Source organism: Lutibacter oceani (assembly GCF_003384935.1).
Classification (GTDB): Bacteria; Bacteroidota; Bacteroidia; order Flavobacteriales; family Flavobacteriaceae; genus Lutibacter; species Lutibacter oceani.
On sequence record NZ_QTTQ01000011.1, the window covers coordinates 492,718 to 817,607 of the forward strand.

The window sequence follows — 324,890 nt, forward strand, 5'->3', positions numbered from 1 at the left end:
AAATTAAAGAAGAACACCCAGACAAAGCCAAAGATTTAGACTTAGGCTTTAAGGTATTTAAACTCGATAGTTCAAACATTAAGGCGTGGTCTCCAGAAGTAGAGAATTTAGAACAAAATCTATTAGATGCTGTAGAAAACATTAAAGAAGGACGAACAGAAAACGATTTGTTGTTTGAAATTCTAATTAAATACGGTCTAGACCTAACATTACCAATCACTGAGCATGAAGTTGCTGGTGCAAAGGTATTTAACGTTGGTGCTGGAGCATTACTTGTGTGTCTAGCAGATGATATTACAGTAGCTGTTGCAGAAGGTATTGCCGAACTAAAAAACAAACTTAATCCAGAAATATGTCGAGTTGTCTTTAAGGACAACGGATTTAAGGACAGTGCTCAAAAAACGAACGTGATGCAAAAACTAAAGCAACATAATATAGAAGAAGTAAGAAGTATTTAATTATGGCAAAAGAAATGAAACTAAAATTTGAAGGAAATCTGGAGTATCAACAAGAAGCTATCAAAGCCATAGTGGATATTTTTGAAGGTCAAGAAATATGCAGAACTAATTTTACAGTTGCGCCATTACAAAACAGTGACGGACAAGCTTCAATGTTTAATACAGATTTAGGTGTTGGTAATAAGCTTTCCTTAATAGATGAAGAGTTGTTAGAAAATGTGCGAAAAATTCAATTGCGCAATGGTTTAAAACAAACCAAAACACTTGCTTCAAAAGATTTTTCGATAGAAATGGAAACAGGAACTGGAAAGACTTATGTGTACCTTCGTTCAATTTTTGAGATGAATCAAAAATTTGGCTTTACAAAGTTTATTATAGTAGTGCCTTCTATTGCTATCAAAGAGGGAACAAATAAATCTTTAGATATTACTAAAGACCATTTTAAAGGTATTTATGATAATGTTAATTACGACTTCTTTACCTATGACTCTAGTAAATTAGAACAAGTAAGAAGCTTTGCTACTAATGATTATATTCAAATCATGGTGATTAACATTGATGCTTTTCGTAAAAGCTTTACCGATCCTAGTAAAGAGACAACAGCAAACATCATTCACCGTACCAATGATAAATTAAGTGGTTACAAACCTATTGATTATATAAATTCTACAAATCCTATTGTCATTATCGATGAGCCACAATCAGTAGATACGACACCAAAAGCAAAAGAAGCAATTAACTCATTAAATCCTCTTTGTACTTTTCGTTATTCTGCAACACATAAAGACAAACATAATTTAATGTACAAATTAGATTCTGTAGATGCTTACGAACAAAAATTAGTTAAACAAATAGAGGTAGCTTCTATTGAAGTTGAAAATGTTCATAATCAAGCGTACATTAAATTTTTAAAGGTTGATAATAAGAATGGATTACGAGCTTATGTTGAAGTAGATTCATTTAAAAATGGAAAATTAACTCGTGAAAAAAAATGGGTGAAACAAGGTGTAGATCTATATGAAGATGTTACTAGACGAGAAGTTTATGAAGGTTATATAGTGAAAGATATTAGCGCAGAACCAGGTAATGAATATATCGATTTTACAAGTAAAGCCGACTATCTTACATTAGGGCAAATTATTGGTTCTGTAGATGATGGCTTGATAAAACGCAAACAAATTAGTAAAACTATTGAAGAGCACTTGAATAAGGAGCTATTTCTAAATCCTAAAAATATTAAAGTTTTAAGCCTGTTCTTCTTGGATAAGGTTTCCAATTATCGTGTATATGATGGAGATGGAAATGCAACAAATGGTAAATATGCTCAAATGTTTGAAGAAGAGTATTTAAATCTTATTAAGCATCCAAAATACAAAACACTTTTTGAAGGTATTAAAGATATGGATAGTGATATTAGTGATATACACAATGGGTATTTTTCAATCGATAAGAAGAGCAAAAAGAGTAACAAAAAGGACAAATACGAGTATTTTAAAGATTCTAGCGGAACAACAAATGCGGATGATGATGCTTACAACCTCATCATGAAAGATAAAGAACGTTTATTAAGTTTTGACTCTAAACTTCGTTTTATCTTTTCGCACTCGGCATTAAAAGAAGGATGGGACAATCCAAACGTGTTTCAAATATGTACCCTAAATGAAACAAGCTCTGAGATGAAAAAACGACAAGAAATAGGTCGTGGGTTACGTTTAGCTGTTAATCAAGAAGGAGTTCGTGTTCGTGGATTTGAAGTGAATACACTTACAGTAATGGCTAATGAATCGTATGAGGACTTTGTATCTGAACTCCAGAAGGAAATTGAAAAGGATACTGGTATTAGATTCGGAATTTTAGAAGCTCATACATTCGCAAACTTGGTTACAGGTTTTGATGAGGAGGATAAAAAATACTTTGGAGAAGAGAACTCAGGGAAGCTTTTTGATTACATGTTGGAAAAAGGATATGTAGACCTTAAGGGGAAAGTTCAAGATAGTCTTAAAACAGACTTAAAAAATAATGATGTTGAAGTGCCAGAAACATATGAGTATTTAAAAAACCCTATAATTAAAACACTTAAGAAAATAGCAGGAAATCTTAATGTTAAAAATGCAGAAGAAAGAAAACATATTAAGATTAATAAACAAGTATTTTTAAGTGAAGATTTTAAATCACTTTGGGATAAGGTAAAATATAAAACTACTTATTCTGTTAAATTTGATACAGACAAGCTCATAGAAAAGTGTGCAGAATCTATTAGAGACAACTTAGTGGCTGGTCGAGGAAAATTTATCTTTAAAAAGGCAAGAACAGAAATTACTAAAGGGGGTATTGAAGCTAAAGAAAGCTCTATTTCAACATCATTGGTAGATTCTAAATATATAAATTTGCCGGATATTGTTAGTTATCTTCAAAATGAAACTAACTTAACTAGGAAAACGATTGTAGATATTTTAGTTAAAAGTGGTCGTTTAGATGCTTTTAAAAATAATCCTCAACGATTCATTGATGAATCAATCAGATTAATAAAAACTGAAATGCGCCACTTTATTGTAGATGGTATTTCATATCAAAAGATTGGTGAAGGGGATTACTATAAACAAGAATTATTTGAAGAAGATGAACTAGTTGGGTATTTGAAACAAAACTTAGAAGAATCTACAAAGAGTCCATTTGACCATGTTATTTATGATTCTGCTATTGAAAAAGATATTACAAAAGACTTTGAATTAAGTGAAGAAGTAAAAGTATATGCAAAATTACCTTCATGGTTCAAAATAGACACGCCTCTAGGAACATACAACCCTGACTGGGCTGTACTTTGGGATGATGGTATATCAAGTAAGTTATATTTTATAATTGAAACCAAAGGAACCTTGTCTTGGGAGTTTTTACGTCCAACTGAAAAAGGGAAAATAGAGTGTGGTAAAAAACATTTTGAAGCTCTTGGAGATAATATTAAGTTAGAAGTTGCAAACAGTTATGAAAGTTTTGTTGATATAGTAACTGGTAAATAAATTTCAAAAGCCCTTTTTAAACAATAGTATTTTTTGTTTAGATAATGATAAAATGATAAGAGAAAAAATTAGAATAGAAATTAAATGTAAAAATATTGCTCCATTAAAAAATTTGAATGGTGTATTAGATACCAATTCATTGAAGATTGGTGTTTTTGCTAGTAATGGAAGTGGTAAAACCTTTATAAGTAGAGCTTTTAGGCTTACTGAAAAAAATAAAGAGTTAGAGCTAGATGAAAAAGGAAATAGCCCGACAGATAAACTTATCTCTCTTGGAGAGAACAAAGCTGAATTTGATTTTAAAATAATAAATAAACAAGGAGAAGTTACTGAAGATTTTAATATTGAATTGAACAGAAAAAAAATACCAAATATTCCAGACACAAATTACTTGTTTCATGTCTTCAATGAAGATTATATAGAAGAAAATTTAAGAGAGAGTCATTATGATAAAGATGGAAATATAGAAGGCTATATTTTGGGAAAGTTGAATATTGATTTATCAGATGATGAAGCTGAATTAAAACGAACTGAAAAGCAAGGTTTTGAATTAAAAAAAACAATAGAAAATGATATTAACTCTTTTGTTTCAAAAAAAATTGACGGGATACAAAATATTAAAAGATTAAATGAGTATCAACTCTTAAATTTTGATAATATTTTAAATCAAGTTGATAAGAACTATGGAATTACAAAAACATATGATGAATTAATTTCAGATTATAATAAAGTAAAATCAATTCCTGAAAACCTCGAAGATATCGATGAAATAATATTTCCTGAACTAAAACTAGGTTTTTTAAAAGATATTCAAGAACAATGTATAGAAAAGTTTACACTGAATACAATTGCAGAATCATTAAAAACTAAAATTAAAAATAAACAGTCATTCGTTGAAACAGGAATTTCTCTTTTAAATAAAGAAGGTAGTAATTGTCCTTTTTGTGAGCAAAAACTCGAAGACGATGCTTTATTCCTAATTGATAAATACACAAAGTATTTTAATGATGTTGAGTCAAAAACACTTAAACTTCTAAGTGGTTATTCCAATTCAATTAATGAAATAATTAAGCAATTGCAAGGCTTGGAATTAAAAAACTTAAAAAGAATAAATTTGTTTAATAAATATAAAAACGAATACATTCCTTCATTGGCTTCGATTGAATTAGGAGAATTTAATATGACTGAAATTGTAGAATTCTTAAAAATTATAATTGAAAAAATTTCTGAGAAAGAAAAAAATATTGCCTTAAGAGTTGGTCTTTCAGACCAAATTCTAATTAAAATTTCAGATTTATTAAAAAAGGCAAAAGAGATAAATAATGAAAACAAAAAACTTGTAAGAACACTAAACATAAAGAAAAACAACATAAATGTAGAGAGTAAAAATATTAGAAAAGATTTATGTAGAAGAAGTGTAGATGATTTAGCAAAAAAAAATAAAGAATCAATTCATAAGTTGATTGCATTTAGGTTAGAATATAAGAGATTAACAGATAGCATATTAAAGAAAAAAGAAGGAGTAAAAATTAGTAAAAAGAAGAAAGTTGCTAAAACAGTTCAAATTGTATTAAATTCTTTTTTTTCCACTAAATACTCTCTTGACGAAGATACATTTAGACTTTCTTTTAAACAGAATTTATTGGAAGAAAAACAGGCCAAAGATATTTTGAGTGCTGGAGAGAAAAGTATTTTAGCCTTTGCATTTTATATTGGTGAAACATACTTAAAAGTAAAAAATCAAGAAGATTATGATAGACTATTTTTTATTATAGATGATCCTATTTCAAGCATGGACTTTTCGCATGTCTATACTGTTTGCGGAGTTGTTAGAAATTTAAAAACAGTTATTGATGATTTACAAACAGAGAGGTTTATGATCTTAACCCATAATAACGAATTTATGAGGATTTTAAGCTCAAACAACTTGATTGATTCAAAAAAAGTATTATCTAAAGGGTATTTGAAAAAGTATTCTAACACCCTTACAGTTCCTTATGTATTACACTTGCAAGATCTTTATGGAATAGCAAGGAAAAATGAATTACCAACTCACACAACGGCAAATTCAATAAGACATATAATAGAAACCTTAACTAAATTTGAGAAATTCAACATAGAGAAGCCTAATATTAAAGAGTATATAAAAGTAAATTTTGATGAATCAAATAAGACTTACACTTTGATTCAGGATTTATCTCATGGAGGTTGGAGAAGTGAACAATCACCAATAACTGATGAAAACTATACAGAAATATGTGAAGTAATTATTTCTCATATTGAAGAGAAGTATAAAGGGCAAATTGATTATTGTAAAAAAGCTTGTTAGATTAATCTTATGTACCAATTAACCAAAACCGACTATATTCAATATCTTAATTGCTCTAAATCATTATGGCTGTTAAAAAACAAACCTGAAGATTTTCCTAAAGGTGAATTTTCGTTGTTTTTAGAGAAATTGATTAAAGAAGGTTATGAAGTTGAAGAATATGCACAAGAACTTTTTCCTAATGCTATTAATCTGCCAGATTTTGGTTCTCCTGAACTCACTAAACAAGAAATAGAAAAAGGGAATACTAAATTTTTTCAAGCTACTTTTTTAACCGAAAAAGGTGTTTTTGCACGTATAGATATTTTAGAAAAAAAAGAGGACGATACTTGGCATATTTATGAAGTAAAATCATCAACCAGCATAAAAAAGGATAGAAAACATAATCACCTTAAAGATGCATGTTTTCAAAAGCACGCTATGTTAGAAAGTGGTTATAAGGTATCTCAAGTTTCTATTATTCATCTCAATAAAGAATACATAAGACAAGGAGAAATAAATCCTAATGAATTATTAGAAATTGAAGATGTAACTGAACAAATAAATGATATATATTCATGCGTTGTTAATCAGATCAACAGTGCTATTAATTACATTAATAGAAAATCTGTCAGTTTAAACACCTGTACTTGTAGAGAAATAACACGATCAAATCATTGTGACAGTTTTAAGGATCTTAATCCTGATATTCCTGAATATAGCATTTTTGAAATTGGTCGTATTTCAACCAAAAAATTGGTTGAATTAATTGACTTAGATGTATTAGCTATTACAGATATTCCAAGTGATTATAAACTTAACGAGAAGCAACAACTGCAAGTTGAATCTGTTAGACAAAACCAACCTGTAATTGACCACAAGGAAATTGAGAATAAGCTATCTGCTTTAAAATTCCCACTTCATTTTATCGATTATGAGACCTATGCAAGTGCAGTGCCAAGAATTAATGGTGTTAGACCACATCAACATATTCCATTTCAGGTATCTATTCACACGATGCAAAAAGATGACTCAATACAGCACTTTGAATTTTTAGCTAATAAACTAGAGTTACCAAATAAACTTAATGAGTTTATGGAATCTTCAACAGGGAAGACAGGCACCTTTATCTCTTGGCACGCTAGTTTTGAAATGAGCCGTAACAAGGATATGGTTGAAATACTTCCTAAGTACGAAGGATATTTATCTTATATGAACAACAATATGTTCGACCTTGAAGATATATTTAAAATCGACTATGTTGATTATAAATTTCACGGCTCCACATCAATTAAAAAAGTTCTACCAATTATAGTTCCAAAATTCTCATATAACGAACTTGAAGTAAAAAATGGAACAATGGCATTGGATACGTGGGGGAGAATGGTTTTAGATGAGAACTTTATAGAGAATAAAGAAATTGTTCGTAAAAACCTCTTAGATTATTGTGAATTAGATACTCTCGCTATGGTTGAAATATATAAAGCTTTAAAATCAATTTTATAATTGTAAAATAATATAATGTGTTTAAAATAAAGATATGTCACTATTTAAAATAAGTAAAAACTTAGAATATATAAAAGAAAAACCTTTTAGATTAGAAAGTGAAATTCAAAAATTAACTGAAGATAATTTAAAAATTATTTTTGATTTAGATTTTATAGAGTCTGAATTTTCTCTAAACAATTTTCGAATTGACACTCTTGCTTTCGACAGGGAAGCTAATGCGTTTGTAATAATCGAATATAAAAGAGATCGAAGTTTCAGTGTTATCGATCAAGGGTATGCGTACCTTTCTTTAATGTTAAATAATAAAGCGGATTTTATTTTAGAATATAATGAAAATAACAATACTTCTTTAAAGAGAAATGATGTTGATTGGTCTCAATCAAGAGTTGTATTCATTTCTCCATCTTTCACACATTATCAAAGAGAAGCAATAAATTTTAAAGATCTACCAATTGAGTTGTGGGAGGTAAAACGATATGAAAATGAATCTGTCTCATACAATCAAATTCAAAAATCAGGAGTTCAAGAAAGCATAAAAACTATTTCAAAATCAAGCCAAACATTAACAAAGGTTTCAAAAGAAATAAAAGTTTATACAGAAGAAGAACATCTAGAAAATGTTTCTCAAGAAATAAAAGAATTGTATTCAAAATTTAGAAACGCTATTTTAGATTTTGAAGGGATAGAAATTAAACCTAAAAAGAAGTACATAGCTTTTTCTTCAGGTAAGAATATTATCGATATTTATCCTCAAAGAAAAAATTTAAAAATTTGGTTAAATATGTCTATGGGTAAACTTGAAGATTCTAAAAAATTAATGCGCGATGTTTCAAAAATTGGGCATTGGGGAAATGGAGATTATGAATTACAAATAGATTCTGATGAAGATTTTGAATACATAATGAGCTTAGTAAAACAATCATATAGAGTAAATAAAAAATAAACCTTACTAATAGTTTATTTTTTATTTTAAAATACTATTTACAATTTCCTTCGCCTTTTTAATTAAAAAAAGGAACGTAACAATGTAGCTATGTGCGATTATTGTTACAACCCAATATGTTATTTTGCTAAATCAAACTTTAGAACTACACATACGTTATTTGGAATAAAATTAAGAGATAGACTTCATCACTTTTACATTCTTGGAAAAACTGGAACAGGAAAGACTAATCTTCTTAAAACAAAAATAGAACAGGATATTTCATTTGGAAATGGAATTTGTTTGATTGATGTTCATGGAGATTTAATTTTTTCCATTATTCAACAAATTCCAAATTACAGACAAAAAGATGTTATTTATTTGGATGCGACAAATCCAAGTCTTCAATTAGGATACAATCCTCTTCGTAAAGTTTCTTATGAAAAAAGAGCCTTAGTAGCCTCTAATATTTTAGAGGTTTTTCAACGTTTGTGGGGAAATCAAGGCTGGGGAGTGAAGCTTTCTCATATATTGAGAAACACACTTTTAACCTTGTTAGATCAGCCATCAACAAGTTTTTCAGATGTAATAAAAATTTTGCACGACCCAAGTTTCAGAAATGAATGTCTACCTAATATTGTAAACCCAGACATAAAAAACTTTTGGCTAAAAGAGTTTAAAAATTATGGGAAAACAGATTTAGTTCCTATATACAATAAGCTCGGTGGAATGTTAGCCTATCCTTCAGTTAAAAGAATTCTTATTGAGAATAAACAACAGATTTCTATTCGCTCTATTATGGATAAAAAACAAATACTTCTTGTAAATTTATCAAAGGGAAGTATTGGAGCTGATGCATCATACATTCTAGGTTCTCTCCTACTAACATCATTATCTTCATCTGCTTTCAGTAGAATTGATACTCCTGAAAATAAACGTGAATATTTTTTTGTGTATTTAGATGAATTTCAAAACTATACCAACCTTTCAATGATTGAAATGCTTTCAGAGCTTCGAAAATTTAAGATAGGAATTATAATGGCTCATCAATACATTTCTCAACTAGAAGTAAAAATCCGAGATGCTGTATTAGGAAATGTTGGAACTATTGTCTGCTTTAGATTAGGTCAATCCGATGCTCGTTTTATGGAAAAGGAATTTTCACCAATATTTGAATCTTCAGACTTTGTTAATTTATCCAACTACGATATCTATTTAAAATTAATGATTGATGGGAAACCATCTCCTGCTTTCTCTGGAACAACTGTGCTCCCACATCAAGCAAGAAAATAAAAACAATTTTCTTGCTCTTCCTCCATTTTTTTATAAGGCTCATACTAGCAATAGATGAACCTTAAATTTAATACTTATGAAAACACAAACACTTGATGTTCAACATTTCATTCCCTATGAAATTGAAATCCTATTTAAACGCCCTTTGTATAATTCCACAAAATTAATTTCGAATGCTGAAGATGCTCAAAAAATTATTAGAGATTTTTTAGATACTAATAAAATTGATTTAAAAGAATTTTTTCTTGTAGTGCTCTTAACAAATAGCAACCGTGTTTTAGGAATATCGGAAGTAGCGGTTGGAACCACTAAAGGAGTAATGATAAATATCAAAGAAATTTTTCAACTAATTCTTAAAACAAATGCAACTGCAATTATTCTTGCTCACAATCATCCTTCAGGAAAATTAACTATTTCTGAAAGTGATAAAAAGCAAACGCAACGATTATTAGAGATTGCAAAAATAATGGAAGTAACTGTTTTAGATCATATCATTATCACTTCCGAATCCTACACTTCTTTTGTAAATGAAGGAGAACTCTAATTTATCCATTCAATAACTCAAATTTTATTTATGCCTAAAACCCCTATCTCCTACTACGGAGGAAAACTTAATATGCTTCAACATATTCTACCGCTTATACCAAAACACAATATATATACTGAAGCCTTTTTTGGAGGGGGAGCCGTTTTCTTTGCTAAAGAAGCTGTGCAATCTGAAATCATAAATGACGCCAATGCAATGGTTGTTAACTTTTACGAAGTGGTTAAAACTGACTTTGATAATCTCAAAAATAAAATTGAAGCAACACCATTTTCTAGGTTAAGTTATACCGTTGCAAATACCATTTATAGAATTCCGCATTTGTTTAATAAACTTCAACAAGCGTGGGCATTCTATGTGGCAACTAATATGGGATTTTCGTGTCGGATTGGTTCTTGGGGGTATGATAAATATGGTAAACGAGTGAAGGCATTTCAGAATAAAAAAATCGCTTTTGATAAAGAAATTTTTGAACGATTAGAGAATGCTCAGATTGAACATAACGATGCTTGTAAGGTAATTCAAAGCCGAGACACGGAGGATGCTTTCCATTATGTTGACCCACCATATATTGAAATGAATCAAGGGCACTATGACGGATATACTCGTGAAGACTATATCAAGCTTTTGAAAACTCTAACTCAAATAAAAGGAAAATTTTTGCTCAGCTCTTACCCAACCGATCTATTGAATCTATATATAAAAGAATTTGGATGGTACACAAAAAGTTTTGAAAAACCACTAACTGCAAGAAAAGCAGAAAAAGGAACAAAGCGAATTAATAAAGTTGAAGTGCTCACTGCCAACTATCCTATTTAGAAAATTGAATTATTAATTTTAAAATTAAATATAGATGAAAAAAGTAATCAACAAAACGGTTAATCTCGACTTGGTTGGGGTTAATGGAAATGCCTTTGCTATTATGGGAGTCTTTAAAAGACAAGCTAAACGTGAAGGCTGGACACAAGAAGAAATCGACACCGTGCTTAAAGAAGCTAAGAGTGGAGATTATGACCATTTACTCGCAACGATAGTTAATCATTGTGAAGCATTAGAAGACGATAATATAAATACTGAAGATTATGAAAATTAAAGATTTAAAAATACATCTGTTCTTTCTGAAGTCATTTTTAGAAATTTTTAAAAAACAGAATATTAAAGAATTGAATCCTTTCTTTGAAAACTTTTTCTCACGAAATCAACTTATTGAAATTCTTGAATACCTCTATCTCGATGGATTGGAAGAATTTAAGATTGAAAACTTAAATGACAAGGAACTTTTAGATCTGATAGGAAATGATGTTTCATTACTTGAATATTATATTTTCAAATTAGAAGAAAGTATTACATCTACACCAACAATGAGTCAAGAAGAAGTTTCTAGTTTTTTCAAAGAAATACAAATGGAAAACTATTATTTAGCTGATAAGCCAGTTAATGAATGGGATGAATATGATAAAAGTAATTATTATTCACTCCTTTTAAAACGAGGAAAATCAAAACGAGTATTTGCCATTTTTACTTCTGATGTTAATGATGAAGATAAGTACGCAGTCACAACAAAACCAAGCTTCTTTTTTGATACCAAAGAAGATGCTGAATTAGAATTACAGAGAATATTAACGCGAGAAAATTTCAAAGAAGATGATTTAAAAATAATGTCTCTTTGGAAAATTCATTAAAACTTAAAATTATGGAAAATAATGAAAATTCATTAATGAAATACTTTTCAATGGTACTGCGGAAACGTGCCAACGGGGAAGTGAGAACAATTAAAGATTTTGGAAATGATTTGACCAAATATCTTAATCGAAAAGAATTGATCGAAATCATTTCAAAAAAATTCAACGGAAGCATTCCTAAAGAATTCAATTTGGTAGAAATGGAAAACGAAGAACTCTTAGAAGTTGTAGGTGATGAAATGTATATCATTTCCTATGTAACTGAAAAATGGAGTTTAACATCTCAGTCAAAAAAACAAGCTCTTCCTTCTATAAAAGAAGTGAGTAAAGCAACTAAGAAATAGTACTATGGAAAATTACATCAATATTTATGCAGATAAAGAGAAAGCCATTCACTGTGCAATTTGGCTAAATTTTAAACATCGAAGTGAAGGAAAAATCTACGGAGTCATTCACGGACCTGATGATGGTTGGGCGTGTGTCGAGAAAGAAATTTCTGAAGAAATGGAAATACCTTTTTTGGATATTCTTCCGATTGATTTATCAGACATTTCATTTGATGAAATAAAGAAAATTAAAACAGATGAAACAATATTTGCTCATTGGGAAATTATTTCAGGAATGCTTTCAATTACTGATGGTGAAGTGTTGAGATTTATACTGCATACAAAACTTCCTTTAGAAAAATTCATTCGTTATGAATTAGCATCAAGAGGGTTTGATGAATATCATAAATGGTGTGGTTTTGATAACGCTGAAAAGATTTGGTTGAAATAACTAAATACAAAAACGCACATCATTTAGATATGCGTTTTTATTCGCCCAATTCACAAAACAAAATGTACAATCAATCTCATACACAACTGAATAGTACAACAAAATCTTTGAAAGCTCTTTTTGATGAGTACCTTTTTGAATGTGAATATAGTAAACAACTAAGGTCTCAAACATTGAAAAGCTATAAAGAAGTATTTACTACTTTTCAAAAAATAATGAATGAGATTAGAGAAGTAGAAAATCTGTACCCTCAAATGATGGCTGATTTTAATAAAAGATTAAGTATTCGAAAACGCTTTGTAGGAACTAAATTCATCCATACTGGAGTTAAAATTTCAACGATTAAAACCTACCACAATAAATTAATGGCTTTCTTCAGGTGGCTGGAGAATAATAACTATTTACAGGAGGGTTCTCTTTCTTCAAAAATTCAAAAACCACCAAATCCAAAATATGAAGATGAGCGTGCTCTTAGTGATAATGATATATCTAAAATTATTGCAACAATATCACTACATACAATAGGAGATGTTTTTACCTACAAAAGAGATTTACTTATTATTAACCTTTTTATTTATACTGGAATTAGAAAAGGTGAATTACTGTCATTAAAAATTCAAGATATCAATTTTGAAGAGAGAAGTATTTTTATTAATGGTAAAACCTCAAAAAGTAAAAAGGGGAGATATATTCCACTACATCCCTTGCTTATTATTCAATTGAAAGCATATTTGAATGATCGTAAACTAAATCGTTCACATTGTAATGCATTGATTATATCTACAAAAAGATATACCCCATTAACCCATTATGGACTTAAACATTGGGTGCGGAGATATAGAGAGCTCTCAGGGGTTCAATTCCACGTTCACCAAATGAGACACACATTTGCCTGTTCACTTGCTAAGGTAAATGCTGATATATCTACAATAATGAAAACGCTCGGTCATTCAAGTATTTATATGACTCAACAATACTTACGCTCTATTAATTCTGAACACGCCCGTAACTATATTGAGCAATTATCCTTTTGATTTATTTATTAACTCATGATAAACTTTCTATGTCGATACATTAATAGAAATTAACTATACATTGTATCACTACTCAATAGAAAGTGCGCTCAAAAGATGAGACCCAATGAAAAATTGTGTTTTTAGGTAAAAACAGCTCTAAAACCCTTATAAAATAACGTTTTAGGGAGTAAACATTCGCTCACATACCTGATAATGACGAGGTCCTAGGTTCAAGTCCTAGCATGCGCACACATTAGCCTTATTTTAAAAGGCGATAGAGGAAACGCTTTTAAAAAATCGACACTTTAGGGGCACATCATTTTGAGATGAGCCCATATAGAATCCTTGAGTAGTGATAAATGTTTCAAATCAAATGAACATTGAATTATTACAAGAGGATTTTTGTCATTATGCAAAATACATTAGAGGGGTTTCAGATAACACGGTAAAGAGATATAGAGAGAACATCTCTAACTTCTCATCATCGGCTCAAATCTCGCATATAAGCGAAGTAAACGAGAAGAAAGTACTTTCGTTCTTCTTGGAAGGAAGAGTCGCTAAAAATTGGAAATCAACAACTTATAAAACCTACTTTATGTCATTGTTGGTGTTTTTTAGGTGGTGCGTTAAACATAATTATTTGGATAAAAATTATGTTGAAGGATTAGAATTACCTAAAGGATCAAAATCGCTTCCAAAAAAACTAACACGACAAGAAGCATTTAAATTATTGGAAATAACCTTTAATTACCCATATACCCAAAAATATTTAAGATATAGGAATCATGCATTATTCTCAATGTTTCTTTTTACTGGTTTACGTAAAAGTGAATTACTTAAATTAAAATTAACTGATGTTGATATACAAAATCAAAGTGTTTTTGTAAAAGGGAAAGGAGATAAGGATAGAATTATTCCTTTGAGTACAACCCTTATTCATAGTTTAGAAAACTATTTAAAAGAGAGGAAAAATCAACATAAAACCTGCCCAGAATTTTTCACTTCTTCTAATAGAAATCAAGGATTTACAGATTCAGGTTTAAAGCGACTTATTATTAAAATGAGGAAAGCTACTGGAATTACTTTTAAGACACACGAACTTCGTCATACCTTTGCAACACTAATGCTTGAAGGTGGTTGTGATATTTATAGCTTATCTAAAATGATGGGGCATAGTGATATTAAAACAACAACCATCTATTTATCTGCAACGGCAGAACATCTTCGTTTACAAGTTATTAAACATCCATTAAATAGTTTGATATAAATACAATATCCTTCCACTTCCAATTACCTCTATTATTCTAGTACGATGATTATATGATGTACTATTATAAAACTACTCAAACACCTAATAGTCTGTTTGATATTCATTTGAAAATATTATCAAAAAGTGAACTGAAAGTATTATTAACGGTAATTCGTAAAACGGTTGGTATTATTGATATAACTGTTAGGAATAAACGAATAGAAAGAGCTTGGATATCTCAACGATTATTTAGCTTGTGTACAGGACTCTCTAGAAGAGCAGTATCTACAGCTATTGATTCATTGGTTCTAAAAGATTTAATTATTGTTACTAATCAAGGTGGACACATTTTAAAAACAAAAAATGCTCGTAAGGGAGCATCTCGTCTGTATTTTTCAAGCAATTCATTGCTTGAAGGAAGTTATAAAAAAAAGGAAGTCAGTGAAATTATTTGTGATAATCCAGTGAAAAAAGTTCACACTATAAAACAAACATTGATAAAACAATCTTGTGAAAATATTTCACTGGGAATTAAAAAGCTCAGCGATAAGGAACGAATTTTACAAATCATTCATTCACAAAATACATCAACATAATAACGTAAGTAAAACACACATCTTTTCAACAAAATATTCACGTGACCGCAAAAAAAATTGTAGTATTTACAATTTCCTTGCCCTTCCTGTTGATATAAATTACATATTACAATGTGAAAAGACAATGTAAGCTTAGTAACCACATTGTCTTTTTACACATATGAATAAATTACCTAACCAACCCTTTGGTAGGTATCGCAAAAATCATAACCTGAAATTGAAAGATGTTGCATACCTTCTAAAAATGGATGAAGGAAACCTATCCCGCTTTGAAACTGGTAAATACCAAAATCCGAAAGCTTATTTAGGATATCACTTCCTTTTTAATCTCTCAATAGATTCGCCTATTAAAGATTTATTTTATCAAGATAATGATGAACTTATCCACCGCTGTTTTCAGTTGATTGAAATTTTAGAAACTAAATCTAAAACTAATAAAAATAGACTGCGCTTAAAAGGACTGAATTCAATAATTAGTAGACTAACAGAACAGCAAGAAAAGTATGAAGACAATCAATAAAACTATTCTTGCTTTATTTCCAAATAGATGGGGAGTTGGTTATGCTGTTTTTAACACTCCAAAAGATCTTGTGGATTATGGTATTGGATACGTACAACCAGTGAGTAATAAGAAATCAATTGAACGAATAAAAAAGTACATCGATTATTTCAAACCTGATATTGTTCTTATCCGAAATATTCCAAAGTCTTCAATGAGAAAATGTAAAAGAACTAAAAAACTTATTACTACTATTTCTAAAATAATTAAGTCTCAAAATTTAAAGATATATGAATATTCAAGAACACAAATTAAAGAAGTCTTTGAACAATTTGATGTTTCTTCAAAATTTGAAATAACCAAAAAACTCATTGAATGGTTTCCATTCTTAGAATCGCTGGGTTTTGCAAAACGAAAAAAGTGGATGACCGAAAATAATAATATGGGAATCTTTGATGCTATATCCCTAGGTATAACACATTTCTACTTACAAAATTTTTAACTACACAAAAGTAACAAACGCTACCATTTGTTACTTTTATTTTGTAATTTTAAGAATCTAAAATAGAGAATATGGCTCATAAGAATGTAGGGATTTGGATTAGGGTTTCAACGGAGGAACAGGCGAAAGGCGAATCACCTGAACACCATAAAGAACGTGCATATATGTATGCAAAACTAAAAGGATGGGAGGTTAAAGAAGTGTACAATCTTGCAGGGGTTTCAGGAAAATCAGTTATGGATCATCCTGAAGCACAGCGAATGATTGAAGACATAAAACTTGGCAAAATTTCAGGACTTATCTTTTCAAAAATTGCACGTTTAGCTCGAAATACGAGACAGCTTTTAGAATTTTCTGAAATCTTTAGAAACTACAACGCTGACCTTATCTCTATTTATGAAAACATAGATACTTCAAGTCCAGCTGGGAGACTTTTTTACACAATCATTTCTGCAATGGCAGAATGGGAAAGAGAAGAGATTGCTTCACGTGTTAAAGCTTCAATAGAAATAAGAGCAAAGCTTGGAAAGAAATTAGGAGGACAAGCTCAATTTGGTTTCAAATGGAAAGGGGATGAATTAGTACTTAACACTGAAGAAGCACCAATAAGGAAAAAAATGTATGAACTCTTTTTAGAGATTGGTAGAAATACAAGTGTCGCTACCAAGCTAAATGAAATGGGATATAGAACTCGAAGTGGGGCAAAATTTAGTCGAGGAGTTATTAAGAGATGGTTACGAGACCCAATATCAAAAGGGTTGCGTAGAGCAAATTATTCAGAACAAAACTCAATCACCAAAGCAACACAATTTAAACCAAGGGAAGAATGGATATTTCATGAATGTCCTAGAATTGTTTCAGATGACTTATGGCAAAAAGTGAATGATATATTGGATAAGCAAGATAGCAATAGGCAACCTATATTAAATAGAAAAGTACATTTATTCACAAACTATATTTTTTGTCATTGTGGTAATAGAATGAATGTGAGGTCTCGACTTACACATTATAAATGTACGAGTAATGACTGTAATCATAAAATCAGAAGAGAGGATTTGGAAGAAGCCTTCAAGAGTAGACTTATTGAATTTCTTAATAATAAAAGGGAACTTAAAAAATACTTTAAACAATCTGAAAACCAACTTAAATCAAAAAATATTGAATTAGAGATTCTTAAAAAGAAACAAAATGAAATTCAAAGTGAAATTAAATCAATACTTGATTTACATCTAAAAGGACAAATTCCTACTGAAGCTTTTGAGGAATATCACAAAAAACCATATGAGCAATCTCAACAATTAAAAGAGCATATCATTAAGCTAGAAAATGAAATTACTAACGATACTATACATAAAAAATCTACTGATTTTATAATTAAAAATTCTAAAAATATTTATGAAAAATGGAGTACGTATAAAAGAGATAAAAAACGTGAAATAATTGATGCTGTAATTGAAAACATTGTGATTGGAGAAAATGAAATTAATTTTAATCTTAAGCGAATTCTTCCAAAAAGGCAGTTTTCTGAATTAGGGGAAAATGGGGAACAAAACGATTACCTTCTATTTTACCACCAATGACTTTACAAGAAGCTTTAGAAACCACTAAAATACATTCAGTAGTTGGTAAAGTTAAAGAAAGTGGATTAATGTGTCAACGTCCATTTCGTTCACCACACCATACCATTTCTGATGTTGCACTGGTTGGAGGTGGTCAATATCCTCAACCTGGAGAAATTTCACTATCACATAATGGTGTATTATTTTTAGATGAACTACCAGAATTTAAACGCACGGTTTTAGAGGTTATGAGACAACCTTTAGAAGACAGAGAGGTAACCATATCAAGAGCGCGATTTACAGTTACTTACCCAAGTAGTTTTATGTTAGTTGCAAGTATGAATCCCAGCCCAAGCGGATATTTTAACGATCCTGATGCGCCTGTAACCTCATCACCTGCTGAAATGCAACGCTATTTAAGTAAAATTTCAGGTCCATTATTAGATCGTATTGATATTCATATTGAAGTTAATCCTGTTCCTTTTGAAAAACTTTCCGAAGAAAAATTGGCTGAACCAAGTAAAACAATTAGAGAACGTGTAACAAATGCAAGAGAAAAACAATCTGAACGGTTTTTAGAAATTGAAAATTTGCATTACAATGCTCAAATGAATGTAAAACAAATTAGAAAATTTTGTAAACTCAGCGATGAAAGTAAAACATTACTTAAAACAGCAATGGAGCGCTTAAATTTATCCGCCAGAGCATACGACAGGATTTTAAAAGTATCTAGAACTATTGCCGATTTAGAAGGTGTTACCAATATTTCCTCAAACCATATTTCAGAAGCCATTCAATATAGAAGTTTAGATAGGGAAGGTTGGCTAGGCTAAAAAAGGGGGTTTTTCCCCTTAAAATATTAGGCAATATACCCTCAATTATATTTTGTAATCATTTTATATTTACAGTACGAAAAAGGTATAATTAATTGATTAAAAAGGAAGATTGCAAAAAACAAAAAAACCGCTCAAATTTGAGCGGTTTTTTTAGTTTTATAAAATACTATTATTTAGTATCTGTAATATTCTGGCTTAAATGGTCCTTCAACTTTTACACCAATATATTCAGCTTGGTCTTCGCGTAAAGTTTCTAACTCTACTCCTATTTTAGCCAAGTGCAAACGTGCTACTTTTTCATCTAAATGTTTTGGTAACATATAAACTTCGTTTTTGTAAGCATCTCTATTGTTCCACAACTCTAATTGCGCCAATGTTTGGTTAGTGAATGAGTTACTCATTACAAAACTTGGGTGACCTGTTGCACAACCTAAATTTACTAAGCGACCTTCCGCTAATACAATTATTTCATTTGCACCAATTGTATATTTATCTACTTGAGGTTTAATTTCAACTTTAGAATTACCATAAGTTTTATTTAACCAAGCCATATCAATTTCATTATCAAAATGACCAATATTACAAACTATGGTTTTGTCTTTCATAGCTTCAAAATGACGTGCTTGTACAATATCTTTATTTCCTGTAGTAGTAATTACAATATCTGCATTTCCAACAACAGTATCTAATTTTTTTACTTCAAAACCATCCATTGCAGCTTGTAAAGCACAAATTGGATCAATTTCAGTAACCGTCACAATAGAACCTGCTCCTTTAAATGAAGCTGCTGTTCCTTTTCCAACATCACCATATCCACAAACAACAACACGTTTTCCAGCTAACATTATATCTGTAGCTCTTCTAATTGCATCAACAGCGCTTTCTCTACATCCGTATTTATTATCGAATTTAGATTTTGTAACAGAATCGTTTACGTTAATTGCCGGCATTGGCAATGTACCTGCCTTTACTCTATCGTATAAACGGTGAACACCCGTTGTAGTTTCTTCACTTAAACCATTAATTCCAGCTGCTAATTCAGGATATTTATCCAAAACCATATTGGTTAAATCACCACCATCATCTAAAATTAAATTTAATGGTTTTTTATCTTCACCAAAAAATAAAGTTTGCTCAATACACCAATCAAATTCTTCTTCAGTTAAACCTTTCCAAGCATATACTGAAACTCCAGCAGCAGCAATAGCAGCAGCAGCTTGATCTTGTGTTGAAAATATATTACAAGAACTCCAAGTAACTTCAGCTCCTAAATCTACCAAAGTTTCTATTAAAACTGCAGTTTGAATGGTCATATGCAAACAACCAGCAATTCTTGCTCCAGCCAAAGGTTTTTTCCCTTTATACTCTTCTCTTAAACTCATTAAACCAGGCATTTCTGCTTCCGCTAACTGAATTTCTTTTCGTCCCCAATCCGCAAGATTGATATCTTTTACTTTATATTTTACGTAAGTTGATGTTTCTGTACTCATATTATATTAAATTTGTTATTTATTTAAAACAATTAAAAATTAGTGTTTTAAGATTTTGCAAAAGTACAAAATCAAATTGAGAAACTAAATGCCTTTATACAAAACCATTAAACCAAATAACTTCACTTCAATTTATGTTTGGAAAATTGAAGAGTCTTTTAATGAATTGTCGAAAAATATTTCATTAACTAACAGAAGCGAAGAAAGATTACTTTCTATGAGATCTGAATTGCACCAACGTGGATTTTTAAGTGTAAGACATTTATTAAAAGCTGCCGGTTATACCGACTTCGATTTATTTTATAATGGAAATGGAAAACCACATTTAACTGATGGAAAACACATTTCAATTACACATTCCTTTACATTTTCGGCATTAATTGTGAGTGACGTTGAAGTTGGTATTGATATTGAAATGAACCGTGAAAAAATAAAAATTATTCAGCATAAATTTGTCAATTTTGAAAGAGGATTTATTCATAAAGACGACGATTATATTCAACAATTAACAGTTATCTGGGGAGCAAAAGAAAGCCTGTATAAAATTTATCCACATGGAGGATTAACTTTTAAAAATGATATTGATATTAATTCATTTCAAATTTCTGATAAAAAAACTACTGGCTATATTAAAGTTGAAGGTTGGGATAAAAATTATGATATTTACTTTGAACAATTAGAGGGTTTTACATTGGTTTACGCCTTAGACACTGCAAAAAAATGGTAGATTCAGTTTTAGCACACATAAAAAATGCTTCAAAAAAAGGTGAAAAATTATTGGCTATTTTATTGGATCCCGACAAGACAGCTTTGGATAAAATCCCTATTATTTCAAAAAAAATTGAAGCCTTAAAAACCCATTTTATTTTTGTTGGTGGAAGTTTTGTTGAAAAAGGAATTACAGCTGTTTTTGTTCAAAAATTAAAAGAAAATACTAAAATTCCAATCGTATTATTTCCAGGAGATTATTCGCAAGTAACAAATAATGCAGACGCTTTGTTATTTTTATCATTACTTTCAGGAAGAAATCCGGAATATTTAATTGAACAACAAATAAAAGCTGTTCCGTTTTTAAAAAATTCAACCTTAGAAATTATCCCTACTGGATATATTTTAATTGATGGCGGCACAAATTCATCCGTTTTAAAAATAAGTAAAACAAGTCCAATTAGTCAAAACAACACAAATTTAGCAGTTGCAACGGCGGTAGCCGGAATGTATAAAGGCAAACAATTAATTTACTTAGAAGCAGGTAGCGGTGCAAAATTCCCAGTAAATTCTGAATTAATTACTGAAGTAAAAAAAAATATTAATATTCCATTAATTGTAGGCGGTGGCATTAAAACAAAACAACAACTAAACACCGCTTATAAAAACGGAGCCGACCTAGTTGTTATTGGTTCTGCTTTTGAAAATAATATAGCGTTAGCATTTTAAAATTATGAACGAAATTTTCAATATCTTTTTTGGTCAATACAGCACCTACGAAACCTTAGATATATTTTTAGAAATAATTGCCGTTATTTTTGGCTTTTTATCGGTTTGGTATTCAAAAAACAATAAAATTTGGGTGTATCCAACAGGTATGATTAGCACCAGTATTTTTGTTTATTTATTATTAAAATGGAGTTTACTTGGTGATATGATGATAAATGGGTACTATTTTTTAATGAGTATTTACGGTTGGTATATTTGGACACGAAAAGTAGATGCAACTCACAACACACCAATAACTTCAACCACTAAAAAAGAACAACATATTTCAATACTTTTATTTATTTCAACACTTGTATTTGTATTTATTGTTTACAAAAGTTTTGACAAATGGACAAGTTGGGTTGCTTATGTAGATACTGTTACAACTGCAATATTTTTTGTTGGAATGTGGCTAATGGCTCGAAAAAAAATAGAAAACTGGATATATTGGATAATTGGCGATATTATTTCTGTTCCTTTGTATTTTTACAAAGGTTTTACTTTTACTAGCTTTCAATATCTTATATTTACCATAATTGCAATTTACGGCTATATAGAATGGAAAAAACTCTTAAACAAACCAATAGAAATATTGTAAAAATTGTATTATTTGGGCCTGAAAGTACTGGTAAAACTACACTTTCTAAACAATTAGCCCGGCACTATAATACTGTTTGGGTTCCAGAATATGCACGAGATTATTTACAAAATAAATGGAATAATGAACGTAAAACTTGCGAACATTCCGATTTATTACCCATTGCTTACGGACAAATACAATTAGAAAATACATTGGCTGAAAAAGCTGATAGAATTTTAATTTGCGATACAGATTTGTTGGAAACAAAAGTTTATTCTGAAGAGTTTTATGGTGGTTTTGTGGATGCTAAATTAGAAAAAGCAGCAAAACAGAATACTTATGATTTATATTTACTAACATACATTGATACGCCTTGGGAAGAAGATGATTTAAGAGACAAACCTAACGAGCGGTTAGAAATGTTTACCGCATTTGAAAATGCATTAAAAAAATACAATCGCCCATACATACTGTTAATAGGAAGTAAAAAAAATAGATTTGACTTTGCAGTTGAAGAAATTGACAAAATACTAAATTCTAAACCGAATTTACAAAGATACTTAGCTACAAAAAAATGAATACCGAAGCACTTATAAAAGAACTTACCTTTAAAGCTGTTAGAAGCAGTGGCGCTGGCGGACAACATGTAAATAAAGTTTCTTCAAAAGTAGAGTTGATTTTTGATCTTCAAAATTCTACAGAATTAGCTATTGAAGAAAAGGAATTATTATTTAAAAATATAAAATCTAAACTTACAAAAGATGGAGTTTTACTTTTGCAATGTGATGAAAGCAGAAGTCAACATAAAAACAAAGAGCTTGTTATAAAACGTTTTTTAGAACTCATTAAAAAAGGTTTAAAAGTTCCTAAAAAAAGAAAAGCAACAAAACCTACAAAATCAAGTATTCAAAAAAGGTTAGAAAAAAAGAAAAAAACAGCTTATAAAAAGGCTTTCCGAAGAAAGCCTGAATTGTAAATTTTTATTTAAGAAATCTCTAATTCTTTAAATAATTTTTCCGCTGATTCTGTAGCTTTTTATAATATTTATAAATTCGTTCTGTTTTTGCATCAAAAAATAAATTACAATTAATAAGTATAAGAGGTCTCCTAAAAAACACAAAAAAATAAAATATTTTTTTTAATGAATTGAAATAAGTAAATATTCATTAAATTTGCATCATCTCAAAAGGGGTGCCTAAAACGGCTGAGATCAAACCCATTGAACCTGAACAGGTAATGCTGTTAAGGGACGTTCATACAGATAAAATCTGTTAGGGCAAAAGTAATTTTATCAAAACATCGATTAATTACCTCTTTTTATATCGTTTTATTTTAAAAAAAATGAAACAATATTTAAAACAAAACTTTAAAAAAGTGAAGAACTTAGTAGCTTTTTTAATCATTGCATTTTCAATAAATGCGAACGCACAAGAATTATTTAAACTTTCAGGAAACGTAACCGATGGAAACAATCCACTTCCAGGAGCAAGTATTCTTTTAAAAGGAACCACAAAAGGAGTAACATCAGATTTTGAAGGTAATTTTTTATTCACATTAGAGAAAGGAAATTACACATTAATAGTTAGTGCAATTAGCCAACCTAAAGAAGTAGCAATTAATTTAACTAAGGACACTTTTATATCCATAAATATGGCTGATAGTTTTGTTAATCTTGAAGAAGTTTTAGTTTCTGCTGTTCGCGTAAAAGCCACATCTCCAGTAACCCACAGCAACGTAACCAAAGAAGATTTAGAAAAGCGTAACTTAGGACAAGATATACCAATGCTTTTAAACTATTTACCTTCGGTTGTTACTACTTCCGATGCCGGTGCCGGTGTTGGATATTCTGGAATTAGAGTTCGTGGTAGTGATGCTACAAGAGTAAATGTAACAATTAATGGAATTCCTTATAACGATGCTGAAAGCCAAGGAACTTATTGGGTAAATATGCCCGATTTTACTTCTTCAACAGAAAGTATGCAATTGCAGCGTGGTGTTGGTACGTCAACAAATGGGTCAGGTGCTTTTGGTGCAAGTTTAAATTTACTTACAGATGCGGTGTCAGAAAATGCTTTTGGTGAAATAAGTAACTCTTTTGGGTCGTATAACACTAGAAAACATACCGTTAAATTTAGTACTGGAAAATTAAACGACCATATTGAATTTTCAGGTCGTTTTTCTAAAATTGATTCAGATGGATATATTGATAATGCTTGGTCAGATTTAAAATCCTATTTTTTACAAGCTGCTTATGTTGATGATAATACATTAATTAAAGTATTAACTTTTGGAGGTCACGAAAAAACATATCAGGCTTGGTATGGTGTAACTAAAGATGAAATGGAAAATATAGGTCGCACTTTTAATCCATACACCTATGAAAATGAAATAGATAACTACAAACAAGATCATTATCAATTTCATTGGAATGAAAAAATTTCAGAAAACTGGTCTACCAATATTGGTTTAAATTACACTTATGGAAGAGGTTATTTTGAACAATATAAAGAAGGGGAAGATTTTGCTGATTATGATTTAACACCGATTACTTTAGGAGGAGAAACAATTGACCAAACCGATTTAATAAGAAGACGTTGGTTAGACAATGACTTTTACGTGTTAAATGCAAATGCAACTTATAAAAATAATGAGTTAGAATTTATTTTCGGAACATCACTAAGCAAATATAAAGGTGATCATTTTGGAGAAATTATTTGGGCTGAATATGCTAGTAATTCTGAAATAAGGGATCATTATTATGATGGAAACAGCACAAAAAATGACGCAAATATATTTGGGAAAATTACTTATAATTTAAGTGATACTTGGACATTATTTACAGATTTACAAACCCGTTTTGTAAAGTTTGAAACAAGTGGATTAACTTCTGACAGGTATCCTATAAATGTTGATGAAAAATATTCTTTTTTCAATCCAAAGGCTGGTTTAACCTATAAACTAAGTAATACTAATAGTTTTTATTTTTCTTATGCAAAAGCAAGTAAAGAACCTAATAGAAACGATTTTGAAAATGGAGTTAATACTTCAGAAAAATTAAATGATTTTGAATTAGGCTGGAGGTTAAACAACGAAAATATTAAGGTAAACACTAATATTTATTATATGTTATATAAAGATCAATTGGTTTTAACTGGCGCAATTGACGATGTTGGTGCACCAATTAGAGCAACTAGTGGAAAAAGCTACAGATTAGGTTTAGAAATTGATGCTGCTTTTAAACTTTCCAATAAATTAACTTTACAACCAAATATTGCAATAAGCAATAATAAAAATGTTGATTTTGTAACAACTTGGAATGGAGAATTGGTAGATTTAGGAAATACTGATATTGCTTTTTCACCTAATTTAATTGCTGCTAATGCACTAGTTTTTCAACCAACCAATAGTATTCAGTTTTCAATATTATCTAAGTTTGTTGGAGAACAATTTATGGGAAATATTGACAATGTAAATTCTAAATTAAACAGTTATTTTGTAAATGATTTTAATGCTTCTTATGAGATTAAACCTAACAAAATATTTAAATCCATTGTTTTTAATGCTTTAATAAATAACATTTTTAATACCGAATATATTTCAAATGGTTATTATTACACGTATGATGATACTTGGTCCGTTGATGGTGAAACCACAACATTAGATGGAGCAGGTTATTACCCACAAGCAACTAGAAACTTTTTAATAGGTGCAACAATTAAATTTTAAAAAAATGAGGTAGTTTGGAGAAACGGCGTCACCCTGAACTTGTTTCATGGTCTCATATTAGTCACTAATCAGAATAATGAGATGCTGAAACAAGTTCAGCATGACGCTTATAAAAACCTCCAAATAACTTTTTTACACTTCAATTCCTTTCATCATTTTATTCCAATATAAATAGGGAAGCATGTATTTTTTCAAAATCCATAATCGCCAGTGTTCTTTGGAAGAATCAGTAATCATTAATGGGAATTCTTTCAATTTTGGGTCTGGTTCAAAATTTTGATTATAATCAAATTCAGCCAAAACCATTTTGCCATATCCTGTAACTAACGGACAAGAAGTATATCCTTGATATTCTTTTCCAGAAAGCACATTAGATTCAATCAATTTTAAAATATTTTCAACCACAACTGGCGCTTGTTTTCTAATTGCTGCACCTGTTTTTGAAGTTGGTAAATTTGAAACATCACCCAAACTAAATATATTTGGATATTTTACATGTTGCATCGTTCCTTTGTTTACATCAACCCAACCTGTTTCAGATGCTAATGGCGAATTTATTATAAAATCTGGAGCACGCTGTGGTGGAGCTAAATGCATCATATCAAAATGAATTCCATATAAATCTCCTTCTCTTGTTACTTTAACATCTTTATAATTGTATTGGATATCTCTATCTAATGAAGCTTCATCACCATCAGCAATAGTAACACATCCTCCACCAGATAAATCTTTTACAATTTCATACCAAGCAATTTTTTTATTGGCATCAACTTTAACTAGTTTATGAAAAAACCGAACATTTATATCTTTTTTATCAACCACACTCATTAAAGTATCAGCAATAATTTTAACTCCAAATATAGATCCACTTGGTAAAGCAAATACAATATCTGTATTATCCCTAACACCTGTTTTTCTGAAATGCTCATCGGCTAAATACATAATTTTTTGAGGAGCTCCTCCACATTTAATTGGAGTAGCAGGTTGTGTAAATAATGCTGTACCGCCTTTAAAATTTTTAAGTATTTCCCAGGTATGTTTTGGATTCGTATAATTACTACAAACTACTCCTTTGTCCATTGCATCCTGAAGACCTTCAATCATAGCTGGATCAATTTTTAATCCGGGAGCAACCACTAAATAATCATAGGTAATTTCAAGTCCAGTTTTTGTAATTACTTTATTAGTTTCTGGCTCAAATTTATTTGCAGATTCTTTTATCCATTCAACACCTTTAGGAATTAAAGATGACATTGGTCTTGAGGTTTTTTCATAATTATAAGTATTAGCACCTACTAAGGTCCAAGCTGGTTGGTAATAATGAGTTTCAGCTGGTTCAATTATACCTATTTGTAGTGATGAATTTTTCCTTTTTAGCATTGAGGACACCATAATTCCAGCAGTACCTCCACCAATAACGAGCACTTGAAAATGTTTTGACATTGAAATATTTTTTTTGAAGATTAGTTATTTTTCAACTAAGAAAATTATATAAAAAAAATCTATTATGTGTGATTAAAATCACACATAATAGATTTTCGATAAAAATTAAATTTTCTACTTTTTTATCTCACAAGTATTTATCCCAAATAACTTATATAGAGGACAAATACTAAATGCTGTAGTTATAAATAAAATAGCAGAAATAATAAACAAAACAGTTCTAATCCAATTCTGATCTATGGATGCAGAATATGCAAAATAACTAATTGCAATACCCAAAACTACTCTAATAATTTTATCTGTACTTCCTATGTTTTTATTCATAATTACTCTGTTTCTGAAGTCATTCTGCCTGTTGCACAACTCACAAAAGATTTTGCTTTATGAATTATGGTGTTCGCATCACCAACTTCTGGATAACCCATTGTAGCCAATTTATTTTTAACATTGGTTAAAACGGAGTCATCTTTTGCATTTACAGTTACAACTGAAGTTTCCAAATCAACTGAAACTTCAGATACACCTTCAATAGATAATAATCCTTTTTTAATTGAATTGGCACATCCGCCACATTTTAAATTTAATATCTCTAATGTTGTTGTCATTTTACAAATTTTAATAATGTGAAATTACAAAAATAATTGTTATGAGTGACCTCCTACAACTATCTTCATTACTTTTAAATTTAATTTAAAAAAATTAAACAATTGAATTATAAAACAACTCCTCATAAACTTAACCATTCTTGTTGGTTCAGTGCCATAAGAAATATCACTGTATGGTATTGTTTTTTTTATATCTGTTTTCATATTTAAACTATTTTTATTCTGGAATTAGCCACCAAAATGGTTTTGCTTTTGCTTTATAAATAAACATGTAATGCATAAATAATTTCATCCAATGTCCTGCAGTTCCAACTACACCAACAGTATCTTTAATATTTCTTCCCCATTTCGGGTATTTCTCCCAATCAGGAACAATTGGATTAACTGTCATAACTGCTGCTTGCCCTTTTCTTAAACCATAACCTGCAGAAACAATACAAGCAGCACCCATTTTTGCCATAGATGCTTTATGAGGGTGTTCAATTTTACCAGTTTTTATAGCGTGAATAATATTTTGAGCAACAATTTTTCCAATTACACCCGATGGCATTCCGGTTCTTGGAGGTGTTGGAAATATTTTGGTTCCATTAGGACTTTGCATTGGTTTAGACATACCATGTGGTGGTGCAAAAGCAATACCTGCGGCATAAATATTATCATATTTTACACTTTGGTAAGTTGATGGCCAATCTTCTGCCTTCCATGCTTCATAAGGTTTTGGAGTATAATCTGCATCAACTTTCATCATTCCATTTGCAGCAAAAACTTCTAAACTTATATCTTCATTATTTTTATTATAAGCTTTCATTCCAGCTCCAGCAAAACCAGGTATTAACATGGCAAAATCAAAATTAATGGTATGGTGTTCACCTCTTAAATTTTCATAATATACAATTCCCTTTTCTACTTTTTGTACTCCAGCCCTTTTTATCCATTGAATACCATATTCTTTTAAAATTGATTCAGTAAAAATTTTAGTTGGAGTTATGTAGCCGTTTCTTTTAACATAGGCACCTCCCATTCCAAAATCACCCAATTCATATTCATTGGTAATCCACCATAATTCTGCCAAGTGCATTAATTTTCTTTTCTTAATTTCAAAAGCAATATTTAACACATATTCAAATGCTGCACCCTGACAAGTTGCCAATGCATGACCAGTTCCTATTAAAAATGTTTGCTTTTCTCCATTTTCCATTTTTTTTAAAGATTCCTGAAATTTTACCCAGGCGTGAGAAGCATGGTCATACGTACAAACAGATTCTGTAAATTTATTAGGACCTAAACCTTCTGTAGCTTCAAAATTAAGCTTTGGTCCTGTTGAATTTATTAAATAGTCGTAAGTAACTTTCTCTACCTTATCCTTTTCGTTTTCAGACACATACTTAATAGTAACAAAGCCTTTTTCATTTTCTGTATCTCCTTCAGGATGAATTGATACCGCCAACGCTTGTTTAAAATCTACACCTAGTTTTTTATAAACAGGGTCTAACTTAAATTTTACCTGATCTGGAGTCATTAAACCAACTCCAACCCAAATATTAGAAGGTATCCATTGAAAATTGCTATTTGGTGAAACCATAACAACTTCATGGTCTTTTTTAAGGTATTTACTTAAATAGGAAACTGCTGTATGTCCAGAAATTCCTGCTCCTAAAACAACTACTTTTGCCATAATTTATTTATTAAATGTGATACTCCATACACCTCTTAAATCTCCTTCGTTATAACCCGTTGCAATATCAAATGGATAAATTGATTTTATTATTGAATCCGTTTTTACAGACATTGTTTCATTAACTTTACCATGACAAACTAAACAATTGGTTTTTACAATTATTGGGGCATAAAAATGCTTTTTATTATCGGAATCTACTTCAACAATTGGTTGTATATCTTTTTTTTCAGAAATTAATTTTTTGTAGCCGTAAATAATTTCTAATTCTCTTTCTGTAGGTTCAATTTTACAACTTCTTAATAAATCTGAAGATCTTTTAATATTTGCATCGTATTTTGAAGAAAGCTGGGCTAAAATAGGAGCCGCCTGCTCTTTACAAAACGGAACGGCTTGTGCAGGCCCTCCAGCTTGCATTTGTGTCATTAACTGTGAACTTAGCTCATTAAATGATGCCTGTGCTATTTCTTTTCCCTTAATTGTATATTCTTGCTTTTCTTTTTCTGAAAAACCACTAGAACAAGAAATTAAACTAATAAATAACGATAAGATTGTAATTTTTTTTAACAGCATTATTTTATAATTTTATTTTTATCTCTCGCCCAACTTATAATACCACCTTGAAGATCATAAACTTCAGTAAATCCTAATTTTAAAAGTTTTTTTGAAGCAGAAGAAGTTCTATTTCCTGATCTACAGTAAATAAAAATTGGTTTACTTTTATCAAATTTTGACACTTGATCTAAAAATGAACTGTCAAAATAATTAATATTAACCGCTCCTTCAATATAACCTTGTTTATATTCTTGTGGAGTTCTAATATCTATAATTGTTTGATTTATTGATTTCTCTTTAAATTCAGCTGTAGATATTTGTATTATTTTTCCAAGTTGAGCATCTGATTTTGAAGATTGTTTATTATTACAATTTATATTTAAAATTGAAATAAATATTAATAAAGATAATTTTAGTGTAGCTTTCATTTGTTTTTGATTTTTTTTACAAATCTATAGTTTCAAATAATTGTTTGTAGTAACTAAAGTTACGAATTATAAATAAAAAAAGGGGGTTAAAAAACCCCCTAAATATTAAATTTAAAAAAGAACATTTATTTATAATAGTGTTGTTGGACAAACATATTCTGTAAGTTTAACACCTGTATCTTTAATATCTTTAAATCCACCTCTAACATCAGTTACATTTTTTACACCGTTTGCCATAAAAATAGACGCCGCTATTAAAGAACGATATCCACTTGCACAATGTAATACGTATTCCTTATCTGGTTTAATTTCAGCAAAATTGGAATGTATAAAATCTAGTGGAAAATTCTCAACACCAACAACGTGTTCTGATTGGTATTCAGATTCTTTTCTAACGTCCAAAGGAGCTTCAATTTTACCATCCTTAAGTCTGTTTGCAAATTCAACAGCAGAAATAGAACCAATTTTATCTACTTTATGACCAGCCGCTAACCAAGAATGAATTCCTCCACGTAAATATCCTAAAATATTATCGTATCCAACACGAGAAAAACGTGTAACTACTTCATGCTCTCTTCCTTCTTCAGCTATAAAAATTATTTTTTGATTAATATCTTTAATTAATGCGCCTACCCAAGGTGCAAAACCTCCTTCAACACCAATATACCAAGCTCCTGGTACTGTACCTTCTTCAGCATACAATTCTTTTGAACGCGTATCTACAACTAAAATATCATCTCGCTCGCTCATTTCTTTAAATGAATCAGCATCAATTGGAGTTGTACCTTTTTTCAAAATTTCATCAATACTGGTATTCACTCCTTTGTTCATTCTTACGTTATTTCCAAAGTATTGTGGTGCAGGTTTTAACCCTGTAGTAACTTCAGCAATAAACTCTTCTTTTGTCATATCCGCTCTTAAAGCATAGTTTGTTTTCTTTTGATTTCCAAGGGTATCGAACGTTTCAGAACTCATGTTTTTACCACAAGCTGAACCAGCTCCATGATTTGGATACACAATAATATCATCTGGTAATGTCATTATTTTATTACGAAGTGAATCAAATAAATGGCCCGCTAAATCTTCTTGTGTTAAATCGGATTTTACAGCCAAATCAGGTCTTCCAACATCACCAATAAATAAACAGTCTCCCGTAAACACATAAGGCATATTTCCTTTTTCATCAATTAATAAATAAGATGAAGATTCCATAGTATGCCCAGGAGTATGTAATAATTTTAATGTAAGATTACCTATTTTAAATTCCTCACCATCTTTACCTTGATGAATATCATAGTTTGGTTGTGCATTTGGACCAAAAACTATAGTTGCCCCAGTTTTTTTAGCTAAATCTACCTGACCTGAAACAAAATCTGCATGAAAGTGAGTTAAAAATACATATTTAATTTTAGCTCCATCAGCTTTTGCCATTTCTATATATGGTTCTGTTTCTCTTAAAGGGTCAATAATTGCTGCTTCTCCATTTGAATGGATATAGTAAGCCATTTCCGCCAAGCAGCCCGTAAATAATTGTTCTACTTTCATAATTATCTGATTTTAATTTGATTAAACTTGTTTGTAGTTTTCCAAATCTACAAGATTCACATCATCTATTTGTAACCGAGGTTACATAATTAAAAATTTTAAGAAATTTTTAATTATTTGTTTGCTTTATAAATTCAAAATACTTCACTTCAATTTCTTTATTCTTTTTACTTTCTTCATAAGCATCTATAGCTTCTTGAATACTCATGAAGCAATTGGTATAACTTATTTTTTTCATTATACCGCTTTTTTCTAAAACATCTCTTACAGGACCTTTCATACCACTAAAGGCAATTTCAATATTTAATTTTTTATACTTATTTATAAGATCTTTTAACATATAAATTCCAGAGCTATCAATACTATTTATACTTTCACCATCAATTATAATTAGTCTTAATTTTTTACCTTTATTAAAAACAAACTCTTCTAATTTATCTTTAAAAAATGAAATATTTGCAAAGTATAACTGAGCATCAAATCTAACAATTAATACATCTTCTGTTGTTTTTAAGAGCCCTTCAAACCTATTAACATTTCTGTAAAAGTGTGTATCTGGAACCTGACCTAAAACCGCAAAATGTGGTTTTGTACTTCTATAAATTAACATAGCTAAAGATAAAATTACACCTATTAGTATCCCCTCTTTTATACCTATTGTGGCTGTTACAATTAATGTAGTATTTAAAATTATTAGTTCTCTTTTTGAATAATTTAACAGTTGTTTTGGAACTGAAAAATCCAACAAACCAAAAACAGCTACTACAATTATTGCCCCAAGTACTGCTTTAGGTAAATAATAAAAAACAGGTGTTAAAAAAAGTAATGTAAAACCAACTATTAAACCTGAAATTATAGCGGCTAATGGTGTTTTAGCTCCTACCTGATTATTTACAGCTGTTCTTGACAAACCTCCAGTTGCGGGGTATGTTTGAAAAAATGAACCAACAATATTTCCTAATCCAATTGCTATTAATTCCTGATTTGGGTTTACTTTATAATTATCGTGTTTTAATTCAATGGCTTTTGCAACAGATATTGCTTCTAAGAATGCTATAAATGATAAGGTTAATGCTATTGGAAATAAATTAATAAGTGTACTTTTTTCAAACTTAGGAATGGTAAAATCAGGTAATCCCTTTGGAATTTCGCCCAGTATTTGAACCCCGGATTGATCTAAATGAAATACCCTAACAAATACAATTCCTAAAATTACTACTATTAATGCAGCTGGAATTTTATTTGTAATGCGCTTAAAAAATATTAATATCAGTATTGAAAATAAACCTATTGAAAATGTAATCCAGTTAATTTCTTTTACTTGTTGAAACGCCTCAAATATTAAAATATGTATTCTATTATCCCTTACAATTTGAACACCCAATAAATGTTTTAATTGATTTAAACCAATAATTAATGCTGCTGCTGAAGTAAAACCACTTATTACTGGCCTTGATAAAAAATTCACTAAAAAACCTAATTTAAAAAAACCAAATAATACTTGCAAAACGCCCATCATAAAAGCTAAAAGAATTGCAAATTCAATAAAATGTTCAGTTCCTATTTGCGCTAATGCTACAACTCCAGAAGCTACAATAAGTGAATCCATTGCAACAGGACCAACCGCTAGTTGACGAGATGTTCCGAAAATAGCATACACAATTTGCGGAATCAGAGCTGTATACAGTCCATAAATTGGAGGTAAACCCGCTATCATTGCATAGGCAATTCCTTGTGGTATTAACATAATTCCAACAGTTAAACCAGCTCCTAAATCTCCTTTAAACCATTCTTTTTTATAATTTGGAAGCCAATCTAAAATTGGTATGTATTTTTTTAAATTCATTTTAAAAAACCTTATTTACACTCATTAAATATTTTAACTTCACAATTGGTGCATATTGCTTGATCAAGTTTTTTATATATTGTTGTAATAGCAGTATTTTTATCTTTAAAAATGTTTTCAGCACCAATAGTTTTTACAAAACCACCTTTTTGAAGAATATCCTGGCTTATTATTTTTAATCCAACAAAATAAATTCCACCATCTCTTTTTTGCCATTTTAAAACCTCCTGTGATAGCCATTCTGCACCCGCTAAATCAATAAAATTTATTCCTCCTGAAATAATTAGTAAGTGCTTACTTTCATTTTTTTCGTATAAATCTGAAAAATAACTAGAAATTCCTTCAACAGCGCCAAAATATATTGAACCATCAATTCTTATTATTTTAACTTGAGGACATTCTTTAGCAGTTTCATCTCTTATAACATTTAAAAATTTTTCATCCTTATTTTTTCCAAAAACTGCAATATTAGGTTTTGAAGTTTTTTCTAAATAGAAAAATAAAGAAATAAGAATTCCTAAAAATAGTGCTGTTTCTAATTCTAAAAATAAAGTTCCCAATAAAGTAACCATTAACACAATAAATTCTCGTTTGCTACTTTTAATAATTTGTTTAATATGATGAAAATCAATTAAGTTATAACCAACCAATAAAATTATACCTCCCATTGCAGGTTTTGGTAAATAAGAAGCATATTTTGCAAAAAATAATACAACAATCATCAACCCAATTGCTGAAATAATTGCTGACAAAGGGGTTTTTGCACCAGCCTGATAATTAACACCTGAGCGTGTAAATGAACCTGAACTTGCATATGAAGAAAAAAAACTTGATATAATATTAGATAATCCTTGCCCAATAAATTCTCTATTATTATCTAGTTTTTGATGTGAATGTAATGCTACTGCCCTAGCAATTGAAACTGCCTCAACTAAACCTAACAATGCTAATGTTATAGCTCCTGTAGTTAATAAACGCATATCTTCAAAATTAAAATCAGGCACTTTAAAAGGAGGTAAATTTGAAGGAACATGTCCAACTGTTTCAATACCGTGTAAATTTCCGCCTAATAATATCGCTAATACACTTCCTAAAATCATAGCAATTAGCATATACAATCTAGAAATATATTTTATTTTTTTTATAAGAAAAGCTAATAAAAGTGTTCCTAAGGCAACCCCTAATACATATAAATTGGTTTCTTGAATATGAACAATAATATAATTGATAATTTCATAAAAAGAACTTCCCAATGGAACTTCAATTCCAAAAACATGCTTTAATTGTTTAAATGCAATTAAAATACCTGCTCCTGCAGCAAATCCAATTACAACGGAATGTGAAACAAAATTCACCAGTTTTCCCATTTTAGCTAAGCCCATTAATAGTTTTATTACACCAGCCATAAATGATAATACTATTGCAAGTGAAATAAATGCTTCTAATTCAGATTCCGGATTGGCAAATTTACTGATAACTGCAAAAACAACGATAGAACTTGTTGTTGTTGGCCCTGAAATTAAATGATAGGAAGACCCGAATAAAGCAGCAATAATTGGAGTAATCATAGCTGTATAAAAACCATAAACAGGAGGCAAACCAGCAATCATTGCAAATGCAACAGCTTGTGGGATTACAATAATTGTACCTGTAATTCCAGCAATTAAATCATCTTTCCAAGAATTTTTAACTAAAGGTAACCATGTTAAAAAAGGGAATATTTTTTTTAAACTCATATTCTTTAATTTAGAGTTTTCATTAATACAAAAGTAAGATGATATATTTTTAGTAATGTGACTTAAATCACATTTTTTTAAAACAATTCCCCTTGAGATGTTCCCTTAATTCTACCTAAATGCTGATATGCCAAATGCGTAACTTCTCTACCTCTAGGTGTTCGCATAATAAAACCTTCTTGTATTAAAAAAGGCTCATATACTTCTTCAATAGTTTCGGAATTTTCTCCTACTGCTGTAGCAAGTGTACTAATACCTACTGGTCCTCCTTTAAACTTATCAATTATAGTGGTTAAAATTTTATTATCCATTTCATCCAAACCATGAGCATCTACATTTAAAGCGTTTAATGCATATTTAGCAATTTCAATGGTAATAGTTCCATTCCCTTTAATTTGGGCAAAATCACGAACTCTTCTTAATAAAGCATTTGCAATTCTTGGAGTTCCCCTACTTCTACCTGCAATTTCAATAGCAGCTTCCATACCAATTGGCATTTTTAAAATAGCTGCGCTTCGTTGAACAATTGTAGTTAATAGTTCTGTATTGTAATATTGTAATCTACTACTTATGCCAAAACGAGCACGCATTGGTGCTGTTAACAAGCCTGACCGTGTAGTTGCTCCAATTAATGTAAAAGGTTCTAAATCAATTTGTACTGTTCGAGCATTTGGCCCAGACTCGATCATTATATCAATGCGATAATCTTCCATAGCCGAGTATAAATATTCCTCAACTATTGGACTCAACCTATGAATTTCATCAATAAATAGTACATCACGTTCACTTAAATTTGTAAGTAAACCTGCTAAATCACCTGGTTTATCCAACACAGGGCCTGACGTAATTTTTAAGCCAACATTTAATTCATTTGCAAGAATATGCGCCAATGTAGTTTTACCCAATCCTGGAGGCCCATGAAACAAGGTGTGATCTAAAGCTTCATCTCTTAAGTTAGCAGCTTCTACAAATATTTTTAAATTCTCCAAAACTTGTTCCTGACCTGTAAAGTCATCAAAAGAGAATGGTCTTAACTTTTTTTCAATAGCTAATTCTTCAGATGAAAAATGGTCTTTATCAGGATTCAGGTTTTCGTTCATAAAAACAAAGATAACTGAAATAAAAAAACCTTTCTAAAAATATAGAAAGGTTTTTTTATTATAAATTATTTATAACTTTATGATTCTTCTTCACCGTCCATTAAAGGGGTAGTTTGACAAACATAATCTTCTTCATGTCCTGGTTTGCTGTAATCATATGGCCAACGGTGAACTGCTGGAATTTCTCCAGGCCAGTTTCCATGTATATGCTCAATAGGTGTTGTCCACTCTAAGGTATTTGATTTCCAAGGATTTTGTGTTGCTTTTTTACCTTTATAAATACTTATAAAGAAATTTGCCAAGAAAATAATTTGAGCCGCCCCACCTAAAATTGCAAACATTGTAATTACAATATTTACATCTGCTACATCGTCAAATAGTGGAAATGCTGTATTTGAATAATATCTACGTGGTAAACCTGCCAAACCAATAAAATGCATTGGGAAGAAAACTCCGTATGCTGCAACCGCTGTAATCCAGAAATGCCAATAACCTAATGTTTTATTCATCATTCTACCATACATTTTAGGAAACCAATGATATACACCTGCAAACATACCGTAAATTGCAGATACACCCATTACTAAATGGAAGTGAGCTACCACAAAATATGTATCGTGAACATTTATATCTAAAGCACTATCTCCTAGCACTAATCCTGTTAGTCCACCAGAAATAAAAGTTGAAACCAATCCAATTGAAAACAGCATAGCAGGATTCATTTGAAGATTTCCTTTCCAAAGTGTAGTTATATAATTAAATGCTTTTACTGCTGAAGGAATAGCAATTAATAATGTTGTAAAAGTAAATACAGAACCTAAAAATGGATTCATACCAGAAACAAACATATGATGCCCCCAAACAATAGTAGATAAAAATGCTATAGCTATAATTGAACCAATCATTGCTCTATAACCAAAAATTGGTTTTCTCGAATTTGTTGAAATAATTTCAGAAGTAATACCCAATGCCGGTAACAAAACAATATATACTTCAGGATGCCCTAAGAACCAAAATAAATGTTCAAATAAAACTGGAGAACCTCCTTGATAGTGTAATACTTCTCCCTGGATAAAAATATCAGACAAATAGAAAGATGTGCCAAAACTTCTATCAAAAATCAGTAACAATGCTGCTGATAAAAGTACTGGGAATGAAACCACACCAATAATTGCAGTAATAAAAAAGGCCCAAATAGTTAATGGTAATCGTGTCATTTTCATACCAACAGTTCTTAAATTAAGTACCGTAACAATGTAATTTAATGCTCCTAATAAAGAAGAAGCAATAAATATAGCCATAGATACCAACCAAAGTGTCATTCCTAATCCTGAACCAGGAATAGCTTGTGGTAATGCACTTAATGGTGGATAAATTGTCCAACCTGCAGAAGCTGGACCAGCCTCAACAAATAAAGAAATTACCATGATAATACTGGATAAAAAGAATAACCAATAGGAAACCATATTTAAAAAACCAGATGCCATATCACGTGCACCAATTTGTAATGGAATTAAAAGATTACTAAAGGTACCACTTAAACCTGCTGTTAAAACAAAGAAAACCATAATAGTACCATGAATAGTAACTATTGCTAAATAGATGTCTGGGGACATAACGCCTCCATCTTGGTGATGCCCTAAAAAGGCTTCAATAATACTAAATGATTTTTCTGGCCAAGCAATTTGTAAACGGAATAACATTGACATGAATACTCCAATAACACCCATAAATATACCTGTAATTAGATATTGCTTAGAAATCATTTTATGGTCAGTACTAAAAATGTACTTGGTTACAAATGTTTCTTTATGATGATGATCTGACATATTATATTTTTTTAGTAAAGTAGTAGTTAGTTTTATTGAACAACCTGAGCCATAGTTTTTTGACTATTTAACCAAGAATTAAATTCGCTTTCTTCTTCAACAATAATTTTCATTTGCATGTTATAATGTGAAGCTCCACAAATTTTATTACATAAAAGTAAATAATCAAACTCATAAGGGTCTTCTCCTTTTTCAGCTCTTATTTTATTAATTCCTTCAACTTTAGTAATAGTTTTGTCATTTAATCTCATTTCTTCAGTTGTCATTGAAGGAGTAAATGCAAATTGAGTTACCATTCCAGGAACGCAATTCATTTGCGCTCTAAAGTGTGGCATATAAGCAGAGTGTAATACATCTTGCGAACGGAATTTAAATATTACTTTTCTTCCTTTAGGTAAATGCAATTCTCTTGTTGGAATATCATCTAATGCATTTTTATCAGTCATATCAACACCCATAGTGTTTATTCCTTTAATGTTTCGAACATTAGCTAAACCTAGCTCATTATCTTCACCTGCATAACGCGCCTCCCATTGAAACTGTTTTGCATATACTTCAACAATTAACGGATCTTCAGCATCTGAGGCATCCATTACATCAATCCAAACTGACAATCCATAAAGCACTAATCCTGCGAGTACTACAGCTGGAATAACAGTCCAAATTAATTCTAATTTATGGCTATCTGCATAAAATAAAGCTTTTCTGCCTTTTATACCTCTATATTTAAAAGCAAAATAAAACAATAAAAACTGAGTAATTGCTTGAACAATTAAGATTAATACCATTGTAACCATGTACAATGTATCATATCTATCTCCTTCAACTGAGGCTGAGTCAGGTAACAGAATCGATGAGTATTTTACAAAAGAAAATATCATTAACCCATAAAAGAAAATTCCAAAGGCTGCAAATAAAATCCCTTGTGTATTGTTGTCTTTTTCAGTTGCAATTACACTTTTTAAATTTAGAATACTTGCAATTTGCCATATGGCTACGGCAACAACAATTGCCAATAAAATATAAAGTAATGCTGTCATTTTTTTAAATTAGATTTTTTTAGTGGTGTCAAATATAAAAAAAATCCTGAATAATTTGAATTCAGGATTCCTTTCTATATGAATATTTTATGTTTTAGTAGTGAAAATGTTCACTTTCTTTAATAAATGGATTTCCTTTTGCCAATAATGGTGCTTTTGATAATGCTGTAAATACCACATAAATAAAAATTCCTGCTATTAATAATACGGAACTTATTTCTGGGATTCCAATAAACCATTGATCTCCAACAGTAGCTGGCATTATCATCACAAAAATATCAATATAATGTCCAAATAAAATAACTAAACCAGTACAAACTATAAACCAGTTTACACGTTTAAAATCGCTATTCATTAATACTAATAATGGAAATACAAAATTTAATACTAACATTCCTAAAAATGGAATTTTGTACTCATTAAATCTAGAAACAAAATAAGTAACTTCTTCTGGAATATCTGCGTACCATATTAACATGAATTGTGAAAACCATAAGTAAGTCCAGAATATACTGAATCCAAACATAAATTTAGCCAAATCGTGCATATGACTATTATTAACAAATTCTAGATATCCTTTTCCTTTTAAGTAAATTGATACTAGAGCTATCGTTGTAATAGCAGAAACAATCATACTTGCAAACACATACCATCCGAATAAAGTACTAAACCAATGTGGATCTAAAGACATAATCCAGTCCCAAGACATCATTGATTCTGATACCAAAAAGAATACTAAGAATGCAGCTGAACTTTTAAATAATTTAGTATAATTACTTAAATCAGTTGCATTATCTTGTGCTAAAGTTAATTTTCTTGCATATTGACGATAAGCAATCCAACCAGCCATATATATAGCCGCTCTAATTAAAAAGAAAGGAACATTTAAATAACCTGCTTTGTTTTGAATTAATTCATCGTGAGCTACAACATCTGCATCCATCCAAATAAATAAATGGTTAAAATGTAAAGATGATAATACAAAAAATACAAATAATAAAATTGCACCAACTGGTAAATATGCTGTTATTCCTTCCATTACTCTGAACAATACAACTGACCAACCTGCTTGTGCAGCGTGCTGAATTGCATAAAAAGCTAATGCTCCTAATGAAAGCATAAAAAAGAAAAACAATGCAACATATAATGCTGACCAAGGCTTGTTTTTTAAATAATGAAAAGCGTGTTCCGCATGCGTATCATCTGAATGTGCAGTTGTGTTAGATTCTTCAGCAACTACATGTGCTTCAGGCTCATGACTTACTGCCGCTTCATCATGACTAGCATGACTTTCTTCTAATAATACTTTAACATCTTCTACTGAATTTGGTGTAGACAAAAAACCGTAAGCAACACCTATAAGACCAACAATCATTAAGGCGTAAGAAAATGTTTTTAATTTACTTGAAAAGGTATACATATTAATAAATTCTATCTTAGTAAAAGTGTTATTTTAATAATTCAGTTCTTAGCTGTTGAACATACATTGTTACTTGCCAACGTTCATCAGCCGTTAATTGAGAAGCATGAGATCCCATCATATTTCTACCATGCATAATTACATAGTGAATACTTCCTTCTGTTATTTCTCTGTCTTTATAATTAGGCACTCCTAAAAACTTATCTCTTTGAACTAAAACTCCATCCCCTGCACCTGCTTTTCCATGACAAGAAATACAATAAATATCATACATTTTTTTTCCATTCGACAAATTAACTTCATTAACATCTAATGGATTCTTAGATTCCAACTTAGCAGTATCATATCCTTCATTAGTGTTTGGATAATCATATGGTACTTGCCCACGAGCAATTGTTCCGTCTACTGGTAGTTGCGAAGTCATACCATTAGCATAATTTGGATTTTGACCATAGGTATCATATCCAACAGACTTATACATATCCGGCATATATTGATAATTTGGCTTTGTTTTATCACCCCAACAAGATGATAAAGACATTAAGAAAGCCAATGCTATTGTTATTTTTAAAATGTTTTTCATTTTAATCATTACTTTTCAGTTACTTTAATTTCTACAGTTCCTGTGTTTTCTAAAAATGAAATTAACTCTTTTTCATTTCCATCAACAGCTACTTCCATTACAAACATATCATCTGTTGTTCTTGGATCTGGGTTTTCCGCTTCTTTAAATGGCCATAATCTACTTCTCATATAAAAAGTAATTACCATTAAATGCGCTGCAAAAAACACACTTAATTCAAACATAATTGGCACAAATGCAGGCATATTTTGAAAGAATGTAAAACTAGGTTTTCCTCCAATATCCTGAGGCCACTGCTCAATCATCATATAATTCATCATCCAAATTGCAAAAGAAAAACCAACACATCCGTACATAAACGCAGTTATTGCTATTCTTGTACCTTTTAATCCCATTGCTTTATCTAATCCATGAACTGGAAATGGTGTATAAACTTCTTCAATATGATGATGCGCTGCACGAACTTCTTTAACAGCATCCATTAGGATGTCATCATCATTATACATTGCTTGTATTACTTTTGAGCTCATAATTACTCGTTATTTTTTAAGTTTTTAGCTTGTCCTGCCCAATCATCGCGTTTTGCTCTTCCTTTAAATGAATCTAAAAGTGAGTCTAACAAATCATATTCCTTTTCGGTCATTTTACTAACCTGATCAAAACTATAAATACCTATATTATTTAAAGTTTCTTCTAATTTTGGACCTACTCCGCTAATTAATTTTAAATCGTCAGCGTTTTGAGTAGCTTTATCAAATATTCCTATATTTCCTAATAAAACATTTTTTTGATCAGAAACCTCTTCAATTACTTCAGAAGTAGTTTTTTTAGCTTTAATTACTTTAGATGGGGCTGGATTTTTACCACCTGCATCTCTATATAATTTATAATTTTCACCAGAAGATTTCAATATTGATTTAACTTCAGCCTGTGCAATTACAGGAAAAGTTCTTGCATATAATAAGAATAACACAAAGAAGAACCCTATTGTTCCTACATAAATTCCTATATCAACAAATGTTGGTGAAAACATAGTCCATGATGATGGTAAGTAATCTCTATGTAAAGAAGTTACAATAATTACAAAACGCTCAAACCACATTCCAATGTTTACTACAATTGAAATTATAAAAGAGAATGTAATACTTTGTCTTAATTTTTTAGACCACATAAATTGCGGAGAAAAAACGTTACAACTCATCATTAATAAATAAGCCCACCAATAAGGTCCTGTTGCTCTGTTTAAGAAAGCATATTGCTCATATTCAACACCTGAATACCAAGCAATAAATAACTCCGTAATATATGCACACCCAACAATAGAACCTGTAATCATAATTACAATATTCATTAATTCTATGTGTTGTTTTGTAATATAAGCTTCTAAGTTTGAAACTTTTCTCATTATAATAAGCAAGGTATTTACCATTGCAAATCCAGAGAATACAGCTCCTGCAACAAAGTAAGGAGGGAAAATTGTTGTATGCCAACCAGGAATTACCGATGTAGCAAAATCAAAAGATACAATGGTATGTACTGAAAGTACTAAAGGTGTTGCTAAACCTGCTAATACTAAAGATACTTCTTCAAAACGCTGCCAATCTTTAGCTCTACCTGTCCAACCGAAACTTAATAAACTATAAATTTTCTTTTGAAAAGGTCTAACAGCTCTATCACGTAACATTGCAAAATCAGGTAATAAACCAGTCCACCAAAAAACTAATGATACCGATAAATACGTAGAAATTGCAAAAACGTCCCATAATAATGGAGAGTTAAAGTTTGTCCAAAGTGTTCCAAATTGGTTAGGAATAGGTAATACAAAGTGTGCATTCCAAACACGTCCCATATGTATAACTGGGAATAAACCTGCTTGAACAACAGAGAAAATTGTCATTGCTTCAGCAGAACGGTTAATACCCATTCTCCATTTTTGACGGAACAATAACAATACAGCAGAAATAAGTGTACCTGCGTGACCGATACCTACCCACCAAACAAAGTTAGTGATATCCCAAGCCCAACCTACTGTTTTATTTAAACCCCAAACTCCAATTCCTGTTCCAATGGTGTATATAATTGATCCTATACCCCAAAGAAAGGCTAACAGCGCAATTGTAAATGCTGTCCACCATAATTTATTTGCTTTACCTTCAACTGGAGCTGCTACTTCAACAGTGATATCGTGATAGCTTTTATCTCCAATAATTAAAGGTCTTCTAATAGGTGCTTCGTAATGAGACGACATAATCTAATCTAATTATTATCTTTTATTAATATTTTTATCCTTCTTGAGTATTTCTAACTTTTACATGATAAACCACATTTGGCTTTGTACCAACGTGTTCAAGTAAATGATATGCTCTTTTATCTTCAACTAAACTTGTAACTGTATCTTCATTCTTATTTACATCACCAAATACCATTGCTCCAGTACTACAAGCATTAGAACAAGCTGTTTCAAACTCGTTAGTATTTACCGGCCTACCTTCTTTTTTAGCTTTTAAAATAGTTGCCTGTGTCATTTGAATACACATTGAACATTTTTCCATTACACCACGAGAACGAACAGTAACATCTGGGTTTAACACCATTTTACCTAAATCATCATTCATATTGTAATCAAACTCGCTATTATTAGGGTAGTTAAACCAGTTAAATCTACGTACTTTATATGGGCAGTTATTTGCGCAATAACGGGTACCTACACAACGGTTATATGCCATGTGGTTTTGACCTTGACGGCTATGTGAGGTAGCTGCAACTGGACAAACTGTTTCACAAGGTGCGTGATTACAATGTTGACACATCACTGGTTGAAAGGCTACTGAAGGATTTTCAGAAGGATCTTCTAATTCAGCCATTGTATTTTTATAACCACTAACTCCAGTTCCTGCTTCTTTCTTTTCATTATCACCAGCAAAATCTTCTTCATGTGAATAATATCTATCAATACGCAACCAGTGCATATCTCTCGATTTTCTGATTTCTGATTTTCCTACAACTGGCACATTATTTTCAGCGTGACAAGCTACAACACAAGCACCACAACCTGTACAGGCATTTAAATCTATAGATAAATTAAAATGATGTCCTATTGATCTATCAAAAGAATCCCATAAATCAACAGTTGTTGCTTCAACTTCATTATGATCTAAAGATACCATTGGTACTTTATTCCACTCCTTAGAATCTATATTATTATAATCTTCAATAGTGGTTTCTTTAATAATATCACCTCTACCCATTAAAGTATTATGTAACTGAACACATGCAAATTCGTGTTCACCTTCAACAATTTTTAATGAAACATCAGATTGGTGATTATTAAAATCTTTATAAAATTTGTAAGCATTCTTACCTGTTTGCATTTCTGCTTTTAAACCTTGTTTACGCCCGTAACCAAGTGCTAAACCTAAAGAACCTTTAGCTTGACCAGGTTGAATAAGAGCTGGTAATACTTCTGAAACACCATTAACAGATATTTCAACTAAACTACCGTTTAAAGCCCCATTAGCTACATTGTAATTCTCAACACCAATTGATTCTGCATCAGCTTTTGAAATAGTTAAATAATTATCCCAAGAAGTTCTTGTAATTGGATCAGGTAATTCTTGTAACCAAGGGTTATTAGCCATTTGACCATCACCTAAACCAGTTTTTGTATATAAAGTTAGTTCAAAATCACTTCCTTGAGTTTTAGCTAATTCTGAACCTGCTGCATCTATATCTACTTCATTTAAAACAACTTCTTCTTGTTCAGTAGTTTCTACAACAAAAACACCATCGTGTAAAGCTTGATTCCAAGATTTACCATTTAACACATCTGTATTCCAAGAATCTTTTAAGAAATTGTAATAGGAATCAGTACTTCCTGTCCAAGTTAATAAAACATCTTGAAACTGACGTGTATCAAATAAAGGTTTAATAGTTGGTTGCATTAAGCTATACTGTCCTTTTTTAATTACAGCATCTCCCCAAGACTCTAAATAATGAGGTGTAGCTAATGCATATTCAACTGCATTTGCAGTTTCATTATCTTGCATTGAGAACGCAACAGATAATTTAACTTTTTTCAATCCTTCAACAAATTCATCTGAATTTGGTAAGGTATAAACTGGATTCGAATTATTTACAATTACGGCTCCAATTTTGCCAGCATTCATATCAGTAATTAACTGAGCAACTGCTGTATCATTTCCTTTTCTTATGTTTTTTGTAGTTACAACATCAATAGCTTCACTACTAATAGCTTGGTTAATAGCCAATGCTAATAATTGTGCATTTTTATCTTGAATTCCTGTTAAAACAATAGCTTTACTTCCAGCTGCTTTAATCTGTGCTGCCGCTTTTTGAACAGCATCATTTAAAGGACTTGCTTCTTTTGTAGCAAGTCCTTTTACAACAGCTTGGTATAATTTTATAAGTGCTAAATTTTGTTCAGATGGTTTTACCATTAAACGTTTATCAGCATTTGCTCCTGTTAATGTCATATTAGATTCAAACTGAATATGACGAGACATTTTTCCATTTTTAGGGACACGTCCTTTTGCGTAACCAGCATCAAAACCTCCACCTTGCCAATCTCCTAAGAAATCTGCTCCAATAGAAACAATAACATCCGCTTTTTCTAAATTATAATCTGGCAAGGCTCTTGTTCCATACATCGCTTCAAAAGCATCTAAAGCTGCTGATTCAGAAACCGCATCGTAAACCACATGATTTACATTACCAAAAGTATCATTTAATTTACCTACCAATTTTTTAGTAGATGGACTTGCACATGTTCCAGTTAAAACAACAATTGGCAATCCAGCTTCTTTTACTTCATTTAATTTTGAAATAATTTGGCCATCAGCATCTGCCCACGAAATATCACTTCCATTTGATTTTGGACCTTTTAAACGAAGACTATCATATAATGATAAAACAGATGCTTGCACACGTGCATTGGTACTTCCGTTTGCTTCTTTATTAGGTTCTATTTTTATTGGACGTCCTTCTCTAACTTTTACTAAAATATTTGCAAAATCAAAACCATCAGCCATAGTTGTTGCATAATATTCAGCAACACCAGGAATAATATCATCTGGTTTTATAACATAAGGAATTGTTTTAACAACCGGACCTTCACAAGCCGCTAAAGATGCAGCAGCTGTTGTAAATCCTACATACTTTAAAAAGTCTCTACGTGTTGTTGATGAAGCTTCTAAATTTTCTTTATCACCTAAAAAATCATCAGTTGGAATTTCTTCAACAAACTCGTTTTGTTTTAACGTATCAACAATAGAGCTTTTTGTATTTAGCTCTTCAACACTTTTCCAGTATTTTTTGTTTGATGCCATTTTATATTTTATTATTTACTTCGTAATTACTATTAATAGTGACATTTTCCGCATTCTAAACCTCCCATTTGAGCTTCAGTCACTTTTTCTACTCCATACTTTTTCGCCAATTGATCGTGAATATTTTTATAATATCCATTTTCAGTCATATCAACTTCAGTAGTTCTATGACAGTCTATACACCACCCCATAGTTAATGGAGAGAATTGATACATATCATGCATTGTTTCAACAGGTCCATGACATTTTTGACAATCTAAACCTGCAACTGTTACGTGCTGAGAGTGATTATAATATGCAAAATCAGCTAAATTGTGAATTCTCACCCACTCAATTGGCTTTTGCTCATAACCTTCAATGTATTGTACATTTTCTTTATCCCAACCAACTGCATCATAAATTTTTTGAATTTCATTATCCAAATCTTCTTTTGAATAATCTCCAAATAATTCGCCGTTGTATTCTGAAATAGATTTATGACAGTTCATACATACATTCGCCGTTGGAACTCCAGAAGTTTTACTATGCTTTGCTGAAGAATGACAGTATTGACAATCTATTTTATTATCACCCGCATGTACTGCATGTGAAAAAGCAATAGGTTGAATTGGCTGATAACCTTCGTTAACATCAATTTGCAACAACCAACCAAACAATAACCAAGCTCCTAATAATAAAAAGAAAATTACAGCTAAGAAACGTAAGAAAGGGTTAAAAATTAATGATTTCAACATACTTTCAGTTACCTCCTCATCTTCAGCTACTTTTTTATTTGTAGTTGCCGCAACAATTAATGAAAGTAATAAAAATGCTAAAATTGTTAAACCAAGCGAAGGTAAAATACCAATTCCTGGTTTGTTAAAAATTTCTTCATCTTTAGCAGATGTTGTAGTTGCAGTAACTGGTTTTACATCGCCAACTGCCAAATATTTTAAAACATCATCAATGTCCTGATCTGACAATTGTGGAAAAGGAGTCATCGCTGCAGGATTACTATCCTGTACTTCCTTTGCCAACTTATCTCCAGAAGCAACTAAAGCATTATTATCTTTAATCCAAGCCTTTAACCAATCAGCATCACGCTTATCAGTTATTTTTAATAGTTCTGGGCCAATTAACTTCCCTTCTAATTTATGACAAGCAGCACAGTTTGCTTTAAAAATCTGTTTTCCACGCTCAACGCCTGGATCAACTTCTTGAGCAACAGCAACTGTTTCTTTTGCAGCTGGCTCACCTTTGGTATAGGCCAAAATATCAATAATATCCTGATCAGACAAATGTGGATTAGCTGTCATTGGCAATTTGTTGTTCTCTTCAAAAACTTGAATTGCTAATTTGTCTCCTGATTTAATCATCCCTGGACTATCTTTAATCCAAGAAATTAACCAATCTTGTTCTCTTCTTTCCGTAACCCCTTTTAAAGCAGGACCTACTAATTTTTTATCTAACTTATGGCAAGCAGCACATGTGCTTTTGAAGAGCTTCTCTCCATTAACAACATCGCCCTCTTGAGCCGATAAATTAAGTGAAAATAATAAAAGGAAAGCAAGACTATTAATGACTAATCTTGATAATGGACTGTGTTGTTTCACACTTTTCATACTTAAAAAAAATCTTTTCTTTCTTGTTTGGTACAATATTTTCATTAAAAAAATAATGACTTATGTCATTTTTTTAAAATGATTTGACAAAAGTACTATTTAAATGCAAAACTAAAAATGTAAAAATTGTGTTAAAGTTAATTTATATTCATTCTAAATAATGAATTTTTCTTTTACATTCATTTGAATATTCTAAATTTGAAAAAAATTATTAAATATGAAGCTAACATCTAAAAAAAGATATCTAAACTTTTTATTGATTTTTGTATTATTTGCGGGAACACTCTTTGCGCAAAGTGAAAATGAAAAAATTGACAATTTAATTACCCAAAAAAGAAGCTTTAATAAACATAACAAAAACACAATAGTTTATAAAATTCAACTTTATAACGGTTCTGAATCTCAAGCCTATAAAATTAAATCTAATTTTCAGAGTTCATTTCCTGAATATAAAACCAAAATTATTTACAAATCTCCTGAATGGAAAACACAAGTTGGCGATTTTGAAACTCGATTAGAAGCAGACAAAGTTTTATTAATTATTAAGGAGGAATTTTCTGGGGCAATTGTTCTAGAAGAAAATATTTAATTAAACAACTCTGTTTAACCTTTCAAACAATCGTTGTTTTAAACTTGTATAATTAACTACGGTTTCTAAAATTTGTTCACGTTCGCTTTCGTTTTCAACATTGGAAACTAAAGAACTAATTTTTTCTTCAATTAGCACGCGTCTTAAATTATAAATTGCATCTAATACCATTTTAGAAAGATCACTCTCTTTACTTTTTACAATAATATCCTTTCGCTCCCAATTACTTAGCACATGTTTTTCATCATCCATTAAAATATTTGTAACCAAATTAGAAACTTCCGGATTGGAATGGTTTACCAAAACATCTACAGAAATATTTTTATTTTGATTTAACTGATTAATAACATCATAATAAATATTCTTAAAGGTTTCATCAGTAAATTCAACTTCATCATCTTGTAAATTCAAATAAATTTCTTTTGAAACTACATTTTGAAAATGTTCCTTTTTTAATGTATGAAACTCTTTCCCTTCCACTTCACCTTCTTCAACATAATCAACAAAATCCACTTCATTGTTACCATAAAGCAACAATATTTTTATTATTTCACGCTCATACTTTTTAAGTTCATTTATTTTTTCAAATTGAGGTGTTTTTTGAAGTTGTAACATTTCAGGATATAGCACATCCATTGGTGGTTCATTTGGATCTGGATGTTTACCTCTATTATAAGTGCTACTTCGGCCGCTTTTTGAAGCTTCTCTTTTTAATTTATTATCAATTTGAGCTAATTCATTAAACAATACGTTTTCTGAAATATCCATTATTCTGGCACATTCCTGGATATAAACCTCACGTTGAATTCGGTCTGGAATTTTAGAAATGCTAATTACAATGTCACGAATTAAGCCTGCTTTTTTAACTGGATCATTTTTGGCTTCCTCCATTAAAAGGGAAACCTTAAAATTGATGAAATCTTGCGAATTATTTTCTAAGTAATTTTTTAGCTCATCTTTTGATACTTTTTTTGAATAACTATCTGGATCGTCACCATCGGGAAACATTAACACTCTCACGTTCATCCCTTGCTCAAGTATTAAATCTATTCCTCTAATTGAGGCTCTAATTCCAGCAGCATCTCCATCAAATAAAATAGTAATGTTTTTTGTAAGTCGGTTTACCAATCTAATTTGATTTCCAGTAAGTGCCGTTCCTGATGAAGAAACCACATTTTCAATACCCGATTGATATAATGAAATTACATCGGTATAACCTTCTACCAAATAACAATTATCTTCTTTTGCAATAGTTTGTTTTGCATAATGTATGCCATATAAAACATTACTTTTATGGTAAATATCACTTTCCGGTGAATTTAAATACTTAGCTGCCTTTTTATCATTGGTTAAAATTCTACCACCAAAACCAAGTACACGTCCACTCATACTATGAATTGGAAATAGTACGCGACCTTTAAATCTATCGAATGTTTTTGTCCCATTTTCAGCTAATAAATCTTGCTTAACAATGGTAAGTCCTGTAGATTCTAAATATTTTAAATTATATCCTTTATTTAATGCTTCGGTAGTAAATGCTTCCCACTCATTTAAAGCATAACCTAATTGAAATTTTTTAATAGTTTCTTCTGTATATCCTCTTTCTTTAAAGTAACTTAAACCAATCGCTTTTCCTTGTTCATCTTCAAGCAAGTTTTTATGAAAATAATCACGCGCAAATTCTGAAACCAAAAACATACTCTCTCTTTCGTCAGCTTGCTGTTTTTGCTCATCAGATTGCTCAATTTCATCAATTTCAATATTGTATTTTTTAGCTAAATATCTAATTGCTTCCGGGTACGAATAATGCTCTTGTTCCATTAAAAATGAAACTACATTACCTCCTTTACCAGTACTAAAATCTTTCCAAATTTGTTTTACAGGTGATACCATAAATGATGGTGTTCTCTCCTCTGAAAACGGACTTAATCCTTTATAGTTACTTCCAGCTTTTTTTAACTGAACAAATTCACCAATTACCTCCTCTACTCTGGCGGTTTCAAAAACTCTATCTATGGTACTTCTTGAAATCAATTTTAATTTATGCTTTTTAAAAGTTTTCTAAATTACAAATTTTAGATAAAAAAATCACCCTTTAAAAAATAAAGGGTGATTTAAATTAATTTGTGTCTATTTAATTTTAAGAAACCGCTTTCAATTTTTTTAAAGTCGATTTTTTAATTTTATTTTCGGCATACTTCTCTGTAATCTTAAGCTCCTTTTCTTCAGTTCCCGGAAGTTCAAACATAGCATCTGTTAAAATTGCTTCACATAATGACCTTAAACCACGAGCACCTAACTTATACTCAACTGCCTTATTAACAATGTATTGTAATGCTTTTTCATTTATCGAAAAATCTATACCATCCATTTTAAACAATTTTTGATATTGTTTAATAATTGAATTTTTAGGCTCGGTTAAAATCGCTCTTAAAGTATCAGTATCTAATGGATTCATATGTGTAAGTGCTGGTAAACGTCCAATTATTTCAGGGATTAACCCAAATGATTTTAAATCACTTGGAATAATATATTGCAATAAATTAGTTTCATCAACCTTATCCACTTTTATTGATGCACTATAGCCAACTGCCTGACGGTTTAAACGCTTTCCAATTAATTTATCTATTCCAGAAAAAGCTCCACCAGCAATAAAAAGTATATCCTTTGTATTTACTTCAATAAATTTTTGATCTGGGTGTTTTCTTCCTCCTTTTGGAGGTACATTTACTACAGCACCTTCTAATAATTTAAGTAATGCTTGTTGTACTCCTTCACCTGAAACATCACGGGTAATTGAAGGATTATCTCCTTTTCGTGCAATTTTATCTATTTCATCAATAAAAACAATACCTCTCTCTGCTTTAATAACGTCATAATCCGCAGCTTGCAAAAGTCGTGTTAAAATAGTTTCAACATCTTCACCTACATAACCAGCTTCAGTTAAAACTGTTGCGTCAACAATACAAAAAGGAACATTTAACATTCTTGCAATAGTACGTGCAATTAATGTTTTACCAGTTCCAGTTTCTCCAACTAAAATAATGTTACTTTTTTCAATTTCTACATCATCTTCATCTTTTGTATTTGGTTGTAACAACCTTTTATAATGATTGTAAACGGCAACAGACATTACACGTTTTGCCTGATCTTGCCCAATCATATATTGATCAATAAACTCTTTTATTTCTTTTGGTTTTTTTACAACCAATTCTGAAGTAAGTGAAGAAGAAGAATTTTCTGCTATTTCTTCCATCACAATACCATGCGCTTGTTCAATACATTTATCACAAATATGTGCATCTAAACCAGCTATCAACAAATCCGTTTCTGGTTTTTTTCTACCACAAAACGAACATTCTAAAACTTCATCTTTCGCCATTTCTTCAGTAAATTATTTACTTTCTAATTAAAATTTCATCAATCATTCCATAAGCTTTTGCTTCTTCAGCTTTCATCCAATAATCACGATCTGAATCTGCATGAACTTTCTCCATAGTTTGCCCAGAATGTTTTGAAATTATTTGGTATAACTCATCTTTTAATTTTAATATTTCACGAGCTGTAATTTCAATATCGCTTGCTTGCCCTTGAGCTCCACCTAATGGTTGGTGAATCATAATACGTGAATGAGGTAACGCAGAACGCTTACCTTTTTCACCGGCACACATTAACACAGCTCCCATAGATGCTGCCATTCCAGTACAAATTGTTGCTACGTCTGGTTTTATAAACTGCATAGTATCATACATTCCTAAACCTGCATAAACACTTCCTCCCGGAGAATTTATATAAATTGATATATCTTTTGAATTATCAACACTTTCTAAAAACAACAATTGTGCTTGAATAATATTAGCTACATAATCATCAATTGCAGTACCTAAAAATATAATACGATCCATCATTAAACGAGAAAACACATCCATTTGTGCTACATTTAATTGGCGTTCTTCAATAATATATGGTGTAACACTACTTACAATTTTATCGTAGTACATGCTACTGATTCCTTGTTGCTTAGTTGCAAACTTTTTAAACTCTTTTCCGTAATCCATTTTATAGTTTTTATAAAATTAAGGCTGTAAAGATAAGAAGTATTCATGAATTAAATAGCCTATAATAATAATGTATGTATTTAGAATGATTTTATATAACAATATTTTAACAAAATAATAATAATAATGTTATGCGCGCATAACATTATTGAGTACCTTTATATTGAAATTCAAAATATAAATAAAATATACCATGAAATCGAAATTATTATTAATACTAGTATTTATTTTTACAATTAGTATTTATGGACAGGAATATGAAAATGGAACAATTGTAACTAAACATTACGATACAATTTCCAATGTGAAAATTGAAAAACTAAGCGAAGCAAAAAGTTTATTACACATCAACTATATTGATGAAGCAGGAAACGAGCAAAGCCCCGATATAGAAACCATTAAATGTTACAACAGAGGAGTTGACATTTACTGCAGAATATATAATTCAGGAGAAATGATCCTTGCTAAAAAAGTTGTTAATGGCGAAAAATTAAATCTATACGAAAGAAATATCAACGGTAGCACAACTTACTACATTGAAAAAGTTTATGATGAATTAATTAAAGTTCCTTCTTCAAGTAATAAATTTAAAAAAGTTATAGGTTCATTTTTAAGTGATGCTCCTCAAATATCTTCAAAAATTGAATCGAAACAATTGGTTGATATTATGGAAATTGTTAACCTTTACAACAAAGGTTAATCTTTTAGTTTTAGTTGAAAAAGGTCTGAAGATATTTTATCTTCGGACCTTTTTTATTTACAATTAGTATTGATTTTAAGTATATTTGAAACCCTAATTATTTCAAAATGAAAATTATTTCAAAAATATTAATATTTTTTTTCGGATTTAACTCCATACTTTTTGCGCAAACCTATCAAAATAGGTTTAACACTTTAGATGTGCAACATTACAAATTACACCTTGAAGTAAATGATACTACTAATGTAATAAATGCCACAATGGAAGTTTCCATTAAGTTTAAAAAATCTGTTAATTCATTTGACTTAGATTTAGTTTCAAAAGATTCTACAGAAATGGGAATGCAAGTAGATTCTATTTACCAAAACAATATTTTAGTAAGTTTTACTCAAAAAAACAATAAATTAACCATAGAGCCTCAACACGTTTTCCCAAGGCTACCTTATACTTATAAAATTAAATATAGTGGAATCCCTAAAGACGGATTGGTAATTTCGAAAAATTTATATGGAGACCGAACCTACTTTGGAGATAATTGGCCAAACAGAGCACATAATTGGTTTCCATGTGTAGATCACCCTTCTGACAAAGCAACTATTGAATATATTATTAATGCACCAAACCATTACCAAGTAATTGCAAATGGTTTTCAGGTTGAAGAAACCAATTTAACTAACAACTTAAAACAATATCACTGGAAAACAGCTACTCCTTTGCCAACAAAAGTAATGGTTGTTGGAATTGCTAAATTCGCTGTTCAAAATATTGGTGAAACGCATAATATTCCTGTTTCCACCTGGGTATATCCACAAACAAAAGAGGATGGTTTTTATGACTTTTCCATAGCTAAAGAAATTTTAGATTTCTTTATAGAAAATGTTGGAGAATATCCATTTTTAAAACTTGCAAACGTGCAATCTAAAACACGTTTTGGCGGTATGGAAAATGCCGGAAATATTTTTTATTTTGAAAAATCTGTTACTGGAAAACAAGAACATAAAGATTTAATTGCACATGAAATTGCACACCAATGGTTCGGCAATTCTGCATCTGAAATAGACTGGCCACATTTATGGCTTAGTGAAGGTTTCGCCACTTATTTAACAGATTTATATATTTTAAAAAGTGATGGTGAAGCTGCGTTTAAACAACGGTTAAAAGAAGAGCGCAATAAGGTTTTAAATTTTTATAAAAAACAACAAACTCCTGTAATAGATACTAAAACTACAAATTATATGGGGTTATTAAATCCGAACTCTTATCAAAAAGGAGCTTGGGTATTACATATGTTAAAAAATAAAGTTGGAGTAGAAAATTTTTGGAAAGGCATTAAAACCTACTACGATTTTTACAAATTCAAAAATGCCTCAACAAACGATTTTAAAAATTTAATGGCACAGGTTTCAGGTAAAAATTTAGATATTTTCTTTTCACAATGGCTCCAAAAAACTGGACAGCCCAAAATAAATTCTTCTTGGATTCATGGAAGCGATAAATTAAGAATTATTGTTGAGCAAAAACAAAACACTATTTTTCAATTTCCCCTAGATTTAGAAATTACCTATTCCGACGGTACTTCTGAAATCAAAACCATTGAAATTACTTCAAAAAAAGAACCTTTTGTAATTACAACAAAATTAATGGATGTAAAAGAAATTAAATACGACCCTAATATTAATTTACTATTTGAAATTATCGAATAAATGAAATGTTCGCTTTGCAATTCCACAACTGCAGCATTCTTTAAATCAAATTTTAAAGAATATTTTCAATGTGAAAATTGTGAAGCTATACTATTAAATTCAAGTAATTATCCTACTCCAAACGAAGAAATTATAAGGTACCGAGAGCATAATAATAATGTTAATGATATTCGTTATCAAAACTTTGTAAGCCCCATTGTAAAAGCTGTTTTAAAAGATTTTAAAAATTCAAAAAACGGGTTAGATTTTGGATGTGGAACTGGACCGGTTATTACAAAATTATTAAGAGATAAAAACTACCCAATTACAACTTACGATCCTTTTTTTGACAATAATCAAAAGGTTTTAAAAACCAACTATGATTTTATAGTTTGCTGTGAGGTTATTGAACATTTTCACTATCCATTAAAAGAATTCAAGCTTTTGAAATCATTACTAAAACAAAACGGTAAATTATATTGCATGACCGATTTGTTTTCTAAAACTATTGATTTTAAAGAATGGTATTATAAAGATGATAACACACATGTTATTTTTTATCACAAAAACACTTTTAATTGGATTAAAGAAAATGTTAGTTTTTCAAAAGTTACAATTAATAATAGATTGATAACCTTTGAAGTATAATTTAAGGCTTATATTTGCAAAAACTAAAAAAATGACCTTTTCCGATTTAAATTTAAACCGCTTTTTATTAGATGCCTTAACTGAAATGGGGTTTGAAACACCAACACCTATACAAGAAAAAGCCTTTTCTGTTATTATGAGCAGTAAAGATATGGTAGGTATAGCGCAAACCGGAACAGGAAAAACATTTGCATATTTACTACCAATATTAAGACAACTAACCTATTCTGAACAGAAACAACCTCGTGTTTTAATTGTTGTTCCAACCAGAGAATTGGTGGTACAAGTAATTCAAGAAATTGAAAATTTAACACCTTATATTAATGTGCGGTTTGCTGGAGTTTATGGTGGAACCAACCTAAATAAACAAAAACAACTTGTTTATGAAGGTCAGGATATTTTAGTAGCAACTCCCGGAAGGTTATTAGATTTAGCTTTAGATGGCATTTTAAAATTGAAACAAATTCAGAAATTAGTTATTGATGAAGTTGATGAAATGATGAATCTTGGATTTAGATCACAATTAATTACATTACTTGATTTATTGCCTAAAAAACGTCAGAATATTTTATTTTCTGCAACCTTAACACAAGAAGTAAACGACTTATTACACGACTTTTTTAAATCTCCCATAAAAATTGAAGTTGCTGCAAGTGGAAGTCCGTTAAATACTATAAAACAATTAGCTTACCCAGTTCCTAATTTTTACACAAAAGTGAATTTTTTAGTTAACTTATTACAAGACAAAACTACTTTTAATAAGGTTTTGGTGTTTGTGAAAAACAAAAAACAAGCTAATATTTTATATGAAGAATTAGAAATTGCTTTACCAAATGATGCAGATGTAATACACTCTAACAAAACCCAAAATTACCGATTACGCTCTGTAAAAAACTTTGAAATGGGCTTTTTTAATATTTTAATTGCAACTGATATTATTGCACGTGGATTGGATTTAACAGATGTAAGTCACGTTATTAATTTTGATATCCCTAAAGAACCTGAAAATTATATTCATAGAATTGGTAGAACAGGTAGAGCAGAACAAGAAGGGATTGCAATTTCATTTTTTAATGAAGAAGAAGCGGAATATTTAGGTGAAATTGAAATATTAATGAATATGGAAATTGAAGTTTTAGATTTACCAGATAATATTGAAATTTCAACGCGTTTAATTGATGAGGAAATGCCTAAAGTTGAACCCGAAAGTAAGAATGCAAAACGCATAATTACCGAACCAAGCGGACCAGCATTTCATGAGAAAAAAGAAAAAAATCAAAAGAAAAACTTAGGTGGTTCTTACAGAAGAGAAATTGCTAAAAAGTATAAAAAGCCTAAAACAAGGGGGCAAAAAAGAAAGTAAACTAAGTCATACCGTGTTTGTGGAGTATTTACTTAATCAAACTTAAAACACTTATTTAAATTCTGAATCTAATTACGACTAAAAAAACATAAAAAAACTCCTTAATAAATATTATTAAGGAGTTTTTAATTTTTAAAAATATGATTTCTTATTTGTAAACTTCTTTTACAAAAGCTTCATAATTTAATTCTTTCACTTTAAAAGTGATTTTTTCTTTATAAAAATCAAGTAGTTTTTTACTTACCAGTTGTTCTTGTAAACGCTTAGCTTCCTCTTGGTTACTTAATACACGTTGTACAATATCATCCAATTCTTTTTCTTCAGGATTTAATTGTCCGTATTGAGCCATTTGCGCTTTTACAAAACCTTTTGTAAAGTCTTTTAACTCTTCAAAATTAATTTGAAGTTCGTTGTCTTTTAATACTTTTCCTTCAATTAATTGGTAACGTAATCCTTTTTCAGATTTTTCATATTCCTCAGCAGCTTGTTCAGCAGTCATTGGTTTTTCACCAGCTACAGCTAACCATTTTTTCAAAAATTCAGCAGGCAACTCAAATTTTGTATTTTCAACTAAATATTCAGTTACAGCATTTAATAATTGTTGATCTGCTTGCGTTTGAAATTGCTTTTCAGCATCTTCTTTTATTTTTTCTCTAAGTTCTTCTTCAGATTTTACAACATCTGGCCCAAATACTTTATCAAACAATTCTTGATTTACCTCTGCAAGTTCAGTAACATTAATTTCTTCAATGGTAAAAGTTAAAGGAATATCTAAATCGTGAATTTCATCATGTCCTACACCTAATGCTCCCATTAATTTGTGATCATCATCAAAAAGTCCTTTTGATTTTAATTCAATAACATCACCAACTTTAGCACCAATAAATTTCTTTTGATTTACTTTTCCTTTAATTGAACCTAACTCAATAGTAGATTTTTTATCAATTCCCTTTTCTTCGTTTACAAAAGTACCTGCAATGTTCACACCTTCTTCAACAACTTCTTTAGTAACTATTTTACCAAAACGCTTTTGAATATTTTCAACTTCTTTTCCTAACAATTCATCATCAGCTACAATATTATATTGTATAATTTTCTTTTTTGCATCTAAATTTACATCAAACTCAGGAGCCAAACCTAATTCAAATTCGAATGCATAATCTTCTGCATCCCAAGAAAAATCATCTTGCATTTTTGGTAATGGATTTCCTAAAATATCTAATTTCTCTTCAACCAAATAATTGTTTAATGAATCTTGTAATAATTTATTTACTTCATCAATCATTATAGATTTACCGTATTGTTTTTTCACCATTCCCATCGGCACTTGACCTTTTCTAAAACCTGGTATATCAGCTTTTTTACGGTAATCTTGTAAAATTTTCTCTACCTTATCTTGGTAATCTGCGGCTGAAATTTCAACCTTTACAACTGCATTTAATGCATCAACACTTTCTTTTGTAATATTCATTTTATGTTGTTTTTATCTTAAATCATTCAAAATTGGGTGCAAAAGTACTACTTTTTGTGTACTTGACAAATATTTAACACGTTCAAATTCAACTATTTTTCTTTATTTTCTTCCAAAAATGAGTACAAAATTGATTGAAATAGTGATAATAGTAAACTAAACAGCAAGGCTACCCAAAACCCAGACACTGTAAAGCCTGTTACAAAATAACCCGCCAACATTATTATAACTGCATTTATTACTAACAAAAACAAACCTAAAGTTACAATGGTTGCTGGTAAGGTAAAAAATATAAGTAGTGGCTTTACTGTAACACGAAGCAATCCTAAAACAATGGCTACAATTATTGCACTTTTATAACCCTCATCTAATGTTATTCCCGGTAAAAATTCTGAAATAACAACCACAGCTATTGCAGTAAGCAAAATTCTTAATATTAGTTTCATACTATTAAATTTATAATGAACTATAAATTTAACCATAATTATGCCAAATTATTAATTACCCTAAAAAGCTGACAACTTCCTTAAAAAACTGTGTTGGATTCTCGGCATGTAGCCAATGTCCTGCATTTTTGACAGTTACAATTTTTGAATTTGAAAAGTGTGCGGTAATTAGTGGATTATCTTCTGAAGTTATATAATCGGATTTTTCACCTTTTAAAAATAATGTTTCCCCATCAAAATGAGTAAATGATGGTAATGCTTCACCAACTTCACTATTATTCTCCGTTAAACTTTGAAGATTAAATCTAAAAGCAAATTGCTCTTTGGTTTTTCTATAAACATTTTTAAGTAAAAACTGAAGAATTCCAAGTTCACTAATGTAAATTTTTAATACATCTTCTATTTTTTCTCGCGTATTGTGAATTGAAAAATTAACAGCATTTAAAGCTGCCAAAATAGATTCATGATGTGGTTTATAATATTTTGGACCAATATCAGCAACTATTAATTTATCAACCAATTCTGGATAGGTAACTGCAAACAACATCACTACTTTCCCACCCATTGAGTGCCCTAATAAATAAACTTTCTCTAAATTATAATGAAGAATATAATTGTGTAAATCTTCTACCAGTAATTCATAGTCAAATTCATCTGAATGAAAACTTCGTCCGTGATTTCTTTGATCCAATAAATGAACTTCAAAATTTTCCGCAAATTTATTTCCTAGCGTTTTCCAATTATCACCCATTCCAAAATAACCGTGCAAAATAAGTAGTGGTTTACCTTCTCCTAAAATTCTTGAATGTAATATCATTTTAGTTTTTAATATTTAATTTTTAGTAATCTTATAACTGTTGAATTGTGTAATTATAAAATTCGAAAATTTAAAAACATTCTAACTTTTAACCTTCGTGACTTTCCAACTTCTAAAAATGAGATTGCAAGTAGTTTTTCGTTTTAATAAAAGTGGTTTCAACTCTGCTCAACCACCGCATAAAACTTTTAACTTTTCAACTTTAGACTTTTAAACTCAATTTATATTTATACATATTAATAACATTTTCCAATCCTAAATACAGAGATTCTGTTATTAAAGCATGCCCAATTGAAACTTCTAATAAATTTGGAATATTTTCTGCAAAAAACTGAATATTATCCAAACTTAAATCGTGACCTGCATTAATACCTAAACCGAGTTCAGAAGCTAAAACAGCACTTTTTGTATAGGGTATTATTGCGTCTTTATTTCCCAAAGCAAATTGTGTTGCAAAATCTTCGGTGTACAATTCAATTCTATCAGCACCCGTTGTTGCTGCAGCTTCAATTAATTTTAAATCCGGATCAATAAAAACAGAAGTTCTAATTCCTTTTAATTTAAATTCAGCAATAACTTCCTGTAAAAAAGATTGGTGCTTAATTGTATTCCATCCTGCATTTGATGTAACTGCATCAATTGAATCTGGAACCAGTGTAACTTGTGTTGGACAAATAGCTAACACCAAATCCATAAATTTTTGGATTGGATTCCCTTCAATATTAAATTCTGTAGTTACTATTTTTTTTAAATCATAAGCATCTTGATATCTAATATGACGCTCATCAGGCCTTGGGTGAATAGTAATTCCTTCAGCTCCAAAATCCTGAATATCTGAAGATACCTTAACTACATTAGGGAAATCACCCCCTCTTGAATTACGCAATGTTGCTATTTTGTTTACGTTTACACTTAACTTTGTCATTTCTAAAATCCTTTAAATTAAAAAGAGTGGCAAATTTACGAACTAAGAATATGTTTTTGGTTTTATTTTTGATTAATTTGTAGTATAATAGCAGACAATATGGAAACCACCCCATTTATATTAAAAGAATTTAAACCTTTTTCATTAAGTACTAAGGTTGCGCAAGTAAAATTGTTTTTTAAAGAAAATACATTTTCGCATTTTCCTATTGTAGAAAATAAAACTCTAATTGGTTTAATTTCTGAAATTGATATTGAAGGAATTGATGATAACGAAAAACAGCTTGACGATTTAAACTATTTATTTAATTTATTTTTTGCAGAAGAAACTGAAAATTTATTAGAATTAATTAAGGTATTTGCGGCAAATGAAGCAAACCTAATACCTGTTGTTAAAGAGAATAATAATTACATAGGGTATTTAGATTTAACAGACATTTTGCATGTTTATAATGAAACTCCTTTTTTAAAAAGTGAAGGAATTGTAGTACTTTTAGAAAAGGAAATTCAAGATTTTTCATTTAGTCAGGTTTGTCAAATTGTAGAATCTAATAATGGAAAAATATTAGGTCTTTTTATTACAGAAACAACTGGAGCAATTGTGAAAATTACCATTAAATTTAATTCACAAGATGTAAATGAAATTATACAAACATTCAGACGCTATAATTACAATGTACTATCTAAACACAAAGAAGATTTTTATTTGGAAGACCTAAAGGAAAGATCTGAATACTTACAAAAATACTTAAACATTTAAGCATGAAAGTTGCTGTTTACGGACAATATTTTAAAATTGAAGATACTGAATATGTTGAAAATTTATTTAATACCTTAAATAAATTTAATATTGATTTTGTAATCGAACATCGATATTATAAAAGTCTAAAAAAACATATTAAATTACAAAATCATAAAATTTTTTCATTACACAGCGAATTAAATAATTCATTCGATTTTATGTTTACTATAGGTGGTGATGGTACTATTTTAAGGGCTGTTACATTTATAAGAGCTTCAAATATTCCAATTGTAGGTATAAATACCGGTAGGCTTGGTTTTTTAGCAACCATACCTAAAGAAAATATTTCTAATGCAGTAGAATTATTATTAAAAAACCAATTCGTTATAAAAGAACGCACTTTATTAAGTGTTTCAACAACACCTAAAATTGAGAATTTATCTTCTCTGAATTTTGCCTTAAATGAAGTTTCAGTTAGCAGAAAAAACACTGCTTCTATGATTACCATTAAAACTTTTTTAGATAATGAATTTTTAAATTCTTATTGGGCTGATGGATTAATTATTGCAACACCAACCGGATCAACAGGTTATTCTTTAAGTTGTGGCGGTCCAATTATAACACCACAAGCAAAAAGTTTAGTTTTAACACCAATTGCACCGCATAATTTAAACGCCAGACCATTAGTAATACCTGACGATACTAAAATAACTTTCACTGTTAGTGGTAGAGAAGAAAATTTCTTTCTTTCTTTAGATTCAAGAATTACAACTATTAGTAACAATACAGAAATAGCTGTTGAAAAAGCCGATTTCAATTTAAAAATGGTACAATTTAACGAGCAAACATTTATAAAAACATTACGCGAAAAATTACTTTGGGGACAAGACACACGTAATTAACACTAAAAAATATACTCATAAAGTATCATTGTCATTAAAACAATATTTTCACTTATAAACAGTTTATCAAAAAAGACATTGTTAAACTTCTATAAGCAAATAGAATTATTTATATTTGCACGCTATTTTATATATGAAAAAAATATTTTTTTTTATTGCATTTATCTGTATCACAACAACTTCCAATGCTCAAATTAATGAAATTGGAATAATTGCTGGTGGTAGTAATTATATTGGAGATATAGGCTCTGAGTACTATATTAACCCAAATAGTTTTATGGGTGGTGTAATTTATAAATGGAATGTAAACCCCCGTGTTGCATTAAGAGGAACATTTACATTTACACAATTAACAGCAGACGATGCCAATGCTACAAACAATGAACGTAAATTAAGAGGCATCCATTTTAACAATAGCTTAAAAGAGTTGGCTGTTGGGTTAGAGTTTAACTATTTTGAATATAATTTAGATGACTTCAGAAAAACAAAAACACCCTATTTACTTATTGAAATAGCCGCATTTAATTATAAAACAATTACAAATCAGAACAGTGATTCTTCTTATGAATATGGCACAAACACTTCGTTTGCAATACCCTTTGGAATTGGTTACAAAACAAAACTTTTTGGCGATTTTGCATTAGCTCTAGAAATTAGAGCTCGTTATACTTTTGTAGATGATATTGATTATAACAATAACGAAATAACAGCATTAACATTTGGAAACCCAAATAGTAATGATTGGTATATGTTTAGTGGTTTCTCATTAGTATATTCTTTTGGAAGACCACCTTGTTACGCAACACCCTATTAATGAAGGCTTTAGAAACAAAAATACTTAAAAATAAGGTTCCAAACCATGTTGCAATAATTATGGATGGCAATGGTAGATGGGCAAAACTTAAAAACAAACCTAGAGTATTTGGCCATAAAAATGGTGTTAATTCTGTTCGTGAAACTATTGAAGGTTGCCGAGAGTTAGGAATTAAATATTTAACATTGTATGCCTTTTCAACAGAAAATTGGAATCGACCAAAATTAGAAGTTAAAACCCTAATGTCTTTATTAGTTTCTTCTCTTAAAAAAGAATTAAAATCTCTGCTAGAAAATAATATAAAATTAATTACCATTGGTAACTTAAACGATTTGCCAAAAAGTGCTAGAAAAGAGCTTACAGAAGTAATTGAAAAAACTAAAAATAACACTGCTTTAACCTTAACTTTAGCTTTAAGTTATGGATCTAGAGATGAAATTGTTAATGTTATCAAAAATATATCAAAAAAAGTTGTTAATAATGAACTTCAAATTGAAGAAATTAACGAAAATATTATAAATAATCATTTATATACGTTTTCTTTGCCTGATGTTGATTTTTTAATTCGCACAAGTGGTGAAAAAAGAATCAGCAATTTTTTATTGTGGCAAATAGCGTATGCCGAATTGTACTTTACAAACACACTTTGGCCAGATTTTAAGAAAGAAAATCTTTTTAATGCAATTTTAGAATATCAAAATAGAGAACGAAGGTTTGGAAAAACCAGTGAACAAATTGAAAAAATAAATGAATAATTTAAAAATAGCCCTTTTACTTTTTACTGTTATTTTAAGTTTTAACTCGCTTAGCGCCCAGGAAGAACAAACCACTAATAGTAAAGATGTTGAAATTAAAAATAGTGAAATTTCAAACGATACTATTAAAAATGATACTCTTAATATTAATATCCCAAAAATAGATTCCACTTTCGTGAAAGACAGTTCCTATGAACTTGGAGGAATCACCGTAAAAGGACTTAAAAAGTTTGAAGAACAAACTGTAAAAGTTTTTACCGGTTTAAAAGATGGGCAAGAAATTAAACTTCCTGGAGATAAACTTACCAGTGCTATTAAAAAATTATATGAAACAAAGCAATTTAGCAATGTTGAAGTTTATGTTGCAAAAATTGATGGTAATACCGTTTATTTAGAGTTTGAAGTTGAAGAACTTCCGCAATTAAATAATATAACTATTCAAGGTATAAAGTCCAGCAAAGCAAAAGAACTTCAAAAAGATGCTGAGCTAAAAAAAGGCGCAATGGTAACAGACAATTTAATAGTTACTACAACCAATTATTTTAAAAAGAAGTACCAAGAAAAAGGTTTCTTAAAAACCAAAGTTACTTTAGACACGAAACCAGATACTTCAAGTGTAAATACTGTGAATATGTTGGTTCATATTGATAAAGGTGAAAAAGTTAAAATAAAAAATATCACTTTTGAAGGAAATGAAGCTTTTAGTGCAAAAAAGCTGAGAAAGGCAATGAAAAACACCAAAAAGAAAATGCTTGGTAGGTTTTGGAAAGGATCAAAATATATTGATGCCGACTTTAAAGAAGATTTAGAAAATATTATTACTGTTTATAGTGAAAAAGGACACAGAGATGCACGAATTATAGATCATTCACTAACTTGGAATGATGACAATACACTAAACTTAAACTTAAAAGTTGAGGAAGGAAAAAAATACATTTTTGGAGATATTAGCTTTATAGGAAACAGCAAATATACCGATGATCAATTGCAACGCATTTTAAGAATTGAAAAAGGTGATACCTATAATGGTAAAGTTTTAAAAGAAAGAGTAACAGGAGATGGTTCTCCAGATTCAGAAGATATCTCAACAGTTTATCAAAATAACGGATACTTGTTTTCACGTGTATTACCTGTTGAAACCAGAGTAAATAACGACTCTATTGATGTTGAAATTCGTATTTATGAAGATCAGCAAACTAAAATTAAAAAAGTAACTGTAAATGGAAACGACAGAACAAATGACCATGTTATTTACAGAGAAATTACAACAAAACCAGGGTATTTATATAGTAAAGCTGACATTATTAGAACCATTAGAGAGATTGGTCAATTAGGATTTTTTGATGCAGAAGCAATTACTCCAGATATTCAACCAAACTATTCAGACAAAACAGTTGATATTGATTATACCGTTGCAGAAAAAGGTTCTAGCCAAATAGAATTACAAGGTGGTTATGGTGGAGGATCTTTTATTGGAACTTTAGGACTATCCTTTAATAACTTTTCAACACGAAATATTTTTAATAAAAAAGCCTACAGACCGCTTCCTATGGGAGACGGACAAACATTATCATTACGTTTACAAAAAAGTAGGTATTATACAACTTCAAGTTTTTCTTTTACAGAACCTTGGTTGGGTGGTAAAAAACCTAGATCACTATCCTTTTCTATTTATAACTCTAAACAGTTTAGGTATGATTATTACACGAATAAAGTAGATAAGGATCAACGTTTAAATATAGTAGGAGCAACTATTGGATTAGGTCAACGTTTACAATGGCCTGATAACTATTTTACGTTATCTCAAAGCATTAGCTACCAGTTATACGATTTAAAAGATTATCCTATTTCAACGTTCTCATTTTCAACTGGTCAATCAAATAATTTAGCATATAATATTACTTTAGGAAGAAGTTCTGCCGGACCAAACCCTATTTTCCCAAAATCAGGATCCGACTTTAGTATTGGAGCTAAAATTACTTTCCCTTATTCTTTAGTGAATAATAAAGATTATGAAACCCTTGAAGATCAAGAAAAATACAGATGGTTAGAATATTATAAAGCAAGTTTTAAAGGTAAATGGTATACTGCTTTAACCAAAGATTTAGTTTTAATGTCTAATGCTGAATTTGGAATTTTAGGCCATTATAACAAAAAATTAGGCGACTCTCCGTTTGAAAGATTTTTTGTTGGAGGAGATGGAATGGCTTCTTACCAATTAGATGGTAGAGAAACAATTGCTTTAAGAGGTTATGAAAATGGACGTTTATCTTCAATTGCTGGTGGTACTATTTATAACAAATTTCAAATGGAACTTAGATATCCTATTACTTTAAAACCTTCAGCATCTATTTATGCATTAGGATTTTTAGAAGCAGGTAATTCATACGATGGCTTTAGCAACTTTAACCCATTCCAATTAAAAAGATCTGCTGGTTTAGGACTTAGAATCTTTATGCCTGCCTTTGGTTTGTTAGGAATTGATTTTGCACATGGATTTGACCCATTACCTGGAAGTACTGAAAAATCAGGATGGCAAACACACTTTATTATAGGGCAACAATTCTAATGTAAAACTGTTATATTTGTAAATAAAATTTAAAATGGCACGGTTTTTTCTAAATACATATTAGTTATGACAAAAAAAGTTCTTTTATTTGCGTTTGTAATTTTGAGTTTTTCATCCATTGCTCAAAAAGCCCAAAGAATTGGTTATATTGATATGGAGTATATATTAGAAAATATTCCTGAGTATAATGAAGCCCAATCTAAACTAAATTCTAAAGCTTTAACTTGGCAAAATAATATTGAAAAACTACAACAGGAAATTGAAGCATTAAAAGCTGAATTAAATATTGAAAAAGCTTTAATGACTAAAGAATTAATTTTGGATAAAGAAGAAGATATTCAAATTAAGAATTTAGAATTAAAAAAAATGCAAGATTCCTATTTTGGAGTAAATGGTGATTTGTTTTTGTTAAGACAACAACTAGTGCAACCAATTCAAGATTTAGTTTACAATGCAATACAAGATATTGCTGTTAAAAGAAAATATGATTTTGTTTTAGACAAATCAACCGATTTAATAATGTTATACACAAATAGTCAGTATGATATTAGTGAATTAGTAATAAAAAATATTACAAAAGAGAAAAAATTAGATGCTATAAAAGAAAAACAAAAGGGTATAAACTCAGGTGTTGTAAATAGCGAAACAGATTCTCAAGAAAATATTGAGACGGCTAAAAAATTAGATGAAAGGGAAGCAAAAAAAGCCGCATTACAACAAAGAATTGAAGATAAAAGAGCTGCTCAACTAAAAAAGAGAGAGGAATTGAAAAAAGCAATTGAAGCTAAAAGATTAAAAAGAATAAAAGATATTGAAGACGCTAAAAAAGCACAAGAAGAAAAAAACAAGAATAATTAATTTAAATAACAAGAATAAAATGAAACAATTTAGAACTTTATTATTAATTGCAATAATTACTTTAGGGTTTAACTCCGTTCAAGCACAAACTAAAGTAGGTCATATAAGTACTGATTTATTATTAAGTCTTATGCCTGAAACTAAAACTTTGAATGCTGATTTAGAAAAATTAAGTAAAACTTATGAATCTGAATTAAAAGCAGAAAATGATAAGCTTACAGCTAAATTAAAAAAATATGAAGCTGAAGTTGCTTCTCAAACTGATGAAGTGAACCAACAAAGACAAATGGAAGTTCAACAAGATCGTCAAAATTTATATCAAGCATCTCAAATTGCTCAAGAAGATATTGGAAAAAAGAGAGACGAAAAATTAAAACCAATTTTAGAAAAAGCTAGAAAAGCAATTGAAGATGTTGCAGCTGAACAAGGTTTTACTTATGTTTTAGACGCTTCAAGCATTATTGTTGCAAATGGTACAGATTTATTACCAGCAGTTAAAGCTAAATTAGGTATTCAATAAAAATATATACTTTAGATATAAATTTAAATCCCGCAATAGCGGGATTTTTTATACATTTATAATTCAAAAAAAAGATTTCTACAAAGTGAGTAATCAACCTATTGGCTTATTTGATTCAGGTATTGGAGGCACTTCAATTTGGAAAGAAGTAATAAAACTACTGCCCAATGAAAATACCATTTATTTAGCAGATAGTAAAAATGCACCATACGGTGAAAAAAATACTGAAGAGATTATTGAATTAGCTAAAAAAAATACTGAATTTTTAATTTCAAAAGGTTGTAAATTAATTATTGTTGCTTGCAATACAGCAACTACGAATGCAATTGATTTTTTACGCAAAAACTATCCTATTCCTTTTATTGGAATTGAGCCAGCAATTAAACCTGCCGCTCTTTTAAGTAAAACAGGTGCTATTGGAATATTGGCAACCAAAGGAACGCTTACAAGTAAACTTTTTGAAAAAACTGCTAAAGAATATACTAAAAATATTACCACCATAGAGCAAGAAGGTGAAGGTTTGGTTCCGCTAATTGAGTCTGGAAAACTAAATTCACCAGAAATAAAAAAATTGCTTCACAAATACTTAAAACCAATGTTAAAATTTAATATAGATCATTTGGTTTTAGGCTGTACACATTACCCTTATTTAATTCCTCAAATTAAAGAAATTTTGGGTTCCACTGTAAATATTATAGATTCTGGCCAGGCAGTTGCCAAACAAACAAAAGCCGTATTAGAAAAAAATAATTTATTAGCTACTAGTACATTAAAAACATCGTATCATTTTTTTACAAATGGAAAAAAAGAAGTTTTAGAATCAATTTTAAATGATGCTTCTTCAGAATTTACTATTGAACAACTAAATTATTAAATGAGTTAAGAGTTGAAGCGATATTCTTTTTTAGATTTTCATACAGGTTAATCTCCAAAAAAATATAGCATAAAACCTGAACTGAGTGAGGACAACAAGCTATATTTTATACCAACCTGAATATTTTACATAATTATCTGCAATTCTGTTTATTTCACCCGAAATTAATTCCTGGCTAATATCCTTCACTTTTTTTGCTGGAATGCCCGCATAAATTGTACCTGACTCTATATGCGTACCTTTGGTTACAACAGCTCCCGCTGCAATAATACTGTTACTTTCTACAATGCAATCGTCCATAACAATTGCTCCCATCCCAATTAATACATTGTCATGAATTGTACAACCGTGTACCATTGCATTATGCCCAATGGAAACATTATTTCCAATATTTGTTGGGTATTTTTGGTATGTTGCGTGGATAACTGCACCATCTTGAACATTTACCTTGTTTCCCATCTTTATATAATGCACATCACCTCTAATTACTGCATTATACCAAATACTGCATTGATCTCCCATTGTTACCTCACCAATTATCACTGAGTTTTCTGCTAAAAAACAATCGTTTCCAAATTGTGGTTTATGTCCGTTTAATTCTTTTATAATCATTATTTAATTCGTTTTAAAAATTAAAACATTCTGTTTGTTTTACCTCCTCTTTCATTCCAAAATCTCCTTGCACTAAAGCATCCAAAGTTAAATCCTAAAGTAATTTGATGATAACCAGCATCATCAAATAGAATTTCTCCTGCTTGCTTAGTATATGTATAAGAAAACATATATTTTTCAAAATTAACACCAATTATAGGTGATATATAATTTAATTGCTGAATATCAATATTATCAAACCCTCTTCTGTATGATAAAGCTGCCCATAGTTTAGCAGTAGGAAGTTCTTTGTAGACTTTCATATTAAAATCAACAAATTTTTCATTTGTTCTTTCAATATATTGAATCATAATTGATGGTTCAAACTCTATCGTTTTTCCATTTTTAAAATAATCAAAATAATATCCAAAAGAAAGTAAATACCTTCTTAAATTAAGAGATTCATAATCTTTATTGTACAAATTTCTAGCACTTAGCATTAAGTTTTTTACAGTTAAATAACTAAAAAAGTCTACAGCATGGTAAGCCATGCTAAAATCTGCATTAAAATAATTTTCGCTTTGTACAATTTGAGATATTACCGGATCAGGAATATCAAAAGAAGTTTCATCTAATTTATTACTAACCATCATCATAGAAAGTCCAAATGATAATTGCTTATAATCTTCTGCCCTACCTAATTCTAAATGGTAGGCATATGTACCTTGAACTCCTTGTTGGCTATGATACCCATTTTTATCATTAAAAATAATTAAACCTAATCCTGCTTTTTCACCAAATTTTGTATGGATATTTAAAGTTTGTAAAGATGGAGCATCCTTAATTCCACTCCATTGGTTTCTTGCTGTTAACCTAACATTGCTACAATCTCTAAAACCAGCTGCAGATGGATGAACTAAATATACATTGTCCGATAAATAATCTGTATATATTGGAAGTGTTTCCTGAGCTTCAACGTAAATTGTTGAAATAAAAAAACATAGAAAAATAAAAACCCCGTAATTTTTCATTATTATAAATAAACTACCAAATATATGATATTTATAACTATTTTAAGATTTCAAATTTCATAAAATTAATAAAAAGATTAAAAACTTAACGTTGTTCTTTATACAATCAATTTTCTATTTATTTTAAAAAGATTCTTTAGTATTTAATACTAATACCATTGAATTTAACAAGATTTTAATATCCAGTAAATTAAAATTTATACCTTTGTGAAATCTAATGAGACAGTTTTTTACAAAAATAACAGCAGTTTTAATGGCGTTTGTAGTGCTTTTTTCTACAATGTCATTTACAATTAGTGAACACTTCTGTGGTGATTACTTAGTTGACAGCGCACTATTTTCTAAAGCTGAATCTTGTGGTATGGAAATGCAAAAACCATCACCAACAAAAGATTGTAGTATAAATAAAGACAACTGTTGTAGTGATATTTTAAAACAATTTGAAGGTCAAAGTGAGTTAAAAACCGATGTTTTTAAATTAAATTTTGAACAACAAGTTTTTATTACCTCGTTTGTTTGCAGTTATATTAATTTATTTGAAGGATTAGAAGAAAACATCATTCCTTTTAAAGATTACTCACCCCCATTTATAGTCAAGGATATTCAAACACTTGACGAAATATTCTTAATTTGATTTTAAGTTTTTTAGGAAAATAACCCAATTAGAGTTTCTAATTTGGGCTTGTTTTGTTATTCGTATTTTATTGAAAAAAATATTTTTCTAAACACTTAACTTAAATTATTATGCTACATAAAAGCATTAAATTTTTAATAGAAAATAAATTAGTCGCAGTTTTATTATTAGCACTGTTTATTGGGTGGGGCGTTTCAACTGCTCCGTTTGACTGGAAAACAGGAAATTTTCCAAGAAATCCTGTGGCTGTTGATGCCATTCCTGACATTGGAGAAAATCAACAAATTGTTTTTACAAAATGGTCAGGCAGATCACCACAAGATATTGAAGATCAAATAACGTATCCTTTAACAACTTCCTTATTAGGAATACCAGGTGTTAAAACCATTCGAAGTTCATCAATGTTCGGATTTTCAAGTATTTATATCATTTTTGAAGAAGATATTGAGTTTTACTGGAGTAGAAGTAGAATTTTAGAAAAATTAAATTCACTTCCAAATGGATTACTTCCCGATAATGTACAACCAACTTTAGGTCCAGACGCTACAGGATTAGGTCAAATTTATTGGTATACACTTGAAGGGCGCGATGAAAACGGAAATGTAACTGGTGGCTGGGATTTACACGAATTGCGTAGCATTCAAGATTACTATGTAAAATATGCGCTTTCATCTGCTTCAGGAGTTTCAGAAGTTGCTTCTATTGGTGGTTATGTACAAGAATATCAAATAGATGTAAATCCAGATATTTTAAAAGAATACAATATTTCACTAGAACAAGTAGTAAATGCAGCTCGAAATACTAATAAAGATATTGGAGCAAAAACCATAGAAATAAATCAGGCGGAATATTTGGTGCGTGGATTGGGTTATATAAATTCTGTTGAAGATATTGAAAATGCAGTGGTTGTTTCAAAAGATTTTACTTCCATATTAATTAAGGATATTGCCAAGGTATCATTAGGTCCAGCTGAACGAAGAGGTATTTTAGACAAAGAAGGTGCTGAAGTTGTTGGTGGTGTTGTGGTTGCACGTTACGGTGCAAATCCAATGGAAGTAATTACCAATGTAAAAAAGCAAATTACAACTATTGGAGCAGGTTTACCCTCCAAAGTTTTAAAAGATGGTAGAACTTCTCAGGTAACCATTGTTCCTTTTTATGATAGAACAGAATTAATTCAAGAAACCTTAAACACCCTAGATGAAGCATTAACCTTAGAAATTTTAATTACCATTTTAGTAATTATTGTAATGGTATTTAATTTAAGAGCATCTGTTTTAATTTCTGGATTACTGCCTATTGCTGTTTTAATGGTGTTTATTTCTATGAAACTGTTTAATGTTGATGCCAATATTGTAGCACTTTCAGGTATCGCAATTGCTATTGGTACTATGGTTGATGTGGGTGTAATTCTCTCTGAAAATATCATTCGTCATATGGATGAAGATAGCAATAAAACACCTATCAATAAACTAGTTTACAATGCAACTACAGAAGTTTCTGGAGCTATTATAACTGCAGTAATGACCACCATTATAAGTTTTATTCCTGTTTTTACTATGATTGGTGCAGAAGGTAAATTATTCGGCCCTTTAGCATTTACAAAAACAATGGCTTTAACAGCCTCCTTAATTGTGGCATTATTTTTAATTCCTCCTTTTGCCGCTTGGTTATTTGGTTTTAAATTTTCATTAAAAAAAGGAAGATATATTGGTAGTTTTGGGTTAGTTATTGCTGGTATAATTGGTATTATTGGCGGCTATTATGCTGCATTCCTTCTTATTGCTTTTGGTATTTCTAGTAGTTTAAAAATCAGTAAAATACTTTCAGAAAAAAAAGCGAACCTTATAAATATTGTAATTTCAACAGTTGCTATTGTTGTATTTTTAAGTGCGTACTGGAGACCTTTAGGTGTAGATAATTCTATTTTCACAAACCTTATTTTTGTAAGTGTAATCTGTTTTGGGTTATTGGGAATTTTTATATTATTTAGAAGGTCATATATTACTATTTTAAAATGGGCTTTAAACAATAAAATCTTGTTTTTAAGTATTCCAACAATAATTATTGTATTTGGAGTAAATGTTTGGGAAAATACAGGAAAAGAATTTATGCCGGCATTAAATGAAGGTTCTTTTTTGTTAATGCCTACTTCTATGCCACATTCAGGAATTGCCGAGAATAAACGCGTTTTACAACAATTAGATATGGCTGTGGCAACCATACCTGAAATTAAAACCGTAGTAGGAAAAGCTGGAAGGGTTGAAAGCGCATTAGACCCTGCTCCACTTTCTATGTATGAAAATGTAATTATTTACAAACCTGAATATAAATTAGATGAAGATGGAAAGCGTTTAAAATTTAAAATAAATGAAGATGGGTTGTTTGAAACAATTACAGGACCTTTTATTGCTTCAGGAACAAAAGTTGAAACCAATAAATTAATTGAAGATTCAGAAGGTGAATATTATAGAAACTGGCGTAAAAACATAAAATCGGCAGATGATATTTGGAATGAAATTGTTCGAGTTACAAAATTACCAGGCGTAACCTCAGCACCTAAATTACAACCCATTGAAACGCGTTTAGTAATGTTGCAAACTGGTATGCGTGCACCAATGGGGATTAAGGTTAAAGGACAAAATTTAGTTCAAATTGAAGCGTTTGGTTTACAATTGGAAAACATTTTAAAACAAGTTCCAGGAGTAAAAAAAGAAGCTGTTTTTGCTGATAGAATTATAGGAAAACCATACTTATTAATAGATATTAATAGAGAAAAATTAGCACGTTATGGATTGGCAATCAATAATATTCAAAGCATTTTAGAAGTTGCCATTGGTGGTAAATTATTAACGCAAACTGTAGAAGGAAGAGAGCGTTATGGAGTTCGTGTTCGTTATCCAAGAGAAAAAAGAACAAGTCCTTCAGATTTAGAAAAAATTTATATTCCAACACCAAATGGTAATCCAGTTCCCTTATCTGAAGTTGTTACCATTAAATATGAACAAGGTCCACAAGTAATAAAAAGTGAAGACACTTTTTTAGTGGGTTATGTATTATTTGACAAATTAGATGGTGAGGCTGAAGTAACTGTAGTTGAAAGAGCTCAGGAAGTAATACAAGGCAAAATTGATAACGGTGAATTGGTAGTTCCAAAAGGAATTAATTATCAGTTTACTGGAACCTACGAGAACCAATTGAGAGCAGAAAAAACCTTGTCGTTGGTAGTTCCGTTAGCTTTGGTAATCATCTTTTTAATTTTGTATTTTCAATTTAAATCTGTAACCACATCTTTAATGGTATTTACAGGAATAGCCGTTGCTTTTGCAGGTGGATTTATAATGATATGGTTGTACGGAGAATCGTGGTTTTTAAACTTTGAAATTTTTGGAGTAAATCTTCGCGAACTTTTTCAAATGCACCCCATTAATTTGAGTGTTGCTGTTTGGGTTGGTTTTATTGCATTATTTGGTATTGCTACTGATGATGGTGTAGTAATGGCGACTTATTTAACACAAACTTTTAAACAAAATAAGCCAAGTACAAAACAAGAAATTAGAGCTTCAATAATTGAAGCAGGTGAAAAAAGAATCCGTCCTTGTTTAATGACCACAGCAACTACAATGTTAGCGCTTTTACCTGTTTTAACATCAACAGGTAGAGGTTCAGATATTATGATTCCAATGGCAATACCAAGTTTTGGAGGAATGCTCATTGCATTAATTACCTTATTTGTAGTACCGGTTTTATTCAGTTTTAAAAAAGAAGTTTCATTAAAAAAAATGAAAAATGAAAACTAAACTTATTTATATAGTAGTGTTTTTAATAACACTAACATCAAAGGCACAATCCTTACAAGATTATTTAAGTATTGCAGTAAAAAACAATCCTGAATTGCAAACTATTCAATATCGCTATAAAAGTGCCTTAGAAAAAGTAGTTGAGGTTGGAAGCCTTCCAAATACTACCATTTCAGTTGGATACTTTGCTCAAGAGGCAGAAACTCGTGTAGGTGCACAAAAAGCTAAAATTTCGGCAACACAAATGCTACCTTGGTTTGGTACTTTAACCGCTAAAGAAGAGAGTGCCAAATTAAATGCTGCGGCACAATTAAATAATTATGATTTTGCAAAAAGAAACCTCTTTTTGAATGTAAAAACAGCCTATTTTGAATTGTATGAACTAAAAGAAAAGGAACGTATTATTTTAGAGAATATTGATATTCTAAAAACATTTGAAAACTTGGCTTTAAATGAACTTGAGAACAATCGTTCAACAATGCTGGCTGTTTTAAAAATTAGAATGGAAAAAAATGAACTTACAAATCAATTAAGTGCTGTTCAGGAAAGTTTTAAGGCTAAACAAATTGCTTTTAATTTATTGTTAAATAGAGAAGAAAATAGCAATGTAAACATTATTAAAGAGGTTGGTAATTTAAAATCAGTAGATTTTGAAAAAGAACAAATTACACAAAACCCTAAAATGTTACAATTGAATAATTTGAAAAATGCTTTAGAAAAATTGGAACTGGCTACCAAAAAAGAAGGGTTGCCAACTATTGGAATTGGGTTGGATTATGGGTTTATTCAAAATAGAAATATTGTTGATTTGGAAGATAACGGGAAGGATATTGTAATGCCAATGGTTACCTTTTCATTTCCACTTTTTTCAAAAAAATACAGTTCTAAACAAAAGCAATTACAGCTAGAACAAAAAGCTATTGAATTAAGTAAAGTGAATACCTTTAATAAATTAAATACTCTTTTTGAAAAAGCTAAAAGTAACCTTGAAAGCTCAAAGATTTCAATAACAACGCAAATTAAAAATATTGATGAAGCAACTAGTGCAAAAAAAGTATTGTTGGCAGCTTATGAAACTTCCAAAGTAGATTTTGAGCAACTCTTGGAAATTCAACAATTACAATTAAAATTTCAATTAAAAAAAGTGATTTCAGAAAAGGAATACGCCATTCAGAAATCAACCTTAGAATTTTTAACTAAAAATGAATAACAAATGAAACATTTATATAAAATATCTGGAATGACATGTGATGGTTGCAGAAGCAACATCGAAAAAGCATTAAATAAAATTGAAGGAGTTACAAATACTGCTGTTAATTTAGAAAATGCTGAAGCTACTATTGAAATGAAAAATCATATCTCAATTGAAACATTTCAAAAAGCAATATCCAATAAATATACAATACAAGAAAAAGTGTCAGATTTTAAAGTTAAAAAAACTATTACTCCACCTGAACATAAAGAAAGTGAATTAAAACAGCTTTTTCCATTATTTTTAATTATTGGATATATAACGTTAGCTTCTATATTAATAAACAGAACTAGCTTTAACTTTAACTCATTTATGCTAGATTTTATGGGACTGTTTTATATTGTTTTTAGTTTTTTTAAACTTCTGGATTTAAAAGGGTTCCCTGATTCTTTTAAAATGTATGATCCATTAGCTAAAAAAATACCAATTTATAGCTGGTTGTACCCTTTTATTGAAACAGCTTTAGGGCTTATGATTCTAATGCGGTTTCAAATTAAATTTGCGCTAATAGTTACTATAATTATTTTAGGTTTAACCACTGTTGGAGTTGTAAAAATATTGATAAATAAAAAATCAATTCAATGTGCCTGTTTAGGAACCGCATTAAAATTACCAATGACTAAAGCCACATTTATTGAAAATGCAATTATGCTAATTATGGCATTTTGGATGTTATTAAATTAAATGAAAAAATAAGAAAATGAAAAAATATATAATTTACATAGGAATACTAGGTGTTGGATTTTTATTAGGAGGATTGATTTTTGGAAGCCTTTCAACTAAAAGTGACGAACATAATCACAAAACTACTGAAACTAAAAATCAGCTTTGGACCTGCTCCATGCACCCACAAATTATGCAACCTGAACCTGGTGGCTGTCCAATTTGTGGAATGGATTTAATTCCTGCAGAAGCTGATGGAAATGGATTGGAAGCAAATCAATTTACAATGTCACAAAATGCTTTAGCCTTAGCAAACATTGAAACTACAATAATTAGCAGTACTTCAAATTTAGCAAGTAATATAATTCTTTCAGGAAAAATTAATGAAAATGAAAAAACAAATGCTATTCAAACAAGTCATTTTGGTGGAAGAATTGAAAAATTATTTGTAAACTCAACTGGTGAAAAAATTGACCAAGGACAGCTTTTAGCTTTAGTTTATTCACCTGAACTAGTTACGGCTCAAAAAGAATTGCTAACAGCGCTAGAATCTAAAAATAATGATGTTTCATTATACAATGCAGTTAAAAATAAATTAAAACTTTGGAAACTCTCAGAAAATCAAATTAATAAAATTGAAACCTCTAAGAGCATTATTACCAACTTTCCTATTTACGCAAATGTTAGTGGAGTTGTTACTATGAAAATGGTGGAGGAAGGAAATTATATAAAAGAAGGCCAAGGCTTGTTTATGATTGCAAATTTAAATACTGTATGGGCAAATTTTGATGCTTATGAAAAACAACTTTCATCAATAAAAAAAGGTGATGAAATAAGTATTACAACAAATGCGAATCCAAATAAAAAAATTAAAACTAAAATATCATTTATTAATCCTGTATTAAATACTGCAACCAGAACAGTGATAGTTAGAGCAGAATTAAACAATAGAAATGGAGAATTAAAACCTGGAATGTTTGTAAAAGGGCAATTAACTTCTAAAAAAGATTTATCACAAAAAGAAGTTTTAATAACCATTTCTAAAACCGCTGTATTGTGGACAGGAAAACGTTCAGTAGTCTATGTGAAAAAGCAAGGTATAACACCTATTTTTGAACTAAGAGAGGTTATTTTAGGTAATGAACTTGGGGATTCATATGAAATTTTAGAAGGATTAAATGCAGGTGAAGAAATTGTTACAAATGGAACATTTACAATAGATGCCGCTGCACAATTACAAGGTAAAAAAAGTATGATGAACACTCCTGGAGGAAAGGTAATGACTGGACATGAAAATCATACAATGGATATGTCTGAATTAACAACTTTAACTTTTGGAGTTAGGGGTAACTGCACCATGTGTAAAGAAACCATTGAAAAAGCAGCATATAGCATTGCCGGGTTGTTAAAAGCTAATTGGAATGTTGATAAAAAGAAAATTGAAGTAACTTTTAACTCTAATAAAACCAATGCAATAGAAATCCATAAAGCGATTGCAGCTTCTGGGTACGATACTGAAAAATTTAATGGAGATTTAAATGCTTACAACAAATTACCTATATGTTGTTTATATGACCACACCATGAAAATGAATCAATAAAAAATAAAAAAAGCCATTTTCATTTTATGAAAATGGCTTTTTAAAATATTATTAAAGGTAAATTAAAGGTTTTCAACTAACCAATTCCCAACTTCACTTGTTTTATACGCTTTATTTTTTTCTGCTAAATCCTCGGTAACAACACCTTCAGCTAAAGATTTATTTACAACATTTTTAATTGCTTCCGCTTCTTCTTTTAAACCAAATGCCATATCAAACATCATTGCTGCAGATAAAATTGTTGCCAACGGATTAGCAATATCTAAACCTGTTGCTTGTGGATATGAACCGTGAATTGGTTCAAACAATTGATTTTCAGAACCAACAGAAGCACTAGGCATTAATCCCATAGAACCTGAAATTACAGATGCCTCATCAGTTAAAATATCTCCAAATAAGTTTTCAGTAATTAATACATCATAACTATTTGGCCATTGAACTAAACGCATTGCAACAGCATCAACAAACTCGTAAGAAACCTCAACTTCAGGATACTCTTTTTCCATTGCCTGAACTGTTTCTCTCCATAAACGGGACGTTTCTAAAACATTTGCTTTATCAACACAACATAATTTTTTAGTTCGCGTCATTGCTAATTCGAAACCTTTTTTAGCCAACCGTTGTACTTCAGCTCTGGTGTAAACACAGTTATCAAAAGCAGTTTCTCCTCCATCTCTTCTACCCTTTTCACCAAAGTAAATTCCGCCGGTTAATTCCCTTAAGAAAACTAAATCAGTTCCTTCAATACGTTCTCTTTTTAATGGAGAATTATCAATTAAGGATGGAAATGTAAACGTTGGACGCACATTAGCAAACAAGCCTAATTTTTTACGCATTTTTAACAAGCCTTGTTCCGGACGAACTTTAGCAGAAGGATCATTATCATATTTTGGATGACCAATAGCTCCAAACAAAACAGCATCAGCATTTAAACATATTTCATGTGTTTCATCAGGATAAGGTTCACCTACTGCATCAATTGCAGCCGCTCCGGTTAAAGCTGTTTTCCATGTAATTTCATGATTAAATTTAGTTGCAACAGCATCACAAACTTTTACTGCCTGATCAATCACTTCAGGTCCAATTCCGTCTCCTGCTAAAAGTGCTATGTTTAATTTCATTTGTATATTTTTATATTATTTTTTTTGTATTAGTACCTTAAATATTAAACGTAATTCAAAACTTGTTTTAGAATTTCACTATGAACAAATCCTGTATGTGAACTAAAAAAGTTCAGGTTAATGAACGTTTATTTTAAATTCCTTTATTAATTCTTTTTAAATATTTAACATTTTTTGAGTAGCTTTAATTGCAGATACTGTTTGATCTGAATCTAACCCTCTTGTAATAAATCTTTTTTCTTCTGTTTCCCAAGTAATTATTGTTTCACAAAGTGCATCAGAGGTGCTTCCGGGAGGTATTCTTACAGCATAATCAACTAACGTTGGTAAAGACAATCCTTTACTTTTATATATTTTTTTAAGTGCATTCATAAACGCATCAAATTGTCCATCTCCTTGGGCATGTTCCTGAATGTATTGGTCATCAATTTTTAAAGCAACTGTTGTTGAAGGTTTTAATCCTTTTGAATGGGTTAAAACATACGATTCAATAATAATTTTTTCTTGATATAAATTACTATCCAAAACATCTGAAATAATGTAAGGTAAGTCTTCTTTAGTAACTAATTCTTTTTGATCACCCAACTCAATTATGCGTTGTGTAACTTTTTTTAAATCTTCATCATTTAACTTTAGACCTAATTCCTGAAGATTTTTTTCAATGTTTGCTTTACCAGATGTTTTACCTAAAGCATATTTACGTTTTCTTCCAAAACGCTCAGGCATTAAATTATTGAAATAAAGATTGTTTTTATTATCTCCATCTGCGTGTATTCCTGCAGTTTGAGTAAATACATTATCACCTACAACAGGCTTATTTGAAGGAATTCTAACTCCTGAAAAAGCTTCAATTAATTTACTTGTTGAATATAAGGCCGTTTCTTTAACTTGAATTTCAACTTTATCTTTGAAGAAATCGTTAATAACAGCAACTACACTTGCCATTGGTGCATTTCCTGCACGTTCACCCATTCCATTAACAGTTAAATGCAATCCTTTTGCACCTGCTTTAATAGATTCCATTACGTTTGCAACACTTAAATCATAATCGTTATGTGCATGAAAATCGAAATGAACAGTTGGATATTTTAAAGTTATTTGAGAAAAATAGTTATATGTTTCAGAAGGTGTTAAAACACCTAAAGTATCTGGCAATAAAATTCTTTCTAATGGTAGTGTAACTAAAAAATCTAAAAATTGAAAAACATATTCAGGTGAATTATGCATTCCATTGCTCCAATCTTCTAAATAAACATTGGTTTTAATTCCTGCATTTTCAGCTAAATCAACTACTTCTTTAATTTCGGAAAAATGTTGTTCTGGAGTTTTCTTAAGTTGATGCGTTAAATGATTTAAAGATCCTTTTGTTAACAAATTTTGAACTTTCGCTCCAGCATTAAGCATCCAATCAATAGATTTTCCTCCATCAACAAATGTTAGCATTTCTACTCTTTCAATATAACCATTTAAATTTGCCCAATCAGTAATTGCTTTTACAGCCTGAAATTCTCCTTCTGAAACTCTTGCAGATGCTACTTCAATTCTATCAACATTTAATTCTTCCAATAACAACTTTGCTATGGTTAACTTTTCTGCTGATGGAAATGATACTCCTGATGTTTGTTCACCATCACGAAGTGTAGTATCCATTATTTCAATTTTTCTTTTTTCCATGTTAAAAACAACAATTTTATGTGAAAGATTTAATGTTTAAAAGCATTTTTCTTATTTTGTCAAACTGAGCTTGTTTAAGTTCTTTCAAATTACAAAAAGTTACATATTTCGACAGGCTCAATATGACAAACGAATAGCTTCAATTCGTTTCACTAATTTCAGAATAACAAGGTTTTTATTAAAAAGGTCTTGTCTCCGCAAACTCTTTAATTTCCTCTTTCATTTTTGCTAAATAATCTATATCATCAAAACCATTTAACATATTATCTTTTTTATATCCGTTAATTTCAAATGATTCCTGCTCACCAGAAACTAATAAAGTAATTGTTTGTTTTGGTAAATTAATTTCAATTTCAGTGTTTGGATCAACTTCAATTGCTTTAAAAATTTTATCTAAAAATTCAGCACTTACCTGAACTGGTAAAACACCAATATTTAAACAGTTTCCTCTAAAGATATCAGCAAAGAAACTTGAAACTACACATCTAAATCCATAATCGTACACCGCCCAGGCAGCGTGCTCTCTTGATGAACCTGAACCGAAGTTTTTACCACCAACTAATATTTTACCTGAATAAATTGGGTTATTTAGTACAAATTGCTCTTTAGGTGTATTGTCTGGATTATATCTCCAATCTCTAAATAAATTATCTCCAAACCCTTTACGCTCTGTTGCTTTTAAGAAACGAGCTGGTATAATTTGATCTGTATCTACGTTTTCAATTGGTAATGGAACCGCAGAACTTTTTAATATTTCGAATTTATCGTAAGCCATTATTTTAAGTTTAAAGTTAAAAAGTTGAAGTTGAAAGTTTTAATTCCCACTATTACTTATAACTATTCATTTTAAATTAGTTTGTTAAGTTTTTAAATTTATAAAGTCTAATTTATAAACTCAATAAAGTTCTAGGATCAGTTACAACTCCTGTTACGGCTGTTGCAGCTGCAACTAAAGGACTTGCCAATAATGTTTTTGATCCTGGTCCTTGACGGCCTTCAAAGTTTCTGTTTGAAGTACTAACTGCAACTTTACCTGCAGGAACTTTATCATCGTTCATTGCTAAACAAGCTGAACAACCTGGTTCACGCAATACAAATCCAGCTTGGTGGAAAATATCTAATAAACCTTCTTCTTTTATTTTTGCCTCAACAATATGTGATCCCGGAACTAACCAAGCCGTAATATTAGCTGCTTTTTTTCTTCCTTTTACAATAGAAGCAAAGGCTCTAAAATCTTCAATTCTACCATTAGTACAACTTCCAATAAACACATAATCTACTGGTTTTCCTATCATAGCTTCTCCTTCAGCAAATCCCATATAATCTAAAGATTTTTTATAGGTAGTTGCTCCTCCTTCAACTTGATCAGCGCTTGGAATATTTTTTGAAATTCCTGTTCCCATACCTGGATTTGTACCGTAAGTAATCATCGGTTCAATTTCAGTTGCACTAAAAGTTAATTCTTTATCAAACACTGCATCATCATCAGTATATAAAGTTTCCCAATAATTCATTGCTTTATCCCAATCTGCACCTTTTGGAGCTAACGGACGCCCTTTTACATACTCAAAAGTTTTTTCATCTGGAGCAATAATACCTCCACGAGCACCCATTTCTATACTTAAGTTACAAACAGTCATACGGCCTTCCATAGACATTTGCTTAAATACTTCTCCGGCATACTCAACAAAATAACCTGTTGCACCAGAAGTTGTTAATTTAGAAATAATGAATAATGCCACATCTTTTGGCGTAACTCCTAAACCAAGTTCACCAGTAATGTTGATTCTCATTTTCTTAGGTTTTGGCTGCATAATACATTGTGAAGTTAAAACCATTTCAACTTCAGAAGTACCAATACCAAATGCAATTGCACCAAAAGCACCGTGCGTAGATGTATGTGAATCTCCACAAACAATAGTTGCACCAGGCAAGGTAATTCCATTTTCTGGCCCCACAACGTGTACAATACCATTATTTTGGTGACCTAATCCCCAGTGTGATATTCCCCATTCCGCAGAATTTTCTTCTAAAGCTTTTAATTGATTCGCCGATAATGGATCTTCAACTGGTAAATGTTGGTTTATTGTTGGTGTATTATGATCTGCTGTAGCAAATGTTTTGTCAGCAAATAACACTGAATTATTTCTTTGTTTTAAACCCAAAAAAGCAACAGGACTTGTAACTTCATGAATTAAATGTCTGTCAATAAAAAACACATCTGGTCCATCTTTAATTTTACGAACAACATGTGAATCCCAAACTTTGTCAAATAATGTAGCACTCATTTAATTTTCTTTATTTAAATTTTATACAACTTTGTTAAAATACCTTGTTGTATGAACGGCTGCAAATTTAAAAAAATCTATTATGCTGTCAATTTTATTATTATTTATATACGATACCCAAGGAGAATTTTTTAAGAAGTATTAATTTAACTAGTTTTAATTAAACATTTCACAATTAAACTTATTCTAAATTTCAACATAATTGAATCTTCTTCAAAACCTGTTCATGTTGCTTTCTTCTTTTATTAATTTGACATATTTATCAATCCTAAAAGTTCAAATTTTGAAAATATTTCAAATTAAAATGCCCTTTTATTAATTTTTGATATAAATTGTTTCTTATCAAAGTTCTCTTTAAGTGAGTTTATTTAAAAAATAGAATTAAAAAGTGCTGCAATTTTATTCAGGAAATAACACTTCAATTAAATTAAATACTACGATATCCAAAAATAATTTAAGGTTTTAAATGTTTATTTTATTAAAATTAATGTTCTTTTAAATATAGAAATATTTTCAATTTCTAAAAAAATAGTTACATAGCATTAAGAGCGTTATATTTGCATAATTTTTATTTTATGAGCTTCACATTATTATCTTCACCATTACAAGGCTTTACCGATTTTCGGTTTAGAAATGCTTTCAACAATATTTTTGGTGGAATTGATACTTTCTATTCTCCATACATTCGGTTAAATGGAAAATTTGAAATAAAAAATTCTTATGAAAGGGATTTACTCCCAGAAAATAATGTTGGTTTGGAAGTAATTCCTCAAATTATTACAAATGATGTAAATGAGTTTTTATTTGTAGCCAATTATGTTAAGCAACTTGGGTATAAAGAATTAAACTGGAATTTAGGTTGCCCTTACCCAATGGTTACAAAATGTGGTATGGGTTCCGGACTTATTAGCGATGCTTCTAAAATTAAAGATATTCTAAATAAAGTACATTCAGAATCTGATATTTTAGTCTCAATGAAAATGCGTTTAGGCTATAATAACAGTGAAGAAATTCTTCAAGTATTACCAATTTTAGATACATTTCCTCTTAAAAACATTGCAATACATGCACGCATTGGAAAACAACTTTATAAAGGAGGTGTAGACTTAGATTCATTTCAAAAATGTATTGACACTACAAAGCATAAATTATATTACAATGGAGACATAACCTCGGTTGCTAATTTTAATGAAATGCAACAACGTTTTCCAACAATAGACCATTGGATGATTGGAAGAGGGCTTATTGCCGATCCTTTTTTACCTAGTATGATAAAAATTAATAGCTTGCAATATCCAGAAAATAAAATTGATTTGTTTTCTGAATTTCATACTATTCTTTACCAGCAATATAGTGAATCGCTGTCTGGAGCAACTCATATTTTACTGAAAATGTACCACCTATGGGAATATTTTTCCACTTCATTTTCTGACCCTCGGAAGAGTTTAAAAAAAATTAAAAAAGCAAAAAGTATTAAAAATTACGAAACTGCAGTAACTGAAATTTTAAATACAGAACGGAATTTAAAGAAATAAAAGCTTTTATATTTATTAATTTTCACAATGCCATTATCTGGAACTATATTAAAAATGGCATATTTTTTAGCCATTCCAATTTGAACTTCTGATTTATAGTTGTAAAAAAGTTGTTTTAAAATGTCTAAAAAAAAATTAAATAGTTCTCTTGAGTTATCAAATAGTTATTTTTTTTAGTTTTAGTCATTGATTTACAGATATTTTAAACAACTCAATTTGAATTGTTAAATTTCTTTTCTATTTTTATAGCATTAATCAATTTAACCGTTTGTTCACCTCAATTTTTTTTTATTAAATGAAAACTATTAAAAACGATGATAAAAAATCATCTACATTTATTAAAGAATTTGCTTTGAAAAATTACAAAACCTATGTAGCCCATTATGAATCGAGAAATTTACAACCAATGCCGTTTACCGATTTTTTAAAAAATTACAATTCATAAAGTGCTAAAAACAAAAAAGCTTCTCTAAATACTGAGAAGCTTTTTTGTTCAAAATTTGAAAAAGAAATTAGGGCTTTAAAAACGCTTTTTATTTTTAACCCGTTATATTCTACTTTGGTAAGTATACAAATCAAAATAGCGCCCTTTTTTAGCTAATAAATCATCATGTTTTCCTTGCTCTACAATATTTCCTTCTTCAATTACCAATATTTGATCAGCTTGTTGTATTGTACTTAACCTGTGCGCAATTACAAATGTTGTTCTATCTTGCATTAATGCTTGTAAACTTTTTTGAATAAAAGATTCACTTTCTGTATCTAAATTAGAAGTTGCTTCATCTAAAATAATAACTTTTGGGTTTGCCAATATAGCACGTGCAATTGAAATTCTTTGTCGTTGTCCACCAGATAATTTTACACCTCTTTCACCAATAACAGTATTTAAACCTTCAGCAAACCTATCTGTAAACTCATTAACATAAGCACCTTCAACAGCTGCTAATAATTCTTCTTCTGTAGCGTTTGGCCTTGGAAATAATATATTTTCTCTAATGGTTCCTTCATATAAAAAATCGTCTTGTAATACTACACCCAACCTACTTCTAAAACTGTTTAAATTCACTTTAGATAAATCGTTACCATCTAAAATAACTTTACCTTCAGTAGGGTTTAAAAAAGTAGCTGCCAAACCTGCAATGGTAGATTTACCTGAACCTGATGAACCAACCAAAGCTGTAACACTTCCTTTTGGCGCTTTAAATGAAATGTTATGCAACACCTCTTTACCTTTTTCATAACTAAAAGATACATTTTCAAAAAATATATCTCCTTCAATTTTATCTAAAACCTGTGTTCTAACCTCAGGATTATCTTCTTCAGTCATGTTCATTAATTCTTCAGTTCTATCCAGCCCTGCCATAGCTTCAGTTAACTGGCTTCCAATATTACTCATTTGAACTATTGGCGCAATCATAAATCCTAAAAACAACGTAAAAGATACAAATTCACCATAAGTCATTGTATTGTTCATAATAAAATAACCACCAATTCCCATAATTCCTGCGGAAGCCAATCCTAATAAAAATGTTGAAGAACTAGTCATAAGTGCAGTTGCAGTTAAACTTTTTTTAACATTTAAAAATAATTTTTCCACACCAATTTCAAAAGTTTTGTTTTCCTGAGCTTCCGCATTAAAACCTTTAATTACACGAACACCATTTAGGGTTTCGGTTAACCTACCTGTGACCTCTGCATTTATTTTTCCACGTTCTCTAAAAATTGGACGTATAAATCCAAAAGCCTTTAAGGCAACTACGGCAAAAATTGCAACTGGAGCCAATACAAATAAGGTCATTAAAGCATTTATTTTAATCAAAATTACTAACGAAATAATTGCAGTTATGGTTCCACCAACTAATTGCACCAATCCGGTGCCAACTAAATTTCGGACACCCTCAACATCAGTCATAACACGTGATACAAGTGCACCAGATTTATTATTATCAAAAAAACTAATGGGTAATGTTAGTAGTTTACGTTGTACTTTTGCTCTTAAAAGGGATATTAAATGTTGCGCTTCAACACTTAACAAACGTGTTAATGAAAATGATGTAACCGCTTGAATTAAAATCGCTGAACAAACAATAATAATTAACGTGGTTAACTCACTTATATCCCTTGAAGGTATAACCTTATCAATCAGATTTTTACTAGCATAGGGCAGCACAAGGCTCGATAAACTTTTGGCCATTATTAATACTAATCCCAGAAAAATTATTTTCTTTCTTGGCCAAATAAATTCTTTAAATGCCCACCAAAATGATACTTTAGTTTTACTCATACCTCTTATAGTCGAAAATCAAGCCAAAAGATTACAAATGACAATAAGTCAGAAAAAAACATACTTTTAATAAATTTACCTCAAATATAATTTAGAATACTATTTTTGTGCTTCAAAAATAAACTATGGATTTTTCAAAAGTTAAACTAGTTGTTACCGATATGGATGGTACTTTGCTAAACTCTAAAAGTGAAGTAAGTAATCTTTTTTTTAATTTATATGAAGTATTAAAAAAAAGAGGTATTCATTTTGTTGCTGCCAGTGGCCGCCAATATCAAAGTATTGTTGATAAATTAGATTCAATAAAAAATGAAATTACAATAATTGCTGAAAATGGAGGTATTACTCAGCAAGCTGAAAAAGTACTTCTCCTGAATGATTTATCATTTAAAAACTGCGTTAAATCAATTGAAATACTTCGTAAATTAGATCATACCAATATTGTGTTATGTGGCAAAAACACCGCTTATATTGAAAGTAAAGATGCGCGTTTTATTTCAATGTTTAGTGAATATTATACCAACTATAAAATTGTTGAAGACTTAACCAAAGTAACTAATGATACTTTTTTAAAAATTGCAGCGTACCATTTTGAATGTTCTGAAACTCATGTTTTTCCGGCTGTAAAACATTTAGAAAACGAAATGCAAGTTATTGTTTCAGGTGAGCATTGGCTTGATATTTCACATGAAAAAGCGAACAAAGGAACTGCTCTAAAAATGTTGCAAAACTCATTAGGAATCTCGAAGGAAGAAACTATGGTTTTTGGCGATTATAATAACGATTTACAAATGCTAAAACTAGCCGATTTTAGTTACGCTATGGAAAATGCACATCCAAACGTAAAAAAAACAGCCAAGTTTCTAACAAAAAGCAATAATAATCAAGGTGTTGAATTTATACTTGAACAACTTGTAAACTCTAGGGTTTAATTTTTATAATAAACTTTAGAGTTTAATAATTCCTGCGGATTTCCACCAACATAAATTTCAAACTCACCGGCTTCAATAATCCATTTATTTTTAATCCCAATACTTGCCAAATCCTTTGTAGTGAGGTTAAATTCAATTGTTTTCTCTTCACCAACCTTTAAACTAATTTTATTAAAACGAACTAATTTTTTAGCATCTGGTGAAACCGTTGCAACCAAATCTTTTATAAAAACCTCTACAATTTCTTTACCTTCTCTTTTTCCTGAATTTTTAACATCAACAGCAACTTTAAAATTATCAGAACCTGATAAGGTATCTTTATTAATTTTTAAATTTGAGTATTCAAATGAAGTATAAGACAGTCCGAAACCAAATTCAAACTGTGGATAAAAACCATTATAACCCCAATTTATATCTCGTATATCCGCCTTTTTATAGTAATATGGTAATACATTTCCAGAATATTTAGGGTATGTATATGGTAATTTTCCACTCGGATTTATAGTCCCAAAAATAACATCTGAAACTGCCCTACCACCTTCTTGCCCTGGTAAATAAGCCATAATAATTCCGTCAACCAAAGGTTCTATTTCTCTAATTATACGAGGACGACCTTGTACCATAACTAAAATAATTGGCTTTCCTGTTTTAGCTAATCTTTTAACTAATTCTTGTTGTACTTTCGGCAATTCTAATTCATTTATATCAGAAGGTTTTTCTGAAGCTGGAATTTCTCCAACACATACAACAATATAATCCGCATTTTTAGCTTTTAAAACTGCCAAATCCGAATTAATATCATCTAAATAATCTGTACCTTCCACAAATTCAACATTTTCAGTTCCAACTTGTTTTTTTATAGCTTCTAAAACTGTAAGTTTTGTTGGATCGTTATAGGTTGTTTCTCTACCTAAAAAAGATCGAGACCAAGCTCCATTTAAAACATTTATCGAATTTGCTGAATAACCTGTTACAAGTATTTTTTTATTTGTTGGCAATGGTAAAATAGTATTTTTATTCTTTAATAAAGTAATAGCTTCACTTACCGTTTTATAATTGGCTGCTATATGCTTTTCACTTCCAAAATCTGGATATTCACTTGGATTATTATACGGAGTATCAAAAAGATTTAATTGAAATTTTAATCTTAAAACCCTACTGACCGCATCGTCTATTCTTTCTTTTGAAATCTCTCCTTTTTCAACTAATTCTATAATAATATCAACTACATCAGCATCATATGGATTCATTAATAAATCGATTCCGGCATTAACTGCCAATTTAGTAGCTTCACGCATATCTTTAGCAGATTGATGCGCTGCAACTAAAAATTCTACATCGCTAAAATCTGAAATTACGACTCCTTTAAAACCCATTTCACCTTTTAAAATATCAGTAATATAATAGGTGTTTAAATGGCAAGGAATTCCATTAACCGCATTTGAGCTAATCATAACTCCCATGGCTCCATTTTGAATTGCTTTTTCAAATGGAGGTAAAAAATACTGGCGTAAATTATTTTCTGGAATTATTGCATTTGCCCTGTCTTTTCCATTTTTTCCTGCTCCATAACCCACAAAATGCTTTACACAAACCGCAGTACTTGTAGAATTTTCTAATCCTTTTTCCTGAGAACCTTTAATATAAGCGTTCGTCATTTCTGAAATTAAATACGAATCCTCACCAAAGCTTTCTCCAATTCTGCCCCAAAGCGGATTTGTAGCTACATCTGCATTAGGATTAAAATTCCAAGGAAGTGAAGCTGCTCTTGATTCATATGAAGTTATTTCACCACCAATTCTGGAAAGCTCCGTATTCCAAGTTGCAGCTACCGCAATTTGATGCGGAAACATTACAGAACCGTTTACGTAATTTGCTCCATGAATATTATCAATTCCATACAATACAGGAATTCCAAAACGTGTTTTTTGCATTGCTGAATCCTGAATTTCTTTAACTATTTTATACCACACTTCCTTTTCTGGCGTGAATCCAGGTGTATTATGAATAGAGCCTACTGCATAATCAATAATAAATTTTTTGAATTTTTCCTTATGAAAAACAGCGCTATCTCTTGCGTCCCAATACCCTCCAGTTAAAATAGATGGCAATCCTATATTTAGCATTTGCCCCGCTTTTTCTTTCAAGGTCATTTCAGCTAAAAGTTTTGTTATTTTAACTTCAATTTCAGCGTTTTTTGCTTCACTACTTTTTATAGCCGTAGTTTTTATTTGTTCATTCTTTGAACACGATAAAAGTATTAAGCCTATAACTATTAATTGTACTATTTTTTTCATTTTAGAATACTTTATTTGTAGTATTATTTTTTAATCTACCTTAAAATTTAAGCCTTTTGTATAGCCTTTATTTACATAAGAATTTTTATATAAGCTATTTTCTACATATTTATTTAGTGCTTTTTGAACTTTTACAATATCAGGTCTATTTTCTCTAACCTTCGCATAAGATGAACGATCACTTTTTGCATATTCAGAAATTAAATGGTAATCTTCTGGCTCGTTAAAATTCATAATCCCCCGTAAATTATTCATTTTTTTATACGGCCAAAAACACCAGTTTACATCATTCTCATCTAATAAAACTCTAAAATCATTTACCCATTCATCTGTATTTTCACCTGTTTCCCCAATATAAATTGGAACTTGGTGCTTGTCTCTAAAATCTAAATATTTTTGAATTGCTTCCTGATTTACATCAAACCAATATTTATGAAATTCATAAACTACATTATCATCGACCAACTCTTCAAAAACATCAAAATTTCCACTCCAATTCGATCCATTTAAAAATATGGTATGCGTTGTATCTACCACTCTAATTTCTTTAATAATTCGGTTATACAGCAAAAATAATTTATGGTTTAAATCGTCTAATTCGTCATTAAAATAATGTGCAATTGGCTCGTTTACAATATCATACCCTATAATTACTGGCTCATCTTTGTATTTTTTTGCAATATCAACCCAAATTTTTGTCATTAAATCTTGTGACGATTTACTTTTAAATAAATATGGATATCCATAACTATCATCAATATTGTCTCCTGTTTGTCCGCCTGGTGCACAATGCATATCTAACAAAACATACAGTTGTTCTTCTCTACACCAATCAATTAATCTATCAAAATATTTAAATCCAGAGTTCCGTTCCCCCATATATAAATCATCGGTAAATAGTTTATAATGAAAAGGCAAACGAATATGGTTAACTCCTATACTTTTTAAGTATTTAATATCATCGTGAGTTATATAATTATTTAAAAAGCCTTTCCAAAAAACCTGTAAACTATCTGGACCAACTAATTCATATAATAATTCATCTATTTTACGAGGGGCATTTACCTGCTCCATTTTAAACATATAACCTTCAGGCACTAACCAGTTTCCTAAATTTGTACCTTTTAAAATAATAGCATTTCCTTTATCATCAACTAATTGTGTACCGTTGGTTTTTATAAAACTCAACGTATTTGTTACTGTTTTTTCAGATTTTTTAATAACTACATCTTTACACGAAACTCCTACTGAAATTATTATAATAGCTGCTAAAATGTTTAAATATTTCTTCATAATTTACTTGTATTTTTTTATTTACCTTCGTATATATTTAATTTAATAGTTGGTATGTACCATACATTTTTTTGAAAATCTACTCCACCACCCATTTCTTCTTGTACAACCCTATCAATAATTTCAATACCTATTTTTGCCATCTCATTAAATGTATAAATGCCATTGTTAGGAAAATTAATTCTAGTTCTATGAATGTTAAACTTATTCGAGAATTTTGTTTCAAAAGTCGCTTCAATTCCTTCTTTTCCTATCATAAAACCTAAAAGTCCACCCCAAGTTGCAGTTGGGTTGTCTGAATCCCAACCCGCTAAAGTGCCAATTTTAATTGTGGATTTTAAATCTCCTTCACCATATAATAAACTTATAATACTTGATCCGAAATTAATTCCTGCTGCAAAACATCCATTGCAATAAATATTTTGTGAAGTTATTTCATACCCATCCTGTTGTTCAACCTGATAACGTTTATACAGAGCGTCTCTTGTTTGCTCCCATGGTATATTTAAATCATAATTATTTTTTACAAAATCGTACATTTTAGAAGCGTAAGAATTTTTTGGCAATCTTTTACTTGCTTCGTCAGCCATCCATAAAATTCTTTCTTTTATTGATAGATTTTCATTAACATAAGATGCTAAGGAATACATTATTACATAAAATTCTGAAATCCATTCGGCATTTTCACGTGCTGTTGTTTGAATTGGAAGTTTTGCCATTTTTAAAGCCACATCAGGTCTGGAAGGTGCAAAAAAACCAAATATTTCAGTAGTTAGCTGTGCATCAATCATTTCAAAATGTTCATTGTTTTTTGGAAGACTTGTATTTGGAGGTAACATTCCTTCATTCATTAAATCAAAAGCTTTTTGATTTGAAACCCATAAATAATTCTCTTCTTCCAATTTTATATGCTTCAACCAACCTTCTCTAATTTGTTCACCGGTTAACATACTTGTTTTATTCTTATGTAATAAGTGTTGGTAAATAAATTCAATATCTGTATCATCATCCGAGCCCCAAATACTATCAACCTCAGCAAAAATAAAATCTATTGTTGGTGATAAATTACTTGGTAAACCTTCACCCCATATACTTGGCAAATCAGGATTTCCCCAATCTTGTCTAGTATAAAAATTCCCAGTTTTAATTTCACCGATATTGCCAATTTTATCCATTTCAGTTATTAACCCAGTCCAATTAGCTATGCATTCCCCAAGCCAGAAACCATATAATTTATTTAAATATTCCGTACGTGAAATTATTTTATCCGTAGATTTTGGAATGTACTTTTTATTTTTAAAATTGGAATTAATTTGACTTATTGAATCATTTAAATAATTAATACTTTCTTTTGTTTCATTCTCAATTATTTGGGAATGTAAATTTAAACTTAACCCAAAAAGTAATAAAATCAATAAATTATGCTTCATCCTTTTGCTTAGTTTAATTCTTATGCTTAATAATTTTAAAAATTTTAGGGTTTTCTAAACCAATTTTTACAATATAAATTCCAGATGGCTTTCCTTCTAAAGAAATTTGGACTTTTCCGTTAATCACTTGATATGTTTTTGTTGAAATAAGTTGAGATTGGAGCGTATACAAAGCAACATTTACTTGTTCTTGTTTTATTGGGAATGAAATTTCGAAATTTCCAGTTGTAGGGTTTGGATACGCAGTTATATCACTAAATAAATTAATAGTTTTAGAAAAAACTCCCTCACATTCTTTTGCTGTTTTTACCTGAATTAAATCTCCATTTTTTACATTAATATTAATTATAGATGATGAGGTTTTTAATATATTTTCTCCGTTTACAAAAACGTTAAACGGACCTGTTCCTTCAGTTATTTCAATACTAACATTTTTTGAAGTTAATGTTGTTTTTCCAGCTACAAAATTAGATTCAGGAATTTGAATCGTATAACATTGCTCAAAGGACTCTCCAGTGATTGTAATACACATATTATAAGTTCCCGGGGCTATATCTTCAATTGTTTTATTTGAAGTAAATGAATAATTTAAACCATTAATACTTACATTATAATTGTGAGTTTCATTGGTGTTTATAATAACTTTACCATTATTTTTATCTGGACAGGTTTCTCCTACAACTTCAATATTAAAATTATCAAATTGAATAGCACCGACTTTAGAAATATCAATCCAATTGATATTAAATCCAGCATCTTTAATATCCATTTTCAACAAATGTTCTCCGGCAGTCAGTTCAATTTGAGAAGTTATTGTTTGCCAATTTTGCCAACCTCCAGTATTTGGTGTATTCACAATTACCGCTGAAATACCATCAATTAAAAAATCAATAATTCCTGTATTTGAACCTGAAACTCGTGTACGTAAATTATAAACTCCAGTTTCTGAAACATTTATTTTATATGTTGCCCAATCATTATTATCTGTCCATCCTAAATTTAAAAACCCATTGGTATCTTTTGTAATTTCTGCAAATAATCCTGACATTAAATAATACTCTTCAGCCTCAATTCTACCAGGAATTTGAAACTTATAATCTGGATCATAAACAGGAATATCCATATACATTTTTCCAAGGTCAGTTAACTCGCCATCTGCTCCATATAAATCTATATATGGATATGCATCTGCCCCTGAATTTGTTCGACCAATAAACCAAGCATATCGATACACATCTGGATCACGCTCTAAGAAATTTACAGTACCCGCCAAATAATTTATTTGTTCTTCAACATTTTCTACAGGGTTTGAAGTATCTCCTGATGCAAATTCTGTAACCCAAATTGGTTTTCCATATTTTCTTGCTTCATTAACATAACCTACAATAGAATTACCTCCTCCATACCAATGTAACGCAATATAATCTACCTCACAACCTGTACAAGCTTCAAAAAAATCATCTAAATACACAAAAGGATCATTGTAAGCTGTACCATTTTCTTCAACACAAACTCCACAGTAATTTACTGCTGGCCCAACAGTTTTCAAATTAAATTCCTCTGCAACAGCCTGAAGTTCAGCCCAAGCCAATGCTGATTCAGATGGCGTCATATTTGCTTGCTCTATAAAATTAGGTTCATTAAATCCTAAAATATATTTTACATTAGTGTCTTGGCTTACCCAATTTTTAGCTGGTTCAATTCCTAGTTGGTTCCACGCCATTGGTGCAAAATCTACATTATAATTTTGATATGTATCTCGTATTGCAGCATCTGGTTCCACTCCCCAATTATACCACCACGAAATATTTTCAGATGCCTTTTGCATATCATTTATAGAGTGATACCCATAAGAAACACCCCTTTTATAACTTTTATTTTGAGCAAAACCTTGGTTAAATAAAATTAACAACACTACTGTAACAACTATATTTTTTAAGTGTGTCATCTTATTTTTTGTAATCCTTTTTATTTTTAATTTCAAATGCTCTTTTTATTCAAAAAAACGTGAATTTGTTTGATAGTACCATTTCTATTAAAAATATCTTGACTCATTTTTTCGTTTAATTCAAGACTCTTAATATTTATATTAACATTGTCATTTAATTCAACATTAATTTCATTTTTATCAGATAAATTATAAGTAATTGGTACTTGACAATATGTGAAACACAATGATTTTTTTGGCAATACAATTTCTTGTTTTTGCTGATGAACATCTGTATATTTAAATATACTAGAGGTACTTAAAAACTCATCCTTTTTTAAAAGGCCAGCTTTAAATTGAATTTTTCCTTCTTTTACATCAACGCCTAACTCTCCAAATCGACTTAAAATATCTTCCTTCACTTGACCAGTCATTCCTGGCTGCTGTGCCCCTTTACCTGCCGGAGTATGTGAATATGGATCCGTTGGAAATGCACCATATAATTCAGGAGATTTATGTACACCAATTCCATCGTTTATTTGATAGTAATGCGCTATTAACTGTTCAATTATTTCAGGATTTTCTTTAGTATTAATGGCGTTAATACAGATTTCTTGTACAGCTAATGCTAGTTTTGAAACCATATGCCAGTAAATAGAACCTAAACCTTCGTACCCGAAAAATGTTCCTGACCGTCCAGTAAACGATTTATGATTAAAAATAGATTCAAAAGTAATTAGAAGTTGTTCTTTATCTTTTTCTACCAGTTTTTGGTAGGTTTTTGGTAATGCAGACAATGCAGCTTTTAAACTATTAGCATTGTTAAAATTCCCATTAAAATGATAATTTCCTAAACAGTCTTTCTCTATAATTTGTGAATTATTATCTTTTAAAAGTTGCTGTACTAATTTAGAATTTTCAACTTTTTCTGCTGCAATATTATTTTTAGCTACAAATCTTGAAAGTTCTTTATTTGGATATAACAAATAACTGTATTGATCTTTTCTGAATAAAGCACTAGCTTTTAAACCATCTAAAAGTTGGAGGCTATTTTTTGAAGAAATATAACCCGAACTTAAAACAGCCACCTGACCTTCAAGCATTTCTGGCAAATATGAAATTGTAATTTCTTTATTATTTAATGAAATTAAATTGTAACTGTGATATAAATTATCTTCTCTTTTATTTGCATTAATTGAATGTTCTAAAAAGGTAATTGTATTTAAAATAAAACTTTGTAATTCACTTTTTTCAATTGTTTTCTTTATACCCGAAAATGCTTTTTGATAAATTGTAGTTCTATAATTCCCAGCAGCTACTCCAAGCTTATCCACCATTATTTTTCTGTCAGCATCAGAAATCTTGCCTTTAACAAGTGCAATATTTTTTTCAAAAACAGTTGCTAATTCACTTAAAAAAATTGCTAATTCCTGAGAGATTTCAATCTCATTTGTTTTAGAGTTTGAAACAATTTCATTAAAGAATTTTAAAAACCGTCTTAAATGATATAAAGTAACCATAGAAACTCCATTACCAACAAGTGCGTTGTTAGCATCATTCCATTCTGGTCTTTGTGTATTTAGCCAAATTCCGGCTTCAGGTATAAAATTTGAAACCTTTACCAAAACTGTCGCCAACAATTTTTCTATAAAGTTTACTTTATAAATATTGTTTTTTTGATCTAAAAGCAATGCTCCATCCGCACCTAACTGTAATTTCCGTTCTCTAATCTTTTTGTCTAAATCAAAATCAAAATCAATGGTATCTTTTGGGTTTTTTAAAATTTCCTGATAACTTTTTATTTTATAAGGCACATTTGCATACACAAAAATATCTTGATTAAAGTATTGGGATATTTTTTTTGGGTAATGTTTTTCAGCAAATTCCAAGAACTTTAACAAGTAAATAATTTGATGATCTCCCCAATATCCAATAAACGACCATGGATCGTCTGGCTCCACAATTTCCCAATCAAAACCACCTTTTGTTACACGGTACGGATTGTAACCTTCAAATGTTGTAGCATTTAAAAATTTGAAAATCATATTCTCAATAAAAGCAGGATAGGCATGTGCTAGGGCTTCCCAATTTTGAAAAATATCTCTCCAATTTCCTTCATAATCCAAAATTTTTGAACCATCAATTTCACTTCTGGTATTTATAGAAAACTTATTCCAAGGTCTACTTGGATCTCCGTGTCTTCTACTAAATTTTAATGGCAAGTATTCTGCACAAAGTCGTTTAAAATCTGAATCACTGTTTTGCTGCGCTTTTTCTTCTAAAAATTTAAGTGAAAAAGTTGTAGGTAATTCATCTAAAATTAATTCTTGATCTTTAAAAACCTGCTTGTTTGCGTTTAAAATATACTTTTTGAAATCCTTTGATTCAATTTTGTAGTTTTCATCAAAAATACCTCCACGCATACTATTAAATAACACATTGGCAAAATGCCTTGTGTCTCTTAAATTATCTTCTGTTACTTGTAAACCATCCGCGTTTCCAGTTAGTTCTATTAAATTTTGGGTTCCTAAATCAATATCATTTTTTACATCAACCCAAAGATTTTTAGGATTTTTTAACCTTTCTGAAATATCAACAATAGCTGATGGACCTTGGTTTACGTTTGCAGCCAATATCCAGTTTTGTTTAGATTTAGAATGCAACTGAAATTCTGAAGCAACAAAATAAGCTCCTTTTTCGGCTCTTATATCTATTTCTTGCTTAATTTTTTTACCCAGTTTATAATTATTTAATTGCAAAGAGGATATTAAATAGGTTGGCTTTTCTAAACCTAAAGACCATGCAATAGTTGCTTTTAGAGCTTCACTTGGCTCTGCTTTATCAACAATAATAGCACTTAGGGCATATATTCCTAAACCCGTATTTGCCTCAAGTTCATTTTTTTTATATGCATCCACCAAATTACTTTTCCCATTCTGCATGGCCTCTTTTACACCATAAGGCACAATGTTCTGAATTCCATCTAACACACTTATATTTAACTTTTTAAAAGATGTATTAATAAGTGTAGCTTTCTTTATAAAACCAAAAAGATTGCTAGAATTCCATTCATATCTGAAAATTAGCCCAAGGTCTTTATTTTCTTCTTCAAAAATTATTTTATTCCCGAACCTATTTTTATATAAATTCCTTTGAATTGAATACAATCCTTCATAATTATCTGAAAAAGGTTCCCAAAGAATTATTTTATTTTTTTTATGAATTTGAAAAATAGTTTTGCTACCTGTAATATTTGCAGATTCAGCTATTTTATCATCTGTATAATATGGAAACAAAGCGTTATCAGAGTCCTTTCTTCCAGCTGTTAAACCTCCATTACTTGAAATAAACATCCAATGATTTGAATCGCTTACAATACTCATGAAAAAAGGTCTCATTGCATTGCTGTTTGAAATCTTATAAAAAATTTCTCCGTCAATATGGATGGTTGCCCCTTTTACATTTATTTTTTCACTTAAAATTTTACTTTCTCCTATGTATATAGATTTATCACTCATAATCGACATTTTAAAATAAAAACCTCTAAAAAGGTGCATTTAAAGAGGTTTTTACAATTCAACTTAATTAAAAACTCAATTAACTTTAAAAGGAATATTTGCAGTTGCAGCGTGTTCAAGTCCGTCGTTTACATATACAAACAAACGGTAAACACCACTTTTTGGAGTTTTAAATGTTACTTTTCCTTCTTCTATTTTTTCAAAATCAACTTTAATTGGTTTTGGTCGTTCTTCATAATCTCCACCATCACCCAAATCGGTACTTTCAGGTAAAATTTCCCATCTATAATTTAAAGGATCATTTTCAAAATCATTTATTTTCACAAAGGCTTCATATGTTTTTTCACCGTCTAAATTAATGTTTTCATATGCTGTTTTATTATTTAATAAAAATGATTCTATTTGTGGAGTTCTATTTTCTGGCCATTTGTTATTCCAAATTTTATGCATAACATCAACCGATTCAGATTCTTTCCCATCTTCAAAAAATATTCCATACCAAGTTGGAGTTCTTTCTTGCTTATTTCCCCAAAGAAAAACATAAGATCCAAGGCATTGTAAAGAATCTGCTTCAATTCCCCCCTTGTATCTTTTTAAATAATTAGCTGCTTTTAAGGTACTATTTTCCTCAATTGGAGCTCCCCATTCAGTTTTAGGAACTTCCCAGTGTCCAGTCGCTCCCCATTCTGTTACCATATAAGATTTTTCCCAACCAAATTCTTTAATCAATTTCGGCAAGTCTGGTAAATCTCCATACATTTGAACAGATAAAATATCAATATCTGGACATCTTTCTTTAATTAAAGAGATTTCATGTTGTGAAATTCCTGCTATGGTAGTTGTTGTTAAATGGTTTGGATCCACTTGATGAATCATTTTAGAAATATCATTTACAGCATTCCAAACTTTTGGATTTGTGGCTCTTAAATTTAATTCGTTTCCAATTGCCCAAATTAAAAGTGCTGGATGATCTTTAAGTTCTAAAACCTCTTTTTTAATACTATCATATTGTTTTTTAACAGCAACTTCATCATTATAATCAAATCCATGACGTTCTCTGGCAACTTCAATACCCATAGTTACCATTAAACCATTTTCTAGAGCTTCATCTAACACTTCTTTACCACTTCTTACACCATTAGCAGTTCTCCAAGTTCTAAAGGAATTTCCATTGTGTTTTGCCAAAGCTGCAATGTTGCCAAACTCCAATCCTGCACCTTTTATATAAAAAGGTTTATTATTTACTAATAACTCATATTTACCATTTGTATTGGTTAAAGTTACTTTTGCAGGTTTGATTAAACTTTCTGTTTCCTTTTTTGATTGATCCGTTTTACAACTAGAAATCAGGGAAACACATAAAATAATTAATATTATTTTTTTCATTTTATTTATTATTGTCTAATTAATAATTCTTCTACTTCTTCTAAAGTTTTTCCTTTTGTTTCAATTACATATTTTAATACGAATAGTAATGATAAAATTGCCATACCTGCATAAATTGCAAAAGTAACCGTTGGTCCTAAATTTGTAAGTTCCCAAGGGAAAAACTGAGTTACCGTATAACTCACTAATGAATTAAAGAAACCAACTACTGAAATAGCAATTCCCTTTACATTTCCAGGGAAAATTTCAGATAACATTGTCCACATTACAGGACCTAATGAAATTGCAAAAGCTGCAACATATAATAATATTGCAATTAGCACTAATGTTGCATTTATACTAATAAAATTTTTAATTTCATTTTGTTTAAATTCTATAAATTGTGACTCATTTAATAAAGGTTGAACGCTCTCAAATAATTCATTTTGAGAAGAAAGTGAAACTCCATTTAACTCAGCTAATGCTGTCTTAATTTCTGGATTACTTATTTTTTCTATAGTTTTTTCATTAAAATTATACGTAGCGTTATTAAAAGCTAGTGTTGCCATTGATAAAGCTACTGCCATTGCAGATGTACCAATAATTAATAATGGTTTTCTTCCTAATTTATCTATTAAATAAATTGCTACAAAAGTGAAAATTAAGTTTGTTAAACCAACAACTATTGCTTGTAAAAATGAAGCATCTGTACTTCCTCCTGCTTGCTCAAAAATAGTTGGTGCATAATAAAATATTGCGTTAATACCTGTGATTTGTTGAAAAAATGCTAAACCAAAAGCAATAATTACAATAATTCGCATTCTTTTACTGAAAAAATCTGCATAAGTTCCTTTTGCTTCTTTTTTATCTATACCTCTTTGAATTTCGCCAATTGTTTTTTCTGCAAATTCTTCACCTCCAATTTTTATTAATGTTTTTTCGGCTATATTAACATTGCCTAATTTTTGAATTAACCAACGTGGACTTCTTGGTACTAAGAATAATGATAAAAAATAAATAATAGCAGGAATTGCTTCAACTCCTAACATCCATCTCCAACTTTCTCCTTCAATATCTTTTAAAAAGTAGTTAGAAAAATAAGCTACAGAAATCCCTAATACAATGTTTAATTGATTTAATGAAACCAAACTACCTCTTAATTTTGGTGGTGCAATTTCTGCAATATAAATAGGTGCAATTAAAATAGCGCCTCCAATACCAACACCTCCAATTATTCTTGCAATAACAAATGAAATATAATTTGTTGCAAATGCTGACCATAAAGCGGAAACTGTAAATAACATAGCTGTAAGAATCAGTATTTTTTTTCTTCCAAATTTATCACTTAAAGGTCCTGCAGTAATATTACCTGCCATTGCACCAAAAATTACACAACCAACTGAAAAGCCAAGCTCCCAATCAGTCATTTCAAAATAACTTCTTATTCCATTAACGGCTCCTGAAATAACTGCGCTATCGAAACCCAATAAGAAGCCCCCCATTGCTACAATTAAACTTATGGTTATTGTGTACTTTTTGTTCATAATTTTAGTTAGTTTTAGTTAATTGTTAAAAATACTATTTATTATTTTAAAAGCATTGTTTGAATTGCATGCGCAGGCATATCTAACGTTGCTGTTTTAGACCCTATTGTAACTGTATAAGGTATTGCTTCATTACTCTGATTCATTGCTACAATTACCATGGTTTCATCTTCATTTACAAATGCAGTGGTTAATAATTTGTTTGAGCTAGAGACACTTGTTACTCTTTTAGCTCCCGGTCTAATAAATTTGGAGAAATGTCCAATATAATAATACGAATTGGTAAATGTTAACTCACCTGTTTTAGAATCTCCATGTACAGGTGCAAAACATAAATTTTTCACATGGTTTGGGCCACCGGTTTCATCCAATAAAATGTTCCAATCTGTCCAAGCAACAGTACCGTTGTTAAAATCGTTTATCATAGATTTCCCGTACCTTTCCGCTAATTTTGGGTCTTCATTTACTATTCTACTTAAATCATAACTTTCGGTACAACCTTCTGTAAATATTAAGTTTTTATCTGGATATGCTTCATGAACTCTTGCAACATTATCAAACATTGGAATTCCATCTTTCCAATCTTCATACCAATGAAAACCTACACCCCAAACATATTTTGAAGCTTCCTCATCGTTTAAAATAGTACTTGCTCTTTGAAATATTAAATCTCTATTATGATCCCAAACAATAATTTTTTTATCTCCTAAACCTTCTTTTTCTAGGGTTGGGCCTAAATGATTCTTTAGAAAATCGCGTTCTTCTTCTGCAGTATAAATACATGATTCCCAAACTTGAGTTGCCATTGGTTCATTTTGAATTGTTAATCCCCAGATAGGAATTCCTTCCTTCTCATAAGCTTTAATAAATTTGGCATAATATTTTGCCCAAGATGCTGCAAATTCGGGCTTTAATTTTCCGCCATTTAACATATTATTATTTGTTTTCATAAATGCTGGCGGACTCCAAGGACTTACATACATTTTTAATTCACCTCCTGCTGCAGCTATAGCAGATTTAATAAATGGCAGTCTAAATTCTCTATCGTGATCAATATTAAACGTATTTAATTCAGCATCACCTTCTTTAATATACGTATAACTTCCACTTCCAAAATCGCAACTATGAATGTTTGTTCTTGATAATGAATACCCAATTCCTTTATCTATACTGTAATAAGCTTCTAAAAATTTAGCTTGATTTTCTTTTGTTAACTTATAAAATGTTTCGGCTGCAGCATCGGTTAATGACGCTCCAATACCCACAAATGTTTGAAATTTTTTACTTGGATCTACTAAAATTGAAGCTTCAGTTTCTAATGGTTGTTTAAAGTTTGAAAACTCAATAGTGCCAGTTGGTGTTAATTTAAATTCAGAATTGTGAGCACTTGTAAATACTTGTAGCGTATTACCATACTCATTTATTTCTGTAGTTTTAATTTCTTCTACAGAAGTAAGTTTTGTATTATCTTTCTGAACGCATGCAGATAACGCTGTTATCAAAGTCAATGCAATAAATAAATTTCTCATTACTATAATTTATTATTCCTTATTTATAAATCAATTTTACATACACTGGTAAATGATCTGAAGGGTATTTTAAATCTTTTGAATCACTTAAAATTGCGTGTTTAAGTACTCTAAAATTGCTGTTTTTGGATATAAAAATGTAATCAATCATCTTTGTTACAGGTTCATTGTGTTTAAAACCATTAAATGTTCCCAAAGGACCAAATGATTTTTGTTCAGATACATTTTTAGAATCATCCATTACTTTATTTAGTTCAATTATTCTTTCTGAAGTTGGTTCAGAATTAAAATCTCCCATTAATAAAACTGGGAAATTTTTAATATTCACTTTTTTAATTTTTTCAAGTATTAGCTGTAACCCTTTTGTTCTGGCTACTTCACCAATATGGTCTAAATGGGTATTAAAAACCCATAACTGTTTTTTTGATAATTTATCTTTTAAAAGCGCATAGGTACACACTCTGTTACATGCAGCATCCCATCCCATTGAAATTTCATTTGGGGTTTCAGAAAGCCAAAATGTATTTGTTTCTTTTAAAATAAAACGATCTTTTTTAAAATAAATATTAGACGATTCTCCTAATCCTTCACCATCTCTACCAATTCCAACAACATTATATTGAGTAAGTATTGAAGTTATTTCTTCAACCTGAACAGGCGTTGCTTCTTGTACACCAAAAATATCAGGCTCATAAAATTGTATTTGAGATGTTAAATAATCTTTTCGAAGTGGCCAGGCATTTTCTCCATCAGATGCTGTATTTAAACGAATATTGTATGTTATTACATCTAAAGTTTGGGCATATGAGTATATACTTAAAAGTGTAAAAATAACTACTATAACCGTTTTACTTATTTTCATTTTAAAAGTTTACTTAACTATTTTTTCTTTTTATTGATAAACTCTAACATAATCCACTACCATACTCGATTGAGTAAAACTTGGATCAATTTCAAACCAACTTCCTCCCATAGCAACATTTAATATTAAAAATTGATTCGCAGTATAAGGCCAGGTTTCACTATTTTTTACTGCTGGATTGTATGTATAATGTACAATACCATCTACCGCAAATACAATTTCTTCTTCATCCCATTCAACCGTATATATATGAAAATTAGTAGATACATCATCCAAATACTGTGCTCCATGATTTACCGTGCTTCCAGAACTGGAAGGAGTATGCATTGCGCTTTGAACTGTGCCTTGGTTATAACCCCAATGCTCCATAATATCAATCTCACCACAAGCAGGCCAACCTTCTGTTCGTATATTTGTACCTAACATCCAAATTGCAGGCCAAGTTCCTTCACCAAATGGCAATTTTGCTCTTACTTCAACTTTTCCGTATGTAAATTCGAATTTCCCTTCGGTTAACATACGTGCTGAAGTATATTGAGAGCCTTCATAATTTTCTTTAATTGCTGTAATTTTCAAAAAACCATCTTCAACAATTACATTTTCACTTCTATTTGTATAGTATTCCTTTTCTCCATTTCCCCATCCGTTATCTCCAGTTCCAATATCATAACCCCATTTTGAATCATCCGGACTTCCATTGATATCAAATTCATCGGAAAAAATCAGATTATCAAAAGGTGGACGTTGTACAAGAATTTTAATTTGCTGAAAAGTATTTATAAAATCTTCTGTTTTGGAATAGGCATATACCGAAACAGTATAAATATTTGTACCCCTATTTGTATACTTATATTCAACTATTCCTGTTGTATTTGAAACAACATCACCATTACCAAATCTAAATTCATAAGTAACAGCATCTGTTGCTGAAGCCGAACAATTAATTACTCCAGTACCATCACCATCGGGATTGTTTGAGTCTGCTCCAACAATACTTATGGCTAGGGAAAGATTTGAAGGTTTAATAACTTCTGTTTCTATTACAGGAATAGAAGGGTCATCATCTCCTCCACTTCCACATGAAAAAACAAGTATTAACATTAAGCCAAATATGACACTTAAATTATTGTATTTAATATAGTCTAACATTTTATTAACTGTTATTAAATTAGCTTAAAAATTTAACATACAAAAAACAAAAAAGAGGGTATAATTTACCCTCTTTTTATTTTAAAAGACATTTTGTTAAAATTAAAACAAATGTTTTGGTAAACTCAAGATAATTATATTTTACTTCTACTTTTATTTAAATCATCCTAGTTATTTAAATTTATTCAGGTCTGAAAACATAAGTCCAACCAGTAGCCCAAGCAGCATTTGGAGCATACAATACTAATTCATCCTCTGTTAGAGAAATAATATCATATAAACCACTAGGATTATCACCGCCCTCAGTTGCTCCACCTAAAATATTTGTTCCATTAACCTGCAGTTTCTTATTTGCAACATCTAAGACAAAACTACCTAGAGTACCAGATGCATCAGGCCCTGAATAATAGGTGAAATTTGCTGCACCATTCAAATCAAATTTCATTTTACCAGCTGCATCAACAGGAGGACAACAGTCCCCAGCAGCATTCCACCATAAACTCCAAGCATTCTCCGGACCACCAGGAGCAGACATAAACCACCACATTTTTCCATCAGGTGCAGGTCCACCATCAAAAACCCAAGTTTTACCTCCTGCTGTATCTTCACTAACAAGATCATACCAATCTTGATCTAAAGCATGATCTAATTGATCAATTTGAACGTCTATTGTTTTTGAAAAGAATTCAGCACCTAAAGTACCTGTAAAAGTAAATGTAGCTGTTCCAGGAATAGGGTAAATAAATGTTACTTTATCTGTTAGCGCTTTACCTAAATTATAATCCCAATAACCATTAATACCAGGTGTTACTAGATCAAGGGTAATTTCATTTCCTCCTGGAGTACTCTGTGTAGCGGATAATTCAACTCCAGCAACATCTGTAGTGTTTTCCAAATATTCCTCGTCTACAATTGAATCACAAGCTGAAAAAACCAGCAAAAATGATACAATTATAAGACTTATTATTTTATTAAATTTCATATCTCTAATTTTATAAGTTATTAATTTTACCATCCTGGGTTTTGTTCATAAACACCATTTGATAATCTCATTTCAGTTTCTGGGATTGGCACCAATCCTTTTGTTTCTGGTCTATAATTTGCTTTATAAGTAGCATCTACCCCTGAATTTCTTACATTAATAGTAGCATTGAAAGCTGTATCTACATCTCCCCAACGAACTAAGTCAAACCAACGTAAACCTTCAAAAGATAACTCGTGTAAACGTTCTTGTTTTAAAGCATCTAAAGAGTATCCAACTGCAGGTAAACCAGCTCGTGCACGAACCGCATTCATACCGTCTGCAGTTCCTGAAATTTCAGAATGCATTAATAATACATCTGCAAAACGCATAAAAATAAAATCTTGTGCATGCATTAATTGCATATCTGTATTTCCCCAACCGTATAATTGGACAAACATACCTACAATAGCTCCTTCTGGATCAGGGTGCTGAATTGCAATGTACTTTTTATTAAAGAAACCTGTTTCGTGATCACCTTTGTCAGCTGCATAACCACCTGTTCCTTGTTCATCTACTCCCATAGGTAATATAGAACCTTGTTTTCTAGGATCTGCATCTTCCCAAGTATTCCATAATTTTGGATTGATAGTTCCCCAGCCCCAACCTTGACCGAAAGGAACCATTGAATTATCTCGAATACCAAAAAATAAGGACAACCTGTTTGTGTAAATATTTCCATTTGACCATCCCCAATCACCAAAAGAGAAACGTTGCATAAACATAGTTTCGTAATTTCCAGTTCCAAAAGTTGGAGAAGTACCATCTTGGCCTACCCAAGACAAACCTTCATCTGCAGCCCAAGGTAGTACTGTTGTTCCAGCACTTTGGTTTGCATATGAATATGGCCATAAATTTCTAAAGTCTGGTGTTAAAGCGTATCCACTTCTACTTATACAATCATCTAAATATCCTTTTACATCAGATGCACTTAAAGAACCTCCATCAACCAATGGTAAATCACTTGTAGACTGCCCTTCCATATTAGTCATATATCCAGTATAAAATAAAAATACACGTCCCAAATAAGCTTGAGCCACCCATTTATTTGCATGTCCGTAGTCAGCAGTAGGCATACTTGTAAAAGGAGTATCTGGCATTGTTTCTATTGCAAGTTTTAAATCAGAAGCAATTTGAGCAAAAGTTTCAGAATATGTAGCTCTAGGAAGATCTCTTGGAGTATCAATTGCAACAATTAAAGGCACACCACCAAAGAATTTTGCCAATCTAAAGTAGTAAAATGCTCTCATAAATAATGCCTCACCAATAGCTTGATTTTTAAATTGTTCTGCTAATTCTGGAGTATCAAAAAATGTTGAAAAATCAGCTTCAGCAGTTTTTTCAATAATTGCATTTGTTCTAGAAATACCGTTGTAACATTGTGTCCACATATCGCGGTAAGTATCTTCCGCTGGATCTTCAAAATTATCAACCCATTTTGCAGATTTATCATCTGGACCACCTCCACCTAACATCATATCAGACATTAAGTTTGCCGCTAAAGCTTCATTACTATGAACGTTTGGTGTATAAATTGCATTATAAACACCAGCCATTGCCTCCTCAATATCCTTAGGAGTTTTATAATAACTCTCCAAACTCTTTCCGTAGAGATTTGTAGTGTCTAATTCTTTCTCACAGCTGGTTACAATAACTAAGCCTATGAGAGCTATAAAATATATTACTTTTTTCATTATTTTCATTTTATTTTAAATTAAAAATCAACACTTAATCCAAACATTACAGTTCTTGCTTGTGGATAAAGTCCAAGATCTACACCTGATGCCCAACTTGCGTCGTGTCCAAAGCGAACTTCAGGATCCATACCATCATACTTAGTAAACGTATGTAAATTACTTACAGCTACATATAGCTTTGCATTTGAAATTGCTGCAAAATCAGCCAACATATTTCCAAATTCATATCCAAATGTTAAATTATTAATTCTTAAATAATCCGCATTATGCATAAAAATATCAGAAATATAATTTGTGTTTCTATTTGAAACTGAACTTAAACGTGGCATTGTATTAGATGTTCCTTCACCATGCCAACGATCAAATACACCTGAAGTATAATTTTGTGTGAAATTATCTGCAAACGATCTATAAGATTGCATTACCTGCATTCCAAATTTACCAGTTAAGGTTGTATTTGCATAAAATCCTTTATAGGCAACATTTAATTGAATACCCATTTCAAAATCTGGGTTAGGATCACCTAAGTAAACTTTATCAGCCTCATCAATTACTCCATCTTGGTTTTGATCCACAAAACGAACATCACCAGGACGTTGATCCACAAAATAAGGAGTTCCGCTTGGTGTTACATAAGCATCAACTTCGTCTTGATTTTGTAAAATTCCATCTGCTTTAAATCCGTAAAAGTATCCAATTGGTTGCCCTACTTGTACTCTTGAAATATAAGATGTTCCTTGCGATAACACGTGGCTAGGTCCTAAAATTGACCCATCAGTATTTGCAATACGTGTAACTGTGTTTTTATTATGCGCTCCTGTAAGTGTAGCTCCATATTTAAAATCGCCTATTTCATCTTTCCAATTTATAACAAGCTCAATACCTTTATTTTCTATATCACCACCATTAATATATGGAGCACCAGCACCAGATGTACCTAAAATAGGAGCTTCTAATAACCAGTCTTTCGTTGTTTTATTATACCAATCAAATGTTACACCTAACCTAGAATCTAACATATTAACATCAAAACCAATATTTAATTGTTCCGAAGTTTCCCAAGTAACATCTGGATTTGTAACTTTTGCAGGATATGCTGTTGTTCCTGAAACAGGTTTTGTATCTCCAAAGAAATATCCAGGGAATACATATGCTATTTGAGATGAGTAAATAAAGTTATCAATTGATTGATTACCGTTTTGTCCCCAACTTGCTCTAACCTTAGCAAAATCTATAATATTTGAAGTACTTTCCATAAAGTCTTCTTTAGTTAATATCCAACCTGCTGAGAAAGATGGAAAAGTACCCCATCGATTACCTTTGGCAAAATTTGAAGAACCATCAACACGAACTGTTGCAGACATCAAATATTTTTCTTTGTAATTGTATTGAGCTCTTGCCATATATGACATTAAACCTCCACCTCCGGCAGCCCAATCAGCTCCCCAAGTATTTATATCACTAACAGTAGCTGGACTTTCTGTGTTATTTACGTAAGCATAATCAAATTGCCCAGGAAACAATAAATTATTTCTCGAACCACCAACCTCAGTATTTATTTGATTTTGAAGTAATTCAGTACCAATTAAAGCATCAACTTGGTGATCACCAAATTGGCGTTTGTAAGAAACGGTATTTGTCCAAGTATAGTTAGCTCCAAAATATTGGCTTTGTTGAGCTCCGTTAGTTGCATCACTATAAAGTGTACCTAAATGATAAGTAGGATTCATAGATCTGTTATGTCCAAACCAAGAATCTATCCCGTAAGAAGATCTAAATTTTAAATCTTTTATTGGCTCAACTTCTAAAAATACGTTTCCTATTATTTTATTTCCTTTTCCTTCATTGTAATTATGACGATAATACATTACAGCTAAAGGATTTGTTTGACCTGTACTGATACCTTCTAAAGTTGGAGAAAATCCAAATTCATTAATATTAGCATCAATAGATTGTTGCCAATAAGCTGGCATAAAAGGATTTTGAACTAAAGCATTGTGTAAATCATTCCAATATATGTTTCCTGTTGCAACGCTTCTATTTTCTTCATTAGTATATGTAAAGTTTTCACCAACAGTAATAATTGCATGTTCATCATTCTTTTTTAATACCATTTGAGTGTTTAACCTCGTATTTAATCTTTTATAACCTGCATTAGTAATATCTCCACCAATCATACCTTTTTGGTCTAAATAAGAAACACCCATTGAGTAAGTTATATCTTCACTACCTCCTGTTATATTTAACGCATAATTTTGAACAGGAGCATCATCATTTGTCATTTCATCAATCCAGTTAGTTCCTTCCCAACCATTTTGTAATTTATCCCAAATTTCTTGTCCATATTCATCAGCAACACCTGGATAATTGGCACTTAACCAAGAATTATTTTTAATCTTAGCTTCCCAATCATTAGGTGCTAAACCATCATTTACACGACCTTCATCCATAATGTACATATACTCTTGTGCATTTAATGGATCTAAGTTTTTGTAAATATTTTGTACTCCATAATAGCTATCAAAACTTATTTTAGCAGGACTATCTTTTCTACCTTTTACAGTTGTAACTAATACAACACCATTCGCAGCACGCGAACCATAAATTGCAGCAGAAGCAGCATCTTTTAAAACATCAATAGTTTCAATATCTGATGAACTTAAGTAATCTATATTGCCAACAGCTACACCATCAACAATATATAATGGGTTTGAGTTACCAATAGTACCTAGACCACGAATTGTAACTCTTGTACCAGCACCTGGCTGACCACTATCTCTAGTAATACTAACACCGGCAGTAGTACCTTGTAGCGCTTGCATAGCAGTTCCTGTATTTAGGGCAGCAATATCTTCCCCTTTTACATTAACACCTGCACCTGTAATTAAGGTCTTTTTTTGTACACCATAACCTACTACAACTACTTCTTCTAAACTTTGTAAATCTTCTGAAAGTACCACATTAAGTGTAGTTTCATTATTGATTACAATTTCTTTATTTACAAATCCAATATAAGAAAAAACAAGTGTTTGCCCGTTTTCTACATTAGTCATTGTAAAATTTCCGTCAAAATCCGTTGAGCTACCATTTGTTGTGTTTTTTACAACTATTGAAACTCCTGGTAAAGGAGATCCTGAAGCATCAACTACAGTTCCTTTTACTTCAAAGCCCTGTGAGTATGCATACATACTTGCAAAGCTGAGAAAAATTGATAATAAAAGTGATTTCATATAAATTTGAATTAAGTTTAACGTAAAGATATGTTGATACTTTAAAGGTTTTTAAAAATGAACCTATACAAAAAACATACATCTGAATAAAACATAATATCAATCCTATATATTTTATAGTTAATATAACACAAAAAGACAGTTTAATCCCTTTTAAATAGGCATACTAACAAATGTTTTATTTTTAGACGTAAAGTGTTAAAAAAAAATCAACTAAAAGGTTGTAGTTGGTTAAATGTTGTGGTGATGTTGTGGTATTTTTTAACAATGTTGCAGTAACTATATTTCTAAGATATACTCAACTAAGCTTTTTTCGTGATGTAACTCCATTTTTTTTCGAAGCCTATATCTTTTTATTTCAACGCTACGTGTTGAAATATTTAACAAAGGAGCAATTTCTTTTGATGATAAATTTAAACGTAAATATGAGCATAAACGCAAATCGTTTGGAGTTAATTTTGGATGTATAGTTTTTATTTTCTTTAAAAAATTACTATCCGCATTATTAAAAGCCTCTTGAAACAATTCCCAATCACTTGTATTTGATAGGTTTTTATTAATAATTTTTATTACAGGTTTATTTCTATTGTTATCAGCAACTGAGGTTAATTCATTTTTAATACTATTTAAAAGTTCATTCTTTTTAATAATATTCATGGTAGAGGCAGAAAGTTCTCTTGTTTTACTATCAATCTCATGTTGTAGTTTTTCATTTTTCAACTTCATAATTTCCTTTTCATTTTCTAATTGGGACATTGAAAATTCCTGCTGTTTTTTATCTAATAATTTCTTTTTTTGTTTTGAATAGTATCTTTTATATAAGTTATGTACAAATAAGAGCCAAGCAATAAATAAAATTGAATAGATTAGAATTGATTGATTAGAAAGATACCAAGGTCTGTCTATAACAAAAGAATAAGATGCAGTATTACTTGATAAATTGTTGCCAATTTGAGCCTTTACATTAAAGGTATAACTACCGTATGGTAAATTTTTAAAAGAGATCTCTGAATCCGTAGACCAATCACTCCAATTGTTGTAAAAACCTTTTAATTGGTATTGGTAATTCACCAAACTGAATTTATCAAATTCTGGTACACTATAAGTAAAATATAAATTATTTTCCTTTGAACTGAATTTATTATTCTCACTTAAAGGAACAAACTTTTTTTCTTCATTAATTGTACTTTTTTCTATAGAATTTATGGTTACTTCAAAATCAGTTTCATTAATTTTATCCATATCTAATATAAAATAACCTCTTGAATTACCAAACAAATACAATTGATCATTTAAATGGATCATACTTTCAAAACCAGTAAGATTTCCTCTTAAAGAAGCGGGTACAAATATTTTAGTACTTTGTAAAGTATTATTTAACTTTCCAGGCGAAAAATAAATAATACTTTTATCCGTAAAACCCCATAAGGTATTTGTTTTATCATCTAAAACTAGTCTTCCAGAAATAAATTCATCATCTTTTAAAAACCTCTCAGATAAAATTAAATCTTTTTCAAATGACTCATTTTTATTATTATATTTAAAAATTCCACTATCTGATGTATATAAAAGCTCTCCATTATAATTAGATATTGCAGATTTTAGCGCTTTAGGAGCGCTCTTTAAAATTTTATAACTTTTAACTTGTGTAAAATCGTTATTTACTTCTAGTTTAAAGACACCTTTATATTCATGATATACTAAAATACTACCATTATCAGTAAAGTCGAAAAATCTACTTGTTGGGTCAAAACCTACTATTTTATTTCTTAATTTCCATTTACCGTTAACTTTTTCAATTACATTTAAACCATTGTAATAACCCTGAATTAAGATATTTTTATTACTTTCTACTGATTTAATTTCCATAGTTCCCATAACATCAGTTATAAGAGTTGCATTGTTATTGTTTACAATAAAAGTCCCTTTATTATGTCCGCAAAACAATTTGTTATCATGAATTTTAAAACACCAAACTTGCCCATCTGTATCATCAATAAATTCAAAATCATTATTAGATCCTACTTTTTTATAAAACAACCCTTGATTAGTTCCAAGATATAGATTATTATTAAAAATTATTGACCTGTATACGGAACCTAATTTACCTCCAAAATCATTATAAACTTTAAATGGAGAATTCATATTTATAACACTAATTCCATTATCTAATCCTAACCAAAGATTTTTATCTCTATCTTCATACATAGATAAAACGGTATTGTTATTAAGTCCTTTTTCTTGGTTTAAATGCATTAACAAGTCTCCATTTTTATCTAATTGATAAATTCCATTTGAAATAGTTCCTAGAACAATGCTTCCATTTTCCAATTGCAAACTACTATACACACTTATTTTTGAAATAATAGGGTTGGTTTTAATATTCCATTTGGAAACTCCTTTTTCATCAATAAAATATATACCACTTGTTTGAGTTAGGTATAAAATTTTGTCATCCACCTCAAATAGGTTTACTAATATGTTGCTTTTAAAAATTTCATCTCCAGAAAGTAAAACTGGTTCGCCATTTTCAATTCTAAAAACTCCTTCATTCATTTTTTGAAAATAGATACTCCCATCTACTTTAAAAGCCTTTGGAAGTTGTGTTTCTGAAGTAATAATTTTAAAAGTCCCATCATCACTATTATAAATATAAATTCTAAATAAAGATTGAAATAATATCCATTTATCAAATTCGATAATATTCCAAAAATCCTCTTCAATTAAAGATTCTTTTAGCTTTTCACTTAATGATGTATATTCTAGGTTTCCAAAATTATTTTTTTCCCAAAACCCAAATTCCATGTAAGCTCCTGTATATATTTTATTATTAATTGCAGTTACTGAACGCAAAATAGTGTTATTTGGTGATGGAAATAAACTCCATTTTGCTCCATTAAACTCTAACAAACCGCTATTATTGGCAACATAAATATATTTTTGGTCAGATTGAGAAATAGACCAATTCTGATTTTCTGCGCCATATACTTTTGAAGAATAATTTTCAATAGGAGGTAATTCTTGACCAAATATGAAAAAAGGAGTCAAAAAAAACAGAAAATTAAAAGATTGCTTAAATATACTTATCATAATAAATATTTACTTAAATACTGCATTTACAATATTACAATTTTTTAAGGTATTTATTTTATGGTTAACTTTTTTCTAATTTAGAGAAAATAATTTTTCAAAACCTATATTTTAATATTAAACAGTTTTATTTTTTTATATAAATATTGTTATTTTAATTAATTTTATTTGTGTATTTTTACAAGTGTAATATAAACACTTACTCATGAAAAATTACATACTACTAGTTGTTACATTTATCTTATTGCTTTCCTGTAGCGATAAAAAAAATGAAACCCTATTTGAAAACCCTTTAAAAACAATTAAAGTTGAATTCAATTTAACGGCTAATAAAATTCCCTATTATCAAGTTTTTTACAACAACAATAAAGTTTTAGATTCTTCACAATTAGGAATTATAAGAGAAGATGCTAATTTTTATAATAATTTGAAAATAGTAAGTATTTCAGAAGCCGCTAATGTTTCCGATTCTTATTCAATGCTTCAAGGAAAACAAAAAGATATTGAATATAATGCGAATAAATACACCGTTCATTTGGAAAATGAAAGTGGAAATTTAATGGATATTATTTTTCAATTATCAGATGATGGAGTTGCTTTTAGATATCACTTTCCTGAAACTTCAACAGAAATTAAAAAGATTACTGAAGAAAAAACAACTTATAATTTTAATGAAAACACTAAAGCTTGGTTACAACCAATGTCTAAAGCAAAAACTGGATGGAGTGAAACAAATCCTTCCTATGAAGAAAATTACATGATGGATATTTCGGTAAATACTCCTTCTCCAATTGGTGAAGGCTGGGTATATCCTGCTTTATTTAATACAAATAATTCTTGGGTTTTAATTACTGAAGCTGGTTTGCACCAAAACTATTGCGGAACCAGATTAAAATATAATAATGAAATGGAAGCTTTACAAGTTACGTTTCCACAAAAAGAAGAAATTTTTCCAGAAGGCGAACTAAATCCTGAATCCAATTTACCTTGGTTTACACCTTGGAGAATTATTACGATTGGTACTTTAAATACCATTACAGAAAGCACATTAGGAACCGATTTAGCAGAAAAAGCAATTGATTTGGATACTTCATTTATTAAAAGCGGATTGAGTTCCTGGAGTTGGGTTTTATTAAAAGATGATTTTACAACCTTTGAAACCTCCATAAAATTTATAGATTATGCTGCTGAAATGAACTGGCCTTATTGTTTAATAGATGCAGATTGGGATACTAAAATTGGCTATGAAAAAATGAAAGAATTAGCCGATTATGCTACAAGTAAAAACGTAAAAATTAATGTTTGGTACAATTCATCAGGAAATTGGAATTCCACTCCATACCATCCAAAAAGCAAATTATTAACACACGAAGACAGAATAAAAGAATTCACAATACTTAATAATATTGGTGTTTCGGGAGTAAAAATCGACTTTTTTGGAGGTGACGGACAATCTATGATTGCCTATTACCATGGTATTTTAAAAGATGCCGCTGCACATAAATTAATGGTGAATTTTCATGGAGCAACATTACCAAGAGGATGGCAACGTACATATCCACACCTAATGACAATGGAATCTATTAAAGGTGAAGAGTTTATTACGTTTACACAAGAAACTGCCGATTTACAACCTAGCCATTGTGCTATGTTACCTTTTACCCGAAACGCATTTGACCCAATGGACTTTACTCCAATGGTTTTAGATACAATTCCAAATATTGAAAGAAAAACAACACCAGCATTTGAATTGGCTTTACCTGTTCTATTTTTATCTGGCATTCAGCATATTGCAGAAATTCCAGAAGGAATAGCAAAACAGCCTCAATACGTTATAGATTATTTAAAAGATATTCCAACTAATTGGGATGCTGCTAAATTTATTGATGGGTACCCTGGAAAATACGCAATTATAGCCAGAAAGAAAGATGATAACTGGTTTGTAGCTGGTATCAATGGAGAAAATGAAGCTAAAGAAATTACAATAGATTTATCATTTATTACAAAAGAAAATGGTTTTATTATTTATGAAGATGAAAATGGATTTGTTCAAAAAACAATTGAGCCATCTTCTAAATTAACTGTAAACATGAAAGCTCACGGAGGATTTACAATGAAGTTTTAAGAATTAAAAATGCTCTGTAAAATACGCTAAGTTGCTATCTTTAAAAATAGCAACTCAGCGTATTTTTTTATGAAATTTTTAAAGAAGTCATACTTAAACTTCCTGCAACCAATTTATCATTAAATAAAGATATGTTTTCACCTTTTTCTTGCAATCCTAACGCATATATTAACGGTAAATAATGGTCTGGTGTTGGAATCGCTAATTGAAGTGCTTTTCCTAACCTATCGTAATTTATTAACGATTGATAATCCCCTTTTAAAATTAAATTATTAACTATTTCTTTTGCCTCAATGGCCCACTCAAAACCATAATTATCTTTATCAAAATTTTTAAAATCAACCATTCCTAAATTATGAATAATGTTTCCGCTTCCAATAATTAAAACACCCTTTTTCCGTAAAGAATTAAGTTTTTTAGCCAGTTCAAAATGATATTGAGCTGATTTTGTATAATCAATACTTAATTGAATTACTGGAATATCTGCATTTGGATATAAATGTTTTATAACTGACCAAGCACCGTGATCAAACCCCCATTTTTCATCTAATTCAACCAATTCAGGAATTAATAATTTTTTTGTTTCAACTGCTAACTGAGGATTTCCTTTTGCAGGATATTGTACCTCAAACAATTCTTTTGGAAATCCGCCAAAGTCATGAATTGTTCTGGGCATTTCCATAGCCGTAACTTTAGTCCCTTTTGTATACCAATGTGCCGAAATACATATAATTGAAGTTGGTTTTGGAATATTTTTGACACTATTTCTAAAACCTTCAACAAATTGATTGTTCTCAATCGCATTCATTGGACTACCGTGTCCTAAAAATAACACTGGCATTTTTTCTGTATTAGAAAACTGTTGAGAAAAAGAGTCTAAATCATTTAAATTTTTCATATTAATTCTTCGTGCAACTAAATTATATTACTTCTAAATTAAGGATTAAAATTAATAATAATTTAGTTAAGATTTAGTACTTTTTTAGTTCTAAGATAACTGATTTCACAAAAAAATAGCATAAAAAAGAGGGCATCTGCCCTCTTTTTTACATTTAATCAAATCTAAAATTTACAATTATCTATTTTCCGTTAAAGAAAATCATTACTGCAATAACTAAAGCTACAACTACAATTGATATTGCTATATCAATAAATCCATAACTACTTTTATTTTTAATTTTTTCTTCTTCTGAAATTGTACCAAAAGTAAGATTTTCAACTTTTTCATCTTCTGGTTCTTTGGTAACTAAACTAACAACTATTGTTAAAATAATACAAAACAAGAAAAACCAAGCTCCAAAAGTTAAGAAATTCATATCTCCAAGTTTAAACAAGAAGCTACTTGTATCTAATGAATCTTTTATCAACTCCAACACAATTCTAAACGCAGCGGCCACAAAACCAACAACTAAAGTAACATAAGCACCTTGTGCATTAATTCTTTTATGGAAAATACCCAATAAGAAAACTGCTGTAATTGGTGGTGCAATATAAGATTGTACTTTTTGCAAATATTCATATAATACACCCGATATATTTGCCATAATTGGAATCCAAATAATTCCAATAATAACAACAATTACAGTTGCAATCTGACCTGTTTTTACTAATTTTTTCTCTGGAGTGTTTGGTTTTAATTTTTTATAAATATCAACTGTAAATAAAGTTGAAACTGAATTAAATACTGAAGCCAAAGAACTCATTAAAGCAGCTAATAAACCAGCAGCAACTAAACCACGTAATCCTGAAGGCAATAAATTACTCATCAATACCGGAAATGCCTGATCTGGGCTATCATACTCTAATTCTCCACGCATTTTTAATGTTACAGCAATTACACCCGGAATTAAGAATAAAAATACAGGAAGTAGTTTTAACATAGCTCCAAATATAGTACCTCTTCTTCCTTCTTTTATATTTTTTGCTGTAAGTGTACGTTGCACAATATATTGATCGGTACACCAATACCAAACACCTACTATTGTACTAGTAATAAATAGTGCTGGCCAAGGAAACTCAGGATCCGATGCAGAGCGCCACATATTTAAATACTCAGGTGTAACAGTTTGTTTCATACTTTCCCAGCCACCAACGTGTTGCAATCCTATAAACGTTAATGCTCCTGCTCCAATTACTAAAATAATTGCTTGTAATGTTTCTGTATAAACAACAGCTCTCATTCCACCCAAAACTGTGTATAAACCTGTAAGTAAAACAGTAGCAATTGCTCCGGTCCAAAAATCAATTCCTAACAATGCAGAAACCACCACACCACCAGCATAAATAGTTACAGAAATTTTAGTTAACACATAAGCAATAATTGAAAAAACTGAAAGAATCCATCGAGAACGCGCATCAAATCTTTTTTCTAAAAACTCAGGCATTGTAAAAACTCCACTTCGTGCATAAAACGGTAAAAACACCCATCCCAAAAGTAAAACAACCCATGCCTGAATTTCATAAATAAGCATTGGTAATTTATTTCCTGCTCCTGCTCCTGCTAATCCAACTACATGTTCAGAACCAATATTAGATGCAAAAATTGACGCACCTACAACAAACCATCCTACATTTCTTCCTGCTAAAAAATAATCTTCAGTATTTGCTTGTTTTTTTCTTACAACCCAAATTACAATACCTACTAAAACCAAGAAATAAATTCCTATGGATACCCAATCTAAAGTGTCTAATGTTTTCATATTATTATTTTACAGAAAATTTAAATGAAGTTTTTGTTTCATATTTTTCTCCTGGATTTAAAACCACAGAAGGAAAATCCTTTTGATTTGGTGAATCAGGATAGTGTTGAGTTTCTAAACAAAAACCTGTTCTAAATGCATAGGTTCCACCTTGTTTACTAGGTAAAGTTCCATCTAAAAAATTACCAGTGTAAAACTGTATTCCCGGCTCATTAGTAAATATTTCAAGTAATCTTCCACTTTCTGGGTTATATGCTGTTGATGCTAAACGCATACCCTCATTTTGATTATTTAAAACCCAACAATGATCGTATCCCAACCCTCTTTTTAGTTGTTCGTTTTCAACTTCAATATCCTTTCCAACAACTTTAGCATTTCTAAAATCAAAAGGTGTATTTGTAACATCTTTAAGTTCTCCTGTAGGAATTAAAGTCTCATCCACAGGGATAAATTTATCTGCATTAATTGTAATTTCATGGTCTAAAATAGTTTTAGAAAAATCTCCAGATAAATTAAAATATGAATGTTGCGTTAAATTAACAATTGTTTTTTTATCTGTAGCTGCTTCATATAGCACATCCAACACATTATTATTATCCAATGTATATGTTACTTTTGTTTTTAAATTTCCCGGATATCCTTCTTCCATATCCTTGCTTAAATAAGTAAGAACCAGCGATGCAGTACTATCCGTTTTTTCTTCTGAAGCATTCCAAACAACTTTGTCAAAACCTTTATCTCCTCCATGTAAATGATTAGGGTCGTTATTTGTTGCTAATTGATATTCGTTACCATCTAATGTAAACTTACCTTTTGCAATTCTATTACCATATCTACCAATAAGTGCTCCAAAAAACGGACTGCTTTTCTCATAGTGTGCCAATGTATTATAACCCAGAACAACATCTTCAATTTTATTTTCTTTATTTGGAACTTTTAATGAAGTAATTATCCCTCCATAAGTAATAATGCTTACTTCCATACCTTTACTGTTTTTTAAAGTATAACTATCCACATTAATACTGTCTGCAGTAACTCCAAAGGCTTCTTTTGAAATAGTTACCAAACTTTTTGCTTCTGTAATTTCTTTTGAAGAATTATCCATTTTTTTATCGCCTTTACATTGAAAATTAAAATAAGCAAAACTAAGTAATGCCATAAAATAAAAACTACGCTTTAATACACTCATATTAGTTGGTTTTTAGTTAGTTATTATAAACCATGCTGAAACATATGATAATATGCTTCATTCGCATTGATTTTATCTTTAAAATCTCTTACAGTTGTTTTTTCATCAATTACTAATAATTCTATACCAGCAATATCAGCAAAATCTTCCATATATTCAGTAGTAACAACTTGACTATACACTGTATGATGTGCTCCCCCAGCTAAAATCCAAGCAGTTGCAGCAACATCTAAATCAGGTTTAGCATCCCATAAAACTCTTGCAACTGGCAATTTAGGTAAATCAGCCATTGGTTTAACAGCCTCCACTTCATTTACTATCAACCTAAATCTGTTTCCCATATCCACTAAAGATACATTAATTGCATCTCCAGGAGCTACATTAAATACTAAACGTGCAGGATCTTCTTTTCCTCCAATACCTAAAGGATGTACTTCGCAAGTTGGCTTTCCATCTGCAATTGACGAACATATTTCTAACATATGTGAACCTAATACATACGATTTTTGAGGTGTAAAATGATATGTATAATCTTCCATAAAAGAAGTACCACCCTCTAAACCATAATTCATTACTTTTAAAGCTCTAACCATAGCTGCAGTTTTCCAGTCACCTTCACCTCCAAAACCATAACCATCTGCCATTAAACGCTGCACAGCTATACCTGGTAATTGTTTTAATGCTCCTAAATTTTCAAAGGTATCGGTAAAGGCTTTAAATCCTCCTTCTTCTAAAAAGGCTCTTAAACCTAACTCAATTCTGGCTGCTTCTACTAAAGAATCTCTTTGATCTCCACCATTTAAAAGTGAAGGCGTTAACTTATAAGATGCTTCATACACCGCTAATAAATTGTTTAATTCACTTTCAGAAACTTTATTAATATGTTTTACAACATCAGAAGAATCGAAACCATTTACTGAAAAACCAAAACGAATTTGAGCTTCAACTTTATCCCCTTCAGTTACTGCAACTTCACGCATATTGTCACCAATTCTGGCAACTTTTAAATTTTGCAATTCATCCCAGCCCAATACAACACGTGACCAAATTCCTAATTTCTTTTGAACGCGTTCTTCTTGCCAATGCCCAACAACAACTTTACGTTTTTTACGCATTCTAGACATTATAAATCCAAATTCTCTATCACCATGTGCAGATTGATTTAAATTCATGAAATCCATGTCAATTGTTTCCCAAGGAATTTCAGCATTAAATTGTGTGTGTAAATGACAAATTGGTTTATTTAAAATACTTAAACCACGAATCCACATTTTTGCCGGAGAAAATGTATGCATCCAAGTAATAATACCAATACAATTTTTTGAAGCATTGGCTTCCTGACAAACACTTGTAATTTCATCTGGTGATTTTACAGTTGGCTTATATACAATTTTTACAGGTATTTGCTTAGAATTATTAAATCCTGCAACAATTTGTTTTGAATTTTCAGCAACTTGTCTTAATGTTTCTTCTCCGTATAAATGTTGGCTTCCTGTTACAAACCAAATTTCTTTATTAGCTATATCAATCATTTGATAATTATTTTGTTTATTATATTTTACTGACCGTAATAAGAATTTTTTCCGTGTTTACGTTCGTAGTGTTTTTTTATTAATGAATTTTTTAATCGAGGTGCGTTTGGGTTTATTTGCAAGGTTACATAAGCCATTTCGGCAACTACTTCTAAAACTTTGCTATTATAAACAGCTTTTGCAGCATCTTTTCCCCAGGTAAAAGGGCCATGATTTCCAATTAAAACCATTTCAACTTCTTTATGAGAAAGATTTTTTTGTTCAAAACAATCCAATATTTGAATCCCGGTATTATGCTCGTAATTTCCTTTAATTAATTCATCACTCATTGGTGGTGCACAAGGAATATCAGCCGTTAAATGATCTGCATGTGTGGTTCCAAAAATTGGAATATCTAATTGAGATTGTGCCCAAGCAACAGAATACAGTGCATGTGTATGTGCTATGCCTCCAATATCATTCCAGTTTTTATATAAATAAGCATGTGTTTTAGTATCAGATGAAGGTCTTAATGTTCCTTCAATAATGTTATTATCAAAATCTAAAATTACCATATCTTCTGGTTTTAAATCTTCATAAGGCACACCGCTTGGTTTTATTGCAAAAACCTGTTTTTTTCTGTCAACAGCACTTACATTCCCAAAAGTATACACAACCAAACCTAAGGCATTTAATTGCATATTAGCTTCGTAACATTCTTGTTTTAAATCTTTATAAATACTCATTTTATACAGTTTTCATAATATGTTCTTCCATGGTTATAGCTAACTCACTATAATTTTGATATACTTTTTGATACGCAGGAACATTTTCTTGGTTTGGTTCATAAACCATTTCAAACGGACTTCCCATAGCGTTCATAGCTTCAAAAGTATCTTTGTATATGTTTGATGCAACCGCACCAAAAATAGCCGCTCCTAATGCGCAAGCTTGTTCAGACTTTACAACTTTTATTGGCATATTCAATATATCTGACATCATTTGCATGATAAATGGTGATTTTTTTGCAATTCCACCTAAAGCAATTACACCTTTAATTGGAATGCCTTCACTAATAAATCTGTCAGCAATTTTTTTAGCACCAAAACATGAAGCTTCTACCAAAGCTCTAAATACTTTTGGTGATGTGCTTCCTAAATTTATTCCTGCAATTACTCCTTTTAAATTTTGATTAGCATCTGGTGTTCTTCTACCATTCATCCAATCCAATGCCAGTTCTCCAGAAGCACCAATTGGTTCTTTTTCAGCAGCTTCACTTAATTTTGGAATTAAATTCCCTAAGGATTCTTCAATCAATTTTTCTTTTGTTTTTTCATCAATTAATGTAGAATTCCCTATTAACTCTTTTATTGGCCAAGCCAATAAACGATTGTACCAAGCATAAATATCTCCAAATGCAGATTGCCCAGCTTCTAAGCCTAACATTTCAGGAATAACCGAACCATCAACTTGTCCGCAAATACCTTTTACCAAATGTTCTTCTTTATTTTTTGGAGCTACTAAAATATCACAAGTTGAAGTACCCATAATTTTAGTTAAAAAATAAGGTTCAATATTAACACCTACAGCACCCATATGTGCATCAAAAGCACCTACAGCAACTACTACTTTTGTTGATAAACCTAATATATTTGCCCATTCATCAGATAAAGTTCCAGCTGAAACATCTGATGTAAAAGTTTCTGTAAATAATCGATCTTTCAGTCCATCTAAAATTGGATCTAACGCAACAAAAAACTCATTTGCTGGCAACCCGCCATAAGATTCGTGCCATAAAGCTTTATGACCTGCAGCACATCTACTGCGTTTCATTTGTGAAACATCAGTTCCTCCCGTTAATAAAAAAGGCACCCAATCGCAATGTTCTACCCAAGAATATGCTTTTTCTAAAACGCTTTTATCTTCTCTGGAAACATGTAATATTTTTGACCAAAACCATTCTGATGAATAAATTCCACCTTCAAATTGTGAATAATCAATATCCCATTTTTTACACAATTCGTTAATTTCATCTGCTTCTTTAATACCAGTATGATCTTTCCAAAGAACAAACATAGCATTTGGATTTTCTTCAAAACCATTTAACAAAGCCAAAGGAGTTCCTGTTTTGTCAACGGCTACCGGGGTTGAACCTGTTGTGTCAATACCAATTCCAACAATATTATCAACAACATTTTTATCAACTTCAGCTATAACTTCTTTAATTGTGTTTTCAATTCCTTCAATGTAATCTAAAGGATGTTGTCTGAATTGATTTTTTGAAGGGTCACAAAATTTCCCCTCTTTCCATCGTTCATAATAATGAACTGCAGTTGCTAATTCTTCACCAGTTACTGTATTTACTAACAAAGCTCTAACCGAATCAGATCCAAAATCCATTCCTATTGCATATTTTTCCATCTAATAAATCTTTATGTATATGACAAATATAACATTTTTATTTTATAAGTGTGTAAAAAACACTTCTTTTATTTTTATAGTTATTAATTAACATTTATTTTATTTTAAATTTTAAAATAGTAAAAGAGTTTGGTTTCAAACTCACCACTGTTTTTTCACCTTCTAATATAAAATCCGATTCATTAGGGCTAATTTTATTTGGTGATTCAAACGAATTTCCATCAACCAAGTTATCACTAGTTAAAATTGTAATTATTCCTTTTGATTTAACTTTTTTTCCAGATATATTAACCGTAACATTCTGAGAATTACTTGATGTATTTACCAATTTAATAATCACCTCTTCTTTCTCTAAATCTTTTGCAGCAGTTGCATACAAATCTCCTTGACCAGTTAAAGGTTTTCCTTCTTTAGTTATTGAAAGTAAATCAGTTCCCTTATTAGTTGCATACATTTTTTGCACTTGATAATTGGCCGTTCCGTATGATTCTAAGTTATTGAACCAAATCATATCAGGAGCCCATTGAAACGCATCAATATGTGCCATTAATGGCGCATATGATGTTAAATGAACTACTTCAGCATTACGCTCTAAACCTGTCATAAATGCAGCTTCAGAAAGTGCTGCTTCCCAATTATTTTCCTTCGGACCATCTTCTATCTCTTTTGGATGAGCGGCATATTCACCTGCAAATATTTTTGGTCCATTTCTATCATAACTATCATAACGTGCAGCATTTTCTCTAAACCATTCAGGACTTCTGTAATAATGTTCATCAATAATTTCAGCATTTAATTTTTTCAATTCCTCCATTCCATATTCAAAATAATCTCCATCAGGAAAAGGGCCGCTTCCCGAAACAATAATTATTTCTGGATATTTAGCTTTAATTGCTTTTTCAAATACTTTATATCTTTCAATATAAGCCGGACCCCATTGCTCATTACCAACTCCAATATATTTTAAATTGAACTTTTCCGGGTGTCCCATTTCGCTTCTAACTTTACCCCAAGGAGTATTAATTGAACCATTTGCAAATTCAATTAAGTCCAGCGCATCTTGCACATAAGGATCTAATTCTTCCATTGGAACTAATTCACCTGTGTTAAACTGACAAGCAATTCCGCAGCTTAAAATTGGCAATGGTTCTGCTCCTAAATCTTCAGAAAGTTGAAAATATTCAAAAAAACCTAATCCAAAACTTTGAAAATAATCGGGAGTTAATTTATGTTTAAACTCCGTATTCCATCTATTTACTAAAATCTCTCGATCTTCAATTGGCCCAACAGTTTTTTTCCATTGGTAACGACGCGCTAAGGTTCTTCCTTCAACAATACATCCTCCAGGAAATCTTAAAAATCCAGGATCCATATCATCTAATAATTGTACTATATCTTTACGCAATCCGTTTTTTCTTCCTTTCCAAGTATCTACAGGAAATAAAGAAATCATATCCAAATCAATTTCTCCAGTGCCTTCAAAAGTGATTTTAATTTGTGCTTTTGCTTCGGTTTTTAAAGCTGTAAGTTGCGCTGTATAATTTTCCCAATCTGTTGATGTTGGAACAATATTAGTTTCACCTAAAACAGTTCCTTCTTTATCAATAAATTGAATATTTATTTTTTTAACATTTCCACTTTTTTTTGAAGCTGATAGATAAAAATTATAAGAAGCATCTTTATGAATTCCCATTCCTCGGAAACCTTCATTAATTAATACGTAACCTTTATCATCATTTATTTTAACTCTTATATAATTCTTATTACTTGGGTTGCCTGCATATTTTACTGCTGAAGCTATTCCAGACTCATTATTAAAAGAATGTTTGTTACTATTTGGTTGGCTCCAACCCATTAACGGATTTGTAAATTCAAAAGATCTGTTCTTTATCATTTCTGCATATAAACCTCCATCCGCTGCAAAGTTGATATCTTCGAAAAAGACACCATACATTGTTGGTTGAATTTTTATGCCGGAATCTTTTAAATCTACATGCAAATTAACTATTTCGTTAGAAATTGATTTGGCTTCAGAAGTTGTTACTTCTTTTTCCTTACAACTTAATAATGCAGCGATTATAAAAGCAACTAAAAATGTGTATGTAAAAAATGGTTTCTTCATTTAATAAGTAATTTTCAATAATTCATTTTAATAATATTCAAAAACTGGTCTTCCATTATTATCAAATTTAACTTGCATAACTCTAGCATGTCTGTTTGGATCGTATAAAGGATCACCTACAATTTTTTCATAATCTCTGGCATGATAGATACTTAATGGTGTTTGACCATCTTCAGCAACAGTAAAACTGTTATGTCCTGGTCCATATATATTTTTGTTATAATCTGACTCTAAAACTGGATATCTAGATTTTTTCCAAGAATTCCTATCTAATAAATCAGAAGCTGAATCTGCTTCCATCATTCCCATACAATAACAAGCACCTGTTGCGCTTGCAGAAAATGTGATATAAATTTTGTCATTATTTTTTATTACAGCTGGACCTTCATTTACCCAAAAATCAATTCTTTCCCAATCATAATCAGGTGTGGTAAGCATAAACTGAGCTGTTTTTAATTTAATTGGCGATTCCATTTCCGCTAAATATAAATTTGAAGCAGCAAATTGTCCACCCGTTTTTTCAGCCCAACAGAAGTATCTTTTTCCATTATTTTCGAAAACTGTTCCGTCTAAAGAAAAATCGACAAATGTTTTGTTATCACCATCCGCAGGTTGCATCTGCCCAAGTTCAATCCATTCGTCTTTTAAAGGATCCTGACCTTTACATTCAAGAACATAAGGTCTTAATTTCCAAATATCATTAACTTCGCTAGCTGCAAAATAAACATACCATTTTCCATCTAAATAATGTATTTCTGGAGCCCAAATATGCTGACTCATTGGTCCTGTTTTGTGCTTATGCCATACATTAAATGTTTCTGCTTCTTGTAATCCTTTTATTGTTTTAGCTCTTCTAAGTTCTATAGAATCATATGATGGTACTGAACCCGTAAAATAATAATAACCGTCGGTATGTTTATAAATAAACGGATCGGCACGTCGCTCAACAATAGGAGTATTTTTTCCAGTTGTACCCATTTTTATATGTTCAGTTTAGTTTTTATAGTTTCATAATATTTGTCAGTAATTTTGTAGCGAAACATTAGTAAACCCATAATTACATGAAAAACACCAGGAATGATTGTTAACATAAGTGCAAGACCAATCAATGCTGTTTCACTTTGTACAGTATCTGGAATGTAGCCAAAAAAGTCTAACAAATAACCAACGGTTGCACCAGCTACTCCCATACCTGCTTTTTGAGCAAATGAAATACCTCCAAAGGATAGTCCAGAAACACGTTTTCCAGATTCTGCATGTCCGTAATCTACCGCTTCCGCAATAGCTGACCAGAATACTGGCGCATGTAAATCAACAATAAAGGATAGTATAAAATACAATACATATGCTAAAAACATATCTCCGGGTTTCACCACAAAAAACATTACTAAACTGATTGCGCCAACTGCAAGCTGCGTATATTTAAAGAGTTTTACTTTACAGTAACGCTTCGTTATAAATGTAGACGCGGGCATTGCTAATATTGCGGCAATAACGCCCGTTGCCATAAAAGTAGACTGGACGCTAGCATCGCCTCCAAGAAAATATTTTGCATAAAAAATAGCTACAGAACCACGAATTACATACCCTACTGTTCCTGTAAAACATACACCGAATAAAAGTGTCCATTGACCATTTTTGAAAAGCAGTTTGAATTGTTCTAATAACGGTGTTTTATCTACAACATGTTCAACACGTTCTTTTGTTGTAAAGAAACTAAATAAGAAAAGAAGCGTACCTAAAAGTGCCATTAAGCCCATAGCAAGCTGGTAACCTTTAGCAATATCATTTTTACCTAAAGATTCTGCCATAATTGGAACTACAATTGAAACTAGAAAGGCCGCTATTTTTGCAAAAAAAAGTCGATATCCATTTGCAGATAAGCGTTCCTTTGGATCACTTGTTAATACTCCAATTAAGGATATATAAGGAATTGTTACCGAAGTAAACATAATTGTTACAAAAATATAAGTAATGTAAGCGTAAATTAATTTACCCGAATAATCGAATCCTGGAGTTGTAAAGGTTAAAAAAACGGAGATACCAAAAGGTACAGATAAAAACAAAAAATAGTGTCTGTAACGCCCCCACTTTGTTGTAATTTTATCGGTTATAAGTCCCATAAGTGGATCGGTTATAGCATCTATAAGCCTAACCAAAAGAAATAATACCGCCATGTCTTTAGGTTTTAGACCATAAACATCGGTATAGAAAAAAGTAATAATTAGAAACATTGAGGAAATAACCACGTTTACTGCTGCATCTCCTGAACCATAACCGATTTTTTCAAGTATGCTTAACTTTTGATTGTTAGATTTCATATATGTAAAATTTATTTGTTAGAAGTCATATATGTTATCGCTTTTTAGTTATTGGTGTTTGCTTAGGCAAACTTGTTGTTAATGACGATTTCATAAATTATTTTCTAGATGTTTTAATTAGTTAACAGTAATGCTAAACTCACGCCTGTCATATTATTTGGTTTAATTATTCTTTATTTTCAAGCCACACTTTCATTTTACCCACACCTCTATTTGACCAAGTGTAGTAAGGAATCGCTTTTAATTTATTATTAGTTATTGTATTAACTCCTTCTAAAATTGGTTCTTTTTGAACTGTAAATTCATCTGAAGTCGAAATTGTAATTGCATCAAAATTTGGATTGTCAATTTCCTCAACTGCATACACTAAAGGACCATACTCTAAAGATAATTTTCCCCTGTTTTCTTCAACCTTATCATTAGCTTTTACGGTTCTCACTTCCATTGGAAAATTAAGCTCAATTTTATCAGCTGCTTTCCAATTTCTGTTCACTTCAAAATAACCATCTTTTATTGAAACCTCCACTTTTTCACCATTAATGGTTAAAGTTGGTTGGGCTTTAGATGAATCTGTATACCTATACAAATCACCTGGTAAAACTTCATTTCTAGACCAGCCCGGAATTCTAAATTTTACAGTAAATTCTGATTCTTTTTCTGGTTTTAAAGCGATAGTTACAGCTCCATTCCAAGGGTAATTTGTTTGTTGTGAAATTTGAATAGAATTATTATCTAATGCTACAACAGCTTCATTTGAAGCATATAAATTAACATAAAGTTCATTGTTAGTTTTTGAGTAAATTAAACCTGGTAGTGAAGGAATAAAACGAATTACATTAGTTGGACAACAAGAACAATCAAACCAAGATTGGCGCGTACAAGAACCTCTGTTAGATTTATAAACACCGTCTGATTCTAATGCGTTTGGATAGAAAAAGTTAGTTCCATCTAAAGATAATCCTGAAATTAACCCGTTGTATAAAGTTCTTTCGATTACATCAAAATATTTTACATCTCCAGATAAATTATGCAATCTATGATTCCAATAAACGTCACCAATTGCTGCGCAGGTTTCATTGTACGCAGTTAGGTTTGGTAATTCATAATTATCACCAAAAGCTTCACCATCATGTCTGGCTCCAATACCTCCTGTGATATACATTTTTTTATTTACCATATTGTCCCATAATTTTTGAACAGCTAAATTATATGCTGTATCTTTTTTTATGGCAGCAATATCTGTCATAGCCGCATACATATAAACAGCTCTTACAGCGTGCCCAACAACTTCATCTTGTTGTATAACCGGAATATGATCTTGTGAATAAGGGCCGAATAATTCGTGATTTTTAGGATTCCCTCTATTATCTAAAAAATATTTTGCTAAATTTAAATAGGCTTCATTTTTAGTAATTTGATATAATTTTATCAAACCTGATTCTATAATTTGATGCCCCGGAACTGCCTGAATTTTACCTTCTCCTTCACCAAATGTTTTCACCATTAAATCGGCATTTTTTAAAGCAATGTCTAAGAAATTTCTCTTTCCTGTTGCTTCATAATGTACCGCTGCCGCTTCATACATATGTCCAGCGTTATACAATTCATGGCTCATAAATAAAAATTCCCAGCGTTTCCCTTCATCCACTTTTACCCAAGGCGCAGGTGGTTTAGCCGGATTAATAGTTCTCCATGTTGTTAAATACCCATCGCTTTCCTGACCTGTTTTTACTATATTAATTAGAGAATCTAGTAGTTTTTCCAATGGTTTATTTGGAGCGCTAATTAAAGAATTAGATGCGCCTTCAATAATCTTATAAACATCCGAATCATCAAAAGGCATTGCTCCTTTTACGGTTCCTTCCATTTTACCACCAGCCATTAAAAAATTGTCAAAGCGTCCTTCTTCCTCACATTTTGTGATAGCGTATTCTATTGTTTTTTCCTGAACAGTTTTAATAATAAGCAACCAAAATTCATCTGTAAGCTTTACATTTTGAATGTTAACAGGTTTAATAGGGTATCCTTTTTGTTCATTATTATTAATACTTTTTGAATTATGGGATGAACCTTCTCCAGTACATCCCATAAATACCAAAAAAAATATACTACCACTAACAAGTAATATTTTGTAAATACGTTTCATAAATTTTAATCTAATTCGTTTCCTAAAACGGGCCAAAGCTCAGCATCCCATGCTATTTCAGCAACCCTCAATTTTGGCAATCCTTTATCATTAGCATCATATCCGTGGAAAAAAATATAATCTTTACCATCAAAAGTATAAGCACTGTTATGCCCAGCGCCATACCAGTTTTTATCTCCTTCTATTATTAAAGTTCCACCTCCCTTATTGAGTTCTTTTCCTTCTTTATCTACATAAGGCCCTGTTACTTTTTTTGAACGACCAACCACCACTTTATAAGTACTATTTTCTCCACGACAACAGAAATCCCAAGACAAAAATTGATAGTAATAATCACCTTTTTTAAAGATAAAAGGTCCTTCTAACGCTGCATTTCCCGGTTCGTCATCTTCTAAATCGCTATCTCTATCTCGTCTAGCAATGGTATGCCATTCTTCCGGCTGTGCAATCGATTTTAAATCTGAATTTAATTTTACCATTTTTAATCCGCTCCAAAATGAGCCAAATGATAACCAAGGTGTATTATTTTCATCAAAAATTAAATTAGGGTCAATCGCATTCCATAAATCTCTGTTTGGAACTGATTGAATTACAATTCCTTGATCCTCCCATTTGTAATTTTCATCAGTTGGGTTTAGTGTTTTATTTGTAGTTACACCAATTGCTGAAGTGTTTTTTCCAAATGCTGAAACAGAATAATATAAGTAATAGGTATTGTTATGAAATGAAATATCTGGTGCCCAAATATGACCATTGAAACCCGGTGCTACATCAAGAGCCCATTCTGGATATTCCGCAAAAACAGGAGCTGCCTGTTTCCATGTTTTTAAATCTTTAGAAATAAATCTTGTAATTCCAGGTCCTGTACAAAATAAGTAATAAGTATCCCCTTGTTTAGCTACCACAGGATCGTGTGTAATTGGCCTTTCTTGAGCGCAAGAAGCCGATACCATGAAAATTGAAATTAAAAATAAAATACTTTTAAAAGCGATTTGTATGTTATTAATTTGTTTCATATCCTAACTTTTAAATTATTGAATTCCTTCTGAAGTCATTATAATCCGCTGCATAGTTCCATCTTCATTATAATATAGATTATCTATACAAATAGAACGTCTAAAACTTCCTCCATTCGGTTGAATACTTCCATTATGATAAATAAAATAATCTTTCCCTTTAAACTCTATAATCGCCTGATGGTTGGTATTACTGTTTCCAGCAACTTCATTTAAAATACCTTTAAATTCCCAAGGACCAGTAATCGATTTGCTCATAGCATAGGCTATTTTTTCAGGAAATTGATATGCATATGATAAATAATACCAATCTCCTTTTTTATGAATCCAAGGTGCTTCTGTAAAATTTGGCAAGTCAATGGTTTCTATTGGGCCGTCCAATTCAATCATATTTTCTTTTAATTTCGCATAATGACATACTGTATTCCCCCAAAATAAATAAGCCTGCCCATCATCATCAATAATAACTGTTGGATCAATATCATCCCAGCTAATATCAGTTTGAGTTGTCATATTATTGGTAATTAATGCTTTTCCTAAGGCGTCTTTAAAAGGTTCTATTGGACTGTCAGCAACTGCAACACCTATTGCTTTTCCATGAATACTACCATGTTCAACCGTTACATACCAATAAAATTTTCCATTTCTTTCAATTACTTGAGCAGCCCAAGCATCTCCAGATGCCCAAGAAAAATCTGAAGTTTTTAAAGGAACGGGATGTTCTTTCCAATTAACCATATCTGATGAAGAATATACCAACCACTCATTCATTTTATAAAAATTGAAATCGTCCGGAGCTTCATCATGACCAGCATATAAATAAACACTATCGTTATAAACAATAGCAGCAGCATCCGCAGTAAATTTATCCTTAATAATAGGATTGTTTATTTTTAAAGGTTTAACAGCCGTTCCAGAAACTTTAGAAACTTCAACTTTATCTGTTTTATTTATTGTACAGCTTATAATAAGCGAGGCGAGTATTGTACTTAAAAATATTTTTCTCATAATTTATGTTTTAAATTTCTTCTATTTTAAAGAATAAAAAAAGGTGAAGAAATTTTAATAAACTTTTTTAGCCCAAACAGTGCGTCCTGACGGAGTAAAACCTGAATAAGTTATAGTTCTTTTTCTAGGTGAAGCTTCCCAGTCCCAAGCATTTTCTACATTAAACTTATCATTATTTATGGTAAGAATTTTATTTGAACTATCATAAGACCAAGAACCCGAACCACTTATTTTGTTATCACTTGCTAAATTAATATAAATAGAATTTTGTATTGTTTTGTATTGATATTCCATTGTAATTTGCTCCCAAGTACCAACCAAATCTTCTTCTGTAATGTTAGTATCTGGAACACCTGCAAATCTTTCAGGAGAAATTGTTGGCCAACCATCTTCAGTCCATTGTATACTTCTAACATGCCCCATCATTATTGCATTTGAAACATTTATTCCTGGAACATTTTCAGGTAAACGAGCCTGAGATGCATAATACCATTCTTTAGTTTGAGGATCTTGAAATACTGAACAATGCGAAAACCCAACCCAACCTGTGTGGTTATAAAATTTGTATGGATGTGTTAGCATTGGCCAAGATTCAGCACCATTAGAAACGTTACCACCATCAATTCCATAATACGGGCCAGTAATACTTGTAGAGCGCGCTACACGTGTATTATAGGCAACAGACAATTCATCATAAGCTAAAAATAAATAATAATATCCTGTGTCTTCATTGTAAATAATTTCAGGACCTTCAGAGGCTTGCCAGCGACTATTTCCTCTATGTGCTATTTTAATTCCATAATCATCAATAGTTTCTAATTTGTCTGGTTTACCTGTTTCCGGATTTAATTTCAATGCAGCAATCCCTGAATGCCAGGAACCATAAACTAACCAATGTTCTCCTTCTGGTGTAATCACCATACTTGGATCAATAGCATTGAATTTAAAATATCCACTCCAATCTCCGCCTCCAGTTCTTGTATAGGTTTCTAGGCCATCTGGTTCAGAACAAACCACCATTCCTTTGTCTTCCCAAACATTTGAAGCTAAATCATCTGATTCAGCCAATCCAATAAATGCACGTTCGGACCATGACGTATTAAAATCAGTTCCAACAATAGGATTTATTACAACAATGCTATAATACATTCTAAATTTAGTACCTACTTTTTGAATATATGGCGCCCAATAGCCATAATTTGGATTTTCAATTGGAGGTAAAGCTGGAATCATTCTTGCTCTTTTGTTATTTAATGAATCTTTTACCCAAGCAGGAGCATTAGTCATCGTACTCCCTCTGTATTCCCAATTTACCAAATCTTTTGATCTTCGGTGGTGAAAATGTCCGTTTCCATCATGAGCATTTCCATAAGAAGCATCCGTTTGATACATATAATAATAGTCTCCGTCTTTTGCCACTGTTGGATCGTGTACATTTGCCAAATTCCATTGAGAACGATTATTCCAAGATGCTATTGGTGTATAATCATCTGCATAGGTTGGCCCGGGAAATGTTTCTGGAACAACTACAACAGGATCTGGATCCGGTTCTGGATCTGGTTTTAAATTATCATCACCTGAACAACTATTTATTGAAAACATCAATAAAGAAAAAGTGAAAATTGATCCTAATTTTATATAGTAATTCAAGAATTTCATATTAAATATTTTATTTTGCTTCTAAAACTACAACTGAAAAAGGTGGTAATTCTATTTCAAGAACCCCTTTTTTAACTTTGAAGTTTTTAAATTCTTTTGGCTGAATTTTAGCTGGATTATCAAATGTATTATGGTCTTGTAATTTTGAAGAACTTAATATACTTCCAGTAATGTTTTTAACTCCTAAATCTTTAATATTGATTTCAATTTTGTTTTCTTTTTTGGAATCAATATTAACTAATGATATATGAACTAATCCATTTTTATCTTTTGAAGCTGAAGCGGATATTGCTGGTAAAGTTTCATTATTATAAGTGTATAATTCCGATTCAAAAGTTAATGGTAATAACTGTGCATCATGATGAACCGTGTACATTTTCATAATATGGTATGTTGGTGTTAGCAACATTTTTTCACCTTCAGTTAAAATTACAGCTTGTAAAACGTTGACAGTTTGGGCAAGATTTGCCATTTTTACTCTGGAACTGTGGTTGTTAAAAATATTTAATGTTGTTCCAGCTATCATAGCATCTCTCATTGTATTTTGTTGGTATAAAAACCCTGGATTTGTTCCTTCTTCAACGTCGTACCATCCACCCCATTCATCAACTATTAAAGCAACTTTATTATTAGGATCGTACTTATCCATAATAGCAGTATGCTTATTAATAAGTTCGTCCATTTTTAAAGCTGTTTGCATTGTAGAAAAATACTGAGCTTCATCAAATTTTGTTGAAGAGCCTTTTTTCTCCCATTCAACAAAAGAATAAGAATGTAAGGCAACGCCTTCAATTAAATTTTTAGGAATATCACGCATTAATACTTCCGTCCAATGATAATCTGCAACATTTGCTCCAGAAGCAATTCTAAACATTTTGTCACTATTAGTCCAATCCGTCATAAAAGTAGCGTATTGTCTATAGAGGTTCGAATAATATTCTGGTGTCATGTTTCCACCACATCCCCACATTTCATTTCCAACACCCCAAAATGTTACGTTCCAAGGTTCTGGTCTTCCATTTTCTTTTCTTAAATCGGACATTGGGCTTCCTTCTTTATGTCCTACATATTGCAAATAATCAGTAAATTCCTGTACAGTACTACTTCCAACATTTGCAGCTAAGTATGGTTCTGTACCTAAGATTTCGCATAAATCTAAAAAATCATGGGTTCCAAAACTATTATCTTCTGTTACTCCTCCCCACCATCTATTTACCATTTCTGGCCGGTCTTCTTTTGGTCCAATACCATCTTTCCAATGATATGTATCGGCAAAACAACCTCCTGGCCAACGTAAATTAGGTATTTTTAATCCTTTTAAAGCATCAATAATATCATTTCTAACACCATTCGTATTAGGTATTTTACTATCTTCTCCAACATAAATACCATCATAAATACATCTTCCAAGATGTTCTGCAAAATGACCGTAAATATGTTTACTTATTATTGGAGCTGTTTCATCCAAATTAATTTTTACAGTTGTTGTATTGTTTTGTGAATAACCCATAAAAGTTATAAATAGAAATACAAAAACTTTTAGAAACTTAAAGTGCCTTTTATTTAACATACCTTTTAATTTAATATCATAAGGCAAGTTATAAAAAACCTGCCTTATGAAAAATTAACTCAATTTAAAATTCAAATAATATAATATTTTTAATATCCCTCATTTTGAATAGTTCCAGGATTGTTATCCATTTCTAACTGTGGAATTGGGAAATATTCTCTTCCAGCTTTATAAGTATCATACTCATAATCTCTAGATTTTAACCAATCTACTTTTGAAGAATTTTGTAACCATCCCCATCTTCTAATATCATCAAAACGGTGACCTTCTAATGCAAACTCTAACAACCTTTCATGTGCTATTTGATCTCTCATTTCTTGTTGAGTCATTCCAGGCTTAGTGGTTTCTAAATCAGGCAAATTAACACGGTCTCTTACCATTTGAATGTATTGATATGCATTACCAGTAGCTCCAGTTTCATTTAAACTTTCGGCGTACATTAACAATACATCTGCATAACGCATTATGCGCTCATTAATTCCTGATCTCCAATCAAATTCATCTGGTTGACCTCCATCTGAATTTTGGTATTTCCTACAAAATAAATCATTTAAATCTTGTTGATTTCCTCCATAAAAAGTTGCAAAATCTTGTCCATACAACATCATACCTCCTGGTTTGTTATAAAACATGGTAGCATCTAACCTTGGATCTACTTCATCATTTACTGTTTTTTCAATATGGAAATCATTAAATAATGATTGCGTTGGTTGTACATCAGTCCAACCAAATCCTCTAGGTCCATAAGTAATTGCTCTTGCAGAAGTTTTTCCCCATCCAGATGCTGGAGCACCACCCCAACCTAAATCTACACCACCTGCATCTCTACTAAATTGAACTTCAAATACAGATTCTGAATTATTTTCATTTGCATCAGTAAAGTTATCTCTATAGTCTGCAACTAAAGAATATACATTTAAATCTATCACTTTTTTAAAGTTATCTCTTGCGTTTGGAAAATCTTGAGTGAACAAATATGCCTTCGCTAAATATGCTAGTGCAGCACCTTTTGTTGCTCTCCCAACTTGACCTGCGTCTAAACCTGAAACACTTGTATAAGATGTTGGAAGCATTTCTGAAGCTATTTGAAAATCTGAAATAATTTGTGCCCAACCCTCTTCATTAGATTTTTGTGCACTATAAATTTCACTATTATCTGTTGGTAAAGGAACACTTTTAAACAACTTTACTGCATGCATAAAAAACAATCCTCTCATAAAATGAGCCTGACCTATTATTCTATCTTTTAAAGCTTGATCCATTTCAATTTCTGGAACATTTTCTAATACTTGGTTCGCACGGTAGATTCCTTGATAATAGGTTTCAAAAGCCCATCCATAAATTGCAGCATCAGAAACACTGGAGTTAAATCTTCCTACATTAAACATTGCTCCCCAAGGACTTTGACTTCTTGTGTCGTCGCCTTTTAAATCTAATAATAAAGGAGTACTTCTCATGTAGGTACCATCTGTTAATAAACTACCATAAGCAGCATTTACACCTTTAAGTGCATCTTCGTCTGTTTTCCAAAATGATCCTTCAGTATTTACATTTGGATCAACTTGAATTAAATCTGCTTCTTCAACACAACTCGCAGTAACAAGTATTATTGAAAGAAAAACAAGTAGATAATATAATTTGTTATATTTCATTTTTTTATATTTTTAAATTTATTTATCGTTTAATTAAAAGTCAACTTCTAATCCAAACATAAAACCTCTTGGATTTGGGAATGAACCTAAATCAAAACCTCTTGAAAACAATCCGTCACTACTAAAATCTGGATCGTAACCTTTATATTTACTAATTGTAAGTACGTTTTGTCCTGAAACATAAACTCTTGCTCTTTGTAATACATTTATATTGTTAACAGGAATATTGTATCCTATTTCAATATTTTGAAGTTTTAAATAATCTCCATTTTCAATAAAACGACTAGATAATCTGTTATTTCCGTTTGGATCTCCAATTATTGGTCTAGGAATATCGGTGTCTGTATTATTCGGAGTCCAGTAATCTAACATATCTGTATGGTGATTTACATAATCTCCTAACATTAAATCGTGGTAAGTTCCATTAAGCACTTTATTTCCTCCGTGACCTTGCCAAAAACATGAAAAGTCAAAATCTTTATAAGATGCACTCATATTTAATCCAAAGCTATATTTTGGAATTGAAACACCTTGAAAACTTCTATCTTCATCTGTAATTAAACCATCATCATTTAAATCTCTGTATTTAATATCTCCAGGAGCTGCAGAAGATTGAAATGCATGTGCGTCTATTTCTGCTTGATTTTGAAAAATACCCTCAACTTCATACACATAAATTTCACCAATTGATCTTCCTACTTCAGTTTTAGAACCCGCTCCATAAATTGGATTTCCATCTAAACCTATTTTTAACACTTCATTTTTTAGGGTTCCTAAATTTGCAGAAACACTATATTTAAATTCATTATCTGAATTATTATATCCAATTGCAAATTCTAAACCAGTATTTTTAACCTCCGCTGCATTAGTAGTAATACTTGCTGGCCAAGATCCAGTTGAATATGGTAATGGAACATCTGCTAGTAAATTTGTAGATTTTTTCTCAAAATACTCTACTGTAAAATCTAATTTATTATTTAATAAACCTAATTCTATAGCGGCGTTAATTGTTTCTGTATCTTCCCATTTTATATTTGGATCTTTAAGACTAACAGCTGTTGTACCAGGTGCTAATGTATTTCCAAAAGCATAACTAGCAAATCCATTTACGGTTCCTGTATATCCATAGTTAGCAATTGTATTGTTACCTAATTGTCCATAACCCCCTCTTACTTTCATAGTATTAATTACCTCTGGAAGTGTTATAAAACTTTCATTATGTACTTTCCAAGCTCCAGACAAAGAGAAATAATCGCCCGTATTGTTTTCTGAAGGGAACAAAGAAGATTTATCACGTCTGAAATTAGCTGTTAATAAATATCTGTCATCATAAGAATAGTTTAATCTACTTATATATGAAATTGAAGTAATTGTACTTTCATATTCTCTGGCTGAAATATCATCAGAATATTCAATATGACTAATTTCTCCTGGTTCAAAACCAACACCTCTTGAAATATGGTTTTTATGGTCAAAACGTTCTTGAACCCAACCTAATAACACATCAAATTTATGTTTTTCTATTTCCTTTGAGTAACTTAATAAATTATCAAGAATTGTTCTTGTTTCGTTACCACTAGTTAAATCTAAAGCAGATTCTTCATTTGTAGTTAAATAATACCAACCTAAATCACTTGGTGGATTAAAAAACTTTGTTTGCCAATCTAATTGGTCAGCACTTGCCCTAATTGTATATTTTAATCCATCAATAATTTCAAGTTCTCCCCAAACATTACCAATAAATCTATTTCGGTTATTACTATTATCAATTAAGTTATTAAATCCTATAACATTTAAGGTAATAGCTCTCTGAGTTAAGTTATCAGCACCACCATATCCTCCTAACCTATTTTCATCATAAACAGGCATAGTAGGAATTGCTTGTAGCAATTGAATTACAGATGAAGTTCCTGGGAGGTATTCATTAAAACTCTCTTTATCTGATTTTGTATATCCAATTTTTGCTCCATACTTAAACTTACCTTTTGTACCATTTAAATTCAAGGTTGTTGATAAACGTTCGTATTTTTGAGGCGTTTTAATATAACTTGTATTGTCAAAATAGTCAATATTCATACTGTAGTTTAAATTCTCAGCACCACCTGCAAAAGTTAAAGAATGATTTTGAACAACTCCTGTTTCATAAGCTGCATCCTGCCAATCTGTATCTACATTATCAATAAATAAAGGGCTTGAAGAATCATTACCTGGCACCACTGTTAAACCTGCATTTAGTTCTGCTGCACTTGTAATGTTTTGGTAACCAACTCTATCAGTTAATGAAAGTTTTTTAGGTACATTTTGAAATCCAACAACAGATTTATATCTTAAATCAATTTTTCCTGTTTTTCCTTTTTTGGTAGTAATAATAATTACCCCATTTGCACCTCTAACACCATAAATGGCTGCAGAAGAAGCATCTTTTAAAACCTGCATAGATTCAATTTCTCCCGGTGCAAAATCATAAGGAGAATCAACAATCATTCCGTCAATTACAAACAATGGATTGTTATTATTAAATGAAGTAATACCCCTAATTTTAATGTTTACAAAACCTCCTGGTTCACCTGAGGATTGTACGGTAACACCCGCAACTCTACCTTGCAACATTTTTCCAACATCATAAGAAACAGTTTTTTTAGCCTCATCAACATCAACAACGCTAACAGCACCTGTTAAATCAGATTTTCGTTGTGTACCGTAACCAACTACAACAACTTCATCTAAAGATTGGGTATCTTCTTGTAAAGCAACATTAACTTGAGTAACACTTCCAACTGCTACTTCTTTTACTTTAAAACCTACATAAGAAAATACTAATACATCTGTTGCAGATGCATTAATAGAATACTTACCATTAAAGTCAGTTACAACTCCATTTGTAGTTCCTTTAACTAACACATTTACACCTGGCAATGGGATTCCCTCATTTACAGATGTAACAATTCCATCAATAACCTTATTTTGCTGAGCTAAAAGGTTATTTGTACACATAAACATAATTACTAATGCCATAAGCCCTTCTTTTAGAGGCCAATGCAACTTGTAATTAAAAAATAATTGTTTAATTGCTATCATACTAATTTGGTTTAAATAATTTATAAGTGTAATTTTCACATTTGTAAAATAATAAAAAAAAAATAACATTTCCTAATTTTTAACAAAGAAATGTTTATTTCACACTTATTTAATAAACAAGACCTTATATATTATGAATATTTTATGGAAGTTTATATATTAGCGCAAAATAGCTGATATGTTAAACGGGTATAATGCCGAAGATAAAGTTTTAGTTGCTGTAGATTGTATTATCTTTGGTTTTGACAATGAAGATCTTAAAATTTTACTTATTAAAAGGGACTTTGAACCGGAAAAAGGTAAATGGTCCTTAATAGGTGGTTTTTTAAAAAACCAAGAAACACTAGATGATGCTGCTAGTAGAATATTACACAGGTTAACAGGTGTACATAATATTTATATGGAACAATTTTACGCATTTAGTGAAGTTGATCGAGATCCTAAAGAAAGAACTGTTTCTGTTTCTTATTTTGCGTTAATTAATATTGAAAACCATAATAAAGAACTTATTGAGAATTACAATGCAAAATGGTTTAGCCTATCAAAAGCTCCAAAACTTATTTTTGACCATAATGAAATGCTAGCTAAAGCTATTAGAAGATTACAAAGAAGAGCATCTATAAAACCTATTGGATTTGAGCTATTGCCTGAAAAATTTACCATGCGACAACTCCAAAAATTATATGAAGCTATTTTAAATAAAGATCTTGATAAAAGAAACTTCATTAATAAAATAAATTCTCTGGATATTTTAATTAAATTAAAAGAAAAAGATATGACATCTTCTACAAAAGGCTCTTTTCTTTATAGATTTGATCAGAAAAAATATGATGAAAAATTAATGGATAATTTTTATTTGAAATTATAAACATCGTAAAAAACTTCCGGCATAAAAGAACCTCATTTGTATAAAAGAATCTTTTTATATATTTAGTTATTTTAAAATGTTGCCCTAAATTTATCATTAAAAAAAGTGATAAGAATCATTTTTTTTAATGATTATACTCATTGAATTTTAGATTTTTTTAATCTTTTTTTGATAATTAAACTCCCCCTAAATTTTACTTTTTTAGTTCTAACAATATTTTGCAACTATAAAATGAGGCAGCTTAAAATTATAAAACAACCTACAAACAGAGAAGAAGCATCTTTAGAAAAATATTTTCAAGAAATTGCAAAAGTGAAAATGATTTCAGCAGATGCGGAAGTCGCACTAGCAAAAAGAATAAAATCTGGAGATCAAAGAGCTTTAGAGAGGTTAGCATTAACAAATTTAAGATTTGTAGTATCTGTTGCAAAACAATATCAAAATCAAGGTTTAGCACTATCTGATTTAATAAATGAAGGGAATATTGGCTTAATTAAAGCTGCTAAACGTTTTGATGAAACGCGTGGTTTTAAGTTTATTTCTTATGCTGTTTGGTGGATACGCCAATCCATTTTACAAGCTTTAGCAGAACAATCTCGAATTATTCGTTTACCTTTAAATAAGATAGGCTCCATTAGTAAAGTTAAAAAAATAGTTGCCGTTTTAGAACAAAAAAATGAACGTAATCCATCACTTGAAGAAATTTCTGAAACTCTTAGTATTCCATTAAACGAAGTAAAAACTGCAATAAAAAATTCCTCACGTCATATCTCTATGGATGCTCCTTTAATTGTTGGTGAAAATTCAAATCTTTATGATGTTTTAAATATAAAAAAATCTTTAGACCCAGATAAAGAATTACTTCATGAGTCTTTAAAAATAGATATTAAACGTGTTTTACAAACCCTTAAACCTAAAGAAGCAACTGTAATTGAGCTAAGCTTTGGCTTAGGAAATGTACATTCCTTAACCCTTGAAGAAATTGGAGAAATGCTTCATTTATCTCGTGAACGTGTGCGGCAAATTAAAGAAAAATCTATTAGAAGATTAAAAAGTTTATCCAGAAGTGAAATCTTAAAAAATTATTTATAGGCTATTATTTTTTGATTTAGATTTTTAATAAATCATTAATCGTTTCTTCAAACCTAGTTTAATTGGTTAATTATTCCATTTTGTATGATAAAATACTCCTGTTTCATCATCTACTCTTTGGTAAGTGTGCGCTCCAAAATAATCACGCTGCGCTTGGATTAAATTGGCTGGTGAATTTGCTGTTGTGTAAGCATTAAAAGAATTGACAGACTCACTAAAGCAAGAAATAGCCAATTCGTTTAAAACGCACTCGGATACTACTTTATTAATAGATGGTTTAAACTTTTTAAGTTGTGGCTCAATTTTTTTTGCCACCAATATATTATTTGTTTCTTTTAAAACTTCAACTAAATCTTGCATTAACATAGATTTAATAATGCAACCATTTGTCCAAACTCTAGCTATTTCACTTAAATTCAATTCCCAATTATAAGCTTTTGATGCTTCAGAAATTAATTTAATTCCTTGATAATGATTTATTATTCTCGCAAATTGATAAGCCTCAAGCACTTGGTTATTTGTTAATTTTAATTTTTGAGAGTTTTTAGCACCATATATTTCTTCAAGTTTTACCCTATCTTCTTTATAAAATGAAGTATAGCGCGCAAATAATGCAGAGGAAATTAATGAACTTGGTACACCTAGTTCGGCAGTTGCAATTGTAGCCCAGTTACCAGTGCCTTTATTGCCTGCCTTATCCATTATTTTTTCAACCAACCAATCATTTCCTTCTTTTTTTTGTAAAATAGCTACCGTAATTTCTAATAAGTAACTATTTGCACTAGATTGCCAACCTTCTAAAATAGCAGCAATTTCACTAGGATTATTTCCATTTGTTCTTAAAATATCATAAACCTCAGCCAATAACTGCATTTCTGCATATTCAATTCCATTATGAACCATTTTAACAAAATGGCCACTTCCTTCAGGTCCAATATAGGTACAACAAGGTAAATTGTTTTTATCTTTCGCTGAAATTGCATTTAAAAATGGAGCAACCATTTTATAAACCTCTTTATCTCCTCCCGGCATAATTGAAGGTCCCTTTAAAGCTCCTTCTTCTCCACCTGAAACACCGGCTCCAATAAAATGGATGTTTTTAGATTTTAAATAACCTGCTCTTTCTTTAGTCTTTTTATAGTTAGAATTTCCACCATCAATTAGAATATCTCCTTCGCTTAAATGAGGTAATAAATCATCAATAACTAAATCAATTATTTTACCTGCATTTACCATAAGCATAATTTTTCGTGGTGTTTGCAATGAGTTTACAAAATCGCTAATAGTATCAAATGGTTGTGCTTCCGATAGTTCTTTAAACTCATTTTTAAAATTAATAGCAACATTTTCTTCAACACCATCAACATGCCTATTAAACATAGAAATTTCAAAACCATTTTTAGCCAAATTTCTACACAGACTTTTCCCCATAACACCCAATCCAAATAAACCAAATTTACTTTTCATACTATCTTTTATTGTTTTAATAATTTCTAAAGGGGTTTTAGTTATACATACTTCTATGCAATTTCTTGGAGTTTCTAATATTTCAAATTGTGATTTCAATAATTCTGGTGGCATAAAATGATTTTTACGTTTAGAAACTCTACTGTAAATTTCATTAAAAGTACCATTTAAGTATACCCATTTTACATTTGATTCTAAGTTAGAATTTAAAATAGTCCTATAACTTTCTTTTAATGCTGAACAAGCAATAACACATCCTTTATCTTGAAATTGTGCTACCGCAAGTTTATTAAGTATTTGCAACCATCCTTCTCTATCAGCATCATTTAAAGGCTTTCCTTCTGACATTTTTTTGATATTATTTTTAGGATGAAAATCATCTCCATCAAAAAAAGGAAGTTTAAACTCTTCTGCTAAAAGCTTACCAATAGTTGTTTTACCACAACCCGAAACGCCCATAACGTAAATCACATATTTTTTATCCACTACACACCTTATTTTACTGTAAAACTACTAATTACCATCTCTATTTTCAATTTTAACTTGAAATACAAATTGGTTTACCAAGTATATGTATATTTATTATTAAACTATATATTTTACAAAAATTTAATAAAATATCTATCAATAAAGCATTTTAAAATGAAATAAGAAAAAGAACATAACTACAAATAAAAACACTCTTATTGAATTTGAAGCGTCGAAAAGCAAAAATTGTTTCTAGAAATAAAATTTAAAAATATTCCACAACTCTGAATCTATTTTCATCTTTTTTAATAAAATTAAGACATAAAAAAAGCCTCAGCAAAAACTGAAGCTCCTATAGTAGCGGGGACTGGACTCGAACCAGCGACCTTCGGGTTATGAGCCCGACGAGCTACCTACTGCTCTACCCCGCGATTTGGATTGCAAAGATACATCTTTTTTCAAAAAAACAAACACTTAGTTCAATTAAAAAATAATTTAGTTTTACCTTTGCAACTTAAACACTGAAAATGAAGCATAAAGCAGGTTTTGTAAATATTATTGGAAATCCAAACGTGGGTAAATCAACATTAATGAATGCATTTGTTGGTGAACGCTTATCAATAATCACTTCAAAAGCACAAACAACACGTCATAGAATTTTAGGAATTGTAAATGGCGATGATTTTCAAATTCTTTTTTCTGATACACCAGGAATCATTAAACCGGCCTATGAATTACAGGAATCTATGATGGATTTTGTAAAATCAGCTTTTGAAGATGCCGATGTGCTTATTTATATGGTTGAAATTGGTGAGAAAGAATTAAAAGATGAAAAGTTTTTCAATAAAATTACAAACTCAAAAATCCCAGTCTTACTGTTAATTAATAAAATTGACAAATCTTCTCAAGAAGAAGTTGAAGAAAAATTACTTTACTGGAAAGAAAAAGTTCCAAATGCTGAAGTTTTTTTAATTTCAGCACTTGAAAATTTTAACATACAAGGAGTTTTTGATAGAATTATTGAAGTATTACCTGAATCACCAGCATTTTATCCTAAAGATCAATTAACCGATAAACCAGAACGTTTTTTTGTAAATGAAGCTATTCGCGAAAAAATATTATTGCATTACAAAAAGGAAATCCCATATGCTGTTGAAGTAGATACAGAAGAGTTTTTTGAAAGTGATAAAATCATTAAAATTCGCTCTGTAATTATGGTTGAACGAGAAACTCAAAAAGGGATTATTATTGGTCATAAAGGTGCAGCTTTAAAACGAGTTGGCATTGAATCCAGAAAGGACTTAGAAAAATTTTTTGGTAAAAAAATTCATTTGGAATTATATGTAAAAGTGAATAAAAACTGGAGAAATGACAAGCGTCAATTACGCCGATTTGGGTATAACGAATAAACGCTCTTTTAATTTATTTCAAAAAAAATAATCATTTTTTTAAAATAAACCTTAATTAAATAGTATGAAAAAATTATAAACTTTATTTTTCCAAGGTTTTCATCATAAACTCATAAAGCTCATCCATTTGCTTATGTCCTTTTCTTTTACCAACGCTACCTAAAAAGTACATTACAATCCATAAAACCGGTAAAGCAATTACCATAATTAAAGAAAATGTATAGTCCGATTTTAAACTCCATTGTACATATGCCATTACTGCAAAACCAATAAATGCAACTGCTACTGCAAAATGAAAAAACATAAATAGCGTCCACACTTGGGGCTTAGGTCCAAACAATCCTTTTACAATTGTTTTTTCAGAATCAATCTTTTCTATTTCAATATTTAACTGAGGAGACCAAAAATGATTTTCGCCCACCGGCACATCTATAACAATGTGCCCATCAACAATTTTACTACAATATTTACAATTTCCATCCTTTAAATTATCTTCAAATTTTGAAATTAAACAGTCCTGACTTTCATCAAAACCCATTTTAAATCTTGGGCGTAAATGTATATCACTATTTTTATGTTCTTCCATTCAAGTTAGTTAGTTGAGTTTTGAAATATACTAAAATTTACCAAATGTCTAATTTTGAATTAGTAATACTTTAAAATTCAAATTTAAATTGCTTACTTTTGCAAAAAATTTCAAGACGAATTTTATGAGCAATATTGTAGCCATTGTAGGAAGACCTAATGTTGGAAAATCAACTTTATTTAACCGTTTAGTACAACGCAGAGAAGCTATTGTAGACTCTGTTAGTGGTGTAACACGTGACAGACATTATGGAAAAAGTGATTGGAATGGAAAAGAATTTTCTGTTATTGATACTGGTGGATATGCTGTAGGTTCTGATGATATTTTTGAAGAAGAAATTAGAAAACAAGTGCAATTAGCTATTGAAGAAGCCGATATCATAATATTTGTAGTTGATGTTGAGCAAGGTATTACACCAATGGATTCTGAAGTTGCTAAACTTTTACGTAAAGTAAAAAAACCAATATTAATGGCTGTTAATAAAGTTGACAATGCCATGAGAGATGCTGATGCTGTTGAATTTTACAATCTTGGATTAGGTGATTATTTTACTATTTCATCTATAAACGGAAGTGGAACTGGTGAATTATTAGATGCATTAGCTGAAAAATTAGAAGATGACGTTGAAGAAGAAAGTGTATTGCCAAGATTCGCAGTTGTTGGAAGACCAAACGCAGGAAAATCGTCATTTATAAATGCTCTAATTGGTGAAAACAGATTTGTTGTAACAGATATTGCAGGTACAACACGAGATTCTATCGATACAAAATACAATCGTTTTGGGTTTGATTTTAATCTAGTTGATACTGCTGGAATTCGAAAAAAATCTAAAGTTAAAGAAGATTTAGAATTTTATACGGTTATGAGAGCTGTAAGAGCCATTGAACATTGTGATGTTGCAATTTTAGTATTGGATGCTACACGTGGTTTTGAAGGTCAAGATGAAAATATTTTTTGGCTGGCAGAAAAAAATAAAAAAGGAATTATAATTTTAGTAAATAAATGGGATCTTATTGAAAAAGAAACCAATACAATGCGTGATTTTGAAGCTCAAGTAAGAAGAGAGATTGCACCATTTACTGATGTACCAATTATATTTATTAGTACATTAACAAAACAACGTATTTTTAAAGCAATTGAAACTGCTGTTGAAGTTTTTGAAAACAGAAAAAAACGCATTCCAACAAGTAAGTTAAATGAAACTATGTTGGAAATTGTGAAACAAAATTCACCACCTGCATATAAAGGTAAATTTGTAAAAATTAAGTATTGCATGCAATTACCAACTCCAACACCTCAGTTTGTTTTCTTCTGTAATTTACCTCAATATATTAGAGATCCTTACAAACGCTTTGTTGAAAACAAATTACGTGAATTGTATGATTTTAGCGGAGTGCCAATTGTAATTTATTTTAGACAAAAATAATATTTCAGTTTTCTAAAAGAGTCCATTAGGTATAACATCTAACCATTTAAAGTAAGCCATTGCCATTAAAATGGATAAAAACCATGCTATAATGGTTAGTTGAATACAGCAATAATCCAGGTTTATTATTAAATGGTAAGGTATAGACATGTGCAATTAAAAATGCAACTGGTAAAGCCAAGGAATATCAACATCATTCCAAGCAACAATTCCAATTTTTGATAGCAATGCAATAATAGCTCCCATAAATACCACAACAAAAGGACTTATTCCGTAGTATTTATTGGTTACCCATAATGCCAAAATTGACAGAAATATAACAATAGATTTTATTTTATTAAATAAAACTTTACCCAATTTATTTAACTCAACTTTTAAAGTTTCCATTCAACCTTCTATTAAAGGTTTTTGGTTTTCTTTTTTATTTTGAAAAATAAATTTAGTCCCAAAACCCCGCCAAATATCATTAAAATAAGTGCCTCCGGAAAAGCTGCAATTAATGATCCTACCGATAAATATCAATTTATGAACTGGTAAAATTAAAATGTAGTTTTCTTATATTTTCATCTAATTCATTCCCAGTATATATTATGATTTTTATTTCAAAACCAACCTTAAAAAACAGCTTAAATATGTTATTTTACTTACATAACTTCGTTTTATTAATTGTAATTTTGATTAAAATTTTTATTTCAAAATTCTAAAACTTCACTAATGGATGATGCTTTATTATATGGTAGATTACAATTTGCTTTCACAATAACTTACCATTACCTGTTTCCGCAACTAACTATGGGATTGGCATTAATTATTGTTTTGTATAAAGGGCTTTACCTCAAAACAAATACCCTGATTTACAATGAGTCGGCTAAATTTTGGGCTAAAATATTTGCCATTAACTTTGGAATGGGTGTTGTAACTGGTATTCCAATGGAGTTTCAATTTGGAACCAATTGGGCACAATTTTCTGAAAAAACTGGTAACATTATTGGACAAACTTTAGCAATGGAAGGTATGTTTTCCTTTTTTTTGGAATCCTCTTTTTTAGGGCTCTTTTTATTTGGAGAAAAATTATTGGGCAAAAAACTACACTTTTTAACTGCTGTATTAATATTTATTGGTACTTGGGCTAGTGGATATTTAATAATTGCTACCCATTCCTGGATGCAAAATCCGGTTGGACATGAAATTTTAGCAAATGGCAAATTTGTGTTGAATAATTTTGCTGACCTTTTTGGAAACCCTTGGTTGTTACCGTCATTTTTCCACAATCAAATGGCTTCTTTAGTTACAACTTCTTTTGTAGTTGGTGGTACTGGTGCTTTTTATTTATTAAACAAAAAGCATAAACAATTTGGGTATTTGTTTTTAAAAACAGCACTTATTACGGGTTTAATTTCAACACTTTCAGTTGCATTTCCTACTGGAGATTTATTAGCAAAACAAGTTGCACTAAAACAACCTGTTACTTTAGCCGCAATGGAAGGTTTGTTCGAATCTGAAGAGGGCGCACCTATTGTACTAATTGGGCAACCCAATATGAAAGAACAACGATTAGATAATAAAATTGAAGTACCCAAGGTTCTTAGTTTTTTAACCTACGAACGTTGGAATGCTGAAATTAAAGGATTAAACGATTTTCCAAAAGAAGAATGGCCTACAAATATTCCCGGTTTGTATTATTCCTATCATATTATGGTTGGATTAGGAACAATTTTTATAGGAATAATGTTTTTAGGTATTTGGCTTTTATGGAAGAAAAAACTTGAAATACAACGATGGTTTTTATGGATTCTTCTATTTGCAATTCCGTTCCCATATATAGCTAATACAGCTGGTTGGTACACTTCTGAATTAGGTCGCCAACCTTATTTGGTTTATGGATTATTTAAAACAACAGATGGTGTTTCTGAAAATGTTTCATCAGGAAATACATTATTTACATTACTTGGCTTTGTTGGCTTATATTTAATTTTAGGGTTTATTATGTTAATTTTAGTTGGTAAAATTGTTCATAAGGGACCAGAATCAACTTTAAAAACACACTAATATGGAACTTACTTGGTATATTATTTTATGCTTTATGCTTGTTATGTATATAGTGTTAGATGGTTTTGATTTTGGAGCTGGTATAATTCATTTATTCTTTGCGAAAACTGAAGAAGAAAAAAAACAAGTAATGCGTGCTATTGGTCCGTTTTGGGATGGAAACGAAGTATGGTTAATTGCTGCTGGTGGTGTTTTGTTTGCTTCATTCCCTACTTTATATGCTTCAGCCTTTAGTGGTTTTTATTTACCACTAATAATGATACTTTGGTTTTTTATTTTTAGAGCTTTAGGAATTGAGTTTACACATTTGATAAATCACGAACTTTGGATAAAACCTTGGGAAAAAAGCTTTGGGATTTCTAGCTTATTATTGGCATTATTTTTTGGTGTTGCCTTTGGAAATATTATTAGAGGTGTAAATTTAGGCGGTGTAGAAAATAATATTGCTCAATTCAGTAACAATTATTCATTTTTTACACCATTATGGGACGGGAGTTTTTCTCCGTTTGCTGAACGTCCCGGGGTTATAGACTGGTTTACAATTACTATTGGTTTAGTTGCGGTTTTAACGTTAACTATACATGGAGCTAACTGGATTATTTTAAAAACAGAAGGTGCTTTTGTAAAAAAATTACAAGCTAAAATTTTACCACTTTGGATAGCTTTGGTAGTTTTAATTCTTATTTCTTTAATAGCTTTTATGGCATTAAAATCTTTCAATAAAGAAATTTTTACGCAACACCCAACAATATATTTATTGCCTTTTATAGCTTTTATTAGTTTATTTGGAATGCTTTTAGCTTCAAAAAGTACTAAAAACTGGGTTGGGTTTGCAAGTTCAACTTTATTTATTATTAGCGGAATTGGAAGTGCAGTTGCCAGTTTATTCCCTGTTGTAATACCAAGTACAAATTCAATAATTGAATCTTTAACAATTTATTCTACTTCAGCTGAAACTTATGGATTGAAAGTTGGATTGGTTTGGTGGATTATTGCATTTGTATTAATACTCGTTTATTTCACATTTGTGCACAGAGTTTATAAAGGAAAGTTAACCGAAAAACATGACCATTATTAGTTATTTAAATTATTAATTTTCTATGCGTTTAATAAATTCATCTTTATAATTTAAACCTATTGGAATTCGTTTACTATCTATTAAAATTCTATTTCTTTGCACTGAATGAATGTGCTTTAATGAAACAATAAAAGAGCGGTGCACCCTAATAAAATCTTTTGTTAACTTTTCTTCAAAAGCTTTTAAACTGCATAGCGTTAAAATTGGCTTAGGAGAATCTGTATAAATTTTTATATAATCCTTCAAACCTTCAACATACCGTATTGCATCTAAATTTACCTTAAGGTTTTCATAATCAGATTTTACAAATACAAAATCTACTAGCTTAAGAGGTTTTTCAATATTAGATTCTTCAGTTTTTAAAATTAACAGTTCATGCGCCCTGTTAACTGCCTTTAAAAAACGATGAAAAGGAATAGGTTTTACTAAATAATCTACAGCATTTAAATTAAATCCTTCAACAGCATAATGAGAATAGGCTGTTGTAAATATAAATAGTGGTTTTATATCTAAAGACTTTATAAATTCTATTCCTGAAAAATCAGGCATTTCAATATCAGAAAAAATTAAATCAACTTTATGGTTTTGAAGAATTGATGCTGCTTCAATAGCATTAGAACAGCTAGCAACTAATTGTAACATTGGTACTTTAGAAACAAAATCTTCTAATAATTCTATTGCCAATGGCTCATCATCTATAATTAAACACCTCATATTTTTTTTAACTTTAGCAACAATTCTACAGTAAACAAATTATCTAATTCTTCAATTGTTAGCGTATGAGAATCTGGGTACAATAATTTCAGTCTTTTTTTTATATTTTGAATTCCAATTCCTGAATTTGGATTGTTCTTTTCTTTTAATGATATATAATTAGATATATTTAAATTTAAATTACCATTCTCAACATTTATTTTTATAACAATATTTGTTTTTCCGGTATAATCTGTTCCATATTTAAAAGCATTTTCTATAAATGAAATTAACAATAAAGGCTCTATATAATAGTCTAAATATCCATGAACATTAAACCGAACTCCACTGGAATCCTTCAATCTTAAATTTTGAAGTGATATGTAATTTTTTATATAATTAATTTCATTTTGAAGAGAAACGACATCTTTATTGGTTTCATAAATCATATATCGCATTAATTCAGACAATGTAATAATAGCATCTGTAGTATTATCAGATTTTTTATTGGCTAAAGAGTAAATACTATTTAATGAGTTAAATAGAAAATGAGGATTTAATTGTGTTTTTAAAAATGATAATTCCGTATTAACTTTCTCATTTTTAATTAATGCTTTTATCTTTTCACTTTTATACCATTCAACCACTAATTTTATACTTGCTCCTACAGCAAAAAGTAATGAGGCAACAAAAACTTGAACTCCCATAAAAATGCGATCATTTGACCTAAACTTTGGAACATTCTCATCAAACTTTGGAAAATCAGGTCTATTTGCCATCATTTCCTTAAAAAATGCTTCTGGAGGGGGAAACAAATTATTTAAATAAACTGAGAAAAAAATAAAAGACACTGAAGCTGCAACGTACAACAGAATTCTTTTACTCAACAATAATTTAGGAACTAACAAACTATAATTCAAGTAAAAAATAAAAATATTTATTCCTATTTTAATATAAAAATTAACATCTTTTGGTAAAATTTGAAACCGATTATAAAAAGTAAGTAAATTAATTGAAATAAATATAGCCCAACATAAAATATGGATTATTAATGGGTTTATATTTTTTACAAATAGTTTCAAGAAAATACAATGTGGGTTAACAATTTTACAGCAAATTTACTTTAATTATTAAAAATACTTGTCGAGTTTTGTGTGCAGAACTATTAAATTAAAGTTAAAAAAGGAGCTGAATCATTTTTATTTTCATCCAGCTCCATCTATTAAACAAACAATTTAAAAAAAACAATTATTTTAATCATCTTCATCTAATTCTTCATAAGGTCTAAACTCCCAGTTATCATCAAAATAATAACTTCCACTTCTGCCCATTAAAACAAATGCTTTATCTGAAAAACTAAAAGAAGCTGCATCCTGTCTTGCACTACCTTCAAAATCAGAAGCTTCTTCCCAAACATCAAGTACTGGATTATATTCCCACAAATTTGTGGAAACCCCAGAAGAAGTACCTGTGGTAACATAGCCCAACCCATTTAATGTAAATGCTACTCCGCTTGACAATAATACGCTATAATCCTCATCTTCATCATCCAAATCTTTTAAACGTGTCCACGATTCTGTATTTCCATCAAACTCATAAAAATCATTTTGATACGCACCATTTCTTAAACCTGTACCCATATATACTTTATCATTAATTGTAAATGAAACTGCATTTTTTCTTTTATCACCACCAAATCCAACTGCTTGAATCCATTCATCAGTTTCTGGATTGTATTGCCAAAAATCTTTTAGTTCACTTCCATCATATCCAGTTCCAATATATCCTTTACCCGCAACTGCAAAACCCACTGCGGCATATCTTTCGGTTCCTCCAAAATCAGCTTTTTGATCCCAAGTATCTGTTTCAGGGTTGTAACTCCAAAAGTCTTTTAACTTATTGTCTCCATCATATCCGGTTCCAAAATAGCCGATTCCATCAATTGAAAACCCAACAGCTCCACTTCGTGCAACACCAGGAAAATCAGCTTTTTGAACCCAATAATCACCTTCTTTATTATACTCCCATAAATCACTTAAATAATCGTCACCATCATATCCCGAAACCAAATACCCTTTATCTCCTATAACAAATGACACAGCATTACCCCTTGCGTCACCATCGAAAGAAGAACTTTCAACCCAATTTCCATACTCTGTATCATCATCGTCATTTGAACATCCAATACCAAATAACAGTGTTAAAATAATTAATTTAGTTATGTGCCTTTTTTTTAATTTCATAATTTCCTATTTTAGTTAATCTTTTTTTTAATTAAATTTTAAACCAACACCAACAAAAAATTGCTGCTTAGTGTTAAATTCATAAACATCCTTATTTCCATTTTCCAAATTAAAATTAGATAACAATTGGCATCCTGCATTTAAAGAAATTTTCCAAAAATCATCAATCTTATGATGGTACATTATTCCTGCAATTAAGGATTGATATTTGGCTTTTTTAGTTACGCCATTTTCTAAATTCAAATTATTTGAAAGGTTTGCCACAAACCCTTTTGGCTCGACATAAAATTTGGTTTTATTCCTATTATTAAATGTAAATTGAATGGCTGTTTTTGGAACACCAATTGTGTATTGAAATTTTTCACTCACATTTTTTGAATAACTAATAATTGGGATTGGAACTGTTAAACCAAAATTTGAATTTACTGTTACTCCAAGAGTTAGTTTACTTCTATTTTTTGTTTTAGTAAACGATAGTGTACCATTAAACAATACGTCTCTAAAACTAACATTAGATTCAAAATTAGATGAAATTGAAGGCGCTAATTCTAAATTATAATTCCAATTATTAGTTAAAATATTTAAATATTCCAAAGAATAAGAAATTGTTTTAAAGCTGGAAATAGTATTTGTATTTATAGTTTCATTAGCGTTATAATCAACCTCGTAATTTGAAAATGAAATACCATTTACAAAGGTTCCCTTTTTTAAATTTAGTGGGTATTGTATTTTTAAAGTTGAAGTATTTAATCCTACAGAATTAGATTTGTTTAACAAATTATTAAACGACAACTCTGCTATATGTATATTTTGTCCAAACATTGATATCAATCCAATAATTAACATTAAAACCGTTATGCTTACTTTCATGTTTCATTCTAAATTTCATTACAAATCTATTTCTCAAAATTCAGTTTTAGGCTATAAAATAGACGAAGACATTCTTTTTATCTACTTATAGGTTGTTAACACCTACAAACCCACAAACCTATTGATTTAGAGCATTTTAACATATTTTTAACGCTTTAATCGTTACTATTTCAGTGTTCATCTATTTTATAATTCAAATCCTATTGAATTAAAATATTTTTACACAAAAAAGAAAAATGAAATATTATTTACTACTCTTATTTATAGCTTTAAACCTATTTGTTTCGTGTAATAATGATAACAACTATTATGAAGTTGGTGAAAATTTTATTGAAACAAATATACATATAGTTAGAATAGATACCCTTTCAATAAATACGGCTACAATTATTGCAGATTCATTAATAACTTCAAACACTAGCAGACTTTTAATTGGTGCCTTGCAAGATGAAATATTTGGAAATCTTAAAGCTCAAAGTTATTTAGGATTAAATACATCAACTTTTAATATTGACAAAGAAGCCGTTTTTGATTCAATCGCATTAATTTTACATTATGACAGGTATTATTACGGTGATACAACACAAGTTGTAACTTATAAAGTTCATGAAATAACTGAAAATTTTGAACCAAATGATGAAGAAGATGCCTTATATTTCTACAATACTTCATCTTTAAAATACAATCCTGAAATTTTAGGCGAAACATCTTTTATAGCATTTCCAAACAAAAAAGATTCCATTTGTATTTCATTAAAAAAAGAATTTGGTCAAAATTTATTTGATAAAATTATTGATAATGACATTAATAATTTAGATGAACTTGCAAAAGAATTTAAAGGAATTACGGTAGTTCCAGATGAAAATAACAATACAATATTGGGTTTTAAGTACTCCTCAAGTGATGATAGTTATAATTTTTCTTCAATTAGATTGTATTATACTTTAAAAGATGATGACTTTGAAAATAACAATTATCACATAAATTTTTCTATTAATGGAACAAATAAAGTATTTAACAATATTACTAGTAATAGAAGCTCAACCCAACTGCAACAATTAAATAATAGTGATGACATTTTATTAAGTTCAAATACCTCAAATAAAATGTACATACAATCAGGCACAGGAATTAGTATGCGCGTTGAAATTCCAAATGTTCGATTGTTAAACGAACTAGAAAATAGTGGCACAACTTTAAGTGCTATTTTAAAAATGTATCCTGATAAAAACAGTTATAATAATATTGATCTTATAGATTCTTTAGCTGTTTATATTGTAGATAAAAAAAACAGAGTGATATCACAACTTACAAATTTTAGTGGTAATTCTGTATATGCAAATTTAAACACATCAGATACAGAATTTGATAGTAATACCTATTTCAGTACAGATATAAGTTTGTATGTTGAACAACTTCAAACAAGTTACAATGACCTAGATTATGCCTTAAGATTTGAGTTTATAGAAAACACAAAAACAATTAATAAACTACTAATAAACGATCAAACTGGTTCAGAAAATCCAAGCTTAAAAATGGAACTTCAACTAACTTATTTAACTTATTAACACAAATGAAATTAAAACTAATAACCCTATTTTTTACGCTATTCTCATTTATAATTTTCGCTCAAAGCGATTTAGACTCTCCATATTCAATATTTGGATTAGGTAAAGAAAATTCAAATTTTTTTGGAGCTTCAAGCGCATTAGGAAATACAGGAATTGGCTACAAAACAGGCACTTCTTTAAACAAATTAAATCCAGCTTCATTAACTGCTATTAATAAAAATTCATTTTTATATGAAATTGGAATAAATAATACATTTTCAATAAAACAAGACAATAATTCAACCCAAAATAATTTTGATTTCAATTTTACTCATATTGCAATTGGTTTTTCGGCTACTGAATTTTGGAAAATGAGTTTTGGCCTAATTCCAAAAACAAAGGTTAATTACGAAATTGATTTATTTCAACCTGTTGAAGGAACCATTAATAGTTATAATACTAACATTATTGGTTTAGGTGGTTTAAATGAAGTGTTTTGGGGACACGGTTTAAAAGTTACAAAAAATCTTTCATTGGGTTTGGAACTACTGGCATATTTTGGCTCAATTAATCAAGAAAAAAGAATTGAATATAACGCCACATCAATTTACCTAAATGAACATACTAATTATAAAGGATTTGGTTTAAAAGGTGCTTTTCAATATTCATTAAACAAAACCACTATTGGGGCTACTTTTAACCTTCCTTCTACTCTAAATGGAACACAAGATGTTGAAGGTATAAAAACCTATAATTCAGGTAGTGAAACCTCAATTATTGAAGAAACCGGTAATGAAATTGAAAATTTTGAACTTCCATTAAATATAGGAGTTGGAATTTCTACAACTTTTAAAAACGTATTATTAAATATTGATTTACAAAAAAATTACTGGAGCGATTCTTACATTTCAAATTCAAATTTTAATTATAGAGACCAAAGTATTTACGGATTAGGAATTGAATACAAATCTTCTAAAAATTTATTCCAATATTGGAATAAAGTTATTTATAGAATGGGGATAAATTATGATACTGGTTACTTAACTTTATCAAATACAAAAATAGATAGTTATGGTTTTTCAGCTGGGTTGGGTTTACCTATATCTAATAATAGTTTTTCAACATTAAACCTAAGTTATTCTTACGGAAAAGAAGGAACCTTAAATAAAAACTTAATAATAGATAACTTTCATAAACTATCTATTAATGTTAGTTTAAACAGCAACTGGTTTCAAAAACAAAAAATATTCTAAGACAACAAATTATTTATTGCTATTAATAATCTCATTTATAATTTTTAAATGATGTTTGGTATGAATTGCCAAAAACCGCTGACTCTTTTTTAGTGGCAACATTCCAAAATATGGATGTGAAAAATGATTTTTAGCTGACAAAATTTTAATTTCTTGTAAATGTTTTTTTGAAATTTCTAATTGGTTTTCTAAAGCTATTTTTGATATTTCTCCATTTTCAACAACGTGTTTTGGTGCTTTTGCCTTCCCTTTTGGAATATTTCCTGTTAAAAAAATATAAAATTTTACAAAGCTTGAAGTGCCCTTGTAATTTTCTGGATTCGATTTTTTTAAAGCCTCACAAACACTATTAATCACTTTTAATGAATGATCTATATGCCAAGCAACAGTTGTTGATGAAACCTTTTCATTTCGCAGTAAATAATGGGGTACTAATTGCTCTAAGGCATCCAAACTCTTTTCAATGTTCATTTATTAAATTTTTGCAGAAGTATTATATTATTACCAGCCACCACCAGAACCACCACCACTAAATCCACCTCCACCAAAACCGCCGCCGAAGCCACCGCCACCAAAACCTCCACTAGATCCACTTCCAAAACCACCGCTACTTCCAAAGCCACCTCTACCGGCACGGCTTAAAATAATAGCTTTTAAAATATCTGCTGCGGTAGAATCTCTCCTAAAACGCTTGCCATTATGGCCTCCTCCTTTATTTTTCTTCGAAAAAATAATTAATAAAATGATGAAGATTATAAAAATGATTACAAATGTTGGAATACCTCTATCACTGTTAGAGTTTTGCTTTTTTGTGTTTTTATAAGAACCATTTAAAACTTCGAAAATAGCATCAGAACCTTTATCCAAACCTCTATAAAAATCGCCTTTTTTAAATTCAGGAATAATAATATTTCTTGTAATTTCACCTCCAATACCGGCAGTTAATAAATGCTCAACACCATAACCTGGAGAAATCCATATTTTACGTTCTTTATTTGCTAATAAAATAAAAACACCGTTATCTTCTTTTGCTTGTCCAATACCCCATTCATGTGCCCATTTTGGTGTTAAAATACCTATATCTTCACCATTTATGGTTTCAACTGTAGCAATTACAATTTGCGTTGATGTAGAATCTGAATACTTAATTAATTTATTTTCTAAAGCTGTTTTTTGTGAAGCTGATAATAAATTGGCATAATCATAAACACTTGTTTGAAGCTTTGGTTTATCTGGAATTGTAAACTGCCCAAATACAATTTGAACAAACAAAATGGTTATAAAAAAAGTAGCGTATTTTTTAAATATGTTATTTAATCTAATCATTTATCCTTTAGAGATTTCGTCAGATAATTCGTTAGTATCCTTTGATTTATAAGGAAAAAATTCTTTTAATTTTTCACCTACTTCTAAAATAGCAAGTTCAATTCCTTTTGAGAATTCTCCCTTTTTAAAATGAGATAACATTAGTTCTTTTTCTGTATGCCAAAAGTTTTCTGGAACCTTATTATTTATTCCTTCATCACCTAAAATGGCTAATTTTTTACTTTTAACAGCAATGTAAATTAAAACACCATTTCTAAGATCAGTAGTGTCCATTTTTAAAAAATGAAAAACCTCCAAAGCTCTATCCAATGGAGGTTTTTCAGTATTTTCTTCTATGTGTACACGGATTTCTCCTGAAGTATTTTTTTCAGAAACTTTTATAGCTTCAATTAACAATTGTTCCTGCTCTGCTGTTAAAAAATCTTCAACTTGTGACATTATTCTTTTTTACCAAAATCAAACTCAACATCAGGTGCTTGGTCGGCCCCTGCTTCAGCATTAAAATAAGGTTTACCTTCAAAGTCAAAAAATCCAGCTAAAATATTATTTGGAAATGTTTTAACATGATTGTTAAACGGTTTTATTGCTTCATTATAACGTGTACGTGCCGTTAAAATCTGATTTTCTGTACTTGCTAATTCGTCTTGTAGTTTTAAAAAGTTTTGATTTGCTTTTAAATCTGGATAACGTTCAACAGTAACTAATAAACTTTTTAATGCACCACTTAAACCACCTTGCACTTGGTTAAATTGAGCCAATTGCTCTGGAGTAATATTTGAAGGATCAATATTTACTGAAGTAGCTTTTGCTCTGGCTTCAATTACTGAAGTTAACGTTTCTTTTTCAAAATCTGCTGCTCCTTGTACTGTTTTAACTAAGTTTCCTATTAAATCATTTCTACGTTGGTATGCTGTTTCCACATTCCCCCAACTCTCAGAAACATTTTCGTTTAATTGTATTCCTTTATTATAAAACCCTTTTACCCAGCTATAGCCACCAAAAGCTAATAATGCTATTATAATTAAAGGTATTAACCACTTTTTCATTTGATTTGATTTTAAATTTATTTATAATTCTATTTAATTAGTTGCCCAAACAACAATTCTGTTACTAATTTACAGAAAAAAAATTAAGAAATTTGATTTTTTATTTTAATCAATTCAGCTTTAATAGTTTCTAAACGCATGATAATATCATGGTTTCCTTTTACATTTTTAGGATTTTCTTTCATTTTAGTTTTTGCACCTTCCAGAGTAAATCCTTTTTCTTTAACTAAATAATAAATAAGTTTTAAGTTTTTTAAATCTTCCTGTGTAAATAACCTATTCCCTTTGTTGTTTTTTTTGGGCTTAAGAATCTCAAATTCTTTTTCCCAAAAACGAATATGCGAAGTATTAAGACCAAATGCTTTAGCTACTTCACCTATTTTATAGTATCTTTTTTCGGGTAAATCTATATACATTAATCTAAAGATTGTCCTTCAATTTGGGCTGCTTTTTGCATTGCTTCAAACTCTTCAGGAGATAAATTCCCATAATAGAAGTTTATAGGATTTATTTTAGTGCCGTTCTTAGTAATTTCATAATGTAAATGTGGTGCTTGAGAACGACCAGTATTACCAACAAAACCAATTAAGTCTCCTCTTTTTACTTTTTGTCCCTTTCTAACATTGTAATTACTTAAATGGGCATATAAAGAAATATACCCAAAACCATGGTTAACTCTAATATGTTTTCCGTAACCAGCAGAAGCTTGATCAGCTCTTTCAATTACGCCATCACCTGATGCGTAAACTGGTGTTCCTCTTGGTGCTGTAAAATCCATTCCCCAATGTTTTTTCCGTGCTTTTGTAAATGGGTCTGTTCTCCAACCATAACCTGAAGCCATGCGTGTTAAATCTTCATTTTTAACAGGTTGAATTGCAGGAATTGCTGCCAATAACTTCTCTTTATCTTCAGCTAATTTTACAATTTCATCCAACGATTTAGATTGCACATACAATTGTTTTGATAAAATATCCATGTTTTTCGTAACATCTGTAATCATTTGAGAATTGTCAAAACCTTCTAACGCTTTATAACGGTTTATACCACCAAAACCAGCAGTGCGTTGTTCTTCTGGTATTGGATTTACTTCAAAATACAAACGATAAATATTGTTATCTCTTTCCTGAAGTTCTTTTAATATTTTATCTAACTGCGTAATTTTTTTACCGTGTAATTCTTCGTTTAATTTTACAAACTCTAATTCACGTTTTAATTCTTTTTCCTTTGGTGATTCAAATATTGGTGTAAAAACAAAAAAACCTAAAATCATAAAAATAAAACCCGCTAACAGCGTTAACAAAAAATGCTTTAATTTTTGCCCTTTTCTTGGCTTTATCTTTTGATAAGAAAGTGTATCTGAATCGTAATAATATTTTACCTTCGCCATTGTTTATAAATTATCTTATTTTTGCATCACAAAACGCCATTTTATTAAGTAATATTGTGGTACAGATTTAACAAAATTACGAAATGTTTTACAAAATTTGTAAAACACATATTTTTTAGCATATAATTAACATGAAATAGTCTAAGGTAAAAGTTTAAATACATAAAAAAAATAATGTATAAACTATTCCCATTTGACCTTTAAAAATAATTAAGAATTACAAATGAAATCACAACAAGTTCGTCAGCATTTTTTAGACTTTTTTGCATCAAAAAAACACACTATCGTTCCTTCTTCACCAATGGTTTTAAAGAACGATCCAACTTTAATGTTTACCAACGCTGGTATGGTGCCATTTAAAGAATATTTTTTAGGTCAGAAAAATGCCACAGACAAACGTGTTGCTGATACTCAAAAATGTTTACGCGTTTCAGGAAAACATAACGATTTGGAAGAAGTTGGTAAAGATACTTACCACCATACTATGTTTGAAATGCTTGGTAACTGGAGTTTTGGTGATTACTTTAAAAAAGAAGCCATTGCCTGGGCTTGGGAATTTTTAGTTGATGTATTAAAAATTGACAAAGATTGTTTGTATGTAACCGTTTTTGAAGGCGCAGAAGAAGACGGATTAGGTTTTGATAAAGAAGCTTTTGACTTTTGGAAAAAATATATTAGTGAAGACCGCATAATTAACGGAAATAAAAAAGATAATTTTTGGGAAATGGGAGCTCAAGGACCTTGCGGACCTTGTTCTGAAATTCATGTAGATATTAGGTCTGTTGAAGAAAAAGCAAAAGTTTCAGGTAAAAGCTTGGTAAATATGGATCATCCGCAAGTAGTGGAAATTTGGAATTTAGTTTTTATGGAATTTAACCGTAAAGCTGATGGTTCATTAGAAAAATTACCTGCAAAACACGTTGATACTGGAATGGGATTTGAGCGTTTGTGTATGGTTTTACAAAACAAACAATCTAATTACGATACCGATGTTTTTACACCGTTAATTAGAGAAGTGGAAACCATTACAAATAACCATTATGGTAAAAATGAGGAAACAGATATTGCCATTCGTGTAATTGCTGATCACGTTCGTGCTGTAGCTTTTGCTATTGCAGACGGACAATTACCATCAAATAATGGAGCTGGTTATGTTATTAGAAGAATTTTAAGAAGGGCTATTCGTTATGGATTTACTTTTTTAAACACTAAAGAGCCTTTTATTTATAAATTGGTAAATACATTAAGTAAACAAATGGGTACTTACTTTCCAGAACTAAAAGCTCAAAAACAATTAATAACCAACGTAATTAAAGAAGAAGAAAATTCATTTTTAAGAACTTTAGATCAAGGGTTGGTTTTATTAGATGGAATTATTGGAAATACAAAAGGAACTGAAGTTTCTGGTAAAAAAGCTTTTGAATTATATGATACTTATGGTTTTCCAATAGATTTAACAGCTTTAATTCTTTATGAAAAAGGAATGACTTTAAATGAAGAAGGCTTTAAAAGTGAACTAGAAAAACAAAAAAATAGATCCAGAGCTGCTGCAGTTGTAGAAACAGACGATTGGGTTGTTTTATATGAAGATGACGATGAAGAAGAATTTATTGGTTACGATACCCTTGAAGCTAAAGTAAGAATTACAAGATACAGAAAAGTCTCTTCAAAAAAAGATGGAGAATTATTCCAGTTGGTGTTTAACATGACTCCTTTTTACCCTGAAGGTGGTGGACAAGTTGGTGACAAAGGGTATATTGAAGTTAGTAATGGTAACGTTATTTATATTGTAGATACTAAAAGAGAAAACAATTTAATTTTACATTTTGCAAAGAATTTACCAAAAGATCCATCCCAAATAATAAAAGTTGTTGTTGATGAAAAACAACGTTTTAAAACAGCTTGTAACCACAGTGCAACCCATTTATTACACCAAGCATTGCGTGAAGTTTTAGGAACACATGTTGAGCAAAAAGGCTCTGCAGTACATTCTAAAAATTTACGCTTCGACTTTTCACATTTCGCTAAGCTAACTGTTGATGAATTGAGCCAAGTTGAAGATTTTGTTAATGCGCGTATTGATAGTAAAATTCAATTACAGGAATTTAGAAATATCCCAATGGAAACTGCCTTAGAAAAAGGTGCAATGGCTTTATTTGGTGAAAAATATGGCGATACTGTTCGTGCAATTCAATTTGGGCAATCTGTTGAACTTTGTGGTGGTTGTCATATTCAAAATACTGGTGATATTTGGCATTTTAAAATAATTTCTGAAAGTGCTATCGCTGCAGGTATTAGACGTATTGAAGCTATAACTGGTGATGCTGCTAAAGATTTCTTTTTTGAGAATAACAGGGTGTTTTTTGAAATAAAAGACATTTTAAAAAACCCTAAAAATCCGCAAAAAGCAATACTCGATTTACAAGAAGAAAATTCAACTTTAAAAAAACAAATTGAGACCTTATTAAAAGATAAAGCAAAAAACTTAAAAGGTGATTTAATTAATGAAGTTGAACAAGTAAACGGTATTAATTTCCTCGCTAAAAAATTAGATTTAGATCAAAATAGTATTAAAGATTTATGCTTCGATTTAGGAAATGCAGTGGATAATTTATTTGTGTTATTTGGCACAGAAAAAGAAGGAAAAGCTTTTTTAACTTGTTTTATTTCAAAAAATTTAGTTGAAGAAAAACAATTAAATGCTGGAAAAGTAGTACGAGAACTAGGAGCATTAATACACGGTGGTGGTGGTGGACAGCCATTTTACGCAACTGCAGGTGGTAGAAATCCTGAAGGCATTGAAAAAGCCTTAAGTGAAGCAAAAAGATATATTGTTTAATTTTGTTGAATTGTTGAACCGTTGAAAAACAACGATGGCTGAGCAGAGTAGAAGCCAATTTAAAAAACACTGTAATAGGTAATTTCGACTCCGCTCAATCACCTAAAAATGAATTTTACGTTGTCATTCCTGCGTAGGTAGGAATCTATTTTAATAACGTATGGATTCATGTTTTCACAAGAATGACAGAAAACTTAATCAGTGTTACCTTTAAAAAAGAATACATGAATTTTAGAACCAACATACAGCTACAAAAAGAGCGTAATCAAATTGATTACAATTCTAAATTATTGTTAATTGGTTCATGTTTTTCTGAAAACATTAATAAAAAATTAAACTATTTTAAATTTAATACAAACAGCAATCCTTTTGGTATTTTGTTTAATCCAAAAGCAATTGAAACTTTAATTACTAACGCAGTAAATTTGAAAGAATATACTGAAAAGGATATTTTTAATTTAAATGAACGTTGGCATTGTTTTGATGCACATTCCGATTTAAGCAATTCAAACAAAAATGAATTATTAAATAGTTTAAATTCTGAAATTAAAGAAAGTAACAAAAATTTAAAAGAAGCTTCACATATAATAATTACTTTAGGAACTGCTTGGGTTTATCGTTTTATTGAAACCGATACTATTGTTGGAAACTGTCATAAAGTTCCTCAAAAAAAGTTTTTAAAAGAATTACTTTCAGTTAAAAAAATAATTGAAAACCTTGATAACTTAATTGCTTTAATTAAAAGTGTAAATCCAAAAGTAAACATCATTTTTACAGTAAGTCCGGTAAGGCATTTAAAAGATGGTTTTCTTGAAAATTCCCAGAGCAAAGCTCATTTGTTAACTGCAATTCATCAAATCACAGATAAAAAAGCACAGTTATACTACTTTCCTTCCTATGAAATTATGATGGATGATTTGCGTGATTATCGCTTTTACAATTCAGATATGGTGCATCCAAATGAAACTGCTATTAATTATATTTGGGAACAATTTAAAAGCGTTTGGATGGATGATAAAACATTCCCAATATTAAAGCAAGTTGATACTATTCAAAAAGGATTGTCACATAAACCTTTCAATCCAAATTCGGAGCAACATCAACAGTTTTTAATTTCTCTTCAAGAAAAAATTCATCATTTACAAAAACAATTTCCTTACATAGTTTTCTAAATTTAAAAAATAGGGCATTTGCCGTATTGTTTTATTTTTTCATGAATGTGACTTTTGATTTATCAACTTTTAAAATTCACCTTTATGAAAACTAAAAAAATTAAATTAAGTAAATCACTACTAATTATATTTATAAGCATTACTTCAATTTTAAATGCTCAAAAAGCAGAAACACCAAATAACACCTATGATTTAGGAGCTACAATAAACGAAATGACACTTACCGTTGGTGGTGTTTTAGTAGTTGCTACAAATGATGGTTTAGTTGGAATTAAACCTACTGAAAGTAAGCCTGTATTTACCTTTAATGCATTTGGACAATTAAAACCCGAAGAAACAGAATTTGTACCTAACTCACCGTACATAATTGTTTCACAAGGAGCAAATTCAAAGTTTGCTGGTATTGCAAAAACAAAACGTGCCGTAATAGATTATATAACAGGTGATGTAATTTTTAATACTGATGAAGCTAATTGGAATCAAATTTATACGTGTAATATTATACTTCCTGAAAACAAATTAGTTGTTAGCGGTATTCAAAAAGAAGGAGATAAATTTGAAAAAATGACTCCAAAGGTAGCTGTGTACGATTTAAGCTCAAGAAAGTTAGATTATAGTTTCTTTTTAGATAAACCAGGAAGAGTTGGTATTGCAAGAGACGTTAGTGTAACTGGAACTCCTTTATTAATGAAAGATTTTATTATTGTTCCAACCGCGCAAGGTTTAATTGCAAAATCACATACTGGCGCAGATGTATGGGAAAACAAAGTTAAGGATATCAACTGGATGGTTGCCGATAAAACCGGTAATGAAATTTATGGTTTTGAAACTACTAGTAACGGAAAAAACACCAGAATTCATAAAATTGGTAAAGATGGTTCTGAACTATGGAATGATGACAGAAAAGTAAAAGGAAACGTCTCTAATTTCGAAATAACTTCACAAGGATTAGCAGTTGTTAGCGATAAAAACGATGGAGGTAGTTCAAGTGTTTTCGCAACTAAAAATGAATCTGAAATTGCCTTTTTAAGTGCTGCAACTGGTGAAGATGTTTGGGAAAAAGCTCCGAAAACAAAAGGCTATGTACAACATTTTTATATACAAGATGATGGTATATTATTTGGTATTCAACAAGGTGGTATCAACAAAATTTCTTTTGATGGTCAAGCATTATTTAAAAAGCCCCTAAAAACTGGAGAAAATATTATGATAATGGCTGAAACTCCACAGGGTTTAATTTACATTACTAGTGAGGATGCTAATATTGTAGATTTAAAAACTGGAGACCAAGTTTGGAGCAAACCATTAAAATATAAAAATTCTGCTGCTGTAGCTTCAACATATGACGATGCTAAAAACAGGTTTTTAATTGCAGCAAATGAAACTGTATTTGCTATTGATGCTGATTCTGGAGATGTATCGGAATTAGCTGATACTAAATTTGATGAAAAAGAAGAGCCAAATACTATGCAAATGAAGAATGGAAATATATTTTTAAGTTCCTCGCAAAATATGATGCTATTAGGCAGTAATGGAAATGAATTGTACCACGAATACTTTAAATCCCCTGGGCAAAGTGGTTTTGTAAAAGTACTTGCAGGTGTTGTTGCTGTTGCTTCAACCGCCATGGCAATGTCCACCGCAGCAAGAGCCGGTGCTAACAGATCGGCTTTTGGAAATTCGAATGATTTAAGTAGTTATAATTCTTATGGTAAAGAAGCCAAAAGAGCTTCTGATATGTTTGCTGCTATTGGCGATGCATCATTTGCTTTAATGTCTCAACGATTTAAAGCAACTGCAGCCACAGAAAATTCACAATTTATTTTAACAAAATTAGATGATGGTGTTGGCTTAGTTAAAGTAAATAAAGAGACTGGGAAAATTGATAAAGAAATAGTATTAAAAGATAAAAAACCTGAATATCAGGTTGATGAATTTGGTGGTATTTTATATTACAAAGCAAATAAAAGTACCATAAATGCATACGATTTAAAAAAATAAGGTTAAACCCTTTAAAGGCTGCTTCAATTTTCCACACGTTGAAGCAGTCTTTTATCAATTTTTAGAACATCATAAAACGTTTTAAAATTATTTTAGTTAAAATCTAAAACCATGAAAAAAAAACTGCTAACCTCCATTTCAATAATAATTTCAATTTGTATAAATGCCCAATGCATTTCAGGAGATTGTGAAAATGGATTTGGAAAAATGCAGTATAACGATGGCTATTTTGAAGGATTTTTTATAAACAGTCAACCAAATAAATTGGGTTTAATGCACTATTCAAACGGTAATTATTATTTTGGACAACTTTCTAATAGTAAGTTCAATGGGTTGGGTTTTATTCAATATAAAAATGGTCAAAGTTATGTTGGAAATTGGTTTAATGGAAATCTTCATGGGCAAGGCATTTATAGTGATTCAAAACAAAATCCTATAGCTGGAGTTTGGGAAAACGGACAGTTTAAAACAGCTAAAAATACGGAAGCACAAACTACAAACCCAGCTAATTGTTTAGGTAATTGTATGAATGGTTATGGCAGAATTACCAATACTGATGGCTCTCAAATTCAAGCCATATTTGAAAATGGAATAGCAACTTATGGACGTATTAATAACGTATCATTTTCTTATGATGGTGAAATTAAAAATAATTTACCAAATGGATATGGTCAAATAGGATATACAAATGGCGATCATTATTTTGGATTTTTTAAAAATGGAAAAAAACATGGTTCTGGAATTTTTACGCCAAAAGGAAAACAAAGAGTTTATGGCACATGGAAAAATGATGAATTACTTCAACTAAATGAAGTAAAATTTTGCAATGAAATAGAAAAACTTACTAACTTAACCTTAAAAGAAGTTAATGCATTATCAATAGAAAAAAAAGATGCCTTTTCAAGTAAAAAATTACTAAAAGATAAATTTTTAATAGATTATGAATTAACACTAAAAAAAGCTCCCTTTAATAATGATTATGACCTAACTATTACATTTCCAAAAGGTGAATTAAACACTCCAAATGTATCAAAACAGCAATTAAATGAAATCTTATCTAAATGCAATAATTTTGCTAAAATAAAAGACTATTATTTTACTTTTGAAAATAAATTTATTAGTATAGATGAAAAAGATTCAAATAAAATTATCACAATAAGATATCCCGATAAACTATAATGAAGTGAAATAATTAAGTATCCATTTATGATTAAAATAAGTGTTTAAGGTCCTTACAACGTCGCCAAAAGTTAGATTTTAATTTTGTATTTTTTGTATATTGCTTTAAAAATATACCATGAAACTAAAACTAACCATCTTATTTTCATTTATTAGTCTTTGTTCTATTGCACAAAGCAAAGTTTTAGATAGTCTTTTAGAGGTTTCCAAAAATCAATCAGGTGAAATTTTTGTTAAAACTTTAAATGAAATTTCATGGGAATATAAAAATTCTAATATTGATAGCGCATTTTCTTATGCACGAAAATCTTTAATTGTTTCAAAAAAAACAGATAGTAAAAAATCGATCGCTTCTTCATACAACAGCTTGGCCAATTGTTTTGAAGCAATTGGAAAGTTAGATAGTGCAACAGTATATCATCAAAAAGGACTTGATTTAAAACTGGAAATTGGGTATAAATTAGGTGCTGCGGATTCTTATAATAACCTTGGAATTGTATACGATTTAAAAGGTGATTTTGCACTGTCTTTAGAAAACTATTTCAAAGCTTTAAAAATTTACGAAGAAGAAAAAGATGTGCCATTGGAAAGTTTACCAATGGTATTAGGAAATATTGGCATTGTTTATAAAAAACAAAAAGAGTACGATAAAGTTTTGGACTATTATAAAAGAGCACTAAAAATATATGAAACAAACAATAATAATTTTGGAATTGTAGTTATAAAAGGGAATATTGGTTCTGTATTAATCAATACTAAAGATTTTGAAAATTCAATAAAATATTCTGAAGAGGCGAAAAAATTATATGTTAAATTGGGTTACGATCGTTACGTTCCCTATATGTTAAACAATATTGCAATTGCAAAAGATAGCTTAAAACTTTATAATGAATCACAAAAAGATTACAAGGAAGCAATTCGACTTTTTAAAAAAGACCAAAATTTATACGAGTTAACTTTTGCACAAATTGGTTTGGCCAGAAGTTTAATAAAAGAAAAACGATTTTCTGAAGCTAAAGTAATAGCCAAAGATGCATTAAAAATTATACAAGAAAAAGGATTTAAGGAGTTTGAAATAGATGCTAATAAAATACTAGCTATTGTTGAATCAGAGGCTGGAAATTACAAGCAAGCCTACAAATACTTTGAAGAATATGCTATTGGCAAAGACAGTTTATTTGAAGATCATAAAACAAAAACTATTTTTGAACTTGAAACTAAATACGAAACAGTTAAAAAAGAAAAAGAAATTGCCCAACAAAAAGAAGAACTATTAAAAAATGAACTAGAAATTAAAAATAAAAACTTTTACACTGTTTTACTTGGTTCAGGATTTTTAATTTTCAGTATTATTTCATTCGGTTTATTTAAACGTCAACAACATAAAAAAAGAGAATATACAAATCAGTTGGCGCTTAAAGAAGCTCAATCGTATAATAAATTACAAGATCAACGCTTACGAATTTCACGTGATTTACATGATAATATTGGCTCTCAATTAACCTTTATCATTTCATCCATTGATAATTTAAAATTTTTATCCGATTCAACTAATGAAAAACTACAAAATAAGCTTTCTGAAATAAATAATTTTGCAAGTACAACAATTTCACAACTAAGAGACACTATTTGGGCAATGAATAAGAATGAAATCTCATTTGATGATTTACAAGGTAGAATTTTGGCATTTATTGAAAAAGCAAAATTAGCTACAAATAATACAATTATATTTAAGTTTAATTCTACAATAACCTATGAATTAAACTTTTCTTCAATAAAAGGGATTAATATTTTTAGAGTAATTCAAGAAGGTTTAAATAATAGTATAAAATATGCAAACGCAACAGAAATATCTGTTAACATTACAGAATCAGATTCAAAAATAATCTTTGAAATATCAGATAATGGAAATGGTTTTAATATTAATACTACAGAACTAGGAAATGGTTTAGAGAACATGCAAAAACGCATTGCTGAAATAAATGGTGAAATTTTAATTCAATCTGAAATTAATAAAGGAACTGTCATAAAAATTACTTGCAATAAAAATAAGACAAATGCCCTATAGTATCATTTATTAAATACCGCTATTTTTACTAAAATATAAAACTACTAACTATTATGAATCTTAAAATTGCCATAGCTGAAGACAACAGTTTTTTAGCAAAATCAGTTATTGAAAAATTATCTTTTTTTAACGATTTAGATTTTAAATTTAAAGGTGTTAATGGTGCAGAATTAATTGGAAAATTAGAAGCAAATCATAATATTGATGTAATATTAATGGATATAAAAATGCCTGAAATGGACGGTATTATGGCAACCGAAATTATTAAAAATAAATACCCTCATATTAAAATAATAATGCTAACTGTTTTTGATGATGATGAAAACCTATTTAAAGCTATTAAGGCTGGAGCAAATGGCTACTTATTAAAAGAAATTGATGCCGAAAATTTACATAAATGTATTCTTGAAGTTATGAATGGTGGAGCTCCAATGACACCAAATATGGCATTGAAAACTTTAAAATTACTTAGAAACCCATTAAATATTAACGACTTTGAAGAATTAGAACAAATTAAATTAACAAACAGAGAAACTGCTATTTTAGAACACCTAAGTAAAGGTTTAAACTACAACGAAATTGCTGAAAATTTAATAATCTCACCTTCAACTGTTAGAAAGCATATCGAAAATATTTATAAAAAATTACAGGTTCATAATAAAATGGAAGCTGTAACCAAAGCCAAAAAACATAACCTTATTTAGAACTAATAGTTAATAAAAAAAAGAGAAGCATTTAGCTTCTCTTTTTTTTATTAACTATTTAAGTAATATTAATTTACAAACTTAGCTACATTTTGCCAAGGACCGCCATTAATTACATCAATTCCATTTTGCTTTAAAAATGCTGTAGCCTGCCCACTTCTTGCTCCGCTTCTACAAACAGCTATAACTTTTTTATTCATTGCTTTTATTGCTGCAACTTTTGTTGGAATAGTATTTAATACTATATTTTTAGAACCATTAACATGCCCACTTTGGTATTCTTCAACTGTTCTTACATCTATAACAACAGCTCCTTCTTTTAAATATTCTTCAATTGATGATTCTTCATTACCACCACCAAATAATCCGAAAAAACTCATTCTTTTATATTTTAAATTTTGCGCAAATATAAGCTATATTATATGAATTATCGTAACACTAGTTACCATAAAATTTTAAATAACAACTTTAAACATTTATTAATTAAATAGTTACAACTAATTTTAATTAGTAAAATATATATTTTAAAATATTATTAGTATGTTAAAATGGTCCGCTATAATTTAAAAGTAAATTTCTTTTGTATATTTAGCCGATTGAAAAAAGTTAAAAATGAGAAGGAGAAATACAAAAATAAAACTATTAATTGGTGCAGCAATTTTATTGTTTTCACTTTTTAAATACTACTCTAACAGTGAAATAAATGAATTTACTGGAAAAAAACAACATATTTCAATTTCTACCGATGAAGAAGTGGTTATTGGTTTACAAAGTGCACCGCAAATGGCACAACAACATGGTGGATTATATCCAGACCAAAATTATCAAAAATTAGTTGATCAGGTTGGTCAAAAATTGGTAAACAATAGTGTTGCAAAACAAACAAGTTATAGATACGATTTCCACTTATTAAGAGATCCTAAAACCATTAACGCCTTTGCATTACCTGGCGGACAAATATTTATTACTTACGCCTTATTTGCAAAGTTGGAAAATGAAGACCAATTGGCCGGAGTTTTAGGGCACGAAATTGGACATGTAGTTGGTCGCCATTCTGCAGAACGCATGGCAAAACAAGGATTAACACAAGGTGTTTTAAGTGCTGTTTCTGTTGGTTTTGACCCAAGTACCGCACAAGGAGCTGCTGGATTAGCCAATGTTATAAATATGAGCTATGGAAGAGATGACGAATTAGAGAGTGATGAATTAGGTGTAAAATTTATGATGGATGCAGGTTACAATCCAAATGAATTAATTGGTGTTATGGAAATATTAAAAGCCGCTGCCGGACCAAACAGAACCCCTGAAAGAATTAGTACACATCCAGATCCTGAAAACAGAATTGAAAAAATTAAAGAAGCTATTGAAAAGTATAGAAAATAAGGCTCTTTTTACAAGTGTTAAAGAATGTTAAATATTTGGCTTTTAAAATAAAACCTGTATATTGATTATATGATACACACAGAAAATTACTTCAAAATTAATGTTATTTAGACTTTAATAAGGTCTAACTACTTCTTACTCAAACTTTTTAATTTACCACTTCAAAAAATATTTTAGCATTTATACCACCTTAATTTAGGTGTTTTAAATAGCGTTCATTATTAAACACTATAAAACATGGAAATACTTACAAAAAATACAAATACATCACCAAAAAAAAACATATAGAAAACTAGGATTTACTTATTTAGAAACCGCAGAAATTGTAGTTCATTTAAATGAATTAATTGCAAATTATATTGTGCATTATCACAAATTAAGAAATTTTCATTGGAATATTGAAGGTCCTGATTTTTTTGAACTTCATCAAGAGTTTGAAGACGAATATAACACCGTTAAAGAAAATATTGATATACTTGCCGAAAGAGTGCGAGTATTTGGAATTAAACCTTCAATGACAATGACAGAAATTTTATCCGTTTCTGAAATTAAAGAAGCTAAAGCAGCTAAAATGACACCAATTGAGATGGTAACCCAGCTGCTTAAAGATTATGATATTTTACACCATAAAATGCTAAATGTTGTAAATGCTGCATTAGACACTGGAGATAATGTAACCGAACAAATAATAACTGATTTTATGAGAACACTAGAAAAGAGAAATTGGATGTTTACCTCTTGGACTAAGTAATACTAGTAATTTCTCATACATATATAACCTAGAAAATCTCAGATCAATTTTTGATCTGAGGCTTTTTATTTATTTATTTTAACCCGGTGTTAAAATTAACCATACCGCAATCGTTTTAGTAATTTTAAGACGAATTTAATACCTAATAGTAAGGCTCTTACCGTTAATACTTTGTATATTTGACCTTCAAAATTAAACACATTTTAGAATGAACAAGAAAGTAATATTAATGATATTAGATGGATGGGGAATTACTCAAGATCCTGAGGTTTCAGCTATTTTTAATGCAAAAACTTCATACATAGATAGTTTATATAATATTTATCCAAATGCCAGTTTACGTACCGATGGAGAACATGTAGGTTTACCTGAAGGTCAAATGGGAAATAGTGAAGTTGGACATATGAATTTAGGTGCCGGTAGAATTGTATACCAAAACTTAGTTAGAATTAATATGGCTGTTAAAAATAAAACTTTAGGTCAGGAAAAAGTTTTATTAGATGCGCTAAAATATGCTAAAGAAAATAATAAAAATATTCATTTATTGGGCTTGGTTTCTAATGGTGGTATTCACTCTCACATAGATCATTTAAAAGGATTGTTAGATGTTGCTGCTGAAAATAATGCCAAAAATGTGTATTTACATGCATTTACTGATGGTAGAGATTGTGACCCAAAATCTGGTAAATTCTTTATCAATGATATTCAAGAACATATGGCTAAAACAACTGGTGAATTGGCTTCAATTACCGGTCGTTATTTTGCAATGGATCGTGATAAACGTTGGGAACGTGTAAAAATTGCTTATGATGCTTTGGTTAATGCAACTGGTTCAACATCTACCAATGCAATTGAAAGTATTGAAAACAGTTATGCAAATGATGTAACTGATGAGTTTATTCAGCCAATTATAATGATAAATGCTGATGGAACTCCAAAAGCACCAATAAAAGCTGATGATGTTGTAATTTTCTTTAACTACAGAACAGATAGAGGTCGTGAATTAACAGAAGTGCTTACACAACAAGATTTTCCTGAGTTTGGTATGAAAACATTACCATTACACTATGTAACAATGACCAATTACGATGAAACTTTCAAAAACATAAATGTAATTTATAATACTGATAATTTGGAAGAAACTTTAGGTGAAGTGTTAGAAAAAGCAGGCAAAAAACAAATTCGTATTGCTGAAACTGAAAAGTATCCACATGTAACATTTTTCTTTTCAGGAGGAAGAGAACAAGAATTTGAAGGTGAAAAAAGATTATTATGCCCATCTCCAAAAGTTGCTACGTACGATTTAAAACCAGAAATGAGTGCCTATGAAATTAAAGACGCAATTATTCCTGAATTAAAAAAAGGAGATGTTGATTTTGTGTGTTTAAACTTTGCAAATGGTGATATGGTTGGACATACTGGAGTTATGGAGGCTGCTATAAAAGCTTGCGAAGCAGTTGATGAATGCGTTAAAGATGTTGTTTCTGTTGCTAATGAAAACAATTATACAACTATTATAATTGCAGACCATGGTAACTGTGAAACTATGAAAAACCCTGATGGTTCACCTCATACGGCACATACAACCAATCCTGTTCCATTTATTGTTGTTGATAAAGATGTAAAAAATATTAAAGATGGTGTTTTAGGTGATATTGCTCCAACAATTTTAAAATTAATGGGGATTGAACAACCTAAAGAAATGACCAGACATTCATTAATTTAATTTTGTAAGTTTACTTGATAAAATTCACAAATAATGAAAAACATATTTTTTTGCTTAATCTTAATTGCAACAATTAGTTGTTCAACTTCAAAAAAGACTGTATCAAATCCTGTTAAAGAAGATACAACTCCAGTAAAAGTTGTTGTAACAGCTTCTAAAGATGCTTCAGGAAATTTAATTGGTATTGCCAATAAAGACAGTTTTCTTCAAGAACCTTATAACAATTGGTTCACACCAAATTATGAGGGTTATACTTTAAATGAAGAAGTTATTTCAGCATTGAAACCACTTCTAAAAAATATAACAATTAAAGCATTTATGGGAACTTGGTGTGGTGACAGTAAACAGCAAACTCCTATTTTATATAAGATTTTAGATAATACTGATTTTAATTATAATAATTTAGAATTAGTTACAGTTAATAGAAGTAAAAAAACCCCTGATAATTTACAGGAAGGTTTCAATATAATAAGAGTACCTACCTTTATTTTTTATAAAAATGGAAAAGAGATTGGTCGCTTTGTTGAATACCCAAGAGAAACCGTTGAGGAAGATATGTTAAAAATTGTTAGCGGAGAGTTGTATAAACATTCTTACGAAGATTAAATTTTAACACTATAAAAAAAGGGGGGGGTAATTAAAAAATTACCCCCTTTTTTTATTTATTATCCTCTAAGTCATTAAGTTCTCCTAACTGTTTTAAAAGGTCAAATGTTTTTATAGCTTCTTCTTCATCAATTGTAGAAATAGCTGCACCAACGTGAACTAATACATAATCTCCAATATTAGCCTCAGGAACCAAGGTTAAACTCACTTCTTTTATAATTCCATCAAAAGATACTTTTCCTACTCTAAAAGTTTCATCTAACTGAGATGTAATTGCTACTAATTTTCCTGGAATTGATAAACACATAATTAGTTGTTTGTTGTTGGTTATTGGTCATTGAGTGGAGTAGAAATGACTTTTTTAATTACATTATATTATGGTTTCGAATCCGCTCAACCATCCATTTTTTTACTTTTTACTTTATACTTTTTAACCATTTATACCAAGCGTCCATTCCATCACCATTTGTAGCAGAAACTTCAAAAAATTTCAATTTTGGATTTACTTGCAAAGCATAATCTTTTAATTTTTGAACATCAATATTTACATAAGGTAACAAATCAATTTTGTTTATAATACAAATATCTGATGTATGAAACATATCTGGATATTTTATTGGTTTATCTTCACCTTCGGTGGTACTAATAATTACAACACGCTTACTTTCACCCAAATCAAACATAGATGGGCAAACTAAATTTCCAACATTTTCAATCATTAAAATTGAATTGTCTTTCATTTCCAATTCCTTAACCGCATCATAAACCATATCACTTTCTAAGTGACAACCTTTGCCTGTATTTATTTGAACAACTGGAATTTTTAAAGCATCTATTCTATTTGCGTCATTTAATGTTTGTTGATCACCTTCTATTACATAAAAAGGAATTTCATCTTTTAAATCTGCCAAAGTACGTTCTAAAAGAGATGTTTTTCCTGAACCTGGTGAACTTACTAAATTTAAAGCAAAAATATTTTTAGCTTCAAAATAACCTCTATTTCTAGCTGCCAATATTTGATTATTTTGTAAAATATCCTGTTCAATTTCTAACACCTTGTGTTTGTGATCATGTGAATGACTGTTGTGCGTGTGAGTATGTTCAGGGTGCGCATGTGAGTGCCCATCGTGATGATGTTCATGATGTGAACGACTGTGATGATTATGATGATGCTCATCGTGAGAATGCAAATGAACATGTTCATTTTCTCTAGGTTTCGAAATTACAGGACCATTAGAATCTGATCCGCAGCCACAAGTTCCACACATAATAATAACCTTTTAAATTACTTCTAACGATTTTACTTTTAGTTCTTTTCCTTTTAATATACCCTTAAAATTACTGCCACATTTTGGACAACAATCATAAATATTTTCCATATAAAATTCGGTATCACAATCTATACATTTGCCTTTTCCTTCAATTACAATAATTTCTTTTTCAGCATGTTCCAAAACAGTTTCTTCCACAGCTGAGCTCCAAACAAAATTTAAAGAATCAATTTCCACACCAGCTAAAACACCAATTTCCAATTCAATTTTAGAAACCTTTTTGGCATTTGCTTTTTTAGTTTCATCTTCGGCAATTTTAACAATACCTAATGCAATTGATAATTCGTGCATTTCTTTTAAAATAGTTATACTCTCAAAGTTACAAAATATATAAAAAGAAAAGGTATGATATAAGTCACTAAAAAATGTATGTAACAATTGTTACCATTTTAAGATTATATAGTCTTATTTTAAAACATTCTAAATTAGAGTGTTACACTTGCTTTAATCAATTTTTATTGTAAATTAGATAGGCGCTTTTTTAAATATAAAAGCAAAAGATTAATTAATCTCTTTTATTACTTAAAACTTAACCTATGTCTACCAATAATGAAAAACGCAAAACCTATTATGAAAGTATCATAAAACAAGGTTATAGCCGTAGAGATTTTATGAAATTTTCTACATATATGGCTGCTTTTATGGGCTTAGAATCTTCAATGGTTGGACAAATAGCTCAATCTTTGGAAAACACACCAAGAATGCCTGTTATTTGGGAACATTACCAAGAATGTACTTGTTGCAGCGAGTCATTTATTAGATCTGATCATCCTATTGTGGCTGATATAATATTAGATCGTATCTCTCTAGATTACACTTTAACATTAATGGCAGCATCTGGTCATCAGGCTGAAGCGGCAAAACAAGAAACAATGAAAAAATACAAAGGAGAATACATTCTTTGCGTTGAAGGTTCTATTCCTTTAGGAGATGATGGAAATTATTGTTGTATTGCCGGAAAAACTGCTAAAGAATCATTTTTAGAAGCTGCTGAAGGCGCAAAAGCAATTATTGCCTGGGGAAGTTGTGCTTCAAATGGTTGTGTACAAGCTGCAAAACCAAATCCAACGGAAGCAACACCTATTCATAAAATAGTTAAAAACAAACCTATAATTAGAGTTCCGGGTTGCCCACCTATTGGTGAAGTTATGGCAGGTGTTATTGTTCATGTTGTTGCTTTTGGGCGTTTACCTGAATTAGACAGGTTAGGAAGACCTAAAGCTTTTTATGCAAAACGTGTACATGATAGTTGTTATAGACGACCATATTATGATGCAGGATTGTTTGCAGAAACTTTTGATGATAAAAATGCCAAAGATGGTTATTGTTTATACAAATTAGGTTGTAAAGGACCTATGACTTACAATTCTTGTGGAACCATAAAATGGAACAATGGAGTTAGTTATCCTATTCAATCAGGTCATGGATGTATTGGTTGTAGTGAAGCTAATTTTTGGGATAATGGACCTTTCTATGAAAGGGCAACCAAAGTTCCAGGCTTAACAGAAGAAGGTCTTGCTGATGATATTGGTAAAGTTGCAGCTGGAGTTCTTGCCGGCGGACTTGCAGTACATGCTGTAGCTGCAAATATTTCTAAACGAAAAGAACTTATGAGCAGAATAAATCGCGGTAAAAGCAACGAGAAAAATATTGATTCTTAAAACTTAAAACAATGGCAAATAGAATAGTAGTTGATCCTGTTACACGTATTGAGGGTCATTTAAGAATAGAGGCAGAAATAAAAGACGGAATAATTGTAGATGCTTTTAGTTCCAGTACCATGGTTAGAGGTATTGAAAATATTGTAAAAGGTCGTGATCCTAGAGATGTATGGGCCTTTGTACAACGTACTTGCGGTGTTTGTACTACGGTACATGCATTAGCTTCAGTTAGAGCTGTTGAAGATTCTTTAGGAATTGCAATCCCTCAAAATGCTGAAATGGTTCGTAATATAATGGAAGGAGCTTTGTATATGCATGACCATGCTGTACATTTTTATCACTTACACGCATTAGATTGGGTTGATGTTGTAAATGCGTTAAAAGCTGACCCTAAAAAAACTTCTGAATTAGCGCAAAGTATTTCTAAATGGCCAAAAAGTTCACCTGGTTATTTTTCAGACATTCAAAAAAGAATTCAAAAATTTGTTGAAAGCGGTCAGTTAGGAATTTTTGCCAATGGTTATTGGGGACATCCACAAATGAAATTACCTGCTGAAGTTAATTTATTAGGTGTTGCACATTATTTAGAAGCATTAGAATGGCAAAAAGAAATTGTTAAAGTTCATACTATTTTTGGTGGTAAAAACCCACATCCTAACTATTTGGTTGGTGGAATGGCCTGTGCAATTAATACTGAAAACCCTGGAGGACTAACTGCTGAAAGATTAGCCTATGTTGGGCAATTATTACAAGATGGAAAAGAATTTATAGAACAAGTTTATATTCCCGATTTATTAGCAATTGCTTCATTCTATAAAGATTGGGGAGCTATTGGAAAAGGATTTGGTAATTATATGAGTTATGGCGATTTTCCAACAAATGGTTATGCTGATATTTCAAACTTTAAATTTCCACAAGGTGTAATAATAGGAAGAGATTTATCAAAAGTACATGATGTAGATCATAGAAATGATGATATTGAAGAATTTGTAAACAATTCTTGGTACGATAATTATGCAGAAGGAAAAGATACAGGTAAACATCCTTGGGAAGGTGAAACAAATATTAAATATTCTGGTCCAAAACCACCTTATACTCATTTAAATGTAGAAGAAAAATATAGTTTTATAAAAACTCCTCGCTGGAAAGGAATGCCAATGGAAGTAGGACCACTTGCTCGTTTATTAGTAGGTTATGGAAGAGGCAATAAAGAAATTCAAGATGCAGTAAATGGCGCATTATCTCATTTAAATGTTCCTGTAGATGCATTATTTTCAACTTTAGGACGCACTGCAGCACGTGGTATAGAAACACAATTAGTTGCCGGTTGGACATTGGAATTCTACAACACATTAATGAATAACATTAAAAACGGTGATGAGCGTATGGCCAATATGGAAAGTTGGGATCCTAAAACTTGGCCTGCTGAATCAAAAGGTGTTGGGTTTATGGAAGCTCCAAGAGGTGCATTAGCACATTGGATTAAAATTAAAGATGGTAAAACAGAAAATTACCAACAAGTTGTACCAAGTACATGGAATGCTTCACCACGTGACCCAAAAGGTCAACGTTCTGCGTATGAATCTGCCTTAATTGGAACACCAGTTGCCGATCCTGAATTGCCGTTAGAAATTATTAGAACTATCCATTCGTTCGACCCTTGTTTGGCGTGTGCGGTACATTTATATGATGAACACGGAAATCATATTTCAAAAGTTCAAAATATAGCAAGTTGTGAAAGCTAAACTTTAAATTATGGAAACTAGGAATTTTAAAAGAGTAATGGTATGGGAACTTCCTGTTAGAATTTTTCACTGGATAAATGTTCTTGCAATAATTGTACTTACTGTTACCGGATTTTTAATTGCGAACCCTCCTGCACTACTTTCAAGTGCAGAGGCAACCAACTTACATACTTTTGGAATAATTAGGTTTATACATTTTACAGCTGCTTATATTTTCTTTTTTGTAATGATTTTAAGAGTTTATTGGGCTTTTAATGGAAATCAATTTGCAAGCTGGAGAGCGTTTTGGCCTTTCAGTAAAAAAAATTGGAACAACTTTTGGCATGTACTTAAAATTGATATTTTCCTTTTAAATGAAGAAAAACGAAATGTAAAAAATATTAGTATTGGTCATAACAGCGTTGCAACTTTGTCATATTTAGTCATGTTTTTTATTGCCTTAATACAGATAGCTACGGGTTTTGCATTGTATGCTGACATGTCTGGCTGGTGGTTGCCAAAATTATTTAGTTGGGTAATTCCAATTTTTGGAGGCGACTTTATGGTAAGAACCATACATCATATTTCAATGTGGCTATTTATTTTCTTTAGTATGGTGCATATTTATTTGGTGTTTTATCATGATTATATTGAAGGAAGAGGAGAAGTTTCATCAATGTTTGGAGGTTTTAAATTTGTAAGTGAAACGCGATTAAAAAAAGCAGCTAAATTTCATGACAAAGAAATAGAAGAAAAGTAATAGATTAGTTTAGTTAAAAGTAAATTCATTTTGTCACTGCATTTAAAGGCATCATGAATTTACTTTTTAAACCTTATAATATGAATATAAAAGAAAGACCACCTGTTGCTATTTGTAGCGACTCCCATTTTTTTGAAAAAGATAAATCTAACAGCATTTTAGTAATGGGTGTTGGTAATTATTTAATGGGAGATGAAGGAATTGGAGTACATATTATTCAAGAAATGTCTAAAAACCAATTACCTGAATATATAGATATTTTAGATGGTGGTACCGGTGGTTTTCTATTATTAAACTGTTTTGAAGCTTATAAAACCATTATTTTTGTTGATGCCACAATGGACGGAAAACCTGCTGGAACAATTTCGCTTATTCGACCAAAATTTGCATCTGATTTTCCATCAGCATTAAGTGTGCACGATGTAGGATTAAAAGATATGATTGAAGCGGTTTATTTAATGGAAGAAATTCCTGACATTCATTTATTTACGGTTTCTATTGAAGAATTAAATCCAATGACCATTGAGTTAAATGAAAAAGTTAGTGCAGCAATTCCTGAAATAATTAAGCAAATTTTAAATCATTCAGCCGAACTTCACCTAAAAAAATCGTAAATTTATAGTACGTTTTTAAAGCTATAAATTGAATGTTAAAAACCTACAAAATTACAATATCAGGTCAAGTACAAGGCGTAGGTTTTAGACCGCATGTTTATAGTTTAGCCCATAAATTCAACCTAAAAGGCAATGTTTCAAATAACGAAGAAGGTGTTATAATTTTTATTTCTGGGGCTGAAAATACCGTGTATAAATTTTATAAAAAATTACTTCAATTTCCACCACCCGTTTCTCTTATAAAAGAAAGCTCAATTATTGAAATTGATATTCGAAATTTTGAAGATTTTAAAATTATCCCTTCAAATAAAAACAGACCGTTAAATTTACCTCTAACACCTGACTTTGCCATTTGTGAAGATTGCAAAAAAGAAATTGAAACTGTAGATAACAGGCGTTATAATTATGCTTTTACTACGTGTGTTAATTGCGGTCCACGTTGGTCTATTACTAAAACTTTCCCCTTTGAAAGAACCCATACAAGTATAGATGATTTTCCAATGTGTGATACATGTAAAAACGAATATACAAATCCTAATAACAGACGCTTTCATTCACAAACAAATACCTGTTCAACTTGTGGCATAAACTTGATATTAATTTCTTCCGAAGGGAAAAAAATTAAAACTTCAAAAGAAAAAATATTTCAAAAAATAGTACAACTTTTAAAAGAGGGAAATATAATTGCAATTAAAAACACCAGTGGTTACTTATTATGTTGTAATGCTGAAAATGAATCCGTTATTCAAAAATTAAGAACCACAAAAAACCGACCTAATAAACCTTTTGCAGTTTTATTTCCTTCTTTAGCTTTTCTTAAAAATGAATTAGATTTAAATACAAATGAAGTTAAATCTCTTACTTCAAAAGAAAGACCAATTACCATTATTTCATCAAAAAACTATTACGGGAAAATTGCTTTAAATAAAGTTTCTCCAGGTTTAAATCAACTAGGTGTTATGTTACCTTATTCGGGAATTTTGCAATTATTAGCCAATCAATTAAATTTTCCAATTATTGCAACAAGTGGAAATATTCATGGGTCACCAATAATTAATGAAAATGAGGACGCTTTAGATAAATTAAAAAATATAACCGATTATTTTTTACAGCATAATTTAAAAATTACACATCCTCAAGATGATTCTGTAATTAAATTCAGCTATAAATTTCAGCAAGAAGTATTGTTTAGAAGATCTCGTGGTTTTGCTCCAAATTATTTGAATGTTAAAATAAATTCCACTGAAAAAATAATGGCTTTAGGAGCAGATTTAAAAAGTAGCATTGCTTTTTATCCAAATCAATGTTTGTATGTGAGTCAATATATTGGAAATCTCGAAAATTTTGATGTTTACAATCGTTTTATTTCAACAATAAATTCATTTATAAACATATTTGAGCAAGAACCAAATGTAATTTTAGCAGATAAACATCCTAGCTATTACAGTTCACGATTTGGGAAAGAAATAGCTCAAAAAAATAACATAAAATTACTTGAAATTCAACATCACAAAGCACATTTTACAGCTATTTTAGGTGAACATAATTTATGGAGTGAAAAAGTTTTAGGAATTGTTTTTGATGGAACCGGTTACGGTGATGATTCTAATATTTGGGGTGGAGAATTCTTTAATTATGAAAAAAATACTATTGAAAGAATACACCATTTATCGTATTTCGATTGGTTACTAGGTGATAAAATGTCTAAAGAACCACGCATTTCTTTATTATCGTTGGCTTCTTTAGAAATGCATGAAATCTTAAGCGAAAAATTCACAAAAAACGAATTAAAAACCTATCAAAATTTAAAAAAATCAAACACTTTAAAAACCTCTTCAATTGGAAGGTTATTTGATGCTGTTGCATCTTTACTTAATATTACAGATTATAATTCTTATGAAGGAGAAGCTGCAATTTTATTAGAAAATTCAATAGATTCTTACAAATTAAATACGTGTAAAAGTTATTTAAATTCTACAGAAAGTGGAATTTCAGCAAGAGAGATCATTCAAAATATGTTTACTGATATTAAAAATGGCGTTTCAAAAGAAAAATGTATTCTTAATTTCTTATTTACGTTGGCAGATTCAATCCTTAAAATAGCTAAACAAACTGATTATAAACATATTGCTTTTAGTGGTGGGGTTTTTCAGAATACTACTTTGGTAGATTTATTATTAAAATTGGCTCCCAAAGAAATAAAGTTGTATTTTCATACAGATTTACCTCCTAACGATGAAAATATTTCCTTTGGACAATTAATGTATTATTTAAATATAAAATGAAAATAGATTTAAAAAATATAACTTACGTTCGTTAACCTGAACTTGTTTCAGGTTCTCATAATCATTGGATGTAAGTTTGATGAGGTTCTGAAATAAATTCAGAATGACGCTTTTTAAAACTTTTTGAATGCCTTTTTGAAAGGTGTAAAAAGAACATAAAAATGAAATATTTAAGTGAATATAGAAACTTAGAAGCTACTAAAAAAGTCTTGGATGAAATTCATAAAATAACAACTTGTGAATGGAACATTATGGAAATTTGTGGTGGACAAACACACGGCTTAGTAAAAAATGGAATTTTAGAATTATTACCCGAAAAAGTGCGAATGATTCATGGTCCTGGTTGTCCCGTTTGTGTTACCCCTTTAAATTTAATTGATAAAGCCATTGAATTGTTAGAACAAGGAGTTATTGTATGTTCTTTTGGTGATATGATCCGTGTTCCTGGAAGTAAAAAAAGTTTATTAGAAGCCAAAGCATTAGGTGGAGATTTACGCATTTTATATTCTCCCATTGAAGCAGTTTCAATAGCCAAACAGAACCCTGATAAGGAAGTGGTGTTTTTTGCGGTTGGCTTTGAAACTACAGCTCCAGCAAATGCATTGTCGGTTTTACACGCAGAAAAAGAAGGTGTTTCTAATTATTCCATTTTAGCTTCACATGTATTAGTTCCACCAGCAATGGAAGCAATTTTAGATGATAAATTTTGTACTATAAATGCCTTTTTAGGCGCTGGACATGTATGTGCAATTATGGGAACGCAAGAATATGTTCCTTTGGTGAACAAGTATAAAATTCCGATTGTAATTACAGGTTTTGAACCATTGGATTTGGTACAAGGAATTTATTTGGCTATAAAACAATTGGAAGAAGGGAAATACAAATTAGAAAATCAATATTCGCGCATTGTAAAAACTGAAGGAAATATAGCTGCTATTAATGTTATTCAAAAGATATTTGAAATTGGCACAAGAGAATGGCGTGGCATTGGTGAAATTCCAAATAGTGGTTATGTAATAAAAGAAGCTTACAGAAAATATGATGCTGAAGCAAAATTCAATATTAGTTATATAAATGTACCTGAAAATGCTAACTGTATTGCTGGTGAAATTTTACGAGGCTTAAAAAAACCGAATCAATGTGAACAGTTTGGAAAAACGTGTAAACCTTCCAATCCATTAGGAGCACCAATGGTTTCTTCCGAAGGTGCGTGTGCGGCATATTATCATTTTTCAAACAATTTAATCAAATAACATGGATATAGAAAACATAGGATTTGAAACTATAAACTTGGGACACGGAAGTGGGGGAGAATTAACAAGGAATTTATTAGATAAAATAATTTTTAAGACTTTTAGCAATCCTTTTTTAGATCAAAAACACGATGGTTCTATTGTAAAAATTGAAGGAGAAATAGCTATTTCAACAGATAGTTTTGTAATAACGCCAATATTTTTTAAAGGTGGAAATATTGGAAGTTTAGCAGTTCATGGAACTGTAAATGATGTTGCTATGTGCGGTGCAATACCAAAATACTTATCATTAGCTTTTATTGTTGAAGAAGGTTTAAAAGTTTCCGAATTTATAAAAATAGTGCAGTCTGTAAAAAAAGCAGCTGATGAAAGTGGTGTTTTAATTATTACTGGAGATACAAAAGTTGTTGAACGTGGAAAAGGTGACAAAATTTTTATAAACACTACTGGTTTTGGAGCTGTACATGCTAAAGCTACTATTTCAGTTAACAACATTAAAGAAGGTGATAAAATTTTGGTAAACGGATTTATTGCACAACACGGAATGGCAATTATGAGTGAACGTGAAGGTTTAGAATTTGAATCGACTATTGAAAGTGATTCAACCAATTTAAATTTTTTAGTTACTGATTTATTAGATGCTTTTGGTGATAAAATCAAACTATTTAGAGATCCTACACGTGGTGGTTTAGGAACCGTTTTACATGAAATTGCTAATGATATTAATAAAGGAATTTTTATAAAAGAGATCTATATTCCTTTAGAAAAACAAGTGGCTGCAGCTTGTGAAATGTTAGGCCTAGACCCAATGTATGTTGCTAATGAAGGTGTGTTTTTAGTAATTGTTGATCCAAGTATTGAACAGGAAGTTTTAGCATTAATGAGAAATCATAAAAAAGGGAAAAACGCTGCTTTAATTGGTGAATTTACAAACGAACACCCAAACAAGGTGGTTATGCAAAGTTTAATTGGAGGTAAACGAATTGTAAGTCCGCTAGTTGGTGAACAATTACCTAGAATTTGTTAGTAACAAAAAAAACCTCACAAAATTGTGAGGCTTATAGTTTTATAGCACTATACACAAGTACTAAAAATTTGCACTTGATTATGAGTACTATAAGTTATAAATAACTTTATTTTTTGTATTGTACTCCATTAGTTCAAATTTCTATATTCACTAGGTGTTTGACCAATAGCCTTTTTAAACATCCGATTAAAATGTTGTGGATATTTAAATCCTAGTTCATATGCTATTTCCGAGATACTTTTTTCAGTATCATATATAAGGTTTTTCGCTGCATTAACCAACTTCAGTTGAATGTGTTCTTGTGCTGATTTTCCAGTTTATTTCTTTATTAAATCACCAAAAAATTGGGAGAAAGATGTTGTTCATTAGCAAAATAACTAACGTTAGGAGTTCCCATTTCTTTTATTTTCCCTGAGAGTATATAGGTATTCAGTGACGATTCAAATTTTTCAATAATCCCAACGTTTACCAAGTCTCTTGTAATAAACTGCCTGCCATAGAAACGCGTGCAATAATTTAAAAAAAGTTCGATATTAGATACAATAACACTTTTGCTGTATTTATCTATTCCTTGCGTTAATTCAAATCGAATTTTATCAAAGCAATCCAATACAATTTGTCGCTCACGTTCTGACAAGTGTAGCGCCTCATTCAATTCATAAGAAAAGAATGAATATGTATCAATATTATTTCCAAGATTCGTTCCGCGAATCAAATCTGGATGAAATAATAGTGCATACCCAGCCGGCTTATAGTTTTCTGGAATATGAGTTATATTTACCAATTGACCAGGAGCTACAAAAACAAGTGTACCATCTTGATAATCATAATTTTTTCGACCATATTTTATTACACAAGCATCTCCCTGTTTTAGAAATACTCCATAAAAATGATACCGCAGTAAACTCGTTTTATCCTTAGCAATCAAATTTCCTTCTGAAAGATCTACTATCGTGACAAAGGGATGTAAAGTGGATAAATTAAACCCCTTACAATAATCATTTACCAACACCAAATCTTTTATTTTCTTCATAATAGAATTGTCTTAAATCAAATTTAAGGATATCTTCAGAAAAAATCACAGCTTTAGTAGATTTTCAGTAATAATGGTTGCTAAAACAGTAAATTGGGTAGTTATACTATTCTTTTTAGTTGATACTTTTGAAGAGTAAGAATAAAATAGGAAGTACACACCTATTAAAACAATTAACTTAAATATTGCAGTTCACCTCACTTCTATTCAAAAAGTAAGCGAAATGGTTGGAGTAAAAAATGTTCAATTCAGCAATAATAAAAGTATACAAATTAAAATGAAACGAGCATCACAAATTTTGATCCACAAAGAAATTATTAATGGCTAACTACAGCTGTTACAACTAACAAAATAAAATTTAAACAGATGAAAAAATCAATTTTAGGACTCTTAATTATTCTCTTGAGCGCCCAATTTTCCCTAGCCCAAGATTCAAAAACTGTACAAGAAATAAAAGAGCTTTCAAAATCAAAATGGCAATGGATGGCCGATAAAAATGCCGACAGTCTTGCCGTACTTTTTCATGATAAGGCCAAGTTTGTACATATGGGAGGAACTTGGGGAAAAGACCGGGAGATAGACATCATTAGAAACGGATTCATCCATTACAAGAAAGCGGATATCCATGAAGTTATGTTAGAGGTAATTGGAAATACAGCCATATTATGGAACAGAATTACACTGCTCGCTGTTGTTGGTAGCAATGAGGTAACTACTCCCTTTATGGTAACAGAAGTTTATGTAAAAGAAAATGAAGCATGGAAATTGGCCGATTTAACTTTTAGCAAACTCCTTTCCAGAGATTAAAAAATGTAGAAGGTCAAGCAATTATTAAACAGCATCAAAAAAATAAGATGAACTACTATAACACCCTCAAATACACTATTTTTAGTATCTTTAGTATATTCGCTAATAGAGATTTTACAAATGTCTATTAATAAAATTTAGTCAATTATACTATATTTGATATTTCATCTAAAAAGCATATCATTAATTAAAAGCAAATAACATGGCAAATTATTCATTAAGTGTTAATGGAAAACAACATTCAGTAGAGGTAGATCCTTCTACCCCGTTACTTTGGGTACTAAGAGATCATTTACAACTTGTTGGAACAAAATATGGATGTGGAATTGCCCAATGTGGCTCGTGTACTATTCACGTTGAAAATATTGCAGTAAGGTCTTGTCAATATCCTGTTTCGTTAGTTGGCAATCAAAAAATAACTACTATAGAAGGATTGTCAGAAAACGGAGATCATCCTGTTCAAAAGGCTTGGATAGAAGAAGATGTTGCACAATGTGGTTACTGCCAATCTGGACAAATTATGCAAGCTGCAGCTCTTTTAAAATCAAATCCGAATCCAACTGATGAAGATATTGAATCGGTTATGAATGGTAATATTTGCCGTTGCGGTACTTATACAAGAATTAAAAAAGCAATTAAATCAGCTGCAAAAGCATCCTAAAACAACATCTATGAAAACAACTACAAAAAAAATGGACAGACGTTCCTTTATTCGAGTATCTTCATTAGCAAGTGGAGGATTGATGTTAAGCTTTAACTGGTTAACAGGATGTAAATTCTCTACAGAGGAAGCACTAAAAATGCCAAAAGAATGGTTTGAATTAAACAGTTATATAAAAATTGGCGAAAATGGTTTAACTACGCTCTATTCACCAAATCCGGAATTTGGCCAAAATGTTAAAACTTCGATGCCTATGCTTATTGCCGAAGAATTAGATATTGATTGGAAGCAGGTAATTGTGGAACAAGCTGATTTCTTTCCAGATCGATTCGATCGTCAATTTACAGGAGGAAGTCAGGGAATTAGACAGGGCTGGATTCCTCTTAGAACAGCAGGTGCTACAGCAAGACAAATGCTCGTAAATGCTGCCGCACAAACCTGGGAAGTAGATTCTGCAGAAATTACCACTTTGGATGGAAAAATAATTCATGAATCTTCCGGCAAAGAAACTTCCTATGGAGAAATGGCATCTTTAGCATCAACTTTAGAAGTTCCAAAAGATGTTCAATTAAAAGACCCTAAGGATTTCAAAATTATTGGTCATTCTAAAACTAACGTAGAAAACCCTGCAATAGTTTCTGGAAAACCGCTTTTTGCTATTGATCACTATGTGGAAGGGATGCTAACAGCTATGATAGTGCACCCACCTGCTTTTGGTATGCAGTTAAAATCTTTTGATGCATCTTCTATAAATAATATGCCTGGAATAGTGGACGTTTTTGAAATTAATGTTTTTAAAGATGATTATGCCAGAAATTTTTTCGATACCGCTGCGTTTCCAAAATTAGTTGCTATTGTAGGAAACTCAACTTGGGAAGTATTACAAGCCAAAAAAGCTTTAAAAGTAGATTGGGAACAACAACCCGAATCCAGTTTTAAAATGCTAGGATGGGGAGGTGGAACTTCGGACGTAAAAATCCCAACAGGATTAGAAAGCACGCTGGATCACAACGCTAAAATGGCTGAATTAAGTAAAAAACCAGCACAACTCTTAAGAAAAGATGGCGATCCTGAAAAAGCTTTTAAAGAGGCTGCTAAAATTCTTGAAAGAACCTATACAGCGCCTTTCTTAGCTCATAATACTATGGAACCTATGAATTGTTTTGCAGATGTAAAAAGTGATTCTGCTGTAATATATGGACCTACACAGGCTCCGGAATTTATCAGGGGAACGCTTGCAAATAGCTTAGGTATGGATGCTGAGAAAATTCAAATTAAATTAGCAAGAATGGGAGGTGGATTTGGTAGAAGAGCATACAGTCACCAAATGATTGAAGCCGCCCTAATCTCTCAAAAAGTAAAAACTCCTGTTAAGTTAGTTTATACACGAGAAGATGACATGACAAATGGTGTTTACAGACCTTCCTATATAGCAACCTATAGAGCTGCATTAGATAAAGACAATAATTTAATTGGATTGCATATAAAAGGTGGTGGAGTACCTGAACATGCCGTGCATGCAGATAGATTTCCAGCAGGCGCTATAGAAAACTACTTAGCGGAAGGGTTTCAAATAGAATCTAACATTACCATTGGAGCCTTTAGAGCTCCTAGATCTAACTTTATTGCAACAGCAGAGCAAGCGTTTTTGGATGAACTCGCTGAAGTTATGGGAAAAGATCCAATAGATTTTAGGTTAGAATTATTGGATAAAGCCATAAAAAATCCTGTAGGTGAAAGAAATGATTATGATGCGGAAAGATATGCTGGGGTAATTAAGTTAGTTAAAGAAAAATCGAATTGGGGAGATCCATCCATTAAAACTCCTAGAGGAGTAGCAGCCTATTTTTGTCATAATTCGTATGTTGCAGAAGTAGTAGATTTAGATACTTCTAAGGGAACTCCTAGAGTTGAAAATGTTACAGCTGCTGTAGATTGTGGAATTGTTGTAAACCCAGATGCTGCAAGAAACATGGGAGAAGGTGGAATTATTGATGGAATTGGAAATGCTTTGTTTGGAGAATTAACTTTTAATAATGGAGCCCCAACTAAAAACAACTTTAATAATTACCGAATGATTCGTCAAAGTGAAACACCAAAAAATATTGATATTCACTTTGTAGAAAACAATTATGATCCAACTGGTCTTGGAGAACCATTATTTCCACCTGCTTTTGCGGCATTAACAAATGCCATGTATAAAGCTACTGGCAAGAGAAGTTACAATCAACCTTTGAATAAAGACTAAAATATTCTAGATAAACAATTGAGGTTGAAAATAATCTAGATCTATTAAATAATACAGCTGTTAAGAATTCAATAATTTTTACAGCTGTATTTTACAACATTACAAAAACAGCATAATAATTTTTATTGGTGAGTAGCACTTTTTAACTGCTGATAGATTTCAGGCGTATCCATATCTACTAATTTATTGCCGGCATATACTATCTGTACATTTTCACTATGGTTGTGAACAACAGATTTAGCTCCTGAATCTCCTTTTAATTTGGCTAGTTCTTGTAAATAACATTGATCAAAAAGAGCTGGAACACCTCTCCATCCATTGTCTGATTCTGAAACAATAAGTTGCTTTTCATTCGCTTTAAAACTTTTAACTATAGTATTTAAATGCTCAGTATCTACTAATGGCTGGTCTATAGTTGTGATAATTACCCCATCAATATTTTTTATAGTATCCATCACTTTTTTAACTGCAAAAGCAATAGAGGTGCTCATTCCCTCTTCCCAATCTTGGTTAATTATTATATTGACTTCTATTGACTTAATAAAGGGAATTATCTGATCCGCATTTGCTCCCAATACAACAAAAACTTGTTGATGTGTATCTAATAAATTTCTTAACTGAAATTCAATTAATGTTTTTCCTTTCCAAAATAATAAAGGTTTGGGAGATCCCATTCGTGAGGATTCCCCTGCAGCCAAAAGTATAATTGGTAAATTAGGCATGTATGTGACCTGATTTATCTTTAAGAATCATAGGGTTTTGATTTCTAACTACTGATAGAATTTCCGCAATTATTGAGACAGCAATTTCTTGTGAAGATTCTGCTCCAATATTAATTCCTGCTGGACCTCTTAACTGATCAATAAAGTCAAAATCAATGTCTGGATTGTATTCCAACAACTTATCCATTAACCGTTCTCTACGATGTTTAGGTCCCAATAGCCCAAAATACGCAGGATACACATCTTTTAAAGCCAATAAATATTGAACATCTTTATTAAAACTATGGGTCATTAATACAATAGCCGTTTGCTTATCAATATTGGAAGTATCAATTTTATCGTATAAAGGAGTTATCAGTTTTGATGCTTCTTTAAAATAATCTATAGTTTTTGCTTCATCTGGAGAAGCCATAATAGTAACATCCCATCCCACGTTAGCTGCCGCTATACATAGTTGAACAGCATCATGTTCTGAACCAATAATAAGTAACTGAAATAATGGTGGTAGTTTTTGCTCGAATTTAATAAGCTGCTCGTCTTCCTTTACTAACTTATTAAATGGAAAGGTTTTGTCTTCTATTTTAATTATAGATCCAATATGTTCAAATTCCCCAAATTCCTTTTTGTATTGAGATTGAATCATTATGGAAACTCTATTTTCAATGGCTTTATTAAATGCTTGATATAATTCATTGGTTAATTCAAATGGCTCAATTAACATATAAATAACACCTTCACAACCCAAACGAAGTCTGCCATCATAATTTATCATTTTTGATTTCCCTTCTTTAAAAACAGAACCCGACTGAAAGGTTACTTCCTTCTCAACGCAACCACCACTAACAGCACCCATTGCTTCTCCTTGTTCGTTTAACAACATTCTAACACCAGGTCTTCTATATGAAGAACCTTCTAGTTCAACCACCGTAACTAAAACAGATTTTTTACCTTCTTCTTGCCATTTTTTGGCTTGTTCAATAATGGATTTAAGCTCGTGCGTCATTAGAAAAGTTTATCTAATAAAAATACGCTTTTTTGCAAAGAAATCAATAGGATCTTGCGGAAAAATAAAAAAGCACTTATATATTTTATATAAGTGCTTGATCTTATTGTGGTCCCACTTGGGCTCGAACCAAGGACCCTCTGATTATGAGTCAGATGCTCTAACCAGCTGAGCTATGGGACCTAAAACTGGGTGCAAAATTACTACTTTTTATTTTATGTACAACTCTTTTTTGTAATTTTTAAAAATAATCACAATTTAAATTTTCACTACTTTATTAACCTTTTGATTACCAAATAATCAGTAAATATAAAATTGATTTCAAATAATTTAATGTTATTTATAATTTCGCTTTAACCAAACCTTCTGAAATTCTCTTTTTAAAATAATAAAAGATACTTGTTCTATTGAATCTTTTAAATTACTGCTTTTAATAGTAGCTAATTCCTTTTCAGAAATATCAATTCTATATAATAAATTTAAATAATCATCATATTTAAATTGAATTAAATGTAGCAATATTCCGGATAACTCTTCCGCGAGTTTATTAATAGAAATAGTTGATTTAAAAAGCTTATCAATATTTGCCAATTGAAAATCCTTATTAAGCTGAGTTACCAACTTTTCAAATAAATTTTCTGTTGTAACAGTTTTTAATAATTCTAAAGAGTTTTCAGGTTGTAACATTAAATAGTACGTTTCATTAAACCCAAACCAAAGTTTTTAAGTAGTTCTTTTTTATCTTCTGAAATATATAATTCAGTAAGAATTGCAAATGCTTTATTCGTATATTTTTCGATTTCAGTTTTTGTTATTTCTGAAATTTTATTCCTGGTAAATAAATCAGTAACCTCTTGTATTTTAGTTTCAGATTTATTTTCAGTATTGTAAAAACCTATTAATTTTTCTGAATCCATTTTATTACAAACCTCTAATGCTTTTAAATACAAAAAGGTTTTTTTGTTTTCAATAATATCTCCACCAATTTGTTTTCCAAATGTTGATGCATCACCAAAAGTATCTAAAAAGTCGTCTTGTAATTGAAATGCAATTCCTAAATTTAATCCAAACTCATAAATTTTATCCGCTTCCTGTTTTTTAACACCTGCAATAATTGCACCCATTTTCATTGCAGCAGCAACTAAAACCGATGTTTTATAGGTTATCATTTTAATATATTCAGCAATACTAACATTATTTCTGGTTTCAAAATCTATATCTAACTGTTGCCCTTCGCAAACTTCCAAGGCAGTTTTATTAAATAATTTAACTAATTTTTTAAATAATTTCGGATTGTAATTTTCAAAACATTGCGAAGCCAAAATCATCATGGCATCACCTGATAAAATACCTGTATTTACATCCCATTTTTCATGTACGGTTACTTTTCCCCTTCTAATTGGAGCGCTATCCATAATATCGTCATGAATTAAGGTGAAATTATGAAATAGTTCTATTGCCAAAGCTGCATCATAGGCTTTTTTAGAGTTTCCATCAAACAAATCACAAATCATAATTGTTAAAACTGGCCGTAACCGCTTACCTCCTATTTGCAAAATATAATGTATTGGATTATACAAATTAGCAGGTTCCTTAACCACTATTTTCTTGTTTAAATAGGTTAAAAATTCTTCTTTATACGCATTAATTACATCCATGTAGCCTTATTTTTTGTAAAAATACATCTTTACAAATAACAATTTATAAATCAATCATTTTTTTAAATGTTATTAAATTGTTAAAACTTAGGAAACTTTATTTGTTTCTAAAGTTTCCTTTATTATATTTGCACTCGAATTTAAAAAAATGGAAAGAATTAAATGAAGGAAACTATTTTAAAAAAAGCCGGTGAAATATTTTTAAAGTATGGTTTTAAAAGTGTAACAATGGATGATATTGCTAATGATTTAGCCATTTCAAAAAAAACAATTTATAAACATTTTAAAAATAAAGAGGAGCTTGTAGATAGTACAATTAACTATTTGCATGAAACTATGCATAGCACTGTTTTATGTATTTGTGATAAAGGCTATAACGCAATTCAGGAGAATTTTGAAATTAAAAAAATAGTTTCAGATTTATTTAAACATTCAGATGACTCTCCAATGTATCAACTTCAAAAATACTACCCTAAAACATATGGCCGCATTATAAAAGATGAATTTGCAATGTTTAAAGATTGTATTTTCAAGAACATTGAAAAAGGCATAAATGAAGGCTTGTACAGAAAAAATTTAGACCGTGAATTAGTTACAAAATTTTATTTTTCACTAATGATGAGCGTTCATGACAACTCTCTTTACACTTATAATAGAAACACGATAAATAAATTAGAAATTAAAGTATTGGAATACCACACAAGAGCTATTGCTACATTAAAAGGATTAAAAATTTTAGAAGAACAATTACAACAAAACGCAATTTAAGAATGAAAAAAATAATATTATTAGTAATTGGAATACTGCTAAGTATTAATTTAAATGCCCAAGAAAAGATTTCACTTTCTTTAAAAGAGGCAATAGATTATGCTTTAGAAAATAGTTATTCTGCAATAAATGCATCACGAGATATTGATACAGCTAAAAAGAAAAAATGGGAAACTACCACCATAGGCTTACCACAAATAAGTGCAAAAATCGACTATCAAAACTGGATTAAACAACAGGTTTCTTTATTGCCAGCCGAATTTTTTGGTGGTAATGCAGGAGAATTTGCTGAAGTTGCTTTTGGTACAAAACATAATATGAATGCTACAGCTACTTTAGATCAGTTAATTTTTGATGGCTCGTATTTAGTAGGTTTACAATCTGCTAAAACTTATTTACAAATTTCTGAAAATGCAAAAGAAAAAACAGATTTAGGAATAAGAGAAGCCGTAATTAATGCTTATGGAAACGTTTTATTAAGTGAAGAAAGCATTTTAATTTTAGAAAAAAACATTGCTACTTTAGAAAAAAACTTAACCGAAACCAATCAAATTTATTTAAATGGTTTAACAGAAGAAGAAAATGTAGAACAGCTTAAAATTACATTAGCAACTATTAAAAGTCAGCTTTCTAAAACTAAAAAGTTAAATAACATTGCATATAAAATGTTGAATATAACTTTAGGTATAGCTATTAATAAACCTGTATTATTAACTGATAATCTTAACAACCTTTCAAAAGAGTATAGTAATTTAGGCTTACTTTCATCAGAATTAACTATTGAAAACCATGTTGATTTTAAAATTGCTAAAAACACTGAAAAATCTAATGAACTACTTGTAAAATTAGAACAAAGTAAAGCATTACCATCATTGAGCAGTTTTGTAAACTTTGGATATGCAGGATTTGGTCAAAACTTCGATTTCTTTAAAAAAGAACAAAAATGGTTTGATTCATCTTTGCTAGGTGTTTCTATAAATGTTCCAATTTTCAGCAGTTTAGCACGTAGTTCAAGAACACAACAGGCTAAAATTGAACTTGAAAAAGCAAAAACAAATCTTACAGAAACTGAACAAAAATTAATGTTACAACTTGAATCTGCCAAAACTGAATACAATTATAGTTTGGAAGAATTAGAAACATCAAAACAAAATTTGGCATTAGCAGAACGTATAGAAAAAAAGCAACAAATTAAATTTTTTGAAGGTATTTCAACAAGTTTCGAATTAACAGAAGCCCAAAGACAATTGTATACAATGCAACAAAATTACTTACAAGCAATGCTTAATGTAATTGCAACAAAAGCTGCGTTAGATAACGCATTAAACATATCAATCAACTAAAAAAATACTTAAAATGAAAAAAATAATAGCACTAAGCATAGCAACTATAATAACATTTTCTTGTGGAGAAGAAACTAAAAAATCTTCATTAGAAGAACTGAATGAACAAAAATTAATTTTGGTAAGTCAAATAGATAGCTTAAACAATGAACTTGAAACTCTTGAAAGTCAAATATCTAAATTAGACACCAATATAAAACATCCAATTGTTACTGCATTCACTATTAAAAATGATGTTTTTAAACATTATATAGAAATTCAAGGTGTAGTACAAGCAGATAAAAACATTGAAATTCGTCCGGAATTAGGTGGTACAGTACAAAACATTTTAGTAAAAGAAGGTCAAAAAGTTGCTGCTGGTCAATTGTTGGTTCAGTTAGACGATGCAACTATAAAAAACAATATTGATGAATTAAATACACAATTAAACTTAGCTAAAACGACTTTTGAGCGTCAGGAACGCCTATGGAATCAGAAAATTGGTTCTGAAATGCAATATTTACAAGCAAAAGCACAAAAAGAAAGTTTGGAAAATAATTTAGCTTCCATTAAAACCCAAGCTCGTAAAATGAAAATAATTGCACCATTTAGTGGAATTGTTGATGTCATTTATCCTAAAAATGGAGAACTTACAAATCCGCAAACACCTATTGTAAGACTTATAAATTTAGATAAAGTATATGTTGAAGCTGACATTACAGAATCTTATTTACCAGTTATAAAAGTGGGAACTGAAGTTATATTAAATTTCCCATCAATTAACAAAGAAGTTACTTCAGAAATTGCACAAATAGGACATTATATAAATCCTGATAACAGAAGTTTTAAAACTAGAATCAATATTTCAAATAAAGATCAAAGCATAAAACCAAACCTTTTAGCTGATTTAAAAATACTAGATTTTGAAGTTAACGGAATTAAAATTCCATCTAATTTAGTACAACAAGATCAAACTGGTGCAGACTATGTTTTTACTATAATAGATGAAAATGGTGGACATAAAATTGTTAAAACTTTAATTACTGTAGCTAATGAATACAAAAATGAAGTTTTTGTAAGTGAAGGATTATCTGAAAATGATAGAATAGTAAATGCAGGAGCCAGACTTATAAAAGCTGGTGATATTGTTGAAGTACGCGAAAATTAAATCATTTAACTAACCTACAAAGGCATTAAAATGAACAAAGTATTAAAAGAATTTAAACTTTCAACATGGTCAATTAATAATAAAATGACTGTGTTTGTAATTATAGGAATGATTTTTTTGGCAGGTATATTTTCATACCAAAGTATGCCAAGAGAGTCTTTTCCAGAAATAGTTGTACCACAAATTTATGTGGCAACTCCATATCCTGGAAACTCGGCACTTGATATTGAAAAACTGATTACACGTCCGTTAGAAAAAGAAATTAATGGTATTTCTGGAGTTGAAGAAATAATTTCAACTTCTATAGAAGGCTTTTCATCTATTCAAGTAGAATTTGATTTTAGCGTATCTCCAACAGAAGCTTTACGAAAAGTAAAAGATAAAGTTGATGCTGCAAAATCTGATAAAGATTTCCCTACAGATTTACCCGCTGATCCAACGGTTCAAGAAATGAATTTTGCCGAGTTAATTCCGATAATGAATATTAATTTATCGGGTGATTTCTCAATGGATCAGCTTAAAGAATATGGTGAATATTTAGAAGATGAAATTGAAAAAGTACCTGAAATTTCTAAAGTTGATATTCGTGGTATTCAAGATAAAGAAATTGAAATTAGTGTTGATTTATACAAAATGGAAATTTCTAAAATCAGCTTTAATGATATTGCAATGGCAATTCAAAATGAAAATATGACCATTTCTGGAGGTGATTTGTTAGAAAACGGTATTCGTAGAAATGTACGAATTATTGGAGAGTTTAAATCGGCTAAAGAGATTGAAGATATTATTGTAAAACAAGAAAACGAAGATATTGTTTACCTGCGAGATATTGCCAATGTAAGTTTTAGAGAACAAGAAAAACAAAGCTATGCTCGTGAGTTTTCTCAACCTGTAGTAATGCTAGATGTTACAAAACGTGGTGGTGAAAATTTAATAAATGCTTCAACTCAAATTGATAAAATAATTGCTGAAGCTCAAGAAAATTATTTTCCATCAAACTTATACATTTCAAAAACAAACGACCAAACAAACGACACCAAAACAATGGTTGCCGATTTGGAAAACAGCATTATTTTAGGAATTATTTTAGTTGTAGTGGTACTTTTATTTTTCCTTGGAATTAGAAATGCTTTGTTTGTAGGTATAGCAATTCCACTTTCCATGTTTATATCATTCATCATATTAAATGCATTAGGTGTTACTTTAAATACAATGGTATTATTTTCATTGGTTATAGCATTAGGTATGCTAGTTGACAATGGAATTGTAGTTGTTGAAAATGTGTATAGATTATTAGATGAAGGCTATTCCAATATTGATGCTGCAAAATATGGTGTTGGTGAAGTTGCAATGCCTATTATTGCTTCAACTGCAACAACTTTAGCTGCATTTTTACCAATAGCATTTTGGCCAGGAATGATGGGTGAATTTATGCGTTATTTACCAATAACATTAATTATTGTTTTATCTTCTTCATTATTTGTAGCATTAGTTATAAATCCAATGTTAACTTCAGTATACATGAAAATTAAAGAAAATGAAGTTAATTTTAAAAAGATTTTAATTTATAGTTCAATAATTTTTGCCATTGGAGTATTATTTATTATTTCAGGTTTAAGTACTGGATCGGGAGGATTAAATGCCTTAGGTTTACTATTAGTTTTAGCAGGTTTACTTAGAGTTGTAAATACAAAATTATTAACCCCTGGTACCGAATGGTTTCAGAATATTTTCTTACCAAGATTAGAAAATTTCTATGGAAGAACGCTGCAATACGTGCTTCAAGGGAGAAGACCTGGTATATTTTTTGTAGGAACTTTTGGTTTGTTAATTTTTGCAATTATGCTATTTATGGCTTTTCCACCTAAAGTATTATTTTTCCCGGAAACACCACCAAAACAAGTTTATGTTTATTTAGAATACCCTATTGGAACTGATATTGAAAAAACCAATCAATTATCTATTGAAGTAGAAAATAGAATACAAGAGTATTTAAAAAAATATGAAGTTAATGGAGAAAATAATCTTATTACATCTGTAATTGGTCAGGTTGGTGAAGGTACAAGCGATCCAAATCAAGGGCAACAAGGTGGAACAACTCCAAACAAAGCACGTATTACAGTTGACTTTGTTAAATTTATGGATAGAGGCGGTATAGCAACTGACGATGTTTTAATTGATATTAGAAATCTTTTACATGATTTTCCAGGTGTAAATATTACTGTTGACAGACCGGCAGATGGTCCTCCCACTGGAGCTCCAATTAATATTGAAGTTACAGGCGATGATTACGAACAGTTATTAGAAACTGCCGATAATTTAAGGCAATTTATAAATAATTCAAATATTTTAGGAATTGAAGACCTAAAACTTGATGTAGAGCAAGGAAAACCAGAAATGCCAATTATAATTGATCGTCAAAAAGCAAGAAGGCTTAATATTTCAACTGGTCAAATTGGTGACGCTTTAAGAACTTCATTATTTGGTAAAGAAGTATCAACTTTTAAAGATGGTGAAGATGATTATCCTATAAATATTCGTTTAATGGATAAATATCGCTATAATAAAGATCTGTTAGTAAATCAAAAAATTACCTTTAGAAATCAAAGTTCAGGGCAAATTGTTCAGGTACCAATTTCTTCAGTTGCACATGCTGAAACTTCTTCAACTTTTAGTGCCGTAAAACGTAAAGATATGAATAGGGTAATTACCATATTTTCTAATGTTTTGGAAAACTTCAACCCTACTGATGTAAACGACCAAATTAAAAATGCATTAAAAAGCTATCATTTACCAAAAAACATTTCAATTTCATTTACGGGTGAACAAGAATCTCAAGCTGAAGAAATGGCGTTTTTAAGTAAGGCTTTATTAATTGCTGTTTTCTTAATTTTCTTAATACTTGTTGGGCAATTTAACTCAACATCAACACCCGTTATTATTTCAATATCTGTGCTTTTAAGTTTAATTGGAGTACTTTTTGGTTTAATTATTTTTAGAATGGAATTTATTATTATGATGACCATGATTGGAATTATTTCATTAGCAGGTATTGTTGTAAATAACGCTATTGTATTAATTGATTATACCAACTTAATTATGAAGCGTAAAAGATTGGAACAAAACTTGGAAGAAGGAACATTAACTAAAGAGCTAATTTATGAAAGTATTGTTGAAGGTGGTAGAACTCGTTTAAGACCCGTATTATTAACAGCTATAACCACAATTTTAGGATTGCTTCCATTGGCCATTGGTATTAATATAAACTTCATGACTTTATTTACTGAATTTGACCCCCAATTTTATATTGGTGGTGAAAATGTTGTTTTCTGGGGACCAATGTCTTGGACTATTATTTTTGGGTTAACTTTTGCAACATTTTTAACCTTAATTATTGTACCTATAATGTATTCTATGTTAAACAATTTAAAGTTTAGGCTAAATAGAAAACAATAATTTTTTTTAAAAAGCGATTCAGTTAAATCGCTTTTTTTCTTTTATTTTGTATTGAATGAGAAATCAAAAAACATATACTGTTAATGAAGCTACAAAAATTTTAGAAAATTATTGTGCCTACCAGGAACGCTGCCATAAAGAAGTTGAGCAGAAACTGTATGATTTAAATATGATTTCTATTGCTAAAGAACAAATAATTTTACACTTACTTCAACATAATTTTTTAAATGAAGAGCGTTTTGCAAAAGCATTTGTTAGGGGTAAGTTTTCAATAAAAAAATGGGGAAAAGTTAAAATTATAAATGAACTAAAATTTAAAGGTATTTCAGCATATAATATTAATTCGGGTTTACAAGAAATTAACCAAGAAGATTATTTAAAAACAATACAAGTTGCTGCTGAAAAAAAATTAAACTTAATAAAAGAACCTACTAAATTTAAAAAGAGTACTAAACTAGCAACTTTCTTAATTTCAAAAGGTTTTGAATCTGAATTGGTTTATAAAATCATAAAAGATTTAATTTAAAAATTTACTCTTTTTAGAATATTAATTACTGATTTTAATCATTTCTTAAACATTACTATTTCTGTAAATTTGATTTATATTTTTAATCTAAAAACAAAAAAATATGAAAAATTTACTAGTTGCTTTAACGTTTATATTTTTCATCCCAACGTTATATTCTCAAAATACAAATTTGCCTAAAACTGAAGCAAAAGGCGATTTACAAGAGGTTACCTTATATTACGAAAATGGCGCTATTATGCAACATGGTTTTTACACCAAAGATGGCAAATTACATGCCTCCTGGGAAAGTTATAATTTAGATGGCTCTCGAAAATGTTATGCAACATATAACAAAGGCGTTAAAGTTGGAACATGGATTTATTGGACAGATACTAAAATTACCAAAATTGAATATGACAATAATAAAATTGTAAAAATTGAAGAGTCAACAATTACTGACAAACCTAAAAATAATTATTAATTTATTTTTTAAGCTTCTTTAAAAATATTGAATCGTATTTTTTATTTATATTTTTAACCTCCTCAATATGTATATTTGGTATAGTTAAGGAAAGTACATAATGCTCAATTTTCCAAGAATTATCTGTTTTCTTTAACACACCAGAACCTCTGCAAATCCCCATCCAAGTATCTAACAATTCATCAAACCAAGCTATTTTCCCACTAGCATCCAAATAAACATTTCGTTCTACAGACTTAAAACTCCAAGCTTTTCCCTTATCAAAATGAGGTTTGCTAAAACTTTTAAATGCCTCAATATTCCAGTTTTCACTTGCATCTGTTCCAATAAAAATACTTTCATTTGACATAGCATTAAAATATGCCTCAAAATTTGCTTCAGCAGCATTTTTATGCCAATTATTTAAAACAACATTAATTGCTTCCTTTTCAGTATCCTTATTTAATATAGTAACTTTTTTTGTTTCATTCTCACTGCAAGAAATTAAAACAAATAATAAAAACAAAAAGATAATATTTTTCATAGGTTACTGTTTTTTAGATGAAATTCTGGATGTTCTTTTGGATCTGGACTGATATGGAATTTTATTATAAGGTTTATCGATTTTAATTGGCTCTTCTGTATCAATTTCAAGAGTATTTTGAATATCTTCAGCTTTATATATCGTGTTTATTTTAGAATTCACTGCTGAATATAAATCAATAATTTTTTTAATTTCTTCCTTTACTTCATCTTTTGAAATAGATGGTATCGTTGCCATATCTGCCAATCTTAAAGTTTCATTATGTAACACGTTAAATCTAACAATTACATTCACTTCTTTCAATTGCTCAACTCTAATTGTATCAATCATGTTCTTCACTAAATCCGAAAGTTCTTTTGCATTATTTAACGCTTCCAAATTAGAAACATTATAATATTTAAGCATAAACTCATCTACATTTTGATATTCTTTCCAGTCTTTTAATCTGCGCTTAGCTTCAGGTATTAATGTTTCGCTAATATTATTAATAATTCTATCATCATCCACAACCAAAGTATCAACCACTTCAGAAACTTCAGTTGTTTTTTTACTCTTATTACAAGAAAAACTAATAAATATAATTATTAATAAAAAACCGTATAAATACTTCATTGTAAAACTTATTGATGCCAAAAATACTAATAAAATAACTGATATAAATAAAAATTATTATTTTCATAAAAAACAATTACCCCTAATTTGAATATTTTATTTCTGTATATTTGATAACATTAAAAATGATTTTAGTTTAAATGAATAAAAGAATTTTAATTATTGGGGCTTGCGGTCAAATTGGAACCGAATTAACCTTAAAATTACGTGAAATTAATGGCAAAAACGCTGTAATTGCATCTGATATTAGAGAAGGCAATAAAGAATTAATGAATTCTGGCCCTTTTGAATTTATAAATGCAATGGAATACGATTCTATTCTAAAAATAATAGACGATTTTAATATTACAGATGTGTATTTAATGGCTGCTATGCTCTCTGCAACTGGCGAAAAATTTCCAGCAAAAGCATGGGAACTTAATATGAATTCTTTATTCAATGTTTTGAATTTAGCAAAAGAAGGTAAAATTAAAAAGTTATTTTGGCCAAGTTCAATTGCTGTTTTTGGACCAACTACTCCAAAAGAAAATACGCCTCAGGAAACAATAATGGAACCTTCAACAGTTTACGGAATTAGTAAACAAGCAGGTGAACGCTGGTGTGAGTATTATTTTAACAAATTTGGTGTTGATGTTAGAAGTATTAGATATCCTGGTATTATAAGTTGGAAAACAAACCCCGGAGGTGGAACTACAGATTATGCTGTTGAAATTTATCACAATGCTTTATTAATAGGAAAATACAGTTCTTTTTTGAAAAAAGACACCAAATTACCTATGATGTATATGGATGATGCTATTGAAGCTACTATAAAAATTATGGATGCTGACGCTAAAGATATTAAAATAAGATCATCATACAACTTAGCAGCTATGAGTTTTACTCCTGAAGAAATTGCTAATGAAATTAAAAAAATTGTTCCAGAATTTAAAATATCTTACCATTCAGATTTTAGACAAAATATAGCAGATAGCTGGCCTAAAAGTATTGACGATTCAAGAGCAAGACAAGATTGGGGCTGGGAACACAAATTTGATATTAAAAAAATGTCGGAAAGTATGCTTAATAGTCTGCATACAAAATATGATGTACTTTAATTTATACCATATTATATAAAAAGAGGCTGGTTAAAAAGTTTTTAACCAGCCTCTTTTTTATTATTTTAATACTTTAATTCTTCAACCTCCTCAAATGGAGAAAGTTTTAAATTTTCAACTGAAGCTTTATAAGCTACCCAATCCTTTTTATAAAATGCATTTATTTTTTCAATTACTGCGCTTACTTTTTCATCTGCATTTTTCATTAAGGTAGTTTCCGTTTTTCCTAGATTTTGTAATAAGGAATTTACATACCTACTTGCAGTATATAAATAAGAAACTGTGCTTGGGAATTCTGTATCAGTAATTCCTTGTCGCTTATCTTCTTTTCCAAGCATATCGTCAAGTAAGCCATCAATAGTTTTTATAACTTCCTTATGAGACTTTAAAATAGCTTCGTATTTATCTTTTTTCTTTTGAGCTTTTATACGTTTTTGGTAATCTTCAACAATTTCTTTAGACGCTAATAAGTGTTGAGTTGCTTTTCCTGCAACATCCATTTTGTCTTCAAGTTGTTTTAATAAATCATATTTATTTTTCAACACTTCAAAAGGCATTTCAACTCTTGGATCGTATGCAACTGTAATTGTTTCTTCTTTAGTTTGATTTCCAAAATGAAGTTTAATTTTATAAGTTCCTGGTAAAACAGTTACTCCACGAGGTTCAGGAGCATTTTCACGTGCCTTTCTTCTTGAGGGTCTTTGTTTTCCTTTTTCACGCATTTGCCAATAAATTCTTTGAACTCCATTTTCTTTTGGAGCTTTTTGTTTTATTGTACGTATTAATTCGTTTTTATCATTAAAAACTTCAAAAATAATAGAGTCGTATTTAACCGCTGGTTTTTCTTCCTTAGCTTCTACAATTTTGGCTTGTTTTTTTGAATTCTTTTTCTTTTTATCTTCTTTTATTTCAACTTTTTTATCTTCTGGTCTATTAATACTATAAGTTATCATAGCTCCACCTGGTCTGTTATCACCATTAAAAATAGCATTTGCACCAAATCTAGTTCCCGAAGGTTGTTGGGTTTGTGTAATAAATGCTGAAGGTGGCGTAAATAAATACAAGGTTTCATCTAAAACTTGTTTACCTTCTTTTGCCATAGCTCTAAATGGTCTAATATCATCTAAAACATAAGCAGCTCTACCAAATGTACCGATAACTAAATCGTGTTCACGAGGATGAATTGCTAAATCTATAGTTGAAACATTTGGATAGTTATTCGTCCATTTTGTCCAATTTTTACCTTCATCAATACTAATGTATAAACCATATTCTGTTCCTAAAAACAATAAATTAGGTTGTTCTAAATCTTGAATTACACTAAGTGTATATCCAAAAGTTTCATCTTTTCCATCTAAAATATTTTCCCAAGTTTTTCCGAAATCACGCGTTCTAAATAAATAAGGTGTAAAATCGAATTGCCTGTAATTATTAACAATAACATAGGCTTCGGCTTTGTTAAATTTTGAAGCTCTTATTTGAGGAATCCAAGCTTCAGAAGGCATTTCTTTAATGTTTTGAGAAACATTTGTCCACGTTTTCCCTCCATCTTGTGTTAATTGAACATTTCCATCATCAGTTCCAACCCAAAGTATATTTTCATCAAAAGTACTTGGTTCAATAGCTAAAATGGTACAATGGTTTTCTGCACCAGTTGCATCCATTGTAATTCCACCACTTTCGTGTTGTTTTTGTTTATCAGGATTGTTTGTTGTTAAATCTGGCGAAATAATATCCCAAGTATGCCCTTTATCTTTTGATTGATGAACAAACTGACTTCCAAAATAAATAGTTTCTTCATCAATAGGATTCATTGAAATAGCAGAATTCCAGTTAAATCTCAATTTTACATCAGCATTCGGATGTGTTGGTCTAATCATTTTAGCATTTCCAGTTACTCTATCATACCTTCCAACATTTCCTTGTTGCGACATTCCATATCCATATCTTGAGTTTTTAGGATCAGGAACCACATCAAAACCATCACCAAACATCAATTCTTGCCAATAAGAATTTCTAATACCCTGATCTTTTAATACATATGCCGGTCCAGCCCAAGAACCATTATCTTGCATTCCTCCATATACATTATAAGGATATTCATTATCTACATTTATATGATAAAATTGAGCCACAGGAATATTTTCTGCAAAACGCCAAGTTTTTCCTCTATCTCTGGTAATATTTAAGCCTCCATCGTTTCCATCTATCATATAATTTGGATCTTCTGGGTGAATCCACCAAGCGTGATGATCAGGATGTACCCCTACTGAAGTTCCATAAGCTGGCATTAATTGACTAAAAGATTTTCCACCATCTTCACTTACATTAATATAGGTAAATACAGAATAAATACGATTTTCATTTTTTGGATCCACATGAATATCTGAATAATAAAATGGTCTATTTCCAATACCTCCCGGTCCTCTTCCGCTTGATTTATCATTTACCATTTTCCACTTAATACCACCATCCTCAGATTTGTAAAGTGCATTTTTTTTTGCTTCAACCAAAGCATATACAAATTTTGGATTACTCGGTGCAATTGCTAAGCCCATTCTACCTAAATTTCCTTTTGGCAAACCATCTTCATCACTTAATTTTTTCCAATTATCACCACCATCATAGGTTATATACATTCCAGACCCTTCACCACCTGAATTAAAAGTCCAAGGTTTGCGTCTATGTTCCCACATTGCAGCAATTAATTTATTTGGATTGGTTGGGTCAACAACTAAATCAGCACAGCCGGTTTTATTATTTACAAATAATGATTTAGACCATGTTTTACCACCATCAGTAGTTTTAAATACACCACGCTCTGGGTGTTCTCCCCAAGGAGATCCAATTGCACCAACATATACCGTATTCGGATTGTCTTTATCAATAATAATTCTATGAATATTTCTGGTTTTTTCTAAACCTACTAATTTCCATGTTTTACCTGCATCTAAACTTTTATACAAACCATAACCACCCGTTAAGCTGTTTCTAGGGTTACCTTCTCCCGTACCTGCCCAAATAACATCAGGATTGCTTTGTTGAATAGCTACTGCACCTATAGACATTGCAGTTTGTTCATCAAAAATTGGAGTCCAATCTATACCACCACTTTCAGATTTCCATAAACCACCCGATGCGGTTCCTGCATAAATAATTTCTGGGTTATTTGTTACAACATCAATGGTTGTTACTCTTCCACTCATTCCTGCAGGCCCAATAGATCTGGTTTTTATTTCCTTTAATTTACTAAAATCAATTTGCTGAGCTGTTAGTGAAATTGAAAGCATTAATAACAATAGTGATAGTTTTTTCATGGTTGATTATTTTTCAAATTATTTAGATTTACTAATTTATACTATTTTTATAAAGTATTAAAAAAAATTCTTTTTATAATGATTCTAAATAAACAATAAGGTCATTTTATCTTTTAATACAAAAAATGAAAATGTTATCTTTGTTTCTTTAAAAAAAATATTTGAAATGAGCGGATTTTTATCTTCATCAATTGCAAGGAAAGTAGCTATGTCTTTATCAGCACTATTCCTTATTATTTTCTTAGTTATTCATTTAGCAGTTAATTTAACCTCATTATTTAGTGAAGACGTTTTTAACGAAATGTCTCATTTTATGGGAACCAATCCTTTAATCCAATTTGCAATGCAGCCAGTTTTAATATTTGGAGTTGTATTTCATTTTGTTATGGGATTTATTTTAGAGTTAAGGAATAAAAAAGCAAGAAATGTTAAGTATGCTAAGTTTAATGGTGCAGCAAGTGCTTCTTGGATGTCAAGAAACATGGTTGTAAGTGGAGCTGTTATTTTAGCGTTTATTGTTTTACACTTTATTGATTTTTGGATTCCAGAAATTAACACTAAATATATCTTGGGAGATATGAGTGGTGTTTTACCAGGAGAAGAAGGCTATCGATATTTTGAAGAATTACAACACAAATTTGTAAACCCTTTAAGAGTTGGTGCTTATGTAGTTGCCTTTATATTATTAGGCTTGCATTTAGCACATGGTTTTCAATCAGCATTCCAATCAATTGGTTTTAATAATAAATACACAAAATGTGTAAAAAATCTTGGAACTATTTATTCAATAGTAATTCCTTTAGGTTTTATTATCATAGCATTGTGTCATCATTTTAACCATTAATCTAGAACATATGACTACTTTAAATTCAAGAGTACCAGAAGGTCCAATAAAAGATAAATGGACAATTTATAAAGATAAAATTAACTTAGTAAACCCTGCAAATAAACGTAATATTGATATTATTGTAGTTGGAACAGGTTTAGCTGGTGGTTCTGCCGCGGCTACTTTGGCTGAGTTAGGATATAATGTAAAAGCATTTGCGTACCAAGATTCTCCACGCAGAGCACATTCAATTGCTGCCCAAGGAGGAATTAATGCCGCAAAAAATTATATGGGTGATGGAGATTCTAACTATCGCTTATTTTATGATACTGTAAAAGGTGGAGATTATAGATCTCGTGAAGCTAATGTACATCGTTTAGCGGAAGTTTCAGGAGCAATTATAGACCAATGTGTTGCTCAAGGTGTTCCTTTTGCACGTGATTATGGTGGATTACTTGATAATCGTTCATTTGGTGGAGTATTAGTTTCAAGAACTTTTTACGCCAAAGGTCAAACAGGTCAACAATTGTTATTAGGAGCGTATTCTGCAATGAACCGTCAAATTGCTCGTGGTAAAATTGAAATGTTTAACCGCCACGAAATGTTAGACGTTGTAAAAATTGATGGAAAAGCTAGAGGTATTATTGCACGTAATTTAATTACTGGTGAAATTGAGCGTCATTCAGCTCACGCCGTTGTTATTGCAACAGGTGGTTATGGAAATGTGTATTTCTTATCTACCAATGCAATGGGATCCAATGCAACTGCTGCCTGGAAAATTCATAAAAAAGGAGCTTTCTTTGCAAATCCTTGTTTTACACAAATTCACCCAACGTGTATTCCACGTTCAGGAGATTACCAATCTAAATTAACGTTAATGTCTGAATCATTACGTAATGATGGTAGAATTTGGGTTCCTGCAAAAATTGAAGATGCAAAAGCAATTCAACAAGGTAAATTAAAACCAACCGCTATTGCTGAAGCAGATAGAGATTATTATTTAGAAAGAAGATATCCTGCATTTGGTAACTTAGTTCCACGTGATGTAGCTTCAAGAGCTGCAAAAGAACGTTGCGATGCTGGTTATGGTGTAAATGCAACAGGAGAGGCTGTGTATTTAGATTTTGCTGCTGCTATTTTTAGATATGGTAGTGAAAAAGCAAAAGTGCAAGGTTTACATAATCCTTCAAAAGAAGAAATTACAAAATTAGGTGAAACTGTAATTGAAGAGAAATACGGAAACTTATTTCAAATGTATGAGAAAATTGTAGATGAAAATCCATACAAAACACCAATGATGATTTATCCTGCAACACACTATACAATGGGTGGAGTTTGGGTTGATTATAATTTAATGACAACTGTCCCTGGATTGTATTGCATTGGTGAAGCTAACTTTTCTGACCACGGTGCTAACCGTTTAGGAGCTTCTGCATTAATGCAAGGTTTGGCTGATGGTTATTTTGTTTTACCTTATACAATTGGTGATTATTTAGCTGATGATATTAGAACAGGAAAAATTCCAACGGATGCTCCTGAGTTTGATGAAGTTGAAAAATCGGTTAAAGATCAGTTAGAATTCTTTATCAATAACAATGGGTCACATTCTGTAGATTATTTCCACAAAAAACTAGGCTTGGTTATGTGGAATAAAGTTGGAATGGCTCGTAATGAAAAAGGATTAAAAGAAGCCATTAAAGAAATTCAAGAAATTCGCAAAGATTTCTGGAAAAACGTAAAAGTACCGGGAAGTTTAAATGAATTAAATCCTGAATTAGAAAAAGCTGGAAGAGTAGCTGATTTCTTAGAATTAGGTGAATTATTCGCTAAGGATGCTTTAGAGCGTGAAGAATCTTGTGGAGGTCACTTTAGAGAAGAACATGTTACTGAAGATGGTGAAGCAAAACGTGATGATAAAAACTTTGCATATGTTGCAGCCTGGGAATATACAGGTAAGCCAAGCGAAGCAGTTTTACATAAAGAACAATTAGAATTTAAAGATATCGAATTAAAAACTCGTTCATATAAATAAAATAGACATTATGAATTTAACGTTAAAAATTTGGAGACAAAAAGGACCTCAAGATAAAGGTCAAATGGTCGAATATAAAGTTACCGATATTTCAGAACACATGTCGTTTTTAGAAATGATGGACGTTTTAAATGAAAGTTTGGTAGCAAAAGATGAAGTTCCAATTGCATTTGATCACGATTGTAGAGAAGGTATTTGTGGTATGTGTTCATTACATATTAATGGTGAGCCACACGGACCAGACAGAGGGATTACTACATGTCAGTTACATATGCGTACTTTTAAAGATGGCGATACTATTTACATTGAGCCTTGGAGAGCAAAAGCATTTCCTGTAATTAAAGATTTAATTGTAGATCGTATGGCTTTTGAGCGCATTCAACAAGCGGGAGGTTATATTTCAGTAAATACTTCAGGAAATACACAAGATGCAAATGCTATTCCTATTTCTAAACATAATGCAGATTTATCTATGGATGCTGCTGCGTGTATTGGTTGTGGGGCTTGTGTTGCAAGTTGTAAAAACTCAAGTGCTATGCTATTTGTTTCAGCAAAAGTATCTCAGTTTGCATTGTTACCACAAGGTAAAATTGAAGCTGCTGATCGTGTAAGAAATATGGTAAAACAAATGGATGAAGAAGGTTTTGGTAACTGTACCAACACTGGTGCTTGTGAGGTAGAATGTCCGAAAGGAATTTCATTAGAAAACATTGCACGTATGAATCGTGAATATTTAAAAGCAAGTATTATTTAGATTTAATATAAATCCAATAAAAAAGCCTATTTCTTAATTGAAATAGGCTTTTTTATTGGAATAGAATCAATAGTTTTGTATAAAATTAAAAAGCTATGAAAAATTATTATTTAAGAATTCCTATTTTATTTATTATTACTATTTTATCATCTTGTTCTGATAGTGACGGAACGGAAAATCCCGAAAACAAAAAAGAATTTTTAATTACACAAGTATCATTTGTAGATGATACTGAAATTGATTTTGATGGTGTTGGGAATATTTGGGATTATGAATATGATGAAAATCAAAAACTTATCCGTGTAACTCAATATAACCCTCGTGATACCTATTATATGATAGAAAATAATCTCATTTATGATTCAAATGGGATGCTTGAAAGAATTAAAGTAGTCAAAAATACTCCTCAACATCAAGATGAATATCTTATTTCATATGAAGAAGGTAAGGTTTCACTTTATAACTTTGGAGCCGATATTAAAAACTATTATTACAATTCGGATAGAATTATCACTAAAACGGAAAATGTTTTTACAGGATCTAATACGAATTTTAAAATCTATTCTCATAACGATAATAATCAATTAAATAAAATTGAATACGGTACTGATGGAGTTACGCATTCTACAAGAGTGTTTATGGATTTTGACACGGGTAAGCCTTTTCAATTTCATTACCTCTTCCCAACAGAAGATTTTATAATTATGTATGCATACAATTTAAAATTTAATGGATTGGGAAAACCATTTTCTTGGGATTATGGTTATTTTGAATATGATGTTGATATCAATGGTAATGTTAGTGAATTAAAAAGCTTCTCTGATGTTGACAATATCACTGAATATAATGGAGGTTATAGATTTAAATATGTAGAAAAATAATATAGACTATGAAAAAATTAAAATTTTGTTTTAGTTTATTCTTAATATTGATTTTATTTTCATGCTCAATAAATAAGGAGGATTTAATAGAAACTAAATATTTAATTACTGAAATTAATCATCATGATGGAGTTACAGGTGATATCAATTATGTTAGTCAAATTGAATATGACTCTGAAGGTAAATTGTTTTTAATTAAAAGTTTTACAAAATATAATATAAGTGATATTAGCAGGACATTATTTAAATATAATGATTTAGATGAACTTACTTCAATTAGAAAAGAAAGCGGAGGGAACTTTTATGAGTTAGAAGTGATTCTGGAAGAAGGGAAAATAACTATTAAAGGCTGGGATCAACCTTATAAAATAGTGTATCATTATAATGAAGCTAGAATGATAACTTCAAAAGAAGTTTGGTATAATATTTCTAGCCCAAATACTTTTAATTTCACTTACAACAATGAAAAACAGCTGGTTGAAATCTATAAAAAAATAGGTAGTCTAACTCCAGAAATCATTACATTTAATAATTATATTGCTTCAAATCCATTTCCATTTTCTGTTTATATAGGCACTTTTGGAGATCTTGAGTTGATACTATCACATGCTTTTAATATTAAATTTGGAAATAATGGTGTTCCTACAACTTCAATCGGAAATCCCGACTTTGAAAATTTTGAATATGACTTTGATAATCATAAAAATATAGTTAAAATGAAACTAAATACTAATAACATATTCTCTTTTAAATATAAAAGGGAATTAATTTATTAAGTATATTTCATAGTGTGTTTCACTTTTTTGTAATACTAGATGTTATAAATGGAAGTTTCGTGGCTAGCAGAGTTTCATTAGAAAACATTGCACGTATGAACCGTGAATATTTAAAAGCAAGTATTATTTAGATTTAAAAACTAGTATAAATTCAATAAAAAAAAGCCTATTTCACTTCTGGAACAGGCTTTTTTTTAACAATATTATTTCAAAATTAAAAGTCAAAATACCAATTAAAAACATCGGTTTTTAAACCAAATGAAATCCAGGTAGTATTAGATTTATTAAAAGTTGTTGATGGATTTACTGGTTCAAAATTTCTAAAAGTAATACCTCCAAACAGTTTTAAATTAGTAGCAGCATTAACCAAATATCCAACTTGTAAATCAGCTATGGCAATTGAAGCCTCATTTCCTTGGCCAATTTTATTCCCATATTCTGAAAATCTTTCATCGTTATCTCTATAAATATCTCCACCATAACTAAAGTTATCAGCTGTTGTATTATAGTCAAAACCTTTTTTCCCAATTACTATTTTAGAATTTGCAAACCATCTGTCTTTTGTATACCTGGCTATAAAAATAGTTTCATTAAAATTAGAACCCCATAAATGAGCCAATGGCTGATTATTATGTCCAAAATTATAATTTAATTCATCATGTGAATATGTATAAGGTTTCACAGCATTGTGTTCAATCTGTAAAAATAAATTTTCAATTTTAAAAGCATTGTAAAACTTAGCTCCTATTTGAATTCCATTTTTATTTCCCCACCAACCATCTGAACTTGTAATTTCCGAAAGCCTAAATTCATCTATTAATAATTGAGAATATAATGCTATATTTTTGTGCTTATATTTTAAGCTTAATCCTAATAATGTATTTCCCGCTCTAGAACCTGATCCAAATTCTGCTGCCGTATAAAAAATTAATGGATTTAAATAATTTACGTCAAAACCTCTATCATTTGAATTATCCCAAATAACTGTTTCAAAAAAACCCAAATTTATTTTTTTGGAAACATTCCAACTTAAATAATGAATAGCCACAAACTTCTTCTTGTAAGCACCATCTACAGTTAATTCGGGTCTTACATCTTGCATAGACATAAAAAGATTTGTGTATTTAATTTTCCAAAAACTAGTATTTATTTTAAAATATGGATAGGGAGAAGCTACATCTGATAAAAATAAGGAACGATAACCATCACCAATAAAATTTTTACCATTTCCAAATTGAAAATTAAAATGTTTACTTGGCGTATAAGATAAATAAGCTTCCGCAACAGGGTAATCATAAGCATCCGTTTTAAACCTCTTTGCAATTCCTCTACCTGGAATAATTGCAGGATTTCCGCCATCAGGTTTAATTGATTCTGCAAATTCATTAAAATAATTAGCAAAACGACCTTGACTTTCGTAAAAACTTGTTGAAAAATTAAGGTTTTTTCCAAGTCCTCCATTTATTTGAACACCTCTTGTATTATTAAAGGTATTTATATCATCACTATCTCTTCCTACTTGCAAATCAACAATTGGATCTACTGTAAACCAAAAATCCTTCCCTTTTACATTTGCCATATGTTCATTTAATAACTTCCTGCCAAACCAAGTAGTTTTTGGTTTTAGTAATGTACTTTTTTGAATATCTAAATTTAGATATTTATCAACTTCAGTGTAAACATAGGGTTTCATTGAAGTATGTGAATTTTCAGCTTTATTTAAATAATAATCAAAAATATTATATTCAGCAATTGTATAAGGAATATTCAAAGCGCTTTTATGTTCAGGAAATAAACTTTTTTCAGAAGAAATTAGTAGTTTTTCTTCTTTTTTTATAGTTGCAAATTTCTCTATTTCTTTTGCCTCCTGTAAAACCATTTCTTGAAATTGTTCATTATTTTCCAAAGGAATAGCAATTGGAAATACAAACTGCATTTCAATATTATGATTGTTGAATTTTGCAGGAGTAATAATTGGAAACTTTTTAAAAACACGTTCTACTTCAGCCTTAAGTTCTTTATAAGGTGAATTAACATAAAGTACTTTAAAATTTCCTGAAACATCTACTAAAAAAACAACATTAATAGATCCTTTAAAATTTTCTTGAATAACATTTTCTGGTATTTTAAAATCTTTTAATACCGCTTCCTTAACTTGATTTTTAAAGCAGGAAGGTAAATTTGAAACTGGTTCCAACTCACATGCTGTAAAAACTGGATATTTTTCAGTTTGAGAAAACCCAACAATTGAAAATAAAAGAAATAGGAAACTTAAAAGTATTTTTTTCATTGTATCCAAATTATGTTATTTTTTCAACTTTATTATTTTCTAATTTGTATTTTTCTCCACTCTCTATACAAGTTGCAAAACCTTGTTCATTAAACTCCAATCTATGCCCATATTCACTAATCCAACCTATTTGCTTAGATGGATTTCCAACCACTAATGCATACGGTAATACTTCTTTAGTAACTACTGCTCCTGCACCAATAAAAGCATATTCTCCTATATTATTTCCGCAAACAATAGTTGCATTTGCACCTATACTTGCTCCTTTTTTAACCAAAGTTTTTTGGTATTCACCTCTTCTAACAATTGCACTTCTTGGATTTATTACATTGGTAAAAACCATTGATGGACCTAAAAAAACATCATCTTCACAAATTACACCTGAATATATTGACACATTATTTTGAACCTTTACATTTTCACCTAAAACAACATTTGGCGAAACCACAACATTTTGACCTAAATTACAATTTTTTCCAATTTTTGAATTTGACATAATATGACTAAAATGCCAAATTTTTGTACCAGCCCCTATCTCACAACCCTCATCAATAACCGCCGTTTCATGTGCAAAATAATCATTCATATTAATATCCTTCTTGTGAGTTTTTACCTTCTGTTATAGCTTTTGCAGAAGAAGTTCCAATTCTACTTACACCCATTTCAACCATTTTTACAGCATCTTCATAATTTCTAACCCCACCTGCTGCTTTTGCCGGCAGTGGTTTTGCATTTTCAACAATAAGTTCCATTGCTTCAAAAGTAGCTCCATTTGGTTTACCTCCTTCTGTTTTAAAAAAACCTGTTGATGATTTTACAAAAACTTTTGAAGCATTTTCTTCTCCAAAATTATCTAAAACAACATCCCTTATTAATTGTGTTAAAGCAATAATTTCTTCATTTGTTAAGGCTGCAATTTCTATAATCCATTTTGCAACTTTGTTATTATCCAAAGCCAACTTAGTTCCTTTATAAACTTCTGCTTTCACTAAATTTATTTTACCTTCCTTAAAGGCTTCATAATTTACTACATAATCTAACTCATCTACATCATCATTTATTGCTTGTTGTGCTTCAGCTAATTTATCAATTGTACTATAAGTACCTTCATGAAACCCTATTACAGTTCCAATTAACACATTTGAATTTGCCTCTTTTACCATTTTTCTGGCCATTGCAACAAATTTTGGACGAATCATAGCCAATTTAAAATTGTTTTCAATTGCTTCAGCTACCAAATCAATTACATTTTGTTCGGTTTCCTTTTCTGAAATATTTGCTTGTATTGCAGTTTTTAAATATGTGGAGTCTAAATATTGATTAATATCCATTTTCTTATTAATTATACTTGGTTGATAAATTACATAACAAATATAGTTTTTTAAAAAGCATAGTCTATAAAAAAATCCCGCAATAGCGGGATTTTAAATCTTCTTTTATCAAATTTATTGAATTTTAAAAACTATTGGCAATCCATAACTTACAGATACTGGCCTACCTCTTTGTTTTCCTGGAGTCATTTCAGGTAATAAACTTACAACTCTTATTGCTTCATCGTGCAATTTTTTGTGAGGTGCTCTTGCTGCTATATTTGTAATTTTACCATCTTTATCAATTTTAAACATTACAAATATTCTTTGAATACTTCCTGTTGGCAAACCTAAGTCTGATGCAAGTTCAGCATTAAATTTTTTTAGTACAAACTTTGAAATTTCATTTGAAAAACAATTTCTAAGTGCTTCTTTATTTCCTTTACAACCCGGAAATATTGGCACTTCTTCAATAATTACAAATGGAACATCTTCCTCAACAACCTCTTCTTCTTCAACAGAAACTATTTCTTTATCCAAATCAACAATAATTGCTTCAGATTCGTCTGTTTCTGTACTTTCAATTACGGTTTCTTGTATATCAATTTCATCTTCAACTTTTACTATTTTATCCGGAATAACAGTAGTTGGTGGAGGTGTAGCTTCTACCTCAATAGGTTTAATTTCAATTAAATCCTCAGAATCTTCTTCATTTAAAATTATTGCCGATAGTTCCTCTACTGGGCGTGGATATGATTTCATCTGAATAAATTCAAATACTATAAAAAGTGCTAAAACTAACCCTAACTGTATTAATATTTTACTGTAATTTTCAAGAATGGCATCTGGATATTTTTTTATTTCCATAGCTACCTAATTTAAGTGAAACAAAAAAAATTAAACTGTTACAACAGCCATATTTATAATGGTAGAAACTTCAGAATATTAGTTTGTAAAACTGAAGTTTCTTACAAGATATTCATCATATTAAATTTACAAAATTTTATATTGAAAACCAACTGATTAGCTAACAATTTTTAGTTATTGAACCTTAAAAATAATAGGCATTGAATACTTCACAATTACAGGTTTTCCCTGTTGTTTTCCGGCTTCCATTTTTGGCAAAAGATTAATTACTCTTTCAGCTTCATTTTGTAATTCTTTATAGGGTGACCTAGCCTGAATATCAATAACATTCCCTTCTTTATCAATTTTAAAAAGTGTAAAAATTCTTTGAATTCCTGGTGCTAAACCCATTTTTTCAGCTAATCTAGCGTTAAACTTTTTGTTTATGTACTTACTAATTTGTTTTGAAAAACAAGCTTTACGTTCTTCATTGGTGCCTTTACAACCTGGAAATAAAGGAGCTTCTTCTAAAAAAACATAATCAACCTCATCTTCAGGATTAAAAACCTCAGTTGGTTTTACATCTACCATTTTTGAAATATCAACAGGAGCATCTACATCTACTATGTCAATTGTTGTTTCAATAATATCATCTAGATCATCAATTTGTTCAATAATATCGAAAATTACCTTTTTTTTGGTTTGGGGTTCAATTTTAGGTTGTTCAAGTTTTACCTCAACGTTTTGTTCAGTATCATCAATTAAATGTCTGTCCTGATCTGATAAGATTGCGATTTGATTGTTAAACGTTTTGTTTTGAATAAGTAAATAGGCAATAAAAAGCGACAATACTAAGCCTAACTGTGCAAATAATTTACTGTAATTCTCTAAATTTGCTTTTGGATGTTTTTTTATCATAATATATAAGTTTTGTTTCATCCAATTATTTATTTGAAATTTTCAATTAATCCTATTGAGTGGAATTGAGAAGATTAATTTTAATTAAAATAAATTTTGGACAAATGTTAAAATTATGTTAAAGCAAAAAACATACCAAAAAGAGAAGCCGTTCAATTTGAACGGCTTCTTAATTAGTAACCAACCTTTTTCAAAATATTTTTTATGGTAATGCATTAATTAAACTTTCTAATGCAGTTTGCGAAATTGGACTTAATCCTGAAATTACTTCAATATGATTATCAACTATTGTTGTTCCTTGCATTGCATAATGTAATTGCCCTTCTATTTCTGCAACCATTATAATATGAACTTCTAATCCAACAGGAATTAATCCGTAATGTTCTGCAAACATTTCTTCCGTTTCATTCCAGGTATCCATTCTAGCAATTGCTGTATTTTCATTATCGTAGTATAAAAATACTGCACAATTATCTCCGTTATAACCTTCCGGAACATCAATAAAAAGTTCAGTTTTTGGACCAGTAAAACTATACCACCTATCTAAATTAGACCAACCAAAATCTCCTAAATTAAAGTTATATGTAACTGATACTCCATTTGTACCATCTGCTTCTTTCAATTGTATTTCTTCTTCAACTTCAACCCAATCCTCTGTATCATTTAAATCTTCACCGGCTGTAAAAAGTGCCATTCCAAAATCCGCATCCGCTGGATTTATATTTCTACTTGTAACTATTGCAGGTGCTAATAATTCTAATTCATTTGCTCCTTGTTTTGCATTGATAAAAAATTCTCCAGCAGATTTTAAAGCTTCTTTATCTCCGTTAACTCTTTTACCTAAAGTAGATTTATTATTTAAAAGAATTGAAGCTTTGTCGTAAATTTCAATCAATTGAACGGTAACATTTCCTGTAACAGGACTACCATTTATTCCAAAAGAATTTGGCTGAAAAGTTACTTGCGTACCTTGAGATCCCGTTATCATTCCTCCTGCTACTGCATCTAAAATAAATTCTTCCATTGCATCTTCTCTGTTGTTTTCAAATCTGTTATTCAAAGCAATTCCATCTGGTTGTGCCTCTAAAATTTCCAAATCATTGTCTCCTCCCGGAACGCAACTTGCAAAAAATGCAACAATTGATAATCCTATTACATTTTTAAAAATTCTGTTCACTACTTTACTGTTTTTTAAGTCTGTGAAATTTTGTGTTTGTGTTTGCATAATTATTTAGTTTTATATTGTTTTTAAATTTGTTTTATACTTATAAATAAACTGTGTTACTATTTTGTTACCCCATTTTTTGAAAAAAAATATTTAAATAAAAAAAGACTATCAAAAATGATAGTCTTTCCCAGTTATTAACCTATTTCTAACTGTTCACTAATTGCAATATTTTAAGGTAATCCGTTAATTAAACTTTCTAAAGCAGGTTGAGATATTGGACTTAAACTTGAAATTACTTCTATATGATCTTCAACTATGGTTGTTCCCTGAATTGCATAATGTAATTGTCCTTCAATTTCAGTTACCATTATAATATGAACTTCTAATCCAACAGGAATTAATCCGTAATGCTCCGTGAACATTTCTATTTCTGTATTGTAAACATCCATTCTTGCTAAAGCAGTTGGTTCTCCATCGTATGATAAATACACCGCACAATTATCCTGATTAAATTCAGCTGGAACATCAATAAATATTTCTGTTTTTGCGCCTGCATAATTATACCATCTGTCTAGGTTTGTCCATCCAAACGTTCCAATATTATAATTATAGGTAGCAAACTCACCATCAGCACCTTGAGCATCTCTTATTTGAGCATCATCTTGTTCGCCATTACCATCTTCATCTGCTTCTACCCAATCACAATCATCATCAATACCATCACAATCTTGATCTGGCCCACCTCTAAATATTTTCATTCCACCATCTAAATCTGCAAAATCTACTGGTCTACTATTTACATTTGCTATTGCTAATAAATCAAGTTCATTAGCTCCTTGTTTTGCATTGATAAAAAACTCTCCAGCCGATTTTAACGCTTCTTTATCTCCATTAGCTCTTTTTCCTAAAGTAGATTTGTTATTTAATAACATAGAAGCTTTATCATAAATTTCAATTAATTGCACTGTTACATTTCCTGTTACCGGACTTCCATTTAATCCAAATGAATTTGGCTGAAAAGTTACTTGTGTGCCTTGAGCTCCGGTAATTATTCCTCCAGTTGCAGCATCAATTGTAAATTCTTGCAGTGCATCAATTCTGTTTTCCTGAAATCTGTTGTTTAAAGCAATTCCATCAGGTTGTGGTTCTAAAACCTCCAAATCATTATCCCCTTCCGGAACGCAACTAGCAAAAATTGCTACTATTGATAATCCTACTACATTTTTAAAAATTCTGTTCACTACTTTACTGTTCTTTAAGTTTGTGAAATTTTGTGTTTGTGTTTTCATTTGTTTTTATTTTATTGTTTTTAATTTGTCAAATGGAATTCGCCATTTTTAATTTTAGTCTTTATTAAAATTTGTTTGGCTCATTTCATAATTATTAAATTTTATATTGTTTTTAAATTTGTTTTACACTTACATATCAAACCTCTTTTAAATTTGTTACCCCTTATTCTGAAAAAAATTTTAAATTAGCTACACTTAACAATTATAAATGAATCAGAAACCACACGCAGATCATATATATATTGAGGCTTTGCTAAAAAATGACAGTAGGGTACTTTCTCAACTATATGAGAAGTTTTCACACAAAATAGTTACTTATGTACGTAACAATAATGGAAATGCAGACGATGCCCAGGACATTATTCAAGAAACATTGGTAACAATATATCATCAGGCAAAAGAGAAAAATTTTGTACTTACATGTCCGTTTGATGCTTACTTTTATTTATTGTGTAAAAGAAGGTGGTTAAATGAGCTTAAAAAAAGAGGAACTAATAGGGTAACAATTTTAGAAGATGAAGCATCTATTAAAGACGAGCACGAACAACAAGTTGAAGAAACAGAAATTTTTGAACAACAAAATCAGCTTTTTGAATCAAAGTTTAAAGAATTAGGGGCAAAATGCCAGGAATTATTAAAAGCTACCTTCAAAATAAAGTCGATGGAAGAAGTTGCTGAGTTTTTAGGCGTAACTTATGGTTATGCTCGTAAGAAGAAATCGCAATGTATGGGAAAATTAACCCAGCTTGTGAAGGATTCAAATGAATTTCAACAACTAAAAAGGTACTAAAATGGAAGAATTAAAATATATAGAGTTTGATAAATTTTTAAACAATGAACTCACCGAAACAGAAAAAACAGCTTTTGAAGAAAGGTTGAATTCCGATGCAGATTTAAAACAAGAATTTGAAATTTACAAAGCACTTGAAACTTCCTTAGCATCAAAATTTGAAAATGAAGAAACTGAAAAAGAGCTTAGAAATACATTGACTCATTTAGGTTCTAAATATATTAATGATAAAACGGAGACTGAGACTAAGACTAAAGTAATTTCGCTTTTCAATTATAAAAAATTATTAGTAGCAGCCAGTATTGCTTTGTTAATTGGTTTTTTAATATTTAAAAATGGAAATCCGGTTTATAGTGATTTTTCAAAACATAATAGTTTAGAGTTGGTTGTAAGAGGTGATAATAATGAAGCAATTACCAAAGCTGAAGAGGCTTTTAATACCAAAAATTATAAAACAGCTTTTGTACAATTAACTATTTTAGAAGAACAATTACCTAACGATATTGAAATACAATTATATAAAGGAATTTGTTTAATAGAAATGGATCAATTTAGTCAAGCTGAAACTATTTTTAATTCAATTTCCAAAGGGAACTCTGCTTTTAAATACAAGGCAACTTGGTACAAAGCATTAAACTTATTAAAACAAGAAAATTTTGAAGCTTGTAAAGAAGTATTAAAAACAATTCCAGAAAGTGCTGAGGAATTTGAACAGGCTAAAAAGTTATTGAAGAGGTTGTAAACTTATACTTTTAAAATTAAAGTATCTCACAAACTTTGTATATATGTAAAACAGCTTGGGTCAAATGGCCCAAGCTGTTTTTTTAATTTTATTAAATAAAAGAAGAGTTACTTAGCTTTCAATTAAATACCCATATTTGTTGGGGGTATATAACTTGGAACATCGTTTTTGATTGGCTTTATTGATTTTAAGTATTCAAATATAGCTTTTAAATCATTTTCTTTCATTTCTGTATATGATTGCCAAGGCATAGGAGGCATAATTGGTCTGCTATTTTCTAGCCCCTTATACTTGCCCTCTGTCATTGCTCTTTTAAAATTTTCAAATGTCCAATTACCAATTCCTGTTTCATCTGGAGTTAAATTTGCAGCAAATGATACTCCCCAAGGACCTACACCTGAGGTAAGATCTCCATTAAATAAAAGCCATTTACTTGGTGTTGTTTTCGATTTTTCTATTTCCGGAAGCTCATCTCCATTAGGGTATCCCATCAGCCATCTATCCATATCTGGCACAGGTCCAGTTGGTGTCATTTTCTTAGGTGTATGGCAATGATCACACCCAATAATTGTAACTAAATATTCCCCTCTTTTAATAAGTTCCTCTTTAGAATTACTAGTTTTTAAATCAACTGTTGACTGTTCTGATTTCTTATCAGAGCAGCTAAAAAATATCATTCCAATAAAAATTGATGAAACAATAATTAATTTTGAATTTTTCATTTTTTAAATTTTTTAGTTAGTAAAATTTTCAAGTTGGGATTCAAAAAAATAACATAAGTATAAATTAAAATTGCATAATTAATATCCACTTACAATTTTAAAATGGGTAAGGATAAATATAATTAAATATTACAAAAAACACAAAAACAACACATTAAACATCTAGTTCACTTCAGTTTAATTAAAAATATTTATGATTTTCTAAAAAAAATACTCTTAAATTTCTTTAAAAAAAATCATAAGTTTTTAGTTATTTTTGCCCTATGATAATTACCGATACACACACCCATTTATACAGCGAACAATTTAGCGAGGACAGAGACGAAATGATTCAACGAGCACTAGATGCTGGTGTTTCACGTTTTTTTATTCCTGCAATAGATTCTACTTATTTAAATGCTATGTTAGATTTGGAAAAATCTTTTCCAAAAAACATTTTTTTAATGATGGGTTTGCACCCAACACACGTAAATGAAAACGTTGCAAAAGAATTGGCTTTTGTAAAAGAATGGCTAGATAAACGTAATTTTTATGCCGTTGGTGAAATTGGGATCGATTTGTATTGGGATAAAACTTTTTTAAAGGAACAACAACACGCTTTTAGAACTCAAATACATTGGGCTAAAGAAAAAAAATTGCCAATTATTATTCATTGCAGAGATGCTTTTAATGAAATTTTTGAAATTTTAGAAGAAGAAAAAGACGATAAACTATTTGGGATATTTCATTGTTTTTCAGGAAATTTAGAACAAGCAAAAAAGGCAATTTCTTACAATATGAAACTTGGAATTGGTGGTGTAGTTACTTTTAAAAACGGAAAAATAGATCAGTTTTTAAATGAAATTCCAATTGAACATATTGTATTAGAAACAGATGCTCCTTACTTAGCTCCAACTCCATTTAGAGGAAAAAGAAACGAAAGTAGTTATATTACCAAAGTTTTAGATAAATTAGTGGATATTTATAAGTTAAGTCCGCAAGAAATTGCTGAAATAACCACACAAAACTCGAAAAATGTTTTTGGAATCTAACCCTATTCTATTCTTATAAACGGCAAATCCGAATAATCCTTTAATATAAGTTCTCCTTCTAAATTAAAGGAAAAGGAAGTTGTAATTATTTCATCCAATTCACTAAAGGTTAAAGTACTCCCATCTGTACTCCAATTAAAATGAATAGCAGAAGAAATAATTTCAGTTTCATTAGTGACCGTTTTAAAGGTTCTATACCCAAAATTATCAGCGTTAAAAATTAATTTATATTCTAACTCATTTGTAAAATCAGCTCGCAACCATTCACCAACCAACTTATTTGATAGGTTGATTTCATCATCACTTTTACAAGAAAACATGGTTGCAACAAATAGTATAATGATAAGATATTTCAAGTTTTTCATAGCTAAGTAATTCAAAATCAAAATTTAAATTAACATAACAAAGTTAGTCTAATAATTTTTTATAAATCTTTTTGAATAAAAAAATACATTTTATCTTAACAATTGGTAAGTTGTTTTAATAAATGTATATTTAAGTTTAATAAAAGAAACTTAAGCTAGTTGAATCAAATTCAAATTACATATTACAAAACACCTATTGGAACCGCAAAAATTGTTGGAGATGAAAACGGAATTAGTTCAGTTTCTGTACTAGATGACGCAATTGAAACTTCTAAAAACACCCCTAAATGTTTACAAGATTGCGTTAAACAGTTGGATGAATATTTTAAAGGTGAAAGAACCCTTTTCAGTTTAAAATTAAACCCAAAAGGAACCGAATTTCAAAAAAAGGTTTGGAATGAATTGCTACAAGTTCCTTATGGAAAAACCAGAACTTATTTAGAACAAACCAAAAAATTAGGCGATGTAAAAGCAATTAGAGCAGTTGCCTCCGCCAATGGAAAAAACCCAATTTGGATAATTATTCCTTGTCACAGAATTATTGGAAGCGATGGTTCTTTAACAGGTTATGCTGGTGGAATATGGCGCAAAAAATGGTTATTGGAACACGAAAATCCTTCAACACAACAATCATTATTTTAAACTATTTTTGTACAAATTACGTTAGTTTAAAAAATGAAAAAATGGTTATTCTTATTGTTTCTTTTTATTAGTGTAATTTCCAATGCTCAAATACAATCTAAAAATATTCATAAAAAAATATTTTTAGTTAAAAATGATACTGTAAAAATAGATACAGTAAGTATTACTCCTTTTAATTTTAAGGTTTTTTCAAAAGAAACAACTGAAATTGATTCAACAAAATATAGTATTGACTTCTCAAAATCATTACTTGTTTTCAACCCAACAAATACTGAAACATTTAGTGAAATTATAATTCAATATATGTCTTATCCAAAATTTTTAACCAAAGAATATTTTGTATTCGACCAAAAACTAATTGTTCCAAATTCTTCAAATGAATCTCAACTTTATAGTTTAACAACCAATCAGAAAAAATTACCTTTTAAACCATTTGAAGGTCTAAATACTGCAGGAAGTATAACAAGAGGACTTACTGTTGGAAACAATCAAAATGGAGTAGCTAACTCAACACTAGACTTGCAAATTGCAGGAAAACTGTCTGATAAAGTTACCTTAAAAGCCTCAATTATTGATACTAATTTACCTATTCAAGAAAATGGAAATACTTATAAATTAAATGAATTTGATCGCGTTTTTATTGAACTATTTAGTGATAATTGGAGTATTAATGCCGGTGATATTTATCTAAATAACAGCGAAACTTCATTTTTAAAATTCAATAAAAAAGTATCGGGATTGGCTATAAATGCAAAAATAAACAATGAGAATTCAGAAATTAACCTTCAAACATCAGGTGCAATTGTTGAAGGGAAATATAAAAAAGTACAATTTAAAGGTAGTGAAGGAAATCAAGGTCCTTATAAATTATCAGATTTAAATACCAATACATACATTTTAATTTTATCTGGAACTGACCAAATTTATGTTAACGGACAGTTATTAAAACGTGGTGAAGAAAACGATTATATAATTGATTATAACACCGCAGAATTAACTTTTACAACTACTTTTCCCGTTACAGCTAATATGCGTATTTCTGCAGAATTCCAATATACAGATAACGTTTACACACGATTTATAACCTATAATAATGTAGCTTATAAAAGTGACAAACTTTCACTTAGTGGGTATTTTTATAATGAAAATGATTTGAAAAATCAACCTTTAGAGCAAGATTTATCTAATGAACAAAAGCAGTTATTAGCTGATGCCGGAAACAATCCAAACTTAATGGTTACACCATCTGCTTATTTAGATACTTATTCTGAAGACAAAATATTGTACAAAAAAAACCTTGTTGGAATATCCGAAATTTTTGAATACTCAACTAATGAAAACGACGAATTGTATAATGTTGCCTTTACATATGTTGGTGAAAATTTAGGAAGTTATGTTTTAAAAGAAGTAATTGCACTTGGAAAAATATATGAGTATGTTGGTGAAAATTCAGGAAACTACAATCCCGTAATTCAATTAACTGCTCCAAATAAACTTCAAATTGCAGTTTTTAAAGCATCCTACAATCCAACTTCAAAAACAACTATTAAAGCTGAAACTGCTTTTAGTGAAAATGATGAAAATTTATTTTCAACAATTGATGATTCGGAAAACAACGGATTTGCTACAAAATTTAGTTGGGATCAAATCGTTTTTCAAAAAAAATGGCAACTAAAAAGTAATCTGAAATTCGACTTTATAAACGATAAATTTAAAAGCGTAGAACGCATCCAAAATATTGAATTTAACAGAGATTGGAATATTGAAACTATAGGTGGAAATCAAAAATTATTGAGTACAGTTTTAAACCTTTCTAACCAAAATAATAATTCGGTTAATTATCAATTTGAAAATTTAGAATTTGGCAATTCTTTTAAGGGAAATAAGCATCATTTATTTGGAAAATTAAATCATAAAAATATTTCAATACATTTTAATAGCAGTTTATTAAATAATGAAGCAATTCTTGAAAAAGGAACATTTTCAAGATATTCAATAAATACAAAATATACGCTTTTAAAAAGTTGGTACGGTTTTACAATAAATGCCGAAAACAATAAAAAAACTGAGATTTCAACAAACCTGACATCTAATTTAAGTCATAAATTTAACGAGTACGAAGCCTTTATCGGAATTGGAGATTCTACCAATGTTTACAGTCAATTTGGGGTAAATTTAAGAACAACAGATAGTATTCAAAATAACCAGTTTTCACAAGTTAATAAGTCAAAAACTTATTATTTAAAATCCACTTTATTAAATACAAACACTTCAAATTTAAACGCATATATTAATTATAGAACTGTTGATAATAGAAACTACAAAAACGAAGAATCTTTAAACTCAAAAATAGTTTTTAAGCAACAATTATTTAATCAGTTTTTAAATTTTAGCACTGTTTACCAAACACTTTCAGGAACTTTACCACAACAAGATTACACGTATATTAAAACCGAACCAGGACAAGGTTTTTATACTTGGATTGATTATAATAACAATGAAATAAAAGAATTAAATGAGTTTGAAATTGCTCAATTTCCCGACCAGGCAACCTATTTAAGAGTTATTTTACCAACTGTAAATTATATTGCTACACATCAAAATAAATTTACACAAACGCTCTCAATTAACCCTCAGCAATGGAATTCAAAAACCGGGTTTAAAAAATTATTTTCACATTTTTTCAATCAAACATATATTTTAATAGATAGTAAACAAAAAAAAACAGACAACACATTTAATCTAAATCCTTTTGATGTAAACAATGAAAATTTACTAGGCTTAAATTTTAATATTAACAACAGTTTTTATTTTAATAAAGGTGAAAAAAATTATTCTACTACTTATAATTTTATAAAATCTCAAAATAAAAACACAACTACAATTGATAATTTAGAAAACAAAATTCAAATCCATAAATTACAATTTGAACATAAATTAGGTGCATTTTGGCAATTAAATTTTGATTTAGGTAATTCAAAAAACAATAGTTTATCAGTTAATTATAGCAACAGAAACTACCAATTAAACAACAATTCAATTTTATCAAAATTATCTTATTATTATAACAATAGTTCCTATTTCTCCTTGATTTATGAAATAAAAAATAAAGAAAATAAAATTGGTGATTTTGAAACTTTAAAAACTCAAAAAATAGGTTTTGAAGCAAATTATTCAGCCAACCCAAAAAACCTAATTAAAACTGAAATAAACTTATTTAAAAACGATTTTAATGGTGAAAACAATTCTCCAGTAGCTTATCAAATGCTTGAAGGCCTTCAATCTGGAAAAAACTATACTTGGAGTTTGTTATTCTATCGAAAAATAAATTCTTTTCTAAATTTAAATCTAAATTATTTAGGGAGAAAAAGTGAGACTTCAAAAACAATTCATACTGGTACAATTCAGCTAAAAGCTATTTTTTAACCGCTTTCAAAATTTTGGTTCAGTTTTTGTAATTATCATAATTGTTAAATAATAAATTATGAAAAAAATTACATTTGTTATAGCCTTTCTTTTTAGTTTTACTCTATTTTCTCAAGGATATAAAGGCTCTTATAGAATTAACAAAAACACCACACAAAACTATGGAGGCCCTTCACATTTAAGTGAAATTAAAATTGATGCAGCAAAATTAACTATTGGAGGTATTTTAGAAGCTAGCTATGAATTTATTGGAAATGATGCCTCTGGTTACGGCATATCAGTATTACTAAACCCAAGAGAAAATGATGTTTATTTTGAAAAATTTTCATTAACGCCATTTTACAGAATGTACTTTTTAAACCGACAAGATTATGGTGCAAAGGGAATTTTTGTTGAAGGCTTCTCGAAATTTTCTTTTGGAACAGATGACGTTTATTATGATTCCTATAATAACAATGAATATTTTGACACAGCATTAGGATTGTCCATTGGAAAAAAATGGGTTAATAATAATGGATTTATTTTAGAAATATTTGCTGGTGGGGGAAGAACACTTGGTTTAAGCGAACTATCTCCTGAAGGATTTTTTAGAGGGGGAATATTTATTGGAAAAAGATTCTAAAAAAAAAGCCAAGCAAATAATGCTTGGCTTTTTTAATTATATTTTATTGAAATTAGTCTGCAAGAATAATAACCTTGTTTTCTTTCATTTCAATTGTACCACTTTTAATTGGTAGTGAAAATTCTCCTTTATTTTCGGAAAATTTATCTTCAAAATCTTCTTCTATTTGAATATTGGCACCTTTAAATTTAATTGTTCCTTCTACAAGTAAAGAAACAATTGGCGCGTGATTATTCAACATTTGAAATTCACCATTAATACCCGGTACAGTTATTAACTCAACATCTGTATTTAACAAAGTAGCTTCTGGTGTTACTATTTCTAAAATCATTTTTTTTAGTTTTGAGTTGTTGGTTTTTAGTTGTTAGTTTTGTTGAATTTAACTTAAAATTTAACACTAAAAACTTAAAACTTTTTTATGCTTCTGCTAACATTTTTTCTCCAGCATCAATTGCATCTTGAATTGATCCACGTAAGTTAAATGCAGCTTCAGGATATTTGTCTAATTCACCGTCTAAAATCATATTAAATCCTTTAATAGTATCTTTAATATCAACTAAAACACCTGGAATACCAGTAAATTGTTCAGCTACGTGAAAAGGTTGAGATAAGAAACGTTGCGCTCTACGAGCTCTGTGAACTGCTAATTTATCTTCTTCAGACAATTCTTCCATCCCTAAAATAGCAATAATGTCTTGTAATTCTTTATAACGTTGTAATAATTCTTTTACACGTTGTGCACAATCATAATGTTCTTTTCCTAGAATATCAGCTGTTAAAATTCTTGAAGTAGAATCTAATGGATCTACCGCTGGGTAAATACCTAACTCAGCAATTTTACGAGATAATACTGTTGTAGCATCTAAATGCGCAAATGTTGTTGCTGGCGCTGGATCCGTTAAATCATCCGCAGGTACATATACCGCTTGTACTGATGTAATAGAACCATTTTTTGTTGAAGTAATACGCTCTTGCATTGCTCCCATTTCAGTTGCTAATGTAGGTTGGTAACCTACCGCTGATGGCATACGACCTAAAAGTGCAGATACCTCAGAACCTGCTTGTGTAAAACGGAAAATATTATCTACGAAAAATAATACATCTTTTCCTTGTCCTTCACCAGCACCATCACGGAAATATTCAGCAATAGTTAATCCTGATAAGGCTACACGTGCACGAGCTCCAGGAGGTTCGTTCATTTGTCCGAATACAAAAGTTGCTTTCGATTCTTTCATTCCTGCTTTATCAACTTTTGTTAAATCCCATCCTCCATCTTCCATAGAATGCATAAAATCGTCACCATATTTAATAATACCAGATTCTAACATCTCTCTTAAAAGGTCATTCCCTTCACGAGTTCTTTCTCCTACACCAGCAAATACTGATAAACCACCGTGACCTTTTGCAATATTGTTAATTAATTCTTGAATTAGTACGGTTTTACCTACACCGGCACCACCAAATAAACCAATTTTACCACCTTTTGCATAAGGCTCAATTAAATCAATTACTTTAATTCCTGTAAATAAAACTTCTGTTGAAGTAGACAAATCTTCAAATTTTGGAGCCTGACGGTGAATAGGTAAACCATTTTCACCTGCCTTAGGTAAATTACCTAATCCATCAATTGCATCACCAATCACATTAAATAAACGTCCATAAATATCACTTCCAACAGGCATTTGTATAGCATTACCTGTAGCAAAAACTTCAGTACCTCTACTTAATCCATCTGTAGAATCCATTGAAATAGTTCTAACAGTATCTTCACCAATATGTGATTGTACTTCTAGTACTAAAAGCGAACCATCTTCTCTTTTTATTTCTAATGAATCGTATAATTTTGGAAGTTCTGCTCCAGATTCAAACTCAACGTCTATAACCGGACCAATAATTTGTGCAACTTTACCTGTAACCTTTGTCATTACTTTAACTGTTTATATTTTAGATAATTAATCTTTTTAGTCTAACCTCATTTTTCAGGTTGCAAAGATAGTTTTTTGATTTTATTTTAAAAAAATAATTTAAGTTTTTTTCAAAAAACAAACGCCCTAAAAATTTAGAGCGTTTGATAATTTGTTTTTTTTAAATTTATTATGGATTTATTGTCCAAGAAGCAAAATACTGTGATCCAATTTTTCCATTACCCGGAGCACTAAAATATTCTTTCCCTCCTAGGTTTGCACCACCAATTTTAAAAGTAGATTTCCACTTTGGAACTGTATAGTTAATTTGTGCATCCACTACTGTTCTTGCATCAATCATAGCATCCGCAAAAGAAGATTCCCACATATACTCATCATTCCAACGAAGATTAACTGCAAAACCTAAGTTTTCAATTAATTCCGTATTTCCAAAAGAAACTTTTACTTTATTTTCAGGTGTATTAAATCCTGCTTCATAATCTGGATCAGTATCTTGGTCAAAATCAAATTTTGCATAGGTATAATTTAAACCAAAGTTATAATTTCCAAAAATCTTAGTTGAAATTCCAATGCTACCTCCATAAGAAGCAATATCAGCTGCTGAGTTTGTATATACTTGAAAAGGTTGATAATCTCCATTAGCTACAGCTATTAAAGCTGCAGGTGTTGGACCACCTAATTGTGCAGGTAATGGAATTATGTCAGAAAAATCAACTTGACCATAATGTGGCACTATTACTGTTTTGTTTCCAATAAAGTCTTCATATTTATTATAGTAAGCACTTGCATCTAAAGAAAATTTACCAAAACCAGCTCTATAACCAATTTCATACGCCGTAACTTTTTCTGGCTTAACATAATCAAAATTAGCAACTTTTAGCAATCCTGGATTCACTGTTCCTTGAGCTGCGCTGGCACCAAATGCATATAATGATGCTAATGTGTATGCATTTTCATAAGCTGATCTACCACTTAATTGAACTGTACCTGGAAATCCTAATTGTTGTGCTGTTGCACTGTTTTGTAATGGATTTGAAGTGTACCTATCTAAATTATCAGGAGCAGAACCTACTAAAATTGCTTGCCCGGCATCTAAACCAATATATTGATCTTGTGTTGTTGGATTTCTAAATCCTGTTTGAAAAGAAGCTCTTAAATTTCTAGTTTTTCCTTGTCCTAATGAATAAGATAATGAAATTCTTGGTGAAACATTTCCATCAAAATTTTTAGCTTTATCATAACGAATAGAACCAGTAAACTTTAATCTATCATCTAAATATTTTTTTTGAATCTGCGTATAAGCTCCATATTCATTATAGTCTATTGCTCCATCATAATCTGTAAAAATAGTTCCGCTAGAGTTTAATGAATATTGTCTCCAAGAACCACCTACTTGAATATCAGCAAAGTCAACTAACTTGTGGAAGTTATAATTGGCATCTGCATGATAAATTCTGGTATTATCTTGAAATTTAGCTCCAGTTGCTAAATCTGGATCTGAAGCCACAGCATCTAAAGCTGCTTTAAATTCTGGAGTACCTGGCTGCAAAGTAACTGTTGCATCTGCGTACTGTCTTGCACCGGCATGTAATTGAGATGAAGCTGCTGCAACATCAGCTGGAGAACCACCACCTGCAAGAATTTGACCTGCGCCTGTAGCATAAGCTCCGGCATAAGTTCCAAACCACTGTGAAGCATCTGCCTTATTCATATTAATACCTGCAAAACGCATATCATAAGAATCTCCTGCATCTTCATCAGTCAAATAGGCTCTCACAAAAAAGTCATCATTTCTAACTTCAATTTTGTGTTGTTGCATAAAAAAGTTTTTAATATTATATCTATTTGCTCCTTGGTAAATAGTATTTCCTTGCCCAAATTTTGCATTGTAAATAATTTCTAAATCATCTTCAAAAGGCTTATAATGCAAAGCAACATCTACTTTAGCACTTTCAGCTACATAATCCGTCAAATCCCTTTCTTTATAACCTGTTCTAGACACATTGTCTTCTGGTAATAATGCACTTGTTCCTGGAGGAAGCTGCCCTATAGCCTCTAAATATTGCCCAACACCTTTAAGGTTGCCAAATGGTGTAGCGGCTAAAGTAACCTCATCTCCGTAAACATTTAATTGATCAAATGCTGTTTGTCCTGCTGCAACTGGTACAACAGTATCTGCATTTCCAGCGCCATTATCTAAATATTGATTATAGTCGGTTGCATACCATTCTGTTCCTTTTAAGAAAGAAAAAGAAGCTTTTGCTGCAAACTTTTCACTAAATTTATGAGCCATTCTAATTCCTGCATCAACAAAATTATTATCTCCAGCATCTTTAGATGAGGTAATTCCTGTTTTACCATAAACACTTACACCACCAGAATTAAATGGATTTTTACTTGTCATAAATAAAATACCATTAAAAGCATTTGCACCATATAATGCAGAAGATGCTCCTGGTAATAATTCAACCGTATTTACATCTAATTCAGACATCCCTAAGAGGTTTCCTAAATTAAAGTTTAATGCAGGTGAAGAATTATCCATTCCATCAACTAATTGCATAAAACGTGTGTTTGCAAATGTTGCAAAACCTCTAGTATTAATAGATTTAAATGTTAAACTGTTAGTATTAACATCAACACCTTTTAAATTTTCCAGTCCATCATAAAAAGTTGGAGATGAAGTATTCTTAATTTCTCTAACATCCATTCTTTCAATGGTTACTGGAGATTCTAAAATACGTTCAGGTGTTCTTGAAGCTGATACTACAACCTCATCTAAGGCAGTAGCTGATTCATCTAAGGAAATTGACAATTCTTGACTATTTTGGGTTATCTCAATTTCAGTTGAAGAGTATCCAATTAAAGAAACCTCAATTGAAAAAGGTGGGTCTTGGGCAACTTTTAATGAAAAATTCCCATCAAAATCAGTTGTAGTACCTATGGATTTATCAACAACTTTAATATTTGCACCTGGTATAGGTTGACCAGTTTTTGCTTCTATTACGGATCCTGAAATTGATGTTTGAGCAACCATCACAGAGCCTACAAATAGTGCAAAAAATACACTTAATAATTTTTTCATAATATCTTATATAGTATTGATTAACATGGTCGCAAAATACAATTTTTTTCTAATTAACTTTAAAACAAGCAATAAAAAAAAGAATTATGTGGAATTTTTGCCGTAAATAATTGTGAATATGATATTTATCATATAAATAAATTAAACTAAAATCAATTAATTTTAAAAATAATTTCACATAATTAATATCTTTCAACCCTTCTAATTAACCTTTAAAAAAAATATCTTTGAGAATATTAAATCTTATTTAAATTATATTTAACTATTTTTGCCTTAACTAAAAAAACAAACTATTATGATTAAAATGATTCACTCTTATTGGGCTTATATAGTATTAATTGTACTAATTTTAGCTGTTTTTAATGCAATAAAAGGATTTACCTCTAAAAAAGAATTTGGAACAAATGACTTACGAATATCGTTATTTGCCTTGATAGCTTCTCACATTCAACTAATTTTAGGATTTATCGCATATTATATGTCATCCTTTTATGAAACTATGAGAGGTGTTGGAATGGGAGATGTTATGAAAAACAGTGAACTTAGAAAATTGTTGGTGGAGCATCCAGTAATGATGATTATTGCGATTATTTTAATTACTGTTGGTTTTTCAAAACATAAAAAGAAAGCAACAGCTATTGCAAAATTTAAAACTATTTCAATTTTTTACACCATAGCATTGTTAATTGTTTTAGCCATGATTCCTTGGAATTTATGGTTTACAAACTAAACTAATACTATCCTAAGCTTTTTTAGCTTAGGATTTTTTTATGAAAAAAGTACTATCCTATATATTATCTTCGGTATTCTATCTGTTTTATGGAAGTTTCCTAATTATTTTTCATGGGTTACAATGGCTTGGTTTTAATATTGGAAAATATAAAGGCCATAAAATAATGGTTGATTTAATGAATTGCACGTTAACCTATGTGCTTTATATTTTAGGCACTCGAATTAAATTTATAAACAATCATTCCATTCCAAAAAATGTACCTTTAATAATTGTTTCAAACCATCAAAGTATGCATGATATTTGTCCAATATCGTGTTATTTAAAAGGTTATCATCCTAAATTTATTTCAAAAAAAGAATTAGGAAAAGGCATACCAAGTGTCTCTTACAATTTAACACACGGCGGCTCTGTTTTAATTGACAGAAAAGACGCAAGACAGTCATTAGCTGCAATTAGAGATTTTGGAAAATATATTGAAGAAAACAACTATGCTGCTGTAATTTTTCCTGAAGGAACAAGAAGTAAAGATGGAGTTCCAAAACGTTTTTCTGAAAACGGCTTAAAAATGCTTACCAAATTTGCACCTTCAGCCTATGTAATTCCTGTAACAATAAACAACTGCTGGAAACTAAATAAATTTGGAATGTTTCCGCTAGAAATAGGAGTAAATGTTACTTTTGAATTTCATAAACCTATAGAAGCGAGCTCTATGCAATTTGAAGACTTATTTCAAAAAGTTGAAAAAACTATTAAAAATGCCGTAGTTTAGCAACCTACTAAACTAAAATTAAAATCATGTCATTACATAACATAAGGTTAGAAGTTATGCTAACCCTTGAAAAGAATATTGATACTTTTGTAGAAAAATTCTTAATTAAACCTGAAAAAATTTGGCAACCTACCGATTTTCTGCCAAATTCTCAAAGTGAAAAATTTATTGAAGAAATAAACGAAATTAGAGAATTATCTAAAGAAATGGACGATGATTTTTGGGTAGTTTTAGTGGGTGACACTATTACTGAAGAAGCCTTACCAACTTACGAATCTTGGTTGTTAGATGTTGAAGGTGTTTCTCAACACAGCACTAATGGCGGAGATAATGGTTGGGCAAAATGGATTAGAGCCTGGACTGGTGAAGAAAACAGACACGGCGATGTATTAAACAAATATTTATACTTATCTGGAAGAGTAAATATGCGTGAAGTTGAAATTACAACCCAACATTTAATAAGTGATGGTTTTGATATTGGTACAGCTCGTGATCCCTATAAAAATTTTGTTTATACCAGTTTTCAAGAATTAGCTACTTATGTTTCACATAATAATGTTGCAAAAATTGCACGTAAAAACGGACATAAATTATTGGCTAAAATGTCCAAGATTATTGCTGGTGACGAAATGCGCCACCATTTAGCTTATACAGAGTTTGTAAAACAAATTTTTCAGCACGATCCAAGTGAAATGATGTTAGCTTTTCAATATATGATGAAACATAAAATTGTAATGCCAGCAATGCATTTAAGACATTCTTTTGAAGAAAAAGGCAGTTTATTTGATCAGTTTTCTGTGGTAGCACAACGCGCCGGTGTTTATACGGGCTTTGATTATGTTGATATTATTAAAAAATTAAATGCTACTTGGGAAATTGATAAAATTACCGGGTTAACTGCTGAAGCTGAAAAAGCAAGAGATTATTTAATGAAATTACCAGACAGAATGTATCGAATTACTGAAAGAATTGTTGTACCAAATACAAAATATGATTTTAAATGGATGATTCCGTTGACTTAATGTAGAATTAATAAACCTAACAAGTCTCGAAGACCTGTTAGGTTTGTTTTTTAAAGTTTGATAACATGCTGAATCAAGTTCAGACTGACGTACTCTAAATTCTATTATGTTATTTCAAAAGTATCTTTATCACTAAGAAAATTTAATTTGGTTCTAATTTCAGAAATATGATTTTTTTCTAAAGTTACAATTACAATATCTTCTGTATTTTCCTGAGTTTTCGCAACTTGCTCACCCAAACAATTATATGCCACCGAATGTCCACTGTATTCCAAATTATTAGCATCAACACCAATTCTATTTACACCAATTGTATAACACAAATTTTCTATTGCACGTGCTTTTAATAAAATATCCCAGGCAGAAATTCTTGGCTTAGGCCAATTAGCAACATATAAAAGTAAATCATACATTTCAACATTTCTGGCAAATACAGGAAAACGCAGATCGTAACAAATTTGAGGGCAAATTTTCCACCCCTTATAATCAACCATTATTTTCTCTTCCCCAGAAGTATAAACTGTGTGTTCTCCTGCCAAAGAAAATAAATGCCGCTTATTATAAAACTCAATTTTACCAGAAGGATGCACAAATATAAAACGATTGTAAAATTTATTATTTTCTGAAATAATTAAACTACCTGAAATAGCAGTAAGTTTTTCTGAAGCTATTTTTTGCATCCATTTTACTGTATCTCCGTACATATACTCAGCTATTTTTTGCGGCTGCATACTAAACCCTGTAGTAAACATTTCAGGCAAAACAATTAAATCAACTTGTTCTGTAATCTGATTAATTTTTTCTGAAAAAAGCGCTCTATTTTGTTCAACATGATGCCAAACAATAGCTGTTTGAATTAAGGCTATTTTTAAATGTTGCATAATATTTCGGCTGCTTTTTTTAAGGTTTCGTCTTTTTTTGCAAAACAAAAACGCAATACTTTTGTATCTAAATTATTTTCGTTAAAAACTGAAATTGGTATTGAAGCAATTTTTTGCTCTTTTGTTAATCTAATCGCAAAATCATAATCGCTTTCAATAGTTATATTTCTAAAATTCAACAATTGAAAATAGGTGCCTTTTGAAGGAATAAATTCAAATCTAGAATCCTTAATCAAATTCAAAAATAAATCTCTTTTTTGCTGATAAAAATTCCCCAACTCCAAATAATTACTAGGTGTTTTTAAATATTCTGCCAATGCTACTTGTGTTGGATGATTTACACTAAACACATTAAATTGGTGTACTTTTCTAAACTCAACCATTAACTCTTTAGGAGCTAAACAATACCCTACTTTCCATCCTGTATTATGAAAAGTTTTGCCAAAAGAAGCAGTAATAAAAGTTCTTTCCTTTAGCCCTGGAAAAAGTAATGCAGATTGATGCTCCTCACCATCAAAAATAATATGCTCATACACTTCATCACTTAATAATAAAATATTAGTATCTTTTAAAATTGCTTCTAACTGAAGCATATCTTCTTTTGTTAAAATTCTACCTGAAGGATTGTGAGGAGTATTTATTATTAGCATTTTTGTTTTTTCAGTAATCAAACTTTTTACCAATTGCCAATCAATTTTAAAATCCTCAGGATTTAATTGTACTGCTATTGTTTTTCCTCCAAAGAGTTCAATTGTAGGCTCATAACTATCATACGCAGGTTTAAAAATTAGTACCTCATCATCTTTTTTAATAGTTGCTGCAATTATAGTAAAAATAGCCTGTGTTGCTCCTGCTGTTATGGTAATTTCAGTTTCTGGGCTGTATGAAACACTATATAAATTCTCCATTTTTTCAGCAATTGATCTTCGTAAACTAAATATACCAGGCATAGGCGCATACTGGTTTTTACCAGTTAACATTGCATTGTTTACCAAGTCAATTAAGTTTTTATCACTTTCAAAATCAGGGAAACCTTGTGATAAATTAATAGCATTTTCCTGGTACGCCAAACCGCTCATTACAGAAAATATTGAAGTTGCTACAGTTGGTAATTTGGATTGAAAAAATTGATTTTTTAATGTCATACAAACTTTTTATTGAAAACTAAATTACAAAAATTAAAAGCATCTATACTTTTAAAACTTTATTTATACGAACAAAAAATAATATTTTTTTTAGAAAGAGTGCAACTTATTTTGTGGCTTCATAATATTCTCTTTCCATACTTTCCCTAAAATCTGGATGTGCAATTTTTATCAATTCCGCAACTCGCTGATCAATTGTTTTTCCATATAAATTTGCCACACCATACTCAGTAACTATATATTCAACGTGCGCTCTTGTTGTTACAACACCAGCTCCTTTGTTTAAGAAAGGAACAATTCTACTAATTCCTTTATTGGTAACTGAAGGTAATGCAATTATGGCTTTTCCACCTTCACTTAAAGACGCTCCTCTAATAAAATCCATTTGACCACCAACACCTGAAAACATATTAGCTCCAATAGAATCTGCGCAAACTTGCCCCGTTAAATCTACCTGAATTGCAGAATTTATAGCAACCATTTTTGGGTTTTGCCTTATATTAACCACATTATTTGTGTAGTCACAAGAACGCATTTCAATAAAAGGGTTATCATCTACATAATCGTATAAACGTTTAGAACCTCCCAAAAATGTGGTTAAGGCTCTACCTGCATTAATTCCTTTGTAATTTCCATTTATTACATCCTTTAAAATTAAATCAATCACACCATCTGAAAACATTTCAGTATGCAAACCTAAATCTTTATGATTTCCTAACCGTGACAATACTGCGTTTGGAATAGAACCAATTCCCATTTGAAGCGTACTTCTATCTTCAATTAATTCAGCAATATAATCTCCAATTTTACTTTCTATTTTGCTTGGTTCAGGCATATGAAACTCGTGAATTGGAGCACTTACTTCAACAAATGTATCTAGTTCTGAAATATGAATTAATCCTTCTCCGTGAACACGAGGCATTTTATCATTTATATGCGCAATTACATGTTTTGCATTTGTAATTACCGATAAAATTGCTTCAACAGAGACACCTAATGAACAATACCCATGTTTATCAGGAGTTGAAACCTGAATTAATGCAACATCAACTGGCAACACATTTCTTCTAAATAAATTTGGGACTTCACTTAAAAAAACTGGCGTATAAGATCCATTACCTGCTTTTAAAGTATGACGCACATTTTTTCCAATAAAAAGTGAGTTTACATGAAAACTATCTTTATATATAGGATTGGCATAAGGTGTTTTTCCTTCAATATGTAGGTGACATACTTCAACATTTCTAAGTTCTTCATGTCTTGCAGACATGGCATCTATTAAAACTTGGGATGCCGCTGCAGCTGCCTGAATATAAACCCTGTCATTTGACTTTATAACTTTTACTGCCTCTTCTGCTGATACTGACTTATACATAGTAAATTATTAAAAATTATTATTCAAATTTAATAAGAATACAATAAAAAAAAGCTGTTAAAAGTCACATTTTTTGCATTTTATTCAAAATCCATATATTTTAAAGGGTATCCGTATGTTTTCTTTTTTTGAATTATCTTTGCACAAATAATAAATAATTGAATGATACTAATTAAAACACCCGAAGAAATTGAATTAATGCGTGAAAGCGCCTTAATAGTTTCCAAAACTTTAGGTTTATTGGCAAAAGAAGTTAAACCAGGTGTTACCACCTTATTTTTAGACAAATTGGCTGAAGAATTTATTAGAGATCAAGGCGCAATTCCGGGTTTTTTGGGTTTATACGATTTTCCAAACACACTTTGCATGAGTCCTAATGCACAAGTTGTTCATGGAATTCCAAATGACAAACCATTACAAGATGGAGATATTATTTCTATTGATTGCGGTGCACTAAAAAATGGTTTTTATGGTGACCATGCATATACTTTTGAAGTTGGAGAGGTTGCTGCTGAAACTAAAAAGTTATTGCAAATAACAAAAGAAAGTTTATACGAAGGAATAAGCGCATTTAAAGCTGGAAATAGAGTTGGCGATGTAGGTTTTGCAATTCAGAACTATTGTGAAAAACATGGATATGGAATTGTACGTGAATTAGTTGGACACGGGCTAGGAAGAAAAATGCACGAAGATCCAGAAATGCCAAATTATGGCAAAAGAGGAAGAGGTAAAAAATTTGTAGAAGGAATGGTTGTAGCTATTGAGCCAATGGTTAATTTAGGAACACACAGAATAAATCAACTTAATGATGGCTGGACAATTTTAACAAAAGATAATAAACCCAGTGCACATTTTGAACATGATGTGGCTATTGTAAATGGCAAACCCGAATTACTTTCAACCTTTAAATACATATACAATGCTTTAGGTATTGAAAGTGATGAAGAAGAAAAATTTAGACAAAAACCTTTAGTTTTATAAAAATGCTTAAAGTAATTGAAAATTTTGAACAAAAAGAAATTATGCCCGGTTTTAAAGGCAAATTTGTACATACAAATAGTTTTACAATTGCATTTTGGGAAATAACAAAAGGTGCTATTTTACCTGAACATTCACATATTCACGAACAAACAACTCAAGTAATAGAAGGAAAACTTGAAATGACTATCAACAATGAAACGATGATTTTAGAACCCGGCATGATTGTTAGCATTCCTTCAAATGTAGTGCATAGTGGAAAAGCTCTAACCACATGTAAATTAACAGATACATTTTGTCCGGTTAGAGAAGACTACAACTAAAAGCATGTTAAACAAAGTTTTTAAATTTTTTCTGAACGCTGTTCCGCGTCCAATTTTAATTAAACTTAGTTATTGGGTTACTCCATTAGTTTCATTTTATTTAAAAGGAACTAAGTTTACCGATCCAATTGATGGTAAAAGTTTTAGGAAGTTTTTACCTTATGGATATGGGAGTCAGCGTACAAATGTATTAGCTCCAGGGACACTTTCATTAGAACGTCATAGATTGCTATGGTTGTATCTAAAGAATGAAACGGATTTTTTTACAGGTCCCAAAAAAGTATTGCATATGGCGCCGGAGCAATGTTTTTTGAAACTTTTTAAAAAGCAGAAAAATTTAGATTATATAACTGCTGATTTATATTCACCTATTGCAGATGTAAAGGCAGATATTTGTAATTTACCTTTTGAAGACAATTCGTTTGATATTGTTTTTTGTAATCACGTGTTGGAACATATTGAAGATGATAAAAAAGCAATGAGTGAATTGTACCGCGTTTTAAAAGTTGGAGGGATGGGAATATTTCAAATTCCACAGGATTTAACCCTTGAAACCACTTATGAAGATTTTTCAATAACATCTCCTGAAGAACGCGCAAAACATTTTGGGCAATATGACCACGTGCGTGTGTACGGTAAAGACTATTTTAACAGACTTAGAAATGTTGGATTTAAGGTGAATGAAGTAGATTATTCAAAAACCTTTTCAGAAAAACTAATTAAAAAATATTGTTTGGTTAAAGGCGAAATTTTACCAGTTTGTACTAAATAATTAGTTATTGAAATTTGCAGACTTATACGTTTGCATATCTCCATTTTCATCTGCATAAATTAAAAATGCTTTTAGCTCTGTATGATTTTCCAAAAACTCTTTTGATTTTTCAAAACCCATTGCCATAAGTGCAGTTGCATAACCATCAACATCGGCACAATCAGATTTTGAAATTACCGATGCACTTAATAAATTGCTTTCGTTAGCATAACCCGTTTTAGCATTTATGGTATGCACATATTTTTTACCATCAGCTGTTGTTCTGTATTTTCTATAATTGCCTGAAGTTGCTATAGATTCATTATGCAATTGAATGGTTGTTGCAAATGTACGAGAGCCATCAAAATTTGGGTTTTCAATAGCAATGGTCCAAGCATTTCCTTTTTGGTTTACTCCCCTTGCTCTAATTTCACCCCCAATTTCAACCATATAGTTTTCAATATTTGAAGCTTCAAAATTTCTTCCAACTAAATCTACCAAATACCCTTTTGCAATAGCATTAAAATCGAAATAAATTTCAGGATATTCTTTTTTAACCTTTTTATTTTCAATGCTTACCTTATTAAAACCTACATATTTTAATAAAGATTTTATTTTTACCGAATCTAAATCTTCAATTTTTGCTTCAGGACCAAAACCCCAAGCATTTACTAAAATTCCAACAGTTGGATCAAAATCCCCATCTGTTTCCTTATAAATTTTTTCAGACTTTTTAAAAACCTCTTCAAAAATAGCATCAACAACTATGGTTGTATCGCCTTTATTTATTTTTGAAATGTTTGAAGTTGGAATATAAGTTGAGGCGGAATTATTTACAGCTTTAATTATACTATCAATTTCTAAATTAAAACCATCATTTTCGGTATCAATATATTTAATAGAATATGTAGTTCCGATTGCGTTTCCTTGTAAAACCTTTAAATCTGAATTTTTATTTTCACATGAAAATAATAGAATAAAACTTATAATAAATAGATAATTCTTCATAATTATATATAACTTTTGTAAAAATTTTCCCTTTTGCAAAGATATAATATAAATAAGTCTTAAAATCATCATAAAATCTATAAATATTTGTAAATGTAATCTACTTTTTTTTAACTTTGATGCTCTAAATTAGTATATATTATGAAAAAAAGTTTTGTGTTGGTATTAATAGTATCAATTGTATTAAGTTCTTGTGTTTCCCAAAAAAAATACACCGAATTAGAAGATAATTTTAATTCGAAAAGTAAAGAATTGGTTGATGTAAAAGCCGATTTAATGAAATGTAGAATTGAAGGTGAAAGTAAAATTTCTTCATTAGAACAACAAGTTGATGGTTTAAAAAAGGATAAAGAAAAAACATTAGAGTATGTTGATAATTTAACTGTATTATCCAAATCTTCAATGGATAACATAAAAGAAACATTGGCTCAAATGGGTAAAAAGGATGAGTATATTCAACATATCCAAAAAGCAATGACACGTAAAGATTCTATAAACTTAGCTTTAGGTTTTCAGTTAAAAAGCGTGTTAAAAGATGGATTTAATGATGAAGACATTCAAGTAGATGTTGAAAAAACTGTAGTATACATTTCTATTGCTGATAAATTGTTATTCAAAAGTGGTAGCGCAACTATTTCTTCTGATGCAAAAAGAGTGTTAGGTAAAGTTGCTGAAGTGATTGGTGCTCAACAAGATTTAGAAGTAATGGTTGAAGGTTATACCGATAATAAACCAATTAGCACTGCAGGCATAAAAGACAACTGGGATTTAAGTGTTAAACGTGCAACTTCTGTTATTAGAGTGCTTCAAAATGATTTTAACATTAAGCCTGAGCGTTTAATTGCCGCTGGTAGAAGTGAGTATAAGCCTTTAGAAACTAATGATACTGTTGATGGTAGAGCAAGAAATAGAAGAACACGTATTGTTTTAATGCCTAAATTAGAGCAGTTTTTTGATTTGCTTGAAAATAAAATAGAAAATTAAAATAAGAGTGAATCTTTTTTACAAAAAAACACGCCCTTGGCGTGTTTTTTTTGCATCCATTTTTAAGTAAATAAATCTTATATTTGAATATAAACATTCCAATTATAGGAACTTTAAAAAAACTAAATGAAAGTTTTATTTATTGGCGGCACTGGAAATATTAGTACTGCTTCAAGCAAATTAGCTATAAAAAAAGGAATTGACCTTTATCATTTTAATAGAGGTGTTAACTCAGCTAAAATCTCAGGTGTTAAAACAATATTTGGAGATATTAAAAATCCAAAAGATTTAGAAGAACTAAAAAAACATACTTGGGATGTTGTTGTAAATTGGATTGCTTTTTTACCAGAAGATATTGAGAATGATATTCAATTATTCAAAGGAAAAACAAAACAATACATTTTTATTAGTTCAGCATCTTGCTACCAAACACCTTTAAGCTACCCAATAATTACAGAATCTACTCCTCTAAAAAACAACCTTTGGGAATACTCTAACAATAAAATTAAATGCGAAGAACTATTATTACAGGCTTATAGAAAAGTTGATTTTCCTATTACAATTGTTCGTCCATCTCATACCTATGACATTGTAATTCCAATAGCAATTGGAGGTTTTAATGAATATACTACAGTTGATAGAATTTTAAAAGGAAAAGAAATTATTATTCATGGTGATGGAACTTCTTTGTGGACCGTTACGCATGCCGACGATTTTGCAAAAGGTTTTGTTGGTTTGTTAGGTTTAACACAAGCTGTTGGGCATACATTTCATATTACTTCTGATGAAGTCTTAACATGGAATATGATTTATAAAATTTTAGCCGACAGTTTAGGTTGTGAAGCAAAAATTGTTCATATAGCTTCTAGTTTTATTGGTAAAATTGAACCTTCATTTAAAAGCGGATTATTAGGAGACAAAAGTGAAAGCGTTATTTTTGACAATACTAAAATTAAAACTTTTGTACCAGCGTTTAAAGCTACAATACCATTTTCTGAAGGCATAAAAAGAACTTTAAAATGGTTTGATGAAAATCCTGATAAAAAAATAATAAACCCTAAAACTAATGCCCAAATTGATAAAATTTTAGCAGCTTATAAAAAATTGTTTTATTGAATAAAAAATGTAACTTGTTAACTGCATTTTTTACAAAAACCCTAAATATGATATCTCTAAAATTTCTAAATAATAAATCGTTAAATAAAATTATTATTATTCTTGTATGTTTTTGTTTATTACAAAGTTGCAAAGTTTATCAAGATCCTATTTCATTAAATGAAGCAGCAAATAATACTTCAAAGGGTTATTATAAGGTTACCATGCATAATGGAGATGAATATATTTATGAAAGAATAGAACTTAATAACGATAATAATTACATTGGTTTTTTAATAAAGGATAAGCAGCCTACTGAAACAGTTTTAAAAACTGAAGAAATTAAATCAATTCAAAAGCAAAATAAAAAATCTTCAGGATTTTCAAATTTCTTAGGGATTGGTGTTGGAATTGGATCAATTGTTTTAGCAGTATTAATGTTTGGTAATTAATTTAATTCCCTCATCTTTAAACAATCTTTAGTTCTTCATTTAAATTTTATATTACAAACTTCATCAAACTTATTATAATAATTTATAATATTAAAATATGCATCAGGAAATTGAACGTAAATTTTTAGTAAAAGGTGATTTTAAAAAACATACCATAAAAAAGTATAAAATTGAGCAAGGCTTTTTATCCACTGTTCCCGAACGTACAGTACGCGTTAGAATTAAAGATGATAAAGGGTTTATAACTATAAAAGGAATTGGGAACAACTCCGGTACAACAAGATTTGAATGGGAAAAGGAAATTTCTTTTAAAGATGCTAAAAATTTATTAGAACTCTGTGAACCAACAGTTATTAAAAAAAGAAGGTATATTATACCTACAAATAACAATTTATTTTTTGAAGTTGATGAGTTTTTTGGTAAAAACAAAGGCTTATTACTTGCTGAAATTGAATTACCTAGTGAAGATTTTAAATTTGAAAAGCCTGGTTGGTTGGGAGCAGAAGTTACAGGTCAAAAAAAATACTATAATTCTTCAATCTCTAAAAACCCATTTTGTAATTGGTAAATAAATGCTATCTTCAAAATTTATTAAAATTCATTAAATGTTAGAGTTATCAGGAATTATAATATTAGGAATTATTGCACAATGGTTTGCCTGGAAATTTAAAATTCCTGCAATTTTACCATTAATTTTAATTGGTTTGTTTGTAGGACCTATTTCAACTTTAATTTCAGAGGACGGAACAAAATGGATTGAGCCTGTTTGGAATGGAACGGAAGGATTATTTCCGGGAGAACGCCTTTTTAATTTTGTTTCATTAGCAATAAGTATTATTCTTTTTGAAGGAGGATTAACATTAAAAAAAGAAGAAATTTTAAATGTAGGTCCAGCAATTGGTAAATTAATTACATTAGGATCTTTAGTTACATTTATTGGAGCAGGTGTTGCAGCACATTTTATTTTTGACTTAAGTTGGGCAATTTCATTTTTGTTTTCCGCTTTAATAATTGTTACAGGGCCAACTGTTATTGCACCGATTTTAAGAAACATTCCACTAAAAAAAGACGTTTCAGCAGTATTAAAATGGGAAGGAATTCTAATAGATCCAATAGGTGCATTGGTTGCCGTTTTAGTATTTGAATTTATTAGTGTTGGTGCTGGATACGAGTATACAAGAGAGGCGTTAATTGAGTTTGGTAAAATTGTAATTATTGGTCTTTCAATAGGTTTTACATCGGCATATGCACTTTATTATTCGTTGAAATTTAAAATAATTCCTCGTTATTTATTAAATGTAATCACACTAGCAAGTGTATTAACAGTATTCGTTTTGTCAGATTTATTCGCACATGAATCTGGATTACTGGCAGTTGTAGTTATGGGAATGGTAATTGGAAATATGAAGGTTGAAGGACTAAAAGAAATATTATACTTTAAAGAATCTTTAAGTATTTTATTAATATCAATATTATTTATTTTGCTTTCAGCCAATATTAATATTGAAGATTTATTGTTGCTTAATAGATGGGAAACAGCAGTACTTTTTTTAGTGGTTGTGTTTGTTTTAAGACCTTTATCAGTTTTTTTAAGTACGTTAGGTTCAGGGTTAAAATTTAACGAAAAACTGTTTATAAGCTGGGTAGGACCAAGAGGAATTGTTGCAGCTGGAATCGCCTCATTATTTGGTTTAAAATTGGTTATGCAGGGTGAGCCAGGTGCAAAATACATAACACCTTTAGTTTTTATGATTGTTCTTGGAACAGTTTTATTAAACGCAACAACAGCAAGGTTATTTGCCAAAATTGTTGGTGTATTTTTAAAATCTTCTGACGGAATTATAATTATAGGTGCTTCAAATTTTGCGCGATTAATAGCCAATTATTTGAAGAATAATGGAAGAAGAGTTGTGTTGATTGATAATAATGAAAGTCATATAGAAAAAGCAAAATCATTGGGGTTAGAAGCTATTCAAGGTGATGTTTATTCCGATGAACTCTTGGGCGATGTTGAGTTAAATGATATTGGTTATTTGTTGGCGTTAACCGGAGGCGCAGCTGTAAATGAATATGCTCTTGAAAAATTTGCACCAATATTTGGCGAAAATGGTGCATTTAGAATTATTTCTACCGATGAAATGCAAAAAGGCAATTTAGTTCCAAATAAAAAATTATTTACTCATAAAGATGATTTTCTAAATTTAAGTGAAGTTGTACGCGATTTTCCGTTGGTAAATGAAGTTAAGGTGAATTCTAATGCTCAATATATTGAATTATTGAAAGAAATTAATGATGAAAAACAAGCAATTCCAATGTTTTTGAAAGACAATGAAGGTGTTATTCATATCATTTCTTCATTAGATGAATCCATGGAAATTGAAAAAGGTAATACTCTAATTTATATCGGAAAAACAATTATTTAATTAACTAATAATTAATATTCTACAAACTATTTATTAACAACTACTTCAGTACTTGCGTGCATATAATTATTGATTTTTATATGCAAATTCCATCGTGTGGCTAAAACCAAAAAGAAAAGAGAGCTAGATATAGTTGTTATTTCAGATGTGCATTTGGGAACTTATGGCTGCCATGCTACTGAACTACTAAAATATCTTAAAAGTATTAATCCAAAAACAGTAATTCTTAATGGTGACATTATTGATATTTGGCAATTTAATAAACGTTACTGGCCAAATTCACATATGAAAGTTATTAAATATATTATTGGATGGATTTCTGAAGGAAAAGAAATGATTTATATTACAGGAAATCATGACGAAATGCTTCGAAAATTTGTAGATTTTAATTTAGGATCATTTTCAATAAAAAACAAAGTAGTTCTTGAATTTGACGGAAAAAAAGTCTGGTTTTTTCACGGAGATGTTTTTGATGTTACTATGCAACATTCAAAATGGCTGGCAAAACTTGGAGCAACTGGTTACGATTTACTAATTCTAATAAATCGAGGTGTAAATTATATTAGTAATTTGTTTGGAAAAGGTAAAATATCCTTGTCAAAAAAAATAAAAGACAGTGTAAAATCTGCGGTAAAATTTATTAATAATTTTGAGGAAACTGCTGCAAATATTGCGGTTAATAATAATTTTGATTATGTAGTTTGTGGTCATATTCATCAGCCGGTTATAAAAAATATTGAAACAAATACTGGTGTAGTAATGTATTTAAATTCAGGAGATTGGATTGAAAATTTAACCGCTTTAGAATATCATAAAAAACAATGGAACTTGTATAAGTATTCCGAAACTCACTACCAAAAAGAGAATGTAACAGAAAAGAATGAAGAATTTGATGTAGCTGATAAAACCGCCAAAGAAATCTTTGGGCAATTAGTAGCAGACTTTTATTTAAAACCAGAATGAAAATATTATACGCAATTCAAGGAACAGGAAATGGACATTTAAGCCGGGCAAAAGAAATTATCCCTGCACTATTAAAAAGAGCACAAGTTGATATTTTAGTAAGTGGTACTCAAGCAGAAATAGAATTACCTTATAAAGTTAAGTTTTTAAAAAAGGGATTGAGTTTCTATTTTGGAAAAAATGGAGGGATTGATTATTTTAAAACTATCAAGAAAAATAACATTTTCAGAGTAATTAAAGAAATCAAAAATTGTCCGGTAAAAAACTATGATTTAGTTATAAATGATTTTGAACCAATTTCAGCTTGGGCTTGTAAATTAAAAGGAGTAAAATGTATTTCTTTAAGTCATCAAGGTGCTTTATATACTGAAAATGTTCCTAAACCTACACATAATGATTTCATAGGTAAATTTATTATTAAAAACTACGCGAAGTGTACATTAAATTATGGTTTTCATTTTAAAAAATACAACGAGAAAGTTTATACACCTATAATTAGAACTGATATCCGTTTGTTAAAACGAACTGAAAAAAACCATTATACAGTTTATTTACCAGCATATTCAGATGAAAAAATTATTAGCGTTCTTTCAAAAATAAAAGATGTTAAATGGAAAGTATTTTCAAAACATACCAATGAGTATTATCAAAAAAAGAATGTTTATGTTAAACCAATAAACAGTGAAAAATTCGAAAAAAGTTTAGCTTCTTGTCAAGGAATTATTTGTGGAGCGGGTTTTGAAACGCCTGCTGAAGCCATTTACCTGAATAAAAAATTAATGGTGATTCCAATGAAAAACCAATACGAACAGCATTTTAATGCCAAAGCACTTGAAGAGATTGGAGTTCCGGTTTTAAAGGTACTTAAAAAGAAGAATATTCCTAAAATTATAAATTGGATTGAAAATGATAAAAAAGTTGAACTGGATTTCCCCAATGATACACAACAGATAATTGATCATATTTTATATGATTTTATTGTAGAAGAAGCGTTTTTATTTATCTAATTTTTATTTTATAAATATTTACAAACGCTATGTGATCCTATCAAATCTTTGTATTTTTAGCCTTCAAAAATTGAAAAAGGAATATGAATATAGGAAATAAGGAATTAAAAGAAATACGCTGGGGAATTATTGGATGTGGTGATGTAACTGAAATTAAAAGTGGCCCTCCTTATTACAAAATTACAGGATTCTCTTTAGAAGCTGTTATGAGGCGTGATGAAGAAAAAGCAAAAGATTTTGCAAAAAGGCATAACGTAAATAAATATTATACCAATGCAGATGATTTAATAAATGATGATGAGGTAGATGCGATTTATATTGCAACACCACCAGATACTCATAAATATTATGGGTTAAAAGTTGCAGCAGCTCAAAAACCTTGTTGCATAGAAAAACCACTTTCTCCTAATTATAAGGATAGTTTGGATATTTTAACCGCTTTTGAACAAACAAATACCCCTTTATTTGTTGCTTATTACAGACGTACACAACCTAGATTTAATCGAATAAAAAATTGGATTGATGAAGGTGCAATTGGAAATATTAGACATATTAACTGGCATTTAAGCAAAACTACCAGTGAACAAGATATTTCAAAAGAATATAATTGGAGAACCGATAAATTAGTTGCTCCAGGTGGTTATTTTGATGATTTGGCAAGTCATGGAATTGATTTATTTATTCATTATTTTGGAAATATTAAGGAAGCAAAAGGGATTAGTTTAAATCAGCAAGGATTGTACTCCGCAAAAGATGCAATTGCAGCTTGCTGGGTTCATGAAAATGGAATTACAGGTTCTGGAAGTTGGAATTTTGGATGTAATTTAAATGAAGATTTTGTGGAGGTTTATGGAAGTAAGGGAATTATTAAATTTTCAGTTTTTGATAATGTTCCAATAGTTTTAGAAAGTGCGTCAAAAAATGAAAATATGATGATTGAACATCCCGAAAATGTTCAGTATTTTCATGTGGAAGGTATGCGGGATTATTTTTCTGAAGGAAAAGAACATCCTTCAATGGGAAAATCGGCATTGCATACTAGTTGGGTTATGGATAAAATTTTAGGAGCTATTTAATTATTATTAATGGATTTATTCAATACTAATTCTATTCAAAATATAGTTCCTTTTGATGGTGAAGTGTTGGATTATGGCTTTTTGTTCAATAGTAAAGAATGTCAGTTTTACTTAACCCAATTTTTAAATGCTGATTTTTGGACTCATGATGAATTATTAATGTTTGGAAAACAAATTAAAACATCCAGAAAAGTAGCTTGGTTTGGAAATTTAGACTATAAATATTCGTATTCAAGCTCTGTTAAAAAAGCAATTCCTTGGACTCCGGAATTAATTTCCATAAAAAAATTAGTAGAATCAAAAACGGGTGAAGTTTTTAACTCTTGTCTTTTAAATTTATACCATAATGGCAATGAAGGAATGGGTTGGCATCAAGACAATGAAAAAGAATTAGGAAAAAACCCGGTGATAGCTTCATTAAGTTTTGGAGCGGCTCGAAAATTTTCATTTAAACATATTCAAACAAAACAAAAAGTTGATATTGTTTTAGAACCTGGAAGTTTATTACTAATGAAAGGTGAAACACAAGAAAATTGGTTACATAGTTTACCAAAAACTAGCAAAGTAAAGTTCCCAAGAGTTAATTTAACTTTTAGAAACATTTATACTTAATCAGCGTATTTCCAATAATGCGGATTGGTGTCTTCAGAAACTTGATTCCAGTAATCTTGTGTTACTTTATGTCCGTCGAAGGTTTTTAATTTACGCTCAAAAACCCAAATGGTTGGATTAAAAACCATATCGGTTACAGCAACTGTATATAATTGAGGTTCTTCTTCCGTTTTTCTTTTTTCTTCTTCTATAATTACCTCAAAACCATTGTGTTCTAAAAGTTTTTTTAAAAAATCCTTACGGTTTTCGTCAACCTTTTTTTCAACAAAAGTTACTCTTGTATCTCCAATACTTCCAAAGGTATGTTTTCCTGATAATACCATAATTTCTTAATTAAAAACACTACTTAATTCATAAATATAATCATACAGCGGACTGTATAAACCTAAAACTAAAATACCAATTACGGTAATTAATAACCCTAAACGCATATAAAGTTTATTTTTAAAAAACGGAATAGGATTGTCGTTTTTCCTTATAAACATTGCTCTAACTACTAATAAATAATAATATAATGATATGGTTACATTAACAACTGCTAAGAATACTAATAAGTAGTAACCTTTACTTGCTGCAGCTGTAAATAAGAAAAACTTACCAAAAAATCCAGCTACTGGAGGTATCCCTGCTAATGAAAATAAAGCTAGCATCATTACTAAACTTAGCTTTGGATTGGTTCTATATAAGCCATTATAATCATCCATGTTTTCTTTGCCCGTTTTTAAAGAAATTGCTTGTACAACTCCAAAGGCGGCTAAATTTGAGAAGATATAAATCATAACAAAATATACAATTGTTGCCGTTCCTAATTGTGTTCCGGTAATTAAACCTAACAAAATAAAACCTGCTTGTGCAATTGATGAAAATGCTAAAAAGCGTTTCATATTTTGTTGACGTAATGCAAATAAGTTACCAATAAACATAGTTGCTAAAGCAATAACATAAACTAAGTTTTCCCAAGTATCAATTAATGGTTTAAAAATAGTAAACATTAAAATCATTAAAATAAAAACTGCAGCTCCTTTAGAAATTACTGATAAATAAGAAGCTATGCTAATTGGAGCACCTTCATAAACATCTGCTGTCCAAAAATGAAACGGCACTAAAGATATTTTAAATGATAGACCCGCAAAGAATAAAATAAACCCTAAAATGGTTAAGTTGGTTGAAGTAATAACTTCAATAATATCATTAAAGAATATGGAACCAGATGTTGCATATAATAACGAAATACCAAATAGTGAAACTCCTGAAGCTAGTGCGGCTGATAAAATTAATTTAATTCCTGCTTCACTTGAAATTCTTTTTGTGGTTTCATATGCGGCTAAAGCTGCAACTGGTAAAGTTGATAGTTCTAAACCGATGTAAAACATTAAGAAATCACCGGCAGAAATCATAAAATACATTCCTAATAAAGATGAGAATAATAATATAAAAAATTCTGTTCCCCTGTTTTCTCCAACTATTTTTTCTTCAATCCAATCGGCAGATTGAAGCAGTAATATAAAAACCCCAATATTCAATACATTTTTAAAGAAATGAATTAAGTTGTTTGTTTGAAAAGAACCTCCAAAAATACTTGATTCATCAATTGCTAAAAAACCAACTACGGTATGAATACCAAATAAAAAAATAGCCAAATGTACCAAGCTACTTTTTTTGGTTTTACTTATAAAAATTTCACCAACCAATAACAACAATGTAATTGTTAGTAGTAAAATTTCGTGTCTCATTATGAGAAAACTATCTAAATTCATTTTTCAATATTTTATATTTATCTATAAAAATTTTAACTTCAACGATTAATTCACCCTTTGGGGTTAGGGGCTTATAATACTCCTTGAATAAACGGTTGAATACTTTCCAATAACATGTCACTTAACCAAAGTGGTGCAACACCCATTCCTATAATTGGAATAAGTAATAATAAAATGCCAGTTTTCTCGTACCATGTTGCTTTTGGTAAATTTTCACAATCATTGGTAACTAATGGTCCCATCATAATTTTCCCAACTAACCTAAGAATATATACGGCTGTAATAACAATTGATGATACCACCAACACAGTTAAAATTCTTTGAAACATATCTGGATTTTGAAAAGCACCGACAAAAATATTCATCTCTGCCACAAAGCCACTAAAACCAGGTAATCCTAAATAGGCTAAACCAGTAATTACATAAATGGCACCTATAAAAGGTAAAATTTTCATCATACCTCCCAATTTACTAATATCTCTGGTGTGTGTTCTTCCATAAATCATTCCTATTAAGGCGAAAAATAAGGCAGTTAACAACCCATGTGATAACGATTGAAGTATTGCTCCATTCCAAGCTATTTTATTAAGTGTCATTAACGCAAATAATACTAAACCTAAGTGACTAACAGATGCATATGCATTAATGTATTTTAAATCAGTTTGTCTAATGGCTCCAAATGCACCGTAAACTACACCAATGGCGGCTAAAATAATAAAGAACCAAGACCAATGCATTGCTCCTGCAGGTAATAAAAACATAGCAATTCTAAAAATACCATATCCACCTAATTTCATTAAAACACCTGCGTGAAGCATAGAAACTGCTGTTGGTGCAGACGCATGACCATCAGGTGACCACGTATGAAATGGGAATAAAGCTCCCAATACAGCGAAACCAACAAAAGTTAAAGGGAAAAATAATTTTTGGGCTTCAAATGGAATATTTACTTGAGCAATTTCTAATATATTGAAAGTTAAAGCGCCTCCATCAGCATTTGAATTAAAGTAGATTCCTAAAACTCCAACTAATAAAACTGCTGAGGCACCCATTAACATTAACGTTAATTTCATTGCTGAATATTCTTTTGGACCAGATCCCCAAATTCCTATTAATAAATACATTGGAATTACAGCTATTTCATAGAAAACGAACATTGTAAATAAATCTAATGAAATAAAGAAACCGTATACCCCTGATGCTAATACCAAAAGTGATATAAAAAATTCTTTTGGTAAATCAGCAATTTTCCAAGAAATGAAAACACCAGCTAAAACTATAATAGCCGTTAAAAGTAATAAGGCAACTGAAATTCCATCAACACCAATTGTATAATGGATATTAAATTGTTCAAACCAAACATAATCTTTGGTGAAAACCATTATTTCCTTATTAATAGCTCTTTCTTTGAAATAAGCGAAAACTAAATTTATTGCCATTCCTAGTTGAATAATGCTTCCAACCATTGAAACCAAACGTGCCTGTTTTAAACCTTTAGTAAAAACTAAGGCAACAATTGTTAAAACTGGAATTATGACAAAGAGTGTTAAAATATCCATATTAATTTGTTAGTTTGTCCATAAATAAATAAAAACCAATGCTAAAATAACTACACCAGCAATAAAACCAAAAGCGTAATCTTGTACTTTTCCTGACTGAATTCCTTTAATTTTTTTAGAAATTACTACTGTTTTATTTCCGATGCCTTCCATAGTTCCGTCAACAACTTTTTTATCGAACCAAGCAATAGGTGCAGCGATTCTATTAAAAATTATATTTTTTGTAACGAATATATAAATTTCATCAAAATAAAATTTGTTAAACGTCCATTTGTAAAAAACTCCAAAAGCATTTGCGAATCTGTCCGCCATATTATTTTCTTTTTTATAGAAAACATACGCTAAACCAATTCCTGTTAAGCCAACAATAGTAGCAACAATTGCTAAAGGAATATTTAAATGCGCTTCAAAACCAGCTTTATCAGGAGTAATTAATTCACTAAAAGGAATAAATCCACCAACAATACTTATAAAGGCTAAAATCATTAATGGAAAAGTCATTGAAATTGGAGACTCATGCGGTGCGTGTTTGTATTGTGTATCTTTTCCCCAGAAAATTCCAAAATACAATCTAAACATATAAAATGCAGTTAAACCGGCAACAAAAACACCAACCCCATAAATTAATTTATTATGTTCAAAAGCAGCCACTAAAATTTCATCTTTACTCCAAAACCCTGATAAAGGAAACACTCCAGAAATTGCTAAAGCCGCAATTAAAAAAGTAATATTTGTAATAGGCATATACTTACGTAAACCACCCATATCTTTTAAATAATTACTATGTACAGCGTGTATTACTGAACCTGCTCCTAAGAACAATAAAGCTTTAAACATAGCGTGCGTAAACAAATGGAACATTGAAGCCATATAACCAACGCCTTCGTGACCATCATATCCAGAAACTCCCAAAGCTAACATCATATAACCTAATTGTGACATAGTTGAGAATGCCAAAACTCGTTTTATATCGGTTTGTGTAATTGCTATTATTGCAGCGAATAATGAAGAAAATGCACCCACATAAGCTACTATATTAAGAGCAAAGCCATCTTCAACAAAATAATACATTGGAAAGAGTCGTGCTACTAAATAAACACCAGCAACAACCATAGTTGCCGCGTGAATTAATGCAGAAACTGGTGTTGGACCTTCCATTGCGTCAGGTAACCAAATATGTAATGGGAACATTGCAGATTTACCTGCACCACCAATAAAAATTAGAATTAATGCCCAAGTAATTACTGATAATCCTATAAATGATGTAGATGCCCAATTTAAAATAGCACTTCCTTCAGGATTATTTAAGGTTTTAAAATCGAATGTTCCTGTGTAATAACCTATAATTAAAATTCCAACCAGGAAACCTAGATCAGCAAAACGTGTTACAATAAATGCTTTTTTTGCAGCAGCAACCGCTGATGGTTTTGTGTAATAATATCCTATTAATAAGAATGAAGAAACTCCAACTAACTCCCAAAAAATATAGATTTGGAATAAGTTTGTGGCTAAAACCAAACCAAACATAGAGAAGGAAAATAAACCTAAAAAAGCAAAAAATCTAGTATATCCATCATCACCTTTCATATAACCTCTACTGTATATATGAACCATTAATGAAATAACGGATACTACAATTAACATCATAACTGATATTGGGTCAATTAAAATACCCATATCAATTGCTAAAGTGTCTGTAAAGTTCATCCAAGTTGTTTTTTCAACAAAAGTTTGATAAACTCCTTCTACCTTTCCTACTATAAAAAAGTATTGATATGCTGTGTAAAATGACAAAGCTGCGGAAGTAGATAATCCTGCAACACCAATATATCCAGAAACTGCTGGTTTAATTTTTTGATTAAAAATTCCTAGCAATAAGAATGCTGCTAGAGGAATAAGTGGTATTAATATTACGTAAGTAAAATCCATAATTTCTTAACTATTAATATTTCATAATTTCAGTATCCTTAACTTCTACAGAAGCAATTTGTCTATATAAATTAATTATTATAGAAACAGCCAATGCAGTTTCTGCGGCAGCCACAGCTATAATAAAGATTGAAAAATAAACACCTTGCAACATATCTGGATATAAATATTTATTGATAACAACAAAGTTTATAACCGATGCATTCAAAATTAATTCGATTGACATTAAAATTGAAATCAAGTTTTTTCTTGTAATAAAACCGTAAACACCAATAAAGAATAGGATAGAGGTAACGGTTAGAATTTCGTATATGCTAATTCCGGCTATCATTATTTAGGTTCATTTTTATCGGTTAGTTTTTTTCCTTTTGCAATTACAATTGCACCAATCATAGAAGCTAGTAACAAAATACTTATTACTTCAAACGGTAAAATAAATCCACCTGTTTCGTAGCTTAATAACCCTAGTCCAATATCTTCTGCTGTTGTAGTTATAGAATTTTCAACCACATTAAATGTATGTGAGTAAATTGTAGTTAAAAAGATACCTAAACCAATTAAACAAGCTAAACCAACTAAAATTTGTTTTGATCTTTTTGCTAATTCCAGTTCCATTTCAATATGATGAACTAATACTACTGAAAATATTATTAATACAATAATACCTCCGGCATAAACAGTAAGCTGAATAGCTGCCAGAAAATTATAATCTATTAAAAAATAAAGTCCTGCAATTCCGCAAAGCACAAATAATAAGTAAATAACAGATCTAAGCATTTTTTTGCTAGAAACAGAAGCGATTGCAAAAACAATCATTATCAATGCTAAAATGTAAAATATAATTCTTTCCATATACTTAGTCTTCTACTCCAGCTTTTAATTTAGAGTTCGGTTGATTTAAAACTTTGGTCAAATAAGATCGGTCGTACACAGAATTTTCAAAATTTTGTGCCCAAACAATGGCATCTGTAGGGCAAGCTTCAATGCACAAACCACACATAGTACACATTCCTAAATGATAAATATGTTTATCTATCATTTTTTTCTTTTTGCCACTTTCAGGGTCAATTTGTCTGTCCCAAATAATTTCAATAGAACCATTAGGGCAGGCTAATTCACATTTCTGACAACCAGTACAACGGTGTTCATTATTTTCATCGTGAGGCATTACAACTTCTCCGCGAAAACGTTCAAACATTTTTAATGTTTCTTTGTTATCAGGATATTGTTGTGTTATAGCTCCTTTTCTTGAGGTTAAAAAGTACTTTCCGGTAACACTCATACCAGTAAGTAGCGTTTTTATTCCTTTATATATGTCTCCAAAATAACTCATAATTCTTTAAAATTGAATTGTTAGGTTCAACCAAACAATTACTGCCATTAAAATAATATTCAGTAAGTTTAGTGGTAATAAATATTTCCACTCCAATGTTAATAACTGATCAACTCTTAATCTTGGGAACGTCCAACGGAACCACATCATTAAAAACACCAATAAAAATGTTTTTCCAATAAACCAAAAAACACCTAACCAAGGAATAGATTCTGTAATTCCAAAAGGAGAAAGCCAACCACCAAAAAATACGGTAGTAGCAATTGCGGCAATAATAAACATGTTTATGAATTCCGCTAAAAAGAAATAAGCGAATTTCATTCCTGAATATTCAGTATGAAAACCAGCTCCCAATTCACTTTCGGCTTCAACCATATCAAAAGGTGCGCGGTTTGTTTCAGCAGTTCCAGCAATCATATAAATCATAAATGCAATAATTGCAGGAATATGTCCCTGAACAATTAACCAACCATTTTTTTGAACTTCAACAATTTCTGATAATTGCAAAGTACCGGTTAATAAAACCATTGTTAACAGTGATAAACCAACCGAAAGTTCGTAACTAATAGTTTGTACTCCACTTCTCATAGCACCAATTAAGGCAAATTTGTTATTACTTGCCCAGCCACCTAATAAAATTCCAATTACACCAATTGATGAAATTGCAATTAAAAAGAAGATTCCAATATTTATATCAAAAGCTTGAAATTCTTTAGTGAAAGGAAAAACAGCCAATGCCATTAATGATGAAACAATTACAAAATAAGGTGCTAAATTGTATAAAAATTTATCTGCTTTTACAGTTCCAGTTAATTCTTTTGAAACCAATTTTAATGCATCAGCCATAGTTTGTAACAAACCCCAAGGCCCAACTCTGTTTGGACCTAATCGTAATTGAAACCAGGCAGCTACTTTACGTTCTAATAAAACAAGATACAAACCTGCAACCGCAAAAATGGCTAAATAAATTAATGCGATGGTAACCATAGCCCCAATATTTGCAGCACCTTCAGGCATAAAACCTGATAGTAATTCGGTAATGGTTTTTGTTATATTTAATGATATATTCATTGTATTAATTTTATCTGTCAATATCTGGAATTACAAGATCTAATGTTGCCATTGAAGCTACTAAATCTCCAATTTTCCCGCCAACTGCAATATGATTTAATAATGAAAGGTTCGAAAATCCTGGAGAACGGAATTTTACTCTATATGGATTTTTAGTTCCTGTACTATTAATATAAACTCCTAATTCTCCACGAGCAGTTTCTACTTTTTGGTAAAATTCACCTTTTGGTAATTTTATAACTGCATTTGTTGCTACCTGAACATCTCCTTCAGGAATATTGTCAATTAATTGTTCAATTATAGACATAGATTCCCACATTTCCTGAATTCTAACCTGGTAACGCGCAAAACTATCCCCTTCAGTTTTTAGGGCTTCATTAAATGTAACTTTATCTAAAGCACTATATGGATGGTATTTTCTAACATCACAAGAATATCCAGAGCCACGACCAACAGGACCGGAAGCACCAAATGAAATTGCATCTTCTTTGGTTAAAACTCCAACACCTTTCATTCTTTTTTGAAATATTACATTTCCTGTAAGCAAGGTGTCATATTCAGGTAATTTTGTTTTAAAATGCGCAATAAACTCTTTTGTTCTTTTTACGAAATTAGGATGAATATCAAACATTAAACCTCCTGGAATGTTGTAGTTCATAGTTAAACGAGCACCACAAGTTTCTTCAAAAATATCATTAATCATTTCACGGTCTCTAAATCCGTAAAAATAGGTTGTTAATGCACCAACATCCATTCCCATAACTCCCCACCAAAGTGTGTGCGAAGCAATTCTGGTTAATTCGCCAATTATGGTTCTAATAACTTTAACTCGATCTGGAATTTCTAATTGAAGTGCATTTTCAACAGTTAAACAAACAGCTTCGTTATTTATGTGTGACGATAAATAATCCATCCTATCTGTTAAATGAACAATTTGCTGATAACTGTCTCTTTCACACATTTTCTCGATAGAGCGGTGAATGTAGCCTAAATCTGGTTCAACTTTTTTAATAATTTCACCATCTATGGTTAATAATAAACGCAAAACACCGTGAGTTGCAGGGTGTTGCGGTCCCATATTAATGAAATATTCTTCTGATTTAAAGTTACTATTTGCTATAGTTGTATCCATAATTTCTTATTTAATAACCATATTAATTTCATCCACATAATCTTTTCTCAAAGGAAACCCTTCCCATTCATCTGTTAAAAACAAGCGCTTTAAATTTGGATGGTTATTAAATTTAATTCCAAAGAAATCAAATACTTCACGTTCGTGAAATTCAGCTGTTCTCCAAATGTCACAAACTGAATCGAACGTTGGATTTTCTCTATCCTCAGTTTGTACTTTTACAACAATAATATGTCTGTGTGCAGTAGATTCTAAATGGTAAATAACTCCTAATTCTTTTCCCCAGTCCATACCTGTTAAGCAAAATAAATAGTCGAAACTAGTTTCAGTATTGCTTTTTAATTGTGCTAATAATTGATGTAATTGTTCTGGTTTTACAGAAATATTTAAGAACTGAGAACCTTCTTCAGTAAATTCCAGTTCAGGAATCCAACTACTTATCAAATTTTGTAATGCTTCGTTAGTCATAAATTCAGTTTTAAAGTCCTTCATCAAATCCATCAATAGGGTTTACTTTATGCTTCATGTTTTCTTTTCGAATTTTATCTTGAAGCATTAGCATACCTTCTAATAATGCCTCAGGACGCGGTGGACAACCAGGTACATAAACATCAACTGGAATTACATGATCTGCACCTTTAACAACCGAATAAGAATTATAAAAGAAAGGTCCCCCGGAAATTGCACAAGCTCCCATTGCTATTACATATCTAGGCTCAGCCATTTGATCGTATAATCTTCTAAGTACAGGCGCCATTTTGTTAACAATGGTTCCTGCAATAATTATTAAATCTGCTTGACGTGGGGAAGGACGTGCAACTTCAAAACCGAATCGGGAATAATCGTGGCGAGCAGCTCCTGTTTGCATCATTTCAATAGCACAACAACTTGTACCAAAATAAAGCGACCAAAGTGAATTTGATCGCCCCCAATTAATTATTTGATCCAATGAAGTAACAATTACGTTAGCTCCATTGCCTGCGGGAATTACTTTTCCCGGGAAATCTGCTGGAACCTGTGGAACAGATTCTGTTGATTCCATTTGACTTGTGTATCGTTTTTTTTCTACTCCCATTTTAATGCTCCTTTTTTCCAAGCGTATAACAATCCCAATCCTAAAATTACTAAGAAAATAATAATTTCAATAAAAGCAACTGACCCTACATCCTTAAAAACAACCGCCCAAGGAATTAAAAAGGCAACTTCTACATCAAATATTAAAAATAAGATTGCAAAAAGGTAGTAACCAACTTTAAACTGAACCCAAGTAGGTCCAATGGTTTTCATACCACTTTCATAAGGTTCCCGCTTTTGCGGATTGTCCGATTTATGCGAAATCAAATTCGATAAAAAATTTGCTCCTGCAACTAAAACAATACCTGCGAGTAGAAATACAATAATAGCTTCTGACCCCATTTTATACACTTTTTTTATTAGTCTACAAAAATAGTAGATTAATCGAATTTATAAGAATTTATTTATTTTTATTTCTGCACCAAAAGTAATAGAATACTTTTGGTGCAGAAATGATAAAAGTCAGTGATTAATGTAATAAATATTACTTAACCTCGTACGTTTCTCCAGAAAAGAACAAATCGTCAGTTTTTTTGAATTTTGAATTAGCTTTAACTTGAGCTGTTAAAGCATCTTCTCGTTCTTCCAATGTTACATCATTAAAACTTCTAATAACGCCTGTAGCAACTGGATATTCTAACCTTACCAGCATTTGATGTAATGTTGGATCTTGTTCTTTAGCGTTATGAACTAATAAATCTTCTTGGGTTATTCCATTTTCTCCTATTGTTACAACCTCTAATTTTAAGCCATTTAAAATTAAACCTTTATCTTTTTCTTTACCGAAAATCATAGGTTTTCCGTGTTCCAGGTATATTTGCTTGTCTTCTTTCACAGCCTTATCAGTAATATTGGTAAAGCATCCATCGTTAAAAATTACACAATTTTGTAATACTTCAATTAATGAAGTTCCTTTGAATTTTTGAGCCTCAATAAAAATTTGAGTCATATCTTTTGGATTATTCCCACCTATTCTAGCAAAAAATCTGGCTTGCGCACCAATTGCTAATTCACCTGGTTGAAATGGTGGTTGTGTATTTCCATAAGGAGATGATTTTGTTTTTTGTCCAACTAATGAAGTCGGTGAAAATTGTCCTTTGGTTAAACCATAAATTTCATTATTAAATAATACAATATTTAAATCAATATTTCTTCTTAATACATGAATAAAATGATTTCCACCAATTGCCATTGCATCACCATCACCTGTCATAACCCAAACGCTTAAATTTGGATTGGCTAATTTTACTCCAGAAGCAATCCCTGGTGCTCTACCGTGAATACTATGCATTCCATAGGTATTCATATAATATGGAAAACGAGATGAACATCCAATACCGGAAATAAAAACTACATCTTCTCTTTTTACTCCCATTTCAGGAAGTGCTTTTTGCATTGAACGCAAAATAACGTAATCATCACAACCTGGACACCATCTTACTTCTTGGTCACTTGTGAAATCTTTGAAAGTATATTTTTTTACAGCTGTTTCCATAATTAATCTACTAATTGTTTAAATTTTTGAATTAGTTCTGTATTTCCAAAAGGCAACCCTTGTACTTTATTGAATTGTTTAAATTCAAATCCATTAAAATTAATATTTAACACTTTTGAAAACTGACCACTATTTAATTCACAAACGATAATTTTTTTAAATTTAGTTAAAATTTCTTCCGTGTTTTTAGGAAGAGGATTTATATAATTAAAATGCGCAAGGCCTATATTTTTATAGCCCTCTTCGTTTATTTGTTTAACTGCAGAATGTAAAGAACCATAAGTTCCTCCCCATCCAATAACCAATAAATCACCTGTTTCTGCAAATTCAGTTTTTATATCAGGAATATAATTTTGAACTCTCTTAACTTTTTCAGCTCTAATATGAGTCATATATTCATGATTTTCGGGAACGTAAGAAACATTACCTGTAACTTTGTCTTTTTCCAACCCACCTACTCTGTGCTCTAACCCTGCAGTTCCCGGAATTGCCCAGTTTCTTGCTAAAGTGTTTTCATCTCTATCATAAGGATTCCAATTATCTTTAACTTCGTTAACAATATTAGTTTTTATAGTTGACATTTCCTTAGCTGATTTTATTTTCCATGGTGCTGATCCATTTGCAATATATCCATCAGTTAATAATATAACAGGTGTCATGTGTTCTAAAGCTAATTTTGCTGCCTCATAAGAATAATCAAAACAATTTGCTGGCGTACTTGCCGCTATAACAATTACTGGGCTTTCACCATTTCTACCATATAAAGCCTGTAATAAATCTGATTGTTCAGTTTTAGTAGGTAAACCTGTTGAAGGACCACCACGTTGCACATTAACTACTACTAAAGGCAATTCAATCATCATTGCTAAACCTAATGCTTCACCTTTTAAAGCCAAACCAGGACCTGAAGTTGTTGTTATTGCCAAATCTCCGGCAAAAGCAGCTCCAACTGCTGATGTAATTCCAGCTATTTCGTCTTCAGCCTGAAATGCTTTTACTCCAAAATGCTTATGTTTAACAAGTTCATGAAGTATATCAGTTGCTGGAGTAATAGGGTACGACCCTAAAAACAATTCCAATCCTGAATTTTCTGCTGCTGCTAAAAATCCCCAAGCAGTTGCAGTATTACCCATAATAATTCTATAAGTACCTGGTCTCATTTTTGCAGGAGAAATTGTATACGCATTTGGAATTAACTCCAAAGTTTCTGCAAAATAAAAACCAGCGTTTAAAACTTTGGTATTAGCTTCAATAATATGAGGCTTGGTTTTAAATTTTTTATTAAAAAAATCAATTGTATGTTCTCTTGAACGATCGTACATCCAATAAACCATACCTAAAGCAAACATATTTTTACTTCGGGTAATAGATTTATTATCTAACCCCTCAACACTTTTAAGTGCTTCTTTTGTTAAAGAAGTCATTGCAACTTCTATAACCCGATAGTTTTCTAGACTTCCATCTTCTAATGGGTTTGTTTCATATTGTGCTTTTTCCAAATTCTTTTTTGTGAAAGAATCAGTATCAACAATAATTGTATGACCTGGTTTTACAGCATGTAAATTGGTTTTTAAGCCTGCAGGATTCATAGCAACTAATAAATCTAAATTATCACCTGGTGTGCTTACCTCAACGCTCCCAATATGAACTTGAAATCCGGAGACTCCATATAAACTTCCCTGCGGAGCCCTAATTTCTGATGGATAATTAGGAAATGTGGCAATATCATTACCAAACATTGCAGACGTGTCAGAAAACTGTGTTCCTGTTAGTTGCATCCCATCGCCGGAATCACCAACAAATCTGATAATTACTGCTTCCAGTACTTCGGGTTGTTGTTTTGTTTTAGCTGTAATCATAATTTATGCTAATTAGAAAATTTTATTTAAATTTATGAAAATAATTTTTGTGCAAATTATTTCGATCAAATTTAAATTTACTTTTTAGAATAGTAAATGACTTTTGTCACATTGTTTTGTGTAAAAATTTATAATTTTGTGGATAATTTAATTTTTTAAAATAAATAGACATGGCTATTAAAATAACAGACGAATGTATAAATTGTGATGCTTGTATTTCAGAGTGTCCAAATAATGCAATTTACGAACCAGATAGTGAGTGGGCATATGCTGACGAAACTTCATTAAGCGGTACAATTACTTTACCTAATGGAGAAGAAGCGGATGCAGATGAGATGAACGAACCATTATCTGATGAATTTTACTTTATTGTAACTGATAAATGTACAGAATGTAAAGGTTTTCACGATGAGCCACAATGTGCTTCTGTTTGTCCAGTTGATTGTTGTGTTCCTGATGAGGATCATGAAGAAACTGAAGAACAATTGTTAGCTAAAAAAGCTTGGTTACACGGAGAATAATTCTCAACTAAACATAAAAAAAGCACCGAATTTCGGTGCTTTTTTTATGTTATATACTTTGATTTTTAGTCATTTAGCTTTAAAACAGCCATAAATGCTTCCTGAGGAATTTCAACATTCCCCACTTGACGCATACGTTTTTTACCTTTCTTTTGTTTCTCCAATAATTTACGTTTACGAGAAATATCTCCTCCATAACATTTTGCTGTTACATCTTTTCTCAAGGCTTTTACAGTTTCACGAGAAATAATTTTAGCACCAATTGCTGCTTGAATTGGAATATCAAATTGTTGACGAGGAATTAACTGACGTAATTTTTCACACATTTTTTTTCCAATGGAATACGCATTATCTGCGTGAATTAATGCAGATAGAGCATCCACTGATTGTCCGTTTAATAAAATATCAACTTTAACTAATTTAGAAGCTTTTAATCCAATTGGATGGTAATCAAAAGATGCATATCCTTTTGAAACAGTTTTTAAACGATCGTAAAAATCGAAAACAATTTCAGCCAAAGGCATTTCAAAAGTTAATTCAACTCTTTCTGGAGTTAAATAAGTTTGATTTACTATTTGTCCACGTTTTTCAATACACAAACTCATTACTGGTCCAACAAAATCGGATTTTGTAATTATTGTTGCTTTTATAAAAGGTTCTTCAACACGGTTTAATTTTGAAGGTTCAGGTAAATCTGAAGGATTATTTACTAAAAGTATCGTATCAGGATTTTTGTTCGTAAATGCGTGGTATGACACGTTTGGTACAGTTGTAATTACTGTCATATCAAACTCTCGTTCCAACCTTTCCTGAATAATTTCTAAATGTAACATTCCTAAGAACCCACATCTAAAACCAAAACCTAAGGCAGCTGAACTTTCTGGAATAAATACCAACGAAGCATCGTTTAATTGTAATTTTTCCATTGAATTACGAAGTTCTTCGTAGTCCTCTGTATCAACAGGGTAAATACCAGCAAAAACCATCGGTTTTACATCCTCAAATCCTTCAATTCTATTTTTAGTTGGGTTTACTGCATCCGTAATTGTATCACCAACTTTAATTTCACTAGCTGTTTTAACTCCAGTAATTAAATAACCTACATCACCTGCCTTTATACTTTGTTTGGGTACTTGTTTTAATTTTAAAGTACCAACTTCATCAGCAAAATATTCATTTTTTGTAGCCATAAATTTGATTCTTTGGCCTTTTTTAATTTCACCGTTCATAACTCTAAAATAGGTTTCTACACCTCTATATGAATTATAAACAGAATCGAATATTAATGCTTGTAGTGGAGCATTTACATCTCCTTTTGGAGCTGGAACTCTTTCAATAATTGCTTTTAAAATATTATCCACACCAAAGCCAGTTTTTCCACTTGCATGAATAACCTCTTCAGGATCGCATCCTAATAAATCAACTATATCATCGGTAACTTCTTCTGGGTTTGCGCCTGGTAAATCTACTTTATTTAAAACAGGAATTATTTCTAAATCATTTTCTAAAGCCAAATACAAATTAGAAATTGTTTGTGCTTGTATACTTTGTGCAGCATCTACAATTAAAAGTGCACCTTCACAAGCTGCAATTGATCTGGAAACTTCATAAGAAAAATCTACGTGTCCCGGAGTATCAATTAAATTTAAAACATATTTTTCTCCTTCATATATATAATCCATTTGAATGGCATGACTTTTAATTGTAATACCACGCTCACGCTCCAAATCCATATTGTCTAACAACTGAGCTTGCTCTTCACGAGCAGTTACAGTTCCTGTTTGACTTAATAATCTATCAGCCAAGGTACTTTTACCGTGATCAATATGTGCAATAATGCAAAAATTTCTGATGTTTTTCATACTTCGTAATCCTATCTACTATATTTGGCGCAAAGATAACCAAATAATTGTTCTAAAAATGAAAATTAAATCTAGTCATGATTTGGGTAAATTATATTAGCATCTTTTCTAACCGCATCTAAAATATTTATTAAATCTAAGCTTACTTTGTTAGTTAAAACAGGGCTTTCTATAAGTTGCTTATCTAAACATTCCATAACGTGAATAGCCTCAAATTGGTATCCCATATTTGGACCCGCATCAAAATTTATTTCCTGAATTGTATCATTAATAGTCAATTCAATAGGATTACCAGAAAAACGATGGTATTTTATACACCCTTTTTCAAAAATTAATTCTACATCATTTTTATAACTGGCTTCAAAACTAGAAGATAATACAGCTGTTTCTCCATTTATATAACCAAATAACATAGAAATACTTTCTTCTGAACCTGTTGGGCTAAAATGAGCTAATGTTTTTATTTCATCTGGAATTCCGAGTAACATTAAAGCCGTAAAAACAGGATAAATTCCTATATCTAACAAGGAACCACCTCCCAAATTAATATTATATAACCTACTATTCGGATTATAATCTCCCTTGAAAAAAAAGTCTGATTTTACAAATTTAAGTTTTCCTAAATTTTCAGATTTAATAATTTCCAGTACTTTTTTTTGTTTAGGTCTAAAAGCAACCCAAAATGCTTCCATTAAAAAAGTATTATTTTGTTTTGAAGCGCTTATCATTTGTGTTACTTCTTTGGTATTTATTGCAAAGGCTTTTTCACATAAAACAGCTTTTTTATGCTTTAAACAAAGTAAGGAATGTTCTAAATGAAAATTATGAGGTGTTGCAATATACACTACATCTACTTTTGGATCTTTAACCATTTCTTCATAAGAACCATACGCTTTTTCAAACCCAAATTCAGTTGCAAAATTTTCGGCATTTTCTATATTTCTAGATGCTGTTGCGTATAAATTAGCATTGGGTAAGCCTTTTAATTCTTTTGAGAATTTTTTTGCAATATTACCACATCCTAAAATTGCCCAATTGTATTTTTTAGCCATTTTATTTATTTTAAATATAAAAATACAGTTTATTTTAAAGCTGAAAAACGAATCCTAACAGGTTTTGAAAACATGTTAGGTTTCGCGTATAATTAATCTACCCAATCTGCAATAAATAAATTGGTATCATGTGTTCCGTTATTATTTCGGTTTGAAGAAAAAACTATTTTTTTACCATCTGGAGAAAACATTGGAAAAGCATCAAAAACAGTATCAAAAGTAATTTGCTCTAATCCTGAACCATCCACATTAATCATAAATAAATTAAAACTATGTTTCGTTTTATGGTTAGATGAAAAAATAACTTTTTTACCTGAAGGATGAAAAAATGGTGCCCAATTTGCACTTCCTAAATTGGTAATTTTACGTAAATCGCTACCATCAATATTACATACATATAATTCCATATTAGTTGGCTGCACCAAACCTTCTGCTAATAAATCTTTGTATTCTTTAATCTCCTCTTCAGTTTTAGGACGAGAAGAACGGAAAATTAATTTTGTTCCATCAGGAGAGAAAAAAGCACCACCATCGTACCCTAATTCATTAGTAACTTGTTTTACATCAGATCCATCAATATTCATTGTAAATAATTCCAAATCACCTGTTCTTGTAGAAGTAAAAACAATTTTATCACCTTTTGGAGAAACTGTTGGTTCTGCATCATAACCATCTTCAAAAGTTAATTGTTTTAGTTGATTTCCTTTTGTATCCGCAACAAATATGTCAAAACCTTTATAAACTGGCCAAATATATTTGTTTCCATAATCTTCTTTTTTGGGTGCTGGTGGACAGTTTTCGTCGGCTAAATGTGTAGATGAATAAATAATTGTTTCATTACCTGGTAAAAAATAACTACACGTAGTTCTTCCTAAACCTGTACTTACTAATTGAGGTTTTTCACCATTACTTAAATCGTCATTTATATCCATAGTAAAAATTTGGTCACATTCTAAATCCCATACATTACTAGCCTGAAAAACTAATTTCTTATTATCAAAACTCCAATAAGCCTCGGCATTATCCCCGCCAAAAGTTAACTGCTTAATGTTTTTTAAATGTTTTTCTTGCGGATAATGTAATGTGTTTACAATTTTAGTAGCTCCAGATTTTGCATCGTAACTTGTTTTGTTTTGTTTAGATTTACATCCAAAGAATGCTATTGAAAGTAACATAACCGAGATTTTTAATTTCATAATTTAATTTGTTTGATTTCAAAAATACAATTTTATGAATGAATTTAGAAATAATTAAATTTATGTATTTTTGCGCACTTAATTTTTTGATTTGGTAAAAATAGGAGATATAGAATTAAACGATTTTCCGTTATTGTTAGCACCAATGGAAGATGTGAGCGACCCACCGTTTAGAGCATTATGTAAAGAACAAGGAGCTGATGTGGTGTATACTGAATTTATTTCAAGTGAGGGATTAATACGTGATGCAGCAAAAAGCAGGAAAAAATTGGATATTTATGAAAAAGAACGTCCAGTTGGTATTCAAATTTTTGGGGCAAATTTAGAATCTATGTTAAGAACGGTTGAGATTGTAGAGCAGTCTAATCCGGATATTATTGATATAAATTTTGGTTGTCCAGTAAAAAAAGTTGTGAGCAAAGGAGCTGGCGCTGGTATTTTAAAGGATATTGATTTAATGGTGAGTTTAACTAAAGCTATGGTTAAACATACTAATTTACCCATAACTGTTAAAACTAGATTGGGCTGGGATGAGTCTTCTATAAAAATTGTTGAAGTTGCTGAACGTTTACAAGATGTTGGCTGTGCAGCAATTTCTATTCACGGAAGAACACGTGCACAAATGTATAAAGGTAGTGCAAATTGGGCTCCAATAGCTGAAGTTAAAAATAACTCGAGAATGCATATTCCTGTATTTGGAAATGGAGATGTAAATACGCCTGAAAAAGCTATGGAAATGCGCGATAAATTTGGTTTGGATGGCGCAATGATTGGACGAGCAAGTATTGGGAATCCTTGGTTTTTTAAACAAGTAAAACACTTTTTTGAAACTGGTGAACATTTACCTGAAATAACAATTGCTGATAGGGTTGAAATGGCAAAACGTCATTTACAGCTTGAAATTGACTGGAAAGAAAGTGAAATTGTGGGCGTTATGGAAACTCGTAGGCATTATACCAACTATTTTAAAGGAATTCCACATTTTAAAGAATACCGTTTAAAAATGGTTACTTCAGATAGTGCACAGGATGTTTTTAATGTTTTTGAAGAGGTTTTGCAGAAATTTGCGTAATTATGTTACAAAGAGGCAAAGTTACAGCGGTGCAAAGGTTAAAGTGCTTTTTGATTAAAACCTATAAAATAAGGTTATTTCACTTTCCTATTTAATTCCCCTTTTGGAGGTTAGGGAAATTATTCTACCAATTTTTTAGAAATTCTACTACTCGCAATTAAGGAAGCTAAATAGCCTAATACTAACATAGTTACTACTACTGAAAATACATTGAAAAATGTAAATTCAACAGGATATGCTAAATGTTGAGTTATCATAAATAGTGCATATTTTTTTTGTAATAACACTAATAAAATTCCGATTGAAAGCCCAATAATTAACCCAAAAAGTGATAATAAAAATCCTTGTAAAATAAATACGCGCTTAATTTCTCTAATAGTTGCTCCTAAGCTATAGAGTGTTTTTAAGTTGTCTTTCTTATCTAAAATCATCATAATTATAGCACCAATAACATTGAATAATGCAATAATTAAAATTAATGTAAAAATTAAATACGAAGCCAAATTTTCAGTATTCAACATTTTGTAAAAAACAGCATTTAACTGTTCTCTGGTTTCAATATTAAAGTCGGATCCCAGTTTGTTTTTTAATTCTAAAATAATTTCATCTCTGTTATCAATATCATTAACTTTTAGCTCAATTGCTGAAATTTGTTCGGACTTATAATTCAATAAGGTTTGCGCCAAATCTAAAGAAATAAAGGTGAATTTTTTATCAATTTCATCCGTTAAAGCAAAAATACCTATCGGCTGAGTTTCAATTTGATTGAAAGCATTTTTTGGATTTAACTCGTATCCTTTCCCTGGTTTTGGAACATAAATTTTTAAAGGTTCCATAAAATCGAAAATACCTACTGACAGTATATTAGAAATACCGTTACCAACTACTGCTCCTATAGGAATTTCTTTATCTAACCATGTACCAACATATACGGTTGAGTCTATTCTGTTTACTTTAGAATAGTTGCTATCTACGCCTTTTATATAAGCAATATGTGTTTTTTTATTGAATTCAAAAAAAGCACGTTCTTCAATTATTTTAGAATAAGAAGCAATACCTAACTGATTGTCAATATTTTCTTTTATTATTTCATTAAATAAAAACGATTTCCCTTTTACAGAAGTAATTTTTATATCAGGATCTGAAGTATTTAAAAAACCAATACTAAATGTTCTTAAACCTGAAAAACCTGAAAGTACAATAAACAAGGCTAATGTGCCAATAATTACACCAATTGCTGCAATAATTGTAATAATATTTATTGTGTTATTGCTGCTTTTTGAAAATAAATATCGTTTAGCTATGTATAAAGGAAAATTCAAGTTATCGTTTTTGACGTTTGTCTAAAATATCCGGATTTTTAATTGGATTATCTTTTTTGCCTTGCAAAGCATTGTCAATATCTTCAATATAATCTAAACTATCATCAATAAAAAAAGATAATTCCGGCATACGTCTAAGTTGATCGCGAGTTCGCTTAGCCATTTCATAGCGAATTGAAGAAGTGTTTTCCTGTACTCCTTTTAGTATAATTTCGCGTTTTAACTGAGGAAAAACACTAATATAAACTTTTGCCTGCCCTAAATCTGAGGTAACTTGTACTTTGGTAACAGATATAATAACGCCCTTCATTCCGTCTCGTGCTGCATTTTGTAACACTTCTGCCAAGTCCTTTTGTAAAACTCCTGCTATTTTCTTTTGTCTGTTTGTTTCCATTTTGCAAAAATAAGATTTAAATGTACACAATTTCTGTTTTTACTTACCATTGTTTTAAAATTATGTGCTTTTTTAGAGATTTTTAATTTTAATTATTCTGTAACTTTGATTCAAATTTATTTAAAAAGGCAAAAAATGAACAAAATTGAACATATTGGTATTGCAGTAAAAAATCTGGAAAAATCGAATGAATTATTTACAAACCTTTTTGGAAAACCTCATTACAAAGTTGAAACTGTAGAAAGTGAAGGTGTAAAAACATCATTTTTTGAAGCAGGACCAAATAAAATAGAATTATTAGAGGGTACCAATTCGGAAAGTCCTATTTCAAAATTTATTGCAAAAAAAGGAGAAGGAATTCATCATATTGCATTTGCTGTAGCTGATATTTTAAGTGAAGTAAATCGTTTAAAAAAAGAAGGGTTTATTGTTTTAAATGAAACTCCTAAAAAAGGAGCTGATAATAAATTAGTGGTTTTTTTACATCCAAAATCAACAAATGGAGTGTTGATTGAATTGTGTCAAGATGTTAATTAGTATGTGAAAATGAAACGAAGATTAATTTTCATCAGTTCTTTAATAATATTTTTAAGTAGTTTTTTGTTAATTTTTTTTGGCTCAAAATTATTAACAAAACCTTTTATTGAAACAATAGAAATGCCTTTTGGAACAATAATTACCTGGTTAGGTTTAATTGCGTTTCCAACAATTTTATATTCAGGATTCAAAAATATATACAATGCTAATACTAAAGTTTTAAGATTTTTTAAAAAAATAATATTTTTTTTAATTCTATCAGGTTGCTTTTGGGGTGTAATTGGATATTTTTTAGCTGACAATTGGGCTTATAATTTTTCAAACAAAAATGTATTTAGAGGTGGCGAAAGAGCTGCTACTATTTTTTGGAATTTTAGTTATATATTGTTAGTTTTATCTGTATTGGTTTTTATAATCTATCTTTTATATAGTTTCGTTTTGAGGGTTCACAAAAAGAACTAGAAAATTAATAAAATTTGATTGTTTAATTATTTAAAGAAATAATTATATTTTCATGCCAATATTATTTAAAAACAGCATTTAAACAATTAATCCTTTCAACAACAATTTGTATATTGCACCATTAACTAATAATATTTCTTTTGAATAATTCATTTGATAAATATCAAAAAAGAAGATTGCGGTCTTCATACTTTTCAGTAATAATAAGTATTGCTTTGGTGCTGTTTTTAGTTGGATTTTTAGGTCTTATTCTACTAAAAACCAATAGTATTACTAAACACTTTAAAGAAAAAGTGGCACTTACTATTTTTTTAACAGACAATGCAAAATCTAATGACGTTGAGATTTTACAGGCAGAATTAAAAAAAGCTGAATATTCAAAAGAAGTAATTTACATTTCAAAAAAAGATGCCGCTGAAAAATACGCAGCGGAAATTGGTGAAAATTTTGTAGAATTTTTAGGTGATAATCCATTAAAAAATGCGATTGATGTTAGCTTAAAATCGGAGTTTGTAACACCCGAAAAAATGGTTGAAATAGAAAAGCAACTTTTAAATAGAAGCATTGTTGCCGAAGTAGTTTATGATAAACCCTTAATAGAACTATTAACAAAAAACATCAACAGAATAAGTTTTTGGATGCTCTTATTTAGTACTTTATTTACCTTAATTGCAGTTGTACTTATTAATAGTTCAATTCGCCTTTCGGTATATTCAAAAAGATTCACCATTAAAACAATGCAAATGGTTGGGGCAACAAAAGGATTTATTAGAAAACCATTTATTTGGAAAAGCATTAAACTTGGTATTTTGGGAGCGCTTGTTTCAATTGTATGTTTACTCGGATTTATATTTTACATAAACAGAGTAGTCCCTGAAATAGAATTACTTGCAGATTATAAAGTTTTAGCACTATTATTTGTATTTATAATTGCTATGGGTATACTAATTACTTGGATAAGTACGTTTTTTGCTACACAACGTTTTTTAAATTTAAGAACAGACGAACTATATTACTAATACAATGAATAAGAAAAAAGAAGCACATAAAAGCAATTTCCTTTTTGGTAAAAAAAACTATGTAATAATGCTTATTGGATTGGCTTTTATTAGTTTAGGATTTATTCTAATGGCAGGCGGAGGTAGTGATAACCCAGAAATTTTTAACGAAGCTATTTATAATTTTAGAAGAATTAGATTGGCACCAACATTAGTTTTAATAGGTTTAGCTATTGAAATTTACGCCATTATAGTAAAACCTTCAAAATAATTTATGAGTTATATTGAAGCTATAATCTTAGGTATTATTCAAGGATTAACTGAATTTTTACCAGTTTCATCAAGCGGGCATTTAGAAATAGCAAAAGCACTTTTTGGTGATAAATTGTTACCAAATGAAAGTTTAACATTTACAGTTGTATTACATTTTGCAACAGCTTTAAGTACATTAGTTATATTTAGAAAAGAAGTATCTGAAATTATTAAGGGATTGTTTCAATTTAAATGGAATGAAGAATTTCAATTTTCATTAAAAATAATTTTATCAATGATTCCAGCAGTAATTGCCGGTCTTTTTTTTGAAGAAGAATTTGAATCTTTTTTTAGCGGCCAAATTTTGTTGGTAGGTTTTATGCTTATTGTAACCTCTTTACTTTTACTATTTGCTGATAAAGCTAAAAGCACTACAAAAAACGTTTCTTTTTTTAATGCAATTGTAATTGGTATTTCACAAGCATTAGCAATTTTACCAGGTATTTCTAGATCTGGAGCAACAATTTCTTCATCGGTTTTATTAGGAATAGATAGAACAAAAGCTGCACGTTTTTCATTTTTAATGGTAGTACCTCTAATTTTTGGTAAAATTGGTAAAGATCTATTATCTGGTTCAATAAATTTTAATAACGGTCAAATTGGAGTTTTAAGTATTGGGTTTTTAGCATCATTTATAGCTGGGTTATTTGCTTGCAAATGGATGCTTTCAATTGTGAAAAAAAGCAAACTTTCTTATTTTGCATTGTACTGTTTTATTGTTGGAATAATAGCAATTGCAATAACTTTATTAAATAATTAATGAATTTAGAAGATTATAAAAACGGACAAGTTTTATTAATTGATAAACCTTTAAACTGGACTTCTTTTCAAGTAGTTAATAAATTACGCTGGCATATAAAACAACACTTTAAAATTAAAAACATTAAAGTTGGACATGCTGGCACTTTAGATCCGTTAGCAACTGGATTATTAATAATTTGCACAGGTAAATTCACTAAAAAAATTGAAGAATTTCAAGCGCAAGTAAAAGAATATACTGGTGAAATTACCTTAGGAGCCACTACACCAAGCTACGATTTAGAGACAGAAATTGATAGTACTTATCCTATTGAGCATATTACAGAAGCATTAATACACGAAACTTCAAAACAATTTATTGGAGAAATAGCTCAGAAACCACCCATTTTTTCAGCCATAAAAAAAGATGGAAAACGTTTGTATGAATTAGCAAGAGCTGGTGAAACAACTGAAATAAAAGCTAGAAAAATTACAATTTCTGAATTTGAAATAACAAAAATAAACTTTCCTAAAGTTGAATTTAGAGTTGTTTGCAGCAAAGGAACTTACATTCGATCTTTAGCTTATGATTTTGGTATTGCTTTAAATTCCGGTGCACATTTATCAGCACTAAGAAGAACAAAAATTGGTGAGTTTCAAGTTAATAACGCTACAACAATTGATGCGTTTATAGAAAATATTTAAAGCATCGTATACTTTATGAAAAAGCTATTTTTCATTGTTACTTTTTTTGCCAGTTTAATAAGTTATTCTCAACGCGATATTAATTATAATTTTACCATAAATACTACATTCACCGCCAACGAAAATTTTGGTGAATATGATGAATACTTTGATGAAGTTGATTGGGCTTTAATTGTACCGAGAGCAATAATGCTTCGTAACGGGTTTAATGTTAAACTAAATAATTTTGTAGCTGTAGGTATAAATTTAGGGTTTGATTGGCATCCTGACTTGGATGTTTTAGCAATCCCCTATTATCTCGATTCTAAATTTACACTTGTTCAGGTTGATGATGATACATTTTATATTGGTGGTGGAGTTGGAAAATTGTTAAAAATTGGAAAAGCATTTGAAAGAGGTAACTATTATAAAGTGGGAATTGGATATCATATTTCTACTGAAAGTTCACATAGTTTTGTGCTAAATGTAGATTTTCATCAAAAGAAAATTGCTAAATTTGAAAACGGAAGATTAAACAGTCTCTCTTTTGGTTTAGGGATGATATTTTTATAAAAATCTACCTAACCAACTATCCATTATGTTTATTTCCCAATCGTTTTCTAATTCTTCTTTGGTGTTTATCATATTATTAAATACAATTGTTTTCTGAGAAACACCTTTGTTTTTCATCATTTTTTTAAACTCCTTTAAATCTTTGTATTGCACAAATTCACCTTGTTTATAGCAAACATTAATTTTGTCTAATAGCAAAACTTCATACTTAGATTCAAGACTTAAAATAAATGTGGCTAATTTATTATGCGTTTTTAAACTCAAGTTTTTTTCAGAATCGTCCACTGAAATAATAATAAAACGATCATATTTTAATTCAAAAGCACACTTAAAACTTTCATCGTCTGAAGACCAATCATTTAAAAAAGTTTCAATACTTGCTGTTAATTCAGTAATTTCTTGTGGATAAAACTTTCTACTTGAAGGAAACACCCATAATTTACACCATTTTGGAATTTCTTTAAAATCTACAATCATTATTAAAATTTAGGTAGCAAAGGTATTTAAAATAGTTGATTGCTACTTAAGAAGCTCTCAGTAATTCTACTATATCTTTTTGAGTATTAGTTCCCTTGTCTTTATTGTACCAAATTTGTAAATCCTTTTTAAATTCAGCATCTATAATGCCATTTTTTTCTTTGTAATCCAACACCATTTTTGTAGCAACAGAAGGTCTTGGTCCCCAAGAATTAATAACTTCATAGTTATTGTCAACTATTAAAATTTTAGGAATTGATTTGCTTCCATTAGTTAAAAACTGATTCATTAACTCATCATTTTCATCTCTACAAACCACTTTTAAATTAATTTTAGCTGAAGCTTCAGCAATTTTATTAATAACAGGTAATATTTGAGCAGCATCTCCACACCAACCTTCAGCAATTACTAAAAAAGTATAGCCATTTTTTAGTTGATTTAAAGAGTTTTGAGTTTCTTCAGAAATTTTTAATGTTTTATCAAGCCTATCCATTCTCTTATCATTTAACTGGCTATAATTAAAAAGAGCTTCACTTTGCTCAGTTCCTGTAGATTTTCCTTCAACCAAAAGACCTTTAATTAAAGTTCTGTAAGTAGCATATGAAACTCCTCTTCTAATGCTATTTTTTATTAATGTATTATTCATTTGTAGTTCTATTTATAAAAAAAATTAACGTTCTAAATTTAAAAACCTTACCTTTAAAGATGTAGGCTTAATTTTATTACAAAATTAGATTTTGTTTTTAAATAAGAATTGTTACTTTTGTTACAAGTCAAATAAAGATAAAAACATCTTTATATCTGTTTAATGACATTTGTCATATTATAAGTAATTGTGTAATAGTACATTTGCTTAGTTTATTAACATATTATTAATAGTTAAATTATGAAAAATAACAATTTAATTTTCTCGCTTTTAGTAGTAATAGCGATTTTTATTACCTCATGTGGTAATGGAAATAAAAAACAAGAAGTTAGTGAAAAGCAAACCGAGACTAGCTCTGATGCTCAAGGACAATCGGGTGTGGTAGATGATGTTTCAGCTGCAAATGCGTTGCAAGTAGCGAAATCAATTGACGATTTTTCAACCTTAGTTGCAGCAATTGAAGCTGCAGGTGTTGAAGATGCAGTTGTAAATGTAGGGCCATTAACCATTTTTGCTCCTATAAACGCAGCCTTTGATAAACTTCCTGAAGGAACTGTTTCAAGTTTATTGTTACCTGAAAACAAAGCTAAATTGGCCTTTATTTTAATAAACCATGTGGCACCTGCAAATTATCCTGATACGCAATTAGCTAAAGAAGCGAAAAAAGGACGAAAATTATATATGGCTTCGGGTAAATATTTAATTGTTGAACAAAAGGAAGATGGGCTTTATGTTGGAGGTACAAAAATTTTGAAAACAGTGCAAGTTAGTAATGGCTGGATACACGTAATTGATAATGTATTAGTGCCAGAAGAATAAAATAATTAAAGTAAAAATAAAAAATAATAGAATGAAATTAAAAATATTAGTATTAATTATTGCTGTTGCATTTATATCAAGTTGTGGAGGTGAAGGTAAAAAGGCGGAAAAAGTTGCAGAACCTGAAGCAGTAGCAAAAGAAGTTGCTGAAGTTGATCCGATGGAAGATAAGGGAGTTGGACCAATTACAAGCATTACACTTTCCAAAATTGATGAAACATTGGCAGTTGAAGGAAAGGCTTTATTTGTGTCAAAATGTTCTGCTTGCCATAAAATTAGTAAAAGAGTAGTTGGGCCAGCTTTGCTTGGAATAACTGAAAGACGTTCTCCAGAATGGATTATGAACATGATTTTAAATCCAGAAGAAATGGTGGCTAAAAATCCAACAGCTAAAAAATTATTAGAAGAATATTTAGCTCCAATGGCCAATCAAAGTTTAACAGAAAATGAAGCTAGAGCAATTTTAGAATACTTTAGAACAAAAACAGCTTCAACTAAAGAAGAATAGGAGATTAAACAAAAATTAACAACAAACAAATAGTATAATATGAAAACAATTTTTAAATCTTTATTAGCAATTACAGTACTTTCTTTAGTGCTAAGTAGTTGTGGAAATGGAGGCTCAGAAAAAGGATCTCAAGGAGCATTGTCAAGCAGTGCTGCGGAGAAAGTTTATGTAGCTCCGGGAGAACACGATGAATTTTATGCATTCGTATCAGGTGGTTTTAGTGGTCAGTTAGCTGTTTATGGATTGCCATCAGGTAGATTATTTAAAGTAATTCCGGTTTTTTCAGTAGATGCTGAAAAAGCATATGGTTTTAATGAAGAAACAAAACCTATGTTAAATACTTCTCATGGATTTATTCCTTGGGATGATTCACATCATCCGGATATTTCTCAAACAGCAGGTGAGTTAGATGGAAGATATGTTTTTATTAATGGAAATAATACGCCTCGTATTGCAAAAATTGATTTAACCACTTTTGAAACAACAGAAATTATTGAAATTCCTAATTCAGCAGGTAATCACAGTTCATCTTTTGTAACCGAAAATACAGAATATGTTGTTGCAGGAACTCGTTTTAGTGTTCCTTATCCACAAAAAGATATGCCTATAGATGAATATAAAGGTAATTTTAAAGGAGCTTTAACTTTTATAGCTGTAGATCCAAAGGATGGAGCAATGGATATCAAGTTTCAAATTATGATGCCTGGTTTTAACTATGATTTATCTCATCCAGGAAGAGGGGATTCTCACGGATGGTTTTTCTTTACAACTTATAATACAGAGGAAGCAAACTCATTGTTAGAAGTTAATGCTTCACAAAATGATAAAGATTTTATTGCTGCAATAAATTGGAAAAAAATTGAAGAATATGTAAATAACGGTGGAGGAACAAAAGCTCCTGCAAAATATGCACATAATGTTTATGATGAAGAAACTCATGCAGCAACAACAACTATGAAAGATGAAATAGTAATTGTAAATCCTAGTGATGTTCCCGGAGCAATTTATTTTATGCCAACTCCTAAATCTCCACATGGTTGTGATGTTGATCCTTCAGGTGAATACATTGTAGGAAGTGGTAAATTGGCTGCTGAGTTAACAATACATTCATTTAGTAAAATGATAAAAGCTATAGATGAGAAAAAATTTGATGGAGATGCATATGGAATTCCAATTTTGCAATATGAGGCAACTTTAGCTGGATCAGTTAAACAACCGGGTTTAGGTCCACTGCATACAGAATTTGATGGTAAAGGAAACGCATATACAACATTCTTCATCTCTTCTGAAGTAGTAAAATGGAAATTAGGAACTTGGGAAGTTATTGATAGAAAACCAACCTATTATTCAGTTGGTCACTTAATGATTCCTGGAGGAAATTCAAGAAAACCATTTGGTAAATATGTATTAGCTATGAACAAAATTACAAAAGACCGTTATATACCAACTGGTCCGGAAGTAACACAATCAGCTCAATTATATGATATTTCCGGAGATAAAATGGAATTGTTATTAGATTTTCCAACTATTGGAGAACCTCATTATGCAGCAGGTATTCCAGCGAGTATTTTAGAAGCCAATTCAAAAAAAATATTTAAATTAGAAGAAAGTAAACATAAATATGTTACCAAATCTGAGGCAGAAGCTAAAGTAGTACGAGATGGAAATGAAGTACATATTTATATGACCATGATTCGTTCGCATTTTGCTCCTGATAATATTGAAGGTGTTCAGGTTGGCGATAAAGTTTATTTCCATGTTACTAATCTTGAGCAAGATTATGATGTGCCACATGGAATTGCAATGATTGGAGCAAACACATCAGAATTATTAATAATGCCAGGACAAACAGAAACATTTATTTGGGAACCTAAACAAATTGGTGTTTGGCCATTTTATTGTACAGATTTCTGTTCTGCATTGCATCAAGAAATGCAAGGTTATGTTAGAGTATCTCCAAAAGGATCCAATGTTCCTTTAACGTATACTTTAGATGGCGATGCAGTTGATGCAGAATAATATTCTTTTTTTAGATTGATTTTAAAGAGAACCTAAACGGGCAGAGAGTTAATTATTCTTGCCCGTTTTTAATAAAATTTGATATGAAAAATTTTTCATGCTGCTTACACGAATCGTCTCCTTAAGTTTTATTTGAATAGAATAAATAAAAAGAATTTTAATTAAAACTTAATAATAATGAAAAAATCTAAATTGTTAATGATTGTAGGTTCCCTACTTTTATTGGGCTTATTTGTATTTCCTTTATGGAATATCACCTTAGAAGCACCTCAGTATCCAATTCCGTTAGGAATGGACATTCATATTAATAAATTTTCCGACACTCATGAATTCGATATAAAAAACATCAATTTAATGAACCATTATGTTGGTATGCAATACATTCCTGAAAACATTCCAGAGTTTAAAATATTTCCTTGGGTTATTGGTATTATGGTAGTTTTAGGTGTAACTATAGGTTTTATAGGTAACTATAAATTATTTATATTATGGTTAATTTTAATGTGTTTATTAGGTACTGCAGGAATGTACGATTTTTACTTATGGGAGTACGATTACGGTCATAATTTAAACCCAAAAGCCATTATGAATTTTAAAAATCCAGATGGTTCAGTAATGGGATTTCAGCCACCGCTTTTTGGTACAAAATACATTTTAAATTTTACAGCACACTCGTATCCACGAACAGGCGCTTATCTTATGTTTGTTGGTTTATTAATGACTTTTGTAGCCTTTTTTGTTGGTAAAAAGGAAGCAAAGGAATAAATAATATATACATTAAAACAAGTGTATTTTTAAAAAATATACTTGTTTTAATGTATATTTAAATCTAAAAAATCAAAATAATGAAATTCAAATTTCTGAAACCAATTATTGGTGCGTTTATACTATTGTTTACCATTTCTTGTAAAGTTGAACCAGAATCTATTGTATATGGAGAAGATCAATGTAGTTTTTGCAGGATGAATATAGTTGATAAAACACATGCTGCTCAATTTGTAACTAAAAAAGGGAAGCAGTTTAAATTTGATGCAATTGAGTGCTTAGTGAACGATTTAAGTGAAAAAAACGAAGCGAATTTATCTCTTATTTTAGTGGCTAATTATGGAAATCCAGGAGAAATGATTGATGCTAAAACCGCAATGTATTTAATTAGTTCGGCAATTAAAAGTCCTATGGGAGCCAATCTTTCAGCAGTAGAAAATTCAGAAAAAATAAATGAATTACAACAACAATATTCAGGGAAAACATATACTTGGGTATCTTTAAAAAAACATTTTTCTAATAACTAATAATGAAAAATAATAGTCTACTTTTTTTTCTGTTTTTTATAAGTTTTGTTCAAGCAAAACAAATTGAGGTTTGCGAAAGTTGTTCTATTAAATCAATAAGGGAAGCTTTGGAAATTGCAGAGAATGGTGATGAAGTACTTATTAAAACAGGATTGTATAAAGAGCATGGATTAATTGTTAACAAGTCAGTAGTTTTAAAAGGTGAAAAAGGTGCTGTAATTGATGGGGAAGAAGTTGGTGAAATTTTTACTATTGAAGCAGATAACTTCACAATTAGAAATTTAAAGATAATTAATGTTGGTTCCAGTTATACAGTTGACTATTCGGCTATTAAAGTTGTTAAAGCTCATGATTTTATAATTGAAGATTGTACTTTTGAAAGTGTTTTTTTTGGAATTTTAATTGAAAAATCTGAAAATGGAATTATTCGAAATAATAAAATTTCAAGTAATCGTAAAAGTGAAGCCAGCTCTGGAAATGGCATTCATATTTGGGATGGTGATAACATGGAGGTTTACAACAACCAGTTGTCCGGTTTGCGAGACGGAATTTATTTTGAATTTGTAAAAAACAGTATTGTATATAATAATTTAAGTACTAATAATTTACGTTATGGATTGCATTTTATGTTTTCAAATAAAAATGAATACCACCATAACGAGTTTAGAAATAACGGAGCAGGCGTTGCTGTAATGTTTTCTAAATTTATTAGTATGCATCATAATAAATTTAGACTCAACTGGGGATCTGCTTCTTATGGTTTGTTATTAAAAGAAATTTATGATGCCGAAATTTATAATAACTTATTTGAAGAAAATACAATAGGAGTTAATGGAGAAGGATGCACTAGAATTAATTACAAAAACAACACTTTTTTACGCAACGGTTGGGCAATAAAAATTGCGGGTGCTTGCTATACTAATATTTTCACAAATAATGATTTTATGTATAATTCGTTGGATTTAGCATACAATTCTAAGGTGAATGATAATAAGTTTGAAAACAATTATTGGAGCGAGTATACAGGCTACGATTTGGATAAAAATGGAATTGGAGACATTCCTTATCGGCCTGTAAAACTATTTTCTTACATTGTAAATAAAACCCCTGAAGCATTGGTTTTATTAAGAAGTTTATTTGTGGATATTATAAATTTTTCGGAAAAAGTATCACCTGTGTTTACGCCAGATGATTTGATGGATGAAAACCCTAAAATGAAAAGAATAAATGATTCAATTTAAAAATTTACACAAACGTTTTGGGAAATTGGCGGTTTTAGACGGCCTGGATCTAAGCATTAAAAAAGGTGGGATTTTCGCTATCCTTGGACCAAACGGTTCAGGTAAAACAACGCTAATAAAATGTTTATTAGGAATGGTAATTCCCCAAAAAGGAGACATATTTTATAACGATAAAAGTGTTTTAAAAAAATGGAGTTATAGAAACGAATTAAACTATTTACCACAAATTGCTAATTTTCCACCCAATTTATCAGTACAGGAATTAATTGAAATGGTTAAAAATCTTCGACCAAAAGAATCAAATGAGCAAGAACTAATTGATTTGTTTGGATTGAATGATTCCTTGCAAAAAAAATTGGGAAATCTTTCCGGTGGAACAAAACAAAAGGTAAATATTGTTTTAACTTTTATGTTTGATAGTAATTTAATTATCCTAGATGAGCCAACAAACGGGTTAGATCCAATAGCGCTAATTCATTTAAAAGAACTCATTAAAAAAGAAAAGGAAAAAGGGAAAACTATTTTAATTACCACACACATTATGAGCTTTGTAAATGAAGTTGCCGATGAAATTGTATTTTTGTTAGATGGAAAAATATACTTTAAGGGAGCTATAGATGAGCTTAAAAAACAAACAAACAATGACGATTTAGAACATGCAATTGCTAATTTAATATCGAAACAATATGCTTAAAATATTAAAATACAGTTTTTATGATTTAATGCGTAGCCGTTGGAGTTACGTTTATTTTCTATTTTATTTATTGTTGGGATTTGTACTGTTGTTTTTAAATAATGATGTTAATAAAGCGGTTATCACCTTAATGAATATTATCATTGTTTTAACTCCGTTAATTGGAACCATATTTGGGGTTATGTATTATTATAACTCTAAAGAATTTACCGAATTGTTGTTGGCGCAGCCTATAAACAGAAGTAAAATATTTATGGGGCAATATCTTGGTATTTCAATTTCATTAACATTAAGTTTAGTTTTAGGTTTAGGAATTCCTTTTGTTTTATACGGATTGTTTAAATCTACTGCAATATTTAATTTTAGTTTATTGTTGGTAGTTGGTACTTTTTTGAATTTTATTTTTGTTGCACTTTCATATAATATTGCACTTTCTACTGAAAATAAAATTAAAGGTTTTGGATATGCTATTTTAATGTGGCTTTTTTTAGCAGTTGTTTATGATGGTATTTTCCTAATTTCTTTAGTGATGTTTAATGAATATCCATTAGATAAATTTTCTTTGGTAGCAACAATGTTTAATCCTATTGATTTATCACGAATATTAATTTTATTAAAGTTAGATATTTCTGCTTTATTGGGATATACAGGAGCGGTATTTCGTAAATTTTTTGGAACAAATTTAGGAATGTTACTTTCAATGTTAATTTTGGTTTTTTGGGTGTTAATTCCAATTGTTAGAATGAATTTCAAGCTTCGAAAAAAAGATTTCTAGAATTACTTTTTTAGTGTGAATCTAGTGTTCTATTTTTGTTGTAAATTTATATAACGTACTATGGAAAATAATTTATCAGGTTCAAATTTTAGTCAAAAACAATTAGACTTAAGTCATAACATTTCAGTTTATTTAACGAAGGTTTATAATTGGATGGCTATTGCATTACTGCTAACAGGTTTGGTTGCATATTTTACTTCGCAATCAGAAATGATGATGAAAGCAATAATTGGAAATAGAATATTATTTTTTGGATTAATTATTGGCGAATTGGCTTTAGTTGGCTATATTTCTGCAAGAATAAATAAGTTGAGTTCCTATAATGCTACCTTACTATTTTTAGCATATACTGCTTTAAATGGATTAACAATGGCTGTTATTTTTCTTGTTTATACTTCAGCATCTATTTCAACAACATTTATTATTACAGCAGGAACTTTTGGAGTTATGAGTTTATATGGTTATTACACAAAAAGTGATTTAACCAAGATTGGAAACTTGGCATTTATGGCTCTAATAGGTATAATAATTGCTTCAGTTGTAAATATGTTTATGAATAGTGAAGTGATGTCTTGGATTATTTCATATTTAGGAGTTGCAATATTTATAGGGTTAACAGCCTATGATACTCAAAAGCTAAAAAGAATTGCAATGAATGGATTTGAAAATGAAGAAAGTATGGAAAAAAATGCCATTTTGGGAGCACTAACTTTATACCTTGATTTTATTAACTTATTTCTGTTTTTATTGAGAATTTTAGGAAATAGAAAATAGATAAATATTGTATTTTAAAGAGAAGAAATATTTTAATTAAAAGGGCACTCTTTATGAATATGTTTATCTTTGTTACTTGTAAAATTTGATTTCAAAAGCCATTTTAAAATTGGCTATTAGACCTAAAATTAATGAAGAACTACAAGCCAAAAGGAAGGTTATCTGCAATAGAATATATTAATGGCGTTTTAAAAGGAGATCGAGTTCTTTTATCACGTGCTATTACCATAATTGAAAGTAATTTAGAAAGTGATAAAGCGTTAGCAAAAGAAATAATTCAGGCAATATTACCACATTCAGGAAATTCAATTCGTATTGGTATTACAGGCGTTCCCGGTGTAGGAAAAAGTACCTTTATTGAAGCATTTGGTAAACATTTAGTTAAGGAAGGGCATCGAGTAGCAATATTATCTATTGATCCAAGTAGCCAACGTTCTAAAGGAAGTATTTTAGGTGATAAAACCAGAATGGAAGAATTGGCAAACTTAGAAGAAGCCTATATTCGTCCTTCAGCCTCTGGAGACACTTTAGGTGGTGTTGCCAATAAAACAGGCGAAACTATGTTACTTTGTGAAGCTGCCGGATACGATGTTGTTTTAATTGAAACTGTTGGAGTTGGACAATCAGAAACTGCTGTTCACGGAATGACTGATTTCTTTTTATTATTAATGTTGGCTGGTGCAGGAGATGAATTACAAGGCATTAAAAAAGGGATTATGGAAATGGCAGATATGGTAGTAATAAATAAAGCTGATGGCGATAATATTAGAATGAGTGAAATGGCTCGATTGCAATATCAAAATGCGCTACATATTTTTCCACAATCTGAGTCTGGTTGGGCTCCAGTAGTAAGCACAGCTTCTGCAATAAAAAATATTGGAATTTCTAATGTTTGGGATGAAATTCAGAAATTTAAAAAACTAGTTGATGAAAATGGTTATTTCTTAAAAAACAGAAATCATCAGCAAATACAGTGGATGTATAACAATATTAATGAAGAACTAAAAAATTTATTTTATGGTTCTAAAGCTATTGCTAAGCATTTAAAAGTTTTAGAACAAGAAATTATTTCAGCCAAAATTTCACCTGTAAAAGCAGCCCAAATTGTTTTGGATGAGTTTAAAAAGACTCTTTAATTTTAAAAGAGCTCCATTCTGAATTTATTTCAGAATCTCATTAAACTTGAATACCTCATTAAGCGATGCTGAAATCGAAGATTAACGAAAACTTAATTAAAAAATAAAAACCCAACATTAAAAATGTTGGGTTTTTTGTATCAATTATTTACAACTTATTCTTGCTCTAAATATTTTTCCATAATAGTAATAGCAGATTCAGAAATTACAGTTCCAGGACCAAAAATGGCTGCTACTTTTCTTTCTAATAAATAATCATAATCTTGAGCAGGTATAACTCCACCAGCAAAAACCATAATATCAGGTCTTCCTAATTTTTCTAATTCGCCAATTAATTGGGGAATTAACGTTTTATGACCTGCAGCTAAACTGGAAGCACCAATAAAATGCACATCGTTTTCAACAGCTTGTTTTGCAACTTCTTCTGGTGTTTGGAATAAAGATCCCATATCCACATCAAAACCTAAATCAGCAAAACTGGAAGCAACAACTTTTGCCCCTCTATCGTGACCATCTTGTCCCATTTTCGCAATCATAACTCTTGGTCTACGACCTTCAATTTCTGCAAATTTATCAGCCAATTTTTGCGCTTTTGCAAACGTACTATCGTTATTTACTTCTTTTCCGTACACACCACTTATTAATTTAGTATCCGCTTTATGTCTTCCAAAATGAACCTCTAAAGCATCAGAAATTTCACCTAAAGTAGCAAAATTTTCAGCAGCTTCAACAGCTAAAGCTAATAAATTGCCTTCGCCAGTTTCAGCGCATTTAGATAAAGTAGCTAAATTTGCATCAACAACAGCTTGATCTCTATTTGCTCTTAACTTTTTCAAACGTTCAATTTGAGAATCTCTTACAACAGTATTATCAACTTCTAAAATTTCAATATTAGACTTTTCTTTGGTTTGAAATTTATTCACTCCAACCAATATATCCTGACCAGAATCTAAACGTGCTTGTTTACGAGCAGAAGCTTCCTCAATACGCATTTTTGGAACACCAGTTTCAATAGCTTTTGCCATTCCACCTAATTCTTCTACCTCTTCAATTAATTTCCAAGCTTTTTTAGCAATCTCTTGCGTTAAATACTCAACATAATAAGAACCAGCCCAAGGATCAACTGCTTTAGTCATTTGAGTTTCATCTTGAATAAAAATCTGTGTATTACGGGCAATTCTTGCTGAGAAATCTGTAGGTAAAGCAATTGCTTCATCCAATGCATTTGTGTGCAGTGATTGTGTCCCTCCTAATCCAGCAGCCATAGCTTCAATACAAGTACGAGCTACATTGTTAAAAGGATCTTGCTCACTTAAACTCCACCCTGAAGTTTGACTATGAGTACGCAATGCCATTGACTTTGGATTTGTTGGATTGAATGATTTTATGATTTTTGCCCAAAGCATACGTGCAGCACGCATTTTTGCAATTTCCATAAAATGATTCATTCCTACTGCCCAGAAGAAGGATAAACGAGGTGCAAATTCATCAATTTTTAAACCAGATTTTAACCCGGTTCTGATGTATTCCATACCATCGGCTAAGGTGTAAGCCAATTCAATATCTGCAGTTGCACCAGCTTCTTGCATATGGTAACCACTAATTGAAATTGAGTTAAATTTAGGCATGTTTTTAGTGGTATAATCAAAAATATCACCAATAATTTTCATTGAAGGTAGTGGCGGATAAATGTAAGTATTACGCACCATAAATTCCTTTAAAATATCATTCTGAATAGTTCCAGAAAGTTTGTCTAAAGAAACGCCTTGTTTTCTTGCAGCAGCAATATAAAAGGCCATAATTGGTAATACGGCTCCGTTCATTGTCATAGAAACAGACATTTTATCTAATGGAATTTGATCGAACAAAATTTCCATATCTAAAATAGAATCTATGGCAACACCTGCCTTACCAACATCACCAGTTACACGCGGATGATCTGAATCGTATCCACGGTGAGTAGCTAAATCAAAAGCAACTGAAAGTCCTTTTTGACCTGCAGCTAAATTCCTTCTGTAAAAAGCATTTGATTCTTCGGCAGTTGAAAAACCTGCGTACTGACGAACCGTCCAAGGACGCATAGCATACATGGCACTATAAGGACCTCTTAAAAATGGAGGTATACCAGCAGCATACCCTAAATGTTCAGCTTCTGAAATATCTTCTTTTGTAAATTGTTTTTTTACAGGGATTCCTTCAGGAGTATTCCAAACGTCTTGATTCTCTGAAGTTACAGCTGTTTGTTTCACAGCTGAATTTAATTTTATATCTGAAAAATCTGGTTTCATATCCTTAGTCTTTTAATGTTTTTTGAACTTTATTCTGAATAGCTGTTAATGTTACCAGCACGTCTGATCTCATATTTACAACACCATCCAAACCAGCTTCAGTCAATTCATTTATATTTTCAGGAGCTCCAGCTAATAGTAAAACTTTATTACTATTTAAGGCTCTAAATGCTTTAATAAACGCAACAGCAGTTTCATCATAATCTTGATCTGAACTACAAATAACAACTACGTGAGCGTCTGAATTAGCACTTTCTGTAGCAGCTACTTCAGCACTTTCAAAACTTTCTTCTTGGTGAACATCAAAACCACTTACACCAATAAAGTCATAAGCAAAAGCTGCTCTGGCTTTACGCATAGTTAAGTTACCATAACTAGCTAATTGAACAATTGGACGTATTTTAGTTTCAGCAACTAATTCTTCTGTTACCCTTCTTAAAGCTTCAATTTCTAATGATGCTCTTCTAGGAGTTAATACTTTTGAATTATCAGTTGTACCCTCAGACAGCAAATTTGCAGCAACTTTTTCCATTAAGTTAGGGTATTTGTTAATACCTACCATTGGTGTTCTACGTTGACTAATTAATTTCAATTTTTGTAAACGTATTTCAGCAATTTGTTGCTGAATTGTTTCATTTTCAAATGCAGTATAAAAACCACCATCAGCTTCAATTGCTTTAAACAATTCCAATGCTTTTTCAGCAATTTTAGTTGAAACTTCTTCAATATAATAAGATCCATCAACTGGATTTGCAACTTTACCAAAATAAGATTCTTCTCTTAAAATTGTAGTAATATTACCAGCAATTCTACTTGAAAAATCCGATGAATTTTTGAATTCTTTATCATAAGCATCAACTAAAATACCATCAACATTTCCTAAGATAGCCGACATTGCTTCAGTTGTAGCGCGTAACATATTTGTTTCAGCATCGGTTACAGATTTACTCCAAATAGAAGTTTTTGCTGTTAATGTATTTGAAAAATCTACAACTCCATATTTTGCAGCTACTTCAGCTAATAAATTATTGAAAGCTCTAAATTTTCCAATTTCAACAAAATATTCTAAACCAATAGCTAGTTTAAAGTTTAAGTTGTTAAATATTGTTTGAACTTCAACACCTTTTTCTGAAAGTTTTTCAATTAAGAAAACTAAAGAGTTTAAAGTGTAAGCAATTTCCTGAACTTGGTTTGCACCTGAATCTAAATATTCAGTTCCAGAAATTGTGATGGCTTTAAAATTAGGGAAATCAGCAGTTAATTTTACTAATTCTGCAGCAACCTCAACTTGACTAGTGTCAAAAGTACCAGTTGTTGTGTAATTAGAAATAATTCCTGTATTAATATAACCTTTTAAGTCGCTGTCTTTTGCAAAAGCAACTAAATCTTTAGTGAAAGCAACAGCTTCAGCTACTATTTCAAAAGCAACTGTTGTTGAGTTTAAATCTAATCCGTTTAAAAGTGTAATAACAGAAACATTTTCTTTTAATTGGAAAATAATTCCGTTCATTCCTTCTTCAACAGCTTTAATAGCAAGTTTATTACCGCTTTCAGCATTTGAAACCACTATGTTACGGTAATTCACTAGTGATTGTGAATTTTCTCCTGTGTTTTTAAGCTGAGTAATAGTGTCTTCAGCATTGTAACAAGGATTAATTTTAATACCACTTAAATTTTTCCAAACTAGTTTTTTATCAAAATCAGCACCTTTTAAATCTGCTGTTACTCTTTCCATCCACTGTTCCGTTGAAACAGGTGGAAATTCAGAAAAAAGTTGTTTTTTTTTACTATTCATAATAATACAATTATAATTTTATACACTCATTAAACTACTTCCAAATCTTTCGAAAATTGCTTTGTCTAATTCCTCTCTACTATTTGGGTGTGCAATGTCTCTTAACGATTGTGCACGTTGTTTTAAACTTCTACCAAACAATTCAGCAATCCCATATTCAGTTGCAACATACCTTGCATGTGCTCTAGTTGTTACAACACCAGCTCCAGGTTTTAGCGAAGGTACAATTTTTGAAACTCCTTTTAAAGTTGTTGATGTAATTGCAATAATAGGTTTTCCACCTTTTGATAAAGCAGCTCCGCGCATAAAATCCATTTGTCCACCAACACCCGAAAACATTCTTGTACCAATAGAATCTGCACAAACCTGACCTGTAAAATCTATTTCAATAGCAGAATTAATTGCAGTTACTTTTGGATTTTGACGAATAATTGCAGTATCGTTAACATAAGCAATATCATTCATTTCAATTTCGGGATTATCATCCATAAAATCATATAAACGACGTGTACCCATGGCAAAACCAGAAATTATTTTATAAGGGTTTACTTTTTTCTGAGAACCATTAACAATTCCTTTTTCAACTAAATCCACAATTCCTTCAGAGAACATTTCAGTATGTACTCCTAAATCTTTATGGTTAGTTAAGTATGTTAAAACGGCGTTTGGAATACCACCAATACCCATTTGAAGTGTAGATCCATCATCAATTATTTCAGCAATATTTTTCCCAATTGCTTGTTCTTCTTCAGAAGGTGCTACAAATTTCATTTCGTGTATATCTTCATCAACTAAAACACAAGCATGAAATTGATTTAAATGTACCAGAGCATCACCAAAAGTACGAGGCATTTTTGGGTTAATTTGTGCTATAACTTTTTTCCCTTTTTCAATTCCAGAAATTACAATATCGACTGAAACTCCTAATGAACAAAATCCGTGTTTATCTGGAGGCGAAACGTTAACTAATACAACATCTAAATCCATATATCCTTCGCGGAATAAACTTGGAATATCACTTAAAAAAATTGGGATATAATCTACAGTATCGCCAACCATTTTTCTTAAATTTCCTCCAATAAAAAATGCTTTTGTATGAAAACTTTCTCTTAATTCGGCAGCTGCATATCCACATTCTCCTTCGGTATGCAAGTGTACAATTTCAACACCTTTTAATTCCGGACCGCGTTCTACCATAGCTTTCACTAATGTTTGTGGTGTAGCGGAACCCCCTTGTATTAATACTCTATCTCCAGAATTGATTAATTTTACAGCTTCGCTGGCTGACATTATGTTTGGTATTTTCATTTTAAAAAAATTATAATTTGTTGTTTTGTTCATTTAAATAATTAAAAGAACCTTTATTTATCCTAAGAAACTTAATATAATACCTGCAGCAATTGCAGATCCGATAACCCCGGAAACATTAGGAGCCATTGCGTGCATTAATAAATAGTTACTTGGATCTGATTTTAATCCTTCCGTGTGTACAACTCTTGCACTATCTGGAACTGCTGATACTCCTGCCGCACCAATTAGTGGGTTAATTTTATTATCGCCTTTTAAGAAAAGGTTCATAAATTTTGCAAAAAGTAATCCTCCACAAGTTGCAATTACAAACGATATTGCTCCCAAACCAAAAATTAACATAGAATCTTTAGTTATAAAGATATCTGCCTGGGTTGATGCCCCAACTGTAACTCCTAATAAAATAGTTACAATGTCAATTAATTTAGTTCTGGCTGTATCTGCTAACCTTTCAGTTCTACCTGATTCTTTTAATAAGTTTCCAAAGAATAACATTCCTAATAATGGCAAAGCACTAGGAGAAATAAATGTTGTTAAAATTAGGGCTACAATTGGGAAAATCATTTTCTCCTTTTGAGAAACTGCTCTTGGCGGTTTCATTTTAATTTTTCTGTCTTCTTTAGAAATTAACAATCTCATTAAAGGAGGTTGGATTACTGGAACCAATGCCATATATGAATAAGCAGCAATTGCAATTGGACCAATTAAGTTTTTTACTGTAGTGCCATCTGCCAATACATTAAGACCATTTGCTAATTTTGATGATAAGAAAATAGCAGTAGGACCATCGGCTCCACCAATAATTCCAATAGCTCCAGCTTCAGGAAGGTTAAAACCTAAATAAAGTGCCCCTAAAAATGTTGCAAAAACACCAATTTGAGCGGCTGCTCCTAATAGCATTAATTTAGGGTTGGCAATTAATGATGAGAAATCCGTCATAGCACCAATTCCTAAAAAGATTAGTGGTGGGTAAACACCTTTTACTACCCCAAAATACAAGTAATTTAAAACCGAACCCGTTTCATAAATACCAGTTTGGTTTCCGGCAACAAATGGAATATTACCAATTATTACACCTGCTCCTATTGGAATTAATAACAGTGGTTCATAATCAAATTTAATACCTAAGTATATGAATATAATTCCAATAAAAATCATAATTAAATTACCCGATGTTGCATTTGCAAAACCTGTGTAATTATAAAATTGTTTAATGCCTTTAAAAGCACCTTCATAAACATTATCACCTTCTGACGTATTAACTTGTTCAGTTGTGTTTAATGAATTGTTATTTGTGGTATTTGTATTAAGTCCTAAAGCAGGTCTGATAAAAATCAGCAACGATAGCACACCAAATATTAATAATATTTTCTTCATTTTTTTCTTTTTTACTAGTTATAAATGGTTAGTTATAACTGAGAAATTTTTATTGTAATTCTATCATTACTTCATCCTGCAGCACTTGTTGTCCAACACTAATGTTTAAAGCAGTAATTGTACCTGCTTTTTCACAAACAATATTGTTTTCCATTTTCATTGCTTCTAGCACTAGCATTCTATCACCAACTTTAAGTGTGTCTCCAACTTTCACATCAATAGATAAAACAGTTCCTGGAATAGGAGCAACAATTTTAGTTTTTGATGAACTTGGATTCACTTTTAACGGTTCGGCTGGTCTTTTTGAAGCAGAACGCACCAATGTTGGTGTTTTGGTTTTTTTAATTTCCTCCTTCATTTTTACAGTATAAGAGGTACCATTTACTTCTAAGTCTATTTCATTTCCTTCTTGTGAAACAATTTTGACATTATAATTATTGTCGTGTATTCTAAATTTAAAATTTTTCATTGTTCTTATTTTTTCAATAGTTATTTTATAAAAAATAAACTAATAAATAATCCTTAGTTAGTTAAAGCTTGTTATGTGTTCCATAAATTTTGGAACTCCAAGGAGAATATAATTTTCTTGCTTGTTTAATTGTTAATATTGCATTCTCATTATCGTGCTGTTCGTTCAAATACATATGAATTGCAACAGAAATTGCAGCAGCAATCTCACCTGTAAAGGCTTCATCAGCTTCCACTTTAATATCTTTAATTTTTTTATCTTTTCGTTTAGTAATTACTTTGTATATATAAAGCATTACTGGTAACCCGAATTTAAAAAATAAAGAAAGTGTTAATAATGCACCAAAAACAATTAATAACCCAGTAATCAAAATAACGTAACCTTCGCTTATTTGATCTATGTATAATAGCATATGTGTCATTATAATGGAATATTAGAGTGCTTTTTAGGCGGGTTAATTTCTTTTTTATTTGCTAATAATTCCAATCCTCTAATAATTCTAAATCGTGTGTTTCGTGGCTCAATTACATCATCAATAAAACCATATTTAGCTGCTACATAAGGATTCGCGAATTTTTCAGTGTATTCGTCTTCCTTTTTATCTATATATTCTTGTTTTTCTTCTTTATCTTCAATTTTTCTAATATTTGAACCTTCTAATACTTCAACGGCTCCTTTAGCTCCCATAACTGCAATTTCTGCCGTTGGCCAAGCATAATTTAAATCACCACGTAATTGTTTACAACTCATAACATCATGAGCTCCACCATAAGATTTACGAAGTGTAATTGTTACTTTTGGAACAGTTGCTTCACCATATGCAAATAATAATTTTGCACCGTGAAGAATAATTCCACCATATTCCTGACCTGTACCCGGTAAAAACCCTGGAACATCAACTAACGTTACAATTGGAATGTTGAAAGCATCACAAAAACGAACAAACCTGGCAGCTTTTCTTGAAGCTTCAATATCTAAAACCCCAGCATAATATTTAGGTTGGTTAGCAACAATACCAACTGATCTACCATTAAAACGAGCAAAACCAACACATATATTACGTGCATAATTTCTGTGAACTTCAGTAAACTCGCCATTATCAACAATTGTTGAAATAACATCAACTATATCATAAGGTTGATTTGCATTTTCAGGAATAATTTCATTTAAAATGTCATCTAACCTATCAATAGGATCCGATGTTATTAATGAAGGTGGGTCTTCAAGATTATTTGAAGGAAGGTAACTCATTAATTTTCTAATTAATAATAAGTTTTCTTCATCAGTTTCTGCTAAGAAATGTGATACTCCTGATTTTGTAGAATGAATTTTAGCTCCTCCTAATTCCTCAGTAGTTACAACTTCACCTGTAACAGTTTGTACTACTTTAGGACCAGTTACAAACATATAACTTGTTTGATCCGTCATTACTGTAAAATCAGTTAAAGCAGGAGAATATACAGCTCCACCAGCACAAGGTCCTAAAATTGAAGAAATTTGAGGAATTACACCAGATGCCATAATATTTCTTTGGAAAATCTCAGCATAACCTGCTAATGATCTTACTCCTTCTTGAATACGAGCTCCACCACTATCATTTAATCCAATAACAGGAACACCAATTTTCATTGCCATATCCATTACCTTACAAATTTTTAAAGCGTAGGTTTCAGATAGCGAACCTCCAAAAACAGTAAAATCCTGAGCGAAAATGTAAACAATTCTTCCATCAATGGTTCCATGACCCGTTACAACTCCATCAGAAAGGTAAATTTGTTTATCTAATCCAAAAGATTTAGTTCTATGCGTTACAAACATATCAAACTCTTCAAAACTATCTTCATCTAAAAGAATATCAATACGTTCGCGAGCCGTTAATTTTCCTTTTGCATGCTGCGAATCTATACGTTTTTCTCCCCCACCTAATTTAGCTTTTGCTCTTTTTTCAATGAGTTCGTTAATTTTATCTTGATTTGCCATTTTTTATTTATTTTGAATATCTTATTATTTTTTTGAACAAAGTTCTGTAAGCACACCTTGAGTAGATTTTGGGTGAAGAAATCCAATATTAAGACCTTCAGCTCCTTTACGAGAAACCTTATCTACTAACAGAACTCCACGTTCTTCGGCTGTTTTTAACGCTTTTGTTGCATCTGGAACAGCAAATGCAATATGATGGATTCCCTGGCCTTTTTTTGCAATATATTTTCCTATTGGACCATCTGGAGATGTACTTTCTAATAATTCAATTTTTGTATCACCTACCAAAAAAAAGGCTGTTTTCACTTTCTGATCAACAACCTCTTCTATACTGTAACATTTCATACCAAGTACTTGTTCATAGTATTTAATTGATTCTTCGAGATTTTCTACAGCTATTCCTATATGCTCAATATGTGAAATATTCATGAGTTTTATAAATTTTAATATTATTATTAAATTAAATTTGAAATAATGAGATTAATTCCATTTATTTCGTAATTATTCAACAAAATTAAAGTATAGTAAAAGTTAAAAAGCTGACAGATATCATAAACCAAATTAAACTACTAAAACGTTATAGTGATGCTAACTATTTGTTTTTTAGCGAGTTGAAAACTATTTTATCTTTTTAAAACCACCTATTAATGTGGTTTCATAAAATAAATTTTTTAAATAAGACTAATCAACTTAATCTAAGTTTAATTCTGAAAAAAAAATGACTATCATTTTTAAAATTATTGATTTTTTATAACCTTTTTGAAGAAATTAAACATTTACTGTTATTCCATTTATTAAGTGTTTCTTGTGAAATTATTTTACCATTACAATTTAAATAATTCCCTAAACTATCTTTTTTTATAATTATTAAATCTCCATTTTTAACGGCATTTATAACTTTAAAAACAAGTCCTTCTTTAGATCGATCATCTCCTTTAAAAGAAAATTTTAAGCCAACATTATTATTATATAAATCCATCTCCTTTGAAGCCAAATCTGGATGTATTCCATCTTCAAAACCACCTCTTTTAAATGACTTGTAATTTGCTCTTTCATATGCTTTACCCAAAGAACGAGCAGCATTTTTTCCAATTTTCTGATGTAAAATTGCCATCCAATATGCATGTCTAAAGGCATCTACCTGACCTCCTATTTTATCTTTATCTAACAAATTGGTATTTGCAATAGAATCGGATATTTTTTTTACTTCTTTTGATAATAGATATGCTTTTTTTACTTTAAAAGGATGCAATAAAGCCCACTTTTTAAGCGGGCCAGATTGATTTTTAAACAACTCCCAATTTGATTGTGCTGTTATTTGAATACTCAATAAAACAAACACAACTATTAACTGGAATTTTTTCATTTTTTTATTTCACTTCAAATGTTTTTTTAACATCATTTATTTTTATAACGTATTTTCCTTTAGGCAAATAATAAATATTGTTTTTAGCCTTTTCTATTTTAATATCTTTTTTGTTAAAATAACTTTTTAAACTTTTTTCAGAAGTTGAAATATTAAAATCGAAATAATTAAATCCTTTATCTGCATTTATTAAAAAGCTATTTAATTTTGAATTATCTTCAGCTAAAATTTCAACGGTATATTCTCCAGAATTTGAAACATAAAAAGGAATTGTTACGCTTGGTTCAATTGGCTTAGACCATTTACTCCAGCTAGTTCCCCAACGTGAAGAATGTTTAATTGACGGTATTTCAAAAATTGAAACAGGTTTACCTTTAATCTTGTTAAACTCCTGTAAAGCAGCAATATTTGCCTTATAAATTGAACGTCCGTGTGTACCTATTACTAAATCTTTTGCTTCTTTTTGAATTACCAAATCATGCACAGCAACTTTTGGTAAACCGTTTGAAAATAACTGCCACGTTTCACCTCTATTAAAAGTAACATACACCTCATTATCGGTTCCTACATATAAAATATTTTCATCTGTGGGATCTTCTTTTATAACATTAATTGGGTAGTTTGGTAAATTACTTATTAAACTTTTCCAAATAGTTCCTTTATTTTCACTTACAAAAATATAGGGTTTAAAATCATCATTTCTATAACCATTTAAGGTCACATATACTCTGTCCTTTTCGTGTTCTGATGCGATAACTCTTGAAACCCATAAGCCTTGAGGTAAATTATCTGAAATTCTTGTCCAATTTGCACCACTATTTTCAGTTAAGTTAATATAACCATCATCGCTTCCAACATAAATATATCCAAATTTAAATGGACTTTCAGAAATTGAAGTGAGTGTTCCATAAGGCACATTTCCCTTTTTACCACCAGTAGTTAAATCTCCTGAAATTACTTCAAAATTTTCACCTTTATCCATAGAGCGTAATAATTTATTAGCTCCCATATACAAAATATCTTGATTGTGATTTGACAATAAAATAGGTGTTTGCCAATTGTATCTGTATGGTGAATCTCCTAATTCGTGTTTTGGATGAATACTTAAATAATCATCAGTTTTTAAATTTACACGGTAATAATACCCAAACTGAGAACCAGAATACACAACATTATTGTCTCTATTATCAATTTGAACTTGCATACCGTCGCCTCCACCTATACTTTTATATGGATAATCTCCACTGCTCTCCCATCTTTTTGAAGCTTTATAATTACTTGGTCCAAACCAAACGCCATTATCTTGCAAACCTCCATATACATTATATGGCTTTTGATTATCTACATTTATATAGTAAAATTGCCCAACAGCTGGTGAATTATTTTTAGTCCAGTTTTCACCATCATCGTATGTAATATTTAATCCACCATCGTTACCATTTATTAAATGCCCCTCAGAATTTGCATTTACCCAAATAGCTTGATGATCTGAATGTACATTTTCTTTCCCTATTGCTGTAAAGGTTTGTCCGCCATCATCAGATTTTAATAATGGAACACCGCCAATGTATATTTTATTTTCATTTGAAGTATTTACTGCAATTACTCCAAAATAATAACCATAAGAACTATAAACACCATCTAAATAATCTTGATGTGTTTTGTTCCAAGTTTCACCGCCATCTATAGATTTATAAACCTCGGCTCCAATTACTTCAGAATTTAACAACACAAAATTTGCATCTTCCAAATAAGTTGCTAAATCACTAGGTTTAATTTTATCTTTTATAATTGATGCTTTTACATACTTTGCGGTATATTTTTTATCAAAACGATTTTCTTTTAGATAGGTATTCAAACTTGCATCATCTAATTCCAAAAATTGATCTTTTGACATTTTTTTAAAATCATCTTTCTGTAAACCAGCTGTTTTCTTTTTTTCTTTCTCTGGTCTCATAAACTGGTTGTCTAACAAGGCATAAATAACTTCACTATTAAAAGTTGCTAAACCTATTCTTCCAACCCCACTTCCTGTTGGAAACCCACTTTTCTCATCAGTAATTTTTATCCAAGTTGAACCAGCATCAATACTTTTATAAATTGCCGAACCTTTTCCATTCCCTTCAAAATTCCATGCTTTTCTGTTACGTTCCCAAGAAGCAGCATATAAAATATTTGGATTATTTGGCGATGCACTTATATCAATAATACCCGTATTTTCATTTATAAACAATGTACTATTCCAGGTTTTACCACCATCTGTAGTTTTAAAAATACCTCGTTCAGTATTTGGAGTATATAAATTACCAATAACTCCAACAACAACTTCATTTGGATTATTTTTATTAATAATTATTCTTCCTATATGCTGCGATGCTTTTAAGCCAACATTTTGCCAGGTATTACCTTTATCTGTGCTTTTTAAAATACCAATTCCTGAATACGATGAACGTGATGAATTACTTTCACCTGTGCCAACCCAAATAGTCCCTTTATTCCAATCTACTGCAATAGCACCCATATTTTGTGTTGGTGCATTTTCAGTTACTGATATAAAAGAGGTTCCATTATTTTTTGTATACCATAAACCTCCTGAAGCATAGGCCGCATAAAATTCATTTGGATTATTGGGGTTTACAGCTACATCTACTATACGGCCACTCATAATTGAAGGCCCAATATTTGTAAATGGCACATTTTTAACTAAAGAATTTTGTGCATTTAATCCAATAAAAAGTAATAAAAAGCTACTAAGAAAAGTTAGTTTTTTCATTTTAAATTTGTGTTAGGTTTAATATATAAATATACAGTTAACTCAAATTTAATAATATAAAAGTGAAATAAACAGCAACTTTTTAAAAAAAGACTAATTTTTAAAAATTAGATTGATGTAATGCCAAAAATGGTGTTTTTGAATAATATTTAAGTGCTTCGCTTTTTGGTCTGAATAAAATTTGCTCAAGTAAATTTAAATTTTTTGCAGCTAAAACTATTAAATCAATTTGTTTATTGTCAATAAATTGTTCTAAAGATTCTTCTAGATTTTTGTTAACTTCAGAATGAAAACTATGCTGTTTATCTGTAAAATAATCATGCAAGGTTTCTTTATTCCAAACCTGCTCATCATTAAGTTTTTCTTTGTTCTTACATAAATATAAAAAGCGAATTGAGGCATTATTATAACTAGATTTACAAGTTAAATAATGTAATAATTTTGCCTCATAAAAGTTGGTGTAATCGGTTGGAAAAGCAATTTCATTTATCCCTTTAAAAACAGCTTTTTCTGGCACCACTAAAACAGAACATTTTACCTTGGTAATAACTTCTTCAGAAACAGAATTTCTAAAGATTTGTCCTTTAGAAGGAATATCATTAGCGCCGATAACAATTAAATCTATTTTTTTTTCCTTAATTTGATTTCTAGTAGCTTCAACAATATTATTTTCTTCTACTATAGGAATAAAATTATGATTGCCCTTTATTTTTAAGGTATTTATTTGTTGAATTAATTTTTCTAATTTTCTTTTTGAATCTCTTTTATTATCAACTTGAACTAATTCAACTTGATTATATCCAGCACCAACAAGTTCATTTTCAAACCTATTTTCTACATTTAGCAAATGGAAATTACATTGCTCATTTTGAAATAAACCAAGTGCATATACAATGGAATTCCAAGATTTATCAGAAAAATCAGTTAAAATTAATATGTTTTTCATTCCTTTTATTATTGATACAAACTTAAATAATGCTGTATTAATAATAAATGACATAAATCAGTGAAATTTTGAACTGCTTTTATGTGTTTTTAACAATGATTAATGAAAAAAATTAATAAATAGCCTCTAATTTCTCCATGTTAATAATTCTAATATTTCTGCCTTCAATTTCAATAAGCCCTTCCTTTTTTAAATCGGTTAAAGTTCTAATTAAACTTTCGGTTGCAATACCTGCAACACTTGCCAAATCACGACGTGATATATTAATATTATCAGATGGTTTTTGCTTCATTTTATTGGCAAATTTCAAAATGGTTTTAGCAGTTTTTCTACGCATAGAACCATAAGCCATTTGCAATAACTGATCTTTAACTTCTGTAAGGTTTTCACTTATCAATTGAAAAATTTCTAAGGATAATTTATAGTTATTTTTTAAAATATCTAACACGGTACTTTTAGGAACAACCATAATTTCTACTTTCTCCATTGCAATTGCAGATTCATAATTTCTGGCATCATTAAAAATAGCTGAAAAGCCAAAAAACTCATCGTCTTTATTGATATTTATTATAAGTTCCTTACCAAATTCATCAATTTTTACGCCCTTAATTTTTCCCTTGTATACAAGATAAACATTGTTAGAATTTTCTTGTTCCTTATAAATTATTGCTCCTTTTTTATAAACTTTAGAACTTCCAAAATCGCAAAAATAATTCTTAAGATCTTCTAAATTGGTAATATTATCATATAAATCTTTAGGTTTTTCTTGGGTTTCTTGACTAATTAATGCCTCACTTAATAACTCAGCTTTTGCCAATCTACTTTCAATTGCACTTAACAAAAGTTCTTCTTCAACTGGTTTAGTTAAATAATCATCGGCTCCCAAATCCATTCCTTTTCTAATGTCTTTAATTTCTGTTTTTGCAGACATGAAAATAAAAGGTATTTTTTTAGTTTTTTCTTCTTCAGAAAGTATTTTAAATACATCGTAACCATCTAATTCCGGCATCATGATATCACAAATAATTAAATCCGGAAGCATAATTCTGGCTTGTTCTATACCTCTTTTACCATTTGCGGCCGTAACCACTTTATAGTTTTCCAATTCTAAAATTTCTTCAGTGGTTTCTCTTAAAACCGTATCGTCTTCAATCAGTAATATTGTTTTCATTCTTTATTAATTATTGGTAATTCAACAATAAAAGTTGATCCTTCATTAAAAATGCTTCTAAATTTTATGGTTCCGCCTAAACTTTCCAAATGACTTTTTACAATATTTAGCCCAATTCCTGTTCCTTGATTTGTTAATGCATTTTCAGCTCTAAAATATCTGTTAAAAATATATTTTTGATCTTTTGATGGAATTCCAATTCCTTGATCTTTTATTTCAAAAATTATACTTTCTGAACCTGGGTTAATTTTAAAATCTATTTTAGTATTTTCAGGTGAATATTTAATAGCGTTGTTTAGTATGTTTGATAATATTAATTCTAATATTTTTTCATCTTGATATAAATCCAAATTATCAATATTTTTTGGATATATAATATGTTGCCCACTTTTTAACATTAAGTTGGCATTATAAATTACTTCGTTTACAACTTTACTTAGTTTAAAACTGCTAAATTTATATTTAACTTTTCCAGATTCTAACCTTTCTACAGATAAAAAATCATTCAAAATGCCATCTAAATAATGCACCTTATTTTTAATAGTTAGCAAATGTTTTTCTCTTTTTTCCTGCATTTCAGTTTTTTTATACTTCCCAACTAAAACTGCTGCATTTAACATTCCGCTTAAAGGTGTTTTAAACTCATGTGACACTAAAGATAAAAATTTAGTTTTTAGCTCATTAAGCTCTTTTTCTTTTTTTAAGGCTTTTCTTAATTTAGATTCTGCTTTTACACGTTTTTCAATTTCATGTTTTAGATCAGCCACCGTATTATTAAGTTCTGTTGTTCTTTTAGAAACCTTTCCTTCTAAAAGTGCATTTAATTCCAAAATTTTAGCCTCAGATTTTTTACGGGATGTAATATTTATAACAATAGACATTACATATTTTTTTTTACCTATTTTAAAAGGGTTTAACCCTACCTCAACCGGAAAATTATTTCCATTTTTGTGAACCCCAAACAAATCGCTATTTTGACCCATTTGCCTTGCAGAAGACTTTTTGTAAAATGTATTAAAATGCGCTCCGTGACCTGCACGAAAATTTATTGGAATTAAAATATTTAAATGCTGATTTTGAAATTCGCTTTTGGTATAGCCAAACATTTCTTCGGCAGCTAAATTACTTGCAACAATTGTTTGATTTTCATCTACAACAATTACACCTTCAGAAACTGCTTCAAACAGTACATTAAAAACAAATTCATTTTCATGAAATAAATTAGACAATGGTATTTTTTTTAGTTTATAGTATGTTCGAAAATACTAAAAATTTATGAACTAAAATATTAAATTATTGTAAAAAAAGAGTCTTTTAGGTTGTTTTAAATTAATATGTTTTAGTCATTGTTGAAGGTATAACAATAATAAAATCAGCTTTTAATTTATTTTCTTTATTGAATTTTTTAATGTTATCCTGCTCAACAACACTAACTGTAATTATTTTTAAACTACTATTTCCTTTATTCAAATACCAATTAATACCTTCATAATCATCGGAATGGTATGATCCATTGTAATGCAAAAACAACTTATTTTGTTCACTATTTGTTAAAATAAAATTTCCCATAGTTGCGTCTTTAACCGCCTGTGCTTTTGGTAAATTATCTCCTCCATGACCGCCCATCATTTCTTTCATTTTAACATACCCTGGTAAAGTTTCATCATAAGCAATTGGTAATGGAGCTATCCAAGATTTTTCTTCATTAGAAAGTTCTTCCAACGCTTCAAAACCACCTTTAAAAACCATACTTGCATATCTTCTAGGAATGTTTGTAGCTATAAATTGTATATTTTCATTTTTAGCAAAATCTACTAAAGGTTTATAATCTGTCGGATAATTATTCCACAACCTTGCAACCGTATCAAATGCTTTTTGATTAATTTTACCTGCCAAATAATCATTTAACTGTATTTGGTTATCTGCCTCAAACATTTCAGCTCCTAAAATCAGGTTTCTTAATTTACTTAAGTCTTTTGTTGTTTCAAATTGCAGCCAATGTACAATTGGGTTATTATGGTGCTCACCAAATAAAACAACATCCGTTTTACTCATTTCACGAATCATTTTTTTATAAGAAACTTTGTTTCCTTTTGAGTTGTATAATTTATAAGCAGGTTTATTTTGTGAATAAATTGAACTCGAAAATGTAATTGCCAGTAGAAATACTATTAGTTTTCGCATAAATAATATTGAATTTATAAGGTTTCGTTCTCAACAAATTTATAACTTTGTTACTAATTATTATAATTATTTCTTAATAATGAAATTATAGGCTTATAATTATCCTATTTATTAAGATTAATACAACATAAAAACCATTTTAAAATGAAATATCTTCCAATTAACAATCAACTTTTTATAAAAAACAGAGCAAAATTTACAGCTCAAATGAAATCAAAATCATTAGCGGTTTTTAATTCAAACGACCTTTTTACTACTGGTGCAGACAGCACCCTGCCTTTTGAACAAAGCAGAGATTTATTTTATTTAAGCGGTGCAGACCAAGAAGAAAGTATTTTGGTTCTTTTTCCTGATGCTATTGATCCTAATCATAGAGAAATATTGTTTTTAACTGAAACTAATGAACACATTGCTATTTGGTATGGTGCCAAATACTCTAAAGAAGAAGCAACAAAAGTATCTGGAATTAAAACAATTTATTGGTTATCTGAATTCAAAAAAATATTTTATGATTTAATGACCGAAGCCGAAACTGTTTATTTTAATACCAATGAACATTACAGACAATCTGTTGAATTAGAAACCCGTGAAGATCGTTTTATTAAAAAATGCAAGTCTGATTTTCCTGCTCATAAATGGGAAAAAAGCGGACAAATAATGCAGCAAATAAGAGGCGTAAAGGAACCAGAAGAAATTGAGCAAATGCAAACTGCCTGCGAAATTACCAATAATGGTTTTAGACGTATTTTACCTTTTGTAAAACCAGGTATTATGGAATACGAAATTGAAGCTGAATTTATGCATGAGTTTTTAAAAAGCAGATCTAAAGGTTTTGCATATACACCAATAATTGCTTCTGGCTATAGTGCTTGCGTATTGCATTATATTGAAAATAACAAAGCATGTAAAGATGGTGATATGCTTTTATTGGATGTTGGTGCTGAGTATGCAAATTACTCTAGTGATATGACTCGTACAATTCCTGTAAATGGAAAATTTTCTGATAGACAAAAAGAGGTTTACAATGCCGTTTTAAGAGTTAAAAACGAAGCTACAAAAATGCTTATTCCTGGCGAGTATTGGGCTAATTACCATAAAGAAGTTGGAAAATTAATGACTTCAGAATTATTAGGATTAGGACTTATTGATAAAGCTGACGTACAAAATGAAGATCCGAATTGGCCAGCATATAAAAAATATTTTATGCACGGTACTTCACATCATTTAGGTTTAGATACACATGATTATGGTGCTTTAAAAACACCTATGAAAGCCAATATGGTTTTTACTGTAGAACCTGGTATTTATATTCCTGAAGAAAATATGGGAATTAGAATTGAAGATGATGTTGTAATTCAAGAAAATGGAGCGCCATTTAACTTAATGCGCAATATTCCTATTGAAGTTGAAGAAATTGAAGATTTAATGAATTCTTAATATTTAGAAATAAAAAACTCGAATCAATTGATTCGAGTTTTTTTGTTAACCAATAAATTTATTCATAGAAATTTAAGTGGTAGCAAATTCAAAAACGTAACTATTTAAACGTTTAAGCGCTGTAATTTTATCGTTTGTATTTACTAAAAGTGATATATTATTATTACTTCCTCCGTAAGAAATCATTCTTACAGAAATGTCTTGTAATACTTTAAATAAGCGATGTGTTTCATGATGTCTAACAACTGAATGACCAACCAAACAAATAATACTCTGGTTATTATCTACTTCTACCATTGAAAATTTCTCTAATTCTTCAACTATTGAAGGCAAATTACTAGCATCGTCTATTGTTAATGAAACTGCAATTTCTGATGTAGTAATCATATCAATTGACGTTTCATATTTTTCAAAAATTTCAAATACTTTTTTCAAAAAACCATGTGCCTGTAACATTCTTGCCGATTTAATTTTAATGGCAGTAATTCCATCTTTAGCAGCTATAGCTTTTATGCCTTCTCCTTCATATTCTTGAGAAATTAAAGTTCCGTAAGATCCAGGATCCATGGTATTTTTAAGTCGTACAGGAATATTTGCCTCACGAGCTGGCATTACTGTTTGCGGATGTAATATTTTTGCCCCAAAATAAGCTAATTCTGCCGCCTCGTCAAAAGACAAGTTTGAAATTGCGTGTGTATTTTCAACACATCTTGGATCGTTATTATGCATTCCATCAATATCTGTCCAAATTTGAACCTCATCTGCATCCACAACTGCCCCAATAATTGTTGCTGTATAATCACTTCCTCCTCGTTGTAAATTTGCTATATTACCTACAGCGTCTAAACAAATAAAACCTTGAGTAATATAAATTTCAGCTGGCAGAGCCTCATCAATTATACGTTGTAAATTTTGTTTTATATAAAAATCATCTGGATCATTTGCTTTATCAATACGCATAAAACCTAAAGCTGGTAATAATCTTGCATTTACACCTTCCTGATTCAAATATTTTGTAAACATAAATGTAGACAACAACTCTCCTTGAGATACAATTCTGTTATATAATAACTCATTATGCTTTTTTGAAGTAAATGTTGTTAACAACTCAAAAACTTTATCTATGTAATTTCCAACCTCTTGTTTAATTTCTGAAGTTTCAAACAATTCATCAATTACATCATTATATTTAGCATGTAAGTTCTCAATAGTTTCAACTGCCTGATCAACTAATTTATTTTTAATTAAATCTGATATTTCAACTAATACATTTGTAGTGCCTGACATTGCTGAAAGTACTACTATTTTTTTATCTCCGTCTGTAATTAATTCTTTAACACGTTTTATGTTTTCAATAGAACCAACAGATGTTCCTCCAAATTTTAAAACTTTCATTTTCTTTATTTTAGTGACACAAATTTAAAATCATTTTCAACTTTATGTGTATAATTAAAAAATATACACTAATTTTGCACATACTGTTAACTATTTAACAAGATGAGAACTATAGCAACCTGTGTAGAAGAAATATTAGTTTCGCAACCATTTTTAGAGGATGCGCTAACCAGAAACATTTTAAATTATAGTGCTTTAGCTGAAGAGCTTAGAGATCCTATTTCTAAAATGTTACGAAAACCTGTAAAATCTGGAGCAATTATGATGGCGCTTCGCAGATATAGTCCGCCAAAAGAAATGGCAAACAAAATAAAATTGAACAAAGTTTTACAAAATTTAGGCGATATTACTGTGCGTTCAGATTTGTCTGATTACACTTTTAAAAACTCTAGCACTTTAATACAGAGCCACTTAAAAACTTTGGAAATTATTAAAAACGATCCGCATATTTTTTACACTTTTACGCGTGGAGTTCATGAAAGTAATGTTTTAATTACTACTGCCCTAAAATCTCAAATTGAAGAATTTTATAAAGACGAGTCTTGTACATCTGTTCAAGATCATTTGTCAGCTATTACAATAGGTTTACCAAAAGAAAACACTAAAATTGCAGGATTATATTATCAGTTTTTTAAACGTTTAGCTTGGGAAGGAATTTCTTTATACGAAGTGGTTTCAACAACTAATGAGTTTACAATTTTAGTAGAAGATGAAGTTGTTGACAAAGCTTTTTCAGCAATAAAAGGGTTAAAAAACTAAATCTTATTCAAAAAAACTCAATTTTGAAGTATGTATATATTTCATAAAAACACAAAGGTTTATTTTTCTGATTCAGGAAAAGGAAATGCTGTTGTTTTATTACATGGTTTTTTAGAAAATAACACTATGTGGAATTCCGTATCACAAGAGCTTTCAAAAAAATATAGAGTTATTTGCATAGATTTATTAGGGCATGGACTAACAGAAAGTCATGGCTATATTCATACTATGGAAGACCAAGCTGAGATAGTTAAAGCTGTTTTAAGTAATTTAAAACTTAGAAAATATATACTTATTGGGCATAGTATGGGCGGTTATGTTGCCTTATCATTTGCAAAATTATTTCCAAAAAACGTGAAAGGGATTTGCCTGATGAATTCTACAGCGCTACCAGATTCTGAAGAAAAAAAATTAAATAGAGATCGGGCTATAAAAGCAGTTAAACAAAACCATAAAACATTTGTTAGAATTGTAATACCAATGTTATTTTCAGAAAAAAACAGGGCAATATTTACTTCAGAAATTAAGGAAATTACTAATGAAGCACTAAAAATTTCACCCCAAGGAATAATTGCAGCATTAGAAGGAATGAAAATTAGGGAAAATCTCACGAAAATCTATAAAGAGGCTACATTTTCAATTCAACTAATTATTGGAAAACAGGATCCTGCTTTAGATTATAATTCATTAATCCAGCAAACAAAAAATACAGACGTTCAAGTTGTTGAATTTCCTGATGGACATATGAGCCATATTGAAAATAAGAATGCCCTAATTACTTCCTTATTTTATTTTGTTAAAAATTGTGGTTAGTGTGCTTTACTGGTTTTTATATAATCAGTTTAAAACCCTTCTTTTTCTCCAGTTTTTGGCATTCCTGAATAATGAACGTGAACGATTCTCCAATTATTATTTATTTTCTTTAGAATTTGAGTTTCCCTACCCTTGGACTGCATTGCTGTGCCGTCCGCAAACGTTGCATCATAAACCCAATAAAATTCCACCCAAGCAACATTATTATAAACATTAATTGTTTCATTGGAGCTTTTTAAATCTCTAGTTTTAAACCTCTCTCTAAACATTCCATAGAAATTATCTTTTACACCATTCCAACCTTTTTCGTGACCTCTGGGATGTATAAAAGAAACCTCAGGAATATCTGCCCAAACCTTGACTCCCAAGATTGTATCTGCCTTATTTATAGAAACTTTATAATCTTCAATAAGTTGTTTAATTGCATTTTCATCTTTTGTAAAGTTTTGAGCAAAACCAGAAAGCGATATGTATAGTACCAATACTGAAAGAGCGATTTTTTTCATTTTTTTAAATATTTAATTTCACTGCAAAAGTGCAATACAATTATGAAATCGACAAGGTAGAAATAACCCTTTAAATGATACTTTTACTCCATATTGGATATTTCCCTGAATTCAACGGGGGTATTTTTGGTATGTTTACGAAAATATTTGATGAAATTTGTTGGTTCTCCAAACCCTAAATCAAAGGCAATTTCTTTAACATTTTTAGCAGTGTGTGCCAGAAGGCGTTTAGCAGCTAATAGTATTCTGTGATCAATTATTTCTTTAGGTGTTTTACCTAAAACTTTAGTAGTAGCTTGATTTAATCTTTTTTGGGTAATGCAAATTTGTTTTGAATAGTAGCTAACTTGTTTGTGATTTTTATAACCTTTTTCTAAAAAGTCTTTGAATATCATAACATAATCCAAGTCAATATCTTTTTTAAGTTCAATAAAATTTTGTTCCCGTTTTACTCTTTCTGAGTGCAACAAAAAATTATGAAGTAGATTTTTCAGGATTTCAGGTTGGAAATTGTCTTTTGGGTTTTGAAGTTCGCATTTCATTAGTTTTAACAAATCAGAAAATAATTCTGATTGCTTGTGTACTTGAATTTTCGAAACAAAAAATAAATCATTGAACAAAATACTATTCCGTAAATATTTCAAGTCACTTTCAGTTTTGCAATAAAAAGTATCGGTAAATAAAATGACTTTTCCATCGAATTTATTTTTGTTGTCAAACCGATGTACTATGTCTTTATTAAGAAATAACAAAGTATTAGGTTTTATTTCTATTGGATTAAAATCAACCAAATGAGTTGGGCTACCTTGTTGAAACCAAATAATGTGATAAAACCCAGCTCTGTGTGTTGTGGTTATTGTGTCTTTATGTTTTTTGTACAATTCAGCTAAGTCCACAATTTCAAATTCTTGTGCAAGCCCAGTCTTAAAATCGTATTTTTTAATTTCTTCTGACATTTATTGATTGGCGATCTGCAATTGCGACTAAAGGTTTAAATCCGTTATAAATATATTATTTAATAGAATTTATTTCCGTATAAACACATGTTTTTCTTTAATTAATTGATAAGGAGTAACTTATATTTATAACCTTATTTAACTTAAAGCGTTCCAACCTTGTGCGGTTAATTTAATTTGCTGTCCAGCCCTAGTTACTAAATTTGCCCCAAGAGATTCATCAGTAATATGACCAATAACTGTTAAATGCGGATTTCCTTTTATTTTTGGAAAATCTTCTTGAGAAATGGTAAACAACAATTCATATTCTTCACCACCACTTAATGCAATAGTTGTACTATTTAAATCAAATTCTTCACATGTGGAAATTACTTGTGGATCTAACGGAATTTTTTCTTCATATAAATTACAACCAACTTTAGACTGTTTACAAATGTGTAAAATTTCAGAAGAAAGCCCATCCGAAATATCAATCATCGCAGTTGGTTTTACCTCTAAATCTTTTAATAGTTTTATAATATCTTTTCTTGCTTCAGGCTTTAATTGGCGCTCAATTAAATATGAATATTCTGATAAATCGGGTTGAGAATTCGGATTTACTTCAAACACTTTCTTTTCGCGTTCTAAAACTTGTAAACCCAAATAAGCGGCACCCAAATCTCCAGAAACAACTAATAAATCGTTTGGTTTTGCAGAATTTCTGTAAACCACATCCTCTTTATTAACTTCACCAATGGCAGTTATATTTATTAGTAAACCTTTAGTTGAAGAGGTTGTATCTCCTCCAACTAAATCTATTTTATATGTTTTACAGGCCAAGAAAATTCCTTCATATAATTCTTCCAAAGCTTCAACAGGAAATCTATTGGAAACTGCAATTGAAACTGTTATTTGAGAAGCAGTTCCATTCATTGCATAAATATCAGACAAATTAACAATAACAGCTTTATAACCTAAGTGTTTTAAAGGCATATAGCTTAAATCAAAATGTACACCTTCAATTAATAAATCTGTAGTAACTAAAACCTGTTTATTTTCAATATTCAATACAGCTGCATCATCACCAACACCTTTTATTGTTGATTTATGTTGCATTTTAAAATTTTTGGTTAAATGATTTATTAATCCGAATTCTCCTAATTCAGACAAACTTGTACGTGCTTGGTTTTTATCTTCAATCATTTTGCAAAGATAAATGTTTATAGATAACAACTATAATAGTATTAGTTATTATCATACTAAAACATTATTTAAAATGGTTTTTTGTACCTATATTTGCACTAATTTAGAATTAATCTATTTAAGCAATATGATAAAAGTTTCAGACATAGCAAAAAAGAAAGTTATTGAGCTTATGACTGATGACGGCTTTAATCCGGCTGTTGATTTTGTAAGAGTTGGTGTTAAAAGTGGTGGTTGCTCAGGACTTTCATATGAATTAAAATTCGACAAAGAAAATAAAGATGATGATAAGGTTTTTGAAGACAATGGTATAAAAGTTATTGTTGACAAAAAAAGCTTTTTATACTTGGTTGGAACAACTTTAGAATACTCAGGTGGTTTAAACGGAACTGGTTTTGTATTTAATAACCCTAACGCTCAACGCACTTGTGGCTGTGGAGAATCGTTCTCATTATAGTTTGAAAGTTAAAAGTTGTAAAGTATAAAAGTTAATGGCAAAATTAAATTCTTTTGAAGATATAATTGCTTGGCAAAAGTCAAGAGAATTAAACAAAGTCATATATTACATTACAAACTCTAACACAAACTTTTTTAAAGATTACGGTTTAAGAGATCAATTAAGAAGAGCATCTGTTTCAGTTTCTTCTAATATTGCTGAAGGATTTGAAGAATTTAATAATTTAAAAAACAAAATAAGTGAAGTTTCAAAGTTAATAAGTGGATTTATCAAATATTTAAATTCAACTTTATAAACTTTCAACTTTAAAACTTTAAAACTTATGAATAAATTTACTGAAGACGATTTAAAAAAAGAACTCGAAACGAAAGAGTACGAATACGGTTTTTATACTAATATTGAAGCTGATAAATTTCCTGTGGGTTTAAATGAAGAAGTTGTAATTGCAATTTCTAAAAAGAAAAATGAACCAGCATGGATGACTGAATGGCGTTTGGAGGCATTTAAAGTTTGGAAAGAAATGAAGGAGCCAGATTGGGCAAATGTTAATTATGAAAAACCAAAATTTCAAGATATTAGCTACTATTCTGCTCCAGTTCAAAAACCAAAATTAGATAGTTTAGATCAAGTTGATCCTGAATTACTAAAAACTTTTGAAAAACTTGGTATTTCAATTGATGAACAAAAACGTTTATCAAATGTTGCAGTAGATATAGTTGTAGATTCTGTTTCGGTAGCTACAACTTTCAAAAAAACATTAAATGAAAAAGGTATTATTTTTATGCCAATTTCAGAAGCTATTCAGGAACATCCTGAGTTGGTAAAAAAATATTTGGGAACCATTGTTCCTAAAACCGATAATTTTTATGCTGCATTAAATTCTGCAGTATTTTCTGATGGTTCGTTCTGTTATATTCCAAAAGGTGTAACATGTCCGATGGAATTATCAACCTATTTTAGAATTAATGAAGGCGGAACAGGTCAGTTTGAGCGTACTTTAGTAATTGCCGACAAAGGTAGCTATGTAAGTTATTTAGAAGGTTGTACTGCACCAGCTCGTGATGAAAATCAGTTGCACGCAGCGGTGGTTGAATTAATTGCTTTGGATGATGCTGAAATAAAGTATTCAACTGTACAAAACTGGTTTCCTGGTGATGCTGAAGGAAAAGGTGGTGTTTATAATTTTGTAACTAAACGTGGTTTATGCGAAAAAAATGCTAAAATTTCTTGGACCCAAGTTGAAACTGGAAGTGCTGTAACGTGGAAATATCCAAGCTGTGTATTAAAAGGTGATAACTCAGTTGGAGAATTTTACTCAATTGCAGTTACTAACAATCACCAACAGGCAGATACTGGTACAAAAATGATTCACTTAGGTAATAATACAAAAAGTACTATTATTTCAAAAGGAGTTTCAGCAGGCCATTCACAAAATTCCTATAGAGGTTTAGTTCAAATTGGAGCTCGAGCAAAAAATGCACGTAATTTTTCACAGTGTGATTCACTTTTAATGGGAAATAAATGTGGTGCACATACATTCCCTTATATTGAAGCAAAAAATAAAACTGCTCAAATTGAACATGAAGCCACAACTAGTAAAATTGGTGAAGACCAATTGTTTTATTGCAATCAACGTGGAATAGATACAGAAAAAGCAATTGCACTAATTGTAAATGGATTTAGTAAAGAAGTACTAAATAAATTACCAATGGAATTTGCCGTTGAAGCTCAAAAATTATTAGAAATAAGTTTAGAAGGATCCGTAGGATAAATTAGAGTTAAAAAGTTTAAAGTTCATAAAGTTTTTAAAGTTTAAGGTTTTTTAAGTTAGCATTCTAACTTTTTAACATTCAACTTTACAACATTCAAACTATAAAAAATGTTACAAGTAAAAAATTTACACGCAAGTATCAACGATAAAGAGATTTTAAAAGGAATAAATCTCGAAATAAAAGCAGGTGAGGTTCATGCAATTATGGGGCCAAATGGCTCTGGAAAAAGTACACTTTCTGCAGTAATTGCCGGAAAAGAAGAGTATGAAGTAACTGACGGTTCTATAATTTTAAACGGAGAAGACTTAGAAGATTTAGCTCCTGAAGATAGAGCTCACAAAGGTATTTTCCTTTCTTTTCAATATCCTGTTGAAATTCCTGGAGTAACTGTTACAAACTTTATTAAAACAGCCATAAACGAAACTAGAAAAGCTAAAGGCTTAGAAGAATTACCAGCAAAAGAAATGTTGAAACTTATTCGTGAAAAAGCCGATTTATTAGAAATTGACAGAAAATTTCTTTCCCGTTCTTTAAATGAAGGTTTTTCTGGAGGTGAAAAAAAACGTAACGAAATTTTTCAAATGGCAATGTTAGAACCTAAATTAGCTATTTTAGATGAAACAGATTCTGGTTTAGATATTGATGCTTTAAAAGTTGTAGCAAATGGTGTTAACAAACTAAAAAGTAAAGATAATGCTGTAATAGTTATTACGCATTACCAACGTTTATTAGATTATATTGTACCTGATTTTGTACATGTTTTACACAATGGTAAAATTGTAAAATCTGGAGGTAAAGAATTAGCATTAGAGTTAGAAGAAAAAGGGTACGACTGGCTGAAATAATAAAACTATGAATTTAAAAGAAAAATTAGTTTCTTCATTTTTAGCTTTTGAAAACAAAGGTGTATTAGATTTAGATTCGAATGTACATTCAATAAGATCTAAAGCCATTCAAAATTTTGAAAAAGAAGGTTTTCCAAGTAAAAAAGATGAAGAATGGAAATACACAAGCCTTAATTCATTATTAAAACATGATTTTAGCTTATTTCCAAAAACTGAAAAACCAATTGGTTTTAAAAATGTAAAAGAATTTCTAATTAATGAAATAGAATCTTACACTTTAATTTTTATTGATGGTGTGTTTAGCTCTTTTTTATCAGATACAACACATGATGATTGTGATGTTTGTATACTGTCTTCAGCTTTAACACGACCAAAATATAAAATGGTAATTGACAACTATTTCAATACTATTGCAAAAAACAACAATAGTTTAACTGAATTAAATACTGCTTTTTCTGTTGAAGGTGCATTTATTAATATTCCAAAAAATACTATTGTTCCAAAACCAATTCAAATTCTTAATTTCTCTACTGGAAGTGAAAAAGAAGCATTACTTCAACCAAGAAATTTAGTTGTTGTTGGAGAAAATTCTCACGTTCAAATTATTGAACGTCATCAAAATCTTTCAAAAAATACGGTTTTAACAAATTCGGTTACAGAAATTTTTGTTCATAAAAGAGCTATTGTAGACTATTATAAAATACAAAATGACACAAAAGATTCTTCTTTAATTGACAGCACTTTTGTAACTCAAAAACAACAAAGTGTTGCTTCGGTAAACACGTATTCTTTTGGCGGAAAATTAACAAGAAATAATTTAGAATTTTATCACGAAGGCGAGCATATTACTTCAAATTTAAATGGCATTTCTATTTTAAATAATAAGCAACATGTTGATAATCATACCCTGGTAAATCACAAATATCCTAATTGTGAAAGCCACGAATTATACAAAGGTATTTATGCCGATAAATCTACTGGTGTTTTTAACGGAAAAGTAATTGTACAACAAGAAGCTCAGAAAACAAATGCGTTTCAACAAAACAATAATATTTTAATTGATGATGGAGCAACAATTAATGCAAAACCACAATTGGAAATTTTTGCTGATGATGTAAAATGTTCTCACGGGTGTACAATAGGTCAATTAGATGAGAGTGCGTTATTTTATATGCAATCTAGAGGAATTCCAAAAAAAGAAGCTAAAGCTTTATTGTTATTTGCTTTTGGAAATGATGTTGTTGAAAAAATTAAAATACCACAACTAAAATCGAGAATTACAAAATTAATTGCTCAAAATTTAGGTGTTAATTTAGGTTTTGAATTGTAAATTATCATCTATTCTTTAAATAAAAAAAGGTGCTATTAATAGTACCTTTTTTTATTTTTTATTAATATTTTTTTAAATTAGTTTTTTGCAGCTTCAGGGTTTAAAATCACAAACTCGGTTCTTCTATTTAATTGATGTTCAACTTCTGAACATCTAACCCCATTAGAACATTTGTTAACTAATTTTGTTTCCCCATACCCTTCACCTGTAATTCTTGAAGCGTCTATTCCTTTTGAAATTATCCACTCTAATGATGATTTTGCTCTTCTATTTGATAAATCCCAATTGTATTTATCTGAAGCACGGCTATCTGTATGAGATCCTAATGCTATTTTTATGTTTGGATACTTATTCATAATTCTAACCACCTTTTCCAATTCCATTGCTGCATCTTTTCTGATATTTGATTTGTCTAAATCAAAATAAATAGGTTTGATATTAACCATTAATTGACCTCGAACAGTAATAAATTCACTGGGAGCAATAGTTAACCCTATTGCTAATTCTAAATCTCTTTCATCAGAGGTTACAAATTCTTGACTATCTTCATCATAATTTTCTTTTGTACCAACAATTTTGTAGGCTGTTTCACAATCAACAATAAAACTAAATGAGGCATATTTATCAGCTATAATACTTTCAACTTTCTCACCATTTTTTCCATATAAAATCACTAAAGCCCCAGGTAAAAGAGCACCTGAATCTTTTTCACGAACAACACCTTCAACCACTTGATTACAATCAAATTTAATTGGTGCTAATTCTTCAAAATAATAGATATCATCATCTCCTTTTCCACCTTCTCTATTAGAAGAAAAATGACCCCATTTTTCACCTGATTTTTTTACAAAAGCAAAATCATCTCCCTTGCTATTAATTGGTGACCCTAAATTTACAGCAGGCTCAATGGCTTCTGAAGCAATTATTTTAGTAGCATAAATATCCAATTGCCCTTTACTATCTTCATAACCATTTGATGAAAAATAAAGCACATTATTCTCATCTATAAAAGGAAACATTTCTTTTCTTCTAGTATTTACATTTGGCCCCAAATTAATAGGTTCTCCATAGCTTCCATCTTTATTAACATCCACAACATAAATATCGGTTGCACCAAAACCTCCAGGCCTATCTGAAGTAAAATAAAGCTTATTTTCCTTGTCATTTAATACTGGGTGACCGGTTGAATAATTATCGTTATTAAATGGTAACGATTGAATATTGATCCATTCTCCATTGTCTCCAATTGTTGCTTTATATAATTGAATTAAAACCCAACCTTCAGTATCTTTCTTGGCTTTTTTATCAATATAATTATCTCTGGAAAAATAAACTGTTTTTAAATCTTTTGTAAAAGCAACATTGGATTCGTGATACTTTGAGTTTATAGTTTCTGAAAATCGTTCAACATTAACAATTTCCCCTTCAGCCTCCATAGTTCCTTTAAATAACTCTAAATAAGGTTGTTTATTAAGATGCCACTTTCTACTTCTAATAGATTTATCTTTTCTTGAAGAAGCAAAAACAGCTGAATTTTCACCATAGTAAGTAACACCAAAATCAGCAAGTTTAGTGTTTTCAGAAATGTTTTTGATACTATAATTAACATCTTGTGCATTTATTTGGAATGCACAAAACAATAGTATTATAAGTGTAATTTTTTTCATATTTCTGTTTTTTATAATTAAAAGAATCTTGGACTCTTAATGTTTTTTCTATTAAAATCAAATAACAACATTATTTCATGAGAGCCTGAATTAAAATCTCCAAATTTTGAAGTTGTGTAATCGTATGCGTAGCCCACTCTAAAATCATCATTTACTTGAAATCCTATCATTCCACTTATGGAGTCATCAAATCTATGAGACAGTCCAAGTTCCACCCTTTCATCAACAAGTAGATTTAAAGATAAATCTACAGAAATTGGTGCACCCGCGGTAGCTTTAATCATAGTTGAAGGCTTTAATTTAAGGTTATCTGCAATATCAAACACATACCCAGAAGTTAAAAAGTAATGCATTTTTTCTGAAGCTGTACTAACAACTCCACCTTCTTTTTCAAGATGTTTGGTTTCTAAAAAATTAGGAGCTGATAATCCTAAATAAAACTTATTTGTATAATAATATACACCTGCACCAAAATTTGGAGATGTTTGATGAATAGGAATATTTAAAGGGTCTGGATCAACAGTAATTAATTCTCTAACATCCATAAATGTTACACCTGCTTTTAATCCAAAAGCCAACCTTCCTTCACCTGAGGTAAAAATTGTATAAGAAAAATCAGCATACACATTATCTTCTTTTACGGGTCCTATCTCATCATGAATTACAGACAATCCTAAACCTACTGACCTACCAACAGGAGAATGTACAGCAAGCGTCACAGTTTTAGGAGCGCCTTCAACTCCAACCCATTGAGTTCTCCCCAATAAACCTATACTTGTAATTCCTTTTGAGCCTGCATAAGCTGGATTCAAAACATTCATATTATACATATACTGTGTATACTGTGGATCTTGTTGACCAAAAACCGTTGTTACGGATATTAAGATTATAAATCCTAAAAGTAATTTTATTTTTTTCATAAACTTCGCTTAAAAAATATTAAAGGAAAGAGAGATGTTTAAAGCTCTCCCTTTCCAAAAATTAATGTTTTATTTTCTTAAATATATCCAACCAGTCTGTGGTTTTCTTTCATTATTGTTAAAGTAAATTGTGTAGAAATAAGTACCAGATGGAAGAGCTTCATTATTGAAATTCATACTTCCACTTGAGAATCCATTCCACCATTCCGGTGTTTGATATGGGTTACCATTGTGCTTGTATTTATACACAAGATTTCCATATCTATCAACGATTTCCATTCCGAAATTAGGAAATAATACTTCTAAAAACTCAATCTCAAATACATCATTTATACCATCCCCATTTGGAGAGAACCCTTCAGCTATAGTTAATAAAACAATTGGATTTGTTGAAATTTGATCCATATCATCTTCAAAAATATCTCCATTATTTGGTGTAGAATCTAAATCAAGCTCATTAACTGCTAATACTTCAGCTACATTCAACCAGTTTCCTAATGGGTTCACATAAGCTGTAATAATTAATGTTTCAATTGCTCCATTTACTATTGTTCCAACATTCCAAATACCTGAGCCATCATCATAAGATCCAGTAGAAACGGATACACTTACAAAGTTATAACCATTTGGTAAAAGATCCACTACTTGTACTCCTGTTGCATCACTTGGTCCATTATTAGTTAATGTAATTGTAAAATCTACATTAGTTTCAGCATAAGGTTGTAAAACCCCTGTTGTACTAACTGGCCCTTGATTACCAAGAGATAAAGCTACTTCTTTTGTTAACTCTAAATCAACAACATCAACCGGATTCGTTGCAATACAACTTGTATTATTAGATAAATCTGGGTCTGTTTGGTGCATTTCTGTAATAGTAGCACAATTTAAATACTCACCAGTTGCATTTACAATTGCATCAATAACTAATACTTCAGTTTCACCATCTACAATAGTACCAACATTCCAAATACCAGAATCGTCATCATAAGTTCCTCTAGTTGAACTATAATTTAAATAAGTATATCCTGTAGGTAATAAATCTGTAACAACAACTTCAGTTGCTTCAATATCACCATCATTAATTAATCTAATTTCAAATGAAACTTCTGTATTAACCAATGGTGTTAAGTTATCTGCAATTACAGTTTTTTCGATTTTTAAATCAACTTCTTGAATTGGAGGTGCAGATGCACAGTCATAATCATCTTCACTAGTATTTCCATTATCTGGTGTTGAATCAATGTCAATTTCATTAGCTGCTGTTATTTCAGCACAATTTTCATAATCACCACTATCCATTACTATAACATCTACTAGCAATACTGCTGTATTGCCAATTTCAATAAATCCAATGTTCCACAATCCAGTAATAGGGTTATAAGTACCTATAGAAGAACTATAATTTACAAAATCATAACCTGAAGGAATAACATCCGTAACTTGAACCCCAGTTGCTTCTGTTGGTCCTTCATTGTCAACTCTAATTTCAAATGTAATTATATCTCCAACTTCAGGATCTACAACATCATCAACTACTGATTTAGTTAAACTTAAATCAATATATGCTGTAGGAATAATAGAAACACTTCCAATATTATTTGTGGTATCCGGATCGGATTGATCAGCAGTTACTGCACTTGTTGTATTGGTTATTGTTTGACCTAAAGTACCATCATCTACGGTTGCTACAATTGTTAATATAGCAGTAATTCCATTTGGTAATTCCCCTATATCCCATAATCCTGAACCATAGTTAAAGTTTCCTTCTCCTGTTGAATGGCTTACAAATGTAACACCAACCGGCAAATTATCAATTAAACTTACCCCCGTTGCAGTATTTGGTCCATTATTAGTTACCTCTATAGTATAAGTAATTGTATCACCTTCATTTGGAGTTTTATTACTTACGGTTTTTACTGTAACTAAATCTGAACTTGTTACTACAATTGTCTCTGAAGCATCATCTTCAGTTAAATCACTATCTATTTGATCTTGTGAATTACTTACAGTGTTAATCAGAGTTTGCCCACCTTGATCCATTCCTACAATAGCTTCAATAACAATTGTTTCTTCTTCTCCAGATTCTAAAGTGCCTACATTCCAATTTGGCGCAGTCCAAATTCCATCACTAGGTGAAACTGTTCCGTACGTCAATCCTGTTGGTAATACGTCTGTAACTACTAAACCAGTAACTTTTGCCGGTCCATTGTTTTTAACAGTTACTGTATAGGTTACTGTATCCCCAACATTTGGAGTTGCATTGTCTACAGCCTTTGTTAATACAATATCTGAATAGTTTTCTACAGTTATAGTTGCATCTAAAACGTCTCCATCTGTTGTTGGGTCTGTTTGATCACTAGTTGCAGCAGTTGTTGAATTTGTAATAGTTTCTCCTGCAGTACCAACATCAACAGATGCTGTAATATTGATAGTTGCTGAAGTTCCTTCTAAAATAGTACCTATTGTCCAAATTCCTGAACCACTATTAAAATCATCTCCAATATCATCAGTTATATAGGTAACTCCTGTTGGTAATAAATCTGTTAAACTAACATTAGTTGCATCACTAGGTCCATTATTGGTAACTGTAATTGTATAAATTATAGTATCATTCTCAAATGGTTCTGCAATATCAACAACTTTAATAGTCTCTAAATCTGATGCTGTCACCACAATATCAGCATATGAGATACTAGGAGATGTTAAATCTATTTGATCTTGTACATGATCTGCTATATTTCTTATTGGAGTTTGATTTATTGTACCTTCAGCAGTAACCAATGCCTCTATTGTCATTGTCTCTGTTACACCTACTCCTAATGTTCCTATTGTCCAAAGTGGTGAAGTCCATAGTCCTGCACTTGGAGTTACCAAGCCTTCTGTTAGTCCATCTGGTAATACATCCCTAACAATTAATCCTGTTACCACTGAAGGTCCATTATTTGTAACCGTTATGGTATAAGTTACTACATCTCCAGTGTTTGGTGTAGCATTATCAACTACTTTAGTTAATATAATATCTGAATAATTTTCTACAGTTATAACTGCATCTAAATCATCCTCTGGGAATCCCTCAGTTGTTGTATTTGGATCTGTTTGATCTCCTGAAGCTGATGTTGTTACATTTGTTATCGTGTCTCCACTTGTTAATGCATCTACTGTAGCTGTAACATCTAATGTAATTGTACTTCCTGAAGATAAATCTCCTATCATCCAATTCCCATCTCCTGAATTGTATAATCCTCCTTGATTATCACTTACATATGTTACTCCATCTGGTAGTAAATCTACTAAACTTACTCCTGTTGCATCACTTGGCCCATAATTTGTAACCGCTATTGAATATACAATAGTCTGTCCTTCATATGGAGTTGCATCACTTACAGTCTTAATTGTTACTAAATCTGTACTGGTAACATTTATTGTGGAACTTGCTTCACTTGGTAATGAACTATCATCCTGATCTTGAGCATTTGTTGCCGTATTTACAATATCTGGCTGACTATATTCTCCTAATGCAGTTACCGAGGCCTCTATTGTCATTGTCTCTGTTGCGCCTACACCTAATGTTCCTATTGTCCAAAGTGGTGAAGTCCAAGAACCCGCACTTGGAGTTACCAATCCTTCTGCTAAACCTACCGGTAATACATCGGTAACAACCAATCCTGTTACAACCGCTGGTCCATTATTTGTAACCGTTATGGTATAAGTTACTACATCTCCAGTGTTTGGTGTAGCATTATCAACTACTTTAGTTAATATAATATCTGAATAATTTTCTACAGTTATAACTGCATCTAAATCATCCTCTGGGAATCCCTCAGTTGTTGTATTTGGATCTGTTTGATCTCCTGAAGCTGATGTTGTTACATTTGTTATCGTGTCTCCACTTGTTAATGCATCTACTGTAGCTGTAACATCTAATGTAATTGTACTTCCTGAAGATAAATCTCCTATCATCCAATTCCCATCTCCTGAATTGTATAATCCTCCTTGATTATCACTTACATATGTTACTCCATCTGGTAGTAAATCTACTAAACTTACTCCTGTTGCATCACTTGGCCCATAATTTGTAACCGCTATTGAATATACAATAGTCTGTCCTTCATATGGAGTTGCATCACTTACAGTCTTAATTGTTACTAAATCTGTACTGGTAACATTTATTGTGGAACTTGCTTCACTTGGTAATGAACTATCATCCTGATCTTGAGCATTTGTTGCCGTATTTACAATATCTGGCTGACTATATTCTCCTAATGCAGTTACCGAGGCCTCTATTGTCATTGTCTCTGTTGCGCCTACACCTAATGTTCCTATTGTCCAAAGTGGTGAAGTCCAAGAACCCGCACTTGGAGTTACCAATCCTTCTGCTAAACCTACCGGTAATACATCGGTAACAACCAATCCTGTTACAACCGCTGGTCCATTATTTGTAACCGTTATGGTATAAGTTACTACATCTCCAGTGTTTGGTGTAGCATTATCAACTACTTTAGTTAATATAATATCTGAATTGTTGCTTACTGTAATTGACTCTGATAAATCATCACCAACTGTTGTTGGATCTGATTGGTCTCCTGTTGCTGCTGTAGTGAAATTTGTAATTGTTGTATTACTTGTTCCCGCATCAACTGTTGCAGTAATATTCAAGGTTGCTGTTGCTCCATTTGCAATACTCCCAATAGTCCAAATTCCTGAACCACTGTTGTAAGCTCCTGCTGAATCATCACTCACATAAGTAACACCCGCCGGTAAATTATCTGTTAAGCTAACTCCTGTTGCTGGACTTCCACTGTTGGTCACTTCAATAGTATAAACTATGGTGTCTCCCTCATTTGGTGTTACGTTGTCAACTACTTTCGTTGTTACTAAATCTGAACTTGTTACCGTTACGCTTTCGGAAGCATCATCTGGAGTTGTATTGTCATCCGTTTGATCTTGTGTATTGCTAACTGTGTTTGTTAGCGTTGTCCCTCCTGTTCCTGCATCAACAGTTGCTTCTATAGTAATAGTCTCTGTTGCGCCTGATGCTAAACTTCCTATGGTCCAGTTTGGTGCTGTCCAAGTTCCTACACTTGGTGTTACCAATCCGAAAGTTAAGCCTGTATCTAAAGCATCTGCTACTACTAAATTAGTTACTGCTGCTGGTCCATTGTTGGTTAC

General features: G+C 30.3%; 282 protein-coding genes, 2 tRNA genes and 2 pseudogenes. 135 read left to right on the forward strand and 151 right to left on the reverse strand.

Annotated elements, in window-relative coordinates; genetic code table 11:
* From BX611_RS15070 to BX611_RS11575, 20 genes and pseudogenes are all read left to right on the forward strand, one after another.
* Window positions 1–458: pseudogene (locus BX611_RS15070) on the forward strand (site-specific DNA-methyltransferase); the annotation flags it as partial.
* Between the two features lie 2 nt (window positions 459–460).
* Window positions 461–3,475 (forward strand): type III restriction-modification system endonuclease, encoded by a 3,015-nt coding sequence (locus tag BX611_RS11485; protein WP_240324995.1) that lies wholly within the window; start codon window positions 461–463, stop codon window positions 3,473–3,475.
* A gap of 52 nt (window positions 3,476–3,527) precedes the next feature.
* Window positions 3,528–5,804, forward strand: a complete 2,277-nt coding sequence (locus BX611_RS11490) for an AAA family ATPase (protein WP_115881348.1) — start codon at window positions 3,528–3,530, stop codon at window positions 5,802–5,804.
* 9 nt (window positions 5,805–5,813) lie between these two features.
* Window positions 5,814–7,289: a DUF2779 domain-containing protein gene (locus BX611_RS11495; protein ID WP_115881350.1), complete on the forward strand. Its 1,476-nt coding sequence runs from the start codon at window positions 5,814–5,816 to the stop codon at window positions 7,287–7,289.
* Window positions 7,290–7,323: 34 nt separating this feature from the next.
* The gene (locus BX611_RS11500) at window positions 7,324–8,235 is read left to right on the forward strand and encodes a DUF5655 domain-containing protein (protein ID WP_115881352.1); all 912 of its coding nucleotides are present in this window, start codon (window positions 7,324–7,326) and stop codon (window positions 8,233–8,235) included.
* A gap of 16 nt (window positions 8,236–8,251) precedes the next feature.
* The gene (locus tag BX611_RS15305) at window positions 8,252–8,323 is read left to right on the forward strand and encodes a sortase B protein-sorting domain-containing protein (RefSeq protein WP_115881945.1); all 72 of its coding nucleotides are present in this window, start codon (window positions 8,252–8,254) and stop codon (window positions 8,321–8,323) included.
* Window positions 8,324–8,325: 2 nt separating this feature from the next.
* Window positions 8,326–9,507 carry a type IV secretory system conjugative DNA transfer family protein gene (locus BX611_RS11510; protein ID WP_115881354.1) on the forward strand — a complete coding sequence of 394 codons (1,182 nt, stop codon included), beginning with the start codon at window positions 8,326–8,328 and terminating at the stop codon, window positions 9,505–9,507.
* Between the two features lie 76 nt (window positions 9,508–9,583).
* Entirely contained in the window at window positions 9,584–10,051 is a 468-nt protein-coding gene (locus tag BX611_RS11515; RefSeq protein WP_115881356.1) for a JAB domain-containing protein, read from the forward strand.
* 30 nt (window positions 10,052–10,081) lie between these two features.
* Window positions 10,082–10,870: a DNA adenine methylase gene (locus BX611_RS11520; RefSeq protein ID WP_115881358.1), complete on the forward strand. Its 789-nt coding sequence runs from the start codon at window positions 10,082–10,084 to the stop codon at window positions 10,868–10,870.
* 34 nt (window positions 10,871–10,904) lie between these two features.
* Window positions 10,905–11,144, forward strand: coding sequence for a hypothetical protein (locus BX611_RS11525; protein ID WP_115881360.1), 240 nt, complete (start codon window positions 10,905–10,907; stop codon window positions 11,142–11,144).
* Between the two features lie 70 nt (window positions 11,145–11,214).
* A complete protein-coding gene (locus tag BX611_RS11530) occupies window positions 11,215–11,733 on the forward strand; it encodes a hypothetical protein (protein ID WP_147296418.1) in 519 nt (172 codons plus the stop codon).
* 11 nt (window positions 11,734–11,744) lie between these two features.
* Window positions 11,745–12,077 (forward strand): hypothetical protein, encoded by a 333-nt coding sequence (locus tag BX611_RS11535; protein WP_147296419.1) that lies wholly within the window; start codon window positions 11,745–11,747, stop codon window positions 12,075–12,077.
* Between the two features lie 4 nt (window positions 12,078–12,081).
* Entirely contained in the window at window positions 12,082–12,510 is a 429-nt protein-coding gene (locus BX611_RS11540) for a hypothetical protein (RefSeq protein WP_115881367.1), read from the forward strand.
* Entirely contained in the window at window positions 12,498–13,544 is a 1,047-nt protein-coding gene (locus BX611_RS11545) for a tyrosine-type recombinase/integrase (RefSeq protein WP_115881369.1), read from the forward strand. Before BX611_RS11540 ends, BX611_RS11545 begins: the two co-directional genes overlap by 13 nt.
* Before the next feature lie 355 nt (window positions 13,545–13,899).
* The gene (locus tag BX611_RS11550; RefSeq protein ID WP_147296420.1) at window positions 13,900–14,793 is read left to right on the forward strand and encodes a tyrosine-type recombinase/integrase; all 894 of its coding nucleotides are present in this window, start codon (window positions 13,900–13,902) and stop codon (window positions 14,791–14,793) included.
* A 53-nt stretch (window positions 14,794–14,846) separates the two neighbouring features.
* On the forward strand, window positions 14,847–15,371 hold the full coding sequence (locus BX611_RS11555; RefSeq protein WP_115881373.1) for a hypothetical protein: 525 nt from the start codon (window positions 14,847–14,849) through the stop codon (window positions 15,369–15,371).
* Window positions 15,372–15,615: 244 nt separating this feature from the next.
* Window positions 15,616–15,891 (forward strand): hypothetical protein, encoded by a 276-nt coding sequence (locus BX611_RS11560; protein WP_147296421.1) that lies wholly within the window; start codon window positions 15,616–15,618, stop codon window positions 15,889–15,891.
* Window positions 15,875–16,372, forward strand: a complete 498-nt coding sequence (locus BX611_RS11565) for a hypothetical protein (RefSeq protein WP_115881377.1) — start codon at window positions 15,875–15,877, stop codon at window positions 16,370–16,372. The genes BX611_RS11560 and BX611_RS11565 overlap by 17 nt, the downstream gene beginning before the upstream one ends.
* Before the next feature lie 71 nt (window positions 16,373–16,443).
* A complete protein-coding gene (locus BX611_RS11570) occupies window positions 16,444–17,952 on the forward strand; it encodes a recombinase family protein (RefSeq protein WP_115881379.1) in 1,509 nt (502 codons plus the stop codon).
* A pseudogene (locus BX611_RS11575) lies at window positions 17,922–18,764 on the forward strand (YifB family Mg chelatase-like AAA ATPase); the annotation flags it as partial. The gene BX611_RS11570 and the pseudogene BX611_RS11575, both read left to right, overlap by 31 nt.
* Before the next feature lie 176 nt (window positions 18,765–18,940).
* Here BX611_RS11575 and ahcY read toward each other — a convergent pair.
* A complete protein-coding gene (ahcY, locus tag BX611_RS11580; RefSeq protein WP_115881381.1) occupies window positions 18,941–20,257 on the reverse strand; it encodes an adenosylhomocysteinase in 1,317 nt (438 codons plus the stop codon).
* Window positions 20,258–20,345: 88 nt separating this feature from the next.
* Here ahcY and BX611_RS11585 point away from each other — a divergent pair, with 88 nt between their 5' ends.
* The 6 genes from BX611_RS11585 (at window position 20,346) to BX611_RS11610 (ending at window position 26,039) form a co-directional block, all read left to right on the forward strand.
* Window positions 20,346–20,984, forward strand: a complete 639-nt coding sequence (locus BX611_RS11585; protein ID WP_115881383.1) for a 4'-phosphopantetheinyl transferase family protein — start codon at window positions 20,346–20,348, stop codon at window positions 20,982–20,984.
* On the forward strand, window positions 20,978–21,694 hold the full coding sequence (locus tag BX611_RS11590; protein WP_115881385.1) for a geranylgeranylglyceryl/heptaprenylglyceryl phosphate synthase: 717 nt from the start codon (window positions 20,978–20,980) through the stop codon (window positions 21,692–21,694). Before BX611_RS11585 ends, BX611_RS11590 begins: the two co-directional genes overlap by 7 nt.
* A gap of 4 nt (window positions 21,695–21,698) precedes the next feature.
* Complete coding sequence (gene pnuC, locus BX611_RS11595) at window positions 21,699–22,331, forward strand: nicotinamide riboside transporter PnuC (RefSeq protein WP_115881387.1); 633 nt, start codon at window positions 21,699–21,701, stop codon at window positions 22,329–22,331.
* Complete coding sequence (locus BX611_RS11600; protein ID WP_115881389.1) at window positions 22,292–22,891, forward strand: AAA family ATPase; 600 nt, start codon at window positions 22,292–22,294, stop codon at window positions 22,889–22,891. The genes pnuC and BX611_RS11600 overlap by 40 nt, the downstream gene beginning before the upstream one ends.
* Window positions 22,888–23,289 carry an alternative ribosome rescue aminoacyl-tRNA hydrolase ArfB gene (arfB, locus tag BX611_RS11605; RefSeq protein ID WP_115881391.1) on the forward strand — a complete coding sequence of 134 codons (402 nt, stop codon included), beginning with the start codon at window positions 22,888–22,890 and terminating at the stop codon, window positions 23,287–23,289. The genes BX611_RS11600 and arfB overlap by 4 nt, the downstream gene beginning before the upstream one ends.
* A 365-nt stretch (window positions 23,290–23,654) precedes the next feature.
* Window positions 23,655–26,039, forward strand: coding sequence for a TonB-dependent receptor (locus BX611_RS11610; RefSeq protein WP_115881393.1), 2,385 nt, complete (start codon window positions 23,655–23,657; stop codon window positions 26,037–26,039).
* 132 nt (window positions 26,040–26,171) lie between these two features.
* On the opposite strand, the gene BX611_RS11615 is transcribed toward BX611_RS11610, so the two are convergent.
* The 19 genes from BX611_RS11615 to BX611_RS11700 form a co-directional block, all read right to left on the reverse strand.
* Window positions 26,172–27,482, reverse strand: a complete 1,311-nt coding sequence (locus BX611_RS11615) for an NAD(P)/FAD-dependent oxidoreductase (RefSeq protein WP_115881395.1) — start codon at window positions 27,480–27,482, stop codon at window positions 26,172–26,174.
* A gap of 114 nt (window positions 27,483–27,596) precedes the next feature.
* Entirely contained in the window at window positions 27,597–27,806 is a 210-nt protein-coding gene (locus BX611_RS11620) for a YgaP family membrane protein (RefSeq protein ID WP_115881397.1), read from the reverse strand.
* 2 nt (window positions 27,807–27,808) lie between these two features.
* The gene (locus BX611_RS11625) at window positions 27,809–28,087 is read right to left on the reverse strand and encodes a heavy-metal-associated domain-containing protein (RefSeq protein ID WP_115881399.1); all 279 of its coding nucleotides are present in this window, start codon (window positions 28,085–28,087) and stop codon (window positions 27,809–27,811) included.
* Window positions 28,088–28,126: 39 nt separating this feature from the next.
* Entirely contained in the window at window positions 28,127–28,291 is a 165-nt protein-coding gene (locus BX611_RS15075; protein WP_162880047.1) for a hypothetical protein, read from the reverse strand.
* A gap of 13 nt (window positions 28,292–28,304) precedes the next feature.
* Window positions 28,305–29,762, reverse strand: a complete 1,458-nt coding sequence (locus BX611_RS11630) for an NAD(P)/FAD-dependent oxidoreductase (protein ID WP_115881401.1) — start codon at window positions 29,760–29,762, stop codon at window positions 28,305–28,307.
* 3 nt (window positions 29,763–29,765) lie between these two features.
* The gene (locus BX611_RS11635; protein WP_115881403.1) at window positions 29,766–30,335 is read right to left on the reverse strand and encodes a c-type heme family protein; all 570 of its coding nucleotides are present in this window, start codon (window positions 30,333–30,335) and stop codon (window positions 29,766–29,768) included.
* Window positions 30,335–30,745 (reverse strand): rhodanese-like domain-containing protein, encoded by a 411-nt coding sequence (locus tag BX611_RS11640; RefSeq protein WP_115881405.1) that lies wholly within the window; start codon window positions 30,743–30,745, stop codon window positions 30,335–30,337. The genes BX611_RS11635 and BX611_RS11640 overlap by 1 nt, the downstream gene beginning before the upstream one ends.
* Before the next feature lie 129 nt (window positions 30,746–30,874).
* Window positions 30,875–32,290: an MBL fold metallo-hydrolase gene (locus BX611_RS11645; RefSeq protein ID WP_115881407.1), complete on the reverse strand. Its 1,416-nt coding sequence runs from the start codon at window positions 32,288–32,290 to the stop codon at window positions 30,875–30,877.
* A gap of 109 nt (window positions 32,291–32,399) precedes the next feature.
* Window positions 32,400–34,136: a SulP family inorganic anion transporter gene (locus BX611_RS11650; protein ID WP_115881409.1), complete on the reverse strand. Its 1,737-nt coding sequence runs from the start codon at window positions 34,134–34,136 to the stop codon at window positions 32,400–32,402.
* 11 nt (window positions 34,137–34,147) lie between these two features.
* Entirely contained in the window at window positions 34,148–35,872 is a 1,725-nt protein-coding gene (locus BX611_RS11655) for a SulP family inorganic anion transporter (RefSeq protein WP_115881411.1), read from the reverse strand.
* A gap of 77 nt (window positions 35,873–35,949) precedes the next feature.
* A complete protein-coding gene (ruvB, locus tag BX611_RS11660; protein ID WP_115881413.1) occupies window positions 35,950–36,972 on the reverse strand; it encodes a Holliday junction branch migration DNA helicase RuvB in 1,023 nt (340 codons plus the stop codon).
* A 77-nt stretch (window positions 36,973–37,049) separates the two neighbouring features.
* Window positions 37,050–38,801, reverse strand: a complete 1,752-nt coding sequence (locus BX611_RS11665) for a cytochrome c oxidase subunit I (RefSeq protein WP_115881415.1) — start codon at window positions 38,799–38,801, stop codon at window positions 37,050–37,052.
* A gap of 32 nt (window positions 38,802–38,833) precedes the next feature.
* Complete coding sequence (locus BX611_RS11670; protein WP_115881417.1) at window positions 38,834–39,841, reverse strand: cytochrome c oxidase subunit II; 1,008 nt, start codon at window positions 39,839–39,841, stop codon at window positions 38,834–38,836.
* Window positions 39,842–39,935: 94 nt separating this feature from the next.
* On the reverse strand, window positions 39,936–41,261 hold the full coding sequence (locus BX611_RS11675) for a quinol:cytochrome C oxidoreductase (RefSeq protein ID WP_115881419.1): 1,326 nt from the start codon (window positions 41,259–41,261) through the stop codon (window positions 39,936–39,938).
* Between the two features lie 28 nt (window positions 41,262–41,289).
* The gene (locus tag BX611_RS11680) at window positions 41,290–41,844 is read right to left on the reverse strand and encodes a c-type cytochrome (RefSeq protein WP_115881948.1); all 555 of its coding nucleotides are present in this window, start codon (window positions 41,842–41,844) and stop codon (window positions 41,290–41,292) included.
* A gap of 8 nt (window positions 41,845–41,852) precedes the next feature.
* A complete protein-coding gene (locus BX611_RS11685; protein ID WP_115881421.1) occupies window positions 41,853–42,374 on the reverse strand; it encodes a DUF3341 domain-containing protein in 522 nt (173 codons plus the stop codon).
* Window positions 42,375–42,376: 2 nt separating this feature from the next.
* The gene (gene nrfD, locus BX611_RS11690) at window positions 42,377–44,092 is read right to left on the reverse strand and encodes an NrfD/PsrC family molybdoenzyme membrane anchor subunit (RefSeq protein WP_115881423.1); all 1,716 of its coding nucleotides are present in this window, start codon (window positions 44,090–44,092) and stop codon (window positions 42,377–42,379) included.
* Between the two features lie 34 nt (window positions 44,093–44,126).
* Window positions 44,127–47,189, reverse strand: coding sequence for a TAT-variant-translocated molybdopterin oxidoreductase (locus BX611_RS11695; protein WP_115881425.1), 3,063 nt, complete (start codon window positions 47,187–47,189; stop codon window positions 44,127–44,129).
* Between the two features lie 32 nt (window positions 47,190–47,221).
* A complete protein-coding gene (locus BX611_RS11700) occupies window positions 47,222–48,790 on the reverse strand; it encodes a c-type cytochrome (protein WP_240324996.1) in 1,569 nt (522 codons plus the stop codon).
* A 217-nt stretch (window positions 48,791–49,007) separates the two neighbouring features.
* Here BX611_RS11700 and BX611_RS11705 point away from each other — a divergent pair, with 217 nt between their 5' ends.
* On the forward strand, window positions 49,008–49,379 hold the full coding sequence (locus BX611_RS11705; protein WP_115881427.1) for an SPOR domain-containing protein: 372 nt from the start codon (window positions 49,008–49,010) through the stop codon (window positions 49,377–49,379).
* Here the strand turns inward: BX611_RS11705 and dnaG are convergent, their stop codons facing one another.
* The 3 genes from dnaG to clpP all read right to left on the reverse strand — a co-directional run bounded on the left by dnaG (window position 49,380) and on the right by clpP (window position 53,437).
* Entirely contained in the window at window positions 49,380–51,413 is a 2,034-nt protein-coding gene (dnaG, locus tag BX611_RS11710) for a DNA primase (protein ID WP_115881429.1), read from the reverse strand.
* A 106-nt stretch (window positions 51,414–51,519) separates the two neighbouring features.
* Window positions 51,520–52,761, reverse strand: a complete 1,242-nt coding sequence (gene clpX, locus BX611_RS11715; protein WP_115881431.1) for an ATP-dependent Clp protease ATP-binding subunit ClpX — start codon at window positions 52,759–52,761, stop codon at window positions 51,520–51,522.
* 16 nt (window positions 52,762–52,777) lie between these two features.
* The gene (gene clpP, locus BX611_RS11720; protein ID WP_115881433.1) at window positions 52,778–53,437 is read right to left on the reverse strand and encodes an ATP-dependent Clp endopeptidase proteolytic subunit ClpP; all 660 of its coding nucleotides are present in this window, start codon (window positions 53,435–53,437) and stop codon (window positions 52,778–52,780) included.
* A 193-nt stretch (window positions 53,438–53,630) separates the two neighbouring features.
* Between clpP and BX611_RS11725 the strand changes: the two genes are divergently transcribed.
* The 4 genes from BX611_RS11725 to BX611_RS11740 all read left to right on the forward strand — a co-directional run bounded on the left by BX611_RS11725 (window position 53,631) and on the right by BX611_RS11740 (window position 57,830).
* Window positions 53,631–54,137: a hypothetical protein gene (locus BX611_RS11725; RefSeq protein WP_115881435.1), complete on the forward strand. Its 507-nt coding sequence runs from the start codon at window positions 53,631–53,633 to the stop codon at window positions 54,135–54,137.
* 107 nt (window positions 54,138–54,244) lie between these two features.
* On the forward strand, window positions 54,245–55,840 hold the full coding sequence (locus BX611_RS11730; protein WP_115881437.1) for a M1 family metallopeptidase: 1,596 nt from the start codon (window positions 54,245–54,247) through the stop codon (window positions 55,838–55,840).
* A complete protein-coding gene (locus BX611_RS11735) occupies window positions 55,841–56,467 on the forward strand; it encodes a class I SAM-dependent methyltransferase (RefSeq protein ID WP_115881439.1) in 627 nt (208 codons plus the stop codon). It begins immediately after the preceding gene.
* Between the two features lie 31 nt (window positions 56,468–56,498).
* A complete protein-coding gene (locus tag BX611_RS11740) occupies window positions 56,499–57,830 on the forward strand; it encodes a DEAD/DEAH box helicase (RefSeq protein WP_115881441.1) in 1,332 nt (443 codons plus the stop codon).
* Window positions 57,831–57,978: 148 nt separating this feature from the next.
* On the opposite strand, the gene tig is transcribed toward BX611_RS11740, so the two are convergent.
* From tig to BX611_RS11760, 4 genes are all read right to left on the reverse strand, one after another.
* Window positions 57,979–59,301 (reverse strand): trigger factor, encoded by a 1,323-nt coding sequence (tig, locus tag BX611_RS11745; protein WP_115881443.1) that lies wholly within the window; start codon window positions 59,299–59,301, stop codon window positions 57,979–57,981.
* Between the two features lie 92 nt (window positions 59,302–59,393).
* A complete protein-coding gene (locus tag BX611_RS11750) occupies window positions 59,394–59,747 on the reverse strand; it encodes a phage holin family protein (protein ID WP_115881445.1) in 354 nt (117 codons plus the stop codon).
* 55 nt (window positions 59,748–59,802) lie between these two features.
* Complete coding sequence (locus tag BX611_RS11755; RefSeq protein ID WP_115881447.1) at window positions 59,803–60,564, reverse strand: alpha/beta fold hydrolase; 762 nt, start codon at window positions 60,562–60,564, stop codon at window positions 59,803–59,805.
* Window positions 60,565–60,766: 202 nt separating this feature from the next.
* Entirely contained in the window at window positions 60,767–61,489 is a 723-nt protein-coding gene (locus tag BX611_RS11760; protein ID WP_115881449.1) for a pyridoxine 5'-phosphate synthase, read from the reverse strand.
* A 99-nt stretch (window positions 61,490–61,588) separates the two neighbouring features.
* Between BX611_RS11760 and BX611_RS11765 the strand changes: the two genes are divergently transcribed.
* The 8 genes from BX611_RS11765 to murI all read left to right on the forward strand — a co-directional run bounded on the left by BX611_RS11765 (window position 61,589) and on the right by murI (window position 69,522).
* Window positions 61,589–62,248: a CBS domain-containing protein gene (locus tag BX611_RS11765; RefSeq protein ID WP_115881451.1), complete on the forward strand. Its 660-nt coding sequence runs from the start codon at window positions 61,589–61,591 to the stop codon at window positions 62,246–62,248.
* Window positions 62,249–62,250: 2 nt separating this feature from the next.
* On the forward strand, window positions 62,251–63,132 hold the full coding sequence (locus BX611_RS11770) for an NAD kinase (protein WP_115881453.1): 882 nt from the start codon (window positions 62,251–62,253) through the stop codon (window positions 63,130–63,132).
* A gap of 133 nt (window positions 63,133–63,265) precedes the next feature.
* Window positions 63,266–63,946: a type IX secretion system protein PorG gene (gene porG, locus BX611_RS11775; RefSeq protein WP_115881455.1), complete on the forward strand. Its 681-nt coding sequence runs from the start codon at window positions 63,266–63,268 to the stop codon at window positions 63,944–63,946.
* Complete coding sequence (locus BX611_RS11780) at window positions 63,946–64,701, forward strand: isoprenyl transferase (RefSeq protein ID WP_115881457.1); 756 nt, start codon at window positions 63,946–63,948, stop codon at window positions 64,699–64,701. The genes porG and BX611_RS11780 overlap by 1 nt, the downstream gene beginning before the upstream one ends.
* Window positions 64,694–67,270 (forward strand): outer membrane protein assembly factor BamA, encoded by a 2,577-nt coding sequence (gene bamA, locus BX611_RS11785; RefSeq protein ID WP_115881459.1) that lies wholly within the window; start codon window positions 64,694–64,696, stop codon window positions 67,268–67,270. Before BX611_RS11780 ends, bamA begins: the two co-directional genes overlap by 8 nt.
* Before the next feature lie 66 nt (window positions 67,271–67,336).
* A complete protein-coding gene (locus BX611_RS11790) occupies window positions 67,337–68,128 on the forward strand; it encodes an OmpH family outer membrane protein (RefSeq protein ID WP_115881461.1) in 792 nt (263 codons plus the stop codon).
* A gap of 19 nt (window positions 68,129–68,147) precedes the next feature.
* Window positions 68,148–68,648, forward strand: coding sequence for an OmpH family outer membrane protein (locus BX611_RS11795; protein WP_115881463.1), 501 nt, complete (start codon window positions 68,148–68,150; stop codon window positions 68,646–68,648).
* Window positions 68,649–68,733: 85 nt separating this feature from the next.
* On the forward strand, window positions 68,734–69,522 hold the full coding sequence (gene murI, locus BX611_RS11800) for a glutamate racemase (protein WP_115881465.1): 789 nt from the start codon (window positions 68,734–68,736) through the stop codon (window positions 69,520–69,522).
* Window positions 69,523–69,621: 99 nt separating this feature from the next.
* Here the strand turns inward: murI and BX611_RS11805 are convergent, their stop codons facing one another.
* On the reverse strand, window positions 69,622–70,134 hold the full coding sequence (locus BX611_RS11805) for a gamma carbonic anhydrase family protein (RefSeq protein ID WP_115881467.1): 513 nt from the start codon (window positions 70,132–70,134) through the stop codon (window positions 69,622–69,624).
* 20 nt (window positions 70,135–70,154) lie between these two features.
* The gene (locus tag BX611_RS11810) at window positions 70,155–71,144 is read right to left on the reverse strand and encodes a PorP/SprF family type IX secretion system membrane protein (protein ID WP_115881469.1); all 990 of its coding nucleotides are present in this window, start codon (window positions 71,142–71,144) and stop codon (window positions 70,155–70,157) included.
* A 217-nt stretch (window positions 71,145–71,361) separates the two neighbouring features.
* On the opposite strand from BX611_RS11810, the gene BX611_RS11815 reads away from it, so the two are divergent.
* The 5 genes from BX611_RS11815 to BX611_RS11835 all read left to right on the forward strand — a co-directional run bounded on the left by BX611_RS11815 (window position 71,362) and on the right by BX611_RS11835 (window position 79,093).
* Window positions 71,362–71,778, forward strand: a complete 417-nt coding sequence (locus tag BX611_RS11815; protein WP_115881471.1) for an HYC_CC_PP family protein — start codon at window positions 71,362–71,364, stop codon at window positions 71,776–71,778.
* A 110-nt stretch (window positions 71,779–71,888) separates the two neighbouring features.
* Window positions 71,889–75,578 carry an efflux RND transporter permease subunit gene (locus tag BX611_RS11820; protein WP_115881473.1) on the forward strand — a complete coding sequence of 1,230 codons (3,690 nt, stop codon included), beginning with the start codon at window positions 71,889–71,891 and terminating at the stop codon, window positions 75,576–75,578.
* Window positions 75,568–76,788, forward strand: a complete 1,221-nt coding sequence (locus tag BX611_RS11825; RefSeq protein WP_115881475.1) for a TolC family protein — start codon at window positions 75,568–75,570, stop codon at window positions 76,786–76,788. Before BX611_RS11820 ends, BX611_RS11825 begins: the two co-directional genes overlap by 11 nt.
* A gap of 3 nt (window positions 76,789–76,791) precedes the next feature.
* On the forward strand, window positions 76,792–77,514 hold the full coding sequence (locus tag BX611_RS11830) for a heavy-metal-associated domain-containing protein (protein ID WP_115881477.1): 723 nt from the start codon (window positions 76,792–76,794) through the stop codon (window positions 77,512–77,514).
* 16 nt (window positions 77,515–77,530) lie between these two features.
* Window positions 77,531–79,093 (forward strand): efflux RND transporter periplasmic adaptor subunit, encoded by a 1,563-nt coding sequence (locus BX611_RS11835; RefSeq protein ID WP_162880048.1) that lies wholly within the window; start codon window positions 77,531–77,533, stop codon window positions 79,091–79,093.
* A gap of 62 nt (window positions 79,094–79,155) precedes the next feature.
* Here BX611_RS11835 and leuB read toward each other — a convergent pair whose 3' ends face one another.
* The 4 genes from leuB to leuC form a co-directional block, all read right to left on the reverse strand.
* Window positions 79,156–80,214, reverse strand: coding sequence for a 3-isopropylmalate dehydrogenase (gene leuB, locus BX611_RS11840; RefSeq protein WP_115881479.1), 1,059 nt, complete (start codon window positions 80,212–80,214; stop codon window positions 79,156–79,158).
* A gap of 156 nt (window positions 80,215–80,370) precedes the next feature.
* Window positions 80,371–81,888: an alpha-isopropylmalate synthase regulatory domain-containing protein gene (locus tag BX611_RS11845; RefSeq protein WP_115881481.1), complete on the reverse strand. Its 1,518-nt coding sequence runs from the start codon at window positions 81,886–81,888 to the stop codon at window positions 80,371–80,373.
* A 178-nt stretch (window positions 81,889–82,066) separates the two neighbouring features.
* Window positions 82,067–82,663: a 3-isopropylmalate dehydratase small subunit gene (leuD, locus tag BX611_RS11850; protein WP_115881483.1), complete on the reverse strand. Its 597-nt coding sequence runs from the start codon at window positions 82,661–82,663 to the stop codon at window positions 82,067–82,069.
* A 112-nt stretch (window positions 82,664–82,775) separates the two neighbouring features.
* Entirely contained in the window at window positions 82,776–84,176 is a 1,401-nt protein-coding gene (gene leuC, locus BX611_RS11855) for a 3-isopropylmalate dehydratase large subunit (RefSeq protein WP_115881485.1), read from the reverse strand.
* 575 nt (window positions 84,177–84,751) lie between these two features.
* On the opposite strand from leuC, the gene BX611_RS11860 reads away from it, so the two are divergent.
* Together BX611_RS11860 and BX611_RS15080 are read left to right on the forward strand one after the other, a co-directional pair.
* Window positions 84,752–85,711: a tRNA-dihydrouridine synthase family protein gene (locus BX611_RS11860; protein WP_115881487.1), complete on the forward strand. Its 960-nt coding sequence runs from the start codon at window positions 84,752–84,754 to the stop codon at window positions 85,709–85,711.
* Window positions 85,712–86,006: 295 nt separating this feature from the next.
* Window positions 86,007–86,156 carry a hypothetical protein gene (locus BX611_RS15080; protein ID WP_162880049.1) on the forward strand — a complete coding sequence of 50 codons (150 nt, stop codon included), beginning with the start codon at window positions 86,007–86,009 and terminating at the stop codon, window positions 86,154–86,156.
* A gap of 102 nt (window positions 86,157–86,258) precedes the next feature.
* Here the strand turns inward: BX611_RS15080 and BX611_RS11865 are convergent, their stop codons facing one another.
* Entirely contained in the window at window positions 86,259–87,995 is a 1,737-nt protein-coding gene (locus tag BX611_RS11865) for an ABC transporter ATP-binding protein (protein ID WP_115881489.1), read from the reverse strand.
* Between the two features lie 125 nt (window positions 87,996–88,120).
* Here BX611_RS11865 and BX611_RS11870 point away from each other — a divergent pair, with 125 nt between their 5' ends.
* Entirely contained in the window at window positions 88,121–88,927 is an 807-nt protein-coding gene (locus BX611_RS11870) for an HAD family hydrolase (RefSeq protein ID WP_115881491.1), read from the forward strand.
* Here the strand turns inward: BX611_RS11870 and BX611_RS11875 are convergent.
* The 14 genes from BX611_RS11875 to BX611_RS11940 form a co-directional block, all read right to left on the reverse strand.
* Window positions 88,924–91,224: a glycoside hydrolase family 3 N-terminal domain-containing protein gene (locus BX611_RS11875; RefSeq protein WP_115881493.1), complete on the reverse strand. Its 2,301-nt coding sequence runs from the start codon at window positions 91,222–91,224 to the stop codon at window positions 88,924–88,926. The two genes, BX611_RS11870 and BX611_RS11875, sit on opposite strands and share 4 nt — an antisense overlap.
* A gap of 30 nt (window positions 91,225–91,254) precedes the next feature.
* Window positions 91,255–92,517, reverse strand: a complete 1,263-nt coding sequence (locus tag BX611_RS11880; RefSeq protein WP_115881496.1) for a glycoside hydrolase family 5 protein — start codon at window positions 92,515–92,517, stop codon at window positions 91,255–91,257.
* 17 nt (window positions 92,518–92,534) lie between these two features.
* The gene (locus BX611_RS11885; RefSeq protein ID WP_115881500.1) at window positions 92,535–93,947 is read right to left on the reverse strand and encodes an ADP-ribosylglycohydrolase family protein; all 1,413 of its coding nucleotides are present in this window, start codon (window positions 93,945–93,947) and stop codon (window positions 92,535–92,537) included.
* Window positions 93,948–93,960: 13 nt separating this feature from the next.
* The gene (locus BX611_RS11890) at window positions 93,961–95,895 is read right to left on the reverse strand and encodes a glycosyl hydrolase (protein ID WP_115881503.1); all 1,935 of its coding nucleotides are present in this window, start codon (window positions 95,893–95,895) and stop codon (window positions 93,961–93,963) included.
* A gap of 32 nt (window positions 95,896–95,927) precedes the next feature.
* Window positions 95,928–99,392, reverse strand: a complete 3,465-nt coding sequence (locus BX611_RS11895; RefSeq protein WP_115881506.1) for a hypothetical protein — start codon at window positions 99,390–99,392, stop codon at window positions 95,928–95,930.
* 75 nt (window positions 99,393–99,467) lie between these two features.
* On the reverse strand, window positions 99,468–100,778 hold the full coding sequence (locus BX611_RS11900; RefSeq protein ID WP_115881510.1) for a glycoside hydrolase family 2 TIM barrel-domain containing protein: 1,311 nt from the start codon (window positions 100,776–100,778) through the stop codon (window positions 99,468–99,470).
* Window positions 100,779–100,786: 8 nt separating this feature from the next.
* Complete coding sequence (locus BX611_RS11905; RefSeq protein ID WP_115881512.1) at window positions 100,787–102,301, reverse strand: sugar porter family MFS transporter; 1,515 nt, start codon at window positions 102,299–102,301, stop codon at window positions 100,787–100,789.
* A gap of 41 nt (window positions 102,302–102,342) precedes the next feature.
* The gene (locus tag BX611_RS11910) at window positions 102,343–103,830 is read right to left on the reverse strand and encodes a glycoside hydrolase family 30 protein (RefSeq protein ID WP_115881515.1); all 1,488 of its coding nucleotides are present in this window, start codon (window positions 103,828–103,830) and stop codon (window positions 102,343–102,345) included.
* A 19-nt stretch (window positions 103,831–103,849) separates the two neighbouring features.
* On the reverse strand, window positions 103,850–104,692 hold the full coding sequence (locus tag BX611_RS11915; protein WP_115881517.1) for an endonuclease/exonuclease/phosphatase family protein: 843 nt from the start codon (window positions 104,690–104,692) through the stop codon (window positions 103,850–103,852).
* A gap of 30 nt (window positions 104,693–104,722) precedes the next feature.
* Window positions 104,723–105,841, reverse strand: coding sequence for a glycoside hydrolase family 16 protein (locus BX611_RS11920; RefSeq protein ID WP_115881520.1), 1,119 nt, complete (start codon window positions 105,839–105,841; stop codon window positions 104,723–104,725).
* 181 nt (window positions 105,842–106,022) lie between these two features.
* On the reverse strand, window positions 106,023–106,856 hold the full coding sequence (locus BX611_RS11925) for a hypothetical protein (RefSeq protein WP_244923638.1): 834 nt from the start codon (window positions 106,854–106,856) through the stop codon (window positions 106,023–106,025).
* Window positions 106,850–108,556 (reverse strand): RagB/SusD family nutrient uptake outer membrane protein, encoded by a 1,707-nt coding sequence (locus tag BX611_RS11930; protein WP_115881955.1) that lies wholly within the window; start codon window positions 108,554–108,556, stop codon window positions 106,850–106,852. Before BX611_RS11930 ends, BX611_RS11925 begins: the two co-directional genes overlap by 7 nt.
* Window positions 108,557–108,576: 20 nt before the next feature.
* On the reverse strand, window positions 108,577–111,789 hold the full coding sequence (locus BX611_RS11935; RefSeq protein WP_115881522.1) for a SusC/RagA family TonB-linked outer membrane protein: 3,213 nt from the start codon (window positions 111,787–111,789) through the stop codon (window positions 108,577–108,579).
* Window positions 111,790–112,068: 279 nt separating this feature from the next.
* Complete coding sequence (locus BX611_RS11940; protein ID WP_115881525.1) at window positions 112,069–114,879, reverse strand: helix-turn-helix and ligand-binding sensor domain-containing protein; 2,811 nt, start codon at window positions 114,877–114,879, stop codon at window positions 112,069–112,071.
* A 205-nt stretch (window positions 114,880–115,084) separates the two neighbouring features.
* Here BX611_RS11940 and BX611_RS11945 point away from each other — a divergent pair, with 205 nt between their 5' ends.
* On the forward strand, window positions 115,085–117,004 hold the full coding sequence (locus tag BX611_RS11945) for a glycoside hydrolase family 97 protein (protein ID WP_115881528.1): 1,920 nt from the start codon (window positions 115,085–115,087) through the stop codon (window positions 117,002–117,004).
* A 67-nt stretch (window positions 117,005–117,071) separates the two neighbouring features.
* On the opposite strand, the gene ygiD is transcribed toward BX611_RS11945, so the two are convergent.
* From ygiD to BX611_RS12025, 16 genes are all read right to left on the reverse strand, one after another.
* Window positions 117,072–117,902, reverse strand: coding sequence for a 4,5-DOPA-extradiol-dioxygenase (gene ygiD, locus BX611_RS11950; RefSeq protein ID WP_115881531.1), 831 nt, complete (start codon window positions 117,900–117,902; stop codon window positions 117,072–117,074).
* A 181-nt stretch (window positions 117,903–118,083) separates the two neighbouring features.
* On the reverse strand, window positions 118,084–119,703 hold the full coding sequence (locus tag BX611_RS11955; protein ID WP_115881533.1) for a sodium:solute symporter: 1,620 nt from the start codon (window positions 119,701–119,703) through the stop codon (window positions 118,084–118,086).
* Window positions 119,704–119,707: 4 nt separating this feature from the next.
* A complete protein-coding gene (locus tag BX611_RS11960) occupies window positions 119,708–120,892 on the reverse strand; it encodes an aldose epimerase family protein (protein WP_115881535.1) in 1,185 nt (394 codons plus the stop codon).
* 23 nt (window positions 120,893–120,915) lie between these two features.
* Entirely contained in the window at window positions 120,916–122,424 is a 1,509-nt protein-coding gene (gene araA, locus BX611_RS11965) for an L-arabinose isomerase (protein WP_115881537.1), read from the reverse strand.
* Between the two features lie 26 nt (window positions 122,425–122,450).
* On the reverse strand, window positions 122,451–123,149 hold the full coding sequence (locus BX611_RS11970; protein ID WP_115881539.1) for an L-ribulose-5-phosphate 4-epimerase: 699 nt from the start codon (window positions 123,147–123,149) through the stop codon (window positions 122,451–122,453).
* A gap of 1 nt (window position 123,150) precedes the next feature.
* A complete protein-coding gene (locus tag BX611_RS11975; RefSeq protein ID WP_115881551.1) occupies window positions 123,151–124,824 on the reverse strand; it encodes a ribulokinase in 1,674 nt (557 codons plus the stop codon).
* A gap of 94 nt (window positions 124,825–124,918) precedes the next feature.
* Complete coding sequence (locus BX611_RS11980; RefSeq protein WP_115881553.1) at window positions 124,919–126,946, reverse strand: alpha-L-arabinofuranosidase C-terminal domain-containing protein; 2,028 nt, start codon at window positions 126,944–126,946, stop codon at window positions 124,919–124,921.
* A 27-nt stretch (window positions 126,947–126,973) separates the two neighbouring features.
* Entirely contained in the window at window positions 126,974–127,924 is a 951-nt protein-coding gene (locus tag BX611_RS11985; protein ID WP_115881555.1) for a glycoside hydrolase family 43 protein, read from the reverse strand.
* A 2-nt stretch (window positions 127,925–127,926) separates the two neighbouring features.
* A complete protein-coding gene (locus BX611_RS11990; RefSeq protein ID WP_115881557.1) occupies window positions 127,927–129,267 on the reverse strand; it encodes an MFS transporter in 1,341 nt (446 codons plus the stop codon).
* A gap of 166 nt (window positions 129,268–129,433) precedes the next feature.
* The gene (locus BX611_RS11995) at window positions 129,434–131,413 is read right to left on the reverse strand and encodes a glycoside hydrolase family 127 protein (RefSeq protein ID WP_240324997.1); all 1,980 of its coding nucleotides are present in this window, start codon (window positions 131,411–131,413) and stop codon (window positions 129,434–129,436) included.
* Window positions 131,414–131,418: 5 nt separating this feature from the next.
* Complete coding sequence (locus BX611_RS12000) at window positions 131,419–132,429, reverse strand: arabinan endo-1,5-alpha-L-arabinosidase (protein WP_162880050.1); 1,011 nt, start codon at window positions 132,427–132,429, stop codon at window positions 131,419–131,421.
* Window positions 132,430–132,444: 15 nt separating this feature from the next.
* Entirely contained in the window at window positions 132,445–133,437 is a 993-nt protein-coding gene (locus BX611_RS12005; protein ID WP_115881559.1) for a glycoside hydrolase family 43 protein, read from the reverse strand.
* A 54-nt stretch (window positions 133,438–133,491) separates the two neighbouring features.
* Window positions 133,492–135,096 carry an arabinan endo-1,5-alpha-L-arabinosidase gene (locus BX611_RS12010; protein WP_115881561.1) on the reverse strand — a complete coding sequence of 535 codons (1,605 nt, stop codon included), beginning with the start codon at window positions 135,094–135,096 and terminating at the stop codon, window positions 133,492–133,494.
* Window positions 135,097–135,106: 10 nt separating this feature from the next.
* Window positions 135,107–136,606, reverse strand: coding sequence for an alpha-N-arabinofuranosidase (locus BX611_RS12015; protein WP_240324998.1), 1,500 nt, complete (start codon window positions 136,604–136,606; stop codon window positions 135,107–135,109).
* 149 nt (window positions 136,607–136,755) lie between these two features.
* A complete protein-coding gene (locus BX611_RS12020; RefSeq protein WP_115881563.1) occupies window positions 136,756–138,318 on the reverse strand; it encodes a RagB/SusD family nutrient uptake outer membrane protein in 1,563 nt (520 codons plus the stop codon).
* Window positions 138,319–138,351: 33 nt separating this feature from the next.
* Window positions 138,352–141,396 carry a SusC/RagA family TonB-linked outer membrane protein gene (locus BX611_RS12025; protein WP_162880051.1) on the reverse strand — a complete coding sequence of 1,015 codons (3,045 nt, stop codon included), beginning with the start codon at window positions 141,394–141,396 and terminating at the stop codon, window positions 138,352–138,354.
* Window positions 141,397–141,574: 178 nt separating this feature from the next.
* Between BX611_RS12025 and BX611_RS12030 the strand changes: the two genes are divergently transcribed.
* Together BX611_RS12030 and BX611_RS12035 are read left to right on the forward strand one after the other, a co-directional pair.
* Window positions 141,575–142,264 (forward strand): NUDIX hydrolase, encoded by a 690-nt coding sequence (locus BX611_RS12030; RefSeq protein ID WP_115881567.1) that lies wholly within the window; start codon window positions 141,575–141,577, stop codon window positions 142,262–142,264.
* Between the two features lie 231 nt (window positions 142,265–142,495).
* Window positions 142,496–143,356 (forward strand): sigma-70 family RNA polymerase sigma factor, encoded by an 861-nt coding sequence (locus tag BX611_RS12035; RefSeq protein ID WP_115881569.1) that lies wholly within the window; start codon window positions 142,496–142,498, stop codon window positions 143,354–143,356.
* Window positions 143,357–143,422: 66 nt separating this feature from the next.
* Here BX611_RS12035 and gndA read toward each other — a convergent pair whose 3' ends face one another.
* Together gndA and BX611_RS12045 are read right to left on the reverse strand one after the other, a co-directional pair.
* Entirely contained in the window at window positions 143,423–145,309 is a 1,887-nt protein-coding gene (gene gndA / locus BX611_RS12040; protein WP_240324999.1) for an NADP-dependent phosphogluconate dehydrogenase, read from the reverse strand.
* A 340-nt stretch (window positions 145,310–145,649) separates the two neighbouring features.
* Window positions 145,650–145,722: transfer RNA gene (locus BX611_RS12045), tRNA-Met, on the reverse strand.
* 96 nt (window positions 145,723–145,818) lie between these two features.
* Here BX611_RS12045 and era point away from each other — a divergent pair.
* Entirely contained in the window at window positions 145,819–146,700 is an 882-nt protein-coding gene (gene era, locus BX611_RS12050; protein ID WP_115881574.1) for a GTPase Era, read from the forward strand.
* Between the two features lie 82 nt (window positions 146,701–146,782).
* Here era and BX611_RS12055 read toward each other — a convergent pair whose 3' ends face one another.
* Window positions 146,783–147,286: an ABC transporter ATP-binding protein gene (locus BX611_RS12055; RefSeq protein ID WP_115881576.1), complete on the reverse strand. Its 504-nt coding sequence runs from the start codon at window positions 147,284–147,286 to the stop codon at window positions 146,783–146,785.
* 124 nt (window positions 147,287–147,410) lie between these two features.
* On the opposite strand from BX611_RS12055, the gene der reads away from it, so the two are divergent.
* Window positions 147,411–148,712, forward strand: coding sequence for a ribosome biogenesis GTPase Der (der, locus tag BX611_RS12060; protein WP_115881578.1), 1,302 nt, complete (start codon window positions 147,411–147,413; stop codon window positions 148,710–148,712).
* Between the two features lie 156 nt (window positions 148,713–148,868).
* On the opposite strand, the gene BX611_RS12065 is transcribed toward der, so the two are convergent.
* Window positions 148,869–149,099 carry an anion permease gene (locus BX611_RS12065; RefSeq protein ID WP_115881596.1) on the reverse strand — a complete coding sequence of 77 codons (231 nt, stop codon included), beginning with the start codon at window positions 149,097–149,099 and terminating at the stop codon, window positions 148,869–148,871.
* Window positions 149,100–149,426: 327 nt separating this feature from the next.
* On the opposite strand from BX611_RS12065, the gene BX611_RS12070 reads away from it, so the two are divergent.
* Together BX611_RS12070 and cydB are read left to right on the forward strand one after the other, a co-directional pair.
* The gene (locus BX611_RS12070) at window positions 149,427–150,761 is read left to right on the forward strand and encodes a cytochrome ubiquinol oxidase subunit I (RefSeq protein WP_115881598.1); all 1,335 of its coding nucleotides are present in this window, start codon (window positions 149,427–149,429) and stop codon (window positions 150,759–150,761) included.
* 1 nt (window position 150,762) lies between these two features.
* A complete protein-coding gene (cydB, locus tag BX611_RS12075) occupies window positions 150,763–151,839 on the forward strand; it encodes a cytochrome d ubiquinol oxidase subunit II (RefSeq protein ID WP_115881600.1) in 1,077 nt (358 codons plus the stop codon).
* A 12-nt stretch (window positions 151,840–151,851) separates the two neighbouring features.
* On the opposite strand, the gene BX611_RS12080 is transcribed toward cydB, so the two are convergent.
* The 4 genes from BX611_RS12080 to BX611_RS12095 form a co-directional block, all read right to left on the reverse strand.
* Window positions 151,852–152,553: a LytR/AlgR family response regulator transcription factor gene (locus tag BX611_RS12080; RefSeq protein WP_115881602.1), complete on the reverse strand. Its 702-nt coding sequence runs from the start codon at window positions 152,551–152,553 to the stop codon at window positions 151,852–151,854.
* Window positions 152,550–153,419 (reverse strand): sensor histidine kinase, encoded by an 870-nt coding sequence (locus BX611_RS12085; protein WP_162880052.1) that lies wholly within the window; start codon window positions 153,417–153,419, stop codon window positions 152,550–152,552. Before BX611_RS12085 ends, BX611_RS12080 begins: the two co-directional genes overlap by 4 nt.
* A 366-nt stretch (window positions 153,420–153,785) precedes the next feature.
* Window positions 153,786–154,775, reverse strand: coding sequence for a Kelch repeat-containing protein (locus BX611_RS12090; protein WP_115881606.1), 990 nt, complete (start codon window positions 154,773–154,775; stop codon window positions 153,786–153,788).
* Window positions 154,776–154,802: 27 nt separating this feature from the next.
* Complete coding sequence (locus tag BX611_RS12095; protein ID WP_115881608.1) at window positions 154,803–155,645, reverse strand: DUF6268 family outer membrane beta-barrel protein; 843 nt, start codon at window positions 155,643–155,645, stop codon at window positions 154,803–154,805.
* Between the two features lie 236 nt (window positions 155,646–155,881).
* On the opposite strand from BX611_RS12095, the gene BX611_RS12100 reads away from it, so the two are divergent.
* Window positions 155,882–157,213, forward strand: a complete 1,332-nt coding sequence (locus tag BX611_RS12100) for a DUF4270 family protein (protein WP_115881610.1) — start codon at window positions 155,882–155,884, stop codon at window positions 157,211–157,213.
* A gap of 5 nt (window positions 157,214–157,218) precedes the next feature.
* A complete protein-coding gene (locus BX611_RS12105; protein WP_115881612.1) occupies window positions 157,219–158,448 on the forward strand; it encodes a porin family protein in 1,230 nt (409 codons plus the stop codon).
* Window positions 158,449–158,457: 9 nt separating this feature from the next.
* Here BX611_RS12105 and BX611_RS12110 read toward each other — a convergent pair whose 3' ends face one another.
* From BX611_RS12110 to BX611_RS12135, 6 genes are all read right to left on the reverse strand, one after another.
* The gene (locus BX611_RS12110) at window positions 158,458–158,919 is read right to left on the reverse strand and encodes a hypothetical protein (protein WP_115881614.1); all 462 of its coding nucleotides are present in this window, start codon (window positions 158,917–158,919) and stop codon (window positions 158,458–158,460) included.
* A 30-nt stretch (window positions 158,920–158,949) separates the two neighbouring features.
* A complete protein-coding gene (locus BX611_RS12115) occupies window positions 158,950–159,774 on the reverse strand; it encodes a TPM domain-containing protein (protein ID WP_115881616.1) in 825 nt (274 codons plus the stop codon).
* Window positions 159,775–160,212, reverse strand: coding sequence for a TPM domain-containing protein (locus BX611_RS12120; protein WP_115881618.1), 438 nt, complete (start codon window positions 160,210–160,212; stop codon window positions 159,775–159,777). It lies immediately after the preceding gene.
* Complete coding sequence (locus BX611_RS12125; protein ID WP_115881620.1) at window positions 160,212–160,820, reverse strand: LemA family protein; 609 nt, start codon at window positions 160,818–160,820, stop codon at window positions 160,212–160,214. The genes BX611_RS12120 and BX611_RS12125 overlap by 1 nt, the downstream gene beginning before the upstream one ends.
* Window positions 160,821–160,903: 83 nt before the next feature.
* Entirely contained in the window at window positions 160,904–161,236 is a 333-nt protein-coding gene (locus BX611_RS12130) for a MerR family transcriptional regulator (RefSeq protein WP_115881622.1), read from the reverse strand.
* Window positions 161,236–162,207, reverse strand: a complete 972-nt coding sequence (locus BX611_RS12135) for a M23 family metallopeptidase (RefSeq protein WP_115881624.1) — start codon at window positions 162,205–162,207, stop codon at window positions 161,236–161,238. The genes BX611_RS12130 and BX611_RS12135 overlap by 1 nt, the downstream gene beginning before the upstream one ends.
* 223 nt (window positions 162,208–162,430) lie before the next feature.
* Here BX611_RS12135 and alaS point away from each other — a divergent pair, with 223 nt between their 5' ends.
* The 6 genes from alaS (at window position 162,431) to BX611_RS12165 (ending at window position 172,170) form a co-directional block, all read left to right on the forward strand.
* Window positions 162,431–165,046: an alanine--tRNA ligase gene (alaS, locus tag BX611_RS12140; RefSeq protein WP_115881626.1), complete on the forward strand. Its 2,616-nt coding sequence runs from the start codon at window positions 162,431–162,433 to the stop codon at window positions 165,044–165,046.
* A 224-nt stretch (window positions 165,047–165,270) separates the two neighbouring features.
* Window positions 165,271–166,218: a GSCFA domain-containing protein gene (locus tag BX611_RS12145; protein WP_115881963.1), complete on the forward strand. Its 948-nt coding sequence runs from the start codon at window positions 165,271–165,273 to the stop codon at window positions 166,216–166,218.
* 84 nt (window positions 166,219–166,302) lie between these two features.
* Window positions 166,303–168,219 (forward strand): outer membrane protein assembly factor BamB family protein, encoded by a 1,917-nt coding sequence (locus BX611_RS12150; protein WP_115881628.1) that lies wholly within the window; start codon window positions 166,303–166,305, stop codon window positions 168,217–168,219.
* A gap of 111 nt (window positions 168,220–168,330) precedes the next feature.
* A complete protein-coding gene (locus BX611_RS12155; protein ID WP_115881630.1) occupies window positions 168,331–169,398 on the forward strand; it encodes an MORN repeat-containing protein in 1,068 nt (355 codons plus the stop codon).
* A gap of 118 nt (window positions 169,399–169,516) precedes the next feature.
* The gene (locus BX611_RS12160) at window positions 169,517–171,466 is read left to right on the forward strand and encodes a tetratricopeptide repeat-containing sensor histidine kinase (protein WP_115881632.1); all 1,950 of its coding nucleotides are present in this window, start codon (window positions 169,517–169,519) and stop codon (window positions 171,464–171,466) included.
* Window positions 171,467–171,519: 53 nt separating this feature from the next.
* Window positions 171,520–172,170: a response regulator transcription factor gene (locus BX611_RS12165; protein ID WP_115881634.1), complete on the forward strand. Its 651-nt coding sequence runs from the start codon at window positions 171,520–171,522 to the stop codon at window positions 172,168–172,170.
* Window positions 172,171–172,238: 68 nt separating this feature from the next.
* On the opposite strand, the gene BX611_RS12170 is transcribed toward BX611_RS12165, so the two are convergent.
* On the reverse strand, window positions 172,239–172,550 hold the full coding sequence (locus BX611_RS12170; RefSeq protein ID WP_115881636.1) for a rhodanese-like domain-containing protein: 312 nt from the start codon (window positions 172,548–172,550) through the stop codon (window positions 172,239–172,241).
* A 232-nt stretch (window positions 172,551–172,782) separates the two neighbouring features.
* Between BX611_RS12170 and BX611_RS12175 the strand changes: the two genes are divergently transcribed.
* The 4 genes from BX611_RS12175 to BX611_RS12190 all read left to right on the forward strand — a co-directional run bounded on the left by BX611_RS12175 (window position 172,783) and on the right by BX611_RS12190 (window position 176,636).
* Window positions 172,783–173,553: a M48 family metalloprotease gene (locus tag BX611_RS12175; RefSeq protein ID WP_115881638.1), complete on the forward strand. Its 771-nt coding sequence runs from the start codon at window positions 172,783–172,785 to the stop codon at window positions 173,551–173,553.
* A 322-nt stretch (window positions 173,554–173,875) separates the two neighbouring features.
* Window positions 173,876–174,304, forward strand: coding sequence for a Dps family protein (locus BX611_RS12180; protein WP_262510563.1), 429 nt, complete (start codon window positions 173,876–173,878; stop codon window positions 174,302–174,304).
* 208 nt (window positions 174,305–174,512) lie between these two features.
* Window positions 174,513–176,030, forward strand: coding sequence for a 2,3-bisphosphoglycerate-independent phosphoglycerate mutase (gene gpmI / locus BX611_RS12185; protein ID WP_115881642.1), 1,518 nt, complete (start codon window positions 174,513–174,515; stop codon window positions 176,028–176,030).
* Window positions 176,031–176,063: 33 nt separating this feature from the next.
* Window positions 176,064–176,636, forward strand: a complete 573-nt coding sequence (locus BX611_RS12190) for a thioredoxin family protein (RefSeq protein ID WP_115881644.1) — start codon at window positions 176,064–176,066, stop codon at window positions 176,634–176,636.
* Window positions 176,637–176,688: 52 nt separating this feature from the next.
* On the opposite strand, the gene BX611_RS12195 is transcribed toward BX611_RS12190, so the two are convergent.
* The 3 genes from BX611_RS12195 to BX611_RS12205 form a co-directional block, all read right to left on the reverse strand.
* Window positions 176,689–176,943, reverse strand: coding sequence for a HypC/HybG/HupF family hydrogenase formation chaperone (locus BX611_RS12195; protein WP_115881646.1), 255 nt, complete (start codon window positions 176,941–176,943; stop codon window positions 176,689–176,691).
* A 109-nt stretch (window positions 176,944–177,052) separates the two neighbouring features.
* Window positions 177,053–177,904 carry a hydrogenase nickel incorporation protein HypB gene (gene hypB, locus BX611_RS12200; RefSeq protein ID WP_115881648.1) on the reverse strand — a complete coding sequence of 284 codons (852 nt, stop codon included), beginning with the start codon at window positions 177,902–177,904 and terminating at the stop codon, window positions 177,053–177,055.
* A 12-nt stretch (window positions 177,905–177,916) separates the two neighbouring features.
* Window positions 177,917–178,258, reverse strand: a complete 342-nt coding sequence (locus BX611_RS12205; protein ID WP_115881650.1) for a hydrogenase maturation nickel metallochaperone HypA/HybF — start codon at window positions 178,256–178,258, stop codon at window positions 177,917–177,919.
* Between the two features lie 245 nt (window positions 178,259–178,503).
* Here BX611_RS12205 and BX611_RS12210 point away from each other — a divergent pair, with 245 nt between their 5' ends.
* From BX611_RS12210 to hypE, 7 genes are all read left to right on the forward strand, one after another.
* Window positions 178,504–179,628 carry a hydrogenase small subunit gene (locus BX611_RS12210; protein WP_115881652.1) on the forward strand — a complete coding sequence of 375 codons (1,125 nt, stop codon included), beginning with the start codon at window positions 178,504–178,506 and terminating at the stop codon, window positions 179,626–179,628.
* 11 nt (window positions 179,629–179,639) lie between these two features.
* Window positions 179,640–181,373, forward strand: a complete 1,734-nt coding sequence (locus BX611_RS12215) for a nickel-dependent hydrogenase large subunit (RefSeq protein WP_115881654.1) — start codon at window positions 179,640–179,642, stop codon at window positions 181,371–181,373.
* A 10-nt stretch (window positions 181,374–181,383) separates the two neighbouring features.
* On the forward strand, window positions 181,384–182,112 hold the full coding sequence (gene cybH, locus BX611_RS12220) for a Ni/Fe-hydrogenase, b-type cytochrome subunit (protein WP_115881656.1): 729 nt from the start codon (window positions 181,384–181,386) through the stop codon (window positions 182,110–182,112).
* An 80-nt stretch (window positions 182,113–182,192) separates the two neighbouring features.
* Window positions 182,193–182,726 (forward strand): hydrogenase maturation protease, encoded by a 534-nt coding sequence (locus BX611_RS12225; RefSeq protein ID WP_115881965.1) that lies wholly within the window; start codon window positions 182,193–182,195, stop codon window positions 182,724–182,726.
* A 32-nt stretch (window positions 182,727–182,758) separates the two neighbouring features.
* Window positions 182,759–185,011 carry a carbamoyltransferase HypF gene (gene hypF, locus BX611_RS12230; protein WP_115881658.1) on the forward strand — a complete coding sequence of 751 codons (2,253 nt, stop codon included), beginning with the start codon at window positions 182,759–182,761 and terminating at the stop codon, window positions 185,009–185,011.
* Window positions 185,012–185,172: 161 nt separating this feature from the next.
* The gene (hypD, locus tag BX611_RS12235) at window positions 185,173–186,264 is read left to right on the forward strand and encodes a hydrogenase formation protein HypD (RefSeq protein WP_115881660.1); all 1,092 of its coding nucleotides are present in this window, start codon (window positions 185,173–185,175) and stop codon (window positions 186,262–186,264) included.
* A gap of 1 nt (window position 186,265) precedes the next feature.
* Window positions 186,266–187,291, forward strand: a complete 1,026-nt coding sequence (gene hypE, locus BX611_RS12240) for a hydrogenase expression/formation protein HypE (protein ID WP_115881662.1) — start codon at window positions 186,266–186,268, stop codon at window positions 187,289–187,291.
* Between the two features lie 128 nt (window positions 187,292–187,419).
* Here hypE and BX611_RS15285 read toward each other — a convergent pair whose 3' ends face one another.
* The gene (locus BX611_RS15285; protein WP_317047898.1) at window positions 187,420–187,572 is read right to left on the reverse strand and encodes a helix-turn-helix domain-containing protein; all 153 of its coding nucleotides are present in this window, start codon (window positions 187,570–187,572) and stop codon (window positions 187,420–187,422) included.
* A gap of 47 nt (window positions 187,573–187,619) precedes the next feature.
* Entirely contained in the window at window positions 187,620–188,324 is a 705-nt protein-coding gene (locus tag BX611_RS12245; RefSeq protein WP_317047899.1) for an AraC family transcriptional regulator, read from the reverse strand.
* A gap of 402 nt (window positions 188,325–188,726) precedes the next feature.
* Between BX611_RS12245 and BX611_RS12250 the strand changes: the two genes are divergently transcribed.
* The 3 genes from BX611_RS12250 (at window position 188,727) to BX611_RS12260 (ending at window position 192,040) form a co-directional block, all read left to right on the forward strand.
* Window positions 188,727–189,131 (forward strand): nuclear transport factor 2 family protein, encoded by a 405-nt coding sequence (locus BX611_RS12250; RefSeq protein ID WP_244923639.1) that lies wholly within the window; start codon window positions 188,727–188,729, stop codon window positions 189,129–189,131.
* A gap of 202 nt (window positions 189,132–189,333) precedes the next feature.
* The gene (locus BX611_RS12255; protein WP_115881666.1) at window positions 189,334–189,792 is read left to right on the forward strand and encodes a (2Fe-2S)-binding protein; all 459 of its coding nucleotides are present in this window, start codon (window positions 189,334–189,336) and stop codon (window positions 189,790–189,792) included.
* Window positions 189,793–189,802: 10 nt separating this feature from the next.
* Window positions 189,803–192,040, forward strand: a complete 2,238-nt coding sequence (locus tag BX611_RS12260) for a xanthine dehydrogenase family protein molybdopterin-binding subunit (protein WP_115881967.1) — start codon at window positions 189,803–189,805, stop codon at window positions 192,038–192,040.
* Window positions 192,041–192,162: 122 nt separating this feature from the next.
* On the opposite strand, the gene BX611_RS12265 is transcribed toward BX611_RS12260, so the two are convergent.
* The 5 genes from BX611_RS12265 to BX611_RS12285 all read right to left on the reverse strand — a co-directional run bounded on the left by BX611_RS12265 (window position 192,163) and on the right by BX611_RS12285 (window position 195,423).
* Complete coding sequence (locus BX611_RS12265; protein ID WP_115881668.1) at window positions 192,163–192,762, reverse strand: nucleotidyltransferase family protein; 600 nt, start codon at window positions 192,760–192,762, stop codon at window positions 192,163–192,165.
* Window positions 192,755–193,765 carry an XdhC family protein gene (locus BX611_RS12270; protein ID WP_115881670.1) on the reverse strand — a complete coding sequence of 337 codons (1,011 nt, stop codon included), beginning with the start codon at window positions 193,763–193,765 and terminating at the stop codon, window positions 192,755–192,757. The genes BX611_RS12265 and BX611_RS12270 overlap by 8 nt, the downstream gene beginning before the upstream one ends.
* A 109-nt stretch (window positions 193,766–193,874) precedes the next feature.
* Window positions 193,875–193,948 (reverse strand) — tRNA-Ile (locus tag BX611_RS12275).
* A 153-nt stretch (window positions 193,949–194,101) separates the two neighbouring features.
* On the reverse strand, window positions 194,102–194,452 hold the full coding sequence (locus BX611_RS12280; protein WP_115881672.1) for a hypothetical protein: 351 nt from the start codon (window positions 194,450–194,452) through the stop codon (window positions 194,102–194,104).
* A complete protein-coding gene (locus tag BX611_RS12285; protein WP_115881674.1) occupies window positions 194,452–195,423 on the reverse strand; it encodes a polyprenyl synthetase family protein in 972 nt (323 codons plus the stop codon). Before BX611_RS12285 ends, BX611_RS12280 begins: the two co-directional genes overlap by 1 nt.
* 162 nt (window positions 195,424–195,585) lie before the next feature.
* Here BX611_RS12285 and BX611_RS12290 point away from each other — a divergent pair, with 162 nt between their 5' ends.
* The 6 genes from BX611_RS12290 (at window position 195,586) to BX611_RS12315 (ending at window position 203,126) form a co-directional block, all read left to right on the forward strand.
* The gene (locus tag BX611_RS12290; RefSeq protein ID WP_115881676.1) at window positions 195,586–196,191 is read left to right on the forward strand and encodes a TetR/AcrR family transcriptional regulator; all 606 of its coding nucleotides are present in this window, start codon (window positions 195,586–195,588) and stop codon (window positions 196,189–196,191) included.
* Window positions 196,192–196,193: 2 nt separating this feature from the next.
* A complete protein-coding gene (locus BX611_RS12295; protein WP_115881678.1) occupies window positions 196,194–197,534 on the forward strand; it encodes a TolC family protein in 1,341 nt (446 codons plus the stop codon).
* A gap of 13 nt (window positions 197,535–197,547) precedes the next feature.
* Window positions 197,548–198,681, forward strand: a complete 1,134-nt coding sequence (locus BX611_RS12300; RefSeq protein ID WP_115881680.1) for an efflux RND transporter periplasmic adaptor subunit — start codon at window positions 197,548–197,550, stop codon at window positions 198,679–198,681.
* A gap of 30 nt (window positions 198,682–198,711) precedes the next feature.
* Window positions 198,712–202,137: an efflux RND transporter permease subunit gene (locus BX611_RS12305; RefSeq protein ID WP_115881682.1), complete on the forward strand. Its 3,426-nt coding sequence runs from the start codon at window positions 198,712–198,714 to the stop codon at window positions 202,135–202,137.
* Window positions 202,138–202,192: 55 nt separating this feature from the next.
* Window positions 202,193–202,663 carry a regulatory protein RecX gene (locus BX611_RS12310; protein WP_115881684.1) on the forward strand — a complete coding sequence of 157 codons (471 nt, stop codon included), beginning with the start codon at window positions 202,193–202,195 and terminating at the stop codon, window positions 202,661–202,663.
* 103 nt (window positions 202,664–202,766) lie between these two features.
* Window positions 202,767–203,126: a toxin-antitoxin system YwqK family antitoxin gene (locus tag BX611_RS12315; RefSeq protein WP_115881686.1), complete on the forward strand. Its 360-nt coding sequence runs from the start codon at window positions 202,767–202,769 to the stop codon at window positions 203,124–203,126.
* 1 nt (window position 203,127) lies between these two features.
* On the opposite strand, the gene BX611_RS12320 is transcribed toward BX611_RS12315, so the two are convergent.
* Together BX611_RS12320 and BX611_RS12325 are read right to left on the reverse strand one after the other, a co-directional pair.
* Window positions 203,128–203,649, reverse strand: coding sequence for a nuclear transport factor 2 family protein (locus BX611_RS12320; protein WP_115881688.1), 522 nt, complete (start codon window positions 203,647–203,649; stop codon window positions 203,128–203,130).
* 3 nt (window positions 203,650–203,652) lie between these two features.
* The gene (locus tag BX611_RS12325) at window positions 203,653–204,261 is read right to left on the reverse strand and encodes a hypothetical protein (protein ID WP_115881690.1); all 609 of its coding nucleotides are present in this window, start codon (window positions 204,259–204,261) and stop codon (window positions 203,653–203,655) included.
* A 140-nt stretch (window positions 204,262–204,401) separates the two neighbouring features.
* On the opposite strand from BX611_RS12325, the gene BX611_RS12330 reads away from it, so the two are divergent.
* Window positions 204,402–205,358 (forward strand): NAD-dependent epimerase/dehydratase family protein, encoded by a 957-nt coding sequence (locus BX611_RS12330; RefSeq protein ID WP_115881692.1) that lies wholly within the window; start codon window positions 204,402–204,404, stop codon window positions 205,356–205,358.
* Between the two features lie 65 nt (window positions 205,359–205,423).
* Here the strand turns inward: BX611_RS12330 and BX611_RS12335 are convergent, their stop codons facing one another.
* Window positions 205,424–208,675 carry a WD40/YVTN/BNR-like repeat-containing protein gene (locus BX611_RS12335; RefSeq protein WP_115881694.1) on the reverse strand — a complete coding sequence of 1,084 codons (3,252 nt, stop codon included), beginning with the start codon at window positions 208,673–208,675 and terminating at the stop codon, window positions 205,424–205,426.
* 166 nt (window positions 208,676–208,841) lie between these two features.
* Between BX611_RS12335 and BX611_RS12340 the strand changes: the two genes are divergently transcribed.
* The 5 genes from BX611_RS12340 (at window position 208,842) to BX611_RS12360 (ending at window position 213,944) form a co-directional block, all read left to right on the forward strand.
* Window positions 208,842–209,519, forward strand: coding sequence for a succinate dehydrogenase cytochrome b subunit (locus BX611_RS12340; RefSeq protein ID WP_115881696.1), 678 nt, complete (start codon window positions 208,842–208,844; stop codon window positions 209,517–209,519).
* A gap of 10 nt (window positions 209,520–209,529) precedes the next feature.
* Window positions 209,530–211,533 carry a fumarate reductase/succinate dehydrogenase flavoprotein subunit gene (locus BX611_RS12345; protein WP_115881698.1) on the forward strand — a complete coding sequence of 668 codons (2,004 nt, stop codon included), beginning with the start codon at window positions 209,530–209,532 and terminating at the stop codon, window positions 211,531–211,533.
* A 10-nt stretch (window positions 211,534–211,543) separates the two neighbouring features.
* Window positions 211,544–212,287: a succinate dehydrogenase/fumarate reductase iron-sulfur subunit gene (locus BX611_RS12350; RefSeq protein WP_394340456.1), complete on the forward strand. Its 744-nt coding sequence runs from the start codon at window positions 211,544–211,546 to the stop codon at window positions 212,285–212,287.
* A gap of 95 nt (window positions 212,288–212,382) precedes the next feature.
* Window positions 212,383–213,168, forward strand: coding sequence for a hypothetical protein (locus BX611_RS12355; RefSeq protein WP_115881702.1), 786 nt, complete (start codon window positions 212,383–212,385; stop codon window positions 213,166–213,168).
* Window positions 213,169–213,176: 8 nt separating this feature from the next.
* The gene (locus BX611_RS12360) at window positions 213,177–213,944 is read left to right on the forward strand and encodes a hypothetical protein (RefSeq protein ID WP_115881704.1); all 768 of its coding nucleotides are present in this window, start codon (window positions 213,177–213,179) and stop codon (window positions 213,942–213,944) included.
* A gap of 214 nt (window positions 213,945–214,158) precedes the next feature.
* On the opposite strand, the gene BX611_RS12365 is transcribed toward BX611_RS12360, so the two are convergent.
* The 7 genes from BX611_RS12365 to BX611_RS12395 all read right to left on the reverse strand — a co-directional run bounded on the left by BX611_RS12365 (window position 214,159) and on the right by BX611_RS12395 (window position 221,765).
* The gene (locus BX611_RS12365; protein WP_115881706.1) at window positions 214,159–216,234 is read right to left on the reverse strand and encodes a gliding motility protein RemB; all 2,076 of its coding nucleotides are present in this window, start codon (window positions 216,232–216,234) and stop codon (window positions 214,159–214,161) included.
* 10 nt (window positions 216,235–216,244) lie between these two features.
* Window positions 216,245–216,820: an acyltransferase gene (locus BX611_RS12370; RefSeq protein WP_115881708.1), complete on the reverse strand. Its 576-nt coding sequence runs from the start codon at window positions 216,818–216,820 to the stop codon at window positions 216,245–216,247.
* Between the two features lies 1 nt (window position 216,821).
* Window positions 216,822–217,565 carry a deoxyribose-phosphate aldolase gene (gene deoC / locus BX611_RS12375; protein ID WP_115881710.1) on the reverse strand — a complete coding sequence of 248 codons (744 nt, stop codon included), beginning with the start codon at window positions 217,563–217,565 and terminating at the stop codon, window positions 216,822–216,824.
* 114 nt (window positions 217,566–217,679) lie between these two features.
* A complete protein-coding gene (locus BX611_RS12380) occupies window positions 217,680–218,411 on the reverse strand; it encodes an energy transducer TonB (RefSeq protein WP_115881712.1) in 732 nt (243 codons plus the stop codon).
* A 174-nt stretch (window positions 218,412–218,585) separates the two neighbouring features.
* Entirely contained in the window at window positions 218,586–219,308 is a 723-nt protein-coding gene (locus BX611_RS12385) for an energy transducer TonB (protein WP_162880053.1), read from the reverse strand.
* Window positions 219,309–219,510: 202 nt separating this feature from the next.
* The gene (locus BX611_RS12390) at window positions 219,511–220,533 is read right to left on the reverse strand and encodes a hypothetical protein (RefSeq protein ID WP_115881716.1); all 1,023 of its coding nucleotides are present in this window, start codon (window positions 220,531–220,533) and stop codon (window positions 219,511–219,513) included.
* Window positions 220,534–220,706: 173 nt separating this feature from the next.
* Window positions 220,707–221,765, reverse strand: coding sequence for a hypothetical protein (locus tag BX611_RS12395; RefSeq protein ID WP_115881718.1), 1,059 nt, complete (start codon window positions 221,763–221,765; stop codon window positions 220,707–220,709).
* A 208-nt stretch (window positions 221,766–221,973) separates the two neighbouring features.
* On the opposite strand from BX611_RS12395, the gene BX611_RS12400 reads away from it, so the two are divergent.
* Both BX611_RS12400 and BX611_RS12405 read left to right on the forward strand, forming a co-directional pair.
* On the forward strand, window positions 221,974–222,555 hold the full coding sequence (locus BX611_RS12400; protein WP_115881720.1) for an RNA polymerase sigma factor: 582 nt from the start codon (window positions 221,974–221,976) through the stop codon (window positions 222,553–222,555).
* A gap of 1 nt (window position 222,556) precedes the next feature.
* Window positions 222,557–223,297, forward strand: a complete 741-nt coding sequence (locus tag BX611_RS12405) for a tetratricopeptide repeat protein (protein ID WP_115881722.1) — start codon at window positions 222,557–222,559, stop codon at window positions 223,295–223,297.
* Between the two features lie 122 nt (window positions 223,298–223,419).
* Here BX611_RS12405 and BX611_RS12410 read toward each other — a convergent pair whose 3' ends face one another.
* Window positions 223,420–224,019 (reverse strand): diheme cytochrome c-553, encoded by a 600-nt coding sequence (locus BX611_RS12410; protein ID WP_115881724.1) that lies wholly within the window; start codon window positions 224,017–224,019, stop codon window positions 223,420–223,422.
* Window positions 224,020–224,282: 263 nt separating this feature from the next.
* On the opposite strand from BX611_RS12410, the gene BX611_RS12415 reads away from it, so the two are divergent.
* On the forward strand, window positions 224,283–225,050 hold the full coding sequence (locus tag BX611_RS12415) for a TatD family hydrolase (protein WP_115881726.1): 768 nt from the start codon (window positions 224,283–224,285) through the stop codon (window positions 225,048–225,050).
* 2 nt (window positions 225,051–225,052) lie between these two features.
* Here BX611_RS12415 and BX611_RS12420 read toward each other — a convergent pair whose 3' ends face one another.
* Window positions 225,053–225,415, reverse strand: a complete 363-nt coding sequence (locus tag BX611_RS12420; RefSeq protein ID WP_147296423.1) for a hypothetical protein — start codon at window positions 225,413–225,415, stop codon at window positions 225,053–225,055.
* Between the two features lie 168 nt (window positions 225,416–225,583).
* On the opposite strand from BX611_RS12420, the gene BX611_RS12425 reads away from it, so the two are divergent.
* The 3 genes from BX611_RS12425 to BX611_RS12435 are packed head-to-tail and all read left to right on the forward strand — an operon-like array spanning window position 225,584 to window position 230,105.
* Window positions 225,584–226,057 (forward strand): methylated-DNA--[protein]-cysteine S-methyltransferase, encoded by a 474-nt coding sequence (locus BX611_RS12425; RefSeq protein WP_115881969.1) that lies wholly within the window; start codon window positions 225,584–225,586, stop codon window positions 226,055–226,057.
* Between the two features lie 33 nt (window positions 226,058–226,090).
* Window positions 226,091–229,483 carry a hypothetical protein gene (locus tag BX611_RS12430; RefSeq protein WP_115881730.1) on the forward strand — a complete coding sequence of 1,131 codons (3,393 nt, stop codon included), beginning with the start codon at window positions 226,091–226,093 and terminating at the stop codon, window positions 229,481–229,483.
* Between the two features lie 58 nt (window positions 229,484–229,541).
* Window positions 229,542–230,105 carry a hypothetical protein gene (locus BX611_RS12435; protein ID WP_115881732.1) on the forward strand — a complete coding sequence of 188 codons (564 nt, stop codon included), beginning with the start codon at window positions 229,542–229,544 and terminating at the stop codon, window positions 230,103–230,105.
* A 52-nt stretch (window positions 230,106–230,157) separates the two neighbouring features.
* Here BX611_RS12435 and BX611_RS12440 read toward each other — a convergent pair whose 3' ends face one another.
* The 3 genes from BX611_RS12440 to BX611_RS12450 all read right to left on the reverse strand — a co-directional run bounded on the left by BX611_RS12440 (window position 230,158) and on the right by BX611_RS12450 (window position 235,115).
* A complete protein-coding gene (locus tag BX611_RS12440; RefSeq protein ID WP_115881734.1) occupies window positions 230,158–230,436 on the reverse strand; it encodes a F0F1 ATP synthase subunit epsilon in 279 nt (92 codons plus the stop codon).
* Window positions 230,437–230,521: 85 nt separating this feature from the next.
* Window positions 230,522–232,030: a F0F1 ATP synthase subunit beta gene (gene atpD / locus BX611_RS12445; protein ID WP_115881736.1), complete on the reverse strand. Its 1,509-nt coding sequence runs from the start codon at window positions 232,028–232,030 to the stop codon at window positions 230,522–230,524.
* Window positions 232,031–232,199: 169 nt separating this feature from the next.
* Window positions 232,200–235,115, reverse strand: coding sequence for a TonB-dependent receptor (locus BX611_RS12450; protein WP_181897248.1), 2,916 nt, complete (start codon window positions 235,113–235,115; stop codon window positions 232,200–232,202).
* Window positions 235,116–235,410: 295 nt separating this feature from the next.
* Between BX611_RS12450 and BX611_RS12455 the strand changes: the two genes are divergently transcribed.
* The 3 genes from BX611_RS12455 to BX611_RS12465 are packed head-to-tail and all read left to right on the forward strand — an operon-like array spanning window position 235,411 to window position 237,639.
* On the forward strand, window positions 235,411–235,845 hold the full coding sequence (locus tag BX611_RS12455; RefSeq protein WP_115881741.1) for a hypothetical protein: 435 nt from the start codon (window positions 235,411–235,413) through the stop codon (window positions 235,843–235,845).
* Window positions 235,846–235,885: 40 nt separating this feature from the next.
* Entirely contained in the window at window positions 235,886–236,617 is a 732-nt protein-coding gene (locus BX611_RS12460) for a lysophospholipid acyltransferase family protein (RefSeq protein ID WP_115881743.1), read from the forward strand.
* Window positions 236,618–236,643: 26 nt separating this feature from the next.
* The gene (locus BX611_RS12465) at window positions 236,644–237,639 is read left to right on the forward strand and encodes an acyl-ACP desaturase (protein WP_115881745.1); all 996 of its coding nucleotides are present in this window, start codon (window positions 236,644–236,646) and stop codon (window positions 237,637–237,639) included.
* Between the two features lie 104 nt (window positions 237,640–237,743).
* Here BX611_RS12465 and BX611_RS12470 read toward each other — a convergent pair whose 3' ends face one another.
* The 3 genes from BX611_RS12470 to BX611_RS12480 form a co-directional block, all read right to left on the reverse strand.
* On the reverse strand, window positions 237,744–238,520 hold the full coding sequence (locus tag BX611_RS12470) for an amidohydrolase (protein ID WP_115881747.1): 777 nt from the start codon (window positions 238,518–238,520) through the stop codon (window positions 237,744–237,746).
* Window positions 238,508–239,665, reverse strand: a complete 1,158-nt coding sequence (locus BX611_RS12475; protein WP_115881749.1) for a methionine aminotransferase — start codon at window positions 239,663–239,665, stop codon at window positions 238,508–238,510. The genes BX611_RS12470 and BX611_RS12475 overlap by 13 nt, the downstream gene beginning before the upstream one ends.
* A gap of 106 nt (window positions 239,666–239,771) precedes the next feature.
* Complete coding sequence (locus tag BX611_RS12480; protein ID WP_115881751.1) at window positions 239,772–241,040, reverse strand: acetyl-CoA hydrolase/transferase family protein; 1,269 nt, start codon at window positions 241,038–241,040, stop codon at window positions 239,772–239,774.
* A 162-nt stretch (window positions 241,041–241,202) separates the two neighbouring features.
* Between BX611_RS12480 and map the strand changes: the two genes are divergently transcribed.
* The 3 genes from map to BX611_RS12495 are packed head-to-tail and all read left to right on the forward strand — an operon-like array spanning window position 241,203 to window position 243,113.
* Window positions 241,203–242,021 carry a type I methionyl aminopeptidase gene (map, locus tag BX611_RS12485; protein WP_115881753.1) on the forward strand — a complete coding sequence of 273 codons (819 nt, stop codon included), beginning with the start codon at window positions 241,203–241,205 and terminating at the stop codon, window positions 242,019–242,021.
* A gap of 2 nt (window positions 242,022–242,023) precedes the next feature.
* Window positions 242,024–242,341: a cupin domain-containing protein gene (locus BX611_RS12490; RefSeq protein WP_115881755.1), complete on the forward strand. Its 318-nt coding sequence runs from the start codon at window positions 242,024–242,026 to the stop codon at window positions 242,339–242,341.
* Window positions 242,342–242,345: 4 nt separating this feature from the next.
* Complete coding sequence (locus tag BX611_RS12495; RefSeq protein ID WP_115881757.1) at window positions 242,346–243,113, forward strand: class I SAM-dependent methyltransferase; 768 nt, start codon at window positions 242,346–242,348, stop codon at window positions 243,111–243,113.
* Here the strand turns inward: BX611_RS12495 and BX611_RS12500 are convergent, their stop codons facing one another.
* On the reverse strand, window positions 243,114–244,100 hold the full coding sequence (locus BX611_RS12500; RefSeq protein WP_240325001.1) for an FAD:protein FMN transferase: 987 nt from the start codon (window positions 244,098–244,100) through the stop codon (window positions 243,114–243,116).
* Between the two features lie 141 nt (window positions 244,101–244,241).
* Here BX611_RS12500 and BX611_RS12505 point away from each other — a divergent pair, with 141 nt between their 5' ends.
* The 9 genes from BX611_RS12505 (at window position 244,242) to BX611_RS12545 (ending at window position 252,712) form a co-directional block, all read left to right on the forward strand.
* Window positions 244,242–245,084, forward strand: a complete 843-nt coding sequence (locus BX611_RS12505; RefSeq protein WP_115881761.1) for an OmpA/MotB family protein — start codon at window positions 244,242–244,244, stop codon at window positions 245,082–245,084.
* 126 nt (window positions 245,085–245,210) lie between these two features.
* Window positions 245,211–246,200, forward strand: a complete 990-nt coding sequence (locus BX611_RS12510) for an SDR family oxidoreductase (protein ID WP_115881763.1) — start codon at window positions 245,211–245,213, stop codon at window positions 246,198–246,200.
* Between the two features lie 47 nt (window positions 246,201–246,247).
* Window positions 246,248–246,631 (forward strand): hypothetical protein, encoded by a 384-nt coding sequence (locus BX611_RS12515; RefSeq protein WP_115881765.1) that lies wholly within the window; start codon window positions 246,248–246,250, stop codon window positions 246,629–246,631.
* 97 nt (window positions 246,632–246,728) lie between these two features.
* The gene (locus tag BX611_RS12520; protein ID WP_115881767.1) at window positions 246,729–247,199 is read left to right on the forward strand and encodes a CYTH domain-containing protein; all 471 of its coding nucleotides are present in this window, start codon (window positions 246,729–246,731) and stop codon (window positions 247,197–247,199) included.
* Window positions 247,200–247,236: 37 nt separating this feature from the next.
* Window positions 247,237–249,054 (forward strand): cation:proton antiporter, encoded by a 1,818-nt coding sequence (locus BX611_RS12525; RefSeq protein ID WP_115881769.1) that lies wholly within the window; start codon window positions 247,237–247,239, stop codon window positions 249,052–249,054.
* 96 nt (window positions 249,055–249,150) lie between these two features.
* Window positions 249,151–250,017: a UDP-2,3-diacylglucosamine diphosphatase gene (locus BX611_RS12530; RefSeq protein ID WP_115881771.1), complete on the forward strand. Its 867-nt coding sequence runs from the start codon at window positions 249,151–249,153 to the stop codon at window positions 250,015–250,017.
* The gene (locus tag BX611_RS12535) at window positions 250,014–251,024 is read left to right on the forward strand and encodes a glycosyltransferase family protein (RefSeq protein ID WP_115881773.1); all 1,011 of its coding nucleotides are present in this window, start codon (window positions 250,014–250,016) and stop codon (window positions 251,022–251,024) included. The genes BX611_RS12530 and BX611_RS12535 overlap by 4 nt, the downstream gene beginning before the upstream one ends.
* Window positions 251,025–251,107: 83 nt before the next feature.
* Window positions 251,108–252,100 carry a Gfo/Idh/MocA family protein gene (locus tag BX611_RS12540; RefSeq protein ID WP_115881775.1) on the forward strand — a complete coding sequence of 331 codons (993 nt, stop codon included), beginning with the start codon at window positions 251,108–251,110 and terminating at the stop codon, window positions 252,098–252,100.
* 9 nt (window positions 252,101–252,109) lie between these two features.
* A complete protein-coding gene (locus tag BX611_RS12545; protein WP_115881777.1) occupies window positions 252,110–252,712 on the forward strand; it encodes an alpha-ketoglutarate-dependent dioxygenase AlkB family protein in 603 nt (200 codons plus the stop codon).
* Here the strand turns inward: BX611_RS12545 and BX611_RS12550 are convergent.
* The 14 genes from BX611_RS12550 to BX611_RS12610 all read right to left on the reverse strand — a co-directional run bounded on the left by BX611_RS12550 (window position 252,709) and on the right by BX611_RS12610 (window position 265,921).
* The gene (locus tag BX611_RS12550) at window positions 252,709–253,035 is read right to left on the reverse strand and encodes a hypothetical protein (protein WP_115881779.1); all 327 of its coding nucleotides are present in this window, start codon (window positions 253,033–253,035) and stop codon (window positions 252,709–252,711) included. The genes BX611_RS12545 and BX611_RS12550 overlap by 4 nt on opposite strands.
* Before the next feature lie 6 nt (window positions 253,036–253,041).
* Window positions 253,042–254,469 (reverse strand): NADH-quinone oxidoreductase subunit N, encoded by a 1,428-nt coding sequence (locus tag BX611_RS12555; protein WP_115881781.1) that lies wholly within the window; start codon window positions 254,467–254,469, stop codon window positions 253,042–253,044.
* A 71-nt stretch (window positions 254,470–254,540) separates the two neighbouring features.
* On the reverse strand, window positions 254,541–256,028 hold the full coding sequence (locus BX611_RS12560) for a complex I subunit 4 family protein (RefSeq protein WP_115881783.1): 1,488 nt from the start codon (window positions 256,026–256,028) through the stop codon (window positions 254,541–254,543).
* A gap of 9 nt (window positions 256,029–256,037) precedes the next feature.
* The gene (gene nuoL, locus BX611_RS12565; protein WP_115881786.1) at window positions 256,038–257,957 is read right to left on the reverse strand and encodes an NADH-quinone oxidoreductase subunit L; all 1,920 of its coding nucleotides are present in this window, start codon (window positions 257,955–257,957) and stop codon (window positions 256,038–256,040) included.
* 13 nt (window positions 257,958–257,970) lie between these two features.
* Window positions 257,971–258,288 carry an NADH-quinone oxidoreductase subunit NuoK gene (nuoK, locus tag BX611_RS12570; protein ID WP_115881788.1) on the reverse strand — a complete coding sequence of 106 codons (318 nt, stop codon included), beginning with the start codon at window positions 258,286–258,288 and terminating at the stop codon, window positions 257,971–257,973.
* The gene (locus BX611_RS12575; RefSeq protein WP_115881790.1) at window positions 258,288–258,809 is read right to left on the reverse strand and encodes an NADH-quinone oxidoreductase subunit J family protein; all 522 of its coding nucleotides are present in this window, start codon (window positions 258,807–258,809) and stop codon (window positions 258,288–258,290) included. The genes nuoK and BX611_RS12575 overlap by 1 nt, the downstream gene beginning before the upstream one ends.
* Window positions 258,810–258,813: 4 nt before the next feature.
* Window positions 258,814–259,290: a 4Fe-4S binding protein gene (locus BX611_RS12580; RefSeq protein ID WP_115881792.1), complete on the reverse strand. Its 477-nt coding sequence runs from the start codon at window positions 259,288–259,290 to the stop codon at window positions 258,814–258,816.
* A 6-nt stretch (window positions 259,291–259,296) separates the two neighbouring features.
* On the reverse strand, window positions 259,297–260,361 hold the full coding sequence (gene nuoH, locus BX611_RS12585) for an NADH-quinone oxidoreductase subunit NuoH (RefSeq protein WP_115881971.1): 1,065 nt from the start codon (window positions 260,359–260,361) through the stop codon (window positions 259,297–259,299).
* 10 nt (window positions 260,362–260,371) lie between these two features.
* Window positions 260,372–261,493, reverse strand: a complete 1,122-nt coding sequence (locus tag BX611_RS12590; protein WP_205417125.1) for an NADH-quinone oxidoreductase subunit D — start codon at window positions 261,491–261,493, stop codon at window positions 260,372–260,374.
* Between the two features lie 6 nt (window positions 261,494–261,499).
* On the reverse strand, window positions 261,500–261,961 hold the full coding sequence (locus tag BX611_RS15125; protein WP_205417126.1) for an NADH-quinone oxidoreductase subunit C: 462 nt from the start codon (window positions 261,959–261,961) through the stop codon (window positions 261,500–261,502).
* A 10-nt stretch (window positions 261,962–261,971) separates the two neighbouring features.
* On the reverse strand, window positions 261,972–262,568 hold the full coding sequence (locus BX611_RS12595) for an NADH-quinone oxidoreductase subunit B (RefSeq protein ID WP_240325002.1): 597 nt from the start codon (window positions 262,566–262,568) through the stop codon (window positions 261,972–261,974).
* On the reverse strand, window positions 262,559–262,909 hold the full coding sequence (locus BX611_RS12600) for an NADH-quinone oxidoreductase subunit A (RefSeq protein ID WP_115881794.1): 351 nt from the start codon (window positions 262,907–262,909) through the stop codon (window positions 262,559–262,561). The genes BX611_RS12595 and BX611_RS12600 overlap by 10 nt, the downstream gene beginning before the upstream one ends.
* Window positions 262,910–263,051: 142 nt before the next feature.
* On the reverse strand, window positions 263,052–264,062 hold the full coding sequence (locus BX611_RS12605; RefSeq protein WP_115881796.1) for a 2-oxoacid:ferredoxin oxidoreductase subunit beta: 1,011 nt from the start codon (window positions 264,060–264,062) through the stop codon (window positions 263,052–263,054).
* Between the two features lie 2 nt (window positions 264,063–264,064).
* On the reverse strand, window positions 264,065–265,921 hold the full coding sequence (locus tag BX611_RS12610; RefSeq protein ID WP_115881798.1) for a 2-oxoacid:acceptor oxidoreductase subunit alpha: 1,857 nt from the start codon (window positions 265,919–265,921) through the stop codon (window positions 264,065–264,067).
* A gap of 170 nt (window positions 265,922–266,091) precedes the next feature.
* Here BX611_RS12610 and BX611_RS12615 point away from each other — a divergent pair, with 170 nt between their 5' ends.
* Window positions 266,092–266,442: a 4Fe-4S binding protein gene (locus BX611_RS12615; RefSeq protein WP_115881800.1), complete on the forward strand. Its 351-nt coding sequence runs from the start codon at window positions 266,092–266,094 to the stop codon at window positions 266,440–266,442.
* Between the two features lie 65 nt (window positions 266,443–266,507).
* Here the strand turns inward: BX611_RS12615 and lepA are convergent, their stop codons facing one another.
* From lepA to BX611_RS12630, 3 genes are all read right to left on the reverse strand, one after another.
* Window positions 266,508–268,304, reverse strand: coding sequence for a translation elongation factor 4 (gene lepA, locus BX611_RS12620; RefSeq protein WP_115881802.1), 1,797 nt, complete (start codon window positions 268,302–268,304; stop codon window positions 266,508–266,510).
* 71 nt (window positions 268,305–268,375) lie between these two features.
* Window positions 268,376–269,356, reverse strand: coding sequence for a Gfo/Idh/MocA family protein (locus tag BX611_RS12625; protein WP_115881804.1), 981 nt, complete (start codon window positions 269,354–269,356; stop codon window positions 268,376–268,378).
* Window positions 269,357–269,448: 92 nt separating this feature from the next.
* Window positions 269,449–270,552 (reverse strand): TolB family protein, encoded by a 1,104-nt coding sequence (locus BX611_RS12630; protein ID WP_115881806.1) that lies wholly within the window; start codon window positions 270,550–270,552, stop codon window positions 269,449–269,451.
* A 91-nt stretch (window positions 270,553–270,643) separates the two neighbouring features.
* Between BX611_RS12630 and dusB the strand changes: the two genes are divergently transcribed.
* Entirely contained in the window at window positions 270,644–271,624 is a 981-nt protein-coding gene (gene dusB / locus BX611_RS12635; RefSeq protein ID WP_115881808.1) for a tRNA dihydrouridine synthase DusB, read from the forward strand.
* A 119-nt stretch (window positions 271,625–271,743) separates the two neighbouring features.
* On the opposite strand, the gene BX611_RS12640 is transcribed toward dusB, so the two are convergent.
* Together BX611_RS12640 and rbfA are read right to left on the reverse strand one after the other, a co-directional pair.
* Entirely contained in the window at window positions 271,744–272,946 is a 1,203-nt protein-coding gene (locus BX611_RS12640; RefSeq protein ID WP_115881810.1) for an ABC transporter permease, read from the reverse strand.
* A 1-nt stretch (window position 272,947) separates the two neighbouring features.
* The gene (gene rbfA, locus BX611_RS12645; RefSeq protein WP_115881812.1) at window positions 272,948–273,340 is read right to left on the reverse strand and encodes a 30S ribosome-binding factor RbfA; all 393 of its coding nucleotides are present in this window, start codon (window positions 273,338–273,340) and stop codon (window positions 272,948–272,950) included.
* Window positions 273,341–273,475: 135 nt separating this feature from the next.
* Between rbfA and mce (BX611_RS12650) the strand changes: the two genes are divergently transcribed.
* On the forward strand, window positions 273,476–273,877 hold the full coding sequence (gene mce, locus BX611_RS12650) for a methylmalonyl-CoA epimerase (protein ID WP_115881814.1): 402 nt from the start codon (window positions 273,476–273,478) through the stop codon (window positions 273,875–273,877).
* On the opposite strand, the gene BX611_RS14970 is transcribed toward mce (BX611_RS12650), so the two are convergent.
* A complete protein-coding gene (locus BX611_RS14970) occupies window positions 273,874–274,179 on the reverse strand; it encodes a hypothetical protein (protein ID WP_147296424.1) in 306 nt (101 codons plus the stop codon). The genes mce (BX611_RS12650) and BX611_RS14970 overlap by 4 nt on opposite strands.
* Window positions 274,180–274,479: 300 nt before the next feature.
* Here BX611_RS14970 and BX611_RS12660 point away from each other — a divergent pair, with 300 nt between their 5' ends.
* The 5 genes from BX611_RS12660 to BX611_RS12680 are packed head-to-tail and all read left to right on the forward strand — an operon-like array spanning window position 274,480 to window position 277,644.
* A complete protein-coding gene (locus BX611_RS12660; RefSeq protein WP_115881818.1) occupies window positions 274,480–275,358 on the forward strand; it encodes a cell division protein FtsX in 879 nt (292 codons plus the stop codon).
* A 4-nt stretch (window positions 275,359–275,362) separates the two neighbouring features.
* On the forward strand, window positions 275,363–275,608 hold the full coding sequence (locus tag BX611_RS12665; protein ID WP_115881820.1) for a DUF3098 domain-containing protein: 246 nt from the start codon (window positions 275,363–275,365) through the stop codon (window positions 275,606–275,608).
* Between the two features lie 3 nt (window positions 275,609–275,611).
* Window positions 275,612–276,409 (forward strand): undecaprenyl-diphosphate phosphatase, encoded by a 798-nt coding sequence (locus BX611_RS12670; RefSeq protein WP_115881822.1) that lies wholly within the window; start codon window positions 275,612–275,614, stop codon window positions 276,407–276,409.
* Window positions 276,409–277,092, forward strand: a complete 684-nt coding sequence (gene truB, locus BX611_RS12675; protein WP_115881824.1) for a tRNA pseudouridine(55) synthase TruB — start codon at window positions 276,409–276,411, stop codon at window positions 277,090–277,092. Before BX611_RS12670 ends, truB begins: the two co-directional genes overlap by 1 nt.
* Window positions 277,093–277,107: 15 nt before the next feature.
* Window positions 277,108–277,644, forward strand: coding sequence for a hypothetical protein (locus BX611_RS12680; protein ID WP_115881826.1), 537 nt, complete (start codon window positions 277,108–277,110; stop codon window positions 277,642–277,644).
* On the opposite strand, the gene BX611_RS12685 is transcribed toward BX611_RS12680, so the two are convergent.
* Both BX611_RS12685 and BX611_RS12690 read right to left on the reverse strand, forming a co-directional pair.
* Window positions 277,639–278,121 (reverse strand): ABC transporter ATPase, encoded by a 483-nt coding sequence (locus BX611_RS12685; RefSeq protein WP_115881828.1) that lies wholly within the window; start codon window positions 278,119–278,121, stop codon window positions 277,639–277,641. The two genes, BX611_RS12680 and BX611_RS12685, sit on opposite strands and share 6 nt — an antisense overlap.
* A 46-nt stretch (window positions 278,122–278,167) precedes the next feature.
* Window positions 278,168–278,767, reverse strand: a complete 600-nt coding sequence (locus BX611_RS12690) for a thioredoxin family protein (RefSeq protein ID WP_115881830.1) — start codon at window positions 278,765–278,767, stop codon at window positions 278,168–278,170.
* Window positions 278,768–279,007: 240 nt separating this feature from the next.
* On the opposite strand from BX611_RS12690, the gene BX611_RS12695 reads away from it, so the two are divergent.
* The 10 genes from BX611_RS12695 (at window position 279,008) to meaB (ending at window position 288,025) form a co-directional block, all read left to right on the forward strand.
* Window positions 279,008–279,586 carry a fasciclin domain-containing protein gene (locus BX611_RS12695; RefSeq protein ID WP_115881832.1) on the forward strand — a complete coding sequence of 193 codons (579 nt, stop codon included), beginning with the start codon at window positions 279,008–279,010 and terminating at the stop codon, window positions 279,584–279,586.
* 31 nt (window positions 279,587–279,617) lie between these two features.
* Window positions 279,618–280,094 carry a c-type cytochrome gene (locus BX611_RS12700; protein WP_115881834.1) on the forward strand — a complete coding sequence of 159 codons (477 nt, stop codon included), beginning with the start codon at window positions 279,618–279,620 and terminating at the stop codon, window positions 280,092–280,094.
* Between the two features lie 39 nt (window positions 280,095–280,133).
* On the forward strand, window positions 280,134–282,113 hold the full coding sequence (gene nosZ / locus BX611_RS12705; protein ID WP_115881836.1) for a Sec-dependent nitrous-oxide reductase: 1,980 nt from the start codon (window positions 280,134–280,136) through the stop codon (window positions 282,111–282,113).
* A 177-nt stretch (window positions 282,114–282,290) separates the two neighbouring features.
* A complete protein-coding gene (locus BX611_RS12710; RefSeq protein ID WP_115881838.1) occupies window positions 282,291–282,878 on the forward strand; it encodes a hypothetical protein in 588 nt (195 codons plus the stop codon).
* A gap of 80 nt (window positions 282,879–282,958) precedes the next feature.
* Window positions 282,959–283,405 carry a nitrous oxide reductase accessory protein NosL gene (locus BX611_RS12715; RefSeq protein WP_115881840.1) on the forward strand — a complete coding sequence of 149 codons (447 nt, stop codon included), beginning with the start codon at window positions 282,959–282,961 and terminating at the stop codon, window positions 283,403–283,405.
* Window positions 283,406–283,407: 2 nt separating this feature from the next.
* Complete coding sequence (locus BX611_RS12720) at window positions 283,408–284,646, forward strand: nitrous oxide reductase family maturation protein NosD (protein ID WP_115881842.1); 1,239 nt, start codon at window positions 283,408–283,410, stop codon at window positions 284,644–284,646.
* A complete protein-coding gene (locus BX611_RS12725) occupies window positions 284,633–285,340 on the forward strand; it encodes an ABC transporter ATP-binding protein (protein WP_115881844.1) in 708 nt (235 codons plus the stop codon). The genes BX611_RS12720 and BX611_RS12725 overlap by 14 nt, the downstream gene beginning before the upstream one ends.
* Window positions 285,333–286,115: an ABC transporter permease gene (locus tag BX611_RS12730; RefSeq protein WP_115881846.1), complete on the forward strand. Its 783-nt coding sequence runs from the start codon at window positions 285,333–285,335 to the stop codon at window positions 286,113–286,115. The genes BX611_RS12725 and BX611_RS12730 overlap by 8 nt, the downstream gene beginning before the upstream one ends.
* 60 nt (window positions 286,116–286,175) lie before the next feature.
* Window positions 286,176–286,889 (forward strand): Bax inhibitor-1/YccA family protein, encoded by a 714-nt coding sequence (locus tag BX611_RS12735; RefSeq protein WP_115881848.1) that lies wholly within the window; start codon window positions 286,176–286,178, stop codon window positions 286,887–286,889.
* 131 nt (window positions 286,890–287,020) lie between these two features.
* A complete protein-coding gene (gene meaB, locus BX611_RS12740; protein ID WP_115881850.1) occupies window positions 287,021–288,025 on the forward strand; it encodes a methylmalonyl Co-A mutase-associated GTPase MeaB in 1,005 nt (334 codons plus the stop codon).
* Between the two features lie 155 nt (window positions 288,026–288,180).
* Here the strand turns inward: meaB and scpA are convergent, their stop codons facing one another.
* The 14 genes from scpA to BX611_RS12810 form a co-directional block, all read right to left on the reverse strand.
* Window positions 288,181–290,313 carry a methylmalonyl-CoA mutase gene (gene scpA, locus BX611_RS12745; RefSeq protein WP_115881852.1) on the reverse strand — a complete coding sequence of 711 codons (2,133 nt, stop codon included), beginning with the start codon at window positions 290,311–290,313 and terminating at the stop codon, window positions 288,181–288,183.
* Window positions 290,314–290,317: 4 nt separating this feature from the next.
* On the reverse strand, window positions 290,318–292,108 hold the full coding sequence (locus BX611_RS12750; protein WP_115881854.1) for a methylmalonyl-CoA mutase family protein: 1,791 nt from the start codon (window positions 292,106–292,108) through the stop codon (window positions 290,318–290,320).
* Window positions 292,109–292,126: 18 nt separating this feature from the next.
* Complete coding sequence (locus BX611_RS12755) at window positions 292,127–293,416, reverse strand: acetyl-CoA hydrolase/transferase family protein (RefSeq protein ID WP_115881976.1); 1,290 nt, start codon at window positions 293,414–293,416, stop codon at window positions 292,127–292,129.
* A 57-nt stretch (window positions 293,417–293,473) separates the two neighbouring features.
* Window positions 293,474–294,793: a sodium ion-translocating decarboxylase subunit beta gene (locus tag BX611_RS12760; protein WP_115881856.1), complete on the reverse strand. Its 1,320-nt coding sequence runs from the start codon at window positions 294,791–294,793 to the stop codon at window positions 293,474–293,476.
* Between the two features lie 49 nt (window positions 294,794–294,842).
* Window positions 294,843–295,262 (reverse strand): biotin/lipoyl-containing protein, encoded by a 420-nt coding sequence (locus BX611_RS12765; RefSeq protein WP_115881858.1) that lies wholly within the window; start codon window positions 295,260–295,262, stop codon window positions 294,843–294,845.
* Between the two features lie 61 nt (window positions 295,263–295,323).
* Window positions 295,324–295,674, reverse strand: a complete 351-nt coding sequence (locus BX611_RS12770; RefSeq protein WP_162880054.1) for an OadG family protein — start codon at window positions 295,672–295,674, stop codon at window positions 295,324–295,326.
* A gap of 8 nt (window positions 295,675–295,682) precedes the next feature.
* A complete protein-coding gene (locus BX611_RS12775; RefSeq protein ID WP_115881862.1) occupies window positions 295,683–297,242 on the reverse strand; it encodes an acyl-CoA carboxylase subunit beta in 1,560 nt (519 codons plus the stop codon).
* A gap of 24 nt (window positions 297,243–297,266) precedes the next feature.
* Entirely contained in the window at window positions 297,267–297,671 is a 405-nt protein-coding gene (gene mce / locus BX611_RS12780) for a methylmalonyl-CoA epimerase (protein ID WP_115881864.1), read from the reverse strand.
* A 319-nt stretch (window positions 297,672–297,990) separates the two neighbouring features.
* Complete coding sequence (locus BX611_RS12785; RefSeq protein WP_115881866.1) at window positions 297,991–298,608, reverse strand: DUF6973 domain-containing protein; 618 nt, start codon at window positions 298,606–298,608, stop codon at window positions 297,991–297,993.
* Between the two features lie 4 nt (window positions 298,609–298,612).
* A complete protein-coding gene (locus BX611_RS12790) occupies window positions 298,613–301,381 on the reverse strand; it encodes a VPS10 domain-containing protein (RefSeq protein WP_115881868.1) in 2,769 nt (922 codons plus the stop codon).
* A gap of 100 nt (window positions 301,382–301,481) precedes the next feature.
* Window positions 301,482–302,381: a universal stress protein gene (locus tag BX611_RS12795; protein ID WP_115881870.1), complete on the reverse strand. Its 900-nt coding sequence runs from the start codon at window positions 302,379–302,381 to the stop codon at window positions 301,482–301,484.
* 58 nt (window positions 302,382–302,439) lie between these two features.
* Window positions 302,440–303,498, reverse strand: a complete 1,059-nt coding sequence (locus BX611_RS12800) for a response regulator (protein ID WP_115881872.1) — start codon at window positions 303,496–303,498, stop codon at window positions 302,440–302,442.
* Complete coding sequence (locus tag BX611_RS12805) at window positions 303,495–304,727, reverse strand: PAS domain-containing sensor histidine kinase (RefSeq protein ID WP_115881874.1); 1,233 nt, start codon at window positions 304,725–304,727, stop codon at window positions 303,495–303,497. Before BX611_RS12805 ends, BX611_RS12800 begins: the two co-directional genes overlap by 4 nt.
* A gap of 100 nt (window positions 304,728–304,827) precedes the next feature.
* Window positions 304,828–305,682 carry a ChaN family lipoprotein gene (locus tag BX611_RS12810; protein ID WP_115881876.1) on the reverse strand — a complete coding sequence of 285 codons (855 nt, stop codon included), beginning with the start codon at window positions 305,680–305,682 and terminating at the stop codon, window positions 304,828–304,830.
* Between the two features lie 144 nt (window positions 305,683–305,826).
* Here BX611_RS12810 and BX611_RS12815 point away from each other — a divergent pair, with 144 nt between their 5' ends.
* On the forward strand, window positions 305,827–307,119 hold the full coding sequence (locus tag BX611_RS12815) for an aminopeptidase P family protein (protein WP_115881878.1): 1,293 nt from the start codon (window positions 305,827–305,829) through the stop codon (window positions 307,117–307,119).
* A gap of 72 nt (window positions 307,120–307,191) precedes the next feature.
* On the opposite strand, the gene BX611_RS12820 is transcribed toward BX611_RS12815, so the two are convergent.
* A complete protein-coding gene (locus tag BX611_RS12820) occupies window positions 307,192–308,514 on the reverse strand; it encodes an aspartate kinase (RefSeq protein ID WP_115881880.1) in 1,323 nt (440 codons plus the stop codon).
* Window positions 308,515–308,616: 102 nt separating this feature from the next.
* On the opposite strand from BX611_RS12820, the gene BX611_RS12825 reads away from it, so the two are divergent.
* Together BX611_RS12825 and BX611_RS12830 are read left to right on the forward strand one after the other, a co-directional pair.
* Window positions 308,617–309,273, forward strand: a complete 657-nt coding sequence (locus BX611_RS12825) for a hypothetical protein (RefSeq protein WP_115881882.1) — start codon at window positions 308,617–308,619, stop codon at window positions 309,271–309,273.
* A gap of 30 nt (window positions 309,274–309,303) precedes the next feature.
* A complete protein-coding gene (locus BX611_RS12830) occupies window positions 309,304–310,086 on the forward strand; it encodes an alpha/beta fold hydrolase (protein WP_115881884.1) in 783 nt (260 codons plus the stop codon).
* 29 nt (window positions 310,087–310,115) lie between these two features.
* Here the strand turns inward: BX611_RS12830 and BX611_RS12835 are convergent, their stop codons facing one another.
* The 3 genes from BX611_RS12835 to thiL all read right to left on the reverse strand — a co-directional run bounded on the left by BX611_RS12835 (window position 310,116) and on the right by thiL (window position 312,730).
* Window positions 310,116–310,592 carry a YybH family protein gene (locus tag BX611_RS12835; RefSeq protein ID WP_115881886.1) on the reverse strand — a complete coding sequence of 159 codons (477 nt, stop codon included), beginning with the start codon at window positions 310,590–310,592 and terminating at the stop codon, window positions 310,116–310,118.
* 83 nt (window positions 310,593–310,675) lie between these two features.
* Window positions 310,676–311,548 (reverse strand): AraC family transcriptional regulator, encoded by an 873-nt coding sequence (locus BX611_RS12840; RefSeq protein WP_115881888.1) that lies wholly within the window; start codon window positions 311,546–311,548, stop codon window positions 310,676–310,678.
* A gap of 138 nt (window positions 311,549–311,686) precedes the next feature.
* Window positions 311,687–312,730: a thiamine-phosphate kinase gene (gene thiL / locus BX611_RS12845; RefSeq protein WP_115881890.1), complete on the reverse strand. Its 1,044-nt coding sequence runs from the start codon at window positions 312,728–312,730 to the stop codon at window positions 311,687–311,689.
* Window positions 312,731–312,857: 127 nt separating this feature from the next.
* Between thiL and BX611_RS12850 the strand changes: the two genes are divergently transcribed.
* The 5 genes from BX611_RS12850 (at window position 312,858) to sufD (ending at window position 317,134) form a co-directional block, all read left to right on the forward strand.
* A complete protein-coding gene (locus tag BX611_RS12850; RefSeq protein WP_115881893.1) occupies window positions 312,858–313,187 on the forward strand; it encodes a HesB/IscA family protein in 330 nt (109 codons plus the stop codon).
* A 34-nt stretch (window positions 313,188–313,221) separates the two neighbouring features.
* Window positions 313,222–313,482, forward strand: coding sequence for a four helix bundle protein (locus BX611_RS12855; protein WP_115881895.1), 261 nt, complete (start codon window positions 313,222–313,224; stop codon window positions 313,480–313,482).
* A 27-nt stretch (window positions 313,483–313,509) separates the two neighbouring features.
* A complete protein-coding gene (sufB, locus tag BX611_RS12860; RefSeq protein WP_115881897.1) occupies window positions 313,510–314,958 on the forward strand; it encodes a Fe-S cluster assembly protein SufB in 1,449 nt (482 codons plus the stop codon).
* A 108-nt stretch (window positions 314,959–315,066) separates the two neighbouring features.
* Window positions 315,067–315,804 carry a Fe-S cluster assembly ATPase SufC gene (gene sufC, locus BX611_RS12865; protein WP_115881899.1) on the forward strand — a complete coding sequence of 246 codons (738 nt, stop codon included), beginning with the start codon at window positions 315,067–315,069 and terminating at the stop codon, window positions 315,802–315,804.
* Window positions 315,805–315,811: 7 nt separating this feature from the next.
* Window positions 315,812–317,134, forward strand: coding sequence for a Fe-S cluster assembly protein SufD (sufD, locus tag BX611_RS12870; RefSeq protein ID WP_115881901.1), 1,323 nt, complete (start codon window positions 315,812–315,814; stop codon window positions 317,132–317,134).
* Between the two features lie 77 nt (window positions 317,135–317,211).
* Here sufD and BX611_RS12875 read toward each other — a convergent pair whose 3' ends face one another.
* The 3 genes from BX611_RS12875 to BX611_RS12885 form a co-directional block, all read right to left on the reverse strand.
* A complete protein-coding gene (locus tag BX611_RS12875; RefSeq protein WP_115881903.1) occupies window positions 317,212–318,801 on the reverse strand; it encodes an OmpA family protein in 1,590 nt (529 codons plus the stop codon).
* A gap of 17 nt (window positions 318,802–318,818) precedes the next feature.
* Entirely contained in the window at window positions 318,819–319,721 is a 903-nt protein-coding gene (locus tag BX611_RS12880; protein WP_115881905.1) for a PorP/SprF family type IX secretion system membrane protein, read from the reverse strand.
* A gap of 69 nt (window positions 319,722–319,790) precedes the next feature.
* On the reverse strand, window positions 319,791–324,890 hold a 5,100-nt coding region (locus tag BX611_RS12885; protein WP_115881907.1), incomplete at its 5' end, for a T9SS type B sorting domain-containing protein.

What these genes read in the sequence shown, in the direction of transcription:
- BX611_RS12575 (WP_115881790.1), bottom strand. Translation starts at nt 258,809, where the DNA reads ATGGAAAGAATTATATTTTACATTTTAGCATTGATAATGATTGTTTTT.
- BX611_RS12725 (WP_115881844.1), top strand. Translation starts at nt 284,633, where the DNA reads ATGATTCAATTTAAAAATTTACACAAACGTTTTGGGAAATTGGCGGTT.
- BX611_RS11755 (WP_115881447.1), bottom strand. Translation starts at nt 60,564, where the DNA reads ATGATATTACATTCAAGAATTTTAGGAGAAGGTAAACCACTACTTATT.
- BX611_RS11975 (WP_115881551.1), bottom strand. Translation starts at nt 124,824, where the DNA reads ATGGAAAAATATGCAATAGGAATGGATTTTGGATCTGATTCGGTTAGA.
- BX611_RS12405 (WP_115881722.1), top strand. Translation starts at nt 222,557, where the DNA reads ATGGAAGAATTAAAATATATAGAGTTTGATAAATTTTTAAACAATGAA.
- BX611_RS12490 (WP_115881755.1), top strand. Translation starts at nt 242,024, where the DNA reads ATGCTTAAAGTAATTGAAAATTTTGAACAAAAAGAAATTATGCCCGGT.
- BX611_RS11650 (WP_115881409.1), bottom strand. Translation starts at nt 34,136, where the DNA reads ATGAATTTAAAAAAATACATACCAATTTTAGATTGGCTTCCAAATTAT.
- BX611_RS12465 (WP_115881745.1), top strand. Translation starts at nt 236,644, where the DNA reads ATGTCATTACATAACATAAGGTTAGAAGTTATGCTAACCCTTGAAAAG.
- BX611_RS12380 (WP_115881712.1), bottom strand. Translation starts at nt 218,411, where the DNA reads ATGGAAATAAAAAAATATCCAGATGCCATTCTTGAAAATTACAGTAAA.
- BX611_RS12290 (WP_115881676.1), top strand. Translation starts at nt 195,586, where the DNA reads ATGAAGGAAACTATTTTAAAAAAAGCCGGTGAAATATTTTTAAAGTAT.
- BX611_RS11640 (WP_115881405.1), bottom strand. Translation starts at nt 30,745, where the DNA reads ATGAAAGCTACACTAAAATTATCTTTATTAATATTTATTTCAATTTTA.
- BX611_RS12350 (WP_394340456.1), top strand. Translation starts at nt 211,544, where the DNA reads ATGAATTTAACGTTAAAAATTTGGAGACAAAAAGGACCTCAAGATAAA.
- BX611_RS12315 (WP_115881686.1), top strand. Translation starts at nt 202,767, where the DNA reads ATGAAAAATTTACTAGTTGCTTTAACGTTTATATTTTTCATCCCAACG.
- BX611_RS12540 (WP_115881775.1), top strand. Translation starts at nt 251,108, where the DNA reads ATGAATATAGGAAATAAGGAATTAAAAGAAATACGCTGGGGAATTATT.
- BX611_RS11615 (WP_115881395.1), bottom strand. Translation starts at nt 27,482, where the DNA reads ATGTCAAAACATTTTCAAGTGCTCGTTATTGGTGGAGGTACTGCTGGA.
- BX611_RS12395 (WP_115881718.1), bottom strand. Translation starts at nt 221,765, where the DNA reads ATGAAAACACAAACACAAAATTTCACAAACTTAAAGAACAGTAAAGTA.
- BX611_RS12360 (WP_115881704.1), top strand. Translation starts at nt 213,177, where the DNA reads ATGAAAAAATTAAAATTTTGTTTTAGTTTATTCTTAATATTGATTTTA.
- BX611_RS11585 (WP_115881383.1), top strand. Translation starts at nt 20,346, where the DNA reads ATGCCTTTATACAAAACCATTAAACCAAATAACTTCACTTCAATTTAT.
- BX611_RS12715 (WP_115881840.1), top strand. Translation starts at nt 282,959, where the DNA reads ATGAAATTCAAATTTCTGAAACCAATTATTGGTGCGTTTATACTATTG.
- BX611_RS12340 (WP_115881696.1), top strand. Translation starts at nt 208,842, where the DNA reads ATGAGCGGATTTTTATCTTCATCAATTGCAAGGAAAGTAGCTATGTCT.
- BX611_RS12835 (WP_115881886.1), bottom strand. Translation starts at nt 310,592, where the DNA reads ATGAAAAAAATCGCTCTTTCAGTATTGGTACTATACATATCGCTTTCT.
- atpD (WP_115881736.1), bottom strand. Translation starts at nt 232,030, where the DNA reads ATGACAAAGGTTACAGGTAAAGTTGCACAAATTATTGGTCCGGTTATA.
- BX611_RS12515 (WP_115881765.1), top strand. Translation starts at nt 246,248, where the DNA reads ATGATATCTCTAAAATTTCTAAATAATAAATCGTTAAATAAAATTATT.
- BX611_RS11510 (WP_115881354.1), top strand. Translation starts at nt 8,326, where the DNA reads ATGTGCGATTATTGTTACAACCCAATATGTTATTTTGCTAAATCAAAC.
- BX611_RS12775 (WP_115881862.1), bottom strand. Translation starts at nt 297,242, where the DNA reads ATGGCAAATCAAGATAAAATTAACGAACTCATTGAAAAAAGAGCAAAA.
- cydB (WP_115881600.1), top strand. Translation starts at nt 150,763, where the DNA reads ATGGAACTTACTTGGTATATTATTTTATGCTTTATGCTTGTTATGTAT.
- BX611_RS12605 (WP_115881796.1), bottom strand. Translation starts at nt 264,062, where the DNA reads ATGGAAACAGCTGTAAAAAAATATACTTTCAAAGATTTCACAAGTGAC.
- lepA (WP_115881802.1), bottom strand. Translation starts at nt 268,304, where the DNA reads ATGAAAAACATCAGAAATTTTTGCATTATTGCACATATTGATCACGGT.
- BX611_RS12665 (WP_115881820.1), top strand. Translation starts at nt 275,363, where the DNA reads ATGAATAAGAAAAAAGAAGCACATAAAAGCAATTTCCTTTTTGGTAAA.
- ruvB (WP_115881413.1), bottom strand. Translation starts at nt 36,972, where the DNA reads ATGAACGAAAACCTGAATCCTGATAAAGACCATTTTTCATCTGAAGAA.
- BX611_RS11985 (WP_115881555.1), bottom strand. Translation starts at nt 127,924, where the DNA reads ATGGGTACAACTGGAAAAAATACTCCTATTGTTGAGCGACGTGCCGAT.
- BX611_RS12710 (WP_115881838.1), top strand. Translation starts at nt 282,291, where the DNA reads ATGAAAAAATCTAAATTGTTAATGATTGTAGGTTCCCTACTTTTATTG.
- sufB (WP_115881897.1), top strand. Translation starts at nt 313,510, where the DNA reads ATGAATAAATTTACTGAAGACGATTTAAAAAAAGAACTCGAAACGAAA.
- BX611_RS12390 (WP_115881716.1), bottom strand. Translation starts at nt 220,533, where the DNA reads ATGCAAACACAAACACAAAATTTCACAGACTTAAAAAACAGTAAAGTA.
- BX611_RS11635 (WP_115881403.1), bottom strand. Translation starts at nt 30,335, where the DNA reads ATGCTGTTAAAAAAAATTACAATCTTATCGTTATTTATTAGTTTAATT.
- scpA (WP_115881852.1), bottom strand. Translation starts at nt 290,313, where the DNA reads ATGAAACCAGATTTTTCAGATATAAAATTAAATTCAGCTGTGAAACAA.
- BX611_RS12070 (WP_115881598.1), top strand. Translation starts at nt 149,427, where the DNA reads ATGGATGATGCTTTATTATATGGTAGATTACAATTTGCTTTCACAATA.
- BX611_RS12020 (WP_115881563.1), bottom strand. Translation starts at nt 138,318, where the DNA reads ATGAAATATAACAAATTATATTATCTACTTGTTTTTCTTTCAATAATA.
- BX611_RS12150 (WP_115881628.1), top strand. Translation starts at nt 166,303, where the DNA reads ATGAAAACTAAAAAAATTAAATTAAGTAAATCACTACTAATTATATTT.
- BX611_RS12750 (WP_115881854.1), bottom strand. Translation starts at nt 292,108, where the DNA reads ATGAATAGTAAAAAAAAACAACTTTTTTCTGAATTTCCACCTGTTTCA.
- BX611_RS11675 (WP_115881419.1), bottom strand. Translation starts at nt 41,261, where the DNA reads ATGTATACCTTTTCAAGTAAATTAAAAACATTTTCTTACGCCTTAATG.
- BX611_RS12155 (WP_115881630.1), top strand. Translation starts at nt 168,331, where the DNA reads ATGAAAAAAAAACTGCTAACCTCCATTTCAATAATAATTTCAATTTGT.
- BX611_RS12345 (WP_115881698.1), top strand. Translation starts at nt 209,530, where the DNA reads ATGACTACTTTAAATTCAAGAGTACCAGAAGGTCCAATAAAAGATAAA.
- leuD (WP_115881483.1), bottom strand. Translation starts at nt 82,663, where the DNA reads ATGGCTTACGATAAATTCGAAATATTAAAAAGTTCTGCGGTTCCATTA.
- BX611_RS12325 (WP_115881690.1), bottom strand. Translation starts at nt 204,261, where the DNA reads ATGAAGTATTTATACGGTTTTTTATTAATAATTATATTTATTAGTTTT.
- araA (WP_115881537.1), bottom strand. Translation starts at nt 122,424, where the DNA reads ATGATTGATATAGCTAATAAAGAAATTTGGTTTGTAACAGGAAGCCAA.
- BX611_RS11555 (WP_115881373.1), top strand. Translation starts at nt 14,847, where the DNA reads ATGATGTACTATTATAAAACTACTCAAACACCTAATAGTCTGTTTGAT.
- BX611_RS11725 (WP_115881435.1), top strand. Translation starts at nt 53,631, where the DNA reads ATGAAATCGAAATTATTATTAATACTAGTATTTATTTTTACAATTAGT.
- BX611_RS12680 (WP_115881826.1), top strand. Translation starts at nt 277,108, where the DNA reads ATGAAAAAGCTATTTTTCATTGTTACTTTTTTTGCCAGTTTAATAAGT.
- BX611_RS12670 (WP_115881822.1), top strand. Translation starts at nt 275,612, where the DNA reads ATGAGTTATATTGAAGCTATAATCTTAGGTATTATTCAAGGATTAACT.
- BX611_RS12115 (WP_115881616.1), bottom strand. Translation starts at nt 159,774, where the DNA reads ATGATTAGATTAAATAACATATTTAAAAAATACGCTACTTTTTTTATA.
- tig (WP_115881443.1), bottom strand. Translation starts at nt 59,301, where the DNA reads ATGAATATTACAAAAGAAAGTGTTGATGCATTAAATGCAGTTGTAAAG.
- BX611_RS12030 (WP_115881567.1), top strand. Translation starts at nt 141,575, where the DNA reads ATGTTAAACGGGTATAATGCCGAAGATAAAGTTTTAGTTGCTGTAGAT.
- BX611_RS12280 (WP_115881672.1), bottom strand. Translation starts at nt 194,452, where the DNA reads ATGTTACAACCTGAAAACTCTTTAGAATTATTAAAAACTGTTACAACA.
- BX611_RS12525 (WP_115881769.1), top strand. Translation starts at nt 247,237, where the DNA reads ATGTTAGAGTTATCAGGAATTATAATATTAGGAATTATTGCACAATGG.
- BX611_RS12595 (WP_240325002.1), bottom strand. Translation starts at nt 262,568, where the DNA reads ATGGGAGTAGAAAAAAAACGATACACAAGTCAAATGGAATCAACAGAA.
- BX611_RS12560 (WP_115881783.1), bottom strand. Translation starts at nt 256,028, where the DNA reads ATGGATATTTTAACACTCTTTGTCATAATTCCAGTTTTAACAATTGTT.
- BX611_RS12800 (WP_115881872.1), bottom strand. Translation starts at nt 303,498, where the DNA reads ATGAAAACAATATTACTGATTGAAGACGATACGGTTTTAAGAGAAACC.
- BX611_RS12420 (WP_147296423.1), bottom strand. Translation starts at nt 225,415, where the DNA reads ATGAAAAACTTGAAATATCTTATCATTATACTATTTGTTGCAACCATG.
- BX611_RS12130 (WP_115881622.1), bottom strand. Translation starts at nt 161,236, where the DNA reads ATGTATATAGATTTACCCGAAAAAAGATACTATAAAATAGGTGAAGTA.
- BX611_RS15125 (WP_205417126.1), bottom strand. Translation starts at nt 261,961, where the DNA reads ATGACTAACGAAGCATTACAAAATTTGATAAGTAGTTGGATTCCTGAA.
- BX611_RS12610 (WP_115881798.1), bottom strand. Translation starts at nt 265,921, where the DNA reads ATGATTACAGCTAAAACAAAACAACAACCCGAAGTACTGGAAGCAGTA.
- BX611_RS12195 (WP_115881646.1), bottom strand. Translation starts at nt 176,943, where the DNA reads ATGTGTTTATCAATTCCAGGAAAATTAGTAGCAATTACATCTCAGTTA.
- BX611_RS11490 (WP_115881348.1), top strand. Translation starts at nt 3,528, where the DNA reads ATGATAAGAGAAAAAATTAGAATAGAAATTAAATGTAAAAATATTGCT.
- porG (WP_115881455.1), top strand. Translation starts at nt 63,266, where the DNA reads ATGAAAAAAATATTTTTTTTTATTGCATTTATCTGTATCACAACAACT.
- BX611_RS12855 (WP_115881895.1), top strand. Translation starts at nt 313,222, where the DNA reads ATGGCAAAATTAAATTCTTTTGAAGATATAATTGCTTGGCAAAAGTCA.
- BX611_RS12435 (WP_115881732.1), top strand. Translation starts at nt 229,542, where the DNA reads ATGAAAAAAATTACATTTGTTATAGCCTTTCTTTTTAGTTTTACTCTA.
- BX611_RS12630 (WP_115881806.1), bottom strand. Translation starts at nt 270,552, where the DNA reads ATGAAATTAAAAATCTCGGTTATGTTACTTTCAATAGCATTCTTTGGA.
- BX611_RS12795 (WP_115881870.1), bottom strand. Translation starts at nt 302,381, where the DNA reads ATGTCATTTATTATTAATACAGCATTATTTAAGTTTGTATCAATAATA.
- BX611_RS12110 (WP_115881614.1), bottom strand. Translation starts at nt 158,919, where the DNA reads ATGAACATTGAAAAGAGTTTGGATGCCTTAGAGCAATTAGTACCCCAT.
- BX611_RS11870 (WP_115881491.1), top strand. Translation starts at nt 88,121, where the DNA reads ATGGATTTTTCAAAAGTTAAACTAGTTGTTACCGATATGGATGGTACT.
- BX611_RS12685 (WP_115881828.1), bottom strand. Translation starts at nt 278,121, where the DNA reads ATGATTGTAGATTTTAAAGAAATTCCAAAATGGTGTAAATTATGGGTG.
- BX611_RS11905 (WP_115881512.1), bottom strand. Translation starts at nt 102,301, where the DNA reads ATGAACAAAAAGTACACAATAACCATAAGTTTAATTGTAGCAATGGGG.
- BX611_RS11810 (WP_115881469.1), bottom strand. Translation starts at nt 71,144, where the DNA reads ATGAAAAATTACGGGGTTTTTATTTTTCTATGTTTTTTTATTTCAACA.
- BX611_RS11610 (WP_115881393.1), top strand. Translation starts at nt 23,655, where the DNA reads ATGAAACAATATTTAAAACAAAACTTTAAAAAAGTGAAGAACTTAGTA.
- BX611_RS12400 (WP_115881720.1), top strand. Translation starts at nt 221,974, where the DNA reads ATGAATCAGAAACCACACGCAGATCATATATATATTGAGGCTTTGCTA.
- leuC (WP_115881485.1), bottom strand. Translation starts at nt 84,176, where the DNA reads ATGAGTGCTACATTATTTGACAAAGTTTGGGATTCACATGTTGTTCGT.
- BX611_RS11765 (WP_115881451.1), top strand. Translation starts at nt 61,589, where the DNA reads ATGGAAACCACCCCATTTATATTAAAAGAATTTAAACCTTTTTCATTA.
- BX611_RS12205 (WP_115881650.1), bottom strand. Translation starts at nt 178,258, where the DNA reads ATGCACGAATTATCAATTGCATTAGGTATTGTTAAAATTGCCGAAGAT.
- BX611_RS12310 (WP_115881684.1), top strand. Translation starts at nt 202,193, where the DNA reads ATGAGAAATCAAAAAACATATACTGTTAATGAAGCTACAAAAATTTTA.
- BX611_RS11845 (WP_115881481.1), bottom strand. Translation starts at nt 81,888, where the DNA reads ATGGAAAAAAGAAAAATTGAAATAATGGATACTACACTTCGTGATGGT.
- sufD (WP_115881901.1), top strand. Translation starts at nt 315,812, where the DNA reads ATGAATTTAAAAGAAAAATTAGTTTCTTCATTTTTAGCTTTTGAAAAC.
- BX611_RS11770 (WP_115881453.1), top strand. Translation starts at nt 62,251, where the DNA reads ATGAAAGTTGCTGTTTACGGACAATATTTTAAAATTGAAGATACTGAA.
- BX611_RS12105 (WP_115881612.1), top strand. Translation starts at nt 157,219, where the DNA reads ATGAAATTAAAACTAATAACCCTATTTTTTACGCTATTCTCATTTATA.
- BX611_RS12820 (WP_115881880.1), bottom strand. Translation starts at nt 308,514, where the DNA reads ATGAAAGTTTTAAAATTTGGAGGAACATCTGTTGGTTCTATTGAAAAC.
- BX611_RS11795 (WP_115881463.1), top strand. Translation starts at nt 68,148, where the DNA reads ATGAAACAATTTAGAACTTTATTATTAATTGCAATAATTACTTTAGGG.
- BX611_RS12370 (WP_115881708.1), bottom strand. Translation starts at nt 216,820, where the DNA reads ATGAATGATTATTTTGCACATGAAACGGCGGTTATTGATGAGGGTTGT.
- BX611_RS11970 (WP_115881539.1), bottom strand. Translation starts at nt 123,149, where the DNA reads ATGAGTATTTATAAAGATTTAAAACAAGAATGTTACGAAGCTAATATG.
- mce (WP_115881864.1), bottom strand. Translation starts at nt 297,671, where the DNA reads ATGAATATTTCACATATTGAGCATATAGGAATAGCTGTAGAAAATCTC.
- BX611_RS12160 (WP_115881632.1), top strand. Translation starts at nt 169,517, where the DNA reads ATGAAACTAAAACTAACCATCTTATTTTCATTTATTAGTCTTTGTTCT.
- BX611_RS11665 (WP_115881415.1), bottom strand. Translation starts at nt 38,801, where the DNA reads ATGTCAGATCATCATCATAAAGAAACATTTGTAACCAAGTACATTTTT.
- BX611_RS12215 (WP_115881654.1), top strand. Translation starts at nt 179,640, where the DNA reads ATGGCAAATAGAATAGTAGTTGATCCTGTTACACGTATTGAGGGTCAT.
- alaS (WP_115881626.1), top strand. Translation starts at nt 162,431, where the DNA reads ATGAAATCACAACAAGTTCGTCAGCATTTTTTAGACTTTTTTGCATCA.
- BX611_RS12355 (WP_115881702.1), top strand. Translation starts at nt 212,383, where the DNA reads ATGAAAAATTATTATTTAAGAATTCCTATTTTATTTATTATTACTATT.
- BX611_RS12555 (WP_115881781.1), bottom strand. Translation starts at nt 254,469, where the DNA reads ATGAATTTAGATAGTTTTCTCATAATGAGACACGAAATTTTACTACTA.
- BX611_RS11680 (WP_115881948.1), bottom strand. Translation starts at nt 41,844, where the DNA reads ATGAAAAACATTTTAAAAATAACAATAGCATTGGCTTTCTTAATGTCT.
- BX611_RS12285 (WP_115881674.1), bottom strand. Translation starts at nt 195,423, where the DNA reads ATGGATGTAATTAATGCGTATAAAGAAGAATTTTTAACCTATTTAAAC.
- BX611_RS11700 (WP_240324996.1), bottom strand. Translation starts at nt 48,790, where the DNA reads ATGAAAAGTGTGAAACAACACAGTCCATTATCAAGATTAGTCATTAAT.
- truB (WP_115881824.1), top strand. Translation starts at nt 276,409, where the DNA reads ATGAATTTAGAAGATTATAAAAACGGACAAGTTTTATTAATTGATAAA.
- BX611_RS11815 (WP_115881471.1), top strand. Translation starts at nt 71,362, where the DNA reads ATGAGACAGTTTTTTACAAAAATAACAGCAGTTTTAATGGCGTTTGTA.
- nosZ (WP_115881836.1), top strand. Translation starts at nt 280,134, where the DNA reads ATGAAAACAATTTTTAAATCTTTATTAGCAATTACAGTACTTTCTTTA.
- BX611_RS12770 (WP_162880054.1), bottom strand. Translation starts at nt 295,674, where the DNA reads ATGCTATTATACATAGATCAAATAAGCGAAGGTTACGTTATTTTGATT.
- ygiD (WP_115881531.1), bottom strand. Translation starts at nt 117,902, where the DNA reads ATGAAAAATTTAAATGATTTAGACTCTTTTTCTCAACAGTTTTCTAAT.
- BX611_RS11735 (WP_115881439.1), top strand. Translation starts at nt 55,841, where the DNA reads ATGAAATGTTCGCTTTGCAATTCCACAACTGCAGCATTCTTTAAATCA.
- BX611_RS12000 (WP_162880050.1), bottom strand. Translation starts at nt 132,429, where the DNA reads ATGAAACAAATTAATAACATACAAATCGCTTTTAAAAGTATTTTATTT.
- BX611_RS11750 (WP_115881445.1), bottom strand. Translation starts at nt 59,747, where the DNA reads ATGAAACTAATATTAAGAATTTTGCTTACTGCAATAGCTGTGGTTGTT.
- BX611_RS11550 (WP_147296420.1), top strand. Translation starts at nt 13,900, where the DNA reads ATGAACATTGAATTATTACAAGAGGATTTTTGTCATTATGCAAAATAC.
- BX611_RS11600 (WP_115881389.1), top strand. Translation starts at nt 22,292, where the DNA reads ATGGAAAAAACTCTTAAACAAACCAATAGAAATATTGTAAAAATTGTA.
- BX611_RS12730 (WP_115881846.1), top strand. Translation starts at nt 285,333, where the DNA reads ATGCTTAAAATATTAAAATACAGTTTTTATGATTTAATGCGTAGCCGT.
- hypE (WP_115881662.1), top strand. Translation starts at nt 186,266, where the DNA reads ATGGATATAGAAAACATAGGATTTGAAACTATAAACTTGGGACACGGA.
- BX611_RS11695 (WP_115881425.1), bottom strand. Translation starts at nt 47,189, where the DNA reads ATGGCATCAAACAAAAAATACTGGAAAAGTGTTGAAGAGCTAAATACA.
- hypB (WP_115881648.1), bottom strand. Translation starts at nt 177,904, where the DNA reads ATGTGTGGAACTTGTGGCTGCGGATCAGATTCTAATGGTCCTGTAATT.
- BX611_RS12600 (WP_115881794.1), bottom strand. Translation starts at nt 262,909, where the DNA reads ATGGGGTCAGAAGCTATTATTGTATTTCTACTCGCAGGTATTGTTTTA.
- BX611_RS12580 (WP_115881792.1), bottom strand. Translation starts at nt 259,290, where the DNA reads ATGAGTTATTTTGGAGACATATATAAAGGAATAAAAACGCTACTTACT.
- BX611_RS12300 (WP_115881680.1), top strand. Translation starts at nt 197,548, where the DNA reads ATGAAAAAAATAATAGCACTAAGCATAGCAACTATAATAACATTTTCT.
- BX611_RS11730 (WP_115881437.1), top strand. Translation starts at nt 54,245, where the DNA reads ATGAAAATTATTTCAAAAATATTAATATTTTTTTTCGGATTTAACTCC.
- BX611_RS12025 (WP_162880051.1), bottom strand. Translation starts at nt 141,396, where the DNA reads ATGATAGCAATTAAACAATTATTTTTTAATTACAAGTTGCATTGGCCT.
- nuoK (WP_115881788.1), bottom strand. Translation starts at nt 258,288, where the DNA reads ATGATAGCCGGAATTAGCATATACGAAATTCTAACCGTTACCTCTATC.
- BX611_RS12470 (WP_115881747.1), bottom strand. Translation starts at nt 238,520, where the DNA reads ATGCAACATTTAAAAATAGCCTTAATTCAAACAGCTATTGTTTGGCAT.
- BX611_RS12385 (WP_162880053.1), bottom strand. Translation starts at nt 219,308, where the DNA reads ATGATAAAAAAACATCCAAAAGCAAATTTAGAGAATTACAGTAAATTA.
- BX611_RS11805 (WP_115881467.1), bottom strand. Translation starts at nt 70,134, where the DNA reads ATGATTATAAAAGAATTAAACGGACATAAACCACAATTTGGAAACGAT.
- BX611_RS11485 (WP_240324995.1), top strand. Translation starts at nt 461, where the DNA reads ATGGCAAAAGAAATGAAACTAAAATTTGAAGGAAATCTGGAGTATCAA.
- BX611_RS11500 (WP_115881352.1), top strand. Translation starts at nt 7,324, where the DNA reads ATGTCACTATTTAAAATAAGTAAAAACTTAGAATATATAAAAGAAAAA.
- BX611_RS12210 (WP_115881652.1), top strand. Translation starts at nt 178,504, where the DNA reads ATGTCTACCAATAATGAAAAACGCAAAACCTATTATGAAAGTATCATA.
- BX611_RS12810 (WP_115881876.1), bottom strand. Translation starts at nt 305,682, where the DNA reads ATGCGAAAACTAATAGTATTTCTACTGGCAATTACATTTTCGAGTTCA.
- BX611_RS12415 (WP_115881726.1), top strand. Translation starts at nt 224,283, where the DNA reads ATGATAATTACCGATACACACACCCATTTATACAGCGAACAATTTAGC.
- nrfD (WP_115881423.1), bottom strand. Translation starts at nt 44,092, where the DNA reads ATGTCGTCTCATTACGAAGCACCTATTAGAAGACCTTTAATTATTGGA.
- BX611_RS12875 (WP_115881903.1), bottom strand. Translation starts at nt 318,801, where the DNA reads ATGAAAAAAATTACACTTATAATACTATTGTTTTGTGCATTCCAAATA.
- BX611_RS11930 (WP_115881955.1), bottom strand. Translation starts at nt 108,556, where the DNA reads ATGAAAAAAGTAATATATTTTATAGCTCTCATAGGCTTAGTTATTGTA.
- BX611_RS12305 (WP_115881682.1), top strand. Translation starts at nt 198,712, where the DNA reads ATGAACAAAGTATTAAAAGAATTTAAACTTTCAACATGGTCAATTAAT.
- BX611_RS12065 (WP_115881596.1), bottom strand. Translation starts at nt 149,099, where the DNA reads ATGGAAACTTTAAAAGTTGAGTTAAATAAATTGGGTAAAGTTTTATTT.
- leuB (WP_115881479.1), bottom strand. Translation starts at nt 80,214, where the DNA reads ATGAAATTAAACATAGCACTTTTAGCAGGAGACGGAATTGGACCTGAA.
- deoC (WP_115881710.1), bottom strand. Translation starts at nt 217,565, where the DNA reads ATGGATATTAATCAATATTTAGACTCCACATATTTAAAAACTGCAATA.
- BX611_RS11900 (WP_115881510.1), bottom strand. Translation starts at nt 100,778, where the DNA reads ATGAAAAAAATAATATTAATTATTTTATGTGTTTCCCTGATTTCTAGT.
- BX611_RS12755 (WP_115881976.1), bottom strand. Translation starts at nt 293,416, where the DNA reads ATGAAAATACCAAACATAATGTCAGCCAGCGAAGCTGTAAAATTAATC.
- cybH (WP_115881656.1), top strand. Translation starts at nt 181,384, where the DNA reads ATGGAAACTAGGAATTTTAAAAGAGTAATGGTATGGGAACTTCCTGTT.
- der (WP_115881578.1), top strand. Translation starts at nt 147,411, where the DNA reads ATGAGCAATATTGTAGCCATTGTAGGAAGACCTAATGTTGGAAAATCA.
- BX611_RS12055 (WP_115881576.1), bottom strand. Translation starts at nt 147,286, where the DNA reads ATGGAAGAACATAAAAATAGTGATATACATTTACGCCCAAGATTTAAA.
- hypD (WP_115881660.1), top strand. Translation starts at nt 185,173, where the DNA reads ATGAAATATTTAAGTGAATATAGAAACTTAGAAGCTACTAAAAAAGTC.
- BX611_RS11920 (WP_115881520.1), bottom strand. Translation starts at nt 105,841, where the DNA reads ATGTTAGACTATATTAAATACAATAATTTAAGTGTCATATTTGGCTTA.
- BX611_RS12175 (WP_115881638.1), top strand. Translation starts at nt 172,783, where the DNA reads ATGAGAAGGAGAAATACAAAAATAAAACTATTAATTGGTGCAGCAATT.
- BX611_RS12765 (WP_115881858.1), bottom strand. Translation starts at nt 295,262, where the DNA reads ATGAAAAATTTTAAATTTAGAATACACGACAATAATTATAATGTCAAA.
- BX611_RS11620 (WP_115881397.1), bottom strand. Translation starts at nt 27,806, where the DNA reads ATGAATAAAAACATAGGAAGTACAGATAAAATTATTAGAGTAGTTTTG.
- BX611_RS11825 (WP_115881475.1), top strand. Translation starts at nt 75,568, where the DNA reads ATGAAAACTAAACTTATTTATATAGTAGTGTTTTTAATAACACTAACA.
- BX611_RS12100 (WP_115881610.1), top strand. Translation starts at nt 155,882, where the DNA reads ATGAAATATTATTTACTACTCTTATTTATAGCTTTAAACCTATTTGTT.
- BX611_RS15080 (WP_162880049.1), top strand. Translation starts at nt 86,007, where the DNA reads ATGAAAACTATTAAAAACGATGATAAAAAATCATCTACATTTATTAAA.
- BX611_RS11625 (WP_115881399.1), bottom strand. Translation starts at nt 28,087, where the DNA reads ATGACAACAACATTAGAGATATTAAATTTAAAATGTGGCGGATGTGCC.
- BX611_RS12295 (WP_115881678.1), top strand. Translation starts at nt 196,194, where the DNA reads ATGAAAAAAATAATATTATTAGTAATTGGAATACTGCTAAGTATTAAT.
- BX611_RS11525 (WP_115881360.1), top strand. Translation starts at nt 10,905, where the DNA reads ATGAAAAAAGTAATCAACAAAACGGTTAATCTCGACTTGGTTGGGGTT.
- BX611_RS11890 (WP_115881503.1), bottom strand. Translation starts at nt 95,895, where the DNA reads ATGACACACTTAAAAAATATAGTTGTTACAGTAGTGTTGTTAATTTTA.
- BX611_RS12225 (WP_115881965.1), top strand. Translation starts at nt 182,193, where the DNA reads ATGAATATAAAAGAAAGACCACCTGTTGCTATTTGTAGCGACTCCCAT.
- BX611_RS11535 (WP_147296419.1), top strand. Translation starts at nt 11,745, where the DNA reads ATGGAAAATAATGAAAATTCATTAATGAAATACTTTTCAATGGTACTG.
- BX611_RS12095 (WP_115881608.1), bottom strand. Translation starts at nt 155,645, where the DNA reads ATGAAAGTAAGCATAACGGTTTTAATGTTAATTATTGGATTGATATCA.
- BX611_RS11895 (WP_115881506.1), bottom strand. Translation starts at nt 99,392, where the DNA reads ATGAGTGATAAATCTATATACATAGGAGAAAGTAAAATTTTAAGTGAA.
- BX611_RS11740 (WP_115881441.1), top strand. Translation starts at nt 56,499, where the DNA reads ATGACCTTTTCCGATTTAAATTTAAACCGCTTTTTATTAGATGCCTTA.
- BX611_RS12720 (WP_115881842.1), top strand. Translation starts at nt 283,408, where the DNA reads ATGAAAAATAATAGTCTACTTTTTTTTCTGTTTTTTATAAGTTTTGTT.
- bamA (WP_115881459.1), top strand. Translation starts at nt 64,694, where the DNA reads ATGAATAATTTAAAAATAGCCCTTTTACTTTTTACTGTTATTTTAAGT.
- BX611_RS11945 (WP_115881528.1), top strand. Translation starts at nt 115,085, where the DNA reads ATGAAAAATTACATACTACTAGTTGTTACATTTATCTTATTGCTTTCC.
- mce (WP_115881814.1), top strand. Translation starts at nt 273,476, where the DNA reads ATGAACAAAATTGAACATATTGGTATTGCAGTAAAAAATCTGGAAAAA.
- BX611_RS12080 (WP_115881602.1), bottom strand. Translation starts at nt 152,553, where the DNA reads ATGAGGTGTTTAATTATAGATGATGAGCCATTGGCAATAGAATTATTA.
- BX611_RS11685 (WP_115881421.1), bottom strand. Translation starts at nt 42,374, where the DNA reads ATGAGCTCAAAAGTAATACAAGCAATGTATAATGATGATGACATCCTA.
- BX611_RS11955 (WP_115881533.1), bottom strand. Translation starts at nt 119,703, where the DNA reads ATGAAAACATTAGACACTTTAGATTGGGTATCCATAGGAATTTATTTC.
- BX611_RS15075 (WP_162880047.1), bottom strand. Translation starts at nt 28,291, where the DNA reads ATGAAAACAGATATAAAAAAAACAATACCATACAGTGATATTTCTTAT.
- BX611_RS12410 (WP_115881724.1), bottom strand. Translation starts at nt 224,019, where the DNA reads ATGAAAAATTCAAAATTAATTATTGTTTCATCAATTTTTATTGGAATG.
- BX611_RS12335 (WP_115881694.1), bottom strand. Translation starts at nt 208,675, where the DNA reads ATGAAAAAACTATCACTATTGTTATTAATGCTTTCAATTTCACTAACA.
- BX611_RS12440 (WP_115881734.1), bottom strand. Translation starts at nt 230,436, where the DNA reads ATGATTTTAGAAATAGTAACACCAGAAGCTACTTTGTTAAATACAGAT.
- BX611_RS12825 (WP_115881882.1), top strand. Translation starts at nt 308,617, where the DNA reads ATGAGAACTATAGCAACCTGTGTAGAAGAAATATTAGTTTCGCAACCA.
- BX611_RS12850 (WP_115881893.1), top strand. Translation starts at nt 312,858, where the DNA reads ATGATAAAAGTTTCAGACATAGCAAAAAAGAAAGTTATTGAGCTTATG.
- clpP (WP_115881433.1), bottom strand. Translation starts at nt 53,437, where the DNA reads ATGGATTACGGAAAAGAGTTTAAAAAGTTTGCAACTAAGCAACAAGGA.
- gpmI (WP_115881642.1), top strand. Translation starts at nt 174,513, where the DNA reads ATGAACAAGAAAGTAATATTAATGATATTAGATGGATGGGGAATTACT.
- BX611_RS11910 (WP_115881515.1), bottom strand. Translation starts at nt 103,830, where the DNA reads ATGAGAAATTTATTTATTGCATTGACTTTGATAACAGCGTTATCTGCA.
- BX611_RS12260 (WP_115881967.1), top strand. Translation starts at nt 189,803, where the DNA reads ATGAAAACAACTACAAAAAAAATGGACAGACGTTCCTTTATTCGAGTA.
- thiL (WP_115881890.1), bottom strand. Translation starts at nt 312,730, where the DNA reads ATGATTGAAGATAAAAACCAAGCACGTACAAGTTTGTCTGAATTAGGA.
- BX611_RS12500 (WP_240325001.1), bottom strand. Translation starts at nt 244,100, where the DNA reads ATGAAGAATTATCTATTTATTATAAGTTTTATTCTATTATTTTCATGT.
- BX611_RS11990 (WP_115881557.1), bottom strand. Translation starts at nt 129,267, where the DNA reads ATGAAATCTAACAATCAAAAGTTAAGCATACTTGAAAAAATCGGTTAT.
- BX611_RS12625 (WP_115881804.1), bottom strand. Translation starts at nt 269,356, where the DNA reads ATGGCTAAAAAATACAATTGGGCAATTTTAGGATGTGGTAATATTGCA.
- BX611_RS11645 (WP_115881407.1), bottom strand. Translation starts at nt 32,290, where the DNA reads ATGAAAGTAGAACAATTATTTACGGGCTGCTTGGCGGAAATGGCTTAC.
- BX611_RS12535 (WP_115881773.1), top strand. Translation starts at nt 250,014, where the DNA reads ATGAAAATATTATACGCAATTCAAGGAACAGGAAATGGACATTTAAGC.
- BX611_RS11880 (WP_115881496.1), bottom strand. Translation starts at nt 92,517, where the DNA reads ATGAAGAAATATTTAAACATTTTAGCAGCTATTATAATAATTTCAGTA.
- BX611_RS12190 (WP_115881644.1), top strand. Translation starts at nt 176,064, where the DNA reads ATGAAAAACATATTTTTTTGCTTAATCTTAATTGCAACAATTAGTTGT.
- BX611_RS12520 (WP_115881767.1), top strand. Translation starts at nt 246,729, where the DNA reads ATGCATCAGGAAATTGAACGTAAATTTTTAGTAAAAGGTGATTTTAAA.
- BX611_RS11875 (WP_115881493.1), bottom strand. Translation starts at nt 91,224, where the DNA reads ATGAAAAAAATAGTACAATTAATAGTTATAGGCTTAATACTTTTATCG.
- BX611_RS12270 (WP_115881670.1), bottom strand. Translation starts at nt 193,765, where the DNA reads ATGACGCACGAGCTTAAATCCATTATTGAACAAGCCAAAAAATGGCAA.
- BX611_RS11495 (WP_115881350.1), top strand. Translation starts at nt 5,814, where the DNA reads ATGTACCAATTAACCAAAACCGACTATATTCAATATCTTAATTGCTCT.
- BX611_RS12700 (WP_115881834.1), top strand. Translation starts at nt 279,618, where the DNA reads ATGAAATTAAAAATATTAGTATTAATTATTGCTGTTGCATTTATATCA.
- BX611_RS12880 (WP_115881905.1), bottom strand. Translation starts at nt 319,721, where the DNA reads ATGAAAAAAATAAAATTACTTTTAGGATTTATAATCTTAATATCCGTA.
- BX611_RS11760 (WP_115881449.1), bottom strand. Translation starts at nt 61,489, where the DNA reads ATGACAAAGTTAAGTGTAAACGTAAACAAAATAGCAACATTGCGTAAT.
- BX611_RS11670 (WP_115881417.1), bottom strand. Translation starts at nt 39,841, where the DNA reads ATGACAGCATTACTTTATATTTTATTGGCAATTGTTGTTGCCGTAGCC.
- BX611_RS11520 (WP_115881358.1), top strand. Translation starts at nt 10,082, where the DNA reads ATGCCTAAAACCCCTATCTCCTACTACGGAGGAAAACTTAATATGCTT.
- BX611_RS12510 (WP_115881763.1), top strand. Translation starts at nt 245,211, where the DNA reads ATGAAAGTTTTATTTATTGGCGGCACTGGAAATATTAGTACTGCTTCA.
- BX611_RS11995 (WP_240324997.1), bottom strand. Translation starts at nt 131,413, where the DNA reads ATGAAACGTATTTACAAAATATTACTTGTTAGTGGTAGTATATTTTTT.
- arfB (WP_115881391.1), top strand. Translation starts at nt 22,888, where the DNA reads ATGAATACCGAAGCACTTATAAAAGAACTTACCTTTAAAGCTGTTAGA.
- ahcY (WP_115881381.1), bottom strand. Translation starts at nt 20,257, where the DNA reads ATGAGTACAGAAACATCAACTTACGTAAAATATAAAGTAAAAGATATC.
- BX611_RS12170 (WP_115881636.1), bottom strand. Translation starts at nt 172,550, where the DNA reads ATGAGTTTTTTCGGATTATTTGGTGGTGGTAATGAAGAATCATCAATT.
- BX611_RS11980 (WP_115881553.1), bottom strand. Translation starts at nt 126,946, where the DNA reads ATGAAGAAACCATTTTTTACATACACATTTTTAGTTGCTTTTATAATC.
- BX611_RS12785 (WP_115881866.1), bottom strand. Translation starts at nt 298,608, where the DNA reads ATGAAAAAATTCCAGTTAATAGTTGTGTTTGTTTTATTGAGTATTCAA.
- BX611_RS12545 (WP_115881777.1), top strand. Translation starts at nt 252,110, where the DNA reads ATGGATTTATTCAATACTAATTCTATTCAAAATATAGTTCCTTTTGAT.
- era (WP_115881574.1), top strand. Translation starts at nt 145,819, where the DNA reads ATGAAGCATAAAGCAGGTTTTGTAAATATTATTGGAAATCCAAACGTG.
- nuoH (WP_115881971.1), bottom strand. Translation starts at nt 260,361, where the DNA reads ATGAATATATCATTAAATATAACAAAAACCATTACCGAATTACTATCA.
- BX611_RS12005 (WP_115881559.1), bottom strand. Translation starts at nt 133,437, where the DNA reads ATGAGAAAAATATTTTTAAGTACAATACTCGCCTCGCTTATTATAAGC.
- BX611_RS11860 (WP_115881487.1), top strand. Translation starts at nt 84,752, where the DNA reads ATGAGCTTCACATTATTATCTTCACCATTACAAGGCTTTACCGATTTT.
- BX611_RS11565 (WP_115881377.1), top strand. Translation starts at nt 15,875, where the DNA reads ATGAAGACAATCAATAAAACTATTCTTGCTTTATTTCCAAATAGATGG.
- BX611_RS12165 (WP_115881634.1), top strand. Translation starts at nt 171,520, where the DNA reads ATGAATCTTAAAATTGCCATAGCTGAAGACAACAGTTTTTTAGCAAAA.
- BX611_RS12255 (WP_115881666.1), top strand. Translation starts at nt 189,334, where the DNA reads ATGGCAAATTATTCATTAAGTGTTAATGGAAAACAACATTCAGTAGAG.
- BX611_RS11925 (WP_244923638.1), bottom strand. Translation starts at nt 106,856, where the DNA reads ATGGTAAAATTAATAACTTATAAAATTAGAGATATGAAATTTAATAAA.
- BX611_RS12015 (WP_240324998.1), bottom strand. Translation starts at nt 136,606, where the DNA reads ATGGGTTATTCACAAAACAATACAACAACTGTAAAAATTAATTTGGAT.
- BX611_RS12120 (WP_115881618.1), bottom strand. Translation starts at nt 160,212, where the DNA reads ATGTCACAAGTTGAAGATTTTTTAACAGCAGAGCAGGAACAATTGTTA.
- BX611_RS12550 (WP_115881779.1), bottom strand. Translation starts at nt 253,035, where the DNA reads ATGGTATTATCAGGAAAACATACCTTTGGAAGTATTGGAGATACAAGA.
- BX611_RS12695 (WP_115881832.1), top strand. Translation starts at nt 279,008, where the DNA reads ATGAAAAATAACAATTTAATTTTCTCGCTTTTAGTAGTAATAGCGATT.
- meaB (WP_115881850.1), top strand. Translation starts at nt 287,021, where the DNA reads ATGAAGAACTACAAGCCAAAAGGAAGGTTATCTGCAATAGAATATATT.
- BX611_RS11515 (WP_115881356.1), top strand. Translation starts at nt 9,584, where the DNA reads ATGAAAACACAAACACTTGATGTTCAACATTTCATTCCCTATGAAATT.
- BX611_RS11540 (WP_115881367.1), top strand. Translation starts at nt 12,082, where the DNA reads ATGGAAAATTACATCAATATTTATGCAGATAAAGAGAAAGCCATTCAC.
- BX611_RS12460 (WP_115881743.1), top strand. Translation starts at nt 235,886, where the DNA reads ATGAAAAAAGTACTATCCTATATATTATCTTCGGTATTCTATCTGTTT.
- hypF (WP_115881658.1), top strand. Translation starts at nt 182,759, where the DNA reads ATGTTAAAAACCTACAAAATTACAATATCAGGTCAAGTACAAGGCGTA.
- BX611_RS12330 (WP_115881692.1), top strand. Translation starts at nt 204,402, where the DNA reads ATGAATAAAAGAATTTTAATTATTGGGGCTTGCGGTCAAATTGGAACC.
- BX611_RS12480 (WP_115881751.1), bottom strand. Translation starts at nt 241,040, where the DNA reads ATGTATAAGTCAGTATCAGCAGAAGAGGCAGTAAAAGTTATAAAGTCA.
- BX611_RS12830 (WP_115881884.1), top strand. Translation starts at nt 309,304, where the DNA reads ATGTATATATTTCATAAAAACACAAAGGTTTATTTTTCTGATTCAGGA.
- BX611_RS12135 (WP_115881624.1), bottom strand. Translation starts at nt 162,207, where the DNA reads ATGGCGAAGGTAAAATATTATTACGATTCAGATACACTTTCTTATCAA.
- BX611_RS11940 (WP_115881525.1), bottom strand. Translation starts at nt 114,879, where the DNA reads ATGATAAGTATATTTAAGCAATCTTTTAATTTTCTGTTTTTTTTGACT.
- BX611_RS12505 (WP_115881761.1), top strand. Translation starts at nt 244,242, where the DNA reads ATGAAAAAAAGTTTTGTGTTGGTATTAATAGTATCAATTGTATTAAGT.
- BX611_RS11590 (WP_115881385.1), top strand. Translation starts at nt 20,978, where the DNA reads ATGGTAGATTCAGTTTTAGCACACATAAAAAATGCTTCAAAAAAAGGT.
- BX611_RS11830 (WP_115881477.1), top strand. Translation starts at nt 76,792, where the DNA reads ATGAAACATTTATATAAAATATCTGGAATGACATGTGATGGTTGCAGA.
- BX611_RS11570 (WP_115881379.1), top strand. Translation starts at nt 16,444, where the DNA reads ATGGCTCATAAGAATGTAGGGATTTGGATTAGGGTTTCAACGGAGGAA.
- BX611_RS12815 (WP_115881878.1), top strand. Translation starts at nt 305,827, where the DNA reads ATGAAATATCTTCCAATTAACAATCAACTTTTTATAAAAAACAGAGCA.
- BX611_RS11915 (WP_115881517.1), bottom strand. Translation starts at nt 104,692, where the DNA reads ATGAAAATAAGTAAAACGGTTATAGTAGTTATTTTTACACTTTTAAGT.
- BX611_RS11820 (WP_115881473.1), top strand. Translation starts at nt 71,889, where the DNA reads ATGCTACATAAAAGCATTAAATTTTTAATAGAAAATAAATTAGTCGCA.
- BX611_RS12320 (WP_115881688.1), bottom strand. Translation starts at nt 203,649, where the DNA reads ATGAAAAATATTATCTTTTTGTTTTTATTATTTGTTTTAATTTCTTGC.
- pnuC (WP_115881387.1), top strand. Translation starts at nt 21,699, where the DNA reads ATGAACGAAATTTTCAATATCTTTTTTGGTCAATACAGCACCTACGAA.
- BX611_RS11655 (WP_115881411.1), bottom strand. Translation starts at nt 35,872, where the DNA reads ATGAGTTTAAAAAAAATATTCCCTTTTTTAACATGGTTACCTTTAGTT.
- BX611_RS11835 (WP_162880048.1), top strand. Translation starts at nt 77,531, where the DNA reads ATGAAAAAATATATAATTTACATAGGAATACTAGGTGTTGGATTTTTA.
- BX611_RS12495 (WP_115881757.1), top strand. Translation starts at nt 242,346, where the DNA reads ATGTTAAACAAAGTTTTTAAATTTTTTCTGAACGCTGTTCCGCGTCCA.
- BX611_RS12125 (WP_115881620.1), bottom strand. Translation starts at nt 160,820, where the DNA reads ATGAAAAAGTGGTTAATACCTTTAATTATAATAGCATTATTAGCTTTT.
- BX611_RS12475 (WP_115881749.1), bottom strand. Translation starts at nt 239,665, where the DNA reads ATGACATTAAAAAATCAATTTTTTCAATCCAAATTACCAACTGTAGCA.
- BX611_RS12735 (WP_115881848.1), top strand. Translation starts at nt 286,176, where the DNA reads ATGGAAAATAATTTATCAGGTTCAAATTTTAGTCAAAAACAATTAGAC.
- BX611_RS12450 (WP_181897248.1), bottom strand. Translation starts at nt 235,115, where the DNA reads ATGAAAAAATTATTAAGTGTATTTTTTGCACTATTTGTAGGCTCTGTG.
- clpX (WP_115881431.1), bottom strand. Translation starts at nt 52,761, where the DNA reads ATGGCGAAAGATGAAGTTTTAGAATGTTCGTTTTGTGGTAGAAAAAAA.
- map (WP_115881753.1), top strand. Translation starts at nt 241,203, where the DNA reads ATGATACTAATTAAAACACCCGAAGAAATTGAATTAATGCGTGAAAGC.
- BX611_RS11935 (WP_115881522.1), bottom strand. Translation starts at nt 111,789, where the DNA reads ATGAAATCACTTTTATTATCAATTTTTCTCAGCTTTGCAAGTATGTAT.
- BX611_RS12265 (WP_115881668.1), bottom strand. Translation starts at nt 192,762, where the DNA reads ATGCCTAATTTACCAATTATACTTTTGGCTGCAGGGGAATCCTCACGA.
- BX611_RS12590 (WP_205417125.1), bottom strand. Translation starts at nt 261,493, where the DNA reads ATGGATACAACTATAGCAAATAGTAACTTTAAATCAGAAGAATATTTC.
- nuoL (WP_115881786.1), bottom strand. Translation starts at nt 257,957, where the DNA reads ATGGATTTTACTTACGTAATATTAATACCACTTATTCCTCTAGCAGCA.
- BX611_RS11885 (WP_115881500.1), bottom strand. Translation starts at nt 93,947, where the DNA reads ATGAAGCATAATTTATTGATTTTATTACTTTTTGGGTTAAGTTTAAAT.
- BX611_RS12615 (WP_115881800.1), top strand. Translation starts at nt 266,092, where the DNA reads ATGGCTATTAAAATAACAGACGAATGTATAAATTGTGATGCTTGTATT.
- BX611_RS11705 (WP_115881427.1), top strand. Translation starts at nt 49,008, where the DNA reads ATGAAGCTAACATCTAAAAAAAGATATCTAAACTTTTTATTGATTTTT.
- BX611_RS12245 (WP_317047899.1), bottom strand. Translation starts at nt 188,324, where the DNA reads ATGAAGAAAATAAAAGATTTGGTGTTGGTAAATGATTATTGTAAGGGG.
- BX611_RS12840 (WP_115881888.1), bottom strand. Translation starts at nt 311,548, where the DNA reads ATGTCAGAAGAAATTAAAAAATACGATTTTAAGACTGGGCTTGCACAA.
- BX611_RS11630 (WP_115881401.1), bottom strand. Translation starts at nt 29,762, where the DNA reads ATGGCAAAAGTAGTTGTTTTAGGAGCAGGAATTTCTGGACATACAGCA.
- BX611_RS11790 (WP_115881461.1), top strand. Translation starts at nt 67,337, where the DNA reads ATGACAAAAAAAGTTCTTTTATTTGCGTTTGTAATTTTGAGTTTTTCA.
- rbfA (WP_115881812.1), bottom strand. Translation starts at nt 273,340, where the DNA reads ATGGAAACAAACAGACAAAAGAAAATAGCAGGAGTTTTACAAAAGGAC.
- BX611_RS11865 (WP_115881489.1), bottom strand. Translation starts at nt 87,995, where the DNA reads ATGAGTAAAACTAAAGTATCATTTTGGTGGGCATTTAAAGAATTTATT.
- BX611_RS12090 (WP_115881606.1), bottom strand. Translation starts at nt 154,775, where the DNA reads ATGAAATTAAAAAAAAGGCACATAACTAAATTAATTATTTTAACACTG.
- BX611_RS12365 (WP_115881706.1), bottom strand. Translation starts at nt 216,234, where the DNA reads ATGAAAAAAATACTTTTAAGTTTCCTATTTCTTTTATTTTCAATTGTT.
- BX611_RS12035 (WP_115881569.1), top strand. Translation starts at nt 142,496, where the DNA reads ATGAGGCAGCTTAAAATTATAAAACAACCTACAAACAGAGAAGAAGCA.
- BX611_RS12430 (WP_115881730.1), top strand. Translation starts at nt 226,091, where the DNA reads ATGAAAAAATGGTTATTCTTATTGTTTCTTTTTATTAGTGTAATTTCC.
- BX611_RS12010 (WP_115881561.1), bottom strand. Translation starts at nt 135,096, where the DNA reads ATGAAATTCTTGAATTACTATATAAAATTAGGATCAATTTTCACTTTT.
- BX611_RS11960 (WP_115881535.1), bottom strand. Translation starts at nt 120,892, where the DNA reads ATGAGTGTATTAAAGCGTAGTTTTTATTTTATGGCATTACTTAGTTTT.
- BX611_RS11780 (WP_115881457.1), top strand. Translation starts at nt 63,946, where the DNA reads ATGAAGGCTTTAGAAACAAAAATACTTAAAAATAAGGTTCCAAACCAT.
- BX611_RS12760 (WP_115881856.1), bottom strand. Translation starts at nt 294,793, where the DNA reads ATGAAGAAAATATTATTAATATTTGGTGTGCTATCGTTGCTGATTTTT.
- BX611_RS12455 (WP_115881741.1), top strand. Translation starts at nt 235,411, where the DNA reads ATGATTAAAATGATTCACTCTTATTGGGCTTATATAGTATTAATTGTA.
- BX611_RS12790 (WP_115881868.1), bottom strand. Translation starts at nt 301,381, where the DNA reads ATGAAAAAACTAACTTTTCTTAGTAGCTTTTTATTACTTTTTATTGGA.
- BX611_RS11560 (WP_147296421.1), top strand. Translation starts at nt 15,616, where the DNA reads ATGGATGAAGGAAACCTATCCCGCTTTGAAACTGGTAAATACCAAAAT.
- sufC (WP_115881899.1), top strand. Translation starts at nt 315,067, where the DNA reads ATGTTACAAGTAAAAAATTTACACGCAAGTATCAACGATAAAGAGATT.
- BX611_RS12145 (WP_115881963.1), top strand. Translation starts at nt 165,271, where the DNA reads ATGAATTTTAGAACCAACATACAGCTACAAAAAGAGCGTAATCAAATT.
- BX611_RS12690 (WP_115881830.1), bottom strand. Translation starts at nt 278,767, where the DNA reads ATGAATAATACATTAATAAAAAATAGCATTAGAAGAGGAGTTTCATAT.